438 protein-coding genes, 8 tRNA genes, 1 other RNA gene, 6 pseudogenes, 1 riboswitch and 1 other annotated feature (2 of these 455 running past the window's edge) are annotated in these 461,373 nt (G+C 52.5%); of the genes and pseudogenes, 296 read left to right on the top strand and 157 right to left on the bottom strand.

Translation table 11 applies throughout. The features are described from left to right. Positions 1 to 906: the 5' portion of a bile acid:sodium symporter family protein gene (locus G5574_RS07340; protein ID WP_006117793.1), read on the bottom strand. Its footprint begins 102 nt before the window's first position; only the first 906 of its 1,008 coding nucleotides appear in the window; its start codon is at positions 904 to 906; its stop codon lies off the left edge, out of view. A gap of 95 nt (positions 907 to 1,001) precedes the next feature. On the opposite strand from G5574_RS07340, the gene G5574_RS07335 reads away from it, so the two are divergent. Beyond that, on the top strand, positions 1,002 to 1,922 hold the full coding sequence (locus tag G5574_RS07335; RefSeq protein WP_033740794.1) for a LysR family transcriptional regulator: 921 nt from the start codon (positions 1,002 to 1,004) through the stop codon (positions 1,920 to 1,922). Here G5574_RS07335 and G5574_RS07330 read toward each other — a convergent pair. The 6 genes from G5574_RS07330 to G5574_RS07305 form a co-directional block, all read right to left on the bottom strand. Further along, complete coding sequence (locus tag G5574_RS07330) at positions 1,919 to 2,272, bottom strand: FlxA-like family protein (RefSeq protein ID WP_006117791.1); 354 nt, start codon at positions 2,270 to 2,272, stop codon at positions 1,919 to 1,921. The two genes, G5574_RS07335 and G5574_RS07330, sit on opposite strands and share 4 nt — an antisense overlap. A gap of 285 nt (positions 2,273 to 2,557) precedes the next feature. Further along, positions 2,558 to 2,690, bottom strand: a non-coding RNA gene (locus tag G5574_RS07325) — RtT sRNA. Positions 2,691 to 2,733: 43 nt separating this feature from the next. Beyond that, a tRNA-Lys gene (locus G5574_RS07320) sits at positions 2,734 to 2,809 on the bottom strand. A gap of 4 nt (positions 2,810 to 2,813) precedes the next feature. Next, positions 2,814 to 2,889 (bottom strand) — tRNA-Val (locus G5574_RS07315). Positions 2,890 to 2,930: 41 nt separating this feature from the next. Then, a tRNA-Val gene (locus G5574_RS07310) sits at positions 2,931 to 3,006 on the bottom strand. Positions 3,007 to 3,053: 47 nt separating this feature from the next. Next, positions 3,054 to 3,129 (bottom strand) — tRNA-Val (locus G5574_RS07305). Between the two features lie 269 nt (positions 3,130 to 3,398). On the opposite strand from G5574_RS07305, the gene gltX reads away from it, so the two are divergent. After that, entirely contained in the window at positions 3,399 to 4,817 is a 1,419-nt protein-coding gene (gltX, locus tag G5574_RS07300) for a glutamate--tRNA ligase (protein WP_058707734.1), read from the top strand. A gap of 128 nt (positions 4,818 to 4,945) precedes the next feature. Here gltX and G5574_RS07295 read toward each other — a convergent pair whose 3' ends face one another. Together G5574_RS07295 and G5574_RS07290 are read right to left on the bottom strand one after the other, a co-directional pair. Continuing rightward, the gene (locus tag G5574_RS07295; RefSeq protein WP_033740792.1) at positions 4,946 to 5,299 is read right to left on the bottom strand and encodes a YfeC-like transcriptional regulator; all 354 of its coding nucleotides are present in this window, start codon (positions 5,297 to 5,299) and stop codon (positions 4,946 to 4,948) included. Between the two features lie 111 nt (positions 5,300 to 5,410). Continuing rightward, the gene (locus G5574_RS07290) at positions 5,411 to 6,199 is read right to left on the bottom strand and encodes a formate/nitrite transporter family protein (RefSeq protein WP_164482384.1); all 789 of its coding nucleotides are present in this window, start codon (positions 6,197 to 6,199) and stop codon (positions 5,411 to 5,413) included. Positions 6,200 to 6,560: 361 nt separating this feature from the next. Between G5574_RS07290 and G5574_RS07285 the strand changes: the two genes are divergently transcribed. The 6 genes from G5574_RS07285 (at position 6,561) to G5574_RS23670 (ending at position 9,567) form a co-directional block, all read left to right on the top strand. Then, positions 6,561 to 6,636: transfer RNA gene (locus G5574_RS07285), tRNA-Ala, on the top strand. 45 nt (positions 6,637 to 6,681) lie between these two features. Continuing rightward, positions 6,682 to 6,757: transfer RNA gene (locus G5574_RS07280), tRNA-Ala, on the top strand. Between the two features lie 497 nt (positions 6,758 to 7,254). After that, the gene (locus G5574_RS07275; protein WP_164482383.1) at positions 7,255 to 7,707 is read left to right on the top strand and encodes an STM2901 family protein; all 453 of its coding nucleotides are present in this window, start codon (positions 7,255 to 7,257) and stop codon (positions 7,705 to 7,707) included. Then, positions 7,701 to 8,027 (top strand): DUF1493 family protein, encoded by a 327-nt coding sequence (locus G5574_RS07270; protein ID WP_058707736.1) that lies wholly within the window; start codon positions 7,701 to 7,703, stop codon positions 8,025 to 8,027. Before G5574_RS07275 ends, G5574_RS07270 begins: the two co-directional genes overlap by 7 nt. Before the next feature lie 30 nt (positions 8,028 to 8,057). Next, on the top strand, positions 8,058 to 8,819 hold the full coding sequence (locus tag G5574_RS07265; protein ID WP_164482382.1) for a hypothetical protein: 762 nt from the start codon (positions 8,058 to 8,060) through the stop codon (positions 8,817 to 8,819). A 628-nt stretch (positions 8,820 to 9,447) separates the two neighbouring features. Continuing rightward, positions 9,448 to 9,567 (top strand): DUF1493 family protein, encoded by a 120-nt coding sequence (locus G5574_RS23670; RefSeq protein ID WP_080577421.1) that lies wholly within the window; start codon positions 9,448 to 9,450, stop codon positions 9,565 to 9,567. Positions 9,568 to 9,789: 222 nt separating this feature from the next. Here G5574_RS23670 and G5574_RS07255 read toward each other — a convergent pair whose 3' ends face one another. Next, on the bottom strand, positions 9,790 to 10,551 hold the full coding sequence (locus tag G5574_RS07255; protein ID WP_164482381.1) for a nucleotidyltransferase domain-containing protein: 762 nt from the start codon (positions 10,549 to 10,551) through the stop codon (positions 9,790 to 9,792). A gap of 175 nt (positions 10,552 to 10,726) precedes the next feature. Beyond that, positions 10,727 to 11,917 (bottom strand): NupC/NupG family nucleoside CNT transporter, encoded by a 1,191-nt coding sequence (locus G5574_RS07250; protein ID WP_006120376.1) that lies wholly within the window; start codon positions 11,915 to 11,917, stop codon positions 10,727 to 10,729. 357 nt (positions 11,918 to 12,274) lie between these two features. On the opposite strand from G5574_RS07250, the pseudogene G5574_RS07245 reads away from it, so the two are divergent. Both G5574_RS07245 and G5574_RS07240 read left to right on the top strand, forming a co-directional pair. Further along, positions 12,275 to 13,519 (top strand): annotated as a pseudogene (locus G5574_RS07245) (Nramp family divalent metal transporter); the annotation flags it as partial. Positions 13,520 to 13,606: 87 nt separating this feature from the next. Continuing rightward, entirely contained in the window at positions 13,607 to 14,296 is a 690-nt protein-coding gene (locus tag G5574_RS07240; protein WP_164482380.1) for an O-methyltransferase, read from the top strand. A gap of 40 nt (positions 14,297 to 14,336) precedes the next feature. Here G5574_RS07240 and G5574_RS07235 read toward each other — a convergent pair whose 3' ends face one another. Further along, positions 14,337 to 14,690 (bottom strand): DUF2502 domain-containing protein, encoded by a 354-nt coding sequence (locus G5574_RS07235; RefSeq protein WP_164482379.1) that lies wholly within the window; start codon positions 14,688 to 14,690, stop codon positions 14,337 to 14,339. 151 nt (positions 14,691 to 14,841) lie between these two features. Then, a complete protein-coding gene (gene mgrA, locus G5574_RS07230) occupies positions 14,842 to 15,831 on the bottom strand; it encodes an L-glyceraldehyde 3-phosphate reductase (protein WP_164482378.1) in 990 nt (329 codons plus the stop codon). Between the two features lie 217 nt (positions 15,832 to 16,048). On the opposite strand from mgrA, the gene G5574_RS07225 reads away from it, so the two are divergent. Together G5574_RS07225 and glk are read left to right on the top strand one after the other, a co-directional pair. Further along, the gene (locus G5574_RS07225) at positions 16,049 to 17,701 is read left to right on the top strand and encodes a thiamine pyrophosphate-binding protein (RefSeq protein WP_164482377.1); all 1,653 of its coding nucleotides are present in this window, start codon (positions 16,049 to 16,051) and stop codon (positions 17,699 to 17,701) included. A 162-nt stretch (positions 17,702 to 17,863) separates the two neighbouring features. After that, positions 17,864 to 18,829 (top strand): glucokinase, encoded by a 966-nt coding sequence (glk, locus tag G5574_RS07220; protein ID WP_039339845.1) that lies wholly within the window; start codon positions 17,864 to 17,866, stop codon positions 18,827 to 18,829. Between the two features lie 49 nt (positions 18,830 to 18,878). On the opposite strand, the gene G5574_RS07215 is transcribed toward glk, so the two are convergent. Together G5574_RS07215 and G5574_RS07210 are read right to left on the bottom strand one after the other, a co-directional pair. Continuing rightward, on the bottom strand, positions 18,879 to 19,607 hold the full coding sequence (locus G5574_RS07215; protein WP_110268159.1) for a LytR/AlgR family response regulator transcription factor: 729 nt from the start codon (positions 19,605 to 19,607) through the stop codon (positions 18,879 to 18,881). After that, on the bottom strand, positions 19,604 to 21,274 hold the full coding sequence (locus G5574_RS07210; RefSeq protein WP_164483213.1) for a sensor histidine kinase: 1,671 nt from the start codon (positions 21,272 to 21,274) through the stop codon (positions 19,604 to 19,606). Before G5574_RS07210 ends, G5574_RS07215 begins: the two co-directional genes overlap by 4 nt. Positions 21,275 to 21,524: 250 nt before the next feature. Here G5574_RS07210 and G5574_RS07205 point away from each other — a divergent pair, with 250 nt between their 5' ends. Together G5574_RS07205 and alaC are read left to right on the top strand one after the other, a co-directional pair. Further along, positions 21,525 to 22,049 (top strand): GNAT family N-acetyltransferase, encoded by a 525-nt coding sequence (locus G5574_RS07205; RefSeq protein ID WP_039339839.1) that lies wholly within the window; start codon positions 21,525 to 21,527, stop codon positions 22,047 to 22,049. Between the two features lie 116 nt (positions 22,050 to 22,165). Continuing rightward, on the top strand, positions 22,166 to 23,401 hold the full coding sequence (gene alaC / locus G5574_RS07200) for an alanine transaminase (protein WP_006120363.1): 1,236 nt from the start codon (positions 22,166 to 22,168) through the stop codon (positions 23,399 to 23,401). Between the two features lie 49 nt (positions 23,402 to 23,450). Here the strand turns inward: alaC and ypdK are convergent, their stop codons facing one another. The 3 genes from ypdK to G5574_RS07185 all read right to left on the bottom strand — a co-directional run bounded on the left by ypdK (position 23,451) and on the right by G5574_RS07185 (position 26,355). Continuing rightward, positions 23,451 to 23,522, bottom strand: a complete 72-nt coding sequence (ypdK, locus tag G5574_RS07195; RefSeq protein WP_006120362.1) for a membrane protein YpdK — start codon at positions 23,520 to 23,522, stop codon at positions 23,451 to 23,453. A 196-nt stretch (positions 23,523 to 23,718) separates the two neighbouring features. Beyond that, positions 23,719 to 24,747: an HlyD family secretion protein gene (locus tag G5574_RS07190; RefSeq protein ID WP_006120361.1), complete on the bottom strand. Its 1,029-nt coding sequence runs from the start codon at positions 24,745 to 24,747 to the stop codon at positions 23,719 to 23,721. Between the two features lie 6 nt (positions 24,748 to 24,753). Beyond that, the gene (locus G5574_RS07185; RefSeq protein WP_164482376.1) at positions 24,754 to 26,355 is read right to left on the bottom strand and encodes an MFS transporter; all 1,602 of its coding nucleotides are present in this window, start codon (positions 26,353 to 26,355) and stop codon (positions 24,754 to 24,756) included. Between the two features lie 153 nt (positions 26,356 to 26,508). Here G5574_RS07185 and G5574_RS07180 point away from each other — a divergent pair, with 153 nt between their 5' ends. The 5 genes from G5574_RS07180 to G5574_RS07160 all read left to right on the top strand — a co-directional run bounded on the left by G5574_RS07180 (position 26,509) and on the right by G5574_RS07160 (position 30,432). After that, positions 26,509 to 27,294, top strand: coding sequence for an IclR family transcriptional regulator (locus G5574_RS07180; RefSeq protein ID WP_033740772.1), 786 nt, complete (start codon positions 26,509 to 26,511; stop codon positions 27,292 to 27,294). 7 nt (positions 27,295 to 27,301) lie between these two features. Next, a complete protein-coding gene (locus tag G5574_RS07175) occupies positions 27,302 to 27,754 on the top strand; it encodes a universal stress protein (RefSeq protein WP_006120358.1) in 453 nt (150 codons plus the stop codon). A gap of 9 nt (positions 27,755 to 27,763) precedes the next feature. Beyond that, positions 27,764 to 28,573: a hypothetical protein gene (locus G5574_RS07170; protein ID WP_033740770.1), complete on the top strand. Its 810-nt coding sequence runs from the start codon at positions 27,764 to 27,766 to the stop codon at positions 28,571 to 28,573. 243 nt (positions 28,574 to 28,816) lie between these two features. After that, positions 28,817 to 29,098, top strand: a complete 282-nt coding sequence (locus tag G5574_RS07165; protein ID WP_006120355.1) for a hypothetical protein — start codon at positions 28,817 to 28,819, stop codon at positions 29,096 to 29,098. A 458-nt stretch (positions 29,099 to 29,556) separates the two neighbouring features. Next, on the top strand, positions 29,557 to 30,432 hold the full coding sequence (locus G5574_RS07160) for an SMP-30/gluconolactonase/LRE family protein (protein ID WP_110268161.1): 876 nt from the start codon (positions 29,557 to 29,559) through the stop codon (positions 30,430 to 30,432). 33 nt (positions 30,433 to 30,465) lie between these two features. Here the strand turns inward: G5574_RS07160 and G5574_RS07155 are convergent, their stop codons facing one another. Next, positions 30,466 to 31,686 carry an L-lactate MFS transporter gene (locus tag G5574_RS07155; RefSeq protein WP_006120351.1) on the bottom strand — a complete coding sequence of 407 codons (1,221 nt, stop codon included), beginning with the start codon at positions 31,684 to 31,686 and terminating at the stop codon, positions 30,466 to 30,468. Between the two features lie 266 nt (positions 31,687 to 31,952). Here G5574_RS07155 and G5574_RS07150 point away from each other — a divergent pair, with 266 nt between their 5' ends. The 3 genes from G5574_RS07150 (at position 31,953) to G5574_RS07140 (ending at position 33,882) form a co-directional block, all read left to right on the top strand. After that, positions 31,953 to 32,192, top strand: coding sequence for a hypothetical protein (locus G5574_RS07150; protein ID WP_006120349.1), 240 nt, complete (start codon positions 31,953 to 31,955; stop codon positions 32,190 to 32,192). Between the two features lie 332 nt (positions 32,193 to 32,524). Then, on the top strand, positions 32,525 to 32,854 hold the full coding sequence (locus G5574_RS07145; protein ID WP_033740761.1) for an STN domain-containing protein: 330 nt from the start codon (positions 32,525 to 32,527) through the stop codon (positions 32,852 to 32,854). 497 nt (positions 32,855 to 33,351) lie between these two features. Further along, on the top strand, positions 33,352 to 33,882 hold the full coding sequence (locus tag G5574_RS07140) for an RES family NAD+ phosphorylase (RefSeq protein ID WP_110268163.1): 531 nt from the start codon (positions 33,352 to 33,354) through the stop codon (positions 33,880 to 33,882). A gap of 171 nt (positions 33,883 to 34,053) precedes the next feature. Here the strand turns inward: G5574_RS07140 and G5574_RS07135 are convergent, their stop codons facing one another. Continuing rightward, complete coding sequence (locus tag G5574_RS07135; protein WP_054687356.1) at positions 34,054 to 35,211, bottom strand: ROK family transcriptional regulator; 1,158 nt, start codon at positions 35,209 to 35,211, stop codon at positions 34,054 to 34,056. Positions 35,212 to 35,304: 93 nt separating this feature from the next. Between G5574_RS07135 and G5574_RS07130 the strand changes: the two genes are divergently transcribed. From G5574_RS07130 to G5574_RS07080, 12 genes and pseudogenes are all read left to right on the top strand, one after another. Then, positions 35,305 to 36,681: an ABC transporter substrate-binding protein gene (locus G5574_RS07130; protein ID WP_058701253.1), complete on the top strand. Its 1,377-nt coding sequence runs from the start codon at positions 35,305 to 35,307 to the stop codon at positions 36,679 to 36,681. Positions 36,682 to 36,726: 45 nt separating this feature from the next. After that, on the top strand, positions 36,727 to 37,638 hold the full coding sequence (locus G5574_RS07125) for a carbohydrate ABC transporter permease (RefSeq protein ID WP_033740753.1): 912 nt from the start codon (positions 36,727 to 36,729) through the stop codon (positions 37,636 to 37,638). Continuing rightward, entirely contained in the window at positions 37,638 to 38,702 is a 1,065-nt protein-coding gene (locus tag G5574_RS07120) for a carbohydrate ABC transporter permease (protein WP_164482375.1), read from the top strand. The genes G5574_RS07125 and G5574_RS07120 overlap by 1 nt, the downstream gene beginning before the upstream one ends. A 5-nt stretch (positions 38,703 to 38,707) precedes the next feature. Continuing rightward, positions 38,708 to 39,814 carry an ABC transporter ATP-binding protein gene (locus G5574_RS07115; protein ID WP_164482374.1) on the top strand — a complete coding sequence of 369 codons (1,107 nt, stop codon included), beginning with the start codon at positions 38,708 to 38,710 and terminating at the stop codon, positions 39,812 to 39,814. A 19-nt stretch (positions 39,815 to 39,833) separates the two neighbouring features. Beyond that, positions 39,834 to 40,535, top strand: a complete 702-nt coding sequence (gene ugpQ / locus G5574_RS07110; protein WP_164482373.1) for a glycerophosphodiester phosphodiesterase — start codon at positions 39,834 to 39,836, stop codon at positions 40,533 to 40,535. Between the two features lie 996 nt (positions 40,536 to 41,531). Next, positions 41,532 to 42,014 (top strand): annotated as a pseudogene (gene tssB / locus G5574_RS07105) (type VI secretion system contractile sheath small subunit); the annotation flags it as partial. Positions 42,015 to 42,196: 182 nt separating this feature from the next. Beyond that, positions 42,197 to 44,941 carry a glycoside hydrolase family 108 protein gene (locus G5574_RS23930; RefSeq protein WP_164482372.1) on the top strand — a complete coding sequence of 915 codons (2,745 nt, stop codon included), beginning with the start codon at positions 42,197 to 42,199 and terminating at the stop codon, positions 44,939 to 44,941. Then, positions 44,938 to 45,318, top strand: coding sequence for a hypothetical protein (locus G5574_RS07095; protein WP_164482371.1), 381 nt, complete (start codon positions 44,938 to 44,940; stop codon positions 45,316 to 45,318). Before G5574_RS23930 ends, G5574_RS07095 begins: the two co-directional genes overlap by 4 nt. 335 nt (positions 45,319 to 45,653) lie before the next feature. Continuing rightward, entirely contained in the window at positions 45,654 to 46,883 is a 1,230-nt protein-coding gene (locus tag G5574_RS23655) for a lysozyme inhibitor LprI family protein (RefSeq protein WP_244964679.1), read from the top strand. A gap of 58 nt (positions 46,884 to 46,941) precedes the next feature. After that, positions 46,942 to 47,199, top strand: a complete 258-nt coding sequence (locus tag G5574_RS07085; RefSeq protein ID WP_072000524.1) for a PAAR domain-containing protein — start codon at positions 46,942 to 46,944, stop codon at positions 47,197 to 47,199. Between the two features lie 2 nt (positions 47,200 to 47,201). Then, the gene (locus G5574_RS23650; protein WP_244964678.1) at positions 47,202 to 47,390 is read left to right on the top strand and encodes a hypothetical protein; all 189 of its coding nucleotides are present in this window, start codon (positions 47,202 to 47,204) and stop codon (positions 47,388 to 47,390) included. A gap of 168 nt (positions 47,391 to 47,558) precedes the next feature. Beyond that, positions 47,559 to 48,362, top strand: a complete 804-nt coding sequence (locus G5574_RS07080; RefSeq protein ID WP_244964677.1) for a hypothetical protein — start codon at positions 47,559 to 47,561, stop codon at positions 48,360 to 48,362. A 104-nt stretch (positions 48,363 to 48,466) separates the two neighbouring features. Here the strand turns inward: G5574_RS07080 and G5574_RS07075 are convergent, their stop codons facing one another. The 6 genes and pseudogenes from G5574_RS07075 to G5574_RS23645 form a co-directional block, all read right to left on the bottom strand. Further along, positions 48,467 to 49,525, bottom strand: a complete 1,059-nt coding sequence (locus G5574_RS07075; protein WP_244964676.1) for a GIY-YIG nuclease family protein — start codon at positions 49,523 to 49,525, stop codon at positions 48,467 to 48,469. Between the two features lie 77 nt (positions 49,526 to 49,602). Beyond that, positions 49,603 to 50,001 (bottom strand): YdcA family protein, encoded by a 399-nt coding sequence (locus tag G5574_RS23985; protein ID WP_164482370.1) that lies wholly within the window; start codon positions 49,999 to 50,001, stop codon positions 49,603 to 49,605. A 121-nt stretch (positions 50,002 to 50,122) separates the two neighbouring features. After that, positions 50,123 to 50,590, bottom strand: coding sequence for a hypothetical protein (locus G5574_RS07065; protein ID WP_164482369.1), 468 nt, complete (start codon positions 50,588 to 50,590; stop codon positions 50,123 to 50,125). 14 nt (positions 50,591 to 50,604) lie between these two features. Further along, complete coding sequence (gene tssE / locus G5574_RS07060; RefSeq protein WP_164482368.1) at positions 50,605 to 51,054, bottom strand: type VI secretion system baseplate subunit TssE; 450 nt, start codon at positions 51,052 to 51,054, stop codon at positions 50,605 to 50,607. 2 nt (positions 51,055 to 51,056) lie between these two features. Then, a complete protein-coding gene (locus G5574_RS07055) occupies positions 51,057 to 52,286 on the bottom strand; it encodes a DUF3396 domain-containing protein (protein ID WP_164482367.1) in 1,230 nt (409 codons plus the stop codon). Positions 52,287 to 52,295: 9 nt separating this feature from the next. Beyond that, positions 52,296 to 52,967 (bottom strand): annotated as a pseudogene (locus G5574_RS23645) (VRR-NUC domain-containing protein); the annotation flags it as partial. An 11-nt stretch (positions 52,968 to 52,978) separates the two neighbouring features. Here G5574_RS23645 and G5574_RS23640 point away from each other — a divergent pair. The 3 genes and pseudogenes from G5574_RS23640 to G5574_RS07040 form a co-directional block, all read left to right on the top strand. Beyond that, positions 52,979 to 53,281: pseudogene (locus G5574_RS23640) on the top strand (GIY-YIG nuclease family protein); the annotation flags it as partial. Between the two features lie 87 nt (positions 53,282 to 53,368). Next, positions 53,369 to 53,887, top strand: a pseudogene (locus G5574_RS23635) (VasL domain-containing protein); the annotation flags it as partial. Between the two features lie 692 nt (positions 53,888 to 54,579). Next, positions 54,580 to 55,392 (top strand): DUF6387 family protein, encoded by an 813-nt coding sequence (locus G5574_RS07040; protein ID WP_164482365.1) that lies wholly within the window; start codon positions 54,580 to 54,582, stop codon positions 55,390 to 55,392. Positions 55,393 to 55,556: 164 nt separating this feature from the next. Here G5574_RS07040 and G5574_RS07035 read toward each other — a convergent pair whose 3' ends face one another. Next, a complete protein-coding gene (locus tag G5574_RS07035) occupies positions 55,557 to 56,504 on the bottom strand; it encodes a toll/interleukin-1 receptor domain-containing protein (protein WP_164482364.1) in 948 nt (315 codons plus the stop codon). Between the two features lie 357 nt (positions 56,505 to 56,861). Between G5574_RS07035 and G5574_RS07030 the strand changes: the two genes are divergently transcribed. From G5574_RS07030 to G5574_RS07000, 7 genes are all read left to right on the top strand, one after another. Continuing rightward, the gene (locus tag G5574_RS07030; RefSeq protein ID WP_078829268.1) at positions 56,862 to 57,074 is read left to right on the top strand and encodes a helix-turn-helix transcriptional regulator; all 213 of its coding nucleotides are present in this window, start codon (positions 56,862 to 56,864) and stop codon (positions 57,072 to 57,074) included. 40 nt (positions 57,075 to 57,114) lie between these two features. Next, entirely contained in the window at positions 57,115 to 57,726 is a 612-nt protein-coding gene (locus G5574_RS07025; RefSeq protein WP_164482363.1) for a hypothetical protein, read from the top strand. 326 nt (positions 57,727 to 58,052) lie between these two features. Next, on the top strand, positions 58,053 to 59,273 hold the full coding sequence (locus tag G5574_RS07020) for a tyrosine-type recombinase/integrase (RefSeq protein WP_164482362.1): 1,221 nt from the start codon (positions 58,053 to 58,055) through the stop codon (positions 59,271 to 59,273). Next, positions 59,260 to 60,573, top strand: coding sequence for a tyrosine-type recombinase/integrase (locus G5574_RS07015; protein ID WP_164482361.1), 1,314 nt, complete (start codon positions 59,260 to 59,262; stop codon positions 60,571 to 60,573). Before G5574_RS07020 ends, G5574_RS07015 begins: the two co-directional genes overlap by 14 nt. Then, positions 60,570 to 62,201 (top strand): DNA-binding protein, encoded by a 1,632-nt coding sequence (locus tag G5574_RS07010; RefSeq protein ID WP_164482360.1) that lies wholly within the window; start codon positions 60,570 to 60,572, stop codon positions 62,199 to 62,201. Before G5574_RS07015 ends, G5574_RS07010 begins: the two co-directional genes overlap by 4 nt. Beyond that, positions 62,202 to 62,618 carry a hypothetical protein gene (locus G5574_RS07005; RefSeq protein WP_164482359.1) on the top strand — a complete coding sequence of 139 codons (417 nt, stop codon included), beginning with the start codon at positions 62,202 to 62,204 and terminating at the stop codon, positions 62,616 to 62,618. Positions 62,619 to 62,701: 83 nt separating this feature from the next. After that, positions 62,702 to 63,112: a hypothetical protein gene (locus G5574_RS07000; RefSeq protein ID WP_164482358.1), complete on the top strand. Its 411-nt coding sequence runs from the start codon at positions 62,702 to 62,704 to the stop codon at positions 63,110 to 63,112. An 82-nt stretch (positions 63,113 to 63,194) separates the two neighbouring features. On the opposite strand, the gene G5574_RS06995 is transcribed toward G5574_RS07000, so the two are convergent. The 7 genes from G5574_RS06995 to G5574_RS06965 all read right to left on the bottom strand — a co-directional run bounded on the left by G5574_RS06995 (position 63,195) and on the right by G5574_RS06965 (position 69,579). Continuing rightward, the gene (locus G5574_RS06995) at positions 63,195 to 64,127 is read right to left on the bottom strand and encodes a retron St85 family RNA-directed DNA polymerase (protein WP_164482357.1); all 933 of its coding nucleotides are present in this window, start codon (positions 64,125 to 64,127) and stop codon (positions 63,195 to 63,197) included. Position 64,128: 1 nt separating this feature from the next. Next, positions 64,129 to 65,115 carry a retron St85 family effector protein gene (locus G5574_RS06990; RefSeq protein WP_244964675.1) on the bottom strand — a complete coding sequence of 329 codons (987 nt, stop codon included), beginning with the start codon at positions 65,113 to 65,115 and terminating at the stop codon, positions 64,129 to 64,131. A gap of 316 nt (positions 65,116 to 65,431) precedes the next feature. Further along, positions 65,432 to 66,034, bottom strand: a complete 603-nt coding sequence (locus G5574_RS06985; RefSeq protein WP_244964674.1) for a DUF4755 domain-containing protein — start codon at positions 66,032 to 66,034, stop codon at positions 65,432 to 65,434. Between the two features lie 296 nt (positions 66,035 to 66,330). Beyond that, the gene (locus G5574_RS06980; protein ID WP_244964673.1) at positions 66,331 to 67,431 is read right to left on the bottom strand and encodes a relaxase/mobilization nuclease domain-containing protein; all 1,101 of its coding nucleotides are present in this window, start codon (positions 67,429 to 67,431) and stop codon (positions 66,331 to 66,333) included. Between the two features lie 9 nt (positions 67,432 to 67,440). Further along, the gene (locus G5574_RS06975; protein ID WP_164482354.1) at positions 67,441 to 67,833 is read right to left on the bottom strand and encodes a hypothetical protein; all 393 of its coding nucleotides are present in this window, start codon (positions 67,831 to 67,833) and stop codon (positions 67,441 to 67,443) included. 66 nt (positions 67,834 to 67,899) lie between these two features. Next, positions 67,900 to 68,511, bottom strand: a complete 612-nt coding sequence (locus tag G5574_RS06970; RefSeq protein ID WP_164482353.1) for a HEPN domain-containing protein — start codon at positions 68,509 to 68,511, stop codon at positions 67,900 to 67,902. Positions 68,512 to 68,517: 6 nt separating this feature from the next. After that, positions 68,518 to 69,579: a DUF262 domain-containing protein gene (locus tag G5574_RS06965; protein WP_164482352.1), complete on the bottom strand. Its 1,062-nt coding sequence runs from the start codon at positions 69,577 to 69,579 to the stop codon at positions 68,518 to 68,520. A 364-nt stretch (positions 69,580 to 69,943) separates the two neighbouring features. Between G5574_RS06965 and G5574_RS06960 the strand changes: the two genes are divergently transcribed. Continuing rightward, positions 69,944 to 70,210 (top strand): hypothetical protein, encoded by a 267-nt coding sequence (locus G5574_RS06960; RefSeq protein WP_164482351.1) that lies wholly within the window; start codon positions 69,944 to 69,946, stop codon positions 70,208 to 70,210. On the opposite strand, the gene G5574_RS06955 is transcribed toward G5574_RS06960, so the two are convergent. Further along, positions 70,207 to 70,599: a hypothetical protein gene (locus tag G5574_RS06955; RefSeq protein WP_164482350.1), complete on the bottom strand. Its 393-nt coding sequence runs from the start codon at positions 70,597 to 70,599 to the stop codon at positions 70,207 to 70,209. The genes G5574_RS06960 and G5574_RS06955 overlap by 4 nt on opposite strands. A gap of 602 nt (positions 70,600 to 71,201) precedes the next feature. Between G5574_RS06955 and hxsD the strand changes: the two genes are divergently transcribed. Genes hxsD through G5574_RS06930 form a run of 5 tightly spaced genes read left to right on the top strand, consistent with a single transcriptional unit; the run spans position 71,202 to position 76,232 of the window. Continuing rightward, a complete protein-coding gene (gene hxsD, locus G5574_RS06950; protein WP_164482349.1) occupies positions 71,202 to 71,474 on the top strand; it encodes a His-Xaa-Ser system protein HxsD in 273 nt (90 codons plus the stop codon). Continuing rightward, positions 71,471 to 72,865 carry a His-Xaa-Ser system radical SAM maturase HxsB gene (hxsB, locus tag G5574_RS06945; RefSeq protein WP_164482348.1) on the top strand — a complete coding sequence of 465 codons (1,395 nt, stop codon included), beginning with the start codon at positions 71,471 to 71,473 and terminating at the stop codon, positions 72,863 to 72,865. The genes hxsD and hxsB overlap by 4 nt, the downstream gene beginning before the upstream one ends. Beyond that, the gene (hxsC, locus tag G5574_RS06940) at positions 72,858 to 73,970 is read left to right on the top strand and encodes a His-Xaa-Ser system radical SAM maturase HxsC (protein WP_164482347.1); all 1,113 of its coding nucleotides are present in this window, start codon (positions 72,858 to 72,860) and stop codon (positions 73,968 to 73,970) included. The genes hxsB and hxsC overlap by 8 nt, the downstream gene beginning before the upstream one ends. Continuing rightward, positions 73,967 to 74,602, top strand: a complete 636-nt coding sequence (gene hxsA, locus G5574_RS06935; RefSeq protein WP_132499757.1) for a His-Xaa-Ser repeat protein HxsA — start codon at positions 73,967 to 73,969, stop codon at positions 74,600 to 74,602. Before hxsC ends, hxsA begins: the two co-directional genes overlap by 4 nt. A gap of 19 nt (positions 74,603 to 74,621) precedes the next feature. Beyond that, positions 74,622 to 76,232: a TIGR04141 family sporadically distributed protein gene (locus G5574_RS06930; protein WP_132499756.1), complete on the top strand. Its 1,611-nt coding sequence runs from the start codon at positions 74,622 to 74,624 to the stop codon at positions 76,230 to 76,232. Here G5574_RS06930 and G5574_RS06925 read toward each other — a convergent pair. From G5574_RS06925 to G5574_RS06915, 3 genes are read right to left on the bottom strand one after another with little or no spacing between them, the layout of a single operon-like run. After that, positions 76,229 to 77,101: a plasmid partitioning protein RepB C-terminal domain-containing protein gene (locus tag G5574_RS06925; protein WP_132499755.1), complete on the bottom strand. Its 873-nt coding sequence runs from the start codon at positions 77,099 to 77,101 to the stop codon at positions 76,229 to 76,231. The two genes, G5574_RS06930 and G5574_RS06925, sit on opposite strands and share 4 nt — an antisense overlap. Then, positions 77,094 to 77,981, bottom strand: coding sequence for a ParB/RepB/Spo0J family partition protein (locus tag G5574_RS06920; protein ID WP_164482346.1), 888 nt, complete (start codon positions 77,979 to 77,981; stop codon positions 77,094 to 77,096). Before G5574_RS06920 ends, G5574_RS06925 begins: the two co-directional genes overlap by 8 nt. Next, positions 77,982 to 79,514: a recombinase family protein gene (locus G5574_RS06915; protein ID WP_028725036.1), complete on the bottom strand. Its 1,533-nt coding sequence runs from the start codon at positions 79,512 to 79,514 to the stop codon at positions 77,982 to 77,984. It lies immediately after the preceding gene. Positions 79,515 to 80,004: 490 nt separating this feature from the next. Between G5574_RS06915 and G5574_RS06910 the strand changes: the two genes are divergently transcribed. Continuing rightward, on the top strand, positions 80,005 to 80,400 hold the full coding sequence (locus G5574_RS06910; RefSeq protein ID WP_028725035.1) for a hypothetical protein: 396 nt from the start codon (positions 80,005 to 80,007) through the stop codon (positions 80,398 to 80,400). Between the two features lie 243 nt (positions 80,401 to 80,643). Here the strand turns inward: G5574_RS06910 and G5574_RS06905 are convergent, their stop codons facing one another. The 3 genes from G5574_RS06905 to G5574_RS06895 form a co-directional block, all read right to left on the bottom strand. Continuing rightward, positions 80,644 to 81,903 (bottom strand): tyrosine-type recombinase/integrase, encoded by a 1,260-nt coding sequence (locus G5574_RS06905; RefSeq protein ID WP_164482345.1) that lies wholly within the window; start codon positions 81,901 to 81,903, stop codon positions 80,644 to 80,646. 179 nt (positions 81,904 to 82,082) lie between these two features. After that, positions 82,083 to 82,157, bottom strand: a tRNA-Arg gene (locus G5574_RS06900). A gap of 73 nt (positions 82,158 to 82,230) precedes the next feature. Continuing rightward, positions 82,231 to 83,163: a formate/nitrite transporter family protein gene (locus G5574_RS06895; protein WP_164482344.1), complete on the bottom strand. Its 933-nt coding sequence runs from the start codon at positions 83,161 to 83,163 to the stop codon at positions 82,231 to 82,233. 243 nt (positions 83,164 to 83,406) lie between these two features. On the opposite strand from G5574_RS06895, the gene ccmA reads away from it, so the two are divergent. The 10 genes from ccmA to mlaA all read left to right on the top strand — a co-directional run bounded on the left by ccmA (position 83,407) and on the right by mlaA (position 91,253). Then, positions 83,407 to 84,024 (top strand): cytochrome c biogenesis heme-transporting ATPase CcmA, encoded by a 618-nt coding sequence (gene ccmA, locus G5574_RS06890; protein ID WP_164482343.1) that lies wholly within the window; start codon positions 83,407 to 83,409, stop codon positions 84,022 to 84,024. Continuing rightward, the gene (gene ccmB / locus G5574_RS06885) at positions 84,024 to 84,683 is read left to right on the top strand and encodes a heme exporter protein CcmB (protein WP_164482341.1); all 660 of its coding nucleotides are present in this window, start codon (positions 84,024 to 84,026) and stop codon (positions 84,681 to 84,683) included. The genes ccmA and ccmB overlap by 1 nt, the downstream gene beginning before the upstream one ends. 54 nt (positions 84,684 to 84,737) lie before the next feature. Beyond that, a complete protein-coding gene (locus tag G5574_RS06880) occupies positions 84,738 to 85,478 on the top strand; it encodes a heme ABC transporter permease (protein WP_039339751.1) in 741 nt (246 codons plus the stop codon). After that, positions 85,475 to 85,708 (top strand): heme exporter protein CcmD, encoded by a 234-nt coding sequence (ccmD, locus tag G5574_RS06875; protein ID WP_006120099.1) that lies wholly within the window; start codon positions 85,475 to 85,477, stop codon positions 85,706 to 85,708. Before G5574_RS06880 ends, ccmD begins: the two co-directional genes overlap by 4 nt. Continuing rightward, complete coding sequence (ccmE, locus tag G5574_RS06870; protein WP_006120098.1) at positions 85,705 to 86,190, top strand: cytochrome c maturation protein CcmE; 486 nt, start codon at positions 85,705 to 85,707, stop codon at positions 86,188 to 86,190. Before ccmD ends, ccmE begins: the two co-directional genes overlap by 4 nt. Then, positions 86,187 to 88,145: a heme lyase CcmF/NrfE family subunit gene (locus tag G5574_RS06865; protein ID WP_164482339.1), complete on the top strand. Its 1,959-nt coding sequence runs from the start codon at positions 86,187 to 86,189 to the stop codon at positions 88,143 to 88,145. The genes ccmE and G5574_RS06865 overlap by 4 nt, the downstream gene beginning before the upstream one ends. Continuing rightward, positions 88,142 to 88,696, top strand: a complete 555-nt coding sequence (locus tag G5574_RS06860; protein WP_164482337.1) for a DsbE family thiol:disulfide interchange protein — start codon at positions 88,142 to 88,144, stop codon at positions 88,694 to 88,696. The genes G5574_RS06865 and G5574_RS06860 overlap by 4 nt, the downstream gene beginning before the upstream one ends. Beyond that, positions 88,693 to 89,148, top strand: coding sequence for a cytochrome c-type biogenesis protein (locus G5574_RS06855; protein ID WP_033740723.1), 456 nt, complete (start codon positions 88,693 to 88,695; stop codon positions 89,146 to 89,148). The genes G5574_RS06860 and G5574_RS06855 overlap by 4 nt, the downstream gene beginning before the upstream one ends. Beyond that, complete coding sequence (gene ccmI, locus G5574_RS06850; RefSeq protein ID WP_164482336.1) at positions 89,148 to 90,359, top strand: c-type cytochrome biogenesis protein CcmI; 1,212 nt, start codon at positions 89,148 to 89,150, stop codon at positions 90,357 to 90,359. Before G5574_RS06855 ends, ccmI begins: the two co-directional genes overlap by 1 nt. Positions 90,360 to 90,488: 129 nt before the next feature. Continuing rightward, entirely contained in the window at positions 90,489 to 91,253 is a 765-nt protein-coding gene (mlaA, locus tag G5574_RS06845) for a phospholipid-binding lipoprotein MlaA (protein WP_033740717.1), read from the top strand. 127 nt (positions 91,254 to 91,380) lie between these two features. On the opposite strand, the gene fadL is transcribed toward mlaA, so the two are convergent. Further along, positions 91,381 to 92,655, bottom strand: coding sequence for a long-chain fatty acid transporter FadL (gene fadL / locus G5574_RS06840; protein WP_164482334.1), 1,275 nt, complete (start codon positions 92,653 to 92,655; stop codon positions 91,381 to 91,383). Between the two features lie 358 nt (positions 92,656 to 93,013). On the opposite strand from fadL, the gene G5574_RS06835 reads away from it, so the two are divergent. The 4 genes from G5574_RS06835 (at position 93,014) to sixA (ending at position 97,587) form a co-directional block, all read left to right on the top strand. Further along, positions 93,014 to 93,310, top strand: a complete 297-nt coding sequence (locus G5574_RS06835) for a YfcZ/YiiS family protein (RefSeq protein WP_006120091.1) — start codon at positions 93,014 to 93,016, stop codon at positions 93,308 to 93,310. A gap of 162 nt (positions 93,311 to 93,472) precedes the next feature. Continuing rightward, positions 93,473 to 94,783 (top strand): acetyl-CoA C-acyltransferase FadI, encoded by a 1,311-nt coding sequence (gene fadI / locus G5574_RS06830; RefSeq protein ID WP_033740711.1) that lies wholly within the window; start codon positions 93,473 to 93,475, stop codon positions 94,781 to 94,783. Then, positions 94,783 to 96,903 (top strand): fatty acid oxidation complex subunit alpha FadJ, encoded by a 2,121-nt coding sequence (gene fadJ, locus G5574_RS06825; protein WP_164482332.1) that lies wholly within the window; start codon positions 94,783 to 94,785, stop codon positions 96,901 to 96,903. Before fadI ends, fadJ begins: the two co-directional genes overlap by 1 nt. Before the next feature lie 201 nt (positions 96,904 to 97,104). Next, positions 97,105 to 97,587: a phosphohistidine phosphatase SixA gene (sixA, locus tag G5574_RS06820; protein ID WP_006120087.1), complete on the top strand. Its 483-nt coding sequence runs from the start codon at positions 97,105 to 97,107 to the stop codon at positions 97,585 to 97,587. Between the two features lie 71 nt (positions 97,588 to 97,658). On the opposite strand, the gene G5574_RS06815 is transcribed toward sixA, so the two are convergent. Both G5574_RS06815 and smrB read right to left on the bottom strand, forming a co-directional pair. Further along, a complete protein-coding gene (locus G5574_RS06815; RefSeq protein WP_162286779.1) occupies positions 97,659 to 99,479 on the bottom strand; it encodes a methyl-accepting chemotaxis protein in 1,821 nt (606 codons plus the stop codon). A 274-nt stretch (positions 99,480 to 99,753) separates the two neighbouring features. Beyond that, on the bottom strand, positions 99,754 to 100,302 hold the full coding sequence (gene smrB / locus G5574_RS06810; protein ID WP_039339724.1) for an endonuclease SmrB: 549 nt from the start codon (positions 100,300 to 100,302) through the stop codon (positions 99,754 to 99,756). 160 nt (positions 100,303 to 100,462) lie between these two features. Between smrB and prmB the strand changes: the two genes are divergently transcribed. The 6 genes from prmB to G5574_RS06780 are packed head-to-tail and all read left to right on the top strand — an operon-like array spanning position 100,463 to position 105,041. Beyond that, entirely contained in the window at positions 100,463 to 101,395 is a 933-nt protein-coding gene (gene prmB / locus G5574_RS06805; RefSeq protein ID WP_006120083.1) for a 50S ribosomal protein L3 N(5)-glutamine methyltransferase, read from the top strand. A 46-nt stretch (positions 101,396 to 101,441) separates the two neighbouring features. Beyond that, positions 101,442 to 102,527: a chorismate synthase gene (gene aroC, locus G5574_RS06800; RefSeq protein ID WP_033740703.1), complete on the top strand. Its 1,086-nt coding sequence runs from the start codon at positions 101,442 to 101,444 to the stop codon at positions 102,525 to 102,527. 4 nt (positions 102,528 to 102,531) lie between these two features. Further along, positions 102,532 to 103,350, top strand: a complete 819-nt coding sequence (gene mepA / locus G5574_RS06795) for a penicillin-insensitive murein endopeptidase (RefSeq protein WP_174250615.1) — start codon at positions 102,532 to 102,534, stop codon at positions 103,348 to 103,350. Between the two features lie 8 nt (positions 103,351 to 103,358). Further along, the gene (locus G5574_RS06790; protein ID WP_006120080.1) at positions 103,359 to 104,162 is read left to right on the top strand and encodes a sulfite exporter TauE/SafE family protein; all 804 of its coding nucleotides are present in this window, start codon (positions 103,359 to 103,361) and stop codon (positions 104,160 to 104,162) included. Positions 104,163 to 104,181: 19 nt separating this feature from the next. Further along, positions 104,182 to 104,724: an elongation factor P hydroxylase gene (locus G5574_RS06785; protein ID WP_039339723.1), complete on the top strand. Its 543-nt coding sequence runs from the start codon at positions 104,182 to 104,184 to the stop codon at positions 104,722 to 104,724. Between the two features lie 32 nt (positions 104,725 to 104,756). Continuing rightward, complete coding sequence (locus G5574_RS06780; protein ID WP_006120077.1) at positions 104,757 to 105,041, top strand: YfcL family protein; 285 nt, start codon at positions 104,757 to 104,759, stop codon at positions 105,039 to 105,041. A gap of 28 nt (positions 105,042 to 105,069) precedes the next feature. On the opposite strand, the gene mnmC is transcribed toward G5574_RS06780, so the two are convergent. Next, positions 105,070 to 107,082: a bifunctional tRNA (5-methylaminomethyl-2-thiouridine)(34)-methyltransferase MnmC2/FAD-dependent 5-carboxymethylaminomethyl-2-thiouridine(34) oxidoreductase MnmC1 gene (mnmC, locus tag G5574_RS06775; RefSeq protein WP_164482331.1), complete on the bottom strand. Its 2,013-nt coding sequence runs from the start codon at positions 107,080 to 107,082 to the stop codon at positions 105,070 to 105,072. Between the two features lie 151 nt (positions 107,083 to 107,233). On the opposite strand from mnmC, the gene fabB reads away from it, so the two are divergent. Continuing rightward, a complete protein-coding gene (fabB, locus tag G5574_RS06770) occupies positions 107,234 to 108,454 on the top strand; it encodes a beta-ketoacyl-ACP synthase I (RefSeq protein ID WP_033740697.1) in 1,221 nt (406 codons plus the stop codon). Between the two features lie 85 nt (positions 108,455 to 108,539). Here fabB and pdxR (G5574_RS06765) read toward each other — a convergent pair whose 3' ends face one another. Next, positions 108,540 to 109,979, bottom strand: a complete 1,440-nt coding sequence (pdxR, locus tag G5574_RS06765) for a MocR-like pyridoxine biosynthesis transcription factor PdxR (protein ID WP_164482329.1) — start codon at positions 109,977 to 109,979, stop codon at positions 108,540 to 108,542. Between the two features lie 88 nt (positions 109,980 to 110,067). On the opposite strand from pdxR (G5574_RS06765), the gene G5574_RS06760 reads away from it, so the two are divergent. After that, positions 110,068 to 110,511, top strand: a complete 444-nt coding sequence (locus G5574_RS06760) for a rhodanese-like domain-containing protein (RefSeq protein WP_039339720.1) — start codon at positions 110,068 to 110,070, stop codon at positions 110,509 to 110,511. Between the two features lies 1 nt (position 110,512). On the opposite strand, the gene flk is transcribed toward G5574_RS06760, so the two are convergent. From flk to G5574_RS06740, 4 genes are all read right to left on the bottom strand, one after another. After that, complete coding sequence (flk, locus tag G5574_RS06755; RefSeq protein ID WP_039339718.1) at positions 110,513 to 111,553, bottom strand: flagella biosynthesis regulator Flk; 1,041 nt, start codon at positions 111,551 to 111,553, stop codon at positions 110,513 to 110,515. 114 nt (positions 111,554 to 111,667) lie between these two features. After that, entirely contained in the window at positions 111,668 to 113,170 is a 1,503-nt protein-coding gene (locus G5574_RS06750; protein WP_033740688.1) for a tripartite tricarboxylate transporter permease, read from the bottom strand. Positions 113,171 to 113,180: 10 nt separating this feature from the next. Beyond that, positions 113,181 to 113,612 carry a tripartite tricarboxylate transporter TctB family protein gene (locus tag G5574_RS06745; protein WP_039339717.1) on the bottom strand — a complete coding sequence of 144 codons (432 nt, stop codon included), beginning with the start codon at positions 113,610 to 113,612 and terminating at the stop codon, positions 113,181 to 113,183. 12 nt (positions 113,613 to 113,624) lie between these two features. Next, entirely contained in the window at positions 113,625 to 114,605 is a 981-nt protein-coding gene (locus tag G5574_RS06740) for a Bug family tripartite tricarboxylate transporter substrate binding protein (RefSeq protein WP_039339716.1), read from the bottom strand. A 119-nt stretch (positions 114,606 to 114,724) separates the two neighbouring features. Here G5574_RS06740 and tctD point away from each other — a divergent pair, with 119 nt between their 5' ends. Then, positions 114,725 to 115,396 carry a transcriptional regulator TctD gene (gene tctD, locus G5574_RS06735; protein WP_033740685.1) on the top strand — a complete coding sequence of 224 codons (672 nt, stop codon included), beginning with the start codon at positions 114,725 to 114,727 and terminating at the stop codon, positions 115,394 to 115,396. Continuing rightward, the gene (locus tag G5574_RS06730) at positions 115,387 to 116,775 is read left to right on the top strand and encodes a sensor histidine kinase (RefSeq protein ID WP_033740683.1); all 1,389 of its coding nucleotides are present in this window, start codon (positions 115,387 to 115,389) and stop codon (positions 116,773 to 116,775) included. Before tctD ends, G5574_RS06730 begins: the two co-directional genes overlap by 10 nt. Here the strand turns inward: G5574_RS06730 and G5574_RS06725 are convergent. Beyond that, the gene (locus G5574_RS06725; RefSeq protein WP_039339713.1) at positions 116,756 to 117,655 is read right to left on the bottom strand and encodes a DMT family transporter; all 900 of its coding nucleotides are present in this window, start codon (positions 117,653 to 117,655) and stop codon (positions 116,756 to 116,758) included. The two genes, G5574_RS06730 and G5574_RS06725, sit on opposite strands and share 20 nt — an antisense overlap. 148 nt (positions 117,656 to 117,803) lie before the next feature. Between G5574_RS06725 and pdxB the strand changes: the two genes are divergently transcribed. The 14 genes from pdxB to hisP all read left to right on the top strand — a co-directional run bounded on the left by pdxB (position 117,804) and on the right by hisP (position 131,101). Beyond that, positions 117,804 to 118,937, top strand: a complete 1,134-nt coding sequence (gene pdxB, locus G5574_RS06720; protein ID WP_164482328.1) for a 4-phosphoerythronate dehydrogenase PdxB — start codon at positions 117,804 to 117,806, stop codon at positions 118,935 to 118,937. Positions 118,938 to 119,044: 107 nt separating this feature from the next. Next, positions 119,045 to 120,055, top strand: a complete 1,011-nt coding sequence (locus tag G5574_RS06715; RefSeq protein WP_039339710.1) for an aspartate-semialdehyde dehydrogenase — start codon at positions 119,045 to 119,047, stop codon at positions 120,053 to 120,055. Continuing rightward, a complete protein-coding gene (gene truA, locus G5574_RS06710) occupies positions 120,055 to 120,858 on the top strand; it encodes a tRNA pseudouridine(38-40) synthase TruA (RefSeq protein WP_006120062.1) in 804 nt (267 codons plus the stop codon). The genes G5574_RS06715 and truA overlap by 1 nt, the downstream gene beginning before the upstream one ends. A gap of 24 nt (positions 120,859 to 120,882) precedes the next feature. Further along, the gene (locus G5574_RS06705; protein WP_164482327.1) at positions 120,883 to 121,533 is read left to right on the top strand and encodes a DedA family protein; all 651 of its coding nucleotides are present in this window, start codon (positions 120,883 to 120,885) and stop codon (positions 121,531 to 121,533) included. A gap of 161 nt (positions 121,534 to 121,694) precedes the next feature. Further along, positions 121,695 to 122,609: an acetyl-CoA carboxylase, carboxyltransferase subunit beta gene (gene accD / locus G5574_RS06700; RefSeq protein WP_033740674.1), complete on the top strand. Its 915-nt coding sequence runs from the start codon at positions 121,695 to 121,697 to the stop codon at positions 122,607 to 122,609. A 91-nt stretch (positions 122,610 to 122,700) separates the two neighbouring features. After that, entirely contained in the window at positions 122,701 to 123,969 is a 1,269-nt protein-coding gene (gene folC / locus G5574_RS06695; protein WP_039339708.1) for a bifunctional tetrahydrofolate synthase/dihydrofolate synthase, read from the top strand. Next, complete coding sequence (gene dedD, locus G5574_RS06690) at positions 123,959 to 124,738, top strand: cell division protein DedD (RefSeq protein WP_033740672.1); 780 nt, start codon at positions 123,959 to 123,961, stop codon at positions 124,736 to 124,738. The genes folC and dedD overlap by 11 nt, the downstream gene beginning before the upstream one ends. Positions 124,739 to 124,990: 252 nt before the next feature. Continuing rightward, on the top strand, positions 124,991 to 125,476 hold the full coding sequence (gene cvpA / locus G5574_RS06685) for a colicin V production protein (protein ID WP_026021019.1): 486 nt from the start codon (positions 124,991 to 124,993) through the stop codon (positions 125,474 to 125,476). Positions 125,477 to 125,513: 37 nt separating this feature from the next. After that, the gene (gene purF / locus G5574_RS06680; protein WP_033740671.1) at positions 125,514 to 127,031 is read left to right on the top strand and encodes an amidophosphoribosyltransferase; all 1,518 of its coding nucleotides are present in this window, start codon (positions 125,514 to 125,516) and stop codon (positions 127,029 to 127,031) included. A gap of 101 nt (positions 127,032 to 127,132) precedes the next feature. Then, complete coding sequence (locus tag G5574_RS06675; protein WP_006120055.1) at positions 127,133 to 127,702, top strand: UbiX family flavin prenyltransferase; 570 nt, start codon at positions 127,133 to 127,135, stop codon at positions 127,700 to 127,702. A 267-nt stretch (positions 127,703 to 127,969) separates the two neighbouring features. Next, on the top strand, positions 127,970 to 128,752 hold the full coding sequence (gene argT, locus G5574_RS06670) for a lysine/arginine/ornithine ABC transporter substrate-binding protein ArgT (protein ID WP_006120054.1): 783 nt from the start codon (positions 127,970 to 127,972) through the stop codon (positions 128,750 to 128,752). A 167-nt stretch (positions 128,753 to 128,919) separates the two neighbouring features. After that, positions 128,920 to 129,606 carry a histidine ABC transporter permease HisQ gene (locus tag G5574_RS06665; RefSeq protein WP_033740669.1) on the top strand — a complete coding sequence of 229 codons (687 nt, stop codon included), beginning with the start codon at positions 128,920 to 128,922 and terminating at the stop codon, positions 129,604 to 129,606. Next, the gene (locus G5574_RS06660) at positions 129,603 to 130,319 is read left to right on the top strand and encodes an ABC transporter permease (protein ID WP_033740667.1); all 717 of its coding nucleotides are present in this window, start codon (positions 129,603 to 129,605) and stop codon (positions 130,317 to 130,319) included. Before G5574_RS06665 ends, G5574_RS06660 begins: the two co-directional genes overlap by 4 nt. 8 nt (positions 130,320 to 130,327) lie before the next feature. Next, positions 130,328 to 131,101 carry a histidine ABC transporter ATP-binding protein HisP gene (gene hisP, locus G5574_RS06655; RefSeq protein ID WP_033740666.1) on the top strand — a complete coding sequence of 258 codons (774 nt, stop codon included), beginning with the start codon at positions 130,328 to 130,330 and terminating at the stop codon, positions 131,099 to 131,101. Here the strand turns inward: hisP and G5574_RS06650 are convergent. Next, a complete protein-coding gene (locus tag G5574_RS06650) occupies positions 131,094 to 132,068 on the bottom strand; it encodes a sugar-binding transcriptional regulator (protein WP_006120048.1) in 975 nt (324 codons plus the stop codon). The genes hisP and G5574_RS06650 overlap by 8 nt on opposite strands. Before the next feature lie 192 nt (positions 132,069 to 132,260). Here G5574_RS06650 and dalD point away from each other — a divergent pair, with 192 nt between their 5' ends. The 3 genes from dalD to G5574_RS06635 are packed head-to-tail and all read left to right on the top strand — an operon-like array spanning position 132,261 to position 136,440. Beyond that, positions 132,261 to 133,652, top strand: a complete 1,392-nt coding sequence (gene dalD, locus G5574_RS06645; protein ID WP_164482325.1) for a D-arabinitol 4-dehydrogenase — start codon at positions 132,261 to 132,263, stop codon at positions 133,650 to 133,652. Between the two features lie 9 nt (positions 133,653 to 133,661). Beyond that, a complete protein-coding gene (gene xylB, locus G5574_RS06640; protein WP_164482323.1) occupies positions 133,662 to 135,125 on the top strand; it encodes a xylulokinase in 1,464 nt (487 codons plus the stop codon). 34 nt (positions 135,126 to 135,159) lie between these two features. Continuing rightward, positions 135,160 to 136,440, top strand: coding sequence for an MFS transporter (locus G5574_RS06635; RefSeq protein ID WP_033740658.1), 1,281 nt, complete (start codon positions 135,160 to 135,162; stop codon positions 136,438 to 136,440). A 29-nt stretch (positions 136,441 to 136,469) separates the two neighbouring features. Here G5574_RS06635 and G5574_RS06630 read toward each other — a convergent pair whose 3' ends face one another. Beyond that, positions 136,470 to 137,369, bottom strand: coding sequence for a TIGR01777 family oxidoreductase (locus G5574_RS06630; protein ID WP_033740657.1), 900 nt, complete (start codon positions 137,367 to 137,369; stop codon positions 136,470 to 136,472). Positions 137,370 to 137,552: 183 nt separating this feature from the next. On the opposite strand from G5574_RS06630, the gene yfcF reads away from it, so the two are divergent. Both yfcF and yfcD read left to right on the top strand, forming a co-directional pair. Next, on the top strand, positions 137,553 to 138,194 hold the full coding sequence (gene yfcF / locus G5574_RS06625; RefSeq protein WP_033740655.1) for a glutathione transferase: 642 nt from the start codon (positions 137,553 to 137,555) through the stop codon (positions 138,192 to 138,194). 110 nt (positions 138,195 to 138,304) lie between these two features. After that, on the top strand, positions 138,305 to 138,829 hold the full coding sequence (gene yfcD, locus G5574_RS06620) for an NUDIX hydrolase YfcD (protein WP_033740653.1): 525 nt from the start codon (positions 138,305 to 138,307) through the stop codon (positions 138,827 to 138,829). Between the two features lie 317 nt (positions 138,830 to 139,146). Here the strand turns inward: yfcD and G5574_RS06615 are convergent, their stop codons facing one another. The 4 genes from G5574_RS06615 to G5574_RS06600 all read right to left on the bottom strand — a co-directional run bounded on the left by G5574_RS06615 (position 139,147) and on the right by G5574_RS06600 (position 143,694). After that, positions 139,147 to 139,971, bottom strand: a complete 825-nt coding sequence (locus G5574_RS06615; protein WP_033740651.1) for an ABC transporter permease — start codon at positions 139,969 to 139,971, stop codon at positions 139,147 to 139,149. A gap of 10 nt (positions 139,972 to 139,981) precedes the next feature. Then, positions 139,982 to 141,247 (bottom strand): ABC transporter permease, encoded by a 1,266-nt coding sequence (locus G5574_RS06610; protein ID WP_164482321.1) that lies wholly within the window; start codon positions 141,245 to 141,247, stop codon positions 139,982 to 139,984. Positions 141,248 to 141,292: 45 nt separating this feature from the next. Continuing rightward, the gene (locus G5574_RS06605) at positions 141,293 to 142,318 is read right to left on the bottom strand and encodes an ABC transporter substrate-binding protein (protein ID WP_033740647.1); all 1,026 of its coding nucleotides are present in this window, start codon (positions 142,316 to 142,318) and stop codon (positions 141,293 to 141,295) included. Between the two features lie 113 nt (positions 142,319 to 142,431). Continuing rightward, complete coding sequence (locus tag G5574_RS06600) at positions 142,432 to 143,694, bottom strand: 4-aminobutyrate--2-oxoglutarate transaminase (RefSeq protein WP_164482320.1); 1,263 nt, start codon at positions 143,692 to 143,694, stop codon at positions 142,432 to 142,434. A gap of 117 nt (positions 143,695 to 143,811) precedes the next feature. Here G5574_RS06600 and pdxR (G5574_RS06595) point away from each other — a divergent pair, with 117 nt between their 5' ends. Together pdxR (G5574_RS06595) and G5574_RS06590 are read left to right on the top strand one after the other, a co-directional pair. After that, the gene (gene pdxR / locus G5574_RS06595; protein ID WP_033740646.1) at positions 143,812 to 145,305 is read left to right on the top strand and encodes a MocR-like pyridoxine biosynthesis transcription factor PdxR; all 1,494 of its coding nucleotides are present in this window, start codon (positions 143,812 to 143,814) and stop codon (positions 145,303 to 145,305) included. Between the two features lie 265 nt (positions 145,306 to 145,570). After that, a complete protein-coding gene (locus tag G5574_RS06590) occupies positions 145,571 to 146,656 on the top strand; it encodes an ABC transporter ATP-binding protein (RefSeq protein WP_039339690.1) in 1,086 nt (361 codons plus the stop codon). A gap of 55 nt (positions 146,657 to 146,711) precedes the next feature. On the opposite strand, the gene pta is transcribed toward G5574_RS06590, so the two are convergent. Both pta and ackA read right to left on the bottom strand, forming a co-directional pair. Next, positions 146,712 to 148,859 (bottom strand): phosphate acetyltransferase, encoded by a 2,148-nt coding sequence (gene pta, locus G5574_RS06585; RefSeq protein ID WP_006120035.1) that lies wholly within the window; start codon positions 148,857 to 148,859, stop codon positions 146,712 to 146,714. A 69-nt stretch (positions 148,860 to 148,928) separates the two neighbouring features. After that, complete coding sequence (ackA, locus tag G5574_RS06580; RefSeq protein ID WP_033740641.1) at positions 148,929 to 150,131, bottom strand: acetate kinase; 1,203 nt, start codon at positions 150,129 to 150,131, stop codon at positions 148,929 to 148,931. Positions 150,132 to 150,465: 334 nt separating this feature from the next. On the opposite strand from ackA, the gene yfbV reads away from it, so the two are divergent. From yfbV to G5574_RS06565, 3 genes are all read left to right on the top strand, one after another. Then, positions 150,466 to 150,915: a terminus macrodomain insulation protein YfbV gene (gene yfbV / locus G5574_RS06575; RefSeq protein ID WP_006120033.1), complete on the top strand. Its 450-nt coding sequence runs from the start codon at positions 150,466 to 150,468 to the stop codon at positions 150,913 to 150,915. 142 nt (positions 150,916 to 151,057) lie between these two features. Continuing rightward, the gene (locus G5574_RS06570) at positions 151,058 to 151,552 is read left to right on the top strand and encodes a YfbU family protein (protein WP_006120032.1); all 495 of its coding nucleotides are present in this window, start codon (positions 151,058 to 151,060) and stop codon (positions 151,550 to 151,552) included. 13 nt (positions 151,553 to 151,565) lie between these two features. Further along, entirely contained in the window at positions 151,566 to 152,225 is a 660-nt protein-coding gene (locus G5574_RS06565; protein WP_039339683.1) for a sugar phosphatase, read from the top strand. Positions 152,226 to 152,255: 30 nt separating this feature from the next. On the opposite strand, the gene yfbR is transcribed toward G5574_RS06565, so the two are convergent. Then, positions 152,256 to 152,855, bottom strand: coding sequence for a 5'-deoxynucleotidase (gene yfbR, locus G5574_RS06560; protein ID WP_058701323.1), 600 nt, complete (start codon positions 152,853 to 152,855; stop codon positions 152,256 to 152,258). A gap of 70 nt (positions 152,856 to 152,925) precedes the next feature. Then, on the bottom strand, positions 152,926 to 154,143 hold the full coding sequence (locus tag G5574_RS06555) for a pyridoxal phosphate-dependent aminotransferase (RefSeq protein ID WP_033740636.1): 1,218 nt from the start codon (positions 154,141 to 154,143) through the stop codon (positions 152,926 to 152,928). 961 nt (positions 154,144 to 155,104) lie between these two features. On the opposite strand from G5574_RS06555, the gene lrhA reads away from it, so the two are divergent. The 16 genes from lrhA (at position 155,105) to G5574_RS06475 (ending at position 173,439) form a co-directional block, all read left to right on the top strand. Beyond that, positions 155,105 to 156,028 carry a transcriptional regulator LrhA gene (gene lrhA / locus G5574_RS06550; protein ID WP_033740635.1) on the top strand — a complete coding sequence of 308 codons (924 nt, stop codon included), beginning with the start codon at positions 155,105 to 155,107 and terminating at the stop codon, positions 156,026 to 156,028. A gap of 638 nt (positions 156,029 to 156,666) precedes the next feature. Then, positions 156,667 to 157,110, top strand: a complete 444-nt coding sequence (locus tag G5574_RS06545; protein ID WP_006120027.1) for an NADH-quinone oxidoreductase subunit A — start codon at positions 156,667 to 156,669, stop codon at positions 157,108 to 157,110. A gap of 15 nt (positions 157,111 to 157,125) precedes the next feature. Then, positions 157,126 to 157,803, top strand: coding sequence for a NuoB/complex I 20 kDa subunit family protein (locus G5574_RS06540; protein WP_006120026.1), 678 nt, complete (start codon positions 157,126 to 157,128; stop codon positions 157,801 to 157,803). 115 nt (positions 157,804 to 157,918) lie between these two features. Next, entirely contained in the window at positions 157,919 to 159,718 is a 1,800-nt protein-coding gene (gene nuoC / locus G5574_RS06535) for an NADH-quinone oxidoreductase subunit C/D (RefSeq protein WP_006120025.1), read from the top strand. 2 nt (positions 159,719 to 159,720) lie between these two features. Then, positions 159,721 to 160,236 carry an NADH-quinone oxidoreductase subunit NuoE gene (gene nuoE / locus G5574_RS06530; protein ID WP_006120024.1) on the top strand — a complete coding sequence of 172 codons (516 nt, stop codon included), beginning with the start codon at positions 159,721 to 159,723 and terminating at the stop codon, positions 160,234 to 160,236. A gap of 2 nt (positions 160,237 to 160,238) precedes the next feature. After that, entirely contained in the window at positions 160,239 to 161,579 is a 1,341-nt protein-coding gene (gene nuoF / locus G5574_RS06525) for an NADH-quinone oxidoreductase subunit NuoF (RefSeq protein WP_170317973.1), read from the top strand. 111 nt (positions 161,580 to 161,690) lie between these two features. Continuing rightward, positions 161,691 to 164,414, top strand: coding sequence for an NADH-quinone oxidoreductase subunit NuoG (gene nuoG, locus G5574_RS06520; RefSeq protein WP_164482318.1), 2,724 nt, complete (start codon positions 161,691 to 161,693; stop codon positions 164,412 to 164,414). After that, positions 164,411 to 165,388, top strand: coding sequence for an NADH-quinone oxidoreductase subunit NuoH (nuoH, locus tag G5574_RS06515; protein WP_033740629.1), 978 nt, complete (start codon positions 164,411 to 164,413; stop codon positions 165,386 to 165,388). Before nuoG ends, nuoH begins: the two co-directional genes overlap by 4 nt. Before the next feature lie 10 nt (positions 165,389 to 165,398). After that, the gene (gene nuoI, locus G5574_RS06510) at positions 165,399 to 165,941 is read left to right on the top strand and encodes an NADH-quinone oxidoreductase subunit NuoI (protein WP_164482316.1); all 543 of its coding nucleotides are present in this window, start codon (positions 165,399 to 165,401) and stop codon (positions 165,939 to 165,941) included. A gap of 10 nt (positions 165,942 to 165,951) precedes the next feature. Continuing rightward, positions 165,952 to 166,503, top strand: coding sequence for an NADH-quinone oxidoreductase subunit J (nuoJ, locus tag G5574_RS06505; protein ID WP_006120019.1), 552 nt, complete (start codon positions 165,952 to 165,954; stop codon positions 166,501 to 166,503). After that, entirely contained in the window at positions 166,500 to 166,802 is a 303-nt protein-coding gene (gene nuoK / locus G5574_RS06500; RefSeq protein WP_028724970.1) for an NADH-quinone oxidoreductase subunit NuoK, read from the top strand. The genes nuoJ and nuoK overlap by 4 nt, the downstream gene beginning before the upstream one ends. Beyond that, positions 166,799 to 168,634 carry an NADH-quinone oxidoreductase subunit L gene (gene nuoL, locus G5574_RS06495; RefSeq protein WP_033740625.1) on the top strand — a complete coding sequence of 612 codons (1,836 nt, stop codon included), beginning with the start codon at positions 166,799 to 166,801 and terminating at the stop codon, positions 168,632 to 168,634. The genes nuoK and nuoL overlap by 4 nt, the downstream gene beginning before the upstream one ends. A gap of 209 nt (positions 168,635 to 168,843) precedes the next feature. Then, complete coding sequence (nuoM, locus tag G5574_RS06490) at positions 168,844 to 170,364, top strand: NADH-quinone oxidoreductase subunit M (protein ID WP_033740623.1); 1,521 nt, start codon at positions 168,844 to 168,846, stop codon at positions 170,362 to 170,364. A gap of 6 nt (positions 170,365 to 170,370) precedes the next feature. Continuing rightward, positions 170,371 to 171,828: an NADH-quinone oxidoreductase subunit NuoN gene (gene nuoN, locus G5574_RS06485; protein WP_006120015.1), complete on the top strand. Its 1,458-nt coding sequence runs from the start codon at positions 170,371 to 170,373 to the stop codon at positions 171,826 to 171,828. A gap of 193 nt (positions 171,829 to 172,021) precedes the next feature. Beyond that, on the top strand, positions 172,022 to 172,927 hold the full coding sequence (locus G5574_RS06480; RefSeq protein WP_058707802.1) for an alpha/beta hydrolase: 906 nt from the start codon (positions 172,022 to 172,024) through the stop codon (positions 172,925 to 172,927). 41 nt (positions 172,928 to 172,968) lie between these two features. Further along, a complete protein-coding gene (locus G5574_RS06475) occupies positions 172,969 to 173,439 on the top strand; it encodes a GNAT family N-acetyltransferase (protein WP_133745379.1) in 471 nt (156 codons plus the stop codon). Between the two features lie 112 nt (positions 173,440 to 173,551). Here the strand turns inward: G5574_RS06475 and G5574_RS06470 are convergent, their stop codons facing one another. Then, the gene (locus G5574_RS06470; protein WP_006120012.1) at positions 173,552 to 175,210 is read right to left on the bottom strand and encodes a glucan biosynthesis protein D; all 1,659 of its coding nucleotides are present in this window, start codon (positions 175,208 to 175,210) and stop codon (positions 173,552 to 173,554) included. A 332-nt stretch (positions 175,211 to 175,542) separates the two neighbouring features. On the opposite strand from G5574_RS06470, the gene elaB reads away from it, so the two are divergent. Continuing rightward, positions 175,543 to 175,854 (top strand): stress response protein ElaB, encoded by a 312-nt coding sequence (elaB, locus tag G5574_RS06465; RefSeq protein WP_033740963.1) that lies wholly within the window; start codon positions 175,543 to 175,545, stop codon positions 175,852 to 175,854. A 170-nt stretch (positions 175,855 to 176,024) separates the two neighbouring features. Further along, positions 176,025 to 177,221 carry a nicotinamide mononucleotide deamidase-related protein YfaY gene (locus G5574_RS06460; protein WP_164482315.1) on the top strand — a complete coding sequence of 399 codons (1,197 nt, stop codon included), beginning with the start codon at positions 176,025 to 176,027 and terminating at the stop codon, positions 177,219 to 177,221. Positions 177,222 to 177,296: 75 nt separating this feature from the next. Here G5574_RS06460 and G5574_RS06455 read toward each other — a convergent pair whose 3' ends face one another. After that, positions 177,297 to 177,884, bottom strand: a complete 588-nt coding sequence (locus G5574_RS06455; RefSeq protein WP_006120009.1) for a TetR/AcrR family transcriptional regulator — start codon at positions 177,882 to 177,884, stop codon at positions 177,297 to 177,299. A 145-nt stretch (positions 177,885 to 178,029) separates the two neighbouring features. Here G5574_RS06455 and G5574_RS06450 point away from each other — a divergent pair, with 145 nt between their 5' ends. Continuing rightward, positions 178,030 to 178,419, top strand: a complete 390-nt coding sequence (locus G5574_RS06450) for a RidA family protein (protein ID WP_164482313.1) — start codon at positions 178,030 to 178,032, stop codon at positions 178,417 to 178,419. 71 nt (positions 178,420 to 178,490) lie between these two features. On the opposite strand, the gene yfaE is transcribed toward G5574_RS06450, so the two are convergent. The 4 genes from yfaE to ubiG form a co-directional block, all read right to left on the bottom strand. After that, on the bottom strand, positions 178,491 to 178,751 hold the full coding sequence (yfaE, locus tag G5574_RS06445) for a class I ribonucleotide reductase maintenance protein YfaE (RefSeq protein WP_006120007.1): 261 nt from the start codon (positions 178,749 to 178,751) through the stop codon (positions 178,491 to 178,493). Between the two features lie 2 nt (positions 178,752 to 178,753). Then, the gene (nrdB, locus tag G5574_RS06440) at positions 178,754 to 179,884 is read right to left on the bottom strand and encodes a class Ia ribonucleoside-diphosphate reductase subunit beta (RefSeq protein ID WP_164482312.1); all 1,131 of its coding nucleotides are present in this window, start codon (positions 179,882 to 179,884) and stop codon (positions 178,754 to 178,756) included. 78 nt (positions 179,885 to 179,962) lie between these two features. Further along, the gene (gene nrdA, locus G5574_RS06435) at positions 179,963 to 182,248 is read right to left on the bottom strand and encodes a class 1a ribonucleoside-diphosphate reductase subunit alpha (protein ID WP_033740614.1); all 2,286 of its coding nucleotides are present in this window, start codon (positions 182,246 to 182,248) and stop codon (positions 179,963 to 179,965) included. Positions 182,249 to 182,704: 456 nt separating this feature from the next. Next, positions 182,705 to 183,433, bottom strand: coding sequence for a bifunctional 2-polyprenyl-6-hydroxyphenol methylase/3-demethylubiquinol 3-O-methyltransferase UbiG (ubiG, locus tag G5574_RS06430; RefSeq protein WP_033740611.1), 729 nt, complete (start codon positions 183,431 to 183,433; stop codon positions 182,705 to 182,707). A 176-nt stretch (positions 183,434 to 183,609) separates the two neighbouring features. Here ubiG and gyrA point away from each other — a divergent pair, with 176 nt between their 5' ends. Together gyrA and rcsC are read left to right on the top strand one after the other, a co-directional pair. Continuing rightward, the gene (gene gyrA, locus G5574_RS06425) at positions 183,610 to 186,252 is read left to right on the top strand and encodes a DNA topoisomerase (ATP-hydrolyzing) subunit A (protein ID WP_033740609.1); all 2,643 of its coding nucleotides are present in this window, start codon (positions 183,610 to 183,612) and stop codon (positions 186,250 to 186,252) included. Positions 186,253 to 186,473: 221 nt separating this feature from the next. Then, positions 186,474 to 189,320, top strand: coding sequence for a two-component system sensor histidine kinase RcsC (gene rcsC, locus G5574_RS06420; RefSeq protein ID WP_033740958.1), 2,847 nt, complete (start codon positions 186,474 to 186,476; stop codon positions 189,318 to 189,320). Positions 189,321 to 189,363: 43 nt separating this feature from the next. Here the strand turns inward: rcsC and rcsB are convergent, their stop codons facing one another. The 3 genes and pseudogenes from rcsB to G5574_RS06405 all read right to left on the bottom strand — a co-directional run bounded on the left by rcsB (position 189,364) and on the right by G5574_RS06405 (position 193,853). After that, entirely contained in the window at positions 189,364 to 190,014 is a 651-nt protein-coding gene (gene rcsB / locus G5574_RS06415) for a response regulator transcription factor RcsB (protein ID WP_006120001.1), read from the bottom strand. 1 nt (position 190,015) lies between these two features. Beyond that, positions 190,016 to 192,679 (bottom strand): annotated as a pseudogene (gene rcsD, locus G5574_RS06410) (phosphotransferase RcsD). A 19-nt stretch (positions 192,680 to 192,698) separates the two neighbouring features. After that, the gene (locus G5574_RS06405) at positions 192,699 to 193,853 is read right to left on the bottom strand and encodes an MFS transporter (RefSeq protein WP_033740605.1); all 1,155 of its coding nucleotides are present in this window, start codon (positions 193,851 to 193,853) and stop codon (positions 192,699 to 192,701) included. A gap of 680 nt (positions 193,854 to 194,533) precedes the next feature. Here G5574_RS06405 and G5574_RS06400 point away from each other — a divergent pair. The 5 genes from G5574_RS06400 (at position 194,534) to ompC (ending at position 217,092) form a co-directional block, all read left to right on the top strand. Beyond that, positions 194,534 to 210,193: an Ig-like domain-containing protein gene (locus tag G5574_RS06400; protein WP_164482311.1), complete on the top strand. Its 15,660-nt coding sequence runs from the start codon at positions 194,534 to 194,536 to the stop codon at positions 210,191 to 210,193. A 502-nt stretch (positions 210,194 to 210,695) separates the two neighbouring features. After that, complete coding sequence (locus G5574_RS06395; RefSeq protein WP_039338185.1) at positions 210,696 to 212,051, top strand: TolC family outer membrane protein; 1,356 nt, start codon at positions 210,696 to 210,698, stop codon at positions 212,049 to 212,051. Positions 212,052 to 212,077: 26 nt separating this feature from the next. Beyond that, a complete protein-coding gene (locus G5574_RS06390) occupies positions 212,078 to 214,216 on the top strand; it encodes a type I secretion system permease/ATPase (RefSeq protein WP_033740601.1) in 2,139 nt (712 codons plus the stop codon). Beyond that, positions 214,213 to 215,382, top strand: a complete 1,170-nt coding sequence (locus G5574_RS06385; protein ID WP_033740600.1) for a beta-barrel domain-containing protein — start codon at positions 214,213 to 214,215, stop codon at positions 215,380 to 215,382. The genes G5574_RS06390 and G5574_RS06385 overlap by 4 nt, the downstream gene beginning before the upstream one ends. 582 nt (positions 215,383 to 215,964) lie before the next feature. Next, a complete protein-coding gene (gene ompC, locus G5574_RS06380; protein WP_006119981.1) occupies positions 215,965 to 217,092 on the top strand; it encodes a porin OmpC in 1,128 nt (375 codons plus the stop codon). 31 nt (positions 217,093 to 217,123) lie between these two features. On the opposite strand, the gene G5574_RS06375 is transcribed toward ompC, so the two are convergent. Beyond that, positions 217,124 to 217,279, bottom strand: a complete 156-nt coding sequence (locus G5574_RS06375) for a hypothetical protein (protein ID WP_164482309.1) — start codon at positions 217,277 to 217,279, stop codon at positions 217,124 to 217,126. Positions 217,280 to 217,426: 147 nt separating this feature from the next. After that, a complete protein-coding gene (locus G5574_RS06370) occupies positions 217,427 to 217,540 on the bottom strand; it encodes a hypothetical protein (protein ID WP_006119983.1) in 114 nt (37 codons plus the stop codon). 145 nt (positions 217,541 to 217,685) lie between these two features. Between G5574_RS06370 and apbE the strand changes: the two genes are divergently transcribed. From apbE to G5574_RS06355, 3 genes are all read left to right on the top strand, one after another. Beyond that, positions 217,686 to 218,726 (top strand): FAD:protein FMN transferase ApbE, encoded by a 1,041-nt coding sequence (gene apbE, locus G5574_RS06365; RefSeq protein WP_164482307.1) that lies wholly within the window; start codon positions 217,686 to 217,688, stop codon positions 218,724 to 218,726. Positions 218,727 to 218,739: 13 nt separating this feature from the next. Further along, positions 218,740 to 219,381, top strand: coding sequence for a DNA oxidative demethylase AlkB (gene alkB / locus G5574_RS06360; RefSeq protein ID WP_039338180.1), 642 nt, complete (start codon positions 218,740 to 218,742; stop codon positions 219,379 to 219,381). Between the two features lie 85 nt (positions 219,382 to 219,466). Next, positions 219,467 to 221,119 (top strand): multidrug ABC transporter permease/ATP-binding protein, encoded by a 1,653-nt coding sequence (locus G5574_RS06355; protein ID WP_058702163.1) that lies wholly within the window; start codon positions 219,467 to 219,469, stop codon positions 221,117 to 221,119. A 162-nt stretch (positions 221,120 to 221,281) separates the two neighbouring features. Here the strand turns inward: G5574_RS06355 and G5574_RS06350 are convergent, their stop codons facing one another. Together G5574_RS06350 and G5574_RS06345 are read right to left on the bottom strand one after the other, a co-directional pair. After that, positions 221,282 to 221,485: a hypothetical protein gene (locus G5574_RS06350; protein WP_006119987.1), complete on the bottom strand. Its 204-nt coding sequence runs from the start codon at positions 221,483 to 221,485 to the stop codon at positions 221,282 to 221,284. A 253-nt stretch (positions 221,486 to 221,738) separates the two neighbouring features. Continuing rightward, positions 221,739 to 222,992, bottom strand: a complete 1,254-nt coding sequence (locus tag G5574_RS06345) for a mechanosensitive ion channel family protein (RefSeq protein WP_039338178.1) — start codon at positions 222,990 to 222,992, stop codon at positions 221,739 to 221,741. Between the two features lie 606 nt (positions 222,993 to 223,598). On the opposite strand from G5574_RS06345, the gene G5574_RS06340 reads away from it, so the two are divergent. The 4 genes from G5574_RS06340 to G5574_RS06325 all read left to right on the top strand — a co-directional run bounded on the left by G5574_RS06340 (position 223,599) and on the right by G5574_RS06325 (position 228,247). Further along, a complete protein-coding gene (locus tag G5574_RS06340) occupies positions 223,599 to 225,002 on the top strand; it encodes a glycoside-pentoside-hexuronide (GPH):cation symporter (protein ID WP_039338176.1) in 1,404 nt (467 codons plus the stop codon). Positions 225,003 to 225,043: 41 nt separating this feature from the next. Next, entirely contained in the window at positions 225,044 to 226,558 is a 1,515-nt protein-coding gene (gene arfA / locus G5574_RS06335) for an arabinosylfuranosidase ArfA (protein WP_164482306.1), read from the top strand. 564 nt (positions 226,559 to 227,122) lie between these two features. After that, complete coding sequence (locus tag G5574_RS06330; protein ID WP_164482305.1) at positions 227,123 to 227,344, top strand: hypothetical protein; 222 nt, start codon at positions 227,123 to 227,125, stop codon at positions 227,342 to 227,344. A gap of 33 nt (positions 227,345 to 227,377) precedes the next feature. Continuing rightward, positions 227,378 to 228,247 (top strand): SDH family Clp fold serine proteinase, encoded by an 870-nt coding sequence (locus G5574_RS06325; protein WP_244964672.1) that lies wholly within the window; start codon positions 227,378 to 227,380, stop codon positions 228,245 to 228,247. A gap of 45 nt (positions 228,248 to 228,292) precedes the next feature. On the opposite strand, the gene G5574_RS06320 is transcribed toward G5574_RS06325, so the two are convergent. From G5574_RS06320 to G5574_RS06285, 9 genes are all read right to left on the bottom strand, one after another. Next, entirely contained in the window at positions 228,293 to 229,468 is a 1,176-nt protein-coding gene (locus G5574_RS06320) for a phage integrase Arm DNA-binding domain-containing protein (RefSeq protein WP_164482301.1), read from the bottom strand. A gap of 1 nt (position 229,469) precedes the next feature. After that, complete coding sequence (locus tag G5574_RS23630) at positions 229,470 to 229,679, bottom strand: hypothetical protein (RefSeq protein ID WP_064365979.1); 210 nt, start codon at positions 229,677 to 229,679, stop codon at positions 229,470 to 229,472. A gap of 49 nt (positions 229,680 to 229,728) precedes the next feature. Further along, positions 229,729 to 230,073 (bottom strand): hypothetical protein, encoded by a 345-nt coding sequence (locus G5574_RS06315; protein WP_164482300.1) that lies wholly within the window; start codon positions 230,071 to 230,073, stop codon positions 229,729 to 229,731. Then, the gene (locus G5574_RS06310; RefSeq protein WP_164482298.1) at positions 230,066 to 230,281 is read right to left on the bottom strand and encodes a hypothetical protein; all 216 of its coding nucleotides are present in this window, start codon (positions 230,279 to 230,281) and stop codon (positions 230,066 to 230,068) included. Before G5574_RS06310 ends, G5574_RS06315 begins: the two co-directional genes overlap by 8 nt. After that, the gene (locus tag G5574_RS06305) at positions 230,274 to 230,867 is read right to left on the bottom strand and encodes a hypothetical protein (protein WP_164482296.1); all 594 of its coding nucleotides are present in this window, start codon (positions 230,865 to 230,867) and stop codon (positions 230,274 to 230,276) included. Before G5574_RS06305 ends, G5574_RS06310 begins: the two co-directional genes overlap by 8 nt. Beyond that, positions 230,864 to 231,100, bottom strand: coding sequence for a hypothetical protein (locus tag G5574_RS06300; protein ID WP_164482295.1), 237 nt, complete (start codon positions 231,098 to 231,100; stop codon positions 230,864 to 230,866). Before G5574_RS06300 ends, G5574_RS06305 begins: the two co-directional genes overlap by 4 nt. Then, positions 231,097 to 231,801 carry a hypothetical protein gene (locus G5574_RS23530; protein ID WP_216850771.1) on the bottom strand — a complete coding sequence of 235 codons (705 nt, stop codon included), beginning with the start codon at positions 231,799 to 231,801 and terminating at the stop codon, positions 231,097 to 231,099. The genes G5574_RS06300 and G5574_RS23530 overlap by 4 nt, the downstream gene beginning before the upstream one ends. An 11-nt stretch (positions 231,802 to 231,812) precedes the next feature. After that, complete coding sequence (locus tag G5574_RS06290; RefSeq protein WP_019106222.1) at positions 231,813 to 231,971, bottom strand: DUF1317 family protein; 159 nt, start codon at positions 231,969 to 231,971, stop codon at positions 231,813 to 231,815. A gap of 436 nt (positions 231,972 to 232,407) precedes the next feature. Beyond that, entirely contained in the window at positions 232,408 to 233,076 is a 669-nt protein-coding gene (locus tag G5574_RS06285; protein ID WP_121046936.1) for a LexA family protein, read from the bottom strand. A gap of 85 nt (positions 233,077 to 233,161) precedes the next feature. Between G5574_RS06285 and G5574_RS06280 the strand changes: the two genes are divergently transcribed. The 45 genes from G5574_RS06280 (at position 233,162) to umuC (ending at position 268,236) form a co-directional block, all read left to right on the top strand. After that, entirely contained in the window at positions 233,162 to 233,383 is a 222-nt protein-coding gene (locus G5574_RS06280; RefSeq protein WP_121046849.1) for a transcriptional regulator, read from the top strand. Positions 233,384 to 233,408: 25 nt separating this feature from the next. After that, positions 233,409 to 233,945, top strand: a complete 537-nt coding sequence (locus G5574_RS06275) for a YmfL family putative regulatory protein (protein ID WP_164482294.1) — start codon at positions 233,409 to 233,411, stop codon at positions 233,943 to 233,945. 287 nt (positions 233,946 to 234,232) lie between these two features. Then, positions 234,233 to 234,415, top strand: a complete 183-nt coding sequence (locus G5574_RS06270) for a DUF4222 domain-containing protein (RefSeq protein ID WP_164482292.1) — start codon at positions 234,233 to 234,235, stop codon at positions 234,413 to 234,415. Continuing rightward, on the top strand, positions 234,412 to 235,293 hold the full coding sequence (locus G5574_RS06265) for a conserved phage C-terminal domain-containing protein (RefSeq protein ID WP_164482290.1): 882 nt from the start codon (positions 234,412 to 234,414) through the stop codon (positions 235,291 to 235,293). Before G5574_RS06270 ends, G5574_RS06265 begins: the two co-directional genes overlap by 4 nt. Positions 235,294 to 235,302: 9 nt before the next feature. After that, positions 235,303 to 235,734 carry a PerC family transcriptional regulator gene (locus G5574_RS06260; RefSeq protein ID WP_164482289.1) on the top strand — a complete coding sequence of 144 codons (432 nt, stop codon included), beginning with the start codon at positions 235,303 to 235,305 and terminating at the stop codon, positions 235,732 to 235,734. Continuing rightward, positions 235,731 to 235,853 (top strand): hypothetical protein, encoded by a 123-nt coding sequence (locus G5574_RS23870; RefSeq protein ID WP_280530486.1) that lies wholly within the window; start codon positions 235,731 to 235,733, stop codon positions 235,851 to 235,853. Before G5574_RS06260 ends, G5574_RS23870 begins: the two co-directional genes overlap by 4 nt. Then, positions 235,850 to 237,157, top strand: coding sequence for a ParB/RepB/Spo0J family partition protein (locus tag G5574_RS06255; protein ID WP_164482287.1), 1,308 nt, complete (start codon positions 235,850 to 235,852; stop codon positions 237,155 to 237,157). Before G5574_RS23870 ends, G5574_RS06255 begins: the two co-directional genes overlap by 4 nt. Beyond that, complete coding sequence (locus G5574_RS06250) at positions 237,154 to 237,519, top strand: RusA family crossover junction endodeoxyribonuclease (protein WP_164482286.1); 366 nt, start codon at positions 237,154 to 237,156, stop codon at positions 237,517 to 237,519. Before G5574_RS06255 ends, G5574_RS06250 begins: the two co-directional genes overlap by 4 nt. A 136-nt stretch (positions 237,520 to 237,655) precedes the next feature. Continuing rightward, positions 237,656 to 238,372, top strand: coding sequence for a phage antirepressor KilAC domain-containing protein (locus tag G5574_RS06245; protein WP_164482284.1), 717 nt, complete (start codon positions 237,656 to 237,658; stop codon positions 238,370 to 238,372). After that, entirely contained in the window at positions 238,369 to 239,382 is a 1,014-nt protein-coding gene (locus tag G5574_RS06240; RefSeq protein WP_164482282.1) for a DUF968 domain-containing protein, read from the top strand. Before G5574_RS06245 ends, G5574_RS06240 begins: the two co-directional genes overlap by 4 nt. A gap of 21 nt (positions 239,383 to 239,403) precedes the next feature. Then, on the top strand, positions 239,404 to 239,805 hold the full coding sequence (locus G5574_RS06235; protein ID WP_164482280.1) for an antiterminator Q family protein: 402 nt from the start codon (positions 239,404 to 239,406) through the stop codon (positions 239,803 to 239,805). Positions 239,806 to 240,067: 262 nt separating this feature from the next. After that, positions 240,068 to 240,340, top strand: a complete 273-nt coding sequence (locus G5574_RS06230) for a hypothetical protein (protein ID WP_105082319.1) — start codon at positions 240,068 to 240,070, stop codon at positions 240,338 to 240,340. 222 nt (positions 240,341 to 240,562) lie between these two features. Then, complete coding sequence (locus G5574_RS06225) at positions 240,563 to 240,916, top strand: phage holin, lambda family (RefSeq protein ID WP_024471897.1); 354 nt, start codon at positions 240,563 to 240,565, stop codon at positions 240,914 to 240,916. Continuing rightward, a complete protein-coding gene (locus tag G5574_RS06220; RefSeq protein WP_121046861.1) occupies positions 240,900 to 241,325 on the top strand; it encodes a lysozyme in 426 nt (141 codons plus the stop codon). The genes G5574_RS06225 and G5574_RS06220 overlap by 17 nt, the downstream gene beginning before the upstream one ends. Then, positions 241,322 to 241,774 (top strand): Rz lytic protein, encoded by a 453-nt coding sequence (locus G5574_RS06215; protein WP_164482278.1) that lies wholly within the window; start codon positions 241,322 to 241,324, stop codon positions 241,772 to 241,774. The genes G5574_RS06220 and G5574_RS06215 overlap by 4 nt, the downstream gene beginning before the upstream one ends. Beyond that, on the top strand, positions 241,671 to 241,901 hold the full coding sequence (gene lysC, locus G5574_RS23980; protein ID WP_425325401.1) for an Rz1-like lysis system protein LysC: 231 nt from the start codon (positions 241,671 to 241,673) through the stop codon (positions 241,899 to 241,901). The genes G5574_RS06215 and lysC overlap by 104 nt, the downstream gene beginning before the upstream one ends. Before the next feature lie 233 nt (positions 241,902 to 242,134). Beyond that, on the top strand, positions 242,135 to 242,314 hold the full coding sequence (locus G5574_RS06210) for a hypothetical protein (protein ID WP_164482277.1): 180 nt from the start codon (positions 242,135 to 242,137) through the stop codon (positions 242,312 to 242,314). A 447-nt stretch (positions 242,315 to 242,761) separates the two neighbouring features. Beyond that, the gene (locus tag G5574_RS06205) at positions 242,762 to 244,219 is read left to right on the top strand and encodes a glycosyltransferase family 2 protein (protein ID WP_164482275.1); all 1,458 of its coding nucleotides are present in this window, start codon (positions 242,762 to 242,764) and stop codon (positions 244,217 to 244,219) included. 6 nt (positions 244,220 to 244,225) lie between these two features. Continuing rightward, complete coding sequence (locus G5574_RS06200; protein ID WP_164482273.1) at positions 244,226 to 244,738, top strand: HNH endonuclease signature motif containing protein; 513 nt, start codon at positions 244,226 to 244,228, stop codon at positions 244,736 to 244,738. Continuing rightward, complete coding sequence (locus tag G5574_RS06195) at positions 244,719 to 245,381, top strand: hypothetical protein (RefSeq protein WP_164482272.1); 663 nt, start codon at positions 244,719 to 244,721, stop codon at positions 245,379 to 245,381. The genes G5574_RS06200 and G5574_RS06195 overlap by 20 nt, the downstream gene beginning before the upstream one ends. Further along, positions 245,305 to 245,655, top strand: a complete 351-nt coding sequence (locus tag G5574_RS06190; protein ID WP_164482271.1) for an HNH endonuclease — start codon at positions 245,305 to 245,307, stop codon at positions 245,653 to 245,655. The genes G5574_RS06195 and G5574_RS06190 overlap by 77 nt, the downstream gene beginning before the upstream one ends. Before the next feature lie 198 nt (positions 245,656 to 245,853). Next, positions 245,854 to 246,327 carry a phage terminase small subunit P27 family gene (locus tag G5574_RS06185; protein ID WP_096012288.1) on the top strand — a complete coding sequence of 158 codons (474 nt, stop codon included), beginning with the start codon at positions 245,854 to 245,856 and terminating at the stop codon, positions 246,325 to 246,327. Further along, on the top strand, positions 246,327 to 248,057 hold the full coding sequence (locus G5574_RS06180; protein WP_164482270.1) for a terminase large subunit: 1,731 nt from the start codon (positions 246,327 to 246,329) through the stop codon (positions 248,055 to 248,057). Before G5574_RS06185 ends, G5574_RS06180 begins: the two co-directional genes overlap by 1 nt. Further along, positions 248,057 to 249,361, top strand: a complete 1,305-nt coding sequence (locus G5574_RS06175; protein WP_164482269.1) for a phage portal protein — start codon at positions 248,057 to 248,059, stop codon at positions 249,359 to 249,361. Before G5574_RS06180 ends, G5574_RS06175 begins: the two co-directional genes overlap by 1 nt. A 12-nt stretch (positions 249,362 to 249,373) precedes the next feature. Further along, positions 249,374 to 250,222 (top strand): head maturation protease, ClpP-related, encoded by an 849-nt coding sequence (locus tag G5574_RS06170; RefSeq protein ID WP_105087469.1) that lies wholly within the window; start codon positions 249,374 to 249,376, stop codon positions 250,220 to 250,222. Positions 250,223 to 250,231: 9 nt separating this feature from the next. Next, positions 250,232 to 251,440, top strand: a complete 1,209-nt coding sequence (locus G5574_RS06165) for a phage major capsid protein (RefSeq protein ID WP_096012292.1) — start codon at positions 250,232 to 250,234, stop codon at positions 251,438 to 251,440. 41 nt (positions 251,441 to 251,481) lie between these two features. Further along, positions 251,482 to 251,811: a head-tail connector protein gene (locus G5574_RS06160; RefSeq protein ID WP_164482268.1), complete on the top strand. Its 330-nt coding sequence runs from the start codon at positions 251,482 to 251,484 to the stop codon at positions 251,809 to 251,811. A gap of 8 nt (positions 251,812 to 251,819) precedes the next feature. Beyond that, a complete protein-coding gene (locus G5574_RS06155) occupies positions 251,820 to 252,158 on the top strand; it encodes a phage head closure protein (RefSeq protein ID WP_164482267.1) in 339 nt (112 codons plus the stop codon). Next, on the top strand, positions 252,155 to 252,601 hold the full coding sequence (locus tag G5574_RS06150; RefSeq protein ID WP_164482265.1) for an HK97-gp10 family putative phage morphogenesis protein: 447 nt from the start codon (positions 252,155 to 252,157) through the stop codon (positions 252,599 to 252,601). The genes G5574_RS06155 and G5574_RS06150 overlap by 4 nt, the downstream gene beginning before the upstream one ends. Beyond that, a complete protein-coding gene (gene gp17, locus G5574_RS06145) occupies positions 252,598 to 252,945 on the top strand; it encodes a tail completion protein gp17 (protein WP_164482264.1) in 348 nt (115 codons plus the stop codon). The genes G5574_RS06150 and gp17 overlap by 4 nt, the downstream gene beginning before the upstream one ends. A gap of 54 nt (positions 252,946 to 252,999) precedes the next feature. Continuing rightward, complete coding sequence (locus G5574_RS06140) at positions 253,000 to 253,455, top strand: phage tail tube protein (RefSeq protein WP_164482263.1); 456 nt, start codon at positions 253,000 to 253,002, stop codon at positions 253,453 to 253,455. Positions 253,456 to 253,525: 70 nt separating this feature from the next. Further along, a complete protein-coding gene (locus tag G5574_RS06135) occupies positions 253,526 to 253,936 on the top strand; it encodes a phage tail assembly chaperone (RefSeq protein WP_064352391.1) in 411 nt (136 codons plus the stop codon). Positions 253,937 to 253,959: 23 nt separating this feature from the next. Beyond that, positions 253,960 to 254,232 carry a phage tail assembly protein T gene (locus G5574_RS06130; protein WP_164482262.1) on the top strand — a complete coding sequence of 91 codons (273 nt, stop codon included), beginning with the start codon at positions 253,960 to 253,962 and terminating at the stop codon, positions 254,230 to 254,232. A gap of 20 nt (positions 254,233 to 254,252) precedes the next feature. Beyond that, positions 254,253 to 257,645 (top strand): phage tail tape measure protein, encoded by a 3,393-nt coding sequence (locus G5574_RS06125; RefSeq protein ID WP_164482261.1) that lies wholly within the window; start codon positions 254,253 to 254,255, stop codon positions 257,643 to 257,645. A 3-nt stretch (positions 257,646 to 257,648) separates the two neighbouring features. After that, positions 257,649 to 257,987, top strand: a complete 339-nt coding sequence (locus tag G5574_RS06120; RefSeq protein ID WP_164482260.1) for a phage tail protein — start codon at positions 257,649 to 257,651, stop codon at positions 257,985 to 257,987. Beyond that, on the top strand, positions 257,984 to 258,739 hold the full coding sequence (locus tag G5574_RS06115; RefSeq protein ID WP_164482259.1) for a phage minor tail protein L: 756 nt from the start codon (positions 257,984 to 257,986) through the stop codon (positions 258,737 to 258,739). The genes G5574_RS06120 and G5574_RS06115 overlap by 4 nt, the downstream gene beginning before the upstream one ends. A 2-nt stretch (positions 258,740 to 258,741) precedes the next feature. Next, on the top strand, positions 258,742 to 259,452 hold the full coding sequence (locus tag G5574_RS06110; RefSeq protein WP_164482258.1) for a C40 family peptidase: 711 nt from the start codon (positions 258,742 to 258,744) through the stop codon (positions 259,450 to 259,452). A 59-nt stretch (positions 259,453 to 259,511) separates the two neighbouring features. After that, on the top strand, positions 259,512 to 259,937 hold the full coding sequence (locus tag G5574_RS06105) for a hypothetical protein (protein ID WP_164482257.1): 426 nt from the start codon (positions 259,512 to 259,514) through the stop codon (positions 259,935 to 259,937). 14 nt (positions 259,938 to 259,951) lie between these two features. After that, on the top strand, positions 259,952 to 260,539 hold the full coding sequence (locus G5574_RS06100) for a tail assembly protein (RefSeq protein ID WP_164482256.1): 588 nt from the start codon (positions 259,952 to 259,954) through the stop codon (positions 260,537 to 260,539). A gap of 87 nt (positions 260,540 to 260,626) precedes the next feature. Continuing rightward, positions 260,627 to 263,824, top strand: a complete 3,198-nt coding sequence (locus tag G5574_RS06095; protein WP_164482255.1) for a TipJ family phage tail tip protein — start codon at positions 260,627 to 260,629, stop codon at positions 263,822 to 263,824. Beyond that, complete coding sequence (locus G5574_RS06090; protein WP_164482254.1) at positions 263,824 to 264,900, top strand: DUF6453 family protein; 1,077 nt, start codon at positions 263,824 to 263,826, stop codon at positions 264,898 to 264,900. The genes G5574_RS06095 and G5574_RS06090 overlap by 1 nt, the downstream gene beginning before the upstream one ends. 69 nt (positions 264,901 to 264,969) lie before the next feature. Next, on the top strand, positions 264,970 to 265,332 hold the full coding sequence (locus tag G5574_RS06085) for a hypothetical protein (RefSeq protein WP_164482253.1): 363 nt from the start codon (positions 264,970 to 264,972) through the stop codon (positions 265,330 to 265,332). 67 nt (positions 265,333 to 265,399) lie between these two features. Then, entirely contained in the window at positions 265,400 to 266,521 is a 1,122-nt protein-coding gene (locus G5574_RS06080; protein WP_164482252.1) for a tail fiber domain-containing protein, read from the top strand. Positions 266,522 to 266,734: 213 nt separating this feature from the next. After that, entirely contained in the window at positions 266,735 to 266,974 is a 240-nt protein-coding gene (locus tag G5574_RS06075; RefSeq protein WP_164482251.1) for a DNA polymerase V, read from the top strand. Continuing rightward, complete coding sequence (umuC, locus tag G5574_RS06070; protein WP_164482250.1) at positions 266,974 to 268,236, top strand: translesion error-prone DNA polymerase V subunit UmuC; 1,263 nt, start codon at positions 266,974 to 266,976, stop codon at positions 268,234 to 268,236. The genes G5574_RS06075 and umuC overlap by 1 nt, the downstream gene beginning before the upstream one ends. Before the next feature lie 94 nt (positions 268,237 to 268,330). On the opposite strand, the gene G5574_RS06065 is transcribed toward umuC, so the two are convergent. From G5574_RS06065 to G5574_RS06055, 3 genes are all read right to left on the bottom strand, one after another. Further along, positions 268,331 to 268,407: transfer RNA gene (locus tag G5574_RS06065), tRNA-Pro, on the bottom strand. A 73-nt stretch (positions 268,408 to 268,480) separates the two neighbouring features. Beyond that, the gene (gene yejM / locus G5574_RS06060; RefSeq protein WP_058708435.1) at positions 268,481 to 270,235 is read right to left on the bottom strand and encodes an LPS biosynthesis-modulating metalloenzyme YejM; all 1,755 of its coding nucleotides are present in this window, start codon (positions 270,233 to 270,235) and stop codon (positions 268,481 to 268,483) included. 22 nt (positions 270,236 to 270,257) lie between these two features. After that, the gene (locus G5574_RS06055) at positions 270,258 to 270,482 is read right to left on the bottom strand and encodes a YejL family protein (RefSeq protein WP_006119976.1); all 225 of its coding nucleotides are present in this window, start codon (positions 270,480 to 270,482) and stop codon (positions 270,258 to 270,260) included. Between the two features lie 159 nt (positions 270,483 to 270,641). On the opposite strand from G5574_RS06055, the gene yejK reads away from it, so the two are divergent. Continuing rightward, a complete protein-coding gene (yejK, locus tag G5574_RS06050) occupies positions 270,642 to 271,646 on the top strand; it encodes a nucleoid-associated protein YejK (RefSeq protein ID WP_033740589.1) in 1,005 nt (334 codons plus the stop codon). Between the two features lie 92 nt (positions 271,647 to 271,738). Here the strand turns inward: yejK and rplY are convergent, their stop codons facing one another. Together rplY and radD are read right to left on the bottom strand one after the other, a co-directional pair. Continuing rightward, the gene (gene rplY / locus G5574_RS06045) at positions 271,739 to 272,023 is read right to left on the bottom strand and encodes a 50S ribosomal protein L25 (RefSeq protein WP_006119974.1); all 285 of its coding nucleotides are present in this window, start codon (positions 272,021 to 272,023) and stop codon (positions 271,739 to 271,741) included. 131 nt (positions 272,024 to 272,154) lie between these two features. Next, positions 272,155 to 273,909 carry a DNA repair helicase RadD gene (gene radD, locus G5574_RS06040; protein ID WP_164482249.1) on the bottom strand — a complete coding sequence of 585 codons (1,755 nt, stop codon included), beginning with the start codon at positions 273,907 to 273,909 and terminating at the stop codon, positions 272,155 to 272,157. 155 nt (positions 273,910 to 274,064) lie between these two features. Between radD and rsuA the strand changes: the two genes are divergently transcribed. The 3 genes from rsuA to G5574_RS06025 all read left to right on the top strand — a co-directional run bounded on the left by rsuA (position 274,065) and on the right by G5574_RS06025 (position 276,566). After that, on the top strand, positions 274,065 to 274,784 hold the full coding sequence (gene rsuA / locus G5574_RS06035; protein WP_033740587.1) for a 16S rRNA pseudouridine(516) synthase RsuA: 720 nt from the start codon (positions 274,065 to 274,067) through the stop codon (positions 274,782 to 274,784). An 11-nt stretch (positions 274,785 to 274,795) separates the two neighbouring features. Beyond that, positions 274,796 to 275,992 carry a Bcr/CflA family multidrug efflux MFS transporter gene (locus tag G5574_RS06030; RefSeq protein ID WP_006119971.1) on the top strand — a complete coding sequence of 399 codons (1,197 nt, stop codon included), beginning with the start codon at positions 274,796 to 274,798 and terminating at the stop codon, positions 275,990 to 275,992. 253 nt (positions 275,993 to 276,245) lie between these two features. Continuing rightward, positions 276,246 to 276,566 carry a YejG family protein gene (locus G5574_RS06025; protein WP_033740957.1) on the top strand — a complete coding sequence of 107 codons (321 nt, stop codon included), beginning with the start codon at positions 276,246 to 276,248 and terminating at the stop codon, positions 276,564 to 276,566. On the opposite strand, the gene yejF is transcribed toward G5574_RS06025, so the two are convergent. The 9 genes from yejF to yeiP form a co-directional block, all read right to left on the bottom strand. Beyond that, complete coding sequence (yejF, locus tag G5574_RS06020; protein WP_164482248.1) at positions 276,553 to 278,157, bottom strand: microcin C ABC transporter ATP-binding protein YejF; 1,605 nt, start codon at positions 278,155 to 278,157, stop codon at positions 276,553 to 276,555. The genes G5574_RS06025 and yejF overlap by 14 nt on opposite strands. Continuing rightward, entirely contained in the window at positions 278,158 to 279,180 is a 1,023-nt protein-coding gene (locus tag G5574_RS06015; protein ID WP_033740584.1) for an ABC transporter permease, read from the bottom strand. Continuing rightward, a complete protein-coding gene (locus tag G5574_RS06010; protein WP_033740582.1) occupies positions 279,180 to 280,274 on the bottom strand; it encodes a microcin C ABC transporter permease YejB in 1,095 nt (364 codons plus the stop codon). Before G5574_RS06010 ends, G5574_RS06015 begins: the two co-directional genes overlap by 1 nt. A 9-nt stretch (positions 280,275 to 280,283) precedes the next feature. After that, complete coding sequence (locus tag G5574_RS06005) at positions 280,284 to 282,092, bottom strand: extracellular solute-binding protein (RefSeq protein ID WP_164482247.1); 1,809 nt, start codon at positions 282,090 to 282,092, stop codon at positions 280,284 to 280,286. Positions 282,093 to 282,133: 41 nt separating this feature from the next. Next, the gene (locus G5574_RS06000; protein WP_033740578.1) at positions 282,134 to 283,711 is read right to left on the bottom strand and encodes a cyclic di-GMP phosphodiesterase; all 1,578 of its coding nucleotides are present in this window, start codon (positions 283,709 to 283,711) and stop codon (positions 282,134 to 282,136) included. A gap of 208 nt (positions 283,712 to 283,919) precedes the next feature. Next, positions 283,920 to 284,486: a bifunctional murein DD-endopeptidase/murein LD-carboxypeptidase gene (gene mepS, locus G5574_RS05995; RefSeq protein ID WP_006119961.1), complete on the bottom strand. Its 567-nt coding sequence runs from the start codon at positions 284,484 to 284,486 to the stop codon at positions 283,920 to 283,922. Positions 284,487 to 284,995: 509 nt separating this feature from the next. Continuing rightward, positions 284,996 to 285,703, bottom strand: a complete 708-nt coding sequence (locus G5574_RS05990; RefSeq protein ID WP_006119960.1) for a phosphatase PAP2 family protein — start codon at positions 285,701 to 285,703, stop codon at positions 284,996 to 284,998. A gap of 42 nt (positions 285,704 to 285,745) precedes the next feature. Beyond that, positions 285,746 to 286,723, bottom strand: a complete 978-nt coding sequence (locus G5574_RS05985) for a CobW family GTP-binding protein (RefSeq protein ID WP_164482246.1) — start codon at positions 286,721 to 286,723, stop codon at positions 285,746 to 285,748. 78 nt (positions 286,724 to 286,801) lie between these two features. After that, positions 286,802 to 287,374 carry an elongation factor P-like protein YeiP gene (yeiP, locus tag G5574_RS05980; RefSeq protein ID WP_006119958.1) on the bottom strand — a complete coding sequence of 191 codons (573 nt, stop codon included), beginning with the start codon at positions 287,372 to 287,374 and terminating at the stop codon, positions 286,802 to 286,804. A 271-nt stretch (positions 287,375 to 287,645) separates the two neighbouring features. On the opposite strand from yeiP, the gene G5574_RS05975 reads away from it, so the two are divergent. The 4 genes from G5574_RS05975 (at position 287,646) to fruA (ending at position 292,170) form a co-directional block, all read left to right on the top strand. Next, positions 287,646 to 287,900, top strand: a complete 255-nt coding sequence (locus G5574_RS05975; protein WP_006119957.1) for a YkgJ family cysteine cluster protein — start codon at positions 287,646 to 287,648, stop codon at positions 287,898 to 287,900. Positions 287,901 to 288,390: 490 nt separating this feature from the next. Continuing rightward, positions 288,391 to 289,521 (top strand): fused PTS fructose transporter subunit IIA/HPr protein, encoded by a 1,131-nt coding sequence (gene fruB, locus G5574_RS05970; protein WP_006119956.1) that lies wholly within the window; start codon positions 288,391 to 288,393, stop codon positions 289,519 to 289,521. Continuing rightward, positions 289,518 to 290,456 (top strand): 1-phosphofructokinase, encoded by a 939-nt coding sequence (gene fruK / locus G5574_RS05965; protein WP_006119955.1) that lies wholly within the window; start codon positions 289,518 to 289,520, stop codon positions 290,454 to 290,456. The genes fruB and fruK overlap by 4 nt, the downstream gene beginning before the upstream one ends. Positions 290,457 to 290,472: 16 nt before the next feature. Beyond that, complete coding sequence (gene fruA, locus G5574_RS05960) at positions 290,473 to 292,170, top strand: PTS fructose transporter subunit IIBC (protein ID WP_006119954.1); 1,698 nt, start codon at positions 290,473 to 290,475, stop codon at positions 292,168 to 292,170. A 36-nt stretch (positions 292,171 to 292,206) separates the two neighbouring features. Here fruA and nfo read toward each other — a convergent pair whose 3' ends face one another. From nfo to G5574_RS05945, 3 genes are all read right to left on the bottom strand, one after another. Then, the gene (nfo, locus tag G5574_RS05955) at positions 292,207 to 293,049 is read right to left on the bottom strand and encodes a deoxyribonuclease IV (protein ID WP_033740573.1); all 843 of its coding nucleotides are present in this window, start codon (positions 293,047 to 293,049) and stop codon (positions 292,207 to 292,209) included. Between the two features lie 240 nt (positions 293,050 to 293,289). Next, complete coding sequence (locus G5574_RS05950) at positions 293,290 to 294,183, bottom strand: Rpn family recombination-promoting nuclease/putative transposase (RefSeq protein ID WP_164482245.1); 894 nt, start codon at positions 294,181 to 294,183, stop codon at positions 293,290 to 293,292. A 180-nt stretch (positions 294,184 to 294,363) separates the two neighbouring features. Next, positions 294,364 to 295,416: a YeiH family protein gene (locus tag G5574_RS05945; protein ID WP_039338166.1), complete on the bottom strand. Its 1,053-nt coding sequence runs from the start codon at positions 295,414 to 295,416 to the stop codon at positions 294,364 to 294,366. Between the two features lie 102 nt (positions 295,417 to 295,518). Between G5574_RS05945 and G5574_RS05940 the strand changes: the two genes are divergently transcribed. The 5 genes from G5574_RS05940 (at position 295,519) to G5574_RS05920 (ending at position 300,414) form a co-directional block, all read left to right on the top strand. Continuing rightward, positions 295,519 to 295,884: a YkvA family protein gene (locus G5574_RS05940; protein WP_006119946.1), complete on the top strand. Its 366-nt coding sequence runs from the start codon at positions 295,519 to 295,521 to the stop codon at positions 295,882 to 295,884. Between the two features lie 17 nt (positions 295,885 to 295,901). Next, positions 295,902 to 296,771 carry a DNA-binding transcriptional regulator YeiE gene (gene yieE, locus G5574_RS05935; RefSeq protein ID WP_033740566.1) on the top strand — a complete coding sequence of 290 codons (870 nt, stop codon included), beginning with the start codon at positions 295,902 to 295,904 and terminating at the stop codon, positions 296,769 to 296,771. Between the two features lie 181 nt (positions 296,772 to 296,952). Continuing rightward, positions 296,953 to 298,413 (top strand): amino acid permease, encoded by a 1,461-nt coding sequence (locus tag G5574_RS05930; RefSeq protein WP_033740564.1) that lies wholly within the window; start codon positions 296,953 to 296,955, stop codon positions 298,411 to 298,413. 136 nt (positions 298,414 to 298,549) lie between these two features. Beyond that, complete coding sequence (locus tag G5574_RS05925; RefSeq protein ID WP_054633448.1) at positions 298,550 to 299,626, top strand: FecCD family ABC transporter permease; 1,077 nt, start codon at positions 298,550 to 298,552, stop codon at positions 299,624 to 299,626. Continuing rightward, entirely contained in the window at positions 299,626 to 300,414 is a 789-nt protein-coding gene (locus tag G5574_RS05920; RefSeq protein WP_033740562.1) for an ABC transporter ATP-binding protein, read from the top strand. The genes G5574_RS05925 and G5574_RS05920 overlap by 1 nt, the downstream gene beginning before the upstream one ends. Before the next feature lie 35 nt (positions 300,415 to 300,449). Here the strand turns inward: G5574_RS05920 and fghA are convergent, their stop codons facing one another. The 3 genes from fghA to ptrR form a co-directional block, all read right to left on the bottom strand. Next, positions 300,450 to 301,295 (bottom strand): S-formylglutathione hydrolase, encoded by an 846-nt coding sequence (fghA, locus tag G5574_RS05915; protein ID WP_006119939.1) that lies wholly within the window; start codon positions 301,293 to 301,295, stop codon positions 300,450 to 300,452. 11 nt (positions 301,296 to 301,306) lie between these two features. Next, the gene (locus tag G5574_RS05910) at positions 301,307 to 302,431 is read right to left on the bottom strand and encodes an S-(hydroxymethyl)glutathione dehydrogenase/class III alcohol dehydrogenase (protein ID WP_033740561.1); all 1,125 of its coding nucleotides are present in this window, start codon (positions 302,429 to 302,431) and stop codon (positions 301,307 to 301,309) included. Between the two features lie 78 nt (positions 302,432 to 302,509). After that, positions 302,510 to 303,421: a putrescine utilization regulator PtrR gene (gene ptrR / locus G5574_RS05905; protein ID WP_033740559.1), complete on the bottom strand. Its 912-nt coding sequence runs from the start codon at positions 303,419 to 303,421 to the stop codon at positions 302,510 to 302,512. 105 nt (positions 303,422 to 303,526) lie between these two features. Here ptrR and G5574_RS05900 point away from each other — a divergent pair, with 105 nt between their 5' ends. The 7 genes from G5574_RS05900 (at position 303,527) to mglC (ending at position 311,765) form a co-directional block, all read left to right on the top strand. Then, on the top strand, positions 303,527 to 304,654 hold the full coding sequence (locus tag G5574_RS05900; RefSeq protein ID WP_058702635.1) for a YbfB/YjiJ family MFS transporter: 1,128 nt from the start codon (positions 303,527 to 303,529) through the stop codon (positions 304,652 to 304,654). 125 nt (positions 304,655 to 304,779) lie between these two features. Further along, positions 304,780 to 305,445 (top strand): GTP cyclohydrolase I FolE, encoded by a 666-nt coding sequence (gene folE, locus G5574_RS05895; RefSeq protein WP_006119934.1) that lies wholly within the window; start codon positions 304,780 to 304,782, stop codon positions 305,443 to 305,445. Between the two features lie 49 nt (positions 305,446 to 305,494). Next, the gene (gene yeiB / locus G5574_RS05890; protein WP_164482244.1) at positions 305,495 to 306,655 is read left to right on the top strand and encodes a DUF418 domain-containing protein YeiB; all 1,161 of its coding nucleotides are present in this window, start codon (positions 305,495 to 305,497) and stop codon (positions 306,653 to 306,655) included. A 140-nt stretch (positions 306,656 to 306,795) separates the two neighbouring features. Beyond that, a complete protein-coding gene (gene galS, locus G5574_RS05885; RefSeq protein ID WP_110268213.1) occupies positions 306,796 to 307,836 on the top strand; it encodes an HTH-type transcriptional regulator GalS in 1,041 nt (346 codons plus the stop codon). 312 nt (positions 307,837 to 308,148) lie between these two features. Beyond that, positions 308,149 to 309,144 (top strand): galactose/glucose ABC transporter substrate-binding protein MglB, encoded by a 996-nt coding sequence (mglB, locus tag G5574_RS05880; protein WP_033740552.1) that lies wholly within the window; start codon positions 308,149 to 308,151, stop codon positions 309,142 to 309,144. Positions 309,145 to 309,214: 70 nt separating this feature from the next. Further along, positions 309,215 to 310,735, top strand: a complete 1,521-nt coding sequence (gene mglA / locus G5574_RS05875) for a galactose/methyl galactoside ABC transporter ATP-binding protein MglA (protein ID WP_006119927.1) — start codon at positions 309,215 to 309,217, stop codon at positions 310,733 to 310,735. A 19-nt stretch (positions 310,736 to 310,754) separates the two neighbouring features. After that, on the top strand, positions 310,755 to 311,765 hold the full coding sequence (mglC, locus tag G5574_RS05870) for a galactose/methyl galactoside ABC transporter permease MglC (RefSeq protein WP_006119926.1): 1,011 nt from the start codon (positions 310,755 to 310,757) through the stop codon (positions 311,763 to 311,765). A 543-nt stretch (positions 311,766 to 312,308) separates the two neighbouring features. Here the strand turns inward: mglC and sanA are convergent. The 6 genes from sanA to metG all read right to left on the bottom strand — a co-directional run bounded on the left by sanA (position 312,309) and on the right by metG (position 319,261). Next, positions 312,309 to 313,028: an outer membrane permeability protein SanA gene (gene sanA / locus G5574_RS05865; RefSeq protein WP_006119925.1), complete on the bottom strand. Its 720-nt coding sequence runs from the start codon at positions 313,026 to 313,028 to the stop codon at positions 312,309 to 312,311. A 135-nt stretch (positions 313,029 to 313,163) separates the two neighbouring features. Then, entirely contained in the window at positions 313,164 to 314,861 is a 1,698-nt protein-coding gene (locus G5574_RS05860; RefSeq protein WP_006119924.1) for an NAD-dependent malic enzyme, read from the bottom strand. A 170-nt stretch (positions 314,862 to 315,031) separates the two neighbouring features. Then, positions 315,032 to 315,916, bottom strand: coding sequence for a cytidine deaminase (gene cdd, locus G5574_RS05855; protein WP_058708419.1), 885 nt, complete (start codon positions 315,914 to 315,916; stop codon positions 315,032 to 315,034). A 118-nt stretch (positions 315,917 to 316,034) separates the two neighbouring features. Then, positions 316,035 to 316,727, bottom strand: a complete 693-nt coding sequence (locus tag G5574_RS05850; RefSeq protein ID WP_033740549.1) for a CidB/LrgB family autolysis modulator — start codon at positions 316,725 to 316,727, stop codon at positions 316,035 to 316,037. Then, positions 316,720 to 317,112, bottom strand: coding sequence for a CidA/LrgA family protein (locus G5574_RS05845; protein ID WP_033740547.1), 393 nt, complete (start codon positions 317,110 to 317,112; stop codon positions 316,720 to 316,722). Before G5574_RS05845 ends, G5574_RS05850 begins: the two co-directional genes overlap by 8 nt. A 115-nt stretch (positions 317,113 to 317,227) precedes the next feature. Then, a complete protein-coding gene (gene metG, locus G5574_RS05840; protein ID WP_039338152.1) occupies positions 317,228 to 319,261 on the bottom strand; it encodes a methionine--tRNA ligase in 2,034 nt (677 codons plus the stop codon). 173 nt (positions 319,262 to 319,434) lie between these two features. On the opposite strand from metG, the gene apbC reads away from it, so the two are divergent. Further along, complete coding sequence (apbC, locus tag G5574_RS05835; protein WP_164482243.1) at positions 319,435 to 320,547, top strand: iron-sulfur cluster carrier protein ApbC; 1,113 nt, start codon at positions 319,435 to 319,437, stop codon at positions 320,545 to 320,547. Here apbC and G5574_RS05830 read toward each other — a convergent pair. Further along, on the bottom strand, positions 320,544 to 320,999 hold the full coding sequence (locus tag G5574_RS05830; RefSeq protein WP_164482242.1) for a GNAT family N-acetyltransferase: 456 nt from the start codon (positions 320,997 to 320,999) through the stop codon (positions 320,544 to 320,546). The genes apbC and G5574_RS05830 overlap by 4 nt on opposite strands. A gap of 335 nt (positions 321,000 to 321,334) precedes the next feature. On the opposite strand from G5574_RS05830, the gene ahpC reads away from it, so the two are divergent. Then, positions 321,335 to 321,898, top strand: a complete 564-nt coding sequence (gene ahpC / locus G5574_RS05825) for an alkyl hydroperoxide reductase subunit C (protein ID WP_033740540.1) — start codon at positions 321,335 to 321,337, stop codon at positions 321,896 to 321,898. Positions 321,899 to 321,970: 72 nt separating this feature from the next. Continuing rightward, entirely contained in the window at positions 321,971 to 323,539 is a 1,569-nt protein-coding gene (gene ahpF / locus G5574_RS05820) for an alkyl hydroperoxide reductase subunit F (RefSeq protein ID WP_039338149.1), read from the top strand. 48 nt (positions 323,540 to 323,587) lie between these two features. Here the strand turns inward: ahpF and G5574_RS05815 are convergent, their stop codons facing one another. Further along, a complete protein-coding gene (locus G5574_RS05815; RefSeq protein WP_033740536.1) occupies positions 323,588 to 324,547 on the bottom strand; it encodes an AEC family transporter in 960 nt (319 codons plus the stop codon). Between the two features lie 91 nt (positions 324,548 to 324,638). Continuing rightward, complete coding sequence (locus G5574_RS05810) at positions 324,639 to 324,836, bottom strand: hypothetical protein (RefSeq protein ID WP_006119907.1); 198 nt, start codon at positions 324,834 to 324,836, stop codon at positions 324,639 to 324,641. Between the two features lie 300 nt (positions 324,837 to 325,136). After that, a riboswitch (TPP riboswitch) is annotated at positions 325,137 to 325,233 on the top strand. 34 nt (positions 325,234 to 325,267) lie between these two features. Here G5574_RS05810 and thiM point away from each other — a divergent pair. Together thiM and thiD are read left to right on the top strand one after the other, a co-directional pair. Next, positions 325,268 to 326,056, top strand: coding sequence for a hydroxyethylthiazole kinase (gene thiM / locus G5574_RS05805; RefSeq protein WP_164482241.1), 789 nt, complete (start codon positions 325,268 to 325,270; stop codon positions 326,054 to 326,056). Next, positions 326,053 to 326,853 (top strand): bifunctional hydroxymethylpyrimidine kinase/phosphomethylpyrimidine kinase, encoded by an 801-nt coding sequence (gene thiD, locus G5574_RS05800; protein WP_054633460.1) that lies wholly within the window; start codon positions 326,053 to 326,055, stop codon positions 326,851 to 326,853. Before thiM ends, thiD begins: the two co-directional genes overlap by 4 nt. 28 nt (positions 326,854 to 326,881) lie before the next feature. Here the strand turns inward: thiD and G5574_RS05795 are convergent, their stop codons facing one another. The 13 genes from G5574_RS05795 to G5574_RS05735 form a co-directional block, all read right to left on the bottom strand. After that, the gene (locus G5574_RS05795; protein WP_039338144.1) at positions 326,882 to 327,568 is read right to left on the bottom strand and encodes a GntR family transcriptional regulator; all 687 of its coding nucleotides are present in this window, start codon (positions 327,566 to 327,568) and stop codon (positions 326,882 to 326,884) included. Positions 327,569 to 327,618: 50 nt separating this feature from the next. Further along, positions 327,619 to 329,079 carry a mannitol dehydrogenase family protein gene (locus tag G5574_RS05790; RefSeq protein WP_164482240.1) on the bottom strand — a complete coding sequence of 487 codons (1,461 nt, stop codon included), beginning with the start codon at positions 329,077 to 329,079 and terminating at the stop codon, positions 327,619 to 327,621. Between the two features lie 155 nt (positions 329,080 to 329,234). Further along, positions 329,235 to 330,134 (bottom strand): lipid kinase YegS, encoded by a 900-nt coding sequence (gene yegS / locus G5574_RS05785; RefSeq protein ID WP_164482239.1) that lies wholly within the window; start codon positions 330,132 to 330,134, stop codon positions 329,235 to 329,237. A 230-nt stretch (positions 330,135 to 330,364) separates the two neighbouring features. Beyond that, positions 330,365 to 331,741 carry a prephenate-dependent tRNA uridine(34) hydroxylase TrhP gene (gene trhP / locus G5574_RS05780; RefSeq protein ID WP_033740520.1) on the bottom strand — a complete coding sequence of 459 codons (1,377 nt, stop codon included), beginning with the start codon at positions 331,739 to 331,741 and terminating at the stop codon, positions 330,365 to 330,367. A 116-nt stretch (positions 331,742 to 331,857) separates the two neighbouring features. Then, the gene (gene baeR / locus G5574_RS05775) at positions 331,858 to 332,565 is read right to left on the bottom strand and encodes an envelope stress response regulator BaeR (RefSeq protein WP_164482238.1); all 708 of its coding nucleotides are present in this window, start codon (positions 332,563 to 332,565) and stop codon (positions 331,858 to 331,860) included. A gap of 6 nt (positions 332,566 to 332,571) precedes the next feature. Then, the gene (baeS, locus tag G5574_RS05770; RefSeq protein ID WP_006119887.1) at positions 332,572 to 333,960 is read right to left on the bottom strand and encodes an envelope stress sensor histidine kinase BaeS; all 1,389 of its coding nucleotides are present in this window, start codon (positions 333,958 to 333,960) and stop codon (positions 332,572 to 332,574) included. Then, complete coding sequence (gene mdtD, locus G5574_RS05765) at positions 333,957 to 335,357, bottom strand: multidrug transporter subunit MdtD (RefSeq protein WP_039338140.1); 1,401 nt, start codon at positions 335,355 to 335,357, stop codon at positions 333,957 to 333,959. Before mdtD ends, baeS begins: the two co-directional genes overlap by 4 nt. A 12-nt stretch (positions 335,358 to 335,369) precedes the next feature. Further along, entirely contained in the window at positions 335,370 to 338,447 is a 3,078-nt protein-coding gene (gene mdtC, locus G5574_RS05760) for a multidrug efflux RND transporter permease subunit MdtC (RefSeq protein WP_033740513.1), read from the bottom strand. Further along, positions 338,444 to 341,566: an MdtB/MuxB family multidrug efflux RND transporter permease subunit gene (locus G5574_RS05755; RefSeq protein WP_110268221.1), complete on the bottom strand. Its 3,123-nt coding sequence runs from the start codon at positions 341,564 to 341,566 to the stop codon at positions 338,444 to 338,446. The genes mdtC and G5574_RS05755 overlap by 4 nt, the downstream gene beginning before the upstream one ends. Continuing rightward, on the bottom strand, positions 341,566 to 342,795 hold the full coding sequence (locus tag G5574_RS05750; protein ID WP_039338138.1) for an MdtA/MuxA family multidrug efflux RND transporter periplasmic adaptor subunit: 1,230 nt from the start codon (positions 342,793 to 342,795) through the stop codon (positions 341,566 to 341,568). The genes G5574_RS05755 and G5574_RS05750 overlap by 1 nt, the downstream gene beginning before the upstream one ends. An 898-nt stretch (positions 342,796 to 343,693) precedes the next feature. After that, positions 343,694 to 345,046 carry a molecular chaperone gene (yegD, locus tag G5574_RS05745; protein ID WP_054687528.1) on the bottom strand — a complete coding sequence of 451 codons (1,353 nt, stop codon included), beginning with the start codon at positions 345,044 to 345,046 and terminating at the stop codon, positions 343,694 to 343,696. 75 nt (positions 345,047 to 345,121) lie between these two features. After that, positions 345,122 to 348,457: a diguanylate cyclase gene (locus G5574_RS05740; protein WP_164482237.1), complete on the bottom strand. Its 3,336-nt coding sequence runs from the start codon at positions 348,455 to 348,457 to the stop codon at positions 345,122 to 345,124. Between the two features lie 167 nt (positions 348,458 to 348,624). Next, positions 348,625 to 349,236 carry a phosphatase PAP2 family protein gene (locus G5574_RS05735; protein ID WP_006119881.1) on the bottom strand — a complete coding sequence of 204 codons (612 nt, stop codon included), beginning with the start codon at positions 349,234 to 349,236 and terminating at the stop codon, positions 348,625 to 348,627. A gap of 278 nt (positions 349,237 to 349,514) precedes the next feature. Here G5574_RS05735 and udk point away from each other — a divergent pair, with 278 nt between their 5' ends. From udk to asmA, 3 genes are all read left to right on the top strand, one after another. Further along, positions 349,515 to 350,156, top strand: a complete 642-nt coding sequence (gene udk, locus G5574_RS05730; protein WP_006119880.1) for a uridine kinase — start codon at positions 349,515 to 349,517, stop codon at positions 350,154 to 350,156. 84 nt (positions 350,157 to 350,240) lie between these two features. After that, the gene (gene dcd / locus G5574_RS05725) at positions 350,241 to 350,822 is read left to right on the top strand and encodes a dCTP deaminase (RefSeq protein WP_006119878.1); all 582 of its coding nucleotides are present in this window, start codon (positions 350,241 to 350,243) and stop codon (positions 350,820 to 350,822) included. 14 nt (positions 350,823 to 350,836) lie between these two features. Beyond that, a complete protein-coding gene (gene asmA / locus G5574_RS05720) occupies positions 350,837 to 352,645 on the top strand; it encodes an outer membrane assembly protein AsmA (RefSeq protein ID WP_164482236.1) in 1,809 nt (602 codons plus the stop codon). 24 nt (positions 352,646 to 352,669) lie between these two features. On the opposite strand, the gene G5574_RS05715 is transcribed toward asmA, so the two are convergent. Continuing rightward, positions 352,670 to 354,241: a TerC family protein gene (locus G5574_RS05715; RefSeq protein WP_054633470.1), complete on the bottom strand. Its 1,572-nt coding sequence runs from the start codon at positions 354,239 to 354,241 to the stop codon at positions 352,670 to 352,672. 777 nt (positions 354,242 to 355,018) lie between these two features. On the opposite strand from G5574_RS05715, the gene wbaP reads away from it, so the two are divergent. The 28 genes from wbaP (at position 355,019) to wzzB (ending at position 389,002) form a co-directional block, all read left to right on the top strand. After that, the gene (gene wbaP / locus G5574_RS05710; RefSeq protein ID WP_164482235.1) at positions 355,019 to 356,452 is read left to right on the top strand and encodes an undecaprenyl-phosphate galactose phosphotransferase WbaP; all 1,434 of its coding nucleotides are present in this window, start codon (positions 355,019 to 355,021) and stop codon (positions 356,450 to 356,452) included. Between the two features lie 274 nt (positions 356,453 to 356,726). Beyond that, positions 356,727 to 357,866: a polysaccharide export protein gene (locus tag G5574_RS05705; RefSeq protein ID WP_033740498.1), complete on the top strand. Its 1,140-nt coding sequence runs from the start codon at positions 356,727 to 356,729 to the stop codon at positions 357,864 to 357,866. 9 nt (positions 357,867 to 357,875) lie between these two features. Then, positions 357,876 to 358,310: an arsenate reductase/protein-tyrosine-phosphatase family protein gene (locus G5574_RS05700; protein ID WP_006119871.1), complete on the top strand. Its 435-nt coding sequence runs from the start codon at positions 357,876 to 357,878 to the stop codon at positions 358,308 to 358,310. Between the two features lie 12 nt (positions 358,311 to 358,322). Then, positions 358,323 to 360,500 (top strand): tyrosine-protein kinase Wzc, encoded by a 2,178-nt coding sequence (wzc, locus tag G5574_RS05695; protein ID WP_033740496.1) that lies wholly within the window; start codon positions 358,323 to 358,325, stop codon positions 360,498 to 360,500. 246 nt (positions 360,501 to 360,746) lie between these two features. Next, positions 360,747 to 361,883 (top strand): EpsG family protein, encoded by a 1,137-nt coding sequence (locus G5574_RS05690; RefSeq protein ID WP_006119869.1) that lies wholly within the window; start codon positions 360,747 to 360,749, stop codon positions 361,881 to 361,883. Between the two features lie 128 nt (positions 361,884 to 362,011). Then, the gene (locus G5574_RS05685) at positions 362,012 to 362,929 is read left to right on the top strand and encodes a glycosyltransferase family 2 protein (protein ID WP_164482234.1); all 918 of its coding nucleotides are present in this window, start codon (positions 362,012 to 362,014) and stop codon (positions 362,927 to 362,929) included. Positions 362,930 to 363,010: 81 nt separating this feature from the next. After that, positions 363,011 to 363,763, top strand: a complete 753-nt coding sequence (locus G5574_RS05680; RefSeq protein WP_006119867.1) for a glycosyltransferase family 2 protein — start codon at positions 363,011 to 363,013, stop codon at positions 363,761 to 363,763. A gap of 46 nt (positions 363,764 to 363,809) precedes the next feature. Further along, positions 363,810 to 364,844 carry a glycosyltransferase family 4 protein gene (locus G5574_RS05675; RefSeq protein WP_054687535.1) on the top strand — a complete coding sequence of 345 codons (1,035 nt, stop codon included), beginning with the start codon at positions 363,810 to 363,812 and terminating at the stop codon, positions 364,842 to 364,844. A gap of 88 nt (positions 364,845 to 364,932) precedes the next feature. Further along, complete coding sequence (locus G5574_RS05670) at positions 364,933 to 367,143, top strand: phage tailspike protein (protein WP_164482233.1); 2,211 nt, start codon at positions 364,933 to 364,935, stop codon at positions 367,141 to 367,143. Between the two features lie 150 nt (positions 367,144 to 367,293). Next, positions 367,294 to 368,556, top strand: a complete 1,263-nt coding sequence (gene wcaK, locus G5574_RS05665; RefSeq protein ID WP_110268232.1) for a colanic acid biosynthesis pyruvyl transferase WcaK — start codon at positions 367,294 to 367,296, stop codon at positions 368,554 to 368,556. A gap of 4 nt (positions 368,557 to 368,560) precedes the next feature. Then, entirely contained in the window at positions 368,561 to 369,784 is a 1,224-nt protein-coding gene (locus G5574_RS05660) for a glycosyltransferase (RefSeq protein WP_164482232.1), read from the top strand. Next, on the top strand, positions 369,781 to 371,121 hold the full coding sequence (locus tag G5574_RS05655) for a lipopolysaccharide biosynthesis protein (RefSeq protein ID WP_033740483.1): 1,341 nt from the start codon (positions 369,781 to 369,783) through the stop codon (positions 371,119 to 371,121). Before G5574_RS05660 ends, G5574_RS05655 begins: the two co-directional genes overlap by 4 nt. Positions 371,122 to 371,389: 268 nt before the next feature. Continuing rightward, complete coding sequence (galF, locus tag G5574_RS05650; RefSeq protein ID WP_006119858.1) at positions 371,390 to 372,286, top strand: UTP--glucose-1-phosphate uridylyltransferase GalF; 897 nt, start codon at positions 371,390 to 371,392, stop codon at positions 372,284 to 372,286. A gap of 49 nt (positions 372,287 to 372,335) precedes the next feature. Beyond that, positions 372,336 to 373,349, top strand: a complete 1,014-nt coding sequence (galE, locus tag G5574_RS05645; RefSeq protein ID WP_033740479.1) for a UDP-glucose 4-epimerase GalE — start codon at positions 372,336 to 372,338, stop codon at positions 373,347 to 373,349. A 484-nt stretch (positions 373,350 to 373,833) separates the two neighbouring features. After that, the gene (gene wecA, locus G5574_RS05640) at positions 373,834 to 374,910 is read left to right on the top strand and encodes a UDP-N-acetylglucosamine--undecaprenyl-phosphate N-acetylglucosaminephosphotransferase (protein WP_164482231.1); all 1,077 of its coding nucleotides are present in this window, start codon (positions 373,834 to 373,836) and stop codon (positions 374,908 to 374,910) included. 142 nt (positions 374,911 to 375,052) lie between these two features. Beyond that, positions 375,053 to 376,138 (top strand): dTDP-glucose 4,6-dehydratase, encoded by a 1,086-nt coding sequence (gene rfbB / locus G5574_RS05635; RefSeq protein WP_033740474.1) that lies wholly within the window; start codon positions 375,053 to 375,055, stop codon positions 376,136 to 376,138. Then, on the top strand, positions 376,138 to 377,034 hold the full coding sequence (rfbD, locus tag G5574_RS05630; protein ID WP_164482230.1) for a dTDP-4-dehydrorhamnose reductase: 897 nt from the start codon (positions 376,138 to 376,140) through the stop codon (positions 377,032 to 377,034). The genes rfbB and rfbD overlap by 1 nt, the downstream gene beginning before the upstream one ends. A gap of 49 nt (positions 377,035 to 377,083) precedes the next feature. Continuing rightward, positions 377,084 to 377,962, top strand: a complete 879-nt coding sequence (gene rfbA / locus G5574_RS05625; RefSeq protein ID WP_164482229.1) for a glucose-1-phosphate thymidylyltransferase RfbA — start codon at positions 377,084 to 377,086, stop codon at positions 377,960 to 377,962. 3 nt (positions 377,963 to 377,965) lie between these two features. Further along, positions 377,966 to 378,514: a dTDP-4-dehydrorhamnose 3,5-epimerase gene (gene rfbC, locus G5574_RS05620; protein WP_033740468.1), complete on the top strand. Its 549-nt coding sequence runs from the start codon at positions 377,966 to 377,968 to the stop codon at positions 378,512 to 378,514. Between the two features lie 68 nt (positions 378,515 to 378,582). Continuing rightward, the gene (locus tag G5574_RS05615; protein ID WP_133745364.1) at positions 378,583 to 380,109 is read left to right on the top strand and encodes a lipopolysaccharide biosynthesis protein; all 1,527 of its coding nucleotides are present in this window, start codon (positions 378,583 to 378,585) and stop codon (positions 380,107 to 380,109) included. Continuing rightward, positions 380,099 to 380,965: a glycosyltransferase family 2 protein gene (locus G5574_RS05610; RefSeq protein ID WP_033740463.1), complete on the top strand. Its 867-nt coding sequence runs from the start codon at positions 380,099 to 380,101 to the stop codon at positions 380,963 to 380,965. Before G5574_RS05615 ends, G5574_RS05610 begins: the two co-directional genes overlap by 11 nt. A 10-nt stretch (positions 380,966 to 380,975) precedes the next feature. Beyond that, entirely contained in the window at positions 380,976 to 382,016 is a 1,041-nt protein-coding gene (locus tag G5574_RS05605) for an EpsG family protein (RefSeq protein ID WP_033740460.1), read from the top strand. Next, on the top strand, positions 382,017 to 382,865 hold the full coding sequence (locus G5574_RS05600; RefSeq protein WP_050504922.1) for a glycosyltransferase: 849 nt from the start codon (positions 382,017 to 382,019) through the stop codon (positions 382,863 to 382,865). It abuts the gene before it with no gap. Then, positions 382,862 to 383,602, top strand: a complete 741-nt coding sequence (locus G5574_RS05595) for a glycosyltransferase (RefSeq protein WP_164482228.1) — start codon at positions 382,862 to 382,864, stop codon at positions 383,600 to 383,602. Before G5574_RS05600 ends, G5574_RS05595 begins: the two co-directional genes overlap by 4 nt. Before the next feature lie 12 nt (positions 383,603 to 383,614). Further along, positions 383,615 to 384,712 (top strand): glycosyltransferase family 4 protein, encoded by a 1,098-nt coding sequence (locus G5574_RS05590; RefSeq protein ID WP_164482227.1) that lies wholly within the window; start codon positions 383,615 to 383,617, stop codon positions 384,710 to 384,712. A 20-nt stretch (positions 384,713 to 384,732) separates the two neighbouring features. Beyond that, a complete protein-coding gene (locus G5574_RS05585; protein ID WP_164482226.1) occupies positions 384,733 to 386,340 on the top strand; it encodes an LTA synthase family protein in 1,608 nt (535 codons plus the stop codon). 135 nt (positions 386,341 to 386,475) lie between these two features. After that, positions 386,476 to 387,885, top strand: a complete 1,410-nt coding sequence (gndA, locus tag G5574_RS05580) for an NADP-dependent phosphogluconate dehydrogenase (protein WP_133745360.1) — start codon at positions 386,476 to 386,478, stop codon at positions 387,883 to 387,885. Between the two features lie 154 nt (positions 387,886 to 388,039). Continuing rightward, positions 388,040 to 389,002 carry an LPS O-antigen chain length determinant protein WzzB gene (gene wzzB, locus G5574_RS05575; RefSeq protein WP_243835877.1) on the top strand — a complete coding sequence of 321 codons (963 nt, stop codon included), beginning with the start codon at positions 388,040 to 388,042 and terminating at the stop codon, positions 389,000 to 389,002. A gap of 137 nt (positions 389,003 to 389,139) precedes the next feature. On the opposite strand, the gene G5574_RS05570 is transcribed toward wzzB, so the two are convergent. The 12 genes from G5574_RS05570 to hisL form a co-directional block, all read right to left on the bottom strand. Further along, positions 389,140 to 390,435, bottom strand: coding sequence for a succinylglutamate desuccinylase/aspartoacylase family protein (locus G5574_RS05570; protein WP_164482225.1), 1,296 nt, complete (start codon positions 390,433 to 390,435; stop codon positions 389,140 to 389,142). Positions 390,436 to 390,541: 106 nt separating this feature from the next. Continuing rightward, complete coding sequence (locus G5574_RS05565) at positions 390,542 to 391,339, bottom strand: ABC transporter substrate-binding protein (RefSeq protein ID WP_033740450.1); 798 nt, start codon at positions 391,337 to 391,339, stop codon at positions 390,542 to 390,544. Positions 391,340 to 391,406: 67 nt separating this feature from the next. Continuing rightward, positions 391,407 to 391,883, bottom strand: coding sequence for a YbaK/prolyl-tRNA synthetase associated domain-containing protein (locus G5574_RS05560; protein ID WP_133745358.1), 477 nt, complete (start codon positions 391,881 to 391,883; stop codon positions 391,407 to 391,409). Between the two features lie 73 nt (positions 391,884 to 391,956). Beyond that, positions 391,957 to 392,568, bottom strand: coding sequence for a bifunctional phosphoribosyl-AMP cyclohydrolase/phosphoribosyl-ATP diphosphatase HisIE (hisIE, locus tag G5574_RS05555; RefSeq protein WP_133745357.1), 612 nt, complete (start codon positions 392,566 to 392,568; stop codon positions 391,957 to 391,959). Then, a complete protein-coding gene (gene hisF, locus G5574_RS05550; RefSeq protein ID WP_006119833.1) occupies positions 392,562 to 393,338 on the bottom strand; it encodes an imidazole glycerol phosphate synthase subunit HisF in 777 nt (258 codons plus the stop codon). Before hisF ends, hisIE begins: the two co-directional genes overlap by 7 nt. After that, positions 393,320 to 394,057 carry a 1-(5-phosphoribosyl)-5-[(5-phosphoribosylamino)methylideneamino]imidazole-4-carboxamide isomerase gene (hisA, locus tag G5574_RS05545; RefSeq protein WP_033740446.1) on the bottom strand — a complete coding sequence of 246 codons (738 nt, stop codon included), beginning with the start codon at positions 394,055 to 394,057 and terminating at the stop codon, positions 393,320 to 393,322. The genes hisF and hisA overlap by 19 nt, the downstream gene beginning before the upstream one ends. Then, a complete protein-coding gene (gene hisH, locus G5574_RS05540; RefSeq protein ID WP_006119831.1) occupies positions 394,057 to 394,647 on the bottom strand; it encodes an imidazole glycerol phosphate synthase subunit HisH in 591 nt (196 codons plus the stop codon). The genes hisA and hisH overlap by 1 nt, the downstream gene beginning before the upstream one ends. Further along, positions 394,647 to 395,714 (bottom strand): bifunctional histidinol-phosphatase/imidazoleglycerol-phosphate dehydratase HisB, encoded by a 1,068-nt coding sequence (gene hisB, locus G5574_RS05535; protein WP_033740444.1) that lies wholly within the window; start codon positions 395,712 to 395,714, stop codon positions 394,647 to 394,649. The genes hisH and hisB overlap by 1 nt, the downstream gene beginning before the upstream one ends. Before the next feature lie 2 nt (positions 395,715 to 395,716). Beyond that, positions 395,717 to 396,787, bottom strand: a complete 1,071-nt coding sequence (gene hisC, locus G5574_RS05530) for a histidinol-phosphate transaminase (protein WP_039338110.1) — start codon at positions 396,785 to 396,787, stop codon at positions 395,717 to 395,719. Then, positions 396,784 to 398,091 (bottom strand): histidinol dehydrogenase, encoded by a 1,308-nt coding sequence (gene hisD / locus G5574_RS05525; RefSeq protein ID WP_006119828.1) that lies wholly within the window; start codon positions 398,089 to 398,091, stop codon positions 396,784 to 396,786. The genes hisC and hisD overlap by 4 nt, the downstream gene beginning before the upstream one ends. A 3-nt stretch (positions 398,092 to 398,094) precedes the next feature. Further along, entirely contained in the window at positions 398,095 to 398,994 is a 900-nt protein-coding gene (hisG, locus tag G5574_RS05520) for an ATP phosphoribosyltransferase (protein WP_006119827.1), read from the bottom strand. Positions 398,995 to 399,046: 52 nt separating this feature from the next. Next, positions 399,047 to 399,167 (bottom strand) — a sequence feature (His leader region). Then, on the bottom strand, positions 399,143 to 399,190 hold the full coding sequence (gene hisL, locus G5574_RS05515; RefSeq protein WP_100396937.1) for a his operon leader peptide: 48 nt from the start codon (positions 399,188 to 399,190) through the stop codon (positions 399,143 to 399,145). It overlaps the preceding feature by 25 nt. 178 nt (positions 399,191 to 399,368) lie before the next feature. Here hisL and G5574_RS05510 point away from each other — a divergent pair, with 178 nt between their 5' ends. Next, positions 399,369 to 400,196 carry an SDR family oxidoreductase gene (locus G5574_RS05510; RefSeq protein ID WP_164482224.1) on the top strand — a complete coding sequence of 276 codons (828 nt, stop codon included), beginning with the start codon at positions 399,369 to 399,371 and terminating at the stop codon, positions 400,194 to 400,196. A 46-nt stretch (positions 400,197 to 400,242) separates the two neighbouring features. Here the strand turns inward: G5574_RS05510 and G5574_RS05505 are convergent, their stop codons facing one another. Genes G5574_RS05505 through puuD form a run of 3 tightly spaced genes read right to left on the bottom strand, consistent with a single transcriptional unit; the run spans position 400,243 to position 402,863 of the window. Next, positions 400,243 to 401,520 carry an NAD(P)/FAD-dependent oxidoreductase gene (locus G5574_RS05505; protein WP_164482223.1) on the bottom strand — a complete coding sequence of 426 codons (1,278 nt, stop codon included), beginning with the start codon at positions 401,518 to 401,520 and terminating at the stop codon, positions 400,243 to 400,245. Between the two features lie 27 nt (positions 401,521 to 401,547). Then, positions 401,548 to 402,105: an HTH-type transcriptional regulator PuuR gene (gene puuR / locus G5574_RS05500; protein ID WP_164482222.1), complete on the bottom strand. Its 558-nt coding sequence runs from the start codon at positions 402,103 to 402,105 to the stop codon at positions 401,548 to 401,550. Further along, positions 402,102 to 402,863, bottom strand: a complete 762-nt coding sequence (puuD, locus tag G5574_RS05495; RefSeq protein WP_164482221.1) for a gamma-glutamyl-gamma-aminobutyrate hydrolase — start codon at positions 402,861 to 402,863, stop codon at positions 402,102 to 402,104. Before puuD ends, puuR begins: the two co-directional genes overlap by 4 nt. 213 nt (positions 402,864 to 403,076) lie before the next feature. Here puuD and G5574_RS05490 point away from each other — a divergent pair, with 213 nt between their 5' ends. The 3 genes from G5574_RS05490 to G5574_RS05480 all read left to right on the top strand — a co-directional run bounded on the left by G5574_RS05490 (position 403,077) and on the right by G5574_RS05480 (position 406,229). After that, entirely contained in the window at positions 403,077 to 404,492 is a 1,416-nt protein-coding gene (locus G5574_RS05490; RefSeq protein ID WP_033740953.1) for a glutamine synthetase family protein, read from the top strand. A gap of 224 nt (positions 404,493 to 404,716) precedes the next feature. After that, positions 404,717 to 404,881 carry a hypothetical protein gene (locus tag G5574_RS05485; RefSeq protein ID WP_006119821.1) on the top strand — a complete coding sequence of 55 codons (165 nt, stop codon included), beginning with the start codon at positions 404,717 to 404,719 and terminating at the stop codon, positions 404,879 to 404,881. Next, positions 404,871 to 406,229, top strand: coding sequence for an APC family permease (locus G5574_RS05480; protein ID WP_039338101.1), 1,359 nt, complete (start codon positions 404,871 to 404,873; stop codon positions 406,227 to 406,229). Before G5574_RS05485 ends, G5574_RS05480 begins: the two co-directional genes overlap by 11 nt. Positions 406,230 to 406,270: 41 nt before the next feature. On the opposite strand, the gene ygbI is transcribed toward G5574_RS05480, so the two are convergent. Next, positions 406,271 to 407,038: a DNA-binding transcriptional repressor YgbI gene (ygbI, locus tag G5574_RS05475; protein WP_164482220.1), complete on the bottom strand. Its 768-nt coding sequence runs from the start codon at positions 407,036 to 407,038 to the stop codon at positions 406,271 to 406,273. A gap of 264 nt (positions 407,039 to 407,302) precedes the next feature. Between ygbI and ltnD the strand changes: the two genes are divergently transcribed. The 5 genes from ltnD to G5574_RS05450 all read left to right on the top strand — a co-directional run bounded on the left by ltnD (position 407,303) and on the right by G5574_RS05450 (position 412,358). Then, a complete protein-coding gene (ltnD, locus tag G5574_RS05470) occupies positions 407,303 to 408,208 on the top strand; it encodes an L-threonate dehydrogenase (protein ID WP_039338099.1) in 906 nt (301 codons plus the stop codon). Beyond that, positions 408,208 to 409,470, top strand: a complete 1,263-nt coding sequence (gene otnK / locus G5574_RS05465; protein WP_164483209.1) for a 3-oxo-tetronate kinase — start codon at positions 408,208 to 408,210, stop codon at positions 409,468 to 409,470. The genes ltnD and otnK overlap by 1 nt, the downstream gene beginning before the upstream one ends. Further along, a complete protein-coding gene (otnC, locus tag G5574_RS05460; RefSeq protein WP_006119816.1) occupies positions 409,463 to 410,089 on the top strand; it encodes a 3-oxo-tetronate 4-phosphate decarboxylase in 627 nt (208 codons plus the stop codon). The genes otnK and otnC overlap by 8 nt, the downstream gene beginning before the upstream one ends. Continuing rightward, the gene (gene otnI / locus G5574_RS05455; RefSeq protein WP_058701601.1) at positions 410,089 to 410,874 is read left to right on the top strand and encodes a 2-oxo-tetronate isomerase; all 786 of its coding nucleotides are present in this window, start codon (positions 410,089 to 410,091) and stop codon (positions 410,872 to 410,874) included. The genes otnC and otnI overlap by 1 nt, the downstream gene beginning before the upstream one ends. A 128-nt stretch (positions 410,875 to 411,002) precedes the next feature. Then, positions 411,003 to 412,358, top strand: coding sequence for a GntP family transporter (locus G5574_RS05450; protein WP_164482219.1), 1,356 nt, complete (start codon positions 411,003 to 411,005; stop codon positions 412,356 to 412,358). A 45-nt stretch (positions 412,359 to 412,403) separates the two neighbouring features. Here G5574_RS05450 and sbcB read toward each other — a convergent pair whose 3' ends face one another. After that, complete coding sequence (sbcB, locus tag G5574_RS05445; RefSeq protein WP_164482218.1) at positions 412,404 to 413,828, bottom strand: exodeoxyribonuclease I; 1,425 nt, start codon at positions 413,826 to 413,828, stop codon at positions 412,404 to 412,406. A 180-nt stretch (positions 413,829 to 414,008) separates the two neighbouring features. On the opposite strand from sbcB, the gene G5574_RS05440 reads away from it, so the two are divergent. Then, on the top strand, positions 414,009 to 415,190 hold the full coding sequence (locus G5574_RS05440) for a tyrosine-type recombinase/integrase (RefSeq protein ID WP_164482217.1): 1,182 nt from the start codon (positions 414,009 to 414,011) through the stop codon (positions 415,188 to 415,190). On the opposite strand, the gene G5574_RS05435 is transcribed toward G5574_RS05440, so the two are convergent. The 12 genes from G5574_RS05435 to G5574_RS05380 form a co-directional block, all read right to left on the bottom strand. Then, positions 415,171 to 415,359, bottom strand: coding sequence for a helix-turn-helix transcriptional regulator (locus tag G5574_RS05435; RefSeq protein WP_425325400.1), 189 nt, complete (start codon positions 415,357 to 415,359; stop codon positions 415,171 to 415,173). The two genes, G5574_RS05440 and G5574_RS05435, sit on opposite strands and share 20 nt — an antisense overlap. Before the next feature lie 2 nt (positions 415,360 to 415,361). Further along, positions 415,362 to 415,628, bottom strand: coding sequence for a helix-turn-helix domain-containing protein (locus tag G5574_RS05430; RefSeq protein WP_164482216.1), 267 nt, complete (start codon positions 415,626 to 415,628; stop codon positions 415,362 to 415,364). Then, positions 415,625 to 415,798, bottom strand: a complete 174-nt coding sequence (locus G5574_RS05425; protein WP_164482215.1) for a hypothetical protein — start codon at positions 415,796 to 415,798, stop codon at positions 415,625 to 415,627. The genes G5574_RS05430 and G5574_RS05425 overlap by 4 nt, the downstream gene beginning before the upstream one ends. After that, on the bottom strand, positions 415,795 to 416,562 hold the full coding sequence (locus G5574_RS05420; RefSeq protein ID WP_164482214.1) for a hypothetical protein: 768 nt from the start codon (positions 416,560 to 416,562) through the stop codon (positions 415,795 to 415,797). The genes G5574_RS05425 and G5574_RS05420 overlap by 4 nt, the downstream gene beginning before the upstream one ends. After that, the gene (locus tag G5574_RS05415; RefSeq protein ID WP_164481808.1) at positions 416,559 to 417,083 is read right to left on the bottom strand and encodes a hypothetical protein; all 525 of its coding nucleotides are present in this window, start codon (positions 417,081 to 417,083) and stop codon (positions 416,559 to 416,561) included. The genes G5574_RS05420 and G5574_RS05415 overlap by 4 nt, the downstream gene beginning before the upstream one ends. Further along, the gene (locus G5574_RS05410) at positions 417,080 to 417,226 is read right to left on the bottom strand and encodes a hypothetical protein (protein ID WP_164482213.1); all 147 of its coding nucleotides are present in this window, start codon (positions 417,224 to 417,226) and stop codon (positions 417,080 to 417,082) included. The genes G5574_RS05415 and G5574_RS05410 overlap by 4 nt, the downstream gene beginning before the upstream one ends. Beyond that, positions 417,216 to 417,515 (bottom strand): hypothetical protein, encoded by a 300-nt coding sequence (locus G5574_RS05405; protein WP_164482212.1) that lies wholly within the window; start codon positions 417,513 to 417,515, stop codon positions 417,216 to 417,218. Before G5574_RS05405 ends, G5574_RS05410 begins: the two co-directional genes overlap by 11 nt. Before the next feature lie 36 nt (positions 417,516 to 417,551). Beyond that, a complete protein-coding gene (locus G5574_RS05400; RefSeq protein WP_164482211.1) occupies positions 417,552 to 418,655 on the bottom strand; it encodes a RecT family recombinase in 1,104 nt (367 codons plus the stop codon). A gap of 11 nt (positions 418,656 to 418,666) precedes the next feature. Further along, on the bottom strand, positions 418,667 to 421,381 hold the full coding sequence (locus G5574_RS05395; RefSeq protein WP_164482210.1) for a RecE family exodeoxyribonuclease: 2,715 nt from the start codon (positions 421,379 to 421,381) through the stop codon (positions 418,667 to 418,669). Positions 421,382 to 421,391: 10 nt separating this feature from the next. Further along, complete coding sequence (locus G5574_RS05390; RefSeq protein ID WP_164482209.1) at positions 421,392 to 421,745, bottom strand: hypothetical protein; 354 nt, start codon at positions 421,743 to 421,745, stop codon at positions 421,392 to 421,394. Positions 421,746 to 421,773: 28 nt separating this feature from the next. After that, entirely contained in the window at positions 421,774 to 421,968 is a 195-nt protein-coding gene (locus G5574_RS05385; RefSeq protein ID WP_164482208.1) for a cell division protein FtsZ, read from the bottom strand. 198 nt (positions 421,969 to 422,166) lie between these two features. Then, positions 422,167 to 422,820, bottom strand: coding sequence for a LexA family protein (locus tag G5574_RS05380; protein WP_164482207.1), 654 nt, complete (start codon positions 422,818 to 422,820; stop codon positions 422,167 to 422,169). A 105-nt stretch (positions 422,821 to 422,925) separates the two neighbouring features. Between G5574_RS05380 and G5574_RS05375 the strand changes: the two genes are divergently transcribed. The 52 genes from G5574_RS05375 (at position 422,926) to tmaR (ending at position 458,934) form a co-directional block, all read left to right on the top strand. After that, positions 422,926 to 423,141, top strand: coding sequence for a helix-turn-helix domain-containing protein (locus G5574_RS05375; protein ID WP_028722565.1), 216 nt, complete (start codon positions 422,926 to 422,928; stop codon positions 423,139 to 423,141). 82 nt (positions 423,142 to 423,223) lie between these two features. Next, positions 423,224 to 423,538, top strand: coding sequence for a CII family transcriptional regulator (locus G5574_RS05370; RefSeq protein ID WP_164482206.1), 315 nt, complete (start codon positions 423,224 to 423,226; stop codon positions 423,536 to 423,538). A 120-nt stretch (positions 423,539 to 423,658) separates the two neighbouring features. After that, complete coding sequence (locus G5574_RS05365; protein ID WP_164483207.1) at positions 423,659 to 424,591, top strand: replication protein; 933 nt, start codon at positions 423,659 to 423,661, stop codon at positions 424,589 to 424,591. Further along, on the top strand, positions 424,588 to 425,274 hold the full coding sequence (locus G5574_RS05360; protein ID WP_164482205.1) for a replication protein P: 687 nt from the start codon (positions 424,588 to 424,590) through the stop codon (positions 425,272 to 425,274). The genes G5574_RS05365 and G5574_RS05360 overlap by 4 nt, the downstream gene beginning before the upstream one ends. 1 nt (position 425,275) lies before the next feature. After that, on the top strand, positions 425,276 to 425,869 hold the full coding sequence (locus G5574_RS05355; protein WP_164482204.1) for a DUF1367 family protein: 594 nt from the start codon (positions 425,276 to 425,278) through the stop codon (positions 425,867 to 425,869). After that, a complete protein-coding gene (locus G5574_RS23625; protein ID WP_244964671.1) occupies positions 425,866 to 427,542 on the top strand; it encodes a DNA cytosine methyltransferase in 1,677 nt (558 codons plus the stop codon). The genes G5574_RS05355 and G5574_RS23625 overlap by 4 nt, the downstream gene beginning before the upstream one ends. Beyond that, complete coding sequence (locus tag G5574_RS05335) at positions 427,539 to 427,922, top strand: hypothetical protein (RefSeq protein ID WP_164482203.1); 384 nt, start codon at positions 427,539 to 427,541, stop codon at positions 427,920 to 427,922. The genes G5574_RS23625 and G5574_RS05335 overlap by 4 nt, the downstream gene beginning before the upstream one ends. Continuing rightward, complete coding sequence (locus G5574_RS05330) at positions 427,907 to 428,203, top strand: DUF1364 domain-containing protein (protein ID WP_164482202.1); 297 nt, start codon at positions 427,907 to 427,909, stop codon at positions 428,201 to 428,203. Before G5574_RS05335 ends, G5574_RS05330 begins: the two co-directional genes overlap by 16 nt. Then, positions 428,200 to 428,778 carry a DUF1133 family protein gene (locus G5574_RS05325; RefSeq protein WP_164482201.1) on the top strand — a complete coding sequence of 193 codons (579 nt, stop codon included), beginning with the start codon at positions 428,200 to 428,202 and terminating at the stop codon, positions 428,776 to 428,778. Before G5574_RS05330 ends, G5574_RS05325 begins: the two co-directional genes overlap by 4 nt. A 230-nt stretch (positions 428,779 to 429,008) precedes the next feature. Beyond that, positions 429,009 to 429,572 carry a hypothetical protein gene (locus G5574_RS05320; protein WP_164482200.1) on the top strand — a complete coding sequence of 188 codons (564 nt, stop codon included), beginning with the start codon at positions 429,009 to 429,011 and terminating at the stop codon, positions 429,570 to 429,572. Next, positions 429,553 to 430,419, top strand: coding sequence for a hypothetical protein (locus G5574_RS05315; protein ID WP_244964670.1), 867 nt, complete (start codon positions 429,553 to 429,555; stop codon positions 430,417 to 430,419). The genes G5574_RS05320 and G5574_RS05315 overlap by 20 nt, the downstream gene beginning before the upstream one ends. Further along, a complete protein-coding gene (locus G5574_RS05310) occupies positions 430,394 to 431,011 on the top strand; it encodes a methyltransferase domain-containing protein (RefSeq protein WP_164482199.1) in 618 nt (205 codons plus the stop codon). The genes G5574_RS05315 and G5574_RS05310 overlap by 26 nt, the downstream gene beginning before the upstream one ends. 144 nt (positions 431,012 to 431,155) lie before the next feature. Then, entirely contained in the window at positions 431,156 to 431,401 is a 246-nt protein-coding gene (locus G5574_RS05305; RefSeq protein WP_199562911.1) for a phage holin, read from the top strand. A gap of 2 nt (positions 431,402 to 431,403) precedes the next feature. Further along, positions 431,404 to 431,943, top strand: a complete 540-nt coding sequence (locus G5574_RS05300; protein WP_164482198.1) for a lysozyme — start codon at positions 431,404 to 431,406, stop codon at positions 431,941 to 431,943. Beyond that, positions 431,940 to 432,440 carry a lysis protein gene (locus G5574_RS05295; protein WP_164482197.1) on the top strand — a complete coding sequence of 167 codons (501 nt, stop codon included), beginning with the start codon at positions 431,940 to 431,942 and terminating at the stop codon, positions 432,438 to 432,440. The genes G5574_RS05300 and G5574_RS05295 overlap by 4 nt, the downstream gene beginning before the upstream one ends. Before the next feature lie 4 nt (positions 432,441 to 432,444). Continuing rightward, on the top strand, positions 432,445 to 432,702 hold the full coding sequence (locus G5574_RS05290) for a hypothetical protein (RefSeq protein ID WP_164482196.1): 258 nt from the start codon (positions 432,445 to 432,447) through the stop codon (positions 432,700 to 432,702). Positions 432,703 to 432,755: 53 nt separating this feature from the next. After that, positions 432,756 to 432,935: a hypothetical protein gene (locus G5574_RS05285; RefSeq protein ID WP_164482195.1), complete on the top strand. Its 180-nt coding sequence runs from the start codon at positions 432,756 to 432,758 to the stop codon at positions 432,933 to 432,935. A gap of 335 nt (positions 432,936 to 433,270) precedes the next feature. Continuing rightward, positions 433,271 to 433,765: a hypothetical protein gene (locus tag G5574_RS05280; protein WP_164483205.1), complete on the top strand. Its 495-nt coding sequence runs from the start codon at positions 433,271 to 433,273 to the stop codon at positions 433,763 to 433,765. After that, entirely contained in the window at positions 433,719 to 435,137 is a 1,419-nt protein-coding gene (locus G5574_RS05275; protein WP_164482194.1) for a PBSX family phage terminase large subunit, read from the top strand. The genes G5574_RS05280 and G5574_RS05275 overlap by 47 nt, the downstream gene beginning before the upstream one ends. A 216-nt stretch (positions 435,138 to 435,353) precedes the next feature. Further along, positions 435,354 to 436,823 carry a DUF1073 domain-containing protein gene (locus G5574_RS05270; RefSeq protein WP_164482193.1) on the top strand — a complete coding sequence of 490 codons (1,470 nt, stop codon included), beginning with the start codon at positions 435,354 to 435,356 and terminating at the stop codon, positions 436,821 to 436,823. A 61-nt stretch (positions 436,824 to 436,884) separates the two neighbouring features. After that, positions 436,885 to 437,433 carry a phage head morphogenesis protein gene (locus G5574_RS05265; RefSeq protein WP_164483204.1) on the top strand — a complete coding sequence of 183 codons (549 nt, stop codon included), beginning with the start codon at positions 436,885 to 436,887 and terminating at the stop codon, positions 437,431 to 437,433. Further along, positions 437,430 to 437,600 carry a hypothetical protein gene (locus tag G5574_RS05260; RefSeq protein WP_164482192.1) on the top strand — a complete coding sequence of 57 codons (171 nt, stop codon included), beginning with the start codon at positions 437,430 to 437,432 and terminating at the stop codon, positions 437,598 to 437,600. The genes G5574_RS05265 and G5574_RS05260 overlap by 4 nt, the downstream gene beginning before the upstream one ends. A 37-nt stretch (positions 437,601 to 437,637) precedes the next feature. Continuing rightward, positions 437,638 to 438,912: a DUF2213 domain-containing protein gene (locus tag G5574_RS05255; protein ID WP_164482191.1), complete on the top strand. Its 1,275-nt coding sequence runs from the start codon at positions 437,638 to 437,640 to the stop codon at positions 438,910 to 438,912. Positions 438,913 to 438,921: 9 nt separating this feature from the next. After that, on the top strand, positions 438,922 to 439,425 hold the full coding sequence (locus G5574_RS05250) for a structural cement protein Gp24 (protein WP_164482190.1): 504 nt from the start codon (positions 438,922 to 438,924) through the stop codon (positions 439,423 to 439,425). Between the two features lie 10 nt (positions 439,426 to 439,435). Beyond that, positions 439,436 to 440,383 carry a DUF2184 domain-containing protein gene (locus G5574_RS05245; protein ID WP_164482189.1) on the top strand — a complete coding sequence of 316 codons (948 nt, stop codon included), beginning with the start codon at positions 439,436 to 439,438 and terminating at the stop codon, positions 440,381 to 440,383. 3 nt (positions 440,384 to 440,386) lie between these two features. Beyond that, entirely contained in the window at positions 440,387 to 440,833 is a 447-nt protein-coding gene (locus G5574_RS05240; protein WP_164482188.1) for an STY1053 family phage-associated protein, read from the top strand. Further along, complete coding sequence (locus G5574_RS05235) at positions 440,805 to 441,215, top strand: DUF4054 domain-containing protein (protein WP_164482187.1); 411 nt, start codon at positions 440,805 to 440,807, stop codon at positions 441,213 to 441,215. Before G5574_RS05240 ends, G5574_RS05235 begins: the two co-directional genes overlap by 29 nt. Next, a complete protein-coding gene (locus G5574_RS05230; protein WP_164482186.1) occupies positions 441,212 to 441,715 on the top strand; it encodes a hypothetical protein in 504 nt (167 codons plus the stop codon). The genes G5574_RS05235 and G5574_RS05230 overlap by 4 nt, the downstream gene beginning before the upstream one ends. Continuing rightward, positions 441,715 to 442,122, top strand: a complete 408-nt coding sequence (locus tag G5574_RS05225; RefSeq protein WP_164482185.1) for a head-tail adaptor — start codon at positions 441,715 to 441,717, stop codon at positions 442,120 to 442,122. Before G5574_RS05230 ends, G5574_RS05225 begins: the two co-directional genes overlap by 1 nt. Beyond that, positions 442,112 to 442,663, top strand: a complete 552-nt coding sequence (locus G5574_RS05220; RefSeq protein WP_164483203.1) for a phage neck terminator protein — start codon at positions 442,112 to 442,114, stop codon at positions 442,661 to 442,663. Before G5574_RS05225 ends, G5574_RS05220 begins: the two co-directional genes overlap by 11 nt. 3 nt (positions 442,664 to 442,666) lie before the next feature. Then, complete coding sequence (locus tag G5574_RS05215) at positions 442,667 to 443,815, top strand: DUF3383 family protein (protein WP_164482184.1); 1,149 nt, start codon at positions 442,667 to 442,669, stop codon at positions 443,813 to 443,815. Positions 443,816 to 443,827: 12 nt separating this feature from the next. Further along, positions 443,828 to 444,268, top strand: coding sequence for a DUF3277 family protein (locus G5574_RS05210; RefSeq protein WP_164482183.1), 441 nt, complete (start codon positions 443,828 to 443,830; stop codon positions 444,266 to 444,268). Positions 444,269 to 444,270: 2 nt separating this feature from the next. Further along, the gene (locus G5574_RS05205; RefSeq protein WP_164482182.1) at positions 444,271 to 444,747 is read left to right on the top strand and encodes a phage tail assembly chaperone; all 477 of its coding nucleotides are present in this window, start codon (positions 444,271 to 444,273) and stop codon (positions 444,745 to 444,747) included. A 29-nt stretch (positions 444,748 to 444,776) separates the two neighbouring features. Further along, positions 444,777 to 444,935 carry a DUF6889 family protein gene (locus G5574_RS05200; RefSeq protein ID WP_015700135.1) on the top strand — a complete coding sequence of 53 codons (159 nt, stop codon included), beginning with the start codon at positions 444,777 to 444,779 and terminating at the stop codon, positions 444,933 to 444,935. Continuing rightward, a complete protein-coding gene (locus G5574_RS05195; protein WP_164482181.1) occupies positions 444,925 to 446,901 on the top strand; it encodes a transglycosylase SLT domain-containing protein in 1,977 nt (658 codons plus the stop codon). Before G5574_RS05200 ends, G5574_RS05195 begins: the two co-directional genes overlap by 11 nt. Continuing rightward, positions 446,901 to 447,509, top strand: coding sequence for a phage baseplate protein (locus G5574_RS05190; RefSeq protein ID WP_164482180.1), 609 nt, complete (start codon positions 446,901 to 446,903; stop codon positions 447,507 to 447,509). Before G5574_RS05195 ends, G5574_RS05190 begins: the two co-directional genes overlap by 1 nt. Further along, positions 447,509 to 447,811 (top strand): phage baseplate plug family protein, encoded by a 303-nt coding sequence (locus G5574_RS05185; protein WP_164482179.1) that lies wholly within the window; start codon positions 447,509 to 447,511, stop codon positions 447,809 to 447,811. Before G5574_RS05190 ends, G5574_RS05185 begins: the two co-directional genes overlap by 1 nt. 2 nt (positions 447,812 to 447,813) lie before the next feature. Beyond that, complete coding sequence (locus G5574_RS05180) at positions 447,814 to 448,884, top strand: hypothetical protein (RefSeq protein WP_164482178.1); 1,071 nt, start codon at positions 447,814 to 447,816, stop codon at positions 448,882 to 448,884. Next, positions 448,884 to 449,213 (top strand): hypothetical protein, encoded by a 330-nt coding sequence (locus tag G5574_RS05175; RefSeq protein ID WP_164483202.1) that lies wholly within the window; start codon positions 448,884 to 448,886, stop codon positions 449,211 to 449,213. The genes G5574_RS05180 and G5574_RS05175 overlap by 1 nt, the downstream gene beginning before the upstream one ends. A 54-nt stretch (positions 449,214 to 449,267) precedes the next feature. Further along, on the top strand, positions 449,268 to 449,849 hold the full coding sequence (locus G5574_RS05170) for a hypothetical protein (protein ID WP_164482177.1): 582 nt from the start codon (positions 449,268 to 449,270) through the stop codon (positions 449,847 to 449,849). Then, positions 449,821 to 450,276, top strand: coding sequence for a type II toxin-antitoxin system YafO family toxin (locus G5574_RS05165; RefSeq protein WP_164482176.1), 456 nt, complete (start codon positions 449,821 to 449,823; stop codon positions 450,274 to 450,276). The genes G5574_RS05170 and G5574_RS05165 overlap by 29 nt, the downstream gene beginning before the upstream one ends. A gap of 58 nt (positions 450,277 to 450,334) precedes the next feature. Next, a complete protein-coding gene (locus G5574_RS05160; RefSeq protein ID WP_164482175.1) occupies positions 450,335 to 451,087 on the top strand; it encodes a Gp138 family membrane-puncturing spike protein in 753 nt (250 codons plus the stop codon). After that, on the top strand, positions 451,087 to 451,440 hold the full coding sequence (locus G5574_RS05155; RefSeq protein WP_164482174.1) for a contractile injection system sheath initiator: 354 nt from the start codon (positions 451,087 to 451,089) through the stop codon (positions 451,438 to 451,440). The genes G5574_RS05160 and G5574_RS05155 overlap by 1 nt, the downstream gene beginning before the upstream one ends. Next, positions 451,440 to 452,639 (top strand): baseplate J/gp47 family protein, encoded by a 1,200-nt coding sequence (locus G5574_RS05150; protein ID WP_164482173.1) that lies wholly within the window; start codon positions 451,440 to 451,442, stop codon positions 452,637 to 452,639. The genes G5574_RS05155 and G5574_RS05150 overlap by 1 nt, the downstream gene beginning before the upstream one ends. Beyond that, positions 452,636 to 453,316, top strand: coding sequence for a baseplate wedge 1 family protein (locus G5574_RS05145; RefSeq protein WP_164482172.1), 681 nt, complete (start codon positions 452,636 to 452,638; stop codon positions 453,314 to 453,316). Before G5574_RS05150 ends, G5574_RS05145 begins: the two co-directional genes overlap by 4 nt. After that, entirely contained in the window at positions 453,316 to 454,485 is a 1,170-nt protein-coding gene (locus G5574_RS05140) for a gp53-like domain-containing protein (protein WP_164482171.1), read from the top strand. The genes G5574_RS05145 and G5574_RS05140 overlap by 1 nt, the downstream gene beginning before the upstream one ends. Positions 454,486 to 454,488: 3 nt before the next feature. Then, complete coding sequence (locus G5574_RS05135; RefSeq protein WP_164482170.1) at positions 454,489 to 454,905, top strand: tail fiber assembly protein; 417 nt, start codon at positions 454,489 to 454,491, stop codon at positions 454,903 to 454,905. A 210-nt stretch (positions 454,906 to 455,115) separates the two neighbouring features. After that, on the top strand, positions 455,116 to 455,355 hold the full coding sequence (locus tag G5574_RS05130; RefSeq protein WP_164482169.1) for a DNA polymerase V: 240 nt from the start codon (positions 455,116 to 455,118) through the stop codon (positions 455,353 to 455,355). Between the two features lies 1 nt (position 455,356). Continuing rightward, entirely contained in the window at positions 455,357 to 455,680 is a 324-nt protein-coding gene (locus tag G5574_RS05125) for a S24/S26 family peptidase (RefSeq protein WP_164482168.1), read from the top strand. Between the two features lie 344 nt (positions 455,681 to 456,024). Continuing rightward, the gene (dacD, locus tag G5574_RS05120; protein WP_172913000.1) at positions 456,025 to 457,182 is read left to right on the top strand and encodes a serine-type D-Ala-D-Ala carboxypeptidase DacD; all 1,158 of its coding nucleotides are present in this window, start codon (positions 456,025 to 456,027) and stop codon (positions 457,180 to 457,182) included. Between the two features lie 209 nt (positions 457,183 to 457,391). After that, positions 457,392 to 458,447, top strand: coding sequence for an FUSC family protein (locus tag G5574_RS05115; protein ID WP_033740425.1), 1,056 nt, complete (start codon positions 457,392 to 457,394; stop codon positions 458,445 to 458,447). Between the two features lie 160 nt (positions 458,448 to 458,607). Then, positions 458,608 to 458,934 (top strand): PTS system regulator TmaR, encoded by a 327-nt coding sequence (tmaR, locus tag G5574_RS05110; RefSeq protein ID WP_033740422.1) that lies wholly within the window; start codon positions 458,608 to 458,610, stop codon positions 458,932 to 458,934. Between the two features lie 72 nt (positions 458,935 to 459,006). Here the strand turns inward: tmaR and G5574_RS05105 are convergent, their stop codons facing one another. Together G5574_RS05105 and G5574_RS05100 are read right to left on the bottom strand one after the other, a co-directional pair. Then, positions 459,007 to 460,065: a LacI family DNA-binding transcriptional regulator gene (locus G5574_RS05105; RefSeq protein WP_164482167.1), complete on the bottom strand. Its 1,059-nt coding sequence runs from the start codon at positions 460,063 to 460,065 to the stop codon at positions 459,007 to 459,009. Positions 460,066 to 460,157: 92 nt separating this feature from the next. Continuing rightward, positions 460,158 to 461,072 carry a ketopantoate reductase family protein gene (locus tag G5574_RS05100; RefSeq protein WP_164482166.1) on the bottom strand — a complete coding sequence of 305 codons (915 nt, stop codon included), beginning with the start codon at positions 461,070 to 461,072 and terminating at the stop codon, positions 460,158 to 460,160. Positions 461,073 to 461,341: 269 nt separating this feature from the next. On the opposite strand from G5574_RS05100, the gene G5574_RS05095 reads away from it, so the two are divergent. Further along, positions 461,342 to 461,373, top strand: the 5' portion of a protein-coding gene (locus G5574_RS05095) for an LLM class flavin-dependent oxidoreductase (protein WP_054633503.1). 991 nt of this gene lie beyond the right edge of the window; 32 of the gene's 1,023 nt are visible here — the first part of the coding sequence; it begins with the start codon at positions 461,342 to 461,344; its stop codon lies beyond the right edge, outside the window.

Here is a 461,373-nt window from a genome sequence, read left to right as displayed (position 1 = left end):
CTGGTGAAAAATCATCAGTGGCAGGACGATGATACCCACCGCGCTGGCGGGGAACAGGATATTGGCCATCGGCACGCCGTTCGCCAGGCTCTTTTTCGAGCCACAGAACAACACCACGATTTCATCGGGACGACTGAAGCCAAACAGGCGCGCAGCTAGATAGTTAATAATCAGCACCAGCGTCAGGAGCAGGATGCAGCCCGCCAGAATCCACAGCAGCGTATCAATCCCGACGCGTTTCCAGATGCCGTTCACCACCGCTTCGCTGAACGCGGAATAAACCACCAACAGAATGGACGTCTGATCGGTGATGCCAATCAGGCTACGGTTCCTTTCCACCCAACCGCTAATCCAGCGGCGTGACAGATGACCTAAAACAAACGGCACCAACAGTTGCAGCATGATTTTACCCACCTGCTCAAGGCCATCGCCTGGTCCGTTACTGTTGACGTCCATCACCAGATTAACCAGCAGCGGGGAGACGAAAACACCTAACAGGCTGGATGCCGATGCGCTGCACACCGCCGCAGCCACATTGCCGCCAGCCATTGAGGTGAACGCGATGGCCGACTGGACGGTGGCAGGCAAAATGCAGAGGTAAAGGAAGCCGGTATAAATTTCTGCGCCGACGTTAACCGGATGCCACCAGACAATCAGCAGCCCCAGCGCCGGGAACATAACAAACGTACTGCACATGATCCAAAGGTGAAGCCGCCAGTGGCTGCTGCCTGCGATGATTTTTTCGCGTGACAGTTTGGCACCGTGCATGAAGAACAGCAGGGCGATGGCGGCGGTGGTCAGGTACGTGAAAAAGTCCACGAAGCCGCCTCTCGCCGGAATGAAAGAGGCCAGAAGTACAGTGATGATCAGCTTGATCATCATCGGGTCAATACGGAGAAATCCCATCGTTAAAATCCGGTTAAATTAAGTCTGGAGTGATTGTGCGCGATGAGGGTTTAGAAATAAAATTGATTTATTAAATGAATCTATGCGAGAAATTAATGAATTACTCCCTACGTCAGTTACGCACCTTTGTGGCCGTTGCGCATTACGGTGGCTTTAGCCAGGCAGGGCAGGCGATTGGGCTGAGTCAGTCTGCGGTCAGCCACAGCATTAAAGAGCTGGAAGCGGAAACGGGCGTCCGCTTGCTGGATCGCACGACGCGCGAGGTGGTGCTGACCGAAGCCGGGCAGCAGCTGGCTTCGCGTATGGAAAGGTTGCTGGAAGAGATAAACACCACGCTGCTGGATATTCGTAGCTATGGCGAACAACGCAGTGGTACGGTACGCATCGCAGCGAGTCAGACGATCTCAGCCCACCTGATGCCGCAATGCCTTGCCGCCAGTCAGCAGAGCTACCCGGAAATAAAGATCATCCTGCACGATCGGGTGCAGCAGGCCGTGCTTCAGAGCGTACGTCACGCCGAAGTCGATTTTGGCATTGTGATTGGCCCGCTGAATGACAGTGAATTCGATTGCTGCGCCATACTGGATGAACCCTTTTTACTGCTGTGCCGGGAGGATGATCCGCTTGCCGAGGTCGGGCAGGCAAGGTGGCCGATGTTGGAGGGACGTACAATGGTGCTTCAGGATTATGCGTCGGGCAGCCGGATATTAATTGACGCGGCGTTACGTCAGCAGAATATCAGTATCAATGTGGTTCAGGAAATCGGTCATCCGGCCACACTGTTTCCTATGGTGGATGCAGGCATCGGGATCAGCATTTTACCCGCGCTGGCGTTACCGCTTCCTGCGGGGCGCGCGTTGACGGTAAGACGTCTCTATCCTGAAATCAATCGCAGCCTGACATTAATTAAGCGCAAGAATCGCTCGTTAACGCCTGCGGGCGAGGCCATATGGCAGGAGGTGCGTCAGCAGGGAGCTCTGCTGACGCAACAACGTGCTTCCAGTCCTGCGTTTTAAATATAGACGTCGAGCTGATTATTTTGGGTAGGGCGATTGACGCCGTCGGCTGACACGGTTTTACCTTCTTTTTCCGCCTGTTTCGCTTCGGCCTTTTGTTGCTCTTTGCGTTGCAGCTGCTGGATTTGCGCTTCTAAAACCTGAATCTGCGCTTTGATTGTATCCTGCTGCTTCTTCTTTTCTTCGGTGGTCAGTGTCTTATCATCGCCCAGACTTTTTAACTGGTCGTTCAGGCGCGAAATCTGCTTATTCAGACTGGCAATTTGTGCTGCCGTGTCTGATGAGGCGCTTGTCGTATCTGACGTTGAGCCACTGCCGATGCTCGGTGTGCTGGTTGAAATAGTTGTCATGATGATCTCCTTGCAATTAGACGTTTTAGGTTATCGGATGCGCGCGGCAAAAGCTTAATGCCTCAAAATGTTAAATTTACGAAAAGATTTTTACAGATTAACGTTAGTCCTTACCATTCAGTTGAGTAGACGGGTAACGGTGGCGGATACGGCTGTTGGTTTCATTATTTCGGCAGTGGGAAAAAGCAGGGCGGGTAACTGAACCTGCGGCAGATTCTCATTCCGCACGTCAGGCATCGGAGCGCAGAAACGAAAAAAGCGCCAGAAGGCGCTTTTTCCTGAATTTGGTGGGTCGTGCAGGATAGTCTTCAGCCCGGCGGGCCTCGCCCTTCGGGTGATGCTGGCGCATCAGCCTGAATCGCTGTGTGATTCAGTCGAACCTGCAGCAGGTTCTCATCCTGCACATCAGACATCGGAGCGCAGAAACGAAAAAAGCGCCTGAAGGCGCTTTTTTCTGAATTTGGTGGGTCGTGCAGGATTCGAACCTGCGACCAATTGATTAAAAGTCAACTGCTCTACCAACTGAGCTAACGACCCGAAGTGGTGGGTGATGACGGGTTCGAACCGCCGACCCCCTCCTTGTAAGGGAGATGCTCTACCAACTGAGCTAATCACCCACTTCGGTACTGCTTCACAAGAGTGTCATCTGACTAAGATATGGTGGGTGATGACGGGTTCGAACCGCCGACCCCCTCCTTGTAAGGGAGATGCTCTACCAACTGAGCTAATCACCCATATCTTATCTCTTGTCACTGCGGGCCATCTTAAACCTTCTTAAGAGTGGTGGGTGATGACGGGTTCGAACCGCCGACCCCCTCCTTGTAAGGGAGATGCTCTACCAACTGAGCTAATCACCCCCGCTGTGTGGAGTCGCATTATAGGGATAGTTGATTTTGAGTCAACGCTTTTTAAAACTTAATTGTGCGTTCGGTTTAATTTTAAACATCTCGCAGGGATTTTATCCAATATGCTGGTTTTCTTAGCAGAAATGCGGGCTTTGCTGCCGCTCTGCTACGTTGCATGCATTGAGGATTCATCATCAGGTGCTAGAATGTGCGCACTGTTTTCGCGTCTAACCTGTTTTTTGTCATCCAGACAAGAACCCGCGCATTTAAGGCAATACTGAATGAAAATCAAAACTCGCTTCGCGCCAAGCCCTACTGGCTTTTTACATGTAGGCGGTGCTCGTACCGCACTCTATTCATGGCTCTTTGCTCGTCATCATCAGGGCGAGTTTGTGCTGCGCATCGAAGATACCGATCTGGAGCGTTCAACACCGGAAGCCATTGAAGCCATTATGGACGGTATGAACTGGCTGAGTCTGGACTGGGATGAAGGCCCGTATTATCAGACCAAACGCTTTGATCGCTACAACGCCGTCATTGATGAAATGCTGGAAGCAGGCACGGCTTATAAATGCTACTGCTCTAAAGAGCGTCTCGAAACGCTGCGTGAAACCCAAATGGCGAACGGTGAAAAACCGCGTTACGACGGGCGTTGCCGCGACAGCCACGAGCACCATGCCGCAGACGAGCCTCATGTGGTGCGCTTCCGTAACCCGCAGGAAGGCTCGGTCATTTTTGATGACCAGATTCGTGGCCCGATTGAATTCAGTAATCAGGAACTGGACGACCTGATTATTCGCCGTACCGACGGCTCGCCAACCTACAACTTCTGTGTCGTGGTTGATGACTGGGATATGGGCATTACGCATGTTGTGCGCGGTGAAGACCATATCAATAACACACCACGTCAGATCAACATTCTGAAAGCCATCGGGGCTCAGGTACCGGTTTACGCGCATGTTTCCATGATCCTGGGCGATGACGGTAAAAAACTGTCTAAGCGCCATGGTGCAGTCGGTGTTATGCAGTATCGTGATGATGGTTACCTGCCGGAAGCGCTGCTCAACTATCTGGTGCGTCTGGGCTGGTCCCATGGCGATCAGGAAGTGTTCTCCGTTAAAGAAATGACAGAGCTGTTTAGCCTGGACGCGGTGAGCAAATCTGCCAGCGCCTTTAATACGGAAAAACTGCAGTGGTTAAATCATCATTATATTAATGCGCTGCCACCTGAGTACGTTGCCACGCATCTGCAATGGCACATCGAACAGCAAAATATTGATACACGTACCGGCCCGGAGCTGGCGAAACTCGTTACGCTGTTGGGTGAACGTTGCAAAACGCTGAAAGAGATGGCGGCATCCTGCCACTATTTCTACCAGGACTTCACAGAGTTCGATGCGGATGCCGCGAAAAAGCATTTACGTCCGGTCGCCCGCCAGCCACTGGAACTGGTTCGCGATAAACTGGCTGCATTGACTGACTGGAATGCCGAAACGGTGCATGCCGCTATCCAGCAGGCTGCCGATGAGTTAGGCGTCGGTATGGGTAAAGTCGGTATGCCATTGCGTGTAGCCGTTACCGGAGCAGGGCAGTCACCGGGACTGGATGTGACGGTCGAAGCGATTGGCCGCAGCCGTAGCGTTGAGCGTATTGAGAAAGCGCTGGCCTTTATTGCTGAGCGCGAAGCGCAGAGCGAATAATCTTTCTCTTTGACGGCTGGCGGTGATGTTATCAGGACACTTACTGACAACACCCGACTAAAGTCTGAGCCGCGGGACGTGATTGTCAGCGGCGCAAAAAAACCGGAAGCCTCGCGCTTCCGGTTTTCTTATTCTTCACGAATGCCCAGACGCTCAAGCACACCTTTTATCCCTTCCCGCAAAATCAGGGCCATAAGTTGATCCTGTTCATTCTGGCTCATTTGCTGGACAGAACTTATTAATAACGCAGGTAATGAATTAGGTGGAGGAGTATAATTGCCTGTAGGTTCATTGAGATTACGTGTCGACTGAATAAAGCTTTTTACGCGCTCATCAATGTGGATCAGTCTCGCTTTTCCGCCCTGAACGCCGGGTTTTGGCGTCGTCGTCCAGTTCTCGCGTTTGATCCATTTGTTCACCGTCTGCCGACTGTAGCCCGTTTCGATTGCCAGTTCTTCCGGAGTAAGCCATTCCTTTTTCACGATGCTGTCCCTGTTCAATACATTAGCTATACATATTACAGGAAATCGTAACGGGTGAAAGTAACGGAAAACGAAATTGCCTTTTGTCTCTCAACAAAAGGCAATAAGGAATTATTGCGCAGTGTGTACCTGTTCGGCAGCGGGGCGGAACGCCAGGAAGTAAGCCAGACCCACGAAGACGGCACCGCCTACAGCATTACCTAAAAATACCGCCACAAAATTCGGGAAGTATTCAGCCCAGGTCATCTGACCGGCGAAAATCGCCGCAGGAATAATGAACATGTTGGCGACAACGTGCTGGAAACCAATCGCCACGAACGCCATCACCGGGAACCACATGCCAAAAATTTTACCGACGACATCTTTACTGGCGAATGCCAGCCAGACGGCCAGGCACACCAGCCAGTTACAGCCAATGCCGGAGATAAAGGCATGCAGGAAATCGGCATGCACCTTCGCATTCGCAATCGCCAGCGTTTTTTTCAGGTAATCACCTTCGGTCATGGCCAGCATGTGACCAAAGAACCAGGCAATCGCGATGCTGCCGAGGAAGTTCGCAATCGTTACCCAGAACCAGTTACGTAATACGCTGTAACCGCTAACACGGCGGGCAAACCAGGCAATGGGCAGCGTCATCATGTTACCCGTTAGCAACTCGCCCCCGGCCAGAATGGTCAGGATCAATCCCACCGGGAACACGGCAGCCCCTAAAAAGCCACCAAATGACCCCCAGTCTGCGGGTAAAGAGTTAATGACGTGAACATCCAGCAGGAACCCTGTAGCAATAAAGGCACCGGCCATGAAACCAAGAATGATAAGGGAGCTAATGGAGGCATGGCTTTTGGCCACCCCTGCCTGAATCGCCAGTTGGGCGATCTCTTTAGGTGTATGCAGCGACATATATTCTCTATTGATTTTAGTGGTGGAGCGAAAACGCCTGGTTGAAGAACGGTGCGCTGGAGAAAACCATGCAGCCGTATTAAATAGCGGGCTAAGTTTTACACGACATTACAGGGAAGACAAGATAATTCCTATAACATATTTAACGATGCATTAACTTAACGCCGATCAAAAAGGTTTAACCCCGACCAGACACCTTACATCATATTAACAAGCTCTTTTTCTGCGCAAACGGACGTCATCGCGTTAAGTTTGCCGTCTTTTTCAGCGATCAAACACAGAATGTGATTTTGCCGTTGACACTCCCTGGGGGGTTTCATATTATGCCGTCCGTCGCGTAACACGACGGTTTTTTCGGTTCGGGGCTATAGCTCAGCTGGGAGAGCGCTTGCATGGCATGCAAGAGGTCAGCGGTTCGATCCCGCTTAGCTCCACCAAACTTCTCCCAAAAGTTTGGCACTGAAAAAACGATTTCCAGATGTGGGGGTATAGCTCAGCTGGGAGAGCGCTTGCATGGCATGCAAGAGGTCAGCGGTTCGATCCCGCTTATCTCCACCAATCATCTTTTTCTATTCAAAATCAATAAGTTAAAAGATTTCGAGTGAGTGACTTTACTCATATACTGCCACAGTGTTGTTAGTGGCGATTTGTGAGAATAACATCCCTGTGGCCTGTAGTTACTAGCTCGAACAGGTAGCAGTTCAAAACTCGAAAGCTAATGACGCGCCTCCGTCTCAAAACACTTCTTACAAAACAGTCTGATCACACGCATTTAAGCCGGATGGGCGGCCATACACGGCCACTAAACAGGTTTATGGTGGTAATGCTCCGGTAGCTACAGATCCGGCTCTGCCAGCGTCTCAGCCACGCTCCCGCAAGGGTACACGGTTATCCTGATAAGGTGTGGTCATTCTGGACAATTATTGATGAAGTCGCTACGCTCCGCTTGTTGGTAGTATTACCAACGGGGCTTATTGGCTCCTATGGTTTTTTTATATAGACACCTTCAAAACTGACTCATATGATAAAACAATCTTATCTGTGAGACTGCTAGCATGGATACAACAGAAGAGTTAAACGGGACGTACTTCTATAAAGGTGTATCTAACCTTTCAGCAGGCGAGTTGTTTTTCTGGGTATTTCTTGATGCTGTAGATGAGCAACTTGGGGTATCAGATATTGCTGCTGCTACTTTCATCATCGTTGGACAACCAAATCGTCCAACACGTGGCAAAATTGGCGGTACAATGACGACTAAAGGCACTTCCCTAATCTCAGAGACAGCAAGACGCTATCTCAATGTTGAACTTCCTTTCAGACTTCCCACACTCACTAATTCCAGCATAAAAAGATTGAGGTTTTCATTCGTTACCAATCTTGGCGCTTTTGTCGGACGGACTGTGCCGATATTGGGCTGGGTTATTGTCGCTTCAGACATATCAAAAATTGCTTTCAATGCCACGACTAACTACAACCGCATAGCACGAGGTAATGATAAGTTATGGTAACTGACGAGCAAGTCTTGGATTTTTTTCGCCAAAATTTACCGCAGGTCAGAACGTTCAGCTTCAAAATCGTTCCACTTGAAATCAATGATACGTTACAGGAATACGCAGAATTTGATGATCTGGTTGAAGCTATTAATAAGTATTCTGACCAATTCAATATCGATGTTTCAAAGTTGAATATTGACAATTATTACCCCTGGAAAACCCCTTGGTTCTTCCATGAATGGTTTAAAAAAGAGCCAGTAAAACAAAATAAGAAGCCTCTGACAGTAAGCATGTTCGCTGAATCTGCAAAGGCAGGTCGTTGGATCTATGAATAGTTGCTTTATAATATTTGACAGGAACAAATAATGAGAAGGATGTGCAAATTATGTTTAGCGGAAAGTGATTTACAGCAATCGCACGTTATCCCCAGAAGCTATTTTAAGCGGCTTAAAAAAGAAAATGGTAAAATTGTTCTTTTTGAAGATGGGATAAAATCCTTAGTAGGCAATTTTGATCCTAAAGAGCCTATGCTATGCAGGAATTGTGAGCAATTTTTGTCTATTAATTACGAGCAGTACGGAATTAGAGTATTAAGAGATCACAAAAATTTCAGGAAAAATGCAGACCACATCATCATAGGATCTTTTCAGTATGAAAGATTTTACCTCTATCTACTCAGTATCCTTTGGAGGGCTTCAATTGCAAAGGACGCTTATTATGATACTGTGCAGGGCACAGAGAGCTTAGATGATTTATTTAGACATTGCATTGCGGAGAAGAAGCTAAGGATTAACAAGCTTAGCGGCTTAAGGTTAGACCATTTTATCAAGGTTTCAGTTTTTAGAATTGTTGATAGTACATTTCATATCTCAGATGAAATTATCAAAGATATATTATCAAACTTTGTACAGAAAATGAGTGAAACTCATAAAGGAATAACTTGGTATTTTATAGTTGAGGGGTTTATTATCTATTATAATTTTTTCATAGGGAAAGGCTTTCACGAGATAAGAGCAACTAAGTTTTTATCCCAACTCAAAAAGGGAAGTCACCAAAAAATCCTCAAAGTAGAGATTACCCAAAGTAAAACGTTAATTGATTTATTCAATAGTATGATAAGAGGATAATAGTAATTAGCAGCGCTTTGAAAAAATATTGATATTTTTTATGAGTTAATGATATGTGTTTTAATCCTATTGAAGGCTATTTAAATTTGATTGAAAATCAATCTCCCTCACAGGGTAATGTGTAAGAGATTATACCTTATTATGGTTGGTTTATTCTAAAATATTAGTGGCTTACAATTATTTAATCTTCATCCTACTGTGGGCGGGTGTACCTCATATCCCCTCAATGACATACCACATAAAAAATAATCACAATTACCTCATCCCCGTTTCGGGCAACTACATTTTCTCCCCGCTGCTCTATGTCCGCTCGGGGGAGTATTAATCATGCCGGAATTGTGTTTATGAATGGAACAGGATTTTGGGTCAGGGTCAAAGCAGCCCTAAAATACCAAGTGAGTGACTTTATTCATACCTTTCCACAGAATGTTAGTGGCGGTTTGTGAAAATAATCCGCTTTGGTCTGTAGTCACATCTCCCGAACAGGCATCATCGTTCCACTTCAAATCAATGACAGGTTACAGGAATACGCAGAATTTGATGATTTAGTTGAAGCGCTAGATCAGTATTCTGACCAGTTTCAAATCGGTGTTCAACACTGAATATTGATAATGACTATCCCTGGAAAATGTCATGGTTTTTCAGAAAATGGTTTACGACTGAACCAGTTAAGCAAGACAAAAATTCTCTGACGGTAAAAATGTTTGCTGAATCAGTAAAGGCAGGGCGTTGGCTAATGGGGAGATGATTTATCCTTTTAACGAAATAAGAATTCAAAGGGTGCCAGTCAGGGAGGGCGTTGCTAATAATCGATAAAACGATCCTGTTAGTAGGGGTTAACCTGTCAGTTTCACCTGTAAATTAACTATTCATTTTAAAACACCGCCTGGCTCATACGGACGGGTGAGTTGAGCCTGCGTCGCCTTCTCGTTTTATCGGGCGCTTTTCATATTTCCCTCGTACGTTCTCGTTACGATTGTTCCAACTGCTGAACCAGCCATCCCCTGAACGCGTCAAGCTGCGAGATAAATTCCCTGGCTGATGCGCCGGGCTGATAACTTTCGGCGAGAAAGAAGGCGATGGCAGCTTCCTGGTCGGGATAACGCAGAACAAAGCGCGATACATGCTCGGCAAGCGTTGCAGGCCAGTCCGCGTCGCTATCCTGGCGCAGCATATTCGTTGAGCGAATGACTTTTCTGGCGGCGGCGCGTTGCCACTGCTGGCGGCCGGGCAAGGCGCAGGACAGTTTCGCGACATACTCGTCTAAAACCTCTGTGAAATCGCCATTTAGTGCCCTCGCCAGCGCTTTCGAGGGTCTGAACCGGTTAAAACGCACCGATAAATCTTCACCGTAAAGGCAGCGGCAGTGATGCTTTAGCCAGTATCCCCATGTATTAAGGTTGTTCGGATCCATCACCTCACTTAGCGTGCCTTTATCAACGTCAATGTTACTGACGACAGGATGCCTTGCCGTAAGCCTCTCTTTTACGGCCGCCAGGCTGTCGCGCGTAGCGGGCGCGAGCGGATGACGAAAGACAAGACAGACATCCAGATCAGACTGCCCTTCGACGGCTGTGCCAAACGCAACGCTGCCATAGAGCCACAGGCTGTGAAGATCATCGCCGACGGTCAGACGGAGTTGATGAATAGTATCGTCAACGATTGCCTGAAACGCCGGTTGAAAGGCGGTCACAGGTGGAACGGCGATGTAACCCTCGGCATCCAACGCCATAAACGCTCCTTTAAGAAGAGAGAGGACTGTGTGGCAAGGGGCAGACTGCAAGCTGCTGTCAATGCAAAGTAGCAGGGTGACTCAGGAAGGGTAAAGCGTAAGCGTTAAACCGTCTCTGGTTAAAAGCAACAAGGCGAGCCAGTTGGCTCGCCTTGTCTGTTGCGTAACCCCGGAATCAGAATGCCAGCACCAGGCCTGCAATGGCTGCGGACAGCACGCTGACCAGCGTTGAGCCATACAGCAGTTTCAGGCCGAAGCGCGAAACGACGTTGCCTTGCTCTTCATTCAGGCCTTTAATCGCGCCCGCGACGATGCCGATAGACGAGAAGTTAGCAAAAGACACCAGGAAAACCGACAGAATACCTTCGGCATTTGGCGACAGCTGGCTGGCGATTTTCTGCAGATCCATCATCGCCACAAACTCATTGGAAACCAGTTTCGTTGCCATGATGCTGCCAACCTGCAGCGCTTCGCCTGATGGCACGCCCATCACCCAGGCAAAAGGATAGAAGACGTAACCCAGCACGCCCTGGAACGTGATACCGAAAATGAAGTCAAACAGCGCATTCAGGCCAGAAATGAGGGCGATAAAACCAATCAGCATTGCTGCGACGATGATGGCTACACGGAAACCAGCCAGGATATATTCGCCCAGCATTTCAAAGAAGCTCTGACCCTGGTGCAGATCCTGCAACTGCAGGTCTTCTTCGTTATCGACGCGGTAAGGGTTGATCAGCGACAGTACAATAAAGGTACTGAACATGTTCAGCACCAGCGCAGCAACCACATACTTAGGCTGCAGCATGGTCATGTAGGCACCCACAATCGACATGGACACGGTGGACATCGCGGTCGCCGCCATCGTGTACATACGACGCTGTGACATTTTGCCCAGAATGTCTTTATACGCGATAAAGTTCTCAGACTGTCCCAAAATCAGAGAGCTTACGGCGTTAAACGATTCCAGTTTACCCATGCCGTTGATCTTAGACAGCACGGTACCGATGCCGCGAATCACCCACGGCAGGATACGGAAGTGCTGAAGAATCCCGATCAGCGCCGAAATGAACACAATCGGACACAGGACGTTCAGGAAGAAGAAGGCCAGACCTTTATCGTTCATGTTGCCAAAGACAAAGTTAGTGCCCTGAGCCGCATATTTCAGAAGATGGTCGAAGAAACCGGCGAAGCCTTTGACGAATCCCAGACCGGCTTCTGAGTTCAGGAAGAACCAGGCCAGAATGATTTCGATAACCAGAAGCTGAATAATGTAGCGAACCCGAATACTTTTTCTGTCGTGGCTGACCAGCAAGGCCAGCACACTGACTACCACTAGTGCTAAAAGAAACTGCAAAATATGGGACATGTTTGCTCCAAATTTGAGGAGGATTGTATTTTGCTGCGTATTCTATGTAACGGCTTACCGAAAAACGAGATCTCATCCACAATATAAGTATTCACTATCGCCAAATTTCTCAGAAAACTCTCAGCGATCACGTCCTGTAACCAAAATATTCACATGGATTTCACTTAAATCTATTGTCTATAATTTGCACAACACGTAGAGTGACTAAAATACGTTGTATAAGAAGGGCTTTCTTAGCCCTGATTTATAGCAATGGCTATACTTTATAGCATTATCTATCATAGCGATTAGCGAAACCGAATTTCACTCGTACCTGTGTCGCCTTAAGCTACACAGGTTAACTCAGACAGGGTACCCGATATGCTAGAAAGCCGTGCCGCAGAACGCGCAGCGCGTGGCGCCAGAAAAATCAAACTCGCTTTACTGGGGCCTGCCTTTATCGCCGCGATCGGCTATATCGATCCGGGCAACTTCGCGACCAATATTCAGGCCGGTGCCGCGTATGGCTACCAGTTGCTGTGGGTGGTGGTGTGGGCCAACATTATGGCCATGCTTATCCAGCTGATGTCAGCAAAGCTCGGTATTGCCACGGGCAAGAATCTGGCGGAACACATTCGCGATCGGTTCCCGCGTCCGGCCGTGTGGTTTTACTGGGTGCAGGCAGAGATCATCGCGATGGCGACCGATCTGGCGGAGTTTATTGGCGCGGCTCTGGGATTCAAACTGCTGCTGGGCGTCTCACTGATGCAGGGCGCGGTCCTTACCGGTGTGGCCACCGTTCTGATTTTGATGCTGCAAAACCGCGGGCAAAAGCCGCTGGAGCTGGTGATCGGCGGATTACTCCTGTTTGTTGCGGCCGCTTATATTGTTGAACTGTTTTTCTCCCAGCCAAAAGTCAGCGAACTGGTGACAGGCATGGCGCTGCCTTCACTGCCGAATGCCGATGCGGTTTTCCTGGCGGCCGGTGTGCTGGGTGCAACCATTATGCCGCACGTCATCTACCTGCATTCTGCCTTAACGCAGGGAAAAAGCCGCGACAGCCAGGCGCAACGTTACTCTTCCACTAAGCTGGATGTGGCGATCGCGATGACCATCGCCGGTTTTGTTAATCTGGCGATGATGGCCACGGCCGCTGCGGCTTTTCACTTTAGCGGCCACAGCGGTATTGCGGAACTCGATCAGGCTTACACCACCTTGCAGCCCTTGCTCGGTCATGCTGCCGCGACGGTATTCGGCCTGAGCCTGGTCGCGGCGGGGTTATCCTCCACCGTGGTGGGTACGCTGGCGGGCCAGGTGGTAATGCAGGGCTTTATCAATTTCCATATCCCTCTCTGGGTCCGTCGTGCCGTCACCATGGTGCCGTCATTTATCGTGATCTGGGCGGGCTGGGATCCCACGCGTGTGCTGGTGATGAGCCAGGTCCTGCTGAGCTTTGGTATTGCACTGGCGCTGATCCCTTTGCTGGTCTTTACGGGGAACCGTGAGCTGATGGGCGAAGCCCTGGTAAACAGTCGTCTGATGCAGAACACCGGTCGAATCATTGTGGTGCTGGTGGTCAGCCTGAATATTTACCTGCTCGTCGGACAGGCCATGGGCATGTAGCCTTAGCCGGCAGCGATCGGGCACGGCTTTAAGCGCTGAATGCCACAGTTTATAATGTCACTCTCTTCCCGAGTCAGGAGTGACATCATGCGCACGCCAGATTACCCTTCAGACGACCATGTGAAATGGGCCGCCGTTGACGATTATTTTTCACAGTTGTTAGCGCCGCCCGATAACCACCTCAGCGCGGCCCTCCAGGCAAACAGTCTGGCCGGGCTGCCAGCTCATGATGTTTCGGCGATGCAAGGTAAAATGCTGGCGCTGTTAATCAGCATTCAGAATGCCTCACGTGTGCTCGAAATCGGCACACTCGGCGGCTACAGCACGATCTGGATGGCGCAGGCGCTGGGCGAGGGGGGAACCATCACCACGATAGAAGCCGATCCCCGCCATGCGGATGTTGCCCGCGAAAATATTCATCAGGCTGGCCTGTCCGAACGGGTTAGGCTGCATGCGGGGGCGGCGCTGGATGTCCTGCCGCATCTGCAGGCTCCCTTTGATCTCATTTTTATTGATGCGGACAAAAAAAATAATCCCGGCTATCTTCGCTGGGCCATTCAGCTCTCCCGGCCCGGCAGTCTCATTATCGTCGATAACATTGTTCGCGGCGGTGCCGTGATTGATGCCGGTTCTACCGACGGCAACGTGCAGGGCGTACGTGAGTGTCTGCGGCTGCTGGCCAGCGATCCCCGACTGGAGGCGACTGCGATTCAGACCGTGGGCGAAAAAGGCTGGGATGGCTTTGCGCTCGCCCGGGTGAAAAGCCGCGAGGAGTAACCGCAGGTTGTCTGCCGGCACGCAGGCCGGCAGAGGACGGTTAGCGGTAGTGATGCGGCGGCTCAGGGTGCGCATGACGCCAGTGGCGTCGTTCATGTTTCCACTGGCGTTGCCGTTCACGCGCGTGCCAGCGACGTTCCCGTTCCGCTTCCTGATGACGTCGCCAGGCATCATGCCGCCACCAGCGTCTTTCCTTATAAGCGTAGCGATCGTTAAACCAGCGCGGTTCACGCCAGCGGTCGCCATCCCAGTAATAACCCCGGCGGTCCCGGTCGCCCAGATGCAGCGTGACGCCTGGAGCCAGGCGTATCTCATTTCCCGAGGCTTGTGCTGTGTGCATCGCCAGCGGCGTTAACACTGCTATGAAAGCAGCAAAGCATACTCCACGTATCATTATCTTCTCCTGCAGCAGCTTATGATTACTGCTGTCACGTCATTCTGACGGTATTGCACAAAGAAGCCTGCACATGTTGTCTGAAAATACGCGAAAAACAGGGCTTTGAGAGTTTTCTGGCACAGCCGCCCGCGTACGCGGGCAACCCGTATCAGGCCAGTATCGCCTCAATGGCGGCGAGTTCGTCTGTCGAGAGCGGTGACTGGGTCAGCATCTGCACCGCGTCGTCAATTTGTGCCGTTTTACTGGCCCCGATCAGCACGGAGGTAATGCGCGGATCGCGCAGCACCCACGTTAACGCCATTTGCGCCAGTTTCTGCCCACGCTGTTCTGCCAGATCGTTCAGCTTACGCACCCTGGCCATTTTCTCTTCCGTCAGCTGATTTTCATTCAGGAACTTACTGCCGCTGGCGACGCGGGAATCGGAGGGAATACCCTGCAGATAGCGATCGGTCAGCACACCACCCGCGAGGGGCGAAAATGCGATACAGCCTGTGCCATGCTCATCCAGCGTCTGCAATAAGCCCTGTTCCGGTGTGCGTTCAAACAGGGAGTAGCGGGGCTGATGAATCAGGCAGGGTGTCCCCAGATCGCGCAGAATCGTCATCGCTTCAGCAGCCCGCTCTGCCGGATAGTTGGAAATGGCGGCATACAGCGCCTTGCCCTGACGGACAACGTGATCCAGCGCCCGCATGGTTTCTTCCAGCGGCGTTTCCGGATCGGGACGGTGATGGTAAAAGATGTCAACGTAATCCAGGCCCATTCGACGCAGGCTCTGGTCCAGACTCGCGACCAGATACTTGCGCGAACCCCAGTCGCCGTAAGGGCCTTCCCACATGGTATAACCGGCCTTGGTCGAAATAATCAGCTCGTCGCGATGCGCCTGAAAACCGTCGCGCATAATGCGACCAAAATTGCTTTCTGCGGAACCGGGCGGCGGACCGTAGTTATTCGCCAGGTCAAAATGGGTGATGCCGCAGTCAAACGCATGGCGCAGCAACTGCCGGCTGGTCGCTAATTGGGTGCTGTCACCAAAGTTATGCCACAGGCCCAGTGAAATCGCAGGAAGCTTCAGTCCACTGCGTCCACTTCGACGCCATTGCATATGCTGATACCTGTCGGGGCGAGGAAAAGCTGTCATAGAAGAGTCCTGAGTGAAAACGATTAAATGTGCCAAAACAATGGGAGTGTATACGGTTACACTCAGGATTAATCCGTGTCAGATCGCATATCTGCCGAATAATCCACGGTCGTAACGCTTGCTTGCCATGTAATCCATTGGCGAAATGACAGGCACTGTTCGCTAAATTAACGCCATGTCAGATACTTATCAAAACACTCCCCTAAAGGAATTCGCTATGTCCTCTTATACGGTTGGTGATTATCTGTTGGCGCGTTTGCAGGCGTGCGGTATTCGACATCTGTTCGGCGTACCGGGTGACTTTAACCTGCAGTTTCTGGATCGGGTGATTGCGCATCCGACAATAAGTTGGGTGGGATGTGCCAATGAGCTGAATGCCGCTTACGCTGCGGATGGCTATGGACGCTGTTCGGGTATGGCGGCGTTGCTCACCACCTTTGGCGTAGGGGAGCTCAGCGCAATCAACGGTCTGGCAGGCAGCTTCGCAGAGTACGTGCCCGTGATTCATATCGTGGGCGCGCCGTCGAGCCAGGCGATGCAGCAGGGAGACTGCGTGCACCACACCTTAGGGGATGGCGATTTTGGCCATTTCATCCGCATGGCAAAAGAGGTTAACGTCGCCACCGCGCAACTGACCGCTGAGAATGCCACCGCCGAAATTGACCGGGTTTTGAGCAGCGTTATCCAGCAACATCGTCCGGGCTATCTGCTGTTGCCTGTCGATGTTGCCCAGGCCGAAACCGCTGCGCCCGTTCATCCCCTGGTATCGTCGGCTTCGTCACCTGAATCCCTGCGCAGCGCGTTTCGCCAGGCCGCCGAGCGGTTACTGGCACCGGCGCAACGCGTCTCACTCCTGGCCGATTTCCTGGCGCAGCGCTGGCAACAGCAACCGGCGCTGGCTGCGTTACGTGCCGGGCGTGCTTTTCCGTGCGCCACACTGCTGATGGGCAAAGGCGTGCTGGATGAGCAGCAGCCGGGGTTTGTGGGCACTTACGCAGGTGAGGGCAGTGAAGGCCGGGTACGCCAGCAAATTGAAGAGGCAGACGTCACGCTCTGCGTCGGCGTGCGCTTTACGGATACGATTACCGCTGGATTCACTCAGCAATTTCGCCCCGATCGGCTGATCGACGTGCAGCCACACAGCGCCAGCGTCGCGGGACAGACGTTTGCCCCGTTGTCGATGGCCGATGCGTTGCAGGCATTACTGCCGTTGTTCGAACGCTATGGCGCAGGCTGGCAGTCCGCCGGGCCAGTGAAACCGGCGGCGCCTGTCCCTGACGCGGCCATCATCAGCCAGTCTGCCTTTTGGCAGGCCATGCAGTCTTTTATTCAGCCCGGCGATATTATTCTGGCGGATCAAGGCACCGCGGCGTTTGGCGCGGCGGCGCTGCGCCTGCCTGCCGGGGCGCAGCTGCTGGTACAGCCGTTATGGGGATCCATCGGTTATACTCTGCCAGCCGCGTTTGGTGCCCAGACGGCACGCCCGTCACAGCGCGTCATCCTGATCATTGGCGATGGTTCGGCACAGTTGACCATTCAGGAACTCGGCTCAATGCTGCGGGATGATCAGCATCCAATCATTTTTCTGCTCAATAATGAAGGCTATACTGTGGAGCGGGCCATTCATGGCGCAGACCAGCGTTATAATGATATTGCCCAGTGGAACTGGACAGCGCTGCCGCAGGCATTCAGTTTACACTGTCAGGCACAAAGCTGGCGCATCAGTGAAACCGTGCAACTGACCGCACTGATGGCGCAACTGACACAACAACACAGACTGTCGTTTATTGAAGTCGTGATGCAAAAAGATGACCTGCCGCCCCTGTTACGTAAAGTCTCAGCCTGTCTGAGCCAGCGCAACGGCGGATGAGATTCGGAAAGTTGCCTCTGTGCAGGCCAGACTAACGCGGTTAGGCTGTTGCACACACGAGTCAGACGCTCACCTCAAGCTTCGGTGGGCGTTGTTGTTTTATCGGCAGGATTTTATAGTGTCCTCCAACTCTTTAAGACCCCCAAGCGGAGCACCAGAAGAATGACAACTTATGCCTTGGTCGGCGATGTCGGCGGCACCAATGCCCGCCTCGCTTTGTGTGAGGTGGAAAGCGGCAGCATCTCCCAGACCAAAACATTCGCAACATCAGACTACGACAGCCTCGAAGCCGTCATCCGCCATTATCTTGATGAACAAAAGCAGGATATTAAAGACGGCTGTATCGCCATTGCCTGCCCGATTACCGATGACTGGGTTGAAATGACCAACCACGACTGGGCCTTCTCGACTAAAAAGTTGAAGGCGAATATCGGTTTTGAACACCTGGAAATTATTAACGATTTCACCGCTGTCTCCATGGCGATTCCTATGCTCGGCGAAGAGCATGTCATCCAGTTTGGCGGTAAATCGGCGGTGAAGGATAAACCGATCGCGATTTACGGTGCGGGAACCGGCCTCGGCGTCAGCCATCTGGTACACGTCGACCAGCGCTGGGTCAGTTTACCCGGTGAAGGGGGACATGTTGATTTTGCCGCTAACAGCGAAGAAGAAGATCAAATTCTGGAAGTCTTAAGGGAAGAATTAGGTCATGTTTCAGCAGAACGTGTGTTGTCAGGCGCTGGTCTGGTCAATCTCTACCGTGCGATTGTAAAAGTCGATAACCGTGAGCCGGAGAATCTGAAGCCACGCGAAGTCAGTGAGCGCGCCCTGGCGGACAGCTGCACCGACTGCCGTCGTGCCTTATCGCTGTTCTGCGTCATCATGGGCCGTTTTGGCGGTAATCTGGCGCTGAACCTCGGGACCTTCGGTGGCGTTTACATCGCGGGCGGGATCGTGCCGCGTTTCCTGGAGTTCTTCAAAGCCTCGGGTTTTCGTGCCGCTTTTGAAGACAAAGGGCGCTTCCGTGACTATGTTGCCGATATCCCGGTTTATATGATCACGCATGACCAACCCGGGCTGTTGGGTGCCGGTGCGCACCTGCGCCAGACGCTGGGTCGTATTCTCTAGTTTGCAGGCTCTGTCCTGCCCGACGCAAGGGCAGAGCCGCCTTTCCCTCTCACAACCGCATCAGTAGCCGAAACGCTTTTACTTTGCTGCGGCTGACCGGTACCTGTACTTCCATATCCCGCAACTTCAGCAGATAGGTATTGTTAAACCAGGGTTCGATTTCCCGGATTTTGTTGAGGTTGACGCAGTAGGACCGGTGGCAGCGAAAGAACAGATGTTCGGGCAGGCGTGAGCAGAATTCCGTCATTGTCATCGACATCACATAGGCTTCACGGCGGGTATAGACGAAGGTTAACTTCTCGTGCGCCTCAACGTAGTAAATGTCATTCACGTCGGTCACGATAATACGTTCATCTTTGGTCAGATTCACGGTCAGTACGCTCTGCGCCATTGGCGTCTGAGCGGGCGCGTGCTGTTGCTGCCAGGTGGTTTCCAGCTTGTTCAGCATCGTGACGATACGGGATTCATGATACGGTTTCAGAATATAGTCAAACGCTTCCAGTTCAAAGGCTTCCACGGCATGCTCTTTCCAGGCCGTGATAAACACAATCAGGGGCTTATGAACAAACTGATGAATACTCTTTGCCAGTAACATGCCATCCAGAGAGGGAATATTGATGTCGAGAAAGATCACATCAACCCGATGCTGCTGCAGATATTTGAGGACATCCAGACCGTCATCAAAGCAGGCCGCTATCTCAATCTTACTGTGTTGCTGAATCATCCAGCTCAGCTCTTGCTGGGCCAGAAATTCGTCCTCGACGATGATGGCTTTCATGCAAGGTTCCCCACCAGTAACTGCCCGGTTTTGCTCAGGGTAAACGCGATTTCGGTGCCGGGCTGATGACGCGCAATGTGCAGCCCTTCGCCCGAGAGTAACTTCACCCGGTGATGGACATTTAACAGGCCAATTTTATTGCCGGGCATTTCGTTGCGAGCCACACGATCAATCACCTCGTCACTGATCCCTTTACCGGTATCACGCACGGCGATGCGCACGCGGTCGCCCAGGTCTCGCACACTTAACGTCACCACACCTTTACCTTTACAGGGCTGAATGCCATGAACAATAGCATTCTCCACCAACGGCTGAATCAGCAGGCTGGGCAGGGAAAAATGCAAATCCTCGTCAATGTCATAAATCATGGTTAACTTATCGCCAAAGCGCGCCTGCTCAATCGCTATATAATCTTTTACCTGCCAGAGTTCTTTCTTGATATCGATAAGCTCATCGTCATTCAGTTTGAGGTTGTAGCGCAGATAGCGCGACAAGTTGATGACCAACTGGCGCGCCGTATCGGGATTGAGCCGGATAGATGACGAAATGGCATTCAGCGCATTGAACAGGAAATGCGGATTAATTTTGCTCTGCAGGGCACGCAGTTCCGCTTTATTGGCCATTTCGCGCAGTTGCTCCGTACGCGAGACTTCCAGTTGCGTCGAAATAATCTGGGACAGGCCTACCGCCATCTCTTTCAGCGAGCCGGTGATGCGGTGCGCACGACGGTAATAAATCTTCAGCGTGCCGGTCACCTTGCCTTTTTCCCACAAGGGGATGACGATCATGGAGTGAATATCTTTCGTCCGGTGGGCTTCGTCATTGTTTTTGATGATGATCTTCCCACTGTGCATCGCCTGCGCCGTCGTCGGGCTGATCCCGTCGTCACCATGCTGGTAATTGTGTTCACCGTAGCCAACATAGGCCAAAATCTTCTGCTTGTTGGTCATCGCGACGGCATCGGCCTTAATTTCCCGTCGAATGATGTCACAGACACGGCGCAGGGAATCGCTGTTGACCTGACGGAACAGCGGCAGGGTCTGGTTAGCGATATCCAGCGCCAGTTTTGCCTGACGTGCCGCAATAGCCTCTTTTTCACCTTCCACGCTCTGCACCAGCAACACGATTAAGCCAATGCTGGCGGCGCCCAGAATCATCGGCAGGGCAATTTCAGAAACAATGGTCAGTCCGAGCGCGGTGGGCGTGGCCCACAACACGATAAGCAGCATGGTCAGACTTTCGCAAAACATGCCGCCCAGAATCCCTACCAGCCAGCGCCGTTCGCGCTGCACCCGGCGATGAATGGCACCGGCGACAATGCCGGCGATGATGCTGGTCATCAGGCAGGGCACTGACGTCACACCATGAATATCTATCAGGAAGCGGTGCAGACCGGCAATCACACCGGTGGTAATACCAACCCAGGGACCAAACAAAATACCGCCAGCCATCACGGCGATCACCCGTACGTTGAGCAATGAACCGTCGACATTGACCCCTGACCAGGTACTGAAAAGTGCAAACAGTGAAAAAATGGCAATCACGGCCGCTTTTTCCAGCGCCGTATGCTCATCTTTCTGCAGGATCTGACGAAAAGGTGGGGTTCGCGTCAGAAAAAACAGGCAAATCAGCATCAGCGCCGCACGGTCAAAGACGGCCAGAAGCATAGTAAAGTGTGAAGTCACAGGCGACTCTTCAGCGAGGTCAAAGAAGGTTATGATAAAAAATGTGATGATGTTGTGCCAGCGTGCCTGACAGCCAGCCGGGCAGTTCATGTTTTAGATCAATTTATTCAAAAGCTGAAAAAGAGGAAATGTTGAGCTCATTTAAGAGGAACGTTTTTCCGCTGCCAGTGCGGCCCGGTCCACTGTGGTCAGGCCCGGTGACTTTATTACGTGTTATCGCCCGGAGTGATGTATGCATCTGACTACCTCGCGTTTGACGTTAACCTCTTTGCAGCCTGAAGACTGGCAGCTGTTTCGTGCGGTACATGAAGATCGCGATACTATGCGCTGGGTAAGTGACATTCCCGATGAAGATGATATCCGTGAGCGGTTTCGTCAGCGTCTGGCACCCTGGCAACCCGGCAGTTTTCACATGTTATGCCTCGTCATCAGGCGGCGCGACAGCGGGGAAGCCATCGGGTTATTGGGTTGTACGCCTGAATGGCAGCCCGCCCGTCAGGCGGAGGTGGGATATATGCTGCTGCATCGCCACTGTGGTCAGGGGTTTGGCAGTGAAGCGCTGGAGGCGCTGTGTGCGTGTTTGTTCGACGCCGATTTTCTCAAACTCCGGGCGCTGGTGGTGGAAGGAAACTGGGCTTCCCGGCGAATTCTGGAAAAAAACGGCTTTCTGCTGAAACGGACGCTGCAAAATAATTATCTGCTGAATGACCGCTGGGTGAATGACTGGCTGCTCGAGCGGCTCAATCCGGGAAAATAAAAAATTTCCTGCTTCTCTCGACAAAGTTGTTATTAGCGCGTTATGTTCTTGTTGAGGTCACCGCAGTGACCAGCGTCGCTCGGACGGTCCGGGCGCTAACGTTTCCAGAGGATACCATGGCTGATAACAGCACCACTCGTCGTTTCTCGCGTATTGAACGCCTGCCCCCTTACGTCTTTAACATTACCGCTGAACTGAAGATGGCTGCGCGTCGGCGCGGCGAAGATATCATCGACCTTTCAATGGGTAATCCCGATGGCGCGACGCCGCCGCACATTGTCGAAAAACTGTGCCAGGTGGCTCAACGTGAAGATACGCACGGCTATTCCACATCGCGCGGTATTCCTCGCCTGCGGCGTGCTATTTCACGCTGGTATCAGGAGCGTTATCAGGTAGATATTGATCCCGAATCGGAAGCGATAGTCACCATTGGTTCCAAAGAAGGTCTGGCTCACCTGATGCTGGCCACGCTTGACCATGGCGACACGGTGCTGGTGCCGAATCCCAGCTATCCCATTCATATCTATGGGGCCGTTATCGCAGGCGCTCAGGTGCGCTCCGTCCCGCTGGTGGAGGGCATTGATTTCTTCAATGAGCTGGAGCGTGCTATTCGCGAGAGCTATCCTAAACCTAAAATGATGGTGCTGGGTTTCCCGTCGAATCCCACTTCTCAGTGCGTAGAGCTGGACTTTTTTGAGCGCGTCATCGCGCTGGCCAAACAGTACAACGTGCTGGTCATTCACGATTTGGCCTATGCCGATATCGTCTATGATGGCTGGAAAGCGCCGTCCATTATGCAGGTGCCTGGCGCACGGGATGTGGCCGTCGAATTTTTCACCCTGTCAAAAAGCTATAACATGGCCGGCTGGCGCATAGGTTTTATGGTGGGCAACAAAGAGCTGGTCGCCGCCTTAGCCCGAATCAAGAGCTATCACGATTACGGCACCTTTACGCCCTTACAGGTCGCGGCGATTGCGGCCCTGGAAGGGGATCAGCAGTGCGTGCGCGATATTGCCGAACAGTATAAACGTCGCCGCGACGTGCTGGTGAAAGGGCTGCATGAAGCGGGCTGGATGGTGGATATTCCCAAAGCATCGATGTACGTCTGGGCAAAGATTCCGGATCATTATGCGCATCTGGGCTCGCTGGAATTTGCCAAGCACATGCTGCAGGAAGCGAAAGTATGCGTTTCACCCGGCGTGGGCTTCGGTGATTATGGCGATACGCACGTCCGTTTTGCACTGATTGAAAACAGCGATCGTATCCGACAGGCGGTAAGAGGCATTAAGGCGATGTTTCGCGCCGACGGCATTTTGCCGGGCAGCGTGAAAAGTATGGAAGAACAGATTTAACATCCCATTGGGGCGACCACCTGTCGCCCCTGTGGAATGCCTGCAGAGACTACAGCATCAGCACAAAGGTGCCGACCCAAAGTAGTACAAAGAAAGAAATTCCCATCAGCGCATATTTCACAAGCGAACTCCTCTGAGCGGTTACGATATTGGCGATCCCATCCAGCGCAACGCGGACAGAAAGGATAAGGTCGCCGTTCAGATTTACGGTCAACGATCTCCCGTACGAACTGAATAACTCAGAACAGGATCGGGGCTAATCTACGCGTATTCAGACCGAAAATAAATAGTTTGGTTCTGAGAGTTTGTTCACATTTTTATCGAACGTCAATGTCCGGCACTGCCGACATGCCCACGCGGAGTTGCGCCAGGTTTTTCTGGTTCTGGTCCAGGACAATTTTAACCGGTAATCGCTGAACCACTTTCGTGTAGTTGCCGGTCGCATTATCGGGAGCAATCGCCGCAAATGTCGCGCCTGTCGCGGGGGCAATACTGTCGACGTGACCGGTAAAAATCTGGTCAGGCAAAGCATCTACCCTGATGCGGACGGGTTGACCCGGACGCACATCCTGCAACTGCGTTTCCAGATAATTCGCGGTGATATAGGTTTGTTGTAACGGCACCACCGCCAGCAAACGGGTACCGGCGGAAACATAGGCGCCCAGGCGCACTGCGCGCTGTCCCACCATGCCGGCCACCGGGGCCACAATGCGGGTGTAAGACAGATTAAGACGTGCCTGGTCGACGCTGGCTCGGGCGGCAGCAACATCCGCTTCGGCGGATCGGACGGCTGCCTGCAGCACGCCAACCTGCTTAATCGCAGAAGCGAGCGCGGCTTCACTCTGACGCACCGCGGCGCTGGCAGAGCGCTGCGCCGAGCTGGCTTTTTGCTGCTCGTCAGCGGCAACGGTGCCGCGCTGATAGAGACGGTTATAGCGTTCGGCACTCTGTCCGGCATACTGCGCCGAAGCCTGACTGGCGGAAACGCTGGCCTTCTGTTCATCAATGACCGACTGCTGCTGCTCCAGCTGTGCTTTGCTGCTCAACAGTTTGGCTTCACTGACCTGCAATGCGGCCTCCGCGCTTTCCAGTGCCACTTTGTAATCGCGATCGTCCAGCGTCGCCAGGAGTTCACCGGCGGCAACCTGCTGGTTATCTTTCACCCTGACGCTGGCGATGTACCCCGACACTTTGGGCGCAACAAGGGTGTAATCGGCATTGACCCAGGCATCATTGGTACGGTGATCGTTACGGGTCATCACGGACCAGACAATCAGCGCCATCGCCAGCAAAACCAGCAGCAGCAGGGAAAGCAGCACGGTTTTTCTCATTACTAAAGCACGCATATACAGTTATCTCGACGTGGAGGTTGCAGGTTGAATCAAGGTTTGGGGCGGCCAGACGCGTTTGGGCAGCCAGGCGGTGACGACCAGCAGCAGCAGCGCAAAACCGATCAGCAGCAGCCAGGTATCACTCAGGCCGAGCACCAGCGCCTGGTGCTTTATCTGGGTAGCAAAGCCGCGCAGATTCTCGACGGAACTCACGCTGCCATCGGGCAACAGCGGAAACTGACTGCTGGCCTGAGTGCTGTTGGGGGCGGTCATCAGCCACGGCCTGCTGCCCGCCTGGTTGACGAGGATACTGGAGTGAAACTGTTCACGATGGCTGACAAACCATGACACCAGGGTAGAGGCCGCAATGCTGGAAAACCCGCGTACCGTGTTGAACATCGCCGAGGCAAAAGGTCCTTCAGGCGGTGCTACCACGCTGGTCGCGCTCATCAGCACGGGCAGAATCACCATCGGCTGGCCTACGGCCTGCAACGCCTGAATCAGCCAGAAGTTATCCCGCGCCCAGTCCGTTGTGATCTGCATACCGAGCAGGCAGGAGGCAATCAGGAAGCACAAGCCCACTGCCAGCATCCAGCGACAGTCAATCCAGCGGATATTCAGCAGGGCGGCAAGCAACGGCGCCACAATGAGCTGGGGCAACCCAATGGTCAACGCCAGCGGCGCGAACTGGGCGATGCGAAAGCCATCGACCTGGGCAAAATAGCTGGAAGGCAGGGCAGAGCCGGACAGCGACACGATCAGGACGCCGGCCAGCACCAGCAGGCCGTGCAGCAGGTTAGGTCGCCGCAGCATCTGCAACTTAAACAGCGGCAGGGGATGGAACCACTCATTGATTAAAAAGACGATGAGTAACGGCACGGCGGCCAGCAGCATAGCGGCAATCAGCGGAGAATCCAGCCAGTCAAGCCGTTCGCCCTGGCTGAGTACCAGAATGATTAACGCCATCCCGCTACAGCCTGTGAGCATCCCGAACAGATCGATCTGCTGAAAACGTTCTGTGCGCAACGGATCCTGAGGCAATCCCCAGCCGGTTAATACGAGGGCTATCAGCATACCGGGCACAACCTGCCAGAAGACAAACATCCAGCTGACCTGATCGGTCCAGAAGGCGGCCAGCGACGCGGCCATATTCGGCCCGAAGGTGGCAGTAAGGGCATAGGCGCCTAATCCATAGAGCTTGAACGGCGGTGGCAGAAAACGCAGGGCGACGGTCATCAGCATCGGCGGCAGCGCGCCGCCAAAGAGCCCCTGGATCACGCGTAATACCATAAAGAGCACAGGATCGGTCATCAGCGGTAACAGTATTCCGGACAGCATAAAGCCGACCGAAACAAATAACGTAAAGCGGCGCAGGGAAAACGTCACCGCGAACCACGGCGCAATCATCATGGCGGCCACTTCGGCAGCCTGATAAGCCGAAACAATCCAGCTTCCGTCGTCGTAGCCCATACCGAGGGCAGCACGAATATCGGCCAGCGCAATATCACTGACGCGATCGTTGAGCCCGGAGGTCAGCGCCGCGATCCAGACGCCAAGCAGGCCCAGGGCGAGACGTAAGGTAAAGGGATGCAGCGGCGGCGCAGTGCCAGGCTGGGTCGTCATAGCAGGTGTCTCATTGTTTTTTTGGTTCGATGTATTGCGATGCGATACAGGCGAGGCGATATTACATGGCAATATGCTGTATTGCAATGTGGTACACGCTGTAAAACGTGCGCTTTTCGGGTTACAGTAAGCCAGCTCAAAAAGGACGACGCTATGACTCAACAATCATCCAGCCGCGAAGATGAAAAAACGGGCGGTATTCAGGTTATTGCGCGCGCGGCTAAAATTCTTAATGCTCTGGGCGAGCATCCCGGTGGCATGAGTCTGGGCGAAATCGCGCATGCGGTTGATCTGCCGCGTTCTACCGTACAGCGCATTGTGGCCGCGCTGGACAGCGCCGAACTGGTTCGAAGCAGTGGGGCGGGCGGATTGCGTCTCGGGCCAGCTTTACTGAAGCTGCTCGCCAGCGTGAACACGGATGTGGTCGATTTGGTCAAGCCACTGCTGGAAAAACTGTCGGCGGATACCAATGAAACGGTCTCCCTGTCCCGCGCCAGTGGTGCGCAGCTTGCCGTCATTCATTATGTTGTGGCGTCGCGCGAGCTGCGGGTAGTTCCCCGTATCGGACTGGAGCTGCCGCTCTACAGCACCTCGGGTGGCCGCGCCTTGCTGGCGCTGGAAAGCGATGAAGACGTCCGGACGCTGGTGGGGGATGCCTGGCGCGAACTCACGGACAAGACGGTTAAGACGCAGGCAGCACTGTTAGAGATGCTTCGGGAAGTGCGTGAAACCAGCATTTCCTACGACCGTGGTGAAACCCTTGAAGGCGTTTCAACCATGGCCTTTGCGCTCGATACGCTGTTTGGCCGCTTTGCGGTCTCCTTACTGGTGCCCACGGCGCGGTTTAAGAAGCATGAATCACGCTATCGTGAAGAAATGTTGCAGTGCAAACAGGCTCTGATTCGTGAAATTGGCAAAATTGCCGCTGTTGAAGGATGAGTGCTCAATGAAAACAGTATTAATGGCTATCGATAATTCACCGGTCGCGAAGAAAGTGGTGTCGTTAACGATCGAAGAAGCACAGGCGCATGATGCACAAGTGATTGTGCTGTGTTGTATCGATCCCGCCTATTCATCCTGTAGCCAGCCCATTGATATTGATGCCGGTGAAGATCCGGCAGATTTTGTGGCCGCGCAGGATGAGCAAAATACCGCTGAAATGGTGGTGCGTCATGCCCTGGCCCCCTTGCTCCAGGCCGGCATTAAGGCGCGAGGTATGATTCTGGCCGGCGAAGCGGCGGAGACAATCGTGGCCCAGTCCCAGCAGCTCAATGCCAGCATGATTATTATGGGGCGACGTCATTTATCGCCCTTTAACCGGTTATTAAAAGGATCTGTGAGTGCCGCTGTGGTTGAACGCGCGCATTGCCCGGTACTGATCGATGTGCGTAAGGATTAACAACGTAGTATGACTCTCCTGCTTTTTCTTACGCTAGCCGCCTTTGTGCTGCTGGCGATTATCATCGTTATGTTAGTCAGAACCACCCGGCTTAAAGCGTGGCAGGGCGTGGTTCTTTTTATCCTGCCGCTGTTGTTGTCGAATGTTTTATGGTTCAGCTGGATCCAGCCTCAGCAGCAGCAGGAGAAACGCTACGAGCGCGCGGCAGATTATATGGCACAGGCTACGGTGTATCGGGTGCTGCGCACTCAGGAACCCGCGCTGTGGCAAATACTGACGCGCGATCTGGCGCGCAAACTGCGTGAAGGCGAACCCATGTTGCAGGCAACGGGCGAACTGCGCGGGTTGTTGACGGATGTGATCAATCAGCGCCTTATGCGGGGTACTGACGCGGCCGTATTGAAATATATTGGCGTCTCGGTGGAAGAAATGCAGACGCTCAATAAAATTGACCCGGGCCTTTGTTTTCAGTTTCTTTATCCGCAGGTGAAGGGCGGTATCAATCTGGTTGAAACTCTGCCCGCCAGCCTGAACCAAAAAGATGCCGATGCCACCGAGTATTTGCTGCTTAACAGTCTGGGGGACGAACAACCGCTGGACCGCAAGCAGGCGCAGCACGATCTCAAAACCATCGTCGACCATCTCTACCTGAAGTGGGGCAATAAGCTGCAACAGCTGAATATGCCTGCCGATGCCGCCGTTGATCGGTCTTCCATGTGTGCCATGTCTGTCGATCTTTATAGTGCCATCCTCGCACTCCCGGACAAGCAAGCCGCCAATCTGCTTCGTAGAATGATTGCGCTTTCAGGCGAAGGTTAAAAAGAAAAAAGCCCGCCAGTGGCGGGCGAAATGCTGAGAGAGGCTTTTTTAGAGTAATTCCTGGTGTTGTTCGTGAGGCTTTTCACTGGAATCAGTGTCGCAGTTTATTGGCATAACCTGCCAGTTGTTTAACCGTATTGAATCAATTGGTAAAACTTCGTAAATACGCAGTTGTTCGCGTACTAATCCTATAGATGCGCATTTTGCAGCGCCTTACACTGCGTCAAAATGTGAGGAAATAAAATGAAAATGGCAATCATGGGTGCATTTGCACTTATTTTTCTGAGCGGTTGTACCGCCAGTAAACCCGGGGCGTTTGAACGTGTTGATGAAGATCCCAGTTCAAATACCGTACAATATCGTTTCGACCCGCTGAAAGTGAATCGTGATGCAATGGAAATTGATATCGCGAATTACTGCAGCAATAAAGGTTTTGATAAAGTAGAGTCACTCCCTGTTCAGGACAGCACAATACCAGGTTTAAAGAAAACCTGGTATCAGTGTAATTACGCAGTGAAAAGTTAATGAATAAATGAGGTGGGATTATATCCCACCTTCTTTTTATATTATGCTGTGTGAAATCTTTGCCCTTCAGTGAATATCATTTTGTTTTATGCCTCCTTTCTGCTGCGCTGGAACGTCTGCGGATAACGCCTCCTGTCCAGGAGAAATAAAGGCTACCGACTGAGGGAACAGCGCGGCGGTAACGATATCTGGCATACGGCACCTCCTCTTTTTCAATACTCAGGATAATACGCCGAAAAAGTGCAGCAAAAATGCAGCCTGTGTAGAGTTATTTCGATAAATATGTCGCGATATTTCAAAAAAGAACGCGAAAAAGAGGGTGAGCGCATATTCCAATCGGAATAGACCGAATAGGTATTAATATGCGTGAGACCTGTCTTAAAAACAAGGCTGACGTGCATGTGTGAAGATGGAAATTAGCGCTACAGTAATATCAGGACAATTAAAGGGAGACAAACATGACGCATAGGGTAAAAAACGTTCTGCCGCTTCAGGCAGAGCTGGCAGAATGTCCGCTCTGGGCTGTGCAGGAACAGGTGCTGTGGTGTGTGGATATTCTGGCACCGGCCATCCATCGTTTCGATCCGGCGAGTGGTGAGCTCTCCACATTTCCCCAGGCAGAAGAAGTCGGATGCATCGGCCTGCGGGAACAGGGCGGTATCATTGCCGCACTGCGTAGCGGCGTCTGGCTGCTGGACGAGCAGGGGAAACCGCAAAAAAAAGTGGCGGATAATCCCGGTATCGCCGGGAAAAGCCGCTTCAATGATGGCCGCGTGGATCCCTGGGGTAATTTCTGGTGCGGCAGTTTATGGGAGCCACAGGATAAAAACGGCGGCTTGCTTTGTCGCGTAACGCCTGATTTGACGCTTGAGGTGAAGGCACGCGACATCAAAATTTCCAATGGCGTTGCCTTTTCTCCTGACCGTCAGTGGATGTATCACAGCGATACGCCGAATGAAGTGCTCTATCGCTATCCGCTTGATGCTCAGGGCGAGCCGGGGCAGCGTGAAATCTTCCGGCGGTTTGATGCCCGTGGTGGCTTGCCCGATGGGGCGGCTGTCGACAGTGAGGGCTATTACTGGTCAGCCCTGTTTGACGGCGGACGCGTCGTGCGTATTGATCCGCACGACGGTGAAATCGTCGATGAGATTACACTGCCGGTGAAATGGCCCACCATGGTGACGTTTGGCGGCAGCGATCTCAAGACGCTGTTCATCACCAGCTCACGCGAAAACCTCAGCGAAGAGGATCTCGCCCGCTATCCGCAGTCGGGCGATATTTTTGCGGTGGATGTCGACGTGGCCGGTATGGAAGAGCCGCGTTTTCGCGGCTGATGATGAGGGCCAGGCTTATCTGGCCCTGTAACGTTACTGACGCTGCAACAGCGGTTCATGGGCTGGCTGGCTCTGCGGCAGGCGGATAGTCAGTGACAGCACCAGTGATATAACCAGCAGGGTCATAATGAGGCTGAAAGTGACCGTAAAGCCGCCAAACAGTGAAGCCACCAGCGAACCCATTACGCTGCCAATGCCAAAGCCGAGATAAATCAGGCCATAATTTTTGGTCAGATTATTCAAGCCGAAAAAGTCACTGACCAGCGAAGGGAAGACGGTAATGGTGCCGCCGAAGCTAAACGCAATGCAGGCCAGGGACAGGAAAAACGTGGTTTGATTCATCTGTGTAAACAGCATCAGGCTCATACCGATCAGTGAAACCAGTTGGGCCAGTGAGATCACGCGAATACGCACCATTTTATCGGACAGCACGCCCAGTACTAACCGACCACTCAGGTTTGCTACCGCGATGACCGTGACGGCGTTAGCGGCGGTCTGGGTGCTGAGGTGAACCAAACCTTCCCCGATGTCTTTTGCAACGCCAATCACATACAGCCCGCTCATACAGGCAGTCAGAAACATCAACGCCAGCATCCAGTACTGTGGCAGACGCACCGATTCGGCCAACGTATACTGACGCGTCGCTTCTGCCTGGGTAGCTGACGCAGATTGCAGCGGCGCATCGCGCATCATCAGTCCGCCAGCAATAATCATCGCCATTGCCAGCAGGCCCCAGAGCACAAAGGTCTGTTCAAGCCCAAATCGTGCCAACAGTGCCCCGCAAATGAATTTAAATCCCAGACTTCCCAGACCGTAAGCGCCAATGGCGCAGGCCGATATCATGCCTTTACGTTCAGGAAACCATTTCACACAGTTGGATAGCGTCATCAGATACCCTGCGCCATCGGCCAGACCTAACAACACGCCCGCGCTCAGGTACAGCATGATCAGATTATCTGCATGGGCGGTCAGCCCTAATCCCAGCGCCATCAATATACCTGCGCCGATAGTGACCTTACGGACGCCAAAACGCTCCTGCAGCTTGCCAGCCAGTGAAGAAGAGATGGCCAGCCCCAGGCTCAGTAAACCAAATGAAAATGCGATCTGGCTTACGGGCGCATCCAGTTTTTGCGCGAGCTGACCATTGAATAAGCTCCAGGTATAAACGGACCCCAGCGCTAACTGAGTTATCACCGTACCGATAAGTGTGAGCCAGCGTGTACGCTGGTGGGCAGTCTGTTGAGTCGCGTTCATTATGTTACTCCCAGGGGGAAACTGAATACTGGCGTCAGAATAACCAAAACCCCTACGCGCGAGGGCGGAAAGCGCATGAACGGAATGCAACGCGGAATGAAATGCTGTCAGGGCGGAATGAATGGCCGCGTGGGGTAAGTGTAACGAGGTGAGTCAAGTTAATGAAGGCAGGTAAACAGCAGTAAGGGAATATTACGGCCAACCTCTTTTCCCGGCAGGCTTAGCATTTTTTTGCCAGGCTTAAAGTCCATTCAACAGGAGGAAATATGAAAGACCGGACATATGAATCCATCACCAGTGAGGATGAAGTTTGCTGCATTATCGGTCAGGCAGTGATCGAACTGAGCGCAGAACAGCAGCCTGTCACGAAATCTACCCTGGCACTGAAATTATTGTCAATGGCGGACCGCGACAGTGACGACGAGCGGGTTCTGCTCTACTGGATTGCGCGCAAAGCGATCAATCAACCCCAGCATCTTGTCAATGCGCAGCAAAAACGGGCATGACGCCCAGACAGGAAAGGGCGCCATGCCCGCTACGGTTCCGTTTTGTTTACACAGGACACATCACCGTAAAATCATGGTAGCGCCAGGGACGGCGAAGACGCGTTCCGTCGCGCCCGGTGAGCACGACACCGTAAAACGTGACTTTCTCTGTGCCTCGCTGCTCTCGCTTTCTCTGCTAAGAGAGGTCATTACCGCCAGTGCGAAGCGGCACGATAGCGAGCCGCACATTTCCCACCTCCTCGCCTGCGATCACACTCAGACATACTCTGCACGCTGACAGAAACAGTTGACTATGGGACAAAGACACAAGTTTTCCTGTGCCCGGAGGCGTTATGCATTTCACATCCTTCAACTCAGCCTGCTTGCTGCTGGCGCTGACGTGTACGTCGTGCAGCCAGTCATCTTCTGGTCACATCCCTGCGGGTAAATGTGATGCGGAAGCGACCTACAATCTTCATTTGTCGCGCTTTGACGAAACGGCGCAACAGTTGGCGCACGGTACCGGGTGTTTTATCCAGACGGATTTGTCGCGCACTGGGGCTGTTCAGGTGAATCCTGTAGAGGGCACCATGACGCTTCGTGAAGCGCTCGGACAGGCTATAAAAGGCACGCCGTTGAAGATTGTGGCGCAAACGCCGGATGTCATTACTGTCGAAAAATAATCGCGAATTACGGAGGTCACACCATGCGCAGAGGCGCTGCTTTGCTTATTTTGTTGTTAACCGCATCAGTCTGCTATGCCGCGCCAGGGGGGAACGGTGGGGAAGGTGGAAATGGCGGAGCGGGCGGTAACGGCGGAAGTATGGACAATCAACCTGGCGGTGCTGGGTTGCCTGGCCACAATGGTCAGCGCGGCATGAATGGTTGTCCCGGCGGTACTGCGCCCTCTCAGGACGGCAGATTTTATCTGCCCGGCACACATGAGCAATGTAATCCGGCGCATCCAAAGTCGCATCCTAAACGGCATCACACCGTGTCGTCCGGGCAGATGGAACGAATCTGATGATCGGCTGGCCCCGCGCCTGTGTATCACCGGCTTGTGCGCAGGCAAGGCAGACATGCGCCGACAGGTCGGGCTGGTTCGTGACTACGCACTAAGCGATTAACTGGCGCGTTCAGCAATCGCAGGGATGGGGTTGTTGCGGGAGAAAAGACAAACATGCATCACGCACTATTGCCCGTGGGCGGCCTTTTTTATCGCGCTGTGTTAACCGCGAAGGCGCAGGCGGTGCTTGCCGCACCCGGCCCGCAAAGCGCGGGGCGTTATCATCGCCACGGGCAACCGGCCTTGTATATGAGTCCGCTGCCGGAATGGTCCATCATGGCGGTATCGGGCTATATGCGTGAGGATGGCCTTTCACGCGTCCTGATTCCACTACGCCTGTCAGGGGCCTGGCTGGTAGATCAGCGCGATAAGGCAAAATGTGAGCAACTGGGAATCCTGCCAGAAGCCGCTGACGGCAGTTGGCGAACGGCGCTGCAGCAGGGGCGAATCCCGGATTCATGGCACAACGCAGATAAAGGCAGAGTAACAGGCGCGGATGGGATTATTGACCGTTCGCGTCTTATTCCCGGCGGCTGGCATATCTGTCTTTTTCAGTGGAACACGCCTTCTGCACCACGCGTGGCGGTATGCGGCAAGCCCATCCCGATTACGCTTTCACCGGCTGGCTCCAAATGGGGATTATAGTGTGGGCAAATTAAGCCAAACCTGTCCCACGCTGCGGTCGCAAATAAACCGACGCTCGCTGCGGACTGGCTCTCATTTCACAGAGACCTGTTTATCCGCAGGCCAACTCAGAGAACCGTCGCCGATGTTTGCCGCGTCGGTTTCCTTCATTCCGTCACCGCCGCTGAGCGGTCAGTTAACCCCGTCGCGATGCCCGTTATCCTGCTGAGCAACATTATGCAGGACCATGGCGGCGGCTCCGAATGCGACCGTATCCGTGGCCGCGACGTCCGGCAGACAGATTTCAGGCTGCACGACAGGTGTGCCGTTTAACGTATCCAGAGTGGAAAAGTCGAGCCAGGCCGCAAGCCGTTCACGCACCATCTGCGGAAGTGTCCCACCCAGATAGATCGCCGCTGGCGCGAGGACCGCATTCAGCATAAAGCCCAGCCGGGCGATCTCCGGGCCAGTACGTGCGATCCATTCGTCGAGAACCGCTGTGTTTTCGCTAAGAAAATGGTGCCAGACAGCCTCAGCGCGGCCTTCAGGTATCTGGCCAAGGCGATGCTTACACCACGCCGCAAGGTCAGTAAAAGAGGGGCGGGGCCTGTCGAGTGGCAGCAGCAGCCCAATTTCGCCCGCATTGCCCAGATGACCGCGATAACGTTGTTTGCCCAGGATAAGGCCACTGCCGACGCCCTCTGACAGGTAGAGATAGATAAAATCGTCATGATTAGCCGCATTACCCAGCGTCATTTCGCCCATGGCGGCAGCATTGGCATCATTTTCGATTAACACCGGACAGCCCAGCGCCTGCTGAATGGCTTCGAACAGCCCGGGTTCATCCCAGGAAAGCACTTCGGGAGCCAGATGGAGCGGAGCCTGACCGCGCTGGAAGCGCGTCGGCATGGCAATGCCTGCGCCAATCAGTAAATGATCCGGTATGTGGTTTCTCTCAAGCAACGTTTTGTGGCCCTTCTGTATCTCTGAGCGGGCGCGGGCAAAGGTATCATAGTGGCCGGTCAGTTCAATTTCGTCGACCCGTTTCCCTTTGAAATCAAGCAGCATCAGCGTAACAGAGAAGCGGCTGGCATGAATCCCAACGGCATAGCCGATGGAGGAATTAAGCATCAGATCAATGTGGGGCGCGCCCCGGCCAGATGAACGACGGGCTCCTTCGATGATGATACCTCGCTTGATGAGATCGCGGGTCATCATGCTGACGGCCGCCGCTGTCACCCCGCAACAATCGGCGATCTCAGCACGTGATGCGGCGTCGTTGCGACGCAGATAACGTAGTACGGCCGACTGCGTCGTACCGATTCCTTCCCAATGTTTTGATGAAGTCAACGCACCTTCTCCCTGTCGTTTTCACATGGTCATGAACCTGTCATTTAAATAAATTAACTTACTTAAATAATAGGCACAACGGGAATAAACACCATGTCAAAAAAACTCACAGTCCTCGCCACCCTCGTGATGTCCGCGTTGTGTGTTGGCATGACTCACGCAGAAGAGATAACGATCAAACTCGCCACGCTCGCCGAGCGTAGCGCACCTAACCGCATTACCAACATTGAAGATGCAGCCGACATCATGAACAAGCAATTTAAGGCTGCGGGCGTCGACAAACATATTGTGATTCAGGCCAATAGCAGTGCTGTCAAAGGCTGGGACGACTTCGCCATGGATATGCTGAAGGCGATGTCTGTCGGACAAGGGCCGGATATCTATGTGCTGCCCCATGAATGGATTGGTCAGTTTGCGAAGGACGGCTATGCCTTGCAAATGAACGATAAGATCGCGGCGGCACCGTGGGTCTATGGCGACATCCTGCCCGTCCTGTGGGCGTCGGCAAAGGCAAACGATGGAAAGATCTATGGCATACCGCAGGATGCTGAAATAAGAATGTTTTTTTACAACAAAGATATGTTGAGAAAAATTGGCAAGGATGAAGCCTTTATCAACGCCATACCGGCCAGGGTGGAGTCCGGTGATTTTACACTGGACGATCTGACAGCCCTTGCCAAAGAGGTCGTGGACGGTAAAGCGGCTCAGTACGGCATGTTGCACCGGCCGAATGTCGGTATTGATTATCTGATGGTTTTTCAGTCTTACGGCGTGAAATTTATGGATGACAAGACCGGCAAGCTCATCTTCCCTAAAGCAGAAATGGCGGATGCGCTTGGCTGGTATGAGCGCAATGCGAAGCAGGGAGTGACGCCGGTCGATAACACGGCGATGAGCTGGGATGCCATTCAGAACGCGTTCAAGCAGGAGAAAGCCTTTATCTTTCACCAGGGCGTCTGGGCGGTTGCCTGGCAACTGGGCGACAAAAATGGCGCGGTCTGGCCGACAGACAAAGAAGGGTATTTTCATAAGATAGGCTGGATCCCGGCGCCTGCGGCCAAAAAGGGCGGTCAGCCCTCAAACCTGTCGCATCCGCTTCTCTATACGGTGAACGCCAAAAGCAAAAATGCTGACATTGCTGCCGAACTGGTGGCACTGGCGACGTTGCCTTATTTCAACAACGAACATGCTGTGACGTCCTATCACACGGCCATCAGCAACGCGCAAACGGCGATGCCGAAATACCGCGATAACTGGGTGCTGTCAGCCGCTTCGCCCATGATGGTACATGCGAAGTTCGTGCCCAATCATATCCAGTTTGGCAGCTATAACAAGGTGCTGTTCAGCGGTCTCCAGGCGGTTGAAACAGGAAAAATGACGGCAAAACAGGCCGTTGATTTTATCGCCGAAGAGCTCGAACTGCAGTTTGGCGACGATATAGAAATCCGGTCGTCTGTCGCCAAAAAATAGTGCTTAGCCTGTAAAGCGTCGCTTACTCTCCAGGGAGATGTGGTCATGTCTCAGTTTCAGCCTCGGGCGCACCGGCCGGCCCGACCTGTGTTCTATCTCGCACCTGCTATCGCGCTGTTGGCCGTCTTTTTCCTGGCGCCCATTATCGTCAATACCGTCATCGCCTTTACCGATATGGGTGCTGATCTGCGGGTCGGTCACTTCACGCTGCAAAACGTCGAGCGGATTGTCTTACGCGATGCGCGCATGCCTGCGGTGCTGCTGACGACATTGATTTATGTTACGGCGACGCTGTTTATTTTTAACGTCGGGCTGGGTGTCCTGTTGGCGATAACAACGACGGCCATTCCCGACAGGCTGGGCAATCTTTTTCGCGGTCTCTGGCTTTTGCCACGCATGTCACCGGCCGTCCTCTACAGTATTCTGTGGATTTGGGTTGCCGATCCTACGCCGTCTGGTTTGCTCAATCAGGTAACCGGATCCTTCGGTCTGCCGCTCATGAATCTGCGTAATGATTTCCCCTTGTTTCTCATCATTGTGGCAAATGGCCTGGTCGGGGCATCGTTTGCCATGGTCATTCTGACTTCATCCATTCGTTCCATCCCTGCACATCTTGCCAATGCGGCGCGAGTGGATGGGGCGAGCGAATGGGGCGTGCTGCGCTATGTAGTGGCCCCTGCACTGTCTCAGCCCATTCGGTTTATCACCATCTATCAGGGGCTCTCCTTGCTGACGACCTACGAGTACATTCTGCTCATCACCGGTGGCGGTCCCGTCTACGATTCGACGCCTTATGCGCTCTATATCTACCGTCGCGCCTTTGAAAATGGGGCTTACGCCTATGGCGCGGCGCTGGCGCTTGGCCTGATGGTGATCGGCGTAGGCGTGACCTTAATGCAATGGCGGGTCAGTAATATGCGCGCGACGTTTGCCGCGCCGAAAATCGAGGTATTGTGATGTCACTCGTCCCAAACCCGGCAGTGGCCAAATCGAAATGGGCGCGTCTTGAACGCAGAGGCACAATCAACCGTGTCGGCTTCCTTTCTGCGCTCATTCTCTTCCTGACGGTGATGTCAGTGCCGATTCTGCTGCCTTACCTCTGGCTTCTGGCCAAATCGCTGACCACGTCTGATGCGTCCGTCAGCCGGCTGGTTCTGTGGCGCACCAGCGCAATTGCGGGCGTCGCGTATATCGGAGCGATCGCGCTTGCTTTCCTGGCAGAGCGTTTACGCAGACCGGTATTGTCCTGGGCTGCGCTGGGGATCGTTGTGCTGCTGCTTGTGATGATTTTTCTGATGCCACACATGACGTTGCACAACTACCGTTTTCTCTGGATGCGCGACATCGCGAATACGGGCACCACGCGCGTGGACCTGATGCCATCGGCCTGGACGGCACTTGGAAGCTCGCTGATCTTTGGCGTTTCACAAACGCTGATTGTCACGATCGTCGCTACCCCAGCCGCCTACGCGTTATCGCGCTTTGCCTTTGCCGGGCGGCAAAATTTTCTGCGCGGCTTGCTGCTGTTACATGCTTTCCCCGCGCTGGCGCTCACCATCGCCATCTTTATCCAGCTTCACTATATGGGCCTGCTCAACCATCTTTTCGGTGTGGTGATGGTGATGAGTGCGCTGGAGCTGCCTTATGCGATCTTCGTCCTGAAGGGCTTTTTCGACGCAGTGCCCTGGGATATTGAAATGAGCGCGGTGACCGACGGTGCGACCCGTTTTCAGGCTTTTCGTATGGTGGTGTTGCCCCAGGTGCGTAGCGGACTGATTGCGATTGCCACCTTCACCTTTTTACGTGGTTGGGAGGAGTACGTTTTTGTTCAGACGTTACTTATCGACAAAAGCCAGATGACGATGAGCCTCTACCTGTTCTTTGTCGCACAGGATAATACGGGTGCGGATTACGGCATGATCGCCGCTGTGGGCATCATTTATTTACTCCCTGTGCTCGTTCTCTACACCTTTACGCAGAAATACATCACTCAAATGAATTTTGGCGGTATCAAGGGATAATTGTCATGGCCTCGATCACTCTTAACAATGTCAGCAAAAACTGGGGCGAGACTCAGGTCCTGAAACCGATGAATCTTACCATTGAGAACGGCGAATTCGTCGCCATTCTCGGCCCCTCAGGATGCGGTAAATCGACAACGCTGTTTCTGCTGGCAGGGCTCTATGCGCCGACCAGCGGTGAAATCGCGTTTGACGGGCACAACGTCAATCGCATCGATGCCCGCGATCGCAACGTCGGTATCGTCTTCCAGTCTTATGCGCTTTACCCGAACCTGACGGTACGCGAAAACATCGCTTTTCCGTTACGTTTTAAAAAAACAGGTAAGGAGCACATTGCCAGGCGCGTGGAGGAGGCGGCTGATCTGGTGCAAATAAGCGCACTGCTTGATCGACGCCCGTCGCAGCTTTCAGGGGGGCAGCAACAGCGCGTGGCGCTGGCGCGGGCACTGGTCAAGGAACCGAATATTCTGTTACTCGACGAACCGCTTTCTAACCTCGACGCGACGCTCCGTATCACCATGCGGACGGAACTCAAGAATCTCCAGAAACGTCTCGGCTTCACCACCTTGATCGTCACCCATGACCAGCTGGAAGCCATTACCATGGCCGATCGGATCATCTGTATGAATCATGGCGAGATAGTGCAGATTGGGACACCTGATGACCTGTACAGACGTCCGGCCGATCGCTTTGTTGCAGGGTTTATCGGCTCGCCGCCGATGAATCTTGTGGAAGGACAGGCAGTCGGCGGGTTTCTGCACCTGGGGCAAACGACACTCGAACTGAACCACGAATACGACGGCCCCGTTTGTTTTGGTCTGCGTCCGGAAGATATCAACCTTATTGCCGCTGACGAGGCTCCCTTGTGTGGGGAGATCATGACCGTTGAGCCGATGGGGCGTGAAGTTTTCTACACGATTGACACGCCGGCCGGCACGCTTCGCGCGCTGGAATATGGTGAAGCGGTGCGTCATGCGCCTGGTTCCCGGGTAGGAGTAGCGTGCCAACCCGAACTGACTCTGATCTTCAATGCTGTCGGTAAACGCATCGTCGATCTTCATGCCAACCTCGCCGTAACCGGCCACCCCAGCAGACAGGTTCACGCTGGCTAGCTTACAGGACAAGATTTCCATGACCCGAATCGTATCACACCGTGGCGCCAACCATTTTGCGCCAGAGAACACCTTCTTTGCCGCCGATCTGGCGCTTGAACAGGGGGCTGATTACATTGAACTGGATGTACGGGAGAGCGCCGATGGTGTGCTCTACGTTATCCATGACGAGACGCTGGATCGCACCACGAACGGGACGGGCCCTGTTGGGTATGCTCTGTCGCGCGATATTGATGCACTGGATGCGGGAAGCTGGTTCGATGAACGTTTTAAAGACGCCAGGGTGCCGCGACTTGATGCCTATCTCGAACATCTGCGCGGCCGCGCGGGCGTTTATATTGAGCTGAAATACTGCGATCCGGTAAAAGTGGCTGCACTGGTACGCGATCTCGGTATGGTCCGTGATACGTTTTTCTTTTCGTTTTCCGAAACGATGCGCGCTGGCCTTCAGGCCGTTGCGCCGGACTTTCGCAAAATGATGACCCTCAATATCGCGATGTCTCCCTCTCTCGTTGCCACCGTGCATCATGCATCGATCATTGAGGTAAACGTAGAGCAGATGCGTCATCCCGGTATTCTTGAAGCAAGCCGTAAGACCGGGCTTGAGATTATGGTTTATTACGGTGATGACGATATAGCGATTCATCAGGAAATTGCGGCGGCGGGCGTCGATTATATTAACCTCAATCGCCCGGATCTCTTTAGCCACACACGGCGATAGGTTTACAGAACGACTGAACGATAAGGCTCTGCGTCGCTACCCGTGTTTACGGGTATGACGGGTAAACAGAGAAGGGCAGCTGCGGTACTGCCCTTCGACATTATCTGGCAGGCCCCGGCCCTGGAGGGTGCCTGACAATGATGTTATATCGACGCGTTTTGATCGCGTAAATATGCCCTGCACCGTTCCCTTCCGTTTAATTGTAAACCTCTCGTTCCCAACGCAAACAGCATCGTGACACCAGCTGATTTCATCATCTTCGATAGCTGCAGGTGAGTGCACCGGCCGGATTTATTCTGGCTGACGTAAGTGATGGTATCGCATAACTCGCGGTCAGATGCGGTCACAGGTGACAAGCACGCAGATAACGATAATCTTTCCTCTCTCCGATGTCTGAAATACGTTTATACAGACAGGTGACATACATTGATTTCAGTTTTTTTTAAGCGAAAATAACCAGAATTGATTTACGTCAATAAAAGAAATTATGCTGACATGACGGTCTCGTCATATTCCCCCTTTTCACACTCGCTTCCTGAAAGTTATTTTTTTAACAATGAAAAATTAACGTTCTCATGTGACTGGTGGGATTTTGCACATGTCATGCTCTGAAATACATTGATCACTTAATGAACGCCTTTATTCCATAAGCTCTGAAGGGTTTTTTAAATAAAAATCATATAAATCATAAAGATGATAAAATATTGTTAAAGTATATTTCTGTAACCTTTAGTTACATATTTTTATTTCCTGTCATGCATGAAACGTTCATAAACTCCGTCTCCAGGTGCTTGCTGGACGTTTTTTTATTTCTGAAAAGTACCTGAAAAATACCGTGTCGACGTGCTGGTGAATGGAATGCGCCCGCTTTACATCCCGGGGTTTTGATTCCTGTCAGATGACGGGAACCGGGATAGTGCTAATAAAGGGTTTGCTTTTCTTTTAATTTCTCGCTGGCAGTGACCGCTTCTATAACTTCATAGAACAGGGACAGCTATGTCTAATTCTTCCTTTCAGTCCGAAATACCCAAAGCACGTATTAATCTGAAACTTGATCTGCATACCGGCGGCGCGAGCAAGAAAACCGAGCTCCCTCTGAAATTGCTGGTTGCGGGCGATTTCAGCCATGGGCAGGAGACAGCACCGTTATCTGAGCGAAAAAAAGTTAATCTGAACAAAAATAATTTCGACGCTGTGCTTTCCGAATATTCCCCGAAAGTCAGTCTTACCGTTAAAAACACGCTTGCTGGTGACGGTAGCGAAGAAAATATCCGTCTGACCTTTCAGAGCATGAAGGATTTCTCGCCGGAGCAGGTCTCCCGACAAATACCTCAGCTCAAAGCCATGCTTTCCATGCGCAATTTACTTCGTGATTTAAAGGCCAACCTGCTGGACAACCAGGCATTCCGAAAAGAGCTGGAAAAAATCCTGCTCGATCCGGCATTAAGCGCCGAACTCCGGTCTGAGTTGTCTGCGCTGACCAGGCCGGTGGTGCAGATGCGGCCAATCTGCTTAAACCGGCACTGGCCCGTGGCGAGCTGCGCACCATCGCGGCGACCACCTGGAGCGAATACAAGCAGTACTTCGAGCGCGATGCCGCGCTGGAGCGTCGCTTCCAGATGGTGAAGGTCGACGAGCCGGACGATGATACCGCCTGCCTGATGCTGCGTGGCCTGAAATCCCGTTACGCCGAGCACCATAACGTGCACATTACCGACGACGCGGTCAAAGCGGCGGTCACCCTGTCTCGTCGCTATCTGACCGGCCGCCAGCTGCCTGACAAGGCTGTTGACCTGCTGGACACCGCCGCGGCACGCGTGCGCATGAGCCTCGACACGGTGCCTGAACAAATTGTGCGTCTGAAAGCACAGCTGACCGCACTGGAACTGGAAGAGCAGGCTCTGCAGGAAGACATTGCCGCCGGCAGCAACCGTCATGGTGACCGCCTGGGCGTGATTGAGCAGCAGAGGACTGAACTGGAAGCGCGTATCGGGGAGCAGGAGGTACGTTTCAGTAACGAAAAGGCGCTGGCACAAGAGCTGATGGCCAGTCGCCGTGACATCAGTCAGCAGGCTGCAATTACTGACTTGCAACAGCAACTGGCGCAGGCGCAGCAAGGTGATGTGCTGGTTCAGGTGGATGTGGACACCGCCGCAGTTCAGCCAGACAAACGCCAGCGTGACGCCACCCAAAACACGCAATATCCCTTCACGTTAAGGATAACCGGAATGAAAATCTGTTTTCCTGCCCGAAAAGCGAATGGCGAGCAGTACACCACCCTGGATGACATGATGCAGCCGCTCTGTCAGGAGCCACACGGCTCCTGGCTGGCCGGAACGAATAACATGTGGCACGGCGGGATCCACATCACCCGTAAGAGTGCCCCGGGTTCTGTGCTGACAAAGGAGACGGCAGACACGGCGGTACCGCTTCAGTTTATGGCGGGCGGCGAAGTGGTGGCCTGGCGCATTAACCAGGACTATCTGACCGGTAAATACATCAATAACCCGCTGCAGTATTCCAGTACGTTTGTGCTGGTCAAATCGACCTGTACCCCCGATCCCGAAAAAAAGGACAACAGCCTCGATTTTTACTCGCTGTATATCGGGCTTGCTCCGCTGTCTGCCTTTCCGGAGCACAAGCTGTATCAGGTTACTGACAAGGGGGACGGGCTGAGTCAGCGCGAATACACCGGCAAAGAAAAAGACGGAGATAAGGCGCCGGTTGCGAAGGATAAGCTGAAAACGGGCGACAGCGTCATTGTGCTGCGTGAGCTCACCTTCGACCTGAAGGGACAGACACAGACGTTCGGGCTTGCCCGGATGCTCAACAGCAAATCCGAAATGACCGGCGGGGCGTTCTGGGTGTCGCTTGACCCGCAATATATGACACCTGCCGGTAAACAGCGGGCACACCTGCCGGCCTGGATGCAGCAGGCTGTAGCGCAGGGCACATTTGATACCGTCGTTAAACCCGCAACCAAAACAGAAGTTGCAGCTGGCGGTGCGGTGGGCTACCTCGCGGAAGATATTGCGCCCTGCGACTTACACGGTGTGGAGAAAAGTGCGTTCGCACACATTGAAGTGCTCAGCACCGACAGCCGGATGGTCGATTTTCTGAGCAATAAGGCACAGGTTAAGAGTGGCCCGAAATACATTTATATCCACCCGGAAAGCTTCATTTACAGCCGTTCCGGCGATACCTTCACCCGGACCAAAGGACAGGTAAAGAAAGATATTCACAAAATTATGCCGCAGGACAAATGCCATCCGTTCATAGACAGCAACGGCAGGCGCTGGTTTGATACCGGAGACGGGGCCTGGGTAAGCGAAGACGATGTCGATGCGGATATCGGCCAGTACGACCTGGATAAACTTGGCTTTAAAGCATTTGAAGAACCGTCCACATCCGATATGACGAAATCCCTGCGAGAGGGGTGGATCAAAGACGGGTTCACCAGAATTGGGGAGTGGGTACGCCCTGAACGCGGTATCCGGGAAAAACAGGTCTCTGACTACTACAAAGCCCTGCTGAGAAAAATGGACAGCGATAACAGTGGTGACCTTTTCGGCGAAGAATTGCGTCACGCGGTTAATTACGCAGAGCTGGATGTCAGGGATATTGCGGCGCGAATGGTAGTCAGACACGACAGTGAATGGTTTGGCGGCAGCAGCCATCATCGGTGGAGAACGTTTTTAAAGCAGCTGGATCCGCTGTGTATCAGCTATGTCAGAAAGTGGTTTGACGACATGGAATGGATGAGTCAGGTGGACGAATTCAGCAGCGGTAAGCTTGTCTGGCATATGCATCCAGTTGTGTTTTTAAATGCGTTACACAAAAGTGAAGGTGACCGCTGCAAGGTACTATTTTCGAAAGTTTCAGGTGTAATTCTTCGCCATGAAGGGGGATATGTTAATGACCCTGACGATAAAGGGGGCGAGACTAATATGGGGATAACAATTGACACATGGAAAGCATTTGCTCCTGGCGATCTAAATATCCCGGCAACATCAAAAACCCTTAAAGAAATGACGAAAGAGCAAGCAGAAACAATTTATTACAATCATTACTGGAAACCAAAAGGCTTCTGTAAACTAGAAAATACAAAAATTGCCTTTATGTTTTATGATTGGACTATTACATCAGGCCGGGCAATAAAGCAAATTAGAAAGCTTTTGCATGGAGAGTATAATGCGAAACTTAGCATAAATAATCATATGGATGATGATATGATTAATTGTGTTAATGATATTGATAATCAAGAACAACTCCTTAATAGAATTGCTGATGTAAGAAAAGACTACTACCGCTCTTTGACGGTCACTGATGGAAAACCAAATGCACAGGTGAAGTTCTTGAAAGGTTGGATTAATCGCGTAGATGATTGCTTAAAGGTGAGTGTATGAAAAAGATATTGCTGGCTTTACTCTTTGCTTCATCAAGTTCAATGGCCTGTATGACAGGTCATTGGGAAGAAAAGGGTAAATCAAATTCATTTACTATAGATCTTGTTCAGACAGGTAGCCATGTGACAGGTAAGTATTGTTTTATCACAAACAATGGTAATCGAATAGATTGTGCTGAAAAAGATGATGATGATAACGTCCATGGCGATGTTAAAGATGGGGTTGCAGATATTAAATTTGAAAGCACTTTCGATGGTGAAGGAACAGCAAGCGCGGAAATTAAGGGCAATAAATTGATTTATACAATAAAAGATAAATCTCCTTTCATTCAAGCTAACATGTCCGTCCCTGAAGTAATTGAGTTTAATAAAAAGTAAAGATATTTCGTTGTTGTTTCCAAATGTTTCCCTAGCTATATGTGGAAGATGATTTATCTATTCCACTATTGATTAAAGAATGAAAAAGGAACGCAAAAGTATATGCAAGGAATTATTCGTCTCGGTGACAAAACCACACACGGTGTAGAAGTATTTCCCCGCTAAATGACCATATTATTTGGTGATGTCGGTATGGCCCGTAATCATGCTAATAGATATAAGTATGCATACATTGTTAATGGGAAGAATCTCGATAAGCCATCACACATAGTCGCTAAACATCATTGCGATAAAGACAGTTCATTTGTTTGCCAGTAATTATTTTGAGAGAGGAAATGGAATTAACAAAATTAGCGGTGGTAGTTGGAGTATTTGGTTTATTTCCAATGGGTACTTTTGCCGCAGCATTTAAATGTGATATAAAAGGATTAAATGTAACTGAGCGGACGATATGCAATAATCCATCACTAAGCGGGATTGATGATATTGCCAACAAAAAATACATATCAAAAATTAATGATAGTTTGAGCATTGGTACCCTAAAAAGGCAACAGATCGAATGGTTAGAACAAAGAAATAAATGTGGTGAGAATACTTCATGCATAGAAAACTCATATAACAACAGATATAGAGAGTTGACTTATATGCCTTCTTTTAGTTCAGTGTCTGAAGTTTTTAGCAAGTTGGATAAACCCTTGAAATATGGGTTGGTGAATAAATATGGATTTACTATTAGTGACAAACAATGGAGAATAAGGCCATTAGTCATAGGATATGATCTTAACCGAGAATTCGGGATGCCATCATTGGCTGAAGATGTATTTTATTGGAAGATATTAACTCATTTTATTGTCAAGCATGATCTGGTTTTATTGTACACTGTCAAGACAGATGATAGTATTTTTCTTATGAAGAACATTGACGGTAAGAATACAGTATTAGCAAAATATTCAAGAGAGGGGGCAGATGTAGATGTATATTTGAAGGGGCGTAGTGATTCGCTTACCACATATGCAGTTAGGTCTGGTGACTCTGAAGATATATATGAAATTAATACTATTGATGGTCAGATCACAGTACCGTACTTTATCAAGCATGAAATGAACGAGCAATCTGATGCGCATGTGTGGAAAGGATATTGCGGTGATAGCTTGTGTGTTAGTAAAATCATTTCACCCGATAATAAATGGCGTATTGCCTCTCCTGATTTAGGACAAACAAACGTCGATGAGGGTGTGTATTATTTTCCAGCGAATAGACCCGATCTGGGTATCAATGTTTTTCTGCCTCAAGTTGAAGAGAAACGAGATGATTGGGGGTATGAAAGAAATTATACGTGGGGGAGTGGTGATGATTTTTACTTTGATAATCAAGGTGGTTTGGCTTGCATCTGGAAAGCTAGTTTAAAAAACAAAACCACTCAAAGAATTTTGCCAGTTGAAGGTATGATTGAACCTTATTATCTTAGTTACAATGGCGAGTCATATATCATTGCCAAATACATCGACTACTCTGGTAATAGAGAGCATGAAATCAAATATGGTTTCTATATAGCCAAGGAATAATATGTATAGAGTTGCTGTGTAAAATATAAATTTAAGGTGATTTAAATAGGAATGTACCATGCAAGGAATAATCCGTCTCGGCGACAAAACCACACACGGTGGTGCCGTATTGTCCTGCTCAACGACCATGCTTTTTGGTGATATTGGCGTGGCCCGTAAAGGTGATCGTGTTTCCTGCCCTGAGCATGGTGATACCACTATTGTCGAAGGTAACCCAAATTATCGCGATCGCGGAGTTCCTGTGGCATTCCATGGCCACAAGTGTGGTTGCGGCTGCACGCTTATCAGCTCACTGCCCAATGCTCTGGTGGGATAAACGTGCCGGTTGAACTTGAGCGTATTCCCGCGCAGGAAAAACTGCCGCCCCGTCCGCGTTTTAAACGCTGGCTCCTCCTGGGCATTGTGATGTTGTTGGCAGGGGTTGCGACCACATTCCTGTTCTGGAAGGGCGAGCGCTCAGGTGCCGCTTTCTGGGGGCTGGCAACAGGATTGCCTGTCGTGTTGTGAGGCCTGCTGGTTGTCGGACGCTATCTGGGATATGCCCTTCTTTGCGGGCGCTGCGACCAGAAAAATGCCACGACTGCCGCACGCTACCGTGCAGACGTTGCGCGTGGTCAGCGCTTTGCCTGGCTTATCGGTGAAGTCCTGATTAACGGGCTGGGGTCTGCCAGCCCGATGACACACGAGGCCGTGTTAGCCAAAAAGCCCCTGATGATGCCCTGTGAGCCCGTTAATGGTGGCAATCCGGTTCGTCACCGGGCGCTGGCCGCCACCGGAGAGATGGCTGACCGGGAGGGGCATTATTTTCAGGAGATAATCGCCCACGTCCAGAATCTGGTGTCGTTGCTCCCGTCGACGCTGAGCTGCTATCTGGCGGTGGATACCGGTGAACAGTTTTCGACACTGCCTTCGCTCCTGCAAAAAAGCGTTACTCGCCCGCTGGTGCGCATTCGCGACCTGACGGGGCTGGAAATCCTGGACTACTGGCTGGACTGCCATTATGACCGTGCTGCTGCGTTACTGGTGGTCAGCGCTCAGCTTTACGAACACCCGCCAGAGGACAGTGGCGAGGCCATTTCCATGTTACTGCTGACCAACTTCCGCCTGAAGGACTTCCCGGATGTGCCGGTCAGGATTCACCGGCCGCAAATGTGTTGCGATGGCAATCTCGACCGTGCATTTGAGCGTGTCATGATGTGGTCAGGACTGGAAAAAAATGCACTGAAGCAGGCATGGACCAGCGGCGGCCAGATGGCCTCCGGCGATATCTTCAGCAAGGCCCGGGAGGCGCATGCCCCGGGGCTTAAAGCCGATAAAATTACACATATTGATACGGTTGTCGGGTTTGCGGGCGTTGCCGCTCCCTGGCAGGCGTTACAGCTGGCAGCCCGTCAGTGTTTGAGCGACAGTGAAGCCCAGCTAATTGTCACCGAACTTTCAGAAGACAACCGACAACTCTGTATTGTCACCCCGGAATAACTCTCAAGGGATTGCTCTCCTCCGTTATGAAAATCGCATCCACTTTTCTGCTTGCGCTGCTTCTGGGCGCACTGTCTGTCTGCCTCATTGGCGGCGCACTCTTGTTATGGCCGGAGTGGGTTAAGGACATCGCAGGAAATCATGGCGTGGACGTCAAAATCGAACGGCACGGCTGCCCCGCTCAGTTCTTTCACACGCTCCATAGGCTCCAGGCGTCGGGTCATACCGATCTTAAATACGTTTTCACCGAAGGAGCCAATATTCGAAATCACATATACATGTCCCTGTTTCGTGAGCTGTGCCATAGATTTGGCGCGTTCATACTGCTGATGCACGTCCTGGATTTTCTGCTCCAGCGCCAGACGCTGTCTTTCCAGCTCTTCCCTGTGAGCACCTTCAGCGGCGAGCAGGGCTTCCTCCAGTAAACGCTGCTGCTCAGCAAGGCGTTGCTCCTCTTCTTCCGCTTCGCGCTGCTGCTGCTCCAGTTCATCCTGACGCTGTTTTTCTTCCCTCATCTGATGCTTGAGCTCTGCCTGATACTCTTTTTCTTCCTGCGCTTTTTCCAGCAGGGCGACCTTATCCAGAAACTGCTGTTTTACGCCTTCCCAGTCGGCATTATCTTCAAGTTCCAGAAAGGTGATTTTCTCGCTAATGGCCGCGTAAGCGTCTCTCTCCTTCCTGAGCTGGTCATACTTGCTTTGCCAGTTATTCACCGTGGTGCCGGAAAGCAGGGTTTTGACTTTGAATTTATACGCGGAGTCCACAATACGTTGCATTGCCCGGGAGGCTTTATTTCTGGCATTGTGAAAGTGATCCCACTGGCCGGAAAGCTGTTTCTTCTCCTGATACAAGCCGCGAGCCACTTCAGTACTGACAGTTTCTTCAAAGGCTTTCTCTTTCTGTGCAAGGTCCGATATGGCCTGTTCAAGCTCCGCCGTTTTCTTCCGGAACCCCCGGTAAATGAAAACACGTATTATCAATGCAACGGCTGTCAGTAAGCCAAAAAACAGACCGATGATTCCGGCCGGATTCGACACCGATTCAATAAATCGCTCATTAAGATTGATTAATGCTCTTACTGCGACATAAATACCCCAGGCAATGACACCAATAATAACCAGAATAATACCCGCAGCATTGTCATCTTTTTTTCTTCTTGCCATGTTTTATTTCTTTCCTTTCTTATTTTTATCCTGACAATTTAATCTGAATGATGGGAATAGAATTTTTCCATATCAAATTAATACTGTTTCCCTGAGCAAATCGGTAAATGAGTGTATCCGGGCTTGCTGGCCATATAGAGGGGAGCGCATGTGGGCTGTCGGGGTTGGGTACTGACCGGTTCGTCGTTTTCTGCAACACGTTGCGGCTCCTGCTTTTTCGCCGTTGTCACTTTTTTCGACTTAGCTTTGCGAGTGGAAGTAGACTGTTTTACCGAATTGCTGGTTGCTGAGGAACCATACCCGGAACAAAATCGTTTCGACTGGCTCAGACTCCCGTCATTACAGACAAAGCGGCCATCCGATGTGCAGTGCGCTATACCGCCTTTTGAACCTGAGCAGGGCTGCCTTCCACGCGCAGCATCGGCTTGTGCCGTAAACAATATTCCTGAGACCAGAAGAAAGATTAATTTTCTCATTTCCATATCCGTGATTTATTTCGTTATATTGTGGCTCTGTTCTCCGTCAGCTATTAACTGTTTCGCCAGGTAATTATGCAATGACAGACAGGCAAACAAACTATTACTCATTCCGACTCCGCTATGGAAGGAGCACCAGAATCAAACCAAAAAATGTGCTCTCATCAAAAGCCTGCCCGGAGGGAGATAAAGCACCAGGCGGAACAAAGGTCCAGTTGTTCACCGTGCCTGACCGCATAAATAATCGCCCCAGAGGCGTCACGAGTCCCCCATTATGGAAGGTCGCCTCCACGCACCCGGTTACACCCTGGCCGTACAAATATACCGGTATAAATTTTACTGACCGTTCGTCGTAACGCAGCACCGCAGCAGACATATCAAACGCCCCGCCCACCAGCAGGTCTGTCACGGATACTGGTAACGCTTCCACATTCAGTCCGGTATCGGCCAGCCACGTGTCCATCTGCTCCTGCAGCTGTGTCATTCGCAAGCGAAATTCTGCTATATCGGCCTGTGTCTTGCTGGTAAACGTAACCGGGGCGGATTGCCTGGCCTGAAATTTTTTCAGGAACTGTGTTTTTACTGACATGATGTTAACAGGCCTTACAGACGGGTTGTTGTATCGAGATACTGTTGTTGCTTCAGATGCCTCAGCAGGACCCGACCTTCGGGCATAAACGCGGTGCCGTAGCGCACGAGGCCAATGCCGCTAAGTTCTGCATCTATGGCGTAGCGGAGTTCACCAGGAATTTCCTGATCAAGCAGTAGCACCTCAATAGACTTCAGGCGCGGCTCATATTTCAGCAAGACCGCAGACAGCGTCGACATCAGCTTATGCGCGGTGCCGGGAAGTCCCTGCAGAATAGTGGTCATATCTGGCAGACCATAGTCTGGCAGATGTGCCAGAGTACCGGCGCGACAGTTAAGGATCCGCTGCATGTTGTCCAGAACCGACAAAATGACCTGATTTTCTTCACTGATATGCTGAAGGTCGAGATTACCGACAAAATTGCCATAAAGCATCTCGCATAATGAGGGCGAATTGCGCGGCATGATCAATTTCCCTCATCAGGAGCTATGTCAAACACGCTGCCGCCATCATCCCTTTCCAGCAGTGACCAACGGGCCGGGTGCTTCTGACCATGCTTATCTTCATACTGCGGCATAATCTGCCCAACGCGGGTTTGGGTGTACTGCGTCGCCCCGTTAACAATGGAGGCCCATCGACCGTCAAACGGTGATGTTTCGCCACTCCAGCAGGTGATCCTGACCGGCTCCCAGGACTTACCTTCATCGTCTTTATCCAGCGCAGCACTGGCTTCATCGAAGCGTCTGTACCACTTCATTGTGGATTCTTTATCAAACTGGAAGTTTTCATGTTCAGAGTAGAAATGTAGAGAGCGTGAACCGTTAAATCGTACAGGCTTAATTATCTGATTTACTTTCACCAGTAAGGGCGGTAATTCTTCAGTTTGTGTCTCACCCAGACCAGGCGGTTGTGCTCCAGCCTTGAGAATAAGGCCTCCATCATACGGCAGCAGTTCAATCTCTGGTGTGTTCTTCAGCCGATGAACCAGTTTCTCTTCACCGCCAAGCTTTTCCAACCAGGCATTGCCCAGAATGGTGTACCAACAAGCCCCTTTCAGGCTGATTGCAGCCCCGGAGCCTTCAAGGGGGCCAATAGAATCCACCATCACGCCGGGAAAGCGCTGAGCCAGTTTATATTCATAAGGGAACATCCGGTGAAATTCGTAAGGCAGAATAAATGACAGACCAGCATAACCACTTTCAACGGCAAAAGTATTACACAGCCACATCAACCAGGACTGGTAACGCTCTTTACCATCCGATTCTTTTAACATCGTTAGCGGGAATGTCAATTTGATAACAGAACGATTACTGTCATTATGGAATATCCTTTTCCCCATAATGATAATTTCATAATCAGGGGCATGATAGTCTTTCTCTGAACTCCCTAAATACCATGAGAAAATCTCTTCTGGCGTTGCGTCCAGAATTTCTTGCCTTTTTTTCTGGTAGTTATTTTCCGTAATTCCTGTCCATTTTTTTCTATTTACCGTTTTCTTCAGATAAGATTTAAATTGATCATAAAAACGATCCACACACTCCACCATCTTCTGGCGCACTTCTGGTGTATGACCATCCTTAAAAAATACGGTAATTATCAGGCCAAGATTTACTGCCTGACTGCCGTCCTTGTACTTCACCGACGCTTCTGGCAACAATTTTTCAATATAATTCAGTTCTAAATCATTCAGTTCCATTACATTTCCTTATTGGGTTGCCAGCGCACCGACGGTTCCGGCTCCCAGAACCGCTACCAGCGCTTCCCAGGCGGTGATCGCCAGACGAACAATTAGTAAAAACGCGGCCAGCAGGGCTTCCGGGACACCTAACGTCACCACCAACACCCCCACACCGACTACGACAAGTACCACGCCAACCGTGACAGCCACATCCGTCAGTACCTGTACCCAGTCGACCTGTTTCAGCATATCCAGCGTCATATCGGTGGCTTGCTGGATTTTCAGCCATGCAGTCCGAAGCTGTTCATCCGTCCATGACGCCGCTGCGCGTCCCGTCTGACTGACCCAGCGCCATGCCTGATGCCCCTGGGAGTATACCCATTCTCCGCTGTCGTTCAGCCAGCCTGCGGCCTGGCTGAGCTTTTGCTGCATCTCTTCTGAGAGTGCATGCCAGCCGGCAGCGATATTGTTGACAGCCCCTTCACTGAGGTCTGCCACGGCTTTCCCGGCATACGTCTAGGGCTCAATTTTCGCAGGAACCTGGGTGGCAGGTGGGCGTGGTGTGAAAATGGGTGGGTACAGGAACAGCGGCCAGTATTTCGCCCCGCTGGTCTTCCAGGCTTTCATCGTGACATTGACCACCTGATCGCTCCACTGCTGCTCCTCAGGCCGGCAGTCATGGATCTCCAGAATGGTCAGCGCAGGCGCAGATGATCGACCAGCGCCTCAGCCACAAACCGGGAGGTGTCCGCGTCGGTATGCTTTGCTTCAGGCTGGGATGCAGCAGCCTGCTGTCCGGAGGCGACCACATCCAGCTTCCCCTGTTTCTCACCGTTCTTAGCGAATACGGTTTCAAGCACCCAGCCGATAATCAATGCTGCCAGCATCAGCAGCAGGCTGATTATCACTATGCCGGTCGTACTGAATGGCCCTATATTGAAGGTGACGCCCCTGCGCTTGAAAAGACACTGCATGACCATCTGGAAAACTACCGGATTAACCGGGTTAACCTGCGTAAGGAATTCTTCCGGGTCGAGCTCAGCCGGATTATTGATGAAGTGGAACGTCACCACGGGAAGGTCGAATATATTGCTGACCCGGTCACGCCAGAACAGGTGGATCTATTGCGTCAGCAGACTGCTTTGCCGCAGAACGTGATCGCCCGAACACAGCAACAGCTGAACCGTCTGGATAAGCTTCCGCCGGGCTGGAGCATTGACTACAGCCGACAACTTGTAGAGCAGGCTCAGGCGCTCTGGCCGGAGCAGGCAAAGTCTCTGGCACAGCAATGGCAACAACAACGCAGTGCTGCCGCATTACCGGCAGAGCAGCTCAATGGCTGGTCTCAGGGAATGATGACACTACAAAAACTGAGCGACAGATTAAATGGCCTTGATGAACAGAAGGGTAAATACATAACGGTCAGTGAGCTGAAATCAGTGGTTTTTGCCACGATGCAGTTCTTTAATCAGTCCATACCGGCTGAAGAACAGCTGCGCGTACTGTCGCAACACCCAGCGGGCAAACCGTTACCTGCTGCTGCCCAATCTCAGCTGGAAATGCACCTGAAACAACTGACAGCCCGCTATGCCGAACTGAAACAGCAGGCAGAAAAATAAAACCTCTCGTCTGGCAAAGCGAGCACGCCGTTTTCTGTCGGGTTTTCTGATTTACGCAGGGCGCTTAAGAAGCGAGTGGGTAGCGATCCACATAAAGGCGCTTCATTTTCTTTCTGATTCTGAGAATGTCCCCGACTTGATTATTTAGGAAGATTGCGTGTTATCGGCCAGGCGTTACACTTTTCTTCAGTCTGTCGACAGGAGCAAGCTGGTCGCAAAAAACACGATGAGATGTTGGCCGCTTGCCTAAAAGTGCCGGCCGTTCTGAGCCTTAATAGAGCGTGAATGCTTAAACAGGAAATGTGTATGTGTAATCGTTCATGTTGAAATGCGCAGAAACTGGCCGTCGTCACCCAGGCTGAGCAGAGGCGGTATTAAAGATAAGAAGGATGAGTGAATTTGGTGAATGTCAGAAGGCTGTACGTGGTGTCCCCTGCAGAAATCGAACTGGTGTTTAAGATGCTGATTTGAAAGGTTTTTACTGGAGTTAAGGTTTTTATACCATCATAGATACCAACACTCAAAAATAACCTTAAAAACTGTTGTGAGACACTGAAAAAAGCGTCTTAATTATACTCAATTTTATCAGCCGTTGTTACTGTTTCACAGCTTGTTGATTGAAGAGCTGGTTCAAGGTGATGATGAGCTGACTTCTACATTGAGCTATAAAAACACAAATGTAAGGCCTCGGTATGGATACGGTTCAGATCTACAAAGAGCTACAGGCTTGGTTTGACTACGACAACTATGTTGATGTTGAGTCTTGCACTTTGAAAGGTTTACATAAGGAGTTACAGGTCAGAAAGAACATCCTGGACTCAATTGAGTTTTTTGGAGAAGGGGATATTTATTTTGACCAGATCCTTGCAGGTAAACCTCTATTCAGTAAAACAATTGACCTCGACACTCATCTGGCAGAAAGCCAAACGCACATACGACAAGTCACTTTTGGTCATATTGAAAGCCTCAGAAGATCTCTTGAAATGTTCTCTCAAGAATCATTTGTCAAAGGTAGTGATCAACTTAAGAAAGAGGTCAGGAATAAGCCACTTACTCAAAGTATGAAAGCCGTTGTTCTGGGAACAAACGAAAGCCGTGTGTATACCTACTTTGACCTCGAAAGCTCATCGGATGACGAAATCATAGGCTCGCTTCGTGCGCTACTTCCTGTGTGGAGGAAAGAGTATGGAATCCAGGGCAGGAAGCAAGAGGCTTTTGGGCTGGGAAAGATTCTAAAGTTGGCTGACTACCGTATCCTTCCAATGATGGATCTGCTTATGTGGGCTAAGTTGAAAGATATTTCTCTTTCAAACACCATCCTTTCCAGACTGCTTTATCCTAAGCTCACAGATGAGGTTCGAGGCGATGAGCAACTCAAAGACACTGATCGTCCAATAGCTGAGAAAGCTATGTCAGGTGAGACCAGTAAAAACATTGAGAGTTTTATTAACAAGAATCGCCATCTGATGGATATGAGCGTGTCAGCGTTAAGGAAAATTAGCTGATCAATTTTTAAAATTTTCAAAATAGCAAAGCTGTGAATATGATAGTTAAAATTGATTTTTCAGAGCTGAGCAGTTAAAGCCGGAAGGGAGTTAAGGTAATGTTAACTCCTGTATCCAACCAGCTTCCAAAAGCTATCTTATATTAAATATTATAAATAATATATTCACGAATAATGCTTCAATAGATGTTTCAAAGCCCGGCTTCCATGTTCATCATTGATTATATACATTATGATTTCTTTGGCTTCAAGTATAAAAGGTTCATCTTTACGAACCATAGAAATGAATTTGACTGCCAAAACTACTCCAATTGATTCCAAAGCCCACTGTACTTCTTCACAAGCGTCCTCTGGAAAAAACTGGGAGATCATGACTGTTCCAAGAGTTTTCATGGCAGTCCCTGGTGAGAAATGATCCCAGTGCCATCGTCCTTTTGTCGGACAAAATATGTCATTATCATCATTCAACATATAATTCCAGTTAGGACTATCCAACATCCATTTAGGCGCAAGCAATATCTGAGTATAATTCATACAAATTTGATGTGTAATAGCATTACCAGAAAAACGTAAAGGTTTACGGTAAAAATAATCTAAAGCCGCTCTATGTAAATCATCTTTTTCAATAGTTAATTTTATCCACGTAAGCATTCTGGCTTGAGTTATGTTTTCAGCCAGATGCCATATCGCATTACCAAGGTAAAGTCCACGCTCATGTAAATTAGTTAAATCTAAATAAGCTCTCCCTGCAAGAGGAGGGGGGAGTTCTGTAATACATTTTCTATCAAGAATGATGGGGATGATTTTAACTTCATTGTCGGAACCGAGATTAGCTAACATTTGCAACTCTCGATGCAGACCTGAGCCTACTTTTTTTGCAGAAACAATATAATCTTCATCACAGATACAGAAAACTTTTAGAGGGAAGGAAGAAAGAGCATTTTTTATCATCGAATCTATTGACTCGCCAAATCCAATGCTATCTCTATCCCAGAAAACATTGTATTTAAAATCGATGCTGTTGACTACATGATCTCTTATCCATTCTTTTTTCTCTGCTGAACCACCCCAAGCATATGAAATGAAAATTGTAGTATCACTTTTGCTATCCATAACGGATCACCATCTGATTTGAATACATTTGCTAAACATTAGAGGATCATTCTAATGATTGTATATTAGAATGTTAAGCATATTAATTTGTTTCGGAGAGAGATTTTATCAAAATGGTTAAATCAACTTTGAACTCAATCAGGATTCAATAAAAAGTTAAAGGTCTGCATGGTGCTGCGCAAAAGAGACTGCCCTTACCATTTTTTCCGTATTCATTCAAGGTGCGTAAGAAAATTTATTTTATACCAAAGAAAATTTTGACTGCTTTCTAGACTAAGAAGCAATTTCCATACAATCCCTTCAAAGCCCACTCCCGTCTCTTTAGTATCACCTCATCAACAACGAGGAGATATAGCAATGACTACAGTAACTACAAACACCACACGTCTTATCCGTTTACCCGAAGTGCTCCACAAAACTGGCTATAAAAAGTCATGGATTTATCGATTGATTTCTGAAAATAGATTCCCTAAACCTATCAAACTGGGAGCAAGGTCTGTAGCTTTCATTGAGATTGAAGTCGATAAGTGGATTTCTGACACCATTAGCAATTCGAGAACAGCTTCATAGTTAGGCTCCAGACCAACAACATCGACAATGTGAGGACAATGTGGAAATCAAAGAATTCCTAGATATTGGGAATCTTTCAAGGCTGGTGAGTCAAAAAAGCTTTGATAAGATTTTTAATGCTGAAGCTATCAGGTTATTACCTGTTGATACATTGAGTAAAAAATCCGTGGCCTGTTTAAGCTATTACCTCAAAGATAGCGAATACAATCCATTCCAATTTTTACCTGAGTTAAATGAAGATAGTCGAAACTATATCTATGAAACCATAATGTCAGTGGTCAAATGTAATGAACTACTCAGAGGGTTATCAAAGAAAATCACACAGAATGAAATTAATATCGCTGTAGAAAAAACTGAAAAAGGCGGAGATCATGTATTGCTCTGTAGCTTAAGTGTGCCAAAAGGGATGCTGGACCATTATGTGAAAACAATGCCGTGTCTTCTCCCAGATGAAGATTCATTTATGACAGATGACATTAATCTTCTCAAGCTAAGCACTGTAGATATAATTAAAATTTTACTACGTGACATGTTGGAAAGAGGAGTATTGGTAATTCATATGGGAGATGAACTCCGAAGTAAAGCTAAATTTTTTCAAGAGGAATACTGGAATCAGGTGGAAGATATTTACTATGGGAGAGCGGCAAGATGAATATTTATTTGAAGTCTCATTATTTAAAAAATGTAAAGTTTTAAGATGAAAAATATAAAAACTTAACAGAATACTTTCCAGATTAGTTTTTGGCGGCGCTGTATTACTTATCCAATAAGGCTTTATTAGTTTTTCTTCTTAAATCGGGTATGACTACACATAACTAGCCGTACTGGTTTCTTTCACGTGAAAGAAATTTTTTTAAGTATCTAAATGGATTATAAATAAATCCAAAAATAACAAAATAAAATTGCAAAGTTTAAATCGATAAAATAATGATAAGCCGTAGCGATTACTAAATGTAAAGTTTTCGGAGGGTTATTATAATGTCATTCAAAATAAAAAAATTTGTTATGAGCAATGGAGAACGCGGTTGCTTAATTCTCAACAAAGAAACACTGCTACCGGTTTACTATCAGAACCTATATCTCACAACTAATGTCAGGAACAGAAGTGCGACTGCATCTACGATGGAGATAGTCGCAACGAATCTACTTATCCTTAGCAATTTTATGGAAAGTAGGAAAATCAATATCATTGACAGGATTGAAACCAAGCGGTTCCTAAGTGTAGCCGAAGTCGATGACCTGATACGGTATGCAAAGCAAAGATTCGATCAACAAAAAATTACGAATGTAAGATTACTAAAAGGAAAGCAGATTGCTACAAGAACTTTTAGTTACAGGATACACGTTTTTTCAAGCTATCTAAATTGGTTGTGCGGATTGATCCATTCTATGAAGGGAATCCATGCCAGATATGAAGTCGAAAGTTTTATTGAAAGCATAAAGGCGCACATCCCGCGAAATCGCTCACTCAGCATCAATGACAGAACTGACAAATCGATAAGTGAAGAACAAATAAAAACTCTGTTTAAGCTGTTGGAAGTCGGAGGGAGTCAAAACCCTTTTCAGAAGGAGGTTCAAGTCAGGAACCGGCTCATTTTTACCTTGCTACTGAATTGTGGGTTGAGAGCAGGTGAATTACTAAACCTTAAAGTAAATGATCTAAATCTTAGAAAAAACACACTGAGTATCTTCAGAAGACATGACTGCATTGAAGACCGGAGGCTGAATCAGCCATTAGTTAAAACTGGCGAAAGGATAATCCCATTATCAGATGAGTTAGCGATGGAAATTTTCGATTACATACAAACTTGTAGAAGTAAAACCACTAAAAAGAAAAAACATGACTTCCTGTTTGTAACTCACAGCGCAGGTAAAACGGTAGGAGAACCATTATCTGTTTCAGCATATGAGAAAATAATTTCAACTATTAAAAAAGCAAGCCCGGAATTAAAGCGTTTATCGGGGCATAGATTGAGGCATTCATGGAACTATTTCTATTCAAATGAAATTGATAGTTCAAATTTGGATATCAGTCGAAAATCAGGATTGAGATGCTATCTCATGGGGTGGTCAAAAGATTCTAAAATGTCAGAAAATTATAATTCCAAACATATATCAGAAAAAGAAAAGGAAATTATTGGAAGAGTTTATGAATCTTTGAAAAAGATAACTGAGGGTCAATATAATGGAAACATGTAATCTAAGAAAAGAGAATCTGATTTTTGCAACGATGCAAGGGTATAGCTTCAAGCTTTCTGATATCAAATGGCAATTAGATAAAGAGACTTGTATTTTTCCACATAAGATTGCCGACAAAATGCCAGAGTCGATGCGTATTGGTTACCTTACTACCTTGGCATACTTTTCGGCTGAATACAGTGCAGGTTACACAAAAAACATAAACCAGATTTTTAGTCAATGGTTAGGGATGATAGACCTTAAGACGATAGATGCTAATGCGGTTTATCAATTTAATGTTAGTTTAGGCCCTGAGAAAAACTACAAGCTAAATTCTATAAAGAAATTTCTGACGAAGTGGAAAAAGCTCGGTTATGTAGGAGTTGAAGCTTCAGCTTTAACAATGCTGGGAAAAATAAAAATCAAAACTAATTTGACAGGAGAAGCCGTCAAACGAAGAGATCCAAATAGTGGACCGCTAACTGGAGAAGAACTGGAGTTCATTCTTGAGAGTATCAGCAATTTGTTGAAAGAAGATAAAGTCCCCATGTATCTTTATTGCTATGTCATTCTTTTAGCAACAACGGGAAGGAGGCCTTTACAGTTAACCTCCTTAAAAGCGAAAGATCTCATCAGAACGGGAGAAGGTTGGTTTCTAAACATACCGAAAGTAAAACAAAGGAAGGACTTTAGAAGTGAGTTTAGCTTGGTAAGTATCGATGACTGCCTTTATGAAAAACTAACAAGCTTGGTTGATGTGAATCAAAAAAATATCGAAGATAGTATTAATCAGGGCATTGGCCATATAAAAAATGAATTACCTATATTCATGGACTCCAAAAAACCCATATCAATTCAGTCTGGTCAAAATTTGTACACCATTATGGCAACTGATTTTTTTCATATGAAGAATTCATTTATCTCTAAAGAATTAGATAAAATTACCACTAAATTTAATATCCAGTCATCAAGAACCCATAATCCTATAAGGCTGAATGCCAGACGATTCAGGTATACCCTTGGTTCTCGTTTAGCAAAGGAAGGAGCCTCAGTTGAAGTGATCGCTAAAGCATTAGACCATAAATCTATTAACTCATCAGGGATATACGTAAAAAATAGCCCAGATAATGTTCACTATATTGATATGAAACTTCATTCATTTTTTGAACCTCTATCGAAGATATTTCAGGGTAGCGATAGCACACAGAACAAGAAGCTCTTTACAGAATATGTTTTAAATTCTTTTGGATTCACTGATTGTAAACACGAAAACGTAGAGTGTTTTACCTGCAAAAACTTTAGAGCCTGGAGTTCTGAATGACCAATGTGATTTTATTCGAGCCAATCAATGCTAACAACCCAAATTTAAATGTTGAGGATTTTATTAAATTTTGCAAGGGTAATGTTTTCAAATCTAAGTTAGCCAGTTCATGGGAAAACAATGTATGGAAGGGATGTTACAAGTTCAACAAGTTTGACATGAAAAACAATCGAAATAACAAAGATAAATTAGATGATGGTTTCATTGATTTTGCTAAAGCTTATATGTTTCATATTCATTCTTTTAACAAGTCAAAATCAAACCAGAATGCTTTGGCAATGTTGAAGATCGTTGAGTTTGTGCTATTGAAATCATACGGTGAAGCTAATGTAGTCAAGTGTAATAATAACATTTTTGATGAGTGTGTAAGAGTAGCAACGGCTAAATATACGAAATTAACAGCAGTTGGAATTGGTAAGGAACTTGAGAAACTATGTTTATTTTTGAGTGAAAACAGAATGACAAGCTCATCATACTTTTTTTGGGTAAATTCGTTAAGGCATAAAATAACTCAAAGTTGGCAAGGTTATGAACCTTCGCTGGAAGGGCACTCAAAATTACCAGATATAAAATCTGTCATAGCCATTGCGGAGATTTTCTCAAAAGATGAAAGCCAACTGTCTGTGAGGGACATTTTCACAACGTCTGTTCTTGCACTGCTGATGTGTGCACCAGGACGAATCTCGGAAATTTTAAGCCTTCCTGCGGATTGTGAGATTACAGAGCATGATGAGAACGGCATTGAACGATATGGTTTAAGGTTTTTTTCAGCAAAGGGGTATGCTGGAGACATCAAATGGATTCCTTCAGTAATGGTCCCTGTAGCTAAAAAGGCCATAGCCCGGTTGAGAAAGTTGTCCACCCATCCAAGATTTGTTGCAAAAACGATGGAAGGGAAGGTACCTGAGTCATACAAACATCAACTCTTCACTAAAAAGCCTCAAAATTTCCCTTGGTATGATGAAGAAAAGAAAATCAAATATTCGAATGCTTTATGTCTGTTATTCGAGGGGCAATTATGCCAGAAAACAAACAAACATTTGGCACCTTTGTTCAGACCCACTGCTCAGTTTTTTAGAATGGATATTGATGCATTTGCGAGTATCAAAGGCACTACAAACATGTTTAAAAGACACGGTTATATTAACGAAGATGGTAGCCCATATTCGCTTAGGACCCATCAATTAAGACATTTGCTCAATACGTTTTCTCAAATCAATGGCATGGACGAGTTTAGCATCGCCAGATGGTCTGGAAGGAAGCTGGTCTCACAAAATGTTTCCTATGATCACCGATCACACTTACAAATGATCAATCTCATGAAAGATAAAACTTCAATCGGAGCCGGTATTAGCCATAGGAAAAAAGAAATAGCTGTTATGGACATAACTGATATCGATTTATTGAATGATGGAGCTGTGCTCGTCACTAAGCATGGCTACTGCAAGCACTCATATGTTTTTGAGCCTTGTAGTTATTATCCCTTACAAGACTCTGGAACGGATGATGGCCAACTAATGATGATACACAAAAAAATTCTTGAAAAAACCAATTATGATAAAAATGATGGGAATGTTAATGCTGATAAATGGTATAAATTCCAAACTAAAATAATAAAAGGAGAATAAATGGCTAAACATATTACTGGTTACGATGAAAAATTGATAATGAAAGTTATTAATACCTGGAATGACGATGAGAAGCTGACTTGGGAGGCCTTATGTGACGAGTTGATAAAGGTTATTGGAAAGAGACCTTCAAGGCAATCTTTGAGTAGTCATGTTAAAATTGTGGATTGTTTTAATTCAAAAAAGATGATTCTCAAGTCTGGTGTAAAAGAAACATGTGCTGTTAAACCTGCTAATTTAAAAATCGCTTGTCAGAGAATAAAAAGGCTCGAAACTGAAAACGAAGCTTTGATAGCATTGAATAACAAATACTTAGAGCAGTTTAAGATATGGCTATATAATTCTCATTTAAAGCAAATAACAGCCGAAGAGCTTAATCGTCCCTTACCTAAAAAAGATATTCAAAAAGAAATTTGATAGGTTTTAACTATTGACATGATTAAATATTATGATATTCCTTTAAGTGTCAGGATGACATTCACAACAGCAAGGATGCTACTATGAATAAATTAAACAGATATTTGCCAGATCAAAAATTTTTGATACTCCTCAATCGCTTCATTCTTAGATACGATGAATCAGACTGCAATAAAGAAAAAATCGTAAAAGATGCCTACCTGTTTTGTGTAGGATACTTTTTGAAGTATCAGCAGGACTATGATAATCCACAATTAACCGGATCAAGCAATATTATTGCTGTTCTCTCATCTGCACTACTTAGTCCTAATTTTCACTCCATACCTCACACCATTATTCTTGATAGGGTTCTGTATTTTTATAAGTTTATCGTTGAATATATTGTATGGAATGAGTATGAGGTAGAGGAAATATTTAAAAGTCAAAAAAGGAGCTTGAATTTTACTACTACTTCATCTAATGGGAAATTTATATTGAGAAAACAAAATAGGTAAATTATCCTTTCATGTTTTTTTTACATTTAAGCTCTGTCATATTTTTATCAAAGTGGCATACGAAGCCACATTTGATCTTAAACTATTGTGGGAACTTAGCAATTTTATTAATAGTATCAAAACCATATTTATCAATCATAGACTGATAAAAACTGTATTCAATAAACTTGGCATAGCCTAACTCGCCCTTCAAGGAAGCAGTTTCTTTTGATGTTAATTTTTCATTAATGAAACGGTGTATTTTGCTTCTTAAAAGCCTTTTTCGGACACGACCTAAAGATAAATGTCCTTCTGTTGTAATGGTTACGCCCGTAATATGGCGATTAAATTTTCTGGATGAAAAAACGGTTTTTTGATGATTGATTTTTATATTTTTAAGATTCACTTCATTCAGGGTTTCTCTAACAATTCTTGGTATTTCAAATAATGAACCCTTCACATGAGAACTGAAAGTAATATCATCTGCATATCTTGAATAGATGATATTCATTTTTGAACATTTTAACGATATTTTCTCATCAAAATTATACATTATTACGTTTGACAATTTTGGTGAGGATGGTGCTCCAATGCTTAATCGTAAAGGGCTGTTTCTCCTTAATTTCCAAAAGAATAAATTTTCAATTATGAATATATCGGACTCGGTCAATACCACACCTTTTGTTTGAAAATAATTTATAAGGTTATGGGGCTTAATACTTAAAAAGAAATTTCTAAAGTCCATTTTTAGCAAATATTGATTGCTGCAATGAATCAAAGCATTGGCCCTAATGCTTTTATTCTCCTCATATGCAAAAGCAGATTCGTGAACTTGAAGATGTTCACATATAAAGTTTAAAACTGCTTTTTGCAGAAGCTTTACCTGCTTAGCTGGCTGCGCAATCAATCGATTACCATGACCATTTCTTTTAGGAATTTGATATTTTTTATATCGTCTTGGAATGGTAGATATATATTTTTTAGTCTCGGCTTCAGTTAGGAGAAGACCATTGGAGATAAAGCTAAGTAATTCCATATTATGCTTCTCCCCTTACAATATTAATCTGGTTGAGAGCATTCTTCCTCTTTTTTGAGGTCTCATCCATTTCTTTGAAATTCATGCTAAGATAAGATTGTCTGATTGCTACTTTAATATTCATAGAATCTTTTATTTTACCTCCAGCACTAATGCCAAATTTTAACTTACTATCTCTACGACCTCGTGAGTAATAGTAATCTGTTCCGCTATATGAAAGGGATGAGGTCAAATTCATTTTATTAAGTAAATAAAGCAGGCGAGTTATAACTCTTTGAGTTACATCTATATCCATACAATATAAAGCCCATTCTATTTCGCTTTTCTTTATTGGTTCAGATAATAGTATTATTTCATAGATTAATATTGCCAGATGACCTGTGTTGTCTTTATAGTAACGTTCTGTTTTCTTAACTCTTTTAAGTCGTGATTTTATGTCGTGATAAATCAGCTCTATTTCGTCATATTTTATTGAATCAGTTTTAGGCCAAGGATAGACAGACACCGAGGCATCATCAATTTTCTTGAGGTACTCTAAAGGACCTAAATATATGAAAGAAGATCGTGATGGGATATTTCTCTCTCGATTTCCTTCGATTTCTTCAAATGGAGCTACTACATGTAGTTTTTGAGCAAGAGTTTTTTTATTAACAAAGAGACCCAATTCTACTAAAGAGCCTGCACTTTCTAAGAATATGACCACAAGAGTAGATATGTTCGCAATATCGTCTTCGAAACTCATCAAGTCTGAATATGCGCCATCTTTGAAGTAATCACGAAAGTTTTCTGCTAAAACAAGTGAGTCAAATAATTCAGGGTCAATTTTTGCCGCATATGTGAAAATGTGATCTCGAACGCTGATTGGATTCGAATTTATGGGACCACCGCATACAAAAATTATAGGAGGCATAAACTGAACAGTGAAGTTTGAGTGTTTCAAATCCCCAAATTGTTCTTGAAGCGCATTCATATACGCAGAATCACTCACCCTTGTGACCCCCTTCAATTAAAAGAAAAGGTGGCTATCTGCCACCTTCAAGACCTTTACCTAAAGGATGCGCTTTAGACTTTCAGCAAGCTCCTGAAATGTAACGTAGTGGAATGAAGGATCTTGCTGAAAGTGCTAAAGCGCAACCCTAAATGTCCACAATAAGTTAGTGTCTGGCGAAACGCCCGACAAGGATAAAACTTTTATCCCACTCGTAAAGGCTTCTTAAGGATAGCAATAAAATTCTTTTATTCAATCGTTAAATATGGTTTTTTTCAAAAAAATAAAAGCCTCTGGCCCTAGGTTAACACTGGTTTTAGCTTGATTTTTGATCAATGTTGCCATTGATCACTTTTCCAAAAATATGCATCCATCTTTTAAGCTGAAGCTCCGTATCCCTGATGCCTTCTTGTGAGTTGAAGTCGCCTTTCTGTGGGAAAAACATAATTCTCCACTCAGGGTTTTGCACATCATCTACAGCAATGTAAAAACCTGACTCCCTGAAATCATGAGTGCGGTCGAGTTCTTTGTTGATACCAGCCCGTTCTCTCGTAGTAGACAAATTGTATCGCCACTCTTTGATTGCTGAGAACGGATAGGTCTTTTGTTTGTTCTCTTCCTTGAGATGGAGAAGTCCTCTTTTCTGGTCGAGCTTCATAAAAGTGGAACCAAATTCATGACTCCACATACCGTCTTGCTCGCCAAAATGGTCTCTGGTGCTGGCATTCCACTTCTTAATTCGGAATTTTTTGTAGGCAAACATCAAAAGCATGATGCTTGCGAAAACCCATACGATTGCAAGCTGGACCAAACCCTGAACACCTGAGAAATAGAAAATGACAATTGGCAGAGCGATGGCAATCCACACCCGTTTCATCATAAGGAAGTTTGGCTGTTTTACTTCATTCATTGCTGTCATAGGTTCTTCCAAGGTTAGTTTCACTGAATCGAAGGCGCACGTATGCATCAGCTTATTCTGCTGATAAATCAGTGTGCTAGGTGGTTTCGTTTGAAGTTACATTACGGCTTGGAAACAGGGTCTAGCAAATCATTTATACCGATCGATCGCTTTCAATTGATAGGAAATTGCTATCATAATATTAAAATTGATCAGTAATAACGATCGATCGTTTTTGTCTATCAATTTGAAATGGAATGGAAATATTTATAGTGTTTGACTTAGTGAGCAGTTTTAACTAACTGAAAACTAGCTCTTTAAGGTCGTCTGAATGTGTTTTTTATCGCTGAACTTTTAAAATTTACCTCAGAAATCTCTGATGCTTCAGAGTTGCTGGTTCGTATTACGGCAAAGATGACCTTTCTTTTGAGAGGGTTGAGAATCGTTGAGCCAACAGCTCTTAAACTGGCAACAAACTCCTCAAGGTAAGGTATCCACTGCAACCAGCGAGACCGGATATGTTCTCTGGAATTTGCCGTAAGGGGTGTAGCTGTGGGATGAACTTCAATGGGATTCGAAACTTTTTCTTTGTCGGCAATCGATTCAGGAGCAACAGCCTCTATAGGTTGATTCACGCTGATTCGCTTACTCATGTTTGACCAACTGTATGCCTTACCGAGCTGTGATGCCTTAAAAGCGACTCCCTGATGCTCAAATGAAAAACCGTTCATCTTGCCAGTTAATGCGATGTTTGCTGTCGCTGATATATTTTGCTTTTGCATTTCATGTATGAAGTCTTCGATGGTGATCGTATTGAAGAAGGTAAGGATCGCATCTATAGTTTCCTGTATCACTTTTTTAGAAGGTTTCTCTCCGGTCCTGTCCTGCATCATCTTTTCGTTACGAGTGAGCTTCCTTTGCTTCTTGGGCGTTTTAGCAGGAGAGGGACCTTTCGTTTGAGTGAGTTTGTGGTCTCGCTCAAGATCTTGGATTACACGGGTGCTTATCAGGTTTTCGTTCTTACCCAAGTAAAGCTGGCCATCTGCTAAAACGTTTATGCGAGAAGCAATAATATGTATGTGTTGTCCAGCTTCATCGTCGTGGAGGACATAACAACGGAGATGAGTGTCACAGAAGCCCATTCTCTTCATGTAGTCGTCAGCAATGTTCCTCCATTGTTGATTTGTGAGTGATTCACCGACTGGTAGACGAAGGGAGTTATGCCAAACTGGTTTAGTAACATCCTCTCTTAGCTTCTGAGTGTTTGCGAACTCAGCGGTCAGCTCGTCTACAGTGATGCCCACAAGATTGCCACCAATCACCATTGGTGTAGTCATGTGATGAGGAGCAGGGGCAAGCGCATACGAGATGACTCCTCGGAAGTTTTTACCCCTTTTTATTTTATTCATACCCTTCATCTTGGATGATCACTTTTCAAGTGTCAGCAGAGCATCTCTTACATGCGACAGTTTCAATTTTAAAGCGCTTACTTCCTGCGATAGTGGCTGAGCATCTTCGCCTCTGCGAAGCAGGAACGACGTAAGATCATTCAGTTTCTGTAGGGAACCAGTAAGCTCCTGCCAAGCTTTTTTGTTGATTTCGGGAACAGAAGGGGGTAGTTGCTGAAGAGCTGAGGATCTCAGCCAACAGCTCCTGCTTAGCTGTCCTCTGAACTGGTTTACTTTGCTCAGCTCAATCTCATTTAATCTAACAGTCACTGAATATCTGCGAAGGCGGTTAGGGGGTAATTTTTTTGCTTTCGGATTATCACTGAATGAAGAAGGAAACTCGTCATCAAATATATTATTAAATTTTTCCATATTAATCCTTTTTCTTTGCACTTCCATGTGCAAATTCAATAACTTATTTTTAAAACAAAGTCAAGGTTATATAAAAGATCTATCATCCAAATACTTTAAAGCTGCATCAATAAAACTTCTTAAGACAATTTTACTATTATCGACAGTCTTCTGTAAGTTTTCACCTCCACTATTTTTACCTGCATCAGGTAAAGATAACTCTCCATGAGCAATTTTATTTCTTTTGTTTTTACAAATTAGCAAGCTTTGCCTGCAATTCATATCAAGATTGCTAATATAGTTTATTCCATAAGTTCTGAAAATCGCAGTTCCTTTTCGTGTATCTAAGTTACCCGAAAAAATCTTTTTCTTCTTCAAGTAATCTTTCAGCAAAGGGAGGTGCAATTTTTCAAAGTTAATTGAACGTGGTTCATCTGAGTCGTAAAAAAAATCTGATATTTTTCTTTTCAGACTATCATTCAAATTATTGTATTCATGTTCTGATACTACCAAATGAACTCTTTCAAAAACAGAATAAAATGTTGCCTCAATATTATTATAAATTGCAATATAGAGTGATGCTTTCAAAATAGATGATATTTTTACAGTTCCTTTTTCATTGCTGACTTTAATGATGTGATTATATAATTCTTGGATGTCATTACACCTGCTTTCAAACTCAGTGATGATAATATCCAAAATTTTTTACCTCTGATTAGCTACCAAGTAACTTTTTACGAATTCGATACGTGAGCGCAAAGTTATAGTTGCATGTGTTCTATATTTACCCATGGTTGCCGTTCTAAAATTGGAGTCGAGAAGCAACTTCCGTGCATCAATTTTTTCTTTAACCTTAAGGTTTGGGAACTCTTTCAAGGCAAGATGAGTACCTACTGAAATAGCTTCAAAGAAAATACGGGATGTATCTTTTCCCTCATCTTTGGAAAAACCAAACATAAAATTATCATTTACGAAATCAGTCATTTTTTCAAAACTTTTTTTCATGTCACTTTTCATTGCTTCATTGAAATCTATATTTTTTTCTTTCATATAATCATCAAGTGCTGAACCGACGTTTCTTGAAAATGAATTGAATTTGGGGTATTTTTCACTAATTGCAAAGAACCTCAAAATAAGTTCTTGATATTCTTGTCGGTTTTTTACTGAGCTTGAGAGACTTATTAAATCTTGAAATTTTTTATTTGGAGAGCATTCTGTATAAAGAAAGTCAGTAAATGGTCCTGTGTAAATTCCTTTCCTAACCTCCATACTTCTTAAAATATCACTGCCTTTGTTAATTCTTTCGAATAAATCATTTCTCATTTCAGGAGAGGTTTCTTCAGACAAGACGATCATGCTAATTGCAGTGTTATTAAATTTTCTTTTTCTTGATTCATCGAGGTCACTAAATTTCTTAGTGTTTAAAGCAGTAATCTTTTCCAATCCTTCTAAGATAAGTTCCTCTCTAATGAATGCACTCAAGGTCCTTATCCTCTGAGAACCATCTACTATTTCGAGTCTCCCTTTCTCATCTTCTGCCACGAATATTGAAGGAATTGGCAATCCCAGCATAATAGATTCAATCATTTTTGATTGTCTTTCTTCGTCCCAGACAAAATCGCGTTGATAATCAGGGACGAATATTTCATTCATCTCTTTTTCTAAATCTTTGTTATACTTTTGGACAATTATTTCAATAGTAAAGTCACGAGTGTCATAAGACACTTCTTTTTTTAATTCTTTTATTTGATCTTCTACTTCGTTCATATCTATATCCTCGTATATGGAGCATTGGAGTAAAAAACTAAACTATAAGTTACATTGAACCTTATAAGATTCAACCTAAAAAAAGAGAAACAACAATAAAACCACATAATATTATTTTTTTTTGTGATTTTGGTTATTTAAGCTATAAATTTTATTTTTATTGATATTAAGTGTTGCTAATGCAGGCCTAACATTACTGAAAAAATGCCCATTTGTGTAAGTGTAACTTGAGTTTCTTTTATGACCGAAGGGAAGAAAAGCAAGGGAACTGAGCATCGCTCAGTTAGCCCTTGCTTGTTTAATTAACTTGACTAATTAAAAGAGCGTGATATTAAAGTCATAATTAATTAAAGAGGAGGTTTTAATGCAAATAAATAATGCTAGTCGTGATGCCGATAATTGGATGTCTGTTGGGGTGGTTTTGACTGCAACTAAAATTCTGGTCAGTTTTCCAAATCATAGGGTTTGTGCAAAATATAAAGTTTCGATAGAAGGCTTAGATGGAATGAAAAGAGATTATTTATTTTATCCAGACGATAAGGTCGTGGATTTTATAGGTAAAAAGATAACCTATGTGTATAAAAGATTTGATGACGAGAGTATTTGCGACATCCTGCATATCTATAATTAATTACCAAGTTTATCTTCCTTGTTTTCTTTCCCGTTTGAAAGTACACCTGTTTTGGTAATGTTAATATTTAGTAAGAACTTTTGAAGCTCAAGGAGGATTAAACTATGTAATTCATCTTTAATTTTATCGTTAGGAATGATTTCCAAGTCTGGGGTGGTTGTTAAATTAATTACCGGATTTTCAGGGGGAGCTTTTTTATTTATCTGAGTTTGAGATTTTTTGTTTTGTTTCTCACATTCCAAGGCAGCAGAACCATAACTTAAATGAAAATTTGGTAAACAACTATCTGAAGAAGTATCTACTATCACAAATATACTTTCCTTTTGATTAAAGTTCTTCGACGAATTATCTATGATCGCTATGATTCTGAATGGTCCGGTAATATTCATTATGAATCCTTGATTTAAATGTTTTTTAACAGGGGCAGACTATTTTAGAGAGGAATGATTGTATATACCTCCAGTCTTGAAAACAACAATGTTCGATAAATCGCTCGCTATCTACTAGTCCTAAAGCAAAATCATCATATTTGCACAGAGAAAATTAACCTGCTTTGCTTGAGCATTAAGGGCAACTTTTGAACACCTCGCCATTTTTCTCAATAACCACAGAATCATCGAGGGACTGCTGACATGTGGGACATATATCTTCCGCTGGTTTCTCAGACATTAAATTGACTCCCTATCATTACTCGTTAAATCAATGGCTTAGGAGACAAGTAGTATTGGTTGAAATTTAATCAAATCATAAATTCACTTAATCATATTGGCATGCGTCATAAAAATTTTCAAAACAAATTTACATTCTCAAACATCATGATTAATATTGCAGCATAAGAATATTCTGTAAATAATAAAAAATAAATCCTTTTAAAACATATGGTTAATGATGGTTGCTGTTTTTGGCCATGTCTTCCGAGGTTTAATACTTTCTTTGAAAGGTAACTAAAATTTTGGGATTTCTTCTTTGATACTTTCTGGGTGGTAATGTTATGCAAAAAAACATATCAAAAACAATGTATTCTGAATGGGTGCTTCGAAACAGCCTCTACTGGATGAGTGCTGTCGCCCGCTGGAAGCTTGAAGAAGACGACGAGCACTGGCTCGTTTCGTTCGACACTTTCAATTACGAGGTTGAATTCGAGTTCGAACGACTGCTGAATGATTACAAGCTCAGGGAGAAGCTTCAGGCTCATACTGGTCAGGTTAGGGCTTCTATCATCGACAATGTTCTGAGGAGCATCGATTCGAGACTCTCTCAATGAATACGATGCCATTCGACTTTGACCGCCTTAGCAATGGCAAAGTCTTCATCAGCAACCTTGCTGGCTTTCACAGCTTTGTCGATAACGAAGAACTCAACCTCCTTGCCAATAACATTTTTCCTCCAGAACAAACCATCTCACGCCAACTTGAAAGCAGATTGTTCATTTCAGACGATGTTACTCAGGCAGTTTCAAAAGCCTCTCTGAGTTCTGCCTTCGCTAAGCGACTTATGAACGAACTGGCCGTAAGACCAATTTTCATGATTGTGCCGACTCTCAGGTGCGATCACACCTGTAAGTATTGCCAGGTCAGCAGAGCATCGATTACTGCTGATGGTTATGACCTCAATCCAGAACTGATACCGCAAATCGTCAGCACCATTAAGAAGCTGGGCGTTCCACCTTACAAGATTGAAGTGCAGGGCGGAGAACCGCTTCTCAGATTCGATCTCGTCCAGGCAATTTATGATGAGTGCGAAAGTTCGTTAGGTAGCGATGCTTTCGAAATGGTTATTGCTACGAGTCTTTCAATACTCGATGAAAGCATCCTCTCTTGGGTTAAAGAACGGAATATCACTTTTTCTGTCTCTCTTGATGGTAATGAAGCCGTCCACAATAAAAACCGTATCCTCACCGACTCTCAGGCTCACAACAGAGCCGTGACAGGCATTCAGAAAATCACAGAAGAATTGGGAGCAAATCGGGTAGCTACGGTTACAACAGTTACAAAAGAGCTGACAAAAGAACCAGCCTCCATAGTGGATGCTCATCTGTCCCTTGGACTCACTAACATGTTTATCCGGCCTGTAAGTCCCTACGGGTTTGCTCAGAAGCAGAGCTTCACTTTTTCAATGCCGGAATATTTTGATTTTTATAAAGAGCTGATGCAGGAAGTGTTGCTTCAGAATCAGAAAGGCATACCTGTCGTTGAGCACTCAGCCTCTATCCATCTAAAGCGGATTTTTAATCCGGGTTTTAGTGGTTATGCAGATCTGAAATCACCAAGTGGAGTCGTGCTGAACTGCATCCTGTTCAACTATGACGGCAAGGTCTACGGTAGCGACGAAAGCCGTATGCTTCAGAAAGTAAATCCCGAAGCAGATTTCAGTGCAGGAGAGTTTGCTTCACTGTCATTCAGTAGCAACGAATACTACCGTTCCGCTCTCTCATCTTCATTTAATTTCGCCATGCCCGGTTGTGATACCTGTGCTTACCAACCTTTCTGTGGAGCAGATCCTTGTCAGAACATCAGTGTTCATGGCGAGCCTGTTGGTGACAAAAGTCGGTCAACCTTCTGCCAGTATCACAAAGGGATGTTCCGCTTCCTGCTGAATGAAATCTCTCAGGATGGACCAATGGCTGAGATGCTCAAAAGGTGGGCTTATGTCTGAGGTGCTGAGAAACGATATTTTCCGGTTTTCATCGGACTTACCAGTTCAGCAAGGCTTCTATCGCCTGTGCAAAACCAAGCCTGAAAATCCTCAATTCTATTTGCCAAATTTGCTTGTCACTACAACACAACTCGATTCCAGACTGCCTGCATATTTTGCAAATTCGATTGTGAGCCAGGAACTTTTCGATTCCATTGAAGATGGTGACATTGGGATCGTCAACAATGGCAACATGCTCCGGGTGATACTGTCCCGCAGAGCAAACCACAACACTGTCCTTGTCACTGAAAGGTGCAACAACAGTTGCCTGTTTTGTTCTCAGCCTCCTAAAGCTGGAAACGATGACTGGCTTCTCAACCAGTCAGCTCTCGCTATCGCTTCCTTCTCTCTGAATGGAGTAGTGGGAGTGAGCGGGGGAGAGCCTTTGCTCTATGGCGAAGACTTCCTGCATTTTCTGGACTTCATAATCGAAAATTCCCCTGACACAGCACTGCATGTTCTTACCAACGGACGGAAGTTTGCGGATGTCAGCTTTACCCAGCAGATGAAAGAAAGAAGCGAGAAGATCAAAATCACGTTTGGGATACCGCTTTATTCCTCAAGAGCATCAGTTCACGACTACCTTGTCGGAAGCGAGGGAGCATTTGATGAAACAGTCAGGGGAATGATCAATGCCGGTAACTCAGGGATCAACATAGAACTGAGAGTCATCCCTACTCAGGCTAACTATACAGAGCTTGATGACATCGTTGAGTTTGCTGGTCGTGTGTTCTCAAACATTAACCAAATCTCCCTGATGGGGTTAGAGTCGATTGGATGGGCCCGTAAGAACTGGTCATCGATCTTCATAGAGCACGACAACTACAGCGAACAAATCCTTTCGGCTGTAGACACTGCACACAGGTCAGGTATCCCTCTTACCATCTTCAATTACCCATTGTGTCACCTTCCTGAAAGGGCATGGGATTTTGCTACACAGTCCATCTCTGACTGGAAAAATTACTATCCCAAAGAATGTGATGAATGCACTCAGAAGTCTTCCTGTGCTGGTTATTTCAGTTCATCAAAAGGCCGTTTTCATCAACCTCCGAGACCAATAATATGAAAAAGTTTAATTTCGCGGCTCTGCTTCCTGGTTTTTTGGCTCTCAATAACTCTGTTTGGGCAAGTGATTCATCTACTGGTGCTAGTGACTTACCTGGTATGACTTTAAACGAACATGATTTGGTGATAGCTCCGCTTAACACCGAAGTGCCGTTCTATATTGCTGGACACAGAAGTCACAGTTCTCATCGTAGCCACAGCTCACACCGTTCCTCATCAGGCGGTGGCTACTATGGTGGAAGCACTCCTTACTATCCCAAGACATACAGCTCCCCTGGCACCTCAGACTCGTCCAGTTCAGGAACTCGTTCGTCGTCCTCCTCCTCCTCTGTCCGTTCACTTCGCTCTAATGACACAGACAGCACAACCACAACAAACTCAGCAGGAACCACAGGTGCCAATCGAGCGAGTAGCGGGCTAACTTCGGATACTGAAAAACGTAAGCGGTTAATCATGCGAGTGCAGTTTGCCTTACTCGATAAAGGTTTCTATAACGGCAACATTGACGGAAGTATGGGGCCTGCGACACGAACTGCCATCAAGAATTATAGAGTTGCAAATGGATTGCCGACTCCAGTAAGAGAAACATTAGACACTCAGTTATTGAACTCTTTAAATATACTGGCTAGATAAGATATTTGGGGTAAATATAATGAAGGTGAAACTTTCAATTTATAAAACAAAAAGAATTACAGATGATATTGACCAGGTTTTGAATTTGGAAAGAGTCCAAAAGCCTATTGAATTTGAAATGGATGACGCAAGAGCATACCTTTATGCAAAGCAAATTTCTGACCCAGTACTACCTGAATGGACAACTTTATTTACAAGCCAAAAAACGGACATAAAACCCGATTTTTTTGGTATGAATAGTAGCACTGGAGCAGTTCTGGTGGTTGAGGTTGATAACTCAAGGTATCTTATTCCGTTTGGAACTGGTCATCACTTAATCAATGATAGTAGCATTGTTAAAGGTTTTGGACTAAAAACAACCCTTAACTGTATCGAGCATAAAAAAATCCGCAGTTTGGATAAAGGTAGTCATAACGAAACCAATCTTCTAACTCGTAGTCAGAGTAGTAAAGAAGTCGATATATACAATCTTAAAATAGATTCTGAGATGGATATTCTCACGACCCTCACGGGCACTTCCACTGAAGATGTTTTAGGGAATAAAATAACAGGGAAAGATTCTTTTGTAATTGTGCCAGACATTGACTTAAAAACTATTCCTGAATTATTAATAAAAATAGACTCTATTTATAAGTTACCCCTCCCTGAAGAATTCGAATGGGTTAACAATATCAAAGAAGCTGATGAGGCCGAAGTTGAAATATTAGATTCGCTTTTGATTGATTTGATAAAACAAAGAGAATTCAGTGACATATGGCTAGGTGAGCCAGAAATTGTGGATTGGGAAAATCAAATAGGATATTGCTTTGAGAGAAGGCAAAGAAGCATTATTTATGAAAGCCTGTCAATCGATCACATATGTGAATATTTTGATGGCAAAAATGCGGAGGTTACTATTGATGAACTTAAAAGAAGTTGCTTGCATGTTTTAAATGCCGATTATGAATCGATAAAGAAATGGTCTTTGTATAGATGCATTTATGCTGAAATAAAAGAAGGCGATCAAAACTACATTCTGCGAGACTCAATATGGTATGTGGCCGATAGAAAATTCGTAACAACTATTGATGATGAGATGAAAAAAATTCTACATTATGAGGAGTCTGATAAGTTTCCGGTATACTCCTATAAAAGAGAGGAAGATTACAATAAAAATGTTTGCCTTGGTGACAAATCATTTACACACATGGATCAAAAATTTATTCATCATGGTGGTGGGAAAAGTAAAATTGAATTTTGCGACCTTATAAAAGGTGCATCAGATTTTATTCATGTGAAGTATTATAGTGGCTCACAAAGTATGAGCCATCTTTTCTCACAAGGATTTGTCGGTTCTGAACTTTTCATAAGCGATTCAGAGTTTCGAGGAAAACTTAATGAGAAACTTCCTGTTCATATAAAATTAGCTGACCATATAATACGGCCTGATGCTAAAAACTTTAAATTAGTATTCGCTATAGCTACGAACAAAAAAATCCCTGAAGATCTGCCTCTGTTTTCAAAAATAAATTTAAAAAACTTTCATAAGAGCATTAGCAACTTTGGATACGAAGTTAGGATTTGCAAAATAGCTGTAGATCCTAATATTTACAAGAAAAAGTTATGTAAGCCACAAAAGAACAAGACCTAAGATAATTTTTCAATGTCAGATATCTTGGTAAGTTCACTAAGGTAATCTTGTTTATTCCTAAGAAGCCAATGGAAAACCTTAGGGTTTTCGAGTATTTTTTTAATGTGAGAGATAACAATTGTTAGCTTCAAACTATTGGAACCGTAGTTTTCTTTTATCTTTTGTGTATCGAAATGGACCTGAGCCATCTCTTTTTCAAGTCTTTCAATTGCTTTTCTATTACCAGATTTCTCATCAATGTTAGGTTTACCTTTGTCGTTTAAAAGTTCAGGTGATGAACTGTGATAAAGCGATTGAGCAAAAATCTTTGAATAATTATCAAATTTTATCATTAGGTTTGCACATTCAATTTGCCTAAAAGGGATCATTCTTTTTAAGATCATAAATGTGTTTTTAGGTATATCTCTATCATTAAATAATTCTATAACCTCAGGGCATATGCCTTTAAGAACGGATAGATTACTTTTTAATGAATCGGAGCTTATATTCAAGGCTGAACACAGCATGTCTTCAGGAACCCCTACTCGAACAGCTTCTTTTAACATTTTCTGAATTTGAATGATTGTTATTCTATTAACTTTTTTGTTCGGAGTATAAGTGTCGTAAACAGTTGAAACGAGACAAGCAACTCTTTCTTCTCCAATATCATTTAATGCCTCAACTCTCAGATGACCATCAAGGATTTTTGCAGTGCCATCAGCCCCATCAATGTAAATAAGTATAGGTTCGACTAATCCAAGAGCAGATATCGTGCTCTTTATTTGTATGTATTTTTGGCTGCTTTTGTAGTTGGTAGGAAGTTTCTTAGTATAAATAAGATCACATAATCTAAAGCTGACTGTTTTTTCACTAAAGCAGTATTTAATCATTTTGACATCCGTAAGAAGTATTTTTCATTATAACTTTTACTACTTCATTTAAATGCTCTTCGTCTAAGACTTTACTGAACTCTTCGTTATCAGATAACTCTTTGAATATTTGACTGGCTATAAGTAAGTTTCTCTCGACATATTCAGCTTTGTTTTTAATTTTTCTATGCTGCGAAATATTATCTTGATATATCTGTTTTAGCTCATCAGTAGTGAGTTTTTTCTTTTTCTTTGCAACTCCGAAACTATTGTTCAGAAATCCTTTCAAACCTTCATCTCTGGAGTCCAATATATCTCTGATTTTACCAACATCTTTATGTTTTATTAAACCTTCATCAAAAGCTTTAATTAGTAATTCTTGCCCACCTTCGAAGTCTACTCTGGCAATTTCAACTGCAAGCGAGATTGGAATGCTTCCTGATTCTACAGCAGATAATAGTTTGTTTTCTCCTTTGTTAATTAGCATAGTCAGGCTGGTAATCCAGTGCAATGATAGGCCAGTAGAATAGGATATTTCTTTGTTAGATAAACCTTGCTCATTCATTTCTTTTATTCGCTGGAACTGCTCGCCCGCTCTTGGTATTACGCGAGCCATATTTTCAACCAAACTCATTATGTATGCTTTGTTTTCATCAATGTCCAGTATGAAAGCAGGTATTAGCTTTTCTCCCAAAGCTGTGAGTGATTCAAGTCTACCCTGACCACAAATTAAGGCGAATTCATATTTTCTATCCGAAATTCTTCTTACTGTTATTGGCTTTCTTAATCCACTGGTGTCGATACTATCTGTTATCTCAACATGTTTGAATTTGTTCCGAGAACGAGGGATTACAACTTTTATTTTTGATATTTCAAGCATATGAATTTGATCGTCGTTCATTTAGGCTACCTCTATTTCCGCAGTTGAAAGCATATCAAAGAATGTCCTGATGTTATCAAATCTATACATTTCGAATAGAAGCTTATTATTCTCTTTTAGACACAACTCATTTTCAAAACTTTCAATTGAAGGTAGGATGTAATAATCTACAGGTTCGGTATTAAGGCTGTTCATTCTTGCAATTACATTAACTTCAGGATTTAAGCTCCTGTCTAATCTAACTATCCATCTACATTTTCCAGAACCCATTTTTCGACATCGAGACAGTATTATGGAAAAGGTTAAACTTTTGTTTATGGTGATTAGTTTGTTATCTAATATAGATACATCGCTATTATTAATTTCTTGGTGTATTTTATTCACAATGTTGTCATGTTTAATTCGTAAGGCTGAGTTTATTTCTAAATAGCGGTAATCCCGTTCGGGTGTGTAATTTATCAGCTTATATGCTGGAAGAAGTCCTCCAAAGCGGCTTGCTACTACACTGCTTGATGGGCCATAATCCTCTTCATCAATGATAAAGCCTGATATTTTTCCATGAGTCGAAAGGATCTTTTTTAAAAAATCAAGAATCTCTTCATTGCTCATTTTTATTGAGCGGTTATCGATAATATCTTTCGCTAACCTGAATTTTTCTTCTGAAATTATTGGTTTGAAAAAGGAATTATACTCAATCCAATCCTCTTCAGGATTGTTAACTCTTTTCGTTTTAAGTTTCTGAGATGTTCGATTATATGTATACTTACCAGTATAGCGATTATTTATAAGCACAGAATGTATCCGGCTTCGTGTCCAATCCGACCTGTCGCTGTATTTATATCCTTCTTGGTTTAATTTTGAAGCGATGAGATACTCATTTAATCCTTCAAAGATGAACATGTTAAATATTTTCTTTACTAAGTCTGTTTCCTTTTTACTGCCTGGCACTAAAACTATCCTATCTGTTTGCAGACTCTTTCTCTCACCATTGTTGAGTATCATTTTTGCTTTGTTATTATTATCAAGTAGTTTTCTTTTAAGTCCGTATCCAGGCACTCCACCTTGATAGTATCCTCGCTTAACAAGATTTACATGTCCGGCGAATACTTTTATTGAAAGGTTTTTACTAAATGCTCCCGCAGCATACATAAGTGATGAGAGTATGAATGTCTCAGTATCACTATTCGCAGGAAGATTTTCAGCACAGTAGATAACATCTACCTTATTCATTTTTAATAGATATTTATAGTAAATGCCTTCTTGTGGATCTTTAAAGCGACCAAAACGACTAACATCATATACAAGTACAGCTTCAATATTAATTTCCTTGGTGAGTATGTCATTGATTAACTTGTTAAAATCATGCCTCCCTGACGTTGATACACCGCTTTTTCCTGCATCATCGTAAGTATGCAAGATTTCCATATTGTGGTCGTCAGCATACTTTTTTATGAACTGAGCTTGGTTATCTAACGAAAACTCCTGAAGATTTGTAGACATCCGTAGATACTGTGCTACTTTAACTTTCTGTTTTTGCTCTATTTTATTATCCATTGCAGTGCCTTGGTGCAACTGTGTAATACTGATTTGTATAAAAATTGATCAATTCTTTGTCAGTTGCAACTCTTTTTTCTTTTCTCATGGCATAATTTCAAATTGTCCATCTATCAACTTGTCTGTGAGAGTAAGCGCTTAAGTTTGCGGGGATTTAGGACAGTATAAAACAAGAGGAATTCATAGAAATTCACCTCTAAAGTGTGAATTAATGGCAGGGCGATTTAAAAATGAGAGAGCCATATTGTGAAAGAGTCTGGAGAAACATATTTTTTGGATAATATTGCCTGGTTGATATTGAGGGTAAAACTTATTGAATAAATCAAAAAAAATACATCAATCTTTTTCTTCAATGATATTGTCTATAAGAATTAAGCAAAAATATCAGAAGTTGATTTCTCTTTGGTTATAAATTAATTGTTTTGGTTTGACTTTTATAAAAAATAATATTAATAGTTTATATGATTTTCGATTAAAGAGGAGATTTACTATGGATAAGGAAGAAATAACAGATGATGATATAAAAGAAGTCGTGGTTAGGCTTGGAGAGACTACATCACAATTACTTATTGAAAGAGGAGTATATGACCACTTCACAAAATTCCCAGGGGGGAATATAGTATTCGATATTTTTTGGAAATATTTTGAACTTGAGTTTGCTGAAAAAGCACTGTTCATAATAAATAACTTTGATTTATCAGGTCATTATACCGAAGAAAATGGTGAGGTTGAGCATTGGATCGTAGAAGAATTGTTTGATAATAATTTTGAGAACAGCCTTGAGGACATGCTGGTCAGAAGAAGGGTTAAAGAAGAAAAAGTTAAGGTAAATAGTATATTAAGTCCTGATGATGATGAGTATGATGATTTTAGAAAAAGGTTATAAACTATATGTAAATTTTTTTCTTTAAAATATAAAAGCCAGGTATTGATTGCTGGCTTTTATTCGGTTTGAATTTATTGGTCTAAATCGCTAAGTTACTTACCACAAACATCACATTTATTACGATATGCTCATGATTAACCTCTTTGAATTAACTTACAAAGGGAAGCTTTAAATTCTTAATAGATATTCGCAGCCCACATTGAGTTATCAATTATAAATTATTAAATACGTATCGTTTGCTATTCACTGTTCTGAATGCTGAATAGAGAAGGAAAAAGGTGTCTGTGCTTCTTCTTTACAAGCTTCCACGTAGTCAGCCCACCATTGCAACATGAGTCTCCGTTCTTCCAAATGCTCCGCTTTATGTATGTAAGCAGCCCGGACACTGTTGCGTTCCTGGTGGCTCATTTGTCTTTCCACTGCATCTCTCGACCATAATCCCGATTCGATTAATGCACTACATGCCATAGTCCTGAAACCATGCCCGCAGACTTCAGCTTTAGTATCGTAGCCCATCGCCCTAAGTGCTTTGTTGACAGTGTTTTCACTGATAGGTTTGTCGTCCCCGGTAAAACCAATGAACATAAGTTCTTTGTTACCACTGATCGTATGAAGCTCTTCCATAAGTGCTTTGGCTTGCGAGCTTAATGGAACCAGATGTGGGGTTTTCATCTTTGCCCCTCTTGCAGAATATTTTACCCCTTTCATAGGTTGTCGCTTTCCAGGGATAGTCCACAGTGAATTTTTGAGATCGACTTCTGACCAGCGGGCAAATCGCAGTTCACTCGAACGGACAAAGGTCAGGAGTGTTAATTGCACTGCAATTTGGGTAATGCCTCTTCCTTTATATGCTTCCAAACGGTTCATAAGCTCTGGCAATCGTTCCAGAGAAAGGGCAGGGCGATGAACACTTTTAGTGGAAACAACAGCACCAGCGAGGTCGTTTGCAGGATTCTGTTCAATCAAAGCATTGTGAACGGCATACCTCATTATCGCCGTAATGCGCTGTTGTAAGCGGGAAGCCAGTTCATTGTGTCCTGAAGCTTCTGCTTTTTTCAAAGGAACCAATAAATCACGAGTTTTTAGCTCGCTGATATTACGTTTTCCGATGACAGGGAACACATGGGAAACAAGACTGTTCAAAACAGTTGTTCTATGACTGTCTGACCAGGTTCTGTTACTGGTATGCCATTGTCGTGCAACTTGCTCAAATGTTAGCAAGCCCTTGCTCTCAATCTTTTGCGCTTTTCGCTTCTCACTTGGGTCTACATGGTTTGCGACAAGCTGACGGGCTTCGTCTCTTCGTCGTCTGGCTTCAGACAATGAAACCTCAGGATAGACTCCCAGCGCGAAAATTTTCTGTTTACCAGCGAAGCGATACTGGAAACGCCAGTATTTGGAACCACTCGTGGTGATCAAAAGATGCATACCATTACCGTCTGTCAATTTGACAGGTTTATCAGAAGGCTTTGTATTTCTTACTGTTAACTCAGTTAGCGCCATACTAAAAACCCTCTTCTGATGGTATCTGCATTATCGAACTTAAAATACCAACATATGTACCAACAAAACAGCGTGGATTTTGAAATATGACGGTGTACGTTAACGGGCTACAAAAGGAAGGTAAGTGTTTGAAGTTGAAGAGTTGACTAGACTTTAAAATACTTAGGTGGGCTAACATATGGTGTCCCCTGCAGGAATCGAACCTGCAACTAGCCCTTAGGAGGGGCTCGTTATATCCATTTAACTAAGGAGACGCCAGCGCAGTATACCGCAGTTAAGCGGCAGGATTCACTACACTGCCGCGCGTTTGCTCATTCTGTCAGCAATTTAGCGTTCTTCTTGCTGCTGCTGACGTTTTTTCTCCGCTTTGCGCCGTTCTGCCTTCGCCTTTGCCTGAGCAGCTTCGCCCATATCATTGCGAATCTGGGCGTGACTTATCAGGGCGAAAATCAGCGTACCGCCCGTCAGGTTACCCAACAGGGTTGGAACAGCAAAAGGCCAGAGAAACGCGGTCCAGGGCACGCTGCCGTTAAACACCAGGTAAAGCACCTCAACGGAACCCACCACGATATGTGCCAGATCGCCCAGTGCGACCAGCCAGGTCATCATCACAATGACAAACAGTTTGGCCGCTCCCGCATAAGGGAACATCCAGACCATTGTGGCAATGATCCAGCCGGAGATCACCGCGTTAGCAAACATCTCGCCCGGCGTATGTTCCATCACCTTCATGCTGATATCCGTAAAGGCCTGGCGAGTGGCTTCATCAAAAATGCGCATTTCGTTAAACGCTAAGGCGGCGAACGCGGTACCAATAAGGTTGCCCAGTAGCACAATGCCCCACAGGCGAAGCAATAAACCAAGATTGCTTGTGGTGGGTTTGTGCATAACGGGCAGAACGGCCGTCACGGTGTTTTCAGTGAAAAGCTGCTGCCGTGCCATAATCACAATCACAAAGCCAAAGGTGTAGCCAAGGTTTTCCAGTAAATAGGCGCCGGGGACGCCGTCCAGATGAACCTGAAAAATGCCCTTGGCCATCAGTGAAGCCCCCATTGACAGCCCGGCCGCAATCGCTGACCACAGCAGCGCCATGCCATCCCGCTCCAGCTCTTTTTCCCCGTCCTGTCGAATCTCTTCGTGGATAGCGGCGGCACGCGAGGGCAGGGCGTCTTCATCTACTTCAATATCCTCCTTTCCCTGTTCTTTTTCTTCGCTGTCTACATCGTTAGGTCCCTGACTTATGCTTGATGAAGGCTTCATGTTTTCTCCTGGTAACAGTACAAATGCGTTATAAGCGTAGTCGTTTTTTGGCTAACGAAACTGTTTCTGCGACAGCGAACAAACGTGACAACCTTCTGCCGTGGTGCGCTTTTTATCCACCAGACGCGCTGAAAAGCACGAATATCTAAGCCCTGCGCAAAAGGGGAGCGCGCACAGCCTTCGGCACGCTGTAACATTGTGCTATCATTTGCGCCTTATTTGGCTGGCGCGATTTACCCCTCCATGTTGGAAATCATTAATCTGCTTTGTGTGCGTGATGAGCGCGCGCTCTTTGAGGCGCTTACGTTTCGCGTGTCGGCAGGTGACATCGTACAAATTGAAGGGCCAAACGGGGCCGGGAAAACGTCGCTGCTACGGATCCTGGCCGGACTGAGCACGCCTGAACATGGTGAGGTGCGCTGGCAGTCGCAGCCGGTTCACCGGCAACGCGACACCTGGCATCAGGCCATGCTTTACCTGGGGCATCTGCCGGGGATCTCATCGGCGTTATCGGCGCTGGAAAATCTGCGCTTTTATCATCCAGACTGCCGCGATGAACACCTTTTTACTGCACTGGCCAGCGTCGGCCTGGCAGGTTATGAAGAGGTCGCGGCCGCGCAGCTCTCTGCCGGACAACAGCGGCGCATCGCCCTGGCCCGGCTGTGGCTGACCCGGGCAACCTTATGGATCCTGGACGAACCTTTAACCGCCCTCGATCACACGGGGGTGGAGACGTTAATGAGCCGCTTTGTGGCGCACACGCAGCAGGGGGGTTCTGTCATCGTGACCAGCCATCAGGCGCTGCCGGGGCTGACGGGGCAGATCAATACTATCCGCCTGCATGCCGTGGAGTGGCAGTAATGTTGTGTCGTCTTATTCAGCGCGAATTACGTATCGCCTGTCGTCGCGGCGCCGAAGTGATGAATCCACTGTGGTTTTTCCTGATTGTCATCACGTTCTTCCCGTTGGGTATCGGTCCCGATCCTCATCAGCTGGCACGGATCGCACCCGGCATTGTCTGGGTGGCGGCATTGCTCTCTTCGCTGCTCGCGCTGGAAAGGCTGTTTCGTGATGACCTTAACGACGGCACGCTGGAGCAACTTTTATTGTCGCCTGTACCGCTGCCGGTTACGGTGCTGGGGAAAGTCATCGCCCACTGGCTGGTCACGGGCTTGCCGTTAATTCTGCTTTCGCCCCTGGCGGCCCTGTTGCTGTCCCTGGATATGCCGGGCTGGCGGGCGGTGGCACTGACGCTGCTGTTAGGAACACCGACGCTGAGTTTTCTCGGCGCGATTGGCGTGGGGCTGACCGTTGGGTTGCGTCGCGGCGGCGTGCTGCTCAGCCTGTTGGTTCTGCCACTGGCTATTCCGGTACTGATTTTTGCCAGCGCGGCCATCGACGCCGCAGGTCAGGGGTTAGCCATTGGCGGTTACCTGGCGTTGCTGGGGGCGTTGCTGGTCGCGAGTGCGACGCTGGCCCCGTTTGCCACCGCCGCGGCGTTACGGATTACGCTGCACTAAATCAGCACGCATCAGACGTGTTATTCGCGTTTATTTAAAAGTGAGCAAGTAAACATGTGGAAAGGATTACATCAGCTGGCGAAGCCCGAACGGCTGTATCAGTTGTGCGGTCGGCTGGTGCCGGGGTTCGCCCTGGCCAGTGCGGCGGTACTGCTGCTGGCCTGGATATGGGGATTTGGCTATGCACCGGCAGACTACCAGCAGGGTGACAGTTTTCGCATTATGTATATTCATGTTCCGGCGGCCATGTGGTCGATGGGGATATACAGCGCGATGGCCGTTGCGGCGTTTACTGGTCTGGTCTGGCAGATGAAAATGGCCGATTTAGTCTCAGCGGCGATGGCACCGATCGGTGCGGTGTTTACCTTTATTGCGCTGGTTACCGGTTCTGCCTGGGGCAAGCCGATGTGGGGAACCTGGTGGATATGGGACGCCAGGCTCACATCAGAACTGGTGCTGCTGTTTTTATATCTGGGCGTCATTGCGCTGTATCAGGCGTTCGACGACCGTCGCATGGCCGGGCGCGCCGCAGGGGTGCTCATTCTGGTCGGCGTGATCAATCTGCCCATCATTCATTTCTCTGTGCAGTGGTGGAACACCTTGCATCAGGGATCGTCCGGCTTACTGCAACAGGCTATCGCGCCGCCGATGCGCACGCCGCTGCGCTGGGCCATCCTGGGTGACCTGCTGTTGTTTATCACGTTAACGCTGATGCGCTTACGCAACCTGATTCTGCTGACGGAACGTAAACGTCCCTGGGCGATTGCCCAGGCAAAGACAAGGAGCAAAGAATGACGCCCGCTTTTGCCTCATGGCATGACTTCATTGCCATGGGCGGTTACGCCTTTTACGTCTGGCTGGCGGTGGCAGGGGCGCTGGTGCCGCTTTGTGGCCTGATTGTACACAGCTGGTGGTCACACAGACGTTTGCTGGCGGACATTCGCCAGCGTGATGCCCGGGAGCGCCGTCTGCGCGCGGCCAGTGTTAAACGTGCCGGGACTAAAACGGCAGGAGAAGCGAAGTGAATACCCGCCGTCGTAATCGCCTGTATGTCGTCGTGGCGATACTTACCGGACTTGGACTGGCTACCGCGCTGGTAATGTATGCGCTGCGGTCCAATATCGATCTGTTTTATACGCCAGGTGAAATCCTGGAGGGGAAAGGTGATGCACACATCAGGCCGGAACCCGGACAGCGTCTGCGCGTGGGCGGCGTGGTGATGCCCGGCAGCGTCACGCGAGATCCCCGAACGCTGGCCGTCTCTTTTCAGCTTTACGATGGCCGTGGTGTGGTCAGTGTAAACTTTGTGGGCATTTTGCCCGATCTGTTTCGCGAGGGGCAGGGCGTCGTTGCACAGGGCGTCCTTGAACCCGGCAACCTGATCAACGCCAAAGAAGTGCTGGCGAAACATGATGAAAACTACACGCCACCTGAAATCACCGCCGCGATGAAGCCCGCACCACCCGTGCAACAGGCCGCGACTCACCCGGCAGGACAGACACCATGATGCCAGAACTGGGCAGTTTTTTACTCTGTCTCGGCGTCGCGTTGGCGCTGCTGCTTAGCGTATATCCGCTGTGGGGCGCCTGGCGTCAGGATGCGCGCCTGATGGGCATGGCGCGTCCCCTGGCCGTTGGCCTGTTCGGCTGTGTGGCGGGAGCTTTCGGGTTGCTGGTCTGGGCGTTTATCGTTAACGACTTTACCGTAAGCTATGTCGTTAACAACTCGAATTCCCTGCTGCCGGTCTATTACCGCATTGCGGCCACCTGGGGGGCGCACGAAGGCTCCCTGCTGCTGTGGGTGCTGCTGCTGAGTGGCTGGACGCTGGCCGTGGCGATCTTCAGCCGTGGCATGCCGCAGGACGCACTGGCGCGCGTGCTGGCGGTGATGGGCATGATTACGCTGGGCTTCCTGCTATTTATCATCCTCACCTCTAATCCGTTCAGCCGCACCCTGCCGGACTTTCCCGTCGATGGCCGCGACCTCAATCCCATGCTGCAGGATATTGGCCTGATCTTCCATCCGCCGTTGTTATACATGGGCTATGTCGGTTTCTCGGTGGCCTTTGCTTTTGCCATTGCCTCCCTGATGGCCGGAAGGCTGGATACCGCCTGGGCGCGCTGGTCGCGTCCCTGGACCACCGCAGCCTGGCTGTTCCTGACCATAGGTATTGTGCTGGGCTCTGCATGGGCCTATTACGAGCTGGGCTGGGGCGGCTGGTGGTTCTGGGATCCGGTTGAAAATGCGTCCTTTATGCCCTGGCTGGCTGGCACGGCGTTAATGCACTCACTGGCGGTGACCGAAAAGCGCGGCACCTTTAAAGCCTGGACCGTATTGCTGGCGATTACCGCGTTCTCCCTGAGTCTGCTCGGGACCTTCCTGGTGCGATCCGGCGTGCTGGTCTCGGTGCACGCGTTTGCCTCCGATCCGGCGCGGGGCATGTTTATTCTGGCCTTTTTGGTGATTGTCATTGGCAGCTCGCTGCTGCTCTATGCCCTCAAAGGAGGGCAGGTCCGCAGCCGGGTACAAAACGCCTTGTGGTCACGCGAATCCTTTCTGCTGGGCAATAACGTCCTGTTGATTGCGGCCATGCTGGTGGTGCTGCTCGGTACGCTGTTACCGCTGGTCCATAAACAACTCGGTCTGGGCAGCATCTCCGTGGGCCAGCCCTTTTTTAATACGCTGTTCAGCTGGCTGATGGCACCGCTGGCCTTAATGTTGGGGATTGGGCCGTTAGTGCGCTGGCGCCGTGATGAACCCCAGAAGCTGGTACGGCGTTTGCTGTTAGCACTGGCCGTCACGCTGCTGGCCTCCGTGCTGTTGCCCTGGTGGCTACAGGATCGGGTAGAGGCAATGACGGTAGTGGGCCTGCTGATGGCGGTATGGATCATCGTGTTAACCCTGATGGAACTGCATGAACGTGCGACGCATCGTCATTCTTTTTTCACCGGACTGCGCCATTTGTCACGCAGCCACTGGGGCATGGTGCTCGGCCATTTAGGTGTCGGCGTCACTGTGATTGGGATAGCGTTTAGCACGCAATACAGCGTTGAACGGGATGTGCGCATGAAAGCGGGCGACAGTGTTGATATCCATCACTACCACTTTGTCTTCCGCGATGTTCAGGATCTGCAAGGGCCCAACTACAGCGGCGGCGTGGCGGTGATTGATGTGACGCGGGACGGGCAGCCTGAAGCGATGTTGTATGCGGAAAAACGCTTTTATTCAGCGGCGCGCACCATGATGACCGAGGCGGCAATTGATGGTGGCTTTACCCGCGATCTCTATGCGGCGCTGGGTGAGGAACTCGATGACGGCAGTTGGGCGGTGCGCATTTACTATAAACCCTTTGTGCGCTGGATTTGGTCCGGTGGACTGTTTATGGCTGCGGGCGGTCTGCTCTGTTTACTGGATCCGCGTTATCGTGCGCGTAAAAAAGGCGAGCGCGAGGTGCGGGCATGAAAAAGATTCTGTTTATTCCCCTGATCCTGTTTTTACTGCTGGCCGCCGCGCTGCTTTGGCAACTGTCACGCAATGCGGCGGGCGACGATCCTACGCGGCTGGAGTCGGCGTTAATTGGTAAACCGTTGCCGGTGTTCCGGCTCGAAGCCCTGGAAACGCCCGGTAAAACCTACAACCAGCAAACGCTTATCACCGGCAAACCGCTTTTACTCAACGTCTGGGCAACATGGTGCCCGACCTGTCGGGCAGAACATCACTATCTGAATACGCTGGCAGAGCAGGGCGTGCGGGTAGTCGGGCTCAATTATAAAGACGATCGGCAAAAGGCGGTGACCTGGTTAAACACGCTGGGTAATCCTTATGCGCTCAGCCTGTATGATGGCGACGGTATGCTGGGCCTGGATCTTGGCGTATATGGCGCACCGGAAACCTTTCTGATCGATGGCAACGGCATTATTCGCTATCGCCATGCCGGAGATCTGAATCCGCGCGTCTGGCTGCAGGAAGTAAAGCCTTTATGGGATAAATACAACACGGAGAGCGGCTCATGAAAGCGCTGGTGATGATGCTTTGCGGCTTGCTGTTTAGCGCCAGCCTGTGGGCGGCCATCGATACCTATGCATTTGACTCCGTCGCGCAGGAAGAACAGTACCGTGATATCACCGCCTCCCTGCGATGCCCCAAATGTCAGAACAACAGCATTGCGGATTCCAACGCCATGATTGCGGCGGATATGCGGTTGAAAGTTTATCAGCTGATGAAACAGGGACAAACGCGTCAGCAGATCCTCGACTATATGGTGGCGCGCTACGGCAATTTCGTCAGCTACCAACCGCCCGTAACGCCGTCCACCGTGATTCTGTGGCTGGGACCTGCGCTGTTTGTCGCAGGCGGCGCGGGCGTAATCGTCTGGCGCAGTCGCCAGCGTAAGACCTGTAGCGAACTCAGTGATGAAGAGCAACAGCGGCTTGAAGCCATTTTGAAATCGGACAGGGAAGCATAATGGCAGCCTTTTTAATCGCGATATTGGTACTGCTGTTCGCGGCCTGTGTGCTGTTCCTGGCCGCAGGCTGGCGTCCGCGCGCGTCCCACATAGTCACGCGTGACAGCCTTAATAAAGATTTTTATCACCAACGGCTGGCCGAACTGACGCAGGATGAGGATCAGGGCGTGATTGCCGAGCGGGACGTGATGGCGCGCGAGCTACAGCAGTCACTGTTGAGTGATATTCCGCCCGCACCGGATGCACAGTCGCGCAGCAGTCGCCGTTGGGTATTGTTACCGGGCATTATTGTCTTAATGGTCGTGCCGCTGGTGTGCTATCTCAACACCGGCGGTTTTGTGCCGTTCAGCGGCTGGCTGCAGGTGCAGAAAGCGTATCCTGCGCTGCGTGCGCAGGTGCTGGATCCTCACGCGAAGCCGCTGACGCCGGAACAGCTTTCACGCTTACAGCTCGGTTTGCGCAGCCATCTGCAAACCGAGCCTGATAACCTTAGCGACTGGGCAATGCTTGGCCGTCTTGGTATGGTGCTGAATAACGCGACGACCGCCCGTCAGGCGTTCGAGCACGCGCTGCAGTTGGCACCGAATAATCAGGTATTAAAACAGGATTACGCCGAGGTTCTGGCCCGGTCGGGCGATCCACAGGAAAACCGTCAGGCAGAACTTGTGTTGCAGGATCTGCGTAAACAGGATCCGCACAATGCCCGGACGCTGAGCCTGCTGGCTTACGCTGCCTTTGAACAGCAACACTATGCTCAGGCGATTGCGGCCTGGCAAACCTTACTGAACGCGCTGCCGGCGGACGATCCCCGGCGCGACAACATTGCGCGCAGTATTGAGCAAGCCAGAACGGACGCCGGACAACAAGCGAGCCAGTTGACGGTAGATGTGACGCTTTCTCCCCAGGCAGAAAACATGTTACCGCCGGGCGGAGTCATGTATATTTCGGTTACTGACGGTATGTCGCCCGTGCCGGTGGCCGTGAAGCGTCTTGCTGCCGGGCATTTTCCCGTGTCGCTGACGCTGGATGACAGTAATGCCATGATGCAGGGGCGCCGTCTTTCGGCGCAGAAACAGATCCAGGTTCGCGTCAGGATTTCACGTAATGGCCGCGCGAACCCTGAGCCGGGTGACTGGTTCGGTGTCAGCGCCGTCGTGCCCTGGGACGGTCATCAGCATGTGACCGTTGAGATTAATGCGCAGCAGCCTTAGACCGATATTCTCTGGCTCTGTCTGAATCTGTGAACCGCACCGTGGATATCAGCTATGCTTGCTTAACGCGCTGATCTACCCGAGAAAGGCGGCAGGGTATACATCACTTATATGCACAGGGAGAAAAAAATGGATCACCGCCTGACCAGCCTGGCCTTGGCCAGTGTGCTTCTGGTGGGTTGTGCCAGTTCAAAGCCGGAGACCGATGCGCCAGCCGGGCGTAGCGATCCGTTTGAAGGCTTTAACCGCACAATGTTTAACTTTAACTACAATGTGCTGGACCCGTACGTGGTGCGTCCGGTGGCTGTGGCCTGGCGCGACTATGTGCCCGTCCCGGCACGTGCTGGCCTGAGCAACTTCCTGGGCAACCTGAGCGAACCCGCCAGTATGGTGAACGCTATTCTGGTTGGTGAGCCGCGCAATGCCGGTATTCACTTCACGCGTTTCTTCCTGAATACCGTGCTGGGCCTGGGCGGCTTTATCGACGTTGCAGGCAAAGCGAACCCTGAGCTGGCGCGCCAGGGGCCGCAACGCTTCGGTACCACGCTGGGGCACTATGGCGTGGGCTACGGTCCTTACGTGCAGTTGCCTGGCTATGGCAGCTTTACGGTGCGTCAGGACGGCGGCGATTATGTGGATACGCTTTATCCGGTGCTGGGCTGGTTGACCTGGCCGATGTCCGTGGGTAAATGGGCACTTGAAGGGGTGGAAACGCGTGCGCAACTGCTGGACTCCGATGCCATCCTGAAACAGCAGCGCGATCCTTACGCCTTTATGCGTAACGCCTATTTTGAGCGCTATGACTTCCTGGCGCGTGGTGGCAAGCTGAAGCCCGAAGATAATCCGAACGCAGCGGCAATTCAGGACGATCTCAAAGATATCGATTCTCAGTAATTTGAGGTCGCCCGGAAAAGGGCGGCTTCAGGCTGAAGTGATTTATACGAATGTTCTGTCAGGGCTCGCCAGGCGGAGCAAAAAAAAAAGCGACACAGTGTGTCGCTTTTTTTATGCGGTCAACATATCAGAATTTGTAGTTGAAGCTCGCACCGTACAGCCAGGCTTTACCACTGGAATTAAAGGTGTAATTGCCTTCCTGAATGGTAACTTTCTGACCATGCATATAAGAGACGCCGACATCGACGGAAGCATCGTCATTGAATGCATAGGAGGCACCCGCACTCAGCCACAAGCGATCCTGATCCGGGATGGAGATGGAACGCTTGTCAGCCGGAACCGGGCTGTCATCAAAGGCGATACCGCTGCGGAAGGTCCAGTTTTTATCGTACTGGTAAGTGGTACCCAGGGCGATACGGTAGGCATCATGGAAGCCTTCATCTTTATAGAACAGCGTCTGACCATTCGAACCGGTCGCTTTCAGCTCCTGGAACTGGCTCCAGCTGGTATAGGCCAGGCTATAGTGAACGGCCCATTGTGGCGCGACTTTATGCCAGCCTGAAACTTCCCACATTTCTGGCAGATTCAGGGTTAATGAACCCGGAATCGTGTTTCCGCTTGTGCCAAAAGGTGCGCCGGGAATGTTAAATGCGTTAATGGCCGCAGGAAGATTACTTTTGTAATCCCCATCAAAGTCAACTTTCACTTCAGAGCGGTAGGTGAAACCAAAACGGTTATTATCATCAACTTCATAAAGTACACCGGCGTTCCAGCCGTAACCCCATTCATTCCCCTTTAGTCGGGTAATTTGGGTATCCGCAGGAATGCCCAGCGCGGAGAACGACTCTCCGGCATAACGCTCAATTTTCGCTTTAGCATAAACGGCATCAAAACCCACACCAAAGCTGAAGTGTTCATTCAGGCGGTAGGCGGTGCTGAGGTTAAGATTCACGGTCGTCAGGTCTGTTTTACCGCCGAATCCGCCTGCGGTATAACCGTTATTAAATTCTGTCGCCAGACCGTAGTTTGAGGTGGCAGAGGCCCCTACCCACCATTGGTCATTAATCGGCTGGACATAGTGCAGATCAGGGATCCACTGATTAGGCGCGATATTTTTCGCATCCAGGCTCCGTCCTGTTGGACTCTGGCCGCTGATATCCACTTGAGGATCGATATAAACCGCACCGAGTGAAAATTCAGGGCGATCCATCAGCGCCATGGTCGCCGGGTTACGGCTGGCTGAGGCCGCCGTATCACCCATTGCACCCTCGCCTGAATAAGCACGACCTAAACCAATGGAAGAAAATTCATTTAACTGAAATCCGGCTGCGTAAACGTTAGAGGAAATAAGCGCTACCGCAGCTGCCACGGCTGACTTTGCGAACAGGTTTTTATGGTTCATGACCACAACCTCATGTGAATTATTATTTAACGTTGTGACGTCGTGTAACAAGGAACGGCGGATTGTATGGACTGATGACGGTCGGACATATCAGACCAGTGCGGAGAGTATAGGTCCGACCTGTACACATGTTGCAATATTGTTTTTAAATTATTTCCAATTTGATAGATGAAAATTCGATCTGCTTAACACTTCTCTGCGGGAAACGAGGCAGGCAGCAGGCGCAAAACTGATTCAGATCAAATTATATTGTGATATTCGTCACTTAGCGTCGCGTGCATAGCGGGGGAGAAATCCACAGCGTAGAATTTTTCGCAGCGAAGGCTTTTCCCTTTAGTTGTGAAACCAGGAGATTACCATGACGGATGCTCTGAAAAAATGTCGCGCGACCGAAACGGCGGCATGCTGTTGTGTGGATGTCGGTACCGTAATGGACAACACCGATTGTACCGCCAGTTGGTCAGCGTGGTTTGGCCAGCGCGCGGAAGCCGACAGCAAACTGGCTGAACTGAGCGAAAGGGCGCGTCAGGTCGAGTCCGATCCCTGTGTCATAGATGCGCGATTCACAGAAGAGACGGGCGGCGTGCGGCTTGATGTTGCTTTTACTTTTAGCTGTCAGGCAGAAACCCTGATTTTTCAGTTAGGTTTACGCTGAACCGCTTAACGCCGCTGCCCGGCGGCGTTTGTCATTTTCGTGTTTCTCATCTCACTTTTCTCTTCCTGATGTTGGCGGCGTAGCCGCTTGTGGTTAACACTGTGGATCAGGTCAGACCTCTTTTGGCAATGATGCCCCGGTCACGATGCACAGGTGGATACAATGAGCAAAGCGCAGTCACTGTTGACGCGTACGGGCGAGCGCATCGCTATCACTCATGGATTACGTACGCCTTTTCTCCGTCAGGCGACAGGATTTCATGGCATTCCCGCCGTAGAGTTGGGCCGGATGGTGGTCAGTGAAATGGTGGCCCGGAGTGAGTTACCGGTCGGGATGATTGAGCAACTGGTGTTTGGTCAGGTGGTGCAGATGCCAGAGGCTCCCAACATCGCGCGGGAAATTGTGCTGAGCAGTGGTCTCAGCGTCAGTACCGATGCGTACAGCGTCAGCCGAGCCTGTGCGACCAGCTTCCAGGCGGTGGCTAACGTCACGGAAAGCCTGCTGGCAGGCACGATTTCGGTCGGTATTGCGGGCGGCGCGGATTCCTCTTCCGTCCTGCCGATTGGCGTCAGTAAAACGCTGGCTCGTGCGCTGGTGGATATGAACAAAGCAAAAAGCCTTTCCCAAAAGTTTCAGATTCTGCGCCGCCTGCGTCCCGGCGATCTGTTACCGGTGCCGCCTGCCGTGGCCGAATACTCCACAGGATTACGCATGGGCGATACCGCAGAACAGATGGCGAAAACGCACGGCATCAGCCGGGAAGAACAGGATGCGCTGGCTCTGCGTTCGCATCAGCGCGCAGCGCAGGCCTGGCAGTCGGGCGTGCTGAATCAGGAAGTCATGGCCGCCTTCGTCCCGCCCTTTAAGGCCCCCATAGACCAGGATAATAACGTGCGAATGGATGCGAAAGCGGCTGACTATGCCCGTTTACGTCCGGCGTTTGATCGCCAGCACGGCACGGTAACGGCAGCCAACAGCACGCCGTTAACGGACGGGGCGGCGGCGGTGATATTGATGCGTGAAGGCCAGGCCAAAGCGCTGGGATTACAGCCGCTGGGCTATCTGCGCAGCTACGCCTTTACCGCCATTGATGTCTGGCAGGACATGCTGCTCGGGCCCGCTTACGCCTCGCCGCTGGCGCTTGATCGTGCTGGCATCACGCTGGCTGATCTGACGCTTATTGATATGCATGAAGCGTTCGCGGCGCAGACCTTGAGTAATATCAAGCTGTTTCGTGACGAACGTTTTGCCCGCGAGGTATTAAACCGCTCGCACGCGCTGGGTGAAATCGACGATGCACGTTTTAACGTCCTGGGCGGCTCCATCGCCTATGGTCATCCTTTTGCGGCGACCGGCGCGCGCATGATCACGCAGACCTTAAATGAATTGCGTCGGCGCGGAGGCGGGCTGGGACTGGTCACGGCCTGTGCCGCCGGAGGATTAGGTGCAGCCATGGTTCTGGAGGCCGAATAATGGAACAGCGCGCGTTTACTTTGCAGATGCGGGACGATCATGTTGGCGTGATCACCATTGATGTGCCCAATGAAAAAATGAATACGCTGAAGGCGGAATTTGCGGTCCAGATTGCCAGCCTGATTAGCGAGGCACGCCAGCATCCGCAGCTGCTCGGGCTGGTACTGATTTCCGGCAAGCCTGACAACTTTGTAGCAGGTGCCGATATCAGCATGATTGATCGCTGTCAGCGTGCGGATGAAGCCGAAGCTCTGGCAAGGCAAGGGCAGGAGGTAATGGCCGCGATTGCCGCCTTGCCGTTTCCCGTGGTGGCCGCCATTCACGGGGCCTGCTTAGGCGGTGGTCTTGAACTGGCGCTGGCCTGTCATTCACGCATCTGTACGCTGGATGATAAAACCCGTCTGGGACTGCCGGAAGTGCAACTGGGATTACTGCCCGGTTCGGGTGGCACGCAGCGTCTGCCGCATCTGATTGGTGTGCAAAAGGCTTTACCTCTCATCCTGACGGGGAAAAGCCTGCGCGCGAAGCAGGCGAAAAAACTGGGGATTGTCGATGACGCGGTGCCGCAGGCGATCCTGCTGGATACCGCTATCGAAAGCGTTAAAAAAGGCAAACGCCGCCGCGCACCGCTTCCGCTGCGCGACCGTCTGCCGCAGGGGCCTATCGCCCGCCAGGCCTTGTTTGCGCTGGTCAGGCGGGAAACGGAACGCAAAACCCAGGGGAACTATCCGGCCGCGCAACGTATCATCGATGTGGTGCGCATTGGGCTTGAGCAAAGCAGTCAGGCAGGTTATGCCGCCGAGGCGCGCGCCTTTGGCGAGCTGGCCATGACGCCGGAATCGGCGGCGCTACGCAGCCTGTTTTTTGCCTCCACCGCGCTGAAAAAAGAGAACGGAACTGAGGCGCAGCCCCGGCCAGTCGAACGTGTCGGTGTGCTGGGCGGCGGGTTGATGGGCGGCGGCATTGCCTGCGTCAGCGCCATTCATGCCGGTCTGCCCGTGCGCATCAAAGACATCAGCCTGAACGGCATTAATCATGCGCTGCAGACCAGTTGGGCGCTGCTGAGTAAAAAAGTGCAGCGTCGTCAGCTCACCCCGGCGCAGCGCCAGCAGCAGATGGCGCGCATCAGCGGCGGTACCGACTATCAGGGGTTTACCCAACGTGACATCGTCATCGAGGCGGTGTTTGAAGATCTGGCGCTGAAACAGCAAATGGTGGCAGAGGTGGAAACGCACTGTCAGCCCCAGACGATTTTTGCGTCCAATACCTCTTCCCTCCCGATTGCCGACATTGCGGCGAAGGCCGCGCGTCCTGAGAATATTATTGGCCTGCACTACTTCAGTCCGGTGGAGAAAATGCCGCTGGTTGAAGTTATCCCGCATGCGGCGACCTCGCCTGAAACGCTCGCCAGCACCGTCACGCTGGCACGTAAACAGGGCAAAACGCCGATTGTGGTCGCTGACAGACCGGGCTTTTACGTCAACCGTATTCTGACGCCCTACATCAACGAAGCGATGCGCTGTCTGCTGGAGGGCGAACCTGTTGAACATATTGACCGCGCACTGGTGACGTTTGGCTTTCCGGTTGGGCCGGTTCAACTGCTGGATGAGGTGGGCATCGATGTCGGCAGTAAAATCTCGCCCGGGTTGCAGCAGGCTTACGGCGAACGGTTTGCGGCACCGCCTGCTCTGGCGGCCGTGATCAACGACGGACGCAAAGGGCGAAAAAATCATAAAGGGTTCTATCTGTATGAATCGTCACGTTTGCAACGTAAAAAGCCGGATCCCACCGTGTACGACGTATTGCAGATTAAACCCGCAAGCGTGCAGAGTGGGGCACACATCGCAGAGCGCTGCGTGATGATGATGTTAAATGAGGCGGTGCGCTGTCTGGATGAGCAGGTTATCCGCTCGCCCCGTGACGGTGATATTGGTGCGGTGTTTGGTATTGGCTTTCCCCCGTTTCTGGGTGGGCCATTTTACTATATTGATCGCCTTGGTGCTGGGGAAATCGTCAACAGATTAACGCGGCTTGAGCAGCAATATGGTGACCGCTTTGCACCCTGTGAAAGACTGCAGCGGGCAGCGCAACAGCAGACAAAGTTTTACACTTCTTCATAAATATGAATATCCATCCTGATTCAGGGGGTTAGTCGTGTGTCGCACCATCATGATGCGACGCCGTAATCGGGCAGGTGCTTATTTAATAAACAACCGGTTGACTATACTGAAGCCATTAGGGTAAAACACGACGTTCATTCGCAGAATGAAGCGCCTGACACGAAGGTGTCAGGCGATGTCGACAAACAACAGCGGTGCTTTATGCAAGTTTTTATCATGCGTCACGGCGATGCGGCGCTCGACGCTGCCAGTGATTCAGTCCGGCCCTTAACGCTTTGTGGATGTGATGAATCACGCCAGATGGCGAACTGGTTAAAAGATCAGGCTGTTGACATTGAACGTGTCCTGGTCAGCCCTTATCTGCGTGCGCAACAAACGCTCGCGACAGTTCGTGAGGCGCTGCCCTTACCCGACGGGGCGGATATCCTGCCGGAGTTAACGCCTGGCGGCGATCCGGGGCTGGTGGGCTGCTATTTGCAGACGCTGGCAAACGAAGGGGTGAAATCGGTGCTGGTGATCTCTCACCTGCCGCTGGTCGGTTATCTGGTGTCGGAGCTGTGCCCTCAGGAAACGCCACCGATGTTCGCTACTTCGGCCATTGCCTGCGTGGATTTTGACCCGGCGGAAAGCCAGGGCAAGCTGCTCTGGCAGGTCAGTCCTAAAAAACTGGCAAAAGCGATGTAAACGCTGTCGGGCCATCCTCTGGCCCGACACTGAAAACGTTTGACTCACTTCACCCGTTTTCTTTCCATACGTTACGCAATCACAAAACGCGACACCGATCCTGCCAGCGTTTGCGCCTGATCGTGCAGCGCACTGGCGGCAGCGGACGACTGCTCCACCAGCGCGGCGTTCTGCTGCGTCACGTTATCCATCTCAACAATCGCGACGCCTACCTGCGCAATGCCGCGATTCTGCTCTTCCGACGCATGAGAAATTTCGTTCAACAGATCCGTCACGTTACTGACCGAGTTGACGATCTCCCCCATGGTGTTCCCCGTCTGACTCACCAGTTGCGAACCGGCATTAATACGCGCCACAGAATCATGAATCAGCGCTTCAATCTCCTTCGCCGCCTGCGCACTGCGTTGTGCCAGATTACGCACTTCGCTGGCTACCACGGCAAAGCCCCGACCTTGTTCTCCGGCCCGTGCCGCTTCTACGGCGGCATTGAGTGCCAGGATGTTGGTCTGAAACGCGATACTGTTTATCACGGAGGTGATTTCTGAGATTTTGCCAGAGCTGGTGGTGATCTCATTCATGGTGCTGACCACATCCGTAACCAGCTGCCCACCGCGGCTGGCGGTGTCGAAGGTTTGCTGCGCCAGTCGACTGGAATGATGAATGTTGTCTGCGTTCTGCTTAACCGTTGCGGTCAGTTGCTCCATGCTGGCTGCGGTCTGCGCAAGGGCGGCGGCCTGGCTTTCTGTGCGGGCTGACAGATCATTATTGCCGGAGGCAATCTCCGCTGAAGCCTGACTGACGCTGGTCACGCCACTGCGGATACCGCTGATAATGCGACGCAGCTCATCGCTCATTTCACCGACTGCATGCATCAGTTCGCCCAGCTCATCCCGACGGGACGATTTCAGCACGGTGCTGAGGTTGCCACGCGCCATCTGATTAGCGACGTGCAGCAGTTCAGCGAGAGGACGCGTCAACTGGCGGGTAATAAACAGGGCGATAAGAATGCCTGCTACGATAGCGGCGATGATAATCACCGTCATCAGCCAGACGGCCTGATTCGCGTCGTGATTGGTCGCATCTAACTGCTGGGTAAACAAGGCGTTGCTCATGTCGGTCAGGATTTTGCCCGCAGCCGCCAGTTGCACAGTGGCGGCGTCACCAGCCGCCACCGACGCCATCAGCGCATTGATATCGCCCTGTTTGGTCTCAAGCTGTGCGCTGACTTTTTCAAGCGCAGCACTGTCTGCGGCGTTAAGGCGCGGTTTGACCTGAGCCATCAGCTGCACGGTTTCCGACAGGAAGTTGCTCAGGGCGTTGCGATCTTCTTCTTTGTGCTCAAGGCCAAAGAGTTTGACACGTACCGCCACGCCGCCCAGGTGTTTATTGATTTCCTGTAACGCCGCGCTCGTCTGCGGGTCACTGCTGTTGCTTGCGGCCAGTTGGCTGATATCCCGCATCTCATCCGCCACGGACAGGTTCTGAAGCGCCTGTGCCCCGTTACGGACAGCCTGTACCGTATCGGCGCGTTTCTGCCGGTAAGTGGCAATAGCGGACGGCATCGCCGTAATCATCGCCTGCTGACTGTCATCCCAGTGAAAAACGCCCAGGTTTTTCAGATTCTGATCCACCTCTTTCAGCAGATTTTCGTTAACGTCGATGAATTTTTCATCATGCGTTTTCACGAACTGCAGTCGGGCATCTTTGGCCTGTGAAAACCGGTCATTAACGCTTTTCAGCTCCCTGAGCTTTTCGGCCCGGACGCTGATGTCGTTCAGATTTTTAATCCCGCATATCGCTACGGCCAGACTCAAAAGTAAAATCAGTCCAAAACCGAGCATCAGCTTTTTGCCCACTTTTAAATTCTCAAAAAAATGACTTAACCCGCTCATTCAAAAAGTTCCCTTGGTCAATGTGCCGAAATAATCAAACGTAATGTGCCTAAATGCTTAGACGTTATCGGCAGCGAGTAAATTGTATTCAGTATAAATAATTACATAAGCAAATAGTCTGCGTCAGTCTGAACAAAAACGGGCAGAACAGAGGACCAAAAACAGGCGCAAAAGTGAAAGAAAGCGGGCGTCGGTTAAACCGGTTTCCCCCGGCAAAGGGGGGAAGAAACGGGGCGAAACGGCGGGGTGAAAAAGACGTCTCAGGGCAGGAATATCAAGGCAGCTCTGGCGGTTGCCACTCTTCGACTTCAATCAGGACCAGCAGCGCGGCGTCGCCACCAAACATTTTGGGTGCCTGATGAAACGCCATTACCCAGGGATGCTGAGCCAGCCACAGCGGCGTTTGTTGCTTTAAAATATGTTTACCATGTCCGGTCATCACGCTGGCACAAAAAAGGTGTTCGCGACGGCAGGCGGCAATCAACGCGCCCAGTTCCTGTTTGGCCTGCATCTGTGTGAGTCCATGCAGATCGAGAAAAATTTCTGGCGTGTAATCGCCCCGACGCAGCTTTTTCAGCTCGAAATGGCTCACGTCCGCACGGACATAGCGCGTCGCCCCTTCTGTGGACAGCAGCGGCTGGAACTCATCGGAAAAATAATGGCTGTTATCCGCTTGCTCAGACAGCAGGCGTTTAACCGGCACGTCGCGGGTTTTGACCACCGGCTTATGCACGATAGTATCTTGTTTCAGTTCTCGCGTGCCGGTCATTAACTGACGGAACAGCGCTTGATCATCCTGGCTCAGGGTCGGTTTTTTACGCATGGGTCGTGAATCATGTCTGAGGTGGCTGATTAACAGCAGAAGCCATTACCTTACCGTTTACTGTCATTAATTGTCAGCTTTTTCACCTTGCTGCGCTGAATTCTGCTCGGCTTCGTGGCAAACTATCGGCCGATTTAGTTAAAGGCCTGCGGAGGGCTATGTGGACAAAATTTTCGTCGATGAGGCAGTGAACGAACTGCACACCATTCAGGATATGCTGCGCTGGTCGGTCAGCCGCTTTACCGCGGCTGGCATCTGGTACGGACACGGCACAGATAATCCCTGGGACGAAGCCGTCCAGCTGGTTCTGCCCACGCTTTGGTTACCGCTTGATATTCCGGAAGACATGCGCAATGCCCGCCTGACCGCCAGTGAACGTCATCGCATTGTCGAACGCGTCATTCGTCGCGTTAACGAACGCATCCCGGTTGCCTATCTGACTAATAAAGCCTGGTTCTGCGGCCATGAATTCTATGTCGATGAACGCGTTCTGGTTCCCCGTTCGCCGATTGGGGAGCTGATTGAAAACCGTTTTGCCGGCTTAATTCCTGAAAAGCCGCGTCATATTCTGGACATGTGCACCGGAAGCGGCTGTATTGCCATCGCCTGTGCTTACGCCTTCCCGGACGCTGAAGTTGACGCGGTGGATATCTCCCACGATGCGCTGGCAGTGGCGGAACAAAATATCGAAGAGCATGGTTTGATCCACCATGTCACGCCGATTCGCGCCGATCTGTTCCGCGAATTGCCGCCTGTGCAATACGATCTGATCGTGACCAATCCGCCCTATGTGGATGCCGAAGATATGGACGATCTGCCGGGCGAATATCACCATGAGCCTGAGCTGGGTCTGGCGGCCGGAAGCGATGGCCTGAAGCTGGTCCGCCGTATTCTGGCCTGTGCGCCGGGTTACCTGAGCGAAAACGGCGTGCTGATTTGCGAAGTCGGCAACAGTATGGTGCACATGATGGAGCAGTATCCCGATGTGCCTTTCACCTGGCTGGAGTTTAACAACGGTGGTGACGGTGTCTTTATGCTCACCCGTCAGCAAATCGTTGATGCACAGCACCATTTCTCATTCTATAAAGACTAAAAAGAGGGGCGAGCGTTCGCCCGTCAAACCGTAACAAGGAATCTCAATGGCCGGAAACAGCATCGGACAGTTCTTTCGCGTCACCACCTTTGGCGAATCTCACGGCATTGCTCTGGGATGTATTGTTGATGGCGTGCCGCCCGGCATTCCGTTGACCGAAGCCGATATCCAGCACGATCTGGACCGCCGCCGTCCGGGCACTTCGCGTTATACGACGCAGCGCCGTGAACCGGATCAGGTCAAAATTCTGTCAGGTGTGTTTGAAGGTGTCACCACAGGGACCTCGATTGGCTTGCTGATTGAGAACACCGATCAACGTTCGCAGGATTACGGCGCCATTAAAGATCTGTTCCGACCCGGCCATGCGGATTACACCTACGAACAAAAATACGGTACGCGCGACTATCGCGGCGGTGGCCGTTCATCGGCACGTGAGACGGCGATGCGCGTGGCGGCGGGCGCCATCGCCAAAAAATACCTGCACATGCAGCACGGGATCGTGGTGCGGGGCTATCTGGCGCAGATCGGCGACGTGGCCTGTGAACTTAAAGACTGGACCATCGTTGAAGAGAATCCGTTCTTCTGCCCGGACGCTGATAAGCTTGAGGCGCTGGATGAACTGATGCGCGCGCTGAAAAAAGAGGGCGATTCTGTCGGTGCCAAAGTCACGGTCATGGCGGAAAATGTTCCGCCGGGCCTGGGCGAACCGGTCTTTGATCGCCTGGATGCGGATCTCGCGCATGCGCTGATGAGCATTAACGCCGTGAAGGGCGTTGAAATTGGCGACGGCTTTGCCGTGGTGAATCAGCGCGGCAGTCAGCATCGCGATGAAATTCGGGCTAACGGTTTTCAGAGTAACCACGCAGGCGGCATTCTCGGCGGTATCAGCAGCGGTCAGACTATCAGCGCCAATCTGGCGATGAAGCCGACCTCCAGCATTACCGTGCCGGGCAAAACCATCACCCGCGACGGGGAAGAAGTGGAGATGATCACGAAAGGCCGTCACGATCCCTGCGTGGGCATTCGTGCGGTGCCGATTGCCGAAGCCATGATGGCAATTGTGCTGATGGACCATCTGCTGCGCCAGCGTGCGCAGTGTGGCGATGTCAACTCCACCGTGCCACGTTGGTAACCTGATGAAAGTGATGCTGATGCTCAGCGCGCTGTTACTCAGCGCGGCAAGCCTGGCGGCGACGCCATGGCAGCGTATTCAGCACCCTGTCGCGGGTGCACCGAATGCGATTGGCGGCTTTGCCAACGGCTGTATTGTCGGCGCGCAGGCTCTGCCGCTTAACTCACCGGATTATCAGGTCATGCGTCAGGATCAGCGCCGCTATTTCGGTCATCCCGACCTGATTCTGTTTATCCAGCGCCTGGCCATGCAGGCGCACAATCTGCAACTGGGCAACGTGCTGATTGGCGATATGGGCATGGCTGCCGGCGGACGCTTCAGCAGCGGCCATGCCAGCCACCAGACCGGACTCGACGTGGATATCTGGCTACAACTGCCGAAAACCCGCTGGAGCGCACAGCAGTTACTGAAACCTCAGCCGCTGGATCTGGTGGCCGCCGATGGCAGGAACGTCGTTGCGCGTCACTGGCAGCCTGAAATCGCCAGTCTGATTAAACTGGCGGCGAAAGATGAAGATGTCACGCGTATCTTCGTCAATCCGGCGATTAAAAAGCAGCTTTGCGCGGATGCGGGTGCAGATCGAAGCTGGTTACATAAAGTACGGCCCTGGTTCGCGCACCGCGCCCATATGCACGTCCGTTTGCGCTGTCCACAGGGCAGCCCGGATTGTGAGGAGCAGGCTCCCCCGCCTCCCGGGGATGGCTGCGGGGCAGAGTTGCAGAGCTGGTTCCTGCCAAAGCAGCCGGGTTCTGCGCCTGTGAAGCGTGAACCCCCGCCGCTGCCGCCTGCCTGTCAGGCGCTGCTGGATAAACATTTACTGTAAGGGTTCCCATGGAGTGGTTCATTGCCAGCCCGCTGGCGGTTGTCCTGCTGTTTTTTATTGCGCTACTGGCTGGATTTATTGATTCGATTGCGGGCGGCGGTGGCCTGCTCACGCTTCCTTCTCTTCTGGCGGCCGGGCTGTCGCCGGCGCAGGCGCTGGCGACCAACAAACTCCAGTCGGTCGGCGGCTCTTTCTCTGCCAGCCTGTATTTTGTAAGGCGGGGAGCCATTACGTTGCGTGAGCAACGGCTGAATATCGCCATGACCTTTCTGGGCGCGGTGGGCGGCGCGGTGCTGATTCAGCATCTTCAGGCCGATTTCCTGCGGCAAATCCTGCCGCTGCTGCTGATCGCCATCGGTATGTGGTTTTTGTTAATGCCGCGCATTGGCGAGGAAGACCGGGTGCATCGTCTCAGGGGGCTGCCTTTTGCCCTTATCGGCGGCGGCTGTATCGGTTTTTATGATGGTTTTTTTGGCCCGGGAGCTGGCTCGTTTTATGCGCTGGGCTTTGTGACGCTGTGTGGCTTTAACCTGGCGAAAGCGACTGCGCATGCCAAACTGCTTAACTTCACCTCAAATTTCGGCAGCCTGCTGTTCTTTATCTTTGGCGGGAAAGTGGTGTGGGGCACCGGCCTGATCATGATGCTGGGCGCGGTCTGTGGCGCACGACTGGGCGCAAGGCTGGTTCTGGCGCGTGGGCAAAAGCTGATTCGTCCGATGGTGGTGATCGTTTCGGCGGTCATGAGCATGAAATTGCTCTGGGACAGCCACGGCAGTGAGGTTCTGGCCTGGCTGGCGGCGCTGAATCTGTAATACTTTACGTGAATATTGAATGACAACACATGACTACCCGCAGCTCATTACGCTGTTTGACCGCTGCTTTAGCGAAGACTTTCAGACCCGTCTAATTAAAGGCGATGATGAACCGATTTATCTTCCTGCAGACAGCGAATCACCATGGAACCGGGTGGTGTTCGCCCATGGTTTTTACGCGAGTGCGCTGCATGAAATTTCGCACTGGTGCATTGCCGGTGAAGCCCGGCGCAAGTTAGTCGATTTTGGCTACTGGTATTGCCCGGACGGGCGGGATGCGCAAACGCAAAGCCAGTTTGAATCGGTTGAGGTGAAGCCGCAGGCCCTGGAGTGGATGTTTTGCGTTGCCGCAGGCTTTCCCTTCAATGTCAGTTGTGACAATCTCGATGGCGATTGTGAGCCCGATCGCATTGCTTTTCAGCGTAAAGTTCATGCCCAGGTCATGAGCTACCTGGCGTCGGGCATTCCTGCCCGTCCCGCACGCTTTATTTCAGCCCTGGCTGAATTTTATGGCAGGCCTTCTCTGACCGCATCACAGTTTCCATGGCCGGAAGATGTGTAATGCAGAAGGGATTATTTAACAGAGGAATTGAGATGATCGCAGAATTTGAAGCGCGTATTCTGGCCCTGATTGACGATATGGTTGAGCACGCCAGTGACGATGAGCTGTTTGCCAGCGGTTATCTGCGTGGCCATTTAACCCTGGCAGTCGCGGAAGTGGAGCAACTGGATGACCACACGCCGCAGGCGCTGCAGATTCAGGTCACCCGCAGCCTGCAAAACGCCATTGCCGCCGGAGAGTTATCGCCACGGGATCAGGCGCTGGTCATTGGCATGTGGGATAATCTGTTTTTACAGGCGCGTCAGCAGACTGCCTGAGTGAGCAGGGCGGCATGCCGCCCTAGTGCTATTTCCCCGCTTTTTTGCCTTTCAGCAGCTTTCTGACCCAGTAACGATTAGGATTCAGCGCCGCCAGCGTGCTGGCATCCAGCGGCTGAGGTTCGCCGCTCAGCTGTGCCGCCAGGACTTCTGCCGCCAGCGGTGCGCTGCACAGCCCGCGCGAGCCAAGTGCGCCGAACAGATAAAGGCCGGGAAAGTACGGCGCCGCTGGGATCGCCGCTCCGCGTGCATTCTGCTGCGCCAGATCGGCATAAAGCGCAAGCGTCGCTGCGTAATCCGGCGCACAGCCCACCATCGGTAAGTGATCCCGCGTGGCACAACGTACGCCGCTGCGCGCTGCGTTCTGACTGACATCCACCGCATTAACCCAGTCGCTGTGCGGCAGGCAATGCTGCAGGCGGCGGTGATTCTCCTGCTGATCCGCTTCACGAAAGGCGGTGGAGGTCTCTCCCCGGTGATAGCTGGCCCCGATACAGTGCGTCGCAAACTGGGGACTGGCGGGCGTAAGATAGCCATCGTAGCAGAGCACCGTCCTGAGCGCCGACAGCGCAGGCGATACGGGAACATGGCTGACCTGACCGGCCACCGGATACACGGGCAGCGCGTCGGTCTGGGGCAGGTCGGTGAGGTGATGGCCGTTCGCGAGCACCACGGCAGCGTGATGCATATCGGGCTGTTCGCTAAAGGTTAACGTCCAGCCCTGCGCATTCTGACTGAGCGCGGTGACGCGATGCAGCCAGTGTACACGCAATCCCAGTTGCTCGCCCCTGGACAGCAGGGAAGAGGTCAGTTCGGCCGGGGCTAACCAGCCGCCCATCGGGTAATAGATGCCGCCGCAGTGCAGCGCAACCTTCGCCAGCGCCTCGGCTTCCTGTTGCGTCACGCCATGGGCAATCTCTTCAGGTAATCCCATCGCCAGCATCTGTTCAATCTTGCTGGCACTTTTATCGTCCCAGCCGAGCTGCAGGACGCCGCTCCAGTCGTGTTCGAACGGCAGATCCAGCGCGTCATACAGGCGACGGGCAAACGTGAAGGCGGCGGGGAAAAAGGTGGCAAGCGCCGGATCGTGCTGATTAAGCAAAGGGTACAGTGCGCCCTGACGATTGCTGGATGCGCCCAGCGCGGGGGCTTCGTCGGCGCAATACAGCGTAACGCGCCAGCCGCGGCGCAGTAAAGCCAGGGCCAGCGTCGCACTGGCGATACCGCCGCCCACCAGAGCAACCTCTTTTTCAGACGGCGCAGGCCGGGCATACCAGGGTTGGCGCGGGTACTGTGCTGGTGCCTGTTCAAGCGAGCCGCACAGCATTTCCCGTTTTGGACCAAATCCTTTACGGCGCGTGACCGCAAAGCCCGCTTCCTGCAAGCCACGACGTACGAAACCGGCGGCCGTAAAGGTGGCAAATGTTCCCCCTGGCCGGGCCAGCGCCGCCATCGACTGAAACAGTTCCGGCGTCCACATATCGGGATTTTTCGACGGCGCAAAGCCATCTAAAAACCACGCGTCGACCTGACGATGCAGACTGTCATCAAAATTATTAATTAGCGCATTAATATCGCCTAACCACAGATCCAGCGTGATGCGGCCGGCATCGAATAACAGCCGCTGGCAGCCGGGCAGGGCCAATGGCCACTGACGCTGGAGTTGGTCGGCCCAGGGCGCAAGTTCAGGCCAGTGCTGATGGGCCGCCATCAGATCGGCCTGGGTCAACGGAAATTTTTCAAAGCTGATGAAATGCAGTCGCTTCAGCGCCGCATCGGGATGATGACGCTGGAACTGGTCAAACGCCTGCCAGAGCGTAAGAAAGTTAAGGCCGGTGCCGAAGCCGCTCTCGGCCACAATCAGCAGGTCGCGTGGGTGGTGGTGAAATCGTTGGGGGAAATCATTGCCACCCAGAAACACGTAGCGCGTCTCTTCCAGACCATTGTCGTTGGAAAAGTAGACGTCGCCGAAGGCTCGGGAAACAGGTGTACCCTGTTCATTCCAGCTCAGTTGGGCATGTTCAACCGGAGACAGTTTCACAGTAAAGGCTCATTTTTCAGGGAATGGCAGGAGTTTATCGGCCGGGGGAAGATGACGCAAATTTACAAAGGAATTGGCTGATCGGACTTGTTCGGCGTACAAGTGTAAGCTAGAGTGCTCGTCAAATAACAGAAGTGTTGAGGAAGATTGAATGAAACGTGCTGTGATTACTGGCTTAGGGATCGTTTCCAGTATTGGTAATAACCAGCAAGAGGTGCTGGCATCTCTGCGTGAAGGCCGCTCAGGCATCACTTTTTCCCAGGAGATGAAAGATTCCGGCATGCGTAGTCACGTCTGGGGTAACGTTAAACTCGATACCACCGGCCTCATTGATCGCAAAATTGTGCGGTTCATGAGTGATGCGTCCATCTATGCTTACCTGTCAATGGAAGAAGCTATCAAAGATTCTGGCCTGAGCAACGAAGCCTACCAGAACAACCCTCGCGTAGGTTTGATTGCAGGTTCCGGCGGCGGTTCTCCACGTTTTCAGGTTTTTGGCGCGGATGCGATGCGCAGCCCACGCGGCCTGAAAGCCGTTGGCCCTTATGTGGTGACCAAGGCGATGGCATCCGGTGTTTCTGCCTGCCTGGCCACACCGTTTAAAATCCACGGCGTAAACTACTCTATCAGTTCAGCCTGTGCGACCTCTGCACACTGTATTGGTAACGCGGTTGAGCAGATTCAACTGGGCAAGCAGGATATCGTTTTTGCCGGCGGCGGCGAAGAGCTGTGCTGGGAAATGGCCTGTGAGTTCGATGCGATGGGCGCCCTGTCGACCCGTTACAACGACACGCCAGAAAAAGCGTCACGTACCTATGACAACGAGCGCGACGGCTTCGTTATCGCAGGCGGCGGCGGTATGGTCGTGGTGGAAGAGCTGGAACATGCGCTGGCTCGTGGCGCGCACATCTATGCTGAAATCGTGGGCTACGGTGCCACCTCTGATGGTGCTGATATGGTCGCACCGTCAGGTGAAGGCGCTGTACGCTGCATGAAGATGGCGATGCAGGGCGTGGACACGCCAATCGACTATCTGAACAGCCATGGTACCTCTACGCCAGTGGGCGATGTCAAAGAGCTGGGTGCTATTCGTGAAGTGTTTGGCGAAAACACACCGTACATCTCTGCGACCAAAGCCATGACCGGCCACTCCTTAGGAGCGGCGGGTGTGCAGGAAGCGATTTACTCACTGCTGATGCTGGAGCACGGCTTTATCGCCCCAAGCATTAACATCAGCTCGCTGGACGCCGCGGCAGAAGGCATGAACATCGTGACAGAGCCGACGGAAAAAGCCCTTACCACCGTGATGTCTAACAGCTTTGGTTTCGGCGGCACCAACGCCACCCTGACCCTGCGTAAATACCAGGCATAAGTGTGGCGAAGCGTCATGTTGCGCGCAGCATGACGCACACACATCCAAAAGGTCGGCGATTGCCGGCCTTTTTTGTTTCGGTCCATTAGTCACGTTGACGGGATGCGCTGCGTGACAGCAGCCTGACCAGACTGTCACATCCCGCCACAATTTCATCCGGCGTGAGCGCCGCAAAACCTAATAGCCAGCCTTGCCGGTTTGTTTTTTCGCTATACAGCGGGCTGAGCCGGGGTAACAGTAAGCCCGCGTTTGCCGCCTGTACGGTCAAAGCGCCTTCATCCCCCTGTAACAGGTTAACAGCCAGTTGCAGTCCGCCCGGACAGGGAAAGGGGGTGAGCCACGGCGTCAGACGCTGTTCAATCTGTTCCAGTAAGCGATCGCGACGGCTCTGGTAAAGCTGACGCATCAGGCGCAGATGACTGGCGAAGTGCCCCTGCTGCATAAACGCGGCGGTCACCGCCTGGGGAAGCAGGGCGCTGTGACCATCCAGAATGCTGCGTACGCGACCCGAGGGTTCCACCAGCGCCTCGGGCACGACCATCCATGCCAGGCGCAGGGACGGGAACAGGGATTTTGAAAACGTGCCTAAGGTTATCACCCGCTGATCCCTGTCGAGTGCGTGCAGCGCGGGAGCGGGGCGCTCATCATAGTGAAACTCACTGTCATAATCGTCTTCGATGAGCCAGCTACCGTTGCGGCGTGCCCAGTCGAGCCAGGCGAGACGACGTGGCAGACTCAAGGCAACACCTGTCGGATACTGATGGGAGGGCGTCAGGTACATCAGCTTTGCCGCGCCAGGCTGAGGGACGGCGCCCTGGCCATCCACACTTATTCCTCTCACGCGGGCACCCGCAGCCAGAAAGGCGTTGCGTGCGCCCGCATAACCCGGCTCCTCCATCCACACGTTATCGCCAGGGTCGACCAGCATCAGCGCCAGTAGCTGAAGGGCCTGCTGCGAGCTGGTCAGAATCACGACCTGCTCAGGCTGGCAGTGAATGCCGCGCGACAACGCAAGGTAATCAGCCAGCGCGTGGCGCAGTGGCATATAGCCTGACGGATCGCCATAGCTCATCACGCTCTGGCCTTCGCTGTGCTGGATACGTGCGGTTAACCGCCGCCAGACCGCATGAGGAAACGCCCGCAACTCCGGAGAACCCGCTGCAAACGCACAGGGAAACGGCGCGTCCTGGCAGCCGCCTGTCGCCAGGACCTGCTGGCCGCGTCGTGACAACCGGGCCATGCGGCTGGCGCGAATGCGGGGAGCTTTGTCAGGGAGAGTGATGGCAACAAAACTGCCCCGGCCTGTTTCCCGCCGCAGATAACCCTCGCTTTCGAGCTGGGCGTAAGCCGCTTCCACCGTCACGCGTGACAGCGTTAAATCCGTGGCCAGCTGACGTGTAGAGGGCAGTTTCTGTCCGGCCTGAAGGTGCGTGGTTTCTATCCACTGACGCAGCGTGGCGCACAGGCGGTCACGCAGACCGCCCGTGGTCTGATGATGAAACAGTTGCAGAAGCGGTGACGACATAATGGTCTTATCAACAGGTTCAGATGGGTCTTAGTCAGGCATCCACTTTGCCGTACACTGCCATCATCACACAACAGGAGAAATGCCGATGTCATCCGTTTTACGTTTCCCTCCCGCCTCACCGTCGCAAAGCGTGGCGTATCTGCAGGCTAAACTGGCGTATTACACCGATGCCTGGGATCTGGCTGAGGATCTTTCCCGTCAGGTTCAGGGGATTGTGGTCGTGGATGCGCGCCGGGCAGAGGCATATCGCGGCGGTCATATCTGTGGCGCGATCTCTTTCCCACACCGGGAAATGAACGAAGCCAGCACGGCCCGCCTGGATCGTAATAAAGTGTACGTCACCTACTGCGATGGGATTGGCTGCAATGGCTCAACCAAAGCGGCGCATCAGTTAGCCTTGTTGGGCTTTCAGGTGAAAGAGCTGACTGGCGGGCTGGATTTCTGGAAGCGGGATGATCACCCCATGGCATGGGGTGATGAGGCGGGCGAATGGCCGCAGACAACGGCTGCGGCATCCTGTGGTTGCTGACTTACAGCACCAGCCAGAGCAGAAAGGCCAGTACGATCAGCCCGACGACCGCGGCCAGTAAGGGGCGCTCAGCCAGCGGTTTCAGCGCGGGCGGCAGCGAGGCGGAAATCGGTGCCCAGATGGGGTGCGGATTCAACTCACTGTCGGCCAGCACCTGCTCATGGGCTCGCTCTGCGCGCCGTGAAAACAGGAAGTTAAGCAGGTCCTGCGTCTGGGTCGGCGTCAACACCGTCTGCGGGGTAGCCTGGAACCGTTGCTGGCTGTAATCCTCCAGCATCTGCTGCTCACGCTTGTCCAGAGGATGTTTCAGTGAGCTTTCAATCAGCTGCAGCGTTGGCGCGCTGTGCTGGCTCAGCGTCTGACGCACCTGGAGATACTGAGTCAGTAACGGGTAATGGCGTGAAGGAATCGGATCGCCACTGGTCAGGTTCACCAGCTTCAGCGCCGCCGTCCAGATTTTGCCGCTGGATTCGCCGGTGGCGGCCGCCAGGCGGACGATCTGCTGATTCAGCGCCTGGTGTTCGGCGGGCAGCAGAGAGCGATCGCTGGTGCGACTCTGTTGCGGCTGGGGGATTGCCATCTGACCATTTTGCAGCATGGTTAACACCTGACGCAGCTGGTCCTGCGTCAGGGCACTCAGCACCGTCTGACCAAACTGCTGACGGATAAAATCACTGACAGCCTGACGATTGTTTCCTTTCGGCAGCAATTCGGTCAGTTGCGTCATCAGCTGACGTGTGGCATGGCCATTTTGCACCTGCGCCAGGCGGGCGTTGAGAAACTGCTCGGCAGCCGGGAAGTGGCGCGACTGCAGTTCCGCTTCACTCTTCACACCCACTTCATGGCGCAGCCCAGCCCAGAGCTCCGGCGCTTTTAACGTGCTGAGGGACATGATGCGCACAATCAAACGCTCAAGCGTCGTACGCTGGGCAGGCGACAGCGGTTGTTCACCGGCAACGCTGCCCGGACGTGAAGTGTCAGTTTGGGGATTAACAGATGAACGATCGCCGACCGGCACACCGGGGCCGCTGACAGGTTGCATGGCGGATTCCTTGGAAAACAGACTAGCGTGGGGTGCGCCGGAAACAGAATACGCTATGATAACAAAAGCCCCCTGGAAATCCACGGGGCTGATGTGTTTCAAACAAAGATTTACTTACTGATGCGCAGGCGTCGCTTTACGGCGCAGACGTTTCCATACAAACGGAACAATCAATACCGCCACGGCCAGGATCAGCAGCACTTTGGCAATCGGGCTCTCCCACAAAATCGCCATTTCACCATTGCTGATAGACAGCGCACGGCGCAGGTTCTGCTCCAGCATTTCGCCCAACACGAAACCTAAGATCAGCGGTGACATCGGGAAGTCCATTTTTCGCAGGATATAGCCAAAAACACCAAGCCCGACCATCAACAGCAGGTCAAAGGTGGTGCTGTGTACGGCGTAAACGCCAACCGCAGAAATGGCGGCAATGGCCGGTACCAGAAACCACAGCGGAATGGTCAGCATACGCGCGAACACGTTGATCATCGGGATGTTCATAATCAGCAGCATCACGTTGCCAATTAACAGCGCCGCAATGAGCCCCCAGACGATATCCGGCTGTTCGGTAAACATCGCCGGACCGGGCGTGATGTTATATAGCGTCAACGCGCCGACCATCACCGCGGTGGTGCCAGAGCCCGGAATGCCCAGCGTCAGCATCGGAATAAACGATCCGCACGCCGAAGCGTTGTTGGCGGCTTCCGGCGCAGCGACACCACGAATATCGCCCTTACCAAACTGGTCGCTGCCGCTGATTTTTTTCTCTGTCATGTAGGCGATTGCGCTGGCGATGGTGGCACCGGCACCGGGCAAGACACCGACAAAGAAACCAATAAACGATGATCGCAGCGTCGCCCCGGTCGACTGAGCGGCTTCTTTCATGTTGAACATCATGCGGCCACTGGCGCGCACCACCTTTTGTCCCGTATGGGTGGATTCCAGCATCAGCAAAATTTCGCTCACCGAGAACAGGCCAATGACCACCACGACAAACTGAATGCCGTCGGAGAGGTGAACGCTGTCAAAGGTAAAGCGGTAAACGCCGGTGTTGGCATCCACGCCAACGGTCGCCATGCTTAAGCCAATCAGGGCGGACAGAAATGACTTGAGCGGATTCTGGCTCATCATGCTGCCCAGGCAGGCAATGGCAAACACCATCAGCGCAAAATACTCCGCCGGGCCAAACGCCAGCGACCAGCGCGCCAGCAGCGGGGCGAACAGGATGATGCCGATAATCGCAATGGTGGAGCCGACAAACGAACTCACGGCAGAGACAGACAGCGCTACGCCCGCTTTTCCCTGCTGTGCCATGGGGTAGCCATCCAGCGCGGTCATAATCGCGCCAGCGTCGCCCGGCACATTGAGCAGTATCGACGAGATGCGTCCGCCGTATTCACAGCCCAGATACACCGTTGCCAGTAAAATCAGGGCAGACTCCGCAGGCAGGTGCAGCGCAAAGGCCAGCGGCATCAGAATGGCCACGCCGTTGATCGGACCCAGACCGGGCAGCAGGCCAACAATCGTTCCGATAAAGCAGCCAGTTAAGGCAATCAGCAGGTTTTGCGGTGTCATGGCAACGGCAAAACCCTGCATGAGAAAAGACCAGATATCCATTTTTTTCTCCTTAGCTCATCAGGCTGCCAGCCGGCAGGGTGACATCCAGCAGATGGTCAAAGGCGTAAAACAGCGCCCACCCCATAACCGCGCCGGACAGGACGGCGGCCCACCAGCGCGCGCCAAACAGCATGCCGATGCCGAAGGTCAGGAGCGCGGTGGATAGCGGGAACCCCAGACGTTCAAACAGCCAGCCATACACGAACAGCATGACGGCCAGCGCCACCAGACGTTTCATCGTCTGCGGTGCGGGCCACTGGATGGCATCGGGCTTTCTCAGTAGCAGCATGACGGCACACAGCGCCATCAGGGTGAGCAGCGCCAGCGGAAAAGGCCGCGGGCCGACGGGTTCATAACTGTATTCACTCTGGATTTGCCAGGCGACAACTAACCCTGCCAGACATAACATCAGCCACAGCGTGGCAAAAATACGATCGCTCATGATGCGCTCCGGTTACTTAGCCAGACCAAAGGATTTCGCCTGCTCACGGTAAGCGGCCACCTGATTCTTCACGTATTTATCCAGTTCTGCGCCAAAGAGATTGAACTCAAACAGGCCACGCAGTTCGCGCTGTTGCCTGAATTCGGGCGTTTGCACCATTTTTTCGAACGCGTTCTGCCACCACTGGTAATCCGCGTCGCTGACCTTCGGCCCCAGATAGAAGCCACGAATAATGGGCCATTCCACGTTAAACCCTTGCTCTTTCGCAGTCGGAATCGTGGCCAGCTGATCGGGCAGACGCTTGTCGGCCATCACCGCCAGGACGCGCAGTTTACCGCCTTGCAGGTGCGGCACCATTTCGCTGAGATCGCCCGACATCACCTGAATATGATTGCCCAACAACGCGGTGACGACTTCGCCCCCGCCTTCAAAGGCGACATAGCGCATTTTACGCGGATCGATACCGGCTTCTTTCGCCACCAGCGCGGTTTTCATCCAGTCCTGACTGCCGATGGAGGCACCCGCACCGACCACCACCTTGGTCGGATCTGCCTTCATGGCCGCCATTAATTCGCCCAGATTTTTCCACGGCGCGTCTTCCCGCACGGCGATCATGCCGTAATCTGTGCCGATGGCCGCTAACCACTTCACATCATCGACCGAGTAACGACCAAATTTTCCCTGCGACAGATTCAGCAGTGAGCCGCCCGAAAAGGCGACCACAGTGCCTGCTTCAGCCGGGCGCTGAGCCACAATAGCGTTATAGGCCACAGCACCCACGCCGCCAGGCATGTAGGTAATGCGCATCGGTTTTTCGATCTGTTTGGTTTCCATGAGTGAAACCTGAATCAGCTTACAGGTCAGGTCGAAACCGCCACCCGGTTTGGCGGGGGCAATGCATTCGGTCCTGTCGGGGGCAGCGGCATTACCTGGCGACGGCAACATGAGAGCCAACAGGGCAGAGGCGAGGGCGGTGTGGATTATTTTTTTCATCGTGCGCTCCATCTTTCTTTCAGAGTGTGATTACTACCGACAATTCGGCGTTATTGAATTGTTAAATCGGTAACCTTTCATTTACCTTTCAGCCATCAGGTTTAGTGAAAGGATGTGATATGCGTCTCTTACTGGTGGAAGACACGGCCGAGCTGGCGCGATGGTTACAGAAGGCGTTAACGCAAAAAGGGTTTGCTGTGGACTGGGTCGCGGACGGCGTTTCGGCGGATCACAGCCTGCAAAGTGAAGATTATGCGCTGGTTGTGCTGGATGTTTCCCTGCCGCGTCTGGACGGCATTGAGGTGTTAACCCGGTTACGTCGGCGTGGACAAAATGTTCCGGTGTTGCTGCTGACCGCACGCACGACGCTGGACGACCGCGTGCGCGGCCTGAATACCGGCGCGGATGACTATCTGACCAAACCCTTCGAACTGGATGAGCTGGATGCGCGCCTGCGTGCGTTGCTGCGTCGTGCGCAGGGACACTCGGCCCGGCACCAGACCCTGGGCCAGTTGGTGCTGAACGGTGAAGGCTACTTTTTGCTGGCAGAGAAACCGCTGGCGCTGACACCGCGTGAATCCAGCGTACTGACCACGCTGATGCAGCGTCGGGGCCGCCCGGTCTCGCGGCAGCATTTGTATGAACAAACCTTCACCCTGGCGGATGACGCCAGCCCGGAAAGCATCGAGCTGTATGTACACCGGGTACGCAAAAAGCTGGCGGGCAGTAACGTGGGCATTGTGACGCTGCGCGGACTGGGCTACAGCCTGGAAACCCTGGCATGCGACTGATCACCTCGCTACGGGGCGAGTTACTGGCCTGGCTGGGGCTGCCGCTTTCCCTGCTGTGGGTGCTTTCTGTTTACACGCACTATCAGAGCGGACTGGCGGCGGCGAATCAGGCCTACGATCGCTCTCTGCTGGCCTCTGCGCGCACAGTCGCTGAACGGCTGGTGGTGCGTAACCAACACCTGGAGGTCGACGTGCCCTGGGTGGTGCTCGACAGCTTTGAGCGCAACATGAATGATCGCCTGTTTTATCAGGTGATTTCGCCGCAGGGGAAAACGCTGTCCGGCTATGACGGGCTTCCCCCGATCCCCGTCACCAGCGCGATGTCAGAGACCTATCCCGCGCTGGTCCATTTCTATGACGGCTATTATCAAAAGCAGCGCATCCGGGTGGCGGCCTTGTGGCAGCCCGTCAGCGAGACGGGCGCGGAAGGTATGGCGCTGGTGCTGGTCGCGGAAACCATCCATTCCCGTGAGGCTTTCGCGAAAGGGCTGATGCGCACGGCTTTGCTCAGCCAGAGCGCGCTGGTGTTAATTGCCGTGTTGCTGGCAAGCCTGATGCTACGCCGGGTGTTGCGGCCTTTACGCCGTCTGTCCCGCATTGTGCTGCGTCGCGATGGTGCTGAACTGACGCCGCTGCCGTCCCTGCCGTGGTCGGAGCTACAGCCGCTTATCGTGGCATTTAACCGCTATCTGGAACGGCTGCGGGGATTGCTGGCGCGTCAGGATCGGTTCAGCGCCGACGCCGCTCATCAGCTTCGCACGCCGCTCACTATTCTGAAAACCCAGATCGGCACGGCGCTGGACAGCCATCAGCCTGAACAGTGGCGGGAAAGCCTGCAGAGCATGCGCTACACGCTGGATGACACCATCCTGCTTACCGACCGGCTGCTGCAACTGGCGCGTATCAAAGCCCGACACGGCGAAGATAAACCCATGGTGAAAGTGGATCTGGCGACGGTGGTGCGCGAGGCGTGCCTGAGCCGCTATGCGGCTGCGCGTGCGAAACAGATTGACCTGGGTTACGAAGGTGATGCGCACGGCGACGTCAAAGGCGATGCGCTGCTGCTGGGCGAGCTGTGCGCCAACCTGCTGGATAACGCTATTACCTATACGCCGGTGCAGGGTACGGTGACGGCGCGCCTGGAGAGCGGCAGATTATACATTGAGGATTCAGGGCCGGGCATTCGCCCGGAAGAGCAGCAAAGCGCTTTACGGCCATTTATCCGGCTGGATAACGCCGCGATGCAGACGGGAGCAGGTATCGGGCTGGCGCTGGTGCACGATATTTGCGCCTGGCATGGCGCAACCGTCACGCTGGATAGCAGCCCGTCACTCGGTGGGCTGCGTGTCACTATCCGGTTTAATGCGGATCGGCCTTAAGCGATTCCCGTCGCGTTAACGGCCTGCGCAGACGCTGTGCCAGCAGAACGCCTGCCAGCGTCAGACCGCCGCCAATCCAGTGATAGCTGTGCAGATGTTCATGCAAAAACAGCACCGCAATCAGGGCGGTAAAGAGCGGTGTCAGATTCATAAAAATACTGGTGATGCTGGCCCCCAACTTTTGTACGCCATGAATCCACAGCCACGGGGCCAGAATGGAGGCGAACAGGCCGGCAAAGGCCACCAGGGGAAGATTCCGTGGCGTGAGCGAGACATCCGGTGTCATCAGAAAACCGGGCAGCAACAGCATCACGCCAGCGGCAATTTGCACATACAGACTCTGCCAGACGGGTAGGGGAATCGACCAGCGTTTTGTCATCACGCCGTAAAGCGCATAGCAGGCTGAGGCCGCCAGCATCAGGGCTTCGCCCGTACCGATGCCGTGATGCAGCAGCTGGTCAGGCTTGCCTTCACTGACCAGCCAGATTAAGCCACAGAAGGAGATCAGACTGCCGGCCAGAATCCCCACGGTCGGGGCAATCCGCAGAATAAGGACACTGAGCAGCACGGTGAGTAGCGGGATCAGCGCGGCGATAATGCCCATAAACAGGGCACTCACGCTATGGGCGGCGTAATAGGCCAGACTCTGATACAGCGCCATGCCCAGCAGGCCCAGAATCATCAGTCGTCCCAGATGCGGCCGGATCGTCTGCCATTGCCGCAGCACGCCCGGCAGGACAAAAGGCGTCAGCACCAGCAACGCCAGCAGCCAGCGATAGAACGAAATTGCGGCAGGCTCAATGGCACCTGCCGATAATTTATTCACGATAGCGTTAACCGACCAAATCAACACCGCAAACAGCGGAAATAAAAAGACCATAACAAGGCTCCCGTCTCAGACCCGCGGCAGTGTACGCCTGTGATGCCCCTTTCTGCCAGCCTTACCCGCCCCTGCACTGCGTGGTTAGGCGAATGTCAGGCTTTTGTGCCAGAATAGCGGCCTTCAATACACAGACAGGAAAGCCGTGGTGAAAATTCTCGTCGATGAAAATATGCCGTATGCCCGTGAACTCTTTAGTCGTACGGGCGATGTGGTCGCCGTACCTGGCCGACCGCTTCCTGAAGCCGAACTGGCGGATGCCGATGGTCTGATGGTGCGTTCCGTCACCCAGGTCAACGCCGCGTTGTTGCAGGACAAACCCGTTAAGTTTGTCGGCACTGCCACGGCGGGCACGGATCATATTGACGAAGCGTGGCTGCAGCAGGCGGGCATCGCCTTCTCTGCGGCCCCCGGCTGTAACGCGATTGCGGTGGTTGAATACGTGTTTTCTGCCTTGCTGCTGCTGGCAGAGCGGGACGGTTTCCAGTTGCGCGATCGTACTGTTGGCATCGTGGGCGTGGGAAATGTGGGCGGACGCCTGCAGAAGCGGCTGGAAGCCTGGGGCGTGAAAACCCTGTTATGCGATCCCCCGCGCGCCGATCGGGGTGACGACGGCGAGTTTCTCTCACTTGATGCGCTGGTGCAACAGGCCGATATTCTGACCTTTCACACGCCGCTGTTTAAATCCGGCCCCTATAAAAGCTGGCATCTGGCCGATGCCGCGCTGCTGATGGCCCTGAAACCGAAGACGATTTTGATTAACGCCTGCCGTGGCCCGGTGGTCGACAATGCCGCACTGCTTGAGGTGCTGAACCTGCGTCACGATCTGAGCGTGGTGCTGGACGTCTGGGAACCGGAGCCGGATCTCTCCCTCGCGTTGCTGGATCGGGTTGATATCGCCACGGCGCACATTGCCGGTTACACCCTTGAGGGCAAGGCGCGCGGCACCACCCAGGTGTTCGAAGCCTGGTGCGACTTTATTGGTCAGCCGCAGCAGGTGCCCCTGAGCAGTCTGTTACCTACGCCAGAGTTCAGCCAGATCAGCCTGAATGGGCCGCTCGATCAGTCAACGCTGAAACGTCTTGTGCATCTGGTGTATGATGTGCGCCGCGATGATGCGCCCCTGCGAAAAGTGGCGGCAAAACCGGGTGAATTTGACCGCCTGCGCAAGCAGTATGAAGAGCGTCGCGAGTGGTCATCATTGCAGGTGAACTGCGATGAGGCCGCGACCGCAGAAATGCTCACTCAGTTGGGCTTTAACGCCGTATTATCCTCCACCTGATTGTCAGCCTGCGTAAAACGCGGGTACAGGTGCAGGGATAAATCTGAATCCCTGGGCGGTGACATCACCGCCTTCTGTTTTTATGTCATTGTCTGAGGTAAACCAACATGTCTGACGGCTGGAATATTGCGCTTCTTGGCGCAACAGGCGCAGTAGGGAACGCTGTACTGGAACTGCTGGCTCAACGCCAGTTCCCGGTTGGTGAATTGTATTTGCTGGCAAGCGATAACAGCGCCGGTGAAAGTAAACGTTTTGAAGGCCGCTCTTTGCGGGTTGAAAACGCCGCGGAGTTTGACTGGTCACAGGCGCAGCTGGCCTTCTTTGTTGCCGGTCGTGACGCCTCGGCCCGTTATGCGGAAGAGGCGGCGAGTGCGGGTTGCCTGGTTATCGACAGCAGTGAGCTGTTTGCCCTGTCGCCGGATGTGCCGCTGGTGGTGCCGGATGTGAATCCGCAGGTGCTGGCCGATTACCGTAATCGCAATATCATCAGCGTGGCCGATAATCTGGTGAGCCAGCTGCTGACGGCTATCAAACCGCTGGTCGATGCCGCCGGTTTAGGCCGTTTGCAGGTCACCAATCTGATCTCCGTCTCCACGCACGGCAAAGTGGCTGTGGATGCGCTGGCCGGGGAGAGCGCCCGCCTGCTGAACGGCGTACCGGCGGATGACCACCATTTTGGTCGTCAGCTGGCTTTTAACCTGCTGCCACAACAGGCCGATGCAGAGGGCAGCGTGGAGAGCGAGCGTCGCCTGGTTGATCAGGTGCGTAAAGTGTTGCAGGACGACGGTTTGCCCGTGGCGGTCAGCAGCGTTCAGGCACCGGTGTTTTATGGCAATGCCCAGATCGTCCACATTGAAAATCTGCGCCCGCTGTCAGCAGACGAAGCCAGAGCAGAGCTGGCCCTGGCCGCCGATATTCGCCTGAGCGACGAAGAGGACGTTCCCACGCCGGTAACGGATGCCTCAGGTAGCGATGCGCTGAGTATCGGCAGTGTACGTAATGACTACGGTATTCCGGAGCTGTTGCAGTTCTGGTCCGTGGCGGACAACGTTCGTTTCGGTGGCGCGCTGATGGCGGTGAAAACCGCAGAGAAGCTGGTGCAGGAGTATATGTACTGATGTCGGAAGGTCAGACAAGAAAGCTGGCACTGGGCATTGAGTACGACGGCAGCCGATACTACGGCTGGCAACGGCAGCAGGAAGTGCGCAGCGTGCAGGAAAAGCTGGAGCGGGCGCTGTCGAAGGTCGCGGACCATCCGGTGAGCGTATTTTGCGCCGGGCGTACCGATGCTGGCGTGCACGGCACCGGACAGGTGGTGCATTTTGAGACCGTGGCGCAGCGAGCGGATGCCGCCTGGACATTGGGTGTCAATGCCAATCTGCCGGACGATATCGCTGTACGTTGGGTGAAAGCCGTGCCGGACGAGTTTCATGCACGTTTCAGCGCCACAGCCCGGCGTTACCGTTACCTGATTTACAACCAGCGCTTACGTCCGGCTATCCTGGGCAAGGGCGTGACGCACTTTTACTATCCGCTGGATGTGGAAAAGATGCAGCGCGCCGGGCAGAGCCTGCTGGGCGAGAACGATTTCACCTCGTTTCGCGCCGTACAGTGCCAGTCGCGTACGCCATGGCGCAACGTGATGCACCTGAACGTCAGTCGTCACGGGCCCTATGTCATTGTGGACATTAAAGCCAACGCTTTTGTGCACCATATGGTGCGCAACATTGTCGGTAGTCTGATGGAAATTGGCTGTGGTAATCAGCCAGAATCCTGGATGGCAGAACTGCTGGCCGCCAAAGATCGCACGCTGGCGGCGGCCACGGCAAAAGCCGAAGGGCTTTACCTGGTGGCGGTGGATTATCCCGCGCACTTTGCTTTACCTCAGCCGCCGATGGGGCCGTTGTTCCTCGCGGATTAATCAACCTTAGCTAAAGGGATCGTTATGGAGTTCATCCATTTTGTGGTCGATTTTATTTTGCACATTGATGTGCATCTGGCCGAATTAGTCGCGCAGTATGGCATCTGGATTTACGCCATTTTGTTCCTGATTCTATTCTGCGAAACCGGCTTAGTGGTCACGCCGTTTTTGCCAGGCGACTCGCTGCTGTTTGTCGCGGGGGCACTGGCGGCATTGCCCGGTAACGATCTGAACGTCCACCTGATGGTCGCGCTGCTGGTTATCGCGGCGATCCTGGGTGATGCGGTGAACTACACCATCGGTAAACTGTTCGGTGAACGCCTGTTCAGCAACCCGAACTCGAAAATTTTCCGCCGCAGCTATCTGGATAAAACCCATGCGTTTTATGCCCGTCATGGTGGAAAAACCATTATTCTTGCCCGTTTCGTGCCGATTGTGCGTACCTTTGCCCCTTTTGTCGCCGGCATGGGCCACATGTCCTATCGGCATTTTGCCCTGTTTAACGTTACCGGTGCGCTGGTATGGGTGCTGCTGTTTTCGTATGCAGGCTATCTGTTTGGCGATTTGCCAGTGGTGCAGGAAAATCTTAAGCTGCTCATCCTGGGCATTATCGTGGTATCGGTTCTGCCGGGCATTATCGAAATCTGGCGTCATCGCCGCCAGGCTAAGCAGTAAAATTAACTCTGAGCAGGCTTACCGCTCAGGGGTAAGACCAGATTTTTATCCACAGTCTTAACTGGTTGTGGTTTAATGAGCGACATTTACCGTCTGCTGAAGCGGTTTTCAGCAGCATCAAGACGACTGGACCAGGTCAGTTTTTAACAGAAAGGTCATCAATGAGCTGGATTGAACGCATTCTTAATAAAAGCAATATTACGCCTGCACGTCGTGCCAACATTCCGGAAGGAGTGTGGACGAAATGCGACAGCTGTGGCCAGGTACTTTACCGTGCCGAGCTGGAGCGTAATCTTGAGGTCTGCCCGAAGTGCGACCACCACATGCGCATGCACGCCCGTGAGCGTCTGGCGAGCCTGCTCGATCAGGGCACGCTGGTTGAACTGGGCAGCGAGCTGGAACCCAAAGATCTGCTGAAGTTCAGGGATTCCAAAAAGTACAAAGATCGTCTGGTTGCGGCACAAAAAGCGACAGATGAAAAAGATGCGCTGATCGTCATGAAAGGCCAACTGCACGGTATGCCGGTTGTCGCGGCGGCCTTTGAGTTCGCGTTTATGGGCGGTTCAATGGGCTCTGTTGTCGGGGCGCGTTTTGTTCGCGCGGTCGAGCAGGCGCTGGAAGACAACTGTCCGCTTATCTGCTTCTCCGCCAGCGGCGGTGCCCGTATGCAGGAAGCGTTAATGTCACTGATGCAGATGGCGAAAACTTCTGCGGCGCTGGCGAAAATGCAGGAACGCGGTCTGCCGTATATTTCGGTGCTGACTGACCCAACCATGGGCGGTGTTTCCGCCAGCTTCGCGATGCTGGGCGATCTGAACGTGGCCGAACCGAAAGCGCTGATTGGCTTTGCGGGTCCACGCGTTATTGAGCAGACCGTGCGTGAAAAACTGCCGCCGGGCTTCCAGCGAAGTGAATTTCTGATTGAAAAAGGCGCGATTGACATGATCATTCGTCGTCCGGAAATGCGCTTTAAACTGGCAAGTCTGCTGGCAAAAATGATGAACCTGCCGGCACCGTTGCACGATGGTGAAGAGTTCGCACCTGCGACGTCCCACCCGGAGAGTAACGAGGCCTGACAGGAGACAGAAGGCGCGCCGGTCGCGCCTTCCACCCATGCACCCTATACCTTGTTGCTTTCACCAGGTATAAATTTGCAAAACGGGACATATGGACAATCTTCACCTCCCTCAAGCCACGTCGCCTTTGGCCACGTGGCTTTATTATCTTGAGCACCTCCACACTCAGGCAATTGAACTGGGCCTGGACCGTATTCGCCAGGTGGCGCAACGTCTGGACCTGCTGAAGCCTGCCCCTTTTGTTTTCACCGTTGCCGGTACCAATGGTAAAGGCACTACCTGTCGGACGCTTGAAACCCTGTTGATGGCCGCGGGCTATCGCGTGGGCGTTTACAGCTCGCCGCATCTGGTGCGTTATACGGAGCGTGTCCGGGTGCAGGGACAGGAGCTGAGTGAAGCGCAACACAGCGCCAGTTTCGCTGATATTGAAGCGGGACGCGGTACTATCTCCCTGACCTATTTTGAATTCGGCACGCTGTCGGCGCTTAACCTGTTTCAGCAGGCGAAGCTTGACGTGGTCATTCTGGAAGTCGGGCTGGGTGGGCGGCTGGACGCAACGAATATTGTGGATGCCGATGTCGCGGTAGTGACCAGTATTGCGCTGGACCATACCGACTGGCTTGGCCCGGATCGCGACAGCATTGGTCGGGAAAAAGCGGGCGTATTCCGTCAGGGTAAACCTGCGGTGGTGGGTGAGCCTGCTATGCCGGTGACGATTGCCGATGTCGCCAGGGAAAAGGGCGCTCAGCTCATTCAGCTTGGCCGTGACTGGCACTATCATGCGCAGGCAGAAAGCTGGTCTCTGCGCGATGCGCACGGTGAACTGAGCGATCTACCGCTGCCGCAGGTGCCCCTGCCGAATGCGGCAACGGCGCTAGTGGCGCTGCGTGCCTCGGGGCTCAACGTCAGCGACGCACATATCCGTGCCAGCCTGCCGCTGGCGGTGTTACCCGGGCGCTTTCAGACCGTCAGTGAGTCGCCTCGCGTGATTCTGGATGTAGCGCATAACCCGCATGCAGCAGGCTACCTGGCATCGCGCCTGGCTGCCTTGCCGACGCGGGGGCACGTTCACGCCGTGGTCGGGATGCTGCATGATAAAGATATCGCCGGGACGCTGTCCGCGCTGGCTCCGCAGGTCGACTTCTGGTACTGCGCGCCGCTGTCCGGCCCGCGCGGTGCCAGTGCAGAACAACTCATGGCACACGTAACGTCTGCCCGGGCATTCGCAGATGTCGAACAGGCCTGGCAACAGGCGCGGCAGCAGGCTGAACCGCAGGACATCATCCTGGTATGCGGCTCTTTCCTGACCGTCGCGCAGGTGATGGAATCGATTGAAACGGAGAGAGGACGTGGCGAGTAAGTTTCAAAACCGTTTAGTCGGTACCGTTATTCTGGTGGCCATCGGCGTGATTGTGTTGCCGGGGCTGCTGGATGGTAAGAAAAAACACTATAAAGAAGAGTTTGCGGCGATTCCACTGGTCCCGAAACCGGACGACCAGCAGGACAGCGAAATGGTGCCGCCGGTCACCCAGTCGCTGCCAGCCCATCCGCCTGCCGGCGCGGGCAGTGCGGTAAGTCATCCTGACGGGGGCAACTCACAGGCGCAAGAGGGCAGCACGCAGCCCGAGCAAAACAGTGCGCCGAGTGTCGTATCACCGCCGCCTGTACATTCGACGACAGCGAAAGAAAAACCAGCTGAGACGACAAAACCGAAACATACCGAGCAGGCTAAACCGAAGCCGGTAGAACAGACGCAGAGCAAACCGGTCGAGAAAACCAAACCGGTTGAGCAAGCGAAGCCCGTTGAAAAAACCAGGCCGGCCGAGCAGGCAGCGCGCACCGAGGAAGCGGCCCCGGCAGAGCAACCGAAAGAGACGCAACCCTCGGGACAGGCGTATGTTGTCCAGTTGGGCGCATTGAAGAACGCCAGCAAGGTCAACGAGATTGTCGCGAAGCTGCGCCTGTCGGGTTACCGGGCCTATACGGTGCCGTCAACGCCGGTGCAGGGACAAATCACCCGCATTTATGTGGGACCGGATGCGTCTAAAGCGAAAATGCAGGCGGCAGTGGGCGAGCTGAAAAACGTCTCGGGTCTAAGCGGCGTCGTTAAGCCCTACAGCGCGCGTTAAATCCGTGATTGGCGCTGCCGATAAGAATAACAGGCAGCGGCAATCAGCCCTGGCTAAGCGGGGCGGGCAACGGTTAGCCTGGCTTTTCAAGGGGTTAACCGGATAACAATCTCACAGGCGAAGTTCGTTTTTTTCTTCGCCTTTTTTATGGATGCAGAACCTGAAAACCCCTACGCAAACGTTTTCTTTTTCTGTTAGAATGCGCCCCGAACTGGATGCAGGGGTGCAATGGCACTGGCGCTGGAAGAGTTCATGATCTGGATTGATTACGTCATTATTGCGGTAGTTGGTTTTTCGGCTTTGGTCAGCCTGGTTCGAGGGTTTGTCCGCGAAGCCTTATCTCTTGTTACCTGGGGATGCGCGTTTTTTGTCGCCAGTCATTACTATGCCTACCTTGCTGTCTGGTTTACAGGTTTTGACGACGAACTGGTTCGGAACGGAATCGCCATTGCGGTGCTGTTCATTGCGACCCTGATTGTGGGGGCGATAGTGAACTACGTTATCGGCTCGCTGGTAGAAAAAACCGGCCTGTCGGGAACCGATCGGGTATTAGGCGTTTGTTTCGGGGCCTTGCGTGGTGTGCTTATTGTAGCCGCTTTGCTGTTCTTCCTGGATACATTCACGGGTTTTTCAAAAAGCCCGGACTGGCAGCAGTCTCAACTTATTCCCGAGTTCAGTTCTATAATCAGGTGGTTTTTTGACTACCTGAAAAGCACGTCGAGTTTTTTGCCCCGGTGAGACCATCGGGCGTACGGCTTAATGAGGAAATGACAACATGTGCGGTATTGTCGGTATCACCGGTTTCATGCCGGTAAACCAGTCGATCTATGACGCGTTAACGGTGCTCCAGCATCGTGGGCAGGATGCCGCAGGCATTTGTACGATTGATGCGCTCAACTGCTTTCGCCTGCGTAAGGCCAACGGCCTGGTCAGCGATGTTTTCGAAGCCCGTCATATGCAGCGTTTACAAGGCAACATGGGGATTGGTCATGCACGCTATCCTACAGCGGGCAGCTCCAGCGCTTCTGAAGCGCAACCGTTCTACGTCAACTCGCCGTACGGGATTTCTCTTGCACACAACGGTAACCTGACCAACGCACATGAACTGCGTAAGCAGCTGTTCGAAAAAGGCCGCCGTCATGTGAACACCACGTCAGACTCAGAGATCCTGCTGAATATCTTCGCGCAGGAACTGGATCGTTTTCAGCACTATCCGCTGGAAGCCGACAACATTTTTGCCGCTATCGCCGCCGTGCATCAGCAGGTTCGCGGCGCGTATGCGGTGGTCTCGATGATTATCGGCCACGGCATGGTCGCCTTCCGCGATCCTAACGGGATTCGTCCGCTGGTGCTGGGCAAACGCGTCATTGCGGATGGCCGTACCGAGTATATGGTGGCCTCAGAGAGCGTCGCGCTGGATACACTGGGTTTTGAATTCATCCGTGACGTCGCGCCGGGTGAAGCGGTGTACATCACGGAGCAGGGCCAGCTTTCGACCCGCCAGTGTGCCGAGAACCCCAAAAACAATCCGTGCCTGTTCGAATACGTCTATTTTGCCCGACCGGACTCCTTCCTGGACAAAATTTCGGTCTACAGCGCGCGCGTCCGCATGGGCACCAAGCTGGGCCAGAAAATTGCCCGTGAATGGGAAGATCTGGATATCGATGTGGTGATTCCGATTCCGGAAACCTCCATGGATACGGCACTGGAAATCGCCCGCATCCTTGATAAGCCTTACCGCCAGGGATTTGTGAAAAACCGCTATGTCGGTCGTACCTTTATCATGCCGGGTCAGCAGCTGCGCCGCAGCGCCGTGCGCCGCAAACTCAATGCTAACCGCGCCGAATTCCGCGATAAAAACGTCTTGCTGATCGATGACTCTATCGTGCGTGGCACCACGTCTGAGCAGATTATTGAAATGGCACGCGAAGCAGGGGCTAAAAAGGTTTATCTCGCCTCTGCGGCTCCGGAAGTGCGCTTCCCTAACGTCTACGGCATTGATATGCCGAGCGCCACTGAGCTGATTGCCCATGGCCGCGAAGTCGAAGAGATTCGTCAGATTATCAAAGCAGATGCGCTGATTTTCCAGGATCTCAATGACCTCATCGAAGCCGTACGCGAAGAGAATCCCGATATCGTTCAGTTCGAGTGCTCCGTTTTTAACGGGGTTTACGTTACTAAAGATGTGGATCAGGGCTACCTTGAATATCTGGAATCCCTGCGTAACGACGACGCGAAAGCCATTGCGCGGCAGAACGAAGTCGAAAATCTTGAACTGCATAACGAAGGCTAATCAGGCCTGATGCAAAAAAAGAGGGCGGGACTTATCCCGCCCTCTGTGTTTTTTGTCGCGCTGCGCTATTATGGTGCACTTTGCCACTGCAAGGTTGAACGATGAAACGACTCATTATTGGTATTTCCGGCGCAAGCGGTGTGATTTACGGCGTGCGGTTACTGCAGGTCTTGCAGCAGGTCAGCGACGTGGAAACCCATCTGGTCATCAGTCACGCGGCGCGTCAGACGCTGAGCCTGGAAAGTGACTACAGTCTGCGCGATGTTCAGGCGCTGGCCGATGTGGTTCATGATGTGCGCGACATTGCCGCCAGCATTTCCTCCGGGTCGTTTAAAACCCTGGGCATGGTGATTTTACCGTGTTCAATGAAAACCCTGTCGGGCATTGTGCACAGCTACAGCGATTCCCTGCTGACGCGCGCGGCGGACGTGGTGCTTAAAGAGCAGCGCAAGCTGGTACTCTGCGTACGTGAAACGCCGCTGCATATTGGCCACCTGCGGATGATGACGACTGCCGCTGAATTAGGGGCGATTATCATGCCGCCGGTACCGGCGTTTTATCATCGTCCGACAACCATTGACGAACTGGTCGATCAAACAATTAACCGGGTTATCGATCAGTTCGACATTGAACTGCCTCAGGATTTGTTTGTGCGCTGGCAAGGTGCATAAGGTTCAGCTTGTGCACTTATTTAGTGCAAAAGCGCGGGAGCGATCACTGTTCCTGCATTTGGTGAACTAAAAGTTCACAACATCGCTTTTTCTCTGTGACTTCACTGATATATTCCTTTCACAAACCCAGCCTTTATGTGGCAAAAACGGCGGGCTGGGTGCGCGGCAGACCTGCATAACTGGCACGAAACGTGCACAGGTTACTGGCAGTGTTCGTTGCAAACACACATCATGCATCACATAACAATAATTTGCTGAGGGTAATCTATGAAGAAGCGTGTTCTGGCTCTTTCTTTAATGTTGGGCCTGTCCAGTGTGGCCAGCGTATTTGCAGCCGTACCGGCCTCGATTCGTGTCGGCACTGACCCAACATACCCGCCGTTTGAGTCAAAAAACGCGCAAGGACAGTTAGTCGGTTTTGATATCGATCTGGCTAACGAAATCTGTAAACGTATTCAGACCAAATGTACCTATGTGGAAAGCGACTTTGACGCGCTGATTCCGTCGCTGAAAGCTAAAAAAATCGACGCTATCATCTCCTCACTCTCTATCACCGCGAAACGTCAGGAAGAGATTGCTTTCTCTGACAAACTCTATGCGGCCAATGCCCGTTTAGTCGCGCCTAAAGGTTCGAAAATTCTGCCGACGGTTGAATCGCTGAAAGGCAAAAACGTCGGTGTGCTGCAAGGCACCACGCAGGAAACCTATGCTAACCAGTACTGGCGTCCAAAAGGTGTGACCGTCACGCCTTATGCGAACCAGGATCTGGTGTACCAGGATCTGACTGCGGGCCGCATTGATGCCGCATTCCAGGATGAAGTGCAGGCGGCTGAAGGCTTCCTGAAGCAGCCTGTCGGTAAAGACTACGCTTTTGCCGGTCCGGCCGTGAAAGATGACAAGATTTTTGGCGTCGGTACCGGTATAGGATTACGTAAAGATGACACCGAGCTGAAAGCGGCCATTGATAAAGCGTTTGAATCCATGCGCAAAGACGGTACGTACGACAAAATTGCGAAGAAATACTTTAATTTCAACGTGTACGGTGACTAACCTGTCGACTTTGCCTCTGGTAATCGCCTGACCGGATAACGCCTGGTTGCCCTGGCCGCACTGGCCCCGGCAACCTCTGCGTTGTGGTTGATGCCTTACCAGAAGCAACGCTGCCCGCCCACGTGGCGGGTTCAGCGCCGTTTCCACCCCACGACAGGATCTTTTCCATGTTGTATGGCTATTCTGATGTCATTTTAAAAGGCACGTTGGTCACGCTGGAGCTGGCACTGAGTTCCGTGCTGCTGGCGGTGATTCTCGGGCTGATTGGCGCAGGCGCGAAGCTGTCACGTCATCGCCTGCTGTCGCTTATTTTTGAGGGCTACACGACGCTGATTCGTGGCGTGCCCGATCTCGTCCTGATGCTTCTGATCTTCTACGGTCTGCAGATAGTGCTGAACCACATCACCGATGCGCTGGGTCTGGCGCAGTTCGATATCGATCCTATGGTCGCGGGCATTATCACCCTGGGCTTCATCTACGGGGCCTATTTTACCGAGACGTTTCGCGGGGCCTTCATGGCCGTGCCCAAAGGGCAAATCGAAGCCGCGACCGCGTTTGGTTTTACCGGTTCCCAGGTTTTCCGTCGCATCCTCTTTCCGGCGATGATGCGTTATGCGCTGCCCGGGATTGGTAATAACTGGCAGGTGATCCTGAAAGCGACCGCGCTGGTCTCGCTGCTGGGGCTGGAAGATGTGGTTAAAGCCACGCAGCTGGCGGGCAAGAGCACCTGGCAGCCGTTTTATTTCGCCATCGTCGCGGGTGTGATCTATCTGGTGTTTACCACGCTGTCTAACGGCGTGCTATGGTGGCTCAATCGCCGCTACACGGTTGGCGTGAAGAGGGCAGAGCTATGATTGAGATTATCCACGAGTACTGGAAATCACTGCTCTGGACTGACGGTTACCGCTTCACCGGCGTGGCGATTACGCTATGGCTGCTGATTGTTTCGGTGGTGCTGGGCGGCTGTATGGCGGTACTGCTGGCGATTGCACGCGTGTCGCCGAATCGCTTTATCAGCCTGCCGGTCTGGCTCTTTACCTATGTTTTTCGCGGTACGCCGCTGTATGTTCAACTGCTGGTATTCTATTCCGGCATGTATACGCTGGAGATCGTGAAAGGCACCGAGTTGCTGAATGCGTTTTTCCGCAGCGGGCTGAACTGTACCTTACTGGCGTTTACCCTGAATACCTGCGCCTATACGACGGAGATTTTCGCCGGTGCGATTCGTGCTGTGCCTCACGGGGAAATTGAAGCCGCGCGCGCGTATGGTTTCTCAACGTTTAAACTGTATCGCTGTATTATTTTGCCTTCTGCGCTGCGCACCGCCTTGCCGGTTTACAGCAATGAGGTGATATTGATGCTGCACTCGACCGCGCTGGCCTTTACGGCAACCGTGCCTGATTTGCTCAAAATCGCCCGGGACATCAACGCGGCAACGTATCAGCCCTTTACCGCGTTTGGCATTGCGGCCGTCCTGTACCTGATTATTTCCTACACACTGATTAGCCTGTTCCGCCTGGCGGAGCGTCGCTGGCTGGCCCATGTGAAACCTTCTTCATCGCATTGAGTAAGACTATGGCTGATAACAAATTAAGCGTCACCGAACTGCATAAACGTTACGGTGAACATGAAGTATTAAAAGGCGTGTCTTTACATGCTAATGCGGGCGATGTCATCAGTATTATTGGATCGTCCGGCTCAGGGAAAAGTACCTTTTTGCGCTGTATTAACTTCCTCGAAAAACCGAGCGAAGGCACCATTACGGTCAATAACACCGCCATTTCGCTGGTCCGTGATACCGACGGTCAGCTAAAGGTGGCCGACAAAGAGCAGTTGCGCCTGCTGCGCACCCGCCTGACGATGGTGTTTCAGCACTTTAATTTATGGAGCCACATGACGGTGCTGGAAAATGTCATGGAAGCACCGATTCAGGTGCTGGGCCTGAGCAAAGCCCAGGCGCGCGAACGCGCTGTCACCTATTTGAATAAAGTCGGCATTGATGAGCGGGCGCAGTCAAAGTATCCGGTGCACCTGTCAGGCGGCCAGCAGCAACGTGTGTCGATTGCCCGCGCGCTGGCGATGGAGCCCGAGGTGCTGTTGTTTGATGAGCCAACTTCTGCCCTTGACCCGGAACTGGTCGGGGAAGTGCTGCGCATCATGCAGAAGCTGGCCGAAGAGGGCAAAACCATGGTGGTGGTGACGCATGAAATGGAGTTTGCCCGTCACGTTTCCAGCCATGTGATTTTCCTGCATCAGGGTAAGATTGAAGAGCAGGGGCCGCCGACAGAGTTGTTCGGCAATCCCAAAAGCCCGCGCCTTCAGCAGTTCCTGAAAGGTTCTCTTAAGTAAGCCGATCCGCGCCTGTTGAGCCATCGCTTAACAGGCGCGTGGCGGTAGATTCGTCCGTGACCAGACCCGAGATCCAGCCACCTGTTAATGCCGCCCGAATGGCGGCAAATTTGCGCTCGCCGCCTGCAAAACCGATGATCGGACGCGTTGTCCGGCTTTCCAGCGTGACGCTGGTGAGCAGCGCATCGGTCTCGCCCATCACACGTTCACCCTGTTGATTGAAAAAGTGGCCAAGCATTTCGCCAACGACGCCGCGCGCGTTGAGTGCCTGAACCTGGCTGTCGGTGATAAACCCTTCAGCATGAAGCGGACAGCCGGGTGTGACTTCGCCGATGCCGAGAAAGGTCATACTGGCCTGTAAGGCCCGACTGACCACGCGTTGATAGACCTGATGCTGGCACCACATCTGTTTATCTTCCGGACTGTCGGCATACAGCGGCGCAGGAATAAAGAAATACTTGCCCTGCATTTTTTCAGACAGCTTGAGCGGCACGTCATAGCGGGTGCCGGAGTCGTCTCGCGCAATAGCACCAATCATGGAAACGCACTGGTGCTGGGGCCGCTCCACCCAGGGCAGGGCATCAATAATCGCCCGCAGAGTTTTACCCGAACCGATACCAAACACCTGCGGCTGGTCATCGTTGATAAACTGCGACATAACCTCTGCGCCTTCGACCGCCAGCATTTGCTGAATAGCGTGGTCATCCAGCCCGGCAGAAGGGACGACACGACAGTGCTGCAGGCCAAAGGCTTCCTGCACCGCGTGTGCCAGGCGCAGGCAGTGCGTGACAGGATGGTCAATCTTGACGCTGACCATACCCATTTCGCGTGCGCCTGAAATCAGGCGCTGGGCAACCTGCCTGGAGAGTCCCAGCGCCCGGGCAATCTCTTGCTGTGTTAACCCGGCCACGTAATACATCCAGGCGGCGCGTGCAGCCAGTTCCTGCTTTTTCTCTTCTTTGTTCATCACGGCATTCCCTTCTCAGCGAATCGCTAGTTTATCGCGTACAGCTGGAAAAAACCTATCAGGGCAAAAGCTCATATGTTGGGCAATTGATTGTATCGTGAGATCTGTCACAGATAATACTCGTAACCTCTGATTAACATACAGTGTTCGGGCAATTGCCCTCTGTTATGACAAATGCTTATTGAGGTGACTATGACAACATCCGTGTGGATGCATATTGGGGCAGGCTCTTTTCATCGCGCTCATCAGGCATGGTATCTGCACCGGCTGATGCAGCAAGGGGACAGTCGGTGGCACATTGCGCTGGGGAACATCCGTGAGGATGCGTCACCGCTGTTGACCCAGTTGGCTGCGCAGCACGGCGAGTATGTGCTGGAAACGGTCACGCCGCAGGGCGAACGCGACTATGAAACGATTACCTCGATTCGCAAGATTCTGCCCTGGGATAAGGCGCTTCGCGCCCTGGTGCATCAGGGCGCCGATCCTGCCACCCGGATCCTTTCTTTTACCGTGACGGAAGCCGGTTACTACCTGACGACGGAACATGCGCTGGATCTACAGCAGCCCGATATTCGCGCGGATCTGCAGGGCGAGGCGCGCACCCTTTATGGTGCGCTGGCGCGGATCCTGGCGGCGCGCGTCGCGAACGGCGGCGGCCCCGTTACCTTGCTGAACTGCGATAATCTGCGCCATAACGGTGAGCGTTTCCGCCAGGGCTTTTTGGCGTTTCTTAACGCACAAGGGAACGAGGCGCTGGCTGACTGGGTGCGGACTCACACCACCTCGCCGAATACCATGGTGGACAGGATCACACCGCGTCCTACGGCGGATATTGCCGGACGTGTGCTGGCGGCCACGGGTAAAGATGACGCGGTGCCGGTGATGGCGGAATCCTTTATCCAGTGGGTGATTGAGGATGACTTTATTGCCGGGCGTCCGGCGCTGGAGCAGGTCGGCGTTGAGCTGGTGGAGTCGGTGTTGCCCTGGGAAGAAGCCAAGATCCGCATCCTCAACGCCACCCATAGCGCGATTGCCTGGGCGGGCACGCTGATCGGCTTGCGCTACATCGACGAAAGTACCCGGCAGAAAGCGATTCATCAGATGGCCCGGGAGTATGTTTCGCAGGATGTCATCCCGTCGTTGTCCCCCAGTCCCTTAAATCTGGCTGAATACCGCGATGTCGTACTGTCGCGCTTCAGTAACCCCTGGATCAAAGACACCAACCAGCGTGTGGCGGCGGATGGCCTGTCGAAAATCCCGGCGATGGTCACGCCCACTTTGCTGGCGTGCTATCAGCGCGGAACGCCACCCGCGGCCAGCGTGGTGTTACCGGCCCTGTTTTATCTGTTTTTGCAGCGCTGGGCGCAGGGCGAACTGCCTTACGACTATCAGGATGGTGTTCTGCAACCCGACGTGATTCAGCAGTGGTTCACCCAGCCCGATCCGTTGCGGACCTATATGACGCAGCCTTCCCTGTTTGGGGCGCTGGCGACTTCCGACGATTTTCATGCACGCCTCACCGCTACCGTAGCCGGGCTCACCACATGGCTGGCCCAGCCGGAACAGAAACTGGCTGTGGCATAGGGGAAAGACATGTACCTGGGTATCGATATTGGCACATCCGAGCTGAAAGCGCTGATTCTGAATGCGCAGGGCGACATTGTGGCATCTGAACATGCCACCTTGCAGGTGCAGCGGCCGCATCCGCACTGGGCAGAGCAGCATCCGCATGACTGGTGGCACGCCTGCCAACAGGTGATGGCGCGTCTGCGTCAGCAGGCGCCTCAGGCCTGGTCGGCTGTCACGGCGATAGGCCTGTCCGGCCAGATGCACGGTGCGGTGCTGCTGGATGAACAGGGCGACATTTTGCGGCCCTGTATTTTGTGGAACGACACGCGCAGCGCGGCGGAATGTAACTGGCTACATCAGCACCATCCCGAGATGATGCAAATCAGCGGCAACATGATCATGCCGGGCTTTACGGCACCCAAACTGCGCTGGGTTGCGCAGCACGAGCCCGCCTGCTTTAGCCGCATCAGCAAAGTGTTGTTGCCGAAAGATTACCTGCGCTGGCGGTTAACCGGACGATGGGTGACGGATCCCTCCGATGCCGCCGGGACATTATGGCTGGACGTGGCGACGCGCGACTGGTCAGACGCGCTACTGGCCGCGACAGGGCTGCGTCGCGAGCAGCTGCCAGAAATCGTGGAGGGCAATGCGGTCAGCGGCACGTTGCGACCTGACCTTGCCCGTGAATGGGGCCTGTCGACAGCGGTGATCGTTGCCGGCGGCGGTGGCGATAACGCCACGTCAGCGGTCGGCGTCGGTGCTATTCACCCTGGTGATGCGTTTATTTCCCTTGGGACCTCCGGCGTGATTTTTGTGGTTAACGATCGGCTACGGGCCGATCCGCAGTCCGGTGTGCATGCGTTCTGCCATGCGCTGCCTGGTCGCTGGCACCAGATGAGCGTCATGCTCAGTGCTGCAAGCTGCCTGCGCTGGGTATGTCAGCTGCTGTCGGTCAGTGAAAATCAACTGCTTGAGGAGGTGGCTGAGCTGAGCCCAACACAGAAACAGCGGGCCCCACTTTTCCTGCCCTATCTCTCTGGCGAGCGCACGCCGCATAACGACCCTGATGCCACGGGCGCGTTTTATGACCTGCGCCACGAAACTCAGCGCGCTCTCCTGGGATACGCGGTGCTGGAAGGTGTCGCGTTTGGCCTGGCCGACGGTCTGGCCGTTCTGGGCGACGGACGGCAGGACATCACGCAGTTCAGCCTGACCGGTGGCGGCGCGCGCAGCAGCCTGTGGGCGCAGCTGATTGCCGATGTGCTGGACTCTCCGGTGGTGACGCATCCGGCCAGCGCGTCCGGCGCGCTGGGCGCGGCGCGACTGGCCTGGCTGGCGATGGGCGGGGATGAAGCGACCGTGTGCCGCAAACCGTCCGTGCAGGCGCGCTATCTGCCGGACCCCGAATTTCGCGCGGTGCTGCAACAACGTCTGGCACGATTCCGCGCGCTATATCACCAACAAGTTCAGACCCGTTCACTGGCCTGATTAACCTGTAACCGAACAGAGAAGGACCATCGTTATGCATGCAACTGCGTACTGGTTTGGCTTGCCCAAACAGCTGATCTGGGGATTCGTCGCCATTGCGATTTTTATGGCAGGAGACGGTTTCGAAATGGCATTTCTGTCACGCCATATCACCGATATGGGCTTCACGCCGGGCCAGTCGGCGCTGGTGTTTACCTGTTACGGTTTAGCGGTCGCGCTGGCCGCCTGGGCCTCCGGCGTGGTGGCGGAACTGATTACGCCTCAGCGCGCCATGTTAATCGGTTTTGTCTTGTGGATTGTCATGCATGCCCTGTTCATGAGCCTGGGGCTGGGACTGCGTAATTATCCCCTTATGCTGCTGTTCTACGGCATTCGCGGCCTGGCTTATCCGCTGTTTATCTATTCTTTTATGATGCTGCTGGTCCAGGTGTTACCGCGTGAACGCCTCGCGGCGGCGACGGGCTGGTTCTGGGCAATGTATTCGGTAGGGATTGGTGTGGTAGGAAGCTATCTGCCCAGCCTGATTATTCCCTCTCTTGGTGAAACCGGGACATTATGGCTGGCGATTGCCTGGGTGGCCTGCGGTGGCGTACTGGCGTTTTTTAGCCTGCGCCATGTGCCGGTCGACCGCTCACGCGTGAACTTACCGATGCGCGAGAAAATGACGGAAATGTCCCGGGCGGTGACCATCCTGTTTACTAATCAGCATGTGTTTTACGCCTGCCTGATCCGCATTATTAATACGCTGTCGCTGTTTGGTTTTGCCATCATCATGCCGCTGCTGTTTGTGGATCGGCTGGGTTTCACCTTGTCGGAGTGGTTACAAATCTGGGCGGTGTTTTTCTTTGTCACCATCTTTACCAATATTTTCTGGGGCATCATGGGCGAGCGGATTGGCTGGATCCGTCAGGTGCGCTGGTTTGGCTGTCTGGGCATGGCGCTCTCCAGTCTGGCATTCTACTATCTGCCCGTTTATGCCGGTCATAACTTCATGGTCGCCCTTATTCCGGCCGTCATGTTGGGGATTTTCGTCGCGGCGTTTGTGCCGATGACGGCCGTCTTTCCCACGCTGGAGCCGCATCATCAGGGCGCGGCGGTCTCGGTTTATAACCTGTCAGCGGGGATGAGCAATTTTGTCGCGCCGGCCATTGCCTCTATGCTGTTGCCTTTTTTTGATATCGTCGGGGTGGTGTGGGCTTATACCGGCTTGTATCTGTTTGCCGGGGTGCTGACGTTTATTATCCGTGTGCCGCAGCCTCATCATGGCGCGCAACGTACAGCGCGCAAGTCAGGGTCCGCAGTAACATCGCAATAGAAGAAGGGGAGCCACAGGCTCCCCCGGCATTACCCCTTAACCACGTCCTTTAAGGCATCATGCAGGTCATACCAGCGGAAGCGAAACCCTGCGGCCTCCAGCCGTTTAGGCAGCACATGTTGTCCACCGAGCACCAGCACTGAGGATTCGCCCATCATCAGCTTAATGGCGCTGGCGGGCGTGCGCATGAAAGCCGGGCGGTGCATGACCTCGCCCAGCGTGGCGGCAAACTGCTCGTTGCGCACCGCATAGGGCGCGACCATGTTATACGGGCCCTGGCAGTCGTCATGATCCAGAAGCCACAGGATGCCGTTGACCATGTCATCGATGTGGATCCACGGCATATACTGTTTACCGCTGCCGAGCGGGCCACCGACGCCGAGCCTGAACGGCAGTTTCATTTTGCTCAGGGCGCCGCCCTCACGCGCCAGCACCACGCCGGTGCGCAGCAGGCAGACGCGCGTCCGGTCACTTTGTGCCGTCAGTGCCAGCTGTTCCCAACGGGCACAGAGCGTATGCGTAAATTCATTCTGGCCGGGATCCTCTTCGGTCAGGACCACTTCACCACTGTTGCCGTAAAAGCCGGTCGCCGACCCCGAAATCAACACGCGCGGCGGCGTGGTGCTGGCATTGATGAGTGAGGCAATACGTTCTGTGATTTGCCAGCGGCTCTCGCACAGTTGCTGCTTATGCGGCTCGGTCCAGCGTTTATCGGCAATCGGTTCACCGGCCAGGTTGATCACGGCATCCACCCCATCCAGCGAATGCTGCTGTGCGAGGCCAGACCAGAAGGCGATATTTTCGCCCAGCGTTTCCCGTGCGGCTACGACATCGCGGGTCACCACGCTGATCGTGTGACCACGCGCCTGTAACTGCGGAATAAGATGGCGGCCAATAAGCCCGGTTCCACCGGTCATTAAGATATGCATAGTGCGGCTCCGTCTGATTTTTTATTTTTTGCTTACTTCATCATAGAAGAGTCGTTCCCGGCTGGCGTGAGCCGCTTCGTAATTTCGTGCGGTGGCGGCAAACATCGGACCAGCACCGGGTTGTTTTCAGAAATAAAAATCGGTAAACATGATGCACCCCTGTCAGCGATATCGAGGTAGCAGATGAATTACCCCTCCATTACCCTGTGGTCAGATTCATCGTTTTTCAGTCCTTATGTGATGTCGGTTTACGTTGCGCTGACGGAAAAGGGGATCCCTTTTAGCGTCAGGCGCATTGATTTATCCCAAAACCAGCAGCTTGACGACACCTACCGTAGCCTGTCACTGACCTGCCGTGTGCCAACGTTACAGGTTGATGAGTTTATGCTGAGTGAGTCCTCAGCCATTTGTGAATACCTTGAAGAGCGCTTTGCCGCGCCAGAATTTGAACGGCTCTATCCTAAAGATCGCGAGAAACGCGCGCGCGCCCGGGAGATTCAGGCCTGGCTACGCAGTGATTTGCTGCCGATCAGACAGGAGCGTCCCACAGAAGTGCTGTTCGCCGCAGAGCGCTTTGCGCCGCTTTCGCCCGCTGCGCTTCAGGCGGCCGATAAGCTGATAAGTGCCGTACAGCGGCTGTTACCGGAAGGGCAGCAAAACCTTTTTGGTGAGTGGTCGATTGCAGATACCGATTTGGCTGTCATGCTTAATCGACTGGCGCTTCACGGTGATCCCCTGCCAACCCGTTTACAGCATTATGCTGAGTTTCAGTGGCAGCGTGCATCAGTGCAGTTGTGGTTGACGGAGAGCGGTAAACATCGCTAGCGATCGGCGCTTGCTCAAGTTGTCATAAGTGATTACCTTACGACACACTATGATATAGATGTGGCAAACAGCGCGTGCATGAAGACACGCTAAACAGGAAAGGGTTACGGATGGTGGATCAAACTGCTGGTGGCGAGATCGAGTGGGTCGATATCGTAAGCGAAGAGAATGAAGTCGTTGCGCAGGCTACGCGCGCGCAGATGCGTGCACAATGCTTACGTCACCGCGCGACCTATATCGTGGTTCACGATGGTATGGGGAAAATACTGGTTCAGCGCCGTACTGAAATCAAAGATTTTATGCCGGGTAAACTGGATGCGACGGCAGGCGGCGTGGTGCAGAGCGGTGAGGATATGCTGGAATCTGCCCGACGTGAAGCGGAAGAAGAGCTGGGTATTGCCGACGTGCCCTTTGCGGAGCATGGCAAGTTCTATTTCGAAGATGAGCACTGCCGCGTCTGGGGCGGATTGTTCAGTTGCGTCTCTCACGGCCCGTTTGCGATGCAGGAAGAAGAGGTTGATGAAATCTTCTGGATGACGCCGGATGAAATCACCGCCCGTTGCGACGAGTTTACCGATGATTCACTCAAAGCGCTGTCGTTGTGGCTGAGCCGCAATAACGAAAACAGCAACTGAGTTTTCTGCTTTGCGAACGCCTTGCCGTTCGCAAAGCATCCTTCCTTCTTTTGCGGCAACGCGCTCCACAATAGGATTGACGGCAGCCTTTTCCTGGCGGGCAGCGTCATTCTTCCTCGGGCGTCGGCTTTCGCTTTTCCGCCACCGCGCCAGTCTGTCTTGACGATGTCTCAGTCGGGTATTGCATTAAGACATTTGATCGTTAAGCCATTGTAAGGATCGTGGCTGACATCACGCGCCTGTGCCCGGGATCAATAAAAAATCGCCCTCTCAGTAGAAAGGGCGGTGTGGTGCGTGCGCAAAGCAAGTAACGAGCGTCAGACCGGCTGCGGCTGACGCATTTTTTCGCCACGGCGGCGCAGCACTTCCATCACGATCAGGAGCAACAGAGAGGCCGCAATCATAATGGTGGCCGCCGCTGCAATGGTGGGATCGAGGTTCTCGCGGATACCGGCAAACATCTGAATCGGTAGCGTCCGCTGCGTAGGGCTGGCAAGAAACAGCGTGACGACCACTTCATCAAAGGAGGTCGCGAAGGCAAATAACGCCCCGGAAAACACGCCCGGTGCAATCAGCGGCAGGGTGACTTTACAAAACGCCAGCAGTGGTGAGGCGCCGAGACTGACGGCGGCGCGCGTCAGGTTGGTGTCGTAACTTTTCAGGACGGCCACAACCGTGATCACCACAAACGGGACGCCCAGTAGCGCATGAGCCAGAACCAGCCCGAGATAGCTGTTTAGCAGGGACAGTTTGGCAAAGAAGAAGAACATGCCCACCGCGATGATCACCACCGGTGCCACCATCGGTGAAATGATGACTGCCATCACCAGCGCTTTACCGCGAAAGTCGCCCCGTACCAGGCCCATCGCGGCCAGTACGCCCAGCACGGTGGCCAGCAGGGTGGCCAGCGGAGCCACCAGCAGGCTGTTCATCAGCGCGCCCAGCCATTCGTTAGAATGGAAAAACGCGTCGTACCAGCGCAATGAAAAGCCACTGAGGGGATAGCTTAAAAACGAACTGGCGTTAAACGACAACGGCACGATCACCAGCACCGGCACTATTAAAAACAGCAGGGCGGCGGCACCGTAAAAATTAAACAGGTAACGCCAGACCCGCAGCAGCGTGGAACCTTGTTGTCTCATCATTTGCTCCTTAACGCACCGCAGCTTCAGAAGAAGTGCGGGTAACGCGCGAATAGACCACATACAGTAACGTGACAATGATCAGTAACTGGCTGCCCAGGGCGGCGGCCATGCCCCAGTTCATCGTGCTGTTAGTAAAGAAGGCGACAAAGTAGCTGACCATCTGGTCGTCCGGGCCGCCCAGCAGGGCTGGCGTCACGTAGTAGCCAATCGCCATCATAAACACCAGCAACGCACCTGCGGTGATCCCGGCAAAGGTCTGCGGCACATAGACGCGCCAGAAGGCGACAAACGGATGCGCGCCCAGCGACACCGCTGCGCGGACGTAGCTGGGGGATATGCCTTTCATTACGGCATACAGCGGCAGCACGATAAAAGGCAGCAATATATGTGTCATGGAGATGTAAACCCCCACCCGGTTAAACACCAGGGTGAGCGGGCTGTCGATAAGCCCGGTGCCCATCAGCGTGCGGTTGATTAATCCGCCGGACTGTAACAGCACAATCCAGCTGGCCGTCCGCACAATCAGTGAGGTCCAGAAGGGCAGCAGCACCATAATCATCAACAGATTGGCCCGGTTAGAAGGCTGTTTCGCCAGCCAGTAGGCCAGCGGATAACCCAGCCCCACGCACAATAACGTCACGACGGTGGCCATCCATAAGGTGCGCAGCAGGACGTTGACATACAGAGCCTGATCCGGCGACTGCGCGGTGATTTCACCCGTTCTGGCATCGACTTTATGGTCAAACACCGACAGCAGGTAATAGCTGGTATAAGGCTTTGCTACGCGCTTCAGGGTTTGCCAGGTGGATAACTCGCCCCACAGGGGCTGTTTGTCGATAAGGGTGGCTTTGACGTTAAGGCCATCCTCGGGCGCCTGGCGCGGTACGGCCAGGATCAGGCGGCGAAACGCGTTATCTTCATAACTTAACCGCTTCGCAATCCCCGAAATCTGGCCCTGTTCGCGTGCCGCGCTGACTTCTTTTGCAAGCAGTGCATACAGGCTCTCATCCGGTAGCGCTTTACCGTCCCATTTCGCCAGGGCCTGGCTGGTTTGGGGTAAGGCGTCATTAAGCTCAGGATTGCTCACGCTCATGCTGAGGATAGAGCCGATAGGGAATAAAAAGCACACCACGACGAAAATCAGTAACGGGGCCACTAAAAACAGAGAGCGTTGTGTTTTTAACCAACCTGCCCGGTTGAACGAGTGGCGCAGGCTGAACGTGCGTTCTGTACGTCTGACGGGCGCTGAATCCATCACGGGGTTTTGACTCATGCCGACCTCCTGAAAAGGGGCTGCCGGATCGCGTCCGGCAGCAGGTTATTTCGCGGCCCAGGCGTTAAAACGCTGTTCCAGTTCTTCACCATGCTCCAGCCAGAACGTGGCGTTAACCTGTACGGCTTTGGCCATGTTTTCGGGCGCTGTTGGCAGTTGAGCCAGACGATCCGCCGCCAGCAGTTTGCCTGCTTTGATATTGGCGGGGCCATAAGGAATATTTTCGGCATAGACCTTTTGGTTCTCAGGCTGCAGCGAGAAGGCGATGAATTTCTCTGCCAGCGCTTTATGTTTTGAACCTTTCACAATCGCCCAGTTATCGAAGTCATACAGGTTGCCATCCCAGACGATTTTAAAGTTATGGCCTTCTGCCTGGGCGGTGCCGATACGGCCGTTATAGGCCGAGGCCAGCGTCACGTCGCCTGATACCAGCCACTGCAGCGGCTGTGCCCCGGATTCCCACCACTGAATATGGGGCTTGAGTACATCAAGCTTCTTAAAGGCGCGATCCACGCCCGCAGGTGTGGCCAGCACCTTATAAACATCTTCACGCTTCACGCCATCCGCCATCAGCGCGATTTCCAGGGTATATTTTGCGCTCTTACGCAGCGCACGTTTGCCCGGGAATTTTTCTACATCCCAAAAATCGGCCCAACTCGTAGGGGCGGTTTTCAGTTTGTTGCCATCGTAGGTCAGTACCGTTGACCAGACGAAGAAACCGGCGCCACATTCGCTGACGCTGCCTTTGGCAAAGTCCGCTTTATTGCCAATTTTGCTCCAGTCCAGGGTTTCAAACAGACCTTCTTCACAACCGCGCTCCAGTTCCGGAGTTTCCAGTTCGACGACGTCCCAGCCGATCTGTTTGGTTTCGACCATGGCGCGGATGCGGGCCATCTCACCGTTATATTCGCCTGCTTCGATGCTGTCTTTTCCCGCGGCCATGAACGGCTTATAGAACGCTTTATCCTGTGCGTCTTTATTCGTCCCGCCGAAGGACACTACCGTGAGGGTTTCCGCCTGTGCCTGCAGCGCCACGGCTGCCAGCACCATTGCCGCTATTTTTTTCATCATCCCCGAACTCCTGAATTATTCTTGTCAGGCAGAATTCACTGCCTGGTGTTTGCGTTGCAATCCTGATGCCATCAGCTCAGCTGACTGCGGAACGGGCAGCCAGCCAGCTCAACTTAGTGTTGACCGAGAATGCGGTTCAGCAGATTTAATGCCGTGCGGAACTGCGCATCCGGGATGGTCAGCGGATAAAGGAAGCGAATCACGTTACCGTGGACACCGCAGGTGAGCAGAAGTAAGCCTTCGTCCAGTGCCGCCTGCTGGATGGCTTTGGCGATGTCCGCGCGCGGTTTTCCTGTGCTGTCGCAGAACTCAGCCGCTATCATCGAACCCCGCCCACGCACGTCCGCCAGCGCGTTACAACCCGCGCCTTTCAGCGTTTCGGCCAGTTGCCCGCCCAGTTGCAGGGCGCGCTCGCACAGGTTCTCCTCACGAATCACCTCCAGTACGGCCAGTGCGGCTGCAATGGCAGGAGGACTTCCCGCATAGGTGCCACCCAGCCCGCCGGGTAACGGGGCATCCATAATCTCAGCCCGTCCGGACACGGCCGACAACGGCATCCCGCCGGCCAGGCTTTTCGCCATGGTAATCAGGTCAGGCTGCACATCGGAATAGTACTCACTGGCAAACAGTTTCCCGGTGCGGGCAAAACCACTTTGAATCTCATCGGCAATCAGCAGGATGCCGTGTTCATCGCACAGCTTACGTAGCGCGGTGACGAAGGCCGCCGGTGCGACATTGAAACCGCCTTCACCCTGGATCGGCTCATAAATGATCGCTGCGACCTGCTGCGGGCTGATATCGCAGCGAAAAATCGTTTGTACACTCTCCAGCGCGTCCTCGACGCTACAGCCATGCAGTGCATTCGGGTAGCGGGCATGAAATACTGAGCCAGCAAAAGGGCCGAAACCGGTTTTGTACGGGGTCACTTTGCCGGTCAGCGACATCGTCATGTTGGTGCGCCCGTGAAACGCGCCGGTAAACGCGATGATGCCGGGACGGCCGGTCGCCGCGCGGGCAATTTTTACCGCGTTCTCAACCGCTTCCGCGCCGGTGGAGAAAAAGGTGGTTTTAGCAGGGCCGTTGACGGGCACCCGCGCATTCAGTTTTTCCGCAAGGGCGATGTAATTTTCATAGGGCACGATCTGAAATGCAGTATGGGTAAAACAGTCGAGCTGTTCCTTGATGGCGGCGATGACCTTAGGATGACGGTGTCCGGTGTTCAGTACGGCAATGCCGGCACTGAAATCGATGATTTCGCGGCCCTGGTGATCCCACAGCGTGGCGTTTTCAGCTTTCACCGCATAGAAATCGCACATGACGCCCACGCCGCGTGGCGTGGCATTGAGACGACGGACCTGCACTTCACTGTTACTCATAACGCGACCTCGTGGTGTTTGTTTCCATATTGTTACAGTGGAATTTGCCTTCTTGGTTTTAGCGTTTTCAGGGTTTTATAATCCAGAGCCAGTTTTTTTTATTTTGAGGTACCAATTTTGCGAAGCTTACTCGGTGACCTGCTTGCACAACGGCTGGCCGCGCTGTCCGGCGGTACGCTGAATAAGCGACTGTATGACGCGCTGCAGGCGGCGATTCAGGATGGATCCATTGCCACCGCAACACGGCTGCCCGCCAGCCGCGACCTTGCTCGCGAACTCGCGGTCTCACGCAATACCGTACTGGCCGTGTATGAACAGTTGCAGTCAGAGGGGTACTTACAAACCCGCACAGGCAGCGGCACGTTTGTCAGTGCGGTGCTGCCTGAAGAGGTGCCAGGCGGGCCGCTGGTCAGGCCGGTTTCGCCGCCAATGAAGCCCGTCAGGCTGTCCCGTCGGGGATCGCGATTACTGGCAAACAGCGGTGCCGGAAGTCATCAGTGGGGGGCGTTTATGCCCGGCGTACCGGATGTCAGTCACATGCCGCACGACATCTGGCGCAAAATCCAGCTTCGTCTGAGCCGACGCCTGCCCGTTGAGAACCTGAGCTATGCCAGCCACGGCGGCTGCACCGAGCTGCAACAGGCGCTGGCCGATTACCTGCGGGTGATTCGTTCCGTCAACTGCAGCCCCGAGCAGGTACTGGTGACCGCAGGCACGCATCAGTCGCTGGATCTGCTGGCAAAGATGCTGTGCGATCCGGGTGACCGGGCGCTGGTAGAGGAACCTGGCTACTGGGGCATTCGTAACGTGCTGGCGGTGAACGGCGTTACGCTGATCCCTACGCCGGTTGACGAGCAGGGGCTGGTGCTGCCCCCGGAGCAGCCTGACAGCCCTGCGCCGCGTTTAATCTGCGTGACGCCTTCCCATCAGTATCCACTGGGTGCGGTGATGAGCCTGCAACGGCGGCATGAGTTACTGGAGCGTGCGAAGCGCAGCGGCAGTTGGGTGGTGGAAGATGACTACGATGGCGAGTTCCGTTTTTCCGGCAGCCCGATGCCCGCGCTGCAAGGGCTGGCGGCGGATGCGCCTGTCATATACCTGGGGACGTTCAGCAAAACGTTGTATCCCGGCATTCGACTCAGTTACATGGTGGTGCCTAAATCCATGGCTACGCGTATGAAAATGGCGCACTCCGAGCTCTATCGCGGCGGTTATGGGCTGGTGCAGCTCACGCTGGCCGCGTTTATCCGCGAAGGGCACTATGCGGCTCATGTACGGCGGATGCGGCAGATCTACAGTCGTCGCCGCGCGGCGCTGGTCGCCGTGATCAGCCAGTCGCTGGGGGCCGACTGGATTGTGCATCACAGCAATGCGGGGCTGCATCTGGTGCTCAGACTGCCCGACAGCATCGACGATGTGGCGTTCAGCGCTGAGCTTGAACAGTGCGGTGTGCTGACGCGCCCGCTGTCTTCCTACTACCTGCAAGGCACGCCGCAGCGTGGGTTACTTTTGGGCTATGCCTGCGTTGACGAAGCGGATATCCCCAGTGCGTTCGCGCCTGTCCTTGCCCGTCTGGAACATCACCTGCAAATCGCCTCAGTTTCTCCCTGAGGCACCACAAGTGTGCAACCTCTTATCTTGCCTGATTCTGTGATCTCATTCACGTTAAGGTAATGTTAAATTTAAAAAGACAATAGAATACAATGGCCTGCAAGAAGGCTTTGCAAGCCCGTTCGTTTTATTTTGTCAAATTCTGCTTGTGCGAATCAGCGGCGTTATGGTAGTGCTAAAAAAAGGCCCGCCAGGATTCGCATGTCAAACGGATGATGCATGAATCGTGCCGAAACCCTTTCCATCCTGTTTTCGAGAGTACGCCATGAGAAATTTTGTCAGTTTCAGGAATATCAAAAAGAGCTACGACGGCGACAAGCTGGTGGTGCGCAACCTTAATCTGGACGTGGCAGAAGGGGAGTTTTTGACGCTGTTAGGGCCCTCAGGATCGGGGAAAACCACCAGCCTGATGATGCTGGCGGGCTTTGAAACGCCCACCGATGGCGAGATTCTGCTGCGTGATAAACCCCTGCACACGCTGCCGCCCCATCAGCGTGATATCGGCATGGTGTTTCAGAATTATGCGCTGTTTCCCCATATGACCGTGGCGGAGAATCTGGCATTTCCCCTATCCATACGTCGCCTGAGCAAAGCGGATATCAAAGTGCGGGTTAAGCGCGTGCTGGATATGATTAAACTGACCTCGCTGGCCGATCGCTATCCTGCCCAGATGTCGGGTGGCCAGCAGCAACGTGTAGCGCTGGCGCGGGCACTGGTTTTTGAACCCAGGCTGATCCTGATGGATGAACCGTTAGGGGCACTGGATAAACAGCTGCGTGAGCATATGCAGATGGAAATCAAGCAACTGCACAACCTGCTTGGGCTGACCATCGTTTACGTCACGCATGACCAGAGCGAAGCAATGACCATGTCAGACCGGGTCGCGGTGTTTAATGATGGCATGATTCAGCAGATGGACAGCCCGAGTAAGCTTTATGAGCAGCCAGATAATGCCTTTGTTGCACAGTTTATCGGCGAAAATAACTGCCTGTTAGCCACACAATCGGGTCAAAAGGGCGAGTATTATCAGGTGGCACTGGATAATGGCGTTCATCTGGACGCGCTGAAAGTCCGACCCAGTTCGCCTGGCAAACGTATCCAGCTCAGCATCCGGCCCGAACGCATCAACGTGAACGCACCAAAACCGGGCGACCAGTCTGTGCAGGCTACCATTCAACAGTTTATCTATCTGGGTGATCATGTCCGCATGCTGACCGACGTGGCCGGGCAGGGGAATTTTATGGTGAAACTGGCCTCATCCGATGTCGCGCCTGAGTGGAAACCGGGGAGCGAGGTTATGCTTTCCTGGCAGCCACAGCATTTACGTGCGCTGGATGTGACATTGCAATAAAAAAAGAGCATGCGGGCTGCATGCTCTTTGTTCTCACTACCGGTCAGGCGGTTTGTTACTGGCCTTCCGCCTGGAGTGACTGAATTGCTGTCAGGGCAATGGTATAGACGATGTCGTCCACCAGCGCACCGCGCGACAGGTCGTTAACGGGTTTACGCATCCCTTGCAGCATCGGTCCGATAGAAATCAGATCGGCTGAGCGCTGCACCGCTTTATAGGTGGTGTTACCGGTATTCAGATCCGGGAAGATAAATACCGTTGCGCGACCCGCGACCTGCGAGTTTGGCGCTTTCGATTTCGCGACGTCTTCCATAATCGCCGCGTCATACTGCAGCGGACCGTCAATGACCAGATCCGGGCGTTTTTCCTGTGCCAGACGGGTAGCTTCGCGCACTTTTTCGACGTCGCTTCCTGCCCCGGAGTTACCGGTCGAGTAGGAGATCATCGCTACGCGCGGATCAATACCGAAGGCTTTGGCGGAATCGGCAGACTGGATAGCAATTTCAGCCAGCTGTTCAGCGGTAGGATCCGGGTTAATCGCGCAGTCGCCATAGACCAGCACCTGCTCCGGCAGCAGCATAAAGAATACCGACGAGACCAGAGAGCTGTTCGGGGCGGTTTTAATCAGCTGTAACGGCGGACGAATGGTATTGGCCGTGGTATGCACCGCACCTGAAACCAGGCCATCTACCTCGCCACGCTCCAGCATCATGGTACCGAGCACCACGTTGTCTTCCAGCTGTTCCTGCGCCACCACTTCGGTCATGCCTTTGTTTTTACGCAGTTCAACCAGACGCGGAACGTAGTTCTGGCGAACCACTTCAGGGTCAACAATCTCAATGCCTTTACCCAGCTCAACGCCCTGTACTGCGGCCACGCGCTGAATTTCATCCGGGTTACCTAACAGCACGCAGGTCGCAATGCCGCGATCGGCACAGATCGCGGCCGCTTTCACGGTGCGAGGCTCATCGCCTTCTGGCAGGACGATGCGTTTACCGGCTTTACGTGCCAGCTCGGTCAACTGATAACGGAATGCCGGCGGGGACAGACGACGGCTGCGTTCAGAGGTAGCGGTCAGCGACTCAATCCAGTCTGCATTGATGTAGCCTGCGACATATTCCTGCACTTTCTCAATGCGCTGTGTGTCGTCTACCGGCACTTCCAGATTGAAGCTTTGCAGACTCAGTGATGTCTGCCAGGTATTGGTTTTGACCATAAAGACCGGCAGACCGGTCTGGAACGCGCGTTCGCACAGTTTGGCGATCCGCTCGTCGATCTCGTAGTTACCGGTTAACAGAATAGCCCCAATCTCTACGCCGTTCATGGCGGCCAGACAGGCGGCAACCAGTACATCCGGACGGTCTGCGGAGGTGACCAGCAGCGAGCCTGGACGGAAGTGCTCAAGCATATGAGGAATGCTGCGGGCACAGAAAGTTACCGACTTCACGCGGCGCGTCTGAATTTCACCTTCATTAATGATGCGCGCGTTCAGGTGGCGGCACATATCAATCGCGCGGGTCGCGATCAGATCAAAGCTCCACGGCACGCAACCCAGGATGGGCAACGGGCTGTTGGCAAACAATTGGTCGGGATTGATATTGGCAATGCTGGCCTTCGTGGAATCATCGAAGATTTCAGACAGGTCGGGACGCGTCCGGCCCTGTTCGTCGACCGGCGCGTTCAGCTTGTTAATAATGACGCCGGTGATGTTTTTATTCTTCGCACCGCCAAAGCTGCTTTGCGTCAGTTCGATACGTTCTTTAAGCTGGGCCGGCGAGTCATTACCCAGCGCGGTCACAAACACAATTTCAGCGTTCAGCGTTTTGGCAATTTCGTAGTTAAGGGCGCTGGCAAACTGATGTTTGCGCGTGGGCACCAGGCCCTCCACCAGCACCACTTCTGCATCCTGCGTATTTGCATGATAGCGGGCAATAATTTCTTCCATCAGCACGTCCTGCTGATTGGATCCCAGCAAGGATTCAACGCGTGACATGGGCAGCGGTTCTGCCGCAGGAATACCGGAATTTTTGCGTACGATGCTGGTGGTTTGGTCGGGCGCATTGCCACCGGCGCGTGGTTGAGCAATGGGTTTGAAAACGCTCAGTCGAACGCCTTTACGTTCCATGGCGCGAATAACGCCAAGGCTAACGCTGGTCAAGCCGACGCTGGTGCCGGTCGGAATGAGCATAATTGTACGTGACACGATTGCACCTCTCAGAGTTCACTGGGTGTCAAAATAACACCGTCAGCCTGAGCTGACGGAGAAAGGATATCAGGCGGTAAGACGCGCGGCGTCCCTGGCGATGACTAACTCTTCATTCGTTGGGATAACCAGTGCCGGACGCGTGCCCTCTTTGTTGATGAAGCCCGCTTTACCAAAACGCGCGGCCAGGTTGCGGTCATGATCGAGTTCAAAGCCCAGCAGAGCCAGTTTCTTCAGCGTTAACTCGCGGACCATCGCCGCATTTTCACCGATACCACCGGTGAAGATCACGCCATCAAGACGGCCGTCCATCAGCGCAGTATAGCTGCCGATGTATTTGGCGAGGCGATGGCAGAATACGTCCATTGCGCGTTTGGCATCGTCTTTCGTGGCGTAATTATCTTCAACGTAGCGGCAGTCGCTGGTGACTTCGGTCAGCCCTAACAGACCGGACTCTTTGGTCAGCATCTTGTTGATAGCATCCACGTTCATGCCCAATGTATCGTGCAGGAAGAAGATGATGGCCGGATCAATATCACCGCTGCGGGTGCCCATCACCAGGCCTTCCAGCGGCGTCAGCCCCATGGAGGTATCCACACATTCGCCGTTACGGATGGCAGAAACCGATCCACCGTTACCGAGGTGACAGGTGATGATATTCAGGGTTTCCAGCGGCTTATTCAGCATTTTTGCCGCTTCGTGGGTCACATAGTAGTGGCTGGTACCGTGCGCACCGTAGCGACGCACGCCGTGATCTTTGTAGAGCGCATAGGGCAGCGCATAGAGATAGGATTCTTCCGGCATTGTCTGATGGAAAGCGGTGTCAAAAACCGCCACATTCTTGTCAGACAAATGGGGGAAGTTTTTCATCGCTTCATCAATGCCGATCAGGCCCGCAGGATTATGCAGCGGTGCAAAAGAAGCGGCATCTTTGATACCCTGAACGACAGCGTCAGAGATCACGACCGATTGCGTCAATTTTTCACCGCCGTGGACGATGCGATGACCTATTGCAGCGATTTGTGCCGAAAGCTCTGGTTTTTGTGCCAGAATTGTTTTAACAATGAAATTCAGTGCTTCGCTGTGGGCAGCGCCAGCACCTAAAGGTGCTTCCTGTTTTTGGCCGTCAAGCTTCCACTTGATCCGCGCTTCGGGCAGGTGAAAACATTCAGCCAGACCTGACAGAAATTCGTCTCCGGTGGTGGGATTCAGAATGGCAAACTTAAGGGATGAGCTGCCGCAGTTCAGGACCAGTACTAACTTACTCGACATGGAAGTACCTATTTGTTAAAAGTGGCTAAAAAAAACGCAATCAGACATACAGCGTAGCCTATTGAAGCTGCCAGATTAATGACAAAAGTCATACCCGGGTCAAAATAATGCGTTATACGCAAAAAAAAGTTGAGTTTTTACGCATAAATTTTAAATCACGCTTAAAACGGGTCTTATCGCCTCTGTGACAAAGAAGGTTGCGACACTGACGCGACTAAAACGGCGTCAGAATAGCCGGAGTCACCTTTAAAGACAAAAAGATTTGAAGGATGTTACGTAAAGTTGTGTCGTTATAGTTATTTTTCAAAAAATACAGCATTAGTTGAGGCGAGCCATGGCGAATCAATCTAACACGGGCTGGTTCCGGATGTTTCAGCGCGGACAGCATTATATGAAGACGTGGCCCAATGATAAACGTCTGGCACCGGTCTTTCCCGAAAACCGGGTATCAACGGCCACGCGCTTTGCCATTCGCTTTATGCCCCCGCTGGCGGTGTTTACACTGACCTGGCAGATCGCGATGGGTGGGCAACTGGGCCCTGCCGTCGCGACAGCGCTTTTCGCCTGCAGTTTACCGATGCAGGGATTGTGGTGGCTGGGCAAACGTTCGGTCACGCCGCTGCCACCGACGCTTCTGCGCTGGTTTCATGACGTGCGCACCAAACTGGAAGCCGCAGGGCAGGCGATTGCGCCGGTTGAAGGCACGCCAACCTATCAGGCGCTCGCCGATCTACTGAAGCGCGCCTTTAAGCAACTGGACCGGACTTTTCTGGACGATCTCTAACCTGCAGCGTGCCGAAATATTGCATGTGAATCTGTGGTTAAATCAATGAAAAGCGATGTGGCAACCTCCGCATCGCTCCCCCTGTGTCATCATCCTTCCATCGTATAAAACCTGAACAGCCTCTGGGCTGAGGGAGAGAAAGATGGAAATGACCCACGCACAACGCTTAATTCTGGCGAACCAGTACAAAATGATGGCGATGCTGGAGCCTGAGAATGCGGAGCGCTTTCGGCGTTATCAGACCATTATTGAGCGCGGCTACAGCCTGCAGATGCGTGAACTGGATAAAGAGTTCGGCGAACTCTCTGAAGCCACCTGCCGTACGCTCATCGACATCATGGAAATGCACCATGCGCTACAGATTTCCTGGTCTAATCTGAAAACCGAAGGAGAGATCGATACCCGGCGCCTGGCGTTTCTGGGATTTGATGCGGCTACGGAATCACGCTACCTTGGCTATGTACGCTTTATGGTGAATACGGAAGGGCGCTACACGCATTTTGATTCCGGCACGCACGGCTTCAATGCACAAACACCGATGTGGGAAAAGTATCAACGCATGCTGGCTTTATGGCAGACTTGTCCCCGCCAGTACCATTTAAGCGTAAACGAGATTGCGCAAATCATTAACGCCTGATGAGGAGTGACGTGTGGAGTACAGTGGTTTTTTGTTTGATTTAGACGGCACCTTAGTGGATTCATTACCGGCGGTTGAACGTGCCTGGTCTAACTGGGGCGCACGTCATGGCATTGCGGCTGATGAGATTCTGGACTTCATTCACGGTAAACAGGCAATCACCTCCCTGCGTCATTTTATGGCCGGTCAGTCAGAGGCCGCGATTCAGGCCGAGTTCCTGGCACTGGAAAAAACGGAAGCGGAAGATACGGACGGTGTGAAGGCGTTACCAGGTGCCCTGGCGCTGCTCACTCAGCTCAATGAACTGCAGATCCCCTGGGCGATTGTTACTTCAGGTTCTGTGCCAGTGGCTCATGCCCGCCACAAAGCGGCGGGCCTGCCTCTGCCTGCGGTCTTCATTACGGCTGAGCAGGTAGCAAAGGGTAAGCCTGAACCCGATCCCTACCTGCTGGGTGCCGAAAGGCTGAAACTGTCTCCAGCCGACTGTGTTGTGGTTGAAGATGCGCCTGCTGGCGTGATGGCCGGGCTGTCGGCGGGCTGTGCCGTCATTGCTGTCAATGCGCCAGACGAGACACCGCGACTGGATGACGTGGCGCTGCGCCTGACTTCACTGACGTCACTAATCATTACCAGACAGCCAGCGGGTAAGTTTGCCTTTCACAGCCAGCCTTAAGTGCAGAGTGGCGGCATCGGGCCGCCCGAATCAGAGCGGTGTATCTTGCGAGATTTCGTCCAGAGACAGGCTAAAGCTTGGGATAAACACCTCAACAAAATAGCTCATTTCAGGCGAGCGACGCTGAGTCAGGGTTTTTTCCAGCCGCGCCTTGGCGAGTAAGAATTCGTTGTTGCCTGCCGACAACTCTTCCAGGCATTTAACGTAGGCGCAGAGTGCGTCGGCCTGCTTCACTACCGCTTTCTCATCTTCACTGTGCAGATGTTCATCAATCAGCGGGCGATAAACGTCCTGCAACTCCTCGGGCAGCATCTCAATCAACTTCTGCTGCGCGATTTTCTCAATCTTTTTGTATTCATGGGCAATTTGCGCGTTGTAATACTTCACCGGGGTAGGCAAATCGCCCGTGAGCACTTCACTGGCATCATGGTACAGCGCCATCATCGCGATGCGCTCGGCATTCAGGTTACCGTTAAACTTTTTGTTCTTGATGATGGCCAGCGCATGGGCGACCATCGCCACCTGTAAACTGTGTTCAGAGACGTTTTCGGTCCGCACGTTACGCATCAGTGGCCAGCGGTTAATCAGTTTGAGGCGTGAGAGGTGGGCGAAGAAATGGCTTTGAGTCATGGTCATTCCTGTTTACGACAGGGGAGAGGTTAACTCTCCCCAAAATGACATCAGTATAGATGCAACAGGACTACTGGCGGTAGCCTTGCAGGAAACGGCCAAACTTATTGATGGCCATTTCCAGGTCATCGACGCGCGGCAGGGTTACGATACGCAGATGATCGGGCCACGGCCAGTTAAACGCGGTGCCCTGCACCAGCAGCACTTTTTCCTGTAACAGGAAGTCCAGCACCATCTTCTGGTCGTCCTGAATATTGAATTTTTTGGCATCAATTTTCGGGAACATGTACAGCGCTCCCTCCGGCTTCACACAGCTGACGCCGGGAATATCGTTGATCAGTTCCCAGGCTCGCTGACGCTGTTCGTAGAGACGACCACCCGGTGCGATGAACTCACTGATGCTCTGATATCCCCCCAGGGCGGTCTGAATTGCGTGCTGCGCCGGAACGTTGGCGCACAGGCGCATGGAAGCCAGCATTTCCAGCCCTTCTATATAGCCTTTTGCGTGCTTTTTCGGGCCATTCAGCACCATCCAGCCCTGACGGAAGCCCGCCACGCGGTAGGTTTTTGACAGGCCGTTAAACGTGACCGTTAACAAGTCCGGTGCCAGTGCGGCAATAGAGTGGTGCTGTGCGGCATCGTAGAGGATCTTATCGTAGATCTCGTCAGCAAATATAATCAGGTTATGCTGACGGGCTATCTCAACCACGTCCATCAGCAGCTCTTTGCTGTATACCGCGCCGGTAGGGTTGTTGGGGTTGATGATAACAATGCCGCGAGTGCGTGGCGTAATTTTGCTACGAATATCATCCAGGTCCGGGAACCAGCCGGCGGACTCATCACACAAATAGTGCACGGCTTTTCCGCTCGACAGCGACACGGCAGCCGTCCAGAGCGGATAGTCCGGTGCCGGAACCAGCATTTCATCCCCGCTGTTCAGCAGCGCCTGCATCGCCTGAACGATCAGTTCTGAGACACCGTTTCCAATGTAGATATCTTCTACTGTGACATCGCGCATATCCCGCGCCTGATAATGCTGCATGATGGCCTTTCGGGCGGAATAGAGCCCTTTGGAATCGCAATAACCTTGTGCACTGGGCAGGTTACGGATCACATCCACCAGAATTTCATCGGGCGCTTCAAAGCCAAACGGCGCGGGGTTACCGATGTTCAACTTGAGAACTTTATTACCTTCTTCTTCCAGGCGCTTGGCCTCTTTTAAAACCGGCCCACGAATGTCATAACACACATTGTCCAGTTTGCCGGATTTATCAATTTGAAAAGTCATTTTTGGCCGCCTTAATATGCAGAATCCTTTTGCCTGCCGCTGAAAACAAACCTGCACAATGTACTCTCCTCACGAACACAAAAGAAGGGCGCGAGGTGGTTTTGGCGTCTTCAGCATCTTTGTCTCCGTCCAGACGACGTAATGCATATTGCTTATGACCCTGTATGGTTTAAAAGTCTGCTTTAGTCATCATTAATGGTTTTTTATGCTGCATGATAAAAAGGCTTTGTTTGGCGCGTTGCTGTTTTTTTTATGCCGACAGGGAACGTAATCGACATAGTGAAATCAGAACAGGCCTAATGCGTCATAAATGAAATAGTTTAATTATGCTTTATTGATGCATAAATTTTGCACGATAGTGCATAGCGTAAGTAGGGTGTGACAGCCGTGCATTAATCGTTAATACGGTTAACTATTTTATCTCTAAGGACTTTTTTCCGTTTTTTGAAGCCAGGCTAAAAAACAGAGAGCATCTTTAGTACAGGTTTACCTGTCTAAAAGTCTTATTCACTGTTTTTGGGCGGGTTGAATGCGCACAGGACGTGCGGGATGTGTTGGAAAATGCGATCCGATCAAAATTTGCAATGCTTTTCATAAAAACATTTCCATTTTGCGGTCAAAAATGATTAAGTATAATTTACTATTTGATGTGATTAAACGCGATACAGCGTGTGTGTATGACAGACCCATTTACCCCGGCGTAATGACTTTTTTGGGGTTGAAAAAGACAACTACACAGCTTCCCGCAATTTTGCATCCAGTGCCTTCGGTACAGAAGTTGTCTCTGTCTTCAGGTCACGGCTTCCGTGTTTTACAGGAACGTGCCGTGCGCCTTCGTAAGTAAATTTTATGTCGGCCCTGTGTTGGGACGGCATGAAGCATCATTACCGCTTATCGCTTTGATAAGCTTGTAATAACACCAGGATAGTAGTTCTTAAAACTCTAATAAGTGAAGAAAAACATGACTAATGCAAATCGTCCGATACTTAATCTCGATCTCGATCTGCTTCGAACTTTTGTTGCTGTTGCGGATTTAAACACCTTTGCAGCCGCGGCTGCTGCGGTATGCAGAACGCAATCGGCAGTAAGTCAGCAGATGCAGCGTCTGGAACAACTGGTCGGTAAAGAGTTGTTTGCCAGGCATGGCCGCAACAAATTATTAACAGAACATGGCATTCAGCTTCTGGGTTATGCCAGAAAAATTCTGCGTTTTAACGATGAAGCCTGCACATCGCTGATGTACAGCAATATTCAGGGCGTTCTGACAATCGGTGCGTCAGACGATACGTCCGATACCATTCTGCCGTTCCTGTTAAACCGCGTTACCTCTGTTTATCCCAAACTGGCCATTGACGTTCGTGTGAAACGCAATCCATTTATGATGGAAATGCTGAATCAGGGCGAAGTCGATCTGGTTGTTACCACCTCCAGTCCGGGTAACTTTACACATCAGGTACTGCGGACATCGCCAACCCTGTGGTATTGCGCAGCGGACTATGTGTTCCAGCGTGGGGAAGCGATCCCTCTGGTATTGCTGGATGAACCCAGCCCTTACCGTGATATGGCGATTGACCATCTGAACGAAGCAGGCATTCCCTGGCGCATCTCTTACGTCGCTTCAACGCTGGCAGCGGTGCGTGCTGCCGTTAAAGCTGGTTTAGGCGTGACCGCGCGTCCGGTGGAGATGATGAGCCCTGAACTGCGCGTAATGGGTGCAGCAGAAGGATTACCGGTGCTGCCAGATACTCAGTATCTGCTGTGCCGCAACGCGGACAACGACAACGAACTGGCGCTGGCCATTTTCAACGCCATGCAGTCTACCCACGATCCCTACAACATGATCGGCAATGCCGATGGTGCCTTACTGCTGGACGACGAAGAGTAAATCCCGTCTTCTTTCGCAAAAAATGCGAAATCTGCCGGCACGTTAATCTGAGTAAATGCGCCTTTTGTTCTGTAACCGGAACAAGAGGCTTTTTTTTGCTGCTTTTCTGACCCGTGGTTTTCTTTTTCAGTCCTGTTCTGTCAATTACCTGTTCATACTCTGGTCAACAGGGCGAGTGGGGAAGGGAAAGCACGAAGTGGAGATTTGTTGATGCGAATCAGGCTGATAACTGATTAAATTTAACACAAAAATGATAATTCTGTGTTCTGGATCAACAAAATAGCCCTTCTAAAAGCAAGGCAATCCCGCCGAATCCTGTCAAACTATGCGCGTTGATAACGCGATCCACACGTTGAAATACCCGCTACACTGAAATTACCCCTACAGACTGAAGCGATTTAGCTGGAAACACGCGCGTCATATGTTAATAATATGATGCAGGTGTAAAATAATGTTTGGATACTTTTGTCAAAGTTGACAAAAGGTTATAGAAAGGAGTAAAAAACCACATAAAATTGCTGCTTATTGCACAGTAACAGCAAAATTTGTAAGGTTTTTATCCTTCCCTTTGAATCGATGTGGTGAGTTTGCTGCCAGAACCAGAGCAGGATGCCAGCGCCACTTTTGATGAGTAAGCAATGAGTATGTCAACTACCACCGAAATCATCGCTCAGCATTGGGCATTCATCGTTTTTATCGTCATCGCATTTGGCCTCTGTGCGTTTATGTTGACCGGAGGATGGCTGTTAGGCGGCAGAGCTCGTGCCCGTCATAAAGACACGCCTTTCGAATCCGGCATTGAATCCGTGGGTGATACTCACATCCGCTTATCCGCCAAATTCTACCTGGTGGCGATGTTCTTCGTTATTTTCGACGTCGAAGCTCTCTTTTTATACGCATGGGCGACCTCAATCCGTGAAAGTGGATGGGTCGGCTTTGTGGAAGCCGCAATTTTCATTTTGGTGCTCCTGGCGGGCCTGGTTTATCTGGTGCGCATTGGCGCGTTGGACTGGACTCCTGCACGCCGCCGAATCGTGGTTAAAACTCCCACGGTAAGTCACACCAATCCTCACAAGCAGTAAAAGAGAGGCAATAAGATGGACTATACGCTCACCCGCATAGACCCGAACGGTGGTGAGAACGACCGTTACCCTCTGCAAAAGCAGGAAATCGTCAGCGATCCGCTGGAGCAGCACGTTCATCGCAGCGTTTACATGGGCAAGCTCGAACATGCCCTGCACGACATGGTGAACTGGGGACGTAAGAATTCCCTGTGGCCCTACAACTTTGGTCTTTCCTGCTGCTACGTTGAGATGACCACCTCCTTCACCGCCGTGCACGATGTGGCGCGTTTTGGTGCTGAGGTTATGCGTGCCTCACCGCGTCAGGCCGACTTTATGGTTATTGCCGGTACGCCGTTCACTAAAATGGCCCCGGTGATTCAGCGTTTGTACGATCAGATGCTGGAGCCGAAATGGGTCATTTCCATGGGGGCCTGTGCTAACTCAGGCGGCATGTACGATATCTATTCTGTCGTGCAGGGCGTGGATAAATTCCTGCCGGTTGACGTTTACATTCCAGGTTGCCCACCGCGTCCTGAAGCCTACATGCAGGCTCTGCTGTTACTGCAGGAGTCGATTGGTAAAGAGCGTCGTCCTCTGTCCTGGGTGGTCGGCGATCAGGGCGTTTACCGTGCCAATATGCAGTCTGAGCGTGAACGTAAGCGTGGCGAGCGTATTGCAGTAACCAACCTGCGTACACCAGACGAAGTTTAAGTTAACCGTATGGATGGAATCAGTGCCTGCAGCGACAATACACAAATTAATGCATGGCACCATCCTGACGCCTTCATTTGAGCGCCTGTTAGCAGGCCGGAATGGTGAGTAACGTATGACAGATTTGACCACGCAAGATCTCGCTCAGCCGCTATGGCAAACCCGGGATCATCTGGATGACCCGGTAATTGGCGAATTGCGTAATCGTTTTGGGCCGGATGCCTTTACTGTTCAGGCAACACGTACCGGGATTCCGGTGGTATGGGTTAAGCGTGAACAGCTACTGGAAATCATCACTTTCCTGCGTAAATTACCCAAGCCTTACGTCATGCTCTATGACCTGCATGGTATGGACGAACGTTTACGCACCCACCGCGCCGGGTTACCTGCCGCGGATTTTTCCGTTTTCTACCACCTGCTTTCGATTGAACGCAATCGCGACATCATGCTCAAGGTGGCATTGTCTGAAAACGATATGCACGTGCCGACCATCACGAAAATTTTCGCCAATGCGAACTGGTATGAGCGCGAAACCTGGGAGATGTTCGGCATCACTTTTGACGGTCACCCGCACCTGACCCGCATCATGATGCCGCAGACGTGGGAAGGGCACCCGCTGCGTAAGGATTACCCTGCGCGCGCCACCGAATTCGATCCTTTCACGCTGACCAAACAGAAAGAAGATCTGGAAATGGAAGCGCTGACGTTCAAGCCAGAAGACTGGGGCATGAAACGCAGTACTGCCAGTGAAGACTTCATGTTCCTCAACCTGGGTCCTAACCATCCCTCCGCGCACGGTGCGTTCCGCATCATTTTGCAGCTGGATGGTGAAGAGATTGTCGACTGCGTTCCGGATATTGGTTATCACCACCGTGGTGCCGAGAAGATGGGCGAGCGTCAGTCCTGGCACAGCTATATTCCCTACACTGACCGCATCGAATACCTCGGTGGCTGCGTCAACGAAATGCCTTATGTGCTGGCGGTAGAGAAACTGGCCGGCATCGTGGTGCCAGATCGCGTTAACGTAATCCGCGTGATGCTTTCAGAGCTGTTCCGCATCAACAGTCACCTGCTGTACATCTCCACCTTTATTCAGGACGTCGGGGCCATGACGCCGGTGTTCTTTGCCTTTACCGACCGTCAGAAAATTTATGACGTGGTGGAGGCGATTACTGGTTTCCGTATGCATCCGGCCTGGTTCCGTATTGGCGGCGTCGCACATGACCTGCCGAAAGGCTGGGAACGCCTGCTGCGTGACTTCCTGGACTGGATGCCAAAACGTCTGAAAGAGTATGACAAAGCGGCGCTGCGCAACACCGTACTGATGGGCCGTTCGCAGGGCGTAGCTGCCTATAACATGGAAGAAGCGCTGGCCTGGGGCACAACCGGTGCCGCACTACGTGCAACGGGTCTCGATTTTGACGTGCGTAAATGGCGCCCCTACTCAGGCTATGAAAACTTCGATTTTGAGGTTCCTGTGGGCGCGGGCATCAGTGATGCCTATACGCGCGTACAACTGAAAATGGAAGAGATGTGGCAGTCGCTGCGTATCCTGGAGCAGTGCCTGAACAACATGCCGGAAGGGCCGTTTAAGGCGGATCATCCGTTAACCACGCCGCCACCGAAAGAGCGTACGCTGCAGCACATTGAAACCCTGATCACCCACTTCCTGCAGGTTTCCTGGGGCCCGGTCATGCCGGCCAACGAATCTTTCCAGATGATTGAGGCGACCAAAGGGATCAACAGTTACTACCTGACCAGCGACGGCAGCACGATGAGTTACCGCACGCGTGTGCGTACACCGAGCTTCCCGCACCTGCAGCAGATTCCATCGGTAATCCGTGGCAGCCTGGTATCCGACCTGATCGTATACCTCGGTAGTATCGACTTTGTTATGTCAGACGTGGACCGCTAATTATGCACGATCAACACATTGCTATTAAAACGATCGACCCTAACGAGGTCTTCGTGCTGAGTGCGGAAGAGCACCATGCGATTGAGCACGAAAAACACCATTACGAAGATGCGCGCGCTGCCTCCATTGAAGCACTGAAAATTGTGCAGAAGCAGCGTGGCTGGGTGCCTGACGGTGCGATCCATGCGATTGCAGAAGTGTTAGGAATTCCTGCCAGCGACGTAGAAGGCGTGGCAACGTTCTATAGTCAGATTTTCCGTCAGCCTGTTGGCCGCCACGTGATTCGCTACTGCGACAGCGTGGTGTGTCACATCACCGGTTTTCAGGGGATTCAGGCGGCACTGGAAGAAAACCTGAATATTAAGCCTGGCCAGACGACAACCGACGGTCGCTTTACCTTACTGCCGACCTGTTGCCTGGGTAACTGTGATAAAGGTCCAACCATGATGGTGGATGAAGATACCCACGTTCATCTGACGCCGGAAGGCATCGCCTCTTTGCTGGAGCAGTATCAATGACAATCAAACAGATCATTCGTACTGCTGAAACCCATCCCCTGACCTGGCGCATGCGCGAGGATCAGCAGCCGGTATGGCTTGATGAGTATCGCAGCAAAAACGGCTATGCCGGTGCGGAAAAAGCCCTGAAAGGGATGGCACCTGACGAAATCGTCTCACTGGTAAAAGATTCCGGTCTGAAAGGGCGCGGCGGTGCCGGATTCTCGACGGGCCTGAAGTGGAGCCTGATGCCGAAAGATGAATCCATGAACATCCGTTACCTGCTGTGTAACGCCGATGAAATGGAGCCTGGCACGTATAAAGACCGCCTGTTGATGGAACAGATGCCGCATCAGCTGGTGGAAGGCATGCTAATCAGTGCGTTTGCCCTGAAAGCTTACCGGGGCTACATCTTTCTGCGCGGCGAATACATTGAAGCCGCAGTGCATCTGCGTCGTGCGATTGCGGAAGCCACTGAAGCAGGCCTGTTGGGCAAAAACATTCTGGGTACCGGTTTTGATTTTGAACTGTTCGTCCACACCGGTGCGGGACGTTATATCTGCGGTGAAGAAACGGCACTGATTAACTCCCTGGAAGGTCGCCGTGCCAACCCACGTTCCAAGCCGCCTTTCCCGGCAAGCGCGGGCGTGTGGGGCAAGCCGACCTGCGTGAACAACGTTGAAACGCTGTCGAACGTGCCAGCTATTCTGGCCAACGGCGTCGAGTGGTACAAAGGTCTGTCAAAAAGCGACGATGCCGGTACGAAACTGATGGGCTTCTCCGGCCGGGTGAAAAACCCTGGCGTGTGGGAACTGCCATTTGGCATCACCGCACGCGAAATCCTTGAGGATTATGCCGGCGGTATGCGCGACGGCCTGCGTTTTAAAGCCTGGCAGCCGGGTGGCGCGGGGACCGACTTTTTAACGGAGCAGCACCTCGATCTGCCCATGGAATTTGCCAGCATTGGTAAAGCCGGCAGCCGTCTGGGTACCGCTCTGGCAATGGCCGTGGACCATGAAATCAACATGGTTTCACTGGTGCGTAACCTGGAAGAGTTCTTTGCCCGCGAATCCTGCGGTTGGTGTACGCCATGCCGTGATGGCCTGCCGTGGAGCGTGAAGATTCTGCGCGCGCTGGAGCAGAAAAAAGGCCAGCCGGGGGACATTGAGACCCTGGAGCAGCTTTGCCGCCAGCTTGGCCCGGGCAAAACCTTCTGTGCCCACGCGCCGGGTGCGGTCGAGCCGCTGCAGAGCGCCATTAAATATTTCCGTGAAGAGTTTGAAGCCGGCATTGCGCCGCAGGTGTTTGGCAATACCCGATCTATCGGCGGTATTCAGCCAAACCTGCTGAAAGCGCGCTGGTAATTCGCCGTTATCCACGGGAGCTGGCCCTGTGCCGCCGTCCCTGTTGCAGTGTGCAGGGGCAAGAATTTGATTAACGCTCGTTTCTGACGAGCCTGACGGAAGCATGTCACTATGGCTACAATCCATGTAGACGGTAAAGAATATGATGTGAACGGAGCGGACAACCTGCTACAGGCATGTCTGTCTCTGGGCCTTGATATTCCTTATTTTTGCTGGCATCCGGCGCTGGGAAGCGTGGGTGCCTGCCGCCAGTGTGCGGTGAAGCAATTCCAGAACGCTGAAGACACCCGCGGCCGCCTTGTCATGTCCTGTATGACACCGGCGTCCGATGGCACCTTCATCTCAATTGATGATGGCGAAGCGAAAGAGTTCCGTGAAAGCGTGGTGGAGTGGTTAATGACTAACCACCCACATGACTGTCCGGTATGTGAAGAGGGCGGTAACTGTCATCTTCAGGATATGACGGTCATGACAGGCCACAGCTTCCGCCGCTATCGCTTCACCAAACGTACTCACCGCAATCAGGATCTCGGTCCGTTCATCTCGCACGAAATGAACCGCTGTATCGCCTGCTACCGCTGCGTGCGTTACTACAAAGATTATGCCGACGGTAAAGATCTGGGCGTGTATGGTGCGCACGACAACGTGTATTTTGGTCGTCCGGAAGACGGCACGCTGGAAAGCGAGTTTTCCGGTAACCTGGTCGAAATCTGCCCGACCGGCGTGTTCACCGATAAAACCCACTCCGAACGCTATAACCGTAAATGGGATATGCAGTTCGCGCCAAGCATCTGTCAGCAGTGCAGCGTAGGCTGTAACACCAGCCCCGGTGAGCGCTACGGCGAACTGCGTCGTATCGAAAACCGCTATAACGGCAGCGTTAACCACTACTTCCTGTGCGATCGTGGTCGCTTTGGCTACGGTTATGTCAATCTGAAAGATCGTCCTCGCCATCCGGTCCAGTTGCGTGGCAACGACAGCGTGAAGCTGAATGCCGAGCAGGCCGTTAACGCCGGAGCCGATGTCCTGCGTCAGGCGAAGCGCGTCATTGGTATTGGTTCGCCGCGTGCCAGCATCGAAAGTAACTTTGCTCTGCGCGAACTGGTCGGTGCGGAAAACTTCTCTACCGGTATGCCCGCGGGCGAACAGGCGCGTCTTGAACTGCTGCTGAAAGTGCTGCGTGAAGGCGGCATTTATACGCCTTCACTGCGCGAGATCGAGAGCTACGACGCGGTGCTGGTGTTAGGCGAAGACCTGACACAGGTTGGCGCACGCGTGGCCCTGTCAGTGCGTCAGGCAGTAAAAGGCAAAGCCCGCGAAATGGCCGCTGCGCAGAAAGTCGCAGACTGGCAGATCGCCGCGATCCTCAATATCGGTCAGCACGCTAAGCATCCGTTATTTGTCACCAACGTCGATGAAACCCGTCTGGACGACATCGCGGCGTGGAGCTACCGTGCCCCGGTTGAAGAACAGGCGCGTCTTGGCTTTGCGATTGCCCACGCGCTGGACGACAGTGCGCCAGCCGTCAGCGATTTCGACAGTGCGCTGAACGGTAAGCTGGATGTGGTGGTACAGGCGCTGGCCGGTGCCAAAAAACCGCTAATCATTTCCGGTGTGCATTCAGGCAGCAGTGCCATGATCGAAGCGGCCGCGAACGTGGCCAAAGCCCTGAAAGCGCGCGGTGCAGACGTCGGTATCACCCTGCTGGCTGGTCATGCTAACAGCATGGGCCTGGGCCTGATGGGTGGCAATACGCTGGATCAGGCACTGGAACAACTGCAGAACGGCGAAGCCGATGCGGTCGTGGTGCTGGAAAACGATTTGTATCGCCATGCGCCAAAAGCGCAGGTCGATGCGGCGCTGAACCATGCGGCTAACGTGATTGTGGTCGATCATCAGCGCACCGCCACGGTGGAAAAAGCCGGACTGGTGCTTTCCGCTGCCAGTTTTGCCGAAAGCGACGGTACGTCAATTAACCATGAGGGCCGCGCACAGCGCTTCTTCCAGGTGTACGATCCTGCCTACTACGATAACAGCATTGTGATGCTGGAAAGCTGGCGCTGGTTGCACTCGCTGCACAGCGCGCTGGAAAGCCGTCACGTTGACTGGACGCAACTGGACCATGTCATTGATGCCGTTGTGGCAAGTCTGCCACAGCTGAAAGGGATCAAGGATGCGGCGCCGGATGCCAGCTTCCGTATTCGTGGTCAGAAGCTGGCGCGTTCTCCGCATCGTGCCAGTGGGCGTACTGCTGCGCGCGCGAATATCAGCGTGCATGAGCCGCGTCAGCCGCAGGATCAGGACACCATGTTTGCCTTCTCGATGGAAGGGAACAACCAGCCGAGCGCACCGCGTTCGCAAATTCCGTTTGCGTGGGCACCAGGCTGGAACTCACCGCAGGCGTGGAACAAATTCCAGGATGAAGTGGGCGGGAAACTGCGTCATGGCGATCCCGGTGTGCGTTTGTTCGAAGCCAGCGATGCGCAGCTTGCCTGGTTCAGCAGCGTGCCAGAAGCCTATGCCACGCAAGGTCAGTTCCGCGTCGCGCCTTACTACCAGTTATTCGGAAGTGAAGAAATGACGCAGCGTGCGCCGGTTATCCAGCAGCGCATGTCGGCACCAACCCTGGTTCTGAACCCGGAAGATGCCGCGAAGCTGGGCGTGAATAACGGTGCAGCGGTGGAATTAACCTGTGCAGGTGAAACCGTACGTTTGCCAGTGCGTTTCTCGGCTTCTTTGCAGGCAGGGCAGGTTGGGCTTCCACTCGGTATGCCGGGTATCCCGCCCTTCCTGGCGAATGCAAAAATTGATTCTCTGCAGGAGGCGGCGCAATGAGCTGGTTAACACCGGATGTTATCGACATTCTGATCGCCATTGGTAAAGCGCTGGTGATTTTGCTGGTCGTGGTGGCCTGCGGTGCGTTTATGAGCTTCGCCGAGCGTCGTTTGCTCGGCCTGTTTCAGAACCGCTATGGGCCAAACCGTGTGGGCTGGGGCGGATCGTTGCAGCTGGTTGCTGACATGATCAAGATGTTCTTTAAAGAGGACTGGGTTCCCCCGTTCACCGATCGCTTTATCTTTACGCTGGCGCCGGTCATCGCGTTTGTTTCCCTGCTGCTGGCCTTTGCTATCGTCCCGGTTTCACCGACCTGGGTGGTGACCGATCTCAATATCGGGTTGCTGTTCTTCCTGATGATGGCGGGCCTGGCTGTGTATGCCGTGCTGTTTGCGGGCTGGTCGAGTAATAACAAATACTCGCTGTTAGGTGCGATGCGTGCCTCTGCGCAGACCTTGAGTTACGAAGTGTTCCTGGGTCTGTCACTGATGGGCGTGGTAGCGCAGGCGGGCTCGTTCAACATGACCGATATCGTCAACAGTCAGACGCATCTGTGGAACATCATCCCGCAGTTCTTTGGGTTTGTGACCTTCTGTATCGCGGGCGTGGCCGTTTGTCACCGCCATCCGTTTGACCAGCCCGAAGCCGAGCAGGAACTGGCTGACGGTTACCACATTGAATATGCCGGTATGAAATTTGGTCTGTTCTTTGTCGGCGAATATGTCGCGATTACCACCGTTTCAGCGCTGATTGTGACGCTGTTCTTTGGTGGCTGGCACGGGCCTTTCCTGCCGCCGTTCATCTGGTTCGCCCTGAAAACGGCGTTCTTTATGATGATGTTCATCCTGATTCGTGCTGCGCTTCCGCGTCCACGCTATGACCAGGTGCTGTCGTTCGGCTGGAAAGTGTGTCTGCCGTTGACGCTGTTGAACCTGCTGGCGACCGCCGCAGTGATTCTTTATACAGCGCAGTAAGGGGTAACAAATGACGTTAAAAGATATTGTCGTAGGCTTCGGCACGACAGTGCGCAGTATCTGGATGATTGGCATGCACGCCTTCGCGAAACGCGAAACCCAGATGTATCCAGAAGAGCCGGTCTACCTGCCACCGCGTTACCGTGGCCGTATTGTGTTGACCCGCGATCCTGATGGTGCAGAGCGTTGTGTTGCCTGTAACCTGTGTGCGGTAGCCTGTCCGGTAGGCTGTATTTCGCTGCAAAAAGCGGAAACCAAAGACGGCCGCTGGTATCCAGAGTTCTTCCGTATCAACTTCTCACGCTGCATTTTCTGCGGCCTGTGCGAAGAGGCCTGCCCAACCACCGCTATCCAGCTGACGCCGGATTTCGAACTGGGCGAGTTCAAGCGTCAGGATCTGGTATACGAAAAAGAAGACCTGTTGATCTCGGGGCCGGGTAAATATCCGGAGTACAACTTCTACCGTATGGCAGGTATGGCAATTGACGGTAAAGATAAGGGTGAAGCGGAGAACGAAGCGAAACCTATCGACGTCAAAGGCTTACTACCTTAAGGAGCAGGGCATGGAATTTGCGTTTTATCTTTGCGGACTGGTGGCGGTGGTGACGACGTTGCGCGTGATCACCCACACTAATCCGGTACATGCGTTGCTGTACCTGATCGTTTCGCTGTTATCGGTGGCTGGCGTCTTCTTCTCTCTGGGTGCCTACTTTGCAGGTGCGCTGGAAATTATTGTGTATGCCGGTGCCATCATGGTGCTGTTCGTGTTCGTTGTGATGATGCTTAACCTGGGCAAAGCCACGCAGAAACAGGAGCGTGAATGGTTAAGTCCGTCGTTGTGGATTGGTCCGGGCCTGGTTTCGTTGCTGCTGCTGGCAGTGATGATCTACGCCATCATGACGGCACATGACCAGGGTATTGACGGCAAAATTATCGATGCGAAAGCGGTGGGCATTAGTCTGTTTGGCCCGTATGTGCTGGCGGTTGAACTGGCATCAATGCTGCTGCTGGCCGGCCTGGTTGTGGCTTTCCACCTGGGCCGCGAAGAGCGCCAGGGCGAAGTCCTGAGCAACCGTTCAAACGATGCCGCGCAGGCGAATAAGGAGCAAGCATGATTCCCTTACAACATGGATTGATTCTGGCGGCGGTGCTGTTTGTGCTGGGGCTGACCTCGCTGGTGTTGCGCCGTAATCTGCTGTTTATGCTGATAAGCCTGGAAATCATGATCAATGCCGCGGCGCTGGCGCTGGTTGTTGCAGGCAGCTACTGGGGACAGGCTGATGGTCAGGTGATGTATATTCTGGCTATCAGTCTCGCCGCAGCGGAAGCCAGTATTGGGCTGGCCCTGCTGCTTCAGCTCTATCGTCGTCGTCAGACGCTGAACATTGATACTGTGAGCGAGATGCGCGGATGAACCTTCTCTATTTAACTGTCTTATTTCCGCTAATCGGCTTTCTGCTGTTAGCGTTCTCCCGTGGCCGCTGGTCAGAAAACTTGTCCGCGACCGTGGGCATGGGATCGGTCGGGCTGGCTGCGCTCACCACGGTGTTTGTGGGTTTCGACTTCTTTGCCCACGGGCAGCAGGTCTTCACTCAGGCGCTGTGGACCTGGATTCATGTCGGCAATTTTAATATTCAGGTCAATCTGACGCTGGATGGCCTGTCGCTCACCATGCTGTCGGTGGTGACCGGTGTCGGCTTCCTGATCCATATGTTCGCCTCGTGGTATATGCGTGGAGAAGAGGGATATTCACGCTTCTTCGCTTATACCAACCTGTTTATCGCCAGCATGGTTGTTCTGGTTCTGGCGGATAACCTGATGCTGATGTATCTGGGTTGGGAAGGGGTAGGGCTGTGCTCCTATCTTCTGATCGGCTTCTATTACAGCAATCCGGAAAACGGCAAGGCGGCGATGAAGGCATTCATCATCACGCGCGTCGGTGATGTCTTCCTGGCATTTGCGTTGTTCATCCTTTACAACGAACTGGGTACGCTCAACTTCCGCGAAATGGCGGAGCTGGCTCCGGCACACTTTGCGGCGGACAACCACATGCTGCAATGGGCCACGCTGATGCTGTTGGGTGGCGCAGTAGGTAAGTCTGCGCAGCTGCCGCTTCAGACCTGGCTGGCCGATGCGATGGCAGGTCCGACGCCGGTTTCCGCGCTGATTCACGCCGCCACCATGGTGACGGCAGGGGTTTACCTGATTGCCCGCACCCACGGCCTGTTCCTGTTGACGCCTGAAGTGCTGCATCTGGTCGGCATTATCGGTGCGATTACGCTGGTACTGGCGGGTTTTGCTGCTCTGGTCCAGACGGATATCAAACGTGTACTGGCTTACTCCACCATGAGTCAGATCGGCTACATGTTCCTGGCGCTGGGTGTGCAGGCGTGGGATGCCGCCATTTTCCACCTGATGACCCATGCCTTCTTTAAAGCCTTGCTGTTCCTGTCCTCAGGTTCGGTTATCCTGGCCTGCCACCACGAGCAGAACATCTTTAAGATGGGCGGACTGCGTAAAAGCATCCCACTGGTGTACACCTGCTTCCTGGTCGGCGGTGCTGCCCTGGCCGCATTGCCGCTGATTACCGCCGGTTTCTACAGTAAAGATGAAATTCTGTTTGGTGCACTGGCGAACGGCCATTTGAACCTGATGGTCGCGGGTCTGGTAGGGGCGTTCCTGACCTCAATCTACACCTTCCGCATGATCTTTATCGTCTTCCACGGCGAAGAGAAAATCCATGCACACGCGGGCAAAGGCATTACCCATCATCTGCCACTGATTGTGTTGCTGGTGCTCTCAACGTTTGTGGGTGCATTAATTACCCCACCGCTGGCGGGCGTTTTACCGGCCAATGAGTTTGGTGAGAACGGTAAAGTCACGCTGGAGATCGCGTCCGGCCTGGTCGCGGTTGCGGGCATCGTTATCGCCGCTGCCCTCTGGCTGGGCAAGCGTCAGCTGGTCAGCAGCGTGGCCAACAGTGCGCCGGGCCGTTTCTTCGGCACCTGGTGGTTCGCCGCCTGGGGCTTTGACTGGCTCTACGACAAAGTCTTTGTCAAACCGTATCTGGGCATTGCGTGGTTGTTAAAACGCGATCCTCTTAACGGCCTGATGAACCTGCCTGCGTTGCTTTCACGTATCGCCAATAAAGGTCTGGTGGTCAGTGAAAACGGGTATTTGCGCTGGTATGTCGCGTCGATGAGCGTTGGTGCCGTCGTTGTGCTGGCGCTGCTGCTGGTAATTTAAAGATTGATGAGCGGGTAGGTGTGAAAACTTACCCATTAAGAATGTCAAAGATTGTCTGATGTAAGGGCGTAATCGGCGCAGTCCGTTTTGCCACCGCCAGCGCACAGCAACCGGAGCGTACTGAAGTACGTGAGGATTGCGAGTACTGCCGGGGGCGAAACGGGCAAGTGAGATAGCCCGAGCCAGGACAAAAAAAAGGGAAGTATGCCGTGTTATTACCTTGGCTAATTTTCATACCCTTCTTCGGTGGTTTCGTCTGCTGGCTCACCGAGCGCTTCGGCGCGAAGGTGCCTCGCTGGATCGCACTGATCACCATGGGGCTGACGTTGGCGCTCTCGCTGCAACTCTGGTTGCAGGGGGGCTATTCACTGACGCAGGCAGCGGGTATTCCGCAGTGGCAATCGAGCTTCTCAGTACCCTGGATTCCCCGTTTCGGCATTAATTTCCATTTAGCGCTTGATGGCCTTTCGCTGTTAATGGTGGTGCTGACCGGACTGCTCGGCCTGATGGCAGTGCTGTGTTCCTGGAACGAAATTGAAAAGTATCAGGGCTTCTTTCATCTGAACCTGATGTGGATCCTGGGCGGCGTTATCGGCGTGTTCCTCGCCATTGACATGTTCCTGTTCTTCTTCTTCTGGGAAATGATGCTGGTGCCGATGTACTTCCTCATCGCGCTGTGGGGACATAAAGCATCGGACGGTAAAACCCGTATTACCGCCGCGACCAAATTCTTTATTTATACTCAGGCATCCGGTCTGGTGATGTTGATTGCGATTCTGGCGCTGGTGTTTGTTCACTACAACGCCACGGGCGTCTGGACGTTCAACTACGAGCAGTTGCTGAAGACGCCAATGTCGCACACCGTGGAGTACCTGCTGATGCTGGGCTTCTTCATCGCGTTTGCGGTGAAAATGCCGGTTGTCCCGCTTCATGGCTGGCTGCCTGATGCGCACAGTCAGGCTCCGACCGCAGGTTCAGTTGACCTGGCGGGTATCCTGCTGAAAACCGCCGCCTACGGCTTACTGCGCTTCAGCCTGCCGCTGTTTCCAAACGCCTCGGCAGAGTTTGCACCGATCGCGATGTGGTTAGGGATCATCGGGATTTTCTATGGTGCCTGGATGGCGTTCTCGCAGACGGATATCAAACGCCTGATTGCTTACACCTCGATTTCGCACATGGGCTTTGTCCTGATTGCGATTTACACCGGTAGCCAGTTGGCCTTCCAGGGCGCGGTTGTACAGATGATCGCGCACGGCCTGTCAGCAGCGGCGCTGTTTATCCTGTGCGGACAGCTGTACGAACGTCTGCATACCCGTGATATGCGTCAGATGGGCGGTTTGTGGTCGCGCATCAAATGGATTCCAGGGTTATCCCTGTTCTTTGCTGTCGCCAATCTGGGTATGCCAGGTACGGGTAACTTCGTCGGGGAATTCATGATCCTGACCGGCAGTTTCCAGATCGTTCCGGTCATTATCGTGATTGCGACCTTTGGCCTGGTTTTCGCCTCGGTCTATTCGCTGGTGATGATGCAACGTGCCTACTACGGTGAAGCGAAATCGAAAGATCCGCTGCCGGGCATGTCGGCGCGTGAATTCCTGACCATTGGGGTGCTCGTGGTCCTGCTGGTGCTGCTGGGTGTTTATCCTCAGCCGATTCTGGATACCTCACATGCTGCAATGAGCAATATTCAGCAGTGGTTTACCGCTTCAATTTCAACTACAAGGCCGTAATTCGCCATGACAATAACTCCTCAACAATTGATCGCGTTGCTGCCGCTGTTAATCGTCGGATTGACGGTGGTGGTTGTGATGCTGTCCATTGCCTGGCGACGCAACCACTTTGTTAACGCCACGCTAACAGTGGTTGGCCTGAACCTGGCGCTGCTGTCACTGTATTTTGTCGGTCAGGTTGGCGCGATGGATGTCACGCCGCTGCTGCGTGTAGACGCGTATTCGATGTTCTATACCGCCCTGGTGATGCTCGCCAGCCTGGCAACCTGTACTTTTGCCTATCCGTGGCTGGCCACGTTCCCGGACAACAAGGACGAGTTTTATCTGCTGGTTCTGATTGCTGCACTGGGCGGTATCGTGTTGTCAGCGTCTAACCACCTTGCATCACTGTTTATCGGGATTGAACTGCTGTCACTGCCGTTGTTTGGTTTGATTGGTTACGCCTTCCGTCAGAAACGTTCGCTGGAAGCGGCCCTGAAATACACCATCCTGTCGGCGGCGGCATCGTCTTTCCTGCTGTTTGGTATCGCGCTGATTTACGCTGACTCGGGCAACCTGGGCTTCGTCAGCCTGGGTAAAAGTCTGACGGACAGCATGATTCAGGAGCCGCTGCTGCTGGTCGGTCTGGGCATGTTGATTATCGGTCTGGGCTTTAAACTGTCACTGGTGCCATTCCATCTGTGGACGCCGGACGTTTATCAGGGCGCACCCGCACCGGTTTCTACTTTCCTTGCTACCGCCAGCAAAATTGCGATCTTCGGTGTTATCATGCGCCTGTTTATGTACGCGCCGGTGACCGACAGCGAAGCCGTACGGACAGTACTGGCCGTGATTGCCTTTGTCTCCATCCTGTTCGGTAACCTGATGGCGATTTCGCAAAGCAATATCAAGCGCCTGCTGGGTTACTCTTCTATTGCGCATCTGGGATATCTGCTGGTCGCGCTGATTGCGGTGAAAGATCATCAGCTGTCGCTGGAAACCGCAGGGGTTTACCTGGCCGGTTACCTGTTCAGCAGCCTCGGCGCGTTTGGTGTGGTAAGCCTGATGTCCAGTCCTTATCGTGGCCCGGATGCCGATTCACTTTACTCCTATCGCGGGCTGTTCTGGCACCGTCCGATTCTGTCGGCCGTGATGACCGTGATGATGCTGTCGCTGGCGGGTATCCCCATGACGCTGGGCTTTATCGGTAAATTCTACGTGATTGCCTCTGGCGTGAGCGCCAACCTGTGGTGGTTGACCGGTGCGGTGGTGGTCGGCAGTGCGATTGGTCTTTACTATTATCTACGCGTTACCGTCAGTCTTTATCTCAGCCCGCCTGAATTGCTGAGCCGCGATACGCCAGCCAACTGGGCCTTCACCGCCGGTGGCGTGGTTGTCTTGATCTCCGCGATTCTGGTGTTGGTGCTGGGCGTTTATCCGCAGCCATTAATCAGACTGGTGCAGATGGCCCAGCCGCTGATGTAATGTCACGCTGTTGCGATCAATCAGGCCTTCGGGCCTGATTTTTTTTGTCTGAAAATCGACACAGGTGATTTTTGCATAGCCTTCGCAATATCACGTCGCGTCCGCTTTTCTCTTCGTTTTCATTCTGCATCTTCATTCTGTTTCCACAGTTTCGTGCTGAAATGGGGCGAACAGATAAGGGGGAGCATTGCTTATGGATCGCCGACATTTTCTGCTGGGGTGTACCGCAACGCTGCTGACGGCAAAAAGCACACTGTCATTCGCCGCGCGGGCCGCTGTCGCCCAAACCGTTATTCCCCTTTGGCCCGGCACGCCACCCGGCGGTGGCGGGCCAGAGGGGCCGGTTGAGACATCGCCTTCAGGCGCAGAGCGTCATATCGCCGTACCCACCTTAACCGTCTTACGGCCGGGCATGGGGAACGGTCACGTTGTCCTGATCGCCGGCGGTGGCGGCTATAAACGGATAGAAATGGCAAAAGAAGCCTGGCCCGCGGCTCGCTGGTTAACGGCGCGCGGCTACACTGCGGCGATATTGCGTTATCGTCTGCCGTCCGAACACTGGGGCGATGGTAACCGGGTTGCCCTGCAGGATGCGCTGCGTGCCCTGCAACTGGTCAAAGCGCAGGCAACAGGGTTAACGGTGCTGGGGTTTTCGGCCGGTGCGCATTTGCTCGGGATGGCCATCAGCCCGATGGGCGCGCGCATGGGGGCGGTGACAGAGGCACAGGACAGCGCACCTGTTCAGGTTGACGGTGCCGCGCTGATTTATCCCGTCATTACGCTGGAAGCGCCTTATACGCACACATCTACTCACCGCGTTTTGCTGGGGGCGCATCCTACGGCGGCAGAAGACGCCGCCTGGTCGGTGCAGAATACGGTGACAGCAGCATCACCGCCTTTTTTTCTGGTGCAGGCCGAAGATGACCCGATATCCGATCCCCACAACACGCTGATCATGGCGCGAGCCTGTCAGCAACATCACGTAAATGTGGAGATGATCCGCTACCCAACCGGCGGTCACGGTTTTGGTATGGGGAAACCCGGCACACCCACCATGGCCTGGCCTGCGCGTTATCAACACTGGCTGCAAAGCCGCTAGCAGGCTACAGTGAGGGGTCGGTTATTGAATGAGGATGAGACATGCATATCAGTTGGCTGGATCTGCACCAGCAGGCATTAAGCGTCCCGCAGCTTTATGCAGTACTGGCGTTGCGCTGTGAAGTCTTCGTCGTGGAGCAGCAGTGCGCCTATCTGGATGTGGATGGTCAGGATTTGCAGGGCGAGAATCGTCACCTCCTCGGCATGGCGCAGGATGACCTGCTGGCCTATGCGCGCATCCTGTCGCCCCGGCGCGCCGAGACAGAGGTAAAAATTGGGCGCGTCATCATCTCCAGCAAAGCCCGTGGCCTGAATTTAGGTAACCAGTTGATGATGCAGGCGATAGCCAGCTGTGAACAGCACTGGCCAGGGCATGCACAGTTTCTTTCTGCCCAGGCGCATCTTGCAGGGTTTTATCAGCGTCACGGTTTTGTCGCGGTCAGCGACAGCTACCTTGAGGACGGTATTCCCCATATTGATATGCGCAGAGCAGGGGGAAATAAACCGCGCTAACGGCCTGACGGTTTTATTCCTCCTTCAGCCTGTCGCGTGTTCTTTTCACGCACGCAAAAAAAATGCATCCCGGCGCCAGGCCTGAGATGCATTATGCCGTGAGATGGCCGTGTTAGCTGACGGTCATCTGGCGATCGTCAACGTATTTACGCTGGTCTGGCGGGGGCGGCACATACTGATAGAGCCACGTTTCGCTCAGCGTTTCGTCTTTGGTTCGCAGGAACAGACGCATCTCAACGGGTTGTACGCTGTCGCTGTCAGGATACCAGTCAAAGAGGATACGGTACCCTTTGATCGGCTCAACATACAGAATCTCAACCTGCTTAAAGGTGCCGGAGGACACGGTAATCACCGGTTCAATGCCCTTTGGTGCGGCGGCCTGCAAATCGCCGCCGATAAAGTCGACAGCAAAACGACGGCACCACACATCCGGGAAGTGCTCGCCTGGCGCCCAGCCTTCGGGGAAGCCGCCGATGCCGGTGCGGGTTGCATCCACGCGCGCCAGTTGGCTCTGTACGGGCGGCAGTGCGCTCCAGTAGAGTTTGTACGAAAAACTGAACGCGTTGCCCGCTTTGATCGGTTCGGCGGGCTGCCAGAAGCAGACGATGTTATCGAGCGTTTCACCGGTCGTGGGGATTTCCATCAGGTTGATGGCGCCTTTACCCCACTTACCAACTGGTTCCACCCACAGGCTTGGCCGTTTGTTATACCAGCCAATCACGTCCTGATAATTCTCAAAGTCATGATCAAGCTGAAGCAGACCAAAACCACGCGGGTTTTCATCTTCGTAGGCGTTGAACTGCAGGCGCTGAGGGTTATTCAGCGGACGGGCAATCCATTCCCCTTTCCCGCTCCACATTGCCAGACGATCGGAGTCGTGAATCTGGGGATGGTAGGTGTTACACATCCGACGCTCGTTGGTGCCGCAGCTGAACATACTGGTCATCGGCGAAATGCCTAACTGACGAATATCCTTGCGGGCAAAGAGATGATTCTCAATGTCCATCACCACGCGTTCGGCTTCGCAGTGAATCACAAACTTGTATGCGCCGGTGATGCTGGCCCCATCCAGTAAGGCATAGCAGGTGAAGGTCGTGTCTTCGGCTTTCGGCGTTTCAAACCAGAACGCCGTAAAGTCCGGAAACTCTTCCTGGCCATTACTGAAGGTGTTAATGGCGACGCCACGCGCGGACAGCCCGTACTGGTAAGTATCATCGACAGCACGGAAGTAGCTGGCACCGAGAAAGGAGACGATATCGCGGCGGGCCAGTTCGGGTTTTTTAAAGGCACGGAAGCCCGCAAACCCCAGATCGGTTTTGCCTTCCAGCTGTTTAGTGTCGACTTTCGCATCGTTGTAGTTAAACAGCTCGGTGCGGAAGTGGATTTCGCGTGCCTCACGGCTGGCACTGTCGACGGAAAACATGCGGATGCGGCGTTTAAAGCCCATGCCGACGTGGAAAAACTGCACATCAAGCTCGCGATTCGGAATGTTGTTCCACAGCGAGTGATTAGCATCGTACTGAATATCGTTGTAAGCCTGCGGCGTCAGGTTAGCCAGCGTTTGCGGCAGCGGGCCCGGTGGACCACCCCACGGCTTTTTGGCCAGTGCGGCCGCGTTCTTTTTTAACTCGTCGAAATCGAAGCGCACTGCGATTCCGTCAGCAATGCCATCATCTGCCCAGGCGGATTGCGCGAATAGCGTTGATAAGCCTGTCATACCGCTCACCGCGGAGAAGGCCATTGACGCTTTCATAAACATTCTTCGATTCATGCCGGAGATCATTCCTTAGCTTTTCGAGTTTGTTGTGACTGTCGTGTCGAAGCACAGAGCCTGATTATTACAGGCAACAGCAGGGTACGACAGTCGGCTTAGAGAAAAATTCAGTTCGCTGAAAATTTATCAGATAAATCAAATAAACGAAGCGAAATTGCTTTAAGCAAGTCATCTCTTACACTTCTTTGCGTAATCACAGCCTGCCATAAGTTGACGCGCGTGCGCTTTCCTTGCGCCGATTTTCAGGTGATTCCTGGTAAGGGGCCGCGCAAAGCCCTCATTTATGGCTATAGTTAACCAGGTGCATTGCAATTCACATGGAGGAAATGATGGTAAAACAGACTGAATCTTTCGACACGGGCTATGACGACGATATCGCACTGCTGACTGAAACGCTGGAAGAAGTGCTGAAGTCATCAGGTGATCCGGCCGATCAGAAATATATCGAACTGAAAACCAAAGCTGAACGCGCGCTGGAAGATGTTAAATCACGTGTCAGCCAGGCCTCGGATAGCTATTACTACCGTGCCAAACAGGCCGCGTACCGTGCTGATGATTACGTCCATGAAAAACCGTGGCAGGGCATTGGCATCGGTGCTACTGCAGGGCTGGTATTAGGCCTGCTGCTGGCGCGTCGCTAATCTCAATCGCCTAAAACGGGCAGGCGCTGTCCTGTCCGTTCTCCCTTTCTGGTTCTTCCGCACTTCTGTCACCTGCCTGAAAATGCCGTTACCCGGTTAATTCCTGCCCGCAGATTGTGTTTTGTTCAGGGGCTTTCTAAAGTAAAGCGACAGGCACAAGGAGAATGAATGTGATAAGAGTTGAAATGCTGTCCACGGGCGATGAAGTGTTACATGGACAAATCGTCGATACCAACGCCGCCTGGCTGGCTGATGTGTTATTTCAACACGGGCTGCCGATGACCAGCCGGACTACGGTGGGTGACGCAATGTCGTCGCTGGTGGAAACGCTAAAGGCCCGCAGTCTTGAGGCGGACGTGCTCATCGTGAATGGTGGACTGGGGCCAACCACTGACGACCTTAGCGCCCAGGCCGCGGCCAAAGCGAGCGGGGTAGGGCTGGTGATGCAGGAAGCCTGGCTGGAAACGATGGAAGCCTGGTTCGCCAGCCGCGGACGGGTTATGGCTGAGAGCAACCGTAAACAGGCAGAAATTCCCGCTAACGCCGAAATGCTGGATAACCCGGTCGGTACCGCCTGTGGCTTTGCACTGCAACTCAATCGCTGCTGGATGTTCTTTACGCCAGGCGTTCCCTCTGAATTCAAGGTAATGCTCGAACAACAAATCATTCCCCGTCTGAAAGCGAAGTTCGACCTGCCTGAACCGCCCGTTTGCCTGCGGCTGACCACCTTTGGCCGGGGAGAAAGCGACATTGCGAATGAACTGGAACCGTTGCCGCTGCCGGAGAACGTGCTGATGGGCTACCGTTCTTCCATGCCGATTATCGAAATCAAACTTACGGGGCCAGCCGAACAGCGCGTCGCGATGGAGCAGGTCTGGCAGCAGGTACGTTTGTTGCTGGCCGAGTGTACGATATTTGAAGGCACTGAGGGGCTGCCTGCACTGCTGGCGCGGGAACTGCATCAACGTCACTGGCGGCTGGCGATCAGCGAACAGTACACCGCAGGGTTACTTCACTGGCAACTGGCTTCGGCTGACGTGCCCCTGAGCGCCAGCGAAATTCTGCCGAAGCAGGACGAGAGTCTGGATGTTCAGGTCATGCGCACCCAGGCGCTGGCGACGCGCTTGCAGACTCAGCTTGCCCTGTCCGTCGGCAGCCTGAGCGAAGACGCGATCTCTGTGGCGCTCCATACACCGGAAGCGACCTGGGGACAACGTGTTAAATTCAATAGTGGTCGTCACAACCTGGAAACCCGTCAGAAAGTGGTGGCGATGATGGCAATGAACATGCTGCGGCGCTGGTTACACGGCAGCGAGGTCAGCACAGGGCACGGCTGGATTGATGTGCTTGAAACTATCAAGCATTAAAAATACGGACCGGTGCCAAACGGCACCGACCGCCTTCTTTTTCTGCTCCCCGCGTTTCCTCAACTAACACGCTGTTTAACGCCGTAGCCCCGTCGCCAGCACGGTAAAGGTCGCCGTGACTTTAGCCAGCGTGGCCTGGGGCTCGGCGCTGGCGGCCACCCACAAGGCGGCAGTAAACGCCGCACCATTCAGCAAGCGGGCAGCGGCTTCAACATCCACGGGCTTCAGCACGCCGCTCGTGACCATCTCCTCCAGTGCATGCTGGGTTGCGGTCAGGCAGGCGTTCTGGCTGGGCCACAGGGAGGGATCGCCAAGAAAGGCCGGGCCATCCAGTAATACAATACGCTGCACTTCGGGGTCCAGCGCCATCTCGATATAGGCGATACCTTCCGCCAGCAACTGGTTCCAGCTGTCGCCCGCACTGGCCGCGCGCGCTTTTGCACGCTGGGCGATTTCACTGTCGACTTCCGCGACCACAGCGGCGAGAAGGCCACGTTTATCGCCAAAATTGTGATAAAGCGCACCGCGCGTTAAACCAACGCTCGCCGTCAGCTCATCCATGGACGCGGCAGCAAACCCCTTTTCGGCAAAGGCTTTACGTGCGGCGGCAATCAGTTTAAGGCGATTTTCTTCCATCGTGACCGCACGAGGTCGTCCTGCCATGGTTCTCTCCTTTTCGTATACGTCGCGTATCTGAAATTGACATACGGGGCGTATGTGTGTTTTATTTCACATACGGGAAGTAGATTAAATCATGTCGTCATGAGGCGCATGATTTCCTGATAACAACTCACCAGAGGGTAAAACAATGAGCAATCGTGAAGCAGTTTTCCCGGCGGGTCGTCATGCGCTGTATGAAAGGCATGGCTATTCCGCTGCGATCCGCTCGGGCGACCTGCTGTTCGTCTCGGGTCAGGTTGGCAGTCGCAAGGACGGATCGCCTGAACCGGATTTTGCTGCTCAGGTGCAACTGGCCTTTGAGAATCTGCGCCAGACACTGGCGGCGGCAGGCTGTTCGTTCGATGATCTTATTGATGTCACCACGTTTCATACCGACCCTGAAACGCAGTTCGCTACCATTATGGAAGTGAAAAAAGCGATATTTCCGCAGCCACCTTATCCTAACTGGACGGCGGTCGGTGTTAACTGGCTGGCAGGATTCGATTTTGAAATCAAAGTCATTGCCCGTATCCCCTGATTCAGCACCCGGCGAAAAAAAACCGTCATCCGGTTGGGATGACGGTTTTTTTAAACGCTTTGGCTCAACCACTAGAGTTCAAGCTCGATTTCACCTTTCGCCTTACAGCAGCAGGGCAGGATCTCCCCCTGTTCAATAAAGGCCAGCGGGGTTTCCGCGTAGTCGACCTCGCCGCGCAGTAACCGCATACGGCAGGAGCCGCAGTAACCTTCCCGGCACTGAAACTCCACGCACAGGTTGTTGGCTTCCAGCATGGTCAACAGATTAGGATGATCGTCTGCGCACTCCAGTCGGGTGCCGGAACTGCGCAGAATAACAACAGAACGGCTCATCGTTATAACTGGAAGTCGTCGAAGTCGTTTTCGCCCACTTCTGAATCAATCTGACCCACCAGGTAAGAACTGACTTCCACTTCCTGCGGGGCAACCTGAACGTTATCGGACACCAGCCAGGCGTTGATCCAGGGAATCGGGTTCGAGCGCGTTCCGAACGGCAGATCGAGGCCAACCGCCTGCATACGAATGTTGGTGATGTATTCGATATACTGGCACAGGATATCTTTGTTCAGACCGATCATGGAGCCGCCGCTGAACAGGTAATCTGCCCACTCTTTCTCCTGTAAGGCCGCTTTCTTAAACAGCTCGAAGCACTCTTCACGGCATTCGGCGGCAATTTCTTTCATTTCAGGATCGTCTTCACCGGTGCGCAGCAGATTAAGCATGTGCTGGGTGCCGGTCAGATGCAGAGCTTCGTCGCGTGCAATCAGCTTGATGATTTTGGCGTTGCCTTCCATCAGTTCTCGCTCAGCAAACGCAAAAGAGCAGGCAAAGCTGACGTAGAAGCGGATCGCTTCCAGCGCATTGACGCTCATCAGGCAAATATACAGCTGCTTTTTCAGCGCGCGCACGTTAACCGTAATGGACTTACCATTGACCTGATGCGTACCTTCGCCCAGCAAATGCCAGTAGTTAGTCATCTCAATCAGGTCATCGTAGTACTTAGAGATGTCCTGCGCACGCGCCAGAATCTGCTGGTTGGTGACGATATCATCAAACACTACAGACGGATCGTTCACGATGTTGCGAATGATGTGGGTGTACGAGCGAGAGTGGATCGTTTCGGAGAAAGCCCAGGTTTCGATCCAGGTTTCCAGTTCCGGAATCGAGATCAGCGGCAGCAGTGCCACGTTCGGGCTGCGTCCCTGAATCGAGTCCAGTAACGTCTGGTATTTCAGGTTGCTGATGAAGATATGCTTTTCATGATCGGGCAGGGCCTGGTAGTCGATGCGATCGCGCGAGACATCGACTTCTTCAGGACGCCAGAAGAACGAAAGCTGCTTTTCGATCAGTTTTTCAAAGATATCGTATTTCTGCTGGTCAAAGCGCGCCACGTTAACGGACTGACCGAAAAACATAGGCTCTTTCAGCTGGTCATTTTTGTTTTGTGAAAAAGTGGAGTAAGCCATAAAAAACTGTCCATGGTAGACGAGGCTCAGCACCGGCCTCGCGGAAAAATGTGGGCGGGAAAGGCTCCCGCCCGACCGTCAGATCTTACAGGCGCCGCTTTCGCAGCCATCATCCTGAATAGAAGGTGCCAGATCGTCCTGCGCATCTTCCGCACCATCACGGGTGTTTTGGTAGTAGAGCGTTTTCACGCCAAACTTGTAGGCGGTCAGCAGATCTTTCAGCAGTTGCTTCATCGGCACTTTGCCATTCGGGAAGCGCGACGGATCGTAGTTGGTATTTGACGAAATCGCCTGATCGATGAATTTCTGCATTACGCCAACCAGTTGCAGGTAGCCATCGTTGGACGGCATATCCCACAGCAGTTCGTACTGATCTTTAAGACGCTCATATTCCGGCACCACCTGACGCAGGATACCGTCTTTAGACGCTTTAATACTGATATGGCCGCGCGGCGGTTCGATACCGTTGGTGGCGTTTGAAATCTGCGACGAGGTTTCAGACGGCATCAGGGCAGAAAGCGTCGAGTTGCGCAGGCCGTGGGTTTTAATCTGCTCGCGCAGGGTTTCCCAGTCCAGGTGCAGCGGCTCGTTGCAAATCGCATCCAGATCTTTCTTGTAGGTATCAATTGGCAGCACGCCCTGTGCATAGGTGGTTTCATTGAACCACGGGCAGGCGCCTTGCTCTTTAGCCAGCTCATTTGAGGCTTTCAGCAGGTAGTACTGAATGGCTTCAAAGGTTTTGTGCGTCAGGCCATTCGCGCTGCCGTCGGAGTAGCGCACGCCGTGCTTCGCCAGGTAGTAAGCAAAGTTAATGACGCCAATGCCCAGCGTACGACGACCCATCGCACCCCGTTGCGCGGCCGGAATCGGGTAATCCTGATAATCCAGCAGTGCATCCAGCGCGCGTACAGCCAGCGTGGCCAGCTCTTCCAGATCGTCCAGGCTGTCAATCGCACCAAGGTTAAATGCTGACAGTGTACAGAGCGCAATCTCACCGTTTTCGTCGTTGACGTCATTGAGCGGTTTAGTTGGCAGCGCAATTTCCAGACACAGGTTCGACTGGCGCACTGGCGCAATACTGGCGTCAAACGGGCTGTGTGTGTTGCAGTGGTCAACGTTCTGGATGTAGATACGGCCGGTAGAGGCGCGTTCCTGCATCATCAGCGAGAACAGATCCACCGCTTTCACACGCTGCTTACGAATGCTGCTGTCTTGTTCGTATTTGGTGTAAAGACGTTCAAATTCGTCCTGATCGGCAAAGAACGCATCGTACAGGCCAGGTACGTCTGACGGGCTAAACAGCGTGATGTCCTCGCCCTTCAGCAGGCGCTGGTACATCATTTTGTTGAGCTGCACACCGTAGTCCATGTGACGCACGCGGTTACCTTCCACACCACGGTTGTTTTTCAGGACTAACAGGCTTTCCACTTCCAGATGCCACATCGGATAGAACAGCGTTGCTGCGCCGCCACGGACGCCGCCCTGCGAACAGGATTTCACCGCCGTCTGGAAGTGCTTATAGAACGGGATACAACCGGTATGGAAAGCTTCACCGCCGCGAATCGGGCTGCCCAGCGCGCGGATACGACCCGCGTTAATACCAATACCTGCGCGTTGTGAAACGTATTTCACAATAGCGCTGGAGGTCGCGTTGATGGAATCCAGGCTGTCGCCACATTCAATCAGGACACAGGAACTGAACTGACGGGTTGGCGTACGCACTCCCGACATGATTGGCGTCGGCAGGGAGATCTTAAACGTGGAAATCGCATCGTAGAAACGCTTGATGTAATCCATCCGGGTCGCACGCGGATAGCCTGAGAACAGGCAGGCCGCCACCAGAATGTACAGGAACTGGGCGCTTTCGTAGATCTCACCGGAGACGCGGTTCTGAACCAGATATTTGCCTTCCAGCTGTTTCACGGCCGCGTAGGAGAAATTCATGTCGCGCCAGTGGTCGATGAAGCCGTCCATCTGCTCGAACTCTTCACGGCTGTAGTCTTCCAGCAGATGGCGATCGTATTTACCCAAGTCAACCATCTTAACGACCTGATCGTACAGCGCGGGCGGCTCAAACTGGCCGTACGCTTTTTTACGCAGGTGGAAGATCGCCAGACGGGCGGCAAGGTACTGATAGTCAGGGGCATCGCGAGAAATAAGGTCTGCAGCGGCCTTGATGATCGTTTCATGGATGTCAGAGGTTTTGATGCCATCATAAAACTGAATGTGGGAACGCAGCTCTACCTGTGAAACCGACACATTGTTCAGCCCTTCAGCTGCCCAGTCGAGGACACGGTGAATTTTGTCGAGATCAATGCGCTCCTGGCGGCCATCGCGTTTAGTAACGAGCAGACTTTGGTTCATGTCGCGTTTTTACCTTTGCGTGAGTATCCAATAATTAAAAGAAATCCCGATTTATACACAGCATATTCATTGTGAATAATGTTGTGGATAAACACTACATCTTGGGGTTGTCGAAGATAAGTATAACAATATGGAGGCTTATTCTAGTATTTTGCTGGCGCTTAACAAGAGGAAAAAATGATGTCTGCGGGGGTTGTATTTTCTGCGGGTTTTCTTAGGCCGCGTCTCGTAAGGCCGCAGGTCTTGTCAACCAGTCTGAGAAAATATTGCGATTTATGATCGACCGCTGATTTTTCAAACATTGCGCGACTTTTTCCAGCATTGGTCTATGCGAAAGCCTGTTTTGAGCCATAGCCGTCGTGCCACAGGGCTTAACGCGTAGCGCCAGGGAGGATAGCGTTTTGTGATGACAGTGGGATGACAGCAGCGTGGGCAAAGCCGCACGCTGCACAGGAATTACGCCTCGCCGTGATGCGTGTGGATCATGTAGTTCACGTCCACACCTTTGCCCAGACGGAACCGATCGGTAAGCGGGTTGTAGTGCAGGCCCGTCATGTTGCGTTCACGCAGCGGGGTTTCATCCACCCAACCCAGCAGCTCAGAGGGACGGATAAATTTCTTCACATCATGCGTCCCACGCGGCACCATGCGCAGGACATATTCCGCACCGAAAATCGCCATCAGCCAGGCTTTGGGATTACGGTTAATGGTCGAGAAGAACACCTCGCCACCGGGTTTAACCAGCTGCGCGCAGGCGTGCACCACCGAACGTGGATCCGGCACGTGCTCAAGCATCTCCATGCAGGTCACCACATCGTACTGGCCTGCATGCTGGCTGGCATGCTCCTCGACCGTTTGTTGCACATAGTCGAGCGTCACGCCGCTCTCCAGCGCATGCAGTCGTGCCACCTCAAGTGGCTCCGCGCCCATATCCAGCCCGGTGACGATTGCACCTTCCCGGGCCATGCTTTCCGCCAGGATACCGCCACCACAGCCGACATCGAGCACTTTTTTACCGAACAGCCCGTGACTGTGTTGCGCAATGTAGCCCAGCCGCAGGGGATTAATACGGTGCAGCGGTTTAAATTCGCCCTCCAGATCCCACCAGCGCGAGGCAACGGCCTCGAACTTGGCAATTTCCTGTGCATCGACATTGTGCTGAGGGTTCTGTGGTTGTGCATTCATTGAATCGTGACTCCTGACAAAATGTGACATCAGTATAAACGCTTAACTTATCATGGCGCACCTTATCAACATGAGTAAAAGCACCTTAATAAGGTGGTTAACGTTCACCAGTGAATTGCGGTGTGATATACTTTCGCACCTTTAAAATCCGGGATTAGTAGAGGGATAGCGGCTCCATGAGCGACCTTGCGAGAGAAATTACACCGGTTAATATCGAAGAAGAGTTAAAAAATTCTTACCTCGATTACGCCATGTCGGTCATTGTTGGCCGAGCTTTACCCGATGTGCGTGATGGCCTGAAGCCAGTACATCGCCGCGTACTCTACGCGATGAGCGAACTGGGTAATGACTGGAACAAACCCTATAAAAAATCTGCCCGCGTCGTCGGTGACGTTATCGGTAAATATCACCCGCATGGTGATTCTGCCGTTTACGACACCATCGTACGTATGGCCCAGCCTTTCTCCCTGCGTTACATGCTGGTGGACGGTCAAGGCAACTTCGGATCCATCGACGGCGACTCCGCTGCGGCGATGCGTTATACCGAAGTGCGCATGTCTAAAATCGCCCACGACCTGTTAGCTGATCTGGAAAAAGAGACCGTTGACTTCGTACCGAACTACGACGGTACCGAGCAGATCCCTGAAGTTCTGCCCACCAAAATCCCTAACCTGCTGGTCAACGGATCGTCCGGTATTGCCGTCGGTATGGCCACCAACATTCCGCCGCATAACCTGCGCGAAGTGATTAACGGCTGCCTGGCTTATATTGAAGATGAAAACATCAGCGTTGAAGGGCTGATGGAACACATTCCGGGGCCTGATTTCCCGACGGCGGCCATTATCAACGGGCGTCGCGGCATTGAAGAAGCCTATCGCACCGGTCGCGGTAAAGTTTACATCCGTGCCCGTGGTGAAGTGGAAGTGGATGCCAAAACCGGACGTGAAACCATCGTCATTCACGAGCTGCCCTATCAGGTGAACAAAGCGCGCCTGATAGAGAAGATTGCCGAGCTGGTGAAAGAAAAGCGCGTCGAAGGAATCAGTGCGCTGCGCGATGAGTCTGATAAAGACGGCATGCGTATCGTCATTGAAATCAAGCGTGACGCCGTTGGTGAAGTGGTTCTCAATAACCTCTATTCCCTGACTCAGTTGCAGACCTCTTTCGGTATCAACATGGTCGCTCTCCATCAGGGCCAGCCGAAGATTATGGCGCTGAAGGAGATTCTCGAAGCCTTCGTTCGCCATCGCCGTGAAGTGGTGACACGCCGTACTATTTTCGAACTGCGCAAGGCGCGCGATCGGGCACATATCCTTGAAGGTCTGGCGATTGCGCTGGCTAACATCGATCCGATTATCGAACTGATTCGCCGCGCACCAACGCCAGCGGAAGCAAAAGCGGGTCTGATCTCGCAATCGTGGGCGCTGGGCAATGTGGCCGCGATGCTGGAACGTGCAGGCGATGACGCGGCCCGTCCAGAGTGGCTGGAAGCGCAGTTCGGTATCCGTGATGGTCAGTATTACCTGACAGAACAACAGGCGCAGGCCATTCTGGACTTACGTCTGCAGAAGCTGACCGGCCTTGAGCATGAGAAGCTGCTGGACGAGTACAAACAGCTGCTGGATCAGATTGCAGAATTACTGCACATCCTGTCCAGCTCAGAACGTCTGATGGAAGTCATTCGCGAAGAGCTTGAGCTGATGCGCGATCAGTTCGGCGACGACCGCCGCACTGAAATTACGGCTAACAGCGCCGACATCAACATCGAAGACCTGATCAATCAGGAAGATGTTGTGGTGACATTGTCGCATCAGGGCTATGTGAAATATCAGCCGCTGAGCGACTATGAAGCCCAGCGCCGTGGCGGTAAAGGCAAGTCTGCCGCCCGAATCAAAGAAGAAGACTTTATCGATCGTCTGCTGGTGGCGAATACCCACGACACGATCCTGTGCTTCTCCAGCCGTGGCCGGCTCTACTGGATGAAAGTCTACCAGTTGCCTGAAGCCAGCCGTGGTGCACGTGGGCGTCCTATCGTTAACCTGTTGCCGCTGGAAGCCAACGAACGTATTACGGCGATTCTGCCGGTACGTGAATACACCGAAGGCTTTAACATCTTCATGGCTACCGCCAGCGGGACCGTGAAGAAAACGGGTCTGCAGGAGTTTAGCCGCCCACGTAGCGCAGGCATTATCGCGATTAACCTGCGTGATGACGATGAGCTGATCGGTGTGGCGCTGACGAACGGCAACGATGAGGCGATGTTGTTCTCTGCGGCCGGTAAGGTGGTGCGCTTTGCAGAATCCGCGGTACGTGCCATGGGCCGAACGGCTTCGGGCGTACGGGGCATTAAGCTGGCGCAAAACGATCGCGTAGTTTCGCTGATCGTGCCGCGTGAAGAGGGCGCTATTCTTACGGTTACGCAGAACGGCTACGGTAAGCGTACCGCGAACAGTGAGTACCCGACCAAATCCCGTGCAACGCAGGGCGTGATTTCCATCAAAGTAACTGAGCGTAATGGCCCGGTTATTGGTGCGGTACAGGTTGTCGACAGCGATCAGATCATGATGATCACCGATGCCGGCACACTGGTAAGAACCCGTGTCTCCGAAGTCAGCATCGTGGGCCGTAATACCCAGGGTGTGATCCTGATTCGTACAGCCGAAGACGAGAATGTTGTCGGTCTGCAGCGCGTAGCGGAACCGGTGGAAGAAGAAGAGCTGGATGCTATCGATGGCAGCGTGGCGGAAGGGGACGATGATATCGTACCTGAAGTCGACAATGACGACGATGATGAACCGGCAGTGGACGACGACGAGTAAGTTACCCGTCGTACGTTAAACCGCAACGGCAGGTCAGGGGTAACCCGGCCTGCCGTTTTTTTTGGCTGTGAAGACAGCGAGAGGAGAGGTGGGCGGCAGGTCAAACATTCTCAAACTGCGCCCTGAGCCCGGAGTCGACTGGCTTTTTCGCTGCGATAAAGCTAGTGTATGAACATCAAAAATCCAACAATGCGACTAACCTTGCCACCTGCGAGTCACCTTTGAAATATCTAGTTTCTTTCCGCACGACGCTGCGCATTTCGCGCTATCTGTTTCGCGCGCTGGCACTGCTCATCTGGTTGCTGGGCGCTGTTTTGACGACGTTCTATATTATCAGCGTCCTGCATGACAAAGAGAATAAGGTACGTCAGGAGTTTGCCAGTAACTACGGCACCATTGACTGGTACGTCCGTCATTCTGCGGGCATGATGCGTGAACTCAAATATATTGCTGAAAACCGGCTCGCCAGACCTGCACCCATCGGTCAGTCCCAGGCGGACAATCTGATTCAGCCGCAGTTTATGCCGTTATATTCCGGTGACGACTGTGCCTCCATGAGCACCACCTGGCGCAACTCGCTTGATTCCTTAGGCAACTACATTAACTACTGGAAAAGCAATTTCGCCTCCTCCTACGAGCTGAACCGGGTCTTCCTGATTGGCGGCGATAACAGGTGCCTGGCTGACTTTACCGTCAGCAATAACAATAATAATGTCAGTCGCGATCGCAGTCTGAAGCTTCTGCGGGAAAACCTGCAGCGTTACCGTAACAGCCCGGAAGAGGACCAGCGTAATCCGGCTTACTGGGTGAGCAGCTCCGCTCAGCCTGGTGTAGGCAGCTTCTCTGTGGTGATGCCGGTCTATGTGGCCGATAAACTGCAGGCTTTGCTGGGCGTAGAGCAAAATATCCGCCTTGATGAATTTATCCAGCCCGGCAGCCTGCCGGTGACCGCGACCATAACCGACGAAAATTATACGCCGTTGCTGACGTCACGCCGGGGAGGCGTAGGTTTCTCGCTAAACGAATTACCCGACGATAAAACCTGGTTTGGTTATCTGGACGGTTATCGCCAGCTGGTGCTCAAGAAACCCTTACCGCCATCAGAACTCAATGTGATCTGGTCGGTGTCAACGGATGTCCTGGTCGATCAGCTCAGGCTCATGATGATTAACGCGGTGCTGCTCAATATCATGAGTGCGGTACTGCTGTTTACGCTGGCCTGGTTATTTGAGCGGCGCATGTTTTTGCCTGCGGAAGAGAATGCACACAGGCTGGAAGAGCATGAGCAGTTTAACCGTAAGATCGTGGCGTCAGCACCGGTCGGGATCTGTATTCTGCGCACCAGCGATGGCACCAACATTCTGAGTAATGAGCTGGCGCATAACTATCTTACGTTGCTGACGCAGGAAGACCGCAAGCGGTTAAATGAAATTATCGGCGGCCAACAGGTCAACTTTGTGGATGTCCTGACGGGCAGCAACACCAATCTGCAAATCAGCTTTGTGCATTCCCGATATCGCAATGAAAACGTCGCCATCTGCGTGCTGGTTGATGTGTCCGCGCGCGTTCGTATGGAGCAGTCATTGCAGGAGATGGCGCATGCCGCTGAACAGGCCAGCCAGTCGAAATCGATGTTTCTGGCCACGGTCAGCCATGAACTGCGCACGCCGTTATACGGCATTATTGGTAATCTGGATTTATTACAGACACGACAGTTGCCCAGCGGTATCGACTCGCTGGTCACCGCCATGAACAACTCCTCCAGTCTGCTGTTAAAAATCATCAGCGATATTCTCGATTTCTCGAAAATCGAGTCGGAACAGTTGAAGATTGAACCGCGTCCTTTCTCCCCGCGTGAAGTGATTACCCATATTGTCGGTAACTATCTGTCGCTGGTGGTGAAAAAACGCCTGACACTGTACTGCTATATTGAACACGATGTTCCGCAGTTCCTCGATGGCGATCCCCTGCGTCTGCAACAGGTGATTTCTAACCTGCTCAATAATGCGATCAAATTTACGCATACCGGCTGCATTATCCTGCATGCATACGTCACCCAGGGCTATCTGGCCTTTCGTATGCGTGATACCGGCGTCGGGATTCCCGCAAAAGAGCTCACCCGGTTATTCGATCCGTTCTTCCAGGTCGGAAATGGCGTCCAGCGTAATTTCCAGGGCACCGGGCTGGGCCTGGCGATTTGTGAAAAGCTGATCAACATGATGGACGGTGATATTGAGGTGGAGTCAGAGCCGGGAATGGGAAGCCAGTTTATCGTGCGTATCCCCATCTACAATGGTAAGCAGCCGTCCATTCCACTGCTTGACGGGCTTCAGGATAAAAAAATCTGGCTGGCAATGCGCAATGAGTACCTGGCCCAGTATCTGGACAGGCTGTTGAAGCAACATGGCTTCCAGGTCGCCGATATGCTGGCAAACCCTGGCAGTGATGATGTGGTGTTAACCGACTATGCAATGGAAACATTCCCCCAGGTGCGTGCGGTTATCACGTTTGACGGCGCGCATGTGGATATGCCGCGTGAGCCGCAGGCAGGGCGCTGGATCCACAGCACGGCAACCCTGCATGAACTGCCGACTTTACTGGCGCGTATTTACCGCATTGCCGTGGAAACCGAGAGCACGGACGCGCTTTCTCTGAGCGGGCCGGTCGAAGAGAAAATCCATAATGACGACATTATGGTGCTGATCGTTGACGATCATCCTATCAACCGCATGCTGCTGTCAGAGCAGCTTGGCACGCTGGGTTATCAGGTGAAAACCGCCCAGGACGGTGTTGACGCCTTAAATGTCTTAAGCCGTAATACAATTGATATTGTGCTGACCGATGTGAACATGCCCAATATGGACGGTTATCGTCTGACTCAGCGCCTGCGTCAGTTAGGGCATGTGTTCCCGGTGATAGGCGTCACGGCGAACGCGCTGGCCGAAGAAAAGCAGCGTTGTATGGACGCAGGGATGGATAACTGCTTGTCGAAGCCCGTGACGCTGGATGTGCTGAAATCAACGCTGGGTCTCTATGCGGAGCGGGTACGTAAAGCCCGGCAGGGATAAAAGAGAAGCGGAAGGAGGCGGTGCGAGTGCACCGCCTGAAAACTTACTCTTTGTCGATCTGGGTCGCGCTGACCGATGACAGATAGTTGAGCAGGGCAATATCGTTATCCACACCCAACTTCATCATGGCCGATTTTTTCTGGCTACTGATGGTCTTAATACTGCGGTTCAGCTTCTTCGCAATTTCCGTTACCAGGAAGCCTTCAGCGAAGAGACGTAATACTTCGCTCTCTTTAGGCGACAGACGCTTATCGCCATAACCGCCGGCACTGATTTTCTCCAGCAGTTTCGCCACGCTTTCCGGCGTATATTTCTTGCCTTTCTGCAGCGCAGCCAGCGCTTTAGGCAGATCGGTTGGTGCACCTTGCTTCAGAACGATACCTTCGATATCCAGATCCAGCACGGAGCTGAGGATGGCCGGGTTGTTGTTCATGGTCAGAACAATGATCGACAGATCAGGATAATGGCGTTTGATATATTTGATCAGCGTAATACCGTCACCATACTTTTCACCCGGCATAGAGAGGTCGGTGATCAGCACATTGGCATCAAGCTTGGACAGGTTGTTAATCAGTGCTGTTGAGTCTTCAAACTCACCCACAACGTTAACCCACTCAATTTGTTCCAGAGATTTTCGGATACCGAAAAGAACAATTGGGTGATCATCGGCAATAATTACATTCAGGTTATTCATCTTATTGGTTACCTTGCTGCAGCAGTTGATTGACATAAGCGTCAATATTACTGGTGGTATTTTTAATGTTTTAATCGTCACACACTTTGATGTGGTGTTCTAATTCTTCACAAAGCTGTTTGCCCGGTGTCAAATTAAGCATAGCAAACACGCCTTTAAGGCGATGGGCAGTCTGAGCAAGCGAGGCATAATCGTTTATCGCTGACTCAGTATACAATCTCTTTACATCATCCGGTACTGTCTCAGTAAACAGCTGGAAATAGCCTCCACTTAGCAGTGGCGTGCTGGCGTCATCTTCTTCAGTGTTATCCTCCATTACATCGTGGGACAATTGCTTCTCAATCAGTGCCAGTAATGCATCCAGTAGTGCATTACTGAGATTGAAATTGACGCGATACTGTTGATCGTTCAGCGCATGATGGCCCGGTTCGTCTTCTGCCAGCAACAATGCCCAGCCACTCAGTTTGCCCGGATCGTCGGTGATCTGTACGTCGTGATCCTGACCCGAAATACGTTCATCAGGCGTCAGGCAGCGCGCGCCCCAGTTTTCCAGATGGCGACAAACAATTTTGTGGACATCTTCAACGGCGATCTCCACCAGCGCGGTTACGCCTTCCAGGATTTTCTCTTCCTCCTCATCACGCTGTTCCTCTAGCGTGAGGGGCAGTTGAATGTTATAGCGTGTGCCGATATCGGCTTTCGCCACAATCTCCAGGCTACCGCCCATTTGTTTACACAACTGCTTGCACAGGAAAAACGCCATGCCGGACGCCTGACCATAACGATCCTGACTGGTATCGCCCAGGAACGGGAAGTCCACGTTGGCCAGTTCATCCACGGTCAGTCCGGCACCGGTATCCACCAGTTCAATATAGACCCGGTCAGGCTGGTTCTCTGCCGTCTTCACCGCCAGGGTAATCTTGCCCCAGCGGGTGGTAATCAGCGCATAATGCATCAGCGTGGTGAGGATTTTGCGCAATGCACGTCGATCGCCAAAGCGCATCTCGTCATTTGCCAGATGATTATTCACCACCAGGGACAGGCCTTTGCGGCGCAGCAGCGGCAGGCTCTCCAGCGTAATTTCGTCCAGTAACTCTTGCAGGTTAAATACCGACGCATCAGGTGACCAGTCATGCGCTTCAAGACGATTGAGCAGCACGATATCGTCCACCAGACGAGCCAGTGACTGGCTCTCGTCCAGAATATCCAGCACGCTTTCGTCGTTATCACGCTGACTCAACTGCACCAACTGCGAGACGATTTTTTCCAGCGGCTGGTTTAACGCATGGCCAAGGTGATGCAGCAACTGCTGACGCATCTGGTGGTTGCGATCCAGCACCTGCTGTGCTTTTTGCAGTTTCTTGTTGACCAGTAATTCCCGATCCTGATCGCGCATCATAAACAGCTGTGTATGCGGCGATAAAACGCTACGCGCATGGCGTATTTCGTACACTTCGTTGTTGATCGTAGCCTGTAATACACCCTGATGCTGATCGGACATATTGATGATCTTTTGCAGGTTCAGGTGAGGCAAAAGATGCTCGGCGATCTTATTACTTAACAAGGTACGGTTACTCGCAAAGTCGTACACCAACAGGCCCACAGGTAAGCTGGCCACAATCTCCTGATTGAGTACGCGAAGGGAGTCCAGTTCAGCACTCTGGTTTTCACTGGGACGAAGCGATTGCTTGCGGAGCAACAATACGCCACTCAGTGAAAGTAAAAACAGCACCAGGTTAATCAGTAGTGGCCACATCAGGTTATGCGCACTGTCGAGCAGCAGGCGAACAAGGGGGACCCGGTAAACCAGCTGCAGCGAGGTGCTGGGCAGGGCTGCGGCTATCTCAATGTCGTGGCTGACCAGCGAAACCTGGGTTGTCTCAAGGCCTTCCTGGTTTGTACTGGTGTTATTGGTAAAGCTGGCATCCTGACGCAACTGGAAGTTCTCTACCGGCATATTAAGCGGGATTAAGTCATTCACAGGCAAATCAAACGCGACGACAGTAGCCAGATGGCCGGGCTGATTAAACGTCGTACGCAGGGTAAAGTAGTGATCGTTCTGGAAAGCAAGATGACGCAGAGGCGAAAAGCTTTCGCGTTCATCCAGCGCATTCGCCTGCTGCAGCATTTCAGCACGGCGCGCATCCACTAATGAACTTAACGCATTCTCTTTATAGCGAGTGGCCAAATCTTTCAGCGGCAGGGTCGATATCATAATCAGGCTGTTGTCCTGACCATTTAAGAAATACATCGACCAGGTCGGCGATTCGGCACCCCACAGCGTATCAAGATAACTGGACATCCGCATCGTCATATCCAGCGTGCTGCTGTCATGCGAACCAAAGATCAGCGCTTCGGTTTTACGTCGGGTTTTTTCGAGGTAATAGACATCAGGACGCAGACGCGTCTCTTGTAAATTGCTGGCAGGGACGGAACCTGCCGCACTGGCCGAGAGGTTTTCATAAATTTGCCAGGTCACAAAACGATAGGTATCAATACGTTTTTGTACGTCGTGCGCCATATCGGCCATGGCATAGCGTTTATCGGTTAGCCAGGCATTAATTGAATTTTGCACCATACAACCCAGCGCCAGTAACAGTACCAGGTTAAATACGATAAAAAAGCGGGTGACATTGCTGGATGTCAGAGGAAACTTATACAACATAGCGTCTCAGATACCTGATTTATCGCGCAACGTTGCGCGCACTGACAGCCACAGCCAACAAGAGCAGTGCAATCAGTAAAAATGCACCGCTAAGGCTAATCCATTGAGAGATGAACCCGATCAACGCCGGACCAGAAAGAATACCTGCATATCCCAACGTTGTCATGGCTGAAATCGCCAGGTTAGCGGGCATTGCATGCTGATTACCCGCCGCGTTAAATAACATAGGCACGGTATTGGATAAACCAAATCCCACCAGTAAGAAAGCCAGTAATGACGCTTCCGGCCAGGGCAGCAGGACGGCGAGCGCCAGGCCCGACGCCGCGGCCAGCGCGCCCATGACCATCACCGGATAGCGGCCAAAACGTTGAATAATCTTATCGCCAGTAAAGCGTCCTGCCGTCATCGCTACAGAGAATACGGCATAGCCCAGACCTGCATGTGCCGTCGACATTGACGGATTTTGCAGCAGCAACAAGGCACCCCAGTCCAGTACTGCGCCTTCTGCCAGAAACAGGATAAAGCACAGTACGCCCAGAAAGGCGACACGCCCGCGCGGAATCACCAGCCAGGGCTGATCAGGCTGATGTAAGCGCTGGTTCATATAGCCGGACAGTCGCCACAGCAGCAATGCGACCATCACCGCCATAACGATCAGAACCGATAAGAGAGGGGTCAATGTCAGACCTAACAGCAGACTTACCGCACCGGCACCTAAAATGCCTCCCAGGCTGAAAAACGCGTGAAAGCCTGACATCATGGGGCGTCCTGCGGCTTTTTCTACTTCCACCGCCTGATAATTCATTGCAACGTCCAGCATCCCCAACCCGGCACCAAACAGCATGAGTGCTGCGGCCATCACCAGATGGGAAGGCGCGGTTGCCAGCACGGGTAGCATCAACAGGACCAGCAGCGTCGAACTCATCATCACCCGCCGGCAGCCAAAGCGGGCAACCAGCGTGCCTGTGACGGGCATCGCAAGCAGTGAACCAATCCCCAGGCAAAGCAGCAGGGCACCGAGGGATGCCCCTTCTAACTGCAAGCGATCGCGCGCATAAGGTACCAGTGGTGCCCAGGCTGACATGCCCAGTCCATTAATTAAAAAAATGGTACGCGTACCGGCGCTAAGGCGGCGTTCAGAACAGGTTGATTTTGCGGCATCCAGTGCTGTCATGGCTCTTATTTCATCTGTATCGAAGCAAAAAAGTGTAGCATCAAATTGCTGCAAAACGCTGTGAGAACACAGGCTTAACAGTTCATCATTTTACGTAGATGATTTTCGCGCAGCGCCAGTGTACCGACTTTTAGCGGTGCCAATGATTTTTCCAGAACTTTCCTGGCTTACTTTCCCTCCTGCCGCGACGTTGTATGACCGTGGTCACATTTTCGCTACGTGTATTGCTTAGTTAAATTTGAGTATGCCTTCAGCCTGTCAAGGCCTAAAAAAAACAGGTTAATCCGTAACTTTGCGCATTTTTTAGAAACATTCAGCAACATATGAAAGCGATGCGCGGCACATTTTTGCCACTTTTTTACTGACAAAACCAAAATTTGGCTAATGTTATCTTGGTTAAATCATAAATAAAACTGCATATTGCGATTGATTTTTGCCCTGACTGTGATGAATATTATTTTCATGATGTTGCCAAAAGTAAGTTCGGATTAATTAAAATTTAAACAATTATTACGCTTCGCTTAGATTTTTTGCCATCGCTCTTGATTTTTTTACCTATTGTCGCGCCAGGTTGAAACGTTTTCAGATTCGCAGCAAGTAAAACGTGGAAAAGTTACCCATAAATTATTTTTATGGTTTTCATTTCAGTTAATTAGCTTCTCTGGTGGAGTAAGGTCAAGATGGCAGAAATCACTCAAACTCGGGTGGATATCATTTCCCGTGCAAATGGTACGCTCATTTCACAGGTCGATGGCGTCTCAGCACAAACGATTACCCTCAGTGAACCCAGCGTTGTCCGTATTAACGGCACACGTGAAGTGGTGACGCAATTTCAAAGGCAGGGTGATGACCTTATCGTTCAGATGCGTGACGGCAGCACGGTTCGCTATAAAAACTTCTTTCTGGATGATGCTGCCGGCGATCACAGTGAACTGGTGTTTGACGATGGTGTGAATCCCCCAGAGCATGCGCTTTTCCCCACGGCGGTTGACGCAACAGATTACGCCGCCACAACCATGACGCCCACCTATGAATCTCTCGACAGTGTCGATCCCCTTCTCCTGGCTGATAACAGCAATATTTCTACTGGACTAATGACCGCCAGCGGTGTGGGCCTGCTTGGTCTGGCGGGCGTTGCACTGGGTACCAGTCGGGGCGGAGGAGGTGGTGGTGGTGGTGACAACCCGGCCGCACCGGGAACGCCCGGTGCGCCAACGCTCACCGTCAACCCTTTCGCCGGGGATAACGTGCTGGACAACACCGAGAAGGCGTCAGATCAAACGCTTTCGGGCACCACAACCAATGTGGAGGCAGGCCAGACCGTCACCGTGACGCTGGGCGGACAGACCTACACCACCACGGTAGGAACAGACGGCAGCTGGAGCGTGACGTTGCCGGCGGCGGCGCTGCAGGCGCTGGCGGCGGGCACGGCGACCATCGCGGTCACGGTGAGCAACGCGGCGGGCACCGCAGCCACGACTACCGAAACCATCACCGTGGAGGCGCCGGTGACCTCGCCGGGCGATCCGACGGTAACCCTTGCGCCCTTTGCCGGGGACAACATTCTGGACAACGCGGAGAAGGCCACGGATCAGACCGTTTCGGGCATCACCGCCAACGTCGAGCCGGGCCAGACCGTGACCGTGACGCTGGGCGGACAGACCTACACCGCCACGGTGGGCCAGGACGGCCGCTGGAGCGTGACGGTGCCGGCGGCGGCGCTGCAGGCGCTGGCGGCAGGCACAACGACCATCGAGGCGACGGTGAGCAACGCGGCGGGCACCGCAGCCACCCAGACCCAGGCCATCACCGTGGAAGCGCCGGTGACCTCGCCGGGCGATCCGACGGTGACCCTCGCGCCCTTTGCCGGGGACAACATTCTGGACAACGCGGAGAAGGCCACGGATCAGACCGTCTCGGGCATCACCGCCAACGTGGAGCCGGGCCAGACCGTGACCGTGACCCTGGGCGGACAGACCTACACCGCCACGGTGGGCCAGGACGGCCGCTGGAGCGTGACGGTGCCGGCGGCGGCGCTGCAGGCGCTGGCGGCGGGCACGGCGACCATCGAGGCGACGGTGAGCAACGCGGCGGGCACCGCGACCACCCAGACCCAGGCCATCACCGTGGAAGCGCCGGTGACCTCGCCGGGCGATCCGACGGTGACCCTCGCGCCCTTTGCCGGGGACAACATTCTGGACAACGCGGAGAAGGCCACGGATCAGACCGTTTCGGGCATCACCGCCAACGTGGAGCCGGGCCAGACCGTGACCGTGACGCTGGGCGGACAGACCTACACCGCCACGGTGGGCCAGGACGGCCGCTGGAGCGTGACGGTGCCGGCGGCGGCGCTGCAGGCGCTGGCGGCGGGCACGGCGACCATCGAGGCGACGGTGAGCAACGCGGCGGGCACCGCAGCCACCCAGACCCAGGCCATCACCGTGGAAGCGCCGGTGACCTCGCCGGGCGATCCGACGGTGACCCTCGCGCCCTTTGCCGGGGACAACATTCTGGACAACGCGGAGAAGGCCACGGATCAGACCGTTTCGGGCATCACCGCCAACGTGGAGCCGGGCCAGACCGTGACCGTGACGCTGGGCGGACAGACCTACACCGCCACGGTGGGCCAGGACGGCAGCTGGAGCGTGACGGTGCCGGCGGCGGCGCTGCAGGCGCTGGCGGCAGGCACAACGACCATTGAGGCGACGGTGAGCAACGCGGCGGGCACCGCAGCTACCCAGACCCAGGCCATCACCGTGGAAGCGCCGGTGACCTCGCCGGGCGATCCGACGGTGACCCTCGCGCCCTTTGCCGGGGACAACATTCTGGACAACGCGGAGAAGGCCACGGATCAGACCGTCTCGGGCATCACCGCCAACGTGGAGCCGGGCCAGACCGTGACCGTGACGCTGGGCGGACAGACCTACACCGCCACGGTGGGCCAGGACGGCAGCTGGAGCGTGACGGTGCCGGCGGCGGCGCTGCAGGCGCTGGCGGCAGGCACAACGACCATTGAGGCGACGGTGAGCAACGCGGCGGGCACCGCAGCCACCCAGACCCAGGCCATCACCGTGGAAGCGCCGGTGACCTCGCCGGGCGATCCGACGGTGACCCTCGCGCCCTTTGCCGGGGACAACATTCTGGACAACGCGGAGAAGGCCACGGATCAGACCGTCTCGGGCATCACCGCCAACGTCGAGCCGGGCCAGACCGTGACCGTGACCCTGGGCGGACAGACCTACACCGCCACGGTGGGCCAGGACGGCAGCTGGAGCGTGACGGTGCCGGCGGCGGCGCTGCAGGCGCTGGCGGCAGGCACAACGACCATTGAGGCGACGGTGAGCAACGCGGCGGGCACCGCAGCCACCCAGACCCAGGCCATCACCGTGGAAGCGCCGGTGACCTCGCCGGGCGATCCGACGGTGACCCTCGCGCCCTTTGCCGGGGACAACATTCTGGACAACGCGGAGAAGGCCACGGATCAGACCGTCTCGGGCATCACCGCCAACGTGGAGCCGGGCCAGACCGTGACCGTGACGCTGGGCGGACAGACCTACACCGCCACGGTGGGCCAGGACGGCAGCTGGAGCGTGACGGTGCCGGCGGCGGCGCTGCAGGCGCTGGCGGCGGGCACAACGACCATTGAGGCGACGGTGAGCAACGCGGCGGGCACCGCGGCCACCCAGACCCAGGCCATCACCGTGGAAGCGCCGGTGACCTCGCCGGGCGATCCGACGGTGACCCTTGCGCCCTTTGCCGGGGACAACGTACTGGATAACGACGAAAAAACGTCGGATCAGCTCATTTCAGGCGTTACCAGCAACGTGGAGCCGGGCCAGACCGTGACCGTGACCCTGGGCGGGCAGACCTACACCGCCACGGTGGGCCAGGACGGCAGCTGGAGCGTGACGGTGCCGGCGGCGGCGCTGCAGGCGCTGGCGGCGGGCACAACGACCATTGAGGCGACGGTGAGCAACGCGGCGGGCACCGCGGCCACGACTGCCGAAACCATCACCGTGGAGGCACCGGCAACACAGCCCGGCGATCCGACGGTGGCTCTTGCGCCGTTTGCCGGGGACAACGTACTGGATAACGACGAAAAAACGACGGATCAGCTCATTTCAGGCGTTACCAGCAACGTGGAGCCGGGCCAGACCGTGACCGTGACGCTGGGCGGGCAGACCTACACCGCCACGGTGGGCCAGGACGGCAGCTGGAGCGTGACGGTGCCGGCGGCGGCGCTGCAGGCGCTGGCGGCGGGCACAACGACCATTGAGGCGACGGTGAGCAACGCGGCGGGCACCGCGGCCACGACTGCCGAAACCATCACCGTGGAGGCACCGGCAACACAGCCCGGCGATCCGACGGTGGCTCTTGCGCCGTTTGCCGGGGACAACGTACTGGATAACGACGAAAAAACGACGGATCAGCTCATTTCAGGCGTTACCAGCAACGTGGAACCGGGCCAGACCGTGACCGTGACGCTGGGCGGGCAGACCTACACCGCCACGGTGGGCCAGGACGGCAGCTGGAGCGTGACGGTGCCGGCGGCGGCGCTGCAGGCGCTGGCGGCGGGCACAACGACCATTGAGGCGACGGTGAGCAACGCGGCGGGCACCGCGGCCACGACTGCCGAAACCATCACCGTGGAGGCACCGGCAACACAGCCCGGCGATCCGACGTTGACCGTCGATCCTTTCGCCGGGGACAACGTGCTGGATAATGCAGAAAAAGCAACGGATCAGATTCTGTCCGGCACCACCGTCAACGTGGAGCCGGGCCAGACTGTGACCGTGACCCTGGGCGGGCAGACCTATACCACCACGGTGGGCCAGGACGGCGGCTGGAGCGTGACGGTGCCGTCGGCAGCGCTGGGCGCATTAGCGGCGGGCACGACGACAATTGCCGTCAGCGTGGCTAACAATGCCGGAGACATCGCGACGGGCAACCAGGACATTATCGTTGAACCCGCAGCGGGGACGCCAGGATCGCTGACGATTACCCAACCGCTGGGCGGAGATGGTTTTATTAATGCGCTGGAAGCCAGCCAGGGCGTTATCGTTAAGGGTGCGTTCCTTGGTGGGACACCGGGTCAGCAGATTGCGGTTAACTTTAACGGTGTCAATTACAACGGTACCGTAGATGGCGACGGATTATGGTCGGTCACGATGCCTGCAGCCGCTTTTGACGGCGTAGCAGACGGGCTGAAATCGATTACCGTCAGCACCGTGGATGCTAACGGTAACCTCGTGACCGGCACAGCTGACGTGATCCTGCAGGCCACAACATTGCCTGCTGTTAACCTCGACAGCGGCGCGATCAGCGATGGTGTCCTTAATAATCTGGACGCCGCCAGCGATCAGGTACTGAGCGGGAATACCGGCATTACCGGTGACGGACAACAGGTACAGATTCAACTCGGCGGCAACACTTACAACGTTCCGGTTAATACGGACGGCAGCTGGAGTACGACGATTCCTGCCACCGATCTGTCTGCCTTACCGCAGGGGAATAACCCACTGGTTGTCAGTGTGGTTGATCAGGCTGGCAACGTGGTTACCCAGACAAATAACCTCACGGTGGATACCCAGTCACCTGTTCTGGGCGTTGATCCCGTGGGCGGCGATAACACGCTAAGCGTCAGCGATCTGACACAGCCACTGATCCTGAATGGTAGCGGCCAGAATGGCGATCAGGTCACACTCTCGCTCAACGGCAGATTTTACCGGACGCTGGTGGCCTCCAATGGCCGCTGGTCTTTGAGAGTTGACCAGTCTGATCTCGCTGCATTACCGTCAGGCAGCAATCCGTTTACGGTCACGGTGACGAATGCCAATGGCAGCCAGACGACGTTCACCAGCGATCTGAATGTCGCGACGGCACCAGAAGTCCAGCCTACCATTACGGTTAATTCGGGTAGTTTTGCTGGCGATGGCATTCTGGATGGTGCCGAACAGCAGCAGCCACAAACCCTTACCGGCACCACAACCAATGTTGAGGCGGGACAACAGGTTAGCGTTACCCTGAATGGCGTGACCTACACGGGGACAGTAGAGCCCAACGGTAACTGGCAAATCACGCTGCCGTCCACCGCATTGTCCGGCTTGCCGAATGGTGCGCAGTCGCTGACCGTTGAGGTCGTAAACGCCGTCGGGAACACCAGCAGTGCGGAGCTGGCCTTTACGGTGGACAATACGGGCAGCAGCGTTGCGCTGTCGCCTGTAGGGACAAATAACTACCTCAATGTTGAGGATGTGGCCAGCGATGTCGTGTTGAGTGGCACCACAATCAACATTCCTGCGGGCAGTCAGGTGACCGTTAGTGTTAATGGCACCAGCTATACCGGCACGGTCGATGCGCAGGGCAACTGGACGGTGACGCTGCCTGCCGGTTCGCTGGCTGAACTGCCAAACGGTGCTCTGCCGGTCATTACCACTATCACCGATGCCGGTGGTAACACGCTTGCCACCAATACAACGAATATTAACGTCTTTGCTACCGATCTGCCGATCGCAACGGCTGGCGTCGCCTTTGGTGATGGCGTGCTGAATGGCGCTGAAGCCACGGCCAACGGCACGATTACGGGCAACAGCGGTGTGACCGGTGCCGGGCAAGGCGTCGTCGTCAACTTCAATGGGGTTGACTACAACGGCACGGTAGATGGTGCAGGTAACTGGCAAGTGAGCATTCCGTCAGGCATCCTCGCTGCGCTGGATCAGGGAACGGTACCTTATACCGTCACGCTCACCGATATTGCCGGCAACACCAGTACGGCCTCTGGCTCCGTCACGGTGGATACTGTGCCGCCGGTGCTGCAGGTTGCCACGCCTTCTGGCGATGGCGTACTCAACGCCACGGAAATTCAGCAGCCTCTTGTGCTGACCGGCACCAGTGAAAACGGTGCGACCATCGTCGCCTCGTTTAATGGTACAACCGTCACAACAACGGCTAATACAGATGGCACCTGGACGCTGAATGTACCGGATGCTGCGTTGAGTGGATTGTCTGACGGTAGCTATACCTTAACGGTGACGGCGACAGACAGTGCCGGTAACGTCTCTACCAATACCAGTAACCTGACGGTAAAAGCGGATGCGGCTTCGCTGCCAACGTTAACCCTGAATCCCTTCGCAGGCGATAATGTCGTCGATGGCGCAGAGCGTCAGGTCAGTCAGGTGCTGTCCGGCACCACCACGAATGTCGAGCAGGGTCAGACCGTCACCCTCACTGTAGGCAGCGATGTTTTCAGCGGCACAGTATTGGGGGATGGCACCTGGCAACTGACTGTTCCGGCAGAGATCCTCGCTTCGCTGGCTGACGGCAGCGCCAGTTACACCGTGGCCGTCAGTGATGCCGCAGGCAATACCGCCACTGGCAGTCTGGATCTGACGCTCAACAGCAATGCCTCAGGCATCGCGCTGGCTCCCCTGAGTGACGATAACTATCTGAATGCCGGTGAGGCAACCGACCCGCTGATTGTTAGCGGAACCACGGTCAATGTCGCGCCCGACAGCACGGTTACGCTGGTGTTCAATGGTGTCACGTATACCGGCACGGTTTCAGCCACCGGAACCTGGAACATTGTGATCCCACCTGCCGATCTGGCAAGCCTGACGGATGGGCCGACCACGTTGACCGTATCGGCTACGGATACCACGGGGGCCGTACTCAGCAGCTCAGGCACGCTGAACGTGGCCATTAACAATGTACCCAACCCTGTCGTTATTAATGCTTTTGATGGCGGCGTGATTAATGCAGACGATGTCACCAGTGCGCAGGCGCTGAACGGCACAACTGGCGTGAGTGGCGTTGGGCAAACCGTTAACGTCACCTTTAACGGTAATATCTACAGCGGAACCGTGGACGCAAACGGCAACTGGCGCGTTACGCTGCCTGCTGATGCGCTTACCGCTCTGACTGAGGGCAGCACCGGCTATACGGTGACGGTCACGGATGCGGCCGGTAACAGCCGTTCCGTTGCGGGCACTGTCGAGGTGGATCTCACCCCGCCAGGCCTGACGCTGGATCCGGTGACAGGTGATGATGTTGTCGACCCGACCGAGAGCACCGGACCGATTGTGCTCAGCGGCACCAGTGATGCCGGGGAAGGTCAGGTGGTAACGATCGCCTTAAACAATCAGGTATGGACCACGGCAGTTGACGCCGAAGGCAACTGGAGCTTTACATTGCCCGCTGGCGCACTGGAAGGTATTCCCGCAGGCAGCTATGCACTGGCCGTGACCGTCAGCGATCTGGCCGGAAACAGCGTGACAGAAACCCGCGAGATTACCGTATCAACGAACAGTCTGCCGATCAGTATCGTTACACCTTTCACAGACGGCTATCTGAACCAGATCCAGTCCACGACTGACCAGACACTCAGCGGCACCACCGGCGCTTCTGGCGCAGGTCAGACCGTCACGGTGACCGTGGGTGGAAATGATTACAGCGCGACAGTAGATGCACAGGGTAACTGGTCTCTGACTCTGGGTAGTGATGTCCTTCAGGCACTGACAGAAGGCGTCAATCCCATTGTCGTCAATGTGACTGACGCGGCGGGTAACACGGGCAGCCTGAACAGTAACATCACCGTGGATTTCACACCGCCTGAACTGACTCTGACGCCGGTTACCGGAGATAATCAAATCAATGCAGTGGAGGTGCTGCAGACCATTCCGGTTTCCGGCACGGCATCGCTGGCTGATGAAGGGCAAACGGTTACCGTGACCTTACAAGGCCAGACTTATCAGACGCTGGTGCTTCAGGATGGAAGCTGGCAGGTCAATATTCCTGCCAGCGTCATGCAGGGCTTACCGGATGGCACGTATGCGTTGGATATTACCCTGACAGATGCGGCGGGTAACCAGACCACGCTGACGCAAAATCTGACCCGCGTCGCCGACAGCGCGTCATTGCCCGTGCTGACAGTCGATACCGTCAGCGGCGATAACTTACTGAACCGGGCAGAAGCCGCTGCGGATTTCACCATCAGCGGTGGCAGTACGAACCTGACGGCGGGGCAGGTTGTGACTGTCACCCTGAACGGTCAGAGCTACACCGGTGCCGTTCAGGCAGACGGCAGCTGGAACGTGACCGTTCCTGCGGGTGATGCTGGCGCGCTGCCAGATGGTGCGTTGTCTGTGGTGGTGGTGGCGAGCGATACGGCGGGCAATCCTGCCAGCAGCACTGCCAGCCTCACTGTCATCGCCAGCGAGGCGGCGCAGCCAACGCTTAGCGTAGATGTAGTGGCAGCGGACGACATCATCAACGCAACCGAAGCCGGAACGGCGCTGGAGGTGACGGGCAGCAGCAGGCTACTGGCAGAAGGGACGCCTGTTACGCTGACCGTTAACGGTATTGCGTACCCGACCACCATTGATGCCAACGGCAACTGGCGCGTAACCGTGCCCGCCGATGCCCTTGCTGATCTGCCGTCCGGGACAGAACAGGCCTTTGTGGTGACGGCGAATGATGCTGCAGGCAATCCTGCGGAGGCCAGCCATAATGTCGCCATCGAAACGACCCTGCCATCGCTGGTCGATATTACCCTGAGCGCCGGCACGTCGCTGAATCAGGCCGAATCGCTCCAGGATCTGACGGTCACCGGTAACAGTGCGCCTGGCGCACAGATTAGCGTGACGCTAAATCAAATCAGTTACACCGCTCTGGCCGACGGAAACGGTGCCTGGACGCTGGCCATCCCGGCAGCGGATCTGCAAGCGCTGACTGATGGTGTTCAGACTGTCACCGTGACGGCAACGGACACCAGCGGTAACGTCGCGACCGACAGCAGCACGACGCTGGATGTGGCGATCAGAAACGTACCTGTCCTGACGCTGGACGTCCCGTTTGGCGATGGCCTGTTGAGTCAGGCAGAGGCTGCGGGTGCGTTGACGCTGACGGGCACAGCCACCAATCTGGCCGAAGGCAGCGAAATCACCGTCACAATTGTGGATCAAGCCTTTACCACGACGGTCGCTGCCAACGGTATCTGGACGCTCAATCTGGCACCGGACGCGCTCAGCGGTTTACCCGATGGCGTGACGCAGGTGCAGGTGACGGCCAGTGATGTGGCGGGCAATCCGGCAGAAGCATCCGTCGGCGTTGAGATCTTACTGACGCCACCAGCGACGCCAACGGTTGCGGAAACGCTGTTTGGCGACAACGTCATCAATGCCAGTGAAGCTGCGTCAGTACAGCTGATTAACGGCACCACACCACTGAGCGACGGGCAAACCGTGAACGTGACTGTGGACGGCACACCGCTGACGGTATCCGTTGACGCCCAGGGTAACTGGACAGCCAGCCTGACGCCGGAAGTCATGGCGGGGCTGGCCGATGGCAGCCATACCCTGAGTATCGTGACGACCGATCGGGCAGGCAATACCTCGGTGACCACCACACAGGATTTCACGACGGCAACCGCACCGATTGCCGCGCCTACGCTTGATACGCCGTTTGGCGATGGACGCATTAACGCGGCCGAGGCGCAGGCTGGCGGTAGCCTGAGTGGCGATCTGAATAATGATAACGCCGCCGCCGTGACCGTTACGGTCAACGGGACGATCTATGCGGCTGCCATTAACGGCGACGGCACCTGGTCACTGGATCTGCCCGCGAGCGTCCTGCAAACGCTGCCGGATGGGACCTGGCCGGTGACGATCACCGTCACCGACGTGAATGGCAATACGGCCAGCACCGTTGACAACATCATTGTCGCTGTGCAAACGCTGCCGAATGTGAGTCTCAATCTGCCGTTTGGCGATGGTGCGCTGAATGCCACTGAGGCGACACAGGACCAGACCCTGACCGGTACCACCGGCATCAGTGGCGCGGGGCAAACCGTCACGGTGGTGATCAGCGGCTTCAACAATGACGAACCGCTGAATGCGGTCGTGCAGAATGACGGAAGCTGGTCGCTCACGCTGACCCCGGATCAGATGGCGCAAATTCCTAACGGCAGCCATGTCATTACGGTGAGTGCAGCCGATAGTGCGGGGAACACCGACAACACCACATTAAACGTGGTGACCGCGGTGACCGCGCCCGTGCCGACTTTTGCGGCCACGCAGTTTGGTGGCGACAATGTGCTGAGCATCAGTGAGGCCGCCGCTGGCGTCACGCTGACGGGAACGACGGGCAGCAGCGGCGCAAATCAGGCCGTCAGCATTATCGTGAATCTGGACGGCATCAGCTATCCCGGTACGGTCGATAACGATGGCAACTGGAGCGTGACGATTCCGCCGAATGCGTTAAATTCGTTAGGGAGCGGTCCGTATACCGTCACCGTTAACGTCGTTGATGCTACCGGCAACCCGGGTACTGCCCAGTTTAACTTCACGGCCGATCTGACGACACCGGTGCCAACCGTGGCCCCGCTCGCACGTGACGGTTTTATTAATTCAGCGGATGTCGCGAATGGCTTCACCCTGACCGGTAGCACAGGGGAACCCGGTGAAGGGCAGACGGTTGTGGTCACCTTAGGAGGGACAAGCTTCGGTGCGGTGGTACAGGCAGATGGCAGCTGGACATTAGCCCTGAGCACAGCCGATCTGCAAGATTATACCGACGGAAATTACAGTCTTTCTGTGGTCGCGACGGATGCGGCTGGCAACAGTGCCACCCTTACAGAGACGCTGACCATTGATACTACCGCACCTGTGATCACCACGGTGGCCTTTGCAGGGGATGACGGACTGGATTACGCCGAAAGTGTTCAGCCGCAGGTGCTGAGTGGCGTAGTAACAGGGGCTGAAATCGGGACTTCGTTGACCGTTTCCCTTGCGGGCACGGTGCTGGGCACGGGCATCGTTGGGGAAGACGGAAGCTGGAGCCTCACACTGACGCCTGAACAAATGCGTGACTTTACGCAGCCGACTACCACACTGACGCTGACCGTCAGCGATCAGGCCGGTAACCCGGTGACGCAGGAACTGTCAGTTCCGGTTGATCTGACGCCACCGCCGGGACCGCTGGTCACGCTGGGCACCGTATCGGGTGACAACATCATCAGTACGGTCGATCAGGCAAATGGTGTCGTGCTGAGCGGAACATCGCAAAACCTGGGTGCTACCGGCGAGGTCAGCATTGTCATCAACGGGACCCCTTACGCCACCACGCTGGATGCGAACGGCAACTGGACGACGGGAGCGCTGTCCGTCGCCGATTTCGGCACCACCGACGGGCCGGTCACCATTACGGTCAACGCGACCAATGGTTCGGAAACCGTCACGGCCACTGGCACCGTGCAGTTGGATCTGACACCGCCGTCACTCACTATCAATGACTTTGCGGGTGACAATGTCATTAACGACGGCGAAACTCAGGTACGCCAGACCATCAGCGGTACCTCGGACACCAGTGAGGCGGGCCGCGCAGTAACGGTGACGCTCAACGGCAAAACCTACACCGCCGTCGTGCAGACTGACGGCACCTGGTCAACCAGCGTACCGGCCAGTGATATGCAGGCGCTCGCCGAGGGTCAAACGGTCATCAATGCCCAGCTCAGCGATGCTGCGGGCAACGTGACTTCCGTCGACCGCACCGTGACTGTAGATACGACCGCACCATTGATTCAGACTGACGCCTTCCTGGGCGACAACCTGATTAATGCAGCCGATATCACAACCAGTCAGGTCCTGACCGGTCGCACAACGGGCGCAGAAGAGGGCCAAACCATTTCCCTGTTCGTGGGTGATGGTGCGCCGATCGCTACGGCGGTCATCGGTGCTGACGGTGCCTGGAGCATTGACTTAACGCCTGACGTGCTGGCCAGCCTTAACGATGGTCCGCTGGTCTTTGGTCTTCGTGTCAGCGATGTTGCAGGCAACCAAACCGATGCGACGATCACCGTCAACAAGGTGGTGAACGCGGCGTTAAATCTGGTGGTCGACTCTGTGTTTGGTGACGGCACACTCAGTGCGCTCGATACCACGATTGCACAGACCATTACCGGCACGGCCACATCGGCCGGCGTGGGCGCGACCGTCGCGGTCACGATTGGTGGCACAACGCTGACCAGCGCGGTCGGACAGGATGGCAAATGGGCCATTGTGGTTCCACCGAATGTACTGGGTTTGATCAGTGATGGTCAGCTGGCGCTGGACGTCACCCTGACAGATGCTGCGGGCAACGTCCGTACCGTGGGGGAAACCGTGACGGCCATTGTCGATGCTGTACCCGTTGTGGGAACCCTGACCGGCCTGTTTGGTGGCGACAACTTGCTGAATATTGCCGAAGCGGCCGTCAACCAACAGATTGGCGGTACGATCGAAAATGCGGCGGCGGGATCGCAGGTGACGGTGACGTTAGGCACCCGCACCTACACCACCGCAGTGGGCGCCAATGGAAGCTGGAGTCTGACGCTGCCTGCTGCCGACCTGACGGCGCTGACGGCGGGTAACCAGACACTGGGCGTCAGCGTGGTTGATGCTGTCGGCAACGTGGCCAGCAACAGTACCACCATTGGCATTTTCACCCAGACGCCGACTATCAGTCTGACCTCACTGTTCGGTGATGGTGTGCTTAACCTGGCCGATATTGCGACCAGTCAGACGCTCAGCGGCGTGGTCAACAACGTCGCAGCAGGTTCGACAGTCACGCTTACGGTAGGCGCCTCGCAGATTAACGCAGTGGTGGGAGCGAACGGCACCTTCTCCGCAACGGTGACGCCAGATATCCTCGGCACGCTGGCGCAGGGCAACCTCACCATCGGGGCAACGGTTACCGATGCTGCCGGGAATACGGCCTCGACCAGCGCGGGCATTCGCGTCGATACCGTGGTACCAACCATCACCCTCAATCCGCTGTTTGGGGATACGTTGCTGAATGTAGCTGATGCCCTGGCGGGGCAGACGATTAGCGGCGCGGTAACCGGGGCGGAAGCCGGATCTCGCGTGGTTGTGACGATTGCGGGGCAGCAGCTCGTGACCGTCACCGATGCCAGCGGCAACTTCAGCCTCGGCTTAACGCCGACTTTGCTGAAAGGCTTGTCCGATGGCACGCTCACTGTAGGCGTCAGCGTCACCGATGCCGCAGGCAATACCAGCAGCAGCTCGGCCACGGCGACCGTAGGCATTAACAATCTGCCGAAAGTGACGCTGAACCCGCTGTTTGGCGACGGTGTGCTTAATATTGCCGAGTCGCTCGTGACGCAGACCATTACGGGGACCGCAACCGGCGTGGCGGCGGGCAGCACCGTGCGCCTGGCGATTGGCAACACCACGGCGACGACGGTGGTGAATGCGGACGGCACGTTCTCTGCTTCGTTAAGCCCGGCAGTTCTTTCGACATTGCTTGGCGGCAACTTTACGGTCAGTGCATCGGTAACGGATGCGGTCGGTAACACCACCTCCACCAGCGCAGGCGTGCAGCTGGCCGTGACGCAGCCAACTCTGACGGTCAATACGGTGTTTGGCGACGGTGTCCTGAGCGCCGCAGACCTTTCAACTAATCAGACCATCAGTGGGTCGTCGTCACTGTCAGCGGGCGCAACCGTCAGCGCCACGTTAAACGGCGTGACCTACTCCACCAAAGTGGTGAGCGGCGGTGGGTGGACGATCAGCGTACCGAAGGCCGATCTGCTGAGCATCAGCGATGGTGCGAAAACTGTTGCCGTGACAGGGACCGACCTTAACGGTAATACCGTGTCCGGTTCGGGCAACCTGAGCGTCATCAGTAACAGTGCGCCGGCGTTAACCATTACCTCCCTGTTTGGTGACAACGCGCTGAGCGTCGCAGATGTGAAAACCACGCAGACGATTAGCGGGACGGCCACTAACGCGGAAGGATCGCTGGTGCAGGTCACCATCGGTACCCAGACCTTTACCACGTCGGTAAACAGTAACGGGACCTGGAGCCTGCCGATCTCCGCAACAAACCTGGCGGCGATTGCGGACGGACTCTATACCGTTACCGCCAGCGTCACCAATGGTATCGGCAACAGCGGCAGCGCGTCTGCTTCGCTGGGCGTCGCCAGCCGCAGTACGCCGACCGTTGGGGTGAACAGCTACTTTGGCGGTGATGGTTATCTGAACATCTCTGAATCCAATATTGCTGAAACCATCAGCGGCACCAGCAGTAATGCTGTCGGCGGGAGCGTGACCGTTAACGTGGCAGGTAATATTCTGACCACCACTGTAGGCGCAAACGGCACCTGGAGCGTTAGCGTACCGTCAGCCACACTGAAAGGTATTTCGGACGGCAGCCATTCGGTCGCGGTCACCGTCACGGATATCGGCGGTAACAGCACCACGACGACCAGTGCCTTTACCGCGTTGTCGCACAACCAGCCTGTCGTCGGGGTGGATCCGGTGCTCAGCGTCGTGACCGCACTGTTGACGGGGTTGACGGTGCAGGGCGGATCGCTGAACGCAGCCCAGGGTTCCAGAGTCAGCGTGACGCTACTGCTGGCGAACGGCAGCAACGGGCCAACCATCAATACGACTACCGATGCTCTGGGACGTTACTCGGCTAATTTTGCCTCGTCACTGCTTTCTGTAGGGGGACTCTTGCTGTCAGTGAATACGCTGGCGAAAGTGACCATTACGGATGTGGCCGGTAACAGCTTTACCACCACAAACACGCTGTTGCTGGGGTCATTGTTGCCTGCCACGACCACGCTGTCGGCGGAGTCGTTTGCCACCTTCGCGGTGTCGGACGAAAGTGTTACGGCGGCCAGTCTGGACACGCAGCATCACAGTCAGTCTGGCGAGGAAACGGCACCGGCGCTCCATGCCGTCTCTACACTGACCACGGAAGCCGATACGGTGGTGCCGACCAGCAGTACCGAGTCGGTGAATGTCGCGGAGCAAGCCGTTGTCGTGCCTGAAACCCCCATAACGGAGGAGGCTTACAGTATTGGTGGGGTGGTGATTACGCTGGAAGATGGCAGACAGATTGAAGGGGCGACGGTAAGCGGCAGCAGTGGTGCCGATACCGTGACCGTCAACGATCTGAATTTCAGCCATATTGATGGCGGTGCCGGTACCGATACCCTGGTGCTGGGCGGTGATCACATCACGCTGGATCTGACTGCGCTTGGCCTGAAAGTCGAAAACATTGAAATTCTCGATCTGGGTAAAAGTGGCACCAATTCGGTCAAACTTGATCTGAATGAGGCGCTTACGCTTACAGACAACCAGAGCGATGATTTGATGATTAAAGGCGCAGACGGCAGTCAGGTCACGCTGGTCAATAGCGATGGTGGCGTTTGGGAAATCAGTGGTGAGCGTATGCTGAATGGCCAGGCCTATGAGGTCTACCATAATTCGGCGCTTGCCAATGACAACACGCTGGGTGATGTGCTGGTCCAGCATAACCTGCAGGTCGCCATCGTCTAAACGGTGCGGTTTGATGGTTACAAGCAGAACACAGCGGGTGCGCAAGCACCCGCTTTTTTAATCCGTTTTAACTGACCGTACCGCAGTTAATGCGCCGCATTCGATAGTGCGTGTCGGTCATCCTTCCCCCAGGCGGAGGACTGGCACGGGATAAAGCGGTATATAACGTCACGCTTTGTCCTGACGCCTCGTCCATCAACGGATAGAGTAATTCCTTAACTTTATTAACTGGCAGGTTGTTTACTTATGCTAATGACTTTTTGGGATTGAATTTGGCTAAAAAAACAGCTTTCAGACGAGATATTTGATAAATGGCGATTTTTATCATGAACCTCTCGCCAATTTATACTATTAATATTAACGCGCGCTTAGCGGTAGGCTTTCAAAAACATAAATTAAATTAACAATAAAGTGCGTGTTCTGCTGTCGCATTGCTGTTTTTTACGCCCCAAATCACCAGGTAATCCTCTAACGATGATAAACAGCCCTGTTGGTATGAAGAATGAAGAACGCGCGTCTGGTCCTGATCTGTTGTGCCTTAAATGGCATGGTACTCCCTGCAGCCCTGGCTGCGCCTTTACCCGAAGCCGAATTTAACTGGCGTGCCGCGCCCAGTGAAGAACAGGTGGCAACCTTAACCCTGCGTGAGGCGATTCTACGCGCGTTTGCCCGCAATCCGAAGATTTCGGAAGCGGCCGCTCAGATTTACGTAGGGGAAGGGGATCTCAGTGCGGCCCAGAGCGCCTGGTATCCCCAGATATCGCTTCAGGGCGCAGCGGGGCGCTCACATCAGACGGATTCCTCCGGCAGTCTGAACAACAACGGCTCTGGCGGCATTATGCTCAGTCAGCTCCTGTACGATTTTGGCCGCACGAACGGCGCCATCGATGAACAGCATGCCCTTTCAGAGGCATATCGCTTTGGCCTGTTCGATGCCATGACGCAGGCCGCGAAAGATACGTTACAGGCCTATCTTGAGGTCAAACGCTATCAGTCACTTGCCATAACGGCCCAGACAAACATCGCGTCGCTTGAGCACGTTCGCGAAATTGCCAAAATGCGGGCGGATGCCGGTCTCAATTCTCAGTCCGATGTATTGCAGGCGGAAACCCGCATTGCTGCGATGCAGGCGACTCGTGAACAGTATCTGGCACAGCTTCGCTCGGCCAAAGCCCAGCTTACGGTCTTGACCGGCGTGGTACCGGCGACGCTGCCTGAACTTCCTCAGGCGCTGCTCAGGCAGCAGGTCACTCTTGATCGTATTGCCTATGAAAACAGCGCCTCGGTGCGCAGCGCGCAGTCTAAGCAGGAAGCCGCGCGTGAGCGGGTAAGGCAGGCCCAGTCTGGCCACTGGCCCAGTATCAAAGTGCAGGCGGGCCGGACGCGTTATGAAAACGATCAACGCTCATACTGGGACGACGAAGTGCAGCTCCAGGTTGAGGCGCCGCTCTATCAGGGCGGGCTGGTCAATGCCAAAACGCAGGCCGCCGAGGGTGAGCGTCTGGCCGCACAGGCGGCGGTGCAGCAAGCCAAACTGGCCATTAATCAAAGCGCCTCCACGGCTTACGCCGATATGATTGGCGCCCAGCAACGCCAGCAGGCGGGGGAAGTGCAACTGGCCAGCGCGGAGCACACGCGCAATGTTTACGCCGATGAATACCGGCTCAGCAAACGTAGCCTGAACGATCTGCTCAGCGTTGAGCAGGATGTCTTTCAGGCCGACAGTTCCCGCATCATCGCCCTCTACGACGGCTGGGATGCCACCGTCCGCTATGCGGCCGCCGTTGACAACCTGCTCGATATCATGGGCATCGACCGCCAGAAAAACAGTGGTGATCTTCTTCCTTCGCTGCAATAGCCAGTCTGCACTAAAAGGCGTGAATAATGAGTGTACAAAACCTGAAGACGGAAAACTGGATTGCCGCGATGTTGCGTGTGGCGGCGCGTTTCGGCAAGCCTGCCGATGGCAAAACGCTGCGTCAGCAGATGCGCTGGTTCGAACATCTCCCTGCTGAACAGCAACTTGAACGGCTTTGCGGTTTGCTCGGCCTGCACCTGACCATGGTGTCCCCCAACAAACTGCGCTGGCGCCAGGACATCACGCCTGTCGTGCTGGTTATGGAAAACCATAGCGTGGCGGTGCTGGAAGGCATTGATGGGGAGGGAAGCGCACGTTACTGGCTCAGCGAAGGCGGTGACGTGATTCGCGAAGGTGAGCTGGCGGGCCTGCTTTCGCGTACACAAGGAGATGTGGGCGTTATTGGCGTTGCCGCTCGTGGGCGGGATGCCCGCATTGATGAGTTTGTTCAGCCCTATGAGCCGCACTGGTTCTGGAAAAACTTTCGGGGCATGGGCCGCCGTATTGCTGAGATTTCCCTGGCATCGATCATCAGTAATGTTCTGGCGCTGGCCGGGATTCTGTTTTCCATGCAGGTCTACGACAGGGTCATTCCTGCGCAGTCCGAAGCTACGTTGTGGGTGCTGTTTGTGGGCGTGCTGATTGCCGCCGCCATTGAATATTTGATTCGTCTGATGCGCACGCAGGTATCCGATCTGATGGGGAAACGCATTGACCTGAAAGTCTCTGCCATGCTGTTTGCCCGGGCGATGAATATTCGTAACGAATCCCGACCTAAATCAACCGGCTCTTTTATCTCCCAACTGCGCGAGATCGATCAGGTGCGCGAGTTACTGACCTCCACGACCGTCGGCGCGGCGGCAGATTTACCTTTTGTCATTCTCTTCCTGTTTATTATGTCGTTTATTGGCGGCTGGCTGGTCCTGATTCCGCTGGCCGCCATTCCCCTCATTATTATCCCAGGCCTGCTGGTACAGTTTCCTATGGCCCGGCTGGCGAAAGCCGGCTTACGTGAAGGGGCACTGCGTAATGCGGTGCTGGTCGAGACCATCGAAGGCATTGAAGACATCAAGGCATTGCAGGCAGAGCCGTATTTTCAACGCCAGTGGGAGCAAACGCATGAGGTCAGTGCGTCAATCGGTAATCAGCAACGCCTGTGGGGGGCCAGACTCACGGGCTGGGCATCGACCGTGCAGCAGCTGACCTATGCGGGCATGCTGGTCTTTGGGGTCTATCTGGTGCTGGACGCACAAATCACGACCGGGACGCTGGTCGCCTGTAGCCTGCTTTCCTCGCGCACCATCGCGCCACTGATGCAACTCACCATGGTCTTTTCCCGCTGGCAGCATGCGAAAACCGCAATGAAAGGGCTGGATGAGCTACTGAAAAAACCACTCGATAAACCTGAGACCGCGACATTGGCCCACTGTCCGACGCTGACCGGGCACTATGAATTGCGCAACGTGCATTACACCTATGATGAAGAGAACGAAAAGAACGTACTTAACGTGCAGCAGTTAACCATCAGGCCCGGTGAAAAAATCGCCATTCTGGGCAAGGTCGGTGCAGGTAAATCCACCCTGCTGAAAATTCTGGCCGGTCAGGCACAGGCCACGCAGGGGAAAGTGCTGGTCGATGGCGTGGATATGGCGCAAATCGACCCCACGGATCTCCGCCGTCAGCTCGGCTGGCTTTCTCATGATTCGCGACTGTTCTTCGGCACGTTACGCCAGAATCTGCTGCTGGGGAATCCACACGCCAGTGAACAGGAGATGCTGCAGGCGCTGCGTATCAGCGGTGCGTTGTCGCTGGTTCAGCAGGATGCGGCCAGCCTGGATCGCATTATTAATGAAGGTGGCCGTGGGCTGTCGGGCGGACAGCGCCAGATGATTATGCTCAGTCGGATGATTCTGCGCCAGCCACAGGTTGTGCTGCTGGATGAACCCACCGCCTCGATGGATGAGCAACTTGAAGATCATGTGATCCGCCAGATGCAGAGCTGGATCAGTGGACGAACGTTAATCCTGGTCACGCACCGTCCCGCACTGTTGAAGATGGTTGATCGTATCGTGGTGATGGAAAACGGCCGCATCATTGCGGATGGGACAAAAGAGCAGATTCTGCGGCGCGCGACCGTGGATGCCGGTCAGGGAGGGGCAGCATGAGCATCGTCATGTTAGACAAAGATTTGGCCAAACATGAGCGACGCACATCCACCATAATCTGGTTGTGCACCGCCGCGCTGGTGCTTTTTCTGATCTGGGCGCATTTCGCCATTCTTGATGAAGTCACGGTCGGCACCGGAAAAGTGACGCCGTCAACCCGTGCGCAGGTAATTGACAGTCTGGACGGCGGCATCGTGAAGCAGCTTAACGTGCATGAGGGCGATATCGTCGAAAAAGGCCAGATTCTGGCCACTCTGGATCCCACCCGTTTTCAGTCTAACTTTGGTGAAGTGCAGGCACGGGTAAGGACGCTGCGCGCTTCGTCTGAGCGACTGAGCGCAGAGCTGTCTGGTACACCGCTCACCTTCAGCGCAGAGACGCTAAAAGAGCCGCAACTGGTGGCGCGTGAGAAGCAGTTGTACGAATCACGTCGCCGTAACCTGACAGAGACGATCAGCAACCTGCAACAGTCTTTACGGCTGGTTCAGGATGAGCTGCGTTTAACGGAACCGCTGGTGGCGAAGGGCGCCGCAGGGCAGGTGGAAGTCATTCGCCTGCGCCGTCAGGTCAGCGATCTGCGCGGTAAAATTGATGAGGCACGTAACGATTATCTGGTCCGTGCCCATGAAGAGCAGGTAAAAAACAATGCGGAACTGGATGCCCAGCTACAGGTTGCCGCAGGCAAAGAAGACCTGCTGACGCGTGCCACGCTCACTTCACCCGTTCGGGGTATCGTGAAGGATATCCAGGTCACCACGGTCGGTGGTGTGCTCGAACCGGGCGGTAAGATGATGGAAATCGTGCCGCTGGAAGATCAACTGCTAATCGAAACCCGTATCAATCCTCGTGATATCGCCTATATTCGGCCCGGCCTGCCAGCCGTGGTGAAAGTGACCGCCTATGACTCTTCCATCTACGGTGACCTGCCGGGCGTGGTGGAAACGGTCTCGCCGGATACCTTGCAGGATGAGGTTAAGCGCGATCAGTTTTATTACCGTGTTTATGTCCGCACACAAAAAGCGGAGCTGACAAACCGGGCCGGACGACGCTTCCCCATTGTGCCGGGCATGGTGGCGAATGTAGAGATCAAGACAGGGCAGAAATCTGTCATGGATTATTTGCTTAAGCCGTTGAATAAGGTTAAAGAATCGATGCGTGAACGTTAATAAGGCGTGGAACCGGACCGGTAACCTAGCTGGTTTCGGTCCGTGATAAAATACAGGGGAAACTTTGTAAGAGGCGCGGGTTAATTTGGCGAGGGCGAAGCGGCATAAGTGACGAATAATTCAGCACTTAGCGGTGCTATTTTCCGCACAGATGACCAGACACTGAACAGCAGGCAAAAAAAGCCGGGCAATATGCCCGGCGCTTAATTAGCATTTAAGAAATCATTCGGGGGTGAATGAAGATAAGAAATAAATGATGATAGCGGGTGTAATTATAGGGATTATGGGAAAGATGTTTTATCATTGAGTGCTTAGGAATATTCCCACTAAAATCATAGGAGTAACTATTATTAAGTAAGGGATTATCAATTTGTGCTTTATTTTTTATCACTCTGTGCGGCTAATTAGTTCCGTAATATTCATATCCTGAAATAAATTTTACAGTTTAAGAAACACTTTCTGAAATTTCGTATCATTTTAGCGATGGATTATTACGCTTGTTGAAATAACAATGGGCCTTCAACCGATTTATCATCGGTCAGCAGTGGCAAATATAAAAGGCACATAACAGAGGGTAATAAAATGAAGCGTCACATTCTCTCCCTGGCGATCCCTGCTTTACTCGCAGCGGCAGGATCGGCAAATGCGGCTGAAATCTATAATAAAGACGGCAATAAATTAGATTTATTTGGCAAGGTAGACGGCCTGCACTATTTCTCGGACAACGACAGTAGCAATGGCGATCAGTCGTATGTGCGTTTTGGCTTCAAGGGTGAAACCCAGGTTACCGATCAACTGAGCGGCTACGGCCAGTGGGAATACCAGGCCGCGCTCAACAATTCAGAAGCCCAGGGAACAGCTGACAGCTATACCCGTGTTGGCTTTGCCGGGTTAAAATTCGGCGATGCGGGCTCATTCGACTATGGCCGTAACTACGGTGTCGCTTACGACATTGGCGCGTGGACAGACGTGCTGCCTGAATTCGGTGGCGATACCTATGGCGCGGATAACTTTATGTTCCAGCGCGGTAACGGCATGGCAACCTACCGTAACAACGGCTTCTTCGGACTGGTCGATGGCTGGAACTTTGCGGTTCAGTATCAAGGCAAGAACGATAACCCTACTGAAACGTCAGGCGGTCGTGATGTGTTGGGTGAGAACGGCGACGGCTGGGGCCTGAGCACCACGTACGATCTGGGATCGGGCTTCGGCATCGGTGCCGCGACCTTCCAGTCCGATCGTACTAATAACCAAAATGGCAATGCGCCAGGCATTCTGGGACGCGGTGATAAAGCTGCAGCCTATACCGGTGGCCTGAAATACGACGCCAACAATATTTACCTGGCCGCGATGTACACGCGCGCCTATAACGCCATCAGCTTTGGCGACAGCACCAGCGGCAACCAGGCGAACACCGCTTACGGATACGCCGATAAAGCCGACAACTGGGAGCTGGTGGCGCAGTACCAGTTTGATTTCGGTCTGCGTCCGTCTCTGGCGTACATCAACTCACGCGGTACTGATGTCCAGAACTGGGGCAAACAAAACCTGAAGAAATACGTCGACGTAGGGGCGACTTACTACTTCAACAAAAACATGTCGACCTATGTTGATTATAAAATCAACCTGCTGGACGATAATGACTTTACCAAAGCGGCCGGTATCAATACCGACGATGTGGTGGGCGTAGGACTGGTTTACCAGTTCTGATAAAAGCAGGGAGCGCTATGCGCTCCCTGCGTTATTCCTCACCCACCGAGGCTGGCGGATGGTTTTCGTCTGACGGCACAAGAACGTTGCCGTATCTCGCCCCTTCAAACGCCACACCTGACAAGGTAAACGCGGCGTAACTCAACCAGCGTTGTAACGCCGTCATTCCGACTTCTGGCTTTTCCATCCTCTCTCTCCCGGCAACGCAGATAGCATTACACGTGCAGGATTCATGCCAGTCCGACCGCTCTCATAGCCACGGACATCTCGCCCGTTTTGCTACAATGGCCGGCGATTCAGGGGAAGAGAATGACCTTTGATGGTGCAGACGTGATCAACGACGGCGCAGATAAGTCGTAACCATGTGGCGGTGACGGCGTTGTTGCCAGGTTTTATAACTGCCAATAACGAACAGGCCCAGCGCAACGGCAAGGATTATATAAATCATCTGTTGCTCCTTATGCTTACGCCCTCAGTATTGAGGAGAACGATCCAGTCTGTGCGACTCACTCAGCTTTATCAACCAGTTTTAATTTAATTTACTTAATGTTTATGCTTTGAAACAGGCATAAAACGCCCGTTATGGATGAATAATGATGAGAAGTAAGATTAATCTGCTGTTAGTGGCGACGGTCCTGCTGGTAGCAGGATGTGATCATCCCGCATCAAAAACCAAAGACGGAATGGTGCTGGAAGGGAAAACGATGGGAACGGTGTGGCGGGTGAGCCTGGCGGGCGTGGATGAAACGCGTAAAGCCGATCTGCAGCAGCGCATTCAGCAACAACTGGATGCCGACGATGCCGAACTTTCAACCTGGAAGGCTACCTCCGTGCTCTCTCGCTTTAATCAGAGCCGCGCCACCACGCCGCAGCCGGTGAGTGAAAACATGGCTGATATTGTGACGATGGCTTTACGTATCGGTAAAAAAACAGCAGGCGCCATGGATATTACGGTGGGACCGCTGGTGAATTTATGGGGGTTTGGGCCGGATAAACAGCCCGTGCATATTCCCGATGATCAACAGATTGCTGCGGCCAGAGCGTTGACCGGCTTACAGCATTTGCGCGTCATACAGGGCAGCAACGGACAATGGCTGCAGAAAGATCTGCCAGGCTTGTATGTCGACCTCTCCACTATGGGCGAAGGATTTGCCACCGATCATCTGGCTCGCCTGATGGAGCAGGAAGGCATCAATAACTATCTGGTGTCGGTCGGGGGAGCCGTTTTATCCCGCGGAATGAACGCGCAGAACCAGCCGTGGCGGGTTGCGATTCAAAAACCGACCGACAGAGAAAATGCGGTTCAGGCCAGAGTCGATCTGCAGGGCCATGGGATCAGTACGTCGGGGAGCTATCGCAACTATTATGAACTGGACGGCAAACGCCTCTCCCACATTATTGATCCGGCCACAGGCCGGCCTGTCGATCACAAGCTGGTTTCGGCAACCGTGATTGCCACGACCGCGATGGAAGCCGACGGCTGGGATACCGGGCTTATGGTGCTAGGCACAGAAAAAGCCAAAGCGCTGGCTCTGAAAGAGAAGCTGGCGGTGTACCTGATTACGAAGGAAGGGGACAAATTTGTGAGCTGGATGTCGCCACAATTTACCGCTTTCATTATTCCATCTGACTGACAGAGAGAAACGCATGCTGGATCTGTTTAGTGACGCTTCACCCTGGCAGGAACCGCTGGCGGACGGCGCCGTGATATTGCGGCGACGTGCCCGCGATCAGGCCGACGCACTGTATGAGGCGATCATGACGATTGCGAAGAGCAATCCGTTTGAACACCGTATTACGCCGGGAGGACACCGCATGTCCGTCGCCATGACCAACTGCGGTGATTTTGGCTGGTCCACGGATGCGCGCGGCTACCGTTACAGTGAGCAGGACAGCACACATCAACGCCAGTGGCCTGCGATGCCGGAGACGTTCCGGCTACTGGCCCGTCAGGCGGCAGAAGAGGCGGGCTTTCCGGCGTTTAACCCAGATGCCTGCCTGATCAACCGCTATGAACCTGGGGCAAAACTGACTTTGCATCAGGATAAAGACGAGAAAGATCTGCGTCAGCCGATCGTTTCTGTGTCGCTGGGGTTGCCTGCTGTATTTCAGTTTGGTGGCTTTGAACGCAGCGATCAGGCGCAGCGGGTGCTACTTGAACACGGCGATGTGGTGGTCTGGGGCGGCCCGTCTCGCCTGCGTTACCATGGAATATTGCCGCTGAAAGCCGGTATTCATCCGCTGACTGGCGCGTTCCGCTATAACCTGACATTTCGCCGGGCGTTTTAACGTGCGCAAGTTAGTGCGAATAACTATTGCTATCATTTGCCATCACTTTACACTGCAGGCTCACTGGATTGCCGGGTAAGGTTTTATGGCGTTGTTACAGGTTGTTTTTAATCAGTATCGCTGGCCGTTTATTGGCGTGATTTTGCTCACCCTGCTGAGTGCGGCATTGGGATTAGGCATGATTGCGTTTATTAACAGCCAGATGATTGTTGCGGTGAATACCTCGCTAAGCGTGTTGCCGGCTTTTCTGGCTCAGGTCGCGCTGCTGATGGCAGTGACCCTGGCTTCACAGCTGTCGCTGACCTGGCTGGGGCATCAGTTTGTCTGGCGGCTGCGCGGCGAATTTATCAAACGTATTCTGGATACGCGCGTGGAGCGCATTGAGCAAACAGGCAGTGCGCAACTGCTGGCAGGATTAACCAGCGATATCCGGGCCATTACCCTTGCGTTTGTGCGTCTGCCGGAGCTTATTCAGGGCATCATTATCACGCTGGGGTCAGCGCTCTATCTTGCCTGGCTGTCGCCGAAAATGTTGCTGGTGACCAGCGGCTGGCTGGCTGTGACGCTGGTGGGCGGCTGGATGCTGGTTTCCCGGGTTTATCAGCACATGGCGAAACTGCGTGAAGTTGAAGACAACCTTTACCGTGACTACCAGACGGTGATTGAAGGACGTAAAGAGCTGCAGCTTAACCGCGCGCGTGCCCGACTGATTTATGACACGGTTTATCAGCAGGATGCCCGCGCTTACCGGCACCACATTGTGCGCGCCGATACTTTCCACCTCAGTGCCGTCAACTGGTCAAATATCATGACGCTGGGTGCTATCGGCATGGTCTTTTTCATGGCAAACAGTCTGGGCTGGGCGAATACGGCTGTCGCAGCAACGTTTTCCCTGACGCTGCTGTTTCTGCGCACGCCGCTGCTGTCGGCGGTAGGGGCCTTGCCGACATTGCTCAGCGCGCAGGTGGCCTTTCGCAAACTCGCGCTGTTTGAACTTGCACCTTATCAGCCTGATTTTCCTGTCCCCGCAGCAACAACTCCGTGGCAAACGCTTGAGTTGCGCGACGTCACCTTTCATTACGGTGAAAACGGGTTTCGGGTGGGGCCGGTCAACCTGACGCTTCGTCGTGGCGAACTGGTGTTTTTGATTGGCGGTAACGGCAGCGGTAAGTCGACGCTGGCGATGCTGCTGACAGGTCTGTATCAGCCCCAGTCCGGTTGTCTGGTGATCGACGGTCAGCCGGTCGATGCTGGCGACCGGGATGCCTGGCGGCAGCATTTTTCAGCCGTCTTTACCGATGTGCACCTGTTTGATCGCCTGATTGACAGTCAGGGCGAACCGGCTTCGCCTGCCCGCGTCCAGCTATGGCTTGAAAAGCTAAAAATGCAGGACAAGCTGAAGATTGAGGGGAATAAGATACTTAACCTGCAACTGTCGAAGGGGCAGAGCAAAAGGCTGGCGTTACTGTTGGCGGTGGCGGAACAACGCGACGTCTTGCTGCTGGATGAGTGGGCCGCCGATCAGGACCCGCATTTCCGCCGGGTGTTTTACCGCGAACTGCTGCCTGCGTTGCAGGCGGCGGGCAAAACCGTCTTTGCAATCAGCCATGATGATCACTACTTCATTCATGCCGATCGTCTGCTGGAGATGCGCGATGGCAGGCTGTATGAGTTAACCGACAGTGAGCGCGAGCGGGCCACGCAGGATGCGATAAAGCTTACCGATACCGGCTTGTAGACGCGTGGCAGCCGTTGCCGGCGCATCGACGATTAACGGAAATAAGACAAAAGATAAAGCCGCTCAAATCAGCGGCTTTTCAATGTTGGGTTGGCGTTTTCAGCTTCCACTCAGGCCTGACAGTGCCAGAGCCAACAACGGTGGGTTGGTCGCTTGAGATAATCAATCATTGGGTGGGATGGCAAAGTTTTTCAGTGACACAACAAAGTGGTGTTGGCCTTTACTGATGCGCGCACCGCGATCGCACCACTGACTTGCCAGACGGAAGAAATCGTCACAACCGATGTCGTATGCCAGCTCCACCTTACTGATGCCTGAATGCAGTAAGTCTTCCGCATCCTTCAGGTTCTTAGCTTTGATGACCATATCTGTATCCTCGATTTCAGGAAGCAACAGAATAAGTTATTTTTATTACAAAATTGTTTCAATTTCATGAATGGCTGTCATATTTGCCCGTTTTGTGAAGCCACAAACACTTTGCATGTCACGTTAACCCAATGACTTTTTTCCTGAATCTCCCTTTCAGGCCTTTTTCTGGCAAGCCAGAGGGAAACCGCCTCAGCATTGCCCGACTGACTATCCGCTCACTGCCATGCTATCTGTTCTGCGTTTTCCACTTTCACGGTTGGGGTTCACTTTCTGCTGCTTGCCGGACAGGCCCCTGCGACAGAAAACTGAGATCGCTGCCGGACGGGCGCTGATAAATACGTAATGAAAAAACGTTAGCGATGGCATAGATATATTCAAAGATTGCCGACTGCGTATTTTCATAGTCCACCCAGAGTACGGAGGAGGTAAAGCAGTAGATCTCAATCGGTAACCCTTCGGCTGACGGTTTCAGCGATCTCACCACGATATACATGTCTTTGTGGATATCCTCCCGCTGTGTCAGCCAGGCAGTAAGATAGTGACGAAAGACCATCAGGTTAGTCATGCCGTTTTCAACAAACCAACGGTCACCGACCGCGCTCAGTTCCCGACCATCCATCAGCTTTGACAGTTGTTCGCTGATGCCGCGGACCTGGACCATCGGCTCCAGCATGGCATGATCTACAAAGCGTATTGACGTTTGATCAAGGTAGAAACTCCGCATAATGCGTCGTGCCCCGGAGGAAAACATTGCCTGCCAGTTGGTGTACGTTTCGGTCAGAAAGGTTTTTGTGGGCACACGCGAAAGTGTATTGTCCCAGTTACGAATGGTGATGGTGTGCAGCGCGATATCAATGACCTCGCCACTGATATTATTCGCGGGCAGCTCAATCCAGTCGCCAAGCTGTAGCACGTCATTCGATGAGAGCTGAATATTCGCCACCAGTGATAACAAGGTGTGCTGAAAGACCAGCATCAGAACCGCTGCCACGGCACCCAGACTGGAGATGATAATGGCTGGCGACTTATTCGACATAATGGCCAGGATCATTATCGCAGAGATAATGTGGACCAGAATCTTACCGACCTGAATATAGCCCTTGATTGAATGATTTTTACGTTTTGATTTTTTGACATAGGAGATGTTCACAATCTCCAGTACTTCATTAAAAAACAGCGACAGATAAACCATAAATAAAATGCCGCAAATGGTTTTTATGGCGATTAACAGGTGCTCGGGCAGGTCCGGCATAAACTGCAACAGGAAGTAGACCGTGATGACCGGAATAAAATTGGATAGTTTTTCAGACAATCTGACATCTTTATCCAGCGGCACCTGATTCTTGTGACTGCTGAAGAACACTTTACGCACCACTCTGACCACAAAAAATTTGCATATCAGATGGGCTACCAGGCCCGCGACAATCAACACCAGGAGGTTAACAGCAATAGAAAGGGCGGGTTTATTCTCGATAAAGTGTTGTATGTCGTTAAAATAATTCATGTTAATCGTAAGCCTGGAAATGTTGCTGGTATTCAACCACAAACCTGTTGATGGCGATAAGCGTAGCGTGCGCCTGCTCTTCGCGCGACCGCGGTTAAATAAATGTTGTTTGTGCCTGAATGTAAGCCGCGCGGCACGGGCCGTCAGCCCGGAGGTGGTGACCCTGCTGTTGTTGACGTGCGCGGCTATCTGTTTCAGCGCGGGTCGTTAACCACGATGTTTTGTCGATGCATCGCATTGTCTCATGAAGGTGAGTGCGGGTAACGCGCGGAGGTCTCCATCGCAGCAAACCGCATTGCAGATAAAGACAGGGAAGAGGCGAATCAGAGAAGGAATAATATCGTCGGCGTTTTTCTCCTTTGCACAGGGAAGGTGATTAGCGTCGGGTTTTATACTTGCAGAAAATTAAATTTTTGATGGTGACTGACGCGTATTAACCAGGCTGCTGTCGGTTTTATCCCAGGCGAGATGATGGCTGAATATATGCCCATATACGCTGAATACATGGAATATATGGTTATTATTTTGCTTATGAGAGCGTTATCGTAGGTTAAAAACACCTCTAAAACATATGCTTATCGCCACCTCTTTTCAGGAAGGTGGAAAATGAAAACGCACATAACGTCAACCATTCATGCCGATTACACTGTTCAGTCAGACCGCTCGGGTCGTGTAGGCTTTATTGAGAAGGCCGGATTTGGGGCCGGTGATGCAGCCTGTAATATGCTGTTCAACCCGATAACCCTGTTCCTGTCATTTTTTTATACGGATATATTTGGTCTGGCACCGGGCGTGGTGGCGACCATCTTCCTTGTTGTCCGTTTTGCAGATGCGATTTTTGATCCTTTTTATGGCGCCTGGATTGATAAAACCACCACACGCTGGGGACGCTTTCGTCCGTGGATCATTGGCTTCGCCGTACCGTTTGCGATGAGTTGTATGGTGATGTTTTACACGCCCGATTTGCAGGGCAATGCAAAGATCCTGTATGCGTTTATTACCTATCTGATTTTGTCACTGCTGTATTCCGGTGTGAATATTCCGTACTGCTCGCTAGGCGGTGTTATCACCACCAATGCGCAGGAGCGGGTGTCCTGTCAGCAGTTTCGTTTTATGGGCGCTGGCTTTGCCAGCTTATTCTGTACTCTGACATTGTTGCCGATGGTGGCTTTCTTCGGTAACGGCAACCGGCAAATGGGCTTCTTTTGGGTCATTACGATTTTTGCCGTGATTTCCCTGTTCCTGTTTGTCTTTTGCGTGGCTACGACACGGGAGCGCGTGATCCCCAAAAGCAACGCCGGGGATTCCATCTTTAACATTATCCGGCAAATCATGAAAAACGATCAGTGGGTCGTCTGTGTCTTTGCCATGTTCCTGGATTGTATTCCGTCGTTTGTGCGCGGGGCCGCGTGTATTTATTTTGCCAAATACGTGATGGGGCTAAACGATTATTATGCCACGCTATTTCTGAGCACCGGGATTGTCGCCGGGATTCTGGGTTCCTATATCACACCGTATTTCACCAACCGCTGGTGCAAAGTCACCGTTTACCAGGCATGCAAAGCTATCGCGCTGATGATGTCTGTCGGGTTCTTTTTTCTGCCCGCGCAGAATGTGCTGGTGGTCTTTGTCTGGTTCTTTGTTCTGTCAGTGATTCATCAGATTGGCGCGCCCATTCTGTGGTCGTTTATTGGCGATGTGGATGACTATGGCGACTGGAAAACGGGTAAACGCCTGTCCGGCATCTGTGCCTCCGGTAACCTGTTTTCACTCAAAATTGCGCTGGCTGTCAGTGGCGCGATGGTGGGGGCAGTGCTGTCGGTTACCGGTTATCAGGCCAATGTCGCCATTCAAAAAGCTAGCGCGATTGCGGGCATTTATACGCTGATGGTCTGGATTCCGGTCGTGGGTTATCTGCTTTCTGTGTGGCTGGTCCGCACGCGCTACATACTGACCACGGCCAAAATGAAAACCATCGAAGACGACCTGTTATCGACGCATTCTGAGTGAGCCTCTGCGCGTTCGCCACAGAGAAGACAGAAGGGGAGAGAATGATTAAGTACTTTTTTCAAAAACAAAACTACATCGGCCAGGTCAATGACGCGCTGTACGGTTCTTTTGTGGAACATCTTGGACGTGCGGTCTACAGCGGTATCTATGAACCCGGTCATGTCACGGCGGATCGGCACGGTTTTCGTCAGGATGTGGGGGCCCTGGTGCAGGATCTGGGGATTAACACCGTACGCTATCCTGGTGGCAACTTTGTCTCCGGTTACAACTGGCGAGACGGTATTGGGCCGCAAGCTGAGCGTCCGGTGCGGCTGGATTACGCATGGCTTACCAAAGAGAGCAATCAGTTTGGCATTGATGAGTTCGCGACCTGGTGTGAAAGCTATGGGCTGACGCCCATGATTGCCGTAAATCTTGGCACCGGCACGCCGCAGGAGGCCGGTTACTTTATTGAGTACTGTAATGTGGCATCGGGGACCGCGCTGAGCGACTTGCGTATCCAGCATGGTCGGGCAGCGCCGTACAATTTTAAACTCTGGTGCCTGGGTAACGAGATGGACGGTGACTGGCAAACCGGGCAACTGAGTGCAGAAGATTACGTGAAAAAAGCCCGAGAAACGGCAAAAATCATGCGCTGGGTCGATCAGGATATCAGGCTGGTCGCCTGTGGCAGTTCAAACTCGTTACAGGCCAGTTATCCGGAATGGGATCGCATCGTTCTGGAAGGGCTTTATCATCAGATCGATTACCTTTCCTGCCACCACTATTTTGAAAACAGCACCGGCAATCCGCAGGACTTCCTGGCGTCTTTCCAGCGAATGGATGATTTTATTCATACCATCACGGCCACAGCCGACTATGTGAAAGCCAAACTGCGTAGCGATAAAAAAATGATGCTGTCGTTTGATGAATGGAATATCTGGTCCATCGAAGGCGAGCCCTGGCAGGATTACTTCACCGATCCCGCTAATCGCTACCAGGAAGCACCGCCGTTACTTGAGCAGTCTTACACCTTCCTTGACGCGCTGACGTTTGGCGGGCTGATGTGCTCGTTACTCAATCACTGTGACCGCGTAAAAATGGCTTCTCTGGCCCAGTTAGTTAATGTGATTGCCCCCATCTTTACCCGTCCGGGAGGCGAGGCCATTCGCCAGACGATCTACTGGCCTTTCCATATGGTGAGCCATTGCGGGCGAGGGCATGCCTTACGCTATTTTGCCAATGTTCCCACCCTGAATACGGTGCACGGCGAAACCCGGCAGATACAGAGCGCGGCGGTGTACAACGAAGAGAAACAGCAAATTGCCTTCTTCGCGCTCAATATGCACGAGCATGATGCAGCGGATATGGCCTTTATGCTCGATGGCTTTGGTGAAGGGACGATAGCCGAACACAGCATACTGGCAGGTTATGCGCTGGACGCAAAAAACACTTTTGCTCAGCCCGACAACGTGGTGCCAACGTCACGCACGCTCACTGAGGCTGAACGTCGTAAGATGCAGGTGGCGTTGCCGCCGCTGAGCTGGAACCGGGTGCTGATTGATCTGCGGGGCTGAATACAGGTCGGGCCGGCCAGGTTGGCGGGCCCGGAGACAGACATAAAAAAACCAACCGTAAAGGTTGGTTTTTTCGGGATAATTTGGTCGGCACGAGAGGATTTGAACCTCCGACCCCTGACACCCCATGACTGTGTTTAATAATCGCTTGAGGCCCCGTAATCACTGGATTAAAAGGCCATTTGTATGTCTAAACAACCAGTAGATTTTATGCATTTCATGCATCATATACATCAAGGACTTATGGGGTGGTTTTACCATTGGTTGTAGTGATTATTTTTAGCACTTGTTCAGTAAGAAATTTTCAAGATCATTCTCATTAACAATGTTGTTTAATGTGACCTCAGCCATCACAGTTTGTAAATGTCAATTTTTAAACGCAAATTAAGCACGTTTTGATTGTATTTTTTGCAAATCAATGGCTATAGTCAGCCTAATTTTATTACTGAAGTATTAATAACTTACCCCTCTACTTAGGGGGTAATATCATCAACTTAAACTTAAAACACAATATGTAGTGCTGTATTTAGGCTCTGATACTATATGTTGTGTGTAGGGGGTAAAATGGACGCTGTTAAATTCTTTGAAGAATTCAACATAAAACATCATGAGCTGCAGAATGGTGAGTCAGTCCAGCATTATGCCAGTAGAGTGTTGATTGGCCATTCAGCGGGCGGTCTTAACGCTTCTCCAGAGAGCTTTTCCGTGCATTATTCTTATGGATCTATTGCACAAGAAGCCGTATCCGATAATAATTCAGATACCCATACCCTTTATACTTATTAATCTATGCCAAATTGGAAAGATGTTTTGGGCGAGATGGGAATCGTCGCCCAACGTACTCCAGCGGATGCGGTACGTTTGAAATACCTCAATGAACTCTCTATACATACTGGTCGAAATGTAATCTCTTATTATTCAGGATTTCTTCAGAAAAAAGGTCCAGGTTCCGAAAACCTCGTTGGGATGACGGATGATGATAAGAATGGATTGATGTCTGCCATTAATGGATTAGATACCACGCTAGGGTTAGATATACTTTTGCATACTCCTGGCGGTGAAATTGCAGCCTTAGAATCAATCGGTCATTACCTACGTTCCAAGTTTGGCACAAACATTCGAGCTATTGTTCCGATGACATCTATGTCATGTGGCACTATGCTGGCTTGCTGTGCAAAAACCATAGTGATGGGTAAACAGTCTAACTTAGGCCCAATTGATCCTCAGTTTGGTGGAATGTCCACTCATGCCATTATTGAAGAATTCGAGCGCGCAAAAAAAGAAATCAAAGCCAACCAATCTGCACTAGCATGGTGGCAATTCAATTTGCAAAAACTTCATCCCACGTTAATTGGCGAATGCGAAAAAGCTATTGAGTGGGCAAATGAAATTGTTCAAAAATGGTTATGCACCGGAATGTTCTCTGGTGATGCTGATGCCGTAGATAAAGCAAAACATATTTGTGATGAGCTTAACAACCATCACACTACCTATACTCATGCAAGACATATTCATCTCGACAAGGCTAAATCAATTGGTTTGAATATAGTTGAGTTAGAAGAAGATCAAACTTTACAAGATTTAGTCTTAACTGTTCATCATTGCTATATGCACACATTTGGTACTACCAAAGCAGCAAAAATTATTGAAAACCACAATGGTAGCATTGTTATGTGGAATACCCCTTAGCTCTATTAGCCGCTTTTCGGCGGCTAGTTTGTTTAGGCAAATTTATTAAATTGAAATTTCTGCATGTGGTACGGATACCCAGTCAATATGATTTTGCGTATAAATTTTTGTTGATTTGGCGTCGCTGTGCGCCATTCTGGCTTGTGGGTCAACGCCCTTAGTTTCGAAGAGATGAGCCGCCAGTGCCCTTATCTCATGGAAAGTTGGTCTTTCTTCAATCGGATATTTTCCTGCAAGACCTAAGCTATCTCTCAAAGCAGAAAAAGCCCTGCTCAAATAAGATGGTACGACCTGCGTGGGATGATTTACATCTTTACTGATCGGGTTGCTGGTTTTGTCCGGCAAGCGATGAACGACATAGGGACTAGCAACACGGTCCCGGCTTTCATCAATTATCTTTTTGAGTTCAGCGCCGATTGGTATAGCAATGTGCGATGATTCTTTATTTTGAACCTTTTGCCTGTGAATATAGAGCACACCATGAATTTCATTCTGGGGATTGTCATACCATACGCAGCCACATACCCCCGCTTTAGGGGCTTTTATTGAATATCTTATGCGCGTGACTTCCAGTCGAGCCTGAGTGGTCTGCAATGCTAAATCCATTGCTGTTCTGAGCCAAGGCTCAGCAGCATCACGCATCATCTTAAATTCAATCAGACTGAGGCGCCGGCGTTTTTTAGCATCTTTGGGTCTTAGTTTTTTCCGATTTGCCGGGTTATCCATCATCAGTGATTCATCGACTGCATAACTGAAAATTTTACGAAGAAAACTCACCTTTCTGTTCTGAACGTTGGCCGAAGATTCAGCGTGATATTTTTGAATAAACCCGTTTACATGTTCTAAATCGATGTCGCACGCAGGCATTGTAAAAAATTCTTTTACCCTAACAATGTCATTGAGCCAAACATCTTTCGTAATCGGAGCTGGCTTCTCATCCCTGATAGCTCTAGCCAGCAGTTTATCCGCATGTTCCGAGAAGGGATTAGCCTCACCATTCACGCCACCTGATTCCCGGATGAGCCCAGCCAGCGAAACGACTGTTTCTGGCCGCATCTGGTTGTTGTATTCACGAGCAATAGCTATAGCCATTGCTCGATCCGTACCTAACGATTTCCTTTTCCCTGTTACCAGAATAAAACGATATGTGCCTGTTGCTGAATCTAGATACAAATGGTCAGGCAAATGGCGGTTTTCTTTTTTTCTTGGACGCGCTGCCATTTTAACCCTCGTTGATTAATTGCCTGACGGCATGAGATACGTCACTGCTTATTCCCCATTGCTCAGACGAGCAAACCCAAACAACTCCGTCTACAACTTTCCCTTTCAGCTTACCGTTTTCCACCCAGCGCCTAATGGTTCTGTTGTCTGGTTGGGAGCCATCTTCGAATTCACGCTGACCCCACTTGCTTGCCCTCATTAACTTGCTCATAAAACCCCCACACACTCCCGCTGCAACAGGCTTGAAAAGCCGTGACAAATCACGGCGCTATAACCAACTTCGTTTCATGCCAGCCTAGGCTAACCCAACAGGCTGACTCTTCTTTCAGTGGGCAATCCTGCACAGGCAGGCAATCACCACACTTACCGCACTTGCGCTTACTCATGGACTTGATCCGGCTACGAACCCGCGCATCGTCCTGGCGAATAAGCAGAGCGATATACTCTGCCAATTCGTAGGGCTCACGCACTGGACGGCGGGCGGCACAGTTCTGCTCCAGCATCGCCAGTTCCTGCTCATCGAGAAGAATTTCCAGTTTTCTGACACCAGCAGCGGCCTGTCTGGCTCGCTGCTCTGCTTTGCGTTCGGCGGGGGATTTAGGCATTTGGCGACCTGCACAGCATATTAATTAATCTGCACATGCAGTCTTCGCTGATTTCAAACATGCCTTTATCATTCTGCCTTGCATTTAAAAGTTCATCTGGAATAGGCTCTTTACGATAAGCCTGAAGCTCTTTTGCGATCTCTCGTTGTTCATCAGTGAATAGAATATCGCCATTAATCACCTCTTCCAGGCGCTCATCACTAATCATCCTGACCTCCAGGCGCTGCTGGCGAGAAATGCTCAACACCTTTAGCCCATATTTCCTTGATGGTCGTCCAGTCAACGGGAATGCTGCTTATCCAGTGACCTTGCCCGTTGCAATCATCACAACCTTCACCAAGGCATTCATGGCATACAATATTTTGCTTCACGCTAAACTCGCCAAGTAATGCCGCCTTCGCGCCATTCTCAGCCGTTAATGAACGCGGAACTGAAACCCACCCATCGCTTACAGGCTGTGCGGTGGAGTTAAGGCGCTCATCCAAAAGAGCCTGGTAAGCATCAATGAGGTCAATTACATCGCTGTCACCACCACGCCGATAATCGGTCCAGCGTGAGCGCTCATAGTGCTCATCAGCAAGGCTACGCCCTTCAGCATAAATCCAGGTTCGCTCACCAGTGGGGTCGTCAATCATCCCTGAGCAAGCCCATATAGTCGGCCCTCCACCGCCTGCACGTTGAACAGAAAGCTCACCGCCGCAAACGCTACAACTTGGGATTTTTGGCTCCGCATATCGGTTGCGAAGTTCCTTCAGCACATCACCATCAACTGGATTGGGGGAATTAGTTGTCATGGTAACAACCCCTTTATGCGTAAATATTTCCTAGCCTCCAACGCTTTACGCTTTGTTGGATAACTTGGCGTCAATGCATTGTTCCAGTCATAATCCTGACCGCCGAATTTATTGGAGTAGGAAGGTACCAACCACCAAGCACCCTTGTGTCGACCGCGAGCACCACCCTCCAGAATCGCAGTTCCTCTCCGTCCATGCCAGTTTATGGAGTGCGTATATTTTTCGTTTTTCATTTGCGTCTCCGCTTCTGCGCTGCACGTTTTTGCTGAGCGGCATAGCCGCGCTTGTTATTAACCGGATAAGAATTCCCGGCGATACCGAAAACAAACTGGTTTTGAAATTTCGCGGCTGCCAATATGCTCGCTCGCACCTCATCGGCATAATCGCGCTTAAACTCTTCTGGCGAGGCATTGGTCAGGAACTCCAGAGCACTCAATACCGCGCCTGAAATGTCGTGGGCTTGCTCCGGGGTATCATTGATGAAGCCGCACTCCCAAGCTGCCAAAATGCGGGTAGCTGCAAAATGAATGCCTTCCGCCCGCACAGAGTTCAGGTAAGCGTCGGTGGCTGGGGTTGGGTTTTCTGCTTTTATTGATGTAAGTACTGCGCGAATCACATCGGAGTCGTTGTCCACCCATTGGTGGCAATAGTGCTCATCACCGTCAATTTTTAAAACAGCGGTATCTGAAAACACATCAGTCACTTCTGTTGAAAACTCCTCCGTTACAAAAACCTGCTTCAGCGCCGCATTCTCCGCCGCCACCGCATCCAGCTTCTGCTGCAATTCATCCCCACGGACGATAGCGCAATCAAGGCGGGTTGCCAGAGCAGAGACAAGCTTTGAGATTTCAGTAAGAGGCATATCAGCATCAAGCGCTTTAGCGAACTGATGACCGGCTTCAACAAGCTCTTTATTTGATTTATTCGATAACATGCTGGTGGCCCTCAGTGAAAAACGATGTTGCAGTTAAGGCGCTCAGCTTCGTTCTGCGCCCTGATAGGATTTTTGATAACGGTACCGTCAGGCATCAGCCAGCCATTGAGCAGATGGCTATAGGGCAGGGTGATACGGCCAACGGTAATAGGGTCGTCTGACTTTTCCATAAATACTCCACACGCGATTTTTGGTTGCACGAATCCCTTGCCGGAGGTGGCAATAAAAACTTTTGGGATTTAGTTAATTGGCTGCTGGGTTACTGCAACAACCCAGAGCCGGGCCTCCACACACTGGAAGTGTTGTTGTGACATGTCACAACGAAGAGAACACTTAGCGCCTCTGTGGCGCGGCCTTAAGCGCCCGCCAAATGCTCTCATCGTTGTGCAAAAAAGTGCGGTTAAACCGGGTGAACATTACCTTCGCTCTCCTTATGGGATGAAAGCCCCGGAGTAACCGCCAAGTACAACACTTTCTCTTTCCTAACTCTGTGGGCTAACAGGTAATGTACCTCTCCTGTGCTCTTGAATCTTATTATGTACCTATAGGGTACATTGTCAAGCATAAAAAAACCCGCAATTGCAGGTTCTTTTTCATAGGGATGTTTTAGCGATTGTAACGCCTTGGCTTGCCAGAAAAAATTACAGTACCAATAAGAGAGCAATTGCCGTCAATTTTCACATAAGGCTCGGGCCAATCGCGATTCAATGCTTTTAAATACTTACTCGTGCCATCTTCAATGAGTCGCTTGAAAGTTGTTTCTCCAGTATCAAGCATAAGAGCGATTACATCATCACCATGAGCTGGGACCACTTCTGGATCAACAAATATCATGTCACCCTGCTTGTATTCATCACTCATCGAATCACCTAATACTCTGAGGATGTATGTCATCGGCCCGCAAGGTACTGGGCAGGGGTAAGTTTCTGCAACGCTCATATCAACCTCTGAATAGCCGATTTCTGTCCATGCTCCGGCTTGCACCCATGAGATAACTGGGACCATCTGAATCTTTAGTTCAGTATCCATAACATTTTTGTTAGGTGCAACATTGGTTGTTTGGTGCTTTTGGTCTAGCCATCCTTGGGGAAGATCAAAACATTTTTCAATGTGACGAGCCATGTCGTCACCAATATTTTTAGTTGCGTTCTCCCCTAGAAAGCGACTCGTTTGAGTTGGCTCTCTATCAATTAAGTTGGCGAAGTATGAGTTGCCACCCACCCCGTCCCGCAGTTTCCTGGCGTTTTCGCGCCGTATTTCACTGATAGTTTTCATGTACTCATTAGATGACATGTACCAAAGTGGTACAAGTACCTTGTAGGTTCATTTATTTCATGTATTATGTACTCAGGAGGTACATATGAAACAGTACTGGAACTCACTTTCAAGAGAAGAACGGTCCGATCTAGCCAGCAAAGTAGGTTATAGCCCTGGCTACTTAAGACTTGTATTTACTGGTCATAAAAAAGCTGGATTCATACTGGCGCAAAAGCTGGAAACCGAAACTCAAGGCGAAGTTACCCGCGCTGAATTAAGGCCAGATATATATCCAGAGAATGATTCTAATCCCGCAACAGCTTGAAGATAACTACCCAAGGAAAAGCAAAATGGTAGACACGATTAACCAGGCAGTTCGCCAGATGTGCAAAGCACATAAGCACGGTCGCTTAGGTATGGCTGCTGATTTAGGCATGAGTATCGAACAGTTTCATAACCATCTCTACAAGAAGCGTGGCAGTCGTTTTTTCAGCCTGGATGATCTGATGCGAATGGAAGTTCTGTCCGGCACCCATTGCGTGGCTGAATTCATGGCCGTTCGTCATGGAATGCTGCTGGTGGACATCAAGGCCGCCAGCGAAATGGACAAGGTTGATTTGTTCGATACGCAGATGAAGGCCAAAGCAGCGGAAGGAGAACTGGCAACAGCCCAGCTTGAAGCTATGGCAGATGGCGTCATCGACCATCACGAGCGCAAAACGCTGTCAGCGTTATTCCGCAAAACACTCAATCATCAGGTGCACGGATTTTTTGGCCTCATTGCGCTCTTCAGTGCAGGCACAGCCGATCACGCCGTGGACATGTTCGTATCAACCGGGAGAAAGGCTGATGTGGCCCGAATGCAGTTCGACGTGCAGGACATTTGAAGTGATAAGAGATTTATCAGGGGCCAGAAAAGGTGAACGCCCCGGGTTGCAGCCTAGGGCGTTCGGTGCGAGTAAATCAACGTGTGTGGAGACTCATCGCATGAGCATTGTAAATCAGAAACCGTTGTCAGGGCAATTCCGCTGCCGATATCAGGCTGGCGTCCCTGTCTATGAGCTAATCATATCCTCAGCGGATAAGCCTCACAACTACCAGTGCGTGCCGCGTTTGGTAGTCGAATCAGCCTGGGCAGAGTTTTATCGTCGTCCAGCAGATGCCGGGGTGAACCATGGAAACTGAAATCATCAAGCCTTGGGTGGAGCGCTACACCGACAATCGCGGTGTTCCGGTCACAACTATTGGCGTTGATACGGTTAATCACCGTGTGATCTTCCGCCGCCCAAATTATCCCCACGATTGCATGCTGCCGCGTGTGTTGTTCTGTCAGAAGTTCAGGAAGGTATCACCATGAGTTTACTGCTTAAGGTCAAGCCGCTTGTGGTGAGCCCTGAGCTTGCCAGCCGCATTGGCCTCAATGAAGCCATTGTGCTTCAACAGATTTGCTACTGGCTGGAAGACACCACATCTGGCGTCGAATATGACGGGAAACGCTGGGTTTATAACACTATCGACGAATGGACAAATCAGTTTCCATTTTGGTCATCAGACACTGTTAAGCGTGCTCTTACGTCGCTTAAAAAGCGTGACCTGATTTTCGTCGAGCAACTGAAAAAAACTCAGCATGATCGGACTAATTATTACGCAATTAACCACGCAAACCCTTTATTGACCGATGAGGGCAATTTGCACTCATCGAAGAATGCAAATTGCACCAATCGAGAGGGGCAGGCTGCACTCATCGATCAGGGCAACATGCCCTCATCCATCAGGGCAAATTGCCCTCGTCTTACAGAGAATACAACAGAGAATACTACAGAGATAACAACAGAGAGTTCTTGTCAGGTTGCTGCGCAACCCGACCCGGCTGTTGAGATCACTGATATGGCTAAACAGGTTCTCAAACACCTCAACATGACCACCGGCGCTAAGTTTCAAACCTGCCGTTCGTCTCTTGAAAACATCAAGGCGCGTATTTCTGAGGGCTACGAACTGTCAGAACTTTTACTGGTGGTCGATTACAAGCATGAGCACTGGAAAGATACCGAGCAGGAGCAGTACCTGCGCCCGGCCACGCTGTTTATCCCTAAAAACTTCCCTGGCTATCTCCAGTCGGCCACCAAGTGGAATAAGTCTGGTCGACCTAAATGCGTCAACGGCAAATGGGTGCGTGACGTGATGGCTATCCCTTCAACCGATTACGCCATCCCTGATGGCTTCCGTGGCGCTTAAGGGGGATTCATGGACAACGTTGAAATCATTCTCGACTGCCTGCGTAAGCATGGCTCTATGACCATCACGAAGATTTGCGCAAAGACCGGATTATCTAACGCCACTGTCAGGTATTCAGTAACCGGCCTTTATGAGCTGCACATCCTGAGCCGCAACAAGGACTACACGTATTCAATAACGCCCTATGAGCGCCCGCCAGAGAACGCTGGTTATCTTGAGGCAGTCAAGACATCCACAGAGTTGCAGGGCAAAGGACTCTGGCTGAGAGCCAGCCACAACTGGTTACGCGCAATGGTCCTGGCAAAGTTCGATGACAACCGGCAGAACGCCAAGGTAAGCCGTGACAAGTGCATGTCCAGGGCAAAGATGCGTTGTGGACATTACGGCGGCATAGCCAGCGGCAGGGTGAGCGATGCAGGACTGAGGGAGTTGAACCGATGAAATTAGCCTTCAAACGCCACTTCGAAGAAAACGAATATTTCTACAGGTCATTGCCGGAAGTGCTGGTGCTCATCCTGGTTCTGATTATCACTCTGGTTATGGAGTTACACACAGTATGACTAACTTATCTCAGGTTTATAAAGGCAAAGACGAAAAAGGCACCAACATCACTACACGCAAAACCTATCTGCTTAGTGTGGATGAGCTTTACGTCGAGCCTGGCTACAACGTACGCGAGATTGACCAGACCCACGCTGAAGAATTCCGTGATGCGTTTATTGCTGGTGAGCATGTGCCGCCGCTTGCCGTTCAGGTCACTGAGCATGGCATCAAGGTTATCGACGGGCATCACCGCTACTTCGGTGCAAAGCTGGCACAGGAGGCGGGTCATGAGCTGCGCCTTGAGTGCAAAGACTTCGTTGGCAGTGAAGCAGACCGCATCGCCTTCATGGTGACAAGCAGCCAGGGTAGGGCGTTACTCCCGCTGGAACGTGCCGCTGCCTATCAGCGCCTTGTCAATCAGGGCTGGGAACCGGCAGAGATAGCGAAGAAGGTTAAGCGCTCGGTCACTGACGTTGAGCAGCACCTACAGCTTCTGACTGTCGGAGATAGCCTGATTGATATGGTCAAGTCTGGCGAGGTTGCCGCCACTACTGCGATTGCCTTACAGCGTGAGCATGGCGCTAAGGCATCCAGTATCGCTCAGCAGCAGATGGAAAAGGCCAAAGCCGCGGGAAAAAAGAAACTGACCAAAGCTGCTGCAATGCCACAGTTCAGCGCCGCCAAAGCGCGTCGTCTGGTAGAGCTGCTTTGCGATGCTCAACTGGGCGACGAAGAAGACGGCATGACAGCGCTATACCACAATTCCAGCTACACCGATGAGATCATGTCTATCCTGGCGGAATACCGTGAAGGCATCCCCGGCACTGTAAAAGCTTCGGAACCAGAGCTGGTACAAGAGCAGCAGGGCGGCGAAGAGTTACCGCTTAAGCGTGTTGATATTCTTGAGCAAAGCGGCGTTGAGACGATGGCCTGTGTCGTGGCCGCGTTCGGCATGAAACACGAATACACATTCAGTGAGTCGAAATACGCCCATGTCTGGGCCTCAGATTCAGTCGAAAGCCCCGAGATGTTGGTGGTGCCGCCAGAAACCATCCAGAAGGCAAAGCGACTCATTCAGGAGCATCGGGACGATCTTGAATTAAAACTGTGGGTGGCTGAAAAGTTTGAAGGCCCGGATGAAGACAGCTTTCGATTCCGCCGCTTCCATTCAGTACTGGTAGAAACTCGTCTTGTAAAACCCTGCACCGTTAGTGAGTTCATTGAGCTGGTGGAGCAGACAGACCCGAACTGCTGGGACAACGTCCGCCTGTTGCGTGGAGCAGTCAAAGAGCTTTTAGGCGAAGAGGGTACCGCTGCATGAAATTGACCCTGCCATTTCCACCAAGCGTAAACGGTTACTGGCGGGCTACGAATACGGGTATGAAAATTAGCGCCTCCGGGCGCTCTTTTCGTTCAAACGCAATCGCAGCCATCCTGACACAGCTTAAGCGCCGCCCTCAGCCCATTACAGTGAACGTTGAAGTTACTGTGTTGCTTTACCCGCCAGACAAGCGCAATCGCGATCTTGATAACTACCAGAAGGCGCTGTTCGACAGCCTTACGCATGCTGGCGTATGGGTCGATGACAGGCAGATTAAGAGATTCACTGTAGAGTGGGGCGATCAGGTTAAGCAGGGAAAAGCAGAGGTAACTATCACTCCCTTCACGTCGGGGGGGAAATGATTTCAAATAGCGGTTATAGTGCGAATACCGGGGGCATGTTGCAGATGCCGTTGGTAAAGGTTGGTCCCGTTCACTTGCAGGTGATGGGGCGGGACCGTTTAAAAATAATGCGTGTAAAGTGTGTGGAGAGTTCAAAATGCTAAATCAATCAGCGGGTGCTAATGCACCTGTAGTCAACGCTATCCAATCCCCAACCATGACCAGCCGTGAGATTTCTGAGATCACCGGCAAGCAGCATCAGCATGTAAAGCGAGATATCGAAAACATGCTCGCTGACCTTAAAGAAGATGCGTCCAACTTTGGACGTATCTATTTTGACAGCATGAACCGCCAGCAGACTGAGTATCACCTTGACCGCGAGCACACCGAATGCCTCATCACCGGTTACAGTGCCATCCTTCGCATGAAAGTGATCAAGCGGCTGCATGAGTTAGAGCAAAGCCAGCCAGTTAAAATCCCGCAGACCTATGCTGAGGCACTACGCCTGGCCGCCGAAATGGAAGAGGAGAAGGAACGACTACAGCTACAGCTTACCGAAGCTGCACCAAAGGTCGCTTTCGTGGATCGTTATGTCACGGCCACAGGTTCAATGACATTCCGCCAGGTGGCAAAACTTCTTGAGGCCAAAGAGCCAGAGCTTCGTCTGTTCCTGCTTGATAGCCGGATTATGTATCGACTCAGTGGTGTCATGACTCCCTATAGCCAGCACATCGAAGCCGGTCGTTTTGAAGTCAGAACCGGAACAACTACTGATTCGAATTATGCGTTCAGCCAGTCCCGCTTTACTGCCAAAGGCGTTCAGTGGATTGGCGGGCTGTGGACGGCTTACAAAGCGAAAAGGGGTGAAGAGTGAGAGCACTGCTTACACCTGAAGTTGCTCCGCGCACAGGGATAGTGCTGCTCAAGCCTGGCTCAGACCTGATAGGGATGTTTCGTGGCCGCGTTCTGGTGAGTACACCGACAGCGGACATGGCCGACCTTCCATCAGGCAGGATCAATGACGGCACACAGCCGCTACTTGATGAGCAGTCGCTGATTCCGTTTTTCAGTCATGATCGGGTTATTGCCGCCGCTGGTGGTGCTAATGGCCTGGCTGGTTTCGTGCGTAGCTTTGAATGCTGCCAGTGGCACGACGATGCGACATGGCATCACCATGAATACACACTTCACGAAACTGAATCCGGCCTGGTGTCTTTGTGCTACGGCCACGATAATCATTTCAGGGAGCATGGTACGCCCGGCAAGCTGGATAACATCGCCAAGGGAAACACAGCGCTGTGGATAATCAGGATGGTTTGCAGCCAGCTTGGTTTGCATGGCGAACATCAGCTTACCCTGCCAGAGCTTTGCTGGTGGGCCTCACTGAATGACATTATCGACCTGATACCTGAAGCCCCGGCAAGGCGTGTGCTCCGCATGCCAGCAAGTGTTGTCACCGGAGAGCTTAAGGAGTCTCACATCGCGCCGGAACGCCAGCCTAAGCAGGTCATCCAGCAGGCAGCGGAGCAGGTCAAAAAGATAATCGATCTGGTGGCTGACCCTGAATCGCCAGAGTCATTCATGAGGCGACCAAAGCGCAGGCGCTGGGAGTGCCCGAAGTACACTAAGTGGGTTAAGTCGCAGAAATGCGCATGCTGCGCTAATCAGGCAGATGACCCGCATCACATCATCGGACACGGTCAGGGAGGTATGGGAACTAAGGCACATGATTTATTCGTGATTCCGCTTTGCAGGGCGCATCACGACGAGTTACACCGCGACGCAAAACTTTTTGAGTCGAATTACGGCAGTCAGATTGAACTGTTATTCCGGTTTCTTGATCACGCTATTGCAGTTGGCGTCATTGGGACAGATAAAAAATAAAGTGTGTGGAGGGGATTTAATATGCGTGACATTCAACTGGTTTTAGAACGTTGGGGCGGCTGGGCTGCAAGTGAAGGCACTCAGGTTAGCTGGAATCCAACCAGCCCTATGTTTATTACACTGCTGCCTAAGAGCACCAGTAGTCGTCCTTCCTGCTGTGACAATGACGGCATGATTATTGATACCGCAGTCGGCATGCTTAAAAAGGTTGGTCGCCTGGATGAGCTGGATTTAATCATGGCGCACTACCGTTATGACGTATCCAAATCAACAATTGCTCGCTGGCTTAAATGTTCAGAGGGGAAAGTGCGGCAAAAGCTGATGATCGCTGAGACGTTTATTGATGCCTGCATATTGATGACAGATGCCCGGCTGGAGATGGATGAAGCGACTCAGAAAACTATTTTCCAAAAAAACGCTTAATCTGCTTTTCGTTACGAATTTCTCTATGTAATCTGTTAAGAGTGGTAACAACGCATAGCTTCTTAAATTAGAAACCTCGCCAACTGGCGGGGTTTTTTCATTTCCACACAATACCAAAGGCACTGAGCGCAGGCGGGTTAACCGCTCTGTCCAGGACTGCAAACCTGTAGCGCCTTTCATATTGTGAGCAGAGAGCATGGCTCTTATGCATTGAGATGGTGAAATTTGGTATCCTTACAACTCTTCAATGAAAGGAAACTTAATGGAAACCTCAAAAATTTTTAGCTTTGCGGCCTTTGCGGTTTCAGCAATGTTTGCCTCAGCACCCACGGTTAACGCTCAAACATTTAATGGCTGTCCAAGCTATACAATGGAAGACATAAAACAGTGGAATAAAGAAGGTAAAATTCCTGTAGAAACGCTGATTCAGCTCCCTCTGTCGATGATTGATGTGATCAAGCATGAGCAGGAGTGCCGGTATAAATTTATCGTTCAGCAAAAAGAACGCATATCGAAAGAGCTAAACCAAAAGTAGTTTAAGCAAAAAGAGTTTTATCTGGATTACCCCTGTTGCCGACGGGCAAGGAAACTATCGCGGAATGCGTCAGGGATTTTATTTAAAGAGGTCGCCATTGAGCGGCCTTTTTTCGTTTTTGCGCTCGCCAATCAGCAACCACTTACCCTTTGACGCCGTGGCGATGTGCAATCTTTTCCTCAACAACAAGCCGCCATCATTCCGGTGGCGGGAACTAAGCGCATGCCTCCAGAAAAAGACCCGGGCTTTTGGGCCACAGTGCTGCTGTGGCTGTACGCCCACAAAACAGAATGGGGATATGCCGGGGTAGCAGGCATGTTTTCACTATTACGCAGTGCCTATGCAAAAAGCCCGTGGAGTAAGCGGGTTCTCGACGCTGTTTCCTGTAGTGCGCTGGCGTTCTTCGCTGGCCCGACACTTCAGGTAATGGGTGCTTTATTTAACTGGAACATCCCTGACGCCGCCGCACAGGTATTTGCGGTTTATATCGGGTATGTGGGTAATGACTACATCAGCGACAAGTTGCGCGGGTGGATAGCCAGAAAAACAGGGGATACTGATGCAAACCAGCAATAAAGGCATGGACCTGATTAAGCGTTTCGAGGGCCTGAAGCTTGAGGCGTATCGCGACAGCGTGGGCATTCCCACTATCGGCTATGGGCATACCCACAATGTAAAAATGGGTGATGTGATTACCGGCGAGCAGGCTGACAAATTTCTGCGTGAAGATTTGCTGGTGGCAGAACTGACCATTAACACCAACGTTAAGGTGAAGCTGACACAAAACCAGTTCGACGCGCTGGCGTCATTTGTGTTCAATCTGGGTTCCGGCAACTTCGTAAAATCCACGCTGCTTAAAAAGCTTAACGCAGGCGACTTCGCTGGCGCAGCAGATGAGTTCGGCAAGTGGGTCAACGCAGGCGGAAAGAAATTAGCAGGCCTTGTTAAACGCCGTGCCGCAGAGCGAGAGGTGTTCATCTCATGAATCCATTAAATCTCGTCAAAACTTTTTCACCTGTCATCGTCATTGGCCTTATCTGCCTTGCGCTCTGGATGCTGAACGCCCGTAGCTCACAGCTTGAGGCAACGAATCAGCGCCTTGAGAAGCTGGCGAACATCAAAGACGAGCAGATTAACGACCTGCGTTCAAAAAATGACGGCCTCGCTACCAGCGTTAACGAGCTTGTGACAGCCGTTAAGCACCAGAATGAAGTCATGGGGCAGGTCACCGAACAACGCGCCGTAACAGCCCAGCAGAACCGGAAACTACAGAATGAAATCAAGCAATATCTTGCAGCGGATAAGTGTGCTGTTGCTCCTGTTCCCGCTGATGCTGCTGACAGGTTGCGGAGTGCAGCAAAAGCCGCAAGTGGAGTACCGGACAATCAACCAGCCACGGCTAAACCTTCCGGCAGAACTGACAAGTCAAATTGAAGCGCCAGCGCCGGCAGAAATGATGACTTTTGGTGACAGCGTAAGCCTCAATGCAGAGCTATACGGCGTAGTGGCTCAGTGCAATATCGACCGAGCTGCAATTAGAAAGATTGAGGCGCAGAACTAAAAAAAATGGCCCCATGAGGGCCTAACTTGCGGAAAACAATTTCTTATTGTGCCTTTCATGTTAACAGCCGGTATCTGTATTACAAGCACAAGCGGCAAAGCTTTACGAATCTCTCCGACAAGGGATAACGGTTAGCCACGCTGTGAAGCGTTGCGAAGCTGTAATGGTAAATTTATCTTCACTAAGATTAATCTGGAATGTAATGTATAACCTCACTTTAAAAGGAGGTTGTGATGGTATCTACTAACTACGTTGTTCAATTATATTCTGAGGCTGATCCGCAGTATATCAATGGTATAACTGAGGTAAAGGAAGTCGGAGGTTCTGTGTTCCTTTACAGTGGCGAAGGTAATCTTGCAGCAGTATACGAAAGGAACGATATTCAAAAATTGGCACCATTGAGCCAAGGATGAAATTTAGCAGTGCATTAGCCGCCTACGGGCGGTTTTTACTAGTCTAACAAGGCGCATTTGTTCGCCTGATGATGATAACTTTATATCTCCGCACTAACTGGAGATAGAACATGAAGTGGAATAGCACAGATTCAAATAAGCCAGAACCACTAAAGCTTTTAATTGTATCAACAGACAAGGGCTTAGGATTTGCTACCTACAATCCGATTTACAAAACTTTCGATGTTATAAGGATTGAAGGGAATACTCAGTATAGCAATTACACAGTGTCTCACTGGATGTATTTGCCTGAAATGCCTAACAACTAACCGCCTCCGGGCGGTTTTTTATTTTGTGCTAAAAACTGCGTTCTATGAGTTCAATTTTCAGCATGTACACAATGAATAATCGGCTGGTGTTATCACCATTGCCGAGGGTTATATCTATCTGAACAGCAGGAAACTCTGAATGGACGTCGTGATTGATGGCATTGCCTATGCACCAGTGACTGAACGGGCATCAAATATTGGTATAGCCATCAGCACACACAACCGCCATGACGTTTTATCCCGCGCCCTTGAGCATCAGCTTAAGTTCCTTCCTGCTGGCGCGCTGGTGGTTGTGATAGATGACGGCTCAATCGTTCCGGTAACTGTTCCATCTGGAGTCAGGGTTATTCGTCGTGACGTGTCACGCGGCATCGTGGCATCCAAGAACGCCAGCTTACAGATGCTGATTGATGCAGGCTGTGAACATCTTTTCCTTTGGGATGATGATGCATGGCCTCTAGCTTGTGGATGGGAACAGCCTTACATCGAATCCCCCGAACCGCATCTGGCCTATCAGTTTCAGGACTTCGCGACGGGTCAAAAGCTCAATGACATAGCCGTGTTGTACCGTGACGATAAGCACGTTGCCTATACAGGCCAGCGCGGCGTTATGCTTTACTACCATCGCAACGTGATTGAAAAGGTGGGTGGCTTTGACCCCATCTATCAGCGCGGCATGTACGAGCATTCAGATTTAGCGTTACGCATTCACAATGCCGGGCTCACTTCATGGGCGTTCGCTGATGTGGTCGGTTCGGACAAGTTAATTTACTCGCTTGATGAGCATCAGGCCGTTGAGCGATCAGTACCAAAGCCAGACCGTGAAGCACAGGTTAAGCGCAATGTGACGATACACAACGAGCGCCGTAACATTGGCTATACCGGATTTGCTGAGTACCGCGACAAGCGAAATGTCGTCATCACCACGTTACTGACCAGCCAGCCTGACCCACAACGCGGCACAAAGATAACACCTTCACCTGACCTGCTGGCTAAGTGGGCTTCATCGCTCAGTGGTTGTGGCCGCATCGTCCTGGCTGATGAACTGGACACTGCTCCGGCAGACACTGAGTTATTTCGTGTGCCTGATGTGAAGATGAATGTCTACTTCCGGCGCTGGCTGCATATCTGGCAGCACTTACGTGATCACCCTGAATATCACTTTGTCTGGTGCACCGATGGCACTGATGTGGAAATGCTTCAGCAGCCATGGCAGGAAATGGAAGAGGGCAGGATTTACGTCGGCTCTGAGCCAAAGACCTACGCCGACACCTGGGCTAACCAGAATCATCCCGAAGCTATCTGTCAGGCCTTCATTGATGAGCATCGCAATGACGTGATGTTAAATGCTGGCCTTCTGGGTGGCACCCGCGATGATGTGATGGCAATAGCGCATGGCATTGTCCGGCTGTATTACCACATCGAATCGTTGCGGTTCTGGGGTAAAGAGCACGCAGCGGCATCTGTCGGTGACATGATTTGTTTTGGAATAGTAGTTAATCGATTTAAAGATAGGGTGATTACCGGTCCGAGGATCAATACCGTTTTTAAAACTGACGGCATTGGTAGTGAGTTTGCTTGGTTCAAACATAAGTAGTCAAATATGAACAAAACCAGAACTTTCATTGAAAGATTTTGGGAGAAAGTTGTTATAGCTGAACCTCATGAGTGCTGGATATGGACCGCGGCTAAGCGGAAAAGTCGGGCTGGCGGTGGAAAGTTTTTGTTTTATGGTCATCTCAAAACCGGCGCAAAGCCGGGGGAAACCAGTAAAATGATACTTGCGCACCGTGCCTCATGGGAAATGCACAACGGCCCGATCCCAGAGGGATATTTAATTGACCACGCCTGCCATAACACACTCTGCGTCAACCCTGCACACCTCCGCGCAGTAACCCCAAAGCAAAATGCTGAAAACAGAAAGAGGCATTCCAATGCCTCATCTGGATATCGTGGCGTAACGTGGAATAGGGACATGCGTAAATGGTGTGCTCACTATAAAGAGCATGGCAAAAGTCATCACATTGGCTACTTCGAATGTAAGCATGAAGCAGCTGAGGCAGCGCGGCAGGCCCGCAATAAGGTTTTCACGCACAATGACGCAGACAGATATTAAGTTCGTTGTAGTCGGCCATTACTCGCGCCGGCATCAGGCAGAACAACTGGCATGGTCACTGCGTGCTCACCTGCTGATTGATGAGGCTCAGCATGGCGCAAACTGGAATCACCGTCGCGCTATTCAGTGGGCCAGCATGCAGGACTGTCGCGTAGTGATCATGGAAGACGATGCGCTGCTGGTTGATGGCTTCATCGAAAAGGTAGCAGTCTGGCTTGGCCGGTTCCCTGATGATTTGCTGTCTTTCTATTTAGGCACCGGCAGGCCACCACAGTATCAGCTTGAGGTGGCAACAAAGCTTATCGACAGCGACCAGCGCCAGACTGACTACATCACCATGAGCAGGCTGATTCACGGCGTCTGTTACAGCATACCTCAGCATCGTATCACTGATGTGCTGACAAGATGGGACAGCGCAAAGCCAGCCGACTACGCCGTAGGTGATGCCTATGGCGGTGATGTTATCTATCCCTGTTACTCGCTGGTTGACCATGCAGACACGGCAACAGTAGAGCGGCACCCCGACAACGAGCAACGCAAAGAACGCCGCAGGGCGTGGAGGCTTGATGCCAGCCAGAATACCCAGAGCATGCAGGAAGCTCGGTTGTGCCAGGACTACGACAGACGGATCGGGTTACTGTGACGCTCACCGCAATGAAGGCTGGCAACAGCACCAGAGAGGACAGAGCAGACACGCGCGGGGCTACGGCAGCAAGTGGGACGTCATCAGAGCCCACATTCTGCAACGTGATCGTCACCTCTGCCAGAACTGCCTGAGAAACGGAAGGCCAACAGCAGCCAAGACCATTGACCACATCCTACCCAAAGCGCATGGGGGGACCGATGATGACAGTAATCTTGAAGCCCTCTGCTGGCCTTGCCATAAGAGCAAAACCGCAAAAGAACGTTTCAAATGAGAATCAATATCAACAAATTAGTTGCAAATGCAACTATATCAATGCAAATGAGAATGAATATCATCAAAGGGGGGGGCGGGTCGAAAGTTCAGGCCTCAGAGCCTACAGGACCGCCGCCTAACCTTTTTCCGCATCGCCGCAGGTTAGAAAACTTTTTTATGGGTTCCCCCAAGCATCGATTGATAGGAGTTTTCGATTATGCCAGGACCGCCGAAAACCCCTACCCATCTGCAATTGGTGAGGGGTAACCCTTCAAAACGGGCCGTCAACAAGAACGAGCCTAAACCGCCCTCTGGGGTACCCACAACTCCGAAGCATTTCAGCAAGCAGGAAAAGTACTGGTTCAAGCGGCTGGGTGACGAACTCGACTGCATGGGCGTAATTACCAAGCTAGATGGCATGGCGCTGGAACTTCTGATCGGGGCTTATATTGAATGGCGCACACATCGTGATTATCTCGATGAAGAAGGCGAGACGTACACCACCAAAACACAGACGGGCGACACGCTGATAAAAGCTCACCCCCGCGTTGCCATGATGGCCGATGCGTGGAAACGGCTCAGGGGCATGATGTCGGAATTCGGTATGACACCCGCCTCACGCAGCAAAGTGAATACGGGCGGTACCGGAGAGGTTGACCCGTTCGACGAATTTCTTAAAGCGAGAGAATAATGGCAAAGGTCAGTGACGGAATACGCTACGCCGAAAGGGTGGTGGCGGGGGAAATTGTTGCCGGAAAATACGTAAAGCAGGCCTGCACCCGGTTCCTCAATGACCTGAAAGACGGTGAGCAGCGCAATATCTTTTTCAGTGAGAGCCGTGCGCAGCATATTCTCAACTTTTATAAATTTGTGCCTCATGTCAAAGGCGATCTGGCTGGTAAGCCCATTGACCTGATGGACTGGCACATCTTTATTCTGATAAATATTTTTGGCTTCGTAATTCCACTAATCAACGAACAGACGGGAAAGCCGGTTATTAACGAAAAAAACCGGCCGGTTATGGTCAGGCGCTACCGTACAGCTTACAACGAGGTAGCGCGTAAAAATGCCAAATCGACAGTTTCTTCCGGCATTGGGCTTTATATGGCTGGTGCTGATGGCGAAGGTGGCGCAGAGGTTTATTCTGCGGCCACGACGCGCGACCAGGCCCGAATCGTTTTTAACGATGCAGTTAACATGATCAAGCAGTCAAAAGCCGCCCTGGGCAGGTTGATGGAATTTAACAAGATGGCGATTTTTCAGGAGCGCACAGCGTCCAAATTTGAGCCACTTTCCAGCGATGCCAACAATCTCGACGGCCTGAATATTCACTGCGCAATCGTGGATGAGCTTCACGCACACCGCACCCGTGCGGTATGGGATGTGCTTGAAACGGCAACCGGCGCACGCTCACAGCCACTTTTGTTTGCCATCACGACAGCCGGATTTAATAAAGAGGGAATCTGTTACGACACCCGCGACTATGCCACCAAGGTGCTTAACGGTATCGTTGAGGATGATTCTTTCTTTGCCATCATTTATACGCTGGATGAAGAAGACGATCCCTTTGATGAGTCGGTATGGCAGAAGGCCAATCCGGGTCTGGGGGTGTGCAAACGCTGGGACGATATGCGTCGCCTGGCAAAAAAAGCCAGAGAGCAGGTTTCTGCACGAAATAACTTTCTGACAAAGCACCTCAATATATGGGTCACGGCTGAATCCGCGTGGATTGACATGATGAAGTGGGAGGCCTGCCCGCCACTGGCTCCTGAGCATGAGCTTAAAACCTACCCGCTTTGGGTGGGTGTTGACCTTGCCAACAAGATTGATATCTGTGCCGCAGTAAAAATCTGGCGTGCGCCAGGCGGTCACGTTCATGCCGACTTTAAATTCTGGCTTCCTGAAGGGCGGCTGGAGCGTTGTTCACGTCAGATGGCAGAGCTTTACCGGGACTGGAGCGAAACCGGTGCACTGACGTTAACCGATGGTGACGTTGTGGATCACGCCGTTATCAAAGAAGACCTGATTGCCTGGCTAAGCGGTGAAAATCTTCGTGAGGTAGGTTTTGACCCATGGGGAGCCGTTCAGTTCAGCCTCGCGATGCGTGATGAAGGAGTGCCGATGGTTGAGGTCGCACAGACGGTAAAAAACCTGTCAGAAGCGATGAAAGAAACCGAGGCCATGACCTTTGCCGGAAAAATTCATCATGACAATCACCCGGTTATGAACTGGATGATGAGTAACGTCACCGTAAAGCCTGACAGAAACGAGAATATTTTCCCCAACAAGTCCACGCCGGAGGCGAAGATAGACGGTCCGGTAGCCATGTTTACGGGACTTAGCCGCCTCATACTCAACGGCGGGGAAGACAAACCCGACTTAACGGGATTCTTTGATAACCCGATCATGGTAGGTTTCTGATGAAAAAAAACAGGCATCCGGGGCGCGTTAAAAGTGCGCTCCTGAACTGGCTGGGTGTGCCCATCAGCCTGACTACCGGCACGTTCTGGGAAGAATGGTGGGGTAAAAGCAGCAGCGGAAAAACGGTTTCCGCGGATAAAGCAATGCGCCTGTCAGCAGTCTGGGCATGCACCCGCCTGCTGAGCGAGTCAGTATCCACACTTCCGCTTAAGGTTTATCAGCGTCAGCCTGACGGATCGCGCGTTCTGGCTCTGGATAACCCCGTATATCAGGTGTTGTGCCGCCGCCCAAACCTTGAAATGACACCATCGCGATTCATGCTTTCAGTCGTTGCGTCGATATGTTTGCGCGGCAACGCATTCATTGAGAAAAAGATGATTGGTAAAAAACTGGTGTCGCTGGTGCCGCTTCTTCCACAGAACATGGTGGTTAAGCGCCTGGACAACGGGAGTCTTCAGTACACCTACACCGAAGTAAAGACGCAGCGCGAAATACCGGTTCAGAACATTATGCATATCCGTGGGTTTGGCCTGGACGGCGTTTGCGGGCTGATGCCAATGATGACCGGGCGGGATGTGATCGGCGCAGCGATGTCGGTAGAAGAAGCGGCAGCAAAAATATTTGAAAACGGATTGCAGAGTTCTGGCTTCCTTTCTTCAGATGCCGCCCTGGACGAAAAACAGCGTGAAAGGCTCAGAGGTTATTTAGAGCGATTCATCGGTTCGAAAAACGCCGGAAAGGTGATGGTGCTTGAAGCCGGAATGAAATATCAGGGCGTAACCATCAATCCTGAAGCTGCTCAGATGCTGGAGTCGCGCTCTTTCAGTATAGAAGAAATCTGTCGATGGTTCCGCGTGCCACCTTTCATGGTCGGGCATACCACCAAGCAGAGTAGCTGGGCTTCAAGCGTTGAGGGGATGAACCTGCTCTTCCTGACCAACACGCTTCGCCCGCTGCTGGTCAACATTGAGCAGGAGATATCACGCTGTCTGCTCGACGGCAGCGACGATGTGTTTGCTGAATTCTCTGTGGAAGGGTTGCTCCGGGCAGACACGGCAGGCCGCTCGGCGTACTACACCACCGCGCTACAGAACGGCTGGATGTCGCGTAACGATGTGCGCCGTCTGGAAAATCTTCCACCGATTGAGGGGGGCGATATCTACACCGTGCAGCTTAACCTCACGCCGCTGGATCAGTTACGTGAAAACAACGCTGGTGTTCAGGCCAGTAACCTGATGAAGCTGCACGCTTTCCTCTTCCCGGATATTCCACCGGAACAGTCACCGCTTAAAAAAGCGGCTTAGGAGAACCCCCAGATGACGATTAAAACGCTTCCGGTTGCACCGGAGGGGCGTCCTTTTGCACGTCAAAATACAGAGCTTCCCACAGCAGCCTTTGAACGGTGGGACGGTGGCATTCGTGCAGCGGGCCAGTCTGGTGATAACACGATCTCCATTCTGGACACCATTGGCGAGGACTGGTTTGGCGATGGCGTTACGGCCAGCCGGATTTCCGGTGCGCTGAGAAGCATTGGCGGCGGTGATGTGACAGTTAACATCAACTCTCCTGGCGGTGACATGTGGGAAGGGCTGGCTATCTATAACCTTCTTGTCGCCTATGAAGGCAAGGTCACTGTCAAGGTGCTGGGCATTGCGGCCTCAGCGGCGTCAATAATCGCAATGGCCGGCGATGAGATTCAGATGGGGCGAGGAGCGTTCCTGATGATCCACAACTGCTGGACGATTGCAGCCGGAAACCGCAACGACTTTCGCGCTTATGCGGACTCGCTTGAGCCTTTTGATAAGGCAATGGCAGATATTTACGCCGCGCGCTCCGGGCTGAAGCTGAGCGAAGTACAAACCCTGATGGATAACGAATCCTTTATTTCCGGCAGCGATGCCATTGATAAAGGGTTTGCTGATTCACTGCTGTCAGCCGATGAAATTACCAGCGACGACGAAAGCCCCGCCGCCGCGCTGAGAAAAATTGATGCCTTTCTGGCTAAGGGCGGTATGCCCCGCTCTGAGCGCCGGAAGCACCTCAAGGCTTTAGGTGGCAAGCCGGGCGCTGCCACCGAAGAGAACGACAAGCCGGGCGCTGTCGATGAAATCCACCCTGAAGCACTTAACTCACTCAAAAACGCGCTGGCTTCGCTCGGCGAATAAGGAAAAAGCATGTCTGATGTAAACGATCTTTTGACGAAAGTCTCAAACAAGCTGGAAAAAGTGTCTGCTGAATTCAGCCAGAAAGCCGAAAGTGCACTGAATGAAGCGAAAAACTCAGGTCAGCTTTCTACCGAAACCAAAGCTGCTGTGGATAAAATCGCACTTGAGCATAATGCGCTCAATGATGCGTTTAAAACCCTGAAATCTTCTGTAGGCGAACTGGAACAGCACGTAGCCAGTATGCCGCTTAACGCAGCTAAAGAAGTGATCCAGTCCGTGGGACAGCAGTTTGTATCTGCTGAGGCCATGAAGGATATCCGCTCCAGCCTGGAAGGCAGCAAGCGCATTTCGGTTCCGGTAAAAGCTGCGCTGACAACCGTTGACGTACCGGGACAGATTGTGGCGCCACAGCGTCTGCCCGGCATCGATACGGCCCCGAAACAGCGACTGTTTATCCGCGACCTGATTGCGCCGGGCCGCACGCAGTCCAACACCATTTATTACGTGAAACAGACCGGATTCACGAATAACGCGGCTGTAGTGCCGGAAAACACCACCAAGCCTTACAGCGATATCAAATTTGCTGAAGAAACGACCCCGGTTCGCACCATTGCGCATATGTTCAAGGCGTCAAAACAGATTCTTGACGACTTTGCACAGCTTCAGTCAACTGTGGATGCTGAAATGCGCTACGGCCTTCAGTATGTCGAAGAACAGGAAATTCTGTTCGGTGACGGTACCGGCGCACACCTGAAAGGCATCATCCCGCAGGCGGTGACTTTCAAACAGGCCTTTGCCGTGAAAAAACAGACCAGCATCGACGTTCTGCGTCTTGCCATGCTTCAGGCGCAGCTTGCCCGCTTCCCGGCAACCGGTCACGTCCTGCACTTTACCGACTGGGCTGGCATTGAGCTGAGCAAAGACGATCTGGGCCGCTACATCCTGGCTAACCCGGCTCAGCTTACCTCGCCAACGTTGTGGGGTCTGCCAGTTGTGGCGACCGAGGCCGCGCAATTCCTGGGCAAGTTCCTGACAGGCGCCTTTAATGCAGGTGCGCAGCTCTTTGATCGTGAAGACGCGAACGTAGTGGTTTCCAGCGAAAACCAGGACGACTTTGAGAAAAACATGATCACCATCCGTTGCGAGGAGCGCCTTGCTCTGGCGGTGTATCGTCCTGAAGCGTTTGTCTGGGGTAGCCTGAGCGGTTCAGGTAGCTGATATCAACGCGGCCTCCGGGCCGCTTTTTAACGGATTCAGCCATGATTGTTTCTATCGATACCGTCAGGGAGCACTGCCGTATTGATGATGACGATACCAGCGAAGATTCGCTGCTGACCATCTATATCGGTGCTGCAAAACGTCACATTGAACGGTGGACACGCCGTAATATTTACGAAACCAATGCCGATCCTGGCTTTTCCACCGACGAAAATGCCCTTCTTCTTGATGATGATATCCGGCTGGTGGTGCTGCTTCTTGTCGGTCACTGGTACGAAAACCGTGAGGCCAGCGTAACGGGTGTGTCGGTGTCAACGCTGCCTCTGGCGGTTGAATCACTGCTTCAGCCATACCGCATCTACGGTCTGTAGGGGGGATTATGCAGGCAGGCCGGTTAAGGGACCGCGTAACTATTCAGAACTTCACAACATCACGCTCACCGTCCGGGCAACCGCAGAAATTGTGGATTGATGTTGCAACGGTCAGGGCAGAGGTAAAGGGTATCAGCGGGCGGGAAATGATGACCGCCGATGCCGAAAGGGCAGAATCCACGATCAGGGTCTGGATGCGCTATCGCAGCGATATCACAGCAGCATCAAGGATTTTATGCCTGACGGGGCCATTTAAAGGAAAGGTCCTGAACGTTTCAGGTCCACCAATCCCAGACAGCAAGGGTGTCAGGCTGGAAATTTTGTGTAAGCAGGGGGTTGAACCATGATCGACACGCGAATCGACTTTTCCGGCCTTATTGACCTGTCAGATGACCTGAATACGCTCAGTAAAGCCGAAAATCGTAAAGTTCTTCGTGACGCGACACGCGCCGCGGCTACGGTGGTCCGTGACGAAGCCAAAAAACGCGCCCCACGCAAAACCGGACGGCTGGCCCGTAATATCGTTGTGGCCACGCTCCGGGAGCGCGATGGCGGTATTGCTTCCGGTGTACATGTGCGCGGCACTAACCCGGTTACGGGTAAAAGTGACGGTAAGATGAAAACGGGCGACCGCAATAATGCTTATTACTGGCGCTTTCTGGAGCTGGGCACGTCAAAGATGCCGCCTGTGCCGTTTCTGCGCCCGGCCTATGACGCCCGGCAGGAAGATGCGGCGAAAGCGGCCTTTGAGGTGGTGAACCGGTCAATCGATAAGGTGCTGGCAAAATGACAGAGGCGGACGTTTACCCGCTGCTGGCTGGTATAGCAGGTGACAGGGTTTATCCCTACGTTGTGCCACTCAATCCGCAGGGCGAACCGGCAGTCACCGCGCCGTGGGTGGTGTTTTCCATCATTTCTGAAGTCTCAGCGGATGTGCTGTGCGGTCCGGCAGAGAAAACCGCCTCGCTTCAGGTAGATGTTTACGCCAGCAGTATCGATGAGGCCAGGCTGATTCGTGAAGAGGTCCGCAGTGCGCTTGAGCCTCTCGGTTACAGCGACATGAGCGACACTAACGGCTACGAGCCGGACACGGCACTTTACCGCGCCATGCTCGACGTGCGCATTATCAACTGATCCACACCAAATCACCACGCCACCTTCGGGTGGCTTTTTATTTTGGAGAAAAGCATGTCCAGTAAGTATGAAAAAACGAAGGGGATGACCTTTGGCGTGTCATCTGGCCCGGTGACGGTTGCCAATCCTGACAATGTTCAGTGGCTTGAAGCCGCCTGTGCGACGAAGGAGATCACCTACACGGGCGGTCAGAAGTCAGACATTGACGTGACCACGCTCTGCTCGACCGAACAGGAGCAGACTAACGGCCTGGCTGCACCGGCTGAAATGTCAATTTCCCGTAACTGGGTGGGTGATGAAGAGGCGCAGATGTCACTCCAGACCGCCTATGAAAACGACGAACTCCGCGCCCTACGGATTCTGTTCCCGTCAGGTAACGGCTTTTTCGTACTGGTTGAAGTTCGTCAGAGTTCCTGGACGGCGGGCACATCGGCGGTGGTCAGTGCGACCTATTCCCTGCGTGTGAAAGGCAAGCCGGTTCCAATCAAGGCCAGTCAGCCCGGTTCTTAATTTCCACTGATGCGCCTCCGGGCGCTTTTCTTCTTTTAAATGTGGCATCGACGCCAGCAGGAATTATGAAATGTCCAAAACAGCACAGAACAAAGCATCACCGGCTTCACTTCGCGCTCTGGCGCTTGCTCCATCGTCCGGTTTCCGTACTGCCTGCGTCACCGTGCCAGAATGGCAGGGCGTGCGCGTAAACATCCGCGAACCCTCGTCACAGGCGTGGCTTGAGTGGGAATCCGTCATTCGCCCTGCACTTAAAGAAGGTGAGGAAGAAGACGTGCTGACTCCGGCGCAGATAGCGCACCGCAACATTAAAGCCGATGTGATGCTGTTCATTGACGTGGTTCTGGATGAAGACATGATGCCGGTATTCCTGCCTGAAGATCGTGAGCAGGTTCAGGGCATTTACGGGCCCGTTCATGCCCGCCTTCTGAAGCAGGCACTTCAGCTCAGCACGTCACAGGCCGACGCAGAGGCAAAGTAAAATCGCCCGGCATGTTCTTCCTGATGACGCTTGCGCTCCGTCTGGGGCGCACGCTGCACGAACTCAAGACTTCACTGACGGCCTCCGAACTCAGAATGTGGATCGAGTTTGACCGCATCAGCCCGATTGGTGACAGGCGCGGCGATATTCAGGCGGCGCAGGTTGCCGCTGCCACGCTCAACGCTCAGGGCGGTAAGTTCAGTATTGACGATCTTCTGCTCAGGTGGGGCCAAAGCGAACAGCAGCAGGAAGAATCTGACGGGCTGGAAAACTTTCTCGGCGAACTCAGCGCGTAACCGGACAAAAAGGGTAAAAAATGGCTACGCTCCGCGAACTCATTATCAAAATTTCTGCAAACTCATCTTCGTTTCAGTCTGAGATTTCCCGCGCCTCACGTATGGGTGCCGATTATTACAAGACGATGGAGCAGGGCGGGCGCAGGGCAGCGGCGGCCTCGCGTGAATCACAGCGGGCGCTGACAGAACTCAATTCACAGCTTGCGTCGGTACGGGCTACCGCTACCGGCATGGCGGGGGCGTTTGCGGGTGCGTTTGCAACCGGCCAGCTTATCCATTACGCCGATACCTGGAATCAGCTCAGCGGTCGCCTGAAGCTGGCCTCTACCTCTACAGAGGATTTTACCAGCGCACAGAAAACGCTGATGGACGTCAGCCAGCGTACCGGCACGTCTTTTGAGGCCAACGCCAACCTTTACAGCCGTATCGCGTCATCACTGCGTGATGCGGGCTATGCGTCACAGGACGTGGCGAAAGTCACCGAAACCGTAGCCACCTCGCTTAAGCTTTCCGGTGCCAGTACGGAGGAAGCCAGTTCCGTTATTACCCAACTCAGTCAGGCGCTGGGTTCCGGTGTCCTGCGCGGCGAAGAGTTTAACGCCATCATGGAAAACGGCGGCAGGCTGGCAAAGCTGCTGGCTACCGGGCTGAATACCACAATTGGCGGTCTTCGCAACATGGCGAATAACGGCCAGTTGACGACCGACAAGCTTATTCCGATCCTGACCAACGTCGAACTGTTGCGCAAAGAGTTTGATACGCTGCCTGCTTCCGTTAGCGGTTCGGCTCAGAAGGTGGAAAACGCCTTTATGGCGTGGGTGGGCGGCACCAACGAGACAACCGGCGCATCAGCCGCGCTGGCGCATACTCTGGACGGTCTGGCGGGCAACATCAATAACGTGGCAACCGCCGCAGGCGTGCTGGTGGCCGTAGGCGTCGCCCGCTATTTTGGCGGCGTGACGTCCGGTGTTGCCAGTGCTACGGCAGCGCTGCTTGAAAACCGCAGAAACCAGATAGCGCTTGCCGATGCACAGGCGGTTGCCGCCGTCCAGGCTCAGCGTAAAGCGCTGGCGAACGCCGAAGCCGCCCGCTCTGATTATAACCTTGCCCTGGCTGAATCGAATGTAGCCAAAAACACCAACGCCTCTGCACTGGCAACGCAGAACCTGACGCAAAAGCGCAGTGCCATGATAGCGGCCAACGCGAATCTGGTCCTTTCAAACCGCGCCGTCACCACGTCACAGGAATCGCTTAACGCCGCCACATCAGCAGTGGGCCTGATGAAAACGGCGGGTGCAGGTCTGCTGTCTCTGGTTGGCGGCATTCCGGGGCTGGTGCTGCTCGGTGCCGGTGCCTGGTACTCGATGTACCAGAATCAGGAGCAGGCCAGAAAGTCCGCGCAGGAATACGGCAGCACGATTGATGAGGTCAGAAAAAAGGCACAGTCGCTGGCGCTGCCACAGGTTGATGAAAACCGTGGCAAAACCATTGAAGCGCTGAACGAGCAGAACCGCCTGATTGATGAGCAGAAAGCCAAGGTTGCCGAAGTTAAGCAGCAGATGGCAGACCTCAGCAGCGCACGGGGCAGCACCGGACTCAGCAGCGAAAATGAGGCCAATATCACCCGTGCAATGGCGATCCTCACGGGCAATCTCAGGGTAGAGGAGGAGCGGCTTTATCAGCTTCTCGGCCGCTCTGCTGACATTCAGCAGGCGCTGGAGGCGATTGAGCGCCGACGCAATGATCTCATCCGTGAACAGGCATGGCGTCAGAATGCCGCTTACCAGTCGCTGGTGAGCATGAACGGCGAGAACACCGAGTTTAACCGTCTGCTTTCGCTGGGTAACCAGCTTCTGGCCTCACGTAACGGCCTGGTCAGGTCACCAATGGCTGTGCCACAGGCGGCAGTGAGTGCGCCGGATCAGCAGACACTTCAGCAGAAGCAACAGGCCGCTGAGCTGGCCGGATTAACCGGGCTTGCGAAAGTCAGGAAACAGGCTCAGTTTGACCTGGAAAAAATGGGCCGTACTGGCGTTGAAAATGCCAAGTACTCCATGCAGTACGTCAAGGCGCTGGAGGATGAGTACAACAATACGCAAAAAGTATCAGCAGCCAAAAAAGCTGACACTTCCGCGACCAACGCAAAAAACAAGGCAGAGCGTGAAGCGGCCACAACCGCAGAACAGTACAGCCGGAAAATTGCCGACCTTAGCGTAGCCATTGAGGTGCAGCAGGAGCGATATAAGCACGGAGAGAAAGCGGCAGAGCTTTATGCCGCTTCGCATCAGGCAGGCACTAAATGGACAGAAGAGCAGCGGAAAAGCATTCGGGAGAATGCTGCTGAGCTAGCCCGATGGACCCAGAAAGCAGACGAGGTTGTCAAGAAGCAGCGCGAACAGGCTGAGGCATTGAAGGACCTGACCGAAGCAGCGAAGAAATACAGGGATGAGGCTGCTCTTGCCACGGACACACGGGGCATGAGCGACAGGCAAAAGAGCCGCCGCGAAGAAGAGCAGCAGATTAACCGTGTTTTCGATAAGGCAGGCGGTGAGGGTAGCGCTCAGGCTGTAGCAGCCCAGAAAGCCGCTATGGATGAACTGGATGCTAAATACAAAGCGATTGCAGCTTCTGAGGCAGACTGGCGATCTGGTGTCAGCAAGGGTTATCAGAACTGGCTTGAAGAAACCAACAACATTGCCGGCACAGTTTCCAGTGGCGTTAAATCTTCGCTGGACAGTGCATTCACTAACGTCACCTCCATGCTTGAGGGTAACACCGTAAGCTGGCGTTCGTGGGGCGTATCGGTGCTTCAGGTGATTGAGAAGGTCGCGCTTCAGATGGCGATCGTGAACGCAATGGGCGGCGCGTCATCATCTGCTGGTCTTCTGGGATCGCTTGCGTCAGGCATTGCTGGTCTGGCTGGTGGTTCAGCGGCGGGTGCAGTGTCCGGGGCAACAGGCGCTACGGCAGCAGGTACCGGCGCAATGGGTCTGTCAACCAGTTACCTTCATTACGACAGCGGCGGGTTTACAGGCGCTGGCGGGAAATATGATCCGGCTGGCGTGGTGCACAAGGGCGAATTCGTCTTTACCAAAGAGGCTACCGAGCGGATCGGTGTATCCAACCTTTATTCCATGATGAAAGGCTATGCTGATGGGGGCGTGGTTGGCAATGGTATACCTGCGTTCTCATCAGGTGTTGACAGGGTCGCTTCATCTGGCACGCAGCAGGGTTCAGCGCCTCAGGTTTATATCACCATAGACAGCAACGGTAACTCGTCCACTCAGTCATCGCAGGGCTGGGAGCAGTTCGGCAATGAAATCGGTAGCTTTGTAGACCAACGCTACCGGCAAAACCTGATGCGTGATATCCGTCCTGGTGGTGATATCTGGAACATGACAAAGAGCAGGTGATTAATGGCCATTTTTGTGTTTACCTGGTGTCCGCGCCTGAATGCGTCCGCTGACACCAAATTCAGAACCCGTACTGTGCAGTTTGGTGACGGTTACAAGCAGGTTACCGGTGACGGGCTGAATCCCCGAAGTCAGGAATGGACGCTGAGTTTCACGGGTAATGAAGCCTACATTCGCGCTATCCGCGACTTTCTGGACGCTCACGGCGGCACCAAAGCTTTTCAGTGGCAGCCGCCGCTGGAGCCGGTGGGGCTGTTCCGCTGTGAAAGTTATAAACCTTCCGCGCTCGGGGCAGGCAAGTACAACCTTGACGCCACTTTTGTACAGGCATTCAAACCATGAGCATTAAAACCGATTATCAGAAACTGGAGCCTGGCAGCGCCATACGTCTGCTGGAGATTGACGGAACCGCATTCGGCGCAGGAGACGTGTTGCGCTTTCATGCTTATAACATTCCTTATACTGAGGCTGAAATCAGAGCCGCTGGAGGCGATGAGTCAAAGCTTCCAGCGAAGTCGATATGGTGGCAGGGTAAGGAGTATAAAGCGTGGCCAAGTAAGATTGAAGGGGTTGAGGCGTCGAGTTCCGGAAGTAGTGCGCAGCCAAAACTCACGGTCGCCAACCTCGACGGCTCAGTCACTGCGCTTTGTCTGGCTTACGATGACATGCTTCAGGCCAAAGTCACTATTCACGACACGCTGGCGCATTTCCTTGATGCGAAAAACTTCCCTGAAGGCAACCCTTCTGCCAGCCCGTCAGAAGAAAGGCTTCGGGTGTTTTACATTGACAGCAAAAGCCTTGAAACCAACAAGCAAGTTGAGTTCACGCTCAGCAGCCCGATGGACTTGCAGGGCGTCATGATCCCCACGCGGCAGCTTCACTCCCTCTGCACCTGGTGCATTCGCGGAAAATACCGCTCAGGTGACGGCTGTGATTATGCCGGCGCAAATCATTTCGACAAGTTTAATAACCCGGTAAGCGATCCGTCACTGGACGAGTGCAGCGGCACGCTAACGGGATGCAAACTGCGTTTCGGGGCCAATAACGAGCTTTCCTTTGGCGGCTTCCCCGGTACCTCGCTTATCAGGAGCTGACAGTGAACGAATCCCTGCTTACTGAAATATTAGATCACGCTGAGTCAGCATATCCGAATGAAAGCTGCGGAGTGGTGGCGCAGAAAGGGAAAACAGAGCGTTACTTTGCTTGTCGTAACCTTTCCCCCGATCCCTCCGAGCAGTTTCACCTTTCGCCGGAAGATTTTGCAGCCGCTGAAGACTGGGGCACGGTGACGGCTATCGTTCACAGCCACCCGGACGCCACCACGCTACCCAGTCCGCTCGATGAGGCGCAGTGTGATGCCAACGGAGTGCCATGGCATATCGTGAGCTGGCCGGAAGGGGATTTTCGTACCATCCATCCGAGAGGCGAGTTGCCGCTGCTTGAGCGCCCTTTTGTGCTTGGCCACACCGACTGCTGGGGGCTGGTCATGAGCTACTACCGGCAGGAACTGGGTATTGAGCTGAATGATTTTCGTGTTGATTACGCCTGGTGGGAAGACGATCACCCGGAAAACCTCTATCAGGACAACTGGTATTCTTGCGGTTTCAGGGAGTTCAGCGGCGAACCGATGCCGGGCGATCTGGTCATCATGCAGGTGCAGGCTAATAAGTGGAACCACGCCGGAATCCTGCTGGCCGGGAATATGCTGCTTCACCACCTGCACGGAAGACTGAGTAACAGAACTCCGTATGGCGGCTACTGGCGGGAACGTACGATGAAAATCCTGCGTCACAAAGACATAAAATAGTTCATACATTTAAACCCGCGTTGCTATGATGTTTTTATCAACATCAGAAAGGGTTATATATGAAAAAGGCAACGGTTTTATTTTTATCTCTTTTAATTTCTGGGTGCGCAACTTCTCCTGTAAGCAATGATGAAGCGAAGAATGTTCCTCAAAACCGAATTTTTTACTCAGGCACAGGAAGTTCGAAAATTGTCATTATTAGAGATAAAGGATGGATGGCTGGAGGTGGATGCTATGTCATGGCAACTATGGATGGTAAAGAAGCGGCCAGATTAGACACCGCAGAAAAGGTTGAATTAAAAGTTATTCCGGGGAGGCACATAATAGGCCTGATTGGTGATAGATATGGTAAAGCCTTGTGTGGATTAACGAGTGGAGCAAGCAAGGAAACTTCAACTGTCATAAATTCAGGTGAAACACAATTTTATAGGATTACAGGCGATACTAATTCTGGGTTAGATATTAGACCGACTACCATATATTAAATCGAGGTCTTTGCATGAATGACGTTATGACGGAAATAAAGCTTTATGGTGTTTTGGCTAAGAATTTTGGCAAAACTCATCAAAGGCTAATTTCAACTAAACATGAAGCTACTAGGGCTTTAGCGGCTACTATTGATGGTTTTGAGAATTTCATGCGAAGCAGTAAGAAGCGCGGGCTTACATTTGCGTTATTTTATGGCGAAAGGAATATTTCTGAAGATGACTTATCTTTACCTGTATCTGGTGAAGTCATCAAAATTATTCCTGTAGTGATCGGTAGCAAAAAGGCAGGGTTATTGCAGACTATTCTTGGGGCTGTGCTGGTCGTTGCAGGATTGGTGTTGTCACCTTATACGGCTGGTTTAAGTACAGCAATGATAGGCTCTGGTGTTGCTTTGATGGCTGGTGGTGTCATCCAGCTACTTTCGCCACAAGCAGCCGGACTGGCCAGCAAGCAGGACTCAGCTAATAAAGCTTCATATGCGTTCGGCTCCCCCACTAACACTGCATCACAGGGCTATCCTGTCGGGCTGCTGTACGGCCAGCGCCGCATTGGTGGTGCGATCATTTCCGCAGGCATTTACGTTGAAGACCAGCAGTAATCTCCCCACCTGATTTCTCCTTAATTTCCTGACATTCTGATTTCATCCAGTGGCCGCCAGCGTGCGGCCTTTTTTTATGGGCGCAATATGGCTACAGCTACCGCAATTAAAGGCCGCAAGGGCGGCTCATCCTCTGCCCGTACCCCGACAGAGCAGCCAGACGATCTCCAGTCCATGGCAAAAGCCAAAATCCTCATTGCGCTGGGAGAAGGTGAATTTGCTGGCGGACTGACGGCGAAGCAGATTTACTTCGACGGAACACGGGTTGAAAACGATGACGGCACGCGCAACTTCAGCGGCTTTTCGTGGGATTTTCGCCCCGGAAATCAGGCGCAGGGGTACATTCAGGGCATCCCCGGCACTGAAAATGAGATCGCGATCGGAACGAGTCTGAGCAGCTCATCACCCTGGCTTCGTACCTTTACCAACACGCAACTTTCCGCAGTGCGCCTGCGCCTTAAATGGTCGGCTCTGTTCCGTCAGCAGGATAATGGCGATCTTACTGGCAATGCTGTTAATTACGCAATCGACCTTCAGACGGACGGAGGCATGTGGAATACTGTCATCAACACGTCCGTGAGCGGCAAAACTACCACAGGCTATGAAAGAAGCCATCGTATCGATCTGCCCCAGGCTGGCACATCATGGTCGGTGAGGGTTCGCAAGATAACGCCTGATGCCAACAGTGTCAAAGTCGGCGATGCCATGAGCATTGTGAGTTTCACGGAAGTTATCGACGCAAAGTTACGGTACCCAAATACGGCCCTGCTTTATGTCGAGTTCGACTCCCGCCAGTTTAACGGCAACATTCCTCAGATCACCTGCGAGCCTAAAGGGCGCATGGTGCGTGTTCCGGACAATTACGACCCGGTAAACCGTTCTTACAGCGGCACGTGGCAGGGCGGGTTTAAATGGGCATGGACCGATAATCCGGCGTGGATTTTCTACGACATTGTCGTTTCAGAACGCTTTGGACTGGGTGACAGGATGACTGCAGCCAATATCGATAAATGGAATCTCTACCAGATTGCACAGTACTGTGATGCGCCGGTACCAGACGGTAAGGGCGGTAGCGGCACAGAGCCACGCTACCGATGCAATGTCTATGTCCAGAGCCGCAATGATGCCTACACCGTTCTCCGTGATTTTGCGGCTATATTCCGTGGAATGACGTACTGGGGAGGCGATCAGATTGTTTCCATCGCAGACATGCCCCGGGATGTGGATTATGCGTTCACGAATGCAAACGTTGAAAACGGTGAGTTCAACTATCAGAGTAGTACTTCAAAGACCCGTTACACGTCTGCTCTGGTTTCTTATTCAGATCCCGCCAACGGCTATGCTGACGCAATGGAGCCAGTGTTTGAAAAAGAGCTGGTAAGCCGGTACAAGGTTTATAACCAGCTCGAAGTGACTGCGATAGGCTGCACCCGTCAGTCAGAGGCAAACCGCAAAGGGCGCTGGGGCATCCTTACCAGCAACAAAGACCGCGTAGTGACATTCAGCACTGGACTTGAAGGTGATATACCCCAGCCGGGCCACATCATTGCGATTGCAGACCGTGACCTTTCCGGGCGCGAAATGGGCGGCCGAATCAGTTCGGTTAATGGTCGTTCTCTGACGATGGATCGGGCGCCAACAGCAGTCCCCGGAAACCGGCTTATGGTTAACCTTCCCAGCGGAGCGGCCCAGTTCCGTACCATTCAGTCCGTAAGCGGAAGCGTGATTACCGTTACCACAGCCTACTCAGAGACGCCGCAGGCGGAATCCGTCTGGATGGTTGAGTCGGATGAGCTTTATGCGCAGCAGTATCGCGTTACCTCCGTATCAGAAAATGAAGGGAAGTATACCATCACCGCCGCTGCTCATGACCCGGATAAATTCGCACGCATCGATACAGGTGCTGTAATTGACCAGCGCCCAGTGAGCGTGATCCCTCCAGGCACTCAGACCGCGCCGCAGAACATAGTGATTGATTCCTACTCAGTTGTTAACCAGGGCATCAGCGTTGAAACCATGCGCGTGCAATGGGAGTCGGTGGCTAATGCAATTTCGTATGAGGCGCAGTGGCGGCGAAATGACGGAAACTGGATTAACGTTCCCCGCAGTTCGACAACTTCATTCGAAGTACCAGGCATTTACTCTGGTCGTTATCTGGTTCGGGTGCGCGCGATTAACGCTGCTGAAATATCGTCAGGATGGGGATTGTCAAAAGAGAAAACACTTACAGGAAAGGTGGGTAACCCACCGAAACCAGTTGGGTTCACCGTTAAAGGTATTAACTGGGGCATGATGCTTTCATGGGGATTTCCTCCGAACACCGCTGATACGCTGAAGACAGAAATCCAGTACACAGCCAACGCTGACCAGTCTTCGCCTCTGTTGCTTTCTGATGTTCCCTACCCTCAGTCCACGTACACTCAGCTCGGACTTAAACCCGGTCAGGTTTTCTGGTACCGCGCTCAGCTTGTCGATAAGACGGGCAATGAGTCAGGTTATACAGACTGGATAAGAGGAATGTCTAACGATCAGGCCTCTGATTATCTGGGCGATGTTGCTAAGGATTTCTTCCAGTCACCTGACGGCAAGGCGCTTCTGGAGCCACTGATAACTGATCCGAAAGCACTGGCAGAAAGCATTCTGGCTCAGTACGACGATGTGCAGCAGCAGTGGTCCAACTACGGTGAAAACCGTGCCGGCATCATTGAGGCAAGAAAGCTGGCTACTGATGCTCAGAGTTCAGTTGCACAACTGGAAACCAATGTAGTAGCTGGCTTCAAAGACGCCAACAAGGCCATTGCTGAGACACAGGCTAACGTACAGGAGAAATTTACTGCATATGCCAATATCGATAACCCCTACGCTGTCTGGACGCTGAAAACGGGGATTCGCTACAACGGCGTTAATTATGATTCGGGCCTTTCCGTTGCAACAACCGTCACAGACGGGGTTGTTAAAACCCGCGTAGCTGTTAACGCGAATCAGTTTGTCGTGATGAGCGGTTCCGGTGATAACCGATTTTCGCCTTTTGCGGTGAGCGGTGGTCAGGTGTTTATCGACAGTGGCTTTCTTCAGGATGGCACGATAACCAACGCGAAGATTGGCAATTACATTCAATCCAATAACTGGGGGTCAGGTCAGGCAGGCTGGCGGTTGGATAAAAATGGTGGGCTGCAAGTTATTACAGGTAGCGGCGGCAGAGGTGGCACTGTCTATGACGGTAACGGCGTACACTGCTTCACATCCTCTGGTGTCGAAGTGGTTACTTTGGGGTGGCTTGGATAATGGCTGATACATATGGACTACGCATTGTTCCTGATGACGGTGGTAAACCGTTAATACTTGATGCATCGACACGCTATGCATCTTACCTGGGCACGGCTGCTGTAAAGGCAGCCAGTGCCTCCTATGGAGGTTTCAAGCCTCAGCCTGCCAACAGTAAGGTGCTGATCCTTCCTCGGAATGTCGTCAGAGTTGGTGTAGGCGATCAGAGTGGCCCGCCTGTTAATTACATATCATCGATGAGCTTTGACGGAAGTCTTAATATTGGCATCGGCACCATCAAAGCAAATCAGACAAGTGCCTTAGATATCGGTTCTGTTGACGTATATAGCATTCAGTATGCAGCCAACCCTTCAGCGCAGTATGGGTTGAGGATCACAAACGGCGCTAACTTTATGGAGATAAGTGATGCTTCTCTATCTGGTTTTGTGACTTTTCGTGGCGTAGTAGATATAAACGGCCAGTGGAATATACCTGACAGCGTTCTTAATCTTGGCGGCAACTACATCGTTTTTGCCAGGTGGAGTAACACCGGAACGCCTTTATTTCTAGATAAGGATACTAACTCCATCCGCACTTATGGCGCGTTCAGTTCTGTGAATGGTTCCGAGCAGGGAGGTTTGGTTAGTGGAGTGCAAATTGTCATAGTCAGTAGCGGCTTCTCACCTGCACTACCTGCGTCAGGTTATGGGCTGGTTATCAGAAATACTTCCGGGGCCATTACCTATTCCAGCAAATATCCACCCGTGATGTGGTCAGATGCCTATTATGACTTTGGCAGCTATTTCGACACTTCAGATTCTACGGGTGACAGGCAGGCATGGATAAATCCGACTGGCAATGTCACAAGACCAATGGTTCCGCTTTGCGTTCTTGGAACTCAGCGCGGAGATTACACGAGGTCAGGCGGTAACTATCAATACAGGAAGATGCTTTTATCTGGAATGATGATGTCAGGAAATTCTGTAACCACTTCAAGAGCTAAAAGTACTGGTTCAGATATTCCGTTGTACACTTACCCTAAAGCTTTGCAGATTGCTTGTCAGCTACCCTGCATAGATGCAACTTACTATTTTTAATTAAAGTTAGAATGAATTGAATTTTGTAATCTGTTTCCTTACCATTCAACGAATATCGGTTTAGGATAAATGAAAGATTTTTATGGGGGTAGGGATATGAAGTTTAGTATGTTTTTATTGGTAATATTAACGATTGCAGGATGTACATCATTGGGAGATGCAAGGAAAGCTGGAGTTCATTCAACTTTAGAGTCAAGTAAAAGCGTTGATGATGTATCTCAGTGCATTCTCATTAAATGGCAAAATGAAAAGGATATTTTTGGAAGTGTTTACGGCGCTTTCATTCAGCCACTTCCCAACGGCAAGACTGTTTATGTAGATGGAAACTATTTTATAGCTGATGTGACAAAGCATAATGATAAAACATATGTTGATCTTTATTTGTTAAAATCACCTACCGACTGGGCGGGGATAGCAAAAAGCTGCCTTTAGAAATTCAAATATAAATTTATTTAGAGAACCCGCTTAAATGCGGGTTTTTTATTGCCCGGAGAAACCCATGCCAGCAGGAACTATCGCATTAACGAATAACTCAACCACAGTAAACGGGAGCGGTACCAGCTTTACTACAGAGCTGAAGACGGGCGATTTCGTTTACGTCACGGTAGGGGGCGCACCATACACGCTGGTGGCTGCAAACATCACATCAGACACACAACTTACCCTTGCTGTAGCGTTCGACGGCCCGACTACCAGCGGATTAGCCTGGAATGCTGTACCCGCATCTTTGCAGGTTGCTATCACCCAAAAAATCCTCAATGACTTTGCCAGCGTGGCACGTGGCCGAATTCTGGACTTTCAGAACTGGCAGAAGATTTACAGTGATGCGCAGTCCGTAGATGTAATTCGGCCGGACAGAACGACGTTCACCGGACCAAGCTGGGGATATATGGCAAAACAGTATTCGAGCACGCTCAAGAGTGGCGATGTTGGTAAAACTGTAGCATCTCAGACAGACTCCAGGTTTAGTACCATCGACGGCAAGACGGGTGGCGTAATTACTGGTGGCGTAAACATAGAGGGCAATAATCTCAATATTCGTTCGACAAACCCGTCTGGTGGCTGGCCTTGCTTTATCACTTTTATGGCCGGTCAGGGAAATAATGTTCCCTTTGCGCGTGTTTATCAGGAAAATTCCGGCTCAATTACAGTCGCCACAAACGTTAACGGAACTCCCAAATACTCAACATTTGCCTCAAATGGCGATTTTTCTGTGCCGGGCAACGTTACCTGTGTAGCTCTCAATCAGACATCAGACAGGAACAAGAAGTCAAAAATCAAAAAGATTGAGGGTGCTTTAGAAAAGGTTCAGCAAATCAATGGCTATACATTTGTACTTAACGACAGTCAGACCACGTCTGCTGGTGTCATCGCTCAGGAGCTTATCGAAGTACTTCCCGATGTAGTCACGAAAAACACAAAATTAACCCCGATTCTCGATGAGAACTGGTTACCCACTGGAAAATCAACTGAAGAATCTTATCTCACTGTTGACTATGCGGGGCCGGTTGCATTGCTGATAGAGGCCGTCAAAGAGCTCAGTGCAAAAGTAAGCATGCAGGACAGTGTAATCTCTGAACTTCAGAATAGGATGAAGGCGATTGACGGACTGGATGCCTGAAAAAAGCCCGGGCGACCGGGCAATAAAATTTCCGTTCCTCTCTGAGCAGGTTTACGGGGTGGGTGATTAAAGCTTAGTCACCCGCCGAGCCCCCTGCAAAATAAAATCCCTTTCCCGCCAGTAACTTTACAAATATCTCAACCGCAGCGGCTTGATCAAATTCATATGTTGATATTACTGTAATTATATACAGTAAAAACGGAGGGTAGATAAATGCCCCGTGACTATGAAATCATGATTGCCTTTCGCCAGGCTATTAAGCGTGACAGCCAGGGGCGTTACACACTCAGCACACTCGACTTTGTACGCGAGCTTGACCGCCTTAACTGGCATTACACACTACGCGCCGCCAACAAGTGGATCGAAACCCATACAACCACTTTTCGTGACATCTCAACGTCTGAAGGTGAGGACCGCGTGTTTCAGGTTTTCAATCCAAACGGTGGCTTCTGATGTTCGCCCTGGTTGACGTTAATTCTTTTTACGCCAGTTGCGAAACGGTTTTCAGGCCTGACCTGCGTGGCAAGCCAGTAGTGGTTCTGAGCAACAACGATGGTTGTGTGATTGCCCGTTCAGCGGAAGCCAAAGCATTGCAGATACCCATGGGGGCACCTTATTTCAAGCTGAAGAATGAGTTCAGACGTCATGGTGTGGAGGTTTTCAGTTCCAATTATGCGCTCTACGCCGATATGAGTAACCGCGTCATGACGACACTGGAGGACATGTGCCCGGCTGTGGAGATTTATTCAATTGATGAGGCGTTCATGTGCCTGGATGGCATGCAGCGCCTGACATCACTTGAAGATTTAGGGCGAAAGGTGCGCGCCAGGGTTAAACAGGAAACTCACCTGACAGTTGGCGTTGGCATCGCGCAGACCAAAACGCTGGCAAAGCTGGCAAACCATGCGGCCAAAAAATGGACCAAGACAGGCGGTGTCCTCGATCTTTCGAATATCGACCGTCAGAAAAAATTACTCGCTCTGGTACCGGTGGAGGACGTATGGGGCGTTGGGCGGCGCATCAGTAAAAAACTTAATGCCATGGGTATCACTACAGCCAAAGACCTCTCTGAGCAGAGTACATACATCATCCGAAAACACTTCAACGTAGTGCTTGAGCGTACCGTCAGGGAGCTTCGTGGAGAGCCCTGTTTAGAGCTGGAAGAATTTGCACCGACCAAACAGCAGATAGTGTGCTCACGTTCATTTGGATCACGTATCACCGAATACATGGATATGCGTCAGGCCGTCTGCGCTTTTGCAGAACGCGCTGCTGAAAAGCTGAGGAAGGAAAGGCAGTACTGTAAACAGATAGCTGTATTTGTGCGAACCAGCCCACACGCAGAGGGAGAAGTATTTTATGGCAATCAGGCCGCTGGAAAGTTACTGACACCTTCTAACGATACCCGCGACATTATCAGGGTGGCTATGGACGCTCTGGATCAGATATGGCTCGACGGTCATCGCTATATGAAAGCAGGAGTGATGCTGGGCGACTTTTTCAGCCAGGGAGTATCTCAGCTCAATCTTTTTGATGAATACCGCCCGCAGCCCAATAGCGAAGCTTTAATGCGTGTTGTTGATGGGCTCAACCAGAGCGGCAAGGCTAATTTATTTTTTGCGGGGCAGGGAATAGAGAAGTCCTGGTCAATGAAGCGTGAGATGCTTTCACCTGCTTACACGACCCGCTTTGCAGACCTGCCAGTGGTGAAATGAGGGCGAGTTTTACCATCATTTTACCATTGTTTTACCATCGCAAATCGCAGGCAAAAAAAAAGCAGCCGTAAAAGGCTGCTTTTTAAGGGTAATTTGGTCGGCACGAGAGGATTTGAACCTCCGACCCCTGACACCCCATGACAGTGCGCTACCAGGCTGCGCTACGTGCCGAACTTTGGAGAGCTAGTCTACTGATTATCAGCACGAATGCAAGCGTTCCAACGCCTAACTGCCTTATTATTAATCAGTTAGCGATAAAACGCTTCTCTTCTGTGAGCACCTGCAACAACAGCGCCAGCTCGGGTTTATGATCCTTCAACGTATTGCCGTCTGCGTCGTAGGCGCGATAGCTACCGTTATTGTTGAGCACCAGCGTGACTTTCGGCGTGGTGATGACCAGCTTATTGTCTTCGCTACTGGTCACCCAGTCATGACGGCGCTGTGCCGCAAACAGATCTTCACCCTGCGCATAATTCACCGGATTCGTTCGCACATGCAGCAAGCGCTGCATCAGCGTCACCATCACGTCCTGATGATCGGAAAGGCGCGTCACCGTCTGTGCGGGCGTGTCCGGCCAGTGAATCACCAGCGGCACCTGCAGGTTTTGGCGATTTCCCTCGTTATCCGGATCGCCCTCCAGCGCGATACCGTGCTGTGCAGTAATCACGACCACGGTGTTTTTCAGCAAATCACGCTGCTGTAGCGTAGTGAGGATCGCCTGAATCTGTTCATTTAGTGCCGGTGCCTGGCGCAGATAGCTGCGCTGGCGGGTTTTGTCATTGTTGCCGCTGATATCCGGTCCGTTCAGGGCCAGCCAGGAGAACCATGGCGTGCCGTCAACTTTTTGCGTGCTCAGCCAGTTTTGCCATTGCGATACGGTGCTGGCATTGGGCTGATCGCCGCTGGCAGGCAGCGAGTAATCTGACAACAGCGCCTGACGGTACAACGGCTGGTTGAAGCCGTCAGAAGAGAACAAACCAAACTGATAGCCCTGCGTACTCAGCGCCGTCAGCAGGGCAGAAGGCGTACGTTGCGCCAGCACGCCGTTCATATAACTGGGTGAAATACCGTAGAACAGGCCAAACAGCCCCCTTTCAGCGTTATCCCCTGCGCTGAAGTGCTGCGTGAAACGCACGTTCTGACGGGCAAACGCGCCTAGCGCGGGCAGCGCCGTGTCGGTGTTGGCGCTGTTCAGGCCATCCACCGTGATCACTAACAGGTTATCGCGCGTACCTTTATCCGCAAAGGTGATATCGCTCAGCGGATACTGCACGGCCGCCGCTTCGGGATCGCCTTGCTGTACCAGGCGGCGTTGATATTCCTGCGCATCCAGTAAGCCGTGGCGCTCCAGGAAACGTCGCGCGGTCATCGGGTAGGAGAGCGGCAGATTGGCGCGTTGCATAGTAATAGGGCGGTAGAAGTTGGCGTCCGCCCAGATATACATCAGGTGGCTGGCAAAGAAGGCGCAGATAAACAGGGCCGCCAGCGGTTTGCCAAAAGAGCGGCGGTTCAGGCTACGTAGCTTCTGCCAGCTCCAGGTGGCAAACAAAATTTCCACCAGAAAAATCAGCGGCACGCCGATAAACATCAACTGCCAGTCGCGCGCCATCTCACTTTGATCAGGATTGATCACCAGTTCCCACACCACCGGATTAAGGTGAAGATGGAAACGGTTAAATACCGCGCTGTCGACCATCAGCAGTGTCAGCCCTGCCGTGGCCACCACCGACGACAGGACCCGCATCAGACGTTGCGACATAACGACGAACGTCAGCGGAAAAATAATCAGTAAATAGGCGGCAAAGACAATAAAGCTGAAGTGGCCAATCCAACTGCTGTACGCATAGATACGTCCCGCCAGGGACGCAGGCCAGTCGGCAACCAACAAATAGCGGCTACCCAAAATGAGCGCGAAAAAGATATTAAACAGAGCAAACCAGTGTCCCCAGCTAATCATCTGGGAGACTTTTTCGCGGTAGCGCTGTCGGTTGGTTACCATAGTTTTACGTCAGACCGGCAAATTAATGAGTACTGTCGTCTACCGACGCCTGTAGCGCATCAGCAAAAGAACGAGCCAGAGCGCGGCGTTGCGCAGGCGCAACATCGCTGTTAATCAGGTTGGTTACCATGTTCCCCAGAACCATCAGGGAGAGATCGGTGGGAGCCTGGTCTTTTTGCAAAACCTGCGCCATTTCCGCGAGGAGTTGTTCAACGCGTTGGTCGCTGTAACGGGATGATTGTGGCATAGCGAAAACTTATCTCGTCTCAAAAGGCGATATAGTACCGGAACAACGCACTTTTTTCCGCAAATTTATCGAAAGCATCCGGTCTGCGTTATGCAGAGAGTTGAAAGCTGCTGCTGGCGGTGTTTGAATACGCGCCTGTGCTACCAGGAGGAGTTTACCATGAGTCTGGATATCGACCAGATTGCCTTGCATCAGTTAATTAAACGTGATGAAAATCAGCTAGAGCTGGTGTTGCGTGATTCGTTACTGCCAGCCACCAGCACGGTCGAAGCAATGGCGGAAGAGTTGCACCGTGTTTACAGTGCGAAGAGTAAAGCTTACGGGCTGTTTAATGCGGAAAGCGAACTGGCCGAGGCGCTGCGTAACTGCCGCAAAGGACATGATGATTTCCTCGCCTTTAGCCGGGCGGCGACCGGACGCCTGCGTGATGAACTGGCAAAGTATCCCTTTGCAGAAGGCGGCGTGGTGCTGTTTATTCAGTATCGTTACCTGGCGGTAGAGTATTTACTGGTGGCGGTATTGAACAGCCAGTCCAGTATGCGCGTCAACGAACAAATGGATATCAGTAGCACACACTATCTGGATATCAATCATGCGGATATCGTGGCACGTATCGATCTCACCGAATGGGAAACCAATCCGGAATCCACCCGTTACCTGACTTTTTTGCGCGGCCGGGTCGGGCGCAAAGTGGCCGATTTCTTTATGGATTTCCTGGGCGCGGAAGTCGGCCTGGATACCAAAGCACAAAACCGTGGCCTGTTACAGGCGGTAGATGATTATTGTGACGAGTCGAATCTGGATAAAAATGAGCGGCAAAATTATCGCCAGCAGGTTTACAGCTACTGTAATGAGCAACTTCAGGCAGGCGAAGAGATTGCGCTGAAGGCGCTGTCTGGTGAACTGCCACCGCTGGGGGATAAAACGTTTGAAGCCTTTACCCAGGAGCAGGGCTATGAACTGGAAGAACATTTCCCGGCCGACCGCAGCACCTTACGTCAGTTAACCAAATTTGCCGGGAGCGGCGGGGGGCTGACGCTAAATTTTGATGCCATGCTGCTTGGCGAGCGCATTTTCTGGGACCCGGTGACGGATACCCTGACCATCAAGGGCACGCCGCCCAACCTGCGCGAACAGCTACAGCGCCGAACCAGCAGTAAGTAATGGCGAGCCGGACACGGCGTTCCGGCTGACCGCAGACAAAATAAAAGGGCCGGTTTCGCAACCGGCCCTTCTACTTTCAACTCACCCGGCGATTAAGCGCGAACGAAGTCGATGTGGTGCAGTTTTGGCTTGAACGGGTGACGCTGAACAGCCTGCACTTTAACTTTGGTTTCTTTACCATCAACAACCAGCGTCAGAACTTCTTCGTAGAAGCCTGGCTTCGCTTGCAGGTTCATTACCTGGTCGTGGTCAAGGTCGATAGAAACAGCCGCTTCTGAACCACCATAGATGATGGCCGGGAAACGGTTTGCTGCGCGCAGGCGGCGGCTCGCACCCTTACCCTGCTCTTTACGTTCTACTGCATTGATAGTGAACATTAATACGTCTCTTTATAATTTCTGCTACAGGCGACCCAGTAACAGAAGGGTTATTCAACACCGCTGATGCACATGCAAAAGCGGGCGGCATTATAGCCGTAATCCCCCACCGGGGCAAACGCTAATACGACCTAGCGGAGTTCATTGGCCCGGCGGAAACGGCCCTGATAGTCAAACAGCTTCTCGCGAATCTGCCAGAAGCGGCCTTTGGCGCGCGCCACAACAAAATCGGGATGACGCAGCAGCGGCTGTAAGGCCAGCACATCGGCGGCGGTTTGCCAACCCAACGGCACGCCGGGTGCGCGCTGGTGGGGGCGCATAAAGAGCTGTTCGAAGGCCTTGCGCTGTGCAGGGGTTTGCAGGCGAAAGCGCTCGCTGACGCTGGTGCCGTCTTCATCAAAGTAGGTGGCGTTGAGCCATTCGCCTTTTTCATCGCGGCCCTGTTCCAGGGTCATGCCACCGCAGCGCAGAACCCGGGCATCTTTCAGTTTCAGGGCGGCTTTGAGCATATCGTCAGGATCGACCAGAATCATGTCGCATTCGCGGCAGCGACGCGCAGCAATGTCGTTCTCTGCGTTGCACTCCGGGCAGTTTTTAAAGCGGAAACGGTAGTCGCACTGTTCACGCTCGCCCTCGTCGTCCTCTAAAACACCCTGGCATTGCCGGCCGAAGTGCTCAATCACCATGCCATCGCTTGTGGCTTTGCCCCAGAAGGTGTTGGCGAAACCGCAGGCAGGGCAAAACACCTGCACGGGCTGATTGTCGCTTTTCCCTTTTGGCGTCCCCACTTCGGGCGTAAACAAATCGTGGGGATTACCGGCATAGTCCAGAATCAGGCAGTCCTTCTTGCCGGGAGACAAGCGCAGACCACGCCCCACAATCTGTTGATACAGGCTGACCGATTCCGTGGGACGCAGGATGGCAATCAGGTCCACATGCGGCGCATCGAAGCCGGTCGTTAACACGGCGACGTTCACCAGAAATTTAAGCTGCTGGGCTTTAAAGGCGGCGATCAGGGCATCGCGGTCTTTGGCATGGGTTTCCGCCGAGACCAGCGCGCTGTTTTCCGGCAGCAGGCTCAGAATTTCCCGTGCGTGTTCGACCGTGGAAGCAAAAATCATCACGCCCTGGCGATCGTCGGCAAATTCCACAACCTGACGAATGATCTGTGGGGTAATACGCTGCTGCTGTTTGAGTTCCCGGTTCAGATCGGCTTCGCTAAACAGGCCATTCGCCTGCGCGGTCAGGCGGCTGAAATCATACTGCACGACCGGCATATCCAGCCGTTCAGGGGGCACCAGAAACTGGTGCTTAATCATATAGCGCAGGGGCAGTTCATAGATGCAGTCGCGGAACAGGGCTTTTTCGTCGCCACGCACCATTCCGTGATAATGAAAACGGTAGATCCAGCCCTTGCCCAGACGGAACGGTGTGGCCGTTAAGCCCAGTAAACGCAGGTTGGGATTGTGCTGACGCAGATGCGTAAAAATCTGTTGATACTGGCTCTCTTTGTCGTCACCAATGCGGTGACACTCATCCACGATCACCAGCGAAAAGGCGCTGTCAAACAGGCTGAGGTTTCGCGCAACGGACTGCACGCTGCCAAACACGACTTTTCGCTGGCTCTCTTTGCGCTGTAAGCCTGCCGCAAAGATATCAGCCTCCAGGCCGTAAGCCTGATATTTGCTGTGATTTTGCGCCACCAGCTCTTTGACATGCGCCAGCACCAGCACCCGGCCGCGGGCCAGGCGTGCCAGTTCCGCGATCACCAGGCTTTTTCCGGCCCCGGTGGGCAGCACTATCACGGCAGGGTCATGATGACGCCGGAAGTGGGCGACGGTGGCATCTACCGCTTCCTGTTGATAGGGACGTAAAGTAAAAGACATGCTGCTCACTTTTGGAAAACCTGCTGCAATTATGCCACGAATCGTCTATAAACGCGCTGTCAGAGAGACGCCGTTCAGGCTATACTTCCCAGACTTTTTCAACGGTTAATAACGCCGTTTTAGTTTCCCTCCGCAGTAACAGGCAAAACACATTCATGCGACTCGACAAATTCATTTCTCAGCAACTGGAAATCAGCCGTGCTATCGCCGGACGCGAAATCCGTGGTCAACGTGTCACCGTTAATGGTGAGGTGGTACGCGATACCGCATTCAAACTCCAGCCCGATCACGAGGTCGAGTATGACGGCAACGTGCTTCAGATGCAGACCGGGCCGCGCTATTTCATGCTGAATAAACCGCAGGGCTATGTCTGCTCCACGGACGATCCCGATCATCCTACCATCGTCTATTTCATCGAAGAACCGATGGCATTCAAACTGCACGCCGCAGGCCGGTTGGATATCGATACGACCGGATTAGTGCTGCTGACGGACGACGGACAGTGGTCGCACCGTATCACTTCACCGCGTCACCATTGTGAGAAAACCTACCGTGTGACGCTTGAAGCGCCGGTAAGCGACGATACCGCTGCGCAGTTCAGTGCAGGCGTACAACTGCATAACGAAAAGAGCCTGACCAAACCCGCACAGCTTGAGATCATCACACCGACGGAAGTCCTGCTGACGATCAGCGAAGGGCGCTATCACCAGGTCAAACGCATGTTCGCCGCCGTGGGGAATCGGGTGGTGGAGTTACACCGTGAGCGCATTGGCGCCATCGTCCTGGACGAGGACCTGGAACCGGGAGAATACCGCCCGTTAACAGAAGAAGAGATAGCCAGCATTGGCTTGCCTGACGAACTGAAACAGAAATAGCGAGAAAGCCGGTGCGCAAGGAAAAAAATTCGCCAATGGGGTTGGTGATCATTCTCGGCCTGTTAGCGATGTTGATGCCATTGTCGATAGATATGTATCTGCCTGCCATGCCACAAATTGCGCGTCAGTTTGCGGTATCCGCAGGCAGCGTACAGATGACGCTCAATCTTTATATTCTGGGGTTCGCCATTGGGCAGTTGATCTACGGTCCGCTGGCCGACAGCTATGGTCGCAAACCGGTGATAACGCTGGGCACCCTGATATTTGCCTGTGCGGCGGCAGCCTGCGCGCTTTCTCAGTCAATAGAACAGCTTATCGCGATGCGTTTTTTGCACGGCCTGTCCGCTGCGGCTGCCAGTGTCGTGATAAATGCCCTGATGCGCGACAGCTACTCGAAAGAGGAGTTTTCGCGCATGATGTCCTTCGTGATGTTAATCACCACCATTGCGCCGCTGCTGGCCCCCATTATCGGTGGCTGGCTGCTGTTGCTCTGGAGCTGGCACGCCATTTTCTGGACACTCTCGATAGCCGCGCTGATTACCACCGTTCTGGTCGCGACCCAGATTCGGGAAACGCTGAAGCCTGCGCAGCGCCAGCGTTTTCATCTGCGCACGACGCTAGGGAATTTTGTGGCTTTATTTCGCCATAAACGGGCGTTCAGCTATATGCTGTCGAGCGGGTTCTCCTTTGCGGGACTGTTTACCTTTCTCAATGCGGGCCCGTTTGTTTACATCGAGCTCAATCATATTTCGCCGCAAAGCTTTGGCTATTATTTTGGCCTGAATATCGTGTTTTTGTTCATCATGACCCTGATTAACAGCCGCGCGGTGCGCCGTTTTGGCCCTGTCACCCTGTTCCGTTTTGGGTTACTGGTGCAGTTTGCGATGGGCATCTGGTTGCTGGTGGTCAGCGCGTTTGATCTGGGGTTTTTGCCGCTGGTCTTCGGTATCGCCATGTTTATCGGCTGTGTGTCCATGGTGTCATCAAATGCCATGGCGGTAATTCTGGATGAATTTCCGCACATGGCCGGTACGGCGTCTTCACTGGCGGGCACGCTACGTTTCGGCGTAGGCGCACTGGCCGGTGCGCTGCTCTCTCTGTTCAGCTTTAACAGTGCCTGGCCTATGGTGGGCACCATTGCGCTCTGTGCAACGCTCTCCGTTGCGCTCTTTCTCTACGCGTCACGTCCGCATTCTGCCGCCCGCTAAGCAGGCGGCAGCCTTCGCTGTCGCCTGTCCTGACCTGCAAAGACAATAATGTTTCTTATTTGTGAAAAAAAATAGCAAATAAAGTAATCACATTGGGTCTAAAATGATTGTTAGTTATCATTAAACGCGGTACATATAGCCCAAAATGAGATTCAACTCGCAATTTGGCAGATAACGCGCATGACAGGTTCGGCGCGCGATGCTGATACCGTTGGTGGTGAATTGGCTGCATTCTCTGGAGATACTGATCACTATGTTGCAACTTTCGGTGGTGCATCGTTTACCCCAGCGGTTTCGCTGGTTGAGCGATCGTCATAGCGTGATTGAGACTGACGATACGGATTCAGAAGAGCACGATGTTATCGCGCTTCGTCTGATAAGCCATGATGGCGTGCCCGCCTGGGAGATTTTGCATGAACTGAAAGACATGCTGACCGCCATTCAGGTCGATGGCAAAATTGCCGAGTGCGAAGGGCAACCCTGTCTTTTTATCCGCCGTTGTGATGAAAGCGCCACTAACTGCTGTCTGAAAAACCAGGGCGTTGCGATTGCGGAGACCTTTATTGGTCGCTGAGCGCCACTGACCTGAGCAGCTCGCGAGTATAGGCTTGCTGTGGGGCGGCGAATAACGTTTCACAGTCACCTTGTTCCACCACCTCTCCCTGTCGCAGGACGATCAGCTGATGGCAGAGCGAGCGAACCACCTCCAGATCGTGGCTGATAAACACATAGCTGAGCTGACGTTGCTGTTGCAGCCCACGCAGCAGATCCAGAATCTGTTTTTGGACCGAGCGATCCAGCGATGATGTGGGTTCATCCAGCAACAGCAGTTCAGGCTCCAGAATCAGTGCGCGTGCAATAGCGATTCGCTGCCGCTGTCCGCCCGAAAACTCTGCCGGATAACGATGGCGGCTCTCCGTGTCCAGCCCGACTTCTGCCATCACCGCGATAACCCGCTCTTCCTGCTGTGCCGCACTCAACTGCGGAAAATGCACCGCCAGCCCTTCGGCGATAATTTGCAGGACGGTCATGCGTGGATTAAGCGCAGAGTCAGGATCCTGAAACACTACCTGAATACGGCGGCGAAGCGGCAACAGCTGTTTACGTGACAGTTGATGCAGCGGCTGATGATCAAACCAGACTTCGCCCTGAGCGGCTATCAGTCGCAGCAGGGCCAGCCCGGTGGTGCTTTTCCCCGAACCGGATTCGCCCACCAGCCCCAGGCTTTCCCCGCGTTTCAGGCGAAAACTGATCGAGTTGACGGCAATCTTTTCGCCCGTTTTACGCTTAAACAGCCCCTGATGCAGGGGGAAAGTGACGCGCAAATGCGCCACGTTCAGCATCACAGGAGATTCGGCCGCGAGCGGCACGGCGCGGCCTTCCGGATTGGCCGCAAGGAGTTGCTGAGTGTAAGCGTGCTGCGGCTGACGAAGCAAAACCGCGCTGCGGTTGTGCTCCACCACCTGACCGGCGCGCATGACGCTCACGTTATCCGCCAGTTGACGAACGATGTTCAGGTTATGCGTAATAAACAGCATCCCCATATTCAGTTCCTGTTGCAGTTCACGCAGCAGGGTAAGGATTTGCGCCTGTACCGTGACATCCAGTGCGGTCGTCGGTTCATCGGCAATCAACAGCTTCGGTTGTGTGAGCAGCGCCATGGCGATCATGACGCGCTGGCGTTCACCGCCGGAGAGCTGGTGCGGAAAATCATTGAGTCGCGAGGCGGGCTGGCGAATACCGACGCGATCCAGACAGCGAATAATCTCTGCCCGTGCCGCTTCCCGCCGCAGCCCGCGATGCAAAGACAGAACTTCGTACAGCTGTTTTTCGATGCTGTGCAGCGGATTGAGAGAAACCATGGGTTCCTGAAAAATCATCGCCATTTGGTTGCCACGCAGTCCGCGAAGGCGCTGCTCTGAAGCCGTTAACAGGTTCTCACCGGCGAACAGAATCTCTCCCTGCGGATAGACGACGGCGGCCTCATGCAGGAGCCGCATGACTGACAGGGCCGTGACGCTTTTACCCGAGCCGGATTCGCCTACCAGCGCCAGCGTTTCTCCCGCCTCAACGCACAGTGAAACATCCTTCACGACCTGATGCAGCTCTTTGCCCTGACGAAAGGCGATGGAAAGGTGATTAACGGCAAGCAGTGGCGCGTCCATTCAGACTCCTTTACTGGGATCGAAGGCGTCGCGTACGGCTTCACCAATGAAAATCAGCAGCGACAGCAGTATCGCCAGCGTAAAAAAGCCAGATAAACCCAGCCACGGTGCCTGCAAATTATTTTTTCCCTGCAGCAGCAGTTCACCCAGCGAAGGCGAACCGATGGGCAAGCCAAAACCTAGAAAATCGAGGGACGTCAGCGTGGTAATCGACCCGCACAGAATAAAAGGCAGAAAGGTCAGCGTAGCGACCATCGCATTCGGCAGCATATGCCGCAGCATGATGCGTGTGTCGTTGACGCCCAGCGCCTGCGCCGCGCGAATATAGTCAAAGTTGCGGGTACGCAAAAATTCGGCTCGGACCACGCTGACCAGGCTCATCCAGCCAAACAGCACGGTCACCAGCAGCAGCCACCAGAAGCTGGGCTGAACCACGCTGGACAGCAGAATCAGTAAAAACAGCGAAGGCATACCGGACCAGACTTCTGTAAGTCGTTGTCCTATCAGATCTGTTCTGCCGCCAAAGTAGCCCTGTATTGCGCCAATGACGATACCGATGACGCTGGAAAACAGCGTAAGCAGCAGACCGAACAGAAGCGAAATACGCAGACCGTACAGCAACCGCGCCAGCACGTCGCCACCGTTGGCGTCAGTACCCAGCCAGTTTTGTCGCGAGGGAGGTGAAGGGAAAGGCACCTGTGACGCAAAATTGAGGGTATTGGCTCCAAAGCGAATGGGTGCCCAGAGCGCCCAACCCGCTTTTTCCAGCCGCTGTTGCAGCCAGGGATCCTGATAATCGGCTGCCGTCGCAAAGTCGCCGCCGAAGTCAGTTTCGCTGTAGTTAAAAAACAGGGGCGCGTACCAGCGGTGCTGATAGTGCACCAGCAGCGGCTTGTCGTTGGCAACCAGCTCGGCACACAGGGAAAGAACAAAGATAAACAGAAAAATCCACAGCGACCAGTAGCCGCGTCGATGATGCCGGAAGCGCTGCCAGCGTTGCTGGTTTAAACGCGAAATCTGCATTATCGCCTCTCAAAATCGATACGAGGATCAACCAGCGTGTAGGTCAAATCACTCAGGATATTCATCAGCAACCCAATCAGGGTGAAAATATACAGGGTACCAAACATCACCGGATAATCCCGCTGGACGGTGGCATCAAATCCCAGCAGACCTAAACCATTCAGCGAGAACATCACCTCAATCAGGACCGAGCTGGTAAAAAACATACTGATAAAGGTGGCGGGGAAGCTGGCTATTACCAGCAGCATCGCATTGCGGAACACGTGGTGGTACAGGATACGGCGCTCGGAAACCCCCTTAGCCCGGGCGGTGACGACGTAATGTTTGCGAATCTCATCAAGAAACGCATTTTTGGTCAGCATGGTTAAAGTAGCAAAACCGCCAATGACCGTAGCCAGCACCGGAAGCGCAATATGCCAGAGATAATCCCCCACCTTGCCGTACCAGGGCAGGGTAGCAAACTGCGGCGAGGTCAGCCCGCGCAGGGGAAACCAGTCGAAATAGCTGCCGCCGGCAAACAGGACTATCAGCATAATACCGAACAGAAAAGCGGGCACCGAGTAGCCAATGATGATGAACGTGCTGCTCCAGATATCAAACGGGCTACCATTCCGCACGGCCTTTTTTATCCCTAACGGAATCGACACCAGATAGATAATCAGTGTGCTCCACAGGCCGAGGCTGATGGATACCGGTAAACTCTCTTTAATCAGTTGCAACACAGACGCACTGCGAAAGAGGCTGTCACCAAAGTCAAAGCGCAGGTAGTTCCACAGCATCGAAAGATAGCGCTGCCCGATGGGTTTGTCGAAACCGTAACGCTTTTCAATTTCGGCGATCACTTCCGGGTCCAGACCACGTGCGCCGCGATACTGATTATCGCCAGGCGTTGAGCGGTTCAGGCTGGCCCGCGTTCCGCTGCTGTCAGCGCCGCCTGCGCCGGGCATGCCGCTGGTCTGGCCAAACTGAATGTTCGCCAGCGCCTGATCAACCGGACCGCCGGGCGCGATCTGCACAATGAAAAAGTTGAGTGTGATAATGGCCCACAAGGTCGGAATGATCAGTAACAGTCGGCGAAAAAAGTACATTGCCACAGGATGTCCTCAGCGTCGGTTAGCGGGCAGGCGGCCGGCTTTACTGACGTCATACCACCAGTTATCCAGTCCCGTACTGTAATCAGGTTTCCTCGCAGGATGGGAAAATTTATTCCAAAAGGCAAGGCGCTGGTCGGCGCTGTACCACATCGGGATCATGTACGCATTCCACAGCAAAATGCGGTCCAGCGCCTGCCCCAGTGGCAGCAAGGCGTCGGCATCACCCTGATGGTCGACAATCGCTTTAACGAAGTGATCAACGACGGGATCCTGAACCCTGGCGCTGTTCCACGAGGACTGAATATAGTCCGACTGCCAGCTAGCCTGCAGGTTACGTGAGGGCGTTGGCATCGCGAGATACACCGTGCTGACCATATCATAGTCGCCGCTGCGCAGGCGACGCAGATACTGAGAGCTGTCAATCTGACGCAGCGTTAAAGTGATCCCCAGGCGGGAAAGGTTATGCTGATAGGGAAGGGCCCATTCGCTGTTGGTGCCACCGGGCAACAGCAGCTCTGCCGTAAAGGGTTTTCCGTTCTTATCGTTCACCAGGCGTTGGTTTTTAACATGCCAGCCAGCCTGGTTCAGCAGGGACATGGCTTTAAGCAGGTTCGTGCGATCGTAACCGCTGCCATGGGTTGTCGGGGGTGCCCAGGCGTCGGTAAAGATGTCCGGCGGTAACTGCGCACGGAAAGGGGTGAGTAGCCGTTGCTGTGCGGCATCAGGTTGGCCCTTTGCAGCATAGTTTGTATTCTGGAAATAGCTGCTGGTACGTTTAAAGGCATGATAGAACAGCGTTTTATTCATCCATTCAAAATCAAAGGCCAGCGCCATCGCCTGGCGTACCCGTCGATCCTGAAACAGGGGTTTTTGGTTATTGAGCGCCAGCCAGCGCGTATCAATTGACGCGGTATTGGGCATAGATTCTTTCACAATCTGCTGATCGTCAAAGTGACGGCCACGGTACTGCGTTGCCCATTTTTTCGCGGACGTCTCTTCTCGCAGGTCGAAAGCGCCGGCCTTAAACGCCTCAAACGCCACGTTGTCATCCAGGTAATAGTCGTAACGCATGACGTCAAAATTAAAGCGACCGCGGTTGACCGGCAAATCAGCTGCCCAGTAGTCCTTCACGCGACTGTACTCAATAAACTGGCCCAGCTTCCAGCGGCTGATGCGGTAAGGTCCGCTCGACAGAGGAGGCTGACTGAGCGGTTCGTTAAACTTTTTATTCTGCCAGAAGGTATGCGATATCACCGGCAGCGATAGTAAGCTCAGCATCAAATCTTTGTCGGGTGCCGGTAACGTAATACGCACCGTCAGACGATTAACCGCCTCCATCGTCACGCCGCGATAATAGAGACGAAACTGGGGCACGCCTTCGGTCATGAATGTGTGAAACGTAAACGCGACATCCTCAGCGGTAATGGCAGAGCCATCGTGAAATCGCGCACGCGGGTTAAGGGTGATCTCCATCCAGCGAAAATCAGCGGGATGACGGGCGGATTCGGCAATCAGCGGATAGTAACTGCCGGGTTCATCATCCGACGTGGTAAATAAGCTGTCATACAGTGTGCCGGTGCCCGCCGCCGGATTGCCGCGCGATGCGTAGCGGTTGAAATTGTCGTAGGTGCCGGGCACAGCCTGAACAATTTTGCCGCCCTTCGGCGCGTCAGGGTTCACATAGTCGTAATGATGAAAGTCCACGGCATACTTCGGCGTGCCCAACTGAGCAAATGTGTAACTGACCTGCACCGGGCTGGCGTGCAGCGGGCTGGTCAACCAGCAGCACAGCAGCAAAACAACATAGCGGAACGGCATAAAGAGGGCGGTCTCCTGAACGTTTTGACACCGCAGCGGTGTTACAGGCTGATGGACTGGCTGGTCTGGCGCAGAAAGAACGCCTTGACCTGTTCGGGCGGTAGCGGGCGGCTAAACAGATAGCCCTGCAAATGTGTCACGCCACGGTTGATCAGCCAGCTTGCCTGCTCATCCGTCTCAACGCCTTCCGCCACGCTCATCAGATTCAGTTTCTTTGACAGCTGTAAGACTGTATCCAGTACGGGCGAGGTAATTGTTTCGGTGCCAATACTTTGAACAAACCCACGGTCAATCTTCAGATAATCAAACGCATACTTTTCAAGATAGATTAATGCACTGTGCCCGGTACCGAAATCATCTACCGCAATTTTAATTCCGCGCTGATGAAGCCAGTTAAACAGTGCGGCCGCGTTACTGTTTTCCACCACAGCACGTTCAGTAATCTCAAAAACGTACTGAAAGTGATCGTGCGGCATGCTGTCTTGCCAGTACAGCACATCATCGCGAAAGCTGCAGGCACCCAGATGCAGCGGCGAAATATTCAGACTGATGCAGGTTCCTTTCGGCAGCGTGTGGCGCAGTAGATGTGCATCACGTGCAACCAGCTCAAAAAGGTGCCGGGTCAGGGGAATGATTTGGTTTTGCGCTTCGGCATAACTGATAAAAATGTCGGGTGAGATTGCTTCGCCTGATGGGTGCGTCCAGCGAAGCAGCGCCTCAATGCCGTAAGATTGCCTGTCTGCTGCTGTGATGATGGGCTGATATTCAACATGAAACTCGCCACGTCGAATGCCCATCGTGATTTCTTTACCGGGACGGCGCACCCGGGACAGTAGCACCCAGCTCATCCCGCTGACAATTAACGCAAACAACAGGCTAATCAGCATGATCGTTTGGTAGTCGCTCGCCGATAAGGTTGAACCATAAAGTGCAAACTGAAACGGCAATCCGTCCATTGGCGTCTGCATAAGGGGTGAGGGGATCAGGTGATTTCGCACCAGCGTGGGCTGCCAGCTTGTCAGGGCAGTATTATGCGCAAGTAACGCGATACCGGTAATTTCGGGGTGAGATGACGCTTTGAGTTGATAAGGTGACAGGCTGACATTCAGCGTGACAAACAGGCCTGACTGCTGGGTACCGGGTTGTTTGATCCAGATCGCCAGCGCCGGTTTTGTTGGCTGCATTGGCGTTCCGGGCAGTAAACGAATATCCCGTTCACGTGTAGGATCGGTGCGCGGTGAGAGCGCGCTGAGCGGCTGAAAGAAACTGCCCGTCGCCGAGGAGCAAAAGGCATTACCGTCTTTAACCAGGATAATGGCGCGTATGTCACCCGCAAAGGCTGCACGCGCGGTTAATTCGTGATTAACGATGTAGCATTCAGACTTAACTAAGGGAAGCAGCGGAATGAGGGTATCTGAAATAAGGGCGTTCACGCTGTGCTGAAAATCGGTGCTGCTGTCGATGAGCAACTGCTTGTGTTGTTGCTTGCGATGGTGCTGGGTCTGAATAAGCAAAACAGACGTTAACAACAAGAAAAACAAACTACCAACAATCGCGCTCTTCCACGCGATGCGACGAGGATAAGTTGCCTGGCGTATCAGCGCCCGCGACAATGGCATGAAGTGCTTCCCCTGATCAAAATACAAAACTAAATGATGCACAATCGCACACATTTTCGCGTTTGAGAATATAACGAGTCAGTTAGTAATGTCTCGTTATTATTTTGATAAACAAGTATTTTTTTACGTTGATTCGCTGGATTCAGAAAAAAAAACGCTGCATAGGCAGCGTTCTTTTTTCTCTGGCTGAGAGGACGTTCGTTCTACACTAGCTCGGATTGCGACTTAATACCCGACGTGCTTCGCGATAACGTTTTTTCCAGTAATCTTCATTAAGGCTGGAGATCATCACGCCGTTGCTGGTCGAGGCATGAACAAAGTTGTCGTTGCCAAGATAGATACCAACATGACGGCCGGTGGAACCTGCACGGAAGAGGACTAAGTCACCCGGGCGCAGTCTGCTGCGTGCGATTTCTTTCCCTGTTCCCTGCTGTTCGGAGGTCGAACGAGGAAGATCTAATCCAAATTGTTCACGAAAAGTACGCTGTACGAAAGCGGAACAATCAATGCCGCGTTTAGTATCACCGCCAAGACGGTAACGTACACCTTTCCAGCTCGCGTATTGATCCATGATGCGTGTCTTAACATCGACATTACGCACCATCTCTTCGAACTCATCCTGAGACGCTTGAAGTAAAAAACCATTCTGGTTGTTAACTTCATGATTCTCGATTTTTGCGTTATGGGTACTGCTACAAGCTGAGAGGAGTGTTGCCAGCGCCAGAGCGGGCGCTATCCGCCAGATATATCTCAGTATTGGTTGAGACTTGACCATTATTCGGGTTTTCCTTCGAAGTCCTTACGACAAGATTGTCGCCAGCCAGATGACAAAACGGAATGAGATTAATAAGCCAGCCAGAACAAGACAACGCTTTAATTATAAAAATGTGTAAATCACCACAATTTATCTGTTAAAGAATGCTTAATACCGCGACTTCTTTCTCACTGCGACCGAGATTAACCGATTCCCGAGGCCGTGGCGAGTGCTTTTAATCAAATTCTGATAGGTTTTTTTGATACTTATCAAACTTAAATGACTTGTTCACTTTATCAACAGGAATGCAAGTGTAATAACAGGATGAAAGGGGAAAACAGACGCTAATTCCAGGCATAGTGCGGGTTGCGGGGAGGGCGGCGGCGCGGCTGGCTTTCATCAGACAGGATAAATCCTGTAATATCATCGGCTTCAGCGTGATTTTTTGTTAGCGTGCTAATTGTTACTTTAAGTTTTTTATAAGTAAGGGCGGTTTAAAATTTAATCATTAACCCGCCCTCGCTAATTAATTACCCTTGGGGTTTATTTTTGCCCGGTAATTTGTGATAAAACCAATTAACCAGATAATCACTTGCCGGTGTTAATAACCACCAGCTCAATCCCACCAGAACAACAGAAAGCGAACCCACCGTAATATCCGTAAACCAGTGCGCGCCAGCCATCACGCGCGGCAAAGCGAATAAAACGACAATAACCACGCCGACTAAAAACGGGCGAAAGCCAAAATAACGCCACATAAATGCCGCAAAGATCATCAGCATCATGCCATGATCGCCGGGAAAACTGTCCTTTGACGCATCTTTAGCGGGAATGCCGGTCAGCTCACTGACACGATGCACGCCGTCAAAAAACAGCGTCGGGCTGGCGTGTTTGACCGGCAACAGATGGCCGGCCTGATTCAGAACGACCGCAGTCACAAGCATGGTAATGCCAATGGCCAGCATACGACGTCGACCGGTGGGCGTTTCGCGGTACCACAGCCACAGATAGAGCAAGCCCATTGCCAGCAATGACACGGCATCAAAGCCGCGAAAATTAGTGATGGCAACCAGCAGGGCAAACGCCGGGTGAGCAACCATCTCATTATTGAAGGCGAAAAAAATCCCTTTATCAATTTCAAACCAAAACCCGTGATGAGGCGGTAAGTACCAAGAAAAAAACAGCATCATCCCCAGTGCATTAAGCAGGAGGATGGTGACAAGACGTGTTGCGTGCATAAATCTGCCCCAGTAAAAAAATAACCGCCGACCATAACCATGTCAGCTTAAACGAATCTTCAACAAGGCGGATTGTAAACTATTCCAGTCGGCAGGTGCGGAATGAATCATCTCAACACGGCTGTCTGGCGGCGTTGTGTCCAGCAATTCATAATGAAAATCCTCCCCCTGACGATTGATACTGACTGAGCCTTCCTTTATTCGCAGGAAGCCTTTGACCCGATCTACAGGGGCAAGCCGCGCCCATTCAAGCAGGGGCTGAGCGTCAAACACCGTTTCATTGTCAAAAAGCCAGCCGCAGGCGACATAACCCTGGCCCTGATTGAGCGCCCGACGCCACGCGCTCTGCCCGTCAAGACGCATTGCCGCAATACCACTGCCCGGGGGCGTTGAATGAGAGTGATGTGCAGGATGCGGAATGTCGCGCGGCGCGCCTCGCGGTTTGTCCAGTAAGGCTGGAGGGATACGGCCAAATTCCGTAGCCACAAACGGCCGATCGGCCTGATGCGCTGTCCGCCATTGTGCCAGGCGCTGCTTATCATGGTCACTCCAGCGATCGCGTTTATTGCCAATGATGATGTCGGCGGCGAGGAGTTGATCGCGAAAGTTTTCATTATTGAGGATACGTGGGTCGGCAAGCTGGCGCGCATCCAGCAGCGTCAGCGTCGCCTGAAGCGTGAGCCAGGGCTCATAGGCAGGCGAGGTCAGCATGGTCAGGAGCTGGCGGGGATGGCCGAGTCCAGTGGGTTCGATTAATAAACGGTCGGGTTTAGTCTGCTTTAACAGCCTGTTCAACCCAATTTGCATGGGCAGTCCGTTAACGCAACACATACAGCCGCCGGGAATCTCTTTCAGCGTGGCGCCGCGGTTGGCAAGTAATGCGCCATCAATACCAATCTCACCGAATTCATTGACCAGTACAGCCCAGTTTTCCCCGGCGGGCTTATGCGCTAACAGGTGAAGCAGCGTAGTGGTCTTTCCACTGCCTAAAAATCCGGTAAGGAGGTTAACACGTGTCATGCCTGAGGCTCCTGCAAAGCATTATGCGAATATTGTTATAGTATAACAATATTCGCCTGCCGCACGCGCCAGACTGGATCAGTCGGCGCGTCCCATATAGCGGCGCTCTGCCACATGGATGCGAATGCGCTCACCGTTACTGAGATATTCGGGCACCTGCACGACCAGGCCTGTACTCATCCCGGCAGGCTTTGTGCGTGCGCTGGCCGACGCGCCTTTAATTCCGGGCGAGGTGTCCACAATTTCCATGTCAACCGTCTGAGGCAGTTCAAGCGCCAGCACCTGTCCGTCCATGGTGAGCACCTGGATACCGGGAATGCCCCCTTCAGGGATAAACAGCAGTTCTTCTTCTATTTGCTCTTTTTTGAAGGCGTAAGGCGTGTAATCTTCATCGTCCATGAAGACGTATTCATCACCATCAATATAAGAGAAGGTGACGCTGCGGCGGCTCAGCGAAATGGCATCAATAATTTCATCGCCTTTGAAGCGTTCTTCTACTTTCATGCCGGTGCGCACATCGGTAAAGCGCATTTTATACAGCGTTGCCGCGCCCCGGGCGCTTGGGCTCTGGACATCAATGTCTTTCACCAGCAGCAGTTTGCCGTTATGGGTGACGGCCATTCCTTTTTTGATTTCGTTCGCTTTTGGCATTGCGGTTCTCGCTGTCAAAGTGATTGTGCGCGCAACGTTACTCGCGCGGACGTGAACAGGCAAGACAGCGCGAAAAATTTTGTGCCTGATGGCGACTAACAGGATAAAGCCACCTCAGTATACATCATGGATCATGACGTCATTGGCGTTGCAAAGGCGACATCACAGCATGACCGGCGATCGGCGCCTGGCCTGTTTCTCTGTAAAGGTGATGTCAGGGTAAGGCACGTTCTGTTATCGTGCGCGCTTTAGCGGTTCGAGGAGGTAAAAGATGGAATGTCGTACAGACTGTGGCGCATGTTGTATTGCCCCGAGCATTTCCTCGCCCATTCCGGGAATGCCACAGGGCAAACCCGCTAATACCCGGTGCGTTCAGCTTGCGGATAATAACCTCTGTAAAATTTTTGGATCGCCTCTGCGTCCGAAAGTGTGCGCCGGACTACAGCCATCGGTTGAGATGTGCGGTAGTAACCGTCATTATGCGATGGATTATCTGATTCACCTTGAGCAAAGTACCGCCCCCTGATTTCCCCGGTGCAGGTTCCCGTCTTCGCTGCGTTTGTTGTCTTTTGAGACATCATCACTGTTTAAAAACGCCGCATTTCTGGCTGTATTGTCGACGGCATAATTTATCCTCTGGTGCATGTTAATCGCTCCCTGCCTGCATGGCGTCCTGAATTTGTTCGTATCTTTGTGAAAGTGTTTGCTGACGCTGAAGCAGAGCCTAGGCATGCGATTAATGGCAAGGAGCTGACGTTGCTGAAATTCCCCTCCTGTTAATCGACCTCATGTCACCCAGACTTCAGCACGCTTTTTAAGATTATCCTCTGATCTCACTGAATTGTGCGTAACGTCAAAGATCTGCTACGTCGTTGACGCATTTTCTTGCCAGTGACACGCATGTTCAGCACAATTCTTGAAACGTTTCAGCGTTGCTGTAGCGGCCTTTACTGGCACGAACAGCAAGATTCGACACCAGTAAGCTGAAACGATTCAATCAGCAAGCGAGGAGAATTATGTTCCAGCTCGAATTGCAGGCCATCCATACCGGAGCCAGCGCCCAAAATAAAGAAGATGCGATTCGTCAGGTTGCGGCGGCACTTACTGCTGCAGGTAACGTGGCGGAAGGTTATGTCAACGGTATGCTGGCACGTGAGCAGCAGACCTCTACCTTTTTGGGTAATGGTATTGCCATTCCTCACGGCACCACCGACACACGCGATCTGGTGCTGAAAACCGGCGTGCAGGTCTTTCAGTTTCCGCAGGGCATTGCCTGGGGCGACGATCAGACCGCCTATGTCGCGATTGGTATTGCGGCCAAATCCGATGAACACCTGGCCTTGTTACGTCAGCTTACGCATGTGCTGAGTGATGACTCTGTTGCCGAACAGCTTAAAACGGCCTCAGCGGAAGATCTGCGTGCGCTGCTGATGGGTGAGAAGCAGCCCGCGGCGTTCAGCTTTGACACCTCCCTGATTACCCTCGACGTCAATGCACGTGATTTGATGACGTTGCAGGCCTTAAATGCCGGGCGTTTACAGGCGGCGGGCGTGGTTGATGCCAGCTATGTCGCGGATGTGGTGTCCCGCCATCCTCTGAGTCTGGGACAGGGCATCTGGCTCAGTGACAGCGGTAAAGGCAATCTGCAAAGCGGCGTAGCCGTCAGCCGCGCAGCGAGCGCGTTTGAGCACCAGGGCGAACCGGTCAACATGCTGATAAGCGTGGCAGCCGTTGATGAGCGTCCTCTGGACGTGCTGGGCTACCTCAGCGCTCTGCTGCAGAGTAATAAGGCCGATCGTTTATTAAAAGCGGATGCGGCAGGTGTTTATGCTCTGCTGACCAGCGAAGTCGACGAGCAGGCGGACCAACTGACTGCAGAATTCACGATCCGCAACGAGCATGGCTTACATGCGCGTCCGGGTACGGCACTGGTGAGCGTTATCAAGCAGTTTAACAGTGAGATCACGATTACGAACCTCGACGGCAGCGGCAAACCGGCGAACGGACGCAGCCTGATGAAAGTGGTCGCGCTGGGCGTGAAAAAAGGCCATCGCCTGCGTTTCACTGCCAGTGGTGATGATGCACAGCAGGCATTAGACGCCATCGAAGAAGCAATCAACAGCGGATTAGGTGAGGGGGCAGCATGACCAGACGTGTGGCAACTATCACGTTGAATCCTGCGTACGACCTGGTCGGCTATACGCCTGAAATTGAGCGCGGTGAAGTGAACCTGGTGAAGACCACCGGATTGCATGCTGCCGGTAAAGGCATCAATGTTGCCAAAGTGCTGAAAGATCTGGGGATTGATGTCACCGTAGGGGGCTTTCTGGGGAAAGATAACCAGGATGGTTTCCAACAGCTGTTCAGTGAACTGGGGATTGCTAACCGCTTTCAGGTGGTCAATGGCCGTACCCGCATCAACGTCAAGCTCACCGAGCAAAACGGGGACGTCACCGATCTCAACTTTTCCGGCTTCAGGGTGACCGCGCAGGACTGGGATCGTTTTACCAGCGATTCATTAACCTGGCTGGGTCAGTTCGACATGGTTTGCGTTAGCGGCAGCCTGCCGGAAGGTGTCGATCCTGACGCCTTTACCCGCTGGATGACTGAACTGCGCACCCATTGCCCTTGCATTATCTTCGACAGCAGCCGTGAAGCGCTGGTCGCAGGCCTGAAGGCCGCACCATGGCTGGTCAAACCCAACCGTCGCGAGCTGGAAATCTGGGCGGGACGTAAACTCCCTACGTTGCAGGATGTGATTAACGCAGCGCACGAGTTGCGTGAGCAGGGCATTGCACATGTGGTGATTTCTCTGGGTGCAGAAGGCGCACTTTGGGTCAATGCCTCAGGTGAATGGATTGCTAAACCGCCGGTGTGCGAGGTTGTCAGCACCGTTGGGGCAGGCGACTCCATGGTAGGTGGCCTGATTTATGGCCTGTTAATGCGTGAATCCAGTGAACATACGTTACGTCTGGCTACTGCGGTAGCCGCGATGGCCGTGAGCCAGAGCAACGTTGGCGTTACCGATCGTACCCAGTTGGCCGCAATGATGGCGCGCGTCGACTTACAACCCGTTAACTAACAGCAGGAGAGCGATAGTGAAAACGCTGCTGATAAAAGATCCTTCAACAGGACTGGCCTCTGCCTACATGGCAAAACAACGTCTGGCTGCTGCGGCTGCGCAGGCGGGTTTGACGCTAACAGAAAACCCGGCGGAAGCCGAACTGGTAATTGTCACCGGTCAACATGTGCCTGACGATGCTGCGCTGAACGGAAAATCCGTCTGGCTGGGCGATGTTCAACAGGCGGTCAGTGAGCCAGAACAGTTCCTGAACCGTGCGAAAGCCGAAGCGAAACCCTGGCAGGCCCGCGCAGCCGCTCCGGCTGCAACCCCTGCAACAGCGTCAGCTAACGGACCAAAACGCGTGGTTGCCGTAACGGCCTGTCCAACGGGCGTAGCACATACGTTTATGGCGGCTGAAGCTATTCAGGCTGAAGCGACCAAACGCGGCTGGTGGGTAAAAGTAGAAACCCGTGGCTCTGTTGGTGCAGGTAACGCGATTACGCCAGAAGAAGTGGCGGCGGCCGATCTGGTGATCGTGGCGGCGGATATCGAAGTGGACCTGGCGAAGTTTGCGGGTAAGCCGATGTACCGTACCTCAACCGGCCTGGCGCTGAAGAAGACCGCTCAGGAACTGGATAAAGCCGTTGCTGAAGCGAAGCCGTTTAAACCGTCCGGCGCGCAAAACAGCAATCAGGAAGAGAAAAAAGAGGGCGGTGCAGGCGCTTACCGTCATCTGTTAACAGGCGTGTCTTACATGCTGCCGATGGTGGTGGCTGGTGGTCTGAGTATCGCGCTGTCGTTTGCGTTTGGTATTACGGCGTTTAAAGAGCCGGGTACGCTGGCGGCTGCGCTGATGCAAATCGGTGGCGGCAGCGCGTTTGCCCTGATGGTGCCGGTACTGGCGGGTTTTATCGCGTTCTCTATCGCGGACCGTCCGGGCCTGACGCCGGGCCTGATTGGCGGGATGATCGCCACCAGCATCAACGCGGGCTTCCTTGGCGGCATCATCGCGGGCTTTATTGCGGGGTATGCAGCCAAACTCATTAGCGGCAAAGTGAAGCTGCCACAAAGTATGGAAGCGTTAAAACCTATCCTGATCATTCCGCTGTTTGCCAGCCTGATCACCGGCTTGCTGATGATTTATGTGGTCGGTAAACCCGTCGCGGGCATCATGAGCGGTTTGACCAGCTGGCTGGCTCACATGGGAACGGCTAACGCTATCCTGCTGGGTGCTATCCTCGGCGGTATGATGTGTACCGACATGGGTGGTCCTGTTAACAAAGTTGCCTACGCTTTCGGTGTCGGTCTGCTGAGTTCACAAACCTATGCACCGATGGCCGCCATTATGGCTGCGGGTATGGTGCCACCGCTGGCAATGGGGCTGGCGACGCTAGTTGCCCGTCGTAAATTCAATAAAGGTCAGCAGGAAGGAGGTAAAGCCGCGCTGGTTCTGGGCCTGTGCTTTATCTCAGAAGGTGCGATTCCGTTTGCCGCTCGTGACCCCATGCGCGTCCTGCCATGCTGTATCGTCGGCGGTGCGGTGACCGGTGCCACTTCTATGGCGATTGGTGCCAAACTGATGGCACCGCACGGCGGCCTGTTCGTGCTGTTGATTCCAGGTGCAATTACCCCGGTACTGGGTTACCTGCTGTCGATTGTTATCGGCACAGCCATTGCCGGATTAGGGTATGCGGTGCTGAAACGCCCGGAAGAAGAACTGGCGAAAGCCTGATCTTAAAAGGAAAAAGGAGCCGCCAGGCTCCTTTTTTTAACGTTGCTCTGATTTGAGCCAGGCTATTTCATCTTTCCAGATATCCGGATTGATGGTCTCCAGAATCAGTGGAATACCATCGAAGCGCGAATCCTTCATTATCCAGCTAAATACGGTTTTACCGATATTGCCTTCTCCCAGGCTGTGGTGACGGTCAACCCGGCTGCCCAGCGTACTTTTGGCATCATTCAGGTGCATGCCACGCAGATAATTAAATCCGACTATGCGATCAAACTCGGCAAAGGTTTCAGTACAGGCGGCTTCGCTGCACAGGTCATATCCGCCGGCGAAAGCATGGCAGGTATCAATACAAACACCTACGCGAGATTTATCTTCAACGTGTTCGATAATGGTCGCGAGATGCTCAAAGCGAAAGCCCAGATTACTGCCCTGTCCGGCGGTGTTTTCAATCACGGCGGTGACGTTGCGGGTCTGATCCAGTGCGATATTGATGGACTCAGCGATACGTTTTAAACAGGTCAGCTCGTCAATCTGCTGTAAATGGCTACCCGGATGAAAATTCAACAGTGTCAGGCCCAGTTGCTCTGCACGCTGCATTTCATCCACGAAGGCATCGCGGGATTTCTGCAGGGCTTCCATAACCGGATGCCCCAGATTAATCAGATAGCTGTCATGAGGCAGAATCTGATCTGATGAAAAGTGGTATTTCTCGCAGGCAGCGCGAAAGGCAGCAATAGTCTCATCCGAGAGCGGGGCGGCTTTCCACTGGCGCTGATTTTTGGTGAACAGCGCAAACGCCGTGGCTTCCAGTTCATGCGCGCGGATCACTGCCTGATCCACACCACCCGATGCGCTGACGTGCGCGCCAATATACTTCATGCCGTTCTCCTGAAGGGTTCAACTCAGTCTGAACGGCATGATACACGATGACACTGGGGCAAAACGCAGCGCGGCGGAAATTTTTACACCCGGATTAGGCAGGCAAACAGCAGCGCGACAGGATAATATTTGCTGCCCCGCAGAACAGAGCGGCGTCAGAAAGGACAGGCTGCCAGCATGGCGAGCTGGCAAGCGTCTGCAACAGAATGATGCGGGGACTAAAAAGGTTGGGCAAACCTGTCAGTGGCGGAGTTGCGCGATATCTTTTTCGCTCAGGCCGGTCATTTTGATGACGGTAGGGCGGTCAAAGCCGTTAGTTAACATGACCCGGGCAATCTTCAGCGCTTCTTCCTTTCTGCCTTTCTCAATCCCTCTTTGTTCCAGCTGTTCTGCAATGGTCATCAGTGCGTCTCCGTGTTGCGGCACCCGCTGTGCCAGCTTATGGATTAAGGCGTGCGCATCCGACACCTCGCCCGCCTGCACCATGTAGTTTACCAGCGAGATAACCTGTGATGAAGAGAGATATTCATTTGTGAGAATAGCCACCAGCCTGTCAAGCATCACGGTCAGATTACGCTGATGGATGTGCTTCTGAAGTAACGTTAAGGCGGCCATACGGCGGTGGTGCAGGATCTCGTCGTCAGGGATACGCGCTACGTCAACCAAAGGGAAAGCCGCCGTGTAAAGTTTGCCCGCCTGATCCGGTAACGCAAAGCCATCCAGCCAGCAGAGGGAATAGGGATAGGGGCTACGTTTACCGGTGTAGAACAAGACGGGAATGACTAACGGCAGCGTTTGATGTCCGGCTTGCAGATGGCGATGCATGGCGGCCACCGCATAGCGCATTAACCTGAAGGCCATGTGTTTATCCGGACCAGACTGGTGTTCAATAAGGACGTGGATATAGCCTTCGCCGGACGCGGTTTTCACGCTGTACAGCACATCGCTATAGTACTGCCGCAGGTCGTCCTCGACAAAGGAACCCGATTCCAGCTTAAGCGTGGTCAGATCGCACAGGGCGCGCAACGCTTGTGGCAGGTGGATCGCCATAAAATCCCGCGCCACGTCCGGCTCGGTCAGAAACTGTCGGAACAGCGCGTCGTGAGGTGTCGGTGTTGGGGACGTTCTCTTCATCAGTTCCGGCTCGTAAAAATCACCGGTCTACAATAGAGCTACGGGGGGATCTTATCTAATATCAATGGGGTAATTTACGGCGCTTCTCGCAATGTTGGGGTGAGATGAACACCTTCAACACGCGAGCAAACGGGCTAACCGGCCTGCATGCGGCCGGTTTAATAAAGACATGAACGTGCCTTACGCGATAAAACGCTGAACCAGCAGGTTAATCGTGCCGCCGCCCAGCACCAGCCAGCCAAAGACCAGTGCCCCCAACAGGACAGGTTTATAGCCCGCTGCACGCAGGGCAGTGAAACGGGTGGTCAGACCCAGTGCCGCCATTGCCATGGTCAGCAATATTCCTCCCAGCGTGTTGAACATATTCACCCATCCGGCCGGCAGCCAGTGCAGCGAGTTGAACAAGGCGACAACGACAAACATCAGGGCAAACCATGGAAACGTCACCGGCTTTGCGCTCTGCTGTTCTGCCTGCTCACGTCGCAGGGCGCCGCTCAGCAACAGTAAAAACGGCGCCAGCAGCATGACGCGCAGCATTTTCGCGATAACGGCGCTGCTTTCGGTTTCGGGCGCAATGCTGTGTCCGGCAGCAACGACCTGCGCCACCTCATGAATGGTTGAACCGGTAAAAATGCCAAACTGCGTCAGCGTGACACGGGGAAAAAAGTCATGCACCAGTGGCCACAAAACGGGATAAATAAAAATCGCCAGGGTACCAAACAGCACCACCGTAGCGACGGCAACGGCCACTTTTGACGGCGCCGCTTTGACCACCGGTTCCGTGGCCAGCACCGCCGCGGCGCCACAGATGCTGCTGCCTGCACCAATTAACCATACAGTTTCGCGGTCAAGCTTCAGCAGACGTCGGCCCAGCAGGCAGGTCACAAAGAACGTACTGCTCAGGGTCAGCACATCAATCAGCAGGCCGCTTAATCCCACGTCGGTGATTTGCTGCAAGGTGATGCGAAAGCCAAACAGAATCACACCGAGCCTGAGCAGTTTTTGTTTTGCCAGCTGCACGCCCGCGTCACACTGGCCGGCAAGAGGCGAGTAAACGCTGTTACCGACGATGATGCCCAGCATAATCGCCAGAGTTAATGAGCCCAGACCCAGACGAGCGATGCCTGGCACCTGGGCCACAGCGGCAGTCACGCTGGCGATCAGGCCGCATAACAACAGGCCGGGTAGCCACTGCTGAACGAAAGGATTTTTTGAAAGGGTGATGTCTGCCATGATTACGCTCCTGGTTGAGCGCTCATCATCATGCGGGGCTTGTTAAAAGTGAAATTGATTATATATTTATAATCTACCGCTATAAGTGATAAGGCAGGAACTATGCTGTTTGCACGACTGAAACGCTTAATCACGCTCATCAAACGCGATGTGCTGACGCTCGCCTTTGCCTGTCGCGATCCTCAAACACCGCTGTGGTGTAAAGGCCTGGCCGCCGGGTTGCTGGCGTACGGCATAAGTCCGATCGATTTGATTCCGGATGTTATCCCGGTTGTGGGACTAGTAGACGATGCCGTCATTATCCCTGCCGGTGTCATGTTACTGCTGAAAATGCTGCCGCGCGAGGTTCGGGCCCGCAGCGTCGCGCGTGCGCAGCAACAGCGTGCACGCGGTAAAAAAGTATTGGGTGTACTGGGTGTGATTTTTCTGCTGTGGATCGCCCTGATCGTTTACCTTGTCGCGCGCTAAGTGATTCCGGAGTTTTCATGCATATTACCCTGCGACAAATTGAAGTGTTTACCGAGGTGCTTAAAAGCGGCTCTACCACCCAGGCTTCTCAGGTGCTGGCGCTCTCCCAGTCTGCTGTCAGTGCCGCCCTGGCTGATCTGGAAAACCAGTTAGGTGTGCAGCTTTTCGATCGGGTAGGAAAGCGGCTAGTGCTCAACGAACATGGCCGGTTACTTTATCCCCGTGCCGTTGGCCTGCTCGAACAGGCCACAGAAATCGAACAGTTATTTAAAGAAGATAACGGGGCTATTCGTATTTATGCCAGCAGCACCATCGGGAATTATCTGCTGCCGGGGATGATTGCCGGTTACCGCCGTGATTTCCCCACGTTGCCTTTAGAGCTGAGCGTGGGAAACAGTCAGGACGTGATCACAGCCGTTTCCGATTTTCGCGTCGATGTGGGATTAATTGAGGGGCCGTGCCATATGACAGAACTGGTCAGCGAGCCCTGGCTGGAAGATGAACTGGTGGTCTTTGCCGCACCGGACGCCGCCATTTTGCAGCAGCCCGTCACGCTGACCTCGCTGGCTGAGGCCACCTGGATTCTCCGCGAGCGCGGCTCAGGTACGCGCGAGATTGTCGATTATCTGCTGTTGTCCCATTTGCCGACATTTCAGTTGGGCATGGAGCTGGGCAACTCCGAAGCGATAAAGCATGCCGTGCGGCACGGGATGGGCATCAGTTGCTTATCACGTCGGGTGATTGCCGAGCAGTTGAGCGCCGGGACGCTGATTGAGCTGAAAACGCCTTTGCCGAATCTGACGCGCACGCTTTATCGCATCCACCATCGACAAAAACACATCTCAAAGGCCCTGTCGCGGTTTTTATCGTACTGCCGGGAAACGTAAACGCCCGATGAATGGTGGTTTAATCAGCGGTTCAACCCCTTGAATTTCAGGGAAACAGGCGGCGCCGCTAATAATTTCGCGCCAATCATGAAGGTAACTAATAACAGCGTAGCATTCGCTATACAGCGTGGCCTTTGCTGCTACAATCGCGCCTTATTTTTACCCAGCGTAATGTTTACACATGCATAATGACACAAATACAACACAACAACCTGCGTTACGACGCGATCTAAAAGCACGCCATCTCACCATGATCGCCATTGGCGGATCAATCGGTACAGGTCTGTTTGTGGCATCCGGTGCCACCATCTCTCAAGCTGGCCCCGGCGGGGCATTACTCTCATATGCCTTAATTGGCTTAATGGTCTATTTCCTGATGACCAGCCTCGGCGAACTGGCCGCGTTTATGCCGGTTTCCGGCTCCTTCGCCACCTACGGTGCCAAATACGTGGAAGAGGGCTTTGGTTTCGCCCTGGGCTGGAATTACTGGTACAACTGGGCGGTCACCATTGCTGTCGACCTGGTGGCATCGCAACTGGTTATGAATTACTGGTTTCCCGACACGCCGGGCTGGATCTGGAGCGCACTGTTCCTGAGCCTGATGTTCCTGATCAATTACATTTCAGTCAAAGGCTTTGGCGAGACCGAATACTGGTTCTCCTTGATCAAAGTCGCCACCGTCGTGATCTTTATCGTGGTGGGCGTGTTGATGATTGTGGGCATTATGCGTGGCGCGGAAAATGCAGGCTGGCATAACTGGCAGGTAGGCGATGCGCCGTTTGCCGGAGGTTTTGCGGCGATGATCGGTGTTGCGATGATTGTCGGCTTTTCTTTCCAGGGGACTGAACTCATCGGCATAGCGGCGGGTGAATCTGAAGATCCGGCGAAAAACATTCCGCGCGCCGTGCGTCAGGTGTTCTGGCGCATCCTGCTGTTTTATGTGCTGGCCATTCTGATTATCAGTCTGATTCTGCCCTATACCGATCCGCAACTGCTGCACAATGATATTAAAGATATCAGCGTGAGTCCGTTTACCCTGGTGTTCCAGAATGCCGGCCTGCTGTCTGCGGCGGCGGTCATGAACGCGGTGATTTTAACGGCGGTACTGTCGGCGGGTAACTCCGGGATGTATGCCTCAACGCGCATGTTGTATAACCTGGCGTGTGAAGGTAAAGCGCCGCGCATTTTTGCCCGGCTGTCAAAAGGCGGCGTACCGCGTAATGCGTTATGGGCCACCACCGTCGTCGCGGGTTTGTGCTTTTTAACCTCAAAATTTGGTAATCAGGAAGTCTATCTCTGGCTGCTGAATACCTCCGGTATGACAGGCTTTATCGCCTGGTTAGGGATTGCCATCAGTCACTATCGTTTCCGTCGCGGTTATGTGGCTCAGGGGCGCGATCTGAGCGACTTGCCGTACCGCTCAGGCTTCTTCCCACTGGGGCCCATTTTTGCCTTTGTACTCTGTCTGATTATTACGCTCGGTCAGAATTACCAGGCCTTCCTGCAGGACACCATTGACTGGTACAGCGTTGCAGCGACCTATATTGGCCTGCCCTTGTTCCTGCTGATCTGGCTGGGTTACAGGCTGGTGCGGGGCGGACGCATTGTGAAATACAGTGAGATGGAATTTCCCCGCTCATAACGGTTAAAAGCGCACGGTAAACGCCGTGCGCTTTTACGTTACGTCATCACTATTAACATTCCATGAATTGATAATTATTATCACCTGCACTATTGTGGCTGCGTTTTTAATTTTGGAGCCATTACTGGATTGAACCATGACAACGGAATCCTCGTTGATTGGTGCTGAAGCAGGCCATCAGCCCATACTGAAAAATTATCATCAGGTTTTGCGCCGCCGCCTGTTCTGGATAGGGGCGTTGCTGGTGGCGATCCTTGCGTCACTGGTTCTGGACTTTACGCTCGGCCCGGCCGGACTTTCGCTATCGACGTTGTGGCACACGCTGCTCTCACCCGAGAGCGTTGATGCAGGCACGCGCGTCATTGTCTGGGATATCCGCCTGCCTTATGCGCTCATGGCCATCGTGGTCGGCCTTGCACTGGGCCTTGCCGGTGCAGAAATGCAAACCATCCTTAATAACCCGCTTGCCAGTCCGTTTACGCTGGGCGTTTCCTCGGCGGCGGCGTTCGGCGCCGCACTGGCCATTATTTTAGGCGTAGGGATTCCGGGGATCTCCGGTCAGTGGTTTATCTCAGCCAATGCGTTTATCTTTGCTCTGCTGGCCGCCTTAATGCTGGACGGCATTACGCGCTGGACGCAGGTCTCGTCATCTGGCGTGGTGTTATTTGGTATTGCCCTAGTGTTTACCTTTAATGCGCTGGTGTCGATGATGCAGTTTATCGCCAGTGAAGATACGTTACAGGGGCTGGTGTTCTGGACCATGGGCAGCCTGGCGCGTGCGTCCTGGGAAAAACTGGGCGTACTGAGCGCGGCTTTTGTGCTGTTGGTGCCGTTTTCCCTGCTCAGTAGCTGGAAACTGACCGCACTGCGCCTGGGGGAAGACCGGGCCGTGAGTTTTGGTATCGACGTGCGCCGTCTGCGCCTGGCGACTTTGCTGCGTATTAGTGTGCTATCCGCCTTAGCGGTCGCCTTTGTCGGCCCGATTGGTTTTATTGGCCTGGTCGCACCGCACATCGCCCGTATGATGTTCGGCGAAGATCATCGCTTCTATCTACCGGCCAGTGCGCTGACCGGTGCCCTTGTGCTGTCGCTGGCTTCAGTGGCTTCCAAAAACCTGATTCCCGGAGCCATTATCCCGGTCGGGATTGTGACCTCGCTCATTGGGGTGCCGTTTTTCCTGAGTATCATTTTGCGTCACCGAGGGCATGTGTAATGGAACAGGGATTACGCCTGCGCGGCTTCACCACCGGTTATCCTAAACGTCAGGTCATTGATAACCTTCACGTCGAGCCGTTACCGCGTGGCGAAATCACGGTCCTGCTGGGACCGAACGGCTGCGGTAAATCCACCTTACTGCGTGCGCTGGCCGGGCTGAATAAAGGGCAGGGCGAACTGTGGTTAAACGGCGAAGATCTGATGACTCAGCCCTTTGCCCGCCGGGCCAGACAGGTTGTGTACCTGCCGCAATCGTTGCCTGCGGGGGTGCATCTGCATGTGCTGGAGTCCATTATTGTCGCGCAGCGTGCGTCATCGGGCCTGCACAGTCCCGCCAGTGAAGCCGATGTCATGAAACTGCTGGATCAACTGGGCATTGCCCATCTGGCAATGCGGTATCTGGATCAGCTCTCGGGTGGACAAAAGCAGCTTGTTGGCCTGGCCCAGTCGTTGATTCGCCGGCCTGCGCTGTTACTGCTGGATGAACCGCTGAGTGCGCTGGATTTAAACTACCAGTTTCACGTTATGGATTTAGTGCGGCGTGAGACGGCGCTGCGCAATATGGTGACGGTGGTCGTGGTCCACGATATCAATATCGCTTTACGTCACGCGCAGCATGCGCTGATGCTCAAAGCGGGACAGTTAATCGCAGAAGGCGCACCGGATAGCGTGATCACGCCCACTACGCTGGCGCAGGTTTATGGCGTGCAGGGCCGCATTGAGCACTGTTCCCGCGGAATGCCGCAGGTCATGATTGACGGATTAGTCCGGGAAGGGCTGATGTAAAAAAACGGGGATGGCGCACGCCATCCCCGGTTGTGTTATCCCACCAACAAGTGCTGCGCATGAAAGCGCAGATGATCTTCCACGAAGCTGGCGATAAAGAAGTAACTGTGATCGTAGCCTGGCTGAATACGCAGAGTTAACGGGAAATCCATCTCCTGCGCCACTGCCTCTAATCGCTCCGGCTGAAGCTGATCCGCCAAAAACTGATCGCTGTCGCCCTGATCGATCAATAACGGCAGGCGATGCTGAACCTCGCGCATCAGCTGACAGCTGTCGTATGCCCGCCAGGCCTGGCGATCCTCTCCCAGATAAGCGGTGAACGCCTTTTGTCCCCAGGGCACATCGGCGGGATTCACAATGGGCGCAAAGGCGGAGGCGGAGGCAAAGCGGTTTGCCAGGCGTAACGCCAGCATCAGCGCGCCGTGTCCGCCCATAGAGTGCCCCATGATCGACTGACGTTCACTGACCTTAAAGTTATCGGCAATCAGCGCAGGCAGCTCCTCACTAAGGTAGTCGAACATCCGATAGTGGCTCGCCCAGGGCTGCTGCGTCGCATTGAGATAAAAGCCCGCGCCCTGGCCCAGATCATAGCCCTCGTCATTGGCCACTGCCTCACCGCGCGGGCTGGTATCGGGCATGATCAGCACCAGCCCCAGTTCAGCGGCGACGCGCTGCGCACCCGCTTTGGTGGTAAAGTTTTCATCATTGCAGGTCAGGCCTGCCAGAAACCACACCACCGGTGGGGGCGAATCCCCGCGCGGACGGGGCAAATAGATGCTGAACGTCATCGGGCAGTTCAGCACCTGGGAGGGATGACGCCAGCGCTGCTGCCAGCCGCCAAAAATACGGTGTTCTTCCAGTAACTCAAGAGAAGATGTCATAGCGCCCCCGATTACTTATTGAAGTGAACGACGGAGCGGATCGACTTCCCTTCGTGCATCAAATCAAAGGCGTCATTTATCTCTTCCAGCGGCATGGTATGCGTAATGAAGTCGTTCAACGCAAATTTACCATCGAGGTAATCCTGCACAATCCCAGGCAGCTGCGAGCGACCTTTTACGCCACCAAACGCAGAGCCACGCCAGACGCGCCCTGTGACTAACTGGAACGGACGCGTAGAGATTTCCTGGCCTGCACCGGCGACGCCGATGATCACCGACTCGCCCCAGCCTTTATGGCAGCACTCCAGGGCAGAACGCATCACGTTGACGTTACCGATACATTCAAAGGAGAAATCCACGCCGCCGTCGGTGAGTTCAACAATCACGTCCTGGATAGGTTTATCGTAATCCTTAGGGTTGATCAGATCGGTCGCACCAAGTTTACGGGCCAGGTCGAATTTGCTGGTATTGATATCAATACCAATGATGCGGCCGGCCTTCGCCATTTTCGCGCCGATAATCGCTGACAAACCAATGCCGCCCAGACCAAAGATGGCAACGGTATCGCCTTCTTTAACTTTAGCGGTGTTCATCACTGCGCCCATACCGGTGGTTACGCCGCAGCCCAGCAGGCACACTTCTTCCAGTGGCGCTTCTTTACTGATTTTAGCCAGAGAGATTTCCGGGACGACGGTGTATTCGGAGAAGGTTGACGTGCCCATATAGTGAAAAATGGGTTTACCGTCTTTAAAGAAACGCGTCGTGCCGTCAGGCATCAGGCCTTTACCTTGTGTGGTGCGGATGGCCTGGCACAGATTGGTTTTGCCTGACAGACAGAACTTACATTTACCACATTCCGGCGTGTAAAGCGGGATAACATGATCGCCCACTTCCACGCTGGTGACGCCTTCGCCGACCGCTTCAACGATACCGCCGCCTTCGTGACCCAGAATCGCCGGGAACACGCCTTCCGGATCGCTACCTGACAGCGTATAAGCATCCGTATGACAAACGCCAGTGGCAACGATACGGACCAGCACTTCCCCTTTTTGCGGCGGCATTAAATCCACTTCTTCAATTTTCAGTGGTTCGCCAGCGGCCCAGGCGACAGCGGCACGGGTTTTGATCATGTTCATGCAATCCCTCTTCCAGTCAGATTGTGACGCGTTATGGCGTCTGGATGGTCGTGATTCATTAAAAATAGCGCGGAAATCTTATTCCGCCGCCTGTAAAGGATGCATCAGCTCATCGTTGAGCGGACGATCGTGAAACTGTTCGATAATAAGGTACTTGAGTGCCTCAACATTGGGCGTAAAGGCGTCCCGTCGCCACATCAGCCAGGTCGCAGTATCACGATACTTCGCCGGCAGGCTGTGTACCTGAACCCGTGCGCGCTCTGGCATCTGTTTCAGGACCGACGCCGGAATCATCGCCACGCCTGCACCGCCCGCGACACAGGCCAGCATGGCATGATAAGACTGAATCTCCATGACGCTGTTTGGCGCGGCCTGGCTGTCGCGATACCAGGCTTCCAGTTTCACCCGGTAAGAGCAGCTGTTGCGGAACGCAAACAACGTATCTTCCTGAGTATCGCGTGCGCTCGTCACCGGGATGTGGTCAAGGTCAGTGATGAGCACCATCTCTTCACGGAACGCAATACAGCCATTCAGATCGTCGTGCTGAACCGGCCCGTCGACCAACGCCGCGGCCAGTGTTCCTTCGCGAACCCGATCGATAATTTCACCGGAGGTGCCGGTGATCAGCGATAAGGCGACCGCCGGAAAACGCTGATGATAGGCAGCCAGCAGGCCAGGCAGGCGCGTTGCCGCCGTACTTTCCATCGAGCCCAGCGCAAAATTCCCGCCAGGCTTACCGGTGCGCGCCATACTTAAGGCTTCATCGCTCAGGGCCAGAATGCGCTGCGCATAGTTAAGAAAGTTATGGCCCATCGGGGATAAGCGAATGCGCTGTTTTTCCCGAATGAACAGATCGGCACCCAGTTCCTCTTCCAACTGGCGCAGGCGCGTGGTGAGGTTAGAAGGCACCCGATGCAGTTGTTCCGCAGCACGGGCAAGAGAACCGCTCTCTGCCACGGAACAGAACATACGTAGCTGGACTAAATCCATGTGTTCTCTTCCTGTAAACAAGTTAGTTAAGATTATTCACTTTTCGTGATTCTAAGCATCGTTCATGCTGTACGCAAGTTTCAATTTAAAAAACTGAGGTGCCCAATGGCATTTCGCGTCGCGATAAGTGCGTTTTTGACTTTGTTTGTCGTCATGGGCATCGGCCGTTTTGCGTTTACGCCCCAGGTGCCTTTACTGATTCAGGCTGATCAGTTAACCCTGACCAGTGCCAGTGTGGTCGCAGCATTAAACTACCTGGGTTACCTGTGCGGCTCCTTTGACGCGATGCGCGCGCAGCAGCGTGTGGAGTGGCGGCTGCATCTGGGGGTTTGGGGCGCGGTGGTGTTAACCGCGTTGTCAGCCTGTGCCGGGGGCCCCTGGCTGCACGGGATCATTCGTTTTGTGATTGGCTGGGCCAGCGGCTGGGCCATGGTGCTGGTGGCCGCGTGGAGCAACGAGCAACTGCATCATCACGGTCGTCCTGGTCTGTCGGCGGCGGTCTTTGCCGGTCCCGGCGCTGGCATTTTCATCAGCGGCCTGCTGGCGGTCATCTTACACAGTTTACAGGTCTCTGTGACGCTGGCGTGGGGCATTTACGCTGCGCTGGCCGCCGTGCTGGTGGCGGCCATCTGCCGCAACCTGCCGCGTACGGGGGCGCTGCACCGGGCAGGGCAGGTACCAGCGCCGCTGACGCTGACGCCCAACCTGCGGCGGCTGGTCCTGAGCTACAGCCTGGCGGGGTTTGGCTATATTTTGCCTGCCACCTTTTTGTCGCAAATGGCGGCAGCCCGTTTTCCGGGCAGTGCGCTGGCGCAGCTGGTCTGGCCGGTATTTGGCGGGGCGGCGATGCTGGGCATCGTCATCGGTATTGTGACGCGTCGAATGGGGCAGGCGCATGTCCGCCTGGCCATCACGCTCTGGGCCCAGGCGCTGGGCGTGCTGGCGGCCGCCTTGTTGCCGGGGTTCGGTGGTTTGTTACTTGGTGCGCTGCTGGTGGGCGGGGGCTTTTTGAGTGTCGTGCAGTTGTCGCTGCTTTGCGCGCGTGAACTGGCTCCGCAGCATACGCGCTATATGGCGGGCTTACTGACCACCGGCTATGCGATTGGGCAACTGGCTGGCCCCTTACTTTCCTCACTTTCAACCCTGTTTCTGCACCACCTTGAGCCTGCGTTATGGGTAGCAGGCGCCAGTCTGGTCTGGGCGGGCCTGTTAGTGTGGCGGCGGGTCGCGTGAAAAGCTTTCATCTCCAATCAGATTGATTGCTGGATTCCCTGCACAGAAAGTCTCACAATACGCGCTCAGTAATATGACCCGCAGGTAACAGACTGCGGGCGCAACACCTGCCGGAGAAGAGTAAGATGAGTACCTTAAGTCAGGAAGCTGCACTGGTTCACGAAGCGCTGCTGGCGCGTGGGCTGGAAACGCCGCTGCGTGCACCTACGCGTGAAATGGACGATGAAACGCGCAAAAGCCTGATTGCAGGCCATATGACGGAAATTATGCAGCTGCTGAATCTGGATCTTGAAGATGACAGCCTGATGGAAACCCCGCACCGCATTGCCAAAATGTATGTCGATGAGGTCTTTTCCGGTCTCGATTACGCCAATTTCCCCAAAATCACCCTTATCGAAAACAAGATGAAGGTGGACGAGATGGTCACGGTACGCGACATTACGCTGACCAGCACCTGTGAACACCACTTTGTGATTATCGATGGTAAAGCCACCGTCGCCTATATTCCCAAAGACAAAGTGATTGGTTTATCCAAAATTAACCGCATCGTGCAGTTTTTTGCCCAGCGACCTCAGGTGCAGGAGCGTCTGACCCAGCAGGTGCTGCTGGCGCTGCAAACATTGTTAGGCACCAATAACGTTGCTGTTTCCATTGATGCCGTCCACTACTGTGTAAAAGCACGCGGTGTGAAGGATGCCACCAGTGCCACCACGACCACTTCCCTGGGCGGTCTGTTTAAATCCAGCCAGAATACCCGTCAGGAATTTCTGCGCGCGGTGCGTCACAGTTAATATCGACAGGTGGGCGCAGATGCGCCTGCCGGGTCCGTCAGGAGCCGCTATGCAACGCTACCTTGCGCTGGATTTTATTCGCGGCTGTGCCATTCTCGGCATCCTGTTGCTGAATATTATTGGTTTTGGCTTACCTTCTGCGGCCTATCTCAATCCTGCCTGGCAGGGCAGCGTCACCTTGTCTGATGCGTGGACATGGGCGCTGTCCGATATCTTCGCGCAGCTTAAATTTCTGACGCTCTTTGCGCTGCTGTTTGGCGCGGGGTTGCAACTGCAGCTGCCGCGCGGAAGTCGCTGGCTGTCCGCCCGTCTGTCATTACTGGTGCTGCTGGGGTTTCTTCACAGCATTTTTATCTGGGAAGGCGATATCCTGCTGGATTACGGCATTATCGGCCTGATCGTCTGGCGGATGCTGCGCGATGCGCCGTCCACGCGTGGGCTAATCAATACCGGGATTTTACTTTATCTGGTGGGCTGTGCGCTGTTGCTGATCTTTGCCCTGATTAGCAGCGCCGAGCCGTCACGCTCGTGGTTGCCCGGCGCCGCAGACATTCAGTATGAACAGTTCTGGAAGGTCAACGGCGGGCTGGCGGCGGTACGCATCCGCCTGGATAACCTCTCCTCCAGTTTAATGGCACTAGTGGCGCAGTATGGCTGGCAACTGGCCGGACTGATGCTGCTGGGCGCGGCCTTGTTACGTAGCGGCTGGCTGAAAGGAACATTTCCCGTGTCCCATTACCGGCGCGTTGCGCGGATGTTACTGCCGATTGGGCTGGGGATAGCGACGGCAGGTGTGGCCGCGCAATGGTTTGTGGACTGGGATGCACGCTGGAGTGCGTTCTATTTACAACTGCCGCGTGATCTTGCCAGCCCGTTAATCAGTATCGGCTATGCCGCACTGTGCTTTGGATTTTGGCCAGCCATTCAGCGCTGGCGGATGAGTTATGCTATCCAGTGCGTGGGCCGTATGACGCTCAGTAACTATCTGCTGCAGTCCCTGATCGGCACTACGCTGTTCTACCGCTTCGGGCTTTTTATGCACTTTACGCGCTGGCAACTGGTCATGATGGTGCCAGGCATATGGTGTATTAACCTGCTGTTTTCCGTGCTGTGGCTACGCTATTTCCCGCAGGGGCCGGTGGAATGGATCTGGCGTCGTCTGACACGCTTTCTTGCCACGCCGCACCCCACGTCATCCTCAGAAAGATAATGACGGTCATCACAAAGGTTGCAGAATTGTATGTAACCGTTTTCATTGATGTGACGCAATTCACGCTGTCCCATGCACTTCCCTGACAGAATAGCGCCGGTGCCATAACCGGCGTAATGCCTTTTCTCTGGAAGTGCTGCATGATAACCATTCGAGATGTTGCGCGTCAGGCGGGCGTGTCCGTAGCGACTGTCTCGCGCGTACTAAATAACAGCAGCGCGGTCACCGCTGAAACACGTGACGTCGTGTTACAGGCGGTTGACGCTCTGGGCTATCGCCCAAATGCCAATGCTCAGGCGCTGGCAACCCAGGTGAGCGATACGATCGGCGTCGTCGTCATGGATGTCTCCGATCCCTTTTTTGGCGCGCTGGTCAAAGCGGTGGATACCGTGGCACAGCGCGTCCAGAAACATGTACTGATCAGCAACTCCTGGCATCAGGAAGAAAAAGAGCGTCACGCTATCGAAGTGTTGATACGGCAACGGTGCAATGCGCTGGTGGTCCATGCGAAAACGCTTTCAGACGCAGAGCTGGCGGGCTTTATGAGTCAGGTGCCAGGTATGGTGGTTATCAACCGCAGTATACCGGGTTATGAGGCCCGTTGCGTCAGTCTGGATAATGTGACCGGGGCCTTAATGGCCTCACGCATGCTGCTGCAACAGGGGCATTCCCGCATCGGCTATCTCTGTTCCAGTCATCCCATTGAAGATGTGGATCAACGGCGTGAAGGCTGGTTACAGGCGATGGCAGAGCAGGGAATCCGCCCACAGGAAAGCTGGATAGCCAGCGCAGAGCCGGATATGCAAGGGGGCGAAGCCGCAATGGTGGAACTGCTGGGACGCAATCTGAATCTCAGCGCCATTTTCGCCTATAACGATGGTATGGCGGCCGGTGCCCTTACCGCTCTGAAAGACAATGGCATTCAGGTGCCGCACCATTTTTCTGTCGTCGGCTTCGATGATATTCCGGTTTCGCGGTACACCGATCCTCAACTTACCACAGTCCGTTATCCTATTGTTTCTATGGCAAAACTTGCCACTGAACTGGCCCTGCAGGGCGCGGCAGGCTGTCTTGACACTACGGCGAAACATATCTTTATGCCCACCCTCGTTCGCCGCCATTCCGTCGCGCAAAAGCAAAGTGTGGAGTCCGTCACTAATTCAGGCGATTCCGCGATGTAACCGTTTTCAATCTGTGATTGTATTCACAGTTAATTAACATTGCTATCACTATGATGGCAACGTCTTACAGTACTGAAACATTATGTAACGCCACTCTCCCGTTGAGGGCACCGACAGCATCGTTGGTTCAGGCTTATAACACACGCTTTACGGACGCATTGACCTACATGGAAGTCGAGTTTGGCACGGCACAGCAGTGGCTCAGTCTGATTTAGAGCGCATCTTGCCTCGCCGGATAATTCTTACCCGATGTTCTTCCGCGGCTTGACGCAGCAGAACATAAAAAGACCCTACAGAAAAACCGGAGATACCATGAATAAGAAGGTTTTCACGCTCACAGCACTGGTTGCCAGCATGATGTTTGGTGCAGTAGCCCACGCCGCTGATACCCGTATCGGCGTGACTATTTATAAGTACGACGACAACTTTATGTCGATGGTACGTAAAGACATCGAGAAAGAAGCCAAAACGCTGGGCGGCATCCAACTGCTGATGAATGACTCGCAGAACGATCAGTCAAAACAAAACGATCAAATTGACGTGCTGATGGCAAAAGGCGTGAAAGCGTTAGCCATCAACCTGGTCGACCCGGCTGCAGCGGCCGTCGTGGTACAGAAAGCCCGTGCGAACGATATCCCGGTTGTGTTCTTCAACAAAGAACCTAACGCCAAAGTGCTGGCCAGCTACGATAAAGCCTACTATGTCGGTACTGATTCGAAAGAGTCTGGCGTGATTCAGGGCAAACTGATTGAGAAGCACTGGAAAGCGACCCCGGCCTGGGATCTGAACAAAGACGGTGTGATCCAGTATGTGCTGCTGAAAGGCGAACCAGGCCATCCTGATGCCGAAGCGCGTACTAAATATGTTATCGATACGCTGAACAAAGATGGCGTGAAAACCCAGCAGTTAGCGATGGATACGGCGATGTGGGATACCGCACAGGCTAAAGACAAAATGGACGCCTGGCTGTCAGGCCCTAACGCCAAGAAAATCGAAGTGGTAATCGCGAACAACGATGCGATGGCGATGGGGGCTGTTGAAGCGCTGAAGGCACACAACATGTCTTCTATCCCGGTATTTGGTGTGGATGCCTTACCTGAGGCGCTGGCGCTGGTTAAATCTGGCGCGATGGCCGGTACGGTGCTGAACGATGCGGAAAACCAGGCGAAAGCCACCATCGATATGGCGAAGAACCTTGCCGATGGTAAACCGGCCACCGAAGGCACCAACTTCAAGATGGTCGATAAGATCGTACGCGTACCCTACGTACCGGTTGATCAGGAAAACCTGTCTCAGTTCCAGAAATAATTATGTGCAAACGGGCGCGGCGGCTGCTGCGCCTTTTTTATGTCATCACCGTTTTTTAGCCAGGTAAATTATGGCCAGTGATAATACGACCGCGCAGCGCGAATATCTGCTGGAAATGACCAACGTCAGTAAATCATTTCCCGGCGTTAAAGCTCTCGACAACGTAAATTTAAAAGTGCGGCCTCACTCCGTTCATGCACTGATGGGTGAGAACGGCGCTGGTAAATCAACGTTGTTAAAATGTTTATTTGGTATCTACAAAAAAGATACCGGAAGTATTCTTTTTCAAGGGCAGGAAATAGATTTTAAAAGCTCCAAAGAGGCGCTGGAAAATGGCGTGTCAATGGTTCACCAGGAATTAAACCTGGTATTACAGCGTACCGTGATGGACAACATGTGGCTTGGGCGTTATCCACGCAAAGGCTTCTTTGTCGATCAGGAAAAAATGTACCGTGATACCAAAGCGATTTTTGACGAGCTGGATATTAACATCGATCCCCGTGACAAAGTCGCGCATCTCTCCGTCTCGCAAATGCAGATGATTGAGATTGCCAAAGCGTTTTCTTATGACGCCAAAATCGTGATCATGGATGAACCGACATCCTCGTTGACGGAAAAAGAAGTGAATCATCTGTTCACGATTATCCGTAAGCTGAAAGATCGCGGCTGCGGCATTGTTTATATTTCACATAAAATGGAAGAGATCTTCCAGTTGTGTGATGAAATTACGGTTCTGCGTGACGGTCAGTGGATTGCAACCCAGCCGCTCGAAGGGCTGGACATGGATAAGATCATCGCCATGATGGTGGGGCGTTCATTAAGCCAGCGCTTCCCGGATCGCGTAAATGTGCCGGGCGAGACCATTCTTGAGGTGCGCAATTTAACCTCTCTGCGTCAGCCTTCTATTCGTGATATTTCGTTTGATTTGCGTAAAGGGGAGATACTCGGTATTGCCGGGTTGGTCGGTGCAAAACGTACGGATATCGTCGAAACGCTGTTTGGCATTCGCGAAAAATCGGGCGGCACAATTAAACTGCACGGTAAAACGATTAATAATCACACGGCGAATGAAGCCATCAATCATGGCTTTGCTCTTGTGACGGAAGAACGTCGCTCTACCGGTATTTATGCGTTTCTGGATATTGGTTTTAATTCTCTCATCTCCAATATCAAAAAATATAAGAACAACATTGGTCTGCTGGATAATAAGCGTATGAAGAGTGATACCCAATGGGTTATCGACTCCATGCGGGTAAAAACGCCAGGCCACCACACCCAAATTGGTTCGCTTTCAGGTGGTAACCAACAGAAGGTGATTATTGGACGCTGGTTGCTGACGCAGCCCGAAATATTGATGCTCGATGAACCCACTCGCGGTATTGATGTGGGGGCCAAATTCGAGATTTACCAGCTGATGGCTGAGCTGGCAAAAAAAGAAAAGGGCATCATTATTATCTCTTCCGAAATGCCAGAGCTGTTAGGCATCACCGATCGTATTCTGGTCATGAGTAACGGTCTGGTCGCTGGCATTGTTGATACAAAAACGACTACGCAGAACGAAATATTGCGTTTAGCGTCATTACACCTTTAATGAAGTAAGGGCTGTTAACATGAAAGCGACTACAAAAAAGAATGCGCTAACCTGGCTGAAAGAGGGTGGCATTTATGTCGTGCTACTGGTACTGCTGGCGATTATTATTTTCCAGGATCCGACGTTCTTAAGTTTAATGAATCTGAGTAACATTCTGACCCAATCCTCGGTGCGTATTATCATCGCGCTGGGCGTTGCGGGACTGATTGTGACTCAGGGGACAGACCTGTCAGCCGGTCGTCAGGTTGGCCTTGCCGCTATCGTGGCCGCTTCGCTGCTGCAGGCTATGGATAACCCAAACAAAGTGTTCCCACATCTGGAAACCGTACCGATTCCTGTGGTGATCCTGATTGTTTGTGCGATTGGTGCCGTTATTGGCCTGGTGAACGGCGTGATTATTGCTTACCTGAAAGTGACGCCGTTTATCACTACGTTGGGTACCATGATTATCGTTTACGGTATCAACTCGCTGTATTACGACTTCGTAGGCGCATCACCGATTGCAGGCTTCTATGACGGCTTCTCAACCTTTACGCAAGGCTTCCTGCGTTTCGGGGATTTTAAGCTGTCCTACATCACCTTCTATGCGGTGATTGCGATCGTGTTCGTCTGGATTCTGTGGAACAAAACGCGTTTCGGTAAAAACATTTTTGCCATCGGCGGTAACCCGGAAGCGGCAAAAGTCTCCGGCGTAAACGTCAACCTGAACCTGATTCTGATTTATGCCCTTTCAGGCGTGTTCTATGCTTTCGGCGGTATGCTGGAAGCGGGCCGTATCGGCTCGGCAACGAACAACCTTGGCTTTATGTACGAGCTGGATGCTATCGCGGCCTGCGTCGTCGGTGGTGTGTCTTTTGCCGGTGGTGTGGGGACGGTGGCCGGCGTCGTGACCGGTGTGTTGATCTTCACCGTCATCAACTACGGCTTGACCTACATCGGCATTAACCCGTACTGGCAGTACATCATCAAGGGCGGCATCATTATTTTTGCTGTGGCGCTCGACTCGCTGAAGTACGCACGTAAAAAATAACGGCAGAAGTCATCATGTAAGCTAAGCGGCCTGCGGGCCGCTTTTTTTGGCACGGAAGCTGCCAGCGTGCGCCCGGAAGCAGGAAAGAACGCGGATTCACGGCGAGCCAGCAGGATGCCCGCTATGAGAATGCGTGTTCGAATTGACTTTAATCAGGAACAGAAAGCTGTCCTGTGGACGCAAAATCCTGAGTCAGCAGGTCAGCAGGTCAGCAGGTCAGCAGGTCAGCAGGTCAGCAGGTCAGCAGGTCAGCAGGTCAGCAGGTCAGCAGGTCAGCAGGTCAGCAGGTCAGCAGGTCAGTAAGGTAAAAAAGCAGCAAATCCGCCGCGCTGGACTGACCGTCATTCTTGGTAACGATGCGTGATAAGCCCTGACGCCATCGCAAAGTCCCGCGCTAAGCCTTGTTTCGCCATAGCAAGGATGCTACGTGTCGGCGATGCACTCCTGTCAGAAAGGCGGAGCCAGCCGCGCTGGCGTAATCGTCCGTTCTCACAGGCCATCTTCACGCCAGGGTGAGCGGGCTGTCAGCCAGACAAAGGCGGCTTACTGATGGCGTTTTTGTTCCAGTTCCAGCAGTTGCTCAGGGGTGACAGCAGGATAGCTTTGCGCATCCTCCGGCACATCATGTACGGCGGGAATGGGCACCAGAGGCCCGAGAAAGCGCGGTTCACGCTTGAGGAGGTACAAATCTACCAGCGCGCCAAGACGTGCACCGACCTCACGCATGCGCACCGTCAGCATATTTTTCGGCGAGGGCACAGCGTAGCACTGAGCCTGAATGCCAAGGTGCAGGGCGATAAACAGTGCCCGCTCACAGTGGAAGCGCTGGGTGATGATAATAAAATCGTTGGTATCGAATACCTTGCGCGTGCGGACAATGGAATCCAGCGTCCGAAAGCCCGCGTAATCCAGTACGATATCCGCCGGGTCGACGCCACCTTTAATTAAATCGCGCCGCATGGTCATGGGTTCGTTATAGCTCTGCTGCGCATTGTCTCCGCTCAGCAGTAAATAGTTAATCTTGCCGCTGTTATAGGCGTTAAGCGCGCCCTGCATCCGGTAGAGGTAGTACTGATTAATCACCCCGGTGCGGTAATATTTTGCCGTGCCCAGCACAACACCGACCTGACGATGGGGCAGTGAGGCCAGATTGTCGTAAATATAGGGGGCGGTTTTCCAGCTTATCCAGCGATCCAGGCCAAGCGCCGTCGCCACCATCGTTAAGATGATGAAAAGCAGAGCAATGAAAACGCGTTTCAACATGCGCCTGAGCACTCGAGATGAGAGGTTTTGGTGAGACAAGGCTACTTGAGCAACCCTCGCGAAGCAAGTTTACCCCGTCTGGCTGGTGCTATTTTAAGCAGCGCTGGATCAGAGGATGATCCAGCGCAGACCTTTTTAGATCGAGGTACGGCGGTAATGACGGTATTGCGGCAGCCAGAAGTTATTCGAAATAGACTGTGACAGCACGTCTTCCGAGGTCACCACGGCAACGCCCGCCAGTTGCGCGGCTTTGCCCACTTCCATTGCGATCACTTTCGACACGCCCTGAATATCTTTGATTTCAGGCAGTACCGGCCCTTCACCATCGTTGACCAGCGGCGAGCAGTCTGCCAGTGCGCGGCTGGCGGTCATCAGCATGGTATCGGTTACGCGTGATGCACCCGAGGCAATCACCCCTAAACCGATGCCCGGGAAGATATAGGAGTTGTTACACTGCGCGATCGGATAGGTTTTACCGTTCCATGAAACCGGTGAGAACGGGCTCCCGGTCGCGACCAGTGCAGCACCATCGGTCCAGGCGATAATATCCGCTGGCGTGGCTTCAACGCGCGAGGTGGGGTTAGAGAGCGGCATCACAATAGGACGTTTGCAGTGCTTGTGCATCTCGCGGATGATCTCTTCGGTGAACAGTCCGGGCTGCCCTGAAACCCCAATCAGAATATCGGGTTTGGCATTGCGCACTACGTCCAGCAGCGAAATCGCATCACTGGCCGTATCCCAGTCTTTGAGGTTGTCGCTTTTCTGCACCAGCTTGCTCTGGAAATCGAGCAGGTTAGGCAACTTATCAGTGAGCAGGCCAAAGCGGTCGACCATCATTACGCGGCTACGCGCCTCTTCATCGCTCAGACCTTCCGACTTCATCTGCGCAATGATTTGCTCTGCGATACCGCAGCCGGCTGAACCTGCCCCCAGGAACACCACTTTTTGTTCGCACAAACGGCTTCCGGCAGCACGACTGGCGGCAATCAGAGTGCCCACGGTGACAGCAGCGGTGCCCTGAATATCATCGTTGAAGCAGCACACTTCATCGCGATAGCGCTCCAGCAGGGGCATTGCGTTTTTCTGCGCAAAGTCTTCAAACTGCAGCAGCACTTTCGGCCAGCGGCGTTTCACGGCCTGGATAAATTCATTAACGAATTCATCGTACTCTTCACCGGTGATACGTGGGTGACGCCAGCCCATATAAAGCGGATCGTTCAGCAGTTGCTGGTTATTGGTACCGACATCCAGCACCACCGGTAAGGTGTAAGCCGGACTGATGCCGCCGCACGCGGTATACAGCGACAGTTTACCAATCGGAATACCCATGCCGCCGATGCCCTGGTCGCCCAGGCCCAGAATACGCTCACCGTCGGTCACCACGATGACTTTAACGTTCTGTTTGGTGGCGTTTTGCAGCATGTCTTCGATGTGTTCACGGTTGGGATATGAGATGAACACACCGCGCGCGCGGCGATAAATTTCAGAGAAGTGTTCGCAGGCTGCGCCGACGGTTGGCGTATAAATAATTGGCATCATCTCTTCAAGATGATTGTCCAGCAGACGGTAGAACAGGGTTTCGTTGGTGTCTTGAATATTGCGCAGGTAGACGTGCTTGTCGTTATTATTTTTGAAGTCCTGAAACTGACGCCATGCGCGTTTCGCCTGCTCTTCAATGGTTTCGACCGCTTCGGGCAGTAAGCCGTTGAGATTGAATTCGTTACGCTCTTCGATGCTGAAGGCGCTGCCCTTATTCAGCAGGGGAAATTCCAGCAGAATAGGGCCAGCGTAGGGAATATAGAGCGGGCGTTTACTTTCGTATTCGAGTTCCATGCAGTAATGCTCCGGTTGCGAGTGTTCCTGGCGCAATAAGAGGGTAGAGGACGCCAGTTTATTTTGATAAAGAAGGCCTGGCGTCAGATCCTATGAAATTTCTCGCGGATGTACAGCTTTTGTAAATAAAAGATTTAGAAACTGTTTAAAACCGTGCCCCGCATTACGCTTTACGCCAGCTCGATAACGTTAAGGTTGTCGCAGCCCAGCGCGCGCAGTGTTGCCTGCGTCGCTGAATACTGATCTAACGCAGGCTGTCGGGGCTGGGCCAGCGCTGCTGCCTGAATCGCCTCGCAGGATTCGCCGGCCATGTTCAGCAAAATCAGTGCGGCCTGAAGCGGAGGCAGGCTGGGATTAAAGGCCGCATTTTCCGCATAGCGACCGCTAAAAATACGGCCTGAGGCGGTTTGCACTGCAACGCCACTGAACGCGCGGCTGTAAGGGGCATGACTCTGGTTGGCCGCGTCAATGGCCGCCTGCGACAGCGCATCGCCCGTGACAACAAAGCCATGATCCACCTTATCCATCAGCCGTTCGGTGATGTGCAGGTCGCCAGGACCGAAAGCGTCAGGCAGATAGTGCGCTAACGTCTGCACCGGGCGCTGGGGCAGGCTGATACGAATCGCCGTGCCGCTGTTAAGTTCATTCATGAACTGGCGGCAATGCCCGCACGGCGTGTAGTTGACGGTGATGGTCTCCAGGCGCGCTTCGCCGCGCAGCCAGGCGTGCGTAACGGCGCTTTGTTCTGCATGCACGGTTTGCTGCATGGTGGCACCGGCAAACTCCATATTGGCACCGAAATACCAGTTACCGCTTATCCCGCGTGCAATGGCACCGACGTTGAAACGGGACAGCGAGGCGACCGCGCAGGCCGCCGCGACCGGAAGCAGCGCCAGGGCGAGGGCGTCCGCATCCAGTTGGGTTTGCTGTTGCAGGAGGGTGACCTGATCGGCCCGCAGCATCGCGTCAAATCCCGGCTCACTCAGCACCGGACGAAGCGCGGTTTGCAGGGGAGCCGGCAGTAATTCAAAGGCAGAGTGGAAACGTGGATGCATGGAAGCCTCATTCAATCTTCAGGCAATGTGCCAGACATCGGTTTATATGTGATCTCTGTCGCTCTGACAATGCAACGTGTCTTAGAGTTTTCAACTTTGCGAGATCTCTCCCAAAGTTTTAGCCAAACCAGTGCAGTAGCAGCGGAAAAACAAAGGGTGCCAGTAACGACGTTACGATGCCGCAGATCACCAGTGCCAGCGAACTAAATGCCCCTTCCTGGAAGTCCAGTTCCGCCGCCCGGGCGGTTCCCAGCGCATGGGACGCATTACCAATCGCCAGACCGCGTGCCGCTTTACTTTTCACGCCCAACAGATTCAGCACCATATGGCCAAATACCGCACCGAGCACACCGGCTATCAGCACACAAATCGCACTGATAGCGGGAATGCCGTGCAGAGAGCCGGATACCGCCATCGCGATCGGTGTGGTGACGGATTTAGGTAAAATCGTGGCGGCGATTTCCGGCGTTGCCCCCATCCACAGGGCGATCGCTGTGCCGGAGGTCATTGCCGTCAGGCTGCCGATCAGGCATACGCCGATAATGGATTTCCAGCGGGCGCGAATTTGATGCATCTGCTCATACAGCGGCAGCGCCAGTGCGACCACGGCGGGCTGTAGCAGGTCATTAAGCACCTGGCTTCCGGCAAAGTAACGTGTATAGGGCAGTTGCAGTAACAGCAGGATGGGAATGATGATCGCCATCGAAACCAGCAAGGGGTTCAGCAGGGCAATCTTCAGCGCGGCAGCCAGTCTGCGCGCCAGGAAAAATGCGCCCAGCGTCAGTGGCAATGACCACCAGATATCACTCATCCTTCACCTCTTTCGTCGGCGCGCGCGAATGCAGCTTGTGGGCGCTTAACCCCACGATGCTCAGGACAGCGAAGGTACTGACAAGACACGAGACCACGATAGGGCCAAACTGCGCGGTCAGCAGATCGGTGTAATTCATGACGCCCACGCTGATGGGAACGAACAGCAGCGCCATATAGCGAATAATAAGATGACAACCGGGCTTAACCCAGTGGACCGGCACGATCTGAGACGCGAGCAGGGTAAACAAAATCAGCATGCCAATAATGCTGCCGGGCAGCGTAATGGGCAGCAACCTTGCTACGCCGTTTCCGGCATATAAACAGAGATAGAGAAGGGTAAAAGCGCGCAGATAACGCCAACTTATCGCTAGCACGGTGTGCATGACAGGCTCCTGTTTCCAACGAGCGTGATCCTACGCACTGACGGTCTGGCGTGCCAGCTGTCAGCGTAAGGCAGAACGGCCCTTCCTGCCATCAGATGCAGGAAGGGCGAACGCCTTATTTAACGGGCATACCCGGCACTGCGCCACTGTCGACAGACAACACGAACAGGTCTTTGCCGCCCGGCCCCGCAGACAGCACCATGCCTTCCGAGACGCCAAAGCGCATTTTACGTGGTGCCAGGTTCGCCACGATAATGGTCATTTTGCCAACGAGTACGGCCGGGTCAGGATAGGCTGCACGGATACCAGAGAAAATCTGGCGCTTCTCGCCGCCCAGATCCAACTCCAGACGCAGCAGTTTGTCTGAGCCGTCCACCAGTTCCGCTTTCTCAATCAGTGCCACGCGCATATCAACTTTGGCAAAGTCATCAATCGTGATGGTATCGCCAATCGGCGCATCCGCCAGTGGGCCGCTGACCGTCGGTTTACTGGCTTCAGCCGCGTCGGCTTTCGACGCTTCAATCAGGCCCTCGACTTTCGCCATCTCAATGCGACCATACAGGGCTTTAAACGGCGCAACCTGATGGTCGAGCAGCGGCTGCTGAATGGCGTCCCAGCTGAGTTCGCTGTTCAGGAAAGCTTCGGCTCGCTCGCTCAGCGACGGCAGCACAGGCTTCAGCCAGGTCATCAGCACACGGAACAGGTTAATGCCCATGGAGCAAATAGCCTGCAGATCGGCATCACGGCCTTCCTGCTTCGCCACCACCCACGGTGCCTGCTCGTCAACATAACGGTTGGCCAGATCGGCCAGCGCCATAATTTCACGAATCGCCCGGCCAAATTCACGGCTTGCCCAGGCCTCGCCAATTTTTTCGGATGCGTCCAGGAAGGTTTGATAAAGCGCCGGGTCGGCCAGTTCTGCGGACAGCTTGCCGTCAAAGCGTTTGGTGATAAAACCGGCATTACGTGATGCCAGGTTGACCACTTTGTTCACAATGTCGGCGTTGACGCGCTGAACAAAATCTTCCAGATTCAGGTCGATGTCATCAATACGCGAAGAAAGCTTGGCCGCATAGTAATAGCGCAGGCTGTCGGCATCCAGATGCTGTAACCAGGTACTGGCTTTGATAAAGGTTCCGCGCGATTTCGACATTTTTGCGCCATTTACGGTCACATAGCCATGCACAAACAGGTTGTTGGGTTTGCGGAAGCCGCTGCCTTCCAGCATGGCAGGCCAGAACAGGCTGTGGAAGTAGACGATGTCTTTACCAATGAAGTGGTACAGCTCTGTGGTGGAATCCTGCTGCCAGAATTCGTCAAAACTGATGTCGCCGCGTTTGTCACACAGGTTTTTAAACGCGCCCATATAGCCGATCGGCGCATCCAGCCAGACGTAGAAGTATTTGCCCGGCGCGCCAGGAATTTCGAAGCCAAAGTACGGCGCATCACGGGAGATATCCCACTGTTGCAGACCGGATTCGAACCACTCCTGCATTTTATTGGCGACCTGCTCCTGCAGGGCGCCAGAACGCGTCCAGGCGCGCAGCATTTCGCTGAACGACGGCAGGTCAAAGAAGAAGTGCTCGGAATCACGCAGCACAGGGGTTGCACCGGACACCACAGATTTCGGATCGATCAGTTCGGTCGGGCTGTAGGTCGCGCTGCACACCTCGCAATTGTCGCCGTACTGGTCAGGCGCTTTACATTTCGGGCAGGTGCCTTTCACGAAACGGTCAGGCAGGAACATGCCTTTTTCCGGATCGTACAGCTGAGAAATCGTGCGGTTCTTAATGAAACCGTTCTCTTTCAGGCGACCATAGATGAGCCCGGCCAGCTCACGGTTCTCGTCGCCGTGCGTTGAGTGATAGTTATCATAGCTGATGTTAAAACCGGCAAAATCTGTTTCGTGCTCGTGTTTCATTTCAGCAATCATCTGTTCCGGCGCAATGCCCAACTGCTGAGCCTTCAGCATGATCGGCGTGCCGTGGGCGTCATCGGCGCAGATGAAGTAAACCTGATTGCCACGCATTCGCTGATAACGCACCCAAATGTCCGCCTGGATATGCTCGAGCATGTGGCCGAGATGAATTGAGCCGTTAGCGTAAGGCAGGGCGCAGGTTACCAGAATTTTTTTTGCGACTTGAGTCATAGTTTGCGTAGCTTTCAGTTAAGTAAAAAAACGGGCTTAGATGGTAACCGATGGGCACAGCCGCGTAAACATAAGGGATTTCCCGCCGCGCGGCCCGTGAAACGATCGGCATCTGATAGTATTGTTACTACATCGTTGAAAAACAGCATAAGCACAGCAGAAAAGGAGTGGGGATGACAGAGCAATCCCGGGAACCACATACACCAGAAGCCTTACGCGCCGTTGTGGCCGGCGTTCTGAACAGCTTTGAGCATCCGACGCTGCAACGTAATCTTATTACCCTGAAGGCGCTGCATCATGTGGCGCTGCTGGATGGGACGTTGCATATTGAACTGCGGATGCCTTTTGCCTGGCACAGCGCGTTTGAGACCTTAAAAGCAGACACCAGCGCTGAGCTACTGCGTCTGAGCGGCGCGCAGGCCATCGACTGGCGGTTAAGTCACGAGATTGCTACGTTGAAACGCGTGAAAAATCACCCTGGTGTTAACGGCGTGAAGAACATTATCGCGGTCAGCTCCGGTAAAGGCGGCGTGGGCAAATCGAGTACCGCAGTTAATATGGCGCTGGCGTTACTGGCTGAAGGCGCACGTGTGGGCATTCTGGATGCCGATATTTATGGCCCGTCCGTGCCCAACATGCTGGGCTGTGAAAAAGAGCGCCCGACCTCGCCTGACGGCACCCATATGGCGCCGATCATGTCCCATGGTCTGGCAACCAATTCCATCGGCTATCTGGTGACCGACGATAACGCGATGGTGTGGCGCGGCCCTATGGCCAGCAAAGCGCTGATGCAGTTACTTACCGAAACCCAGTGGCCCGACCTGGATTATCTGGTGCTGGATATGCCGCCAGGAACCGGAGATATCCAGTTAACGCTCGCGCAGAGTGTGCCCGTCACCGGTGCGCTGGTGGTCACTACGCCACAGGACATCGCGCTCATCGATGCACGCAAAGGCATGGTCATGTTCGACAAGGTTAACGTCCCGGTGCTGGGCGTGGTGGAGAACATGAGTATCCACGTCTGCAGCCAGTGCGGTCACCATGAGCCAATTTTTGGTACCGGCGGGGCGCAACGGCTGGTGGACGACTATGGCACGCGGCTGCTGGCACAGCTTCCCCTGCATATTCATCTGCGTGAAGATCTGGATGATGGCGAGCCAACGGTGATTCGTCGGCCGGACAGTGAATTTGCGATGCTGTACCGTCAGCTCGCCGGACGTGTGGCCGCCCAGCTTTACTGGCAGGGCGAGGTGATTCCCGGCGATATCGCCTTCCGCGCGCTTTAACCCTTCTGCGCGTCGCTCTCATAGTGCGACGCCTGGGGATAATGCATTAACAGATAGCCGCCTTGATCGCTTTCACCCTGGGAAATCACTTTCCAGCCATGTTGCAGGTAAAACGTCTGGGCGGCCTTGTTCATTTGCAGACACTTCAGCGCGCCGGTTGATGTAAAGCGTGACTGGACGGCCTCAAGCAGTGCACTGCCCACACCGCGCCCCTGATAATCAGGGTCCACATACAGGCTGTGTAAGAAATTATCGTTTTCCATCAGACCCGCGAATCCTGCCCGATGCCCGTCCAGCTCAGCCACTAAAACGGTTTCGCCGAGTATCACCTGATCGAAGTCTTCCAGTTGCCAGTCATCGTTGGCGATCCAGTCCCAGTTATGCCGACGGGCCGCCAGAAACAACGTCCGCAGGAAAGGACGGTCGGCCTCTGTAAATAATCGAATATGCACATCAAGCTCCGTTAAACATCTTTTAACAACCCTGGCAGGGATTCTCAAAAAAGTAAAAGCAGAACAAATGTCATCACTTTCCTTGTACACTGCCCGACGGTGCCTTATGGGAAAACAGCAAACGGCCTTCAGTTAACGCACAGGGGTTATTGCCTGGAAGCACGCAATATATCTTTTTGCGGGTAAATGAAGGTAAGAAAAGCGGTTTTTTCCCTTAACGATCAACGCGATCGGCGTTTGATAGCTTTCGTTTATTTTATTGATAACGAGGGCTTATTAGATGTTGGCCCGGAAAATTTGTAAGCTGCATCACATATTTTAAAGGAGGCCATCACATGTCCATTATCAACACCAAAATTAAGCCGTTCAAAAACAGTGCATTTAAAGACGGCCAGTTTATCGAAGTAACCGAGAAAGACGTTGAAGGTAAATGGAGTGTTTTCTTCTTTTATCCGGCTGACTTCACCTTTGTTTGCCCAACCGAACTGGGCGACGTCGCGGATCACTATGAAGAGTTCCAGAAACTGGGCGTGGACATCTACTCTGTGTCTACTGATACCCACTTTACCCACAAAGCCTGGCACGGCTCTTCTGACACCATCGCAAAAATCAAATATGCGATGATCGGTGACCCAACTGGCGCGCTGACCCGCAACTTCGACATCATGCGCGAAGACGAAGGTCTGGCTGACCGTGGTACATTCATCGTTGACCCACAGGGTGTTATCCAGGCTGTAGAAATCACCGCTGAAGGTATTGGCCGTGATGCGTCTGACCTGCTGCGCAAAGTGAAAGCGGCGCAGTACGTGGCTTCTCACCCTGGTGAAGTGTGCCCGGCCAAATGGAAAGAAGGTGATGCGACTCTGGCGCCTTCGCTGGACCTGGTTGGCAAAATCTAATTTCCGCATCGCAACGTCGATCATTTTCTCATCGGGTGCTTCGGCACCCGATTTTTTGACCAGGAACTCACTATGCTTGATACCAATTTAAAAACGCAGCTCAAAGCTTATCTTGAGAAACTCACCAAGCCTGTGGAGTTGATTGCAACGCTGGATGATGGCGCAAAATCAACCGAGATTCGCAATCTGTTGGTCGATATCGCGAGCCTGTCTGACAAGGTCAGCTTTCGTGAAGAGAACGATCGTCAGGTGCGTAAACCCTCATTTTTAATCACTAACCCTGGTGCGGATCACGGCCCACGTTTTGCGGGTTCGCCGCTGGGTCATGAATTTACCTCACTGGTGCTGGCGCTGTTACAGACCGGTGGGCACCCGTCCAAAGAAGCACAAAATCTGCTTGATCAGATTGCGGCGCTGGATGGGGATTTCCATTTCGAAACCTATTATTCGCTGTCCTGCCACAACTGTCCGGATGTGGTACAGGCTCTGAACCTGATGGCGGTCCTGAACCCACGCATCAGCCACACCGCGATTGACGGTGGCCTGTTCCAGAACGAAATTCAGGAACGGAATGTCATGGGCGTGCCGGCGGTTTTCCTGAACGGCAAAGAGTTTGGTCAGGGCCGCATGAGCCTGGCGGAGATCGTCAGTAAAGTCGACACCAATGCTGACAAGCGCGCAGCAGAAGCGCTGAATAAACGCGAAGCCTATGATGTGCTGATTATTGGCAGCGGTCCCGCTGGCGCAGCGGCCGCCATCTATTCTGCCCGTAAAGGCATCCGCACCGCCCTGATGGGTGAGCGTTTCGGCGGACAGGTACTGGATACCGTTGATATCGAAAACTATATTTCCGTGCAGAAAACGGAAGGGGCCAAACTGGCTGGCGCACTGCGTGCCCACGTTGACGATTACAGTGTTGATGTGATTGACAGTCAGAGCGCGATTAAACTGATTCCGTCTGCGGCGAAAGGCGGCCTGCACGCCATTGAAACGGCGTCAGGTGCCGTACTGAAATCCCGTAGCATCATCCTGGCGACCGGCGCGCGCTGGCGCAACATGGGCGTACCGGGGGAAGAGCAGTACCGTACTAAAGGTGTGACCTATTGCCCGCACTGTGACGGTCCGCTGTTCAAAGGTAAACGCACTGCCGTCATCGGTGGCGGTAACTCCGGCGTGGAAGCGGCTATCGATCTGGCTGGTATCGTTGAACACGTCACATTGCTGGAATTCGCCAGCGAAATGCGTGCAGACAAAGTGCTGCAGGACAAACTGCGCAGCCTGAAAAACGTAGATGTGATCCTGAATGCACAAACCACCGAAGTGAAAGGCGACGGCAGCAAAGTTACCGGCCTGCAATATCTGGATCGCACCAACCAGACAACCCATGAACTGGCGCTGTCAGGCATTTTTGTTCAGATTGGCCTGCTCCCTAACACCACCTGGCTGGAAGGGGCGGTTGAGCGCAACAAGATGGGTGAAATCATCATCGATGCAAAATGCGAAACCAGCCTGAAAGGCGTTTTCGCAGCAGGCGACTGCACCACGGTGCCTTACAAGCAAATCATCATTGCCAGCGGTGAAGGGGCAAAAGCCTCGCTGAGCGCTTTTGATTACCTGATTCGCACCCAACCTGCACACTAAGTTTTTCCGGTGCAAAAGCCAGCCCTGTAACCTGTGTTACAGGGCTTTTTAGTATCCGGCCAGCGTCATTAACATCATCCACAACGGCGTGGTTATCGCGGCAAAAAGGGTGGAAAGCAACATACTGGCGGCCGTGGGGCCGGTAATCACGTTAAATTTCTGCGACATCAGGTAGACATTCACACCGACCGCCATCGACCCCAGCAGCACCACCACTTTACTTTCCAGCGCAGGCAGACCCGTCAGCCAGGCGATTGCCCAGACACACAGCGGCTGCAGAATCAGTTTCAACGCACAAATCGTGTAACTCTCTTTCAGGCCTTCCCGCACCCGGTAGTGCGCCAGGCTCATGCCGAGAGTGACCAACGATAAGGGTGCGGCGATGGACGCCAGCATGCGCAGCGGTTCAGCGGCGATGGCGGGAAGAGGCCGCTGCAACAGGCTCCAGGCGGTGCCTGATAAGATGCCAATAATTAACGGATTCCTGAGCACGCTAATCAAGGTGCGCTTAAAGCCCTGAAGGGAAAAACTGCCCTGTTTCGACCATTCCACCGAGACGGTGAGTAATGTCCAGAGGATCAGACTGTTAAATACCAGCACCAGCGCAACCGATGGCAAGGCACCGGGGCCCAGCAGGACGGTAGCGACCGGAATACCCAGCATAACGTTATTTGAAAAGACACCGCCTAGGGCAAAGACCGAACCGGCCACGCCATCCAGATGAAAAAGACGCGAGGCAAGGATTCGGCCCACGATAAACACCAGCAGACAACTGCCAAAGAATGCCAGAAGCAGGCGCACATCGACTGCGGGACTGTTGTAAAAGTCACTCATGATGCGAAACAGCATGCAGGGCAGGGCAACGTTAAAGACAAACCGGTTCATGCCTTCGCTGATGCTCAGCGGCCATTTGCCCCATTTCGTCAGGCAATAACCCAGGAAAATAAGAATAAACAGCGGGGCTGACAGGTAAATCTGGTGTCCTAATGTATCCAGCAGGAAGGGCATAAGCGTAAGCAGTCCAGTGACTCAGTAAGGGCAAGACTACCAAATTGCGTCGGCCGCGTAACCTGGCAAAACGTGTACCCGACCCGCGAATTTACCCCAGCCAGCGGCGCGCCTGGTCATCACTGATATCGCGATAATACACCCGATGGATAACCGCATCGCAACGCTGACAACGGGCAGAAAGATAAGTGGAATAATAGTGTCGGCCAGAAGGAGAAAGGGCACCCTGACGGGTAATGGTGATGTCAGTCCATCGGTGACGATGAGGGATAAGCGCTAAAAATCGCATCATGCTTCCTGTCAAGTATGAAGTGTTCTGGTAATTTTTAACTACGTGATATGAAGATTTATTGTTGCGATGTTGTAGGCAGGTGTTTGTTATTGCTGGGCATTCTGATAATGGTGAAGGATATAATTTACTTGCGTAAATACCTTTACTGCTCTGACGTGCAAATTTTAAGCCCGCAGCATTAAGCCTTTTTTCGTGCGGTGGGGAGTTGATCGGGATCATGTAAAAGTCTTGCCCGCCAGGTTGAAAAAAGAATAAGCACCTTGCTTAAATTTAGGGGCTTACTTATTCTTCTTTGCGTAACACGACTCGGGGTGCCCTTCTTTGTGAAGGCTGAGAAAAACCCGTATTACCTGATCTGGATAATGCCAGCGTAGGGAAGTCTGATGCCTGACCGCATTCGCCTTCTTGTCCGCCGGTTGGGAGTTCTTATGACACATCAACCGCACCATCTTTCTGATGCGCAATGCGCGCCCCTCCTGCAACAGTTTCGCCGTCAGTCACCGCTCGTGCACTGCATGACCAATGATGTGGTGCAAATGCTCACGGCTAATGTTCTGCTTGCTCTGAACGCGTCACCTGCCATGGTCATCGATCGCGAGGAAGCGCCGCAGTTCAGCGGTATCGCGGATGCACTGTTAATCAATGTCGGCACATTAACGCACGAACGCCAGCAGGCCATGGCCGCGGCAATCGAGGCGGCTAATCTGGCAGGCACGCCCTGGACGCTGGACCCGGTAGCGGTGGGCGCACTGACGTTGCGTACCCGGTTTTGCCAGCAGGTGCTGATGCAGTCGCCTGCCGTGATTCGCGGCAATGCTTCCGAGATTCTGGCGCTGGCCCAGCAGGCTGACGGCGGACGTGGCGTGGACAGCCAGCACGCCGCCGAAAGCGCCTTGCTGGCCGCCCAACAACTGGCGCGTGAGTATCAAACCTGTGTGGTGGTCACTGGCGAGGTGGATTATGCCACCGACGGAATGCGTACCCTGTCGATTGTCGGCGGATCGCCCTTAATGACGCGGGTGGTCGGCACCGGCTGTGCGCTGTCTGCGGTCGTCGCCGCCTTTGCCAGCCTGCCGGGTGACAGACTGGTCAATATCGCCAGCGCCTGTCGGGTGATGGCACTGGCCGGAGAGAAAGCCGCACAGGCATCAACCGGGCCGGGCAGCTTTGCACCAGCGTTTCTGGACGCGCTCTGGACACTGGAGGCCGCCCTGTGAAACGCATCAATGCTTTAACGATTGCCGGTACCGATCCCAGCGGCGGTGCCGGGATTCAGGCCGACCTGAAAACCTTCTCCGCACTGGGCGCTTACGGCACCAGCGTGATTACGGCCCTGGTGGCGCAAAATACCTGTGGCGTACAGTCGGTGTACCGTATTGATCCTGATTTTGTCAGCGCACAGCTGGATTCCGTTCTTGATGACGTGCGCATCGACAGTGCAAAAATTGGCATGCTGTCCGATGCGGCGATCGTGGAGCGGGTGGCGGTTGGCTTGCAGCGCCGGGCAATCCCGTTCGTGGTGCTGGACACGGTGATGGTGGCCAAGAGCGGCGATGCCTTACTGAGTCCTGATGCCATTGCCTGTGTCCGCGAGCGCCTGTTGCCACAGGTGTCACTGATCACACCTAATCTGCCCGAAGCCGCCGCGCTGCTCGAATGCCGTATGGCCAGCAATGAGAACGAGATGCTGACGCAGGGCGATGCCCTTCTGGCGCTGGGTTGTCAGGCCGTGCTGATGAAGGGCGGACATCTGGATCATGGCGAAAGTCCTGACTGGCTGATCACGCCAGCGGGGCGGCAACGGTTCAGCACGCCTCGGGTGAAAACGCGCCATACGCACGGTACCGGTTGTACGCTGTCTGCTGCGCTGGCGGCCCTGCGTCCACGGCACAGTGACTGGGCGGAGACGGTTAATGAAGCCAAAACCTGGCTACAACAGGCCCTGCTGACAGCCGATTCGCTGGAGGTGGGCCACGGGACTGGACCTGTGCATCATTTTCATCAGTGGTGGTAACGGCTTCGCTCAGCGATTGTACGGCGCGCTACTCAGCCTCGAACCAGTCACGGTTTTGCCTGATCACGGGCGCGAGCGAAAACATCATTGCCTGCAGATGGTGACGCAGGGCGGTTTCTGCCTGGTCCGCATCGCGCGCTTTCAGGGCGGCAAAAACGGCTTCATGTTGTTCGATCAGCGTTTCAGCGGGCGCGACCTGATTCAGGGTGAGATAGCGCACCCGGTCCATCGTCGCCTTGATGTTTTCAATGGTTTCCCATGCCAGCATACAGTCGATGCTCTCGGCAATCAGACGATGGAATTCATCGTCCAGGCTGAGAAACATCTGGCTGTCGCCCCGGGCGGCAGTGATGCGCTGGAGCTGCAGATTATGCTCCAGCGCCATCAGTCCGCGCTGGCTTGTTTCCCGCGCTGCGCGGCGTATCACGGCCAGTTCTACCGCTTCCCGGATAAAGCGTCCATCTTCGACCTGCTTCGCTGAAATCTTACGCACAAAGGTGCCGCGCTGTGGAAGGATTTGTACCAGACCGGCTTCTGCCAGCTTAATGAACGCCTCACGTACCGGCTGGCGAGAGAGATGAAAACGGGCGGAAACCTCTTTTTCCGACAGCAAAGCGCCCGGCTGAATGACGCAGGTGACGATATCTTTGCGTAGATAACGGTAAATCTGCTGATTGACCGGTTCACTTGTCGTGATGGTGTAGGAAAGCGTCATGTTCTGTCCCTGTTAACATTAACCCGATTTCGCCAGCGCGTTAAAACGCCTTAGCCCTGTGCGATGGCCTGTTGCACGGCTGCCCGTGCCCCCACTTTCGTCAACTGTATATAGCAGGCGGAGAGCGCGTCAACGAAGGCTGTATTATCCGCCAGATCCTCGCCGAAAACGGTTTTCAGGCCCAGTAAGGCCCGCACCCGCTCCTGACCTTCCGCGCTTTCTGCCACACAGGTGGCCAGCTGCGCTTTAAGTGGGTCGCGGATCGCTATAGGTTCGCCTTTTTCATCGACCGCAGCGACATAGCGCATCCAGGCGGCAATGCCCAGTAACAGCAGCGGGCAGGGTGTGCCGTTAGCGAGATGCCAGCGCACGCTGTCGAGAAAGCGTTGTGGCAGTTTCTGGGTGCCATCGGTCGCAATCTGGTAGGTGCGGTGTCTGATAGCGCGGTTGGCAAAGCGAGCGATTAAGGCGTCGGCGTAAGCCGGTAAATCCACGCCCTGCGTGGTTAACGTCGGTGCCTGTTCGTTAACCATCAGCGCACGTGCAGCCGCCCGGAACGCGTCGTCAGCCATACAATCGCTGATGTGTTCATAACCCGCAAGGTAACCAAGGTACGCCAGAAAGGAGTGGCTGCCATTGAGCATGCGCAACTTCATTTGCTCAAACGGCAGCACATCCTCCACCAGTTCGGCACCGGCCTTGTCCCAGTCAGGTCGGCCGCTGACAAAGTGGTCTTCAATCACCCACTGAAAGAAGGGTTCAGCCTCAACGGCCACTGGATCGGACGAACCAATACGGGCACGTAACGCGTCAAAGGCGGCCTCATTCATCGCCGGAACGATGCGATCTACCATGGTGGAGGGAAAGGTGATGTTGTGCTGAATATAGTCCGCCAGCGACGCATCATGCTGCCGGGCGAGCTGCGTCACCACATTCCGTGTGACGTGGCCATTTTCAGGCATGTTATCGCAGGACATCACGCTGAAAGGCGCTAAACCCAGATCGCGTCGACGGCGGATGACGGCGACAATCAATCCGGGCAGCGAGCGGGGCTGTGCGGGGTGCGCCAGGTCATGCACGATATCCGCATGTTGCAGATCGAGATTGCCGCTGGCGGGCAGGTGACAATAGCCTTTTTCCGTCACGGTCATCGACACAATCGCCACGTCCGGCTGGCACAGGGCCGTAATCACGGCATCAATGCCGTCCGTTTTGCCGTGCAGTGCCGCGGTAATTACCCCAATGACCCGGGTTTTCACGGCGTCGTCACTTTTTTCGGTCAACGTATAGAGAAAGTCCTGCTGGCGGAGTGCCTGAATCAGCTCGCCGCTGTTAAGGTTAACCTCGCAGATTCCCCAGTCGCTACCATGTTCGGCCAGTTTATCCGTGCACAAGGCCTGATGGGCGCGATGAAAGGCACCAAAGCCGATATGCACTATACGGGTTTTAAGCTGGCGACGGTCATAGGCGGGCAGATGAACATCCGCAGGAAGGTGATCGATGTGTAGCATAAAGCATCCTTGTGGCAGACGGACGGCAGGCCATACTGGCATTAAGGATGAAAAATTACGCGTCCCGCTACTACCATACAAGTTGAAGTAGCGGAATTGTGAATGTAATCACGAACTGTTTACATTAAGGCCGGGAGCCAGGGCTCCCGTGAGAATTAACTCAGCAGGGCACACTGCGGCGGCAGGCGGCAGCTTAACGCGCCCGGCATGATATCGATGGTAAATGACTGGCCTGTCAGCGGTTCGCCATCCAGGTTAAAGGTCATTTCATGCGGTGAGCGAATCGTCAGGGACGATAAGCGCGTAGAAACAATGCCGGGATTCTCTTCATCGCCGGTCAGGGAATGCAGCAGGGTAGGCAGCAACTCCTGCGCGGTAACAATGCTGACGTCCAGCAGGCCATCGTTAATCAACGCCGATGGGCATAAACGCTGACCGCCTCCGGCCTGACGACCGTTGCCGATGCCGATGACCAGCGCATCGCCCTGCCAGTTAAAACCGGGCGCGGTAATTTCACAACTGTCCGGTTTTAGCGTGTCCATGCGCATCAACCCATGAATAAAATAGGACACGCCGCCCAGCGCGGATTTGAGTTTTTCCGGCGTCTCGGTCGTAATGCGCGTGCCAAATCCTCCGGTCGCCATATTAATAAAATAGTGATGCTGGTTAACGCGGGCGAGGTCGATATCACAGGCTTTACCCTGGATAGCCAGGCGCAAGGCGTGCTCAATCTCTTCAGGAATGCCGACGCTGGTGGCAAAATCGTTCGCTGTGCCCAGCGGCAGAATCCCCAGAACCGGGCGCTCATCCGCGTTGACCGACGCCAGTGCGGTAGCGATTTCGTTGACGGTGCCGTCACCGCCGCCCGCCACCACGGTTTCCGCCTGCAGTTCAAGGGCTTCTTCCACGTAACGCTCACCGTCTCCTTTTTCATACGTCACGCGCACGGCTATGTTAAAGCCCTCGGCGCGCAGCTTCGTGATCGCTTCACGGAGATCGTCATTACCTGCGCCTTTACCATTCAGGATTAGCAGCGTAAGCGATTGTTTGTCCATTATCTGTTCCTTGGAGATCGAAAGCGTAGTTAGTGGTTATAGCATAGCCGGAAGAGAAAAATGATTGGCGAAAGGGAGAAAAAAGAAAACCCGCACGGGGGAGCCGGGCGGGTGAATGAGGTGGATCCAGTTACTGCTGCTGATAATTGTTACTCATTGGTAGCAGGCAGCACTATAGTTCAGTAAAACCGAGCCGTCTGTGATCCTGTTCTTGCTTTTGTCAAATTTTGTCAGGCCGTGGCGTGAGCGGCATGCGGATCCTGGGTGTTCTGGCCTGGCGCAAAGTTACGCAGCAGCAAGGCAAACCGCAAATCTACCTCCGGCGGCACTTTCATCCAGACGCGATGCCCGTCTCCCGGGGCCACCTCTGTCGGTTCTCCACGGCTGTTTTGCAGGGCATCAAGGGTACAGATCAGGTTACCAGACGGCGTCATGATCTCCAGGCTGTCATGCAGAACAAATTTATTCTTTACCCGTACTTCCGCCCAGCCCTCGCGCTGTTCACCGCTGAACTCCCCGACGAACTGCTGGCGCTCTGAGACAGAGTAGCCGGTCTGGTAATTCTGGTAGCTGTCGTGGGTGTGACGACGCAAAAAACCTTCGGTATAGCCGCGATGCGCCAGGCCTTCCAGGGTTTCCAGCAGGGCAGAATCAAACGGTTTACCTGCCGCCGCATCGTCAATGGCTTTGCGATAAACCTGTGCGGTGCGGGCGCAGTAATAATAGGATTTGGTGCGACCTTCGATTTTCAGCGAGTGAACGCCCATCTGGCTCAGGCGCTCGACGTGCGCCACGGCACGCAGATCTTTCGAGTTCATGATGTAGGTGCCGTGTTCATCTTCAAAGGCGCTCATCATTTCGCCGGGTTTCATTTTCTCCTCCAGCAAAAACACCTTGTCGCTGGGTTGCCCAATGCCCAATGTAGGCGTCACGTCCTGTACGCTGACCGGCTGATGAATTTCAACAATGTTGCCGACGTCATCTTGTCTGGCTTCCTGCAACTGGTATTCCCAGCGGCAGGCGTTGGTGCAGGTTCCCTGGTTAGGATCGCGTTTATTCATGTAGCCCGACAGCAGACAGCGCCCGGAGTACGCCATACACAGTGCGCCGTGCACAAACACTTCCAGCTCCATGTCCGGCACCTGCTCGCGAATATCGGCGATCTCCTCCAGCGACAGCTCGCGGGATAAAATCACCCGACTTAAGCCCATTTGCTGCCAGAATTTCACCGTTGCCCAGTTTACGGCGTTAGCCTGCACAGATAAGTGGATGGGCATGGCCGGAAACGCCTCGCGCACCAGCATGATCAGGCCAGGATCGGACATGATTAACGCGTCGGGCTGCATCTCAATTACCGGCGTTAAATCGCGAATAAAGGTTTTCAGCTTGGCGTTATGCGGGGCGATGTTCACCACCACATAAAACTTTTTACCCAGCGCGTGGGCTTCGTTAATGCCTTTCGCCAGGTTTTCATGGCTGAATTCGTTATTGCGTACCCGCAGGCTGTAGCGCGGCTGGCCGGCATAGACGGCATCGGCCCCATAGGCAAACGCGTAACGCATGTTTTTCAGCGTTCCGGCGGGGGAAAGTAATTCGGGTTTCATGATGTGCTCACTGATGTCAGGTCAGCATGTCGCCTTGACGACATGTGCAGGGGTAAACCCTGCAAAAGGTGCGGAATTGTAGGCAGGGTGAAAACGGAAGTAAATTGATCTGGGTCAATCTAAATCAACTGGCAGATATCGGCTTCCCAGCGATAGCCCATGCCATATACCGCGCGGATAAAGGGTTGTTCGCTGTCCAGGCTTTCCAGTTTCCTGCGCAGGTTCTTGATATGGCTGTCAATGGTTCGGTCGGTTACAACCCGGTAATCGTCGTAGAGATGGTTTAACAACTGTTCACGGGAGAAGACTTTTCCCGGTTCAAGGGACAGCGTTTTCAGCAGACGAAATTCAGCGGGCGTTAAATCCAGCGGCTCATCACGCCAGCTGGCCTGAAAGCGGCTTTCATGAACTTTCAGCAAAGACGCGACGGGCGCTTCTTCGGGAGATCGCTTCACCCGGCGCAAAATGGTTTTGACCCGCGCTACCACTTCGCGTGGGCTGAATGGCTTGCAGATATAGTCATCCGCACCAATCTCCAGGCCCAGCAGGCGATCGATTTCTTCCGTGCGCGCGGTCACCATAATAATCGGCAAGTCGGAATCACGACGAATCTCACGGCACAGCGTCAGCCCATCTTTACCCGGCAGCATCAAATCCAGCAGGATAAGATCGGGCGGCGTCTGTTTAACGTAGTCCAGTACCGCGTTGCCGTGCGCCAGATGATGCGTGCGATAGTTAGAGGCCTCAAGGTAATCAATCATCAGCTGTGCCAGCTTGGGTTCATCTTCAACCACAAGGATCAGCGGGTAAGTGTTTTCCTGGTTCATAATCTTCTAAACGGGAGGAACATAACGCAATTGTAGCGCGATTTTCAGCCCACCTAAATCTGCATGCGAGGCGCTGATGCTACCACCGTGGGCATCAACAATGTTTTTACAGATGGCCAGCCCCAGGCCAGAGCCGCCGCTGGCGCGATTGCGCGAACCTTCTGTGCGGAAAAAACGCTCAAATATTTGTGCCTGTTGATCGCCTTCCACGCCGGGCGCGCTGTCCTCTACGGTGACGTGCCAGTAGGGCGCGTCATACCAGAGCCGCACCCGGACTTCGCCGCCGGCATCGGTGTAACGCAGGCTGTTTTCCAGCAGGTTAATAAACAACTGCATCAGCCGGTCAGGATCGCCAAAAAACGGCGCGTCATCCGGCATGTCGAGCTTCAGGGTTAAATCATGGCTGCGGTAGCGCTCGGTAAAATTGCCTGCGCTGATCTCAATAAGCTGCACCAAATCGGTGGCCTGCTTGCGATAGGCCAGTGCGCCGACGTCAGAGAGCGAAAGCTGGTGCAGATCATCCACCAGCTTGGTCAGCAGCGCCACTTCGCTTTGCAGAGAGGTAATCGCGTCTGGCGTGAGTTTACGTACACCATCCTGCATGGCTTCCAGCTCACCGCGCAAAATCGCCAGTGGCGTGCGCAGTTCATGCGAGATGTCGGCCATAAAGGCCCGACGCATACTTTCATTTTTCTCCAGCGAACTGGCCAGCAGGTTAAAGTCATGGGCCAGCTGGCCCAGTTCGTCCTGGCTGTCAACCTTAACCCGTGTGGCTAAGTTTCCCGCCGCCAGATGATGCGTACCGTCTACCAGTCTTTTCACCGGGGCCAGCAAGCCCCGCGCCATTAGCCAGGTGACCAGGGCGGCAAGCAGAGTAGAGAGGCCCACGATATACCAGCTGGTTCGTCGCTGCTGCTGATCAAAATTGATATCGGTGCTGCGCGTCAGGCGCTCTGGCGGCGAGCTGATGATCCAGCCCACGACTTTACCGTTACTGAGCGTAATATCGTGACGTATCCCTTCCGGGGGAACCTGTGAGCGCGGGCCGACCATCACTTTGTAGTGCTGATCGAGTACCCAGAACTGGGTGCGCCAGCCGTGAGGCGGTAACTGGTTACTGCTGTCCGGGTTTTGCTCCAGCGAGCGCAGCATAGAGAAGATCAGCCGGTCGTTATTACGCAGAAAATCCCAGTCGCCATGCTGTTCATACTGATCGGCCAGCGCCGCACCCAGCAAATTCAGCCGCTGTTCATTCCCGCGTTTAATATAGTCGACAAAGCCATGTTCAAAGCTGAGCCGGACGCCCCAGTGCATGGTAATCAGGACCAGCATGCAGGTGGAGAATATGGCCATGAATAATTTGGCACCGATGCCAAAATGCAGGAACGATCTCATTCACTTCTCCGACGTCGCAGATCGACGCTTTTACTCATCTCTTTCGGAACCCGCCAGAACACCAGCGCAGGCAGAATAATGATCAGCGCCATACAGAGATAAACACAGATAAACGCCTGATGGCTTAAACCCTGTTCCCCGGACGTTGCATGACCAAACGCGCCCAGCAGCAGGCCCGCCACGGTTACGCCAATACTCATTGAGAGCTGCATGATCATCGATAACAGGCTGTTGCCGCTGGAGGCCAGGTCATCGGGTAGATCCTTGAGCGTCAGCGTATTCATCGAAGAGAAGCGAATCGCATTCACCATGCCTTGCAGAAACAGCACCAGCGGCAGCATGACTGTCCAGCCGAGCATCGCCACCAGTGGAAACAGCAAGACCACCAGCGCCAGGCCTATGGTTGAACCCACCAGCACGTTGCGATAGCCAAACAGGTTAACAATGCTGACAACCACACGCTTCATGCCCATATTGCCCAGCACCATGGCAATCATCATTAAGCCGGCATGAAACGGGCTGAAGCCCATGCCGATTTGCAAGAACAGCGGCGTCATAAAGGGCAACATGCCGCTGCCGATGCGGCCAGTCAGACTACCGAGTAAGCCAATGGAGAAAATGCGGTTGTCGAACAGCTTCAGGCTGAAAAGCGCACTGTCGTTTTGGCGCGCATGCAGTAGATAAAACAGAAGAGAGCCAGTGCCGATGAGGATCATCCCGGCCAGTAACAAGGCAGAGCCGCCGCTACTGCGTTGACCGTCAAGCGCCAGCGTTAACGTAGCCATTCCGGCGGCCAGCAGGACAAACCCGACAAAATCAAAGCGTCGCGGCGGCATCGCGTAGTTCGGCAGTAACTTCAACGTGGCGACGGCACCGATGATGCCGACCGGGATGTTAATCAGGAAAATCCAGTGCCAGCTGGCATATTCCACCAGCACACCGCCCAGTGCGGGCCCCAGCAGCGGCCCAATCTGGCCGGGCAGGGTGACAAAGGTCATCGCAGACATATACTGGTCACGCGGTACAATGCGCATTACCGTCAGCCGTCCTACCGGCACCATCATGGCCCCGCCAATCCCCTGAATCACACGCGCCATGATAAGCTGATTCAGCGTGCCTGACAGGCCGCACAACAGCGATCCCACGCTGAACAGTACAATCGCGCTAAAAAAGATATTTCTCACGCCAAACCTGTCCGCCAGCCAGCCGCTCAGCGGCAGCGTCACCGCCACCGTGAGCACATAGGCCACAATCACCGAATGCATATGCAGTGGGCTCACGCCCAGATCGTGCGCCATGGACGGGATCGCCGTGTTGACGATGGTGGTGTCCAGCGTCTGCATAAAAAAACCAAAGGCAACAATCCACAACTGCCAGCGGACCGTGACGCTCTGCATGATATTTACCCCTTAATGCTGAGTGGCATTCATCCTCTGGGTGCGCGTTTTACGTCGCAGTTTGTCCATCATTAAGTACACCACCGGCGTGGTATACAGCGTGAGGAGCTGGCTCATGATCAAGCCGCCGGCAATGGTGATGCCCAACGGCTGACGCAGCTCGGCGCCGTCTCCGCTGGTCAGCACCAGCGGTAACGCGCCAAACAGGGCCGCCAGCGTGGTCATCAGGATAGGGCGGAAGCGTAACAGGCAGGCCTGGAAAATCGCCTCGCGGGCGCTCAGATTGCCGTTGCGTTCTGCGTCAAGCGCAAAGTCGACCATCATGATGGCGTTCTTTTTTACTATCCCGATCAACAACAGAATCCCGATCAAGGCAATCAGGCTGAACGGCGTATCAAACAGCTCCAGCGCCAGCAGGGCACCGACGCCCGCAGACGGCAGCGTCGAAAGAATGGTCAACGGGTGCACATAGCTTTCGTAGAGAATCCCCAGCACGATATAAACTGCCGCAACCGCAGCCAGCATCAACCAGAGTTGACTGCTTTGCGATTGCTGGAACGCCTGTGCGGTGCCGGCAAAGCTGCCGCGCACGCTGGACGGTACGCCAAGCGCCGTCATAGTGCGATCGATCGCCTCGGATGCCTGGGACAGCGACACACCTTCTGGCAGGTTAAAGGAGAGGGTTGATGCGGCAGACAAGCCCTGATGATTAACCGACAGCGGCGCGTTGGCCGGTTGCCATTTGGCGAACCAGGAGAGCGGGATGGGTTTGCCGTCGCTGTTAATCACAAACATCTGATCCAGTGAACTGATGTCCTGGGTATAGCGCGGATCCACTTCCATGACGACCTTGTACTGGTTCAGCGGCTGATAGATGGTGGAAATCTGACGCTGACCAAACGCATCGTTGAGCAACGCATTCGCTTCGGAAACATTAATGCCCAGCCGCGCCATGCTGGCCCGGTCATACGTCAGGGCCATTTCGCTGCCCTGATCCTGCTGATCGGAGTTAACGTCGGCCAGTTCCGGCAGGGCGCTAAAGGCCTGACGAATTTTCGGTTCCCAGGTGCGCAGCGCAGCCAGATCGTCTGTTAACAGAGAATACTGATAGCTGGCGTTGGCTTCGCGACCGCCCACCCGGATATCCTGCACCGCATTAAGATACAGGTTGGCACCGGGCTCCTTTGCCAGCTTGGTACGCAGGCGGGCAATCACCGCCTGTGCATTATCTTTGCGTTCGGACAAGGGTTTCAGGGAGATAAACATCAGGCCCATATTGGTGCGCATGCCGCCGGTAAAGCCCACCACGCTTGAGACATCCGGATCGGCCCCCACGATTTTCATGAAGTCCTGCAACTTACCGCGCATCGCCTGAAACGAAATGCTTTGGTCGGCAGAAATAAAGCCGGACAGGCGGCCGGTATCCTGCTCGGGCAAAAAGGTTTTGGGAATACTGATGAACAGCCATACCGTCAGGGCGACAGTGCCCACGAGCAACAGGATGACCCAGCGCGCATGGTTCAGCACGACGTTCAGAGAGCGGGCATAACCCTGTTGTACCGCCAGCAGCAGGCGGCCAATGCCCCGTCGCCGCGGCTGACTGCGCGGCGCATGGGGTTTCAGCAGGTAAGCACACATCATGGGCGTCAGCGTGATGGATACAAACAGCGAGATCAGAATAGCAACCGACAGGGTGATGGAAAACTCCGCGAAGAAACGGCCAATCAATCCGCCTGTCATCAGCAGCGGCAGGAAGACCGCGATCAGCGACAGGCTCATCGACAGCACCGTAAAGCCCACTTCACGCACGCCTTTGAGCGCGGCGGCCAGCGGTTTCATGCCCGATTCAACATGACGGGCAATGTTTTCCAGCACCACAATGGCATCGTCCACGACAAAGCCGGTGGCGATGGTCAGCGCCATCAACGACAGATTGTTCAGGCTAAAGCCGCACAAATACATGGCGGCAAAGGTGCCAATCAGCGAGACCGGCACGGCCGCCGCCGGAATCAGCGTGGCGCGACCTGAGCGCAGGAAAACAAACACCACCAGAATGACCAGGCCAACGGCGATAATTAGCGACTGCTCAACTTCTTCGAGCGACGCGCGGATGGTGGGTGAGCGATCCTGGGCAATCTGCAGATCGATCGCCGTCGGGATGATTTCGTGCAGTTCGGGCAGTTCAGCGCGAATACGATCAACCGTCTCAATCACGTTCGCATCCGCCGTTTTGCGAATCACCAGCAAAACGGCCGGTTTGCCCCGCGACATACCGGCGTTGCGCACATCCTGCACGGAGTCCTCAACGGTGGCGACATCGGACAACCGTACTGCCGCGCCGTTGTTGTATTGCACGATCAGCGGCTGGTATTCCCGGGCGGTTTGTAATGCATCGTTGGTCCGTAACTGCCAGCGCTGTTGCCCGTCTTCCAGCGCGCCCTGCGGACGGCGCTGGTTAGCGTTAGCGATGGTCTGACGCACCGCATCCAGCGACACGCCCTGATTAAATAACGCCTGCGGATTGAGCGCCACGCGCACTGCGGGCAGCGAGCTGCCGCCCACGGTGACATCGCCCACGCCATTAATCTGCGACAGCTTCTGTGCCAGCTGTGTCGACGCATAATCATAAAGCTGGGCTGGCGTGTACAGATCTGACGTCAGCGTCATAATCATGATCGGCGCGTCAGACGGGTTGGCTTTGCGGTAGGTCGGACGCGACGGCATGCCGGTAGGGAGCAGGCTCTGCGCCGCGTTAATGGCCGCCTGTACATCACGTGCCGCGCCGTTAATATCACGATTAAAATCGAACACCATAATAATGCGGGTCGATCCCAGCGAACTGGTCGAGGTCATTTCACTGACGCCTGCAATTCGGCCCAGCGAGCGCTCCAGCGGCGTGGCGACCGAAGACGCCATCGTTTCGGGCGAGGCTCCTGGCAGGGACGCTGACACCATAATGACCGGAAAATCCACCTGCGGCAGCGGCGCCACCGGCAGCAGGCGGAAGCCCAGAATGCCCGCCAGCGCAATTGCCAGCGTCAGTAGCGTCGTGGCGACCGGACGATGGATAAACAAAGCAAAAAACTTCACGGCTGCGCCTCCGTCTGACCCAGGCGACGACGCAGGTTATGCGCCAGGCGGTCAAACAGCAGGTAGATTACCGGCGTGGTAAACAGCGTCAGAATCTGGCTCAGAATCAGGCCGCCGACCATGGCGATCCCCAGCGGCTGCCTCAGCTCTGCACCCACGCCAGTGCTGAGCATCAGCGGTAATGCACCCAGCAGGGCGGCCAGCGTCGTCATCAGAATCGGTCGGAAACGCAGCAGGCAGGCCTGATAAATCGCATCATAGGGCTTCATGCCCTGTTCACGTTCCGCCGCTAACGCGAAGTCGATCATCATAATGGCGTTCTTTTTCACAATACCAATGAGCAGAATGATGCCGATGATGGCAACAATATCCAGCTCATTCCCACTTATCATCAGCGCCAGCAGCGCACCGACGCCCGCCGTGGGCAACGTGGAGAGGATGGTGATGGGATGGATAAAGCTCTCATACAGCACGCCGAGCACGATATACATCGCTACGACTGCCGCCACAATCAGCCAGACGGTACTGGTCAGGGCAGCCTCGAAAGCCAGCGTGCTGCCCTGGAACTGCGTCATCACCTCTGACGGCATCCCCAGTTCCGTCTCTGCCTGGTTGATCGCTTTGGTCGCATCTTCCAGCGAATAGCCCTTCGCCACATTGAAAGAGAAGGTGGCGGAGGGGAACTGACTCAGGTGGTTAATCGTTAAAGGCGCATGGCGCTGGGCAATGCTGGCGATCGCGCTCAACGGCACGCTGCCACCGTCAGTGCTGTTCAGACGAATACCGTCCAGGCTTTGCAGGCCCGGCATGGTGCTGTTGTCCTGTTCCAGCACCACGCGGTACTGATTCGCCTGGGTATAAATCGTGGAGATCAGCCGCTGACCAAAGGCGTCATACAGCGCGTTATCTACGTCCGCCATGCTGATGCCCAGCCGGCTGGCACTGTCACGGTCCACTTTGATATAGGCTTCCAGCCCCTGGTCCTGCCAGTCACTGCTGACGTCACGTAGCGCAGGGTGTTTCTGCAGGGCGTTAAGCAGGGCAGGGACCCAGGTGCTGAGCGAATCCAGCGAACCGGACTGCAGAGTAAACTGATACGGCGTACGGCTGGCCTGGGTGTCAATTGTCAGGTCCTGCACCGCCTGCAACCACAAGGTGACGCCAGGAATTTTGCTGATCTGCGCTTGCAGCCGCTGCTGAATCTCCGGAATACGCTCGCTGCGCATATCCAGCGGTTTGAGGTTAATCTGCAACCGGGCGCTGTTGAGTGACGGATTGGTGCCATCCACGCCCACGAACGAGGTCAGACTCTGTACAGCCGGATCTTTCATAATCACAGAGGCAACATCGCGTGTCCGCTCCGCCATACTGGCGTAGGATACCGACTGCGGTGCCTCCAGCGTTCCCTGGATAATGCCGTTGTCCTGCTGCGGAAAGAAACCTTTAGGAATGGCCATCCACAGCAAAACCGTCAGCAGCAACGTGCCGAGCGCCACGGACAGCGTCAGCCAGGGGTGATTCAGCACCCGGCGCAGCCCACGACCATAAACGGCAATGATGCGATCGAACATCGCTTCGCTGGCACGGGAAAAGCGGTTCTGCTTACGCAGTGACTCGGCGCTCAGCATGCGGGCACACATCATCGGCGTCAGGGTGAGCGAGACCACCGCTGAGATCAGAATTGCCACCGCCAGCGTCACCGCAAATTCGCGAAACAGGCGACCAATCACGTCGCCCATGAACAGCAGCGGAATCAATACCGCAATCAGTGAAAACGTTAACGAAATAATGGTAAAGCCAATTTCGCCTGCCCCTTTCAGGGCCGCTGTCATCGGCTTTTCCCCTTTTTCGATATAGCGCGAGATATTCTCAATCACCACGATGGCATCGTCCACCACAAAGCCTGTGGCGATGGTCAGCGCCATCAGCGTCAGATTATTGATGGAAAAGCCCAGGAAATACATTGCCGCAAAGGTCCCAATAAGCGACAGCGGAACAGCCACGGCCGGAATGATGGTCGCGGGCACATTACGCAAGAACAGGTAGATGATCATCACCACGAGCGCCATTGCCAGCATCAGCTCATGCTGCGTATCGGTGACGGACGCGCGGATATTGGTGGTGCGATCGGTGACCAGTTTCACATCGACGGATTTGGGCAGGCTGGCAATCAGCCCGGGCAGCATGGCGCGAATATTGTCGGCGGTTGCAATAATATTGGCACCCGGCTGGCGCTGCACATTCAGTACGATGGCGGGTTCACGGTTAGACCAGGCACCCAGCCAGCTGTTTTCGGCACCCTGTTCAATCGTAGCCACATCGGCCAGCCGCACTGGCGCGCCATTTTTATAACTGACGATCAGCTGGCGGTAATCCTCGACCGATTTCATCTGATCGTTGGCTGACAGCGTAACCGAGCGGGTCGGACCATCAAGACTGCCTTTCGCGGAATTTACGTTGGCGTTGGTGATCGCCGTACGCACCATTTCGCTGGTCAGGCCCATAGAGGCTAATGCCTGGGTGTTCATCTTAACGCGCACAGCGGGACGCTGGCCGCCGGTCAACGTGACCAGGCCGACGCCGGTCACCTGGGAAATTTTCTGCGCGACGCGTGTTTCCACCATGTCCTGTACCTGGGTTAAGGGCATGCTGGTGGTGGTGACGGCGAGCGTCATGATGGGCGGATCCGCCGGGTTAACTTTGCTGTAAACCGGCGGATTCGGCAAATCGCTGGGCAGCAGGTTAGAGGCAGAGTTAATCGCCGCCTGCACTTCCTGTTCTGCGACATCGAGCGGCAGCGAGAGCTGGAACTGCAGCGTCACCACCGAGGCGCCGCCAGAACTTTGCGAGGCCATCTGCTTAAGACCGGACATCTGACCGAACTGACGTTCAAGAGGCGCTGTAATCGACGACGTCACCACATCCGGACTGGCACCGGGATACAGGGTAACAACCTGAATGGTCGGATAGTCCACTTCAGGTAACGCTGACACCGGTAAAAAGCGGTAACCCAGAATCCCCGCCAGCAGAATAGCAATCATCAGTAACGTCGTCGCGACCGGGCGCAGAATAAACTGGCGTGACGGTCCTCCGCTGTGGTCAGGAGGCATAACCTGCATTACTCTGACTCTCCTTTGGATGGCAAGCTGGCGCGGCTCTGTTTAGTTGCACTGCTCTGTGCTGCAACCACTTCCACTTTTGCCCCCTCTGTCAGGCGGTCAAGGCCATCCGTTACCACGCGGTCGCCCGCGCTCAGTCCGGCATTGATGACCACTTTCTGACTGTCCTGGAAACCGGCGGTCACGGTTTTCTTACTCACCTTATTTTCGCTGTTAATCACCCAGACAAAGTGGCCTTCGTTACCCATCTGTAACGCGGCTACCGGAATCACGACGGCATCCTGCAACGTATTCACCTTCAGCCGGGCGTTGACGAACTGATTAGGGAAAAGCAGGTCATCCTGATTATCAAAACGCGCTTTGATTTTAATGGTGCCTGTCGTGACGTCGATCTGGTTATCCAGACTGAGCAGTTTTCCGCGCGCAATCAGGTGTTGATTGCTGCGGTCCCAGGCTTCCACCAGCAACGGTTCGCCACTTTTCTGCGCCTGCATGATCTGGCTGATATTGTTTTCGGCGACGCTAAAGACGACATCCACCGGATGCGTCTGAGTGATCACCACCAGACCATTGGTATCACCGCTGGTGATGTAGTTGCCAATATCAACCTGCTTCAGGCCGACGCGACCCGCAATCGGGGACGTAATTCGGCTGTAAGTCAGGTTCAGCTGTGCGCTGGCAACGCTGCCTTCGTCGGCCTTAATCGTGCCCAGGGTTTCACTGACCAGCGCGTTTTGCGTATCCAGATCCTGCTGGGATACCAGCGAGGTTTTCGCCAGCTTCTGGTAACGGGCTAAATCACGGCGGGCGTTCGCAAGCGTAGCCTGATCGCGCGCCAGCTGGCCTTGAGCCTGCATCAGGGCGACCTGATAGGGACGCGGATCGATCTCTGCCAGCAGATCGCCGGCTTTGACCTGCTGGCCTTCCGTGAAATGGATGGCCACCAGGTTACCATCTACCCGGCTGCGTACCGTTACGGTATTGGCTGCGGTCACTGTACCCAAACCGCTAAGGTATTGCGGCACACTTTCTGTTACAGCGCTGGCAGCCTGCACGGGCGCAAGCGGTTTATGTCCACCGTTGCCTCTTTTGCCGTGTTCTGACTGGCTGGATGTTTCGTTGCCTGCGGGTTGGGCTGGATGCTTCCACCAGTAGTAACCGCCTGCAGCAGCGGCAATAACCACCGCTAAAATCAGGCCTTTTTTCATTCCAGGATGTCGGTTGTTCATTGTTATTGTTGCTCTCCAGCGATATCGTTCCAGGACGCGGGCGTAAACGTTAGCCTGCAAACCACGAATTGTAGTCGTCCCTGCGGGTAAAAATTTGAAGGAATTAAGGATATCTGTCAGCGCACCGTAAGTATGTCGGTTTTTTGAAAAAACGGCGTTGGCAAAGAGTCAGATTTGATGTGAAACAAGGCGGACTACGCTGACCACAGCGCGCCGGATCATATCCTGCCTGACCAGGAAATACAGGATTAAAAACAACTTGTCCTTCAGGAAGATGACACATTCATCACCCAGCGCTTTACGCAGCCGTGCGCAGCATGAAGAAGGTCAGCGTGTAACCTTACGTTATGCCTGCTGAGACATTGAGCGCTGAGCAAGGGGGCGCGGCGCAAAGAGGAATGAACATCATCTTCGATACCGCCGGGTCCGTCAGTAACGTGCATTGCCGGACCGGGCGCTATCCTTAACGCGGCAGAACCGGCTGACGCATGGTGCCGCTTTAACCCCGCTCAAGATTAAAGGGCAGAAGGGCTTTTTTCTGAGGACAGGCACTGCATTCGTTTTGCCTTCACCGCAAAAGAAAGCACGGGCTCACATACTGTGTCGCTTTACCCGCGCACAAACTGACAAAGCCAGAAGGGGCATTTTCTGCGAGGTATTCCGCAGCGCTGAGCGACCTGAAGGCACCGCGTCAGCGGCGCGAGGACCGCCGAAGCCAAAGTGCCTCTTCTGGCGATCTCACCCGCCGACATCACAACAATGGGTTAGCATCCCAAAACAGCTCAGCCTGACGTCTTCGCGGTAAAGGCAAACGAAGGAAAGGGAGCCGAAGCCAAAATGCCCCTTCAGGCGATTTCACCCGCCGAGAGTGCTGCACTTTATTCGACTCCCCCCGCTGTCAGGCAAACATCACCTCAGCCCAGCGCGCCAGACCAGCGGTCACTGAGGCAAAGTCATCTCCGCCAGCAATCGGTGTACCCGGCAGGGCCTGCTGCAGCGCAGCGCGCAGCAGAGGCGAACGTGCACTACCGCCCGTCAGATAGATCACTTCGGGCTTAATGTGGCTGGTCGCCAGCGCCAGATGTACCTGTTCCAGGATCTTCTCCAGCGGCTGGCTGATCGCGTCCTGCAGGGTTGCCACGCTGATATCGGCCTGTAAATCCGCGCTGATAAAATCCAGTGCGGCAGCGAAGTCAGGGCGGTCGGAGAGGGCGATTTTGCTCTCTTCCGCAGTACGCACCAGACGATAGCTCAGCTTTTGTTGCCAGACTTTTAACAGGTGTGCCACGGCGGCAGGATTTTCGGCATCCCGTACCAGATCGCGCAACAGTTTGCCGCAGGCGGTACTGTAAAAATCGCTTTGTGCAGGCACATCGTTGATGGCGACGGCATTCCACCAGGGCAGGGCAGGTAAGGCCGTGCCTTTTTGTGTCTTCCCGCCCGCGCCCAGCAACGGCATCAACGCTTTAAACGCCAGCATAATATCCAGGTCATTACCGCCCACGCGGCAGCCACTATGGCCCAGCAGGCTTTCCCGCCGGTCTGACAGATGACGCCACTGCGGCCCCATCAACAGCATCGAACAGTCGGTGGTTCCCCCACCGATGTCCACGACCAGCACGCGGGTTTCTTTTTCGAGTGTGGCTTCAAAGTCCAGCCCCGCCGCGACCGGCTCAAACTGAAACTCCACCTCCCGAAAGCCCGCGCGTTTAGCGGCACGCAATAATATGCCCTGCGCCTGCGCGTTGGCCTCTTCGCTGCCCAGTCCCTGAAAGTTCACCGGGCGGCCAATTACCGCCTGTTCAATTGACTGGTCAAGCTGTGCTTCGCCCTGCTGACGAATATGCAGCATCATGGCGCACACTAAATCTTCAAAGAAGGCGATCTGCTGGGGTTTTAACCCACTCGCGCCCAGGAAGGACTTCGGCGACTTCACGAACCAGACATCTTCCGGATCGACCATATAGTGCTGAAGCGCGGTCAGACCGAACTGCACGCTATCGGAGAGAACATCGATATCTTCTTCACGGTTATAGCGCAGCGCCCGTTGCAACAGCGCCGTGCTTTCCTGGTCCGGCGTGGCAACCTGATGATGGCGATGAAGCCATTCCGTGACGGCTTCACGTGTCGGGGAGCAGATCATCGAGGGCAGCAGGCGTTGACCGTTCTCCAGCGTTAACAGTCGTGGTGTGCCTTTTTCGCTGACCGCAATCGAGCAGTTAGCCGTACCGTAATCGAATCCAATGAACATTTTTCGCCCCCAGGCAGGAAAAAGGGGGCGACTTTAGCGCAGCTGTAAAGGTGAGGCAAGCGGCGAGCGGCAGAATTAGCGAATCGCAAAAAGGTGATCTTCACTCAGTTTGCTGAGCGGCTGGCGCTCGGCAACAGCACTGCCCCAGACTCCGTCAACATCCAGGCTGGTAAGCGTGGTCAGAACGGCCGGCACGGAGACTGGGCCCGCAAGCAATATAATATTACGTTCATTGGTCTGGCTTTGAATAATGGAAATCAGCATTTCATCCATCAGATTGTTATGCAGGTTCGCCACCAGCTCGGGTGCCAGAATCAGACAGTCCACCACTTTACCGGTTAACTGATTAAACGCATCCAGGTTACGGCCAAACTGTTGCAGCACGATGCGACAGCCTGCCTGGCGCAGTTTCATCAGTGTACCCAAAAGCTGCTCGCCGCCCGATAACACGCTGGCGGCATGCAGCGCGATACCGCTGTTACTGTTCGCCAGACCGGATTCTGCAAAACGGATACAAAGTTTCTCAACGAAAACCGGATTATAAAGCGCGTTAACATCCACGGGCAAAATTAAGGCAATGCCTTTTTGGCTCATAGCCGCAATGCGATGACGGAAAAAAGCCTCAACGATATTGTCTTCCAGCCGCTGTTTCAGCGCCGCGTCAGTCAGGTTGTTACGCAGCAGATGTTCATCCACCAGCAGTCCTTCCCGGGTAAACAACTGCACTTCAATCAACCAGACGCTGGCAGAGTGCGGCTTACCTGGCGGTGCGACAGCCCAGACCTGGAGTTCCACCTGCAAGGCATCCAGGGTTACCTGATCCAGCGAATGGTGGCTGCCGGTCAGGGCCAGCGGATGCTGTTCGTACACCATGTAGCGCCCGCGGCCGCTGCGTTTAGCGTTGTAACAGGCAATATCGGCCTGGGACAACACATCACTGCTTTGACAATTATTTGGTGAAATTTGTGTCATGCCTGCGCTGGCCCCAACCTGATAGGCCCGGCCCAGCCATTCAAAACAATAGTCGTTGACTGCACGCACGATACGCTGCACCACATCACGGGCCTGGTCCACCAGACATTCAGGCATGAGCACGGCAAATTCATCCCCGCCAAGACGGGCGAGAAAGTCGGTGCTGCGCAGGTGGTGACGCATTAAATCGGAAAGTTCGCTCAGCAGTGCATCCCCGGCGGCGTGCCCGGCGCTGTCGTTAACCGCTTTGAATTTATCCAGGTCAATAAACACCAGTACATGCTGATGTTGATGTTCAGCGGCATCGGACAGCAGTCGCTTCAGTTGCAACTCAAAACTGGCGCGATTGGGCAGGCGGGTTAACGTATCGTGCAGCGCGCTGTAGCTCAATCGTTTCATGACTTTACGTGATTCACTCACATCCTGAATGACCATCACCGCGCCGCGTTCGGTTCCCGATTCCGATTTCAGCGGCGTTATCGTGTAATGGATATCAATGTGCTCACCATTCAGGGTGTGAAGCACCCACTCTTCCGACAGATAGGGCGCAGTCTTTTCAGAATGCGTAGGGTTGATCATCAGATTTTCCACCGGCGCGCCGTGACGGCCATGGGTGATGTGAAGCAGTTCACTTACCGGTCTGCCGACCGCGGCTTCCTGTGACCAGCCAGTCATTTTTTCAGCCACCGGATTCATGAAGGTGACGCGCATGGCCTGATCCGTACTGATGACGGCCTCGCCGATGGAATCGAGCGTAATCATCATGCGCTCTTTTTCCTGAAACAGGGCTTCGTTCAGGTTACGCAGCGGCGTAATGTCCTGTGCAACGCCCAGTATGCGCTCGATCCGGCCTTCCTGACTGAGTAAACGATTCGCCTGAGAACGTATCCAGTAATGTCCTTCTTCGCGCATCACGCGATACTCCATTTGAAACGCGCTGCTTTCTTCAATGGCCTGCTGTATGGTCTGCACACAAAATGCGCGATCGTCGGGATGCACCAGTTTGATCCACAAGTCGAAGCTGGGCACTTCATCCGACTGCAAACCGAACAATGTGTACATGCGTTTATCCCACAGCATTTCTCCACTGTTCATGTTCCATTCCCACACGCCAATGCCGCCCGCTTCGTTGGCCAGCGTGATACGTTCCATTAACCGCTGGTTGACCAACTCGCTCTGTTTTAATTCAGAAATATTCACAATCTGCGCAATAAAATAGAGCGGTTGTTGTTCGCTGTCCCGTACCAGCGAAACCGTCAGCCGCACCCAGACGATTTCATGGTCCTTACGGAAGTAACGCTTCTCCAGCGTGAACGACAAAATCTCGCCAGCCAGCAGCTTATCCATTTTGCCATCGTCAATACCGAGGTCGTCAGGATGCGTAATCTGCTGGAAAGTCAGGTTCTTTAATTCGTACTCGGGATAACCCAGCGTGTCGCATAATGATTTATTCACCTGAAGCCAGCGGCCTTCGGGTGAAACCAGCGCCATGCCAATAGCGGAATACTCCATGGCGTTACGAAAACGCGTTTCGCTTTCACTGATATGGCGCGTTTCATGGCGGAACGCATCCATGACCAGCGACATAATATGGCAGGGGATTAAGACCATCAGAAACGGCAGCCAACTGACAATCATGGCGTAATTCGTCGTCGTAGGCGTGACGATTATCCAGTCTAAAGAAAGCAGCAGCGCCATAAAGCTGGCGTTGAGAAAGAACAGGACAAACGCCTCCACCTTGGGCAGCCGAACAGCGCACCAGAACAGCACGACCAAAATGAAGGTAAACGGCCAGGGCAAAAAACGCAGCGACAAATAGCTGGCAATCAGCGTCAGAACGAGGCTGAAAAGTGTTTCAAACAGCGAGGCGCGCCTGAGGTAACCCTTAGGCAAGGGCCAGGAGAGCAGCAGCAGAACCGGCCCAAGCGCGAGCATGCCGATGATTTCCGAAATCACCCATGTATAAAAGAAGGCGAAAGAGGCCTGTTGTCCAACCTGTAAAACCCACAGCGCCAGTACGCCACCAATCAGCGGCGAAATCACACCGGTGGCAAAAACAAAGCGCAGCCAGTCACGCAGCGACACCAGCGGTGCCTCGCGGTTAAGCAACGCGCGCAGCAGCATGCCACCGATGCCCGCCTGCAAAAGGTTCAACAGGGCAAATTTTAAATTTGAAAGCGCAGGACCGATGACAAACGCATTGGCTGCGGCGGTGCCAATCAGGCAGGCCACAAGGAACAACGGCAACTGACGTGATGTGCAGCGAAACACCACCACGGTCATTAAGGCGGTGGAAAACCATAAAGGCGAGATCTTGCCGCTTACTACGATCAGTTCAAGGCAGAACAAGGTCAGGACGAACGAAACCAGGCCAAGCCCGCAGGCATGAAGCCACGAATTAGGTGATTTATCTGACGAAGCCAGCGCATCAACGATCATTTATCGATCCAGCAGGGTACAAGGTATTGACATGGCAGGTGACGAGATAGCCATCCTGATTGAAGAATGCTAGCACATTTGTTGGAGAAAAAAGGGGGGAAATCATTAAATTGCGTTATTTGACCGATTGACGGGCTCGTCTGTGAGGCGAGCCCGTCTCGCCTTATTCAACGAAAAAGGTCGGCACGGGTATAGGGTTTTTCCAGGCCCGCGAGGCGGGCTGAAAAGTGCTCAAGAAACTGCTGCGTGGTGGCGATGCGTCCATGTCCCAGCAGCAGCACCGGCACCAGCAATGCGGCGGCAATCTGCGGCCAGCTAAACCCTTTTAATGCGGTTTCGCGTTGTGAAAGCAAAAAAGCTGTGCTCAGTGTAAAGCCTAACAGCAGTCCGGTCAGGACTTCGCTGAGGGAATGAGCATGGATGACGAGGCGGGAAAACCCCACCATTAAGGGGATCATATAGCCCACGCCAATGGCGAAACCGCGCCACAGGCTCGGCCAGCGTCCGGATATCAGCCAGAGCATCACGGGCCACAGGGTGGCAGACATGGCGCTGTGGCCGCTAAATCCGGTGAAGTTAAAACGGGCACTGCCAATGCCAAAGCCCAGAAAGAGAATTTTTGACAGGCTGACGACCAGCCCCGCCAGGCCAAAGGCAAAAAGCCAGTACCATACGGTGCGCCGGTTATCACTTTTCCACGGTAAAATCAGTGCAATAATCACCGCCGTGGGAATTAACAACATACTGTCACCAAAATAGGTGAGGGTCTTCCAGAGCATAGTTTTCCTTTATTTTTTTCGGGCCCCAGGCCCTTTTTGTTCAGGTTTGTAAGACCTGATACGTGCTGTGCATCGTCATGCTGTCTGAGAGGGCTAGTTTATCGATGAAATCATTCGAGTTAAAAGGGGAAAGTCTGAAAACCGGCCATGCCATTTCTCTGGCATCAAAAGACCGAAATCCCTATACTTAGCGCCAAATCACCCTCTCCGTTCAGCCCCATTAACTGGGTGCGCAGTTTGCGTACAGTTTCTGGCTCCAGTATCAGGTTTTTAAAAGTATGACTGACAAGTCCCATCAGTGCGTGATCGTTGGCATTGCAGGTGCATCCGCATCCGGTAAAAGTTTAATCGCCAGTACCCTGTATCGTGAAATTCGCGATCAGGTGGGTGATGAACACATCGGTGTTATTCCCGAAGATGCCTATTACAAAGATCAAAGTCACCTCACCATGGAAGAGAGGGTTAAGACCAATTATGACCATCCCAGCGCGATGGATCATGATTTGCTGTTACAGCACCTGCGCGCTGTCAAAGCAGGACAGGACATTGAACTGCCGGTTTACAGCTACGTTGAGCACACCCGCACGCAAGAGACGCTGCATCTCAAGCCCAAAAAAGTCATTATTCTTGAAGGCATTCTGTTGTTAACGGATGCGCGGTTACGCCAGGAACTGAATTTTTCCATTTTCGTCGATACGCCGCTGGATATTTGCCTGATGCGCCGAATGAAGCGCGACGTCAATGAACGCGGTCGCTCAATGGATTCCGTCATGAGTCAGTATCAGAAAACGGTACGCCCGATGTTTCTGCAGTTCATTGAACCGTCAAAACAGTACGCGGATATCATCGTGCCGCGCGGTGGTAAAAACCGCATCGCGATTGATATTCTGAAGGCCAAGATTAATCAGTTTTTCGAGTAGTTTACGTCTCAAAAGGCGTGACGCGAACAGGTTAAAAGCACAGATGCGCCCTGTTCGCTACACTTACTTCATGGAGTTACCGTAATGAGATTATGCGACCGCGATATTGAAGCCTGGCTCGACACCGGAAAACTGGCGATTACCCCACGGCCAACCGTGGAACATATCAATGGTGCAACAGTGGACGTGCGTTTGGGCAATCAGTTCCGGACGTTCAGCGGACATACCGCGCCGTTTATTGATTTAAGCGGCCCGAAGCACGAGGTCAGTGCTGCGCTGGATCGCGTCATGAGCGATGAGATCGTGTTGCCGGAAGGTGAGGCGTTCTTTCTGCATCCGGGCGAACTGGCGCTGGCGGTAACGCTGGAATCTGTCACGATTCCCGACGATCTGGTGGGCTGGCTCGACGGGCGTTCTTCACTTGCCCGCCTCGGGCTAATGGTTCACGTCACTGCGCACCGTATCGATCCGGGCTGGCAGGGCCGTATCGTGCTGGAGTTTTATAATTCAGGCAAACTGCCTCTGGCGTTGCGCCCTGGCATGTTGATTGGTGCGCTAAGCTTTGAACCGCTTTCTGGTCCGGCAGCGCGTCCCTATAATCGCCGTGAGAATGCAAAATATCGTGGCCAGCAGGGTGCTGATGCCAGTCGTATCGACAAAGATTAATTCATGAGGATGTGATGAGAAGAGTGATAACCACGCTGGCCATTCTACTGGTGGTGGTCGTAGCGGGATTAACGGCGTTGGTCATGCTGGTGAACCCTAACGACTTCCGTAGTTACATGGTGCAAGAGGTCGAACAGCGTAGCGGTTATCAACTCACTATCGATGGCGACCTGCGCTGGCATGTGTGGCCGAAACTCAGCATTCTCGCCGGACGGATGAGCCTGACGGCACCCGGAGCGGCGCAACCGGTTGTTTCTGCCGATAACATGCGTCTGGATGTTAATCTTCTGCCGTTACTTTCCCATCAGCTCAGCGTAAGCCAGGTGATGTTAAAAAATGCCATCGTGCGGGTCACGCCAGACAGCGCCGCGCGGGCACCTGAGAACGCGCCGCGCGCGCCACACAACAGCGAACCCACCTCGTCTGCCAGCTGGTCGTTTGACATCGACAATCTGCAACTGTCCGACAGCCTGCTTATCTGGCAGCAGCCGGGCGGGGACGCCTTTACCTTCCGTAATCTTAATCTGGATATGGAGCAGGATCAGTCCAGAATCGCCACGATCGGCCTGACGACCAGTCTGACCCGTAACCAACGCACCGCTGTCCTGACGCTGAAAGGTCAACTGGACAAATCACGCTATCCGCATCAGTTGAGCGGCCAGGTGGCGCAGGTCGACTATAACCTGACCGGAGCGAGCCTGCCGCCAGAGGGCATTAAAGGCACGCTGAGCTTTCAGGGCAACTGGGACCTGGATAAAAATCGTTTTGACGTGAGCAATCTTAAGCTGACCGCTAACGACAGCGTGCTCAGCGGGCGCGCTGAAGGCGAACTTACGCCGCCGCAAAAGCTGGCGCTGGATCTTCATGCCAGCGCACTCAATATGGACAATCTGTTGTTTATCTCGACCCTGACCCAGCAGATGAGTGGACAAAACAGTCAGATTGCCCCGGCACCGGTCATCGCGGACCAGCCTGAACCGACCAATGCAGACTCCCCGCTTAACGACATTGATCTTGATTTGTCGCTGCAGGCCGATAGCGCGGTCTGGCGTGGCCTGAACCTGACCAAACTCTCCCTCAAAGCGGTTAATCAACAGGGGCTGGTAACCTTCAGTACATTATCAGGCAATGTGGGGCAGGGGAGCTTCTCTGTACCGGGCAGTATCGACATTCGTCAGCCTGTTACGCAGGTCGCTTTTACGCCGGTGCTGAACCAGATAGCTATCCAGCCTTTATTAAAAGCGCTGGCCTTGCCGCCGTCGCTGCAGGGAACCCTGAGCCTTAAAGGTGAATTGTCGGGTGAAAATCTGACGCTTGCGGATGCAAAACGCAGCTGGCAGGGCAAGGCCGATATCCAGGCGCATGATCTGAAACTGGCCCAGCTCGACTTACAGCAAATGGTGCGCAGTGCCGTGGCACGTGTCAGCGACCGTGTCAGCAGTGATTCTCAGGCGTCCGGACAGGGCATTGAGCAGATGAGCGGACAACTGGCCATGAAAAATGGGCTGCTGACGTTAAGTCATCTCGACGGTGGAGGGAAGGCGCTGACGCTGCGCGGCGAGGGGCGTATCAATCTGGTGCAGCAACAGCTGGATGTGACGCTGGGCCTGACACTGAGCGACTGGCGCGGCGACGAAAACTTGGTGGCCGCGCTGTCCGACCAGGTGATTCCGTTCCGTATTTATGGCAGTTGGGCTAATCCGCAATATACGCTGCCGGTAGATGATGTCATGCGTGACAGGCTACAGAATGAGGCAAAATCCCGCCTCAATCAGTGGCTCGATCGTCAACAGGCAAAAGACAAGAACAGTACGCACCCGTAATCACCGTCGGCAGCCGGCGCTGAATTACGCTTTCAGCGCCGCACCGTCGACGTGAGGTACAATCCCTACCTTCTGAATCCGATGCTGGTCGACCTGTAAAGTCCGTAGCCGGTATTCGCCAAGCTGAATCTCTTCGCCTTCCTGCGGCACATGTTGCAGGCGATCCATCATTAAACCTGCGATCGTGTGGTAATGCTGTGTGTTTTCTCGCGGCAGCGTGACGTAAAGGGCCAAATCGTCCAGTGGCATATGGCCATTGGCAATCCAGCCGCCTGCGCCGTCAGGCTGAATGTCGTGGCGCGCCTCTGAATCGGCTTCGTTCGGCAGATTGCCCGCAATCGCCTCCATTAAATCGCTCAGCGTCACCACGCCTTCTACCGACCCGAACTCATCGACCACAAACGCAAAATGCGTCTGTGCCTGGCGGAACTGCTCCAGCGCCTGTAACACCGTTATGCGCTCATGGAAGACCAGCGGCTGACGGATCAGGCTACGCAGATCCAGGGCATGCCGATGCAGCGACTGATGCAACAGATCGTTAACATGGACAACACCAAGCGGTTCATTACCGTTTTCGGTGATAACGATGCGCGTATGCTGATTGCGGTCAAGATCGGCCATAATGACGTCGGGGTCGTCGCTTAAATCAATGTGCTGAACATCATGGCGCGTGGTCATAATTGTGTCGATACGACGTTGCCCCAGTCCCATCACGCTGGCAATCATCACACGTTCCTGCCGGTTAAACAGGGCAACAGACTCACCGTCAGCCAGCATAGAAGCGGTTTGCGTATCCAGCTCGGCCTGTTCCGCTTCACCACGCAGCAGCCGCAGCACGGCTTCAGCTGTGCGCTGGCGAAGGGGCCGTCCGGCTGACAACACTTTACGGCGGTTAAACTGTGCCAGCTGATTCAGGGCTTCAATGACGACGGAGAAACCGATCGCGGCATACAGATAGCCCTTGGGAATCGCAAAACCAAACCCTTCCGCCACCAGACTGAAACCAATCATCAGCAAAAAGCTCAGACACAGAATCACGATGGTCGGATGGTTGTTAACAAAGCGCGTCAGCGGTTTACTGGCTAACAACATCAGTAAAATGGCGATAGTGACCGCCGCCATCATGATCGGCAGATCGTTGACCATCCCGACGGCGGTAATCACCGCATCCAGAGAAAAAATGGCATCCAGCACGACAATTTGTGCCACGACGGGCCAGAATTTAGCGCCGCCCTTTTGTTGAGTGTCCTCCGCATCGCTGCCTTCAAGTCGTGTGTTAAGTTCGGTGGTCGCTTTGAACAGCAAAAACAGCCCCCCGCACAACAGCAACAGATCACGCGCACTAAAGGCATGATGCGCGAAGGTGAATAAAGGTTGAGTCAGCGTTACCAGCCAGGAAAGCGAGGCTAACAGCAGCAGGCGACAAACCAGCGCCATGAGCAGACCAATAATGCGCGCGCGGTCGCGCAACGCCGCAGGCAGTTTCTCCACCAGGATAGCGATAAACACAAGGTTATCAATACCCAGCACCAGCTCCAGAACGATTAGCGTTACTAAACCTGCCCACAATGAGGGATCGGTCATTACCTCCAGCATGCGTTATTCACCTGAATGTCTAAAAATAAGCTTTGTCTGATGATAGTGGACAGACGGCGTCGGGACAAATAGCGGAATGACAGGCGCTTTACGCTTTATTTAGACACAGACCACTTTAATTACAGGCGAATTAATGGACGAAATGATTAATGCAGGAAGGACTGTAAGGGATAAAGGTTGCAGATTAATGTCACTACACTCGCCATTCAGAGGAATTTCTTATGCGATTAATCCTGGTGCCAACATGGAATAAATCTGATTTTTTTCTTCCCTGGCACCCAAAATGAGCGGCTTCAATACTTATTACTGGTAGTCTTTTTCCTAAAATAGTCCGGTGATGGCGGGGTCCACTTGTAAACAGGCCAGTAATAACTAGTATAGCAACGAGTTAGTTAACGCCTGCGTCTGAACCTGTAATTTGCGCAATCATCCGTCAGGGTAAGCAGCGGAATGTAAACGCATTCGGCAAGGGATGCGTTGTGCGCCTTCATTTGTGGCGCAGGGAGAACCCGAGGCTATCAAGGCGGTATTGGCACCGACAGCCAAGGGCGGTAGCGTGCCTGACTTGCCGCTGTGGTTTGATATTTAATCAGTCCTGTGTGGGTAAAGTCAGAGTAATCTGTTGGTATTGAGTACGGGATTATTGTTTTCATAGTCAATGACAATGGCGTAAATGCCGCAGGAGCTCCCCTCAGAAACGCTTCAGGCTCAACATCAGTACTGTTCACTTCAGGGTCTGGTCGTGGTGGGTTAAGGAAATAAAATAAAGAGTTAAATATGCGCGATAACCATTTTACGTTTAAAAGTCTTATCACCAAATTATTATTGGCTTGTTCTGATTTAATATGTTTCAACGCGGCATTATTTATCGCGATGATGCTAATTAATTTGACATCTCCGTCTCTTTTATCGGATATGTCTGACCGGGAATTAAATTTAAAAATTGCTACCCACATTTGCCTGTCACTAATTTGCGTTGGCTGGTTCTGGGTCAGACTGCGTCATTACACCTATCGCAAACCTTTCTGGTTCGAATTAAAAGAAATTTTTCGTACCATTCTTATTTTTTCCGTTATTGAACTGTCAATCACGGCACTGTCTCAGTGGCAGATGTCCCGTTTTGTCTGGCTGCTGACCTGGCTTATCACGCTGGTGATTATTCCTGTCTGTCGCTCCGTTTTTAAACGCGTCTTAAATAATTATGGCCTGTGGAAAAAACAGACCATCATTATCGGCAGCAGTAAAAATGCCCAGGAAGCGTGGGAAGCGCTGCAAAGTGAAGAAGTCATGGGATTCGATGTCATTGCCTTCTACGACGTTGATGGGACCTGCCCTCAGGACGTCATGTCGGGCGTTCCTGTTCTGCGCGACGAACAGGACGTATGGAAGCTGACCAATGCGGACACCCAGTTCATCGTGGCGGTGGAATTCGAGCAAAGCCAGTACCGTGATATGTGGCTGAAATCACTGGCTATGCACAACTGTCGCTCCGTTTCTGTCATTCCGACGCTGCGCGGCGTACCGCTGTACGGTACCGATATGGCCTACATCTTCAGCCATGAAGTCATGATCCTGCGCGTGCAGAATAACCTGGCTAAGCGTACGTCACGCTTCCTGAAGCGCGTGTTCGATATTGTCGGCGCACTGTCTATCATCGTCATGCTGCTCCCCGCGCTGCTGGTGCTGGGTTTTCTGGTCGGCCGGGATGGCGGTCCACCGATTTATGGTCATGAGCGCGTGGGCATGAATGGCCGTAAATTCAAATGCCTGAAATTCCGTTCGATGGTGATCAACTCCAAAGAAGTGCTTGAGGAAGTGCTGCGTACCGATCCGGTCGCCCGTGCTGAGTGGGATAAAGATTTCAAACTTAAAAACGATCCACGCATTACCAAAGTCGGCCACTTCATTCGTAAAACCAGCCTGGATGAGCTGCCGCAACTGTGGAACGTCGTTCGGGGTGATATGAGTCTGGTAGGACCGCGTCCTGTCATCGAAGACGAGCTGGCACGCTACGCCGGTGACGTGGATTACTACCTGATGGCCAAACCCGGTATGACCGGACTGTGGCAGGTCAGTGGTCGTAACGACGTAGATTATGAAACGCGCGTCTATTTCGATTCCTGGTACGTGAAAAACTGGTCGTTGTGGAACGATATCGCCATTTTGTTCAAAACCGTCGGTGTCGTGCTTAAGCGTGATGGTGCTTATTAACCGCAGGAAAAAGGTGCCAGCCTCTCTCTGACAGCACACGACAGGGGAGCGGGTTGGTACATTTTTCTAAAAAAAAGCGGTACGGCATTGATAAACAGCCATGTTCTGCTTTGCTTTATTTCTTTCTGGGTAAAGCGCGTGATCGGTAAAAGACAGGAGCTAAGAATAATGAACGACATGTTCAGTGCCTGAGTCAGGATAGTTTACTTTTTTTGAGCGCTTACACAGCGGCGTACTTGCCTCTATCAAACATTAACTGATAGCGAAGATCTAAATGATTACAATGAAAATGAAGATGATACCTGTTTTGGTATCTGCCACGTTTATGGCCGGCTGTACCGTCGTGCCGGGGCAAAATTTATCCACTTCGGGAAAAGATGTCATTGAGCAGCAGGACAACAACTTTGACATCGACAAGTACGTTAACGTGTATCCGTTAACGCCGAGCCTGGTGGAAAGAATGCGTCCTAAGCCACTGGTAGCACAAGCCAACCCGTCACTGCAAAATGAGATTCAGAACTATGAATACCGTATCGGCATCGGTGATGTGCTCACCGTGACCGTATGGGATCACCCTGAACTCACCACGCCCGCTGGTCAGTACCGCAGTGCAAGCGACACCGGTAACTGGGTCCATTCAGATGGCACCATTTTTTACCCTTATATTGGTCGGGTCCGTGTCGCAGGCCGGACCGTAGGGGAAGTGCGTAATGAGATCGCGCGTCGCCTGGCACAGTACATCGAAAGTCCTCAGGTTGACGTCAGCATTGCTTCCTTTAAGTCACAGAAAACTTACGTAACCGGTGCGGTGACCACCTCAGGTCAACAGCCTATTACCAACGTTCCGCTTACTATCCTGGACGCAATTAACGCTGCGGGCGGACTGGCTGCGGACGCCGACTGGCGCAACGTGGTTCTGACGCATAATGGCCGCGAACAGCGCGTGTCATTGCAGGCGTTGATGCAGAATGGCGATCTGAGCCAAAACCATCTGCTTTATCCGGGCGACATTCTGTATGTGCCGCGCAACGACGATCTGAAAGTCTTCGTTATGGGTGAAGTGAAACAGCAGGCCACCCTGAAGATGGATCGCAGTGGCATGACGCTGGCGGAAGCACTGGGCAATGCGGCGGGCATGGATCAGACCACGTCGGATGCGACCGGTGTCTTTGTTATCCGTCCGACACGCGGCACAGACCGCAACAAGATCGCCAATATTTACCAGTTGAACACCAAAGATGCTGCATCGATGGTGATGGGTACCGAATTCCAACTCGAACCTTACGATATCGTCTACGTGACCTCGACGCCGCTGACGCGTTGGAACCGCGTGATATCGCAGTTGATACCAACCATAGCCGGTGTTAACGATGCGACACAGGCCGCACAACGCATCCGCAACTGGTCGAACTAAGGTTTCGCCATGATTAAGTCTGTGTTAGTCGTCTGCGTAGGCAACATCTGCCGCTCTCCTACCGGAGAGCGGCTGTTCAAACGTGCGCTGCCGCAACTCTCTGTCGCCTCAGCCGGTCTGGGTGCCCTCGTCGGGCACGCGGCGGATAAAACCGCCTCTGACGTCGCGGCCGATAACGGGTTGTCACTGGAAGGGCACGAGGCCCAACAGTTAACGGCCAACCTGTGTCGGGAATATGACCTGATTCTGGTGATGGAAAAGCGCCACATTGAACAGGTTAACCGCATTGACCCGGCCGCGCGTGGCAAAACGATGCTGCTTGGGCACTGGCTCGATCAGAAGGAAATTGCGGATCCGTACAGAAAAAGCCGTGAGGCCTTTGAAGAGGTTTACGGGTTACTGGAACACGCCACTCAGAAATGGGTCAGCGTTTTAAGCCGATAGTTGGGATTATCCATGAATAGTAAAAATAAAGTCATGACCGCGCCACGCGAGGAATCGAATGGATGGGATCTGGCACACCTTGTGGGACAGCTGATTGATCACCGGTGGGTGATCGTCGCTGTGACCGCTTTTTTCATGCTGGTGGCAACCCTTTACACCTTGTTTGCAACACCCATTTACAGCGCCGATGCGATGGTTCAGGTCGAGCAAAAGAACACCAGCACCGTTCTGAATGAACTGCAAACGCTGATGCCGACCACGCCTGCTTCTGACACTGAGATTCAGATTCTGGAATCACGCATGGTGCTGGGCAAAACCGTTCAGGACCTCGGTCTGGACGCGGTGGTCTCACAGAACTATTTCCCGGTTATCGGTAAAGGTCTGTCGCGCCTGATGGGCAATAAACCGGGCGAGGTCGCGGTTTCCCGTCTGGAGATCCCACGCACTATCGACAAACGCAGCGTTAAGCTGGAAGTGACCGGAAAAGACAGCTACACCGTTTCGGCTGACGGGGATGAGCTGTTTAAAGGAAAAGTCGGGCAGTTTGAAAAACACGGTGATGTCAGCATGCTGGTCAGCGATATCAATGCTGAACCCGGCACCACATTTACCGTCACCAAACTGAACGAGTTGCAGGCGATTAACAGCATCCTGTCTAACCTGACCGTCGCGGATAAAGGAAAAGATACTGGCGTGCTGGGCCTGCAGTATGTGGGTGAAGACCCGGATCAGATCAGTAAGGTGCTGAACCAGATCGTCAACAACTACCTGTTGCAGAACGTTCAGCGTAAATCTGAGCAGGCGGAGAAAAGCCTGGAGTTCCTGAAAACGCAACTGCCTGAAGTCCGGGCCAAACTGGATCAGGCTGAAGATAAGCTGAACGCCTTCCGCCGCGCGAATGAATCCGTTGACCTCTCACTGGAAGCGAAATCGGCACTGGATTCTTCCGTCAGCGTACAGAGCCAGCTTAACGAGCTGACTTTCCGTGAAGCCGAAGTGTCGCAGCTGTTTACCAAAGATCACCCGACCTATCGTGCGCTGCTTGAGAAGCGCAAAACGCTGGAAGATGAGCAGGCTGAGTTAAACAAGAAAATTGCGCAGATGCCGAAAACCCAGCAAGAGATTCTGCGTCTGACCCGCGATGTGCAGTCAGGCCAGGAAATCTACATGCAGCTGCTTAACCGTCAGCAAGAGCTGAGCATCAGCAAGGCCAGTACCGTGGGTGATGTTCGCATCATCGACCAGGCGGCCACCGCTAACGCACCGGTAGCACCGAAGAAGCTGTTGATTATCGCCGCCAGCTTTATCCTGGGCCTGATGGTTTCCGTGGGCGTGGTTCTGCTTAAAGCCCTGTTGCATCACGGCATCGAAAATCCAGAACAGCTGGAAGAGCTGGGCATGAACGTCTATGCCAGCGTACCGCTCTCCGACTGGCAGCGTAAGAAAGACACCGAGGCGCTGGCACGTCGTGGCCACAAGGTGAAAACCGATCCGCATGACACGCTGCTGGCGCTGGGTAATCCGACCGATCTGTCCATTGAAGCGATTCGTAGCCTGCGTACCAGCCTGCACTTCGCCATGATGGAGGCGAAAAACAACATCCTGATGATCACCGGGGCCAGCCCGGGCATTGGTAAAACCTTTATCTGTGTCAACCTGGCGACGCTGGTGGCTAAAGCCGGTCAGAAAGTGCTGTTTATCGACGGTGACATGCGCCGGGGTTATACCCACGAACTGCTGGGTGCTGATAACAAATCCGGGCTGTCAAACGTCCTGTCCGGCAAAACGGAGTTTAGCCCGGCCATGATTCAGCAGGGCGCGTACGGGTTTGATTTCCTGCCACGTGGTCAGGTGCCGCCGAACCCGTCGGAGCTGTTAATGCATCGCCGTATGAGTGAACTGCTGGACTGGGCAAGCAAAAACTACGATCTGGTCCTGATTGATACACCGCCGATTCTGGCCGTTACCGACGCGTCCATTATCGGCAAACTGGCCGGTACGTCGCTGATGGTGGCGCGTTTCGAAACTAACACCACGAAAGAAGTGGATGTCAGCTTCAAACGCTTTGCCCAGAACGGTATCGAAATTAAAGGGGTGATTCTGAACGCCGTGGTACGCAAAGCCGCTAACTCTTATGGTTACGGCTACGACTACTACGACTACGAATACGGTAAACCCACGAAAAGCTAAGCGCTAAGTGAGAAGGGGCGGGTTTCACCGCCCCTTTTGATCGCTGGCTTGCGATGACGACACGCAACGATTTGCACAGATGATTCTGGATAGAACGCACAATAAGCGACGATCTCACGTCAATCATCAGAATTCATCATCAACATGCCCTGGTCTTTCACGCAGACCCGCTGAGACAGCCGCCTGGAAGGGCATCAGCGCTGGCCACTGTTGGCATGTGAACTTGTGGATTTAAGGAATCACACCATGGCTCCATATTGGTCAATATCAGGGTTTTTGCTGCTGCTTTCGCTGTTCGAAATCCTGGTTAAAAAAGACGAACGCACAAATTATGCTTTAACCTGGCTGCTCTGTATTGCTGCCATGATTTTGATTGTTTTCGGCGGTATTCGCGGTCTGGGCACCGGCATGGATGACTTTCAGTACCGGAGTTTCTTCGAGGACTTCGTACGACGCATTCAGATTAACGGTTTTTTTAATACCGTCGCTTTTTTCCGTTACGAACCGCTGATTTTCGCCATGGCCTGGCTGACCAGCCTGTTTTCGCACAATGCCAGCGTCTTTCTGTTTGTGTTTTGTGCCATTGCAGTTTCCATAAATACCTACTTCTTTAAGAAGATGTCACCCTATCCGGTGCTGGCGCTGGCGCTGTATTCCGCGCACATCTTTATTAACAAAGACATAAACCAGATTCGCTTTGGCCTGAGCTCCGCGCTGTTCCTGGGTGTGCTGTGGTCCATTTACCTCAAGCGTTACTGGTGGGCATTTACCTTTTTTATTCTGTCCTTTATGAGCCACAATACCGCCGTTATGGTGGTGACGCTGGTGCCGTTCCTGTTTATTCGTGACTGGCGCTGGTGGCCGGTGGTTATCATTCTCTTCAGTCTGCCGCTCTCCGTTGTCGGCGGTTCCAGCTTTATCGCGCTGATTGCCGGTCATCTGGGGTCGCTGGGTGAAAGGGCATCGGGCTATAACAATGACCCGTCCTACGCAATGGATGGCAGTATCCTGTCAGTCTCGAACCTGAAAAACATCATGCTGGTGTTTATCTTCTTCTATTTCATGCTGACGGAAGAGCTGAAGCGCGAAAATTACGCCCAGTACCGTCTTAACTATCTGCTGATTTTAAGTTTTGCTATCGGCGGGGCGATCAGGATCTTCCTGTACAACTTCCCGTCGGGTTCACGTCTGTCCAACTATTTGCAACAGGTCGAGCCGATTATCCTGACCTCGCTCATCTTTCAGGCCAGGCGCGTCTGGAAGCCCGCACTGTTTGGCATGCTGGTTTTCTTCCTGCTCTATTACCTCTACTACAACACCATTTCCACCAAACAGGCGGTTGTCGGCTACGAAGTGGCGCAGGAGTTTTGGTTGACTCGCTAATCAACCCGGCGATCGTCCTCCCGTGAAAGGCGTCACGCAGGGGCGGTTGCCAGTCAGAACACAGGTTTTTCTTCGACCTTTGTCGATTGAATTGTTTATTTTTGAACTATTTTAATGAGGTGCTGGCAATGAAGGACATTCGTTTCTCCATCGTAATTCCGGCTTATAACGCGTCAGAATCGATTGTCACGACGCTGGATTGCGTTAAAGCACAGACGTATCGTCATTTCGAGGTCATCATCGTTGATGACAAATCGGCGGATGCCGCCGCGCTCGCCGAGGTGGTTCGCAGCGAGCGTTACCAGGACCTGGACGTCAACCTGGTGTTGTCAGAGGTCAAGCTGAATGGCGCAGGTGCGCGTAACAAAGGCATTGAACTGGCCACGGGCGACTATGTCAGCTTCCTGGATGCCGACGATGAATGGCACGCCGATAAGCTACTGCAGGTCACAAAAAAAATTGCCGAACTTGAGGCGCAGGGCAAAGACAAGACCATTATCTTCAGTCAGGTGAATATCTATCAGGACGGCGCGTTCCTGAAAGTCATGCCAATGCAGCCGCCTGCTGAAAATGAAACGGTGGCGGAATATCTGTTCGGTTGTTATGGCTTCATTCAAACCAGCACGATTGTGCTGAAGCGTGAAGATGCCGCCAAAATTCAGTTCGATGCGCGCTTTATTCGCCATCAGGATTATGACTTCTGTATCCGTGCCGATCGGATGGGTTACCAGTTCGAGATGATTGACGCGCCGCTGGCTAACTATCATCTGGTGACCTCGTTCGGTTCAAAGCACAAAGGGGAATCGGTCAAGTACTCCCTGTTCTGGCTGGATACCATGAAGCCGCACCTTACCGCGCGTGATATTCACACCTATAAAGCCTTTAAGCTGCCGCTGCGCTACAAAATGGACGGCAACGCCCTGATGGCGAGCGTGAGTTTTGCCCGCTATTTCTTGCTCACTAATAAAGACAATCGCACCTACTTCCTCAACCGCGTGAAAGACAAGCTGAAAGCGCGTTTTGGCGGTGAAAAGGCACTTTCCTGATTCTCTTAAATGTTGTGACGTTTCTGTGCTGCCGGAAGCCTCTCCCGGTCGCTCCGTCTTTTTATTTATTCAGGTATGAAAATGACTAATCACTCTGGTACCGTTGGCATCGTGATGCCTATGTATAATGCCCGCCAGACGGTATTACGCGCCGTGCAGTCCGTGTTAAATCAAACCTATCAGGACTGGCACCTCTATCTGATCAACGATAAATCCACCGATGACTCCCTCGCCTGGGTAACAGAACAGTGCCAGGATCCGCGTATTACGATTCTGGACAATGCCGTGAACATGGGCGCAGCCGAAACCCGCAATGTCGGCTTGCGCGCGGCCAAAGAAGAGATCATTGCTTTTCTGGACAGCGATGATGAATGGCACAGTGATAAACTGCGTCAGCAGATGCAGGCGATAGCCGATGGGGATAATCTGGTTATTACCGAATATCATTATAAAACCCGCAAAGCTGACCACGATATCCGCTACTCGAAGCCGTATTTACAGCAGGACAACTTCGTAAAAAAACAGTACCGTGTCTGCTTCTCTTCCGTGTGCTTTCGCCGTCCACCAGGCGGTATTTTTTTCCAGCGCAAAGGTCATGAAGACTTCCTTTTCCTCTACGAACTGTTTAGCCGTTATAAACAGGCCAGGATAATTCAGACAATTCTGGTGAATTATTATGAGCTGGGCGATTCTCTGTCGCGTAATAAAAATAAAGCCGCGAAATGGCACCTCGAACTATTAAGAATTATCTATAAAAACAATCCGTTAAAAATCTATTACTATTACGCCTGGTATATGGTGAACGGTGTGCTTTTTAGCCTGAAACACCGTTAAGCCGATCGGCAGGATTGTCTGTAAACTTTGAGGTGGATAACGTTTCATGAAAAAAATCGTCCTGGTGATCAAAGACGCTTACTCGTATGCCGGCACCGAGAATATCTGTAACTTTATGTCGGAATGCCTCGGTGATGAGCACGACGTCACCATTTACTCGCTGGAAGGGCACGGTCAGCCGTTTTACCCGTTTGAAAAGGTTAAGCGCATCGTCAGCTTTGAAGGGGAAAGTAACCCGATTAAAAGTGCGGTGGCACGTATCCAGCAGGAAGGCTTTGATACCGTGTTTTTGATCAGCATGGGCCGCCTGAGCGTGATGTTTGCGTTCTGGAATCTGATGACGTTTAAAAAGAAACGTTTCAAAGCCTATGCCTGTGAGCACGTGGCCATCAACTCCTTTAGCAAGCCCATTAAATTCCTCAAATTCCTGCTTCTGCGCTACTACGACCGCGTGATTGTGTTGACGGATAAAGATCATCAGGTCTTTCAGCGCTGGCACATTCCCAGCCAGACCATCCCCAACCCGGTCGTATACAAAGCCTGGCAACGCACCTCGCGTCATCGCCAGGCGCTGGCAGTCGGCCGTCTGGACAATCAAAAGGGTTTTGACCTGCTACTGGATATCTGGCGCGACTTTGCCAAAGCCCATCCAGACTGGACCCTGGTCATTGCCGGTGACGGCGAGCTGCGCCAGCAACTGCACGATCAGGCTGCCGTGCTGGGCATCACCTCCAGCGTGAAGTTCGTCGGCAAAGTCAGCAACATCAACGACTACTATCGCGACAGCGATATGGCGCTGATGACCTCGCGTTATGAAGGTTTACCGCTGGTTTTGCTGGAAGCCAAATCGTGGTCGTTGCCGGTGGTGGCGTATGACTGCCCGACGGGTCCTCAGGAGATCATCAATCACGGTGAAGACGGCTTCCTGGTGCCAATGAACAAGAAAAGCGAATTTCTGGCGCGGATGGAGCAACTGGCGAGCGATGATGCCTTGTTCTACGCCATGAGCGAAAAAACCCAACACACTGCGCTGAAATTTGACGGCAAACAGATTAAACAAAGCTGGCTGGCGCTGGTGTAAACGGGCTGGAGATGCTCATTTTTGCTGTGCCTCATGGGACACCTTTTATGGCTGAGTTTACAGCCTTCATGACGACGGGATTTACTGCATGAAAAGAAGAGAAGTCTTGCAAACCGCAGCCTCCGCCCTTGTCGGTGCGCTTTCCGTGAGCACGTTTTCCAGTTACGCCGCCAAAAATACAGGTCTGGCGCTGAAATCGGTTGATGCAACGGCGATCCCGAAAGGGGATGTTCCCATTCTTACCCCTGAAAATGTGTACGCCATGCCACCGCAGTTTTGGCAAAATTTTCAGGGGAAGCTGTGGATTGGCAGAGCAGGCAGCGATGCCCGCCAGCCCGGTAACCAGATTCCGGTCTTTTTGCGCGATGCCAACGGCAATCTGGCGCAAATCACCCAGCCGATTACGCTGAACAAAGGCAATTTTGATCAGTTCGTCAAAGACAATGCGGCGCTTATCGCTAATCCGTCGCACGCCATGGCGCTGGAGGACAGCAACGGACAGACCGTATTCAACATTCCGGATGTCAGTCAGCCGGGTCAGGCCGCTTTTAGTCAGCGTCTGGCGCAGCCTGCCGGTTATCAGCTCATCGGGGAAATTCCTTCTGTCGATGATCTGCGTAAAACGCGGCCGCTGTTTGAAGGGGCAAAGATTAAGCTGAAGAGCTGGCATCCCGGCCTGGAAGTAGGCGGGGGCGAGTTTGTTGGCAGTTTTCAACCCGCTCAGGACGATCAGGGCGTGATTTTCAGCGGCGACGGCTTTCACTGGCGCCGCGTGGTGGATGACTATAACCGGCTGTCGCTGTTTGACTTCGGCGCGATCGCCGACGGCAAAACCGACAGCGCGCCCGCCATTAAAGCCATGTATCAGTGGTCGCAACAGAGCGATCAGCCTATCTGTGTCCAGTTCCCGGCAGGCACCTTCTTCGTGACAGGCTGTGACTTTGGCGAAGAACAGCGTCGCTTTTTCCGTATCTCCGGGGCCATGGTCAACTTCGGCTACTTCCCGGCGACCACCATCGTTTCTGATGGTCAATCCCCGTTTGTGTTTGAGGTCAGCGCCCGCTGGGTGGAAATCTCCAACCTGATTTTCAATGGCAATACCGATACGAAGCCGAACAGGCAGGGCCTGTTCCGCAATACCTGTCCGGGAGGGCAATTCTTCCGGGGGGCCTGTCTGCGTTTCAACAACGTTGGTGGCACCGCGCTGAGCCTGCTGGATACGCTGGACTGTAAAATTGACCAGTGGTACGCCTCGGCCTGTACTGGTGATGTCATTCAGGCCGGCTGGTCAGGACAGAAGAAGGGCAACTGGGATCACAGCACGGCGATTGAGCTTTCCAACTTCAATGCGCAGCACTGTAAAGGTGGCAAGGTCCTGAATCTGCCGCGCTGCAGTCAGTCGCTGATTCATAACGGCTGGATTGAACACTGCGACAATCCCGGCGATATCTCCAATGGTCAGTGGATTATTGATGCGCTCAGTCTGGAAGATTGCAAAAACCCGCTTATCGCCTGGCACTCGCGCCTGAATACGCGCCAGACCAACCTGCAGTCGGGGAGCTGGATTGATAACTCAGAGCAGGGCGATCGCTGGTTAAGCGCCTGGGAGATGGGATCGACCCGCGTTGAATCCTACGGCGTCGCGATTGATGGCAGCCTGAAATACAACTATCTCACTTCGCGCTGGTTGCTGGAAAACAACACCAGTCAGCCCGTGTGGTACGAACTGGCTAACCTTTATTCTCCTACTGTCGGTGACTCGTGGGAAATCGAGGTCTTCGGCCAGTCGCAGTTTAACAACGGCACGGACAGCGAACCGCTGATGAATCTGATCGACGGCAGAAACACCGGGGGTCGCGCGGTGATTCATGTTCAGAGTAAGAAAGATCACGCTGAAGCCAGCTGGTCAGCGGAAGGCAGCAGCCCGGTGCTGGACGTGCGCTACGTGGCGAAAACCGACACCGATACACAGGTCTTTATCAGGCTGGCAGGCTGGACGCCTTCTGCTGCCATCATGATCAAAAGCACCGCGAAGGACCGTTTTGTGACCGGCCGCTGCGCGCGGGTCGATGCCAAAATGGCTAAAGCCACGCCCGACAGTGGCAGCCATGCTGCACCGCAGCGCTTTAGTCTGCACAACGGCAAAGCGGGCGTCGGCGCAAATGAGCAAGGCGATCTCCTGCTGGCTTCCCGCGCGCTGTCGGCTGACAACGTGGATACCCGTAAACCAGAAGGTTTCGTGTCGGTGGTCATTAACGGTAAAACCGTTGCCTTGCCCTATTTTGCCATTAAAGCGTAATTGAGAGAGGGCTGCCCTTAGCGGCAGCCAGGGCCAACGGGATCTGGGCTGTTGGCGTGCACGTTATTGCTGTTTTTTATCAGTGTTCATTTTGCCCGTTTCGGAACTGGGCGGTTGTCAGAATTAGAAAAAATTTAATTCGGAGTTTTTATGAAAATTTTATTGGTGGGTAACCATACCTGTGGGAATCGTGGGGATGGCGCGATTCTGCGTGGACTGATTGATTCAATTCAGGCCGCGCGCAACGATGTCGATATTGATGTGATTAGCCGTTATCCAACCAGCTCCGGTTATCTGCTTCAGCAACATATTCAGCAGGACAAGCTGTTCCTGCATAACAACTCCTCGGGGAAGGGCCTGATTGGCTCGGTCAAACGTAAGGTAGCGAACCGCCTGATGCCGAACATCATGATGGCACACCTGGGTAAGGGCGGTCCTTACAAGTCATTTTCCGTGCCGCCGCACCTTAAAGCCTTTACGGAAAGCCTGAAGGATTATGATGCCATCATCCAGGTAGGCGGCTCATTCTTTGTCGATCTCTATGGCGTAACGCAGTTTGACCATGCGCTTTGTGCTCTGTTAGCTAAAAAACCTATTTACCTGATTGGTCACTCGGTCGGTCCGTTCCAGAATGCGCGCACCAACCAACTGGCAAATTTTGTGTTTGATCGGGTGGACAAGCTTATTCTGCGTGAATCGGTCAGTCTGGATCTGATGAAGCGGGATGGCGTTACCAGCTCGAAAGTGGTGGCCGGTGTGGATACCGCGTTTCTGGTTCGTGCCCGTGAAGTGGAAAACCCCAGCCACAGCCTGCAACACTGGCAGAGCGTGATCCGCGCGCGTAAAACCATTGCCATCACGGTACGCGAACTGGCCCCCTTTGATAAGCGTTTGGGCGTCACGCAGCAAGACTATGAAGCCGCATGTGGCCGGGTGATTAACGCGATGATCGCGAGCGGTTATCAGGTCGTCGCCCTGTCTACCTGCACCGGTATCGACAGCTACGCCAAAGATGACCGCATGGTCGCGCTGACCCTGCGTGACCACGTACAACAGTCTGAGCATTATCACGTCGTGATGGACGAGTTTAATGACCTGGAACTGGGTGTGCTGCTCAGCGAGTGTCATCTCACCATTGGTACCCGTCTGCACTCTGCCATTATCTCGATGAACTTCGGCACGCCTGCCGTAGCGATTAACTATGAGCACAAATCCATGGGCGTCATGAATCAGTTAGGCCTGCCGCAGATGGCGACCGATGTGCAGAGCCTGATGGACGGTTCCCTGATCGATAAGGTGCAGAGCGTCCTGGCCGACTACGACGCGATCAAGCAAAACGTTGCTGCTGCCGTGGCGCACGAAAGGGAAGTGGGTAACCGAATCACTGAAGAGATTCTAAACGTAATAGGATGATGTGATGAAACTGACTTTTTTCACGATGCGTTTCCCGGTTGCCTCTGAAACATTTGTTCTGAACCAGGTCACTCATTTTATTGATGCGGGCTATGACGTTGAGATTATCTCGGTATTTCCGGGGGATCTGGTCAACCGGCATGGCGCGTTTGATGAGTACGGCCTGGCAGCAAAAACGCACTACCTGCTGCCAGAAGAAAAAGTGTCGCTGACGGACAAGCTGGGACAACGCCTGAAACTCGTTTTGCCTAAAATCATCCGGGCATCCTTATTACGTTCGCTTAACGTGCGCCGCTATGGCGCACAATCAAGCAAACTGCTGCTTCCCGCCATTGTCGCCAATGCGCGTCAGACCTATGAAGCGGATGTGTTCCTGGTGCACTTCGGCTATGCCGGTGCGCTGGCAAATAAACTCCGCGAACTGGGTATTCTGAAGGGCAAACAGGCCACCGTTTTCCACGGCGCGGATATTTCGCGTCGTCACATTCTTGACGAGCACAAGCAGGATTACCGCAACCTGTTTCAGCAGAGCGAGCTGATGCTACCGATCAGCCATCTGTGGCAAAACAAGTTGATCGAAATGGGCTGCCCGCCCGAAAAGATTCACGTGACCCGTATGGGCATCGAGCCAGAGAAATTCAACTTCCAGCCGCGCGACGGTTTTCACACGCCGCTGCGTATCGTGTCTGTCGCCCGCCTGACTGAGAAGAAAGGCCTGGATGTCGCGGTCAAAGCCAGCGCCATGCTTAAGCAGCGCGGCGGTCAGTTCCAGTACACGATTATTGGTAACGGCGATCAGGACAAGATGATGCGTGACTTCATTGCGAACGAATCGATGCAGGATTGCGTCACCATGCCAGGTTTTAAACCGCAGGAGGAGATTCGTAAGGCGCTGAGTGATGCCGATATCTTCCTGCTGCCGTCAAAAACCGCCGCCGATGGCGACATGGAAGGTATTCCTGTCGCGCTGATGGAGGCGATGGCGGTTGGGCTGCCGGTGGTCTCCACCTTCCACAGCGGTATTCCTGAACTTATCGAAAACAACGTTTCCGGCTGGCTGGTCAAAGAAGATGACGCTGACGCGCTGGCCGACACCTTACTGAAACTGTCCCAGGGCGAGGTAGACGTTGCCCCCGTTGTTGCGGCCGCCAGACAGAAAGTGGAAACCGAGTTTAATCAGCATATCGCCTACCGCGAGCTGGCACAGATTCTGGAGCAAATGGTTTGAGTGGAATAAAGTCACAGGCGATTTGGTTGTTTGGCAGTACCTGTTTTTCAGCCGTACTGCAGGTCGCGCAACTGAGTTTTCTCGCCCGTAAACTCGAAACCCATGAACTGGGGCTGCTGGCCATTATCAACGCCATTCTGGCGGTGGCGGGTGTCCTGCAGGACATGGGAATGAGCAGCTATCTGGTACACCGCCAGGACATCACGCGCCGCGAGCAGAGCACGATCTATTGGGTTAACGTCGGTATTAGTTTCTGTACCGGCCTGGTTATGCTGGGCATTGCTTTCCCGGTTGCCTGGTTCTATCACCTTCCGGCGTTAACCGGATTGATTATGCTGACCAGTCTCAACTTCCTGGTGCTCGGTCATCTGTCTCAGTATCAGGCGCACTATATCAAAACCAAACGCATGGTTTCGCTGGCGAAAATTGAGATGGGCACGAAGCTGTTCGCCTTTCTGTGTGTTGTCGCCATGCTGGAGTTTACGTCGCTCACCGTCGCAGCAGCGATTCTGGGCCTGTTTATCAATGCGTTCACTCGTATTTTGTGCATGATTGCGCTTGGAGAGAAGTCCTGGCGGCCTACGCTGGAGTTCGACAAACAGACCTTTTTTAACGCGGTACGCTACGGAATTTACCAGCTCGGTTCGCAGACGATTAACCAGTTACGCACCCAGGCCGATGCGCTGGTGGTGGGGAAAGTGATGGGCGCTGACATGCTCGGTGTTTACTCACTGGCGAAAGAGCTGGTGCTGCAACCGCTCAAGCTGGTGTCGCCCGTGATTAACCGCCTGGCGCTGCCGCGCTTTGCCGAGAAGCAGCACGATCCAGAGCAGTTGAAGAAACTGTTCCTCAAGGGCACTCTGGTGATTATGTTGTTCAGCAGCGCGATGTATCTGGCTATTGGTATTTTGTCACCCGTCATTGTTCGCGTGCTGTATGGTGCCTCACATGAGCAGGTTTACCATCTCATTCCGTTGATGCTGCTGTTTGGCATGCTGCGGCCGATGGGCGGTCTGACTGGTGCTATTTCCCAGGCTAACGGTCGCACCAACGTGGAGTTCTACTGGAACATCGTCGCGAGTCTGGTGGTGGTGGCGGTGCTGGCCACGACCTTTATCTGGCCGAACGTCCTCTATGTCGCGCTGACGCTGTCGATTTCGCAGGTGTTAATTTCCGCCCTGGCGCATCCGTTCTTTATTAAACCGGTCATTGGCATTCGTTTTATACCCTATGCCCGACAGTGGGTGTCGGTCTCCGTGCTGTTTGCGGGACTGATGCTGCTGGTCAATCACTTCAACCTTTTCGTGATGCCGGAATGGTTTGAACAGTGGCTGTAAGTGTCATTATCACGGGCGGCTTCGGGTCGCCCGTGTCGTTTTATGGCTGGCCTTAAAAAGGGCAAAGGGCGTTGCATTCGGACCGCCAGAGACTCGCTTGTCTGCGGGATTGCGCTTTATTTCCAAACGGCGAAAACCCAGGGAAAATCCCGAATTTGTAAGATTTCACAGCGAGTTAGTGTGGGCTTTTCAGATAAAGATTATACTTCCTTTTCCGGTCCATCCGGCATAATTGACGCATGTCTTCACTTCATTAGATGGAATAAATATGACCAAGCTTAAAGCAGTAATCCCGGTTGCGGGTCTCGGCATGCATATGCTTCCGGCGACCAAAGCCATTCCGAAAGAGATGCTGCCTGTTGTGGACAAGCCAATGATTCAATACATCGTTGACGAGTGCGTAGCTGCAGGTATTAAAGAGATTGTGCTGGTCACCCATGCGTCCAAAAATGCGGTGGAAAACCACTTCGATACAACGTACGAACTTGAAGCGTTGCTTGAAGCGCGCGTGAAGCGCCAACTGTTGAGTGAAGTACAGTCAATTTGTCCGCCAGGCGTGACCATCATGAACGTACGTCAGGCGCAGCCACTGGGTCTGGGACACTCCATCCTCTGTGCCCGTCCGATGATCGGCGATAACCCGTTTGTTGTCGTTCTGCCTGATGTCCTGCTGGACGATTCTACCGCTGACCATTTACGTTATAATCTGGCGGCCATGGTGGCGCGTTTTGAAGAGACCGGTCATAGCCAGGTTCTGGCGAAGCATCTGACCGATTATGACCTGTCAGAATACTCGGTGATCACGACGGAACAACCGCTGGAAAACCCGGGCGACGTCAGCACCATCAGTAACTTCGTTGAGAAACCAGAGCATCCGGCTGAGTTAAACTCAGACCTGGCGGCGGTAGGGCGCTACGTCCTCTCTGCCGATATCTGGCCAGAACTGGAACGCACCGAACCGGGCGCATGGGGACGTATTCAGTTAACGGATGCGATTGCCAGCCTGAGCAAGAAAAAAACGGTCGATGTGTCCCTGATGACCGGGCACAGCTTTGACTGTGGACGCAAGTTGGGTTACATGCAGGCATTTGTCTCGTACGGTTTACGAAACAATGCGCAGGGCCGTGATTTCCGCGAAGCGATCAAGCATATTCTGGCGAAGTAATCACTGTATAATTCGCCGCGGTTAACGCGGCAGAAAGGGAGAAGTTGAGATGGCAATTTTGGTTACAGGCGGCGCGGGTTACATCGGCTCTCATACCGTACTGGCGCTGCTGGAGCGCGGTGACGACGTCGTCGTCCTGGATAATCTGTGCAATGCCTCGCGTGAGGCGATTAACCGTGTTGAGAAACTCGCCGGCAAGAAAGCCACCTTTATTGAAGGTGATGTCCTTGACCGCGCCTGCCTGCGCGATCTGTTTGCCTCTCACCGTATTTCTGCCGTGATTCACTTCGCCGCACTTAAAGCGGTGGGTGAATCCACGCGTATGCCGCTGGAATATTACGAAAATAACGTTGCCGGTACCGTTGTTCTGCTGGAAGAAATGCGTAACGCCGGCGTCTGGAACTTCATTTTCAGTTCCTCTGCCACCGTTTACGGCGCTAACGCGCCGGTACCTTACGTTGAAACTACCCCGATTGGGGGGACGACCAGCCCGTACGGCACCTCCAAGCTGATGGTCGAATTCATTATCCGTGATTTTGCCAAAGCTGAGCCGAAGTTCAAAACCATTGCGCTTCGCTACTTCAATCCGGTTGGCGCGCATGAATCGGGTGAGATCGGTGAAGATCCGTCAGGCATTCCAAACAACCTGCTGCCCTACATTGCCCAGGTCGCTATCGGTCGTCTGGATAAACTCGGTGTGTTTGGCGGTGACTATGATACGCCAGACGGCACCTGCCTGCGTGACTACATTCATGTCGTTGACCTGGCGGAAGGCCACCTTAAAGCGCTGGATCATCTGGACAAAATTGAAGGTTATAAAGCCTACAACCTGGGTGGTGGCAAAGGCTTCTCCGTACTGGAGATGATCAAAGCCTTTGAAAAAGCCTCGGGCAAACCGATTCCGTATGAAATCAAACCACGTCGCGATGGCGATCTGCCGGCGTTCTGGGCGGATGCGTCGCTGGCGAACCGTGAACTGGACTGGCGTGTGACACGGGGGATTGACGCGATGATGCGCGATACGTGGAACTGGCAGTCGAAAAATCCGGAAGGGTTTCGTTAATATTACTCATTAGCATTTGTAAAATCCCATATCGTTCGATGCTAACAAGCAGCCGCACGTATGGGATGTTCCTGTATTGTCTTTAAACCGTTCACATCATTGTAAGCACTCACCTGTTAAAAAATGGACTTAGTTATTTTTTGTCCATAAATCAAAAATCTAGGGCGCTTTCAACCCATCCCGCTTGCCACAGAAAACAAAATCTGTTGATTAAATGGTCAGATTTCAGATGCCAAATCTTGTGTGATCAGAAAATTGTCAAAAAGTGGCGCTTTAAACCTTGTCTCAAAGCCAGGATAGTACGAGAATCGTAAGGTTTTTTATCGATTCAGCCAGGTTCTCGAAAATAATAACCGGGCAAGACAACGCCATTTTGTAATGCAGTCTATGCTTAACGATGGCTAAAACTATGTTCACGCAAGTGGTAGCGATAGCCAGGGGCGGTAGCGTGGTTAAAATATGACAACTCAGCAGTGGTGCATACATGCAAGAGATCGTTTGTGTTTTTCTAAGTGCATTCGCGTTGCTATTCATTGCGCGCAAGGTCGCTCGCAAAGTCGGACTGGTCGATAAGCCTAACGACAGAAAGCAGCATAAAGGACACATTCCCTTAGTTGGCGGCGTTTCGGTCTACTTATCACTATGGATTTTATACATCATGCAGCCAGGTTGGCTGCCTGATTTCACCATATATATGTTCTGCGCCACCGTACTCTTAACTGTAGGTGTGATGGATGATCGTTTCGATCTGCCTGTTATGCCTCGCATAATGATCCAGGCTTTAATGGCGTGCATCATGATGTGGAACGGGTACTATCTCTACTCCCTTGGCAATGTTTTGTTCGGTTTTCAGCTTGTGCTGGGGATGTTTGGCTATGCGTTTACGCTTTTTGCCGTTATTGGGGCAATCAATGCCTTCAACATGGTTGATGGAATTGATGGTCTGTTAGGCGCACTATCATGCGTAACGTTTGGGGCTCTGGGGGTCGTTTTTGAACTTGGGGGTAATTCAAAGCTCGCGTTATGGTGCACCTGCCTGATGGCGGCCTGCCTGCCTTACATTTTATTAAATCTTGGTATTCCATGGGGTAAGAAATTCAAGGTCTTCATGGGCGATGCAGGAAGCACCTTAATTGGCTTTACAGTAATTTGGTTGCTTATGATAGCGACTCAGGGAACTGAAGCGGTAATGCGGCCAGTTACTGCTCTCTGGTTGATAGCGGTTCCTTTGATGGACATGGTCAGAGTGATGACCTCACGTATCAGACGTGGTTGCAGTCCTTTCAGGCCAGACAGAGAACACCTTCACCATCTATTGATGAGAGGTGGACTGACCGGACGCGGTACACTTGCCGTCATGGTTTGTTGTGCTGTGACGCTCGCAATAATTGGTATTGTATTCGAAAGTATTGGCATAAGTGATTGCTGGCAACTTCTGGCGTTCATTGCTTTGTTCATTTCCTTTAACGCGGTTATCAATAAATCAGCGAGATTTCATAGAATAAACGCAATAACTCTGTCAAATCAGAGTGAAAACGAAGCGTTGGCGGATAAATTCTGACACTGCGTTTATTCTGGCAGGTTGCATCAGTGCGCGCTGATGCAAAGGTAAAATTTACACCTAAATTGAATTGCATCATGACTCTCCCATTCCGGCGTCGGGTCTGAATGCGAAATGTGAAATACTATTCTGGACAGCAATTGTGAAAATTTTAGTGACTGGTGGTGCAGGTTTTATTGGATCCGCGGTAGTTCGTCATATAATCGAAAATACGCAAGATAGCGTTGTAAACGTTGACGCACTGACCTACGCAGGTAATCTTGAGTCACTTAAAGATGTTGAGAACAGTGAACGTTACAGCTTTGAACATGCAAACATCTGTAATTCAGGTCAAATGGCTTCTGTACTGGAACGTCATCAACCCGATGCAATTATGCACCTGGCTGCAGAAAGTCATGTTGATCGTTCAATATCTGGACCCGCAGCATTCATAGAAACCAATATTGTAGGGACATACACTTTACTGGAAGCAGCACGTCAGTATTGGCTCAGGCTTGATGAATCGAAGAAAAACGCTTTTCGCTTTCACCATATTTCAACGGATGAAGTGTATGGTGACCTGCCTCATCCAGATGAAGTAGAAGAATCTTCATCGCTGCCTTTATTTACAGAAGACACTTCTTATGCGCCAAGCAGCCCTTACTCTGCATCAAAAGCATCCAGCGATCACTTAGTCAGAGCATGGTCACGTACCTATGGTTTGCCCTCGCTCATTACAAATTGTTCAAACAATTACGGCCCCTATCATTTCCCAGAAAAACTCATCCCTCTTGTCATCCTTAATGCTCTTGAAGGTAAATCATTACCTGTTTATGGCAAAGGTGATCAGATTCGTGACTGGCTGTATGTTGAAGATCACGCGAGGGCACTGTACACGGTTGTCACAACCGGAAAAATTGGAGAAACCTACAATATTGGTGGGCATAATGAGAAAAAAAATCTCGATGTGGTGCTAACTATTTGTGATTTATTAGATGAAATAGTGCCAAAAAATGTTTCCTACCGTGAACAAATTACATATGTAAAAGACCGGCCTGGACATGACCGTCGTTATGCAATTGATTCTACAAAAATTGCTAAAGAACTGGGCTGGAAACCGCAAGAGACATTCGAAAGTGGTATTAGAAAAACTGTTAACTGGTATTTGACAAATAGTCTTTGGATTGAAAATGTCAAAAGCGGTGCCTATAAAAGCTGGATTGATGAAAACTATGGAGAACGTCAGTAATGAACATCCTGCTTTTTGGTAAGTCAGGTCAGCTTGGATGGGAACTGCAACGTTCATTAGCTCCACTAGGCAATGTTATTGCGCTTGATCGGCATGCTGAAGATTATTGTGGAGATTTAAGTAAACTTGACAAAATTGCTGAGACCATTCGTCAAATAAAGCCCGCGATAATCGTCAATGCTGCTGCTTACACTGCAGTGGATAAAGCTGAATCTGAAAAAGAAGAGGCTTATCTTTTAAACGCCCAGAGTATAGAAGTCATAGCAAGAGAAGCGCAGAAGCTCAAAGCATGGGTAGTGCACTATTCAACAGACTATGTGTTTTCGGGTTTAGGTGAAAAACCATGGTCTGAGTCGGATATTGCCGAACCTGTAAATACTTATGGTAAAAGTAAGCTTCTAGGTGAAAAAAATCTGATATCTGAGTGTACCAGGCATTTGATTTTTAGAACAAGCTGGGTCTATGCAGCAAAAGGTAGTAACTTTGCCAAAAAAATGCTGGAACTGGCTAAAGGGAAAAGTGAGCTATCTGTTATTGACGACCAGTTCGGGGCACCTACAGGTGCAGAGATTCTGGCAGATTGCACAGCACATGCATTGCGCGTAGCACTGGAAAAACCCCAGGTTGCAGGTATTTATCACCTTTCAGCTAGTGGTACCACGAACTGGTATCTATATGCTACATATGTATTTGACGAAGCTCGTCGGCTTGGTATCCCATTGAAGGTTGAAAAAGTTAACGCTGTTCCTACAAGTGCATATCCAACACCTGCAAAACGGCCTCAAAATTCACGTTTAGATAATACATTATTTCAAACCGTTTTTAAATTGACACTTCCTGAATGGCATGTTGGTGTCAGACGTATGCTTACGGAAATATTAAATTCAGAACGTTAAAAGAAATTTAATGCCTGTAACAGGCATTTTTGCTTAAAGAGATAAATGAATGGCGAAGCGTAAAGGAATTATTCTTGCGGGCGGATCTGGTACCCGTCTGTATCCGGTCACAATGGCTGTCAGTAAGCAACTTTTACCTATTTATGACAAGCCGATGATTTATTACCCACTTTCAACATTAATGTTGGCGGGCATTCGCGATGTTTTAATTATTAGCACGCCACAAGATACGCCGCGTTTTGAACACCTTCTGGGTGATGGGAGCCAATGGGGAATTAAACTGGAGTACAAAGTCCAACCCAGCCCGGATGGGTTAGCACAAGCGTTTATACTTGGGGAAGAATTTATTGGTAACGATAGCTGTGCTTTAATTCTGGGTGATAATATTTTTTATGGGCATGATTTACCCAAATTAATGGAAACGGCAATCGAACAAGAGAGTGGTGCAACAGTTTTTGCTTATCATGTTAATGATCCTGAGCGTTATGGTGTTGCAGAGTTTGATAAAAATGGTAAAGCTATTAGTCTGGAAGAAAAGCCTGAGGTGCCTAAGAGCAACTATGCTGTAACAGGTTTGTATTTTTATGATAATGATGTTGTCCAGATGGCCAAAAACCTTATACCCTCCTCACGTGGAGAGTTGGAAATTACCGATATCAACCGACTGTACCTTGAAAAAGGAACATTATCTGTAGCGATGATGGGAAGAGGGTTCGCATGGCTTGATACGGGTACTCATCAAAGTTTAATTGAAGCCAGTAATTTCATTCAAACTATTGAAGAGCGACAGGGTTTAAAAGTTTCCTGCCCAGAAGAAATAGCTTACAGAAAAGGATTTATTGATGCTGCTCAGGTTAAAAATTTAGCTGAGCCACTCGCAAAAAACAAATATGGTAAATATTTGCTTAATATGATCAAAGGTAATTGATTGATGAAGATTGCAACAACATCCTTACCAGATGTACTTATTATTGAGCCAAAAGTGTTTGGTGATGAACGTGGTTTTTTCTTTGAGAGTTTCAATCAACGCTCATTTGAAGAGGCTGTAGGCAAAAAAATAAACTTTGTACAGGATAACCATTCAAAATCGACGAAAGGTGTTCTCCGTGGCCTACATTTTCAAAATGCTCCTTATGCTCAAGGAAAACTGGTGCGGTGTGTTGCAGGTGAAGTTTTTGATGTGGCTGTTGATATCAGAAAAGGATCGAGAACATTCGGGCAGTGGTTCGGCATTATCTTGTCAGCTGAAAATAAACGGCAGCTCTGGATTCCTGAAGGCTTTGCTCACGGTTTTGCCGTAATGAGTGACCATGCTGAGTTTCTTTACAAAACAACAAATTATTATCATCCAGAAGCAGAAAACAGTATTCTTTATAACGATACAGATCTAAACATAGAATGGCCGGTAATTGATTGTCATTACAAACTTTCTGTAAAAGACGAAAAAGCGAAGTCATTCCGCGAAATATTTAATAACTAACTTTATAAAAGATTGATAATAGCGAAGCAAAAAGCCAGTTAAAAACTGGCTTTTTCAATGAGCGTATAATGAGAAGAGAAAACGTAATAAAATCATTCAAATATGGGCTTTTCTTTTCAGTGCTCATAATGGTCATGACTTTTTTTGTGAGGAAAGTATTTCTTGATGAGTTAGGAAGTGAACTTACAGGTTTTTATTTGCTGATCAACCAATTGTTAGGCTTTATAAATTTAGCTGAACTAGGACTTGGGACTGCATCAACGTATCTTTTATTTAAACCTTTACACAAGAAAGACAATACAGAACTTTCAATAATTATTTCAACCATCCGAGATCTCTATAAAAAAATACAGCTTCTCGTATTGATAATTGGCTTCGCTATAGCCTTTTTCCTCCCATTCATAGTCAAAGATAAATTACAGTATCTTGAGCTTTATATACCTTGGGTGCTTTTCGTATTAGCAACGACGCTATCTTATAGCTACAGTTCGGAATCAATATTACTTTCAGCCGACCAAAAATTACATTATGTACGAGTTATTAATGGTTTAGGAAGGGTAATAAGTTTTTCTCTTCAAATTCTGTCTCTAAAACTAGGGTATGGGATAATCGTTTTTAGTATTATTGAATTAACTTCTAATATCCTGCAATTACTCCTCTTTAAAAACATCGTAAAAAAACAATATCATTTAAAATCCATAAAAAATAAAGAAGAAACAACAATTTTTAGGAAAGAAGTTTTTACAGAACTGAAAAAAACATTTATCCATAAAATTTCCGGGGTGTTGATTTTTAATACTGACTACCTTTTAGTTTCATTTTTTCTAGGACTAGCGTATGTAACATCTTATTCCTCGTATATCATGATTATCCAGGCGTTATCGTTTCTTATCACGACAGTGAGTGCACCATTGAGTGCAGCATTGGGTAATTATTTACATGATAAAGGGGGAGAAGCAACTTACAAAAAATTTCTTCAAGTAAATGTGTTTTTTTTCTTATGTGCTTCGGTAGTGAGCATTGTCTTTTATTTTGTCGTCAATGATGTCATAACACTTTGGCTAGGAAAGTCAGTTTTACTCGCTAATGAATCTGTCCTTTTAATAAGTGTAAATTGTTTTTTCCTGATATCCAGAAGCGCAGTTGATATTTTTAAGGTTTCGTATGGATATATGTCAGATATACACTTACCATTAATAGAAGGTGTGGCAAACCTAATAATCTCTTTAATATTAATTAAATACATGGGGATTAATGGAGTAATAATAGGTACCATATTTTCAAATGTAGTAATTATAATGATTGTCAGGCCGTACTATTTATATAAGTACGGGTTCAAGTTAGATTTAAATACGTTTCTCAAAGACTATTTTCTCTCATGGGTGCCAGCAATTATTGCCGTTTTTTTCTGTTTCATATTTGTATCTTACGCAAAAACTTATCCCATTGAAGTCGAGGGGGTAATGAGTTTACTCTTTAAATGTTGTGTTTTCACTGTAATAATAGGCGTCCCATGTACGATATTATTTGCAGTTTTGAGTCCCGATTTAAGAGGGTTAATTAAAAGCCAGTTAAGAGCGCGATATGGACGATAATGCCTTACCGATAGTAATCATGACCAGGAATGATGATGAGTTTCTTGAGTTATGTATTGAAAGTATAATCAATAATACCTTATACCCTTATTTTATTTATGTAATTGATAATAGTTCGAATTCACCTATTCAAAATGCGTTGCTTGACAAATATGCTACATACAAGAATATTAAGATTTTCAGAAACAAAAGCAATCTATGGGTTTTGGGTGTTAACGAGCATCTAAAAAAAATAAAAGAGAGTCATAATTCAAACTATTTTTTGTTAACTGATGGTGACATTGAATTCCCCTCATTGAATGAAAATAAAGAATGCTGGCTTACAGTTCTTGTGAAATATATGGAACAATACAAATGTATTGGCAAACTAGGAATGTCGCTGGACTGGGCTGATATTGAAAACGATATGTATTTTGAAAATATCCTTTCACAAGAGAAAGCGCTTTACGATAAGGAACGAAAAATCGGCGAATTATTTATTTCTCCGGTTGATACTACTGCAGCATTATATCGATGGGATTGGTCAATAAATAGTTTCGGGCTTTATCCCGACCATATACGTTATCTCAGACCAGAACTCTATTCTTGTCGAACGCCACGTACGCTTAAAGCCGTACACCACGGGTGGAAGACTTACAAAGAGAATAGCAGTAAAAATGTGGAAGATAAAATCAAATGCTTCACGTTAATGGGCGCTGATATTAAGAAAAACCAAATTGAAAGTGTTGGTTTTAACGTCAGGCTATATAATAAAATTTTGGCAAAACCGATGAAAGTTTTCTGGGGCATCAGGCGAAGATTTTATCTGGCAAAATATCTATTCTGTAAAGGCCTAAGAAAATTCGATAATCATTAGCAGGTTGATAATGGCAATATATTTATGTATTTTTTCGGGGTTGGCATTATTTAGTCTATTAAATAATCAAAATAAAAAAATATATTTTTTCTTCATTACCACTCTTTTTATATTGGCGGCTTTTCGTGGTATTGATGTCGACCGAGATTATAAAACCTATATAAGCATTTACGAATACATTATTGATGGTGAACCTTATACTATAGAACCAACTTTTTATTTGATGAGTTGGGTCTCATATTTATTGACTAATTCATATGAATTGATTTTTATAGCATTCTGTTTCGTGGCGCTTTTTTATAAAGTGAAATATATTAAGCAGTTTTCACCTTATATATTTTTGTCATTACTTGTGTATTACAGTAATTTTTATTTTTTACATGAGATGACACAGATAAGAATCGGCGTTGGAGTGGCAATAGGCTTTTTTGCGCTAAAATTTTTGGTGGAAGGTAATAAGAGAAAGTTCATCTATTACATCATTGCAGCCTGTTGTTTTCATTTTTCTATGGTTGTAATGCTTGTCGCATTAAAATTTAATCGAAAGAAAATTAGTAGCAAATATATTTATATTATTCTGTGTTCAATAGGGCTTTGCTATTTTTCGATATTATGGAAAATCAACCCTGTTGAGTTGCTAGGATATTTACCTGTGCCGGTCATTCAGGAAAAGTTGAGAATATATAATTATCAAACGCAGCAGGGAATGATACAACCAGTCAACGTTTTTTCGATAATGCAATTGTTCCGTATATTTATTCTCATTTTTGTTTTTGCTTCTTATAAAAAGTTTAGCGGAGATGAAAGATTTGTTTTGTTTCTGAAAATATATGCTTTGTCACCCATTTGCTTAGTTTTGTTTTCAGCTATTCCAGCCTTTGCTATAAGAATGAGTGAAATATTTGCCGTGGCTGAAATAGTACTGCTACCGATGATCGTTTACAGATGTCAGCAAAAAAATGTAGCAAAACTTTTAGTAATCTTATATAGCGCTTGTATTCTTTCTTTAAACTTATATCACAATCAAATTATTTCTGGATATCATTTTTAAATGGACATAAAATTCCTCCCGATTGTCGTTCTTTATAAAATAGGCTTGAGTCATTCAGACAGTATTAATAGCATACTAGATTCTGATGTAGAGGGATTAATTTCCGAAATCTTTGTATATGACAATTCCCCTGCATGTGAAGACAACAATGAAATAATAGAAAGCTATCGTGGCAGGAAAGTATATTATATAAATGATTATTCTAATTCAGGTGTGAGCGCAGCTTATAATAAAGGACTATCAAAAGCTAAAGAGCTTAATTATGAATATGTATTACTACTCGATCAAGACACAAAATTTCCTCCAGACTCGGTTAAGGAATACGTTAAAGCTATAAAGAATAATCCGCATATTAAACTAGTTGCCCCAAGGCTTAAAACTACAAAAGGTGAGCTATGTTCACCTTTAAGATATTCACTGCATCGGGGATTCGTTCTAAAAGAAATTGAACCGGGAATTTATCCGCTCGATCGCTATTCTCCTATTAACAGTGGCATGATGCTAAATACATCATCTGCCATTCAATGTGGTGGATATGAAGAAAAAGTATTTTTAGACTTTAGCGATTTTCAATTTATTGAAAAATTAAAAAGAAATGTAGACTGTTTCTATGTCATGCCTTTATTAGTTATACAGGATCTTTCCAATGATGAACCTGATACAAATTCTTTATTAAATAGGTTCAAAATCTATTGTAAATGTGCAAGAAATTGCCATAGAAATAATTTTATTGATGATGGTATTTATTTTTTTATGGTTTTGAATAGAGCCATTAAACTTACTTTAAGAACGAAAGAAAAACAATTTATTCTCTATTTTTCCCGCTTTTATGTTCGAGGCCAAAGATGATTTCTGTTTGCATCCCAACGTTCAATGGTGAAGCATTTATTGAGGAACAGGTCAGGAGTATCTTGGCTCAACTAGACATCAATGATGAAATAGTTATCTCAGATGATAATTCTACTGATTTGACAATTAGTAAAATTAATAGCATCGGAGATGATCGTATTAAAATTTTTCAGAATTACAGAAGTAAACGCGATGATCAGCGTGATACACTTTATAAAGTTTCATTAAATGTACAAAATGCGTTAAAAAATGCCAAAGGAGACTATGTTTATTTGTCGGACCAGGATGATATCTGGATTGGAGGACGCATAAAGAAGACGATCGAGTTCTTAAAAGCCAATGAGCCCAGACTAGTAGTTTGCAATTGCAAAATTATTGATGAGCAAAAAAAAATAATTGCTGATTCTTATTTTAAATACATAAAGCCGAGCTCGAGTTTTTTTAGAACATTATATAAAAGTTCTTTCCATGGTTGCTGTATGTCATTTAACAGAAAATTAGTTGAAAAGGCTTTTCCATTTCCTCAAGAAAGTCTCGGCCATGACCTTTGGATTGGTTTAACTGCTATTTTGTATGGCAAAATTAAATTTATCGACGAACCACTCATTCACTATCGTAGGCATAGTGCGACAGTGACAACGACGGGTTTTAAAAGCGGCGCAAGTTTATCCTTCAAAGTTAGCTATCGAATCAGTACGATTAAAGCAGTTCTTAGAAAAATTTTTAAAAAGAATTAATGAGAATAATTAATGAAGATAGCTCATGTTCAAGTAATACCCAAAATGTCTGGTGTTCAACAAATTTCTTTAGATATTCTTAGTGGTTTAAAAAATAGTGACTTAGAAAAGTATGTTATTTGCGGTGAAAATCCAACAGAACAGTTCGTAGAATCATTCAGAAATGCTGACGTAGAAATCATCATTGTTCCTTCAATAAAGAGAAATATTGGGTTTCATGATTTAAAAAGTTTTATTGCGCTCTACAAAGTCTTTAAGAAATACAATTTTGATATTGTACACACCAATTCGACTAAACCTGGAATTGTAGCTCGAATAGCTGCAAAATTTGCAGGAATCAATAAAATAGTTCATACGGTTCATGGGGTGGCGTTTCATAAATATGAAGCATTACCTAAACGTATTTTTTATTATTTATTAGAGAACTTTTCTACATTATTCGGTGATGTAAATGTCACTGTTAACAAGAAATATATATCATATTATCCTTTGGTTAAGAGTCATTTGATTTACAATGGCGTGAGTATAAAAGATTATCAATGTGAGATAAAAGACTTTCATAACGAACGTGGTTTGCATTTTGCATTTTTAGGACGACTGGACACACAGAAAAATCCATTAGAATTTATCGAAGCAGTTAACCTTCTTGTTAATAAATATCATGTCAGTAATAATGTTAGATTTACACTGGCAGGTAATGGTGAACTTTTTTCTGAGTGTAAAAAATTAATTAGTAAATACAATCTCGAAGATAAAATTGTGATGCCGGGATGGATCATTGACAAAAACGTTTTTTTTAATGATGTTGATGTACTTTGCCAACCTTCGCTGTGGGAAGCATTTGGTTTAGTTTTTGCCGAAGCTGCACTTTTTCAAATACCCTCTATTGCGCATGGCGTTGAGGGTATACCAGAAGTGGTGCTCGACAATATTACAGGTCAACTTTATAAAAACGGACCTGAAGAATTTGCTGAAAAGATGTTGTATTTAATCAATCATCCAGATGAAGTCAAAAGATTAGGCCGTCAGGCAAAAAAACATACTCTTGATACTTTCACTAAAGAGAGAATGGTTGCAGAATACTGCAAAGTATATTTCGAAAGAAAATAATTTTAAATAATATAAAGAAAATGAATAAATATAAATATCTTTTATTTTTGCACTTCACCAGTCTAATAATATTAACTCACTTATTGCTAAAGAGGAGTAATCTTGATACAGGTGTAGAGTTAAATATTTATCTCGAAATCCTTTTATTTAGTTTTGCTTGCAGAGCTTTAGGCAGCCCTGTTCGTATTGTTATCAGTCTCTTTTATGGCTTCACCTTGGGTCTTCAGGTGTCCTCTTTGAGATCGACAGGGGATTTTGTTTCAACTCTGACGTTAGATAATCTGTCGGAGTTTAGGGCTATAGGGCATTCTCAGTTTGTTGAAACGCTTCTTATTACATTGACATACTGTCTTGTTTCTTTGACCTGTTTGATTCCACGAAAAACAAAATTTTCAGTTTATTTCATTGTTCTCTTCATCCCACTATTCTTTATTAATGGTGCTATCTCAAATTTTTCTTCAGCCTCGCATGGTTATTATAAGCAGTTGACCTACAAGCCATCATATAATTACCCTGATATTGCAAAAAAGTATTTAAAATTTAATATTTATGAAAACTCGCATCATATTAATTTTATCGAAAATAAACCTAAAAATGTTATTATTGTTTTTACAGAAGGCTTTTCTTCACATGTTATTGATCGTGAAAACACTTTAGATCTCCATCTTACCCCGAATATCGATAAACTCTATGATGAAGGCGTTGTAGTAAAAAATTATTATAATCATACTGCTGCTACATTCCGTGGGCTGCGTGGTCAGCTCACATCAGCATATCAATACAGAGATGGAACTAATAACAAAGTTGGTGGTTTTTTTCAGATTAGTCATAAAGAGGTAGAAACGAACTATTTCGGGAGGCTTATTTCTCTCCCGTCTATTCTAAAGGAAAATGATTTCAATACTTTTTTCCTCGCCTCGACTGAAAACGATAGCAATCTTAATGCCTTGCTTAAATCAATGCCTTTTCGAAAAGTTTATGGAATGGAAGATTTTGGATGGAAGCAGGGAGACAGGATGTCTGATAAAAAAGTCTTTGAATCATTAAAGCAACTTCTTGAAAGTTATAACACAGACACACCTTTTTTTATTGGTGTATATCCATCAGGAACTCATCACGGAATGGATAGTCCAGATGTACGCTATAAAGATGGAAACAATAAAATCTATAATAAGTTTTATAATTATGATTATCAGCTCGGAGAGTTTATTAATTACTTTAAAAAGTCTAAATATTACAATGATACGATATTAGTTATTACTGCTGATCACGCCTCTTTTCCTGCACCAGAATTTAAAAAAAGTTTCGACGTTGATACAAAGTATTTTGTGGATAAAATCCCCTTGATTATTATTGGTGCTGGTGTGCAACATACTGTCATAGATGGTGCGGGTAAAAACAGTCTTTCTCTAGCCCCAACGATTCTGAACATGCTTGGTATCAAAAATCACGCAAATTATTTCATTGGTTGCTCATTATTTGATAATAATTGTCACAGTCCTTTTCAACATATATCTGCTATCGGCGACGATATTTATATAATTAATAAAAATTCTGATGGTAATTATGAAGTCAATCCAGAATCTATAAATAAAGATATCTCTGAATATTACACTATCAGTGGGTGAATTTTTTACAGTTATTTGAATCTAAAGTCTTTGCGTACTGTGCTACACTAATTTTAGTCGTTTTTTTCTACGAGAATATGCTAATCTGTGTTTATGCATATTGAGTCGCAACGGTAAATCTGAAAGGAGTAAAAAATGTCCAAACAACAAATCGGCGTTGTAGGTATGGCTGTAATGGGCCGTAATTTGGCTCTCAATATTGAGAGCCGCGGTTATACTGTTTCAGTTTTCAATCGTTCGCGTGAAAAAACGGATGAAGTGATTGCTGAAAATCCAGGCAAAAAATTAGCTCCATTTTATTCTGTTGAGGATTTCGTAGACTCCCTTGAGAAGCCACGTCGTATCTTATTAATGGTGCAAGCTGGAGAGGCTACTGATAAAACTATTGCATCTCTCACACCACATCTTGATAAAGGCGATATTTTAATAGATGGTGGTAATACTTTCTATAAAGATACTATCCGTCGAAATAAAGAACTATCGGATAAAGGATTTAATTTTATTGGCACAGGTGTATCTGGCGGAGAAGAGGGGGCGCTTAAAGGGCCCTCAATTATGCCCGGTGGTCAAAAAGAAGCTTACGAACTTGTTGCGCCTATTCTTAACAAAATCGCAGCGCGTGCCGAAGATGGTGAAGCCTGTGTGACTTATATTGGTTCTGATGGCGCAGGCCATTACGTTAAAATGGTTCATAATGGCATTGAATATGGTGATATGCAGTTAATCGCAGAAGCCTACTCTCTGTTAAAAGGTGCACTCAACTTAACAAATGAAGAGTTAGCCGACACCTTTACGGAATGGAATAATGGTGAGTTAAGTAGCTATCTCATAGACATTACTAAAGATATATTCACCAAAAAAGATGAAGATGGTAATTATTTAGTTGATGTCATTTTAGATGAAGCAGCTAATAAGGGGACAGGGAAGTGGACGAGCCAGAGTTCTCTTGACCTCGGTGAGCCGTTATCATTAATCACAGAATCTGTATTTGCTCGCTACCTTTCTTCTCTTAAATCTCAACGTGTCGCTGCTTCTAAAGTTTTAAGTGGGCCAGTAGCTAAAAAGTTCACCGGAGATAAAGCCGAATTTATTGAAAAAGTTCGTCAAGCTTTGTATCTGGGTAAAATTGTTTCTTATGCACAAGGCTTCTCACAATTAAAGGCTGCCTCAGATCAATATAACTGGGATCTACAGTATGGTGAAATTGCTAAAATTTTCCGTGCAGGTTGTATTATCCGTGCTCAATTCCTTCAGAAAATCACTGATGCTTACTCCGCTGATGTAAATATTGCTAACTTACTTTTAGCACCTTACTTCAAAAAAATTGCTGATGAATATCAGCAAGCACTCCGTGATGTGGTTGCTTTTGCTGTTCAGAACGGGATCCCGACACCAACCTTCTCGTCAGCAGTTGCGTATTATGACAGCTACCGCTCAGCAGTTCTGCCTGCTAATTTAATTCAGGCACAACGCGACTTCTTTGGTGCGCATACCTATAAACGCATCGATAAAGAAGGTGTGTTCCATACGGAGTGGCTCGAATAAAATATAAAAAAGCCTCTTTTCTAACGGAGGCTTTTCAATTATTGTCACTCTGGATCTTTGACTCACAATTAAAGGTAATTCGAGCTGAATTAATGAATTTATGACTAATAAAAGCAATACAAACGACGAGCATTCATCCTCACATGGTGGGTACGTGAAAGAGCAGCCTGATTCCGATATTGATTTATTTGATTTAGTCTTACAGCTATGGCGTGGTAAGGTTGTAATCATTTCTACCGTTATTATTTCTGTTTTAATTGGTGTGGTTTACATCAACGTCGTGAAAGAAAAGTGGGTTTCTACATCGACGGTAACTCTTCCTGCCGCTGGGCAGGTCGCGAATTACAATGCTGCATTGAGTATCGTTTATGCTGACTCTCCACAGGATAAACCTTCGCTCACTGGGCTCCAGACTCAAATGTTTAATCGTTTTACTGCTTCTATGAGCGCGTTAGCTGGAGCTCTCGCTAACCTCGAAAAGCCTCTGACGTTAACTTTAAGGCCCGTCAAGGGTAGTGACGACGCGGTAAGCATTTCATTTGTCGGACAAAGCGCAAAAGAAGCCCAAATGCAACTGACTCAATATATTTCCCAGGTAAACGATGAGGTTGTTAAAGACTATGGCGATGATATTAAAAGAAATTTAAGCGTTAAAACACGTGAGCTTACCAATACTTTAGATACTTACAAGCAAGTTGCATTGAACCAAAAAGAGCATCGTCTTGATGTCATAAAACAGGCTTTGAAAATCGCCGATGCATCTAATGTAGGTAAGTTACAAGTTAATCAGGCAGAGTTTCTTTCTGATGATACTTTATATTTATTAGGCAGTGATGCACTTAAAGCGATGGTAGAGAATGAAAACTCCAAACCATTAGATTTCAGCAAAGAATATTATGACGCGCAACGTGCTTTACTTGCTGTTACGCATCTAAAAATTGAGGTTGACAACCTACAATCTTTTCGTTACATCTCGCAGCCTGACTTACCACTTAAACGCGTTAGTCCTAAAAAAGGCTTAGCTTTGATTCTTGCATTTATAATTGGAGCGCTACTGGGATCATTTATAGTTATTGGGCGTAATTCACTCATTAGCTATCGTAATCGGGGCCTGTAAAAATTTGAAAGGTTGGCCTGTATTTTGACCAACCTTTTATTTTTCTGTGCTCACGCTTGAGCCATATATAACTTCGTTTATCGATGATTTAATCAAAAAGAAGATAATTACTCATTCGATTATGATTGAATGCCATGTTAAACCAACAACTCCCCACTCCTCACCGCCTTATCGCCCGCCAGCCTTAACACCAGCATGCCTGCCGTCGCAAATCTGGCCCAGTGCCGCGCGTATAGCACGCCTCCAAATTCTGCGACCAAGGGCGTGATGTGGTCGGTGACAGGATCAACAATCTCCGCAACCACTTCTCCTGGACGGATTCGCGCGCCCAGCGGTTTGCGATACAGGATTAGGCCCGATACCGGTGAGTGAACATATTCACAACCCGCCAGCGGCGTCGGGGGATTTTTAAGCGGCGGCATTAAAGCCGACGTGCCTTCAGTGTGTCGCTGCTTGATAATACTGCCTTCTTCTGCGGCCTGCGCCACACCAGGCGCACCCAGTCCGGTGCCGCTCTCATCCACACCGACCACATCCTCGCCGCCGCTCACCACCGACACCAGCTCATCACCGCCAATCACCGGCGCAGCGACTTCAACGGACACGGACGTATCGGCCGCAGAGATATAGCCGGATTCCTGCAACGCGTTAATGATCGCATCTGCGTCCTGCTCAGCCTGTTCAGGCGAGACATCACGTACGCCACGTAGCTCCAGCGTTACCGGCAGCAGGCCGCGCGGCATCGGGAATGTTTCACCAAATTTTTCAGCCAGCGTCAGCCAGGGTTCACAGCAGGCTTCGTCGAAGGGCTCACCCCCCGATATCTGTGCCAGTAGCTGCACTTCACTGCCCAGCCAGCGTGCTAAGGGTTCGATATCCGGCCATGCATGTGGCGTGGTGTAAAGGTGTGGAACCGCCTCCCAGTCACAATGCAAATCAATCATCAGATCGGCCTGACTGGCCATGCGCATCAGCGTATAACGCTGGGCTTCCAGTTCAGTTTTGGCGATTGTGTCACGGTAGTAACGGTCAATCGCATCACGAATCAGCTGCCGGTTCTGACTCTCATTCTGGGTCAGCGTCTCGGCCAGTTCCCCCGCCAGAAGTGCACCCAGAGACGGGAATTTGCGGTTAAAATCCTGGCCGGACTGTGCGTGGAAGCGTCCCAGATGCGTACCGTGCCAGTGTTGGCTCAGGGCCAGCGGATTGGATACCGGTATCAGGGAGAAAAAAGCTTTGAGTCGTCCGGCAGATTCCAGCGCCTGTAAACGCTGCTTAAGATACCAGGCCACCGCCATCCCCGGGATCTCGTCGCCATGTAAGGAAGCCTGAATATAGACCTGGCGACTGTGATCATCGCCAAAATGAAAACTGACAATTTCACGCTGGGTGCCGAGAGAGGCGCTTAACAAAGGGTGATGTTGTTGGTACATACCGTGTTAATGTCCTTTTGTCGGTTCAGGGGCGGACAAATGCCGCCCATAAAGTCATTGAGTATAGTCATGCAGGCGGAGGAGGGGGAAAAAGCCTGCCCTGACGTTACGGTTGAATGGAAATATCCGTGGCGAAATATTTCTTTTGCAGTTTGTCAAAGGTGCCATTTTTCTTAATGGCTGCGAAGGCATCATCCAGCGCAGTTTTCAGTTCGGTATCGCCTTTACGCAGGCCAATCGCCGTGCCCGGCCCGATGATCGGGTCTTTCACAATCGGCCCGGCCAGTTCAAAGGCGCTGCCCTGAGGTTGTTTGAGAAAACCGTTTGCCGCCTGAGCCGCATCGGTAAAGACCGCATCAAGGCGCCCGGCCACCAGATCACTTTCAACCTGCGCCTGATCGCCATAGGGCACGACCGTCACGCCAAAAGGTTGCCATTTTGCCCGGGCATAACGCTCCTGCACAGTGCCTTGTTCTACGCCTACGGTTTTGCCTTTCAGCGATTCCGGGGTGGGCAACAGGCCCGACCCCTTACGCGCGATAAGCTGGGTGTGCGTATCGTACAGCGGCACGGTAAAGTCGATTTGCTTCAGTCGCTCTTCGGTGATGCCCATATCAGACAGAATGGCGTCGAATTTACGCGCTTTAAGCGCCGGAATCATCCCGTCGAACTGGCTTTCCACCCAGACACATTTGGCCTGCATCTGCGCGCACAGCGCGTTACCTAAATCGATATCAAAGCCGACCAGCTTCCCCTGCGGCGTTTTGGATTCAAAAGGGGGATAGGTGGGATCAACAGCGAAGCGAACCTGCTCAATTTTCGCCTGGGCGCCAAACGCGCAGCCAGCCAGGAGGGCCAGCGCTAACGCTTTGTGTAAACGGGTTTTCAGAGAAGTGATTGCCATAGTTTTCGGTCTTCTGTTGTCGTAATAGTGTATTACGCAGAGTACCTTTCACCCGGGATGATGGCAATTAGAGGATGATTTTCACAATGTTAGCCTGGCAAAGGCCACGGTAATCCTGGGTATTCAGTACGACAGACTGGTCGAGTACGCCGGCGTTAAAGGCAATCTCGTCATAGCGCTCAAACAGCAGCGGGTCGACCACCACAGTTAAATCAGGATGAAAGCTGAACGGGGGAATCGCACCAAATACGCAGCCGGTCAGCACATCGACCTCTGCGGGCGAGGCAAGGGATGCCCGGCGTCCGCCTACGGCTGAGGCGACTTTACTGAGATCGGCCTGCTGATCCGCAGGCAGTACCGCCAGAACATGTTGTTTGACGCCATTGCCTTTCACAAGACACACCAGCGCCTTTGCGCCCTGTCCGACTGCCGTGCCGCGAATTTTGGCAACGGCTTCACATTTGCCGGTTGCCTCATGCTGCATCAGGCGGTAACGCGCGCGATGCTGGTCGAGCAGAGCAATGAGTTTTTCATGCGTAGTCACGGTAAAATCCTTACAGGTCAAATGGACGGGAAAGGCTGCTCAGCAAACCGTCGAGCAGCCGTAACGCAGTCTGTCACTTATGACGGGCGCGCAGGTTATTGATGATGGTGCTGAGATCCAGATCCTGATCCTGCAGCAGTACCAGCAGGTGATAGATCAGATCGGAGGCTTCGTTCGTCAGTTCCTCACGATCGTTCACCGTGGCAGCCAGCGCGGTTTCCACGCCTTCTTCACCGACCTTCTGCGCAATCCGTTTGGTGCCGCTGGCATAGAGTCTGGCGGTGTAAGAGCTTTCCGGGTCGGCCTGCTTACGGGACGCCAGCAGTTGTTCCAACTGATAGAGGAACGTCCAGTCAGGCGCAGCAGGGGTGAAGCAGCTGGAGGTGCCCAGATGGCAGGTGGGGCCAATCGGGTTGGCCAGCACCAGCAACGTGTCGTTGTCGCAGTCAGGTGTGATGCTCACGACCTGTAGAAAGTGTCCTGAGGTCTCGCCTTTGGTCCACAGACGGTTTTTGGTGCGTGAAAAGAACGTCACGTTGCCGTCCTGCAGCGTTTTTTCCAGCGCCGCCTGATTCATATAACCGTGCATCAGAACTTCACCAGAAACAGAGTGCTGGACGATGACCGGCATCATGCCTTGGGTTTTTTCCCAGTCTAACCGGGCCAGTTGTTGTTCAGTTAACACGCACGAATCTCCACACCGTTGTCGATCAGAAAGCGTTTCAGCTCGCCGATATTAATAATTTGTTTGTGAAAAACCGACGCCGCCAGCGCGCCATCGACATTGGCCTGCTCAAAGGCTTCAAGGAAGTGAGTCATGGTACCCGCACCGCCAGAGGCGATCAGCGGTACCTTGCAGACATCACGTACCTTCTTCAACTGCACCAGGTCATAACCGTTGCGCACGCCGTCCTGGTTCATCATGTTGAGGACAATCTCGCCTGCGCCCCGTTTCTGCACTTCCTGCACCCAGTCCAGCGTTTCCCACTGGGTCACGCGGGTGCGGGATTCGTCGCCGGTATACTGATTAACATGGTACTTCCCGCTGGCATCATCAAACCAGGTATCAATACCGACCACGATGCACTGGACGCCAAAGCGGTCGGCCAGGCGGGTGATCAATGAAGGATCGGCCAGCGCAGGGGAGTTAATGGAAATTTTGTCCGCACCAAACTCCAGAATCCGCGCGGCATCTTCCGGGGTTTTGATGCCGCCTGCCACGCAGAACGGAATGTCGATGACTTCGGCAACGCGCGCAACCCAGCTTTTATCCACTACGCGGTCGTCCGATGAAGCGGTGATATCGTAAAACACCAGCTCGTCCGCACCTTCTTGCGCATAGCGCTGCGCCAGCGGCACGATGTCGCCAATAATTTCGTGGTTACGAAACTGAACGCCTTTTACCACCTGACCGTCACGCACATCGAGACAAGGAATTATCCGTTTTGCCAGCATGCTATGGCCTCCGAAACTGTAAATTTGCCTTCCAGTAGCGCACGTCCGACGATCACGCCCTGAACACCGCTGCCGCGAAGGGCGGCAACGTCACTGAGTTCACCAATACCGCCTGAGGACTGAAACGCAATCTGCGGAAAGCGTGCGGTCACTTCTTTATACAGATCCACGTTCGACCCGCTGAGCGTACCATCACGGGAAATGTCGGTGCACAGAACATGCTTCAGCCCGACAGGCTGGAACTGTTCAATGACCTCTTCGAGCGTAACGCCCGCCGCTTCCTGCCAGCCGCTAATCGCCACCTCTTTGCGGTTGGTCGCATCAATACGGACGTCCAGCGCCAGCACAATCGCGTCCGGGCCAAACTCGGTAAACCAGGCTTTCACTTCCTCGGGCTGTTTGACGGCGGTCGACCCTACCACCACACGGCTGGCACCCGCGTCCAGTAACGCTTTAACGTCTTCCCGACTGCGAATGCCGCCGCCAACCTGGACCACCGCATCCACGCCGTTAAGCAGGCTTTTCAGTAAGGTAATCTGGCGTTTCGCCGGATCTTTAGCACCGGTTAAATCCACAAGGTGCAGTACCGTTGCGCCCTGGCGTGCGTAATCCTGTAAGCGGGGTAACGGATCGCTGCCGTAATCGCGCTGACGGGCATAATCACCCTGATGCAGGCGCACAACCTTGCCATCAATTAAATCTAATGCGGGGATAATCATTACATCTCCAGGAAGTTTTTCAGCAACTGCGCGCCGACTTTGCCAGAGCGTTCCGGGTGGAACTGCACGCCAAAGAAGTTATCTTTCTGTACCGCGGCCGTGAACGCCTGACCATAGTGACACTGCGCAATGGTGCTGGCATTTACGGGCATCGCAAAGCTGTGTACGAAGTAGAAGTAGCTGCCTTCATCAATGCCGCGGAACAGATGATTACCGGCCTGAGCGGTGATCTGGTTCCAGCCCATGTGCGGTAACGGTAACCCCTGCGTGTCCATCAGTGACACGGGCTGGTCGATAATGCCCAGCGTGGGCACACCGCCATTCTCTTCGCTGTGGCTGCCCAGCAGCTGCATGCCCAGGCAAATACCCAGCACCGGCTGCGTACAGGCCTTGACCAGCTCAATCAGCTCACGCTCCTGCAGTTGGTTCATGGCCGCCTGCGCGGTGCCAACGCCGGGCAGAAACAGCTTATCGGCGCGCAGGACGACATCCGGATGGCGACTGACCTCTGGCGTATAGCCCAGACGTTCAACGGCCCACTTTACCGACGACAGGTTGGCACAGCCTGTATCCAGGATCACCACGTTCATTACAGCACTCCTTTAGAGCTCGGCAGGGTATTTCCCTCAACGCGAATCGCCTGACGTAAGGTCCGGCCAAAGGCTTTGAATAAACTTTCCACACGGTGATGATCGTTTTTCCCTTTGGTTTTCAGGTGCAGGGTGCTCATCATGGCGTAGGACAGGGAACGGAAGAAGTGCTCGACCATCTCGGTGCTCAGATCGCCAACGCGCTGATAGCTGAATTCCGCTTTAAATTCGATATGTGGACGACCAGAGATATCCAGTGCACAGCGCGCCAGGCACTCATCCATCGGCAGCACAAAGCCAAAACGGCCAATGCCGCGCTTATCGCCCAACGCTTTCAGCAGCGCTTCGCCTAATGCCAGACCGGTATCTTCTACCGTGTGGTGATCGTCAATATACAGGTCACCGTTGACGTCGATGTTCATGCGGAAGCCGCCATGCACGGCAATCTGGTCCAGCATATGATCAAAGAAGCCGACGCCAGTGTTGATCTTACTGCCGCCTTCGCGGTCCAGCCACAGTTCCACGCGGACCTGGGTTTCTTTGGTGTTGCGTTGGACCAGCGCGTAGCGGTCGCGCTGCGTCAGCTGCTGCTGAATCGCTTTCCAGTCCTGACCTTCTGCGCCATAGCGAATGCCCTGAATCCCCATATTTTCCGCCAGCTGAATATCGGTCTGGCGATCGCCAATCACATAGCTGTTGGCCGTATCAAGGGCGCCTTCAGCCAGCCAGGCCTCAACCATCTGGGTTTTCGGCTTACGGCACGCGCAGTGGTCTTCAGGCTTATGGGGACAAATCAGCACATCGCTAAAACGAATGCCCTGCGATGACAAAATCTGCATCATCAGCGTGTGTGGGCCATCGAAGTCCGCCTGTGGAAAACTGTCCGTGCCCAGACCGTCCTGATTGGTAATCATCACCAGCTGATAGCCTGCGTCCTGCAGCGCCAGCAGTGCAGGCACGACGTCCGGCTCAAACGCCAGCTTATCCATCCGATCCACCTGAAAGTCCTGCGGCGGTTCGGAGATAATCGTGCCATCGCGGTCAATAAAAAGGGTCTTCTGACTCATGCTTACTCCAGAGATAAGGCTTGCAGCGCGGCGATCAGGCGTTCGCACTCGGTGCGGGTTCCCACCGAGATGCGCAGACAGCCTGCGAGGCCGGGGTTCTTGTTTTGGTCACGCAAAATAATGCCCTGATCCCACAAGGTTTTAAACACCTTTGGTGAATCGGTAAAGCGCACCAAAATATAGTTGGTTTCGCTGGGGAAGACCTGCTCCACGACGCGAATTTGCGGCAACTGTTCAAACAACCAGCTACGGTTGGCATTCAGCTCATCGACGTGCTGGCGCATTAAGGCAATCCCTTCGTCGCTCAGTGCCTGGCCCGCCACGTCGGCCACCGGTGTCGCCAGCGGATAGGGCGCAATCACCTTCATCAGCAGGTCGATAACCGGTTTATTCGCCAGCGTAAATCCGCAGCGCAGACCGGCCAGCGCGAAGGCTTTCGACAGGGTGCGCAGAATGACCAGGTGCGGATATTCGCGCAACCAGCCCGCCAGCGTCGCCTGTGGACAAAATTCAATATAGGCTTCATCCGCGACGACCAGCGCTTTGCCGGCGGTCATCGCCAGTAGCTGACGGATAGCGTCCTGATCAATCAGGTTGCCCGTAGGGTTGTTCGGGCTGCACATATAAACGACTTTCACACCGTCGAGCTGTTCGGCAATCGCGGGCAGGTTCAACTGCCAGTCTTCACGTGCCGGCACGGTACGGTACTCAATGCCGATGGTTTCCGCGCTGACGCTGTACATACCGTAGGTCGGTGGGCAGAACAGAATCGCGTCTTTGCCGGGCTCACAGAACGCCCGCATCAACAGCTCAATGCCTTCATCTGCGCCGCGGCTGACCAGCACCTGCTCAGGAGACAGGCCCGCGTAAGCCGCATAGCGGGTGATTACCTGCTTCGGCTGGCATTCCGGGTAGCGGTTCAGGGTTTGCTGCGACAGCTCAAAGGGCACCGGCAGCGGAAACTCGTTAGCATTCAGCCAGACATCACCGTTGCCGCCCAGACGGCGCGCCGACTGATAGGGCGTCAGCGCACGCACATTGGCGCGGGCCAGTTTTTCAATATCCTGACTCATGCTTGCTCCTTGAGCGCGGTGACGCGCAACGTGACGGCATTTTTGTGGGCATCCAGCTGCTCCGCGGCGGCCAGGGTTTCAATGGTGGCGGCGAGATCCATAAAGCCCTGCGGCGTCAGTTCCTGTACCGTCATACGTTTCTGGAAGTCGGCCAGCCCCAGGCTGGAGCAGGTCGCGGTATAACCATAGGTAGGTAGCACATGGTTCGTGCCGGAGGCATAATCGCCTGCAGACTCGGGCGACCAGTCGCCCAGGAACACGGAGCCTGCGCTGGTGATTTGCTCAACCAGGTCGCGCGGCGTGCGGGTTTGCAGAATCAGGTGCTCCGGACCATAGCGGTTGGAAATCGCCACACACTGTTGCAAATCGCGGGCTACGATCAGGCGGCTGCTTTCCAGCGCCTTACGGGCCGTGGCGGCACGCGGCAGCTGCGCCAGCTGTTGTTCGACAGCGTCAGCCACGCGCTCAGCCAGCCCCTGTGAAGGCGTCAGCAGAATCACCTGCGAATCCGGCCCGTGTTCCGCCTGAGACAACAGGTCGGACGCCACGAACGCGGGCGTGGCACCGTCGTCGGCGATCACCAGCACTTCTGACGGGCCCGCGGGCATATCGATCGCCGCGCCATCGAGGCTCTGGCTGACCTGACGTTTGGCTTCGGTGACCCAGGCGTTGCCCGGTCCGAAAATTTTAGCCACTTTCGGCACGGTCTCGGTGCCGAAGGCCAGGGCGGCAATGGCCTGCGCACCGCCCACCTGAAATACTTCTTCTACGCCACACAGCTGGGCCGCATAGAGAATCTCGTCGGCAATCGGCGGCGGTGAGCACAGCACCACGCGGCCGCATCCGGCAATACGTGCCGGTGTCGCCAGCATCAATACGGTGGAAAACAGCGGGGCGGACCCCCCGGGAATATAGAGGCCGACCGATTGCATCGGGCGCGTCACCTGCTGGCAACGCACGCCCGGCTGGGTTTCGATATCCACGGCTGGCAGAATCTGCGCACGGTGGAAAGTCTCGATATTGGCGACCGCCACCGCCATTGCCTGTTTGAGTTCATCACTGAGACGATCGCTGGCAGCCTGCATCTGCTCAGCGGTCACGCGAAAATCCGTCAGCTCAACCTTGTCAAAGCGCGCGCTAAAATCGCGCAGAGCTGCGTCGCCTTCGCTTTTCACGCGCGCCAGAACGTCACGCACAATCTGACTGATGCTGTCAGAGGCAGACAGCGCCGGGCGTGCCAGCAACGCCTGTTGCGCCTCCGCGCTGCACGCCTGCCAGTTCACGGGTGTCATGATTTTGCTCATCGTTTACTCCAGCATTTTTTCGATTGGCAGCACCAGAATCGAACTGGCACCCAGCGCTTTGAGTTTTTCCATGGTTTCCCAGAACAGCGTTTCGCTACTCACCATGTGCATTGCCACACGGCTCACATCGCCCGCCAGCGGTAACACGGTTGGACGCTCGGCGCCCGGCAGCAGGCTAATGACTTCTTCCAGACGCTCGCTCGGTGCATGCAACATGATGTATTTGGATTCACGTGCTTTAATCACGCCCTGAATACGGGTCATCATTTTATCGATCAGCTCCTGCTTGGCCGCGGGCATGTCGCCGTCGCGCTGAATCAGCACGGCTTTAGAACGATAGATGACTTCCACTTCACGCAGACCGTTCGCTTCCAGCGTGGCACCGGTGGAGACCAGATCGCAGATCGCATCGGCCAGGCCGGCACGCGGCGCCACTTCGACCGAGCCGTTCAGCAGACAGGATTTAAAGGCGATACCTTGCTTGTCGAGATACTGTTTTAACAGGTGAGGATAGGAGGTGGCGATGCGGGCATTGTTCAGGCACTGCGGGCCGGTGTAAGCGTCATCGACCGGCATGGCCAGTGACAGACGACAGCCGCCAAAGTCGAGGCGACGCAGCGTGAAGTAGCGAGGATCTTCCCCCTGTGCGCGGCGCGTCAGTAACTCTTCTTCCAGCACGTTTTCGCCGATAATGCCCAGGTCGACCACGCCGTCCATCACCAGGCCCGGAATATCGTCATCGCGCACGCGCAGAATATCGATAGGCATATTTTCAGCGAAGGCGATCAGACGCTGTTGCTGAAGATTGATTTTGATCCCGCAGCGCGCCAGCAGCTCGCGTGAATCATCGCTCAACCGACCTGATTTCTGCATAGCTATGCGTAAACGGCTATTGTCTAACATTGTTCCTGTCCCCTTAATTAACCTGTCCTGAATGCGTATTTTGCGTCAGCCCATAAAAAAACCCCCGGAAGACGATCTTCCGGGGGTTCTCTTGCGTTCGCACCACTGGAAGATCCTAGACGTCTTCCAGCACACATCGCCTGAAAGACTAGTCAGGGTGATGGTGGTGATGATGGTTGAACTGAACGCGTGTCATAAAATTCTCGATAATGAAAAGTTATTCATTTGTGTGGAATTAACCTAACGAAGATAGTTGAAATTGGCAACTCTTTTTTAATGTTGTTCTTCGCAAAGCACAGAAACACTTTGCACTGGTTTGCAACTCAGGGGCAGCTTAAGATGGCTGAATCTTGACGTTCGCAGCAGGAGACAATATGAAAAAGGTCGCAATTGTAGGACTCGGCTGGCTGGGCATGCCGCTTGCGATGGCGCTGACCGCGCGAGGCTGGCAGGTGACCGGCAGTAAAACCACGCCGGATGGCGTAGAGGCGGCCCGTCGTTGTGGCATCGATGCGTTTCAACTTGAACTGACGCCCGAACTGGTCTGTGAGGCCGAGGACCTGGAGGCGCTGTTTGACGTGCATGCGCTGGTTGTCACCCTGCCCGCCAGCCGCACGGCAGAGGGCGGCGACGCCTATGTGCAGGCAGTACAAAACGTGGTGGATACCGCGCTGGCGCGCAATGTCCCACGGATCATCTTTACCAGTTCCACCTCCGTCTATGGCGGCAGCACCGGTATCAAAACGGAGAAAAGCCCGCTTCAACCAGAAACCACGGCAGGCAAAACGCTGGTGGACCTGGAAAACTGGCTGCACGACTTACCCGGCACCAGCGTCGATGTATTGCGTCTGGCCGGGCTGGTGGGCCCGAAACGGCATCCTGGTCGCTTCCTGGCCGGCAAACAGGATTTACCCAATGGATCGCACGGGGTGAATCTGGTGCATCTGGATGATGTAGTGGAGGCGATTATGCTGCTGCTGCAAACGCCAAAAGGCGGCAGGACGTTCAACCTGTGTGCGTTAAAACATCCGTCCCGCGCCCATTTCTATCCCTGTGTGTCGCGCCAGCTGGGCATGACGCCGCCCACCTTTGAACCGCAGACGCACGGCGACAGCGGTAAGTTGATTGACGGCGCGCGTATCTGTCACGAGCTGGGCTTTGAATACCGCTACGACGATCCGCAGAAAATGCCGCTGGAGTGAGTGTGGCTTTCCCCTTAGCGGGGAAAGCGTCGTATTCTGTTCCTGATCACACGCCGAGTCGGTCGCGTAAGGCATACCAGGCGGCACCCATGGCCGTCAGCGGCACTTTAAATCGCCGTCCGCCAGGGAAGGGCAGATGCGGAAGCTTCGCGAAGGCATCAAAGCGCTCAGCATCCCCACGTAACACTTCGCTTATCAGCTTGCCGGAAAGGTGCGTGCAGGTCACGCCGTGACCGCTGTCGCCCTGCATAAAGTAGACATTGTTTTCCAGCCGACCAAACTGTGGCATGCGCGACAGCGTCAGCAGAAAATTTCCGCTCCAGGCGAAATCAATCTTCACGTCCTGCAACTGCGGAAAGGTGCGTAGCATTTTAGGCCGGATCATCGTGATCACATCGCCAGGCTCGCGCGCCCCATAAACCACACCGCCACCATAGAGCAGCCGGTTGTCGGCGGTCAGGCGGAAATAGTCCAGCAGATAATTGGAATCTTCTACCGAATAGTTGTTGGGTAACAGCGCTAATGCCCGGTCACGGGACAGCGGTTCGGTGGCAATGATTTGCGAGCCGCATGGCATGCTTTTGCGACTCAGGCGCGGTTCGAGTTCGGAAGGCAGATAAGCATTGCCGGCAAAAATCAGAAACGTGGCGCTGACTTCTCCCTGTGCCGTTTTTACCCGATTAGGTGAACCGTAGCTGACGCTTACCGCGGCGGACTGTTCATAGATACGACCGCCGTGGCGACGAATGGCTTCGGCTTCTCCCAGCGCCAGATTCAGCGGATGCAGATGTGCGCCGCGTTTGTCGAGCAGCCCACCTACATAGCGCTCTGAGCCGATCTCGCGACGAATGCCGCGCTCATCTAATAGTTCAAGCTGGTCGTTACCGTAACGCTGCCAGGCGGCTTTTTGACTGGCCAGGTGCGCCATCTGACGGCGGTTAAACGCGGCGAAGATACCGCCCGGGCGGTAATCGCAGGCGATCGCGTAACGGTCGATACGATCGCGAATAATATCACCGCCTTCAAACATCATACTGCCCAGCATTTTCGCGCTGTCTTTGCCGTAGCGTTGTTCAATCACATCCACGTCGCGGCTGTAGGAATTCACGGCCTGGCCGCCATTGCGGCCGCTGGCACCATAACCAACACGAGCCGCTTCAAGCAGCACCACATCGTAACCCGCTTCGGTTAAAAACAGGCCGGCCGATAAGCCCGTAAAACCGGCACCAATAATGCAAACGTCACACTGGATGCTTTCCTGCAGCACCGGCCAGGGCGCATGGGGGTTCCGTGTGGAGGTGTAGTAGTTTTCTACGTAATTCATATCAAGCTCCTTGGCGAACGTCCCTGATTAAAAATTGGCGGGCGTATGGGCGCTGACGATGCGACAGGGCACATCGGCCTGGTTGGTAAAACTGTGCGGCAAACCCGTATCGATCACGTAACTTTCGCCGGCCGTCAGATGAAATTGCTGACCGTTAACTTCCAGTAGGATGCGCCCTTCCAGCAGGGTGCCGGTCTCTTCGCCCGCATGGCGTAACTTTTCGCCGGTACTGGCACCTGGCTGGTAAGTTTCCAGTAACATGCCTAACGCCCGGGTTTTCGTGCCGTTATCAACCAGTTTAAGCGAAACGCCCTGACTGCCGATTTCCAGCAGATCTTCAGGCCGGACCACCACTTTGGGCGCGTCCTCAGCATGCGGCTCCGAAAAAAACGCAGACAAAGACAGGCCATAAACCTTCAGCAACTTTTGCAGCGTGCTGACCGCCGGGCTGACCTTATCCTGTTCGATAGTACTGATGGCGCTGTGGGTCAGTCCGGCCAGTTCCGCGACGCGCCGTTGTGACAGTCCCATGGCCTGACGGATCTGCGCCAGGCGGCGTCCCGGAGCCTGAGCCGCATCATTCATACCTTTTTCCTCTGGTGATAGTGCAGGGCGGCCTGAATAAAGCCGTCAAACAGCGCAAAGGACGGCGTGGCGGGTTTCAGCTGCCATTCAGGATGCCACTGTACGGCAAGGGCGAAAGGGTGCGCTGGCAGGCTGACCGCCTCAATCAGACCATCGGGCGCACGGGCCTCAACGCGCACCTGCGGTCCCGCTTCACGAATGCCCTGGTGATGAACGGAGTTGACGGTGATCGGCGCACGCCCCAGCAGCCTGTCCAGCAATCCTCCCGGTGCAATCTGGATGGCATGAGCGGGTGCGTAAGTTTGTTCAGGTGAGGCATCCTCGTCTGCATGGTGGCGCTGAAACTGCGGATGGTGGTCAAGGTGGCGATACAGGGCACCGCCGTTGGCCACGACCAGCTCCTGCATGCCCCGACATATGCCCAGCAGCGGCACCTGTTTACCGACAGCATGCGTAATAAGGTTAAACGCCAGGCGATCGCGGCCGGCATCTGCCTCCGGCTCTTCGCCTTCTTCGCCATACAGCCAGGGCGCCAGGTGGCTGGGGCTCCCGGTCAGCAGAATGCCGTCCAGCACAGCCATAGCGTTTTCTGATAGATGCGGGGCAGCCATAAGGTGATGGGGCAGGGCAAGCGGCACGCCGCCCGCCAGGACGATGGCATCAAGATATTTGTTGTGGACAGACTGAACCGGGTGGCCCTGATTGTGCGTCTGGCACATCACTACGCCAATCAAAGGCTTGTCAAAAATAATGCCCATCTTTCCCCCTTAACTGCTGTTCGAAATATTTGACGAAAAGGGCATGTCTGATGGTTAAGTGTGCAATATTTTGTCAATCTAGCAATCCATTGGTCGATCTTCAAACAGATTTGTTACATTTGCACACTTTTTACGTTAGAGCTATGTTAGATGAGTGGCGGTTTTTTTGAGCATTACGCACTCCCATTTTTGTGGTCAAAGGCGGATGAAATCATGACTAACCTGGTAGAAGTAGAAGACTTCACGCTTCACAGTGAAGAGAGACGAACCAGCGCGTTCCAGCAAGAAGTGAAAAACTGGCTGGAGCGCCACCCTGAAACGCAGTATGTCGATATCTTGCTCAACGATTTAAATGGTGTTTTTCGCGGTAAGCGCATCCCGGTTTCGGCCTTAGCCAGGCTGGAAAAAGGCTGCTACTTTCCCGCCTCGGTTTTTGCCATGGATATTCTCGGCAATACCGTCGAAGAGGCCGGTCTGGGCCAGTCGCTTGGTGAACCCGATAACCTCTGCCTTCCCGTCCATGGCACGCTCGTCCCCTCCGCCGCCGATCCGCAACACATTGCACAACTGCTGTTAACCATGTGCAACCAAGATGGCACTCCCTTTGACGTTGAACCCCGAAATGTTCTGAACCGGCTGTGGCAACAGCTGCGTAATCGTGGACTGTTTCCGGTGGTAGCGGTAGAGCTGGAGTTCTATCTGGTCGATAAAAAGCGCGATGCAGAAGGCTATATTCAACCGCCCTGTGCGCCAGGCAGTGACGATCGCAACAGACAAAGCCAGGTTTACTCGCTGGATAATCTCGATCACTTCGCCGATGTCCTGCGTGATATTGATGCGCTGGCCCGTCTGCAGGGCATTCCTGCGGATGGCGCGCTGGCGGAAGCCTCGCCGGGGCAATTCGAAATCAATCTCCATCATACCCGTGATGTGCTGAGCGCCTGCGACCATGCTATCCAGCTCAAGCGCCTTATCCGCCAGGTGGCAGAGAACCACGGCATGACGGCAACGTTTATGGCAAAACCCTATGAGGACTATGCCGGAAGCGGGATGCACGTCCATATCAGCATGCTTGATGCCGCTGACCATAATGCCTTTGCCTGTGATGACGGAAGCGATTCCCCGCTGCTGAAACGCACGCTGGCGGGCATGATTGACCTTATGCCTGCCTCCATGGCGCTGCTGGCCCCCAACGTCAATGCCTTCCGTCGTTTTGTGCCCGATGCCTACGTTCCTTTGCAGGCGTCGTGGGGCCACAATAACCGTACGGTAGCGTTGCGTATTCCCTGTGGCGATCTGGAAAGTCGCCGCATCGAGTACCGGGTAGCCGGGGCGGATGCGAATCCTTATCTCGTCATGGCTACCATTCTGGCCGGCATGTTGCACGGCCTCGATACGCAATTGCCGCTGCCACAGCCGGTTAAAGGAAACGGCCATGAAGCGGAAGGGCTGGCGCTGCCGATTCGGCAGAGCGATGCACTCTATGCCTTCGAAAGCAGCTATCCTTTACAAAAATTACTGGGTGAGAAATTTGCCAAAGTGTGGTTTAGCTGCAAAAATTATGAGCTTATGCAGTTCGAAAGATTAATCACTGCTACCGAAATTGACTGGATGCTGAAAAACGCCTGATTAAAATTTTGCATTCTATGCGACAACGTCTTGAAATAATGCGTTGGGTTAGGGCAAAATACGCCCCCTGCAAATTCAGAACATAACCGACGCTCACCGCGCCGGTTATTTTTTTGCATATTGTTTTTAACGCGTAGCATTTAGCTGACACCAACGAGGCCGGGCACGCACCCGGATAGATAAACACTGAAAACACGCAGCCGCGTGAGATTGAGGATGTAAAGATGGGGATGTTTAACACTCTGCCAGCCCAGGCTGGTACACGTTTCCGTGATGACTACGGCGCCGCGCTGGCCGCCAGCCTTACTCCCTGTCGCTTAATGCGCAGTTTCCTTGTGAATCAACCCAGCCAGGTTGCTGCGCAAGGAGGACTGAAGCATGTCGCTTAATACCTCTGCCGCACCACAACGTGCCCAACTGAAAAAAACGCTGACGTTACTTCCTGTTGTCATGATGGGCTTAGCCTACATGCAGCCGATGACCCTGTTTGATACCTTTGGTATCGTATCGGGCCTGACGGACGGTCACGTTGCCACCGCTTATGCTTTCGCCCTGATTGCGATTCTGTTTACCGCCGTGAGTTACGGTAAGCTGGTACGCCGCTTCCCATCTGCGGGCTCCGCTTATACCTACGCTCAGAAGGCCATCAGTCCGCACGTCGGCTTTATGGTGGGCTGGTCATCGCTGCTGGACTATCTGTTCATGCCGATGATCAACATTCTGTTGGCTAAAAACTATTTTGAAACCCTGGTGCCAGGGATCCCGTCGTGGATTTTCGTGGTGCTGCTGGTGGGCTTTATGACGCTCTCCAACCTTAAGGGCATCAAAACGGTCGCTAACTTCAACAGCGTGATTGTCATCCTTCAGGTGGTGGTCATGGTCGGTATCACCGCGATGGTGATTTACGGCGTGGCGCACGGCGAAGGTGCGGGAACAGTGGTAAGCAGTAAACCGTTCTGGTCTGAAAACGCCCATGTGGTGCCGATGATCACCGGTGCGACGATTCTGTGTTTCTCATTCCTCGGTTTTGACGGCATCAGTTCGCTGTCAGAAGAAACGAAAGATGCAGAACGTACCATTCCGCGTGCGATTTTCCTGACGGCGCTGATTGGTGGCCTGATGTTTATTGTCGCGTCGTACTTCCTGCAACTGTATTTCCCGGACATCTCGCGCTTTAAAGAGCCGGATTCGTCGCAGCCTGAAATCATGCTGTATGTGGCCGGTAAAGCGTTGCAGATCGGTATCCTGATCTTCTCTGTGGTCACGGTACTGGCGTCCGGTATGGCAGCGCACGCAGGCGTTTCACGTCTGATGTACGTGATGGGCCGTGATGGTGTGTTCCCGGAGCGTTTCTTCGGCTATATCCATCCAAAATGGCGCACGCCGTCCCTGAACGTGATTCTGGTGGGTGCCGTAGCGTTGATGGCGATCAACTTCGATCTGGTCACCGCGACTGCGCTGATTAACTTTGGTGCGCTGGTTGCGTTTACCTTCGTTAACCTGTCAGTGATTGCGCAGTACTGGGTACGTGAAAAACGGAATAAAACCCTGAAAGATCACGTCCAGTATCTGGTTCTGCCGATGATGGGTGCCCTGACCGTGGGTGCACTGTGGGTTAACCTGGAGCAAAGTTCTATGGTGCTGGGACTGATCTGGGCCGCGATTGGTATTGTTTACCTGGCCTTTGTGACGCGCAGCTTCCGCAATCCCGTTCCACAGTTTAGCGAAGAAGTGTAATCCCCCGGCCCTGCTCATTCACAGAGCAGGGCCGTTTTCTGTCAGCTTTTAGTTGCCAGCATCAGTTCCCAGCTTCCTGCCTGTAACGCATTCCGTCCTGCGGCATTTAACTGATCATCTGTCACAATCACATCAAACTTTTCCAGCGGTAAGGCCAGCCACGTCGCGATTTTATCGTATTTCGAGCTGTCGCTGAGCAGCACGCGTTTGCTGCTGACGTCACACACGGCCTGTTTAACCGCTACCTTGTCTTCATCCGGCGTAAACAAACCGCGCAATCCCCAACTGGAAGTGGAGACAAAGGCAATGTCAATTGCCAGTTGCCGCAGGTGGCGTGCGGCTGCATCGCCAATGCAGGAACGGTTATCCCGACAGACGGTGCCACCGGTATGAATCACGCGGCAGCGGCTCGCCTCCATCAGCAAATTGGTCACCATAAAATCATTGGTGACCACTAACAGGTCCTCCCTGTCGGCAATTTCCCGCGCCAGCGCCAGTGTGGTCGTACCGGCATCCAGATAAATACAGCTGTCAGGCGGAATCAGCTGAGCGGCCAATTTGCCGATAGCGTTTTTTTCTTCATTACACAGCGCGGTCTTGGTCAGGTGCGAGGGTTCGCTCGCCAGGCGGTTAGCGGAGCGCACGCCACCGGAAACCGACAGCACCGCGCCCTGTTCCTCCAGCTTCTGCACGTCCCGACGAATCGTCATGTGTGACACGCCAAAACGCTCGGTCAGTTCGGCGATGCTCATTACGCCGCGCTCGGCCACCAGTGCCAGAATCTGTTGATGACGCTCAACGGGGATCATATACACCTCGGTTTATCATTTTTTCACATTGTAGGGGATGCCTTCACAAAGACACACGAAAATTTTGCTCCAGATCCCCTTTGCTGGTGGCGGTTTGACCGCGATACCTGGCAATAACAGTCACGTGACTGATGTGAATAAATGTTCAATCACGGCCTCATTAAGTTAATTTATGTGAAATACGGCACGTTTTTACCTGCACTTTCCTGCCACTATTACCAGCAGAGACCAAAAATTCACTTAATTTAACAAGGGAGGCCACCGATGCCCGCTTCAAACATCTGTGTCATAGGTTTAGGCTCAATGGGGATGGGCGCGGCGCAGTCCTGCATCCGGGCTGGGCTGGCGACATGGGGCGTTGATCTGAATCCGCAGGCCTGCGAAACGCTGCGCCAGGCAGGCGCGCGTGACGCGCAGTCGTCGGCTCATGCCTTTGCCGAACACCTGGATGCTGTCCTGTTGCTGGTCGTGAATGCCCGGCAGGTTAATGCGATTCTGTTTGGCGAGCAGGGGCTGGCGGCCAGGCTGAAGCCGGGCACGGCGGTGATGGTATCCTCCACCTTGTCCGCGCAGGATGCGCAGCAGATCGCCGCCAGACTGGCGGACTGTCAGTTGCTGATGCTGGATGCGCCAGTGTCCGGTGGGGCCGCCAAAGCCGCCAGTGGCGAGATGACCGTGATGGCATCCGGGAGCGATGCGGCCTTTGCGGCTTTGCAACCGGTACTGGATGCGGTCGCCGCAAAGGTTTACCGCGTCGGCACGGAAATCGGTCAGGGATCGACAGTCAAAATCATTCATCAGCTGCTGGCGGGCGTGCACATTGCCGCCGGGGCCGAAGCCATGGCGCTGGCCGCCCGCGCCGGGATTCCGCTCGATACGATGTATGAGGTGGTCACTAACGCAGCGGGCAACTCATGGATGTTTGAAAACCGTATGCGCCATGTCGTCGACGGCGACTATCGACCGAAATCCGCAGTGGACATCTTTGTCAAAGACCTGAATCTGGTCGCCGATACGGCGAAAGCCCTGCATTTCCCGCTACCGCTGGCCTCTACCGCGCTGAATATGTTCACTGAGGCCAGCAATGCCGGTTTTGGCCGCGAGGATGACAGTGCGGTGATTAAAATCTTCAGCGGCATTACGCTGCCCCAGCGCGAGGAGGCGATGTGATGCGCTTAGGGGTGATTGCCGACGATTTTACCGGCGCAACCGACATTGCCAGCTTTCTGGTGCAGAACGGGCTTTCTACCATTCAGTTTAACGGCATCCCAGAACAGACAACGGTCCCGGATGCCCAGGCCATTGTGGTCAGTCTGAAATCGCGATCCTGTGCGCCGGCGCTGGCCGTCAGTCAGTCGCTTGCGGCGCTGCGCTGGCTGCAGGCGCAAGGCTGTGAGCGCTTTTATTTCAAATACTGCTCCACGTTCGACAGCACCGCTGCGGGTAACATCGGTCCGGTGACGGATGCGCTCATGGCCGCGCTGAATGAGACGCTGACGGTGATCTGCCCGGCATTGCCGGTCAACGGACGTACCGTTTATCAGGGCTACCTGTTTGTGGGGGAACACCTGCTGTCGGAGTCCGGCATGCGCCATCATCCTGTCACGCCGATGACCGACAGTAACCTGCTAAGGCTGATGGCGTGTCAGAGCACGGGAAAAGCCGGGCTTATTCCGTTAGCCACGGTCGAGCAGGGCGCAGGCGCGATAACAGAGCAACTTGAACACCTGCGTGCTCAGGGCGTGAACTATGCCGTAATCGACACGCTTACTGAGCAGCATCTGCTGAATCAGGGCGAAGCGCTGACGTCGATGCGGCTGGTCACGGGCGGCTCCGGGCTGGCCATTGGCCTGGCACGCCAGTGGTCAACATCTGGCTGCGACGATGATCAGGCGCAGCGCGCGGGCTATCCGCAGGGGCAGCGGGCCGTAGTGCTTTCGGGTTCCTGTTCACCAATGACCAACCGCCAGGTCAACGCGTATCGCCAGCAGGCTCCCGCCCGGGAAATTCACGTTGAGCGTTGCCTCAACGATGAACAGTACGCCGGGGCGCTGTGCGACTGGGTCGTTGAGCATGCCGACGGGCCGCTGGCCCCGATGCTCTTTGCCACTGCGGATGCGCAACAGCTGCAGTCGATCCAGCAGCATTTCGGTGCACAGCGCAGCAGTGAGGCGGTAGAGCAACTGTTTGCTCAGGTGGCGAGAGAGCTGCAATCCCGCGGCTGGCAGCGCTTTATCGTGGCGGGCGGCGAAACCTCGGGCGTGGTCGCCCAAAGCCTGGGCGTGACCGCCTTCCATATTGGTCCGGTGATTTCGCCCGGTGTGCCCTGGGTCAGAGATATCCAGCAGCCGCTGTCACTGGCGCTGAAGTCTGGCAATTTTGGCGATGAGCAGTTCTTCCGCCGCGCACAAACGGAGTTTTCACATGACTGAACAACAGGCCCGCGAAGAGATGGTCAGACTGGGTGCCTCGTTCTTCCAGCGTGGTTACGCCACCGGCTCGGCCGGTAATCTGTCGCTGCTGCTGGACGACGGCACCTTACTGGCAACGCCCACGGGGTCCTGCCTGGGCGAACTGGATGCGGAGCGTCTGTCTAACGTGACGTTACAGGGGGAGTGGATAGCCGGGGATAAACCGTCGAAAGAGATCGCCTTTCACCGGGCGCTCTACCTGAATAATCCGGACTGCCGGGCAGTGGTTCACCTGCACAGTCACTACCTGACCGCGCTTTCCTGCCTGCAACATCTGGACAGCCAGAACTGCATCCGCCCGTTCACGCCCTATGTGGTGATGCGGGTCGGCGATGTACCGGTGGTGCCGTATTATAAACCGGGTGATGCGCGGCTGGCGGAGGATCTGGCGCTGCTTGCCCCGCGTTACCGCGCCTTCCTGCTGGCAAACCATGGTCCGGTGGTGGTCGGCAAAACCTTGCGCGAAGCGGCGGATAATACCGAGGAGCTGGAAGAAACGGCGCGTCTGATGTTTACCCTGGGCGATCGCGCCATTCGTTATTTAACCGCCGACGACGTCGCTGAACTCAGGAGCCGGTAATGCCAAAGTTTGCAGCTAACTTATCTACCCAGTTCAACGAAATGCCTTTTCTGCAACGCTTTGCCGCGGCGGCACAGGCGGGCTTCAGCGCGGTCGAGTTTCTGTTTCCCTACGAATATCCGGCTGAGCAACTGAAAGCGCTGCTGGCGGATAACGGGCTTAAACTGGTGCTGTTTAACACCGCACCGGGCAACGTTGACGCGGGGGAATGGGGCGTTTCGGCTATTCCCGGACGGGAAGCCGACGCGCGCGCAGATATCGACCGGGCGCTGGCATATGCACGGGCGCTGGATTGCCCACAGGTGCATATCATGGCCGCAACGGTGCCGCCGGGTGCCGATCGCCAGCGCTATGTCGAGACATTCATCCGCAACATGCGCTACGCGGCAGAACGATTTGCCCCGTATAACATCCGCTTGTTGATCGAAGCCCTTAATCCCACGACCAAACCGCACTATCTCTATGCCAGCCAGTATCACACGCTGGAGATGGTCGACCTTATCGACCGGCCCAATGTATTCACCCAACTGGATCTGTTTCATGCCCAGATTGTGGACGGCAATCTCAGCCATCTGATTCGCCATTACGCCGGACGTTATCGCCATGTGCAAATCGCCGCCGCGCCCAGTCGACATGAACCTGACGAGGGCGAGATCAACTACCCCTGGCTGTTCAGCCTGTTAGATGAGGTGGGCTACGACGGTTGGGTCGGCTGCGAATATTTCCCGCGCGGCGACACCGTAGAGGGGCTGAGCTGGCTGGCGCCCTGGATGAAAAACCGCTGAGTTAACGTGAAAAAATCACACCGGTGCTGCGGTACCGGTGCCATTCTGCTCGTCTCTGAAACGGAGCGGCACCAGGTTGAACTTTAACGAAAAAACGCGAAAAAAGATAACTATTCCAGAGGTTTACTATGACGACTGCGTTGCTGTTAGCCATTGCGACCGCCAGCATTGTGATATTGCTGTTGCTGGTCATTAAAGCCAAAGTCCATCCCTTTGTTGCCCTGTTAATTGTCAGTCTGCTGGTGGCCATCGCGACCGGTATTCCGGCTGAAAAAATCATGGAAACCATTATCAGCGGGATGGGCGGACTGCTGGGGCATATCACTATCATTATCGTGCTGGGGGCGATGCTGGGGGCCATTATCGAAGCCTCTGGTGGCGCAGAGTCGCTGGCCCAGCGTTTTAGCAAAACGCTGGGTCTGAAACGTACCGTTGCCGCCCTGACGATGGCTGCCTTTATTTTAGGCATCCCGGTATTTTTTGAAGTGGGCTTTATCATTGTCATTCCGCTGATCTACGGCTTTACCAAAGTGGCGCGGGTATCCCCGCTGAAGTTTGGCTTACCGATGGCGGGCGTCATGCTGACTGTGCATGTGGCGCTGCCGACGCACCCTGGCGCCGCCGCCGCCGCGGCCATTTTGCATACTGATATGGGCTGGCTGATGATGCTGGGAATTCTGGTCTCGGTGCCGGTCGGTATCCTCGGCTATTACGTGGCAAAGGCAATGAACCGTCGGCAGTACCACCTGTCGGTTGAGGTACTGGAACAGTTGCAGATGGCGAAGCCGGAAGGGGTACAGAAGAAAAATGAATCCGCACCGCCGGGCGCGCTGACCATCAGCGGTTTGATCGTCGTCCCGATTGTGCTGATCGTGGCAGGCACGCTGTCGCACTCGCTGCTGACGGAAGACAGCCTGCTGCGCAAGGTGATGACGGTTATTGGCACCCCGCCGATTGCGCTGCTGATCGCCCTGGGACTGGCCGCCTGGCTACTGGGCCTGCGTCGTGGCTGGAGCAAGGACAAGCTGGAGGACCTGACCGGTCGCGCCATTCCGGGATCGGCCAGCGTGATTCTGGTGGCGGGCGCGGGCGGGGCGTTTGGTAAGGTACTGGTGGAGTCCGGTGTCGGCAACGCGCTGGCGCGGGCGCTGGAAACGCTGCATTTGCCCCTGATTCCTGCCGCGTTTATTCTGTCGCTGGCGCTACGCGCCTCGCAGGGCTCGGCAACCGTGGCGATCCTCACGACCAGCGGATTACTGACCCAGGCCGTGACTGGCATAGATGATATGCACCGTGTACTGGTCACGCTGGCGGTGTGCTTCGGCGGTCTGGGCCTGTCGCACGTGAATGATGCAGGTTTCTGGGTGGTAACGCGCTATCTGGGTCTGTCGGTGGCGGACGGTTTAAAAACCTGGACAGTACTGACGACCCTGATGGGGCTGAGCGGCTTTGCCCTGACCTGGGCGCTGTGGTGGGTAATCTGATATACAAACCGGGAGGGCGAAAGGCCTTCCCGGTCTGACGGGACGTCAGGACACCAGTTCCTGCGCGTACCGGTACAACGCTTTAAGCTGAGACAGTTTTTCCGCGTCCCCTTCGTGCAGGCTGGCCAGCGATTCCAGCTCCATCAGAAAAGCCTGCACTTTTTCTGGATTCAGAACCTCACGGCGATGCTGCAGCCAGCGCTGTTGTTCGGCATCATCCAGCGTACCGGGGAAATTACGGGCGCGATAACGAAACAGCAGCTTTTCCACCCGTGGGCTGTCAAATGTCAGATTGAGCGCAGGCAGATTGGCAGGCGCGGTCTGACGGATGATGTTCATTCCGGCGCGGTCGGCATCGCTAAAGAAACCGTCATAGAGCTGCGTGTCGACATCCTCTGAGGGCGCAAAAGGTTCCGCCTCAGCAAAAATAGCCACCAGTTTTTCACGTACGTCAGGATGCTGGCGCAGCGTGGCCAGATTATCCAGGCAGAACTGACGATCAATACCCAGCCGCCCGGCATCTTCCGGACGCAAGGTATTAGCGGGTGCCAGCACCGGACACTTATTGATGTGCACCAGTTTCACCGGCACGGCAGGCTGATCGCCCAGCTCGCTTTTAGGTGTGTACAGGCGCTCGCGCAAACTGTCCGCATCCAGCGTCAGCAGGGGCGCAATATCCCCGGCCAAATCCACCACGATCAACGCATTGCGGTTGTCCGGATGCCAGGCAAGCGGCACCACCCAGCTGGTATTGCCGCGCGCCGCGCCAAACATGCCAGAAACATGGACCAGCGGCTTCATCTGCGGGATGTCGATCAGGGTCATCAGTTTGTTTTTGTTGCGATGCGTAAACAAAAACTCAAACAGTTTTGGCTGTTTTTCTTTCACCAGTTTCGCCATTGCCAGCGTGGCATAGACATCCGACATCGCATCATGGGCGTTTTCGTGCGCCACGCCGTTGGCTTTGGTCAGATGCTCCAGCCGGAAGCTGGGAAAGCCGTCATCATTCTCTGGCCAGTTAATACCTTCCGGGCGCAGCGCATAACAGGCGCGCATCACGTCCAGCAAATCCCAGCGGGAATTACCGTTTTGCCAGCTCCAGCCGTACGGATCGTAGAAGTTGCGGTAAAAGATATTGCGCGTCACTTCATCGTCAAAGCGCACGTTGTTATAACCCACGACGCAGGTTTGTTCGGTGGTAAACAGCGCATGAATACGGGCAGCAAACTCGGCCTCGTTCACGCCCCGGGAGGCGGCTAATTGCGGCGTAATACCGGTGATCATGACCGCTTCAGGCTGGGGCAGGTAATCATCCGGTGGGCGGCAGTAGAATACCTCTGGCTCGCCAATCGGATTGAACTCGCTGTCGGTGCGCAAACCGGCAAACTGTGCCGGACGATCCCGTTGCGGGCTGGTGCCGAAGGTTTCGTAATCGTGAAAAAGAAAAGTAGTTTGTTGTTTAATGCTCATTGGAACTCACGTTTAAATACTTATTCTCAATAAAGCTCATGATATTCATAGATATTTTGTTGTTCTTTGCTCATGTTAGGTGAAAGTTGCTCATTGCATATTGTTGATGTTTGCGCTTGTCCATGCAAAATTAAGTACACATTGAGTACATAAAACAACTTTTAGTGAGTACAAAATATTATGGCATTGAGCGATGTAAAACTCAGGTCACTATATGGCAAGCCTTACAGCGGGCCAGGCGAACTGACAGATACCGATGGTTTGAGTATACGCATCACACCACGCGGTGTAATCAACTTCCAGTTTCGCTATCGATGGAATGGGAAGCAGCACAGGTTAGGCATAGGAAAATACCCGGCTATATCTCTCAGGGATGCCCGAAATATTGCTGCTGATATGAGACTCAGTATCGATAAAGGCATTGACCCTAAACTTACGAATGCAACATCAAAATCTCTGACCAGTCCGACGGTTGAAGAATGTCTTTCCTACTGGATGGAAAACTACGTGAAGCCAACATTGAGGCCGGCAACACAGCAACTTTACCAAAGCACAGTAATAAAAAATTTGTCCGGTGCTTTTCCCGGCATCCCTGCTGAGAATATACCCGTCAAAGCATGGGTGGAATTGTTCGCAGAGCAGGAAAAAGCGAATCAGATCCGGGCCAGGCAATTGCTGAGCCAGTTGCGCTCTGCTATTGGCTGGTGCATTAGGAGGCAATTTCTCTCCAGTTGCGAAGTGATGAAAATCAGCCCGAAAGATGTAGGAATTAAGGCCAGTATTGGAGAAACGGTTTTGACCTACAACCAACTGGCTAAAATATGGCTGGCTATTGAGAGAAGTCGCGCTTCAACTGCTAACAAGCTGACACATCAATTACTCATGCTATATGGCGCTCGAAATTCCGAGGTGCGGGAATCGCTACTGAGTGAGTTTGATTTCAACGAAGGCATTTGGACTGTGCCATCAACGCGCAGCAAAATGGGGAACATCATTCGCCGGCCGATCTTTGCAGAGGCCGAGGCGCTGATAAAGAAGGCAGAAACTGCTTATGGCGAAGTGCTTTTCCCAGGGCCAAATTTAAAAAGACATTTGTCAATTTCGGCGGCAAACAGGTACATCAAGCGGATACAGTCAACATTAGGCATCGGTGAGTTTACTGCACACGATTTCAGACGCAGCCTTGCTACCCGTTTATCTGAGGAAGGAGTTGCGCCCCATGTCATTGAAAAAATGCTGGGGCATGAGCTGGGAGGGGTGCTTACTGTCTATAACAAACACGACTGGCTGGCAGAACAAAAGGCGGCATATGAGCTCTACGCCTCCAGAATACTTGAGCATGTCAGGAAGATTTCTGGTTGACTCCACCATTTAAGATCCAGTTCTCAACCTCAGCCTGTAAAAACTGTTTTGGATAAACAGTTACAGGCTGAGGGAATTTGTATTTCTTAATATATTTTGCCATCGTCTGACGTGAAGAAATACCGAGCACCGCCATAACCTGTTTTTCTGAAATCATATTGATATTCATGATCACACCTCCTTCCTGCCATTCTGTGGTGAACTAATCACTTTCTTATTTTTAAAGCTGGGATACCCCTCCGCTATAAATTCTGCCAGTGTCAGACCAAAGCCCGCCGCGCAACGTTCGCATGTTTCCAGCTTGGGTGAGTTATATTTCATCGCTTCGTGTAACGTCGATTTTGAAATAGCCGCCTTTTTAGCAAACTGACTCAGGTACAGCCCCTGGCGGCGGCACAACTTGCGCACCGCTAGGCTAAGAGAAAATTTATATTTCATGGTTCCTCTTTAGCGTTATTACGCTCGATTTCTTCCAGAATTACTTTCGCCATGCAGTGCACGATATTCTCACGCGGCCAGAACTCCATCAGGCGTTTAAGGTGACGTGGATTTCGCGCTAACTGATCGTTGTGCTCAATCATCACTTCGGTGGCGGTGACGTGTTTCATAGTCCGCCCCCGTGATTTTCATTAGGTGGCGTGTTAGCGCTTGTGAATTCGCGCACTTTAGCTGAAAAACGCTCAGCCTCGCTGGCCAAACCTTCCAGCCCCCGCCATGTGGCTAGTGCACCCGTATGGCGAATGAAGCGCACAGCGTCAGCAACTTCCTTGACTTCCCCATAACCATCGATTGAAAGCCCCGTTTCGCGCTCAAATTCAGCCAGTTTTTCAATAGCTAAATTCGCTTTTGTTGCCCGATAATCAACCTCACGCTGCAAACGATCATTAAACTGAGCCTCCAATTGCTCACGTTCCCGCGACACTGCCGCCGCCATGACCGCCTCATCTACGCCACCCGCCCGGCGCAGCATGGCCGCCATAAACGATTTATTAACAGGCACTGATTCCAGCTTCGGCGCTGCCACCATCTGGCGAATAATGCCAGCGGAGGTAATGTCGTAATGCCCCCAGGTAGGGGGAAGCTCGCCAGGCTTAATAAGTTCTTTCGGCGCTACAATCCACCATCTATCGCAAAACTGCTGAACCGTTGATGATTTTTCAGGGTTTTTTAATTCGCGCAGCCAGTCGTTGCGGCTGACCTTGATTTCAAAACCATGAATTTCCATACCACGCGACGGGTACATGTTCATAGCCACTGCATCTGCCCAGCGGCGTTGATTCATTCCGGTACCATCAGCCACTTCAAAAAATATTGCCCACTCTGGAGAGCAGAAACGAGCGCGTAAAGCAGATTTAACGTCTGGAGTTTTCATGCTTCACCCGCCTTATCCGCAGTGTCATGGGCGCCGGAGAGAAGTTGCAAAGGAATCTGAGGCAATTTCAGTTCAGCGTATGCAAGAATCTGTCCGCAATCCCAACCGAGGTAATAGGTCGAGAAATCTTCATGACAGTAAGCCTCGTGCCACCCTACAGGCCAATACGGTTCACCATCCGGCGTGTAAAGCTCACATTCTGCATCATCATCTTCCGGCTTCGGTTGATTGAACCAAACTGCCTGAGAAACACGTAACTTGTTGTCGCCATTGCTGCGATAACAAATCCAAAATGATTTGCTATCACCAGTTGGCAATTCTGGCTCTCCAGATTCCCCGACGATTTTCCAGTTAACGGTAAGCTCATCGCCGCGTGCTATTGCACAATCCAGGCATGTAGCCATTTCGCTAAACAATTTTGCTATTTCAATCAGAGGTGCATCGGCATTCAGCGATTTCGCGAACTGGTGACCGGCTGCTACAAGCTCTTTTCCTGACAGACCGCTAAACTGATTTTTCACAGTTTTATCTCCGCTTTGGCTAAGGCGCTTTTAAGCACCTGCATAAATTCTTTGCGGGGTGACTCGCGCCACTCCCAGATATTTTCGTCGCGCTGAATCCAGTTGGCGGGCGAGGCCACAAAACTGGCCGCCTCAGCCAGCACAGCGCTGCGCTGCTGCTCTTTTTCGAATGCTTCCAACAGGAGTATCAAAAGCTCTGCCTGTGACGCTGGCAGACTTTCCAGCAGATTTCGCACGCTTTGCTTTAGGTGACTTACGTTCGTCATTGGCTTTAACCTCAATCACTTTTACTGGTACCGGACGCGGTGTATTAATGCCGTTACGGATGTTGGCGCGGCGGCGCATACCCCAGACGATCAGCGCAGTGTGATCGCAACCATCGTCGGGCTTAAACCGTTTGGCATATTTCAGGCCGGTGAAATCGTGGCTCATGTCTGTTTCCTTAACCGGCCCCGAAGGGCCGACGAGTTATGCGGCGTATTCGGGTTTCATGTCGGCCAGGGTAACGCTGTACTGTTCCTCCAGTTCCGCGCCCAGATGGCGTTTGCTGGTTGTGTAAAGGCGTTCCAGCGCGGCGAATGCGTCACTGGCACCATCAGCGCCAGGTTTCGGCAATTCGTTTATTGCCTGATTGAGTTTTTCGATAGCGGTTAACTGGTGGTACCGGGCAACGGCACGATTTTTTAATTCAACAAATAACGCGGTACCCAGACTGCCTTTAGCTTTTTCAATTTCACCGCGTAGGGTTTGCGCAACAGCCGGAGACTCAGCCTTGAGAATGTCCAGGCGGAACTGTTCGGCAGCGTTGGCAACCGGATTAACCTGTTCGCTGGTTTCAACGGTGGCTACATCATCAGCAGGCGTAACCCGTTCAGTTGATGAAAGCGCCGCCAGGCTCACGCGGTTATCTGACGCTGAAAACACCTCGCGTTCGTGGCGTTCTTCCAGTTCATCCGGTGTGTACACACCTAAAATCACATCAGGGCAGTACAGGCGCGCCCAGCGCTTAACGCCCAGGTATGCCAACTGCTGCCGTGGATCTTCGGCCCATAGTGTTGAGTTACGGACGCGGGCTTGTGCCAGCAGCAGATCAAGCACGCGAGGTTCGGACTCGCCGCGCAGGGTGGCTGAAATGCGGATGCCAATACCTTCCTCATCCGACATGCGCCAGTCCGGCACGCGGTATTCCTTACCTTTATCGTTTTTCTTAATGGCAAATTTGCCGATGATTTTTTCCCACGGCCCGTACCATTCATATTCAAAACGGGTAGTCAGGATGCCGCTGCGAACGATCACCGCGTTAACAAGCTGAGCCTCATAGCCCAGCACGCCGTTAATGAGGTGGGTTTTCTGGGCGACCGCAAACGGGTTCATTTGCCATTGTGCAGCCTGCATCGCCACAGCCATGCAGTCAGCAGGATTACCCTGTAAATGCTGCGGTACCGTTGCTACGCCGCTTGCCATAACCGTGGCAAACTCGTTGATAGCGCGCAGGTACTGAGAATCGAACAGCGCAACGTTTGAGTTAGTGACAACTGCCTGTTCGCCAGGGGCGGTAACTTGTACGTTCATGTTTTTATTCCTTAAACTGGGCGCAGCATTTCAAGACGGCGCAAATCAAAATCATTCAGTTCGTCGGTGTAATCGTCGGTAATCGGGGCAGGCCAGATGCCGGTGTCATACGCGCGGGCGATAGCTGACAAGGTGCGGTGATATTCAAGCGAGCCCAGTTCAAGCAAATCCTGTGACGCCTCAATAACCGCCACCCAGTGATAGCCAGGGTCTTTGTTAACGAAGATCCAGAAGAACTGATCGAAGCCGCCAACCTCGGAATACATCGCCGCGCTGAGGTGGTAATCGCGTTCTGTGATTTCACGGTGCAGGCGGGCGCGTAAATAGTCCTGCTTAATGCGGCCCATGCTGGTGGTTTTCAGGTCAGCAGCAATGCGTATGCCGTCGATCTCCAGTTCAATATCTGGACGGATGCGCACCTCCAAACCGGTTTCGTCATCCATACCGAAGTAACTCACCTCGTTAACGCGTGACGGGTGGTTAAGCAGGTTGGAGACAGACGGGTGTGCGTAAACGGCGTTGTTCAGTGCCTGCAGGAGTGTGAAATCCGTATCACCGACGATCCATTTCCCTGCAGCACCTTTGCGCCAGTTCTCGCTAAACTCATCAGCGAAAATCGCGTCAGGCCTGATTTCGCGAACCACGGCGGCCATTGCCTCTTTGCTGCCGCTGACGTTGTAGGGCTGCTTTTTGGCGCGTTCTTCTGCGACAAACTCAGGCGCAATAACGGCAAGCTGGTCTAAAACGCTGTCGCGGCTGCCAGTGGTTTTAAGCGGCTGCGGCAATGTGGCGTTGAACTCCTTGATGCAGGCTTTCATAGCCGACGCCGTATGCTTTTCCGTTTCCGGGATGCGGCGAAATTCGTCGGGCAGGTTCTGATAGAGAATTGCCGTTTCTTCTGCGTTAGCGCTCAGGGATAAAGGCGCTGGCAGCTTTTCGTTATGTGCCTCAATCATTTTTTTAATTGCATCGGGCTCCGCCAGCGCCGGTAACGAAGCGTTGTAATCCTCGATGATTTTTTTCATTTCGCTGGTGGTGGAAATGGCCCCTTCTGGCAGCCCAGGGTAAACAACAAAATCCTCAGCGAATTTTTCCGGCTCCAGCGTCAGGGCGTGCAGTTCGGTACCGAAACGCAATGGCTTTGTTTCTTCGCGCGGTATGGTTTTTTCAACGTGGCGGCCGTGGAAATACATAAGGCTGATCCGCGCATCTTTAACCATGCTGCTGCTGATACCGCTGGCGGCGTGGTATGCCTCGTTAGGGATGTTTTCATAACGGCCAGGCTCGAAAACGGCGGGGAAGGTTGCGGCCATGTCAGCAACTTCCGGCACCACTTCCGTTTTTTCACCTTCATTTGAGGCGGTTTCTGCTGGCGCTGCTGTTACCGGTTCTGTCACTGGCACAGACGCTTCCACCTGCGGCGCCACGGTTTCAGCAATCAGGGCAGTAATATCAAATATGCCGTCGCCCATATTTTTAATAGGCTCGTCAGCCACTGGCACCGCCGTTGTAGCAGGGGCAGGCTCTGGCTCTGGTGTACTGGCTTTAACCGGGCTGTGAGCAGCCGCAAGCGTTTCCTGTGACGGATTGGCGTGGTCTGTTTCAGCCAGGGTGGAATTGATGTAGTACTGCAATTCGCCCGGGGTATGGTGAATGTTTTCAGGCGCAGAGCGGATTAACGCAAAGATAGCCGCGCGTGAGTTATCAAGGATGCCTGGCGTGTTGCTCAGGGCGCGATTCCATGCCGCCCAGGTTTCATGACGCTCGGCGACCATTTCCTTAGCCCTTCGGAAAATCGGCGTAGGGATTTCGTAAATGTCGAAATCAGACGGGAACAGGGCGCAGGCAATTTCGATACCCAGCGTCTGGAGGGTATGTTCATAGTCAGGATTACGATCAGTTTTGATGCCGCCGCCCGCCGTGGCACCGCTGGCGGTTTTCTCTGTCACGGTGGAGGTGGTCACGGTTTGAGATTTGCCAGCGATACGGGCAGCCCATTTCGCCGTAACATCACTGCGGCGACTGTGATTACCCTGGGCGCGGGCCGAGGCATCATTGTGCGCGTCCAGCCATTCGCCAGTAAATTTCAGCAGGTCAGAAACCTGCGGAACGGCGGTGCCGGGTGCCCACGCGGATTTAGCCGCCTCAACCCATTCTGCAACAGTTAACCGGTAGGCGTGTTGCAACTGCATTACTTTGGTATTGCGGGCCACCAGCAGCAGGTTTTGCGGATAGGATTCGTCGGTATCCATCGCCAGTGCTGCTACAGCGGCTAAATCCTCTTTGGTGTATTCGCGCTGTGTACCAAAAATCCACGCACCGATAACAGCCTGTTCAACGGTCAAATCTTCCAGGGCAGTAATGCCGGGCTGGGTGGTTTCAGTTTCAACGACAGGATCAACCGTTGCTGGTGCAGCGGGTTCAACCTTGGTTGAGCCTTCGACGCCGGGAATTTTCTCCCAGTTTATTTTGTCGCTGGCAAGCTGGTAGCGCTCACACCAGGCGGAATCAAGCACACCCTCGGGCGGCAGATCTTCAACCACATGGAAATTGGTCACGGCAGGGGAAAAGAAATCTTCCTCACTGAGTCCGGCATCTTCCATAGCGTTGGCGGCATCACGAATGACGCGGTTTTCACTGGCGCGCGTTTCCCAGAAAACGTGATCTTTCTGGCCTGCTTTTTTCTTGGCGCGCAGGTATACGAAGAAAGGTTTAAGTGCAGTCATGGCCGGTTCCTCAGTGTCTTACAGCGGCTGCGATAATTGCGGACATAACGACAGCAGCCGGATTTTCATCGGAGGCGATTTGTACTGCATCAACGTCCAGGCCAGTTTTCCAGGCGAACAGGGTACGCAGGGCGCAGTTAGGGCAGTGCTCATTACTGATACGGCCAGCAGAATTGAAAGCAGTTGCGCTGTCATCGGTTTTATTAATGCTGATATAACCAATGATTTCACCGGCAGCAGAAATACAGTCAATACGCTGTTCCTCTGAATAAAATACACAGCTGGGTTTTATTTCGACTGCAAAGTTAAGACACATAATTAATTTTCCTTTTCTGATTTCAGAATGTGGATTTCCCTGACGCATGCGCCACGGGATATATTTGTGCTGAGATTTAATTAACCTGCGGTTGCCCGCGTTTGTTTAATACGATTTCTACGCTTTCACTGGTAATGCGAATTTTCTCGATTCCAGAAATTGCATATAAGCCCTTTTCGACGTTGGCAGACGCCAGCCATGATTTCCCGTTGTAACGGATCAGCGTGCCCGGAAGCACATCACGGCGGGGCAATATAGCGGTACCGTACATGGTGATCTCCTTACCCTCAGTTGCTTGTTGTGGTGCGATTAAAAATTACAAGATAGTTTGTTTCCTGTAAACAATAAAAATTGTAAAATTAGGCGTAACAAACCTACTTTCTTGTTTTTGAAAGGTATTTATTTTTGTATTTTCTTGTTGGATGGGCGAAAAAAAACCGACTTATTAGGGTCGGTTTGTCTGTAACAATCAGCGTCTATGGTTTTTTCTGCTTATTCGGTGCTCAACCATTGTACCAATTATGCTCAACTTGCCTGTTTCTGAACGTAAAGTTGGGAAGTCGTCATTAAGGGGGACTAACTCGTAAATATCATTTCCGTGCGAGTCCACTCCGGTTGGCCTGAATTTTTTAAAAACTGTCTGGTTCTTTACGCCATCAAGAGCAACGACAAAATCACCGGGTACAGGATAAACCTCTGGATCCACAATGATTTTATCTCCAGCATTGAATTTTGGTGCCATCGAATCACCTTCTATTATCAATGCAAATGCGTTGTCTGATACGTCATCATCAACAAGCAGGTAACTCATTCCGCCGTCATAACTCCGGTATTCTTGGCTTTCTGTCCATAAACCCGCTTGAACGTAGCTGAGGATCGGAATGCGTTTATTCCCTAATTCAGCGGGGGAAACGTTCGTGCCTGATTTGGTACCAGTTATTAACCAATCAATTTCGCAGCCTAGCGCTCTCGCCAGTTCAGGCAGGTAGCGCGGTCTTTTAGTTTTCCCGTTCTCTAACTGCTCAATAGCTTGCTGGGATGTACCCGCTCTTTCAGCAAGCTCAGCTTGGGTTAGCCCTAACTCGCTTCGCTTAGATTGTACGCGTTTCGCGATAGTTGTCATCAGAACACCTCATTCATGGGAACGGGATGTTTACAAGAAAAGCTGTATTTGACAAACAAGGTTACTTGTAATTAATATACAAGAAAATTTGTCAAAGGAGGCTGTATGCAAACAATCTCGGATCGCCTCAAACAAAGACGAATGGAGCTAAACCTTACCCAAACTGAACTGGCAGTTAAGGCAGGGGTTAAACAGCAGTCTATCCAACAGATTGAAGCTGGTTTAACAAAGCGCCCTCGTTTTCTGTTTGAAATAGCAAATGCACTTCAATGTGATGCAAGTTGGCTTCAATACGGCACCAATCAAAATAGTGCGGCGTAGTTCTATTTCTGGCCGCACTGAGTCATTAATCACTGTCGGCATGCACTCGCATGACGCCCAATTCATAAAGGAATTATTAATTATGGAGTCTGCAAATAAACGCAAAAAAGCAAAGCGCATTGAAAGCCAGCTATTAAGCCGACTTGCGGTTAATGGGCAGGGAAAACTTGCCCGGTTTATTGGCATGGATGATGCGGCAGTAACGCGCATGAAATACGCAATCGGAAATCAGAAGCACAGCTTTTTTGAATTAATGAGTCTGGTAATGCTGTTTTTGGAAATTCACTTCCCAGAGTCACAGCTTGAGGAGCGCTTAGAGAGGTTAGAACAGCTTTTTGGACGAAAAAAATCCCCGGCTGCCACCGAGGATTCATCTCAAATCACAATTGATTTTTAACACCACAACAGGAGCAAGTATGCCAGGAATTACTGGTTATGTAAACAGTGAAAGGGGGAAGCCGTGACTACTGCCAAACTCTTTGACTTCAACACCGCGCGCCAGCGCAGGAGCAACCGGATGGAGAACCAGAAACACGGATTCATCCCGTTGTACCGTAGCATTCTCAAAAAGCCGTGGGCCAAAGATGTTTATCTCAGAACGCTGTGGGATAACCTGCTTTTTGCTGCCCAGAGACAGCCATACACAGCCCGATTTAAGGGGCGCGAGTGGCATCTGAGTGCCGGACAATTGGTGACGACCGCAGCGGATTTAGGGCTGGGATTATGTGATCGCAATGGTCAGCCGGTCAGCAGGGATGCAGTCGTGCGAATGCTTAAAGTTTTCGAGCGCGAAGGCATGATATCCATGGAAGGCGAGAAGCAAAAAGGCACTGTGATAACCATCACAAATTATGCTGAGTATGCGCAAAAAATAGACGATTTACCCACACATGAAGCCGCACATACAGCCGCACATGACAAAGCCAGTAACGGCGCGGGTTCGGAGGATATAGCCGCACATGAAGCCGCACAAACACCCGCACAACATGAACAACAATATATAAACAACAATATTAAAAGATCTTCGTTTGAGAATTCTCACGAATCCCCAAACTCACCCTCTGAAAATGATTTTCCTGCTAAGCCAGATGCAGCGATCAGCTCACCCAAAGGCAACAAGTGGGGATCACCTGACGACCTGCATTGCGCCGAATGGATTGCTGGCCTTGTCGCGTCAATCCGTCCGGCAGTTCGCAAGCCAAACCTCACAACCTGGGCCAATGACATTCGCCTGATGCGAGAAATCGACGGTCGCACACATCGCGAGATCTGCGAACTGTTCAAATGGGCCAGCCGTGACGCGTTCTGGTGCTCAAACATTCTTTCGCCGGCCAAACTGCGCGCTAAGTGGGACACGCTCTGTCTCCAGCGTGATGCCACGCCACGCAGGGCCGCAGCGCCAGCGCTGGACTACAACAACACCGACTGGATCCATGGGGTGATCGAATGAAAAGCATTGCTGAACAGATGGTTAACCTTGACCGTGAAAACATGAAACGTGTTGCTAACGGTCTGGCGGAAATCCAGGACGATGCACCGCAGCAGGCAGAGCAGGTTGCCGAAATTTTTAATACGCTTTTTGGTCAGTTGCGCGCGGCGTTTCCGGCTGCCATGGCGAATCTGCGCACCCAGGAGGAATTAAACGAATTCCGGCGCCAGTGGCTTTTGTCATTCCGAGAGAACGGGATCACCACAATGGCACAGGTCAACGCTGGCATGCGGGCAGCCCGTAAACAGGAAAAACCTTTCCTGCCTTCCCCGGGGCAGTTCGTCGCCTGGTGCCGTGAGGGCAAGGGCGCATTAGGGATCACCGCCGCTGAGGTGCTTAAAGAATTCTGGCACTGGCGCAGGACGGTTTTCCGGTACCCGACCAGCGAACAATATCCATGGTCACAGGCGGTTATGTATCACATCTGCCTGGAACTACGCCGCCGCAGCAATGAGCGTCAGCTTACTGAACCTGAACTGCTGGGCGAAGCTAAAAAGCTCATTCAGTACTGGGATGACCGCGTTACTGAGGGCAAGCCAGTGCCACCCGTTCGCAAGGCTTTATCGGCACCAGCACATGACAGCGGCCCAACGCCCGCCGAAATTCTCAAGGCTGAATACCTGCGCCGAAAAGGGATGGTGTGATATGCCACAAATGCATCTGATTAAAACATCTGCCACAACCATGATGGTGGCGAACGCCGAGGCCGCCGAGGTGCTGGCGCGCATCAAAACCGGTGCCTGGCTGAGTTGTGATGTTCGTCAGGCGCGCAATTACAATTTCCACAAACGTTTTTTTGCGCTGCTCAATCTGGGCTTTGAATACTGGACGCCCACGGCTGGCGCTGTGCTGGAGTCCGAGAAGTCGTTACTTCGTCAGTACGTCGATTACCTCAGTACGCTGACCGGCCAGCAAAACGTGTTAAGTGAAACCCTGGACGAATTTCTGTCGCGCACAGGTGCTGATCGCGCTGAGGGTGTGGCGCTGGTTAAGTCATTCGAAGCATTCCGCAAATGGGCGGTAATGACGGCCGGATTTTACGATGAATATATTTTGCCCGATGGCACTCAGCGCCGCGAAGCCAAATCAATTTCATTCGCCAGCATGAAGGAGCACGAATTTCAGGAGGTTTACAAAGCGGTTTTAAATGTCCTCTGGTATCAGATCCTGTTTCGCAAATTCGACAGCCAGCAGGCAGCAGAGAACGCCGCCGCACAGCTACAGGAGTTTGCCGCATGATTTACGGTTCAGTGTGCAGCGGTATCGAAGCCGCAAGCGTTGCATGGGAGCCATTAGGTTTTGTGCCAGCATGGTTCAGCGAAATTGAAAAATTTCCCTCTGCCGTTCTTGCAAGCCACTGGCCGCAGGTACCAAATCTGGGCGATATGACGCGCCTCGCCTGCCAAATTCGTTCTGGCCTGATCACGGCACCCGATTTGCTGGTGGGCGGCACGCCATGCCAGGCATTTTCGGTCGCCGGACTTCGCGCCGGACTTGATGACCCTCGCGGACAATTAACCCTGGCCTATGTGGATTTATTAAATGCTATTGACGAAAAAAGAACCGCTGACGGTAAGCCAGCCGCAATCTGTGTATGGGAAAACGTACCAGGCGTGCTCAACACCAGAGATAACGCTTTCGGATGTTTTCTTGCGGGGCTTGCCGGTGAAAGCCGTGAACTGGAATCACCAGGGCGAAAATGGTCAAACGCTGGTTATGTGCTGGGACCAAAAAGAGCTATTGCCTGGCGAGTGCTCGACGCTCAATTTTTCGGCGTGGCCCAACGACGCAACCGTGTGTTCGTTGTCGCAAGTGCTCGAACAGACTTCGATCCCGCAAAAATATTATTTGAGTCCGACAGCATGCGCCGGAATTCTGCGCCGTGCAGAGAACCGAAAGCGAAAGTTGCCCCAGATGCTGGAAGCCGCGTTAAAAACGGTAGCCACTGGGATGACAGAGCCAACGCACACCCAACCCTGAATCAGTCGAATAACGCGGGCGGCATTGGCCTGAGCAATCAGGAGTTATTTTCTCAGCGGGGTTCGGGGCTTGTTGGTGGCCATCAAATCGCGGTGGGAGAAGTTTCGCCCACTCTCAGGGCGGGCAATTATCGCGACAACAGCGATCCGGTTTCTCATGCTGACATGCTCGTTATGGCTTATGGCGGTGGTAACACCAGCGGAAATATTGAGGTGGCTGCCTGTCTGACTGCCAAAGGTCAGAGGAATGATTTCGATGTAGAAACTTTTGCGGTACATGGTACCCAGGATCCTGATTACAACCGCGAACTGGCCCACCCCCTGGGAAGAAATCAGGGGCAGGAAAATGCGGTCATGGCATTCAGCTACAAAGACCATGGCGCAGACGTAACCTTTAACCTTTCGCCAACACTTCGCGCAGGCAACCATGACAAGAGTCATGCCAACAGTGGCCAGCCGCCAGCGGTGGCGTATGCGTTTGCTGAAAACAGTCGTGGTGAGCTCAGATTAGAAAATGGCGACGGAATGATAGCCGGTGCACTTTCAACAGGCGGCGGTAAGCCAGAGCAGGGCGCGGCAGCAGTTTTAACCGAGCCTTACACTATGGCCGTTCGTGGCCGCTCAGAGGGTTCAACAGTAGAAGTGCGAAATGACGGCACAGCCAATGCGCTGCTGACTCCGAACGGCGGCAGGGCGGGTATCGGCGTAGGTGCAATAGGGTGGGGTATGCAGGTTCGCAGGCTGACACCAGTAGAGTGCGAGCGTTTGCAGGGGTTTCCCGATAACCATACCCAAATTTCGTGGAGAGGGAAGGAACCCGCTGATTGTCCTGACGGGCCTCGTTATCGCGCACTCGGTAACAGCATGGCTGTACCGGTCATGCGCTGGATTGGTCAGAGAATTAAAAATCAAATTCAGGGTGGTGCCGCATGAAAAAAGAATACTGCATTTTCTGTGGTGCTGAGGCGACGCTTTATTGCGATGGTCATTTAGGTTATCCGCCGCATGAAGCAGAGCCCGATAAAATATCCGCTTTCAAGCCCTACACATGTGATGCACCAATGTGTGATAACTGCGCGACAAGGGCAGGGCATTTTCACATCTGCTTGAGGGGTAAAAAAAGCGGATGCATCCACGACACTACGGATTATTGCCCTGTCTGTGCTGCTTTACCCCGCACAAACCGCCGTTTGATTTATTCCAGTGACCAGGCTGCAGCGATACGGGCCGCTCACTGGCTCAGCGCACCAACTGAATTCCAGAAGCTAAACAGAATTATTCAGGGGGGCGGTCAGCAATGCCTCGACCTGTAAATATCCGCAGGGAAGCGCGTGGCCGCAATTGTCAGGTGAGAATTCCCGGCATCTGTAATCACAATCCTGAAACCACTGTGCTGGCGCATTACCGGCTCTCCGATTCATGCGGTACCGGGAATAAACCGTCAGACACACAAGGCGCTTTCGCATGTAACGCCTGTCACGATGCCATAGACGGCAGAATTAAAACTGAATTTACCCGTGATGAACTCCGGCTGTATCACGCAGAAGGAGTGTTTCGGACACAGCAAATACTACTGGATGAAGGAAAATTATGATCTATCCATCAACTACCGGAAAAGCAGACGGAAAAGATTTGCGCTTACGCACCATGGAAAGTGTCTGGCTACAGGGTAAGTTGAAAATGTGGGGGCGCTGGTCTGCAATTGATACATCGCCAAAAGCAGCAGATATGTTCAAAAGACTGCTTGGCAAATATGTACTGACACAAGATGATCTCAATAAGGCATTAGTAGCATTAAGAAAAAAAGGGTGCTCGTCTAAAGATCTTGAGTCTTGGGTAAACAGTATGCTGGCAGAAAGACGCTATTCCAGCCTTGTTTTTTGTACTGATGATGAAGCGTCAACTATGGATAAAGTTATCGCTACAACTCTGCACGACGATCCCGGCCTTCTCCGTTTGCTCGAAAAACGATATCAGGAAAAAATGAGCCTGCGTGAGATAGCTGAAGAATTTTACGATCAGCATCCTGAACTAAGCTTTGCCACCTGTCGCCGAAGGATCGACACATGGATGGGGATGGCTGAATTAATGCTTTACCAGCCAATGAGCGATGCTTTCGGTTTAAACAGCCAAAGATTTTACTTGCAAAGTGAGCCAGTCACTGGTTGAATTCACGTATGCTTCGCAAAGCTGTATCGACAAGCAACAGAATTCATAGCCCTGCCATCGTGCGGGGCTTTTTTATTTCCGGATTTTGTTATTTGAAAAATTAGAAAGTGTGTTTTTTTGCCAAAAACTCAGAGGTTTTTGATTGTAAAGTTAATTTGCCCCTTCAAGAGCTAAGCCATTGCGAGTGCCGGATATAAGCGCCGGGTGGGGCAATTCTTCCGGAGGCCCCGATGCGGCATATTGCTATATGTGCGTCGGGGCCTTCTCTTTTATCTTCTGACTGCACACTGCTCAGTGAGGCAGGAATCCCCCTGATTACAGTGAACTCCAGCTGGAGTGCCGCGCCGCAGTGCCGGTATATCTACGCCGGGGATCTGAGCTGGTGGGATAAAAATCATTCTTTAATTGCCAGTAATGCCGAAAAATGGACCTGCAACCTGCAGGCGTCAACCCGTTACGGTTTGAATCTTTTCGAAACCGATACATCTGGCACGTTTAATTCCGGCCAGCGCGCGATCCTCTTCGCGGCAAACCTTGGCGCCCAAAATATTATTTTGCTCGGTTATGACTGTTCGATCGTGAACGGCCTGCACTGGCATGGCGCGCACGCCGGGCTGGATAATCCAACAGCAGCATGTATTGAGCGATGGCGCGGTGAATTTTCGTTATTGAATAACCAGTTGCCACGTAACGTTAATGTCACCAACTGCAGCAGACAAACCAGCCTCACGTGTTTCACCAGGGCGTCGCTTGAAGACGTAATCAGGGATATTCATGAAACCGATATTTATTGACGGCATGCAGGGGCTGGGCGATTCGATTTATCAGCGTGCTTTCGTTAAGCAGTTCCCGCCCGGAACGTACATAAAAACCGCGTGGCCGGAAATTTATCAGGGTTTGCCAGTAAACCCTGTGCGTAGCGATACAACCCTCCGCACACAACGCAAGAACGAAGACAGTTCACGCGCGGTCTGGCAGACGTTGCCTGATAGTTACGACACTCGCCGCATATTCTATGGTCCGGCTGAGCTTGAGCGCGGTTCTATCATCAATGCTATGCGCGAGCGTTTCCATACTGAGCCCGGACACTTCGATTTGCCGTCGTTTCAGGCTGGCCAGCATTACAGCGATAAGCCGATAGCTGTAATCCGGCCCGCTACAGTGCGCAGTGAATGGCGCAGCGATTCCCGCAATCCGGATCCTGATTACCTTGTCCAGGCGTCGCGCATTTTGCGCCGTCACTTTTTCGTTATCAGTGTTGCGGATCTGGAAGAGGGGCAAGAGTGGCTGGTGGGTGAGAAGCCAGAAGCAGATTTGTATCTGCACAGCGGCGAACTGAATCTGTGCAGCTTGCTGTCACTGGTTGAAAGCGCTGCTGTAGTCGTCACGCCAGTTGGCTGGGCGCTGCCCGCTGCTATCTGTTACCAGACCCCCGTTTTTGTTGTGGCCGGAGGCCGTGGTGCGCACAACGCGCCTGATGTGGTAACTGACCACACAATGAATCTCCAAAATGTTGGCTGGGCAATTCCCGACAATTACTGCCGCTGCCATCAGTGGGACCACGAATGCGACAAACGCATTACCGGATTCAGCAACAAATTTGAGGCCTGGCTGAATGAGAGAGTTTTATCAGAAAGTTGATAGTGAGCTGGTTTTCTTCCCTGAACTGGGGATCGGTCGCTATCCGGTACCGCGCGAACGTCCCTATAACGTGGATTACTTCGAGCGTTATAAGAAAATGGCAGACACCGAAACCGGGCGCCTGCTTACTATGTCACGTATTGAGTTAATTGCGCGTCATTATCATGGCCCTGTCCTTGATGTAGGGATCGGCGCTGGTCAGTTTGTTGCCTCTCGCGCAATGACGTTCGGCTATGACGTGAATCCCGCTGGCGTGGAGTGGTTGAAAGAGAAAGGGCTCTACCGGGATTTATATAAAACGTCCTGTCCCGCGATCAGCATGTGGGATGTGCTTGAACACATTGATGATCCGGAGGCCGCAGTTGCCAGGGCCGGTGAATTCGTATTTGTTTCAATCCCGATTTTCCGTGACAGCGCGGATATCCTCCGCTCTCATCACTTCCGCAAAGACGAACATATCTGGTACTTCACCGACGAAGGCTTGCGCACATGGTTTAGTAAGCAGGGATTCGAATGCGTGGAGCACAATCAGACGGAGTGCGACCTTGGCCGCAAGGGCATAGGGACTTACGCGTTTAAACGCATCACCTGAATCCGCATTGCGGATCATCATCATCATTGGCTACCCAACGGCAGCAGGAAGCTTTTTCACTCGACATGAAAAGGCTAACCGGGCTCGTCCAGTTCAGAAAGTAGACAATTCCTAATTGGACAAGTCCCCGTTCAGGGGGTGGATATGAAAATTATGCCTGACAAAATTGCATCAGCAGTCAGCTATTGCGTGTCTGGCACGCTTGTTTGTGGGGGAAGCGTGGCTCAATGGATACAAAGCGTCGACTGGAACAAGGTGGCGATCATCAGCGGTGTGGTGATTGGTGCGGCTACATTCCTGCTTAATGCCTGGTACAAACGGCAGATTCTGAAAACCTACCGTGATGCGGTCGCACGCGGGATCATTTCTCCACCATCACAGGATGATTAATCATGGCGATGTCATCCAGGCTTAAAAAGAGTCTTAGCGCTGCAATGCTGGCTCTTATCGCTGGTGGTGCATCTGCTCCTGTTCTGATGGACCAGTTTCAGCAGGAAAAAGAGGGTGCACGTCTCATAGCGTACGCTGATAACGGCGGCATATGGACAATCTGCGGCGGCGTGACGCGCGTCAATGGCAAGCTGGTAGTAAAGGGCATGCACCTTACCGCTGAGCAGTGCCGCGACATTGACAGGGCAGAACAGGCCAAAGCGTTAGCCTGGGTTGATAAAAACGTGCATGTACCGCTGACAGCGCCACAGAAGGTTGGCATAGCGTCATTCTGTCCATGGAACATCGGCCCCGGCAAATGCCTGCCCTCGACATTCTTTCGCAAGTTAAACAGCGGTGACCGCAAAGGCGCATGCGCTGAAATCAAGCGCTGGATATTCGACGGCGGAAAAGATTGCCGCATTCGCTCTAACGGCTGCTACGGGCAGGTTATTCGCCGTGACCAGGAATCAGAACTTACCTGCTGGGGGCTGGATCAATGATATGGCTGATTAGTAACTGGCGATTTGTACTGGCGTTTCTGCTGGTGGTTCTGATAGCCGCCTTATTGCTGGCCCTGGGCCATTATCGTGATAACGCTGTACGATATAAAAATCAGAGGGATACACAAAAATCACTTGCCGATAACCGGCAGACAGTGATTGATGAAATGACGCGACGCCAGCTTTCGGTTGCTTCCATTGATGCCAAATACACGAAGGATCTAGCCGATGCGCAAAAAACCATTAGCGATCTGCGTAGGGATGTCGATTCTGGGGCTAAGCGCCTGCGCGTCTCAGCCAAATGTAATCGGCCAGTGTCCGGTAAATCCTCCGCCACCCGCCTGGATGATGATGGCAGCCCCCGACTTACAGACGCCGCTCAACGGGATTATTTCACCCTCAGAGAGCGAATCGAAACCGTCACAAAGCAACTGACCGGCCTACAGGACTATGTGCGTCAGGTCTGCTTAACTCCCATACCCTCAAAAGGTAAATAAATCCATGTATACCACTACCGCACTCATTACGTGGGCGCTGATTGCGCTCGTCACTGGTTTCGCTGCTGGCTGGCTGGTGGGTCTGTTCCGCTGGAAGAACAGCCCGCAGAAGGCAGAGGCCGAATCATCAGCCATTCGAGACGGCTGGCGCGATGTAGAGCAGCGGTTTCAGGCTCAGATTGACGAACTGAAAAGCAAACTGGATGAGCAGGCCATCGCTCAGCCGCAGGAGGCGCAGAGTGAAGCGCCAAAAAAGATTTAACCGATGCCCTGTTGCAGATGAACAGGGAACTACCTATGAGAGAGGAAGTAAAGATGCCCGATGAAGTAATTGAAGATAGCACCCTGACTACCGCTGTACCGGCTCCAGTCATTGCATCGACCGAAAACACCGATGCAATTCTGGCAAAGGTGAAAGAGCTGCTTAAGGTGGCTGGCCATGACGTCGAAGCGCTATTCGACGATGTGGTAGCGCTGGCTAAAAAGCTGGCATAAGCATCACAAGGCGCATTTGCGAGTGCGCCTGATGATGTTTAAAGAACAGGTGTATAACCATGGCAAAACCGGACTGGGGGAGCCTCCAACAGCGGTTCCTGTCCGAGCATGCCAAAACCGGTATTTCCCCCAAAGACTGGTGCGAAGCGCAGGGACTGAATTATTCATCTGCGCGTCGCTACATAAAAAAGGTTGGTGCGCAAACTGCGCAAAATTCTGCGCAAAAAAAACTGCGCACTGCGCAATCCAAAAAGGGTGACAAAGCCAGTGATGACAAGGCGCATCCTGATGATTGCGCAGAGAGTGAAAGTGCGAGTGCGCAAAATACGAAACCGATTCGTGGCACGCGCAATTCACCGCCTGTTAATCCTTTTTCGCCCGGTAATCAGAAGGCGCTTAAACATGGTGGCTATTCGCGCCGCCTGCTTCTCAAAGATGACGTTATCGAAGATGCCCACGCGCTGACGCTGGAAGATGAGCTTTTTCGGTTACGTGCCAATAACCTGATAGCGGCTGAAAATATTGGCCGATGGCAGACGCAACTCGAAGATGTGACAGACGAGAAAAAGCGGAAGTTGCTAAACGAAAATATCAGCGCTGCAGACAAAGCCATGATGCGCAATACCGTGCGCATTGAGTCCATAACAGGCACGCTTGCCTCAGTTGGTAAAATTTACGCCGACACCGATTACCGCGTGGCCGCTACCGATAAAGTCAGCCTTGAGGCAGACAGGTTGCGCCGTGATGCCGGTATTGATGACGGCAACGGAGAGCGTGATCTCAATGACTTCTACTCAGATATCCAGACCAACGCTCAATCCGGTTCTTAGAGATTTCTGGACCACACAGGCCCGTAATAAAGTGCTGTTTGGCGGCCGTTCGTCTTCTAAGTCTTGGGATGCTGCCGGCTTTGCGATATTCCTGGCAAACAGTTACAACCTCCGTTTCTGCTGCGCCCGCCAGATTCAGAACAAAATCGAGGAATCAGTATATACGCTTCTGAAAATTCAGATAGACCGTTTTGGGCTTCGCCATCGGTTCCGCATCCTGAATAACAAAATCATCAACCGTGTCACCGGTTCTGAATTTGTTTTTTACGGGCTATGGCGAAATATCGAAGAGATCAAATCTCTGGAAGGTATCAGCGTTCTTTGGCTGGAAGAGGCCCATGCGCTGACGGAATACCAGTGGAAGATACTGGAGCCAACCATCCGTAAAAGCGGCTCTGAATGCTGGTTTATCTTTAACCCTGGTCTGGTGACAGATTTCGTCTGGCGCAATTTTGTTGTGGATCCGCCAGAAGATACCCTGATTCGCAAAATCAATTTTGACGAAAACCCCTTTCTTTCCGACACCATGCTTAAGGTCATTGATGCCGCTAAGCGTCGTGATCCGGAAGGGTTTGAGCATGTTTATCTGGGTGTGCCAGAGTCGGATGATGATGCGGCGATTATCAAGTTGTCATGGATTGAGGCGGCCATTGACGCACACAAGGTGCTGGGTTTCGATCCAGATGGCCGTAAGCGTATTGGTTTTGACGTCGCCGATAGTGGGGCAGATAAGTGCGCGAACGTCTATCGGCACGGCTCAGTGATTTACTGGGCTGATGAGTGGAAGGCCAAAGAGGATGAGCTGTTAAAAAGCTGTCTGCGTACCTATCAGACCGCGCTGGAACGTGATGCCGATATTGTTTATGACTCCATCGGCGTAGGCGCATCAGCCGGAGCGAAATTCTCAGAAATCAATATCGAAAGAAAGCGTGGAAATCCTGATGCCAGGGGAATTAATTATCAGCGATTTAACGCTGGCGCAGGTGTGCATGAACCCGATGATGAGTACAACGAGATCCCCAATAAGGATTTTTTCGCCAATCTCAAAGCACAGACGTGGTGGCTGGTAGCTGATCGCTTTCGTAACACCTACAACGCCGTGAAGGCTGCGAAAGAGGGCGTGCCGGGCGAGACATTCAGCGTTGATGACCTGATCAGCATTGATTCATCCTGCCCGCTGCTGGAAAAGCTGAAACTTGAGCTCACCACACCGCACCGTGATTTTGATAAAAACGGTCGCGTTATGGTGGAGTCCAAAAAAGACCTGGCTAAGCGTGATGTTCCGTCACCCAACATTGCTGACGCGTTCATTATGGCATTTGCCCCGACAGATTCCGCACTGGATATCTGGGGCGCGCTGGGTCAGCAATAAGTGCCGAAAACAGGCCGCTCAGCGTAAAAATTTGCTATGCAAAATCCACCGTGTTTTATGCACCTTTTATTCACTCGTTTTTCTCTGTTCTTCCCGAGAAAACATCCGGAAATGAACCTTTGACGGTGATAAGTCATCACAGGGCATTTTCGCAGGGCGGATAACAACCATTATGTTAAATACCGCCTGATTCCCCCAAATTAAGTGTGAGGCCCTATGTCCCGTAACAAACGCCGTACCGGCGCTAAACAGCCCGTTGCGACTGCGGACGGGTATAACAATTTTCAGGCCAAACTGGGTAACTCAACACAGAACATTCAAAGTGGCAGCACCTATATCCCGGGCTACCTGACCCGAAACAGGGTAGAGCTGGAATTTGCCTACCGGTCATCATTTCTTGTCGGTGCGGCGGTGGATGCGGTTGCCGATGATATGACCCGTAAGGGCGTGACCATATCGTCACGGCTTGAGCCAGGGTTCAAAGGGAAGGTAGATGATTTCTGGGATTCGGCTGCCATCTGGGACGGGCTCAACGACACAATCAAGTGGTCGCGTCTTTATGGTGGCGCACTGCTGGTAGTGCTGATTGATGGTCAGGACATGTCCACCCCGCTTAAGCTGGACCGCATCAAAGAGGGGCAATTCAAAGGCGTGTTATCGCTTGATCGCTGGATGGTCACGCCTTCTTACGTCAATCTCGTTACTGACTACGGCCCTGAATTCGGTAAGCCAAAATTTTATAAGGTTGTCGTCAATCAGAAGGGCATCCCCCCCTGGAAAATCCATCACAGCCGCGTCATCCGGCTTGAGGGTGATTCACTGCCATTCCAGCAGTCAGTTTCCGAAAACGGCTGGGGCATGTCCGTTGTAGAGCGTATTTTCGAGCGCATACAGGCGTTCGACACGGCAACGGTCGGTACCACTCAGCTTATCCATAAAGCGCACCTCAGAACGTACAGCATTGACAACCTGCGTAAGGTGCTTGCGTTGCCTGACGACAGCCCGCAACTGGCTGCGTTGATGAAACACATGGATATGATCCGCGAGTTTCAGACCATTGAGGGGATGACTCTCATGGACAAAAATGACGAATTCGCCACACACAGTTACTCGTTTGCTGGCGTGGCTGATGTCATTTTGAGGTTTGCGGAACAGGTTTCAGGCGCAACGGGCATACCGCTGGTGAGGCTGTTCGGCCAGTCTCCTGCCGGATTCAGTACCGGTGATGGTGACCTTGAAAACTACTACAGCCGTATCAACTCGCAGCAGGAGCGACGCCTGCGCCGTCATATTCGCTGGCTGATGGATATTACCTGGCGATCACTTTTCGGCGAGCCTTTGCCAGACGACTTCACATTTGAATTCAATAAACTGTGGGAAATGTCAGACACAGACCGCGCGACAATGGCCAGCAACGTTGCGACGGCTCTGGCTACCGCAGTGCGTGACATTGGCATGCCTTCGCACGCCGCGTTAAGCGATCTTCGCAATCTCTCCGAAGTGATTGGCATTGGTGGTTCTCTGACTGACCAGGATATTGATGATGCGAAAAAAGAGCTGGAGGAGTCTGAATCTGAAAATGGCCCTCCGCCGTCATTCAGAGAAGATTTACAGTCAAAGCCTGTCGGCGATGGCTTCCCGAATAAACGAAATAGTAACTGGTTCGTACGATGGTTCAGCGGATAGTGCAGACACAGTAGTAAAAGGGCTGCTCGACTATTCACAGATTATTGATGAATGGGCCGAAATGGTCGGGCGCCGCATGTTCAGCCAGGTGGAAGAGGAAGAATGGAAGCAGTGGCGCAGCGTTTCTGAGGAAATCTCTCAGGGTTTGCGTGATGTCGTCGGCAACACGCCAGTGGGCCATGTGGCACAGGATATTGTTTACCGCCAGATCCAGTTGATGAAATCCCTTCCCATAGAAGCTGCAGACAGAGTGCGGGAGATTCAGGCGCGCGCCATGGAAGCGGTAATCAACGGTGAGCGTCCGGATCAGCTGTATGAAATGATCATGCAGTCCGGCGACGTCGCCGCAAGCCGCGCGAAACTCATTGCACGTACTGAAATTGGCAGGGCAACGGGGGCGCTTACAGAGGCCCGCGCCCGGGCGGTGGGCTCGGAAGGCTATTGGTGGCGCATCAGGGGGGCTGGCACGCGGCCCTCTCATCGCAGGATGAAAGATGTGTTTGTGCGCTGGGACAACCCGCCGACTCTGGACGGAATGACCGGCCATGCTGGCTGCCTGCCGAACTGCAAGTGCTGGAAAGAAGTGCAGATACCGGAGCCGCGGCGATGACAGTGTTTATCTGGATTTTCCATGCCCTCATTATCATCGTCAGTCTGGGATTGCCTCTTGCCATGCTGGTGGCATCTGCTGGCGCCGAATCTGCATTTATGAGCTGTAAGGAAATGCGCTCACGCTACGGCACTCCAAAGAAGAAAAATCACAAGGTCGCTGATTAGCGGCCTTTTTTATTGGCCGCCATTCAGCAGGTCACCCATGAAATATTTTTTTACTACCCGCCTGGGCGAAACACGCTTTCTCCAGGCCGATGGTTCTTTGTTATGCAAAGACGTCCCCATAGCCCGGACAGGAACCCAAATTTATTTGCCAGAGGAAATCGACCTTGAAGCGGGGCCGGATGGCACTGTAACGGTCTGGCGCAATGAAGATGAGGTTTTTTCCCCGGAAACAATGGCGAGTTTTGAGGGTGTGGCTGTCACGCTGGGCCATCCGGAAGACGACAACGGCAATATCGTTTTCGTTAATCCCTCCAATTATTCCGAACTGGCTCACGGCCATATTCAAAACGTCCGGCGCGGTGCAAGCGACAAAGCAGATCTTCTGATTGCCGATGTGCTGGTGAAGCGACAGGAAGCCATTGACGCGATAAACGCCGGGCTTACCGATGTCAGTTGCGGCTATGACGCTCAGTACAAGCAACTGGCACCGGGCAAAGGCAAGCAGTACCAAATCACAGGTAATCACCTGGCTGTCGGTATAGACAGAGGTCGGGCGGGTAACCGTTGTGCAATCGGGGATTCCATCCCATTACTCAGAAAGGAGAAGCCTGTAATGTCATGGCTTAAAAAAGTGGCTCAGGCCATTAAAACGAAAGATGAAGATGCGCTGAGCAAACTCATCGATGAAGCGCCGGATATGCCATCTGATGGCCTGGCTTCGGTCCCCGGTTCAACCATTAACATCAACATTCCTTCGCAGGCAACATCACTACCGACTGAAAACCGCACCACGGTAGACGACAAGCCAGAAGAGGAAAATCGCCAAACGACAGATGATGACATGCCTCCCTGGGCTAAAGCCATCATCAGCCGCCTTGATGCCCTGGAAGGCAAAACCACTGATTCCGATCCCGATGGTAAAAAAGATACCACCGATGAGGACGAAGAAGAGGACCGCAAGGTTACTGGTGATGCTGCCTTTAAGCGCAACATCATTGCAGATGCGGAAATCATCTGCCCCGGCTTCCAGCCGGTAAGTGATAAGGGGCTTAAGCGTCAGGTTCTGACCCATGCCATGCGCACAGGTGACAGCGCCTATCTGAAATCCTTTGGCATTCAGGATTTCACCAAAGCGCCTAAAGCCACTGTGGATGCGGTTTTCAGTGCTGCTGTAGAACTGAACAAGGCCCGCAATCACCTCCAACCGCTGAGTAAAACCGTCCAGACGGGCGACAGTCAGCACCGCACCAAAAACATGACGCCTGCACAGCTGAACCAGCTTAATCAGGAATTCTGGAACAAACGCAAATAAGGTAATCCCATGGCTGGAAATGCTTATACAACGCGGATGCCCCTGGGCATTGCCGGGGGTGTGACGCGCGCCCGTGACCTGACCATTGAACCGGTCACCCTGAACTTACAGAAGTCGTTTTCTGCTTACGGACTGCCCGGTAAGTACGTTAATAACCTGTTTGTCCCGCTGGAATCGGGCGACACCGTTGATAAGGTGCAGGGCATTTTTGTTCGTCCTTTCCCGATCACATCAGCGGCTGACCTTGCCTATCTGGGCGTTAACGTCAATCAGGTGGCTGACAACCTCAAGCGTGGATATATCTGCGTTGTGGCGACGTCGGGCAGCGCTACAGCCGCCAAAAAAGGCGATCCGGTATATGTCCGCGTGGCGGGTGGCTCGACCGCCAGCCCTGTCGGGACGTTCGTGCTTTCGCCGGACTCAACGGCATCAAATACCCCGCGCCTGACAAATGCTCAGGTTATGGGGCCGGGTTCGGCTGATGGCCGTATCGAAATTTCCTACAACATCTGAGGAACAGTGAATGTTTACAGTTGACAGAGCGACCATCGACTCTACAGGCGCGTTTGTTGTCGGCGAACTGGAGCGCATGGATCAAAATCTGAACATGCCACTGGTTTCCGTCAAATGGACACGTGACATGCCGCTTCGCAGTGATATTTCCATCGCTGATGAAGTGTCTTCCTTCACCAATACCGATTTTTCAAGCGTAGGTGGTCCTAATCCATCAGGTAAAAACTGGCTGGGTAAGAAGGGAACCGCTATTCCGGATATCAATCTGGATATCACACCAACCCGTAACAACCTGACCCCGTGGGCGCAGGAAGTTAGCTGGACGGTACTGGAGCTTGCCTCCGCGCAGAAGCTGGGGCGTCCGATTGATACCCAGAAGTATGAAGGCATGAAGCTTAAGTGGAACATGGATACCGATGAGCAGGTTTACATCGGTGACAGCGAGCTGGGCGTTTCCGGCCTTCTGAATCTGCCGAATATCGTTCCGCTGGCTGCAGCAGGTTCATGGACCGCGACAACCGATCCGGACATCATCGTGCAGGATATCAATCTGGTTCTTACCGATGCCTGGGTGCGTTCCGGCTATGCGGTATGCCCGGCAAAAATCGGTCTGGCGCCAGAGCTTTTCGGCCTGCTGGCATCCAAAAAGGTTTCGCAGGCGGGCAATATCTCTGTGCTCGAATACGTCAAAATTAACACCATTGCGTTTCAGGAGAACGGCGAACCCCTTGAGATCGTTTCCATGAAATGGGCTTCAAAGCGTGGCATTGGTGGCGCGCATCGCATCGTGGCTTATACCCAGGATGAGAAATATGTGCGTTTCCCGATGGTGCCGCTCCTGAATACCCCGCTGGAGTACCGCAGCCTCCACCAGTTGACCGTTTATTACGGAAAGCTGGGCCAGGTGGAAGCACCATATTCCAATACCATCTCTTATCTCGACGTCCCTGTGTCGTGATCCGTGGCGGGGCAACCCGCCTTTTTTTCTGGAGTTTTCCCCATGAAATATATCGTTGCTTCTGCTGCGACGCTGAGCCTTGCAGGTGGTTCAACCTTCACCCTGGAAAAAGGTATTCACGACAGCAAATCGTTCAGTGATGACGTGAAAAAGCACTGGGCATTTTCTTCCTATGCCAGGCCAGTTGATGAAGCGGATTTAGACGCTGACAGCGATAGCGGTGACCTTGCCGCCCGCATTACTGCGCTTGAAGGTGAAGTCAGCACCCTGACAGCGCAGATCACCGAAAAAGATAAGACGATCGCCAGCCTTGAAGGTGAAGTCAGCACCCTGAATGCGCAACTGGCCGCCGCCGTAAATCCTGAAAATGTTCCCTCTGATAATGGCGACAATTCCGGCTCACCTGATGGAGCGAAAAATAATGGCAAAAAACAGCCGGCTTCCGAGTAGCGAACAGTTTCGTAATGACTTCCCGGAATTTGCCAACGAAGCGCGCTACCCTCCTGCATCCATAAATTTTTATCTCGGACAGGCTGACAGCCTGCTGAATCAGGATGTGATGGGGGATCAGTTCGTCTATCTCGTCGAGTTATTCACGGCGCATTACACCGAACTGCGTGGGCGGGCGCTGGCCGCTGCTGCTGCCGGGGGCGGCGTAAATACGGCAGGTGGCGGCGTAATGACATCGAAATCGGTCGATAAAGTCAGCGCAAGCTATGACGTTTCAGGAATCATTGATGCTGATGCCGGGTTCTGGAATAACACTGCCTACGGGCGTGAATTCTATTACTGGTGGTCCATGTTCGGCATGGGCGGCAGGCAGTTGCTATGAAAAGCGGGCTGACGGTGCGGGCTGATAAGGCAGCCGGGCTGCTTTCCTCGCTGAAAAAACTCACAGGTACTGATGTGCTGGTGGGGATTCCAGCAGCAAATGCAGCGCGGGACGATTCACCTCTGAACAACGCTGAGCTGGGCTATCTCCATTCAACGGGCGCGACAGTGGAAATTGATGGCCATACCGTCACGCTGCCACCCCGGCCTTTTCTGGATATGGGCATAGAAGACACGAAGCCCCGGACAACAGCCCATCTTAAAGCCGCAGCGATATTAACCCTGGAAGGTAATGAAGACTCAGCACTGCTGGAACTGGAAAGTGCCGGGCAGATAGCGCGCGACGGTGCGAAGGCCGTGATTGGTTCTGGCGATCGTCTTCATCCCTTATCAGAAAAAACGCTGCAGCGGCGACGTGAGGAAGGCATTGGCGGCGACAAGCCTCTCTATGCACATGGTTTCCTGCTGAATTCCATCACTTATGTTGTGAGGAAAAAATAATGCCTTTTCTCGATATGTCAGATGTGCTGCTTGATCCGGATTTCGTGGATTTCTCGCTGGTCTGCCATCGCCAGATTCAGACTGCTGACGCTGACAATTTCCCCGTAAACACGTCACAGGATTTGCCGTTTTCGGGCGTGGTGACTGTTGATCGTTCACTTGAGGCCAGACGTATGGCCGCAGGACAGAACATTAACGGTGCAATCCTCATTGTGACGCAGTTCCGTTTGACTCAGGGGCAGGCGGAAACAGCAGAATCGCCTCGTCTGGATGCCGATATCGTGACTTACAACGGGCGGGATTACCGTGTCACCTTTGTAGATCCCTACACCAGTTATGGCGCCGGATTTGTACAGGCGCACTGTGAACTGGTGGATTTTGACGGAGGCGCGCCCGTTGAGCAATGACAGCACCGCGCCGGGGTATCTGACGCCTGTTGGCCAGTTGCCGCAATACGATAAAGACCTGGAAAAGCAGGTCAGTCGCTGGATTGTTGGCGTGACTGGTATCGATGTGAAACTGGTACTTCCACGCTGGACAGATCCCCAGCCTCCAATCCCCAAAAACGGCACGACATGGTGCGCGTTCGGCATTACCACTATGCCGCGCCCCGGAACACCGGCCAACGTGCAGACTGGTGGCGAACAAAGCGAGCAGTGGACGTGGGAACTGGTAACGGTCATCTGCTGCTTTTACGGGCCAGCAGGCGCAGCACTTGCAGCAACATTCCGGGAGGGCATTTTTTTAGATCAAAACGCGGCCACGCTTAAAGCGAATGCCGGCCTGTCTCTGATTGAGGCAGGCAACCTCTATAACCTTCCCGAGCTTATCAATAATCAGTGGGTGCGCCGGTACGATCTTACCGTCACGTTGTCCCGCAAAAACATTCGTACCTTCAACGTGAAATCTCTCACTGATGGCAACGTAACTATCTCTACCGGAGACTAACTCATGACACAGCAGGGGTTACCTGTATCAAATGTGGTCAGCGTTGATGTGCTGCTGTCGCCTACGGCGGCAACAGGGCGCAACTTTGGATCGCTGCTTATTCTCGGCACATCACCGGTTATCCCTGTGTCCGAGCGAATCCGCCTTTATACGTCTTCCTCTGATATCGGTGCCGATTTTGGTACTGACAGCCCGGAGTATCAGGCGGCGCTGGTCTATTTCTCACAGTCGCCCGCGCCAACGCAGGTTTATATCGGTCGCTGGGCTAAAACCCTTAAATCCTCCGAGGCGGGACCAGCCGAAAGCATGCTGCAGGCCGTCAACGCTGCATTGCAGTTTAACAACTGGTATGGCCTGGCAATTGCTGACAGCGCGAATCTGCAGGATGCTGATTTGCTGACTGTGGCCGCTGCGGTGCAGGGCGCAAGCGTCAGCCGTATTCTGGCGGTTTCAACATCCGATCCGAAGGTGCTCGTTACGGGTGATACGTCGAATATCGGCTACAAACTGAAAGCGGGCAGTTTTGGCCGGACGTTCTGGCAGTACAGTTCCACCAGCAAATACGCGGCTGTTTCAGCGTTTGGCCGGGCGTTTACTGTCAATTTCAACGGCTTTAACACCACCATTACACTGAAATTTAAGCAGGAGCCGGGCATCACTTACGAGGTACTGACAAGCCCCCAGGCCGCCGCCATCGACGCCATTAACGGCAACGTTTATGTGTATTACGCCAACGACACTGCCATCCTGCAGCAGGGTGTTATGGCAAACGGCGATTTCTTTGACGAGCGCCACGGCCTGGACTGGTTACAGAATTATGTTCAGACCAATTATTTCAACCTGCTTTACACCTCCCTGACCAAAATCCCGCAGACCGATGCTGGCGGTACCCGTCTGCTCGCAAACGTTGAAGATTCGATGGACCAGGCGGTAACCAATGGCCTGATTGCGCCCGGCGTCTGGACTGGTGGCCCGCTCGGCGAACTGTCATCCGGCGATACGCTGACTAAAGGCTATTACGCCTACATTCAGCCGATGGCCCAACAGGCACAGGCCGACCGTGGAAAGCGTAAAGCACCGCCTGTACAGGTGGCCTGTAAGCTGGCGGGCGCCATTCATTATGGCGATGTTCAGATCAACGTAGTGCGCTGAGGAAAATAATCAATGAGTGCATACAGTTTTATGGATATTTCGGCCTCTCTGACGGGGCCGACAGGTGTAATTGACCTTGGTTACGGTTCTGCAAACTCTGACGAGGGGATCGTGGTCACTATGACCGAGGCCAAAAACACCATGACGGTGGGGGCTGACGGCGAGATCATGCACAGCCTGCACGCGGGTAAAAGCGGTACTGTAACGGTCAACCTGCAGAAAACGTCACCCGTAAACAAGAAGTTGTCTCTGATGTATAACGCACAGTCGCAGTCTTCTGCACTATGGGGCAATAACGTCATCGTACTGCGCAACAGTGCATCCGGCGACATCGTTACCGCCCGTGCCTGTGCGTTCCAGAAACAGCCTGACTGGAACAATCCCAAAGTGGCCGGCAACGTATCCTGGGTATTTGATGCGGGCAAAATCGACGAAATTTTAGGGGAGTTCTGATCATGCAGTTTGAAATTAAAGGCATCCGCTACAGCGCCCACAAGCTGAGTGTGTTCGACCAGCTGAAAGTGTCACGCAAGCTGCTGCCGTTGTTGGCCAGCTTGCTGGCAGAGTTCGGCAGCATTCAGGCTCTGTTGCCCAAATCTGAGCCGGTGCAGAGCGCAGACACAGAAAAGGCGAGTGATTTTACCCGCTATGCCCCGGTATTTGAAAAGCTGCTGCCAGTGGTGGCGGACAAACTCGCGATGCTGAGTGAAGAAGACACCAACGCGATCATCTTTCCGTGCCTGGCTGTGGTACAGCGTGCTCACGGTAAAGACCGCTGGGTACCGGTTGCGCAGGGCAACGATCTTGCATTCGACGATATTGACCTGTTCAGCATGCTGCAGATTGTCGGTCGCGTGGTGGGCGACAGCCTGGGAAATTTTTTGCCCGCACCCCCAGAGAAAGGGACGGAGGGCCAGCAGCCACAGGGCTGACGCTCGACACGTTGCCGGACGGTACCGAAATGATCTGGAAGGTGGCAAAGGCTTTCCGGATCGACTTCAAAGACCTTGAATCGGGCGCCGTCGATTTATGCCGTATTGCCGAGGGTGCTGATTATCTGGGACTTGAAGAAGACAATGAAGCCCGCATAGCCCGCTGGAGAGCCGCGAATGAACGCTGATGTTATCAAGGATTTTTTAATCTCCCTGGGCTTTCAGGTGGACGAGTCCGGCGCGAAAAAGTTTGATGCCACGATAGCGGCCACCACGCTGCAGGCGGTAAAGCTGGGTGCGGCGGTCGAGGCGGCGGCGCTGTCGGTGGTGGCGTTTACGGCGAAAATCGCCAGCGGCTTAGATAACCTCTACTGGATGTCGCAGCGCACCGGGGCAACGGTGGCGGGCATCCAGCAGATAGGTTTTGCCGTGTCACAGATGGGCGGTACCGTTGATGGGGCGCGGTCATCGCTGGAAAGCCTCGCCCATTTCATGCGCAACAATCCCGGCGCTGAGGGCTTTCTCAACCGCCTGGGCGTGCAGACGCGGGACGCCAGCGGCAACATGCGCGACATGGCCAGCATTTTTACGGGTGTCGGCGATAAGCTGCGCAATATGCCGTATTACCGCGCTAACCAGTACGCGCAGATGCTGGGCATTGATGAAAACACGCTGATGGCAATGCGCCGTGGTGTGGGCCAGTTCTCTGCACAGTATACCCAGATGGCAAAGGCCATTGGCTATAACGCCGATGCGGCCGCCGTGAGCTCTAACCGCTTTATGACCTCTTTGCGGTCGTTTGGTGAAATGGCGGGCATGGCGCGGGACAAAATCGGCTCAAATCTTGCGGGCGGTCTGGCGGGATCCATCGACAGCCTGCGCAAGCAGGTGATCGATAACTTTCCCAAAATCGAAGCGGCGCTGACGGGCGGGATAAAACTCATCCTCTGGCTGGCTGACACCATCGGAAAGGTGGTTTTTCGGCTCATCGAGGCGGCGGGCGACATCCGCGACTGGTGGAACACGCTGGACAAGAGCACGCGCCAGCTAATTGAGATTTTCGGCGGGCTGGTGGTTGCCTGGCGGATACTGAATTCTGCATTTCTGACGTCGCCGGTGGGGATCGTCACCGCGTTAGGCCTGGCTATCTTTGCCCTGTATGACGATTACAAAGTCTGGAAGGAAGGCGGAAAAAGCCTTATCGACTGGAAAAAGTGGCAGCCGGATGTTGACGCTGCCCTGAAAGCCATCAAAGAACTGAAATCGTCGCTCAGGGATGCGGGCGATCAGGTTGCGCGCCTGCTCAACATCGACCTTAAAAACTGGACGCTGAAAAGTGACATTGCCAGCCTGACAAAGCAGTTTGGCGAGTTCGGTAAAATGCTGTCGATGATTGGCGACCTGCTCAGCGCCATTAACGAGGGCCGCTGGTCTGATGCCGCACGCATTGGCAGTCAGATACTGCACCAGGGCAAAGAAAATCCCGATGCGATGCCTGTCGTTTCGTCGAGCGCAAACAATGCCGCCGACTGGTTCAAAGACAAAACCGGCTTTGACCCGCGCAGCATCGGCCAGACGGTAAAAAGCTGGTTCGGTGACGGCAAACGTCCGCAGCCGACAAAAGACGGTGCCGCGCTGCTGGGCTGGATGCAACCGGCGATGCAAAGGCTGGAACAGCTTTACCGGCTGCCGGAAGGTTTGCTGCGCAGTGTGGCAATAGCCGAATCCTCCGGTAATCCCAACGCCGTTTCCGGTGCCGGTGCGCAGGGGCTTTTTCAGCTGATGCCGGGTACCGGCCGCGATATGGGGCTGGCCCGTGGTGAAGCGTTCGACCCGATGAAGGCCGCACAGGCGGCAGCAAAGTACCTTTCACAGTTGCTGAAAGCCAACGGCGGTGACCTGACCAAAGCGCTTGCTTCCTATAACTGGGGGCTGGGCAACGTCCAGAAATATGGCATGGCGCTGATGCCGCAGGAAACGCGCAACTACGTTCCCCGCGTGCTCAGCAATATGCCGGGTGGTGGCCACACCGTTAATCAGCAGAACACCTATAACATTTATGGTGGCAACGCTCGCGAGATTGGCGATCAGGTAGGCCGATCAGTGAATGAGAAAGCGATAAATATTGGTAAAAATAAAGTGGGGGCTGGCTGATGGATATCCTTTCTACGCTGTTCCGGCTCCAGTCGCGCAAAATCGGCATTATCGTTCCCAGCGTCGTGGTGTCTGAAAAACACAGCGATCGCCTGGAGATAACCGAGCATCCTGTTGAGGTGGGCGCGTCCGTTTCTGACCACGCATACAAGCGACCGTCTGAGGTGGTGATGCAGGTGGGTTTCGCCGGTGGTGGTTCGTTGCTGGACTTTGCCAGTAACCTGACGTCCACATCGTTGCTCGGGATCAGCCCGCGTGAAGTGTACGAACAACTGCTTAAGCTGCAGTCTGACCGGATGCCGTTTGACGTCATAACCGGCAAGCGGCTGTACAGCAATATGCTGTTGCAGAATCTGGAAGTCACCACCGACCGTTTTACCGAAAACGTGCTGTCTGCCACGCTAACCCTTCGAGAAATCATCATCACCAGCACGCAGAGTATCCAGGTGGCGGATAAGTCGGACATGAAAGCGGGCGCATCCACGTCCGCCGTAACCAATACCGGCTCGAAAACTCCCCAGCCTGTCAACGTGTCGATCCTCAAATCATCGGGTGCGCTTGACGGGCTGAAAGGTACCTCAGCCGGTAATCTGATAGGGATCCAGTGATGGCACTCAGTGAAATTTTGCTTTCGCCGGACAATCAGCAGTTCAGCATGGCGGTAAAAGGGAGCAGTTATTCATTTCGCGTTTTGTGGCGCGATATCTGCTGGGTGCTGGATATCTCAGACGGCACAGGGGCAGCCATTATATCGGGAATACCGCTGGTCACCGGCACGGACCTGATGGAGCCGTTTAATCACCTCGGTCTGGGATTTTCACTGCTTGTGGTCTGTGACGCACCCGGTCAGGACTACCCGACAGAAACCGATCTCGGTACCCGCAGCCACCTTTACATTATTACGGAGTAGACATGTCACAGAACTGGATGCGTCATTTTGAACTGCAGGTGGTGGACAAGGACGGCAGGGGCATTGACCTGGGCGACTTCAAGGTGACGTTTAATATCGACTGGTTCAACCTTAGCAGCCAGACGCGCGTCGGAACATTTCGCATTTATAACCTTGCGCCGGATACCGTGCAGCGCATCATGGGTGAGGAATTCTCCCGCGTCCGGGCGATTGCTGGTTATGACGGTATAGCGCCGGAAGTCAGTGCGGATCAGATTGGCGTGGCGCGGTCTGTCGATGCCAACAAGGTGGGCCAGCAGGACGGACGTAACTACGGCGTGATCTTCGATGGCGAAATCCGCTATTCGCTGACGGGCAAAGAAAACCCGGTTGATTCTTTCGTACTCATTCAGGCAGTCGATGCGCACCAGGCGTATTCGACCAGCATCACCAGCATGACGCTGGCGGCGGGGTACACCACGGCGGATGTACAGAAAGCGCTGATGAAAGATTTTGCGGCCAAAGGCGCGGAGCAGGGCAACTTACCGGCAATGCCGCCCACTGTTTTCCCGCGTGGCCGCGTGCTGTTTGGCATGACGCGCGACCTGATGGACAACGTGGCGCAGCAGTGTACCGCAACCTGGATGTTCGTTGACGGCAAAATGGAAATGGTGGGCGATAATGAAGTGGTGCATGAGGCCATTGAGCTGAACAGCGATACCGGGCTTATCGGTATGCCGCAGCAGACTATCGGTAACGGCATCAACGTGCGCAGCCTCATCAATCCCAACATCCGGGTTAATGGCCTGATAAGGCTGAATCAGGGCGATGTGGTGATCAACCGCGCCGCATTGCCGGGCAGCGACATCAGCATGTCACCGGGAAGGATTACCGACCAGACCACCAACGGTAACACGACAACAAGTGGAACTATTTCAAATCCTGCCAGTATCGCAACAGACGGCGTTTATAAAGTTGTCGCTATTATGTACACTGGCGATACCCGAGGTCAGGCGTGGTACATGGATTTAATGTGTGAGGCGCGTGGGGCCGCTGATCTTGTTAGTCAATCTTCGAGGGAGAAAGGTTTGTGATGAAACTAATTGCCATTGTTTTGTCAGTTGCTTCATTTTCAAGCGTAGCAGCAATACAGTGTGGCGAGTTCCGCATGACTGGTAATGGCATGACCGTAATTAATGGTGAAACAGTTACATCACAGAAAATCACTTTTCTCGGTAAAAAAGGCGATTACGCCAATATGAAGATGGACATGGGCCTGATGCCTGCCAGCGACGGCAACAATTACGGCTTCCAGTTCATCAAGCGAGACGGCAAAGCATGGCTCAACGTCCAGCTACTGCAAGCCAGTATGGACGCACCGCGCGTGATCGGCTCGTTCCCGTGCGTGAAAGTGGCTGACTAGGACCTGAAACAGAGTCATAATGGATCCGACAAGAAATTTAAGCAGGATAAAGTCATGATTACAGGTATTGAGGCATTAGCGATTCAGGCCACAGATATTATTTCTGTGTCTCGTGCCGCTCAACAGATAGTCTCTCCACTGGCTGCTGCAAACAGCATGCTGGTCAAGACCTCCGCGCCTGCTAATCCTGATCAGATAAAATTTGCGCTTGATCGCGTTTCCGTTTCGATTGCTCTTGTCGAAAGAAAATTAGCTGAATGTGCAGAAATTATCGGCGGTCTTGAAGACCCAGAAACCAGTGGACTGCTTTTTCAGCTTTCATTTCCCGATGAACTGAAAAAGAAAGCAGAACTTATTTCTTTGCAGATAGAAAACCTGAAAAATGTTTTCTCAATAGTTGAAGACGCCCCCTCTTGGAAACCCTATCTGTCCATTGTGCAAGAAAAGCGTAAGCAGGCTGTCAGAGGAATGTCTAATCTGAGGAATGCATATCTTAATATTGCCCTTATTGTAGAGCAGTACACAAACCCTGTACCCACAGTAGAAAGCACGGTGGAAGGTGATACGCAGGAATTTGCCTCCGCTGTTTTAGCATCAAAAAAACTGCTTGAAGGTCAGAGCAGCGGATGGCTATAAATTGCTAAGCGGCATGGTTTCACAGGTCTGCATCCATCCTTCCCTTGCTAATAACTCAACAGTACAGGGTTATGCCAGAGAGCTTTCAGCCTATCTCAACGGTGCATCTGTATCTGGCCGTCTTGGTAAAAACGGTGGCTTTGAAAGAAATACTAACGCTACTCAGTCTGGCATTTTGAAAATTCACATAAAGATACCCGGGAGTGGTTACTGGCCAACTAACCTTTCCCAGGTAAAAAGAACAAGCAATGATTATCTGGTTTATGTCAGACACTGGGATTATAACGAGAAATATCAAATTCTGGCGATTATCACGCCTGATGCGCATGAGAGAATTGACGGCTTATTACCTGATCTCATTAAAATTGCTGAGAAGTGTTTTCATGACCTTAACGATAACCAGTTGAAGCAGTTAACGTACTATTGAAAAATGAACTCTAATATGACCCGCTTCGGCGGGTTTTTTTATGCCCGGAGAAAAGCAAATGACCGTATCCAGCCAGACACGCAGCGGTGAGCTCTCAGAGGTTCTGAAAACTGAGCGCAGCGTGATCAACAATCAACTGCGTGTGGCATTGCCAGGGATTGTTCAGTCATTTGATCCCGATACGGTCACGGTGGTGGTACAGCCTGCCATTCGATATATCAAGAGGGACAGTGACGGAATTGAGTCTACGCATGATTACCCGCTACTCACTGATGTGCCGGTGTATTTTCCGCGCGGTGGTGGCTGCACAATCACGTTCCCGGTTAAAGCTGGCGATGAGTGTACGGTAGTTTTTGCAGACCGGTGTATCGATTTCTGGTGGCAGAATGGCGGCGTTCAGGAGCCTGTCGATCCTCGCCAGCATGATTTATCCGATGCGTTTGCTTTCGTTGGCCCACAGTCACAGGCTCAAAAAATATCCGGCATCAGCACTACAACCCTACAGATGCGCACTGATGATGGTTCTGCTTATATCGAACTTGACCCAAACAGCAAGGGCGTCAATGTTGTGGCACCGGGCGGCTTTAACGTTACGACGCCGCTGGCCACATTCAGCCAGGCAGTAACGATTTCTGGTTTGTTAACGTGGGCAGGCGGCATGGTGGGCAGTATTGCAGCAGGCACAGCGGCGAAAATTACAGGCGCTATCCAGTTTTTCGGCACGCTTTCTTCGAACGGAAAAGACATCAGCGATGGTCACACGCACAAGGGCGTTCAACAGGGGAATGACAGTACAGGCGGGGTAAACTGATGCGGTACCGACGCGAAGACAACGACGGCGACTATACGTTTGGCCGTGGCGATGACACCTGGCTGATTAATTCACCCGAGGCGGTAGCGCAGGCTGTAAAAACGCGCTTCCTGCTCTGGTACGGTCAGTGGTTTCTTGATACTACGGCGGGAACGCCATGGATTCAGTCGGTGCTCGGTAAGCAAAAACCTGAAACTTACAACTTAGCTATACGCCAGCGCATCCTTGAGACACAGGGTGTTAAATCCCTCATCTCTTTCGATACCAGCCTTAACACCGCCAGTCGCCGGGTAATCTTCACCGCGACGATTGACACTATCTACGGGACGACCACCGTTACAAGCGAGGCTTAATGGCTCTCAACCTAGACACGCTGGGGCTATCGGCAACGGTAACCGCCCAGGGCATCAGTGCGCCTGCTTATCAGACCATCCTCACCACCATCACCGGCTACTTTCAGCAGATTTACGGTACCGATGCCTATCTGGATCCGGACAGTAAAGACGGTCAGATGGTGGCACTGGTGGCGCTGGCCATTCATGACGCCAACAACACCGCCATTGCGGTTTACAACTCGTTTTCGCCGTCAACAGGTATGACCGACGCGCTTTCACGTAACGTTAAAATTAACGGTATCACTCGCCGTGCGGCAACGAACTCAACCGCTGACCTGACGCTGAGCGGTGCGGCGGGTACCACGATTACCAACGGTTCAGTTAAGGACACCAACGGCATTATCTGGAACCTGCCTGCCAGCGTGACCATCGGCCCGGGCGGTACCGTGATCGCCACTTCCACCTGCGCGGTGTCGGGCGCTGTCGCTGCTGTGGCGGGCTCGGTCAGTAAAATTAACACGCCCACGCGCGGCTGGACGAGTGTAACCAATGCATCAGCGGCGACGGTGGGCAGTGCAGCAGAAACGGACTCAGAACTTCGCATCCGTCAGCGGCAGAGTGTTGCGCTTCCGTCTCTGACGCCTTTTGCGGCGCTGGACGGGGCGATCGCAAACATCACCGGCGTGACACGTCACAAACTCTATGAAAACGACACCGGAAGCCAGGACGCAAACGGGCTGCCTGCGCACTCCGTTGCGGCAATTGTGGACGGTGGAGACGTTAACGCCATTGCTCAGGTTATTCAGGGCAAAAAGGGGCAGGGCGTTGCCACGTTCGGTTCTACTGCCGTTTCTGTGCAGGACAAATGGGGAAATCCGCACACCATCAGTTTTTCAAGGTCATCCCCGGTACCCGTGTTTGTGGCTATCACGCTTAAGGTGTTTCAGGGCTATACAACTCAGGTCGGAAATGACATCAAAAAGGCGATTGCGGATTACGTTAACTCGCTGGATATCGGCGATGATCTGTTGCTGAGCCGGGTTTACTCACCGGCAAACCTTGGCGTGGTGAGCGGGGGCGAGAGCCGGTATTACGACATCAACAGCCTGCAGATCGGGCGTTCTGCGGCAACGGTCGCACCGGCCAATATCGTGACGGCGTTTAACGAGGCTGTGACCTGTTCAGTGGACAACATCACAGTTACGGTGGCGTCATGAGCAGATACACCGACCTGATAACGAATTATCACCGGACTAAGCCTCTTTTTACACAGCATGTCGATTTGTCCACACGCCCCCTCACGGATACCGGCAGTGCCATGGACGGGCTCCTGACGGCCTTTGATATCGACCAGGCCGTGGGCGTTCAGCTGGACACCCTCGGGGAATGGATAGGCCGGAGCCGCACGGTGGCCATACCTATTTCAGGGGTTTATTTCTCCTTTGATACGGATGGTCTGGGCTGGGATCAGGGTGTCTGGCAGGGGCCGTATGATCCGGACAGCGGCTATACCCGTCTCAGTGATGAAACCTACCGGATTATCCTCAAAGCCAAAATCGCTATTAACAACTGGGACGGCACCAACGGTTCGTTAAAAGGAATTCTGGATAACGCGCTGGCCGGTTCCGGCCTGACGATGCAGATCGTAGACGGCCAGGACATGACAGTCGGGCTTTGGGTGTTTCCTGAAAAGGATATCAGCCTGGTGTCGAGAGAACTCATTGCGGCCATCCGTCAGGGCTATCTGACAGTAAAAGCAGCGGGCGTATTTGCCGGAAGTATTCAAATCCCCTCGGTCATCACACCGTCTGAGGGAAGTACATTTTTTGGTTTCGATATGGAAAACGGGTTCATATCGGGCTTTGACAGCGGCGCATGGGAGACGAAACTCTGATGTCAGTGAACAATTTTAAAGCTTTCGCAACGGACGCAAGTGCGAACGTCACATCGCAGGGTGACTATGAAAATCTCCCTGCACTCCAGACGGGTTTTCAGTCGGGCAAAGCTTCCTCAGCACAAATCAACAAGGCGCTGAGGCAGTCCACAACAGTGGCTGCAATGGTAGGACAGATTATTGCTGCTGCCGGGCTGGACGCAAAAGACAATGGCGACATTGCCACGCTGTTATCTAATTTCGTCACCGCTCTTATACCTGCTCTGGGGATCGACAGATATGAGCAGACACCCGATGAAACGCATATCCGTTCACCGGACAAGAAAAGCTACGTTCTGGTAAATAACAATGGCTGGGGCGCATGGAATACCGATACCGGTATTATTCCGTTGGCGCTGGGTAATGGCGGTACCGGCGCGAAAAACGCATCTGATGCCCGTAAAAATCTTAACTTACAGGGTTTCTCGTCGACCAATGATCAGTCTGCGGGCGCTTATAACTACATGCTGTCGCCCAATAACAATTATTCGCTTGTTATGGCCAACAGCGGGACGTGGGGCGCTCAGGATTCAACAGGCAAGACTATCCCCCTGCCAGTGGACAGGGGCGGCACGGGCGCGGTAAACCCGGCAGATGCGAGGACTAACCTCGGACTGAAAGCGCTTTCAGTCCAGGATACAGCACCTGTCGCAAACGGCGGCACAGGAGCAACAACAGCCGACGCCGCGAGGACTAATCTCGGGCTGGGTCCCGTCGCAACAATGACCACGGTTCCGGTAGCAAGTGGGGGGACTGGCTCGACAACGGCTGCGGATGCAAGGAATAACCTCGGTCTGGGTAATGCCTCCACTTATACTGTGGGTTCTGGTCCGAATCAGATCCCGGACATGAATTCATTTACCAAAGGAAGTGGGTGGCAGAAATTGCCGGGCGGGAAAATCCTGCAGTGGTTCCAGGTCACCACAAGTACGTCAGCGGCTGTTCAGGTAAGTTTCCCCATCCCGTTCATGTCCGGTGCAAATATGATTGTTGCCTCTCCTGTCGATGTGAATGTGCCTAACTGGGCGTCAGCAGCGATTTATAACGCCAGCTCATGCCTGGTTTCAGCGTATGACGGCAGCAAGGTTCGCGTCGCCACAACCGTTTATATCTTCGCCATAGGGGAATGATTGATGTACATGTACAGCGCCAAAAATAACGCTTTTTACCCTCTGTCACTGAAAGAAAATTACGAGGCTGCAGGTTCATGGCCGGATGACGGGAAAGAGGTAGATGAGGATGTATTCAGCACATTCACGAATGCACCGGCAGGAAAAACGAGGGTGGCGGGAGCAGATGGTTTGCCTGCCTGGGGAGATATCCCACCGCCAACAAAAGAGGAACTGGTGGCTGTGTCGGTAACGAAAAAAACAAACCTGATGGCTGCAGCGACTGTCGCAATCGATCCACTCCAGGATGCTGTCGATCTGGATATGGCGACGGATGCGGAAAAAGCACAGCTGAACAACTGGAAGAAATATCGCGTACTGCTTAACCGTGTTGATACGTCTACGGCTCCGGATATTACCTGGCCTGACCAACCAAAATAAAAAAAGCCCGTCGACCGGGCAAAGATTTTACCGCCCCCGTCTATGCAGGTTTACGGGGTGGGTGATTAAAGTTTAGTCACACCCCGAAACACTTCCAAATAAAATCCCTTTTCCACCAAAGCCTTTACAAATCTCCCAACCGCAGCGGCTTGATCATTTTTCTCAAATGATAATACTGTTTTTATATACAGTATTTTTGAGGGCGTGATCATGCCGCGCTATGGCGATATCAGGGTATCTTTTTTTGAGGCAATTAAGCGTTCGCAAAAGTATGGCGTCACCGTTTCTACATCTGACTTTGTGGCTGAACTTGCAAAGCGTAACTGGGAATTCAGCCACAAGCAGGCCAACGAGTGGATAGCCCAGAACGTGATGACGTTCCGTGATCAGTCGCCAGAAGAAGGTGAAAACCGACTATGGCAGCGTTTCTATCACTACGGAGATTACTGATATGGGATTTCCTTCACCAGCGGCAGACTTCGTTGAGAGCCGCATAGATCTGAACAATCTGATGATTCACCATCCGTCTGACACGATGCGCATTGAAACGCCTCGAGGCTTTGTTTTGGTTGACCGGTCACTAAAGCCATTGCCGGGTAAAAAGGTTGTATGGCAGGTGGACGGTTATCCCATGGTCGGAAAGTATTTTAAGGGCGGCATCATTACTGAAGATGGGGAGACTATCGACGGGGAATCGCTGGATGGGGTGGTAATGCTGGGCGTTGTGACGTTTGAAGTGCTGGACGTTTATGATGCTGACTGGTTGCCAATATAAATGTGCGAGTGTTTAATTTATAGGCAATTATAAGTACATAAATGAGTACAATATTTTATTTATGATTTTAAATTATGAATAAAAACAATGAAATAAAATGCAAGTACCATAATCGTGAAACAAAAAAGTGAATTCAGAGGCGGGCACGTCGCTGTCCTGTCTGCAAAAAATCAACGTTCAGGATAGTCGTCTGCGTGCCTGAGTACAACTGCCAGGGTGCAGGCTGTTGAATGGTGCGCAGCAGTTCATACTTTTTTTCAATTTATTTAAACCTTATTAAGGGTTTTGCCGTAAAACGTCCCGCTGTTCATGTCCGTTTTACTTGCTCAACTAAGGATGAAGTGTTGAAAAGGCGTCTGTTAATTACCGTAACTGTTTTTTGGGCTTCGCTGGCGCAGGCCGACGATATGCCATTTCCTGTGACGCCACCGGCGATTGATGCAGCCTCCTGGGTGCTGATGGACGCCACCACGGGGCAGGTGCTGACCGCGGGCAATCCCGACGAGCGCCGGAATCCCGCCAGTCTGACCAAGCTGATGACCGGCTATGTGGTCGACCGCGCGATCGACCAAAAGAAAATTACCCGCGACGACATGGTGACGGTGGGAAAAGATGCCTGGGCAGCAGGCAATCCGGTCTTTAAAGGCTCCTCACTGATGTTTCTTAAGCCCGGTGATAAGTTAAGCGTGCGTGATCTCAGCCGCGGCGTGATCATTGATTCAGGCAATGACGCCTGCGTTGCGCTGGCGGATTATGTGGCCGGTAGCCAGGACAACTTTGTTAAGTTAATGAACCACTACGTGGAGAAACTGGGGCTGACGAATACCCATTTCGAAACCGTACACGGTCTGGATGCGCCGGGGCAATATTCCAGCGCACTGGATATGGCAAAACTGTCGCGCGCCATTATTGATGGCGAGCCCGATTTCTATGCCATGTACCGTGAAAAAACCCTCACCTGGAACGGCATTACCCAGAACAACCGTAACGGCCTGCTGTGGGACAACAACCTGCACGTCGATGGCCTGAAAACGGGCCATACTGAAACGGCGGGCTTCAATATTATTGCCTCCAACATTGTGGGTCAGCATCGCCTGATTGCCGTCATCATGGGCGGGAAAAGTGCGAAAGGGCGTGAAGAGCAGGCGCGCAAGCTGCTGGTCTGGGGCCAGAATACGTTTGATACCGTACAACTGTTCCATGCCGGTAAGAAAATTGGCAGTGAACATGTCTGGTACGGTAATCCGCACCAGGTTGACGTGGGCACGGCAAACGATGTTTATCTGTCACTGCCGCGCAGCGAAATCCCGAACGTCAAAGCCAAATACGTGATCAACCGCACCGACCTGGAAGCGCCACTTAAAGCCAATGAGAATATTGGTGAAATCCAGGTGATGGACAAGGACAAGCAGATCGCCAGCTATCCGCTGGTGGCACTCACCGCCGTTAACGAGGCGGGTGTAGTGAGCCGCATCACGGACTACCTGAAACGCAAGTTCTAATCGTTACGTCCCTGCTTCGCCTTCGCGGGGCAGGGATGAACCCGCTATCGTGCGTCTTGTGTTGTCGTCGTGGTGAATTTTGCTGATTTCCGGGGCAGGGTTGTTGATAATGGTCCGCTCAACGCTGTACAAGCGAAAACATTGACGGCGCGCCAGGATCGGCAGGGCGCGACGCGTAGAATCATTTTTTTACCAGCGGACAAGCGACTTTGCGCTCTGATAAACCCATCTCAAATCTGGAATTCTGGTTATATCGTCATTACCGCAGCGTGCACGGGTTACGCATCGCAGTGGCGTTTCTGTGTGCGTTTCTGCTTGTCCGCGTCACGGGCATTCCCGAAGGCACCTGGCCTTTGATTACCCTGGTTGTGGTGATGGGGCCGATCTCAACCTGGGGAAACGTCTTCCCGCGCGCCATTCAACGCATTGGCGGAACGATTGCCGGGTCAATCTCTGGTCTTATCGCCCTCAGGCTGGAGATGATTTCGCTGCCCGGCATGCTGGCATGGTGCGCAGTGATCATGTTTATCAGCGGCTATCTGACGCTGGGGAAACACCCTTACATGGCATTGCTGATTGGCATCACGCTGTGCGTGGTTGTAGGCGCGCCAATGGGGGATTTCACCGTGGCGATGTGGCGCGGTGGCGATGTCATTTTAGGATCGTTACTGGCGCTGTTATTTACGGCCATATGGGCGCAGCGTGCGTATATTCACTGGCGTATTCAGCTGTCAGATACGCTGGCAGAAATGGCCAAAATCTACCATGCAGGGTTTTCCGCCAACCTCGTGGAAAAGCCCCGGCTGAACAAACCGCTGGGCAAACTGCTCACCAGCGTGGTGAAAATGCGTGCCCTGCTGGAGCCGTCCAGTAAAGAAACCCGCATCCCAAAATCAGTGTTTGAAGCGATACAGACGTTGAACCGTAATATGGTGTACACCATTGAGATGCAAATTAATGCCTGGTGGGCATCACGCGAAAGTCATCTGATCATGCTGAATGCTCCGACGTTACGCCGCACGCAGGAGATGACCGAAAACGCGCTGCGAACCTTATCGGTCATGGCTGTGAAGGGGGAAACCTACGACATCATCGCGGCCAATCATGAGTTAACGGAAATCGTCAAAGAGCTTAAGCAGTTGATCGCTGACGGGAGTGACCGTCTGGAAGAAGCGCCGATTTATGGCTATGTCTGGCTGAGTCTGGAGCTGGCGAAGCAACTGGAACGCATGACGGATTTGATGCGCCTGGCGCTGCGTAAATAATTACCTCAGACAATGACTTAATGCGAAACCCGGTTTTTTTGCGCTAAGATAAGAGCCAGTCCGAATTTAGCTGTGAGAATTGCCCACAAGGCTGGCTGGCCGCTAAGCTGATCGTTTTGACTCTCTCCCTGCTTTAGCAGGCTTAAAGAAAGGTGCCATCATGGAAAATGCCAAGCAATCATTTCAGGACGTACTTGAGTTTGTCCGTACGTTCCGCCGCAAGAACAAACTGCAGCGTGAAATCGTCGATAATGAGAAGAAAATTCGTGACAACCAAAAGCGTGTGCTGCTGCTGGATAACCTGAGCGAATACATCAAACCCGGCATGAGCGTTGAGGCGATTCAGGAAATCATCGCCAGCATGCGTGCCGACTATGAAGATCGCGTGGATGAGTACATCATCAAAAACGCTGACCTGTCTAAAGAGCGCCGCGAGCTGTCTAAAAAGCTCAAGACCATGGGCGTGGGCGAGACGAAAACGCCATAAGGCAACGCGTATTATCGCGGATAACCAGCCCGCTCCAGCCATCCGGTTGGGCGGGTTTTTTTGCGTCCGCGATCAGCGGGAAAGCTTGCGGGCAATCTGCTGTAACTGACGGGCCAGCGCGGATAAGTCTGCGTCTTTGCTGGCTGGCGCGGCGGTGGTTTCCCGCACGACCAGTACCGGCTCCAGCGTCCGTGACGCGACCGCTTCCCCCTGCAGCGCGGCCAGCGCCTGCTCCACGCTCGTGGCACCCAGTTGCTGGAGATCCTGACGAATCGTGGTCAGCGGCGGCTGGTACCAGGCGCTTTCTGCCGTGTCATCGTAGCCGACAATGGAGATTTCAGCCGGAATCGCCACGCCATGCTGATGCAATGCCCGCATGGCACCCAGCGCCATTTCATCATTCGCTACCAGCAGCGCCTGGGGCAGCGCGTCCGGTAACTGAGACAGCATAGCCTGATAGCCCGACTGGGCACTCCAGTCGCCGCGCAGCACACAACAGGGAGACAGGCCGTGCCCGGCCAGCACCTGGCGCCAGACCGCTTCACGCTGACGGGCCGATACCGAGCGAACCGGACCATTCAGCAGGCCGATGTGCGTATGTCCGAGCGCGACGAGATGCTCAACTGCGGCCCGCGCCCCTTTTTCATTGGAGTACTGGCAATGAGACACAACGGCGTGCGGTTCAGAATCCAGAAACAGCACCGGTTTTTTGCCACACAGACGACGGATTTTTTCCGCGTCGGCGGCCTCAAGCGGCATATTAATCAGTACGGCATCAACGCGCTGCGCCATCAGTTCATTCACCGTGGCTTCGGCATCGTCCGCGCTGTCCATGGCAATGACTAAATGGTAGCCGGCTCTGGCGGCGCGCTGCTGTATTGCCGAGGCAATCTGCGCTGGGGCCATTAACGCCAGATTGCTGGTGGCCAGGCCAAGGGTCCGCGTGGCTTTACCCGCTAACTGCTGCGCAACCCGATTGGGAACGTAGTTGAGCTGTTGCATCGCCGCTTCCACTTTTTCGCGGGTACGGGGAGAAACCTGCTCAGAGCGATTAAGCACACGAGAAACGGTTTGATAGGAAACGCCCGCCAGTTGGGCAACATCATCAAGGGTCACAGAGCGGGACGTCATTCTTCCTCCAAAAGATGAGGCAGCGAGTGTAACAAATTTCCGTTACCCACGCGTCGTGCAACGGCGTGGCTGCGTGCTCATCACATCCGTGTTTAACGGTTCTGTTGATAGATCTGCAGGTTGACATTGACCGCGTTCAACAGCGGTGCAGTGATGCCATGACGGCTGGCACGTAACAGCAGGTCGCCAATGATCGGGTCGGCTTCAATCGCAAAGCCCTGGGTCAAATCACGATACATTGAGGAGGTCATCGGCGTCGACGGGTCGTTCAGCAGCGCGTAGATTTTGGCGGTCACGGCCGGGCGCGGTTGGTAGCCCTCAGCACAGATAATCTGCAGCACTTCGCTATAAATGCCCTGAAGCAACATCTCGCCGCCTGGCTGGTTCAGCACCTGTTGCGTATTCCCCCGCGCCAGACAGCACACGGCGCCGAGCGTGCTCAGCAGCAGCCATTTTTCCCATAATTCACCGATAATATTGTCGGTAAAAACTGTGTCGACCATGCTGCTGCGAAGGGCAACATCAACCCGCTGAAGCCGGGCATCATTATTACCATCCAGCGCGCCGTAACAGATCTGGTGCAGAGGCGTTAACTGCACCACATGGCCCTGGTCGTTCAGCGTGGCGTTAATTTTGCACAGCCCACCGATCACCCTGTCGGCACCAAAGTGGGTGACCAGCGTATCAATATGCCGCATGCCATTCAGGATCGGCATGATCAGCGTGTGCGGACCGACAGCCCGCTCAATATCCTGGATGGCCTGATCCAGACCGGTGCTTTTGACCGTGATGATGATTAAGTCGTAATGCGTGTCCAGGCTGTCGGCAGTGATCAACGTCGGATGCAGCGTTTCCTGCCCTGATGGGGTCTGCAGCACCAGGCCCGTTTGTTGTAACTGACGGAAACGGCCTTCACGGACCAGAAAGGTCACATCCTGCCCGGCCTGCATCAGCCGCGCACCAAAATAACCGCCAGTTGCACCCGCACCTACCAGTAAAATACGCATCCCTTCTCCCTCTGTTAAACGCGCCTGTCCAGATGCAGGACAGAAAGTTTAGTTATGCGTTAAAACCCATTCTGCCCGCAAGCATTATTACATTCCGCATGGGCACAGAATCGCGCATTGATCGTGTTCCATTGAGCGCGACCTATGTCAAAAATCTTGAATATAGTGCTTAAGTATATTCACTATCCCTCATGACATGGCTGGCGTAACCTTATTTCATCGATGTTTATCATGCGAAAGCACCCGTCTTTCGCCAGGAGATGTTACAGATGAAAAAGATTGGTTTTCTCTCATTTGGCCA

The organism is Pantoea stewartii, from assembly GCF_011044475.1.
GTDB lineage: Bacteria > Pseudomonadota > Gammaproteobacteria > Enterobacterales > Enterobacteriaceae > Pantoea > Pantoea stewartii.
This window is presented reverse-complemented; position numbering and strand designations above follow the sequence as displayed.

What these genes read in the sequence shown, in the direction of transcription:
- G5574_RS07335 (WP_033740794.1), top strand. Translation starts at nt 1,002, where the DNA reads ATGAATTACTCCCTACGTCAGTTACGCACCTTTGTGGCCGTTGCGCAT.
- G5574_RS07330 (WP_006117791.1), bottom strand. Translation starts at nt 2,272, where the DNA reads ATGACAACTATTTCAACCAGCACACCGAGCATCGGCAGTGGCTCAACG.
- gltX (WP_058707734.1), top strand. Translation starts at nt 3,399, where the DNA reads ATGAAAATCAAAACTCGCTTCGCGCCAAGCCCTACTGGCTTTTTACAT.
- G5574_RS07290 (WP_164482384.1), bottom strand. Translation starts at nt 6,199, where the DNA reads ATGTCGCTGCATACACCTAAAGAGATCGCCCAACTGGCGATTCAGGCA.
- G5574_RS07275 (WP_164482383.1), top strand. Translation starts at nt 7,255, where the DNA reads ATGGATACAACAGAAGAGTTAAACGGGACGTACTTCTATAAAGGTGTA.
- G5574_RS07270 (WP_058707736.1), top strand. Translation starts at nt 7,701, where the DNA reads ATGGTAACTGACGAGCAAGTCTTGGATTTTTTTCGCCAAAATTTACCG.
- G5574_RS07265 (WP_164482382.1), top strand. Translation starts at nt 8,058, where the DNA reads ATGAGAAGGATGTGCAAATTATGTTTAGCGGAAAGTGATTTACAGCAA.
- G5574_RS23670 (WP_080577421.1), top strand. Translation starts at nt 9,448, where the DNA reads ATGTCATGGTTTTTCAGAAAATGGTTTACGACTGAACCAGTTAAGCAA.
- G5574_RS07255 (WP_164482381.1), bottom strand. Translation starts at nt 10,551, where the DNA reads ATGGCGTTGGATGCCGAGGGTTACATCGCCGTTCCACCTGTGACCGCC.
- G5574_RS07250 (WP_006120376.1), bottom strand. Translation starts at nt 11,917, where the DNA reads ATGTCCCATATTTTGCAGTTTCTTTTAGCACTAGTGGTAGTCAGTGTG.
- G5574_RS07240 (WP_164482380.1), top strand. Translation starts at nt 13,607, where the DNA reads ATGCGCACGCCAGATTACCCTTCAGACGACCATGTGAAATGGGCCGCC.
- G5574_RS07235 (WP_164482379.1), bottom strand. Translation starts at nt 14,690, where the DNA reads ATGATACGTGGAGTATGCTTTGCTGCTTTCATAGCAGTGTTAACGCCG.
- mgrA (WP_164482378.1), bottom strand. Translation starts at nt 15,831, where the DNA reads ATGACAGCTTTTCCTCGCCCCGACAGGTATCAGCATATGCAATGGCGT.
- G5574_RS07225 (WP_164482377.1), top strand. Translation starts at nt 16,049, where the DNA reads ATGTCCTCTTATACGGTTGGTGATTATCTGTTGGCGCGTTTGCAGGCG.
- glk (WP_039339845.1), top strand. Translation starts at nt 17,864, where the DNA reads ATGACAACTTATGCCTTGGTCGGCGATGTCGGCGGCACCAATGCCCGC.
- G5574_RS07215 (WP_110268159.1), bottom strand. Translation starts at nt 19,607, where the DNA reads ATGAAAGCCATCATCGTCGAGGACGAATTTCTGGCCCAGCAAGAGCTG.
- G5574_RS07210 (WP_164483213.1), bottom strand. Translation starts at nt 21,274, where the DNA reads ATGCTTCTGGCCGTCTTTGACCGTGCGGCGCTGATGCTGATTTGCCTG.
- G5574_RS07205 (WP_039339839.1), top strand. Translation starts at nt 21,525, where the DNA reads ATGCATCTGACTACCTCGCGTTTGACGTTAACCTCTTTGCAGCCTGAA.
- alaC (WP_006120363.1), top strand. Translation starts at nt 22,166, where the DNA reads ATGGCTGATAACAGCACCACTCGTCGTTTCTCGCGTATTGAACGCCTG.
- G5574_RS07190 (WP_006120361.1), bottom strand. Translation starts at nt 24,747, where the DNA reads ATGCGTGCTTTAGTAATGAGAAAAACCGTGCTGCTTTCCCTGCTGCTG.
- G5574_RS07185 (WP_164482376.1), bottom strand. Translation starts at nt 26,355, where the DNA reads ATGACGACCCAGCCTGGCACTGCGCCGCCGCTGCATCCCTTTACCTTA.
- G5574_RS07180 (WP_033740772.1), top strand. Translation starts at nt 26,509, where the DNA reads ATGACTCAACAATCATCCAGCCGCGAAGATGAAAAAACGGGCGGTATT.
- G5574_RS07175 (WP_006120358.1), top strand. Translation starts at nt 27,302, where the DNA reads ATGAAAACAGTATTAATGGCTATCGATAATTCACCGGTCGCGAAGAAA.
- G5574_RS07170 (WP_033740770.1), top strand. Translation starts at nt 27,764, where the DNA reads ATGACTCTCCTGCTTTTTCTTACGCTAGCCGCCTTTGTGCTGCTGGCG.
- G5574_RS07165 (WP_006120355.1), top strand. Translation starts at nt 28,817, where the DNA reads ATGAAAATGGCAATCATGGGTGCATTTGCACTTATTTTTCTGAGCGGT.
- G5574_RS07160 (WP_110268161.1), top strand. Translation starts at nt 29,557, where the DNA reads ATGACGCATAGGGTAAAAAACGTTCTGCCGCTTCAGGCAGAGCTGGCA.
- G5574_RS07155 (WP_006120351.1), bottom strand. Translation starts at nt 31,686, where the DNA reads ATGAACGCGACTCAACAGACTGCCCACCAGCGTACACGCTGGCTCACA.
- G5574_RS07150 (WP_006120349.1), top strand. Translation starts at nt 31,953, where the DNA reads ATGAAAGACCGGACATATGAATCCATCACCAGTGAGGATGAAGTTTGC.
- G5574_RS07145 (WP_033740761.1), top strand. Translation starts at nt 32,525, where the DNA reads ATGCATTTCACATCCTTCAACTCAGCCTGCTTGCTGCTGGCGCTGACG.
- G5574_RS07140 (WP_110268163.1), top strand. Translation starts at nt 33,352, where the DNA reads ATGCATCACGCACTATTGCCCGTGGGCGGCCTTTTTTATCGCGCTGTG.
- G5574_RS07130 (WP_058701253.1), top strand. Translation starts at nt 35,305, where the DNA reads ATGTCAAAAAAACTCACAGTCCTCGCCACCCTCGTGATGTCCGCGTTG.
- G5574_RS07125 (WP_033740753.1), top strand. Translation starts at nt 36,727, where the DNA reads ATGTCTCAGTTTCAGCCTCGGGCGCACCGGCCGGCCCGACCTGTGTTC.
- G5574_RS07120 (WP_164482375.1), top strand. Translation starts at nt 37,638, where the DNA reads ATGTCACTCGTCCCAAACCCGGCAGTGGCCAAATCGAAATGGGCGCGT.
- G5574_RS07115 (WP_164482374.1), top strand. Translation starts at nt 38,708, where the DNA reads ATGGCCTCGATCACTCTTAACAATGTCAGCAAAAACTGGGGCGAGACT.
- ugpQ (WP_164482373.1), top strand. Translation starts at nt 39,834, where the DNA reads ATGACCCGAATCGTATCACACCGTGGCGCCAACCATTTTGCGCCAGAG.
- G5574_RS23930 (WP_164482372.1), top strand. Translation starts at nt 42,197, where the DNA reads ATGCTGCGTGGCCTGAAATCCCGTTACGCCGAGCACCATAACGTGCAC.
- G5574_RS07095 (WP_164482371.1), top strand. Translation starts at nt 44,938, where the DNA reads ATGAAAAAGATATTGCTGGCTTTACTCTTTGCTTCATCAAGTTCAATG.
- G5574_RS23655 (WP_244964679.1), top strand. Translation starts at nt 45,654, where the DNA reads ATGGAATTAACAAAATTAGCGGTGGTAGTTGGAGTATTTGGTTTATTT.
- G5574_RS07085 (WP_072000524.1), top strand. Translation starts at nt 46,942, where the DNA reads ATGCAAGGAATAATCCGTCTCGGCGACAAAACCACACACGGTGGTGCC.
- G5574_RS07080 (WP_244964677.1), top strand. Translation starts at nt 47,559, where the DNA reads ATGACACACGAGGCCGTGTTAGCCAAAAAGCCCCTGATGATGCCCTGT.
- G5574_RS07075 (WP_244964676.1), bottom strand. Translation starts at nt 49,525, where the DNA reads ATGGCAAGAAGAAAAAAAGATGACAATGCTGCGGGTATTATTCTGGTT.
- G5574_RS23985 (WP_164482370.1), bottom strand. Translation starts at nt 50,001, where the DNA reads ATGAGAAAATTAATCTTTCTTCTGGTCTCAGGAATATTGTTTACGGCA.
- G5574_RS07065 (WP_164482369.1), bottom strand. Translation starts at nt 50,590, where the DNA reads ATGTCAGTAAAAACACAGTTCCTGAAAAAATTTCAGGCCAGGCAATCC.
- tssE (WP_164482368.1), bottom strand. Translation starts at nt 51,054, where the DNA reads ATGCCGCGCAATTCGCCCTCATTATGCGAGATGCTTTATGGCAATTTT.
- G5574_RS07055 (WP_164482367.1), bottom strand. Translation starts at nt 52,286, where the DNA reads ATGGAACTGAATGATTTAGAACTGAATTATATTGAAAAATTGTTGCCA.
- G5574_RS07040 (WP_164482365.1), top strand. Translation starts at nt 54,580, where the DNA reads ATGGATACGGTTCAGATCTACAAAGAGCTACAGGCTTGGTTTGACTAC.
- G5574_RS07035 (WP_164482364.1), bottom strand. Translation starts at nt 56,504, where the DNA reads ATGGATAGCAAAAGTGATACTACAATTTTCATTTCATATGCTTGGGGT.
- G5574_RS07030 (WP_078829268.1), top strand. Translation starts at nt 56,862, where the DNA reads ATGACTACAGTAACTACAAACACCACACGTCTTATCCGTTTACCCGAA.
- G5574_RS07020 (WP_164482362.1), top strand. Translation starts at nt 58,053, where the DNA reads ATGTCATTCAAAATAAAAAAATTTGTTATGAGCAATGGAGAACGCGGT.
- G5574_RS07015 (WP_164482361.1), top strand. Translation starts at nt 59,260, where the DNA reads ATGGAAACATGTAATCTAAGAAAAGAGAATCTGATTTTTGCAACGATG.
- G5574_RS07010 (WP_164482360.1), top strand. Translation starts at nt 60,570, where the DNA reads ATGACCAATGTGATTTTATTCGAGCCAATCAATGCTAACAACCCAAAT.
- G5574_RS07005 (WP_164482359.1), top strand. Translation starts at nt 62,202, where the DNA reads ATGGCTAAACATATTACTGGTTACGATGAAAAATTGATAATGAAAGTT.
- G5574_RS07000 (WP_164482358.1), top strand. Translation starts at nt 62,702, where the DNA reads ATGAATAAATTAAACAGATATTTGCCAGATCAAAAATTTTTGATACTC.
- G5574_RS06995 (WP_164482357.1), bottom strand. Translation starts at nt 64,127, where the DNA reads ATGGAATTACTTAGCTTTATCTCCAATGGTCTTCTCCTAACTGAAGCC.
- G5574_RS06985 (WP_244964674.1), bottom strand. Translation starts at nt 66,034, where the DNA reads ATGACAGCAATGAATGAAGTAAAACAGCCAAACTTCCTTATGATGAAA.
- G5574_RS06980 (WP_244964673.1), bottom strand. Translation starts at nt 67,431, where the DNA reads ATGAAGGGTATGAATAAAATAAAAAGGGGTAAAAACTTCCGAGGAGTC.
- G5574_RS06975 (WP_164482354.1), bottom strand. Translation starts at nt 67,833, where the DNA reads ATGGAAAAATTTAATAATATATTTGATGACGAGTTTCCTTCTTCATTC.
- G5574_RS06965 (WP_164482352.1), bottom strand. Translation starts at nt 69,579, where the DNA reads ATGAACGAAGTAGAAGATCAAATAAAAGAATTAAAAAAAGAAGTGTCT.
- G5574_RS06960 (WP_164482351.1), top strand. Translation starts at nt 69,944, where the DNA reads ATGCAAATAAATAATGCTAGTCGTGATGCCGATAATTGGATGTCTGTT.
- G5574_RS06955 (WP_164482350.1), bottom strand. Translation starts at nt 70,599, where the DNA reads ATGAATATTACCGGACCATTCAGAATCATAGCGATCATAGATAATTCG.
- hxsD (WP_164482349.1), top strand. Translation starts at nt 71,202, where the DNA reads ATGCAAAAAAACATATCAAAAACAATGTATTCTGAATGGGTGCTTCGA.
- hxsB (WP_164482348.1), top strand. Translation starts at nt 71,471, where the DNA reads ATGAATACGATGCCATTCGACTTTGACCGCCTTAGCAATGGCAAAGTC.
- hxsC (WP_164482347.1), top strand. Translation starts at nt 72,858, where the DNA reads ATGTCTGAGGTGCTGAGAAACGATATTTTCCGGTTTTCATCGGACTTA.
- hxsA (WP_132499757.1), top strand. Translation starts at nt 73,967, where the DNA reads ATGAAAAAGTTTAATTTCGCGGCTCTGCTTCCTGGTTTTTTGGCTCTC.
- G5574_RS06930 (WP_132499756.1), top strand. Translation starts at nt 74,622, where the DNA reads ATGAAGGTGAAACTTTCAATTTATAAAACAAAAAGAATTACAGATGAT.
- G5574_RS06925 (WP_132499755.1), bottom strand. Translation starts at nt 77,101, where the DNA reads ATGATTAAATACTGCTTTAGTGAAAAAACAGTCAGCTTTAGATTATGT.
- G5574_RS06920 (WP_164482346.1), bottom strand. Translation starts at nt 77,981, where the DNA reads ATGAACGACGATCAAATTCATATGCTTGAAATATCAAAAATAAAAGTT.
- G5574_RS06915 (WP_028725036.1), bottom strand. Translation starts at nt 79,514, where the DNA reads ATGGATAATAAAATAGAGCAAAAACAGAAAGTTAAAGTAGCACAGTAT.
- G5574_RS06910 (WP_028725035.1), top strand. Translation starts at nt 80,005, where the DNA reads ATGGATAAGGAAGAAATAACAGATGATGATATAAAAGAAGTCGTGGTT.
- G5574_RS06905 (WP_164482345.1), bottom strand. Translation starts at nt 81,903, where the DNA reads ATGGCGCTAACTGAGTTAACAGTAAGAAATACAAAGCCTTCTGATAAA.
- G5574_RS06895 (WP_164482344.1), bottom strand. Translation starts at nt 83,163, where the DNA reads ATGAAGCCTTCATCAAGCATAAGTCAGGGACCTAACGATGTAGACAGC.
- ccmA (WP_164482343.1), top strand. Translation starts at nt 83,407, where the DNA reads ATGTTGGAAATCATTAATCTGCTTTGTGTGCGTGATGAGCGCGCGCTC.
- ccmB (WP_164482341.1), top strand. Translation starts at nt 84,024, where the DNA reads ATGTTGTGTCGTCTTATTCAGCGCGAATTACGTATCGCCTGTCGTCGC.
- G5574_RS06880 (WP_039339751.1), top strand. Translation starts at nt 84,738, where the DNA reads ATGTGGAAAGGATTACATCAGCTGGCGAAGCCCGAACGGCTGTATCAG.
- ccmD (WP_006120099.1), top strand. Translation starts at nt 85,475, where the DNA reads ATGACGCCCGCTTTTGCCTCATGGCATGACTTCATTGCCATGGGCGGT.
- G5574_RS06865 (WP_164482339.1), top strand. Translation starts at nt 86,187, where the DNA reads ATGATGCCAGAACTGGGCAGTTTTTTACTCTGTCTCGGCGTCGCGTTG.
- G5574_RS06860 (WP_164482337.1), top strand. Translation starts at nt 88,142, where the DNA reads ATGAAAAAGATTCTGTTTATTCCCCTGATCCTGTTTTTACTGCTGGCC.
- G5574_RS06855 (WP_033740723.1), top strand. Translation starts at nt 88,693, where the DNA reads ATGAAAGCGCTGGTGATGATGCTTTGCGGCTTGCTGTTTAGCGCCAGC.
- ccmI (WP_164482336.1), top strand. Translation starts at nt 89,148, where the DNA reads ATGGCAGCCTTTTTAATCGCGATATTGGTACTGCTGTTCGCGGCCTGT.
- mlaA (WP_033740717.1), top strand. Translation starts at nt 90,489, where the DNA reads ATGGATCACCGCCTGACCAGCCTGGCCTTGGCCAGTGTGCTTCTGGTG.
- fadL (WP_164482334.1), bottom strand. Translation starts at nt 92,655, where the DNA reads ATGAACCATAAAAACCTGTTCGCAAAGTCAGCCGTGGCAGCTGCGGTA.
- G5574_RS06835 (WP_006120091.1), top strand. Translation starts at nt 93,014, where the DNA reads ATGACGGATGCTCTGAAAAAATGTCGCGCGACCGAAACGGCGGCATGC.
- fadI (WP_033740711.1), top strand. Translation starts at nt 93,473, where the DNA reads ATGAGCAAAGCGCAGTCACTGTTGACGCGTACGGGCGAGCGCATCGCT.
- fadJ (WP_164482332.1), top strand. Translation starts at nt 94,783, where the DNA reads ATGGAACAGCGCGCGTTTACTTTGCAGATGCGGGACGATCATGTTGGC.
- sixA (WP_006120087.1), top strand. Translation starts at nt 97,105, where the DNA reads ATGCAAGTTTTTATCATGCGTCACGGCGATGCGGCGCTCGACGCTGCC.
- G5574_RS06815 (WP_162286779.1), bottom strand. Translation starts at nt 99,479, where the DNA reads ATGAGCGGGTTAAGTCATTTTTTTGAGAATTTAAAAGTGGGCAAAAAG.
- smrB (WP_039339724.1), bottom strand. Translation starts at nt 100,302, where the DNA reads ATGCGTAAAAAACCGACCCTGAGCCAGGATGATCAAGCGCTGTTCCGT.
- aroC (WP_033740703.1), top strand. Translation starts at nt 101,442, where the DNA reads ATGGCCGGAAACAGCATCGGACAGTTCTTTCGCGTCACCACCTTTGGC.
- mepA (WP_174250615.1), top strand. Translation starts at nt 102,532, where the DNA reads ATGAAAGTGATGCTGATGCTCAGCGCGCTGTTACTCAGCGCGGCAAGC.
- G5574_RS06790 (WP_006120080.1), top strand. Translation starts at nt 103,359, where the DNA reads ATGGAGTGGTTCATTGCCAGCCCGCTGGCGGTTGTCCTGCTGTTTTTT.
- G5574_RS06785 (WP_039339723.1), top strand. Translation starts at nt 104,182, where the DNA reads ATGACAACACATGACTACCCGCAGCTCATTACGCTGTTTGACCGCTGC.
- G5574_RS06780 (WP_006120077.1), top strand. Translation starts at nt 104,757, where the DNA reads ATGATCGCAGAATTTGAAGCGCGTATTCTGGCCCTGATTGACGATATG.
- fabB (WP_033740697.1), top strand. Translation starts at nt 107,234, where the DNA reads ATGAAACGTGCTGTGATTACTGGCTTAGGGATCGTTTCCAGTATTGGT.
- pdxR (WP_164482329.1), bottom strand. Translation starts at nt 109,979, where the DNA reads ATGTCGTCACCGCTTCTGCAACTGTTTCATCATCAGACCACGGGCGGT.
- G5574_RS06760 (WP_039339720.1), top strand. Translation starts at nt 110,068, where the DNA reads ATGTCATCCGTTTTACGTTTCCCTCCCGCCTCACCGTCGCAAAGCGTG.
- flk (WP_039339718.1), bottom strand. Translation starts at nt 111,553, where the DNA reads ATGCAACCTGTCAGCGGCCCCGGTGTGCCGGTCGGCGATCGTTCATCT.
- G5574_RS06750 (WP_033740688.1), bottom strand. Translation starts at nt 113,170, where the DNA reads ATGGATATCTGGTCTTTTCTCATGCAGGGTTTTGCCGTTGCCATGACA.
- G5574_RS06745 (WP_039339717.1), bottom strand. Translation starts at nt 113,612, where the DNA reads ATGAGCGATCGTATTTTTGCCACGCTGTGGCTGATGTTATGTCTGGCA.
- G5574_RS06740 (WP_039339716.1), bottom strand. Translation starts at nt 114,605, where the DNA reads ATGAAAAAAATAATCCACACCGCCCTCGCCTCTGCCCTGTTGGCTCTC.
- tctD (WP_033740685.1), top strand. Translation starts at nt 114,725, where the DNA reads ATGCGTCTCTTACTGGTGGAAGACACGGCCGAGCTGGCGCGATGGTTA.
- G5574_RS06730 (WP_033740683.1), top strand. Translation starts at nt 115,387, where the DNA reads ATGCGACTGATCACCTCGCTACGGGGCGAGTTACTGGCCTGGCTGGGG.
- G5574_RS06725 (WP_039339713.1), bottom strand. Translation starts at nt 117,655, where the DNA reads ATGGTCTTTTTATTTCCGCTGTTTGCGGTGTTGATTTGGTCGGTTAAC.
- G5574_RS06715 (WP_039339710.1), top strand. Translation starts at nt 119,045, where the DNA reads ATGTCTGACGGCTGGAATATTGCGCTTCTTGGCGCAACAGGCGCAGTA.
- truA (WP_006120062.1), top strand. Translation starts at nt 120,055, where the DNA reads ATGTCGGAAGGTCAGACAAGAAAGCTGGCACTGGGCATTGAGTACGAC.
- G5574_RS06705 (WP_164482327.1), top strand. Translation starts at nt 120,883, where the DNA reads ATGGAGTTCATCCATTTTGTGGTCGATTTTATTTTGCACATTGATGTG.
- accD (WP_033740674.1), top strand. Translation starts at nt 121,695, where the DNA reads ATGAGCTGGATTGAACGCATTCTTAATAAAAGCAATATTACGCCTGCA.
- folC (WP_039339708.1), top strand. Translation starts at nt 122,701, where the DNA reads ATGGACAATCTTCACCTCCCTCAAGCCACGTCGCCTTTGGCCACGTGG.
- cvpA (WP_026021019.1), top strand. Translation starts at nt 124,991, where the DNA reads ATGATCTGGATTGATTACGTCATTATTGCGGTAGTTGGTTTTTCGGCT.
- purF (WP_033740671.1), top strand. Translation starts at nt 125,514, where the DNA reads ATGTGCGGTATTGTCGGTATCACCGGTTTCATGCCGGTAAACCAGTCG.
- G5574_RS06675 (WP_006120055.1), top strand. Translation starts at nt 127,133, where the DNA reads ATGAAACGACTCATTATTGGTATTTCCGGCGCAAGCGGTGTGATTTAC.
- argT (WP_006120054.1), top strand. Translation starts at nt 127,970, where the DNA reads ATGAAGAAGCGTGTTCTGGCTCTTTCTTTAATGTTGGGCCTGTCCAGT.
- G5574_RS06665 (WP_033740669.1), top strand. Translation starts at nt 128,920, where the DNA reads ATGTTGTATGGCTATTCTGATGTCATTTTAAAAGGCACGTTGGTCACG.
- G5574_RS06660 (WP_033740667.1), top strand. Translation starts at nt 129,603, where the DNA reads ATGATTGAGATTATCCACGAGTACTGGAAATCACTGCTCTGGACTGAC.
- hisP (WP_033740666.1), top strand. Translation starts at nt 130,328, where the DNA reads ATGGCTGATAACAAATTAAGCGTCACCGAACTGCATAAACGTTACGGT.
- G5574_RS06650 (WP_006120048.1), bottom strand. Translation starts at nt 132,068, where the DNA reads ATGAACAAAGAAGAGAAAAAGCAGGAACTGGCTGCACGCGCCGCCTGG.
- dalD (WP_164482325.1), top strand. Translation starts at nt 132,261, where the DNA reads ATGACAACATCCGTGTGGATGCATATTGGGGCAGGCTCTTTTCATCGC.
- xylB (WP_164482323.1), top strand. Translation starts at nt 133,662, where the DNA reads ATGTACCTGGGTATCGATATTGGCACATCCGAGCTGAAAGCGCTGATT.
- G5574_RS06635 (WP_033740658.1), top strand. Translation starts at nt 135,160, where the DNA reads ATGCATGCAACTGCGTACTGGTTTGGCTTGCCCAAACAGCTGATCTGG.
- G5574_RS06630 (WP_033740657.1), bottom strand. Translation starts at nt 137,369, where the DNA reads ATGCATATCTTAATGACCGGTGGAACCGGGCTTATTGGCCGCCATCTT.
- yfcF (WP_033740655.1), top strand. Translation starts at nt 137,553, where the DNA reads ATGAATTACCCCTCCATTACCCTGTGGTCAGATTCATCGTTTTTCAGT.
- yfcD (WP_033740653.1), top strand. Translation starts at nt 138,305, where the DNA reads ATGGTGGATCAAACTGCTGGTGGCGAGATCGAGTGGGTCGATATCGTA.
- G5574_RS06615 (WP_033740651.1), bottom strand. Translation starts at nt 139,971, where the DNA reads ATGAGACAACAAGGTTCCACGCTGCTGCGGGTCTGGCGTTACCTGTTT.
- G5574_RS06610 (WP_164482321.1), bottom strand. Translation starts at nt 141,247, where the DNA reads ATGAGTCAAAACCCCGTGATGGATTCAGCGCCCGTCAGACGTACAGAA.
- G5574_RS06605 (WP_033740647.1), bottom strand. Translation starts at nt 142,318, where the DNA reads ATGATGAAAAAAATAGCGGCAATGGTGCTGGCAGCCGTGGCGCTGCAG.
- G5574_RS06600 (WP_164482320.1), bottom strand. Translation starts at nt 143,694, where the DNA reads ATGAGTAACAGTGAAGTGCAGGTCCGTCGTCTCAATGCCACGCCACGC.
- G5574_RS06590 (WP_039339690.1), top strand. Translation starts at nt 145,571, where the DNA reads ATGAGAAATTTTGTCAGTTTCAGGAATATCAAAAAGAGCTACGACGGC.
- ackA (WP_033740641.1), bottom strand. Translation starts at nt 150,131, where the DNA reads ATGTCGAGTAAGTTAGTACTGGTCCTGAACTGCGGCAGCTCATCCCTT.
- yfbV (WP_006120033.1), top strand. Translation starts at nt 150,466, where the DNA reads ATGGCGAATCAATCTAACACGGGCTGGTTCCGGATGTTTCAGCGCGGA.
- G5574_RS06570 (WP_006120032.1), top strand. Translation starts at nt 151,058, where the DNA reads ATGGAAATGACCCACGCACAACGCTTAATTCTGGCGAACCAGTACAAA.
- yfbR (WP_058701323.1), bottom strand. Translation starts at nt 152,855, where the DNA reads ATGACTCAAAGCCATTTCTTCGCCCACCTCTCACGCCTCAAACTGATT.
- G5574_RS06555 (WP_033740636.1), bottom strand. Translation starts at nt 154,143, where the DNA reads ATGACTTTTCAAATTGATAAATCCGGCAAACTGGACAATGTGTGTTAT.
- lrhA (WP_033740635.1), top strand. Translation starts at nt 155,105, where the DNA reads ATGACTAATGCAAATCGTCCGATACTTAATCTCGATCTCGATCTGCTT.
- G5574_RS06545 (WP_006120027.1), top strand. Translation starts at nt 156,667, where the DNA reads ATGAGTATGTCAACTACCACCGAAATCATCGCTCAGCATTGGGCATTC.
- G5574_RS06540 (WP_006120026.1), top strand. Translation starts at nt 157,126, where the DNA reads ATGGACTATACGCTCACCCGCATAGACCCGAACGGTGGTGAGAACGAC.
- nuoC (WP_006120025.1), top strand. Translation starts at nt 157,919, where the DNA reads ATGACAGATTTGACCACGCAAGATCTCGCTCAGCCGCTATGGCAAACC.
- nuoE (WP_006120024.1), top strand. Translation starts at nt 159,721, where the DNA reads ATGCACGATCAACACATTGCTATTAAAACGATCGACCCTAACGAGGTC.
- nuoG (WP_164482318.1), top strand. Translation starts at nt 161,691, where the DNA reads ATGGCTACAATCCATGTAGACGGTAAAGAATATGATGTGAACGGAGCG.
- nuoH (WP_033740629.1), top strand. Translation starts at nt 164,411, where the DNA reads ATGAGCTGGTTAACACCGGATGTTATCGACATTCTGATCGCCATTGGT.
- nuoI (WP_164482316.1), top strand. Translation starts at nt 165,399, where the DNA reads ATGACGTTAAAAGATATTGTCGTAGGCTTCGGCACGACAGTGCGCAGT.
- nuoJ (WP_006120019.1), top strand. Translation starts at nt 165,952, where the DNA reads ATGGAATTTGCGTTTTATCTTTGCGGACTGGTGGCGGTGGTGACGACG.
- nuoK (WP_028724970.1), top strand. Translation starts at nt 166,500, where the DNA reads ATGATTCCCTTACAACATGGATTGATTCTGGCGGCGGTGCTGTTTGTG.
- nuoL (WP_033740625.1), top strand. Translation starts at nt 166,799, where the DNA reads ATGAACCTTCTCTATTTAACTGTCTTATTTCCGCTAATCGGCTTTCTG.
- nuoN (WP_006120015.1), top strand. Translation starts at nt 170,371, where the DNA reads ATGACAATAACTCCTCAACAATTGATCGCGTTGCTGCCGCTGTTAATC.
- G5574_RS06480 (WP_058707802.1), top strand. Translation starts at nt 172,022, where the DNA reads ATGGATCGCCGACATTTTCTGCTGGGGTGTACCGCAACGCTGCTGACG.
- G5574_RS06475 (WP_133745379.1), top strand. Translation starts at nt 172,969, where the DNA reads ATGCATATCAGTTGGCTGGATCTGCACCAGCAGGCATTAAGCGTCCCG.
- G5574_RS06470 (WP_006120012.1), bottom strand. Translation starts at nt 175,210, where the DNA reads ATGAATCGAAGAATGTTTATGAAAGCGTCAATGGCCTTCTCCGCGGTG.
- elaB (WP_033740963.1), top strand. Translation starts at nt 175,543, where the DNA reads ATGGTAAAACAGACTGAATCTTTCGACACGGGCTATGACGACGATATC.
- G5574_RS06455 (WP_006120009.1), bottom strand. Translation starts at nt 177,884, where the DNA reads ATGGCAGGACGACCTCGTGCGGTCACGATGGAAGAAAATCGCCTTAAA.
- G5574_RS06450 (WP_164482313.1), top strand. Translation starts at nt 178,030, where the DNA reads ATGAGCAATCGTGAAGCAGTTTTCCCGGCGGGTCGTCATGCGCTGTAT.
- yfaE (WP_006120007.1), bottom strand. Translation starts at nt 178,751, where the DNA reads ATGAGCCGTTCTGTTGTTATTCTGCGCAGTTCCGGCACCCGACTGGAG.
- nrdB (WP_164482312.1), bottom strand. Translation starts at nt 179,884, where the DNA reads ATGGCTTACTCCACTTTTTCACAAAACAAAAATGACCAGCTGAAAGAG.
- nrdA (WP_033740614.1), bottom strand. Translation starts at nt 182,248, where the DNA reads ATGAACCAAAGTCTGCTCGTTACTAAACGCGATGGCCGCCAGGAGCGC.
- ubiG (WP_033740611.1), bottom strand. Translation starts at nt 183,433, where the DNA reads ATGAATGCACAACCACAGAACCCTCAGCACAATGTCGATGCACAGGAA.
- gyrA (WP_033740609.1), top strand. Translation starts at nt 183,610, where the DNA reads ATGAGCGACCTTGCGAGAGAAATTACACCGGTTAATATCGAAGAAGAG.
- rcsB (WP_006120001.1), bottom strand. Translation starts at nt 190,014, where the DNA reads ATGAATAACCTGAATGTAATTATTGCCGATGATCACCCAATTGTTCTT.
- G5574_RS06405 (WP_033740605.1), bottom strand. Translation starts at nt 193,853, where the DNA reads ATGACAGCACTGGATGCCGCAAAATCAACCTGTTCTGAACGCCGCCTT.
- G5574_RS06400 (WP_164482311.1), top strand. Translation starts at nt 194,534, where the DNA reads ATGGCAGAAATCACTCAAACTCGGGTGGATATCATTTCCCGTGCAAAT.
- G5574_RS06395 (WP_039338185.1), top strand. Translation starts at nt 210,696, where the DNA reads ATGAAGAACGCGCGTCTGGTCCTGATCTGTTGTGCCTTAAATGGCATG.
- G5574_RS06390 (WP_033740601.1), top strand. Translation starts at nt 212,078, where the DNA reads ATGAGTGTACAAAACCTGAAGACGGAAAACTGGATTGCCGCGATGTTG.
- G5574_RS06385 (WP_033740600.1), top strand. Translation starts at nt 214,213, where the DNA reads ATGAGCATCGTCATGTTAGACAAAGATTTGGCCAAACATGAGCGACGC.
- ompC (WP_006119981.1), top strand. Translation starts at nt 215,965, where the DNA reads ATGAAGCGTCACATTCTCTCCCTGGCGATCCCTGCTTTACTCGCAGCG.
- G5574_RS06375 (WP_164482309.1), bottom strand. Translation starts at nt 217,279, where the DNA reads ATGGAAAAGCCAGAAGTCGGAATGACGGCGTTACAACGCTGGTTGAGT.
- G5574_RS06370 (WP_006119983.1), bottom strand. Translation starts at nt 217,540, where the DNA reads ATGATTTATATAATCCTTGCCGTTGCGCTGGGCCTGTTCGTTATTGGC.
- apbE (WP_164482307.1), top strand. Translation starts at nt 217,686, where the DNA reads ATGATGAGAAGTAAGATTAATCTGCTGTTAGTGGCGACGGTCCTGCTG.
- alkB (WP_039338180.1), top strand. Translation starts at nt 218,740, where the DNA reads ATGCTGGATCTGTTTAGTGACGCTTCACCCTGGCAGGAACCGCTGGCG.
- G5574_RS06355 (WP_058702163.1), top strand. Translation starts at nt 219,467, where the DNA reads ATGGCGTTGTTACAGGTTGTTTTTAATCAGTATCGCTGGCCGTTTATT.
- G5574_RS06350 (WP_006119987.1), bottom strand. Translation starts at nt 221,485, where the DNA reads ATGGTCATCAAAGCTAAGAACCTGAAGGATGCGGAAGACTTACTGCAT.
- G5574_RS06345 (WP_039338178.1), bottom strand. Translation starts at nt 222,992, where the DNA reads ATGAATTATTTTAACGACATACAACACTTTATCGAGAATAAACCCGCC.
- G5574_RS06340 (WP_039338176.1), top strand. Translation starts at nt 223,599, where the DNA reads ATGAAAACGCACATAACGTCAACCATTCATGCCGATTACACTGTTCAG.
- arfA (WP_164482306.1), top strand. Translation starts at nt 225,044, where the DNA reads ATGATTAAGTACTTTTTTCAAAAACAAAACTACATCGGCCAGGTCAAT.
- G5574_RS06330 (WP_164482305.1), top strand. Translation starts at nt 227,123, where the DNA reads ATGGACGCTGTTAAATTCTTTGAAGAATTCAACATAAAACATCATGAG.
- G5574_RS06325 (WP_244964672.1), top strand. Translation starts at nt 227,378, where the DNA reads ATGGGAATCGTCGCCCAACGTACTCCAGCGGATGCGGTACGTTTGAAA.
- G5574_RS06320 (WP_164482301.1), bottom strand. Translation starts at nt 229,468, where the DNA reads ATGGCAGCGCGTCCAAGAAAAAAAGAAAACCGCCATTTGCCTGACCAT.
- G5574_RS23630 (WP_064365979.1), bottom strand. Translation starts at nt 229,679, where the DNA reads ATGAGCAAGTTAATGAGGGCAAGCAAGTGGGGTCAGCGTGAATTCGAA.
- G5574_RS06315 (WP_164482300.1), bottom strand. Translation starts at nt 230,073, where the DNA reads ATGCCTAAATCCCCCGCCGAACGCAAAGCAGAGCAGCGAGCCAGACAG.
- G5574_RS06310 (WP_164482298.1), bottom strand. Translation starts at nt 230,281, where the DNA reads ATGATTAGTGATGAGCGCCTGGAAGAGGTGATTAATGGCGATATTCTA.
- G5574_RS06305 (WP_164482296.1), bottom strand. Translation starts at nt 230,867, where the DNA reads ATGACAACTAATTCCCCCAATCCAGTTGATGGTGATGTGCTGAAGGAA.
- G5574_RS06300 (WP_164482295.1), bottom strand. Translation starts at nt 231,100, where the DNA reads ATGAAAAACGAAAAATATACGCACTCCATAAACTGGCATGGACGGAGA.
- G5574_RS23530 (WP_216850771.1), bottom strand. Translation starts at nt 231,801, where the DNA reads ATGTTATCGAATAAATCAAATAAAGAGCTTGTTGAAGCCGGTCATCAG.
- G5574_RS06290 (WP_019106222.1), bottom strand. Translation starts at nt 231,971, where the DNA reads ATGGAAAAGTCAGACGACCCTATTACCGTTGGCCGTATCACCCTGCCC.
- G5574_RS06285 (WP_121046936.1), bottom strand. Translation starts at nt 233,076, where the DNA reads ATGAAAACTATCAGTGAAATACGGCGCGAAAACGCCAGGAAACTGCGG.
- G5574_RS06280 (WP_121046849.1), top strand. Translation starts at nt 233,162, where the DNA reads ATGAAACAGTACTGGAACTCACTTTCAAGAGAAGAACGGTCCGATCTA.
- G5574_RS06275 (WP_164482294.1), top strand. Translation starts at nt 233,409, where the DNA reads ATGGTAGACACGATTAACCAGGCAGTTCGCCAGATGTGCAAAGCACAT.
- G5574_RS06270 (WP_164482292.1), top strand. Translation starts at nt 234,233, where the DNA reads ATGGAAACTGAAATCATCAAGCCTTGGGTGGAGCGCTACACCGACAAT.
- G5574_RS06265 (WP_164482290.1), top strand. Translation starts at nt 234,412, where the DNA reads ATGAGTTTACTGCTTAAGGTCAAGCCGCTTGTGGTGAGCCCTGAGCTT.
- G5574_RS06260 (WP_164482289.1), top strand. Translation starts at nt 235,303, where the DNA reads ATGGACAACGTTGAAATCATTCTCGACTGCCTGCGTAAGCATGGCTCT.
- G5574_RS23870 (WP_280530486.1), top strand. Translation starts at nt 235,731, where the DNA reads ATGAAATTAGCCTTCAAACGCCACTTCGAAGAAAACGAATATTTCTAC.
- G5574_RS06255 (WP_164482287.1), top strand. Translation starts at nt 235,850, where the DNA reads ATGACTAACTTATCTCAGGTTTATAAAGGCAAAGACGAAAAAGGCACC.
- G5574_RS06250 (WP_164482286.1), top strand. Translation starts at nt 237,154, where the DNA reads ATGAAATTGACCCTGCCATTTCCACCAAGCGTAAACGGTTACTGGCGG.
- G5574_RS06245 (WP_164482284.1), top strand. Translation starts at nt 237,656, where the DNA reads ATGCTAAATCAATCAGCGGGTGCTAATGCACCTGTAGTCAACGCTATC.
- G5574_RS06235 (WP_164482280.1), top strand. Translation starts at nt 239,404, where the DNA reads ATGCGTGACATTCAACTGGTTTTAGAACGTTGGGGCGGCTGGGCTGCA.
- G5574_RS06230 (WP_105082319.1), top strand. Translation starts at nt 240,068, where the DNA reads ATGGAAACCTCAAAAATTTTTAGCTTTGCGGCCTTTGCGGTTTCAGCA.
- G5574_RS06225 (WP_024471897.1), top strand. Translation starts at nt 240,563, where the DNA reads ATGCCTCCAGAAAAAGACCCGGGCTTTTGGGCCACAGTGCTGCTGTGG.
- G5574_RS06220 (WP_121046861.1), top strand. Translation starts at nt 240,900, where the DNA reads ATGCAAACCAGCAATAAAGGCATGGACCTGATTAAGCGTTTCGAGGGC.
- G5574_RS06215 (WP_164482278.1), top strand. Translation starts at nt 241,322, where the DNA reads ATGAATCCATTAAATCTCGTCAAAACTTTTTCACCTGTCATCGTCATT.
- lysC (WP_425325401.1), top strand. Translation starts at nt 241,671, where the DNA reads ATGCTGCTGACAGGTTGCGGAGTGCAGCAAAAGCCGCAAGTGGAGTAC.
- G5574_RS06210 (WP_164482277.1), top strand. Translation starts at nt 242,135, where the DNA reads ATGGTATCTACTAACTACGTTGTTCAATTATATTCTGAGGCTGATCCG.
- G5574_RS06205 (WP_164482275.1), top strand. Translation starts at nt 242,762, where the DNA reads ATGGACGTCGTGATTGATGGCATTGCCTATGCACCAGTGACTGAACGG.
- G5574_RS06200 (WP_164482273.1), top strand. Translation starts at nt 244,226, where the DNA reads ATGAACAAAACCAGAACTTTCATTGAAAGATTTTGGGAGAAAGTTGTT.
- G5574_RS06195 (WP_164482272.1), top strand. Translation starts at nt 244,719, where the DNA reads ATGACGCAGACAGATATTAAGTTCGTTGTAGTCGGCCATTACTCGCGC.
- G5574_RS06190 (WP_164482271.1), top strand. Translation starts at nt 245,305, where the DNA reads ATGCCAGCCAGAATACCCAGAGCATGCAGGAAGCTCGGTTGTGCCAGG.
- G5574_RS06185 (WP_096012288.1), top strand. Translation starts at nt 245,854, where the DNA reads ATGCCAGGACCGCCGAAAACCCCTACCCATCTGCAATTGGTGAGGGGT.
- G5574_RS06180 (WP_164482270.1), top strand. Translation starts at nt 246,327, where the DNA reads ATGGCAAAGGTCAGTGACGGAATACGCTACGCCGAAAGGGTGGTGGCG.
- G5574_RS06175 (WP_164482269.1), top strand. Translation starts at nt 248,057, where the DNA reads ATGAAAAAAAACAGGCATCCGGGGCGCGTTAAAAGTGCGCTCCTGAAC.
- G5574_RS06170 (WP_105087469.1), top strand. Translation starts at nt 249,374, where the DNA reads ATGACGATTAAAACGCTTCCGGTTGCACCGGAGGGGCGTCCTTTTGCA.
- G5574_RS06165 (WP_096012292.1), top strand. Translation starts at nt 250,232, where the DNA reads ATGTCTGATGTAAACGATCTTTTGACGAAAGTCTCAAACAAGCTGGAA.
- G5574_RS06160 (WP_164482268.1), top strand. Translation starts at nt 251,482, where the DNA reads ATGATTGTTTCTATCGATACCGTCAGGGAGCACTGCCGTATTGATGAT.
- G5574_RS06155 (WP_164482267.1), top strand. Translation starts at nt 251,820, where the DNA reads ATGCAGGCAGGCCGGTTAAGGGACCGCGTAACTATTCAGAACTTCACA.
- G5574_RS06150 (WP_164482265.1), top strand. Translation starts at nt 252,155, where the DNA reads ATGATCGACACGCGAATCGACTTTTCCGGCCTTATTGACCTGTCAGAT.
- gp17 (WP_164482264.1), top strand. Translation starts at nt 252,598, where the DNA reads ATGACAGAGGCGGACGTTTACCCGCTGCTGGCTGGTATAGCAGGTGAC.
- G5574_RS06140 (WP_164482263.1), top strand. Translation starts at nt 253,000, where the DNA reads ATGTCCAGTAAGTATGAAAAAACGAAGGGGATGACCTTTGGCGTGTCA.
- G5574_RS06135 (WP_064352391.1), top strand. Translation starts at nt 253,526, where the DNA reads ATGTCCAAAACAGCACAGAACAAAGCATCACCGGCTTCACTTCGCGCT.
- G5574_RS06130 (WP_164482262.1), top strand. Translation starts at nt 253,960, where the DNA reads ATGACGCTTGCGCTCCGTCTGGGGCGCACGCTGCACGAACTCAAGACT.
- G5574_RS06125 (WP_164482261.1), top strand. Translation starts at nt 254,253, where the DNA reads ATGGCTACGCTCCGCGAACTCATTATCAAAATTTCTGCAAACTCATCT.
- G5574_RS06120 (WP_164482260.1), top strand. Translation starts at nt 257,649, where the DNA reads ATGGCCATTTTTGTGTTTACCTGGTGTCCGCGCCTGAATGCGTCCGCT.
- G5574_RS06115 (WP_164482259.1), top strand. Translation starts at nt 257,984, where the DNA reads ATGAGCATTAAAACCGATTATCAGAAACTGGAGCCTGGCAGCGCCATA.
- G5574_RS06105 (WP_164482257.1), top strand. Translation starts at nt 259,512, where the DNA reads ATGAAAAAGGCAACGGTTTTATTTTTATCTCTTTTAATTTCTGGGTGC.
- G5574_RS06100 (WP_164482256.1), top strand. Translation starts at nt 259,952, where the DNA reads ATGAATGACGTTATGACGGAAATAAAGCTTTATGGTGTTTTGGCTAAG.
- G5574_RS06095 (WP_164482255.1), top strand. Translation starts at nt 260,627, where the DNA reads ATGGCTACAGCTACCGCAATTAAAGGCCGCAAGGGCGGCTCATCCTCT.
- G5574_RS06090 (WP_164482254.1), top strand. Translation starts at nt 263,824, where the DNA reads ATGGCTGATACATATGGACTACGCATTGTTCCTGATGACGGTGGTAAA.
- G5574_RS06085 (WP_164482253.1), top strand. Translation starts at nt 264,970, where the DNA reads ATGAAAGATTTTTATGGGGGTAGGGATATGAAGTTTAGTATGTTTTTA.
- G5574_RS06080 (WP_164482252.1), top strand. Translation starts at nt 265,400, where the DNA reads ATGCCAGCAGGAACTATCGCATTAACGAATAACTCAACCACAGTAAAC.
- G5574_RS06075 (WP_164482251.1), top strand. Translation starts at nt 266,735, where the DNA reads ATGCCCCGTGACTATGAAATCATGATTGCCTTTCGCCAGGCTATTAAG.
- umuC (WP_164482250.1), top strand. Translation starts at nt 266,974, where the DNA reads ATGTTCGCCCTGGTTGACGTTAATTCTTTTTACGCCAGTTGCGAAACG.
- yejM (WP_058708435.1), bottom strand. Translation starts at nt 270,235, where the DNA reads ATGGTAACCAACCGACAGCGCTACCGCGAAAAAGTCTCCCAGATGATT.
- G5574_RS06055 (WP_006119976.1), bottom strand. Translation starts at nt 270,482, where the DNA reads ATGCCACAATCATCCCGTTACAGCGACCAACGCGTTGAACAACTCCTC.
- yejK (WP_033740589.1), top strand. Translation starts at nt 270,642, where the DNA reads ATGAGTCTGGATATCGACCAGATTGCCTTGCATCAGTTAATTAAACGT.
- rplY (WP_006119974.1), bottom strand. Translation starts at nt 272,023, where the DNA reads ATGTTCACTATCAATGCAGTAGAACGTAAAGAGCAGGGTAAGGGTGCG.
- radD (WP_164482249.1), bottom strand. Translation starts at nt 273,909, where the DNA reads ATGTCTTTTACTTTACGTCCCTATCAACAGGAAGCGGTAGATGCCACC.
- rsuA (WP_033740587.1), top strand. Translation starts at nt 274,065, where the DNA reads ATGCGACTCGACAAATTCATTTCTCAGCAACTGGAAATCAGCCGTGCT.
- G5574_RS06025 (WP_033740957.1), top strand. Translation starts at nt 276,246, where the DNA reads ATGTTGCAACTTTCGGTGGTGCATCGTTTACCCCAGCGGTTTCGCTGG.
- yejF (WP_164482248.1), bottom strand. Translation starts at nt 278,157, where the DNA reads ATGGACGCGCCACTGCTTGCCGTTAATCACCTTTCCATCGCCTTTCGT.
- G5574_RS06015 (WP_033740584.1), bottom strand. Translation starts at nt 279,180, where the DNA reads ATGCAGATTTCGCGTTTAAACCAGCAACGCTGGCAGCGCTTCCGGCAT.
- G5574_RS06005 (WP_164482247.1), bottom strand. Translation starts at nt 282,092, where the DNA reads ATGCCGTTCCGCTATGTTGTTTTGCTGCTGTGCTGCTGGTTGACCAGC.
- G5574_RS06000 (WP_033740578.1), bottom strand. Translation starts at nt 283,711, where the DNA reads ATGCCATTGTCGCGGGCGCTGATACGCCAGGCAACTTATCCTCGTCGC.
- mepS (WP_006119961.1), bottom strand. Translation starts at nt 284,486, where the DNA reads ATGGTCAAGTCTCAACCAATACTGAGATATATCTGGCGGATAGCGCCC.
- G5574_RS05990 (WP_006119960.1), bottom strand. Translation starts at nt 285,703, where the DNA reads ATGCACGCAACACGTCTTGTCACCATCCTCCTGCTTAATGCACTGGGG.
- G5574_RS05985 (WP_164482246.1), bottom strand. Translation starts at nt 286,723, where the DNA reads ATGACACGTGTTAACCTCCTTACCGGATTTTTAGGCAGTGGAAAGACC.
- yeiP (WP_006119958.1), bottom strand. Translation starts at nt 287,374, where the DNA reads ATGCCAAAAGCGAACGAAATCAAAAAAGGAATGGCCGTCACCCATAAC.
- G5574_RS05975 (WP_006119957.1), top strand. Translation starts at nt 287,646, where the DNA reads ATGGAATGTCGTACAGACTGTGGCGCATGTTGTATTGCCCCGAGCATT.
- fruB (WP_006119956.1), top strand. Translation starts at nt 288,391, where the DNA reads ATGTTCCAGCTCGAATTGCAGGCCATCCATACCGGAGCCAGCGCCCAA.
- fruK (WP_006119955.1), top strand. Translation starts at nt 289,518, where the DNA reads ATGACCAGACGTGTGGCAACTATCACGTTGAATCCTGCGTACGACCTG.
- nfo (WP_033740573.1), bottom strand. Translation starts at nt 293,049, where the DNA reads ATGAAGTATATTGGCGCGCACGTCAGCGCATCGGGTGGTGTGGATCAG.
- G5574_RS05950 (WP_164482245.1), bottom strand. Translation starts at nt 294,183, where the DNA reads ATGAAGAGAACGTCCCCAACACCGACACCTCACGACGCGCTGTTCCGA.
- G5574_RS05945 (WP_039338166.1), bottom strand. Translation starts at nt 295,416, where the DNA reads ATGGCAGACATCACCCTTTCAAAAAATCCTTTCGTTCAGCAGTGGCTA.
- G5574_RS05940 (WP_006119946.1), top strand. Translation starts at nt 295,519, where the DNA reads ATGCTGTTTGCACGACTGAAACGCTTAATCACGCTCATCAAACGCGAT.
- yieE (WP_033740566.1), top strand. Translation starts at nt 295,902, where the DNA reads ATGCATATTACCCTGCGACAAATTGAAGTGTTTACCGAGGTGCTTAAA.
- G5574_RS05930 (WP_033740564.1), top strand. Translation starts at nt 296,953, where the DNA reads ATGCATAATGACACAAATACAACACAACAACCTGCGTTACGACGCGAT.
- G5574_RS05925 (WP_054633448.1), top strand. Translation starts at nt 298,550, where the DNA reads ATGACAACGGAATCCTCGTTGATTGGTGCTGAAGCAGGCCATCAGCCC.
- G5574_RS05920 (WP_033740562.1), top strand. Translation starts at nt 299,626, where the DNA reads ATGGAACAGGGATTACGCCTGCGCGGCTTCACCACCGGTTATCCTAAA.
- fghA (WP_006119939.1), bottom strand. Translation starts at nt 301,295, where the DNA reads ATGACATCTTCTCTTGAGTTACTGGAAGAACACCGTATTTTTGGCGGC.
- G5574_RS05910 (WP_033740561.1), bottom strand. Translation starts at nt 302,431, where the DNA reads ATGAACATGATCAAAACCCGTGCCGCTGTCGCCTGGGCCGCTGGCGAA.
- ptrR (WP_033740559.1), bottom strand. Translation starts at nt 303,421, where the DNA reads ATGGATTTAGTCCAGCTACGTATGTTCTGTTCCGTGGCAGAGAGCGGT.
- G5574_RS05900 (WP_058702635.1), top strand. Translation starts at nt 303,527, where the DNA reads ATGGCATTTCGCGTCGCGATAAGTGCGTTTTTGACTTTGTTTGTCGTC.
- folE (WP_006119934.1), top strand. Translation starts at nt 304,780, where the DNA reads ATGAGTACCTTAAGTCAGGAAGCTGCACTGGTTCACGAAGCGCTGCTG.
- yeiB (WP_164482244.1), top strand. Translation starts at nt 305,495, where the DNA reads ATGCAACGCTACCTTGCGCTGGATTTTATTCGCGGCTGTGCCATTCTC.
- galS (WP_110268213.1), top strand. Translation starts at nt 306,796, where the DNA reads ATGATAACCATTCGAGATGTTGCGCGTCAGGCGGGCGTGTCCGTAGCG.
- mglB (WP_033740552.1), top strand. Translation starts at nt 308,149, where the DNA reads ATGAATAAGAAGGTTTTCACGCTCACAGCACTGGTTGCCAGCATGATG.
- mglA (WP_006119927.1), top strand. Translation starts at nt 309,215, where the DNA reads ATGGCCAGTGATAATACGACCGCGCAGCGCGAATATCTGCTGGAAATG.
- mglC (WP_006119926.1), top strand. Translation starts at nt 310,755, where the DNA reads ATGAAAGCGACTACAAAAAAGAATGCGCTAACCTGGCTGAAAGAGGGT.
- sanA (WP_006119925.1), bottom strand. Translation starts at nt 313,028, where the DNA reads ATGTTGAAACGCGTTTTCATTGCTCTGCTTTTCATCATCTTAACGATG.
- G5574_RS05860 (WP_006119924.1), bottom strand. Translation starts at nt 314,861, where the DNA reads ATGGAACTCGAATACGAAAGTAAACGCCCGCTCTATATTCCCTACGCT.
- cdd (WP_058708419.1), bottom strand. Translation starts at nt 315,916, where the DNA reads ATGCATCCACGTTTCCACTCTGCCTTTGAATTACTGCCGGCTCCCCTG.
- G5574_RS05850 (WP_033740549.1), bottom strand. Translation starts at nt 316,727, where the DNA reads ATGAGTGATATCTGGTGGTCATTGCCACTGACGCTGGGCGCATTTTTC.
- G5574_RS05845 (WP_033740547.1), bottom strand. Translation starts at nt 317,112, where the DNA reads ATGCACACCGTGCTAGCGATAAGTTGGCGTTATCTGCGCGCTTTTACC.
- metG (WP_039338152.1), bottom strand. Translation starts at nt 319,261, where the DNA reads ATGACTCAAGTCGCAAAAAAAATTCTGGTAACCTGCGCCCTGCCTTAC.
- apbC (WP_164482243.1), top strand. Translation starts at nt 319,435, where the DNA reads ATGACAGAGCAATCCCGGGAACCACATACACCAGAAGCCTTACGCGCC.
- ahpC (WP_033740540.1), top strand. Translation starts at nt 321,335, where the DNA reads ATGTCCATTATCAACACCAAAATTAAGCCGTTCAAAAACAGTGCATTT.
- ahpF (WP_039338149.1), top strand. Translation starts at nt 321,971, where the DNA reads ATGCTTGATACCAATTTAAAAACGCAGCTCAAAGCTTATCTTGAGAAA.
- G5574_RS05815 (WP_033740536.1), bottom strand. Translation starts at nt 324,547, where the DNA reads ATGCCCTTCCTGCTGGATACATTAGGACACCAGATTTACCTGTCAGCC.
- G5574_RS05810 (WP_006119907.1), bottom strand. Translation starts at nt 324,836, where the DNA reads ATGCGATTTTTAGCGCTTATCCCTCATCGTCACCGATGGACTGACATC.
- thiM (WP_164482241.1), top strand. Translation starts at nt 325,268, where the DNA reads ATGACACATCAACCGCACCATCTTTCTGATGCGCAATGCGCGCCCCTC.
- G5574_RS05795 (WP_039338144.1), bottom strand. Translation starts at nt 327,568, where the DNA reads ATGACGCTTTCCTACACCATCACGACAAGTGAACCGGTCAATCAGCAG.
- G5574_RS05790 (WP_164482240.1), bottom strand. Translation starts at nt 329,079, where the DNA reads ATGCTACACATCGATCACCTTCCTGCGGATGTTCATCTGCCCGCCTAT.
- yegS (WP_164482239.1), bottom strand. Translation starts at nt 330,134, where the DNA reads ATGGACAAACAATCGCTTACGCTGCTAATCCTGAATGGTAAAGGCGCA.
- baeR (WP_164482238.1), bottom strand. Translation starts at nt 332,565, where the DNA reads ATGAACCAGGAAAACACTTACCCGCTGATCCTTGTGGTTGAAGATGAA.
- baeS (WP_006119887.1), bottom strand. Translation starts at nt 333,960, where the DNA reads ATGAGATCGTTCCTGCATTTTGGCATCGGTGCCAAATTATTCATGGCC.
- mdtD (WP_039338140.1), bottom strand. Translation starts at nt 335,357, where the DNA reads ATGCAGAGCGTCACGGTCCGCTGGCAGTTGTGGATTGTTGCCTTTGGT.
- G5574_RS05755 (WP_110268221.1), bottom strand. Translation starts at nt 341,566, where the DNA reads ATGCAGGTTATGCCTCCTGACCACAGCGGAGGACCGTCACGCCAGTTT.
- G5574_RS05750 (WP_039338138.1), bottom strand. Translation starts at nt 342,795, where the DNA reads ATGAACAACCGACATCCTGGAATGAAAAAAGGCCTGATTTTAGCGGTG.
- yegD (WP_054687528.1), bottom strand. Translation starts at nt 345,046, where the DNA reads ATGTTCATTGGATTCGATTACGGTACGGCTAACTGCTCGATTGCGGTC.
- G5574_RS05740 (WP_164482237.1), bottom strand. Translation starts at nt 348,457, where the DNA reads ATGATCGTTGATGCGCTGGCTTCGTCAGATAAATCACCTAATTCGTGG.
- G5574_RS05735 (WP_006119881.1), bottom strand. Translation starts at nt 349,236, where the DNA reads ATGCTCTGGAAGACCCTCACCTATTTTGGTGACAGTATGTTGTTAATT.
- udk (WP_006119880.1), top strand. Translation starts at nt 349,515, where the DNA reads ATGACTGACAAGTCCCATCAGTGCGTGATCGTTGGCATTGCAGGTGCA.
- dcd (WP_006119878.1), top strand. Translation starts at nt 350,241, where the DNA reads ATGAGATTATGCGACCGCGATATTGAAGCCTGGCTCGACACCGGAAAA.
- asmA (WP_164482236.1), top strand. Translation starts at nt 350,837, where the DNA reads ATGAGAAGAGTGATAACCACGCTGGCCATTCTACTGGTGGTGGTCGTA.
- G5574_RS05715 (WP_054633470.1), bottom strand. Translation starts at nt 354,241, where the DNA reads ATGCTGGAGGTAATGACCGATCCCTCATTGTGGGCAGGTTTAGTAACG.
- wbaP (WP_164482235.1), top strand. Translation starts at nt 355,019, where the DNA reads ATGCGCGATAACCATTTTACGTTTAAAAGTCTTATCACCAAATTATTA.
- G5574_RS05705 (WP_033740498.1), top strand. Translation starts at nt 356,727, where the DNA reads ATGATTACAATGAAAATGAAGATGATACCTGTTTTGGTATCTGCCACG.
- G5574_RS05700 (WP_006119871.1), top strand. Translation starts at nt 357,876, where the DNA reads ATGATTAAGTCTGTGTTAGTCGTCTGCGTAGGCAACATCTGCCGCTCT.
- wzc (WP_033740496.1), top strand. Translation starts at nt 358,323, where the DNA reads ATGAATAGTAAAAATAAAGTCATGACCGCGCCACGCGAGGAATCGAAT.
- G5574_RS05690 (WP_006119869.1), top strand. Translation starts at nt 360,747, where the DNA reads ATGGCTCCATATTGGTCAATATCAGGGTTTTTGCTGCTGCTTTCGCTG.
- G5574_RS05685 (WP_164482234.1), top strand. Translation starts at nt 362,012, where the DNA reads ATGAAGGACATTCGTTTCTCCATCGTAATTCCGGCTTATAACGCGTCA.
- G5574_RS05680 (WP_006119867.1), top strand. Translation starts at nt 363,011, where the DNA reads ATGACTAATCACTCTGGTACCGTTGGCATCGTGATGCCTATGTATAAT.
- G5574_RS05675 (WP_054687535.1), top strand. Translation starts at nt 363,810, where the DNA reads ATGAAAAAAATCGTCCTGGTGATCAAAGACGCTTACTCGTATGCCGGC.
- G5574_RS05670 (WP_164482233.1), top strand. Translation starts at nt 364,933, where the DNA reads ATGAAAAGAAGAGAAGTCTTGCAAACCGCAGCCTCCGCCCTTGTCGGT.
- wcaK (WP_110268232.1), top strand. Translation starts at nt 367,294, where the DNA reads ATGAAAATTTTATTGGTGGGTAACCATACCTGTGGGAATCGTGGGGAT.
- G5574_RS05660 (WP_164482232.1), top strand. Translation starts at nt 368,561, where the DNA reads ATGAAACTGACTTTTTTCACGATGCGTTTCCCGGTTGCCTCTGAAACA.
- galF (WP_006119858.1), top strand. Translation starts at nt 371,390, where the DNA reads ATGACCAAGCTTAAAGCAGTAATCCCGGTTGCGGGTCTCGGCATGCAT.
- galE (WP_033740479.1), top strand. Translation starts at nt 372,336, where the DNA reads ATGGCAATTTTGGTTACAGGCGGCGCGGGTTACATCGGCTCTCATACC.
- wecA (WP_164482231.1), top strand. Translation starts at nt 373,834, where the DNA reads ATGCAAGAGATCGTTTGTGTTTTTCTAAGTGCATTCGCGTTGCTATTC.
- rfbD (WP_164482230.1), top strand. Translation starts at nt 376,138, where the DNA reads ATGAACATCCTGCTTTTTGGTAAGTCAGGTCAGCTTGGATGGGAACTG.
- rfbA (WP_164482229.1), top strand. Translation starts at nt 377,084, where the DNA reads ATGGCGAAGCGTAAAGGAATTATTCTTGCGGGCGGATCTGGTACCCGT.
- rfbC (WP_033740468.1), top strand. Translation starts at nt 377,966, where the DNA reads ATGAAGATTGCAACAACATCCTTACCAGATGTACTTATTATTGAGCCA.
- G5574_RS05615 (WP_133745364.1), top strand. Translation starts at nt 378,583, where the DNA reads ATGAGAAGAGAAAACGTAATAAAATCATTCAAATATGGGCTTTTCTTT.
- G5574_RS05610 (WP_033740463.1), top strand. Translation starts at nt 380,099, where the DNA reads ATGGACGATAATGCCTTACCGATAGTAATCATGACCAGGAATGATGAT.
- G5574_RS05605 (WP_033740460.1), top strand. Translation starts at nt 380,976, where the DNA reads ATGGCAATATATTTATGTATTTTTTCGGGGTTGGCATTATTTAGTCTA.
- G5574_RS05600 (WP_050504922.1), top strand. Translation starts at nt 382,017, where the DNA reads ATGGACATAAAATTCCTCCCGATTGTCGTTCTTTATAAAATAGGCTTG.
- G5574_RS05595 (WP_164482228.1), top strand. Translation starts at nt 382,862, where the DNA reads ATGATTTCTGTTTGCATCCCAACGTTCAATGGTGAAGCATTTATTGAG.
- G5574_RS05590 (WP_164482227.1), top strand. Translation starts at nt 383,615, where the DNA reads ATGAAGATAGCTCATGTTCAAGTAATACCCAAAATGTCTGGTGTTCAA.
- G5574_RS05585 (WP_164482226.1), top strand. Translation starts at nt 384,733, where the DNA reads ATGAATAAATATAAATATCTTTTATTTTTGCACTTCACCAGTCTAATA.
- gndA (WP_133745360.1), top strand. Translation starts at nt 386,476, where the DNA reads ATGTCCAAACAACAAATCGGCGTTGTAGGTATGGCTGTAATGGGCCGT.
- G5574_RS05570 (WP_164482225.1), bottom strand. Translation starts at nt 390,435, where the DNA reads ATGTACCAACAACATCACCCTTTGTTAAGCGCCTCTCTCGGCACCCAG.
- G5574_RS05565 (WP_033740450.1), bottom strand. Translation starts at nt 391,339, where the DNA reads ATGGCAATCACTTCTCTGAAAACCCGTTTACACAAAGCGTTAGCGCTG.
- hisF (WP_006119833.1), bottom strand. Translation starts at nt 393,338, where the DNA reads ATGCTGGCAAAACGGATAATTCCTTGTCTCGATGTGCGTGACGGTCAG.
- hisA (WP_033740446.1), bottom strand. Translation starts at nt 394,057, where the DNA reads ATGATTATCCCCGCATTAGATTTAATTGATGGCAAGGTTGTGCGCCTG.
- hisH (WP_006119831.1), bottom strand. Translation starts at nt 394,647, where the DNA reads ATGAACGTGGTGATCCTGGATACAGGCTGTGCCAACCTGTCGTCGGTA.
- hisB (WP_033740444.1), bottom strand. Translation starts at nt 395,714, where the DNA reads ATGAGTCAGAAGACCCTTTTTATTGACCGCGATGGCACGATTATCTCC.
- hisC (WP_039338110.1), bottom strand. Translation starts at nt 396,787, where the DNA reads ATGAGTCAGGATATTGAAAAACTGGCCCGCGCCAATGTGCGTGCGCTG.
- hisD (WP_006119828.1), bottom strand. Translation starts at nt 398,091, where the DNA reads ATGAGCAAAATCATGACACCCGTGAACTGGCAGGCGTGCAGCGCGGAG.
- hisG (WP_006119827.1), bottom strand. Translation starts at nt 398,994, where the DNA reads ATGTTAGACAATAGCCGTTTACGCATAGCTATGCAGAAATCAGGTCGG.
- G5574_RS05510 (WP_164482224.1), top strand. Translation starts at nt 399,369, where the DNA reads ATGAAAAAGGTCGCAATTGTAGGACTCGGCTGGCTGGGCATGCCGCTT.
- G5574_RS05505 (WP_164482223.1), bottom strand. Translation starts at nt 401,520, where the DNA reads ATGAATTACGTAGAAAACTACTACACCTCCACACGGAACCCCCATGCG.
- puuR (WP_164482222.1), bottom strand. Translation starts at nt 402,105, where the DNA reads ATGAATGATGCGGCTCAGGCTCCGGGACGCCGCCTGGCGCAGATCCGT.
- puuD (WP_164482221.1), bottom strand. Translation starts at nt 402,863, where the DNA reads ATGGGCATTATTTTTGACAAGCCTTTGATTGGCGTAGTGATGTGCCAG.
- G5574_RS05490 (WP_033740953.1), top strand. Translation starts at nt 403,077, where the DNA reads ATGACTAACCTGGTAGAAGTAGAAGACTTCACGCTTCACAGTGAAGAG.
- G5574_RS05485 (WP_006119821.1), top strand. Translation starts at nt 404,717, where the DNA reads ATGGGGATGTTTAACACTCTGCCAGCCCAGGCTGGTACACGTTTCCGT.
- G5574_RS05480 (WP_039338101.1), top strand. Translation starts at nt 404,871, where the DNA reads ATGTCGCTTAATACCTCTGCCGCACCACAACGTGCCCAACTGAAAAAA.
- ygbI (WP_164482220.1), bottom strand. Translation starts at nt 407,038, where the DNA reads ATGATCCCCGTTGAGCGTCATCAACAGATTCTGGCACTGGTGGCCGAG.
- ltnD (WP_039338099.1), top strand. Translation starts at nt 407,303, where the DNA reads ATGCCCGCTTCAAACATCTGTGTCATAGGTTTAGGCTCAATGGGGATG.
- otnK (WP_164483209.1), top strand. Translation starts at nt 408,208, where the DNA reads ATGCGCTTAGGGGTGATTGCCGACGATTTTACCGGCGCAACCGACATT.
- otnC (WP_006119816.1), top strand. Translation starts at nt 409,463, where the DNA reads ATGACTGAACAACAGGCCCGCGAAGAGATGGTCAGACTGGGTGCCTCG.
- otnI (WP_058701601.1), top strand. Translation starts at nt 410,089, where the DNA reads ATGCCAAAGTTTGCAGCTAACTTATCTACCCAGTTCAACGAAATGCCT.
- G5574_RS05450 (WP_164482219.1), top strand. Translation starts at nt 411,003, where the DNA reads ATGACGACTGCGTTGCTGTTAGCCATTGCGACCGCCAGCATTGTGATA.
- sbcB (WP_164482218.1), bottom strand. Translation starts at nt 413,828, where the DNA reads ATGAGCATTAAACAACAAACTACTTTTCTTTTTCACGATTACGAAACC.
- G5574_RS05440 (WP_164482217.1), top strand. Translation starts at nt 414,009, where the DNA reads ATGGCATTGAGCGATGTAAAACTCAGGTCACTATATGGCAAGCCTTAC.
- G5574_RS05435 (WP_425325400.1), bottom strand. Translation starts at nt 415,359, where the DNA reads ATGAATATCAATATGATTTCAGAAAAACAGGTTATGGCGGTGCTCGGT.
- G5574_RS05430 (WP_164482216.1), bottom strand. Translation starts at nt 415,628, where the DNA reads ATGAAATATAAATTTTCTCTTAGCCTAGCGGTGCGCAAGTTGTGCCGC.
- G5574_RS05425 (WP_164482215.1), bottom strand. Translation starts at nt 415,798, where the DNA reads ATGAAACACGTCACCGCCACCGAAGTGATGATTGAGCACAACGATCAG.
- G5574_RS05420 (WP_164482214.1), bottom strand. Translation starts at nt 416,562, where the DNA reads ATGAAAACTCCAGACGTTAAATCTGCTTTACGCGCTCGTTTCTGCTCT.
- G5574_RS05405 (WP_164482212.1), bottom strand. Translation starts at nt 417,515, where the DNA reads ATGAGCCACGATTTCACCGGCCTGAAATATGCCAAACGGTTTAAGCCC.
- G5574_RS05400 (WP_164482211.1), bottom strand. Translation starts at nt 418,655, where the DNA reads ATGAACGTACAAGTTACCGCCCCTGGCGAACAGGCAGTTGTCACTAAC.
- G5574_RS05395 (WP_164482210.1), bottom strand. Translation starts at nt 421,381, where the DNA reads ATGACTGCACTTAAACCTTTCTTCGTATACCTGCGCGCCAAGAAAAAA.
- G5574_RS05390 (WP_164482209.1), bottom strand. Translation starts at nt 421,745, where the DNA reads ATGCGTCAGGGAAATCCACATTCTGAAATCAGAAAAGGAAAATTAATT.
- G5574_RS05385 (WP_164482208.1), bottom strand. Translation starts at nt 421,968, where the DNA reads ATGTACGGTACCGCTATATTGCCCCGCCGTGATGTGCTTCCGGGCACG.
- G5574_RS05380 (WP_164482207.1), bottom strand. Translation starts at nt 422,820, where the DNA reads ATGACAACTATCGCGAAACGCGTACAATCTAAGCGAAGCGAGTTAGGG.
- G5574_RS05375 (WP_028722565.1), top strand. Translation starts at nt 422,926, where the DNA reads ATGCAAACAATCTCGGATCGCCTCAAACAAAGACGAATGGAGCTAAAC.
- G5574_RS05370 (WP_164482206.1), top strand. Translation starts at nt 423,224, where the DNA reads ATGGAGTCTGCAAATAAACGCAAAAAAGCAAAGCGCATTGAAAGCCAG.
- G5574_RS05365 (WP_164483207.1), top strand. Translation starts at nt 423,659, where the DNA reads ATGGAGAACCAGAAACACGGATTCATCCCGTTGTACCGTAGCATTCTC.
- G5574_RS05360 (WP_164482205.1), top strand. Translation starts at nt 424,588, where the DNA reads ATGAAAAGCATTGCTGAACAGATGGTTAACCTTGACCGTGAAAACATG.
- G5574_RS05355 (WP_164482204.1), top strand. Translation starts at nt 425,276, where the DNA reads ATGCCACAAATGCATCTGATTAAAACATCTGCCACAACCATGATGGTG.
- G5574_RS23625 (WP_244964671.1), top strand. Translation starts at nt 425,866, where the DNA reads ATGATTTACGGTTCAGTGTGCAGCGGTATCGAAGCCGCAAGCGTTGCA.
- G5574_RS05335 (WP_164482203.1), top strand. Translation starts at nt 427,539, where the DNA reads ATGAAAAAAGAATACTGCATTTTCTGTGGTGCTGAGGCGACGCTTTAT.
- G5574_RS05330 (WP_164482202.1), top strand. Translation starts at nt 427,907, where the DNA reads ATGCCTCGACCTGTAAATATCCGCAGGGAAGCGCGTGGCCGCAATTGT.
- G5574_RS05325 (WP_164482201.1), top strand. Translation starts at nt 428,200, where the DNA reads ATGATCTATCCATCAACTACCGGAAAAGCAGACGGAAAAGATTTGCGC.
- G5574_RS05320 (WP_164482200.1), top strand. Translation starts at nt 429,009, where the DNA reads ATGCGGCATATTGCTATATGTGCGTCGGGGCCTTCTCTTTTATCTTCT.
- G5574_RS05315 (WP_244964670.1), top strand. Translation starts at nt 429,553, where the DNA reads ATGAAACCGATATTTATTGACGGCATGCAGGGGCTGGGCGATTCGATT.
- G5574_RS05310 (WP_164482199.1), top strand. Translation starts at nt 430,394, where the DNA reads ATGAGAGAGTTTTATCAGAAAGTTGATAGTGAGCTGGTTTTCTTCCCT.
- G5574_RS05305 (WP_199562911.1), top strand. Translation starts at nt 431,156, where the DNA reads ATGAAAATTATGCCTGACAAAATTGCATCAGCAGTCAGCTATTGCGTG.
- G5574_RS05300 (WP_164482198.1), top strand. Translation starts at nt 431,404, where the DNA reads ATGGCGATGTCATCCAGGCTTAAAAAGAGTCTTAGCGCTGCAATGCTG.
- G5574_RS05295 (WP_164482197.1), top strand. Translation starts at nt 431,940, where the DNA reads ATGATATGGCTGATTAGTAACTGGCGATTTGTACTGGCGTTTCTGCTG.
- G5574_RS05290 (WP_164482196.1), top strand. Translation starts at nt 432,445, where the DNA reads ATGTATACCACTACCGCACTCATTACGTGGGCGCTGATTGCGCTCGTC.
- G5574_RS05285 (WP_164482195.1), top strand. Translation starts at nt 432,756, where the DNA reads ATGCCCGATGAAGTAATTGAAGATAGCACCCTGACTACCGCTGTACCG.
- G5574_RS05275 (WP_164482194.1), top strand. Translation starts at nt 433,719, where the DNA reads ATGACTTCTACTCAGATATCCAGACCAACGCTCAATCCGGTTCTTAGA.
- G5574_RS05270 (WP_164482193.1), top strand. Translation starts at nt 435,354, where the DNA reads ATGTCCCGTAACAAACGCCGTACCGGCGCTAAACAGCCCGTTGCGACT.
- G5574_RS05265 (WP_164483204.1), top strand. Translation starts at nt 436,885, where the DNA reads ATGGTCGGGCGCCGCATGTTCAGCCAGGTGGAAGAGGAAGAATGGAAG.
- G5574_RS05260 (WP_164482192.1), top strand. Translation starts at nt 437,430, where the DNA reads ATGACAGTGTTTATCTGGATTTTCCATGCCCTCATTATCATCGTCAGT.
- G5574_RS05255 (WP_164482191.1), top strand. Translation starts at nt 437,638, where the DNA reads ATGAAATATTTTTTTACTACCCGCCTGGGCGAAACACGCTTTCTCCAG.
- G5574_RS05250 (WP_164482190.1), top strand. Translation starts at nt 438,922, where the DNA reads ATGGCTGGAAATGCTTATACAACGCGGATGCCCCTGGGCATTGCCGGG.
- G5574_RS05245 (WP_164482189.1), top strand. Translation starts at nt 439,436, where the DNA reads ATGTTTACAGTTGACAGAGCGACCATCGACTCTACAGGCGCGTTTGTT.
- G5574_RS05235 (WP_164482187.1), top strand. Translation starts at nt 440,805, where the DNA reads ATGGCAAAAAACAGCCGGCTTCCGAGTAGCGAACAGTTTCGTAATGAC.
- G5574_RS05230 (WP_164482186.1), top strand. Translation starts at nt 441,212, where the DNA reads ATGAAAAGCGGGCTGACGGTGCGGGCTGATAAGGCAGCCGGGCTGCTT.
- G5574_RS05225 (WP_164482185.1), top strand. Translation starts at nt 441,715, where the DNA reads ATGCCTTTTCTCGATATGTCAGATGTGCTGCTTGATCCGGATTTCGTG.
- G5574_RS05215 (WP_164482184.1), top strand. Translation starts at nt 442,667, where the DNA reads ATGACACAGCAGGGGTTACCTGTATCAAATGTGGTCAGCGTTGATGTG.
- G5574_RS05210 (WP_164482183.1), top strand. Translation starts at nt 443,828, where the DNA reads ATGAGTGCATACAGTTTTATGGATATTTCGGCCTCTCTGACGGGGCCG.
- G5574_RS05205 (WP_164482182.1), top strand. Translation starts at nt 444,271, where the DNA reads ATGCAGTTTGAAATTAAAGGCATCCGCTACAGCGCCCACAAGCTGAGT.
- G5574_RS05200 (WP_015700135.1), top strand. Translation starts at nt 444,777, where the DNA reads ATGATCTGGAAGGTGGCAAAGGCTTTCCGGATCGACTTCAAAGACCTT.
- G5574_RS05195 (WP_164482181.1), top strand. Translation starts at nt 444,925, where the DNA reads ATGAACGCTGATGTTATCAAGGATTTTTTAATCTCCCTGGGCTTTCAG.
- G5574_RS05190 (WP_164482180.1), top strand. Translation starts at nt 446,901, where the DNA reads ATGGATATCCTTTCTACGCTGTTCCGGCTCCAGTCGCGCAAAATCGGC.
- G5574_RS05185 (WP_164482179.1), top strand. Translation starts at nt 447,509, where the DNA reads ATGGCACTCAGTGAAATTTTGCTTTCGCCGGACAATCAGCAGTTCAGC.
- G5574_RS05180 (WP_164482178.1), top strand. Translation starts at nt 447,814, where the DNA reads ATGTCACAGAACTGGATGCGTCATTTTGAACTGCAGGTGGTGGACAAG.
- G5574_RS05175 (WP_164483202.1), top strand. Translation starts at nt 448,884, where the DNA reads ATGAAACTAATTGCCATTGTTTTGTCAGTTGCTTCATTTTCAAGCGTA.
- G5574_RS05170 (WP_164482177.1), top strand. Translation starts at nt 449,268, where the DNA reads ATGATTACAGGTATTGAGGCATTAGCGATTCAGGCCACAGATATTATT.
- G5574_RS05160 (WP_164482175.1), top strand. Translation starts at nt 450,335, where the DNA reads ATGACCGTATCCAGCCAGACACGCAGCGGTGAGCTCTCAGAGGTTCTG.
- G5574_RS05155 (WP_164482174.1), top strand. Translation starts at nt 451,087, where the DNA reads ATGCGGTACCGACGCGAAGACAACGACGGCGACTATACGTTTGGCCGT.
- G5574_RS05150 (WP_164482173.1), top strand. Translation starts at nt 451,440, where the DNA reads ATGGCTCTCAACCTAGACACGCTGGGGCTATCGGCAACGGTAACCGCC.
- G5574_RS05145 (WP_164482172.1), top strand. Translation starts at nt 452,636, where the DNA reads ATGAGCAGATACACCGACCTGATAACGAATTATCACCGGACTAAGCCT.
- G5574_RS05140 (WP_164482171.1), top strand. Translation starts at nt 453,316, where the DNA reads ATGTCAGTGAACAATTTTAAAGCTTTCGCAACGGACGCAAGTGCGAAC.
- G5574_RS05135 (WP_164482170.1), top strand. Translation starts at nt 454,489, where the DNA reads ATGTACATGTACAGCGCCAAAAATAACGCTTTTTACCCTCTGTCACTG.
- G5574_RS05130 (WP_164482169.1), top strand. Translation starts at nt 455,116, where the DNA reads ATGCCGCGCTATGGCGATATCAGGGTATCTTTTTTTGAGGCAATTAAG.
- G5574_RS05125 (WP_164482168.1), top strand. Translation starts at nt 455,357, where the DNA reads ATGGGATTTCCTTCACCAGCGGCAGACTTCGTTGAGAGCCGCATAGAT.
- tmaR (WP_033740422.1), top strand. Translation starts at nt 458,608, where the DNA reads ATGGAAAATGCCAAGCAATCATTTCAGGACGTACTTGAGTTTGTCCGT.
- G5574_RS05105 (WP_164482167.1), bottom strand. Translation starts at nt 460,065, where the DNA reads ATGACGTCCCGCTCTGTGACCCTTGATGATGTTGCCCAACTGGCGGGC.
- G5574_RS05100 (WP_164482166.1), bottom strand. Translation starts at nt 461,072, where the DNA reads ATGCGTATTTTACTGGTAGGTGCGGGTGCAACTGGCGGTTATTTTGGT.